The organism is Halanaeroarchaeum sp. HSR-CO, from assembly GCF_024972755.1.
Classification (GTDB): Archaea; Halobacteriota; Halobacteria; order Halobacteriales; family Halobacteriaceae; genus Halanaeroarchaeum.
The window spans coordinates 1,006,843-1,454,673 of record NZ_CP087724.1 but is presented as its reverse complement, the minus strand read 5'-3'; the positions used below and the strand labels follow the sequence as shown (position 1 = coordinate 1,454,673).

458 protein-coding genes, 7 tRNA genes, 1 other RNA gene and 5 pseudogenes (2 of these 471 cut by a window edge) are annotated in these 447,831 nt (G+C 61.5%); 223 read left to right on the top strand and 248 right to left on the bottom strand.

The features are described 5' to 3' along the window. Both HSRCO_RS07555 and HSRCO_RS07550 read left to right on the top strand, forming a co-directional pair. Positions 1 to 39, top strand: the 3' portion of a protein-coding gene (locus HSRCO_RS07555) for a type IV toxin-antitoxin system AbiEi family antitoxin domain-containing protein (RefSeq protein WP_259516993.1). It extends 795 nt beyond the left edge of the window; 39 of the gene's 834 nt are visible here — the last part of the coding sequence; its start codon lies beyond the left edge, outside the window; its stop codon occupies positions 37 to 39. After that, entirely contained in the window at positions 36 to 833 is a 798-nt protein-coding gene (locus HSRCO_RS07550) for a nucleotidyl transferase AbiEii/AbiGii toxin family protein (protein ID WP_259516992.1), read from the top strand. Before HSRCO_RS07555 ends, HSRCO_RS07550 begins: the two co-directional genes overlap by 4 nt. Positions 834 to 1,066: 233 nt before the next feature. On the opposite strand, the gene HSRCO_RS07545 is transcribed toward HSRCO_RS07550, so the two are convergent. The 12 genes and pseudogenes from HSRCO_RS07545 to thyX all read right to left on the bottom strand — a co-directional run bounded on the left by HSRCO_RS07545 (position 1,067) and on the right by thyX (position 11,170). Beyond that, complete coding sequence (locus HSRCO_RS07545; RefSeq protein ID WP_259516990.1) at positions 1,067 to 2,110, bottom strand: HNH endonuclease; 1,044 nt, start codon at positions 2,108 to 2,110, stop codon at positions 1,067 to 1,069. 157 nt (positions 2,111 to 2,267) lie between these two features. Continuing rightward, positions 2,268 to 2,783 (bottom strand): DNA-binding protein, encoded by a 516-nt coding sequence (locus tag HSRCO_RS07540; RefSeq protein WP_259516988.1) that lies wholly within the window; start codon positions 2,781 to 2,783, stop codon positions 2,268 to 2,270. After that, positions 2,776 to 3,468: a nucleotidyltransferase domain-containing protein gene (locus tag HSRCO_RS07535; RefSeq protein WP_259516986.1), complete on the bottom strand. Its 693-nt coding sequence runs from the start codon at positions 3,466 to 3,468 to the stop codon at positions 2,776 to 2,778. The genes HSRCO_RS07540 and HSRCO_RS07535 overlap by 8 nt, the downstream gene beginning before the upstream one ends. Before the next feature lie 64 nt (positions 3,469 to 3,532). Further along, positions 3,533 to 3,922, bottom strand: coding sequence for a hypothetical protein (locus tag HSRCO_RS07530; protein ID WP_259516984.1), 390 nt, complete (start codon positions 3,920 to 3,922; stop codon positions 3,533 to 3,535). A 78-nt stretch (positions 3,923 to 4,000) separates the two neighbouring features. Beyond that, complete coding sequence (locus HSRCO_RS07525) at positions 4,001 to 4,438, bottom strand: hypothetical protein (RefSeq protein ID WP_259516983.1); 438 nt, start codon at positions 4,436 to 4,438, stop codon at positions 4,001 to 4,003. Continuing rightward, positions 4,431 to 5,012, bottom strand: coding sequence for a hypothetical protein (locus HSRCO_RS07520; RefSeq protein ID WP_259516982.1), 582 nt, complete (start codon positions 5,010 to 5,012; stop codon positions 4,431 to 4,433). Before HSRCO_RS07520 ends, HSRCO_RS07525 begins: the two co-directional genes overlap by 8 nt. A 131-nt stretch (positions 5,013 to 5,143) precedes the next feature. Then, on the bottom strand, positions 5,144 to 6,346 hold the full coding sequence (locus HSRCO_RS07515; protein ID WP_259516980.1) for a transposase: 1,203 nt from the start codon (positions 6,344 to 6,346) through the stop codon (positions 5,144 to 5,146). Beyond that, positions 6,333 to 7,028 carry a hypothetical protein gene (locus HSRCO_RS07510; protein ID WP_259516979.1) on the bottom strand — a complete coding sequence of 232 codons (696 nt, stop codon included), beginning with the start codon at positions 7,026 to 7,028 and terminating at the stop codon, positions 6,333 to 6,335. The genes HSRCO_RS07515 and HSRCO_RS07510 overlap by 14 nt, the downstream gene beginning before the upstream one ends. Before the next feature lie 1,431 nt (positions 7,029 to 8,459). Further along, positions 8,460 to 9,721: pseudogene (locus tag HSRCO_RS07505) on the bottom strand (RNA-guided endonuclease InsQ/TnpB family protein). A gap of 355 nt (positions 9,722 to 10,076) precedes the next feature. Continuing rightward, positions 10,077 to 10,151, bottom strand: a tRNA-Glu gene (locus HSRCO_RS07500). Positions 10,152 to 10,239: 88 nt separating this feature from the next. Then, positions 10,240 to 10,419 carry an HVO_2922 family protein gene (locus tag HSRCO_RS07495; protein WP_396266386.1) on the bottom strand — a complete coding sequence of 60 codons (180 nt, stop codon included), beginning with the start codon at positions 10,417 to 10,419 and terminating at the stop codon, positions 10,240 to 10,242. Positions 10,420 to 10,426: 7 nt separating this feature from the next. Continuing rightward, the gene (gene thyX / locus HSRCO_RS07490; protein ID WP_259516978.1) at positions 10,427 to 11,170 is read right to left on the bottom strand and encodes an FAD-dependent thymidylate synthase; all 744 of its coding nucleotides are present in this window, start codon (positions 11,168 to 11,170) and stop codon (positions 10,427 to 10,429) included. Between the two features lie 109 nt (positions 11,171 to 11,279). Here thyX and HSRCO_RS07485 point away from each other — a divergent pair, with 109 nt between their 5' ends. Next, the gene (locus tag HSRCO_RS07485; RefSeq protein WP_259516977.1) at positions 11,280 to 11,855 is read left to right on the top strand and encodes an MBL fold metallo-hydrolase; all 576 of its coding nucleotides are present in this window, start codon (positions 11,280 to 11,282) and stop codon (positions 11,853 to 11,855) included. 12 nt (positions 11,856 to 11,867) lie between these two features. Here the strand turns inward: HSRCO_RS07485 and HSRCO_RS07480 are convergent, their stop codons facing one another. From HSRCO_RS07480 to HSRCO_RS07465, 4 genes are all read right to left on the bottom strand, one after another. Continuing rightward, positions 11,868 to 12,140: a DUF5827 family protein gene (locus tag HSRCO_RS07480; RefSeq protein ID WP_259516976.1), complete on the bottom strand. Its 273-nt coding sequence runs from the start codon at positions 12,138 to 12,140 to the stop codon at positions 11,868 to 11,870. A gap of 68 nt (positions 12,141 to 12,208) precedes the next feature. Continuing rightward, positions 12,209 to 12,811, bottom strand: coding sequence for a superoxide dismutase (sod, locus tag HSRCO_RS07475; RefSeq protein ID WP_259516975.1), 603 nt, complete (start codon positions 12,809 to 12,811; stop codon positions 12,209 to 12,211). Between the two features lie 134 nt (positions 12,812 to 12,945). Continuing rightward, the gene (locus tag HSRCO_RS07470) at positions 12,946 to 14,346 is read right to left on the bottom strand and encodes a deoxyribodipyrimidine photo-lyase (RefSeq protein WP_259519783.1); all 1,401 of its coding nucleotides are present in this window, start codon (positions 14,344 to 14,346) and stop codon (positions 12,946 to 12,948) included. Between the two features lie 54 nt (positions 14,347 to 14,400). Next, positions 14,401 to 14,859 carry a PaaI family thioesterase gene (locus HSRCO_RS07465; protein ID WP_259516974.1) on the bottom strand — a complete coding sequence of 153 codons (459 nt, stop codon included), beginning with the start codon at positions 14,857 to 14,859 and terminating at the stop codon, positions 14,401 to 14,403. Positions 14,860 to 15,015: 156 nt separating this feature from the next. Between HSRCO_RS07465 and HSRCO_RS07460 the strand changes: the two genes are divergently transcribed. Then, positions 15,016 to 16,440 (top strand): sulfatase, encoded by a 1,425-nt coding sequence (locus HSRCO_RS07460; RefSeq protein ID WP_259516973.1) that lies wholly within the window; start codon positions 15,016 to 15,018, stop codon positions 16,438 to 16,440. A gap of 95 nt (positions 16,441 to 16,535) precedes the next feature. On the opposite strand, the gene HSRCO_RS07455 is transcribed toward HSRCO_RS07460, so the two are convergent. Further along, complete coding sequence (locus tag HSRCO_RS07455) at positions 16,536 to 17,210, bottom strand: peroxiredoxin (protein WP_259516972.1); 675 nt, start codon at positions 17,208 to 17,210, stop codon at positions 16,536 to 16,538. Between the two features lie 363 nt (positions 17,211 to 17,573). Here HSRCO_RS07455 and tsaA point away from each other — a divergent pair, with 363 nt between their 5' ends. Then, positions 17,574 to 17,948, top strand: a complete 375-nt coding sequence (gene tsaA / locus HSRCO_RS07450; RefSeq protein WP_259516971.1) for a tRNA (N6-threonylcarbamoyladenosine(37)-N6)-methyltransferase TrmO — start codon at positions 17,574 to 17,576, stop codon at positions 17,946 to 17,948. Here tsaA and HSRCO_RS07445 read toward each other — a convergent pair whose 3' ends face one another. Continuing rightward, on the bottom strand, positions 17,949 to 18,584 hold the full coding sequence (locus HSRCO_RS07445; protein WP_259516970.1) for a class I SAM-dependent methyltransferase: 636 nt from the start codon (positions 18,582 to 18,584) through the stop codon (positions 17,949 to 17,951). 102 nt (positions 18,585 to 18,686) lie between these two features. On the opposite strand from HSRCO_RS07445, the gene HSRCO_RS07440 reads away from it, so the two are divergent. From HSRCO_RS07440 to HSRCO_RS07430, 3 genes are all read left to right on the top strand, one after another. Continuing rightward, positions 18,687 to 20,048 carry an FAD-dependent oxidoreductase gene (locus tag HSRCO_RS07440; RefSeq protein ID WP_259516969.1) on the top strand — a complete coding sequence of 454 codons (1,362 nt, stop codon included), beginning with the start codon at positions 18,687 to 18,689 and terminating at the stop codon, positions 20,046 to 20,048. A 93-nt stretch (positions 20,049 to 20,141) separates the two neighbouring features. Next, positions 20,142 to 20,552 (top strand): helix-turn-helix domain-containing protein, encoded by a 411-nt coding sequence (locus HSRCO_RS07435; RefSeq protein WP_259516968.1) that lies wholly within the window; start codon positions 20,142 to 20,144, stop codon positions 20,550 to 20,552. A gap of 3 nt (positions 20,553 to 20,555) precedes the next feature. After that, positions 20,556 to 21,833 (top strand): M20 family metallopeptidase, encoded by a 1,278-nt coding sequence (locus tag HSRCO_RS07430; RefSeq protein ID WP_259516967.1) that lies wholly within the window; start codon positions 20,556 to 20,558, stop codon positions 21,831 to 21,833. A gap of 25 nt (positions 21,834 to 21,858) precedes the next feature. Here the strand turns inward: HSRCO_RS07430 and HSRCO_RS07425 are convergent, their stop codons facing one another. The 6 genes from HSRCO_RS07425 to amrA form a co-directional block, all read right to left on the bottom strand. Then, the gene (locus tag HSRCO_RS07425; protein ID WP_259516966.1) at positions 21,859 to 22,878 is read right to left on the bottom strand and encodes an NAD(P)/FAD-dependent oxidoreductase; all 1,020 of its coding nucleotides are present in this window, start codon (positions 22,876 to 22,878) and stop codon (positions 21,859 to 21,861) included. A gap of 3 nt (positions 22,879 to 22,881) precedes the next feature. Further along, a complete protein-coding gene (trxA, locus tag HSRCO_RS07420) occupies positions 22,882 to 23,304 on the bottom strand; it encodes a thioredoxin (protein ID WP_259516965.1) in 423 nt (140 codons plus the stop codon). Between the two features lie 270 nt (positions 23,305 to 23,574). Further along, entirely contained in the window at positions 23,575 to 24,687 is a 1,113-nt protein-coding gene (locus HSRCO_RS07415) for an aminotransferase class V-fold PLP-dependent enzyme (RefSeq protein ID WP_259516964.1), read from the bottom strand. 102 nt (positions 24,688 to 24,789) lie between these two features. Continuing rightward, positions 24,790 to 25,443 carry a DsbA family protein gene (locus HSRCO_RS07410; RefSeq protein ID WP_259516961.1) on the bottom strand — a complete coding sequence of 218 codons (654 nt, stop codon included), beginning with the start codon at positions 25,441 to 25,443 and terminating at the stop codon, positions 24,790 to 24,792. 43 nt (positions 25,444 to 25,486) lie between these two features. Then, positions 25,487 to 26,335: an AmmeMemoRadiSam system protein B gene (gene amrB, locus HSRCO_RS07405; RefSeq protein ID WP_259516959.1), complete on the bottom strand. Its 849-nt coding sequence runs from the start codon at positions 26,333 to 26,335 to the stop codon at positions 25,487 to 25,489. Then, complete coding sequence (gene amrA / locus HSRCO_RS07400) at positions 26,332 to 26,946, bottom strand: AmmeMemoRadiSam system protein A (protein WP_259516958.1); 615 nt, start codon at positions 26,944 to 26,946, stop codon at positions 26,332 to 26,334. The genes amrB and amrA overlap by 4 nt, the downstream gene beginning before the upstream one ends. A 129-nt stretch (positions 26,947 to 27,075) precedes the next feature. On the opposite strand from amrA, the gene HSRCO_RS07395 reads away from it, so the two are divergent. After that, positions 27,076 to 27,513, top strand: coding sequence for a universal stress protein (locus HSRCO_RS07395; protein ID WP_259516957.1), 438 nt, complete (start codon positions 27,076 to 27,078; stop codon positions 27,511 to 27,513). Positions 27,514 to 27,561: 48 nt separating this feature from the next. On the opposite strand, the gene thsA is transcribed toward HSRCO_RS07395, so the two are convergent. Continuing rightward, positions 27,562 to 29,103: a thermosome subunit alpha gene (gene thsA, locus HSRCO_RS07390; protein ID WP_259516956.1), complete on the bottom strand. Its 1,542-nt coding sequence runs from the start codon at positions 29,101 to 29,103 to the stop codon at positions 27,562 to 27,564. A 286-nt stretch (positions 29,104 to 29,389) separates the two neighbouring features. Next, complete coding sequence (locus tag HSRCO_RS07385; protein WP_259516955.1) at positions 29,390 to 31,345, bottom strand: CARDB domain-containing protein; 1,956 nt, start codon at positions 31,343 to 31,345, stop codon at positions 29,390 to 29,392. Positions 31,346 to 31,454: 109 nt separating this feature from the next. Between HSRCO_RS07385 and srp19 the strand changes: the two genes are divergently transcribed. Genes srp19 through HSRCO_RS07370 form a run of 3 tightly spaced genes read left to right on the top strand, consistent with a single transcriptional unit; the run spans position 31,455 to position 33,008 of the window. Continuing rightward, complete coding sequence (srp19, locus tag HSRCO_RS07380) at positions 31,455 to 31,736, top strand: signal recognition particle subunit SRP19 (protein ID WP_259516954.1); 282 nt, start codon at positions 31,455 to 31,457, stop codon at positions 31,734 to 31,736. Beyond that, positions 31,737 to 31,964, top strand: a complete 228-nt coding sequence (locus HSRCO_RS07375; protein ID WP_259516948.1) for an H/ACA ribonucleoprotein complex subunit GAR1 — start codon at positions 31,737 to 31,739, stop codon at positions 31,962 to 31,964. Between the two features lie 39 nt (positions 31,965 to 32,003). Next, on the top strand, positions 32,004 to 33,008 hold the full coding sequence (locus tag HSRCO_RS07370; RefSeq protein WP_259516947.1) for a presenilin family intramembrane aspartyl protease PSH: 1,005 nt from the start codon (positions 32,004 to 32,006) through the stop codon (positions 33,006 to 33,008). A gap of 310 nt (positions 33,009 to 33,318) precedes the next feature. Here the strand turns inward: HSRCO_RS07370 and HSRCO_RS07365 are convergent, their stop codons facing one another. Next, positions 33,319 to 33,558 carry a hypothetical protein gene (locus HSRCO_RS07365; RefSeq protein WP_259516946.1) on the bottom strand — a complete coding sequence of 80 codons (240 nt, stop codon included), beginning with the start codon at positions 33,556 to 33,558 and terminating at the stop codon, positions 33,319 to 33,321. A 259-nt stretch (positions 33,559 to 33,817) separates the two neighbouring features. On the opposite strand from HSRCO_RS07365, the gene HSRCO_RS07360 reads away from it, so the two are divergent. After that, positions 33,818 to 34,435: a hypothetical protein gene (locus tag HSRCO_RS07360; protein ID WP_396266428.1), complete on the top strand. Its 618-nt coding sequence runs from the start codon at positions 33,818 to 33,820 to the stop codon at positions 34,433 to 34,435. On the opposite strand, the gene HSRCO_RS07355 is transcribed toward HSRCO_RS07360, so the two are convergent. Together HSRCO_RS07355 and HSRCO_RS07350 are read right to left on the bottom strand one after the other, a co-directional pair. Further along, positions 34,418 to 34,822 (bottom strand): DUF3054 domain-containing protein, encoded by a 405-nt coding sequence (locus HSRCO_RS07355; RefSeq protein ID WP_259516944.1) that lies wholly within the window; start codon positions 34,820 to 34,822, stop codon positions 34,418 to 34,420. The genes HSRCO_RS07360 and HSRCO_RS07355 overlap by 18 nt on opposite strands. Positions 34,823 to 34,852: 30 nt before the next feature. Further along, positions 34,853 to 35,422, bottom strand: coding sequence for a class I SAM-dependent methyltransferase (locus tag HSRCO_RS07350; protein ID WP_259516942.1), 570 nt, complete (start codon positions 35,420 to 35,422; stop codon positions 34,853 to 34,855). A 57-nt stretch (positions 35,423 to 35,479) separates the two neighbouring features. Between HSRCO_RS07350 and HSRCO_RS07345 the strand changes: the two genes are divergently transcribed. Next, positions 35,480 to 36,010 (top strand): GNAT family N-acetyltransferase, encoded by a 531-nt coding sequence (locus tag HSRCO_RS07345; protein WP_259516941.1) that lies wholly within the window; start codon positions 35,480 to 35,482, stop codon positions 36,008 to 36,010. Between the two features lie 694 nt (positions 36,011 to 36,704). Here HSRCO_RS07345 and HSRCO_RS07340 read toward each other — a convergent pair. Continuing rightward, positions 36,705 to 37,946, bottom strand: coding sequence for a transposase (locus HSRCO_RS07340; RefSeq protein WP_259516940.1), 1,242 nt, complete (start codon positions 37,944 to 37,946; stop codon positions 36,705 to 36,707). Position 37,947: 1 nt separating this feature from the next. Next, entirely contained in the window at positions 37,948 to 38,352 is a 405-nt protein-coding gene (gene tnpA / locus HSRCO_RS07335) for an IS200/IS605-like element ISHbo4 family transposase (RefSeq protein WP_259516939.1), read from the bottom strand. 271 nt (positions 38,353 to 38,623) lie between these two features. Between tnpA (HSRCO_RS07335) and HSRCO_RS07330 the strand changes: the two genes are divergently transcribed. Both HSRCO_RS07330 and HSRCO_RS07325 read left to right on the top strand, forming a co-directional pair. Next, a complete protein-coding gene (locus HSRCO_RS07330) occupies positions 38,624 to 39,334 on the top strand; it encodes an SDR family NAD(P)-dependent oxidoreductase (protein ID WP_259516938.1) in 711 nt (236 codons plus the stop codon). A gap of 224 nt (positions 39,335 to 39,558) precedes the next feature. After that, complete coding sequence (locus HSRCO_RS07325) at positions 39,559 to 40,905, top strand: hypothetical protein (RefSeq protein ID WP_259516936.1); 1,347 nt, start codon at positions 39,559 to 39,561, stop codon at positions 40,903 to 40,905. Positions 40,906 to 41,185: 280 nt separating this feature from the next. On the opposite strand, the gene HSRCO_RS07320 is transcribed toward HSRCO_RS07325, so the two are convergent. The 3 genes from HSRCO_RS07320 to HSRCO_RS07310 all read right to left on the bottom strand — a co-directional run bounded on the left by HSRCO_RS07320 (position 41,186) and on the right by HSRCO_RS07310 (position 43,532). Next, complete coding sequence (locus tag HSRCO_RS07320) at positions 41,186 to 42,217, bottom strand: hypothetical protein (protein ID WP_259516934.1); 1,032 nt, start codon at positions 42,215 to 42,217, stop codon at positions 41,186 to 41,188. A 132-nt stretch (positions 42,218 to 42,349) separates the two neighbouring features. Next, positions 42,350 to 43,381 (bottom strand): sulfite exporter TauE/SafE family protein, encoded by a 1,032-nt coding sequence (locus HSRCO_RS07315; RefSeq protein ID WP_259516932.1) that lies wholly within the window; start codon positions 43,379 to 43,381, stop codon positions 42,350 to 42,352. 1 nt (position 43,382) lies between these two features. Then, complete coding sequence (locus HSRCO_RS07310) at positions 43,383 to 43,532, bottom strand: hypothetical protein (protein WP_259516931.1); 150 nt, start codon at positions 43,530 to 43,532, stop codon at positions 43,383 to 43,385. A 316-nt stretch (positions 43,533 to 43,848) separates the two neighbouring features. Between HSRCO_RS07310 and HSRCO_RS07305 the strand changes: the two genes are divergently transcribed. Continuing rightward, complete coding sequence (locus tag HSRCO_RS07305; protein WP_259516930.1) at positions 43,849 to 44,691, top strand: universal stress protein; 843 nt, start codon at positions 43,849 to 43,851, stop codon at positions 44,689 to 44,691. Between the two features lie 10 nt (positions 44,692 to 44,701). On the opposite strand, the gene HSRCO_RS07300 is transcribed toward HSRCO_RS07305, so the two are convergent. From HSRCO_RS07300 to HSRCO_RS07290, 3 genes are read right to left on the bottom strand one after another with little or no spacing between them, the layout of a single operon-like run. After that, positions 44,702 to 45,160, bottom strand: a complete 459-nt coding sequence (locus HSRCO_RS07300; RefSeq protein WP_259516928.1) for a YeeE/YedE family protein — start codon at positions 45,158 to 45,160, stop codon at positions 44,702 to 44,704. After that, on the bottom strand, positions 45,161 to 45,649 hold the full coding sequence (locus HSRCO_RS07295; RefSeq protein WP_259516927.1) for a YeeE/YedE family protein: 489 nt from the start codon (positions 45,647 to 45,649) through the stop codon (positions 45,161 to 45,163). An 8-nt stretch (positions 45,650 to 45,657) separates the two neighbouring features. Further along, positions 45,658 to 46,851 (bottom strand): MBL fold metallo-hydrolase, encoded by a 1,194-nt coding sequence (locus tag HSRCO_RS07290; protein WP_259516925.1) that lies wholly within the window; start codon positions 46,849 to 46,851, stop codon positions 45,658 to 45,660. Positions 46,852 to 47,150: 299 nt separating this feature from the next. Here HSRCO_RS07290 and HSRCO_RS07285 point away from each other — a divergent pair, with 299 nt between their 5' ends. From HSRCO_RS07285 to HSRCO_RS07275, 3 genes are all read left to right on the top strand, one after another. Continuing rightward, a complete protein-coding gene (locus HSRCO_RS07285) occupies positions 47,151 to 48,446 on the top strand; it encodes an arylsulfotransferase family protein (protein WP_259516923.1) in 1,296 nt (431 codons plus the stop codon). Positions 48,447 to 48,521: 75 nt separating this feature from the next. Further along, positions 48,522 to 49,274 (top strand): SDR family NAD(P)-dependent oxidoreductase, encoded by a 753-nt coding sequence (locus tag HSRCO_RS07280; RefSeq protein WP_259516921.1) that lies wholly within the window; start codon positions 48,522 to 48,524, stop codon positions 49,272 to 49,274. A 141-nt stretch (positions 49,275 to 49,415) separates the two neighbouring features. Next, positions 49,416 to 50,852, top strand: coding sequence for an arylsulfotransferase family protein (locus tag HSRCO_RS07275; RefSeq protein WP_259516920.1), 1,437 nt, complete (start codon positions 49,416 to 49,418; stop codon positions 50,850 to 50,852). Here HSRCO_RS07275 and HSRCO_RS07270 read toward each other — a convergent pair whose 3' ends face one another. After that, on the bottom strand, positions 50,853 to 51,377 hold the full coding sequence (locus tag HSRCO_RS07270) for a DedA family protein (RefSeq protein WP_259516919.1): 525 nt from the start codon (positions 51,375 to 51,377) through the stop codon (positions 50,853 to 50,855). Positions 51,378 to 51,379: 2 nt separating this feature from the next. Continuing rightward, the gene (locus HSRCO_RS07265; protein ID WP_259516918.1) at positions 51,380 to 52,951 is read right to left on the bottom strand and encodes a sulfatase; all 1,572 of its coding nucleotides are present in this window, start codon (positions 52,949 to 52,951) and stop codon (positions 51,380 to 51,382) included. A 97-nt stretch (positions 52,952 to 53,048) separates the two neighbouring features. Here HSRCO_RS07265 and HSRCO_RS07260 point away from each other — a divergent pair, with 97 nt between their 5' ends. Together HSRCO_RS07260 and HSRCO_RS07255 are read left to right on the top strand one after the other, a co-directional pair. Then, positions 53,049 to 54,071, top strand: coding sequence for a lysylphosphatidylglycerol synthase transmembrane domain-containing protein (locus HSRCO_RS07260; RefSeq protein ID WP_259516917.1), 1,023 nt, complete (start codon positions 53,049 to 53,051; stop codon positions 54,069 to 54,071). A 63-nt stretch (positions 54,072 to 54,134) separates the two neighbouring features. Further along, on the top strand, positions 54,135 to 55,010 hold the full coding sequence (locus tag HSRCO_RS07255; protein ID WP_259516916.1) for a sulfatase-like hydrolase/transferase: 876 nt from the start codon (positions 54,135 to 54,137) through the stop codon (positions 55,008 to 55,010). Positions 55,011 to 55,138: 128 nt separating this feature from the next. Here the strand turns inward: HSRCO_RS07255 and HSRCO_RS07250 are convergent, their stop codons facing one another. After that, positions 55,139 to 56,149, bottom strand: coding sequence for an aldo/keto reductase (locus HSRCO_RS07250; protein ID WP_259516915.1), 1,011 nt, complete (start codon positions 56,147 to 56,149; stop codon positions 55,139 to 55,141). A gap of 126 nt (positions 56,150 to 56,275) precedes the next feature. Between HSRCO_RS07250 and HSRCO_RS07245 the strand changes: the two genes are divergently transcribed. Then, positions 56,276 to 57,082: an aminoglycoside N(3)-acetyltransferase gene (locus HSRCO_RS07245; protein ID WP_259516914.1), complete on the top strand. Its 807-nt coding sequence runs from the start codon at positions 56,276 to 56,278 to the stop codon at positions 57,080 to 57,082. A 10-nt stretch (positions 57,083 to 57,092) separates the two neighbouring features. On the opposite strand, the gene HSRCO_RS07240 is transcribed toward HSRCO_RS07245, so the two are convergent. Both HSRCO_RS07240 and HSRCO_RS07235 read right to left on the bottom strand, forming a co-directional pair. After that, entirely contained in the window at positions 57,093 to 58,928 is a 1,836-nt protein-coding gene (locus HSRCO_RS07240) for a DEAD/DEAH box helicase (RefSeq protein WP_259516912.1), read from the bottom strand. Positions 58,929 to 59,266: 338 nt separating this feature from the next. Further along, positions 59,267 to 60,757 (bottom strand): helicase HerA domain-containing protein, encoded by a 1,491-nt coding sequence (locus HSRCO_RS07235; RefSeq protein ID WP_259516911.1) that lies wholly within the window; start codon positions 60,755 to 60,757, stop codon positions 59,267 to 59,269. 92 nt (positions 60,758 to 60,849) lie between these two features. Between HSRCO_RS07235 and HSRCO_RS07230 the strand changes: the two genes are divergently transcribed. Continuing rightward, positions 60,850 to 61,284 carry a hypothetical protein gene (locus HSRCO_RS07230; protein ID WP_259516910.1) on the top strand — a complete coding sequence of 145 codons (435 nt, stop codon included), beginning with the start codon at positions 60,850 to 60,852 and terminating at the stop codon, positions 61,282 to 61,284. A 20-nt stretch (positions 61,285 to 61,304) separates the two neighbouring features. Here the strand turns inward: HSRCO_RS07230 and ilvD are convergent, their stop codons facing one another. Beyond that, on the bottom strand, positions 61,305 to 63,023 hold the full coding sequence (gene ilvD / locus HSRCO_RS07225; protein ID WP_259516909.1) for a dihydroxy-acid dehydratase: 1,719 nt from the start codon (positions 63,021 to 63,023) through the stop codon (positions 61,305 to 61,307). A gap of 290 nt (positions 63,024 to 63,313) precedes the next feature. Here ilvD and HSRCO_RS07220 point away from each other — a divergent pair, with 290 nt between their 5' ends. Genes HSRCO_RS07220 through HSRCO_RS07210 form a run of 3 tightly spaced genes read left to right on the top strand, consistent with a single transcriptional unit; the run spans position 63,314 to position 66,515 of the window. Then, positions 63,314 to 64,843, top strand: coding sequence for a COG1361 S-layer family protein (locus HSRCO_RS07220; protein ID WP_259516908.1), 1,530 nt, complete (start codon positions 63,314 to 63,316; stop codon positions 64,841 to 64,843). A 6-nt stretch (positions 64,844 to 64,849) separates the two neighbouring features. After that, complete coding sequence (locus HSRCO_RS07215; protein ID WP_259516906.1) at positions 64,850 to 65,734, top strand: ABC transporter ATP-binding protein; 885 nt, start codon at positions 64,850 to 64,852, stop codon at positions 65,732 to 65,734. Further along, positions 65,727 to 66,515, top strand: coding sequence for an ABC transporter permease (locus HSRCO_RS07210; protein ID WP_259516904.1), 789 nt, complete (start codon positions 65,727 to 65,729; stop codon positions 66,513 to 66,515). Before HSRCO_RS07215 ends, HSRCO_RS07210 begins: the two co-directional genes overlap by 8 nt. Before the next feature lie 75 nt (positions 66,516 to 66,590). Here HSRCO_RS07210 and HSRCO_RS07205 read toward each other — a convergent pair whose 3' ends face one another. Continuing rightward, positions 66,591 to 66,785, bottom strand: coding sequence for a hypothetical protein (locus HSRCO_RS07205; RefSeq protein ID WP_259516903.1), 195 nt, complete (start codon positions 66,783 to 66,785; stop codon positions 66,591 to 66,593). Between the two features lie 282 nt (positions 66,786 to 67,067). On the opposite strand from HSRCO_RS07205, the gene HSRCO_RS07200 reads away from it, so the two are divergent. Next, complete coding sequence (locus HSRCO_RS07200; protein WP_259516901.1) at positions 67,068 to 67,937, top strand: universal stress protein; 870 nt, start codon at positions 67,068 to 67,070, stop codon at positions 67,935 to 67,937. 451 nt (positions 67,938 to 68,388) lie between these two features. Further along, positions 68,389 to 69,672, top strand: a complete 1,284-nt coding sequence (hemG, locus tag HSRCO_RS07195) for a protoporphyrinogen oxidase (protein WP_259519782.1) — start codon at positions 68,389 to 68,391, stop codon at positions 69,670 to 69,672. A gap of 99 nt (positions 69,673 to 69,771) precedes the next feature. Here the strand turns inward: hemG and HSRCO_RS07190 are convergent, their stop codons facing one another. The 4 genes from HSRCO_RS07190 to HSRCO_RS07175 all read right to left on the bottom strand — a co-directional run bounded on the left by HSRCO_RS07190 (position 69,772) and on the right by HSRCO_RS07175 (position 72,733). Beyond that, on the bottom strand, positions 69,772 to 70,200 hold the full coding sequence (locus tag HSRCO_RS07190; protein WP_259516900.1) for a TRAM domain-containing protein: 429 nt from the start codon (positions 70,198 to 70,200) through the stop codon (positions 69,772 to 69,774). A gap of 67 nt (positions 70,201 to 70,267) precedes the next feature. After that, positions 70,268 to 70,636: a hypothetical protein gene (locus HSRCO_RS07185; protein ID WP_259516898.1), complete on the bottom strand. Its 369-nt coding sequence runs from the start codon at positions 70,634 to 70,636 to the stop codon at positions 70,268 to 70,270. A 20-nt stretch (positions 70,637 to 70,656) separates the two neighbouring features. Further along, positions 70,657 to 72,432, bottom strand: a complete 1,776-nt coding sequence (locus HSRCO_RS07180) for a PAS domain-containing sensor histidine kinase (protein ID WP_259516896.1) — start codon at positions 72,430 to 72,432, stop codon at positions 70,657 to 70,659. A 70-nt stretch (positions 72,433 to 72,502) separates the two neighbouring features. Further along, entirely contained in the window at positions 72,503 to 72,733 is a 231-nt protein-coding gene (locus HSRCO_RS07175) for an Lrp/AsnC family transcriptional regulator (protein ID WP_259516894.1), read from the bottom strand. A gap of 300 nt (positions 72,734 to 73,033) precedes the next feature. Between HSRCO_RS07175 and HSRCO_RS07170 the strand changes: the two genes are divergently transcribed. From HSRCO_RS07170 to HSRCO_RS07140, 7 genes and pseudogenes are all read left to right on the top strand, one after another. Beyond that, entirely contained in the window at positions 73,034 to 73,765 is a 732-nt protein-coding gene (locus HSRCO_RS07170) for a hypothetical protein (protein ID WP_259516893.1), read from the top strand. 73 nt (positions 73,766 to 73,838) lie between these two features. Continuing rightward, positions 73,839 to 76,529 (top strand): annotated as a pseudogene (locus tag HSRCO_RS07165) (type II/IV secretion system ATPase subunit); the annotation flags it as partial. A gap of 26 nt (positions 76,530 to 76,555) precedes the next feature. Beyond that, on the top strand, positions 76,556 to 78,574 hold the full coding sequence (locus tag HSRCO_RS07160; protein WP_259519763.1) for a type II secretion system F family protein: 2,019 nt from the start codon (positions 76,556 to 76,558) through the stop codon (positions 78,572 to 78,574). Between the two features lie 2 nt (positions 78,575 to 78,576). Then, positions 78,577 to 78,996 (top strand): hypothetical protein, encoded by a 420-nt coding sequence (locus tag HSRCO_RS07155; protein ID WP_259519762.1) that lies wholly within the window; start codon positions 78,577 to 78,579, stop codon positions 78,994 to 78,996. Next, positions 78,990 to 79,583 carry a hypothetical protein gene (locus HSRCO_RS07150; protein WP_259519761.1) on the top strand — a complete coding sequence of 198 codons (594 nt, stop codon included), beginning with the start codon at positions 78,990 to 78,992 and terminating at the stop codon, positions 79,581 to 79,583. The genes HSRCO_RS07155 and HSRCO_RS07150 overlap by 7 nt, the downstream gene beginning before the upstream one ends. After that, a complete protein-coding gene (locus tag HSRCO_RS07145; protein WP_259519760.1) occupies positions 79,571 to 80,020 on the top strand; it encodes a hypothetical protein in 450 nt (149 codons plus the stop codon). The genes HSRCO_RS07150 and HSRCO_RS07145 overlap by 13 nt, the downstream gene beginning before the upstream one ends. Further along, positions 80,010 to 80,723: a hypothetical protein gene (locus tag HSRCO_RS07140; RefSeq protein WP_259519759.1), complete on the top strand. Its 714-nt coding sequence runs from the start codon at positions 80,010 to 80,012 to the stop codon at positions 80,721 to 80,723. Before HSRCO_RS07145 ends, HSRCO_RS07140 begins: the two co-directional genes overlap by 11 nt. Here HSRCO_RS07140 and HSRCO_RS07135 read toward each other — a convergent pair whose 3' ends face one another. From HSRCO_RS07135 to HSRCO_RS07105, 7 genes are all read right to left on the bottom strand, one after another. Then, a complete protein-coding gene (locus HSRCO_RS07135; RefSeq protein ID WP_259519758.1) occupies positions 80,724 to 82,151 on the bottom strand; it encodes a hypothetical protein in 1,428 nt (475 codons plus the stop codon). It lies immediately after the preceding gene. 95 nt (positions 82,152 to 82,246) lie between these two features. After that, complete coding sequence (locus HSRCO_RS07130) at positions 82,247 to 82,447, bottom strand: hypothetical protein (RefSeq protein WP_259519757.1); 201 nt, start codon at positions 82,445 to 82,447, stop codon at positions 82,247 to 82,249. A 169-nt stretch (positions 82,448 to 82,616) separates the two neighbouring features. Continuing rightward, positions 82,617 to 82,862: a hypothetical protein gene (locus HSRCO_RS07125; RefSeq protein WP_259519756.1), complete on the bottom strand. Its 246-nt coding sequence runs from the start codon at positions 82,860 to 82,862 to the stop codon at positions 82,617 to 82,619. A gap of 62 nt (positions 82,863 to 82,924) precedes the next feature. Further along, entirely contained in the window at positions 82,925 to 83,626 is a 702-nt protein-coding gene (locus tag HSRCO_RS07120) for a TMEM165/GDT1 family protein (RefSeq protein ID WP_259519755.1), read from the bottom strand. Then, positions 83,623 to 84,315, bottom strand: coding sequence for a metal-dependent transcriptional regulator (locus HSRCO_RS07115; RefSeq protein ID WP_259519754.1), 693 nt, complete (start codon positions 84,313 to 84,315; stop codon positions 83,623 to 83,625). The genes HSRCO_RS07120 and HSRCO_RS07115 overlap by 4 nt, the downstream gene beginning before the upstream one ends. Before the next feature lie 200 nt (positions 84,316 to 84,515). Then, positions 84,516 to 84,887: a helix-turn-helix domain-containing protein gene (locus HSRCO_RS07110; RefSeq protein WP_259519753.1), complete on the bottom strand. Its 372-nt coding sequence runs from the start codon at positions 84,885 to 84,887 to the stop codon at positions 84,516 to 84,518. A 69-nt stretch (positions 84,888 to 84,956) separates the two neighbouring features. Further along, positions 84,957 to 85,349: a DUF302 domain-containing protein gene (locus HSRCO_RS07105; protein ID WP_259519752.1), complete on the bottom strand. Its 393-nt coding sequence runs from the start codon at positions 85,347 to 85,349 to the stop codon at positions 84,957 to 84,959. Positions 85,350 to 85,491: 142 nt separating this feature from the next. Between HSRCO_RS07105 and HSRCO_RS07100 the strand changes: the two genes are divergently transcribed. The 5 genes from HSRCO_RS07100 to HSRCO_RS07080 all read left to right on the top strand — a co-directional run bounded on the left by HSRCO_RS07100 (position 85,492) and on the right by HSRCO_RS07080 (position 89,373). Then, positions 85,492 to 86,109 (top strand): bifunctional 2-polyprenyl-6-hydroxyphenol methylase/3-demethylubiquinol 3-O-methyltransferase UbiG, encoded by a 618-nt coding sequence (locus HSRCO_RS07100; RefSeq protein WP_259519751.1) that lies wholly within the window; start codon positions 85,492 to 85,494, stop codon positions 86,107 to 86,109. 442 nt (positions 86,110 to 86,551) lie between these two features. Beyond that, complete coding sequence (locus HSRCO_RS07095; protein WP_259519780.1) at positions 86,552 to 87,121, top strand: hypothetical protein; 570 nt, start codon at positions 86,552 to 86,554, stop codon at positions 87,119 to 87,121. 62 nt (positions 87,122 to 87,183) lie between these two features. Continuing rightward, on the top strand, positions 87,184 to 87,654 hold the full coding sequence (locus HSRCO_RS07090; RefSeq protein ID WP_259519750.1) for a peptidylprolyl isomerase: 471 nt from the start codon (positions 87,184 to 87,186) through the stop codon (positions 87,652 to 87,654). A 214-nt stretch (positions 87,655 to 87,868) separates the two neighbouring features. After that, positions 87,869 to 88,882 (top strand): TIGR04024 family LLM class F420-dependent oxidoreductase, encoded by a 1,014-nt coding sequence (locus HSRCO_RS07085; protein ID WP_259519749.1) that lies wholly within the window; start codon positions 87,869 to 87,871, stop codon positions 88,880 to 88,882. Between the two features lie 68 nt (positions 88,883 to 88,950). After that, positions 88,951 to 89,373: a universal stress protein gene (locus tag HSRCO_RS07080; RefSeq protein ID WP_259519748.1), complete on the top strand. Its 423-nt coding sequence runs from the start codon at positions 88,951 to 88,953 to the stop codon at positions 89,371 to 89,373. 117 nt (positions 89,374 to 89,490) lie between these two features. Here the strand turns inward: HSRCO_RS07080 and HSRCO_RS07075 are convergent, their stop codons facing one another. Continuing rightward, positions 89,491 to 89,820, bottom strand: coding sequence for a hypothetical protein (locus HSRCO_RS07075; RefSeq protein ID WP_259519747.1), 330 nt, complete (start codon positions 89,818 to 89,820; stop codon positions 89,491 to 89,493). Between the two features lie 237 nt (positions 89,821 to 90,057). Between HSRCO_RS07075 and HSRCO_RS07070 the strand changes: the two genes are divergently transcribed. Beyond that, positions 90,058 to 92,046 carry a bacterio-opsin activator domain-containing protein gene (locus HSRCO_RS07070; RefSeq protein ID WP_259519746.1) on the top strand — a complete coding sequence of 663 codons (1,989 nt, stop codon included), beginning with the start codon at positions 90,058 to 90,060 and terminating at the stop codon, positions 92,044 to 92,046. Positions 92,047 to 92,258: 212 nt separating this feature from the next. Further along, positions 92,259 to 93,389, top strand: coding sequence for a hybrid sensor histidine kinase/response regulator (locus tag HSRCO_RS07065; RefSeq protein ID WP_259519745.1), 1,131 nt, complete (start codon positions 92,259 to 92,261; stop codon positions 93,387 to 93,389). Positions 93,390 to 93,594: 205 nt separating this feature from the next. On the opposite strand, the gene HSRCO_RS07060 is transcribed toward HSRCO_RS07065, so the two are convergent. Further along, positions 93,595 to 93,666: transfer RNA gene (locus HSRCO_RS07060), tRNA-Ala, on the bottom strand. Between the two features lie 266 nt (positions 93,667 to 93,932). Here HSRCO_RS07060 and HSRCO_RS07055 point away from each other — a divergent pair. The 6 genes from HSRCO_RS07055 (at position 93,933) to HSRCO_RS07030 (ending at position 98,501) form a co-directional block, all read left to right on the top strand. Continuing rightward, positions 93,933 to 94,397 carry a 30S ribosomal protein S15 gene (locus HSRCO_RS07055; protein WP_259519744.1) on the top strand — a complete coding sequence of 155 codons (465 nt, stop codon included), beginning with the start codon at positions 93,933 to 93,935 and terminating at the stop codon, positions 94,395 to 94,397. A gap of 6 nt (positions 94,398 to 94,403) precedes the next feature. Then, positions 94,404 to 95,519, top strand: a complete 1,116-nt coding sequence (locus HSRCO_RS07050; RefSeq protein WP_259519743.1) for a hypothetical protein — start codon at positions 94,404 to 94,406, stop codon at positions 95,517 to 95,519. Further along, positions 95,516 to 95,773 (top strand): KEOPS complex subunit Pcc1, encoded by a 258-nt coding sequence (locus HSRCO_RS07045; RefSeq protein WP_259519742.1) that lies wholly within the window; start codon positions 95,516 to 95,518, stop codon positions 95,771 to 95,773. The genes HSRCO_RS07050 and HSRCO_RS07045 overlap by 4 nt, the downstream gene beginning before the upstream one ends. Further along, positions 95,766 to 96,386 (top strand): 30S ribosomal protein S3ae, encoded by a 621-nt coding sequence (locus HSRCO_RS07040; protein ID WP_259519741.1) that lies wholly within the window; start codon positions 95,766 to 95,768, stop codon positions 96,384 to 96,386. Before HSRCO_RS07045 ends, HSRCO_RS07040 begins: the two co-directional genes overlap by 8 nt. A gap of 102 nt (positions 96,387 to 96,488) precedes the next feature. Continuing rightward, a complete protein-coding gene (locus tag HSRCO_RS07035; protein ID WP_259519740.1) occupies positions 96,489 to 97,181 on the top strand; it encodes a protein sorting system archaetidylserine synthase in 693 nt (230 codons plus the stop codon). A 24-nt stretch (positions 97,182 to 97,205) separates the two neighbouring features. Continuing rightward, positions 97,206 to 98,501: a HEAT repeat domain-containing protein gene (locus HSRCO_RS07030; RefSeq protein WP_259519739.1), complete on the top strand. Its 1,296-nt coding sequence runs from the start codon at positions 97,206 to 97,208 to the stop codon at positions 98,499 to 98,501. Here the strand turns inward: HSRCO_RS07030 and HSRCO_RS07025 are convergent. Further along, complete coding sequence (locus HSRCO_RS07025) at positions 98,498 to 98,740, bottom strand: hypothetical protein (RefSeq protein ID WP_259519738.1); 243 nt, start codon at positions 98,738 to 98,740, stop codon at positions 98,498 to 98,500. The genes HSRCO_RS07030 and HSRCO_RS07025 overlap by 4 nt on opposite strands. Before the next feature lie 80 nt (positions 98,741 to 98,820). On the opposite strand from HSRCO_RS07025, the gene HSRCO_RS07020 reads away from it, so the two are divergent. Continuing rightward, positions 98,821 to 100,374: a phosphatidylserine/phosphatidylglycerophosphate/cardiolipin synthase family protein gene (locus tag HSRCO_RS07020; protein WP_259519736.1), complete on the top strand. Its 1,554-nt coding sequence runs from the start codon at positions 98,821 to 98,823 to the stop codon at positions 100,372 to 100,374. On the opposite strand, the gene HSRCO_RS07015 is transcribed toward HSRCO_RS07020, so the two are convergent. Then, entirely contained in the window at positions 100,371 to 102,263 is a 1,893-nt protein-coding gene (locus HSRCO_RS07015) for a DHH family phosphoesterase (RefSeq protein WP_259519735.1), read from the bottom strand. The genes HSRCO_RS07020 and HSRCO_RS07015 overlap by 4 nt on opposite strands. 103 nt (positions 102,264 to 102,366) lie before the next feature. On the opposite strand from HSRCO_RS07015, the gene HSRCO_RS07010 reads away from it, so the two are divergent. Together HSRCO_RS07010 and HSRCO_RS07005 are read left to right on the top strand one after the other, a co-directional pair. After that, the gene (locus tag HSRCO_RS07010) at positions 102,367 to 102,852 is read left to right on the top strand and encodes a Mov34/MPN/PAD-1 family protein (protein ID WP_259519734.1); all 486 of its coding nucleotides are present in this window, start codon (positions 102,367 to 102,369) and stop codon (positions 102,850 to 102,852) included. Further along, complete coding sequence (locus tag HSRCO_RS07005; RefSeq protein WP_259519733.1) at positions 102,853 to 103,281, top strand: adenylyltransferase/cytidyltransferase family protein; 429 nt, start codon at positions 102,853 to 102,855, stop codon at positions 103,279 to 103,281. Between the two features lie 20 nt (positions 103,282 to 103,301). Here HSRCO_RS07005 and HSRCO_RS07000 read toward each other — a convergent pair whose 3' ends face one another. Beyond that, a complete protein-coding gene (locus HSRCO_RS07000) occupies positions 103,302 to 104,444 on the bottom strand; it encodes an acyl-CoA dehydrogenase family protein (RefSeq protein ID WP_259519732.1) in 1,143 nt (380 codons plus the stop codon). A gap of 84 nt (positions 104,445 to 104,528) precedes the next feature. Here HSRCO_RS07000 and HSRCO_RS06995 point away from each other — a divergent pair, with 84 nt between their 5' ends. Beyond that, the gene (locus HSRCO_RS06995) at positions 104,529 to 105,350 is read left to right on the top strand and encodes an RIO1 family regulatory kinase/ATPase (protein WP_259519731.1); all 822 of its coding nucleotides are present in this window, start codon (positions 104,529 to 104,531) and stop codon (positions 105,348 to 105,350) included. A 192-nt stretch (positions 105,351 to 105,542) separates the two neighbouring features. On the opposite strand, the gene HSRCO_RS06990 is transcribed toward HSRCO_RS06995, so the two are convergent. The 11 genes from HSRCO_RS06990 to HSRCO_RS06940 form a co-directional block, all read right to left on the bottom strand. Continuing rightward, positions 105,543 to 106,343, bottom strand: a complete 801-nt coding sequence (locus HSRCO_RS06990) for a carbon-nitrogen family hydrolase (RefSeq protein ID WP_259519730.1) — start codon at positions 106,341 to 106,343, stop codon at positions 105,543 to 105,545. After that, positions 106,340 to 106,762, bottom strand: coding sequence for an SRPBCC family protein (locus HSRCO_RS06985; RefSeq protein WP_259519729.1), 423 nt, complete (start codon positions 106,760 to 106,762; stop codon positions 106,340 to 106,342). Before HSRCO_RS06985 ends, HSRCO_RS06990 begins: the two co-directional genes overlap by 4 nt. A gap of 37 nt (positions 106,763 to 106,799) precedes the next feature. Continuing rightward, positions 106,800 to 107,024: a hypothetical protein gene (locus tag HSRCO_RS06980; RefSeq protein WP_259519728.1), complete on the bottom strand. Its 225-nt coding sequence runs from the start codon at positions 107,022 to 107,024 to the stop codon at positions 106,800 to 106,802. A 68-nt stretch (positions 107,025 to 107,092) separates the two neighbouring features. Further along, a complete protein-coding gene (locus HSRCO_RS06975; protein ID WP_259519727.1) occupies positions 107,093 to 107,278 on the bottom strand; it encodes a hypothetical protein in 186 nt (61 codons plus the stop codon). 87 nt (positions 107,279 to 107,365) lie between these two features. After that, the gene (locus tag HSRCO_RS06970; protein WP_259519726.1) at positions 107,366 to 108,394 is read right to left on the bottom strand and encodes a phosphate uptake regulator PhoU; all 1,029 of its coding nucleotides are present in this window, start codon (positions 108,392 to 108,394) and stop codon (positions 107,366 to 107,368) included. Positions 108,395 to 108,496: 102 nt separating this feature from the next. Continuing rightward, positions 108,497 to 109,564: an ATP-NAD kinase family protein gene (locus HSRCO_RS06965; RefSeq protein ID WP_259519725.1), complete on the bottom strand. Its 1,068-nt coding sequence runs from the start codon at positions 109,562 to 109,564 to the stop codon at positions 108,497 to 108,499. A 194-nt stretch (positions 109,565 to 109,758) separates the two neighbouring features. After that, a complete protein-coding gene (locus tag HSRCO_RS06960) occupies positions 109,759 to 110,436 on the bottom strand; it encodes a molybdopterin-binding protein (RefSeq protein WP_259519723.1) in 678 nt (225 codons plus the stop codon). A 38-nt stretch (positions 110,437 to 110,474) separates the two neighbouring features. After that, positions 110,475 to 111,182 carry a DUF5803 family protein gene (locus HSRCO_RS06955; protein ID WP_259519722.1) on the bottom strand — a complete coding sequence of 236 codons (708 nt, stop codon included), beginning with the start codon at positions 111,180 to 111,182 and terminating at the stop codon, positions 110,475 to 110,477. Further along, positions 111,179 to 111,847 carry a DUF2110 family protein gene (locus HSRCO_RS06950; protein ID WP_259519721.1) on the bottom strand — a complete coding sequence of 223 codons (669 nt, stop codon included), beginning with the start codon at positions 111,845 to 111,847 and terminating at the stop codon, positions 111,179 to 111,181. The genes HSRCO_RS06955 and HSRCO_RS06950 overlap by 4 nt, the downstream gene beginning before the upstream one ends. Next, positions 111,848 to 112,366, bottom strand: a complete 519-nt coding sequence (locus tag HSRCO_RS06945; protein ID WP_259519720.1) for a transcription factor — start codon at positions 112,364 to 112,366, stop codon at positions 111,848 to 111,850. 44 nt (positions 112,367 to 112,410) lie between these two features. Then, complete coding sequence (locus HSRCO_RS06940) at positions 112,411 to 112,947, bottom strand: tRNA (cytidine(56)-2'-O)-methyltransferase (RefSeq protein ID WP_259519719.1); 537 nt, start codon at positions 112,945 to 112,947, stop codon at positions 112,411 to 112,413. A 92-nt stretch (positions 112,948 to 113,039) separates the two neighbouring features. Here HSRCO_RS06940 and HSRCO_RS06935 point away from each other — a divergent pair, with 92 nt between their 5' ends. The 3 genes from HSRCO_RS06935 (at position 113,040) to HSRCO_RS06925 (ending at position 115,434) form a co-directional block, all read left to right on the top strand. Next, positions 113,040 to 113,942 carry an SDR family NAD(P)-dependent oxidoreductase gene (locus HSRCO_RS06935; protein WP_259519718.1) on the top strand — a complete coding sequence of 301 codons (903 nt, stop codon included), beginning with the start codon at positions 113,040 to 113,042 and terminating at the stop codon, positions 113,940 to 113,942. A gap of 39 nt (positions 113,943 to 113,981) precedes the next feature. Further along, on the top strand, positions 113,982 to 114,932 hold the full coding sequence (locus tag HSRCO_RS06930) for an NAD-dependent epimerase/dehydratase family protein (protein WP_259519717.1): 951 nt from the start codon (positions 113,982 to 113,984) through the stop codon (positions 114,930 to 114,932). A gap of 67 nt (positions 114,933 to 114,999) precedes the next feature. Continuing rightward, positions 115,000 to 115,434, top strand: a complete 435-nt coding sequence (locus HSRCO_RS06925) for a bifunctional nuclease family protein (RefSeq protein ID WP_259519716.1) — start codon at positions 115,000 to 115,002, stop codon at positions 115,432 to 115,434. On the opposite strand, the gene HSRCO_RS06920 is transcribed toward HSRCO_RS06925, so the two are convergent. Then, positions 115,435 to 115,998, bottom strand: coding sequence for a class I SAM-dependent methyltransferase (locus HSRCO_RS06920; RefSeq protein WP_259519715.1), 564 nt, complete (start codon positions 115,996 to 115,998; stop codon positions 115,435 to 115,437). It lies immediately after the preceding gene. Positions 115,999 to 116,092: 94 nt separating this feature from the next. Further along, positions 116,093 to 116,995, bottom strand: coding sequence for a cation diffusion facilitator family transporter (locus HSRCO_RS06915; RefSeq protein WP_259519714.1), 903 nt, complete (start codon positions 116,993 to 116,995; stop codon positions 116,093 to 116,095). A 255-nt stretch (positions 116,996 to 117,250) separates the two neighbouring features. On the opposite strand from HSRCO_RS06915, the gene HSRCO_RS06910 reads away from it, so the two are divergent. Together HSRCO_RS06910 and HSRCO_RS06905 are read left to right on the top strand one after the other, a co-directional pair. Further along, positions 117,251 to 117,685 carry a hypothetical protein gene (locus HSRCO_RS06910; RefSeq protein ID WP_259519713.1) on the top strand — a complete coding sequence of 145 codons (435 nt, stop codon included), beginning with the start codon at positions 117,251 to 117,253 and terminating at the stop codon, positions 117,683 to 117,685. 418 nt (positions 117,686 to 118,103) lie between these two features. Next, positions 118,104 to 119,081, top strand: a complete 978-nt coding sequence (locus HSRCO_RS06905; protein ID WP_259519712.1) for a transcription initiation factor IIB family protein — start codon at positions 118,104 to 118,106, stop codon at positions 119,079 to 119,081. On the opposite strand, the gene HSRCO_RS06900 is transcribed toward HSRCO_RS06905, so the two are convergent. Continuing rightward, the gene (locus HSRCO_RS06900; RefSeq protein ID WP_259519711.1) at positions 119,078 to 119,623 is read right to left on the bottom strand and encodes a DUF1684 domain-containing protein; all 546 of its coding nucleotides are present in this window, start codon (positions 119,621 to 119,623) and stop codon (positions 119,078 to 119,080) included. The two genes, HSRCO_RS06905 and HSRCO_RS06900, sit on opposite strands and share 4 nt — an antisense overlap. An 88-nt stretch (positions 119,624 to 119,711) precedes the next feature. On the opposite strand from HSRCO_RS06900, the gene rtcA reads away from it, so the two are divergent. Further along, entirely contained in the window at positions 119,712 to 120,752 is a 1,041-nt protein-coding gene (gene rtcA, locus HSRCO_RS06895; protein WP_259519710.1) for an RNA 3'-terminal phosphate cyclase, read from the top strand. Here the strand turns inward: rtcA and HSRCO_RS06890 are convergent. Together HSRCO_RS06890 and HSRCO_RS06885 are read right to left on the bottom strand one after the other, a co-directional pair. Beyond that, positions 120,734 to 121,642, bottom strand: a complete 909-nt coding sequence (locus HSRCO_RS06890; RefSeq protein ID WP_259519709.1) for a hypothetical protein — start codon at positions 121,640 to 121,642, stop codon at positions 120,734 to 120,736. The two genes, rtcA and HSRCO_RS06890, sit on opposite strands and share 19 nt — an antisense overlap. A gap of 37 nt (positions 121,643 to 121,679) precedes the next feature. After that, positions 121,680 to 122,576, bottom strand: coding sequence for a DMT family transporter (locus HSRCO_RS06885; RefSeq protein WP_259519708.1), 897 nt, complete (start codon positions 122,574 to 122,576; stop codon positions 121,680 to 121,682). A gap of 90 nt (positions 122,577 to 122,666) precedes the next feature. On the opposite strand from HSRCO_RS06885, the gene HSRCO_RS06880 reads away from it, so the two are divergent. Together HSRCO_RS06880 and lhgO are read left to right on the top strand one after the other, a co-directional pair. Then, positions 122,667 to 123,584, top strand: a complete 918-nt coding sequence (locus tag HSRCO_RS06880; RefSeq protein ID WP_259519707.1) for a ketopantoate reductase family protein — start codon at positions 122,667 to 122,669, stop codon at positions 123,582 to 123,584. 34 nt (positions 123,585 to 123,618) lie between these two features. Beyond that, positions 123,619 to 124,815 carry an L-2-hydroxyglutarate oxidase gene (gene lhgO, locus HSRCO_RS06875; RefSeq protein ID WP_259519706.1) on the top strand — a complete coding sequence of 399 codons (1,197 nt, stop codon included), beginning with the start codon at positions 123,619 to 123,621 and terminating at the stop codon, positions 124,813 to 124,815. A 24-nt stretch (positions 124,816 to 124,839) separates the two neighbouring features. Here lhgO and HSRCO_RS06870 read toward each other — a convergent pair whose 3' ends face one another. Next, complete coding sequence (locus HSRCO_RS06870) at positions 124,840 to 126,015, bottom strand: MFS transporter (protein ID WP_259519705.1); 1,176 nt, start codon at positions 126,013 to 126,015, stop codon at positions 124,840 to 124,842. A gap of 225 nt (positions 126,016 to 126,240) precedes the next feature. Between HSRCO_RS06870 and HSRCO_RS06865 the strand changes: the two genes are divergently transcribed. From HSRCO_RS06865 to HSRCO_RS06855, 3 genes are read left to right on the top strand one after another with little or no spacing between them, the layout of a single operon-like run. Then, positions 126,241 to 127,362 carry a Xaa-Pro peptidase family protein gene (locus tag HSRCO_RS06865; RefSeq protein ID WP_259519703.1) on the top strand — a complete coding sequence of 374 codons (1,122 nt, stop codon included), beginning with the start codon at positions 126,241 to 126,243 and terminating at the stop codon, positions 127,360 to 127,362. Positions 127,363 to 127,379: 17 nt separating this feature from the next. Further along, positions 127,380 to 128,057: a phosphoglycolate phosphatase gene (locus HSRCO_RS06860; RefSeq protein ID WP_259519702.1), complete on the top strand. Its 678-nt coding sequence runs from the start codon at positions 127,380 to 127,382 to the stop codon at positions 128,055 to 128,057. A 41-nt stretch (positions 128,058 to 128,098) separates the two neighbouring features. Further along, positions 128,099 to 129,112: a carbohydrate kinase family protein gene (locus HSRCO_RS06855; RefSeq protein ID WP_259519701.1), complete on the top strand. Its 1,014-nt coding sequence runs from the start codon at positions 128,099 to 128,101 to the stop codon at positions 129,110 to 129,112. A gap of 21 nt (positions 129,113 to 129,133) precedes the next feature. Here HSRCO_RS06855 and HSRCO_RS06850 read toward each other — a convergent pair whose 3' ends face one another. The 4 genes from HSRCO_RS06850 to mobB all read right to left on the bottom strand — a co-directional run bounded on the left by HSRCO_RS06850 (position 129,134) and on the right by mobB (position 130,957). Next, positions 129,134 to 129,535: a secondary thiamine-phosphate synthase enzyme YjbQ gene (locus HSRCO_RS06850; RefSeq protein ID WP_259519700.1), complete on the bottom strand. Its 402-nt coding sequence runs from the start codon at positions 129,533 to 129,535 to the stop codon at positions 129,134 to 129,136. Between the two features lie 41 nt (positions 129,536 to 129,576). Further along, positions 129,577 to 129,900, bottom strand: a complete 324-nt coding sequence (locus HSRCO_RS06845) for a hypothetical protein (protein ID WP_259519699.1) — start codon at positions 129,898 to 129,900, stop codon at positions 129,577 to 129,579. A gap of 40 nt (positions 129,901 to 129,940) precedes the next feature. After that, the gene (locus tag HSRCO_RS06840) at positions 129,941 to 130,339 is read right to left on the bottom strand and encodes a helix-turn-helix domain-containing protein (protein WP_259519698.1); all 399 of its coding nucleotides are present in this window, start codon (positions 130,337 to 130,339) and stop codon (positions 129,941 to 129,943) included. A gap of 153 nt (positions 130,340 to 130,492) precedes the next feature. Beyond that, positions 130,493 to 130,957, bottom strand: a complete 465-nt coding sequence (mobB, locus tag HSRCO_RS06835) for a molybdopterin-guanine dinucleotide biosynthesis protein B (RefSeq protein ID WP_259519697.1) — start codon at positions 130,955 to 130,957, stop codon at positions 130,493 to 130,495. Between the two features lie 311 nt (positions 130,958 to 131,268). On the opposite strand from mobB, the gene HSRCO_RS06830 reads away from it, so the two are divergent. The 5 genes from HSRCO_RS06830 (at position 131,269) to HSRCO_RS06810 (ending at position 135,676) form a co-directional block, all read left to right on the top strand. After that, complete coding sequence (locus HSRCO_RS06830; RefSeq protein ID WP_259519696.1) at positions 131,269 to 131,826, top strand: DsrE/DsrF/DrsH-like family protein; 558 nt, start codon at positions 131,269 to 131,271, stop codon at positions 131,824 to 131,826. 73 nt (positions 131,827 to 131,899) lie between these two features. Next, on the top strand, positions 131,900 to 132,658 hold the full coding sequence (locus tag HSRCO_RS06825; RefSeq protein ID WP_396266427.1) for an enoyl-CoA hydratase/isomerase family protein: 759 nt from the start codon (positions 131,900 to 131,902) through the stop codon (positions 132,656 to 132,658). A gap of 81 nt (positions 132,659 to 132,739) precedes the next feature. Next, positions 132,740 to 133,822, top strand: coding sequence for a hypothetical protein (locus HSRCO_RS06820; protein WP_259519693.1), 1,083 nt, complete (start codon positions 132,740 to 132,742; stop codon positions 133,820 to 133,822). 104 nt (positions 133,823 to 133,926) lie between these two features. Further along, a complete protein-coding gene (locus HSRCO_RS06815; protein WP_259519692.1) occupies positions 133,927 to 135,021 on the top strand; it encodes a hypothetical protein in 1,095 nt (364 codons plus the stop codon). Positions 135,022 to 135,226: 205 nt separating this feature from the next. Continuing rightward, positions 135,227 to 135,676, top strand: a complete 450-nt coding sequence (locus HSRCO_RS06810) for a TIGR00725 family protein (RefSeq protein WP_259519691.1) — start codon at positions 135,227 to 135,229, stop codon at positions 135,674 to 135,676. A gap of 39 nt (positions 135,677 to 135,715) precedes the next feature. On the opposite strand, the gene HSRCO_RS06805 is transcribed toward HSRCO_RS06810, so the two are convergent. Further along, positions 135,716 to 136,897 carry a mechanosensitive ion channel family protein gene (locus HSRCO_RS06805; RefSeq protein ID WP_259519690.1) on the bottom strand — a complete coding sequence of 394 codons (1,182 nt, stop codon included), beginning with the start codon at positions 136,895 to 136,897 and terminating at the stop codon, positions 135,716 to 135,718. Between the two features lie 90 nt (positions 136,898 to 136,987). Between HSRCO_RS06805 and HSRCO_RS06800 the strand changes: the two genes are divergently transcribed. After that, positions 136,988 to 138,370, top strand: coding sequence for an NAD(P)/FAD-dependent oxidoreductase (locus HSRCO_RS06800; protein WP_259519689.1), 1,383 nt, complete (start codon positions 136,988 to 136,990; stop codon positions 138,368 to 138,370). Positions 138,371 to 138,403: 33 nt separating this feature from the next. Here HSRCO_RS06800 and HSRCO_RS06795 read toward each other — a convergent pair whose 3' ends face one another. Together HSRCO_RS06795 and HSRCO_RS06790 are read right to left on the bottom strand one after the other, a co-directional pair. Then, positions 138,404 to 139,093: a molybdenum cofactor guanylyltransferase gene (locus HSRCO_RS06795; RefSeq protein WP_259519688.1), complete on the bottom strand. Its 690-nt coding sequence runs from the start codon at positions 139,091 to 139,093 to the stop codon at positions 138,404 to 138,406. Positions 139,094 to 139,224: 131 nt separating this feature from the next. Continuing rightward, complete coding sequence (locus tag HSRCO_RS06790; protein ID WP_259519687.1) at positions 139,225 to 140,808, bottom strand: bacterio-opsin activator domain-containing protein; 1,584 nt, start codon at positions 140,806 to 140,808, stop codon at positions 139,225 to 139,227. Positions 140,809 to 140,980: 172 nt separating this feature from the next. On the opposite strand from HSRCO_RS06790, the gene HSRCO_RS06785 reads away from it, so the two are divergent. The 7 genes from HSRCO_RS06785 (at position 140,981) to HSRCO_RS06755 (ending at position 149,421) form a co-directional block, all read left to right on the top strand. Beyond that, positions 140,981 to 141,901 (top strand): methyl-accepting chemotaxis protein, encoded by a 921-nt coding sequence (locus HSRCO_RS06785; protein WP_259519686.1) that lies wholly within the window; start codon positions 140,981 to 140,983, stop codon positions 141,899 to 141,901. Between the two features lie 6 nt (positions 141,902 to 141,907). Then, a complete protein-coding gene (locus tag HSRCO_RS06780; protein ID WP_259519685.1) occupies positions 141,908 to 142,321 on the top strand; it encodes a chemotaxis protein CheW in 414 nt (137 codons plus the stop codon). 236 nt (positions 142,322 to 142,557) lie between these two features. Further along, entirely contained in the window at positions 142,558 to 144,165 is a 1,608-nt protein-coding gene (locus HSRCO_RS06775) for an ATP-binding protein (RefSeq protein WP_259519684.1), read from the top strand. 445 nt (positions 144,166 to 144,610) lie between these two features. Beyond that, the gene (locus HSRCO_RS06770; protein ID WP_259519682.1) at positions 144,611 to 145,483 is read left to right on the top strand and encodes an ABC transporter ATP-binding protein; all 873 of its coding nucleotides are present in this window, start codon (positions 144,611 to 144,613) and stop codon (positions 145,481 to 145,483) included. Further along, a complete protein-coding gene (locus HSRCO_RS06765) occupies positions 145,480 to 147,360 on the top strand; it encodes a PrsW family intramembrane metalloprotease (protein ID WP_259519680.1) in 1,881 nt (626 codons plus the stop codon). Before HSRCO_RS06770 ends, HSRCO_RS06765 begins: the two co-directional genes overlap by 4 nt. Beyond that, the gene (locus HSRCO_RS06760; protein ID WP_259519679.1) at positions 147,353 to 148,402 is read left to right on the top strand and encodes an ABC transporter permease; all 1,050 of its coding nucleotides are present in this window, start codon (positions 147,353 to 147,355) and stop codon (positions 148,400 to 148,402) included. Before HSRCO_RS06765 ends, HSRCO_RS06760 begins: the two co-directional genes overlap by 8 nt. 44 nt (positions 148,403 to 148,446) lie before the next feature. After that, positions 148,447 to 149,421 carry an aldo/keto reductase gene (locus HSRCO_RS06755; protein ID WP_259519678.1) on the top strand — a complete coding sequence of 325 codons (975 nt, stop codon included), beginning with the start codon at positions 148,447 to 148,449 and terminating at the stop codon, positions 149,419 to 149,421. 23 nt (positions 149,422 to 149,444) lie between these two features. Here the strand turns inward: HSRCO_RS06755 and HSRCO_RS06750 are convergent, their stop codons facing one another. Together HSRCO_RS06750 and HSRCO_RS06745 are read right to left on the bottom strand one after the other, a co-directional pair. After that, on the bottom strand, positions 149,445 to 149,861 hold the full coding sequence (locus HSRCO_RS06750) for an EamA family transporter (RefSeq protein ID WP_259519676.1): 417 nt from the start codon (positions 149,859 to 149,861) through the stop codon (positions 149,445 to 149,447). 84 nt (positions 149,862 to 149,945) lie between these two features. After that, positions 149,946 to 150,623: an ATPase domain-containing protein gene (locus tag HSRCO_RS06745; RefSeq protein WP_259519675.1), complete on the bottom strand. Its 678-nt coding sequence runs from the start codon at positions 150,621 to 150,623 to the stop codon at positions 149,946 to 149,948. A gap of 178 nt (positions 150,624 to 150,801) precedes the next feature. Between HSRCO_RS06745 and HSRCO_RS06740 the strand changes: the two genes are divergently transcribed. The 4 genes from HSRCO_RS06740 to HSRCO_RS06725 all read left to right on the top strand — a co-directional run bounded on the left by HSRCO_RS06740 (position 150,802) and on the right by HSRCO_RS06725 (position 154,998). Continuing rightward, positions 150,802 to 151,389, top strand: coding sequence for an AsnC family transcriptional regulator (locus HSRCO_RS06740; protein ID WP_259519674.1), 588 nt, complete (start codon positions 150,802 to 150,804; stop codon positions 151,387 to 151,389). Positions 151,390 to 151,525: 136 nt separating this feature from the next. Next, positions 151,526 to 154,063, top strand: a complete 2,538-nt coding sequence (locus tag HSRCO_RS06735) for a heavy metal translocating P-type ATPase (RefSeq protein ID WP_396266419.1) — start codon at positions 151,526 to 151,528, stop codon at positions 154,061 to 154,063. A gap of 50 nt (positions 154,064 to 154,113) precedes the next feature. Then, positions 154,114 to 154,389 (top strand): heavy-metal-associated domain-containing protein, encoded by a 276-nt coding sequence (locus HSRCO_RS06730; protein ID WP_259519672.1) that lies wholly within the window; start codon positions 154,114 to 154,116, stop codon positions 154,387 to 154,389. A 342-nt stretch (positions 154,390 to 154,731) separates the two neighbouring features. Beyond that, a complete protein-coding gene (locus HSRCO_RS06725; protein ID WP_259519671.1) occupies positions 154,732 to 154,998 on the top strand; it encodes a helix-turn-helix domain-containing protein in 267 nt (88 codons plus the stop codon). 12 nt (positions 154,999 to 155,010) lie between these two features. Here HSRCO_RS06725 and HSRCO_RS06720 read toward each other — a convergent pair whose 3' ends face one another. Beyond that, positions 155,011 to 156,633 carry an acyl-CoA synthetase gene (locus tag HSRCO_RS06720; RefSeq protein WP_259519670.1) on the bottom strand — a complete coding sequence of 541 codons (1,623 nt, stop codon included), beginning with the start codon at positions 156,631 to 156,633 and terminating at the stop codon, positions 155,011 to 155,013. Between the two features lie 99 nt (positions 156,634 to 156,732). Between HSRCO_RS06720 and HSRCO_RS06715 the strand changes: the two genes are divergently transcribed. From HSRCO_RS06715 to HSRCO_RS06700, 4 genes are read left to right on the top strand one after another with little or no spacing between them, the layout of a single operon-like run. After that, positions 156,733 to 157,359, top strand: a complete 627-nt coding sequence (locus tag HSRCO_RS06715; protein WP_259519669.1) for a uracil-DNA glycosylase family protein — start codon at positions 156,733 to 156,735, stop codon at positions 157,357 to 157,359. A 42-nt stretch (positions 157,360 to 157,401) separates the two neighbouring features. Next, a complete protein-coding gene (locus tag HSRCO_RS06710) occupies positions 157,402 to 158,400 on the top strand; it encodes an MBL fold metallo-hydrolase (RefSeq protein WP_259519668.1) in 999 nt (332 codons plus the stop codon). 42 nt (positions 158,401 to 158,442) lie between these two features. Further along, positions 158,443 to 159,000, top strand: coding sequence for a thioredoxin family protein (locus HSRCO_RS06705; RefSeq protein ID WP_259519667.1), 558 nt, complete (start codon positions 158,443 to 158,445; stop codon positions 158,998 to 159,000). A 16-nt stretch (positions 159,001 to 159,016) separates the two neighbouring features. Beyond that, positions 159,017 to 159,682 carry an O-methyltransferase gene (locus HSRCO_RS06700; RefSeq protein WP_259519666.1) on the top strand — a complete coding sequence of 222 codons (666 nt, stop codon included), beginning with the start codon at positions 159,017 to 159,019 and terminating at the stop codon, positions 159,680 to 159,682. A 6-nt stretch (positions 159,683 to 159,688) separates the two neighbouring features. Here the strand turns inward: HSRCO_RS06700 and HSRCO_RS06695 are convergent, their stop codons facing one another. The 5 genes from HSRCO_RS06695 to HSRCO_RS06675 all read right to left on the bottom strand — a co-directional run bounded on the left by HSRCO_RS06695 (position 159,689) and on the right by HSRCO_RS06675 (position 164,351). Then, the gene (locus HSRCO_RS06695) at positions 159,689 to 160,471 is read right to left on the bottom strand and encodes a winged helix-turn-helix domain-containing protein (RefSeq protein ID WP_259519665.1); all 783 of its coding nucleotides are present in this window, start codon (positions 160,469 to 160,471) and stop codon (positions 159,689 to 159,691) included. A 233-nt stretch (positions 160,472 to 160,704) separates the two neighbouring features. Further along, positions 160,705 to 161,952, bottom strand: coding sequence for a type III ribulose-bisphosphate carboxylase (gene rbcL, locus HSRCO_RS06690; protein ID WP_259519664.1), 1,248 nt, complete (start codon positions 161,950 to 161,952; stop codon positions 160,705 to 160,707). A gap of 60 nt (positions 161,953 to 162,012) precedes the next feature. Further along, on the bottom strand, positions 162,013 to 162,843 hold the full coding sequence (locus HSRCO_RS06685) for a class 1 fructose-bisphosphatase (RefSeq protein ID WP_259519663.1): 831 nt from the start codon (positions 162,841 to 162,843) through the stop codon (positions 162,013 to 162,015). After that, entirely contained in the window at positions 162,840 to 163,634 is a 795-nt protein-coding gene (locus HSRCO_RS06680; protein WP_259519662.1) for a class I fructose-bisphosphate aldolase, read from the bottom strand. Before HSRCO_RS06680 ends, HSRCO_RS06685 begins: the two co-directional genes overlap by 4 nt. A 90-nt stretch (positions 163,635 to 163,724) precedes the next feature. Next, positions 163,725 to 164,351, bottom strand: coding sequence for a hypothetical protein (locus tag HSRCO_RS06675; RefSeq protein ID WP_259519661.1), 627 nt, complete (start codon positions 164,349 to 164,351; stop codon positions 163,725 to 163,727). A gap of 83 nt (positions 164,352 to 164,434) precedes the next feature. On the opposite strand from HSRCO_RS06675, the gene HSRCO_RS06670 reads away from it, so the two are divergent. From HSRCO_RS06670 to HSRCO_RS06655, 4 genes are all read left to right on the top strand, one after another. Further along, positions 164,435 to 165,292 carry a 3-hydroxyacyl-CoA dehydrogenase family protein gene (locus HSRCO_RS06670; RefSeq protein ID WP_259519660.1) on the top strand — a complete coding sequence of 286 codons (858 nt, stop codon included), beginning with the start codon at positions 164,435 to 164,437 and terminating at the stop codon, positions 165,290 to 165,292. Between the two features lie 142 nt (positions 165,293 to 165,434). Continuing rightward, entirely contained in the window at positions 165,435 to 166,577 is a 1,143-nt protein-coding gene (locus HSRCO_RS06665) for an acyl-CoA dehydrogenase (RefSeq protein WP_259519659.1), read from the top strand. Between the two features lie 56 nt (positions 166,578 to 166,633). After that, positions 166,634 to 167,800: a thiolase domain-containing protein gene (locus HSRCO_RS06660; protein WP_259519658.1), complete on the top strand. Its 1,167-nt coding sequence runs from the start codon at positions 166,634 to 166,636 to the stop codon at positions 167,798 to 167,800. Then, positions 167,797 to 168,183: a Zn-ribbon domain-containing OB-fold protein gene (locus tag HSRCO_RS06655; RefSeq protein WP_259519657.1), complete on the top strand. Its 387-nt coding sequence runs from the start codon at positions 167,797 to 167,799 to the stop codon at positions 168,181 to 168,183. Before HSRCO_RS06660 ends, HSRCO_RS06655 begins: the two co-directional genes overlap by 4 nt. Here HSRCO_RS06655 and HSRCO_RS06650 read toward each other — a convergent pair. Genes HSRCO_RS06650 through HSRCO_RS06640 form a run of 3 tightly spaced genes read right to left on the bottom strand, consistent with a single transcriptional unit; the run spans position 168,160 to position 170,519 of the window. Continuing rightward, positions 168,160 to 169,098: an alpha/beta fold hydrolase gene (locus HSRCO_RS06650; protein WP_259519656.1), complete on the bottom strand. Its 939-nt coding sequence runs from the start codon at positions 169,096 to 169,098 to the stop codon at positions 168,160 to 168,162. The genes HSRCO_RS06655 and HSRCO_RS06650 overlap by 24 nt on opposite strands. A gap of 25 nt (positions 169,099 to 169,123) precedes the next feature. Then, positions 169,124 to 170,104 (bottom strand): methylmalonyl Co-A mutase-associated GTPase MeaB, encoded by a 981-nt coding sequence (gene meaB, locus HSRCO_RS06645; RefSeq protein WP_259519655.1) that lies wholly within the window; start codon positions 170,102 to 170,104, stop codon positions 169,124 to 169,126. Between the two features lies 1 nt (position 170,105). Beyond that, a complete protein-coding gene (locus HSRCO_RS06640) occupies positions 170,106 to 170,519 on the bottom strand; it encodes a cobalamin B12-binding domain-containing protein (RefSeq protein ID WP_259519654.1) in 414 nt (137 codons plus the stop codon). A 185-nt stretch (positions 170,520 to 170,704) separates the two neighbouring features. Here HSRCO_RS06640 and HSRCO_RS06635 point away from each other — a divergent pair, with 185 nt between their 5' ends. Next, on the top strand, positions 170,705 to 171,451 hold the full coding sequence (locus tag HSRCO_RS06635) for a GNAT family N-acetyltransferase (RefSeq protein WP_259519653.1): 747 nt from the start codon (positions 170,705 to 170,707) through the stop codon (positions 171,449 to 171,451). 262 nt (positions 171,452 to 171,713) lie between these two features. Next, positions 171,714 to 172,439, top strand: coding sequence for a hypothetical protein (locus HSRCO_RS06630; RefSeq protein WP_259519652.1), 726 nt, complete (start codon positions 171,714 to 171,716; stop codon positions 172,437 to 172,439). A gap of 129 nt (positions 172,440 to 172,568) precedes the next feature. Here the strand turns inward: HSRCO_RS06630 and HSRCO_RS06625 are convergent, their stop codons facing one another. The 17 genes from HSRCO_RS06625 to HSRCO_RS06545 all read right to left on the bottom strand — a co-directional run bounded on the left by HSRCO_RS06625 (position 172,569) and on the right by HSRCO_RS06545 (position 190,666). Further along, on the bottom strand, positions 172,569 to 174,278 hold the full coding sequence (locus HSRCO_RS06625) for a methylmalonyl-CoA mutase (protein ID WP_259519651.1): 1,710 nt from the start codon (positions 174,276 to 174,278) through the stop codon (positions 172,569 to 172,571). An 84-nt stretch (positions 174,279 to 174,362) separates the two neighbouring features. After that, positions 174,363 to 175,169, bottom strand: coding sequence for a CBS domain-containing protein (locus HSRCO_RS06620; RefSeq protein ID WP_259519650.1), 807 nt, complete (start codon positions 175,167 to 175,169; stop codon positions 174,363 to 174,365). 35 nt (positions 175,170 to 175,204) lie between these two features. Further along, complete coding sequence (locus HSRCO_RS06615; protein WP_259519649.1) at positions 175,205 to 176,620, bottom strand: DHH family phosphoesterase; 1,416 nt, start codon at positions 176,618 to 176,620, stop codon at positions 175,205 to 175,207. Between the two features lie 48 nt (positions 176,621 to 176,668). Next, positions 176,669 to 178,150: an NADH-quinone oxidoreductase subunit N gene (locus tag HSRCO_RS06610; RefSeq protein ID WP_259519648.1), complete on the bottom strand. Its 1,482-nt coding sequence runs from the start codon at positions 178,148 to 178,150 to the stop codon at positions 176,669 to 176,671. After that, a complete protein-coding gene (locus HSRCO_RS06605; RefSeq protein ID WP_259519647.1) occupies positions 178,151 to 179,674 on the bottom strand; it encodes a NuoM family protein in 1,524 nt (507 codons plus the stop codon). Continuing rightward, positions 179,675 to 181,747 (bottom strand): NADH-quinone oxidoreductase subunit L, encoded by a 2,073-nt coding sequence (gene nuoL, locus HSRCO_RS06600; RefSeq protein WP_259519646.1) that lies wholly within the window; start codon positions 181,745 to 181,747, stop codon positions 179,675 to 179,677. Position 181,748: 1 nt separating this feature from the next. Continuing rightward, positions 181,749 to 182,054 (bottom strand): NADH-quinone oxidoreductase subunit NuoK, encoded by a 306-nt coding sequence (nuoK, locus tag HSRCO_RS06595; protein ID WP_259519645.1) that lies wholly within the window; start codon positions 182,052 to 182,054, stop codon positions 181,749 to 181,751. Continuing rightward, entirely contained in the window at positions 182,054 to 182,353 is a 300-nt protein-coding gene (locus HSRCO_RS06590; RefSeq protein ID WP_259519644.1) for an NADH-quinone oxidoreductase subunit F, read from the bottom strand. Before HSRCO_RS06590 ends, nuoK begins: the two co-directional genes overlap by 1 nt. Continuing rightward, the gene (locus tag HSRCO_RS06585) at positions 182,350 to 182,607 is read right to left on the bottom strand and encodes an NADH-quinone oxidoreductase subunit J (RefSeq protein ID WP_259519643.1); all 258 of its coding nucleotides are present in this window, start codon (positions 182,605 to 182,607) and stop codon (positions 182,350 to 182,352) included. The genes HSRCO_RS06590 and HSRCO_RS06585 overlap by 4 nt, the downstream gene beginning before the upstream one ends. 36 nt (positions 182,608 to 182,643) lie before the next feature. Continuing rightward, positions 182,644 to 183,105: an NADH-quinone oxidoreductase subunit I gene (locus HSRCO_RS06580; protein WP_259519642.1), complete on the bottom strand. Its 462-nt coding sequence runs from the start codon at positions 183,103 to 183,105 to the stop codon at positions 182,644 to 182,646. After that, the gene (locus HSRCO_RS06575) at positions 183,102 to 184,148 is read right to left on the bottom strand and encodes a complex I subunit 1 family protein (protein WP_259519641.1); all 1,047 of its coding nucleotides are present in this window, start codon (positions 184,146 to 184,148) and stop codon (positions 183,102 to 183,104) included. The genes HSRCO_RS06580 and HSRCO_RS06575 overlap by 4 nt, the downstream gene beginning before the upstream one ends. Continuing rightward, positions 184,148 to 185,833 carry an NADH-quinone oxidoreductase subunit D gene (locus HSRCO_RS06570; protein ID WP_259519640.1) on the bottom strand — a complete coding sequence of 562 codons (1,686 nt, stop codon included), beginning with the start codon at positions 185,831 to 185,833 and terminating at the stop codon, positions 184,148 to 184,150. Before HSRCO_RS06570 ends, HSRCO_RS06575 begins: the two co-directional genes overlap by 1 nt. Continuing rightward, complete coding sequence (locus HSRCO_RS06565; RefSeq protein ID WP_259519639.1) at positions 185,830 to 186,537, bottom strand: NADH-quinone oxidoreductase subunit B; 708 nt, start codon at positions 186,535 to 186,537, stop codon at positions 185,830 to 185,832. The genes HSRCO_RS06570 and HSRCO_RS06565 overlap by 4 nt, the downstream gene beginning before the upstream one ends. After that, complete coding sequence (locus tag HSRCO_RS06560; RefSeq protein WP_259519638.1) at positions 186,527 to 186,937, bottom strand: NADH-quinone oxidoreductase subunit A; 411 nt, start codon at positions 186,935 to 186,937, stop codon at positions 186,527 to 186,529. Before HSRCO_RS06560 ends, HSRCO_RS06565 begins: the two co-directional genes overlap by 11 nt. 174 nt (positions 186,938 to 187,111) lie before the next feature. Further along, a complete protein-coding gene (gene purE / locus HSRCO_RS06555; protein ID WP_259519637.1) occupies positions 187,112 to 187,744 on the bottom strand; it encodes a 5-(carboxyamino)imidazole ribonucleotide mutase in 633 nt (210 codons plus the stop codon). Positions 187,745 to 187,749: 5 nt separating this feature from the next. After that, entirely contained in the window at positions 187,750 to 188,892 is a 1,143-nt protein-coding gene (locus HSRCO_RS06550; protein WP_259519636.1) for a 5-(carboxyamino)imidazole ribonucleotide synthase, read from the bottom strand. Positions 188,893 to 189,019: 127 nt separating this feature from the next. Further along, positions 189,020 to 190,666 carry a flippase activity-associated protein Agl23 gene (locus tag HSRCO_RS06545; protein WP_259519635.1) on the bottom strand — a complete coding sequence of 549 codons (1,647 nt, stop codon included), beginning with the start codon at positions 190,664 to 190,666 and terminating at the stop codon, positions 189,020 to 189,022. A 114-nt stretch (positions 190,667 to 190,780) separates the two neighbouring features. On the opposite strand from HSRCO_RS06545, the gene HSRCO_RS06540 reads away from it, so the two are divergent. The 3 genes from HSRCO_RS06540 to HSRCO_RS06530 all read left to right on the top strand — a co-directional run bounded on the left by HSRCO_RS06540 (position 190,781) and on the right by HSRCO_RS06530 (position 192,573). Further along, positions 190,781 to 190,927, top strand: coding sequence for a hypothetical protein (locus HSRCO_RS06540; RefSeq protein WP_259519634.1), 147 nt, complete (start codon positions 190,781 to 190,783; stop codon positions 190,925 to 190,927). Between the two features lie 105 nt (positions 190,928 to 191,032). Further along, positions 191,033 to 191,434, top strand: a complete 402-nt coding sequence (ribH, locus tag HSRCO_RS06535; protein ID WP_259519633.1) for a 6,7-dimethyl-8-ribityllumazine synthase — start codon at positions 191,033 to 191,035, stop codon at positions 191,432 to 191,434. After that, complete coding sequence (locus HSRCO_RS06530) at positions 191,431 to 192,573, top strand: pyridoxal phosphate-dependent aminotransferase (protein ID WP_259519632.1); 1,143 nt, start codon at positions 191,431 to 191,433, stop codon at positions 192,571 to 192,573. The genes ribH and HSRCO_RS06530 overlap by 4 nt, the downstream gene beginning before the upstream one ends. A gap of 151 nt (positions 192,574 to 192,724) precedes the next feature. Here the strand turns inward: HSRCO_RS06530 and HSRCO_RS06525 are convergent, their stop codons facing one another. Next, positions 192,725 to 194,062 (bottom strand): metallophosphoesterase, encoded by a 1,338-nt coding sequence (locus HSRCO_RS06525; RefSeq protein ID WP_259519631.1) that lies wholly within the window; start codon positions 194,060 to 194,062, stop codon positions 192,725 to 192,727. A gap of 511 nt (positions 194,063 to 194,573) precedes the next feature. Between HSRCO_RS06525 and HSRCO_RS06520 the strand changes: the two genes are divergently transcribed. Next, complete coding sequence (locus HSRCO_RS06520) at positions 194,574 to 195,470, top strand: mechanosensitive ion channel family protein (RefSeq protein WP_259519630.1); 897 nt, start codon at positions 194,574 to 194,576, stop codon at positions 195,468 to 195,470. Between the two features lie 18 nt (positions 195,471 to 195,488). On the opposite strand, the gene HSRCO_RS06515 is transcribed toward HSRCO_RS06520, so the two are convergent. Together HSRCO_RS06515 and HSRCO_RS06510 are read right to left on the bottom strand one after the other, a co-directional pair. Next, positions 195,489 to 196,763: a Glu/Leu/Phe/Val dehydrogenase gene (locus HSRCO_RS06515; RefSeq protein WP_396266418.1), complete on the bottom strand. Its 1,275-nt coding sequence runs from the start codon at positions 196,761 to 196,763 to the stop codon at positions 195,489 to 195,491. Between the two features lie 50 nt (positions 196,764 to 196,813). Further along, positions 196,814 to 197,656, bottom strand: a complete 843-nt coding sequence (locus HSRCO_RS06510) for a CoA ester lyase (RefSeq protein ID WP_259519629.1) — start codon at positions 197,654 to 197,656, stop codon at positions 196,814 to 196,816. 94 nt (positions 197,657 to 197,750) lie between these two features. Between HSRCO_RS06510 and HSRCO_RS06505 the strand changes: the two genes are divergently transcribed. Beyond that, positions 197,751 to 198,233 carry a MaoC family dehydratase gene (locus tag HSRCO_RS06505; protein WP_396266426.1) on the top strand — a complete coding sequence of 161 codons (483 nt, stop codon included), beginning with the start codon at positions 197,751 to 197,753 and terminating at the stop codon, positions 198,231 to 198,233. A gap of 19 nt (positions 198,234 to 198,252) precedes the next feature. On the opposite strand, the gene HSRCO_RS06500 is transcribed toward HSRCO_RS06505, so the two are convergent. After that, positions 198,253 to 200,019, bottom strand: a complete 1,767-nt coding sequence (locus HSRCO_RS06500; protein ID WP_259519627.1) for an acyl-CoA carboxylase subunit beta — start codon at positions 200,017 to 200,019, stop codon at positions 198,253 to 198,255. Between the two features lie 95 nt (positions 200,020 to 200,114). Here HSRCO_RS06500 and HSRCO_RS06495 point away from each other — a divergent pair, with 95 nt between their 5' ends. Together HSRCO_RS06495 and HSRCO_RS06490 are read left to right on the top strand one after the other, a co-directional pair. Next, positions 200,115 to 200,873: a DUF2797 domain-containing protein gene (locus HSRCO_RS06495; RefSeq protein WP_259519626.1), complete on the top strand. Its 759-nt coding sequence runs from the start codon at positions 200,115 to 200,117 to the stop codon at positions 200,871 to 200,873. 44 nt (positions 200,874 to 200,917) lie between these two features. Further along, positions 200,918 to 201,322: a hypothetical protein gene (locus HSRCO_RS06490; protein ID WP_259519624.1), complete on the top strand. Its 405-nt coding sequence runs from the start codon at positions 200,918 to 200,920 to the stop codon at positions 201,320 to 201,322. Between the two features lie 22 nt (positions 201,323 to 201,344). Here the strand turns inward: HSRCO_RS06490 and HSRCO_RS06485 are convergent, their stop codons facing one another. Together HSRCO_RS06485 and HSRCO_RS06480 are read right to left on the bottom strand one after the other, a co-directional pair. Then, on the bottom strand, positions 201,345 to 202,463 hold the full coding sequence (locus HSRCO_RS06485) for a glycosyltransferase (RefSeq protein WP_259519623.1): 1,119 nt from the start codon (positions 202,461 to 202,463) through the stop codon (positions 201,345 to 201,347). Beyond that, positions 202,463 to 203,530: a glycosyltransferase family 4 protein gene (locus HSRCO_RS06480; protein ID WP_259519622.1), complete on the bottom strand. Its 1,068-nt coding sequence runs from the start codon at positions 203,528 to 203,530 to the stop codon at positions 202,463 to 202,465. The genes HSRCO_RS06485 and HSRCO_RS06480 overlap by 1 nt, the downstream gene beginning before the upstream one ends. Before the next feature lie 74 nt (positions 203,531 to 203,604). On the opposite strand from HSRCO_RS06480, the gene HSRCO_RS06475 reads away from it, so the two are divergent. From HSRCO_RS06475 to HSRCO_RS06465, 3 genes are all read left to right on the top strand, one after another. After that, positions 203,605 to 203,895 (top strand): ribonuclease P protein component 4, encoded by a 291-nt coding sequence (locus HSRCO_RS06475; protein WP_396266417.1) that lies wholly within the window; start codon positions 203,605 to 203,607, stop codon positions 203,893 to 203,895. An 87-nt stretch (positions 203,896 to 203,982) separates the two neighbouring features. Then, positions 203,983 to 204,225 (top strand): YhbY family RNA-binding protein, encoded by a 243-nt coding sequence (locus HSRCO_RS06470; protein ID WP_259519620.1) that lies wholly within the window; start codon positions 203,983 to 203,985, stop codon positions 204,223 to 204,225. 7 nt (positions 204,226 to 204,232) lie between these two features. Then, on the top strand, positions 204,233 to 205,102 hold the full coding sequence (locus HSRCO_RS06465) for a mechanosensitive ion channel family protein (RefSeq protein WP_259519619.1): 870 nt from the start codon (positions 204,233 to 204,235) through the stop codon (positions 205,100 to 205,102). 52 nt (positions 205,103 to 205,154) lie between these two features. Here the strand turns inward: HSRCO_RS06465 and ffs are convergent. Beyond that, positions 205,155 to 205,467: signal recognition particle sRNA (gene ffs / locus HSRCO_RS06460), an RNA gene on the bottom strand. 119 nt (positions 205,468 to 205,586) lie between these two features. On the opposite strand from ffs, the gene HSRCO_RS06455 reads away from it, so the two are divergent. After that, positions 205,587 to 205,865 (top strand): DUF5798 family protein, encoded by a 279-nt coding sequence (locus HSRCO_RS06455; protein WP_259519618.1) that lies wholly within the window; start codon positions 205,587 to 205,589, stop codon positions 205,863 to 205,865. Here the strand turns inward: HSRCO_RS06455 and HSRCO_RS06450 are convergent, their stop codons facing one another. The 3 genes from HSRCO_RS06450 to bcp form a co-directional block, all read right to left on the bottom strand. Further along, a complete protein-coding gene (locus HSRCO_RS06450; protein ID WP_259519617.1) occupies positions 205,866 to 206,276 on the bottom strand; it encodes a CoA-binding protein in 411 nt (136 codons plus the stop codon). A 56-nt stretch (positions 206,277 to 206,332) separates the two neighbouring features. Then, positions 206,333 to 207,175 (bottom strand): geranylgeranylglycerol-phosphate geranylgeranyltransferase, encoded by an 843-nt coding sequence (locus HSRCO_RS06445; RefSeq protein WP_259519616.1) that lies wholly within the window; start codon positions 207,173 to 207,175, stop codon positions 206,333 to 206,335. Between the two features lie 75 nt (positions 207,176 to 207,250). Further along, positions 207,251 to 207,718 carry a thioredoxin-dependent thiol peroxidase gene (bcp, locus tag HSRCO_RS06440; protein ID WP_259519615.1) on the bottom strand — a complete coding sequence of 156 codons (468 nt, stop codon included), beginning with the start codon at positions 207,716 to 207,718 and terminating at the stop codon, positions 207,251 to 207,253. A 122-nt stretch (positions 207,719 to 207,840) separates the two neighbouring features. On the opposite strand from bcp, the gene HSRCO_RS06435 reads away from it, so the two are divergent. The 5 genes and pseudogenes from HSRCO_RS06435 (at position 207,841) to HSRCO_RS06410 (ending at position 210,718) form a co-directional block, all read left to right on the top strand. Then, positions 207,841 to 207,915, top strand: a tRNA-Arg gene (locus tag HSRCO_RS06435). A gap of 215 nt (positions 207,916 to 208,130) precedes the next feature. Beyond that, entirely contained in the window at positions 208,131 to 209,057 is a 927-nt protein-coding gene (locus HSRCO_RS06430; RefSeq protein WP_259519613.1) for a MarR family transcriptional regulator, read from the top strand. After that, positions 209,054 to 209,550: pseudogene (locus HSRCO_RS06420) on the top strand (hypothetical protein). The gene HSRCO_RS06430 and the pseudogene HSRCO_RS06420 overlap by 4 nt, the downstream one beginning before the upstream one ends. A gap of 195 nt (positions 209,551 to 209,745) precedes the next feature. Next, on the top strand, positions 209,746 to 210,153 hold the full coding sequence (locus HSRCO_RS06415) for a hypothetical protein (protein ID WP_259519610.1): 408 nt from the start codon (positions 209,746 to 209,748) through the stop codon (positions 210,151 to 210,153). 142 nt (positions 210,154 to 210,295) lie between these two features. Beyond that, the gene (locus tag HSRCO_RS06410) at positions 210,296 to 210,718 is read left to right on the top strand and encodes a hypothetical protein (protein WP_259519609.1); all 423 of its coding nucleotides are present in this window, start codon (positions 210,296 to 210,298) and stop codon (positions 210,716 to 210,718) included. Positions 210,719 to 210,867: 149 nt separating this feature from the next. Here the strand turns inward: HSRCO_RS06410 and HSRCO_RS06405 are convergent, their stop codons facing one another. From HSRCO_RS06405 to HSRCO_RS06390, 4 genes are all read right to left on the bottom strand, one after another. Beyond that, complete coding sequence (locus HSRCO_RS06405; RefSeq protein ID WP_259519608.1) at positions 210,868 to 211,539, bottom strand: sensor domain-containing protein; 672 nt, start codon at positions 211,537 to 211,539, stop codon at positions 210,868 to 210,870. Positions 211,540 to 212,031: 492 nt separating this feature from the next. Beyond that, positions 212,032 to 212,802 carry an ABC transporter ATP-binding protein gene (locus tag HSRCO_RS06400; protein WP_259519607.1) on the bottom strand — a complete coding sequence of 257 codons (771 nt, stop codon included), beginning with the start codon at positions 212,800 to 212,802 and terminating at the stop codon, positions 212,032 to 212,034. 67 nt (positions 212,803 to 212,869) lie between these two features. Next, positions 212,870 to 214,405, bottom strand: coding sequence for a hypothetical protein (locus HSRCO_RS06395; RefSeq protein WP_259519606.1), 1,536 nt, complete (start codon positions 214,403 to 214,405; stop codon positions 212,870 to 212,872). 156 nt (positions 214,406 to 214,561) lie between these two features. Further along, positions 214,562 to 215,404: a DUF6159 family protein gene (locus tag HSRCO_RS06390; RefSeq protein WP_259519605.1), complete on the bottom strand. Its 843-nt coding sequence runs from the start codon at positions 215,402 to 215,404 to the stop codon at positions 214,562 to 214,564. Between the two features lie 1,194 nt (positions 215,405 to 216,598). On the opposite strand from HSRCO_RS06390, the gene HSRCO_RS06385 reads away from it, so the two are divergent. Further along, entirely contained in the window at positions 216,599 to 217,150 is a 552-nt protein-coding gene (locus tag HSRCO_RS06385) for a hypothetical protein (RefSeq protein WP_259519604.1), read from the top strand. Here the strand turns inward: HSRCO_RS06385 and HSRCO_RS06380 are convergent, their stop codons facing one another. After that, complete coding sequence (locus HSRCO_RS06380; protein ID WP_396266416.1) at positions 217,151 to 217,657, bottom strand: GbsR/MarR family transcriptional regulator; 507 nt, start codon at positions 217,655 to 217,657, stop codon at positions 217,151 to 217,153. It abuts the gene before it with no gap. A 143-nt stretch (positions 217,658 to 217,800) separates the two neighbouring features. On the opposite strand from HSRCO_RS06380, the gene HSRCO_RS06375 reads away from it, so the two are divergent. The 6 genes from HSRCO_RS06375 (at position 217,801) to HSRCO_RS06350 (ending at position 222,994) form a co-directional block, all read left to right on the top strand. After that, positions 217,801 to 218,145, top strand: coding sequence for a winged helix-turn-helix domain-containing protein (locus HSRCO_RS06375; protein ID WP_259519601.1), 345 nt, complete (start codon positions 217,801 to 217,803; stop codon positions 218,143 to 218,145). Between the two features lie 693 nt (positions 218,146 to 218,838). Beyond that, positions 218,839 to 219,069 (top strand): hypothetical protein, encoded by a 231-nt coding sequence (locus HSRCO_RS06370; protein ID WP_259519600.1) that lies wholly within the window; start codon positions 218,839 to 218,841, stop codon positions 219,067 to 219,069. Between the two features lie 437 nt (positions 219,070 to 219,506). Further along, complete coding sequence (locus HSRCO_RS06365) at positions 219,507 to 219,680, top strand: hypothetical protein (protein WP_259519599.1); 174 nt, start codon at positions 219,507 to 219,509, stop codon at positions 219,678 to 219,680. A gap of 241 nt (positions 219,681 to 219,921) precedes the next feature. After that, a complete protein-coding gene (locus HSRCO_RS06360) occupies positions 219,922 to 220,617 on the top strand; it encodes a PH domain-containing protein (protein WP_259519598.1) in 696 nt (231 codons plus the stop codon). Positions 220,618 to 220,623: 6 nt separating this feature from the next. Next, entirely contained in the window at positions 220,624 to 221,196 is a 573-nt protein-coding gene (locus HSRCO_RS06355) for a PH domain-containing protein (protein ID WP_259519597.1), read from the top strand. Between the two features lie 685 nt (positions 221,197 to 221,881). Beyond that, positions 221,882 to 222,994 (top strand): peptidase, encoded by a 1,113-nt coding sequence (locus HSRCO_RS06350; RefSeq protein WP_259519596.1) that lies wholly within the window; start codon positions 221,882 to 221,884, stop codon positions 222,992 to 222,994. A gap of 436 nt (positions 222,995 to 223,430) precedes the next feature. Here HSRCO_RS06350 and HSRCO_RS06345 read toward each other — a convergent pair whose 3' ends face one another. Then, positions 223,431 to 223,715 carry a hypothetical protein gene (locus tag HSRCO_RS06345; protein WP_259519595.1) on the bottom strand — a complete coding sequence of 95 codons (285 nt, stop codon included), beginning with the start codon at positions 223,713 to 223,715 and terminating at the stop codon, positions 223,431 to 223,433. A 419-nt stretch (positions 223,716 to 224,134) separates the two neighbouring features. On the opposite strand from HSRCO_RS06345, the gene HSRCO_RS06340 reads away from it, so the two are divergent. Further along, positions 224,135 to 224,608, top strand: a complete 474-nt coding sequence (locus HSRCO_RS06340; RefSeq protein ID WP_259519594.1) for a DUF3592 domain-containing protein — start codon at positions 224,135 to 224,137, stop codon at positions 224,606 to 224,608. A gap of 174 nt (positions 224,609 to 224,782) precedes the next feature. Here the strand turns inward: HSRCO_RS06340 and HSRCO_RS06335 are convergent, their stop codons facing one another. The 3 genes from HSRCO_RS06335 to HSRCO_RS06325 are packed head-to-tail and all read right to left on the bottom strand — an operon-like array spanning position 224,783 to position 227,705. After that, a complete protein-coding gene (locus tag HSRCO_RS06335; protein WP_259519593.1) occupies positions 224,783 to 225,730 on the bottom strand; it encodes a hypothetical protein in 948 nt (315 codons plus the stop codon). After that, a complete protein-coding gene (locus HSRCO_RS06330; protein WP_259519592.1) occupies positions 225,727 to 226,746 on the bottom strand; it encodes a hypothetical protein in 1,020 nt (339 codons plus the stop codon). Before HSRCO_RS06330 ends, HSRCO_RS06335 begins: the two co-directional genes overlap by 4 nt. Then, positions 226,743 to 227,705 (bottom strand): S49 family peptidase, encoded by a 963-nt coding sequence (locus HSRCO_RS06325; protein WP_259519591.1) that lies wholly within the window; start codon positions 227,703 to 227,705, stop codon positions 226,743 to 226,745. The genes HSRCO_RS06330 and HSRCO_RS06325 overlap by 4 nt, the downstream gene beginning before the upstream one ends. Positions 227,706 to 229,943: 2,238 nt before the next feature. On the opposite strand from HSRCO_RS06325, the gene HSRCO_RS06320 reads away from it, so the two are divergent. Then, the gene (locus HSRCO_RS06320) at positions 229,944 to 230,315 is read left to right on the top strand and encodes a hypothetical protein (protein ID WP_259519590.1); all 372 of its coding nucleotides are present in this window, start codon (positions 229,944 to 229,946) and stop codon (positions 230,313 to 230,315) included. A 128-nt stretch (positions 230,316 to 230,443) separates the two neighbouring features. Here HSRCO_RS06320 and HSRCO_RS06315 read toward each other — a convergent pair whose 3' ends face one another. Beyond that, positions 230,444 to 230,860 carry a PIN domain-containing protein gene (locus HSRCO_RS06315; RefSeq protein WP_259519589.1) on the bottom strand — a complete coding sequence of 139 codons (417 nt, stop codon included), beginning with the start codon at positions 230,858 to 230,860 and terminating at the stop codon, positions 230,444 to 230,446. Positions 230,861 to 230,869: 9 nt separating this feature from the next. Continuing rightward, complete coding sequence (locus HSRCO_RS06310) at positions 230,870 to 231,100, bottom strand: hypothetical protein (RefSeq protein ID WP_259519588.1); 231 nt, start codon at positions 231,098 to 231,100, stop codon at positions 230,870 to 230,872. Between the two features lie 431 nt (positions 231,101 to 231,531). Here HSRCO_RS06310 and HSRCO_RS06305 point away from each other — a divergent pair, with 431 nt between their 5' ends. The 4 genes and pseudogenes from HSRCO_RS06305 to HSRCO_RS06290 all read left to right on the top strand — a co-directional run bounded on the left by HSRCO_RS06305 (position 231,532) and on the right by HSRCO_RS06290 (position 235,632). Next, on the top strand, positions 231,532 to 231,828 hold the full coding sequence (locus HSRCO_RS06305) for a hypothetical protein (RefSeq protein WP_259519587.1): 297 nt from the start codon (positions 231,532 to 231,534) through the stop codon (positions 231,826 to 231,828). A 61-nt stretch (positions 231,829 to 231,889) separates the two neighbouring features. Next, a pseudogene (locus HSRCO_RS06300) lies at positions 231,890 to 232,126 on the top strand (hypothetical protein); the annotation flags it as partial. A gap of 316 nt (positions 232,127 to 232,442) precedes the next feature. Next, positions 232,443 to 233,774 (top strand): hemolysin family protein, encoded by a 1,332-nt coding sequence (locus HSRCO_RS06295; RefSeq protein WP_259519585.1) that lies wholly within the window; start codon positions 232,443 to 232,445, stop codon positions 233,772 to 233,774. Between the two features lie 445 nt (positions 233,775 to 234,219). Next, the gene (locus HSRCO_RS06290; protein WP_259519584.1) at positions 234,220 to 235,632 is read left to right on the top strand and encodes a carotenoid oxygenase family protein; all 1,413 of its coding nucleotides are present in this window, start codon (positions 234,220 to 234,222) and stop codon (positions 235,630 to 235,632) included. A gap of 282 nt (positions 235,633 to 235,914) precedes the next feature. Here the strand turns inward: HSRCO_RS06290 and HSRCO_RS06285 are convergent, their stop codons facing one another. Beyond that, positions 235,915 to 236,124: a hypothetical protein gene (locus HSRCO_RS06285; RefSeq protein ID WP_259519583.1), complete on the bottom strand. Its 210-nt coding sequence runs from the start codon at positions 236,122 to 236,124 to the stop codon at positions 235,915 to 235,917. Positions 236,125 to 236,499: 375 nt separating this feature from the next. Here HSRCO_RS06285 and HSRCO_RS06280 point away from each other — a divergent pair, with 375 nt between their 5' ends. After that, the gene (locus HSRCO_RS06280; RefSeq protein WP_259519582.1) at positions 236,500 to 236,886 is read left to right on the top strand and encodes a hypothetical protein; all 387 of its coding nucleotides are present in this window, start codon (positions 236,500 to 236,502) and stop codon (positions 236,884 to 236,886) included. Positions 236,887 to 237,205: 319 nt separating this feature from the next. Here HSRCO_RS06280 and HSRCO_RS06275 read toward each other — a convergent pair whose 3' ends face one another. From HSRCO_RS06275 to HSRCO_RS06255, 5 genes are all read right to left on the bottom strand, one after another. Then, positions 237,206 to 238,213, bottom strand: coding sequence for a sodium:calcium antiporter (locus tag HSRCO_RS06275; protein ID WP_259519581.1), 1,008 nt, complete (start codon positions 238,211 to 238,213; stop codon positions 237,206 to 237,208). Positions 238,214 to 238,380: 167 nt separating this feature from the next. Then, positions 238,381 to 239,391 carry a PAS domain-containing sensor histidine kinase gene (locus HSRCO_RS06270; protein WP_259519580.1) on the bottom strand — a complete coding sequence of 337 codons (1,011 nt, stop codon included), beginning with the start codon at positions 239,389 to 239,391 and terminating at the stop codon, positions 238,381 to 238,383. A 171-nt stretch (positions 239,392 to 239,562) separates the two neighbouring features. Then, a complete protein-coding gene (locus HSRCO_RS06265; RefSeq protein WP_259519579.1) occupies positions 239,563 to 239,985 on the bottom strand; it encodes a universal stress protein in 423 nt (140 codons plus the stop codon). Between the two features lie 43 nt (positions 239,986 to 240,028). Beyond that, on the bottom strand, positions 240,029 to 241,147 hold the full coding sequence (locus HSRCO_RS06260; protein WP_259519578.1) for a sodium:phosphate symporter: 1,119 nt from the start codon (positions 241,145 to 241,147) through the stop codon (positions 240,029 to 240,031). Between the two features lie 141 nt (positions 241,148 to 241,288). Further along, complete coding sequence (locus HSRCO_RS06255; protein WP_259519577.1) at positions 241,289 to 241,744, bottom strand: YbhB/YbcL family Raf kinase inhibitor-like protein; 456 nt, start codon at positions 241,742 to 241,744, stop codon at positions 241,289 to 241,291. Positions 241,745 to 241,854: 110 nt separating this feature from the next. Between HSRCO_RS06255 and HSRCO_RS06250 the strand changes: the two genes are divergently transcribed. The 4 genes from HSRCO_RS06250 to HSRCO_RS06235 all read left to right on the top strand — a co-directional run bounded on the left by HSRCO_RS06250 (position 241,855) and on the right by HSRCO_RS06235 (position 245,895). After that, positions 241,855 to 242,094 (top strand): hypothetical protein, encoded by a 240-nt coding sequence (locus HSRCO_RS06250; protein ID WP_259519576.1) that lies wholly within the window; start codon positions 241,855 to 241,857, stop codon positions 242,092 to 242,094. 77 nt (positions 242,095 to 242,171) lie between these two features. Continuing rightward, a complete protein-coding gene (locus HSRCO_RS06245; protein WP_259519575.1) occupies positions 242,172 to 244,592 on the top strand; it encodes a penicillin acylase family protein in 2,421 nt (806 codons plus the stop codon). Continuing rightward, the gene (locus HSRCO_RS06240) at positions 244,589 to 244,984 is read left to right on the top strand and encodes a hypothetical protein (protein ID WP_259519574.1); all 396 of its coding nucleotides are present in this window, start codon (positions 244,589 to 244,591) and stop codon (positions 244,982 to 244,984) included. The genes HSRCO_RS06245 and HSRCO_RS06240 overlap by 4 nt, the downstream gene beginning before the upstream one ends. A gap of 149 nt (positions 244,985 to 245,133) precedes the next feature. After that, positions 245,134 to 245,895 carry an SIMPL domain-containing protein gene (locus HSRCO_RS06235; RefSeq protein ID WP_259519573.1) on the top strand — a complete coding sequence of 254 codons (762 nt, stop codon included), beginning with the start codon at positions 245,134 to 245,136 and terminating at the stop codon, positions 245,893 to 245,895. Between the two features lie 23 nt (positions 245,896 to 245,918). Here HSRCO_RS06235 and HSRCO_RS06230 read toward each other — a convergent pair whose 3' ends face one another. Then, positions 245,919 to 246,557 carry an alpha/beta hydrolase gene (locus HSRCO_RS06230; RefSeq protein WP_259519572.1) on the bottom strand — a complete coding sequence of 213 codons (639 nt, stop codon included), beginning with the start codon at positions 246,555 to 246,557 and terminating at the stop codon, positions 245,919 to 245,921. 3 nt (positions 246,558 to 246,560) lie between these two features. Then, positions 246,561 to 247,175, bottom strand: coding sequence for a VOC family protein (locus HSRCO_RS06225; RefSeq protein WP_259519571.1), 615 nt, complete (start codon positions 247,173 to 247,175; stop codon positions 246,561 to 246,563). Positions 247,176 to 247,440: 265 nt separating this feature from the next. On the opposite strand from HSRCO_RS06225, the gene HSRCO_RS06220 reads away from it, so the two are divergent. The 6 genes from HSRCO_RS06220 to HSRCO_RS06195 all read left to right on the top strand — a co-directional run bounded on the left by HSRCO_RS06220 (position 247,441) and on the right by HSRCO_RS06195 (position 252,764). After that, positions 247,441 to 247,710 carry a hypothetical protein gene (locus HSRCO_RS06220; protein WP_259519570.1) on the top strand — a complete coding sequence of 90 codons (270 nt, stop codon included), beginning with the start codon at positions 247,441 to 247,443 and terminating at the stop codon, positions 247,708 to 247,710. 108 nt (positions 247,711 to 247,818) lie between these two features. Beyond that, the gene (locus HSRCO_RS06215; protein WP_259519569.1) at positions 247,819 to 249,012 is read left to right on the top strand and encodes an extracellular solute-binding protein; all 1,194 of its coding nucleotides are present in this window, start codon (positions 247,819 to 247,821) and stop codon (positions 249,010 to 249,012) included. A 62-nt stretch (positions 249,013 to 249,074) separates the two neighbouring features. After that, complete coding sequence (locus tag HSRCO_RS06210) at positions 249,075 to 250,202, top strand: ABC transporter ATP-binding protein (RefSeq protein WP_259519568.1); 1,128 nt, start codon at positions 249,075 to 249,077, stop codon at positions 250,200 to 250,202. After that, positions 250,199 to 251,161, top strand: a complete 963-nt coding sequence (locus tag HSRCO_RS06205) for an ABC transporter permease (RefSeq protein ID WP_259519567.1) — start codon at positions 250,199 to 250,201, stop codon at positions 251,159 to 251,161. The genes HSRCO_RS06210 and HSRCO_RS06205 overlap by 4 nt, the downstream gene beginning before the upstream one ends. Further along, complete coding sequence (locus HSRCO_RS06200) at positions 251,154 to 251,999, top strand: ABC transporter permease (RefSeq protein ID WP_259519566.1); 846 nt, start codon at positions 251,154 to 251,156, stop codon at positions 251,997 to 251,999. The genes HSRCO_RS06205 and HSRCO_RS06200 overlap by 8 nt, the downstream gene beginning before the upstream one ends. 60 nt (positions 252,000 to 252,059) lie before the next feature. After that, positions 252,060 to 252,764 carry an SDR family oxidoreductase gene (locus HSRCO_RS06195; RefSeq protein ID WP_259519565.1) on the top strand — a complete coding sequence of 235 codons (705 nt, stop codon included), beginning with the start codon at positions 252,060 to 252,062 and terminating at the stop codon, positions 252,762 to 252,764. A 35-nt stretch (positions 252,765 to 252,799) separates the two neighbouring features. Here HSRCO_RS06195 and HSRCO_RS06190 read toward each other — a convergent pair whose 3' ends face one another. The 4 genes from HSRCO_RS06190 to HSRCO_RS06175 form a co-directional block, all read right to left on the bottom strand. Next, entirely contained in the window at positions 252,800 to 253,075 is a 276-nt protein-coding gene (locus HSRCO_RS06190; RefSeq protein ID WP_259519564.1) for a hypothetical protein, read from the bottom strand. A 235-nt stretch (positions 253,076 to 253,310) separates the two neighbouring features. Continuing rightward, positions 253,311 to 255,449 carry a type B DNA-directed DNA polymerase gene (locus HSRCO_RS06185; RefSeq protein WP_259519563.1) on the bottom strand — a complete coding sequence of 713 codons (2,139 nt, stop codon included), beginning with the start codon at positions 255,447 to 255,449 and terminating at the stop codon, positions 253,311 to 253,313. Next, positions 255,446 to 255,736, bottom strand: coding sequence for a hypothetical protein (locus tag HSRCO_RS06180; protein WP_259519562.1), 291 nt, complete (start codon positions 255,734 to 255,736; stop codon positions 255,446 to 255,448). The genes HSRCO_RS06185 and HSRCO_RS06180 overlap by 4 nt, the downstream gene beginning before the upstream one ends. Continuing rightward, positions 255,723 to 256,442, bottom strand: a complete 720-nt coding sequence (locus tag HSRCO_RS06175; RefSeq protein ID WP_259519561.1) for a hypothetical protein — start codon at positions 256,440 to 256,442, stop codon at positions 255,723 to 255,725. Before HSRCO_RS06175 ends, HSRCO_RS06180 begins: the two co-directional genes overlap by 14 nt. Positions 256,443 to 256,682: 240 nt before the next feature. Here HSRCO_RS06175 and HSRCO_RS06170 point away from each other — a divergent pair. After that, positions 256,683 to 256,757: transfer RNA gene (locus HSRCO_RS06170), tRNA-Thr, on the top strand. Between the two features lie 122 nt (positions 256,758 to 256,879). Here the strand turns inward: HSRCO_RS06170 and HSRCO_RS06165 are convergent. From HSRCO_RS06165 to HSRCO_RS06135, 7 genes are all read right to left on the bottom strand, one after another. Continuing rightward, positions 256,880 to 257,848 (bottom strand): formyltetrahydrofolate deformylase, encoded by a 969-nt coding sequence (locus HSRCO_RS06165; RefSeq protein ID WP_396266415.1) that lies wholly within the window; start codon positions 257,846 to 257,848, stop codon positions 256,880 to 256,882. A 109-nt stretch (positions 257,849 to 257,957) separates the two neighbouring features. Further along, a complete protein-coding gene (locus tag HSRCO_RS06160) occupies positions 257,958 to 259,199 on the bottom strand; it encodes a glycosyltransferase family 87 protein (RefSeq protein ID WP_259519559.1) in 1,242 nt (413 codons plus the stop codon). Between the two features lie 59 nt (positions 259,200 to 259,258). Next, entirely contained in the window at positions 259,259 to 259,684 is a 426-nt protein-coding gene (locus HSRCO_RS06155; protein ID WP_259519558.1) for a DUF2267 domain-containing protein, read from the bottom strand. 76 nt (positions 259,685 to 259,760) lie between these two features. Beyond that, positions 259,761 to 262,490 carry a cation-translocating P-type ATPase gene (locus HSRCO_RS06150; protein WP_259519557.1) on the bottom strand — a complete coding sequence of 910 codons (2,730 nt, stop codon included), beginning with the start codon at positions 262,488 to 262,490 and terminating at the stop codon, positions 259,761 to 259,763. A gap of 250 nt (positions 262,491 to 262,740) precedes the next feature. Beyond that, positions 262,741 to 263,262, bottom strand: coding sequence for an Rrf2 family transcriptional regulator (locus tag HSRCO_RS06145; RefSeq protein WP_259519556.1), 522 nt, complete (start codon positions 263,260 to 263,262; stop codon positions 262,741 to 262,743). Positions 263,263 to 263,399: 137 nt separating this feature from the next. After that, on the bottom strand, positions 263,400 to 263,825 hold the full coding sequence (locus HSRCO_RS06140) for a type IV pilin (RefSeq protein WP_396266425.1): 426 nt from the start codon (positions 263,823 to 263,825) through the stop codon (positions 263,400 to 263,402). A gap of 315 nt (positions 263,826 to 264,140) precedes the next feature. Then, positions 264,141 to 264,563 carry a type IV pilin gene (locus HSRCO_RS06135; RefSeq protein ID WP_396266414.1) on the bottom strand — a complete coding sequence of 141 codons (423 nt, stop codon included), beginning with the start codon at positions 264,561 to 264,563 and terminating at the stop codon, positions 264,141 to 264,143. 433 nt (positions 264,564 to 264,996) lie between these two features. On the opposite strand from HSRCO_RS06135, the gene HSRCO_RS06130 reads away from it, so the two are divergent. After that, positions 264,997 to 265,071 (top strand) — tRNA-Met (locus HSRCO_RS06130). Positions 265,072 to 265,242: 171 nt separating this feature from the next. Here the strand turns inward: HSRCO_RS06130 and HSRCO_RS06125 are convergent. Next, a complete protein-coding gene (locus tag HSRCO_RS06125; RefSeq protein ID WP_259519553.1) occupies positions 265,243 to 265,422 on the bottom strand; it encodes a hypothetical protein in 180 nt (59 codons plus the stop codon). A gap of 110 nt (positions 265,423 to 265,532) precedes the next feature. Between HSRCO_RS06125 and HSRCO_RS06120 the strand changes: the two genes are divergently transcribed. Both HSRCO_RS06120 and HSRCO_RS06115 read left to right on the top strand, forming a co-directional pair. Continuing rightward, complete coding sequence (locus HSRCO_RS06120; protein ID WP_259519552.1) at positions 265,533 to 266,450, top strand: CPBP family intramembrane glutamic endopeptidase; 918 nt, start codon at positions 265,533 to 265,535, stop codon at positions 266,448 to 266,450. A gap of 90 nt (positions 266,451 to 266,540) precedes the next feature. Beyond that, a complete protein-coding gene (locus HSRCO_RS06115) occupies positions 266,541 to 267,350 on the top strand; it encodes a formate/nitrite transporter family protein (RefSeq protein ID WP_259519551.1) in 810 nt (269 codons plus the stop codon). A gap of 25 nt (positions 267,351 to 267,375) precedes the next feature. On the opposite strand, the gene HSRCO_RS06110 is transcribed toward HSRCO_RS06115, so the two are convergent. Together HSRCO_RS06110 and amrS are read right to left on the bottom strand one after the other, a co-directional pair. Continuing rightward, positions 267,376 to 268,353, bottom strand: coding sequence for an AIR synthase family protein (locus tag HSRCO_RS06110; RefSeq protein ID WP_259519550.1), 978 nt, complete (start codon positions 268,351 to 268,353; stop codon positions 267,376 to 267,378). 62 nt (positions 268,354 to 268,415) lie between these two features. Next, positions 268,416 to 269,456, bottom strand: coding sequence for an AmmeMemoRadiSam system radical SAM enzyme (gene amrS, locus HSRCO_RS06105; protein ID WP_259519549.1), 1,041 nt, complete (start codon positions 269,454 to 269,456; stop codon positions 268,416 to 268,418). Between the two features lie 79 nt (positions 269,457 to 269,535). Here amrS and HSRCO_RS06100 point away from each other — a divergent pair, with 79 nt between their 5' ends. After that, positions 269,536 to 270,471 carry a radical SAM protein gene (locus tag HSRCO_RS06100; protein ID WP_259519548.1) on the top strand — a complete coding sequence of 312 codons (936 nt, stop codon included), beginning with the start codon at positions 269,536 to 269,538 and terminating at the stop codon, positions 270,469 to 270,471. Here HSRCO_RS06100 and mvaD read toward each other — a convergent pair. From mvaD to HSRCO_RS06075, 5 genes are all read right to left on the bottom strand, one after another. After that, the gene (gene mvaD / locus HSRCO_RS06095) at positions 270,468 to 271,448 is read right to left on the bottom strand and encodes a phosphomevalonate decarboxylase MvaD (RefSeq protein ID WP_259519547.1); all 981 of its coding nucleotides are present in this window, start codon (positions 271,446 to 271,448) and stop codon (positions 270,468 to 270,470) included. The two genes, HSRCO_RS06100 and mvaD, sit on opposite strands and share 4 nt — an antisense overlap. An 82-nt stretch (positions 271,449 to 271,530) precedes the next feature. Next, positions 271,531 to 272,091, bottom strand: coding sequence for a UbiX family flavin prenyltransferase (locus HSRCO_RS06090; protein ID WP_259519545.1), 561 nt, complete (start codon positions 272,089 to 272,091; stop codon positions 271,531 to 271,533). A gap of 2 nt (positions 272,092 to 272,093) precedes the next feature. Continuing rightward, positions 272,094 to 272,498 (bottom strand): DUF126 domain-containing protein, encoded by a 405-nt coding sequence (locus HSRCO_RS06085; RefSeq protein ID WP_259519544.1) that lies wholly within the window; start codon positions 272,496 to 272,498, stop codon positions 272,094 to 272,096. Next, positions 272,495 to 273,673 (bottom strand): aconitase X catalytic domain-containing protein, encoded by a 1,179-nt coding sequence (locus tag HSRCO_RS06080; RefSeq protein ID WP_259519543.1) that lies wholly within the window; start codon positions 273,671 to 273,673, stop codon positions 272,495 to 272,497. The genes HSRCO_RS06085 and HSRCO_RS06080 overlap by 4 nt, the downstream gene beginning before the upstream one ends. 10 nt (positions 273,674 to 273,683) lie before the next feature. Continuing rightward, positions 273,684 to 274,988, bottom strand: a complete 1,305-nt coding sequence (locus HSRCO_RS06075; protein WP_259519542.1) for a UbiD family decarboxylase — start codon at positions 274,986 to 274,988, stop codon at positions 273,684 to 273,686. Positions 274,989 to 275,080: 92 nt separating this feature from the next. Here HSRCO_RS06075 and nth point away from each other — a divergent pair, with 92 nt between their 5' ends. From nth to HSRCO_RS06060, 3 genes are all read left to right on the top strand, one after another. Next, the gene (nth, locus tag HSRCO_RS06070; protein WP_259519541.1) at positions 275,081 to 275,767 is read left to right on the top strand and encodes an endonuclease III; all 687 of its coding nucleotides are present in this window, start codon (positions 275,081 to 275,083) and stop codon (positions 275,765 to 275,767) included. Between the two features lie 70 nt (positions 275,768 to 275,837). Beyond that, complete coding sequence (locus tag HSRCO_RS06065; protein ID WP_259519540.1) at positions 275,838 to 277,139, top strand: M28 family metallopeptidase; 1,302 nt, start codon at positions 275,838 to 275,840, stop codon at positions 277,137 to 277,139. A 41-nt stretch (positions 277,140 to 277,180) separates the two neighbouring features. Beyond that, positions 277,181 to 277,945: an ATP-NAD kinase gene (locus HSRCO_RS06060; RefSeq protein ID WP_259519539.1), complete on the top strand. Its 765-nt coding sequence runs from the start codon at positions 277,181 to 277,183 to the stop codon at positions 277,943 to 277,945. A 7-nt stretch (positions 277,946 to 277,952) separates the two neighbouring features. On the opposite strand, the gene HSRCO_RS06055 is transcribed toward HSRCO_RS06060, so the two are convergent. Next, on the bottom strand, positions 277,953 to 278,207 hold the full coding sequence (locus HSRCO_RS06055) for an MTH865 family protein (protein ID WP_259519538.1): 255 nt from the start codon (positions 278,205 to 278,207) through the stop codon (positions 277,953 to 277,955). Positions 278,208 to 278,301: 94 nt separating this feature from the next. On the opposite strand from HSRCO_RS06055, the gene HSRCO_RS06050 reads away from it, so the two are divergent. Together HSRCO_RS06050 and HSRCO_RS06045 are read left to right on the top strand one after the other, a co-directional pair. Beyond that, positions 278,302 to 279,366, top strand: coding sequence for a polyprenyl synthetase family protein (locus HSRCO_RS06050; RefSeq protein WP_259519537.1), 1,065 nt, complete (start codon positions 278,302 to 278,304; stop codon positions 279,364 to 279,366). Positions 279,367 to 279,415: 49 nt separating this feature from the next. Then, positions 279,416 to 280,468, top strand: a complete 1,053-nt coding sequence (locus HSRCO_RS06045; protein ID WP_259519536.1) for a M42 family metallopeptidase — start codon at positions 279,416 to 279,418, stop codon at positions 280,466 to 280,468. Between the two features lie 11 nt (positions 280,469 to 280,479). Here the strand turns inward: HSRCO_RS06045 and HSRCO_RS06040 are convergent, their stop codons facing one another. Further along, a complete protein-coding gene (locus HSRCO_RS06040) occupies positions 280,480 to 280,980 on the bottom strand; it encodes an SRPBCC family protein (RefSeq protein ID WP_259519535.1) in 501 nt (166 codons plus the stop codon). Between the two features lie 88 nt (positions 280,981 to 281,068). On the opposite strand from HSRCO_RS06040, the gene coaBC reads away from it, so the two are divergent. Beyond that, entirely contained in the window at positions 281,069 to 282,220 is a 1,152-nt protein-coding gene (coaBC, locus tag HSRCO_RS06035) for a bifunctional phosphopantothenoylcysteine decarboxylase/phosphopantothenate--cysteine ligase CoaBC (protein WP_259519534.1), read from the top strand. Positions 282,221 to 282,229: 9 nt separating this feature from the next. Here the strand turns inward: coaBC and HSRCO_RS06030 are convergent, their stop codons facing one another. From HSRCO_RS06030 to HSRCO_RS05990, 9 genes are read right to left on the bottom strand one after another with little or no spacing between them, the layout of a single operon-like run. Continuing rightward, positions 282,230 to 283,972, bottom strand: a complete 1,743-nt coding sequence (locus HSRCO_RS06030; protein ID WP_259519533.1) for a Na(+)/H(+) antiporter subunit D — start codon at positions 283,970 to 283,972, stop codon at positions 282,230 to 282,232. Then, a complete protein-coding gene (locus HSRCO_RS06025; RefSeq protein ID WP_259519532.1) occupies positions 283,969 to 285,711 on the bottom strand; it encodes a cation:proton antiporter in 1,743 nt (580 codons plus the stop codon). Before HSRCO_RS06025 ends, HSRCO_RS06030 begins: the two co-directional genes overlap by 4 nt. After that, positions 285,708 to 287,210, bottom strand: coding sequence for a monovalent cation/H+ antiporter subunit D family protein (locus HSRCO_RS06020; protein ID WP_259519531.1), 1,503 nt, complete (start codon positions 287,208 to 287,210; stop codon positions 285,708 to 285,710). The genes HSRCO_RS06025 and HSRCO_RS06020 overlap by 4 nt, the downstream gene beginning before the upstream one ends. Next, positions 287,203 to 287,562, bottom strand: coding sequence for a cation:proton antiporter subunit C (locus HSRCO_RS06015; RefSeq protein WP_259519529.1), 360 nt, complete (start codon positions 287,560 to 287,562; stop codon positions 287,203 to 287,205). Before HSRCO_RS06015 ends, HSRCO_RS06020 begins: the two co-directional genes overlap by 8 nt. Continuing rightward, positions 287,559 to 288,026, bottom strand: coding sequence for an MnhB domain-containing protein (locus HSRCO_RS06010; RefSeq protein ID WP_259519528.1), 468 nt, complete (start codon positions 288,024 to 288,026; stop codon positions 287,559 to 287,561). The genes HSRCO_RS06015 and HSRCO_RS06010 overlap by 4 nt, the downstream gene beginning before the upstream one ends. After that, positions 288,023 to 288,559 carry a DUF4040 domain-containing protein gene (locus tag HSRCO_RS06005; protein ID WP_259519778.1) on the bottom strand — a complete coding sequence of 179 codons (537 nt, stop codon included), beginning with the start codon at positions 288,557 to 288,559 and terminating at the stop codon, positions 288,023 to 288,025. Before HSRCO_RS06005 ends, HSRCO_RS06010 begins: the two co-directional genes overlap by 4 nt. Position 288,560: 1 nt before the next feature. Beyond that, positions 288,561 to 288,878, bottom strand: a complete 318-nt coding sequence (gene mnhG / locus HSRCO_RS06000) for a monovalent cation/H(+) antiporter subunit G (RefSeq protein ID WP_259519527.1) — start codon at positions 288,876 to 288,878, stop codon at positions 288,561 to 288,563. Further along, positions 288,879 to 289,169: a cation:proton antiporter gene (locus HSRCO_RS05995; protein WP_259519526.1), complete on the bottom strand. Its 291-nt coding sequence runs from the start codon at positions 289,167 to 289,169 to the stop codon at positions 288,879 to 288,881. Then, a complete protein-coding gene (locus tag HSRCO_RS05990; protein WP_259519525.1) occupies positions 289,169 to 290,251 on the bottom strand; it encodes a monovalent cation/H+ antiporter subunit E in 1,083 nt (360 codons plus the stop codon). The genes HSRCO_RS05995 and HSRCO_RS05990 overlap by 1 nt, the downstream gene beginning before the upstream one ends. A gap of 259 nt (positions 290,252 to 290,510) precedes the next feature. On the opposite strand from HSRCO_RS05990, the gene hpt reads away from it, so the two are divergent. Then, positions 290,511 to 291,077, top strand: coding sequence for a hypoxanthine/guanine phosphoribosyltransferase (gene hpt / locus HSRCO_RS05985; RefSeq protein WP_259519524.1), 567 nt, complete (start codon positions 290,511 to 290,513; stop codon positions 291,075 to 291,077). A gap of 136 nt (positions 291,078 to 291,213) precedes the next feature. Continuing rightward, positions 291,214 to 291,288: transfer RNA gene (locus tag HSRCO_RS05980), tRNA-Met, on the top strand. A 493-nt stretch (positions 291,289 to 291,781) separates the two neighbouring features. Here the strand turns inward: HSRCO_RS05980 and HSRCO_RS05975 are convergent. Beyond that, positions 291,782 to 292,201 carry a universal stress protein gene (locus HSRCO_RS05975; protein WP_259519523.1) on the bottom strand — a complete coding sequence of 140 codons (420 nt, stop codon included), beginning with the start codon at positions 292,199 to 292,201 and terminating at the stop codon, positions 291,782 to 291,784. Between the two features lie 111 nt (positions 292,202 to 292,312). Between HSRCO_RS05975 and HSRCO_RS05970 the strand changes: the two genes are divergently transcribed. Further along, positions 292,313 to 293,479 (top strand): inorganic phosphate transporter, encoded by a 1,167-nt coding sequence (locus HSRCO_RS05970; RefSeq protein ID WP_259519522.1) that lies wholly within the window; start codon positions 292,313 to 292,315, stop codon positions 293,477 to 293,479. A gap of 21 nt (positions 293,480 to 293,500) precedes the next feature. Here HSRCO_RS05970 and HSRCO_RS05965 read toward each other — a convergent pair whose 3' ends face one another. Beyond that, on the bottom strand, positions 293,501 to 293,980 hold the full coding sequence (locus HSRCO_RS05965) for a GtrA family protein (RefSeq protein WP_259519521.1): 480 nt from the start codon (positions 293,978 to 293,980) through the stop codon (positions 293,501 to 293,503). Beyond that, complete coding sequence (locus HSRCO_RS05960; protein WP_259519520.1) at positions 293,977 to 294,750, bottom strand: glycosyltransferase; 774 nt, start codon at positions 294,748 to 294,750, stop codon at positions 293,977 to 293,979. The genes HSRCO_RS05965 and HSRCO_RS05960 overlap by 4 nt, the downstream gene beginning before the upstream one ends. 95 nt (positions 294,751 to 294,845) lie before the next feature. Between HSRCO_RS05960 and HSRCO_RS05955 the strand changes: the two genes are divergently transcribed. Beyond that, positions 294,846 to 297,182, top strand: a complete 2,337-nt coding sequence (locus HSRCO_RS05955) for a DUF2298 domain-containing protein (RefSeq protein WP_259519519.1) — start codon at positions 294,846 to 294,848, stop codon at positions 297,180 to 297,182. 31 nt (positions 297,183 to 297,213) lie between these two features. Here HSRCO_RS05955 and HSRCO_RS05950 read toward each other — a convergent pair whose 3' ends face one another. Further along, positions 297,214 to 297,480, bottom strand: a complete 267-nt coding sequence (locus HSRCO_RS05950) for an HAH_0734 family protein (protein ID WP_259519518.1) — start codon at positions 297,478 to 297,480, stop codon at positions 297,214 to 297,216. Between the two features lie 189 nt (positions 297,481 to 297,669). Here HSRCO_RS05950 and HSRCO_RS05945 point away from each other — a divergent pair, with 189 nt between their 5' ends. Genes HSRCO_RS05945 through HSRCO_RS05925 form a run of 5 tightly spaced genes read left to right on the top strand, consistent with a single transcriptional unit; the run spans position 297,670 to position 299,863 of the window. Then, positions 297,670 to 297,951: a 50S ribosomal protein L44e gene (locus HSRCO_RS05945; RefSeq protein ID WP_259519517.1), complete on the top strand. Its 282-nt coding sequence runs from the start codon at positions 297,670 to 297,672 to the stop codon at positions 297,949 to 297,951. Between the two features lie 2 nt (positions 297,952 to 297,953). Further along, positions 297,954 to 298,127, top strand: coding sequence for a 30S ribosomal protein S27e (locus HSRCO_RS05940; RefSeq protein WP_259519516.1), 174 nt, complete (start codon positions 297,954 to 297,956; stop codon positions 298,125 to 298,127). Further along, positions 298,124 to 298,924, top strand: coding sequence for a translation initiation factor IF-2 subunit alpha (locus HSRCO_RS05935; RefSeq protein WP_259519515.1), 801 nt, complete (start codon positions 298,124 to 298,126; stop codon positions 298,922 to 298,924). The genes HSRCO_RS05940 and HSRCO_RS05935 overlap by 4 nt, the downstream gene beginning before the upstream one ends. Then, positions 298,921 to 299,103 carry an RNA-protein complex protein Nop10 gene (locus HSRCO_RS05930; protein ID WP_259519514.1) on the top strand — a complete coding sequence of 61 codons (183 nt, stop codon included), beginning with the start codon at positions 298,921 to 298,923 and terminating at the stop codon, positions 299,101 to 299,103. Before HSRCO_RS05935 ends, HSRCO_RS05930 begins: the two co-directional genes overlap by 4 nt. Positions 299,104 to 299,107: 4 nt before the next feature. Further along, positions 299,108 to 299,863 carry a proteasome assembly chaperone family protein gene (locus tag HSRCO_RS05925; RefSeq protein WP_259519513.1) on the top strand — a complete coding sequence of 252 codons (756 nt, stop codon included), beginning with the start codon at positions 299,108 to 299,110 and terminating at the stop codon, positions 299,861 to 299,863. 32 nt (positions 299,864 to 299,895) lie between these two features. Here the strand turns inward: HSRCO_RS05925 and HSRCO_RS05920 are convergent, their stop codons facing one another. Continuing rightward, positions 299,896 to 300,678, bottom strand: a complete 783-nt coding sequence (locus tag HSRCO_RS05920; RefSeq protein ID WP_259519512.1) for a MarR family transcriptional regulator — start codon at positions 300,676 to 300,678, stop codon at positions 299,896 to 299,898. Between the two features lie 81 nt (positions 300,679 to 300,759). Between HSRCO_RS05920 and HSRCO_RS05915 the strand changes: the two genes are divergently transcribed. Then, on the top strand, positions 300,760 to 301,452 hold the full coding sequence (locus tag HSRCO_RS05915) for a metallophosphoesterase (protein WP_259519511.1): 693 nt from the start codon (positions 300,760 to 300,762) through the stop codon (positions 301,450 to 301,452). Here the strand turns inward: HSRCO_RS05915 and HSRCO_RS05910 are convergent. The 5 genes from HSRCO_RS05910 to HSRCO_RS05890 are packed head-to-tail and all read right to left on the bottom strand — an operon-like array spanning position 301,441 to position 305,905. Beyond that, positions 301,441 to 302,715, bottom strand: coding sequence for an NAD(P)/FAD-dependent oxidoreductase (locus tag HSRCO_RS05910; protein WP_259519510.1), 1,275 nt, complete (start codon positions 302,713 to 302,715; stop codon positions 301,441 to 301,443). The genes HSRCO_RS05915 and HSRCO_RS05910 overlap by 12 nt on opposite strands. A 40-nt stretch (positions 302,716 to 302,755) precedes the next feature. Then, entirely contained in the window at positions 302,756 to 303,652 is an 897-nt protein-coding gene (locus tag HSRCO_RS05905; protein WP_259519509.1) for an amino acid ABC transporter permease, read from the bottom strand. A 3-nt stretch (positions 303,653 to 303,655) separates the two neighbouring features. Beyond that, positions 303,656 to 304,414 carry an amino acid ABC transporter ATP-binding protein gene (locus HSRCO_RS05900; protein WP_259519508.1) on the bottom strand — a complete coding sequence of 253 codons (759 nt, stop codon included), beginning with the start codon at positions 304,412 to 304,414 and terminating at the stop codon, positions 303,656 to 303,658. Further along, complete coding sequence (locus tag HSRCO_RS05895; RefSeq protein ID WP_259519507.1) at positions 304,415 to 305,104, bottom strand: amino acid ABC transporter permease; 690 nt, start codon at positions 305,102 to 305,104, stop codon at positions 304,415 to 304,417. It lies immediately after the preceding gene. Between the two features lie 9 nt (positions 305,105 to 305,113). Next, positions 305,114 to 305,905 carry a basic amino acid ABC transporter substrate-binding protein gene (locus HSRCO_RS05890; RefSeq protein WP_259519506.1) on the bottom strand — a complete coding sequence of 264 codons (792 nt, stop codon included), beginning with the start codon at positions 305,903 to 305,905 and terminating at the stop codon, positions 305,114 to 305,116. A 96-nt stretch (positions 305,906 to 306,001) separates the two neighbouring features. On the opposite strand from HSRCO_RS05890, the gene arcC reads away from it, so the two are divergent. Both arcC and argF read left to right on the top strand, forming a co-directional pair. After that, positions 306,002 to 306,916, top strand: coding sequence for a carbamate kinase (gene arcC / locus HSRCO_RS05885; RefSeq protein ID WP_259519505.1), 915 nt, complete (start codon positions 306,002 to 306,004; stop codon positions 306,914 to 306,916). 1 nt (position 306,917) lies between these two features. Then, positions 306,918 to 307,796: an ornithine carbamoyltransferase gene (argF, locus tag HSRCO_RS05880; RefSeq protein WP_259519504.1), complete on the top strand. Its 879-nt coding sequence runs from the start codon at positions 306,918 to 306,920 to the stop codon at positions 307,794 to 307,796. Here argF and HSRCO_RS05875 read toward each other — a convergent pair. Further along, entirely contained in the window at positions 307,793 to 309,133 is a 1,341-nt protein-coding gene (locus HSRCO_RS05875) for a cyclic 2,3-diphosphoglycerate synthase (protein ID WP_259519503.1), read from the bottom strand. The two genes, argF and HSRCO_RS05875, sit on opposite strands and share 4 nt — an antisense overlap. Positions 309,134 to 309,239: 106 nt before the next feature. On the opposite strand from HSRCO_RS05875, the gene HSRCO_RS05870 reads away from it, so the two are divergent. Continuing rightward, positions 309,240 to 310,433: a threonine synthase gene (locus HSRCO_RS05870; protein WP_259519502.1), complete on the top strand. Its 1,194-nt coding sequence runs from the start codon at positions 309,240 to 309,242 to the stop codon at positions 310,431 to 310,433. A gap of 53 nt (positions 310,434 to 310,486) precedes the next feature. Further along, complete coding sequence (locus HSRCO_RS05865) at positions 310,487 to 311,131, top strand: LysE family translocator (protein WP_259519500.1); 645 nt, start codon at positions 310,487 to 310,489, stop codon at positions 311,129 to 311,131. Here the strand turns inward: HSRCO_RS05865 and HSRCO_RS05860 are convergent. The 5 genes from HSRCO_RS05860 to HSRCO_RS05840 all read right to left on the bottom strand — a co-directional run bounded on the left by HSRCO_RS05860 (position 311,128) and on the right by HSRCO_RS05840 (position 314,835). Further along, complete coding sequence (locus HSRCO_RS05860) at positions 311,128 to 311,817, bottom strand: HD domain-containing protein (RefSeq protein ID WP_259519499.1); 690 nt, start codon at positions 311,815 to 311,817, stop codon at positions 311,128 to 311,130. The two genes, HSRCO_RS05865 and HSRCO_RS05860, sit on opposite strands and share 4 nt — an antisense overlap. A gap of 122 nt (positions 311,818 to 311,939) precedes the next feature. Continuing rightward, positions 311,940 to 312,245: a hypothetical protein gene (locus tag HSRCO_RS05855; protein ID WP_259519498.1), complete on the bottom strand. Its 306-nt coding sequence runs from the start codon at positions 312,243 to 312,245 to the stop codon at positions 311,940 to 311,942. A gap of 99 nt (positions 312,246 to 312,344) precedes the next feature. Continuing rightward, positions 312,345 to 312,539: a cold-shock protein gene (locus HSRCO_RS05850; protein WP_050048068.1), complete on the bottom strand. Its 195-nt coding sequence runs from the start codon at positions 312,537 to 312,539 to the stop codon at positions 312,345 to 312,347. 69 nt (positions 312,540 to 312,608) lie between these two features. After that, entirely contained in the window at positions 312,609 to 312,830 is a 222-nt protein-coding gene (locus tag HSRCO_RS05845) for a hypothetical protein (protein WP_259519497.1), read from the bottom strand. A 448-nt stretch (positions 312,831 to 313,278) separates the two neighbouring features. After that, complete coding sequence (locus HSRCO_RS05840) at positions 313,279 to 314,835, bottom strand: globin-coupled sensor protein (RefSeq protein ID WP_259519496.1); 1,557 nt, start codon at positions 314,833 to 314,835, stop codon at positions 313,279 to 313,281. A gap of 159 nt (positions 314,836 to 314,994) precedes the next feature. Here HSRCO_RS05840 and HSRCO_RS05835 point away from each other — a divergent pair, with 159 nt between their 5' ends. Next, positions 314,995 to 316,173 (top strand): MFS transporter, encoded by a 1,179-nt coding sequence (locus HSRCO_RS05835; protein ID WP_259519495.1) that lies wholly within the window; start codon positions 314,995 to 314,997, stop codon positions 316,171 to 316,173. A 54-nt stretch (positions 316,174 to 316,227) separates the two neighbouring features. Here the strand turns inward: HSRCO_RS05835 and HSRCO_RS05830 are convergent, their stop codons facing one another. From HSRCO_RS05830 to tnpA (HSRCO_RS05820), 3 genes and pseudogenes are all read right to left on the bottom strand, one after another. Further along, complete coding sequence (locus tag HSRCO_RS05830) at positions 316,228 to 318,084, bottom strand: cation:proton antiporter (protein ID WP_259519494.1); 1,857 nt, start codon at positions 318,082 to 318,084, stop codon at positions 316,228 to 316,230. 161 nt (positions 318,085 to 318,245) lie between these two features. Then, positions 318,246 to 319,596 (bottom strand): annotated as a pseudogene (locus tag HSRCO_RS05825) (RNA-guided endonuclease InsQ/TnpB family protein). Then, positions 319,593 to 320,033, bottom strand: a complete 441-nt coding sequence (gene tnpA / locus HSRCO_RS05820; protein WP_259519493.1) for an IS200/IS605 family transposase — start codon at positions 320,031 to 320,033, stop codon at positions 319,593 to 319,595. The pseudogene HSRCO_RS05825 and the gene tnpA (HSRCO_RS05820) overlap by 4 nt, the downstream one beginning before the upstream one ends. A 385-nt stretch (positions 320,034 to 320,418) precedes the next feature. Between tnpA (HSRCO_RS05820) and HSRCO_RS05815 the strand changes: the two genes are divergently transcribed. From HSRCO_RS05815 to HSRCO_RS05790, 6 genes are all read left to right on the top strand, one after another. Further along, positions 320,419 to 321,735: an ABC transporter substrate-binding protein gene (locus HSRCO_RS05815; RefSeq protein ID WP_259519492.1), complete on the top strand. Its 1,317-nt coding sequence runs from the start codon at positions 320,419 to 320,421 to the stop codon at positions 321,733 to 321,735. 20 nt (positions 321,736 to 321,755) lie between these two features. Then, positions 321,756 to 322,685, top strand: a complete 930-nt coding sequence (locus HSRCO_RS05810) for a branched-chain amino acid ABC transporter permease (protein WP_259519491.1) — start codon at positions 321,756 to 321,758, stop codon at positions 322,683 to 322,685. Continuing rightward, positions 322,682 to 323,800 (top strand): branched-chain amino acid ABC transporter permease, encoded by a 1,119-nt coding sequence (locus HSRCO_RS05805; protein ID WP_259519490.1) that lies wholly within the window; start codon positions 322,682 to 322,684, stop codon positions 323,798 to 323,800. The genes HSRCO_RS05810 and HSRCO_RS05805 overlap by 4 nt, the downstream gene beginning before the upstream one ends. Next, the gene (locus HSRCO_RS05800; RefSeq protein ID WP_259519489.1) at positions 323,793 to 324,608 is read left to right on the top strand and encodes an ABC transporter ATP-binding protein; all 816 of its coding nucleotides are present in this window, start codon (positions 323,793 to 323,795) and stop codon (positions 324,606 to 324,608) included. Before HSRCO_RS05805 ends, HSRCO_RS05800 begins: the two co-directional genes overlap by 8 nt. Continuing rightward, positions 324,605 to 325,309, top strand: a complete 705-nt coding sequence (locus tag HSRCO_RS05795) for an ABC transporter ATP-binding protein (protein ID WP_259519488.1) — start codon at positions 324,605 to 324,607, stop codon at positions 325,307 to 325,309. Before HSRCO_RS05800 ends, HSRCO_RS05795 begins: the two co-directional genes overlap by 4 nt. A 177-nt stretch (positions 325,310 to 325,486) precedes the next feature. Then, entirely contained in the window at positions 325,487 to 326,869 is a 1,383-nt protein-coding gene (locus HSRCO_RS05790) for a site-specific integrase (RefSeq protein ID WP_259519487.1), read from the top strand. A gap of 775 nt (positions 326,870 to 327,644) precedes the next feature. Here HSRCO_RS05790 and HSRCO_RS05785 read toward each other — a convergent pair. The 7 genes from HSRCO_RS05785 to HSRCO_RS05760 form a co-directional block, all read right to left on the bottom strand. Further along, positions 327,645 to 328,244: a hypothetical protein gene (locus HSRCO_RS05785; protein WP_259519486.1), complete on the bottom strand. Its 600-nt coding sequence runs from the start codon at positions 328,242 to 328,244 to the stop codon at positions 327,645 to 327,647. Further along, a complete protein-coding gene (locus HSRCO_RS14575; RefSeq protein WP_396266424.1) occupies positions 328,241 to 328,471 on the bottom strand; it encodes a LuxR C-terminal-related transcriptional regulator in 231 nt (76 codons plus the stop codon). Before HSRCO_RS14575 ends, HSRCO_RS05785 begins: the two co-directional genes overlap by 4 nt. Positions 328,472 to 328,628: 157 nt before the next feature. Then, entirely contained in the window at positions 328,629 to 329,330 is a 702-nt protein-coding gene (locus HSRCO_RS05780) for a recombinase family protein (RefSeq protein ID WP_259519485.1), read from the bottom strand. A 307-nt stretch (positions 329,331 to 329,637) separates the two neighbouring features. Beyond that, on the bottom strand, positions 329,638 to 330,309 hold the full coding sequence (locus HSRCO_RS05775; protein ID WP_259519484.1) for a hypothetical protein: 672 nt from the start codon (positions 330,307 to 330,309) through the stop codon (positions 329,638 to 329,640). Between the two features lie 242 nt (positions 330,310 to 330,551). After that, the gene (locus HSRCO_RS05770) at positions 330,552 to 330,743 is read right to left on the bottom strand and encodes a DUF433 domain-containing protein (protein ID WP_259519483.1); all 192 of its coding nucleotides are present in this window, start codon (positions 330,741 to 330,743) and stop codon (positions 330,552 to 330,554) included. Further along, complete coding sequence (locus tag HSRCO_RS05765; RefSeq protein WP_259519482.1) at positions 330,740 to 331,063, bottom strand: hypothetical protein; 324 nt, start codon at positions 331,061 to 331,063, stop codon at positions 330,740 to 330,742. The genes HSRCO_RS05770 and HSRCO_RS05765 overlap by 4 nt, the downstream gene beginning before the upstream one ends. A gap of 391 nt (positions 331,064 to 331,454) precedes the next feature. Beyond that, positions 331,455 to 331,817, bottom strand: coding sequence for a hypothetical protein (locus tag HSRCO_RS05760; RefSeq protein WP_259519481.1), 363 nt, complete (start codon positions 331,815 to 331,817; stop codon positions 331,455 to 331,457). A gap of 370 nt (positions 331,818 to 332,187) precedes the next feature. Here HSRCO_RS05760 and HSRCO_RS05755 point away from each other — a divergent pair, with 370 nt between their 5' ends. From HSRCO_RS05755 to HSRCO_RS05725, 7 genes are all read left to right on the top strand, one after another. Next, positions 332,188 to 333,693, top strand: coding sequence for a class I SAM-dependent DNA methyltransferase (locus HSRCO_RS05755; protein WP_259519480.1), 1,506 nt, complete (start codon positions 332,188 to 332,190; stop codon positions 333,691 to 333,693). Next, positions 333,686 to 334,981 (top strand): restriction endonuclease subunit S, encoded by a 1,296-nt coding sequence (locus tag HSRCO_RS05750; RefSeq protein ID WP_259519479.1) that lies wholly within the window; start codon positions 333,686 to 333,688, stop codon positions 334,979 to 334,981. The genes HSRCO_RS05755 and HSRCO_RS05750 overlap by 8 nt, the downstream gene beginning before the upstream one ends. A 61-nt stretch (positions 334,982 to 335,042) precedes the next feature. After that, positions 335,043 to 335,309 (top strand): hypothetical protein, encoded by a 267-nt coding sequence (locus HSRCO_RS05745; protein ID WP_259519478.1) that lies wholly within the window; start codon positions 335,043 to 335,045, stop codon positions 335,307 to 335,309. Next, positions 335,309 to 338,284, top strand: a complete 2,976-nt coding sequence (locus tag HSRCO_RS05740; protein WP_259519477.1) for a type I restriction endonuclease subunit R — start codon at positions 335,309 to 335,311, stop codon at positions 338,282 to 338,284. Before HSRCO_RS05745 ends, HSRCO_RS05740 begins: the two co-directional genes overlap by 1 nt. Beyond that, positions 338,277 to 338,999 carry a M48 family metallopeptidase gene (locus HSRCO_RS05735; RefSeq protein ID WP_396266413.1) on the top strand — a complete coding sequence of 241 codons (723 nt, stop codon included), beginning with the start codon at positions 338,277 to 338,279 and terminating at the stop codon, positions 338,997 to 338,999. Before HSRCO_RS05740 ends, HSRCO_RS05735 begins: the two co-directional genes overlap by 8 nt. A gap of 86 nt (positions 339,000 to 339,085) precedes the next feature. Continuing rightward, on the top strand, positions 339,086 to 340,069 hold the full coding sequence (locus HSRCO_RS05730) for a hypothetical protein (protein WP_259519475.1): 984 nt from the start codon (positions 339,086 to 339,088) through the stop codon (positions 340,067 to 340,069). 784 nt (positions 340,070 to 340,853) lie between these two features. Continuing rightward, complete coding sequence (locus HSRCO_RS05725) at positions 340,854 to 341,435, top strand: hypothetical protein (protein WP_259519474.1); 582 nt, start codon at positions 340,854 to 340,856, stop codon at positions 341,433 to 341,435. 232 nt (positions 341,436 to 341,667) lie between these two features. On the opposite strand, the gene HSRCO_RS05720 is transcribed toward HSRCO_RS05725, so the two are convergent. From HSRCO_RS05720 to HSRCO_RS05695, 6 genes are all read right to left on the bottom strand, one after another. Beyond that, positions 341,668 to 342,375, bottom strand: coding sequence for a hypothetical protein (locus HSRCO_RS05720; protein WP_259519473.1), 708 nt, complete (start codon positions 342,373 to 342,375; stop codon positions 341,668 to 341,670). Between the two features lie 216 nt (positions 342,376 to 342,591). After that, positions 342,592 to 342,846 carry a helix-turn-helix domain-containing protein gene (locus HSRCO_RS05715; RefSeq protein ID WP_259519472.1) on the bottom strand — a complete coding sequence of 85 codons (255 nt, stop codon included), beginning with the start codon at positions 342,844 to 342,846 and terminating at the stop codon, positions 342,592 to 342,594. 139 nt (positions 342,847 to 342,985) lie between these two features. After that, positions 342,986 to 343,606 carry a hypothetical protein gene (locus HSRCO_RS05710; protein WP_259519470.1) on the bottom strand — a complete coding sequence of 207 codons (621 nt, stop codon included), beginning with the start codon at positions 343,604 to 343,606 and terminating at the stop codon, positions 342,986 to 342,988. 142 nt (positions 343,607 to 343,748) lie between these two features. Next, complete coding sequence (locus tag HSRCO_RS05705; RefSeq protein WP_259519468.1) at positions 343,749 to 346,028, bottom strand: DEAD/DEAH box helicase; 2,280 nt, start codon at positions 346,026 to 346,028, stop codon at positions 343,749 to 343,751. Positions 346,029 to 346,103: 75 nt separating this feature from the next. Further along, the gene (locus tag HSRCO_RS05700; protein ID WP_259519467.1) at positions 346,104 to 346,778 is read right to left on the bottom strand and encodes a hypothetical protein; all 675 of its coding nucleotides are present in this window, start codon (positions 346,776 to 346,778) and stop codon (positions 346,104 to 346,106) included. Between the two features lie 211 nt (positions 346,779 to 346,989). Further along, positions 346,990 to 347,724, bottom strand: a complete 735-nt coding sequence (locus tag HSRCO_RS05695; protein ID WP_259519466.1) for a hypothetical protein — start codon at positions 347,722 to 347,724, stop codon at positions 346,990 to 346,992. A gap of 327 nt (positions 347,725 to 348,051) precedes the next feature. Between HSRCO_RS05695 and HSRCO_RS05690 the strand changes: the two genes are divergently transcribed. Then, positions 348,052 to 348,618 carry a hypothetical protein gene (locus HSRCO_RS05690; protein ID WP_259519465.1) on the top strand — a complete coding sequence of 189 codons (567 nt, stop codon included), beginning with the start codon at positions 348,052 to 348,054 and terminating at the stop codon, positions 348,616 to 348,618. 60 nt (positions 348,619 to 348,678) lie between these two features. Further along, complete coding sequence (locus HSRCO_RS05685) at positions 348,679 to 349,392, top strand: hypothetical protein (RefSeq protein ID WP_259519464.1); 714 nt, start codon at positions 348,679 to 348,681, stop codon at positions 349,390 to 349,392. Here the strand turns inward: HSRCO_RS05685 and HSRCO_RS05680 are convergent. The 9 genes from HSRCO_RS05680 to HSRCO_RS05640 all read right to left on the bottom strand — a co-directional run bounded on the left by HSRCO_RS05680 (position 349,389) and on the right by HSRCO_RS05640 (position 356,580). Continuing rightward, the gene (locus tag HSRCO_RS05680; protein WP_259519463.1) at positions 349,389 to 349,817 is read right to left on the bottom strand and encodes a DUF6884 domain-containing protein; all 429 of its coding nucleotides are present in this window, start codon (positions 349,815 to 349,817) and stop codon (positions 349,389 to 349,391) included. The two genes, HSRCO_RS05685 and HSRCO_RS05680, sit on opposite strands and share 4 nt — an antisense overlap. A gap of 11 nt (positions 349,818 to 349,828) precedes the next feature. Continuing rightward, on the bottom strand, positions 349,829 to 350,926 hold the full coding sequence (locus HSRCO_RS05675; RefSeq protein ID WP_259519462.1) for a type I restriction enzyme HsdR N-terminal domain-containing protein: 1,098 nt from the start codon (positions 350,924 to 350,926) through the stop codon (positions 349,829 to 349,831). A 162-nt stretch (positions 350,927 to 351,088) separates the two neighbouring features. Further along, on the bottom strand, positions 351,089 to 351,424 hold the full coding sequence (locus HSRCO_RS05670) for a hypothetical protein (RefSeq protein ID WP_259519461.1): 336 nt from the start codon (positions 351,422 to 351,424) through the stop codon (positions 351,089 to 351,091). 211 nt (positions 351,425 to 351,635) lie between these two features. After that, positions 351,636 to 351,737 (bottom strand) — tRNA-Gln (locus tag HSRCO_RS05665). A 155-nt stretch (positions 351,738 to 351,892) separates the two neighbouring features. Further along, on the bottom strand, positions 351,893 to 352,327 hold the full coding sequence (locus HSRCO_RS05660) for a metal-dependent transcriptional regulator (RefSeq protein ID WP_259519777.1): 435 nt from the start codon (positions 352,325 to 352,327) through the stop codon (positions 351,893 to 351,895). Between the two features lie 55 nt (positions 352,328 to 352,382). Beyond that, the gene (locus HSRCO_RS05655) at positions 352,383 to 352,874 is read right to left on the bottom strand and encodes a ferritin-like domain-containing protein (protein WP_259519460.1); all 492 of its coding nucleotides are present in this window, start codon (positions 352,872 to 352,874) and stop codon (positions 352,383 to 352,385) included. A 119-nt stretch (positions 352,875 to 352,993) separates the two neighbouring features. Then, positions 352,994 to 354,226, bottom strand: coding sequence for a Fe-S cluster assembly protein SufD (gene sufD / locus HSRCO_RS05650; RefSeq protein ID WP_259519459.1), 1,233 nt, complete (start codon positions 354,224 to 354,226; stop codon positions 352,994 to 352,996). Between the two features lie 2 nt (positions 354,227 to 354,228). Beyond that, the gene (gene sufB / locus HSRCO_RS05645) at positions 354,229 to 355,656 is read right to left on the bottom strand and encodes a Fe-S cluster assembly protein SufB (protein ID WP_396266412.1); all 1,428 of its coding nucleotides are present in this window, start codon (positions 355,654 to 355,656) and stop codon (positions 354,229 to 354,231) included. 18 nt (positions 355,657 to 355,674) lie between these two features. Beyond that, positions 355,675 to 356,580 (bottom strand): ABC transporter ATP-binding protein, encoded by a 906-nt coding sequence (locus HSRCO_RS05640; RefSeq protein ID WP_259519458.1) that lies wholly within the window; start codon positions 356,578 to 356,580, stop codon positions 355,675 to 355,677. Positions 356,581 to 356,746: 166 nt separating this feature from the next. Here HSRCO_RS05640 and HSRCO_RS05635 point away from each other — a divergent pair, with 166 nt between their 5' ends. Next, the gene (locus HSRCO_RS05635) at positions 356,747 to 357,490 is read left to right on the top strand and encodes an SDR family oxidoreductase (RefSeq protein WP_259519457.1); all 744 of its coding nucleotides are present in this window, start codon (positions 356,747 to 356,749) and stop codon (positions 357,488 to 357,490) included. Here the strand turns inward: HSRCO_RS05635 and HSRCO_RS05630 are convergent, their stop codons facing one another. Next, the gene (locus HSRCO_RS05630; protein ID WP_259519456.1) at positions 357,491 to 358,087 is read right to left on the bottom strand and encodes a DJ-1/PfpI family protein; all 597 of its coding nucleotides are present in this window, start codon (positions 358,085 to 358,087) and stop codon (positions 357,491 to 357,493) included. Between the two features lie 85 nt (positions 358,088 to 358,172). Further along, positions 358,173 to 360,851, bottom strand: coding sequence for a DNA-directed DNA polymerase (locus HSRCO_RS05625; protein WP_259519455.1), 2,679 nt, complete (start codon positions 360,849 to 360,851; stop codon positions 358,173 to 358,175). A gap of 111 nt (positions 360,852 to 360,962) precedes the next feature. Here HSRCO_RS05625 and HSRCO_RS05620 point away from each other — a divergent pair, with 111 nt between their 5' ends. Together HSRCO_RS05620 and HSRCO_RS05615 are read left to right on the top strand one after the other, a co-directional pair. Beyond that, a complete protein-coding gene (locus HSRCO_RS05620) occupies positions 360,963 to 361,145 on the top strand; it encodes a hypothetical protein (protein ID WP_259519454.1) in 183 nt (60 codons plus the stop codon). A gap of 46 nt (positions 361,146 to 361,191) precedes the next feature. Then, a complete protein-coding gene (locus tag HSRCO_RS05615; RefSeq protein WP_259519453.1) occupies positions 361,192 to 361,479 on the top strand; it encodes a hypothetical protein in 288 nt (95 codons plus the stop codon). 2 nt (positions 361,480 to 361,481) lie between these two features. On the opposite strand, the gene rad50 is transcribed toward HSRCO_RS05615, so the two are convergent. The 3 genes from rad50 to HSRCO_RS05600 form a co-directional block, all read right to left on the bottom strand. Beyond that, on the bottom strand, positions 361,482 to 364,148 hold the full coding sequence (rad50, locus tag HSRCO_RS05610) for a DNA double-strand break repair ATPase Rad50 (protein WP_259519451.1): 2,667 nt from the start codon (positions 364,146 to 364,148) through the stop codon (positions 361,482 to 361,484). Next, positions 364,145 to 365,611, bottom strand: coding sequence for a DNA double-strand break repair protein Mre11 (gene mre11, locus HSRCO_RS05605; RefSeq protein WP_310795449.1), 1,467 nt, complete (start codon positions 365,609 to 365,611; stop codon positions 364,145 to 364,147). Before mre11 ends, rad50 begins: the two co-directional genes overlap by 4 nt. A 97-nt stretch (positions 365,612 to 365,708) precedes the next feature. After that, positions 365,709 to 365,960, bottom strand: a complete 252-nt coding sequence (locus HSRCO_RS05600; protein WP_259519450.1) for a helix-turn-helix domain-containing protein — start codon at positions 365,958 to 365,960, stop codon at positions 365,709 to 365,711. A gap of 123 nt (positions 365,961 to 366,083) precedes the next feature. Between HSRCO_RS05600 and HSRCO_RS05595 the strand changes: the two genes are divergently transcribed. Beyond that, the gene (locus tag HSRCO_RS05595) at positions 366,084 to 367,295 is read left to right on the top strand and encodes a proteasome-activating nucleotidase Pan1 (protein WP_259519449.1); all 1,212 of its coding nucleotides are present in this window, start codon (positions 366,084 to 366,086) and stop codon (positions 367,293 to 367,295) included. Between the two features lie 79 nt (positions 367,296 to 367,374). Here the strand turns inward: HSRCO_RS05595 and HSRCO_RS05590 are convergent, their stop codons facing one another. Both HSRCO_RS05590 and HSRCO_RS05585 read right to left on the bottom strand, forming a co-directional pair. Next, entirely contained in the window at positions 367,375 to 367,506 is a 132-nt protein-coding gene (locus HSRCO_RS05590; protein WP_259519448.1) for a hypothetical protein, read from the bottom strand. A gap of 96 nt (positions 367,507 to 367,602) precedes the next feature. Then, on the bottom strand, positions 367,603 to 367,800 hold the full coding sequence (locus HSRCO_RS05585) for a DUF5800 family protein (protein WP_259519447.1): 198 nt from the start codon (positions 367,798 to 367,800) through the stop codon (positions 367,603 to 367,605). Between the two features lie 97 nt (positions 367,801 to 367,897). Here HSRCO_RS05585 and HSRCO_RS05580 point away from each other — a divergent pair, with 97 nt between their 5' ends. Continuing rightward, positions 367,898 to 368,743, top strand: coding sequence for a polymer-forming cytoskeletal protein (locus tag HSRCO_RS05580; RefSeq protein ID WP_259519446.1), 846 nt, complete (start codon positions 367,898 to 367,900; stop codon positions 368,741 to 368,743). 240 nt (positions 368,744 to 368,983) lie between these two features. Beyond that, positions 368,984 to 370,165 carry a redox-regulated ATPase YchF gene (locus HSRCO_RS05575; RefSeq protein ID WP_259519445.1) on the top strand — a complete coding sequence of 394 codons (1,182 nt, stop codon included), beginning with the start codon at positions 368,984 to 368,986 and terminating at the stop codon, positions 370,163 to 370,165. A 550-nt stretch (positions 370,166 to 370,715) separates the two neighbouring features. On the opposite strand, the gene HSRCO_RS05570 is transcribed toward HSRCO_RS05575, so the two are convergent. Next, complete coding sequence (locus tag HSRCO_RS05570) at positions 370,716 to 371,837, bottom strand: pyridoxal phosphate-dependent aminotransferase (protein ID WP_259519444.1); 1,122 nt, start codon at positions 371,835 to 371,837, stop codon at positions 370,716 to 370,718. A 100-nt stretch (positions 371,838 to 371,937) separates the two neighbouring features. On the opposite strand from HSRCO_RS05570, the gene HSRCO_RS05565 reads away from it, so the two are divergent. The 11 genes from HSRCO_RS05565 to HSRCO_RS05515 all read left to right on the top strand — a co-directional run bounded on the left by HSRCO_RS05565 (position 371,938) and on the right by HSRCO_RS05515 (position 381,309). Then, the gene (locus HSRCO_RS05565; protein WP_259519443.1) at positions 371,938 to 372,846 is read left to right on the top strand and encodes an RsmB/NOP family class I SAM-dependent RNA methyltransferase; all 909 of its coding nucleotides are present in this window, start codon (positions 371,938 to 371,940) and stop codon (positions 372,844 to 372,846) included. After that, on the top strand, positions 372,843 to 373,397 hold the full coding sequence (locus tag HSRCO_RS05560) for a hypothetical protein (RefSeq protein WP_259519442.1): 555 nt from the start codon (positions 372,843 to 372,845) through the stop codon (positions 373,395 to 373,397). The genes HSRCO_RS05565 and HSRCO_RS05560 overlap by 4 nt, the downstream gene beginning before the upstream one ends. Before the next feature lie 42 nt (positions 373,398 to 373,439). Further along, positions 373,440 to 373,790 carry a twin-arginine translocation signal domain-containing protein gene (locus HSRCO_RS05555; RefSeq protein ID WP_259519441.1) on the top strand — a complete coding sequence of 117 codons (351 nt, stop codon included), beginning with the start codon at positions 373,440 to 373,442 and terminating at the stop codon, positions 373,788 to 373,790. Positions 373,791 to 373,890: 100 nt separating this feature from the next. Then, entirely contained in the window at positions 373,891 to 374,085 is a 195-nt protein-coding gene (locus HSRCO_RS05550) for a cold-shock protein (protein WP_259519440.1), read from the top strand. Positions 374,086 to 374,276: 191 nt separating this feature from the next. After that, positions 374,277 to 374,471, top strand: a complete 195-nt coding sequence (locus tag HSRCO_RS05545; protein WP_259519439.1) for a hypothetical protein — start codon at positions 374,277 to 374,279, stop codon at positions 374,469 to 374,471. Between the two features lie 303 nt (positions 374,472 to 374,774). After that, positions 374,775 to 375,074 carry a HalOD1 output domain-containing protein gene (locus HSRCO_RS05540; RefSeq protein ID WP_259519438.1) on the top strand — a complete coding sequence of 100 codons (300 nt, stop codon included), beginning with the start codon at positions 374,775 to 374,777 and terminating at the stop codon, positions 375,072 to 375,074. A gap of 115 nt (positions 375,075 to 375,189) precedes the next feature. Then, positions 375,190 to 375,873 (top strand): nucleotide exchange factor GrpE, encoded by a 684-nt coding sequence (locus tag HSRCO_RS05535; protein ID WP_259519437.1) that lies wholly within the window; start codon positions 375,190 to 375,192, stop codon positions 375,871 to 375,873. A gap of 265 nt (positions 375,874 to 376,138) precedes the next feature. Further along, positions 376,139 to 378,079 carry a molecular chaperone DnaK gene (gene dnaK, locus HSRCO_RS05530; RefSeq protein WP_259519436.1) on the top strand — a complete coding sequence of 647 codons (1,941 nt, stop codon included), beginning with the start codon at positions 376,139 to 376,141 and terminating at the stop codon, positions 378,077 to 378,079. Positions 378,080 to 378,103: 24 nt separating this feature from the next. Further along, the gene (dnaJ, locus tag HSRCO_RS05525) at positions 378,104 to 379,243 is read left to right on the top strand and encodes a molecular chaperone DnaJ (RefSeq protein WP_259519435.1); all 1,140 of its coding nucleotides are present in this window, start codon (positions 378,104 to 378,106) and stop codon (positions 379,241 to 379,243) included. Between the two features lie 58 nt (positions 379,244 to 379,301). Then, entirely contained in the window at positions 379,302 to 379,997 is a 696-nt protein-coding gene (locus HSRCO_RS05520; RefSeq protein WP_259519434.1) for a hypothetical protein, read from the top strand. 40 nt (positions 379,998 to 380,037) lie between these two features. Then, on the top strand, positions 380,038 to 381,309 hold the full coding sequence (locus HSRCO_RS05515; protein ID WP_259519433.1) for an MFS transporter: 1,272 nt from the start codon (positions 380,038 to 380,040) through the stop codon (positions 381,307 to 381,309). Positions 381,310 to 381,315: 6 nt separating this feature from the next. Here HSRCO_RS05515 and HSRCO_RS05510 read toward each other — a convergent pair whose 3' ends face one another. Beyond that, the gene (locus tag HSRCO_RS05510) at positions 381,316 to 383,298 is read right to left on the bottom strand and encodes an AMP-binding protein (RefSeq protein ID WP_259519432.1); all 1,983 of its coding nucleotides are present in this window, start codon (positions 383,296 to 383,298) and stop codon (positions 381,316 to 381,318) included. Positions 383,299 to 383,385: 87 nt separating this feature from the next. On the opposite strand from HSRCO_RS05510, the gene HSRCO_RS05505 reads away from it, so the two are divergent. Beyond that, positions 383,386 to 383,943, top strand: a complete 558-nt coding sequence (locus tag HSRCO_RS05505; RefSeq protein WP_259519431.1) for a GNAT family N-acetyltransferase — start codon at positions 383,386 to 383,388, stop codon at positions 383,941 to 383,943. On the opposite strand, the gene HSRCO_RS05500 is transcribed toward HSRCO_RS05505, so the two are convergent. Then, entirely contained in the window at positions 383,940 to 384,383 is a 444-nt protein-coding gene (locus HSRCO_RS05500; RefSeq protein ID WP_259519430.1) for a metal-dependent transcriptional regulator, read from the bottom strand. The genes HSRCO_RS05505 and HSRCO_RS05500 overlap by 4 nt on opposite strands. A 163-nt stretch (positions 384,384 to 384,546) precedes the next feature. Here HSRCO_RS05500 and HSRCO_RS05495 point away from each other — a divergent pair, with 163 nt between their 5' ends. The 5 genes from HSRCO_RS05495 (at position 384,547) to mce (ending at position 389,151) form a co-directional block, all read left to right on the top strand. Next, complete coding sequence (locus HSRCO_RS05495) at positions 384,547 to 384,774, top strand: FeoA family protein (protein WP_259519429.1); 228 nt, start codon at positions 384,547 to 384,549, stop codon at positions 384,772 to 384,774. A 2-nt stretch (positions 384,775 to 384,776) separates the two neighbouring features. Beyond that, on the top strand, positions 384,777 to 386,663 hold the full coding sequence (gene feoB / locus HSRCO_RS05490) for a ferrous iron transport protein B (protein WP_259519428.1): 1,887 nt from the start codon (positions 384,777 to 384,779) through the stop codon (positions 386,661 to 386,663). Further along, on the top strand, positions 386,660 to 386,866 hold the full coding sequence (locus HSRCO_RS05485) for a hypothetical protein (protein ID WP_259519427.1): 207 nt from the start codon (positions 386,660 to 386,662) through the stop codon (positions 386,864 to 386,866). The genes feoB and HSRCO_RS05485 overlap by 4 nt, the downstream gene beginning before the upstream one ends. Positions 386,867 to 386,924: 58 nt before the next feature. After that, positions 386,925 to 388,610, top strand: coding sequence for a methylmalonyl-CoA mutase (locus HSRCO_RS05480; protein WP_259519426.1), 1,686 nt, complete (start codon positions 386,925 to 386,927; stop codon positions 388,608 to 388,610). 154 nt (positions 388,611 to 388,764) lie between these two features. Beyond that, positions 388,765 to 389,151, top strand: coding sequence for a methylmalonyl-CoA epimerase (mce, locus tag HSRCO_RS05475; protein ID WP_259519425.1), 387 nt, complete (start codon positions 388,765 to 388,767; stop codon positions 389,149 to 389,151). On the opposite strand, the gene HSRCO_RS05470 is transcribed toward mce, so the two are convergent. Then, positions 389,148 to 389,795 carry an FAD-dependent oxidoreductase gene (locus tag HSRCO_RS05470; RefSeq protein ID WP_259519424.1) on the bottom strand — a complete coding sequence of 216 codons (648 nt, stop codon included), beginning with the start codon at positions 389,793 to 389,795 and terminating at the stop codon, positions 389,148 to 389,150. The genes mce and HSRCO_RS05470 overlap by 4 nt on opposite strands. Before the next feature lie 268 nt (positions 389,796 to 390,063). Here HSRCO_RS05470 and HSRCO_RS05465 point away from each other — a divergent pair, with 268 nt between their 5' ends. The 4 genes from HSRCO_RS05465 to HSRCO_RS05450 all read left to right on the top strand — a co-directional run bounded on the left by HSRCO_RS05465 (position 390,064) and on the right by HSRCO_RS05450 (position 395,055). Then, entirely contained in the window at positions 390,064 to 391,827 is a 1,764-nt protein-coding gene (locus tag HSRCO_RS05465; protein WP_259519423.1) for a 2-oxoacid:acceptor oxidoreductase subunit alpha, read from the top strand. Further along, entirely contained in the window at positions 391,824 to 392,690 is an 867-nt protein-coding gene (locus HSRCO_RS05460) for a 2-oxoacid:ferredoxin oxidoreductase subunit beta (RefSeq protein WP_259519422.1), read from the top strand. The genes HSRCO_RS05465 and HSRCO_RS05460 overlap by 4 nt, the downstream gene beginning before the upstream one ends. A 123-nt stretch (positions 392,691 to 392,813) precedes the next feature. Beyond that, the gene (locus tag HSRCO_RS05455; protein WP_259519421.1) at positions 392,814 to 394,184 is read left to right on the top strand and encodes a geranylgeranyl reductase family protein; all 1,371 of its coding nucleotides are present in this window, start codon (positions 392,814 to 392,816) and stop codon (positions 394,182 to 394,184) included. Between the two features lie 46 nt (positions 394,185 to 394,230). Beyond that, the gene (locus HSRCO_RS05450; RefSeq protein ID WP_259519420.1) at positions 394,231 to 395,055 is read left to right on the top strand and encodes an aldo/keto reductase; all 825 of its coding nucleotides are present in this window, start codon (positions 394,231 to 394,233) and stop codon (positions 395,053 to 395,055) included. Positions 395,056 to 395,224: 169 nt separating this feature from the next. On the opposite strand, the gene HSRCO_RS05445 is transcribed toward HSRCO_RS05450, so the two are convergent. Both HSRCO_RS05445 and HSRCO_RS05440 read right to left on the bottom strand, forming a co-directional pair. Further along, the gene (locus HSRCO_RS05445; RefSeq protein WP_259519419.1) at positions 395,225 to 396,196 is read right to left on the bottom strand and encodes a phosphoadenosine phosphosulfate reductase family protein; all 972 of its coding nucleotides are present in this window, start codon (positions 396,194 to 396,196) and stop codon (positions 395,225 to 395,227) included. Between the two features lie 44 nt (positions 396,197 to 396,240). Next, a complete protein-coding gene (locus HSRCO_RS05440) occupies positions 396,241 to 397,245 on the bottom strand; it encodes a phosphate uptake regulator PhoU (protein WP_259519418.1) in 1,005 nt (334 codons plus the stop codon). Between the two features lie 248 nt (positions 397,246 to 397,493). Between HSRCO_RS05440 and HSRCO_RS05435 the strand changes: the two genes are divergently transcribed. Genes HSRCO_RS05435 through phoU form a run of 5 tightly spaced genes read left to right on the top strand, consistent with a single transcriptional unit; the run spans position 397,494 to position 402,693 of the window. Then, positions 397,494 to 398,468: a phosphate ABC transporter substrate-binding protein PstS family protein gene (locus HSRCO_RS05435; protein WP_259519417.1), complete on the top strand. Its 975-nt coding sequence runs from the start codon at positions 397,494 to 397,496 to the stop codon at positions 398,466 to 398,468. Positions 398,469 to 398,522: 54 nt separating this feature from the next. Further along, positions 398,523 to 399,524 carry a phosphate ABC transporter permease subunit PstC gene (pstC, locus tag HSRCO_RS05430; protein WP_259519416.1) on the top strand — a complete coding sequence of 334 codons (1,002 nt, stop codon included), beginning with the start codon at positions 398,523 to 398,525 and terminating at the stop codon, positions 399,522 to 399,524. Then, the gene (gene pstA, locus HSRCO_RS05425) at positions 399,524 to 401,146 is read left to right on the top strand and encodes a phosphate ABC transporter permease PstA (protein ID WP_259519415.1); all 1,623 of its coding nucleotides are present in this window, start codon (positions 399,524 to 399,526) and stop codon (positions 401,144 to 401,146) included. Before pstC ends, pstA begins: the two co-directional genes overlap by 1 nt. Before the next feature lie 18 nt (positions 401,147 to 401,164). After that, on the top strand, positions 401,165 to 402,010 hold the full coding sequence (gene pstB, locus HSRCO_RS05420) for a phosphate ABC transporter ATP-binding protein PstB (RefSeq protein ID WP_259519414.1): 846 nt from the start codon (positions 401,165 to 401,167) through the stop codon (positions 402,008 to 402,010). Positions 402,011 to 402,012: 2 nt separating this feature from the next. Next, positions 402,013 to 402,693, top strand: coding sequence for a phosphate signaling complex protein PhoU (gene phoU / locus HSRCO_RS05415; RefSeq protein ID WP_259519413.1), 681 nt, complete (start codon positions 402,013 to 402,015; stop codon positions 402,691 to 402,693). A 57-nt stretch (positions 402,694 to 402,750) separates the two neighbouring features. Here the strand turns inward: phoU and HSRCO_RS05410 are convergent, their stop codons facing one another. Together HSRCO_RS05410 and HSRCO_RS05405 are read right to left on the bottom strand one after the other, a co-directional pair. Continuing rightward, a complete protein-coding gene (locus HSRCO_RS05410; RefSeq protein WP_259519412.1) occupies positions 402,751 to 403,077 on the bottom strand; it encodes a 2Fe-2S iron-sulfur cluster-binding protein in 327 nt (108 codons plus the stop codon). A 74-nt stretch (positions 403,078 to 403,151) separates the two neighbouring features. Continuing rightward, positions 403,152 to 403,586: a universal stress protein gene (locus tag HSRCO_RS05405; RefSeq protein ID WP_259519411.1), complete on the bottom strand. Its 435-nt coding sequence runs from the start codon at positions 403,584 to 403,586 to the stop codon at positions 403,152 to 403,154. A 142-nt stretch (positions 403,587 to 403,728) separates the two neighbouring features. Here HSRCO_RS05405 and HSRCO_RS05400 point away from each other — a divergent pair, with 142 nt between their 5' ends. Beyond that, positions 403,729 to 405,096 (top strand): geranylgeranyl reductase family protein, encoded by a 1,368-nt coding sequence (locus HSRCO_RS05400; protein WP_259519410.1) that lies wholly within the window; start codon positions 403,729 to 403,731, stop codon positions 405,094 to 405,096. A gap of 21 nt (positions 405,097 to 405,117) precedes the next feature. Here HSRCO_RS05400 and HSRCO_RS05395 read toward each other — a convergent pair whose 3' ends face one another. Next, a complete protein-coding gene (locus HSRCO_RS05395; protein WP_259519409.1) occupies positions 405,118 to 406,392 on the bottom strand; it encodes an amidohydrolase in 1,275 nt (424 codons plus the stop codon). A 146-nt stretch (positions 406,393 to 406,538) separates the two neighbouring features. On the opposite strand from HSRCO_RS05395, the gene HSRCO_RS05390 reads away from it, so the two are divergent. Further along, positions 406,539 to 408,053 (top strand): Na+/H+ antiporter NhaC family protein, encoded by a 1,515-nt coding sequence (locus tag HSRCO_RS05390; RefSeq protein WP_259519775.1) that lies wholly within the window; start codon positions 406,539 to 406,541, stop codon positions 408,051 to 408,053. Then, positions 408,050 to 408,310 (top strand): hypothetical protein, encoded by a 261-nt coding sequence (locus HSRCO_RS05385; RefSeq protein WP_259519408.1) that lies wholly within the window; start codon positions 408,050 to 408,052, stop codon positions 408,308 to 408,310. The genes HSRCO_RS05390 and HSRCO_RS05385 overlap by 4 nt, the downstream gene beginning before the upstream one ends. A gap of 58 nt (positions 408,311 to 408,368) precedes the next feature. Here the strand turns inward: HSRCO_RS05385 and HSRCO_RS05380 are convergent, their stop codons facing one another. Beyond that, on the bottom strand, positions 408,369 to 408,677 hold the full coding sequence (locus HSRCO_RS05380; protein WP_259519407.1) for an uS10/mL48 family ribosomal protein: 309 nt from the start codon (positions 408,675 to 408,677) through the stop codon (positions 408,369 to 408,371). A gap of 115 nt (positions 408,678 to 408,792) precedes the next feature. Between HSRCO_RS05380 and HSRCO_RS05375 the strand changes: the two genes are divergently transcribed. Both HSRCO_RS05375 and HSRCO_RS05370 read left to right on the top strand, forming a co-directional pair. Further along, the gene (locus HSRCO_RS05375) at positions 408,793 to 409,218 is read left to right on the top strand and encodes a bis(5'-nucleosyl)-tetraphosphatase (protein WP_259519406.1); all 426 of its coding nucleotides are present in this window, start codon (positions 408,793 to 408,795) and stop codon (positions 409,216 to 409,218) included. An 88-nt stretch (positions 409,219 to 409,306) separates the two neighbouring features. Then, positions 409,307 to 410,335, top strand: a complete 1,029-nt coding sequence (locus HSRCO_RS05370; RefSeq protein ID WP_259519405.1) for a DUF5787 family protein — start codon at positions 409,307 to 409,309, stop codon at positions 410,333 to 410,335. Between the two features lie 15 nt (positions 410,336 to 410,350). Here the strand turns inward: HSRCO_RS05370 and HSRCO_RS05365 are convergent, their stop codons facing one another. After that, positions 410,351 to 410,830: a DUF5797 family protein gene (locus HSRCO_RS05365; RefSeq protein ID WP_259519404.1), complete on the bottom strand. Its 480-nt coding sequence runs from the start codon at positions 410,828 to 410,830 to the stop codon at positions 410,351 to 410,353. Positions 410,831 to 410,909: 79 nt separating this feature from the next. Between HSRCO_RS05365 and HSRCO_RS05360 the strand changes: the two genes are divergently transcribed. After that, complete coding sequence (locus tag HSRCO_RS05360; protein WP_259519403.1) at positions 410,910 to 411,680, top strand: enoyl-CoA hydratase/isomerase family protein; 771 nt, start codon at positions 410,910 to 410,912, stop codon at positions 411,678 to 411,680. Here the strand turns inward: HSRCO_RS05360 and HSRCO_RS05355 are convergent, their stop codons facing one another. Further along, positions 411,681 to 412,946 carry an MFS transporter gene (locus HSRCO_RS05355; protein WP_259519402.1) on the bottom strand — a complete coding sequence of 422 codons (1,266 nt, stop codon included), beginning with the start codon at positions 412,944 to 412,946 and terminating at the stop codon, positions 411,681 to 411,683. It lies immediately after the preceding gene. Positions 412,947 to 413,061: 115 nt separating this feature from the next. Between HSRCO_RS05355 and HSRCO_RS05350 the strand changes: the two genes are divergently transcribed. Further along, a complete protein-coding gene (locus HSRCO_RS05350) occupies positions 413,062 to 413,373 on the top strand; it encodes a transcription factor S (protein WP_259519401.1) in 312 nt (103 codons plus the stop codon). A gap of 347 nt (positions 413,374 to 413,720) precedes the next feature. Here the strand turns inward: HSRCO_RS05350 and HSRCO_RS05345 are convergent, their stop codons facing one another. The 5 genes from HSRCO_RS05345 to HSRCO_RS05325 all read right to left on the bottom strand — a co-directional run bounded on the left by HSRCO_RS05345 (position 413,721) and on the right by HSRCO_RS05325 (position 416,583). Beyond that, a complete protein-coding gene (locus tag HSRCO_RS05345) occupies positions 413,721 to 414,440 on the bottom strand; it encodes a methyltransferase domain-containing protein (RefSeq protein ID WP_396266411.1) in 720 nt (239 codons plus the stop codon). Further along, positions 414,437 to 414,811, bottom strand: coding sequence for a nascent polypeptide-associated complex protein (locus tag HSRCO_RS05340; RefSeq protein WP_259519400.1), 375 nt, complete (start codon positions 414,809 to 414,811; stop codon positions 414,437 to 414,439). The genes HSRCO_RS05345 and HSRCO_RS05340 overlap by 4 nt, the downstream gene beginning before the upstream one ends. Before the next feature lie 44 nt (positions 414,812 to 414,855). After that, a complete protein-coding gene (locus HSRCO_RS05335) occupies positions 414,856 to 415,332 on the bottom strand; it encodes a PUA domain-containing protein (RefSeq protein ID WP_259519399.1) in 477 nt (158 codons plus the stop codon). Between the two features lie 67 nt (positions 415,333 to 415,399). Continuing rightward, entirely contained in the window at positions 415,400 to 415,897 is a 498-nt protein-coding gene (locus HSRCO_RS05330; RefSeq protein ID WP_259519398.1) for an NYN domain-containing protein, read from the bottom strand. 44 nt (positions 415,898 to 415,941) lie between these two features. Then, complete coding sequence (locus HSRCO_RS05325; protein ID WP_259519397.1) at positions 415,942 to 416,583, bottom strand: metallophosphoesterase; 642 nt, start codon at positions 416,581 to 416,583, stop codon at positions 415,942 to 415,944. Between the two features lie 292 nt (positions 416,584 to 416,875). Between HSRCO_RS05325 and dapA the strand changes: the two genes are divergently transcribed. The 6 genes from dapA to HSRCO_RS05295 are packed head-to-tail and all read left to right on the top strand — an operon-like array spanning position 416,876 to position 422,522. Then, positions 416,876 to 417,775, top strand: coding sequence for a 4-hydroxy-tetrahydrodipicolinate synthase (dapA, locus tag HSRCO_RS05320; protein ID WP_259519396.1), 900 nt, complete (start codon positions 416,876 to 416,878; stop codon positions 417,773 to 417,775). Further along, positions 417,772 to 418,539 (top strand): 4-hydroxy-tetrahydrodipicolinate reductase, encoded by a 768-nt coding sequence (gene dapB, locus HSRCO_RS05315; RefSeq protein WP_259519395.1) that lies wholly within the window; start codon positions 417,772 to 417,774, stop codon positions 418,537 to 418,539. The genes dapA and dapB overlap by 4 nt, the downstream gene beginning before the upstream one ends. Continuing rightward, positions 418,536 to 419,369 carry a 2,3,4,5-tetrahydropyridine-2,6-dicarboxylate N-succinyltransferase gene (locus HSRCO_RS05310; RefSeq protein ID WP_259519394.1) on the top strand — a complete coding sequence of 278 codons (834 nt, stop codon included), beginning with the start codon at positions 418,536 to 418,538 and terminating at the stop codon, positions 419,367 to 419,369. Before dapB ends, HSRCO_RS05310 begins: the two co-directional genes overlap by 4 nt. Further along, positions 419,366 to 420,604: a diaminopimelate decarboxylase gene (gene lysA / locus HSRCO_RS05305; RefSeq protein ID WP_259519393.1), complete on the top strand. Its 1,239-nt coding sequence runs from the start codon at positions 419,366 to 419,368 to the stop codon at positions 420,602 to 420,604. The genes HSRCO_RS05310 and lysA overlap by 4 nt, the downstream gene beginning before the upstream one ends. After that, positions 420,601 to 421,452 (top strand): diaminopimelate epimerase, encoded by an 852-nt coding sequence (gene dapF, locus HSRCO_RS05300; RefSeq protein ID WP_259519392.1) that lies wholly within the window; start codon positions 420,601 to 420,603, stop codon positions 421,450 to 421,452. Before lysA ends, dapF begins: the two co-directional genes overlap by 4 nt. Beyond that, the gene (locus HSRCO_RS05295; protein WP_259519391.1) at positions 421,449 to 422,522 is read left to right on the top strand and encodes a M20 family metallopeptidase; all 1,074 of its coding nucleotides are present in this window, start codon (positions 421,449 to 421,451) and stop codon (positions 422,520 to 422,522) included. The genes dapF and HSRCO_RS05295 overlap by 4 nt, the downstream gene beginning before the upstream one ends. Positions 422,523 to 422,529: 7 nt before the next feature. Here the strand turns inward: HSRCO_RS05295 and purB are convergent, their stop codons facing one another. After that, complete coding sequence (purB, locus tag HSRCO_RS05290) at positions 422,530 to 423,912, bottom strand: adenylosuccinate lyase (protein ID WP_259519390.1); 1,383 nt, start codon at positions 423,910 to 423,912, stop codon at positions 422,530 to 422,532. Between the two features lie 166 nt (positions 423,913 to 424,078). Here purB and purH point away from each other — a divergent pair, with 166 nt between their 5' ends. Then, positions 424,079 to 425,689 carry a bifunctional phosphoribosylaminoimidazolecarboxamide formyltransferase/IMP cyclohydrolase gene (purH, locus tag HSRCO_RS05285; RefSeq protein ID WP_259519389.1) on the top strand — a complete coding sequence of 537 codons (1,611 nt, stop codon included), beginning with the start codon at positions 424,079 to 424,081 and terminating at the stop codon, positions 425,687 to 425,689. 300 nt (positions 425,690 to 425,989) lie between these two features. Beyond that, positions 425,990 to 427,033 (top strand): ferrochelatase, encoded by a 1,044-nt coding sequence (hemH, locus tag HSRCO_RS05280; protein ID WP_259519388.1) that lies wholly within the window; start codon positions 425,990 to 425,992, stop codon positions 427,031 to 427,033. A 12-nt stretch (positions 427,034 to 427,045) separates the two neighbouring features. Here the strand turns inward: hemH and hemE are convergent, their stop codons facing one another. After that, entirely contained in the window at positions 427,046 to 428,053 is a 1,008-nt protein-coding gene (hemE, locus tag HSRCO_RS05275) for a uroporphyrinogen decarboxylase (RefSeq protein WP_259519387.1), read from the bottom strand. Between the two features lie 96 nt (positions 428,054 to 428,149). Between hemE and folP the strand changes: the two genes are divergently transcribed. After that, the gene (gene folP / locus HSRCO_RS05270) at positions 428,150 to 430,573 is read left to right on the top strand and encodes a dihydropteroate synthase (protein ID WP_259519386.1); all 2,424 of its coding nucleotides are present in this window, start codon (positions 428,150 to 428,152) and stop codon (positions 430,571 to 430,573) included. Positions 430,574 to 430,594: 21 nt separating this feature from the next. On the opposite strand, the gene HSRCO_RS05265 is transcribed toward folP, so the two are convergent. Continuing rightward, positions 430,595 to 431,647, bottom strand: coding sequence for a glycosyltransferase (locus HSRCO_RS05265; protein WP_259519385.1), 1,053 nt, complete (start codon positions 431,645 to 431,647; stop codon positions 430,595 to 430,597). Between the two features lie 98 nt (positions 431,648 to 431,745). On the opposite strand from HSRCO_RS05265, the gene HSRCO_RS05260 reads away from it, so the two are divergent. Beyond that, complete coding sequence (locus HSRCO_RS05260) at positions 431,746 to 433,536, top strand: S9 family peptidase (protein WP_259519384.1); 1,791 nt, start codon at positions 431,746 to 431,748, stop codon at positions 433,534 to 433,536. 85 nt (positions 433,537 to 433,621) lie between these two features. Then, the gene (locus HSRCO_RS05255) at positions 433,622 to 434,140 is read left to right on the top strand and encodes an SRPBCC family protein (RefSeq protein ID WP_259519383.1); all 519 of its coding nucleotides are present in this window, start codon (positions 433,622 to 433,624) and stop codon (positions 434,138 to 434,140) included. On the opposite strand, the gene HSRCO_RS05250 is transcribed toward HSRCO_RS05255, so the two are convergent. From HSRCO_RS05250 to gltB, 3 genes are read right to left on the bottom strand one after another with little or no spacing between them, the layout of a single operon-like run. Then, positions 434,137 to 435,195, bottom strand: a complete 1,059-nt coding sequence (locus HSRCO_RS05250) for an NAD(P)-dependent glycerol-1-phosphate dehydrogenase (protein ID WP_259519382.1) — start codon at positions 435,193 to 435,195, stop codon at positions 434,137 to 434,139. The genes HSRCO_RS05255 and HSRCO_RS05250 overlap by 4 nt on opposite strands. A gap of 40 nt (positions 435,196 to 435,235) precedes the next feature. Beyond that, positions 435,236 to 436,225, bottom strand: coding sequence for an NAD-dependent epimerase/dehydratase family protein (locus HSRCO_RS05245; RefSeq protein WP_259519381.1), 990 nt, complete (start codon positions 436,223 to 436,225; stop codon positions 435,236 to 435,238). 58 nt (positions 436,226 to 436,283) lie between these two features. Beyond that, the gene (gene gltB / locus HSRCO_RS05240; protein ID WP_259519380.1) at positions 436,284 to 440,756 is read right to left on the bottom strand and encodes a glutamate synthase large subunit; all 4,473 of its coding nucleotides are present in this window, start codon (positions 440,754 to 440,756) and stop codon (positions 436,284 to 436,286) included. A gap of 184 nt (positions 440,757 to 440,940) precedes the next feature. Between gltB and HSRCO_RS05235 the strand changes: the two genes are divergently transcribed. Beyond that, positions 440,941 to 441,471: a hypothetical protein gene (locus HSRCO_RS05235; RefSeq protein WP_259519379.1), complete on the top strand. Its 531-nt coding sequence runs from the start codon at positions 440,941 to 440,943 to the stop codon at positions 441,469 to 441,471. Here the strand turns inward: HSRCO_RS05235 and HSRCO_RS05230 are convergent. The 6 genes from HSRCO_RS05230 to extH all read right to left on the bottom strand — a co-directional run. Beyond that, positions 441,454 to 442,071, bottom strand: coding sequence for a helix-turn-helix domain-containing protein (locus tag HSRCO_RS05230; protein ID WP_259519378.1), 618 nt, complete (start codon positions 442,069 to 442,071; stop codon positions 441,454 to 441,456). The two genes, HSRCO_RS05235 and HSRCO_RS05230, sit on opposite strands and share 18 nt — an antisense overlap. Positions 442,072 to 442,077: 6 nt before the next feature. Then, entirely contained in the window at positions 442,078 to 442,713 is a 636-nt protein-coding gene (locus HSRCO_RS05225) for a molecular chaperone (protein WP_259519377.1), read from the bottom strand. A gap of 3 nt (positions 442,714 to 442,716) precedes the next feature. Further along, complete coding sequence (gene nrfD / locus HSRCO_RS05220; RefSeq protein ID WP_259519376.1) at positions 442,717 to 443,862, bottom strand: NrfD/PsrC family molybdoenzyme membrane anchor subunit; 1,146 nt, start codon at positions 443,860 to 443,862, stop codon at positions 442,717 to 442,719. A gap of 3 nt (positions 443,863 to 443,865) precedes the next feature. Continuing rightward, the gene (locus tag HSRCO_RS05215) at positions 443,866 to 444,516 is read right to left on the bottom strand and encodes a 4Fe-4S dicluster domain-containing protein (protein WP_259519375.1); all 651 of its coding nucleotides are present in this window, start codon (positions 444,514 to 444,516) and stop codon (positions 443,866 to 443,868) included. A 2-nt stretch (positions 444,517 to 444,518) separates the two neighbouring features. Next, positions 444,519 to 446,828 (bottom strand): molybdopterin-dependent oxidoreductase, encoded by a 2,310-nt coding sequence (locus HSRCO_RS05210; RefSeq protein WP_259519374.1) that lies wholly within the window; start codon positions 446,826 to 446,828, stop codon positions 444,519 to 444,521. Positions 446,829 to 447,118: 290 nt separating this feature from the next. Continuing rightward, positions 447,119 to 447,831, bottom strand: the 3' portion of a protein-coding gene (extH, locus tag HSRCO_RS05205; RefSeq protein ID WP_259519373.1) for a selenite/tellurite reduction operon rhodanese-like protein ExtH. 547 nt of this gene lie beyond the right edge of the window; the window shows 713 of its 1,260 coding nt (coding positions 548–1,260); its start codon lies off the right edge, out of view; the stop codon is at positions 447,119 to 447,121.

Sequence of the window (447,831 nt, the reverse complement as noted above, 5' to 3'; positions counted from 1 at the left end):
GTCGCTCCCGAATCGTTCCTCCCGGATGAGTTCTCATGATCTCTAAAGCGCAACTTCGACGGCAGGCCAGAGAGTTAGATGTTCGCCTCGGCTACGCGGAGAAGAACTACGTCAATTCGTGGATTCTCTGGGCAATCTACAAGAGTTCGTACGGTGACAACCTGCTGTTCAAGGGCGGCACTGCGCTCAGCAAGTTGTACTTCCCGGAGACGTGGCGCTACTCGGAAGACCTCGATTTCGGTGTCGAGGGGGAGAATCATGGGAGCGAAGCGGAGTTGCAAAGCACATTGGACGACGCGACCAGAGCTTCTGGTATCGACTTCGAGGTGACCAAACCCCGCGAATTACAGAAAGAAGCGTATCCGACGCACTACGTCGATATTGACATCCAGTACACCGCTGTGCTCGGTCACAGGAACACAACGAGTCTCGACGTGATGATCGACGAATACGTGGCGTTTGACTCCGTGACCCATCACCACCGCTACGAAGACGTCCCAGAATTCGAGGTGACCGCGTACAGCCTAGAGGAGATCTTCGCGGAGAAGTTGCGAGCACTCTATCAGCGGTCACAGGCTCGTGACTACTACGACCTCTATCGAATGATTACGGAGGCCGACGTTGATGACTCGGTTATTCTTCCGGCACTCGGGCAGAAGTGTGACCACGACGGACTGGACATCGACCTGCGGGACGAGCTGCCCGAAGAGAGACGGGCCGAGATCCGAGACGGCTGGCAGCACACGCTTCCCGATTTGGTCGCAGATCTCCCCGAGTTCAGTGTCGTGTATGAAGCGCTTGAGGACTACGTCGATTCGCTGGTAGACGGGTAGCAGTATTAGTCCTGAAGGTGGGCGACGGCACGGCCGAGTTCCCGTGCGTGTTCGCTCTCGTCTATGTTGTACCGCTCTTCTATCGAGCGGAGTCGTTCTTGAAACGTCACTGTATGTACCTCCAGATGCTTCTTATGCTAGGTGAGGGGATGCTAATATAAGGGCCATTTCTCGGCCGTTGCGAGCGGGAACGAGTTGAGTTCTGTTGCCGCGGTAGTACCGAGACGAGCAAACTAGAGCCAAGAGAGGCCGGTGTTGAGTTCCTCCAGGAACGCCGGTTGCACTTGTGCGCCGGGTGGGAATGCGAGTTGTTCGCCGTCCCGACTGAGAATGGTTTCGCGGAGGAACGGGTGCGCTGGATCGAATGACGGACTGGTACGGATCCGGTAGTCGCTATCGATGGTGAACAGCGCGGCGTCGAATGCGCGGTGGTGCAGCGAGTTCAATACGAGAACATTCTCAGGGTCTTCGGCGAGATTGGGGTGTTGACTCCGTGGGAGGATGTGCGCGAGATCCAGCAGCTCGTCTTCTCGAATGCCAGTCAGAGTGCACGCGTGGTCGTAGCGGTCGAGTATGTCTGTCCGGAACGCGTCGCTCACGGTGATTTCGGACGTTTCGTAGCGGCGAATCCGGCCGCTCAAATCGAGGGGTTCGCCCGTCGGCCACTGGGCCACCTCTCCGGTCTGAACCCAGTGCTGCCAGACGGCCGGTGCCTCGCTGTCGTCGTTCTGCTGTACGCGGTCGTGCAGCCACGTGACGGGGACGGCGTTGGTGTTGAGAATCGAGAAGTGAAACTGGTAGTTCGGGACCTGCGTGCCGTCATCGGTCTGGTACGCGTGAACTTCGAAGTGGTCGGGAACGCAGAGCCCGCAGAACTCGACGACGCCTGATTCGGGTTTGCGGAACACGAGGACGGGCGGAACGTCCTCGCGCCGCCCGGCCGCAGCGTTGTCGAACGCGTGCTTGATTTTCTGGTTTTGCGCGGACTCGTCGTAGGGGTTCGAGGCCTTTGCGTCGCCCCAGTAGCTAATGTACCCGGCGTTGACGGCAAGCGTGTCCTCCCACGGGTCGTCGTGCTGGGAGACGCCGCTATCGTTGGAGACAAGCACGAGCGCCGCAGGCGTCTCGGATCGATCCGCACCGAGATCACGGATGCCGCCAGTATTCTTGATGCCGGTGTCGAGCGGGCCGCGAATCCACCGCAGGAACTGGTCGTCCGGGTTGCGGAAACTGCCAGTATCGCGGTATTGTTGTCCGACCCGAAACGCGTGGTGCATGATACCGCGGAATTACGTCTGTCAGTCAATTAATGCCTGCGCGACACTCGTAAGGTAGCTCAGGATGTGACGTGTGGAACTCGCCATAATCGTGCTCGGTGTTGCCGGCCCCCCTCGTGTTACTCACAGGAATCGGCTGGATGTGAACCAAGGTCCGTCAATCCAGAGAGTCACAGACGCAAACCCCGCCTTCCCGGATCTGGTCGGTGACGTACTCGTGGACGCTGCGAGCGAGTTGCTGCATTGTGTCTGCTTGGCGTGCTGTCGGACGTCGGCCGCCGTAGTAACTGTCTGTGCGGTTGGTGTCGTACAGTTGCCGGAGGTCACGTGTCGTTGGCTCGGAGAGGAGGCCGAGGGCGGTTGCGCGGTCGTAGCAGGTGGTGTGGTCGTGAAAGTCCTCGAGATCGTCGCCGCCTTCAGCTAGGGCGTAGGCTTCGACGGAGCGTTCGGTCGCGCCGAAGCACAGTTCGATTGTCGCGGTGTAGAAGCCTTGATCGGAGAGTGTATCGACCGCCGCCAGCAGCCGGCATGCTTTCGTCAGCTGGGTTTTCCAGTCGGCGTCGGAATTGATTGCGTCTTCGCGCGTCGGGACACCGTATCCTTCTTCGTTGAATGCGTCGATGGTTGCGGTGAGAGCGTCTACGATTGCTTGCGGGTCTGATTCCCTACTCATCGAGATCGCCGTGGAAGACCATCTCTCGGACGGTCTCGAATTTCTCCGAGTCGTAGACGACGAGACCGTCGCCGAGGACGTCGCGGAGTTCGTCGGTGTAGTTCGGGACTGCTGGCAGTGATTCGACGTCGATTTCGTATGCGTACCGGCCGGTGTCGAATTCCTGGTCTTCGAGGTCTTGTCGAACTCGGTTCGCGGTTCGCTGATTCGCCATCCGGTCGGCTTCGACGAGGACCCACAGGTCGATGTCACTCCGACGGTCAGCGTCGCCGCGCGCGACACTCCCGTACAGGATAATCCCGACGACGTCGTCGAGTTGTTCGATTAATTCATCGACGGCTGTCCGGACTGGTGTGTGGAATTCGGCCTGTGGGATGTGCAGGATCGGATCGTCCGGCCGGGATAACCGCCCAGAGTTGATTTGGACCAGCCGCGTGTTCCCGTCGCGCCGGTCGGTAACGAGGTCGTTGGCGGCTAAGATATCGACGGCCTTGCTGATGGTCGGCTGGGAGTAGTCTACTGCGTCCGTCAATTCGGTGATGGAGAACTCGTCGGTATGGTATCGAGTTAAAAAGGAGAGAATATCGTGGAAGGCCTGGCTTTTGAATATGTCCGCGTCCTGTGCGGGGATATCAAGGGATATTGTCGCTCCCTTTCCTCCGCCAGTATTCGATCTGCTTTCCATACAAAACCGTTCGGACGGCCAGATACTTAAACTTCATATAGAATACTGCGTCTCATTTATTTGATCACGTGAGGCTAGACAATCGCGCCCGTATCTTCAGCGATGAATGTGCCATCTTCGCAGACGGGGCATTCTCGTCCACGAGTTCATCGATGGTCTTGACCGCGTTTGACCGGCACTCCGGACACGCTTTTTCGTCCCGATCCAAGTCCAGATCCACCTGCGTTTCACAGTGGATACAGAAGCAGTAGGTGTTGAATCCAGTGCGGCGGTCAATCTCCGCCTGGGATGCGTCCTCGCCGATCACTTCTCGTGCTCGCCCCATCTCGCCGGGATGGGGGCAGTGGACGCGTTCGCCGTCGTCCGCAGTCGCATACATGTAGTACCCCCAGCCGGACGGCATTTCGAACTCACAGTCCGGGTTCGTACAGTAGAAGTCAAATATCTGGGGCATCGATGCGGCAGTACACTCGGACGTCAGTAATCAGTTTCCCTGAATCGGATGCAGCCAATCCTCGTTTTCGCACGGTCGTTACTCGGTCCAGAATGCTTCGATCCGTTCGTCGAGGCGGGTGAGTACGGTGGCGAGTACGTCTTGCCATTCGTCTGGATAGTCGGCGTCGTCGCCTAGTGTGGGGGCGTCCGATGGTGGGTGGAAGTGCTCGCGTGTGTTGTGGTCGTTGGGGTGGCGGTCCCAACGGCACTCCCACGAGTTCTCCGTTTGGTAGTGCTCTGCGTAATGGATACTGAAGTCGTCGGTCTCGAACCATCGGATTCGAAAATACGCACGTGTGACACCACCTGGGAAATACCCGAGGTCGTAGTCGGCGACGACAGCGTTCGGTGCATACTCGGGGCGTGCATTGACCTCGTCGAAGCGGGCGCTTCGCTTTAAATGAGCGGCAATCCGATCCAATATTTCTGCATCGATAGGGCCGGTACGGGGTGGGTCGGCCGGGTTGTCAGGCATCGATGTGCCCAGGGGTGCTACCGGATGTGGGATGGTCACGTCGCGCCGCGTCGAGGAGAGCTGCTCTTCGTTCGAGCGTTTTCCACTCGGAGAGGTCCTCCCACGCGTCTTCGGTTGTCATGTCCTGACTGGCTTCGACGAGTGAGACGTCATTGGGGTCGTCTGCGTCGAATTGATCTCTGTAGTCTTCGATTTGCTCAATGGCGTCCGAAAGTGCCTCCACGATTTCTCGTTCGGCGTAATTCTCTCGAATACGGTTGATACGTCGCCACTGGAAATACTCGTCATTACGCTCGTATCGGACAGGACGACCGTCCTGTCGGTGAACAAGCCCCATCTCGTCGAACCACTCCAGGTAATCGCGTGCAGTCTCGGTATCACAATCAGCGAGGTCAGCAATGTCGGACACCTTGGTAGGAGTTCGAAGCCCGGTGACGACATCAAGCAGTCGCTCGCGGATCGGGCCGCCCTTGAGCAGCGACTCGGGAGACACGAACTCGGCGAGGTCGGGTGGCGATCTGTCGCCATCATACGCGTCCTCTGGAATATCCGTGAGTCTCTCTCGTGAATCCATTATTGGGGTCTGACACCTATAGCGACATATATCTATTGCAAACTGAATAATTTCTGCTTCGGCATTGTTGTAGTAACACCCCCCTCGGTTCGTCACTGTCAGACCCTTCCGAAGCAAGGAGTTAGAAACTATTAGTCATCCTGCTTCGCTCGTAAGAATGCGACATCCTGGATTGCTTTGAGCACATCTGCAGCAACGATATTTGATTGCTTATTATACATGACACCGAGGGGGATGTCATACTTTGGCGACGAGTAGTTATTAATGATGTTCGATAAGTTGTAGAAAAGCGTGGATATGGAAAACAGATAGAAAGCAAGTTCAGGAGATGCGTTATTCGTGGGTATTGCGAATTCGTATTTTATCTCTCGAATGGTTTCCTCGATCCGCCGACGCTGACGATAGCGTAGTTTAATCTGGTATGGATTGATATGATCGATATCCATATCAGTCAAATACGCGCGTTGTTTTCTTTGGGGGCTACTACGTTCATTTGGATGTCTATCAATAACATACAAATTCGGTTTTGATTTCAATTTATTCAGATAGGTTTCGAGGGCCCAAAGCGTACCACCATCGGTATCCATTGGGGTTAGGTGTGTCAGTAATCCAGGTTCATGTTGTTGTTTGGCTAAAATGAGGAAATTCGGTTTCGCGACAGCACGAAATGCGTCGATTTGTGGTGCGCCGACGAACCCCCTATCGGCCACTACCGTCGAGATGTCATGTTCTGAATTGAACACTGGCGGTCTCATCACCCGGTGGATTAGTTCGCCACCCGCGTACTCGTCCGTCTTTTTCGGGTGGACTCCGAATACAATGCGATTATTGTCGCCGATGAATCCTCCCAGTGTATATTTGTGAACGTAGTCGACATTCTTGAGAGATGGTTCGCGATATCCGGTGGAGTACTCATCCGTCCATTCGTTTTCATCTGCAGCAGGAACAACTGTATCATCGATAGCAGCCGGTCGGGGTTTCCCGTCTGGATAATTCGTGGATAAATAGTGTAACAGCTGCAAATATGAATCTTTGAATTGGCGATATATGATCTCAATATTCTTTTCATTAATCGTTGATCGAACGGTCTCACCATTTGGCACTAATTGGGGATCTGTATCCCATTCAGCGGCAAACGAAGCCTGGTACAAGCTTCTCTTTTCCGCTGCGGCTGTTGCGAAGAGACCTATAACAGAGCCAAATGCAAACGAATCGCCCTTATTGCTTTTATCAAACCGCAGAGGCTCAAAGACACCGAAGTCGTAGAGGTCATGAATCCAATTTCTCAACGCTTCTTTCCGGAGTTGGGTTGGCGGCCCCCTATTCCAGCTCATCTGAGACCCTGTCAACGAATTTGTTTTCCAGACATATTGGCGAACAATGATCGTCTTCGTGGGCCTCCCTAACGGATTCGGGGAAATCATGCCCCCTCCGATATACGGCATACAGGACGTCTTGGGCAGCGTCTTCGACTATACGCAGATGGTCTTCTGACAGCTCATTCTTTCTTCGATTTATCGTGCTGTGTGACGTTCCACCGATGGGTTCTAGACGGTTTCGGGTTTCTGGATTGCGATTCAGGTGCCGTGCGAGTGGCTTTATCTTTAATTTCCGAATTTTGGCCAGTATCAGTCCGACCACGTATCCCCGCTTTATGGGTGCGCGAAAGCCCCTCTCGTCTAAGGCATTTCTTGCGTAATCGATGACTACAAAATCGAATTCTTGTTCAACCTTCGCTTCCTCTGCACTTGACCGATTGTTGGGCTGGGATTGTTCCTCCCGTTGTTTCTGACGGATTGCATAATCGATGAGGAACTGTCGAGGATACTCTGACGGTCGTCTTGGTGACGAGGTGTGGATATCCTGAGATGGTTGGGACGAGATACTGTCGCCGGATTTGATCACTTCGTAATCTTCGGTTTCTGAGTTTTCCTCATCTCGAATGCCTGCAGTTACTGTTTGACCTACGCTATCACAATGGTCGTATTTTCCTCGATTGTTTTCTGTATAGTACATGGACAGTATTTTCTTGAGTAATTATACTCACTTCTAATATAATAGATTTAGGCATGATAAGTTATGAATAAGATTCTATTCGGACTGATCTGATGGGCAGTTAGAATGACATAATATTTATGATAATAGAAATGGCCATCCCAGTATCGTGACCAATCTATGGGGTAGGGGCACTTGCTCGTGAGTGAGGAAACCTCTCGATCCCACAGACCATCGAAATCGTCGGGACAGTCTGGGCGCTCGGTGGGGTTGGCTCAGCCATCTGCTCTAGTATATCGGGGGCAAGCACCAATGCGACTTTGGGTGCCAGTCGTAACGATCGAGATTTCTCTTGGGACGACAGCCATCAACTGCTGGGTGGCTGGAGTAATCGATAATGTTGCCTTGCGTCATCCGCTGCTGATCCTCGCCATCTTCGGCCAGACTTGAGACGGCGCACAGAACCTGATCGGAGCGAGGTTCCTGGAGTACACCTCCAAGCTCGTCGTGGCAAACCATCTGTATCAGGCGACCGGCTTCTTCGGATCGACATTCGTTCTCAGACATATCGTACCAGGGGTGATCGGTTGGTAACTCGTGGATGCGAAACCGAATATGGTCCACAACTGGTGGGGTCATGACGTTCTTCACCGCCCCATTTGGACTGCCTATGGGCGTAAGGGAGGTCTCGTCGAATGATGCTGGGAGTGTGACCTGACAATCCCACAGGTATAGAATAACAATGCAAATCGGGATTGACTCGAGCGCTGAATGTATCAACAAGGAGACAGAGAGCGATTCTCTTCGGCCAACATCTCACAATACAAAACCAGCGTTGGCTGGCTCGCCCGTTTCAGCCGAGAATTTCAACTACAATGATTTTCAGTAATAAATTTTCTCTGGTCAGTTGCCTGGTCTTCACCGACCTCGTATCACCCCATTCTGGGTCTAGGCAGGTCTTTCGGTCCATGTCTTGCTCGAAATAGAAGTTAACCGTCTTCAATTTCGAGAACTCGATATAAGCGTCTCAGCGCTAAAGCCATCGTTCACCCCTTCGAAGGAGCGATCATTTACAATAGGTCCCTCGTAGAGACCAGTGGCCTCAGTTACGGGTTGCTCCGAACCAATCCCTGTCGTGAGAGTTCCAGTGAATCCATCACCCTGTTAGTCCTCGTAATCGACGCACGGTTGACTTGTCGAAGAGTCCGTCGGAAGGTTTCGCGGCGCCCAACTGCAGCCCGCGAGCCCAACGAGGACGGTTCCGATAGACGTCGAAATGGCCAACCGACGAGTTCGAAAGCACGGTCCGTTTAATTTCACCCCCCGTTCCGCGTCACTATCGGGTAGGGTTTTTCTATTGAAGGCCCATGTTTCTACATTCCCCCTCAGATATTGGTGTTGACATCCTCCCCGCCCTGAAGGGCGAGGATTCCCACTTTGGGATATTTGGGTCTACGGAACAACCTGTTCTTGTGGGCATACTCTGCCCGTGGATTTGTCGAACAGACGGACCGATGGCTGTGCCAACCAGCCGTTATCCCTATCCTCTGGAGGATTCGGGAATACCTTTTGTCTGATGTTCTCTGCACCGTTGCAATCCGCATTCTCGACGAACCCACACTCACAGACATATAATCCGCGTTCGACGCGTTGCTGACTGTCTTCGTTCCCACACGCAGAACACGTTTTCGACGTGCCGCGCTCATCCACCCGTTTTACGTCAATACCCTTCGCTTCGGCCTTGTATTCGACCATCGACGTGAACCGGTCGAACGCCCAGCCATGCAAGTCGAGATTGCCGTGATATCCCAGTTCCGGGTGTCACCTATCTCATCGCCCTCACGTATACCTTCAAGATCACCCACGACGATCGTCCCGACGCCTCGTTTAACACATTCGGACACGATGTCTTTCGAAAGCGTGTGCAGGAAGTGTGTCCGGCGGTCGCTGCGTTTGGTGTCAAGACGGCGGGCTTCTCGCGAGGCCGAGTCGTTGGTTTCGGCGCGTGTTTTCCCGAAGTAGTATTCGTCCTCTTTGAGCGCGCCACCGGGATACAACACGGCTTCGTTCCCAAATGAGACGGTAGCGAAGTTGCAGATACCCAGGTCGATGCCTGCCACACCGTCGCCGGGGGAGTGAGCTTCATCTATCTCGACGCGACAGACAAAATGTAGTCGCCAGATGCCGTGTTCGTACACCGCTCGAACCTGTTGGACGTTTTCGGTCGAGCGCTCGGACGGGCCAATTACGTCGTACTCGCAGAGAACGAAATCCGACCGCGTCTCTTTGAGATTCGTGCCTTTCGAGAGACGGACGCGCTCGTTCTCGGTGTCGTGCTTGAATCCCGCGGCCTTGAACGTGACCGTCTAGCGCGGATGCTCGGCTTTGTGGTTGCGGTAGCCGGGCGGATTCGCGTTCTCGTCCCCGTTTCCGCGCTTGCCGTACCAACTCGTGAACGCCTCACCGAGTTCCTGGAGAACTCGCTGACTCGACTGTGAATGCAGGTCGGCATAGCGTTCGTGATTCTTGAGATATGACATGAGCGCGTTCGCGTCGGGTATCTGCCCGCAAGCGTCCCAGACCCGTTGAACGGTCCATCGGCCAACGTTCCAGAGCTTACTGGCGGCGAATCCAAGCGAATCGAGGTCGTCTCGTACCTGCGAATAATTGTAGATGCGGGCGCGATAGGTACGCGTGACGACCCGTTTCGCCATACATATTTTATGTAGCAGATATACTTTGTTCCAATCCTTCCGGGGCGAGAGTGAACGTAAACGTGGACGGTAAATATCCGACCCTACTATTGGCGGCGGGTGCCGAGTACTGTGTCGGATTCATCCCCGCGCTTAAGCACGGGGCTTTCTCCTTGAACTTCCGTAACCTATCCACGGATGCAGATCATCGCAGTGGATACCGACCGAACAATCGGTATGGCCTGGAATCATCCTTCAGAATATGCGGGCAGAACCCGTGCTCCGTTTCAGAGGACTGCGAACTCATTTTGACATATCTAGAAGTAGACCGGCCTCATTCCCCGATTTCTATAGGTTCGAAGAAATACGCCGATTATGCTCCGTCAGGGATTTGAACCCTGGTCATTGCCTCGAGAGGGCAATATGATTGGCCGGACTACACTAACGGAGCCCTCGTCTGCGTGCACTCATTCGTTACCGTGGTTCCAGTATAACGGTTGTGTTTCAGCGATGCCGTGAGACTGGGTCACGCAGCTCGACTACTCTCGCTCGATCGGTGCCCCAGGAGCGTTCGTCTTCACACTCTCGATTCCCTGTTTGGCCTTCTGTAGTGTCGCGTACCCTTCACCAGAATCCGCGATGATGTTCCCGTTGTCGTGTCGGAGTCGCCACCGCCACTGTCCGCCGGCATCCTCGTACACTTCGAACGTTGCGCCCATGATACTATCACGGAGCTAATCTGTTTTTACGGTTGCGCATATTCTCGTTGTAATACTCGAATGTAATCGGTGCCCACTCTGCCGCGAGGTCCAGCACGTCTTCGGTCATCCCGCGTACCTCCCACTGGGCGTCTGCGGCGGCCCGCATGTCGGCCACGTGCATGAGCATCCGAATGTTCATCGAGAAGACGATATTGACCTCCGTTCCGAGAGGGAGAACGAACCGCGCGTCCTCCGGTGGCATGTCCAGATCGAGGAGGTCCTGGTAGGCCTGCACGGACTGCTGAACGGCGTCGGCAAAGATTTCTTCGCGTTGTTCGACGGTCTCTTCGTCGACAGATCCGGCTTTGTTCTTGCGACCGACCCAGTCGGGGTCGGTGACGGATGGCGGAAAAACGACGAGTTCGCCATTCGCGACGTCGTCCGGATCGACGTCGTCGAAGGAGACGTATCGCATGGACCTGACGTCGAAACTAACGTGGCGATGCCGCGTTATCTGGGCCATGCAGGTTCTGCTGCACCCCTTGACGGCAAAGGTCGCTTGTGCGTGCTCGAACGGGCCGTAGTGGCCGTGCCGGAGGAGGTGTCCGATGAGCGTCGCCTTTTTCTCCTCGATGGTATCGCCCTCGACTGTCTCCATCGTCTCCTCGAAGGATAGCTCTGGGTTGAATGCCTCCATGTAGTCGTTTCGGGCCGCCCTGCAGATGAGTTCCTCCGGGTTTTGTGTGGCTTCGAGAAGTGTGACGTCCATGAGTGTACTGACTGAGCAGTGGGTGGCGGGGCACTAAACCGTTGTTGGGTCACTTGCCGACGCGAAGCTTCTTTCCCGGACCGGGCCTACGTCCTATCGATACCCGATTATGATCCGAAATCTCGCCGCGGACATTCAGGTGTTCACTAGTAACGTCTTTCTCATCGAGGGTGAACGAACCGTCCTCGTCGATCCGGGTGCGAACTTCGACGTCGTTACACGCCTCGAAGAAGCCGTCGATTCCCTGGATGCGATCGTTCTTACACACACCCATCCCGACCACGTAGAGAACACCGAATCGGTCGCGAGTTCGTTCGACGTCGACGTCTGGGGACACGATCCACAGCATCCCCTGGTGGACGAACAAATCGCCGATGGTGACGTGATACAGATCGGTGACCACGAGTATCACGCAGTCCATACACCGGGACACAAGAACGACCACCTCTGTTTCTACGCGGAGAGCGCGGGGATCCTATTCGCGGGTGACCTCGTCTTCGGGGGTGGAGGATTTGGACGGACCGATCTGGATGAAGGGGATCGCCCGACCCTCGTCCGGAGCATCGAGCGTATTCTCGAACTGGTGGACGAAGATCTCGGTGTTCTCCACAGCGGCCACGGTCCCAGCGTCACTGACCGACCCTACGAGGACATCGAGATGGCGTATCGGATGGCGAGAGTGTAGCGACGACCGGTGTCACTCGGCCGTGTTCACGCCATAGTATCCGGGTTCGTCGTCATCACGGGGTTCGGCGACCACGAGGTCGTCGGCGTGAACCATAATCCACGGGATAGCCCAGTCTAGAAGAATGTCTTCGGTCTGCGGTTCGAGTTCGGCGTCGGGGTCGAGTTCCTGGAGGAGGCGAGCGATTTCGTAGACCGTGTACATTTCGTCTTCGTCGAGTAATTCGGGGGGCGTGTAGAAGTCCGCGGGATAGAGGGTCTCGAATTCGGATTTCGACACTGGCATACTGGAATGCCCGTTGCACCGTGACTAAAGACTCACGGTCGGCGCGTCGAGAAAATTGTGGAGTCCAGTTACTCGAAGGTCGTGACGACGTCCTTGTAATTCTCCGTGGCGTCGTCCCAGTCGACGACTTCGAAGAACGCGTCGACGAAGCTGCCGCGGTCCGGGCCGTAGTCGTAGTAGTACGAGTGCTCCCAGACGTCCAGTGCCAGGATCGGGTGGCTGCCCCAGAGGGCGCCCTGGTCGTGTTTGTCGACGACGACGTTGCGGAGTTGTTCGGAGTGGCTGTCGTACACCAGGAGTGCCCAGCCACTGGCGGCGGAGGCGGCGGCTTCGAATTCGGCTTTCCAGGCGTCGTACGAGCCGAAGTCGGCTTCGATGCGGTCCCGAAGGGCACCCTCAGGTTCGCCGCCCCCGTTCGGGGACATGTTGTTCCAGAACAGCGTGTGCAGAATGTGGCCCGAGCCGTTGTGGGTGACACTACGGATGGCGCCAGCGGACCCGTCGGTCGATCCGGCGTCGCGATTCTCGGCGAGCGTTGCTTCGGCACTGTTCCAGCCGTTGACGTAGCCCTGATGGTGGGTGTCGTGGTGCCAGGTGAGGACCTGTTCTGAGATGTGTGGTTCCAGTGCGTCGTAGTCGTACGGCAGTGGTGGAAGTTCGTAATCGCTCATCGTGGATCTACAATAGGATTATCTCCCGGATTCCTGATAAAGGTTGAGGAAGCGGTGGTTGTCCGGTTAGAGGCCGAGTTGCTACCAGTAACGAAGGTTTCGAAAGCGGAGGTACTCGCTTCATATCGATTGTGTTAATCGTCCGCCCTCGCGCGTTCGAACATCGCAATCGCCGCTTCTCTGCGGGCCGCGTGGTCGACGATGGGCGCTGGATACGCCGGGGCGTTCGCCTCCCGTTGAGTGGGAGACAGGTCAGTCCAGTCGTGGATTATTTCAGCGTCGACATTCCGGAGTTCTTCGACGTATTCGGTGATATACTGCGCTTCGGGATCGTAGCGCTCGCCCTGTGTCATGGGGTTGAAGATGCGAAAGTACGGCTGGGCGTCGGTTCCCGTGGATGCCGCCCACTGCCACCCACCGACGTCGTTCGCTGTATCGTGATCCACGAGACGATCACGGAACCACCGGTACCCTTCTCGCCAGTCCACGAGCAGGTCTTTGGTGAGAAACGAGGCGACGATCATGCGGACCCGGTTGTGCATGTATCCTTCTGCCAGTAATTGTCGCATGCCAGCGTCGACGATGGGGTACCCCGTCTGCCCTCGTTTCCAGGCATCGAGGGCGTCCTCGTCTCGTTTCCACGAAATCGGGTTCGTGTAGGACTTGAAATTCTCGGTCACGGTCTCTGGGCTGTACGTCAGAACCTGGGCGTAGAATTCCCGCCAGGCGAGTTGGCGCTGGAACTCGCGGACGGACTCACGGTCTTCCGACGAGCTGGCCGACGACTTCGCCCGTTCGGTCGCCTCGTACACCTCGCGGATCCCCACAAGCCCGAACTTGAGATCCTGTGACAGTCGTGAGGTGCACGCTTCGGCGGGGACGTCTCGACAGTCGCTATACGAGAAAATCGGATCCTCGATAAACGCCCGAAGTCGGTCGATTGCGGCCTGGCGAGTTCCGTCGGGAATCGAAGCGTCGGGTTGCTCGAATCCCAGTTCCTCGAGTCCTGGTATCGGATTACCAGAGACCCCAACGAATGCGTCGGCCTCTGGACAAGCATACGAGGATTCTTTCTCACGGTCTTGCCACTTCTTCCAGTAGTACGAGAAGACGGAGTACGGGTCACCATTCGAGGTCCGGATCGAACCCGGTTCGTGGAGGACGAGGTCTTGTACCCAGTCAACGTCGAAGCCGGCAGAGAGGAGTGCGTCCTCGACCGATTCGTCTCGCTCCTGGGCGAGTCCGGAGTAATCGTCGTTCCACACGACGGTGTCTGCGTCGTATTCCGCTGCGACCGCTGGAATCTGGACGCTCGGGTCTCCGTGAACGACGATCAGATCCGTTCCCAGGTCACGATATCGCTTGCGGAGGTCTCGAAGGGCCTCGAGCATGAATCTGACCCGGGGGCGCCCGGCATACTGGAGGATATCGTCGTCGAGACAGAATATCGGCACCACCGACCCGTGGGCTGTCGCCCGGTCGAGGCCAGCATTATCGATCGTTCGAAGATCACGACGATGCCAGAACAACGTCACGTCGGCCGAATCACTCATCGTCTCCGATACGGACTGGAGGAGTTAGTAGTTGGGTCAGGAATCGTCCGGTCGGAATATTCGGAACGACCCTCGTCCGACGGCGACGGTCTCCTGGTTGCCGTCTGGAACCTTGCTTTCCACATCGACGGTTGCGACGCCGACCGTCGATCCGATCCGAACGACCTCGGCGGTAGCGACGAGGTCGCCTCTGGCAGGTCGGAGGTACGAGACGTTGAGATCGATGGTGGCGACGCCGGAGTCGATGGGGTCGTCCAGGGACGCTTGAACGCTCAACCCCCCTGCCGTGTCGATGATCGTTGCGGCGATCCCGCCGTGGACGTTCCCGTTCCCCTGCCCCCTGTTGGCCAGTTTATCGTCGTACGGGACGCGCATGACCATCTCGCCGGGAGTCATCGATTCTACTTGCAGATCGAGAAATGAGAGGTAGCCGTGTTGGTCGATGTACTGCTGGAGGAATGCCCGAGCATCCTCCGAATCGTAGACGTCGTCCATTAGGACAACGGTCGGACGCACGCGTGATAATACCAACGTGTCACGGTCACATCACCCGGTTTCGGTGGTGGATCGCCACCGCGAACTGTTGGCATGCTATAACGTGTGTCGGATTCTAAGAAGGTTTAAACCGGCGCTACCCCTACCTCAGGTAACGTGACTGAAGAATCCACCGCCCCGGTCGACGGGGTCCTCCTCATCACCGTCGATTCGCTGCGAGCGGATGCTGTTGGTGGTGAGAACTCGCACTCGCCGAATATCGACGCACTCGCCGAGTCCGGGACGAACGTCGAGAACGCATTCGCGTCCGGTAACTGGACGCCGTTCTCGTTTCCGAGTATCCTCGGGTCGAAACCGGTCTTCGCCGAGGGACCGGACATCGGTGTCGCCTCGGATTCGACGCTCGCCGAGACGTTCGACGAACACGGTGCGGAGACGGCCGGGTTCAACGCCGCGAACGGTTTCTTGACCTCTCACTGGGGATACGATCGTGGATTCGATTCCTTCGAAACGTTCACCGAATCCGATGGCTCGCTCTACGGGCGGTACCTCGCTGCTCATCCGACAGTTCAGGGATGGGTGCAACTACTCTCGTCGCCATTTCGCCGGGCGATAGGCCGACTAAAGGGGGACGACCGACCGCAGTTCCTCGACGCATCGCGGCTGATCGACGTGGAATCGCGGGCGGTGTCGTTCCTCGAATCGACCGACGGGCCCTTTTTCCTCTGGGTGCACTACATGGACACCCATACACCGTACGTTCCTGCCCCCCGCCACCTTCGACAAGTGACAAACAACAAGACCAGCACCCTCCGTATGCTCCGGGCGCACCTCCGGACGGGACTCGGCCTGGAGGTAAACGACAGTACACTAGCCGACCTTCGGTCACTCTACGATGCCACCGTTCACCAGGTCGATGCGAGCGTCGGTCGACTGCTGGACAAACTCGAAGCGGAGGGACTTCGTGATGAGACGTGCGTCGTCGTCGCCGGCGATCACGGCGAGGAGTTCATGGACCACGGTCACCTCGCCCATTATCCCAAGCTCTACGACGAACTGACCCACGTTCCGTTGATCATCGACCATCCGGCGATGGACGCGAGCGACATATCGGCACCGACGTCCCTGGATACCCTTCCCCCGACGCTCCTCGACGCCGCCGGGCTTCCCACCGAAGGGTTCGACGGAGAGAGCATCCTCTCTGCTGTGCGTGACGGCGAATCGACCCACGGGGAGCCCCCGGTATCCGTCGCCGTCCGCGGTGATTCAGTGACCCAACAGCCGATCCCGAAACGGATCGACGAGGGAGACCTGCTCGTTTCGGCCCGGTCCGAGGAGTGGACCTACATCCATCACACCGATGGCGAGTCACACGAGCTCTACGACAGGATAGCCGATACCGGCGAACAGGAGAACCTGTGGCCGGATAGCCGAGACGAACCCGGTGTCGCGGTCCTTCGAGAGGCTGCCCTCGACCACGTCAATCGGCTCGAGGATGGGGCGACCAGCGGGAACCAGCCCGCTGCCGGCGAAACGCCCGATGGCGTACAGAAGCGTCTCAAGGCCCTCGGCTATCAGTGAACGGCCGAGCGGCTGATCGAAATCACGGTCAGCCAGGCAAACGCGAAGAAGAATGCGGTAGTAGTGGTAGCTCTAGATGGGTCGCTCGAAACTGATTACCGGTCCTTGAGGGTGAACCACCAGTCGCGAGCGTCGTAGCCCTTCTCTTCAGCTTCTTCGAGACGTGCATCGGCGTCGGCCTCGGTTCCCGGTGGCGGGAGGAGGACCTTGTCTCCGAACATGTCGTTGTTCGGCCAGTCGGCGGGCGTCGCGACGCCTTCGGCGTCGGAGAACTGCAGTGCCTCGACGGCACGGAGGACTTCGTCGAGGTTCCGGCCGACTTCGGCCGGGTAGTAGAGGATGGTTCGGATCGTCCCGGTGTCGTCGACGATGAAGACGGCACGGACGGTGCTCGTGCCCGCGTTTGGCTGAATCATCCCGAGTCTTTCGCCGACCGAACCACCTTCGTCGGCGATGATGGGGAAGCCGATTTCTACGTCCAGTTCGTCGTCGATCCATTCGGTCCATTTCAGGTGGGAGTGGACACGGTCGACGGAGAGACCGATCAGATTTACGCCCATCTCTTCGAACTGTTCGCGGCGCTGTTCGAAGCCGACGAATTCAGTCGTACAGACGGGGGTGAAATCTCCGGGGTGACTGAAGAGGACGAACCACTCGTCTTCGTATTCGTCCGGCAGGGTCAGTTCTCCGTGGGTCGTATTTACCGTCATTTCGGGGAATTCGTCCCCGATAAGTGCCAATCTCGGCGAGTCGTCTGCGTCTTCGGACATTGCAATCCGTTATTCTCCTTTGAAGATAATATATGTTCTCAATCTCCCCTGTTCTTGCGCAATACACAATATATTTTCATCTACGGAGAACACTATATTCCTATAAACGTGAGGTTTCCAGCGATGAACGCAGAATTGCAGCCCACTATATTGTGGTAAGGATACAATGTCGTGTCCGGCTCAACAATGGCAAAGATCGGATAGATACAGCCATTTCGACGATGGACGAGTGCATGCCACCTGCTATCGGACTGCAACTGTCGATAACGGAACTGGATGCTCAATTGGACGAGAGGATGTCACCGTCGGCCGGGACGGCAGGATACCAAAACATCGGTAACCGATCACGACGTGGTTCAAGATATGATCGAACTGTCTCCCATCGGTCGGGTTCGGACACCGATTACTGCGACGAGCGAGGCACCACGGCAAGGATCGAACGACGATATCGAGGGAACGATCGAACTCGAATCCGAGTACGAAGCAGGGTTAGCCGGTATCGAGGCGGGCGATTCCCTCATCGTGGTCTGGTTCGCTCACGAAGCTGACCGAACGCTGTTACGTCTGGACCGGATCGAAGGTCGGGGCGTCTTCGCGAGCCGGTCTCCCGCGCGTCCGAATCCGATAGTACTCACCACCGTGGAGGTACTGGCGATGGACGGATCGACGCTGACCGTCCGAGGAGTGGACATGGTAGACAAATCGCCAGTCCTCGACCTCAAGGTACCCCTGGACTGATCAGTTCGGCGCTCGAGCGGAGAGCGCGACGAAGGACCCTTCGCCGTACCCCGGTCGTGGTTCGTCCACTTCGTCGTGTTCTCCCGGCGAACCGAAGACGGTCTGGACGATGTCGACGTCACCATAGCCCAGAGCGTCTAGGTCGGCCAGTAGTTCGTCGGTCGAGACGAACGTCGCATCCCTGTAGAAGGGATTCTCGTCCTTGATCGCCTGGTAATGACGGCCGTACTCGCTCTCCCGATCGATGTACCCCATGACGAGACGGCCGTCCGCGTGGAGGACCCGACCGGCTTCCTCGAGCGTTCGCTCGATGTCGTCGACGAAACAGATGGTCGTCACGATGAGCGCGACGTCGAAGACGTCGTCCTGGAACGGGAGCCATTCGGCGACCCCCTGAACTACAGACCGCTCTCGTTCGACGGCGTGTTCGAGCATCTCCAGTGCGGGATCGATGCCGACGTCGATGCCGAGCGGCTCGGCGAATCGCCCCGTCCCGATTCCGATCTCGAGACCGAAGGCGCCCGTATCCACGAACCGGTCGAGCGCCCGAACCTCCGACCGGTACGTCGGTTCGTTCTCCTCGAACCACTCTTCGTATCGTCCGGTCTGCGTCTCGAAGGCTTCGGTAGGTCCCATCACGTAGCCTGTCGGGGGAGAGCAACTTAACGATTGGCTGCCGTCCGGTTGTATTGTATGTGAGGGGCAATACTTTTTGTTGCTCCAGGGTAACGGTTCGACATGGCAGAAACGTTCGTCGTTGTCGGCGGTGACGCGGCCGGCATGAGTGCGGCCAGCAAGGCCAAACGGGAGAATCCCGATCTGGACGTCGTCGTCTTCGAGAAGGGTGAGTGGGTCTCGTATGGTGCCTGTGGGCTTCCGTATTACGTGAAAGGGGAGATCGAGGAACTAGAGGAGATCGTCGCCGTCCCCAAGGAGCGTTTCATCGAGGAACGAGGGATCGACCTCCGTACCAATCACGAGGTGACGGGAATCGACACGGAAGCGAAGTCGGTAACCGTGGAGACGCCCGACGCGGTGATCGAACAGTCCTACGATTCGCTCTTGATCGCCACCGGCGCGAGCGCGATCGTCCCCCCATTCGACGGAATCGACCTGGAGGAGATATACACGATCCACGACCCACCGTCTGGTCGCGCTCTCAGGGAAGCACTCGAACGACCCGAGTCCGAGCGACCGCAGACAGTCGGCATCGTCGGCGGTGGCTACATCGGTATCGAGATGGCCGAAGCCTTCCGCGGGCAGGGACTCGACGTCCACGTCTTCGAGATGCTCGACCACGTCCTCGACCCGTTCGGGGAGATGGTCGGCGAAGCTGTCGAGGAGGAACTACGAGACAACGGGGTAACCCCCCATCTGGGAACCCGCGTCGAGGGGTTCGACGGCGAGGAGCAGGTCGAAGCCGTGCGGACGGAATCGGACGCGGTCCACGTCGATATGGTCGTCGTCGGCGTCGGCGTGAATGCGAACGCCACGATCGCCGACGCGGCAGGCATCGATATCGGCGACACCGGCGCGATAGCGGTCGACGAATACGGGGAGACGAGTGCACAAGACGTCTATGCGGCGGGTGACTGTGCCGAAGCCGAGCACGTCGTGACCGGCGAGCCAGACCACGTGCCACTCGCGCTTACCGCCAACCGGGCGGGACGAGCGGTAGGGCAGACCGTGACCGGCGACCCGACACCGACCGGTCCCATCGCCGGAACGGCAGTCGTGAAGGCGTTCGACCTCGAAGCCGGTCGAACCGGGATTATCGACGAGGAACGTGCCAGAGCGGCGGGATTCGATCCGGTGTCGGTGTCGATCACGTCGAAGTCCAGGGCGGGATACTACCCCGGCGGGAGCGCTATCGAGATCGAACTCGTGGCGGACGCGGATTCGAAGCGGGTACTGGGGGCCGCGATGGTCGGCGAGGAGGGAGTCACGAAGCGCGTCGATACGGTGACGACAGCCATCTACGCCGAGATGGATACGAGACAGGTCGAGTATCTGGATCTCTCGTACGCACCTCCGTTCGGTCCCACGTGGGACCCAGTGCTGACGGCGGCAAAAGTATTGAACAGCAAGCTGGATGGGTGATCGACGCCGGGGTAACAAGCCCGCGGACTCCGAGGAGTATTGAAAAAATCACGCAAGACTTTTGCCTCGTCACGACACACAACTAGACGAACCATGGTCTCCGCGCTGAATCGTGACCTCGAACGTGACCTCGAGTGTGACGACCTTCTCGAGTGTCTCTACGAGTTGAACGATCTCGACCGCGAGTGCTTTCGCTTGCTCTCCGACGTGGACGAACGGCTTACCATCGACGAGATCGCAGAACGCGTCGATCGGGAACGGTCGACCGCATACCGCTCGATACAACGACTCCTGGATGCCGGTCTCGTCCAGAAAGAGCAGATCAACTACGACCAGGGCGGCTACTATCACGTGTACACGATTTCCGAGCCGGCGTCCATCGCCGATACCATGCAGGGGCAGCTAAACGACTGGTATGCACAGATCGGGTACCTCATCGGTCGCTTCAAGGAGAAATACGGCGAGGGGTCGAACGATCTGGATTCGCCGCCACCGGTCACCTGATTCATGAGCGACGAGCAGGGCGGTACCGAACCGGATTCATTCCTGCCAACGCTCGACCCTGACGACGACCTGACGGACCTCTTTCTCGACCTGCTATCTTTCCCGACACCGAATCCGCCAGGCGATACGACAGACGTCGCCGACTACGTGGCAACCTTTCTCGACCACGCAGATATCCCGTACGAAGCGATTACGTCCGATCCCACGAAACCGAACATCGTCGCGACGATCGAGGGAGACCGCGACGAGACCCTCCTCTTCAACGGTCACCTCGATACCGTCCCGTTCGACGCCGAGGATTGGGAATACGATCCGCTGGGCGAACAGGTCGACGACCGCATCTACGGTCGTGGGGCGACAGACATGAAGGGGGCAGTTGCGGCCATGCTCATCGTGGCCCGATCGTTCGCCAGGAGCGACGAGTTACCCCCACTCGACCTCCAGTTCGCCTTCGTCAGCGACGAGGAGGTACCGAGCGATGCCGGACTCGCGACGCTCCTCGAAGAGTCCGCGATCGATGTCGACGCCTGTATCATCGGCGAGAATACCTGCATGGAGGATCGCCACTCGGTCACGGTCGCCGATCGAGGGAGTATCTGGTTGACTATCCACGCACAGGGCGAGTCAGCGCATGGCTCCCGACCGAACCTCGGGGCGAACGCCATCGATCGCCTCTACGCAGCGATCGACCACCTTCGCACCTCGCTCTCGAATCGACCGCTGAAAATCGATGAGACCATCGAGCCGATCATCGACGAGAGCGTCGCCTTCTATGCACCGTTGCTGGGAGAAACCGAAGCCCAACGGCTCTTCCGTTATCCGACCGTCAATCTCGGCACGCTCGAGGGCGGGACCGCGATCAACACCGTCCCCGAGTCCGCCATCGCTCGGGTCGACATCCGGCTGACAGCCACCGTCGACACGGCGACGGTTCTCTCGGACATCAGAGACTGCCTGGCGGGTCACGACCACGTCTCCATCGTGGAGACATCCTGGAGCACCGGAACCTTCGAAGACCCAAACGGCCCGCTCGTGTCCGCCGTCGCCGAGACGGCCGCGACGGTCGTCGAAGACCGCATCTATCGCCGGAGTGCCACCGGTGGTGGTGACGTAAAACAGCTCCGGAATGCCGATATTTCGACGGTCGAATTCGCACTCGGGACTGATACCGCCCACGCTGCCGACGAGTACCTCCCTCGGGAAGCGCTCCTGGCGAACGCAGAAATTTACGCACGCGTCCCGTTCGCACTGGCGAGACGGTTCTCCGAAACCGTCGCGTGAGCGGACGGGAGTACGACAGAATGGTTCAGTCGGCGGTCGCTGTGGCTTTCTGTTTTGCCTGCTCGTCCGCCTGCGCATCGAGCCACTCTTCGGCGTCGAGAGCGGCCATACTCCCGGTACCCGCGGCCGTGATTGCCTGCTGGTAATCCGGGTCCATGACGTCGCCGGCGGCGAAGACGCCCTCGACGTTCGTCTCCGTCGTCATCCCCACTTCGGTCTCGACGTACCCGTCGTCGTCGAGATCGATCGGCGTGTCCTCGAGGAATTGCGTGTTCGGCGTGTGGCCGATGGCGTAGAAGATACCGCTGCACTCGAAGTCTATCTCCTCGACGTCCTCGCCGTTTTCTTTCCGATCTTTGGGATGGCCCTCTGGATGCCGGAGCAGGGTCGCGCCGGTGACGCCCTCGTCCCGGCTTCCCTCGATGGCTTCGAGTTCGGTGTTCCAGAGGAACTCGATGTCCTCGTTGTCTTCTGCGCGCTGGGCCATGATCTCCGACGCACGGAGTTCGTCGCGACGGTGGACGACGTAGACCGTCTTGGCGAACTTGGTGAGGAACAGTGCCTCCTCCATCGCGGAGTCGCCACCACCGATGACGAGTACCTCGTTGTCGCGATGGAAGGCCCCGTCACAGGTCGCACAGGTCGAGAGACCGTAGCCCATCATCTCGTCCTCGTTTTCGGCGCCGACCCAGCGGGCACTCGCCCCGGTCGCGACGATCAGGCCGCGCGTCTCTACGCTGTCGCCGTTGTTGAGTTCGAGCGAGAACGGTCGCTCGGAGAGGTCGGCGTCGACGACCGAACGGTGTTCGTAGCGGGCGCCGAACGATTCGGCCTGCTTGCGGCCGTTCTGTACGAGTTCCGTCCCACCGATCCCGTCGGGGAAGCCGAGGAAATTCTCGACTTCGGTGGTGAGGGTCAACTGGCCCCCTGGGTCCTCACCCGTGTAGACGACCGGCTCGAAGTCCGCACGAGCGGCATAGATCGCGGCCGAGTGGCCGGCGACACCGGAACCGACGATGACGACGTCGTGGATTGTTTCACTCATTGGTTATTGCTGAAATCGTTCGATCAGACGCTGCAGGTCCTGCTTCTCGCGGACCCCGACGACCTGTTCGGCTACCTCGCCCTGCGCGAAGAAGACCATCGTGGGGACACCCTGGACGCGATACTGCTGAGCGATGCTCTGGTGCTGATCCACGTCGACCTTCGCGATGGCCGCGTCGGTCTCTTCGGCGAGTTCTTCTACGATCGGTTCGAGCATCTTGCACGGCCCACACCAGTCCGCGTAGAAGTCGGTGAGGACAACGTCGTATTTCGACGTGACCGACTGGAAGTGGTCGAAGCTGTCGATATAGATGGGTTCGGAGGGCGCGGCGACGCTGTCCGACGTCGACTCGCCAGCCGTTCCCTGCTGGAGTTCCTGGCGCTTCTTGCGCCGGATGGTTTCGAGCGTTTCGTCTGCTTCACTCATTACGTGTCTTCGTATCCCGTCACGGCACTTAATAGTTTTGCTGTCATCACACAATACTAGTCATGGTCGCATGTGGACAAATACCACAGATTGCGGTAATTCGAGCCGCATCCCAACCGTACCGCCCGGACTCGCGCAAATGCGCCGTTAGAAAACTGGGAGATGTATACAATATTGCTGCGACCGCAGTCCGCGAGTGCAGTCGGCGATCTGCTCTGGATATCAGTCGCCGATCGCCGCCGGAAAGCAGTCGCCGGTCTGCTCTCGATATCAGGTCCCGATATGCTCAAGAACGGCATCTACCGCCTCTTCGGTATTCACGGCGTGCAACGAGATACGGATGGTCTCCGGCACCGGAAGCGCCCGAACGTGGATTCCCGCGGTGGCCAGGTCTTCGACTATCTCGGCCGGTTGCGCCGTCTCGATAGAGACGAGTCCGGAGTGGTACGACCGGGGGCTACGCAGGCGGTCATCAGAGAGCCCGTCTTTCAGATATTCCGTCAGCGAACGGATGCGTTCTTCGATCGCATCCATCCCGATTTCGGAGAGCGTCGATATCGCCTCCTGGAGACCCGCGTATGGTGCAGGGCTGGTCGTCGCTACCTCGAACCGATGGGCACCAGGGTTGTACGTGAAATCCGCTTCGTTGGGGTCCTCGACGCTGCGATACCCCACGCTCTGTGGCTGGAAGGTATCCACGATGGATTCGTCGACGTAGAGGAATCCGGCACCCCACGGACCCAGGAGCCACTTGTGCCCGGCCGCCGCGACGACGTCCGCACCCCACTCCGTTAGGTCCATAGCCATCTGCCCGGGGACCTGGACGGCATCGACGAGTGAAATGGCTCCGGCGTCGGCGACCACGTCGACGAGATCCGATACCGGGTGTCGCCGGCCGTAGATCCAGTCGACGGCACTGAAACAGACCAGGGTAGCGTCGTCGGCGGCGACCGCCAGCTCCGAAGGGTCGATGTAGCCCTCGTCGGTTTCGAGAACTGTCACGGTGATTCCCCGTTCCCGTTCCAGCCGGTACCACGGCAGACGGCCAGCAGAGTGTTCGATGTCGGTGATCACGACTTCGTCATCGGCCGACCACGAGCGGGCAGTGGCTACCCGATTGATGCCGTCCGTCGTACTCTGAGTGAGAGCTATCTCCCCGGGTCGGGCGTTCACGAACGACGCGATGGTCTCGCGAGTTCGATCGTAGACCTCGAATGCAGCCGGATACATGCCCTCCTCATTCGGCGCCTCGTACTCGTGCTGTTCGAGAGCCGCTTCGGCCCGTTCGACGACGCGTCGCGGGCTCGGACCACTCGCACCCCAGTTGAGGTAGATTCCGTCATCCAGAGCAGGGATCTCCGTCCGGAGATCGAAAGTATCCATGATCGATCGCTTCGCTCTCCCGCCCCATCAAGGGTCCTATTCGGCGAGGGGAAATCCCAATCGCGTTCGCCCGAAACCGAGACCCATCGCATTCAGGGTGTATCAAGCCCTGGCGATCTCGATCGCTTCGGCGACGGCATCGAATCGATAATGGCTAGGCATCGACCCGTCGACGAAGATCGTCGGGGTCGAATCGACCCCCGTAGAGGCTCCGGTCTCCCGATCAGCCTCGACGATCTGTCGGTACTGTTGCTCCTCGGCGGCTCGACGGACGCGATCCGGGTCCGCACCCACCGACTCGGCCACGGTTTCGATGACGTCGTACGAATACGACCCGTGGTGTTCGTAGATTGCGGTCGAGAAGGCGAAAAACGAATCCAGATCACGGGTGTCGAGAACCGACAGTGCCGCACTCGGGATCTCCCACGACCACCGTTCGTCGACGGGCAGTGGAAAGTCGTGGTGCTCGTAGCTGATGACGTCGGTCTCGATGTATTCCTCTCGAAGCTGTGGAAACGTGTCCAGAACGTAGTTTAGACAGTGCTTGCACGCGTAGTCCGCGTACACCGAGACCGAAACCGGCGCATCCTCCGATCCCAGTGTCGGCGTCGGGAGTGAATCGGCGGGTTCGAACGTCGTCGTCGCCGTGGTCGTGGGCTCGGGGTCGTCCTGTTCGTTGGTCGCAGAACAACCGGCGATGCTCGCTGCGAGGACTGCCCCACCGGTCCGGAGAACGTCTCGTCGTGAACGAACCATTGGTCGAAAGATCGACGACCGGCCCGAAATAGGTGTCGGAGACTCAGGACAGCGTCGCCGAACAGTACCCGACGACGTCCTCGGTCGACCCGGTGACGTCACCGCTCGTGGCGTACTGGAGACACGCTCCGCGGTCCGCGCCCAGATCCGTTGCTGCCGTCATGACGGCAGCGGTCGGGCCGTAGCCGCACATCGAGATGGCATCACGCTCGATGACGTCGAACAAACCATCTGCGTCGAGCGCCTCGATACGTTCGATCACCGTCTCGTCGGCCGCTTCGGCCACTGACTGTGGTTCATAATGGGTCAGGTCCGTGGAAGCGATTGCGACGACCGTCTCCACAGATTCAGCGACGGCGTTCTCGATACTCGCCCCGAGGTCGCTCGCCATCGCTCTGGTCTGGCGGCCCATCACCACGGGAACGATTGCCGGTGGGTCCTCGTAGACCACCTGGGCGAACGGTACCTGGACCTCGATCGCGTGTTCGCGACGGTGTGCCGCCTCGTCGAGGACCGCGTGCGCCGATTCGGCGAGGAGCCGCTCGCGGATCCCTTCGTGGACGTCGACGGTACCGAGGGGCGTGCGCCACTGGTCGGCTTCGGAGACGGCCAGCGGTTCACCCGCTCCCGTGTGGTTCGGCCCGACGATGATGAGAACGTCCGGTCGACCGCTTGCAGCCAGTGCAGCCATTCCGTGGGCTGCAACCGGTCCCGAGTACGGTAGTCCGGCGTGGGGTGAGACCAGCCCCAACTGATCCGGTGGTCCGTTCGCCGCAGTTGGAACCGAGCCAGGGCCGAGACGGTGGGTGAATGTCGCCGCCACCTGCTCGCGAAGGCGATCGGGGTCGTTTTCGTAGAATCGCCCCGCGACTGCCGGACGTCGGACCGTCATGCCAGGGCAGCCTCCCCGAGGTCGATACGCTCGACGGGACCATCGGGGGCGGTCTCGCCGAAGACGTCCGCGGTGAACCGTTCGACAGTCACCGCACCGTCTCGGTAGCAGTCCGCAGGCAGTCCGGCTTTTCGACACGTCTGGCGGAGGTACTCTGTTGGGGTCCAGTTCCGTGTCACCGGTACCTGTGGCAGGAGGAGCCCCCGTCGGCCCCCATCGCTCACGATCAGGCCATCCCGGCCGATACGGACGTACTCTTCGACGGATCCGGAATCGGCGCCGATGGGATCGGGAGTTCCCAGCACACTCACCTCCACGGTGATCGCCGAGAGCTCGTCGGCGCTAACCGGTGGAAACCGCGGATCCTCAGTCGCCGCACCGATTGCACTCTCGCGAATGGCCTCGACTCCCGTCTGGGCCGGATACGGTCGACCGATACACCCACGCAGGTCGCCTTCGGTCTCGAGGGTGACGAAGGCGCCCCGTCGATCGGTCAATTGCGAACGCGGCGGTGGGTCTGCGGGCACCGTCTCGTCGGCCAGATATCCCTCGATGACCGAGCGAGCGAAGGTGACCGCCATCTCGCCCGCGCGGTCGGCTATCTCGTCCATTCCTTCGTCCAAGTAACTCCACGATGGTGGAAAAGGACCTAGCCTCCGATATGTGGGTCACTCCATCGATGGTCTGTCGACCACCTGCCGCACGGACACTTAAGTCCCGTGGAGGCAAAGACCGGTTCGATGTACGAGCGGATACTCGTCGCGACCGATGGCAGCCAAGGAACGGAGGCGGTTCTCGACCACGCAATCGCTATCGCCGATCCCTACGATGCGAGGGTGACGACGCTGTACGTTGTCGATACCCGCGTCGTTAGATCTGCAAACGATAGCGACCCCGATGAAGTGCGAGCAGAGCTCGAATCGGCAGGCGACAGCGCCCTCGAGAGCGCGACAGAACGACTGGAGAACGCCGGCGTCTCGAACGAGACGATGAAACGAGACGGGAATCCCGAGCGAGAGATCCGTACCGTGGCGGACGAGATAGACGCGGACCTACTCGTCCTGGGTAGCCACGGTAAATCACCACGCGAGAAGGTTGCTGGGCTCGGGAGCGTCTCGGAGAGCGTCGTCACCAACGCCGAACGTCCGGTGATGGTGACCCGGTTGCCCGAAGAGTGAGGAGACGAACCGTACTCGGACCGGCCCGCCTGAAGACGACGATCGACGCTATTCGGCGCTGATAACGTCGTCGATGCGGACGATCATGGTCGCCGCTTCGGTCGCCGAACCGATGACCTCCCGCTTGACGGCGACCGGGTCGAGGATGTCGTGATCCACCGGATCGTCGATTGTCACCGCACCGTCCTCCAGGACGATGCCGGCACGGCCCGATTCGTTCGCGGCCCTGACCTCGACGAGTCCGTCGATCGGATCCATCCCGGCGTTCTCGGCGAGGGTGCGTGGGATCGCGTCGAGTGCGTCCGCGAAGGCCTCGACCGCGAGCTGCTGGCGCCCCTCGATTCCGGCGGCAGCCTCACGAATCGCCTGTGCAACCCGGACTTCGGTGGCAGCTGCGCCCGGAACCACCCCGCCTCGTTCGATGGCCGTGATGACCGAATCGACGCCGTCCTCGATGGCTCGTTCCAGTTCGTCCATGACGTGGCCAGTTCCGCCTCTGACGAAGATAGAGACGGATTTCCCCACGTCGCCACCTTCGACGAACGTCACCTCGTCTTCGCCATACCGGTCGACGTGAACCGATTCCGCGCTCCCGAGATCTTCGGCGGCGATATCCGCGACGGTGGCGACGCGGCTGGCACCGGTCGCATTCGCGATGGCCTGGACCGTATCGTCGTCGACAGAATCGAAGGCGAGGATGCCGGCGTTGGCGAGGTAGCCCGCCGTGAGGTCGGCGACGTCCCCGGTGACGAACGCGACGTCGACCCCCGCGTTCACGAGTGCGTCGGCGTAGGCCTTGAGTTCGCGCTGCTCGGACTCGACGGCCTGGTCGAGTTGGTCCGCACTCTGAACGTTGTACTCGACGTCGACCGATGCCTCGCGGGTCTCGAGGTCGGTGTCGACGACGGCGATGGTGGCGGCGTCGACTGAGCGGGGCATGCCCTCTCGCAGGGGTTCTTCGTCGATGATGACGCCGTCGACGAGTTCGGTCGCACTCGAGGATTCGCCCGACTGCGCGACGATGTTGACGTCGGCCCGACTGACCGACCCGTTCTCCTGTGCCGACCTGACCGCTGTGACGATGTCTTCGGCGAGCGCTTCGGCGGTCAGCCCACCGGTCCCCTTGCCAGTCATACTGGACTCGGCCACGGCCTCGAGCGTCTCGTCGTCGAGGTCGCCGTCGATAACCTCCGCTTCGAGAGCGTCGAGCGCGATATCGCGGGCCCGAGCGTACCCCTCTGCGATGGTCGTCGGGTGGATATCCCTCTCGAGGAATTCCTCGGCCTCGTCGAGGAGCTGACCGGCCAGCACTCCGGCCGTGGTCGTCCCATCACCGACTTCCTCCTCCTGCGATTCGGCAACCTCGACGAGCATCTGTGCGGCCGGATGGTCGATGTCCATCTCGTTCAGGATGGTGGCGCCGTCGTTCGTGATGACGACGTCTCCCGAATCGCTGACGAGCATCTTGTCCATCCCTCGGGGGCCGAGTGTGGTGCGTACCGTCTCGGCTACCGCCTTCCCCGCAGAGATATTCGAGGAGCGAGCGTCCTTCCCGTGGGTTCGCTCCGAGTCCTCGCTGAGGATGAACATTGGCTGTCCGGCTCCGCGAAGTCGTTGTCCAGATCCCGACTCTGACATGGTCAATTGGGAGTTGAATTGCGGTCCTATAAAAATTTTTGGAGTAGATTGAGCGGCACGGACTGCTCCCCAGGACGACCGATACTCGCTGCCAGGCTCTCAGCTGCAAGGGATGGGAATGAGAGCCAACCCCTGGAAAGCGTCGCAAAACGGATCAGGATTGCTGTTAGAGTGATGGGGCCGTTTCGGGTGGCCGGCGCGGGTTCCCGATGCGTTCGAACACATACGCTAGCGATAGTCACTCCCGACGTATCATCGCATAGCTGGCGGATAGGAGTATGGCGACCACGCCGATACCGACGGTGAATCCTGGCGTGCTGGCGGTCGTCCCAGGGGTGGTTTCCGTTTCCCCGCCGACGGCAACGTCGACTCGCTGGTCACCCACCGCGATGACGTGGTGGCCCACTTCCTCGATGGTCACCTGCCGCGTCTTCGTCGCCGTTTCTCCCGCATCGAGCATCGGCTGCCACGTCGAGACGGTGGTTCCGTCGAGGCGTATCGAAACGTCACTCGTTGCCGGTTTGTCCGCTTCGTTCGTTGCCGTCACGCCGACCTCGACGGCTTCACCCGGTGAGATGGTTCGATCCGCGACCGTGAGGGACGTAATCCGAGGCGTTGCTGGTTCCTCGACGATACCGTCGAACCGGCGCTCCTCGATACGGACCTCGTGGGTCCCAGGACCCTCGAAGGTCCGGGTGAAGTCTACCGTCCGAGACTCACCCGCATCGAGTGCACCCACGACGCTGTCCACGGTTTCATCGTCCACGACGAACGACAGATCGTACTCGCCAGCGACGTCACCCTGGTTCGTCACCGTCGCGTTCACGGTCACCGTCTCGCCGACGACGAGAGTCGGGAGTGACGAGACGGACGTGTTGCGATACGGCCCTGCAATCTCGAAGGTGTAATCGTCGTCCACGACCATCCGCGGCGGCAGTCGAGTGAACGCCTCGCTGTGCTCGTGTCGTGTCCATACCTCGGCGGTAGCATCGGAGGTCACGTATCGTTCGAGGAAATCTCCCGTCGACTGTCCCCCCGCCTCGGTGACGACGTCCAGCAGGTACGAATTGCTGACCCGGTCGTCCCGGCCGTTCATCCGTGCGAGGACGTCCGCACCCGCGTAGGTGCTGTCCGTCGTGACTCGCAGTCGGTAGTCGAGATTCCCGAAGACCAGCGCCCCCTTGCGGTAGTTGGCGCCTGCCGTCCAGGTGTCGGGACGGGAGAGGACTGCGGACTCGTATCGAGAATTGCTACCGGTAGCGAGGTGGCGTTCGAACTCGTCGAACCCGATGCGTCCCTGTTCCAGGCTCAACAGCGCTGCGTAATATTCGGCAGTCCCCTCGGTGATCCATCTCGCATCTTCGGTCGTCCGGTAGTCACTCCGCGTGTGGACGTACTCGTGCAACCAGACGTTGTCGGGAGAGTCGAGCGGCCGATCGGCGAGAACCCACGCGTCCGCGTCACCCGCCAATCCCTGCGCGGCCCACTCGATGCCGGTCGGCACGGCGAACAGTGTAACGCGTGGGTCCCGTTCGTCCACACGAAGTGACGCCGATGCGGCCTCGAGTGAGTCCAGGATCGCGTCCGGTTCCGGTTCGAGCGTCGCCCCGTCGGGGACGACGAGCGTGAACGTCTGGCCGTGGGCCGTTCGCTGATATGTGGTGGTCGGTCCGAGGAAGGCCATTCGTTCACCCGCGACCCCATCGCCAGCCACCTTCAGGGTGGTTTCGAACGACGGTTTGTCACCTCGATATCGCCACTCGGTCGACATCGACGGCGCGGAGACCATTGCCCAGGGACCCGTGTCGACGAACTCGTAGCCGGCCTCCATCGATTCGTCAGCGGCGTCCGTCGCGACGTGTCGCAATCCCACGCCCGTCCGATTCGCCTGGACGGACATCGTTAACTGTGGAGCTGGCCCGTCACCGTCCCAGGTGTACGTACCATCGTCGTTTCGTTCGAATCCAGTCGTCTGCGTCACGCTGGCGTCGTCTGGTACCGTCGTGGTCAGCGAGCCGACGTTCGACGGGACGTCGAACGAGACGGTCGCGTCCACCGATCCGGGTTCGTCGGGCGTCAGGGACAGCGTCGTCGTCCGGACGATGGTGTCATCCGGGGCTGCGGTGGCAACGGGTACCCCGACCGGTTGAAACGCCACCAGCGCGATTACCACCAGCACCAGAACTCGTCGCATATCCAAACAGGGGACACGCGACGCCTTGAGTGGCCCGTTCGACCAGTGGATCGGTCGGTGACGCCTCCGTCAGTGTTTAATCGGGTGGCCGGATAGTACGAACAAGCGAATGGTCGAGAACATCATCTGGCCGGCGTACCTCGACGCCGAGCGCTCACGGTCGGAGGGCCGGCGCGTGCCCGAGTCGCTGGCCGTAGACTCTCCGACGGTGGACGAGATCGCCAAGGCAGTTCAGCAGGTCGGCTACGACGCAGTCATCGAACGGGACATGGCCTATCCGAGAACCCCCTGGGTGACCGATGGACGTGTCCTCGTCAAGAAAGCGGACGACGCGACCAAGAGCGACCTCGTCCAGGCCGTCGCCGCGTACGTCCAGGCGCTGCGTGAGTAGATGCACCGAGCAGGAACCGTGGTGCGTCTCTCACAGGGGCTACTCGTCCTCCGAACGGAGGGAACCGATCACGCCGACATCGGCGCGATGGTCGTCGACGAGACGCTCTCGACGGTCGGTCGCGTCGTCGACGTCTTCGGTCCGGTCGAGCGACCCTATCTCGCGGTGACGCCGGACGACGAGGTCCATCCACCGACGATGCTCGGCGAGACGCTCTATCTACGCTAAGTCGCAACGGCCAAGAGGACGGAATCGGTTTGCCAAGCTATGCACCAACGAGCGCGGGTCGCCGTGGCCGTCCTCGGGGCCGCCACGTTCTTTCTCGTGGTACAGTTCGGCGCGCTGGCGCTCGCCGGACCGTTCGAGGCGGCCGGCTATCAGTCGGTCGAGGATCCCCAGAATCCGGCGAACAGCGTCCTCTATTTCGGTGTGATTCTCGTCGCGACGGTGATCATGCTCGGGCTCATGCGCTACGGTCGGACGACCGGGCTCAGGGTCGTTCTCGTGCTCACGAGCGGCCTCATTGCCGGATACGTGTTCTCGGTGATCCTTCCGGCACTCACCATCCCGGCGTTCGGTAGCACCAACATCTCGCCGTGGGTCGGTGGCGCAGCCATCGTCGCTGGACTGCTGTTCTACCCGGAGTGGTGGGTCATCGACCTGTCGGCGCTCATCATGGGCATGGGCGCGGCGGCACTCTTCGGCATCTCCTTTGGCATCTTTCCCGCGCTCCTCCTACTGGTCGCCCTGGCGGTCTACGACGCCATCTCGGTGTACGGGACGAAGCATATGCTGACTCTCGCTTCGGGCGTGATGGAACTCCGGGTGCCCGTCCTGGTCGTGCTTCCGACGACGCTGTCCTACTCCTTCATCGACGACGCCGCGGACATGGCCGAATCGGTTGGAGCCGACGAGGACGAAACGAATCGGGACTCCGGCGGTGAGTCGGACGATAGCCACACGGAGGAAGGCGGATTCGACCGTGATGCGATCTTCATCGGCCTCGGCGATGCCGTGATGCCATCGATCCTGGTCGCCAGTGCGGCGGTCTTCCTCGAGACGCCAACACTACTCGGCATCCAGGTGGCGCCGCTCGGCGCCATCGTAGGGACGATGGCTGGACTATTCGTGTTGCTGAAGATGGTCCTCGAGGGGCGGCCCCACGCCGGCCTGCCATTATTGAACGGCGGCGCCATCCTGGGCTATCTCGTCGCCGCCCTCGCCACCGGGACGTCCCTCCTCACGGCTCTCGGTCTCGACGCCGTCTTTTGATCACCGACCCGTGAGGGCCTCGCTCGCGGGACCGAAGTCGAGTTGCCTCTTCGAGGAGTGATACGGACCCATCGCGGTGATGTGGGTCCCGGCGTCGAGGTCGTCACCACGAAGGCCGGTTCGCTCGCGTTCGTCGCCGTAATCACGATGTCCGCGTCGCTAACAGTGGTGCTGTCCGAAACCGCTTTCACCGGAACATCGACGACGCCGGTCAGCTCCTCCGCGAACGCGACCCGGTTCTCTCGCGTCGGCGGTACCGAATCCAGCACAGTGCATGTATCCTCCCATCGCACCTGCCTCGGGGAAAATGTTAATCGGCCGGGTTGGACGAGTGATTCGCAGTCGATTGTTTCGTGTCGGTCGGCTGTCCCATCTCGTCGAGGCGAACCGGACCGTTGACGAACATGGCGTGTGCGATCAGGGTAGCAGCGACCAGACCACCGACGACGAGGGCGCTCGTGAGGGCGAAACCAGCAACGTGGAGTCCTCCACCAACCCCGAAGAGAGCAATGGGAATGAGGCCGAGAACGTGATCATAGTAGTCCGTCATAATCTGAATCATTGTACGTTGAATACCCATATAAAATTTTTGCATGGGATAGAAATGAACCACTCATGAACTCCGTATTGCCATCTGGAATTTTATGTATAACATACACATGAGCAATGGAGGGCTGACTACCACCAATTCGGCACCCAGAAAAAACTACAGTGAGACACCCTGATTGCGGAAACCGGACTCGTTTTGTGCAATAATTACCCAGCAGCCGTACGTGAACCGAAACGATCGGTCCATCGTTGGGCTCGTGATGGTCTCCCACGCGATGGTTCACACCTACGAGCTCTCTATCCCGATCCTGATGACCAACTGGCTCGATACGTTTGCCGTCACGGCAGGCCAACTCGGTCTCGTCGTCTCCGCCGGTTGCGCCCTGTTCGGGCTCGGAGCGTTTCCCGGTGGGGTACTCGCCGATACCGTCGGGTCTCGCCGGCTCGTCGTCGCCCTCTTCTGGATGGGCGGGCAGTACGTCGGGAGTAAGTCGACCGAACGGGCTCCGAGGGAGGTCGCCCTCGCCGGCGCATTCGGGATGCTCGCCGTCCCCGCCGTGGTGTTCCTCCCCACGGCAAACGCCGGCCTGGTCCCCTTCATTGTCGTCGGAGCGATCCCCGGTTTCTTCCTGTTCGTGGTCCAGCCACTGTATCAGGCGACGGTCGCCGAGTACTCGCCGGCAGGGACTCGAGGGCTCTCCTATGGCTACACGTACCTCGGGGTCTTCGGCGTCGGTGCCTCCGCTGCAGCCATCGCCGGTGGAATCCTCGAGTTCTTCTCCGCGGGCGTATTGTTCCCGTTCCTCGCGGCAATCGCCGTCGGTGGATCAGTGCTCGCGACGGTGCTAACAATCCGTAAATCAGATACTCCGCTGTGAGATCCTGAAGGCGATGTACCGCCAGAACCCCAGCAAGGCACCCCCGAAGATCAGTGCTACGAGATAGAACGAGAGGTCGGCGTTGCCCGGGAAAGATTCGGTCGATCGAAGTACCTGCGCGATCGCATCCGCGAACGCCCACCCGACGACCGGAAGGCCCACCGCCCTCCGCTGGCCGGTGAGCGTCCCGCTGCCATAGGCCCCCGAGACGGTCGCGACGGTAAACCAACCAAAGAGGAAGGTGCTCATCGTCAGGGCCATCGGACCGAGGATCGTGAGCGGGTTCGCTCCGTGAGAGAGTTCGCCGAGGACCACGAACAGGACGATTACTACACCGTCACCGACCGCGTAGCGACGAACCGCACGCGCATCGACGTCGAATGCCATACCACCGGTTACGTCGCATCGCTCTTGAATTCACGTCTTCCCGGGTTTCACGCCGACGACCGTGTACGTGAACCCCAGTTCGGTGACCGTGGTCTCGAACCCGGCGGTCTCGAAAGCAGACTCGAGTTCGTCGACCGTGAGGAAGGTCGAGTCGAATCGAACGAGGCGCTCACCGAGGACCAAAACCTTCCCGCGGAGCGTACTGGGATCGAACTCCCGCACCACGAGAACGCCGCCGACCTCGAGGACGCGAAAGGCCTCCTCGAGCGTCCGTGAGATCGATGGGAAGTGGTGAAACGCGTCGACGGAGACGAGCCCGTCGATGGAGTCGTCGGGGAAGGGAAGTGTTCTGATGTCACCGCGAATCGTCCGGAGGTGGTGATCGCGGGCCTTCCGCAACATCCCAAGACTCCCGTCGAGGACGATCGGGTCGCGATCGAGGGCTCTGGCCGCCCGACCGGTGCCCCCGCCGAGGTCGACGACGGTATCCAGTTGACGTTCCGCCAGCGAGAGTCCATCGGCGAGCGGTTCGCGGTCGGTGCCGGGCAGGACCAGATCGTAGAGGGGGGCCACCCGGTCGAAGAACGGGACGTCGTGCACGAGTAGACGATGATGAGGGACCGAACATATATGAACGGCCCGACGTAGGCAGTATCGATGGAGTTCGAGTTCCTCGGATGGCCCGCGGACGGCCCGACGCTCGAACTGGACTGGCGCCGGTTCAGCTACGCCGGGAAGTTCGTCATGTCGAACACCGGAAAGGCCGTCGCCCGCGAGGACGGCGACATCGTCGGGGCCATCGCCTTCAACGAAGATCGCACGGACGACGACCGGTGCTGGATTCGATACGTGACCGTCCGCGAGGACTGGCGCGGAGAGAGCGTAGGGACGAAGTTGACGGCCTTCGCAGTAAACCAGCTCCTCGACCGGTACGCGACGATACGGACGGGGGCAAACAATCCGTTCTCGTACCAGTCGTTCTACAAGGCCGGATTCGGATTCGTCGGCGAAACGACCGGACTGGCCGAACTGGTGCTGGAACGGCCCGTCGAACGATCCACGACACGGTACCGTGCCGGGCTCCGACGATACGCCGACCGCGATTTGAGCGAACCAGAGCGAGAATTCATCGAGGCCCATCGGGACGCCGACCCCCCGCCGGTTATCGAAGATTTCCACAACGCTTAGACGAGCTAATTCCACGCCCAACTCGACGCCTTCAGCCACTATACGGCTGGACCAGGGGACGCTCGGGAACACGTCGTGTAGAATTCGCTAGTGAGAGGTTCGTCACCTTGAAAAACACGTTATACGTGGTTGCGTTCGTCGAAGTCCCGTGACGGGCATGCGGGCCCAACCCGAAGAGATCTGCATACGACGAAGACACACCGGCGACGAAAAATTCGGCATCGTTGAAAGCATTTTACCGTAGAGTCCACATAATTACATATTGGTCAAGGCAGTAGTGCTTGAGAGATACCGCTACAGAATAAATATGAATTTTCGGCGTCACCGGAGCCCCGATCCAGAACCGTGCTCAGTTGATTGTGACAACCATCTCATGAGGGCGGTTTTCTCCGGGTCTCGACCATCTCTTGGTTAGAGGTCTGCCGTCTGTACCGGGCTGTAGACGGTCGTTCTTGTACAGGAAACGTCAAAACCATCAATAAAATAGCCTGTGGCGAAAAGCAATTGGTTCCCGAGATACCGATGGACCGCCAGCTCGATTCACTTTGTTTGGCGTCGCTTCGAGGTCCACAAAATGTGACGCGATACCTTAGCTACTCCACCTGTAGCTGATTTCGTCCTTGGACCCTTCATCACTTCCGCATCATTTCCATAAACCCTTTTCTTTCAAAATCGTGTAGTGAACTACCCTACCCTACTCGCTCACGGCTGACGCCGTATGCTCCTTGAGGGTAGGGCTTCCTGATTCAACGACGCGCTTTGCAGACACGGAGGTGTCCACAGGGAGCGCAGTCTCCACAGGCGTTTCTTCGGAGTGTCCCACTCCTACATCGTTGATACCGCGAGAAAGGATGTTCCACGCCGCGTTCGCGTCCCTGTCCGCCTCAAACCCGCAGGCGGGACAGGAATGTTCACGGACCCACAACGGCTTCTCCGTCGAGACGCCGCACGCCGCACACTCTTTCGTCGTCCCTCTCGGGTTGACCGCGACGAAGTGCGTTCCTTCACGGTCGCACTTGTATTCGAGCAACGAGAGGAACGTTCGCCACGCCGCCGATGCCGTGTTGCGGCTGTTCGACGGCGATTCCATCATCCCCTTCACGTTCAGGTCTTCGACCGCCACGAAGTCGTACTCCCGAGCGTAGTACGCCGAGAGCTTGTGAAGAAAGTCGCGGCGCTTCCGTCGGAGGTCGGCGTGACACTCCGCAACGCGCCGCCGTTGCTTCTCGTAGTTGTTCGACCCGTGTTGCTTGCGCGAGAGCTTCCGTTGCTCTCGTTCCAGTCGCTCCCGTTCGTCTGAGAGGTCGAGCGACCCGACCGCCGTGCCGTCCGTATCGTGGGCGTACTTGAGAATCCCCACGTCGATGCCGACGCACTTCTCGGGGTTCTCAGGCGGTTCGGGCGGTTCGTGGTCGATTTCGACGCCGAAGGTGGCGAACCACTCACCCGTCGGTTCCTTCTTGACCGTGACCTGTTTGAGCTTCGCGTCGTCGGGGATGGCGCGGTGGAGCCGAATCGGTATGTCCGCGAGTTTCGAGAGTGACAGTACAGTCTGACCGCCCTTCTTGTCGAGCTTGAAGCCAGACTGACTGTACGTGAAACTCCTGTACTCGCGTGGCGGCTTCCACTTGAGTTGACCGACACCGTAGCCGTTCTCCTTGAGTTTGGAGAGTCCTTTGAGGTTGTCGAACAGCCGTTCCACGACGGTTTGAAGAACCTTCGAGTACACGTCCGAGAGGCCGTCCCACCACTTCTTGAGGTTGGGGAGTTCCGACCGCAGAGTGGTCATGGACGGCAGTTCACCGTGTTCGTCTTGGTACTCGTTGAGACGGTAGAGCGTGTGGTTGTACAGTTGCCTACAAATGTCTCGGTGGCGGTCCAACTCCTCACGGTGGGCGTCGGACGGCTTGAGACGGTACTTGTAGGCGTAGTACATTCTACTCGCGTTGGTCCTCTACGTACTGTTTCAGCACATCCAGCGACACCTGCCCCGTCGAGATGAGGCAGTACGAGTCGTTCCAGAACGAGTCGCCCCACAGTTCGGTCTTGAGTTCGTCCGCGTACTCGTTGCGGATACGGCGGGCGGTCGCGCCCTTGGCCGTGTTGATGAACTTCACGAGGTCTGTGGTTGGTTTCGCTCGAAAGAGGATGTGTACGTGGTCGTCCTCGCCGTCGAGGTTCGTCAGTTCGACACCGTAGTTGTCCGTGAACCCGCTGATGACCTCGTGAATGAATTGGGTTCGCTCCTCGGTTAGCACTCCGCGCCGATACTTCGTGGTGAGTATCAGGTGGTAGTGCAGGGAATACGTCGAATGCGCTCCCGTGTCGAGGTCGTACTCCATTGGGTTCGACCAATACTATACTACCCTACTGCAAAAACGTTGTGATTGCGTGGGCCTGTGGGCCTGCTACCGAATCGTGTATGAGAACTGTGCGGCGTTGACGAGACGCAAAGCGTCTCGTTCGCACACCAGAAATCTTCGATTTCTGGGGACGCTGTATCCCCTCCCTGCTCGCCCCTCCCGTTCGGTCGGCGCTCGCTGAGGAAGGGGGCTTAGCGCCTACTTTCAGCTAACACAACTGACTTTCCCGACTATCGCCTATCGGATGACTATGGCACCCACTGCAGTGGTCGTTGGGGTCGGGGAGGGTATCGGAACGGCATTGTTCCAGCACTTTGCCACCGCCGGAATGGACACCGCCATCTGTACCACACGAACCGGGGAGACCGACCCCATCGCAGAAGACCTTCGAGACGCGGGCGAGTCGGCTCGCACGATCGAATGCGACCCGCGAAATCCCGTAGACATCTCACAAGGATTCGCCGACGTCCTCGAGGCCTTCGGGACCATCGACGTCGTAACGTTCGTCGCCGGTTCGGCCCCAAAAGGCGGACTGTTCGAATGCACGCGGAGTCAGTTCGTCGACGCCCTAGACCGAGACCTCCTCGGTGGCTTCTGTACGACCCGGGCCGTCGTCCCGAAAATGGAGGAATCTGGCGGGGGAACGTTGCTGTACATCACCGAATCGACGGGAATCGAACCCCGGCGAGCGGACGTTGGTGCGAGGACGGCTGAGGCCGGATTCCGGGGGTTGGCGAGCGCCATCGACGAGGAACTCGACGACTTCGACGTCACGTACATTTCTCTCGGCGAGATTGCCGCCCAGAATCAGACTGGCAACTCCAGTTCGTACGAGGAGACTGCCTCCCTGTGCATCGATCTCGTCACAGGGAGGGATGGTGAACCGCTGGAATCGACGTATCGCATCGATTTCGATGGTGAAACCCCTCACATCGAAGCGGGCGAGATGTCCGACAGGTGATCTGCCGGGCATGACGACGCGACCGACGCTTTGGTCGTTCGATAGGCATCCATACCGGTGCACCGAGTGGTCGACGTCGTCGTTCGACTCGGGACCGCACCGCATCGGATCGAGGGCATAGGTCCCAAGGATCAATTGACCCTCCGCGAACCAGGCGATGCGTGGTAGTTGGGTGCTCCGGTCGAACCGCCATCATTATGTCGCACACTCATCATGTATTCGATATGCAACAGCGGCGTCGGCGGATTCTTCTTCTCATCCTCGCCGTTGCGGTACTGGTCTCCTTCGCTGCCAGTGTTACTGCACGACCACCGCCGCAGCCACTCTGTGAGGTGTGTTCCGACGACGTCGTGGCCGACAGTGTGGTCGAAGAATCGACGGTCTCAATCGAGATAGACGGCACTGGCACCGGTCGCTGGGTCGTTACGTTCGACCTCGACGACGGTGTCACGCCAGACGGGGCGCAACTGCAACGGGACGCTCGGGAAGCCCTCCGAGGTCATCACGAGGAATCCATGCCACGGAACCTCTCGGTCGACGTGTCCGGTGATACCGCCGTGGTGACTTACGAAGTCCCCGAGATGGGCCATCGGGCCCTCGGTGACGTCCTGGTGGTCGACTACTTCTACTCCCATGGGGACGAGAGTCACTGGTACGGCGTCAATGCCGACCGCGTCGTCGTCCGCGGGCCGACTGATACGACGCTGACCCGCGCCCCGCAGGGAGTACGATCGAACGAGTCTGCAATCGTCCTGACCGGCACACATGGAGACATCTTCGATCAGACCATCTCCACCGGCTGGTATCTGGCATTCGCCGACGAGGACACCGTCTTTGCAGCCGTCGGGACGACCATCGGTATCGGCATCGACATCGCAGCGGCGAAAATCGACGGCCTCGCCGGTGCGATTTGGCTGCCGATGGCAATCCTGATTTCCGTTCTCGGCGTCCTGTACCGACGGGGAGCCGCGCTGGCCGAGCGAACCCTGTTCCAACGCCTCCGATTCGGGGTCGCTCTCGGTGCAGCGCTCGCCGTTGGCAGTGTGGTGGTCGAACTGGTTGGTGGATCCTCGGAACCACTGCTCGAACACCTCGAGGATGTGGTATTCTCGTTGTTGTTTGGAGCGGTGCTCACAAGTGACGTTCTTCTCGCCATGCTACTCGCCGGAGCGGTCCAGTTCGTGCTGGTGACTCCGCGAATCGATATCGATGTCCCGACCACACTGATACCCGACGGGGCCGTTGCTGTTTCGGTGATGATCCTCCTGGGCAGCGTCTGGGCCGCGGGAACAGCGGTGGGCGCGACAGCGGTGTATGGTACGATCGTCGCGGTGCTCACTCCTCTCCTGTTTCTACCGCTGGGTCAGACCGTTCGTCGCCGTCACCGGGTCGTACTCACTTTCACGATAGTCGTTGCACCGATCCTTCTCGCCCTCGGTTTCGGGCCATTCTCGGAGTATACGAAGATGTTCTTTCCCACCTTGTACGTTCCGTGGGCGCTCGTGACCGGGGCCATCGGTGCGGTGGGGTATTCGTACGGGCTCACGATCCGTGCTGGCCCATCGGACTGAGGCCCCATGAACCGGGAGAGACCAGCATACCGGCCCTGTACGGCGACGCGTTCTTGACATCCACTCACCCCTGAAGAGGGGGACTTCCACATGCCAGGAGTCGTTCGCGGATGCACCGAAGATTTCGACCGATCCACGGGATAGCGAACGGCCAATATCTCAGGCGTATCGAAGCGATATCGACCCGAACGACACAGGTCTCGCTACACGTATCCGCCCGACGTCAGGGCACTCTTGTCGAAAATTCGTTCGAGCAAGTCGATGTGTCGCGCTGGGTCGTTCACTGGTCCCACTCGACGTCTGCGACGTCCTCCGTCTCCCGAAGGATGAATGGACCGATGGAGAGGGTATGTTTGGCGACGGTCGCGATGCGCATGATGTACGCGAGGAGGACCAGGAACGGAAGCAGCGAGACCGTGGCAGCAGTCGAGATCACCAGGACGAGCGTCTCGACACCGACGACCGAGAAGCTGTACGCGGTGTCGCTGAAGAAGATGATCATGCCGCTGGAGACGAGGAGTGCTGGAACTGCGGCCGCGAGTATCCGCCGTGAGAGATTGATGAGGTCCCACTGGAAGTACAGCGTCTTGAAGTGTTCGCGGGCCGGCCCGAACAGTCCTAACACCTCGATCAACTCGTCGAGGGCGTCCAGACGCGTCTCGTTCAGCGATTGACGATGTCGTTCACGGATACGTTCGGCGGTGAACAGCTTCCACGAGTAGTTGAAGTTCAGCGCCGACGAAATGACGTCGAAACTGCCGAAACGGGCCTCGTCGAGACCCGTCGATACCTGTGCTGCATTCGCTATCAGGCTCCCGGTGAGATCCTCGATGGACGATTCGAGCGACGCGTCGGCCCTATCGGAGCGGCCCGCTTTGAGCGTCTCCGCCTTTTCGCCGGACACCTGGACGAGTGCCCTGAGAAATTGTGCCGGACGCGCTGGACTCACCGGAGCCCCGATGGCGTCTGCAACGTCGGACCTGAACTGCTTCGCCCCCTCCATTCGCTCTCGCTGGTCTCCGACCGCCCCGAGTTCCTGGGAGAGCACCAGTTGGTTCAACGTCACGACGAGCGTGACGCTGGTGATGGTTCCGGTCAGCAATCCCTGGAAGAGCGTATCCGTCGAATCGCTGCTCTGGATGGCGGCCACCGAGCTCGGATACAGGTATCCCGTCAGAACGAGCACCACGAAGACGACACCCATCAGCAACCCCGTCACCACAGCACGATCGGCCTCCATGAGGAGCCAAAGTTTCAGCTTGCTCTGCTGGGCCCGTTCCCGCAACAGATCGTCCGGTGCATCCCCCTCCATGCCTCTGTGTACGGTTCCCTGGATAGAAAGTGGCGGGGCCGTTTTCGGCCGGGAGTGTTGGCTCGTGATCGAATCGCCGTGACTTTTCGATCGAATCGAATCCTGAACCAGCACTGGGTGCCGTCGTCGATGTTAGTCGGCAGGTTGGGTCTGGCTACGCGACGCCGCTCGAATGGCGGTGATACTACTGTAGATAACGGCCCCACTGACGAGGAGTGCAGAACCGAGGATCAAGACGAGGCTGACCGTGTTGAGGATCTCGATTCCGTACACGTTTCCAACTTCGCGGACGGCGACAGCGACGGCCCCACCGAGGAGCATCAATCCGAAGTACACCTTGATCTCCCCTTCGTCGACGATACTCGTCGCCGCGGAACCGAGGCGCGCACCGAGTGCACTGCCTGCGAGTAGCGGCAGGACGATGGAGAGATCGACTCCCCCGTCCATCGCGTAGAGGAAACTACCGATACCACCGGAGAAGACGATCTCGAAGAGGTCGGTTCCGACGGCGATGGGAACGGGGACACCGATCAGATAGAACAGCGCGGGCATCCGGATGAACCCGCCACCGACACCGAGGAAACCGGACAACAATCCCGTCGTGAAGGCGACGGCCAGAATCATCCACAGCGATACCGAGACACCGCCTCTGAGGTCGACCATCGGGGGCAGACGATACGACTGGATCTTCTTGGCGATGTCGGGAATGTCGTCGGCATCGACCTCCTCATCCGCGGCATCGTGGTCGATACCGCCCTCCTCGCTCCCTTTCAATGCCTCGTAGGTCACGAAGAGACCGATCCCCCCGAGCAGGAAGACGTAGGTGACGCTGATGATGCTTCCGGCAAGGCCGAGTTCCTCGAGATGCAAGACGATCTCCTTGCCGACTTCTATCCCTGCAGTCGTGCCGGCAATCATCAACACCCCGAGTTTGTAGTCGACCTGGCCGAGGTCACGGTGTTTCAGCGTCGCGATGACCGAGGTACCGAAGACGAACGCGAGACCACTCCCGACCGCGACTCGAGATGGATAGCCCATGACGAGCAAGGCCGGCGTCACGAGGAACGAACCCCCCATTCCGAAGAACCCGAAGAGGATGCCGATGAGGAGTCCAAAGCTGACGAACAACGACACCATCGCCATGCTAAGGCCCAGTATTTCCATATTAGAACTGTTTGATTCGATCGATGACTGCTGAACTGAACGCGTTTTCGGCCGCACCGTACACGACGTAGAGTACAATCGCTTCCACCAGGACGATGCCGATGAGCTGCATCGCCTGAACCATTGCCGAGAGGCTCCCGATTGCTACCATCGGGACCCACCAACATTCTGTGGGGGTGTGAACGATATCATCCTTGGTCACTCGAATACTCCTAAACGACACCACGTTATAATGGTTTTGGACTTATTATACAATATTACCTCACCAGTGGTCCCACATATCCCATCCGAATCCATGCATAACTTATCTAATTTCGGCGGCTTCCATCCCCCTGTCGAAATATTTCCGCCGTTTCACAGCTACGGGCTTTCGTCGGGGGTGCTGTATCGCGACCTTTGTCTGTGTACGTGATTCGCTATATTGCCCAATCCAAACAATATTATGGCCGTCCCATCTACGATAGTACATGAAAGCCGTTTACGCAACGGATCTGTCGGCAGCCAGCGAGGCAGCGATCGAGAACCAGACGTGTCTCGAGTGCCTCGACCGGGTGGGTGTCGATACGTTCCATCTCGTAACGGTGGTGCCATCGAACGTTCATTCGGGAATGCCCGGGATGGACTTCGAACAGCAACGAAAACGGGGGCTCGATCGGTACCGTACGGTGATGGAGGCAGCCGGCTTCGACGTCGAGACCCACGTCGTCCGGGGGACGCCTCACCGCCGAATAAACGGTATCGCGGGTGCCGTTCACGCGGATATGACCATCGTCGGTTCGCGCGGACAGAGCCCCCTCGAGAACAGAGTCATCGGCTCGACCGCCCGGAATCTGGCCCGAACGACCGTGGTTCCCCTCCTCGTCAACCGGGTCGAGCGGGAAACCGAGGAACCGGACGTCATTCACGAACATCTCTTCGAGCGGGTACTGTATGCGACGGACTTCTCGGAGAACGCCGAACGGGCCTTCGACGCGTTCTCGTACCTCCGCCATGCGACGGAAGAGGCGACACTCGTGCACGTCCGCTCGCCAAAGGATGCCGTGGACGAGGAACCGGATCCGACCGAACAGCTCGAGGCCCTCGAAACGACCCTCGAACGCTGGGACATCGATACACGCATCGACGTACGCAGCGGCGATCCGGCAGACGAGATCCTCGCTGCAGAGGCAGCGGCGAATCCGTCGACCGTCCTCCTGGGGTCTCGAGGACGCAGTCGACTTCGGCGACTGTTGCTCGGCAGCGTCTCCGAAGCGGTCATCGCCAGGGCGGCGGGAAACGTCTTCCTCGTCCCTCCGCCACGAAACGCGTGAAAAATCCCTCTCAGTCGGCGCTCGTCGGTGATGGCGCGTCTTCGGTGACGCGACTCCGCCAGTACCCCTGTGCGTATGCACCGATGAACATCCCCGCGATCGACCAGAGGATCGTCACGTTGCCGATGCCGAAGCTAGCGTATGCCGCCCCGGGGCAGATACCCGATAGCCCCCACCCGACACCGAATATCGAGCCGCCGATCAGGACGTTACGGTCGAAGGGTTTCAATCGGCGTTCGTATCGATCGCCGGTGAGTGGTGCTGTGTCACGCAGTCGCGGGACCAGGAAGAACGCCAGGCCGCTGACGACCGCTGCGCCGAACATCACGAAGAGGAGTCCGAAGTCCTCGAACTGGAGAAAGTCGAGGACGACCTCGGGACGGGCCATCTGGCTGTAGGCAAGCCCGAACCCGAAGAGAATCCCCCCGATGAGGATCAGCGGCATGAAGAGTGGATGGCGGTCACTCATTCAGGGAGTCACCCCCAGGGACGCGACGACCTGCGCGGTCACGATAGCGACGAGGAGAAACGTAATGACGCCCGTGATGGAAGTCTTCGATGCCGAACCGACGCCACACACACCGTGACCGGAGGTACAGCCTTTCCCGACGCGGGTTCCGACGCCGACGAAAACACCACCGACCAGTAACCGCCACGGATGTACCGCCGTCGTCCACGCTCCGCCCTGATAGATCAGGGCGTACGACGCGGCACCGAGAACGATGCCGAACGTGAACACGAGGCGCCAGTCCCGTGAGGGCACGTACTTCTGGAATCGCGATTGCCCGGAGAAATACGAGAGCGTGGATTCGAGGAAGGTGCTCGCTCCGGGTGGAATGGCTGTCCCCAGGTAGATGACGGCAACCCCTAAACCTACGAACAGCCCGCCGAGGGCGTAGCGACTGATGCCGTTGGGAAACAGTTCACCGCCGACCTGTAGTACGACTGGATCGAGCATCGCCGGGATCAATCACCCGCGAGAGACTCCTGACTCGCTGCGCAGTTGTTGGGGCCGAGTTCGAGGGTAAACGCTTCCTCTTCGTCGACGTCGTTCACCCCGAGGTTCGTGGCGATGATATCTTCGTAGTTCGCCGGCCGGGGCGGCATGTCATCGAGCGTCAGTTCGACGAACGACTCCTCGTCCATCGTGAGAGCCGGCATATCCTCCAACAGGTTCCCGATCGAGTCGGTGTACGTGCCATCCGCGGCTGGTTCGGCTGCGTTACTAGTGTGTCCCCCACCAACTACTACCGTATTGGGGAGGGTCAGGATTCTCTCCTGAAGCGATTCGTAGAGCATCCGGGCGGCCTCTGGTGCGCCATCATCGCCCTCTTCGAGGTCGGGACGAGCTACTGACTCGGTGAAGAGTCCGTCACCGGTTGCGAGGAAGCTGTCATCGACGAGGTACGAAGTCATGCCAGTCGTGTGGCCGGGGGTGTAGATGGCCGTTATCTCGGCAGACCCGACGTCCAACGTCTGCCCATCTTCGATAGTGGTGAGTTCATCTGTGTACGTAATACCGCGCTCGACTGCAGATTCGGGAATCACACCTTCGACCCCCTCGGCGACGAGATCACGGACCCCCGAGATGTGGTCTGCGTGTACGTGCGTATCCATCGCGTACTCGAGGTCGACGCCGAGTCGGTCTGCATCCTCGAGATATCGGCTTGTGAAGGCTTTGAGTGGATCGATGACTGCTGCTTCATCTTGGTCGTAGAGCATGTAGCCGAGACAGCCCGACGACGGTCGCTGGTACTGGAGGAGGGTCCCCGATCCGGTGTATCCGCTGACCTCCACGGATTCGTAGATCCGTGCCCAACCCTCCATTCCTCCCTCGAGATGGGACACCTCGTAGCCACGCCCGACGAGCGTACCCGCGACATACTCACTGGAGCTCCCCTCCGCACAGAGGGCAGTCACCTGCCTGTCTTCGGGGATCTCGTCGAGGACCGCTTCGTCGAGACCGTCATCGAGGAACTCGTAATATGGGATGTTGATGGTCTCGACGTTCTCGCCGTCGATGTGCCACTCATCGTAATCTGATTGCATCCGCGTGTCGAGGAGCACGGTCGCCCGACCCGAATCGATTCGATCTTTCAACGATTCTGGGGCAATCGACTCGACGTGGACGTCCGTAGCCGGGAAGTCGTCAGAGTCCATATGTTATACCCGAATATAGCGGGTGTTCCCACAAAAACGTTTGCAATGTATTTCCCCATCTTCACAATATAACTGGCAATAACTATAGAATTATTGATATGCGCGATTATCTCAGCGGCGTGCATTCCCGGCCAATTTGACCGCTTTTCACAGAATATTGGGTAAAAGGTAGCCCACTGACTGGTTGCCGACCGTAGATAGTATTGTCCGTATTGACCAACACAGCTATGCCGGCTCCCAGGTGACGAACGTCGAGACTCAACCGGTTCCTATTAGCGCCAGGGGCGTGGACAGAGCGTATGGACCAGCGGGTACGTATCGTCGCCGTCTCGGTCGCCATCGTCCTCCTGGCGGCCTCTCTCGGCGTCCAGGCCGTCACAATCGACCGTGGGACGACCGTCGAACAGGAAGCGGGCGCCTATCCAGGGAATACGCTGGTCGGGGTCCACTCCTGGAATAACGTTGGGCGGGTCGTCGAGATAACACCCGACGGTAACGTCACCTGGGACTGGTCCGTCCCTGATTCCCGGGTGTTCGCGGTCGAGCAACTCGACGAGGAGACGGTGCTCGCAGCGGTGGCCGTGAAAACACCGGCTGAAGATTGCGATGGAGAGTACGTCGACTACGAGGAATACGACGACCACTGTGTCACCAACCGCGTGGTCGAAATCGACAAGGAGTCCGGCGACGTGGTCTGGGAGTACTCCTGGCAGGACGAGTTTATCCACTGGCACGAGGTGCACGACGTCGAACGACTGGACAACGGTGAGACCGCGATCATCGACATGGGGAACGACCGGTCGTTCACCGTCGATCGCGAGGGGGAGATAACCTGGGAGTGGCACGCCGAAGAACACCTGACACCCGGAACCCCCTTCTACGAACAGCACGGTGGCCCGGAGAAGAATGGTGAGCACGACGACTGGACGCATATGAACGACATCGATCGTCTGGAGAACGGGAACTTTCAGATGAGCATCCGTAACTTCGACACCGTCATCGAAGTCGATCCAGAGACCAACGAGATCGTCGACGTGGTCGGCGAACCTGGTAACCACGACATCCTGGAGAAACAACACAACCCACACCGGATCGAGGACGCGGGAACGATGGTCGTCGCGGACAGCGAGAACAACCGGATCGTCGAACTCGACGTGGCGACCGAGGAAATCGTCTGGCAGTATCGCGGCCCGACCGACGGATCGCTGCAGTGGCCTCGTGATGCCGACCGGCTCCCGAACGGTAACACGTTGATCACCGATTCGCGCAACAATCGCATCCTCGAGGTCGACCGCGAGGGGACGGTCGTCTGGCGGTTCGAAGATCCGGATGGTGAGGTGATTCCCCTCCCATACGAGGCCGATCGGATCGGTGCCGACGAAGGAGCGGACGTTCCATCAGGCCGTCAACTCGTCGAGAGCGACGAAACCGCCGGACCGATCGTCGAATCCGTCCGGGAGATCGAGGCCCTCTCGAAGTACGTGGTCCCGACGTGGATGCATCTTCCCCAGCTACTGCATGTCGTCGGTATCGCCCTCGGTGCGCTGTGGCTTACCGGTGAGGGTATTCTCTTCGGGTGGCGGCTGCGCACATAGTGTCTTTCGGTACCCTGGTACGATTCGACACGGACATCGGTAGCTTCTCTTCACGTGACGGCAAACGGTCGACCAATGAGTTCGTTCACCGACCGGGTCGCTCTCATCACAGGCAGTAGCCGGGGTATCGGTGCCGCAACCGCCACACTCCTCGCCGATCGCGGAGCGAAGGTGGTCGTGAATTACCACTCGAACGAAGCCGCCGCACGGGCGACAGCCACCGAGATCGAGGAGAATGGCGGCGATGCACTCGTCGTCCAGGCCGACGTTCGCGACGAAGCGGCTGTCGGTCGTCTGATCGAGACCGTCACCGACGAGTGGGGTCGCATCGACGTCCTCGTGAACAACGCCAACATGCCCTTTGCGAAGAAGTCGTTCGCCGATATGGCCTGGGAGGAGTTCCACCAGAAACTCTCGGACGAACTCGAGGCGGCGTTCAGGATGACCGACGCCGTCCTTCCCCTGATGGTAGAGCAGGGATATGGGCGTGCAGTGTACGTCTCGAGTGGACTCGGCGACCATCCCGCGCCGGGGTTCATCGCTCACGGGGCCGCGAAGGCTGCCCTCGACACCTTCGTCAAGTACATCGCATACGAGTACGGGCAAGCGGGGATAACGGCGAACGTCGTTGCCCCGGGCCTCGTCGAGACCGACGCGACCGCAGATCGGGTCGAAGAGATGCGAGAGTATATCTCCGAGCAGACGCCCCTGGGCCGAGTGGCTCGGCCGTCGGACGTCGCTCGCGCCATTGCCGCCTTCGCCAGCGACGACGCACAGTTCGTCACCGGAACCTACACACCCGTCAATGGCGGAAAGGACATGGAGTGACCAGACACGAGACCACACACTGCCAGATCTCGTTGTCGTTACGTGTGAGACGCTACGACGATAGTGGCCCACTACGGCGGGATATGTGCCGTTGTTCCTCCGGAGCGAAACGATGAAACCGACCGTCCCACACGTCTACCTATGGACGTCCCCGTCTCGAAGCGTCGCTTGATACGCGCCCTCCTCGCGATCGTCCTTTTCGCACTTGTGGCGAACGTCGGGTACGCAGCCGTCACTGGGGGACCGCCGGATCCAGGGTTCGTCGAACCGGGCACGATAGAATCTGCCGGGAACGGGTCGACCGTCGTCGGCGTCCAGGGGTTCCACTTCGGCGGCGAGGAGGACCCGAAACGACCGGCACGACTCGTGGCCATCGACGAACGGGGTGACATGGAGTGGCAGCACAACGGCTCCGAACAGGGATCGACGTGGTTCTACGAACCCGATCCCCTGCCGAATGGGAACATCCTCGTCGTCTCGACGAAACCCGGGACGACCACCGTCTACGAATACGACCCTGAAACCGACGAGCGGGTCTGGGTGGAGGTGTTCGACATCGAGGACACCCACGACGTGACGATGCTCGACGAGCACCGGTTGGCCGTCGCGAACATGCGGAACTACAACGAATCAGCCGACAGAAGCGACGATCGCCTGTTCGTATACAATCGAACCAGCGAGGAGATCACGTGGGAATGGTACTTCCGCGACCACTATCCGAACGGAACGGACGGAGGGATGGATGAGGACTGGACGCACGTGAACGATGTCGAACCCGTGGGTGACGACCAGTTGCTCGTCTCGCCGCGAAACTTCGATCAGGCCATCCTCGTCAACATGACGACCGACGAGATCGACCTTCGTCTCGGTGCGGACGGCGAGCACGATATCCTCTCCGAACAGCACAATCCCGATTATCTCGAGAGCGAGGACGGCACGCCGACGATTCTCGTTGCCGACTCCGAGAACCACCGCGTCGTGGAGTACGAACTCCTCGAGCGCACCGGAACGAACGACGCAGGATTACCGACAGCCGAGTGGGAACGGACCTGGGAGGTCGGGAACGGCCAGTTCACCTGGCCTCGCGACGCGGATAGACTCCCGAACGGCAACACGTTGATCACCGATACGATGAACCACCGCGTCGTCGAGGTCACGCCGGACGGCGAGATCGTCTGGGAGAGTTATGTAACGTGGGGACCGTACGACGCGGATCGGATAGCTCACGGCGGCAGCTCGAACGGGCCGACGATCCGGGATATGGATGCAGAGGGGACCTACGAACTGAGCGGCAGTGCGAGCCTCGAACCAGGCGAGTCGAGAAACGAGTCCTTCGATCAATGGGTATCGCGCCAGGCCACCGGGACAGTCGTCGAGGGCCCCGTCGATACGATGACAACCCGGTGGAGGCACCTCACGCCGTGGATTCGCCCGGCCTGGATGGATAGCTGGACGCTCGCCTCGGCAGCGGGTGCCCTGCTGATCGCGACGGCCTGGGGGACTGCAGAACTTATCTACGCCCGCAAGCGTCTCGCCGCTACGGCGAAGACACTCTGGCGTGCCGTCGACAATCGCTAATCAGAGTGCGATAACCTCGCCCGCGAGGAGGTAGATGAGTGCCAGTATCGTCTGAAACGAGAGGGAACCGACGGCCGAGAGGACGACGAACCGCCGAACTTGCATGTCCGAGAGACCGGCGGGTACCGTCAGCAGCCCACGGACGAAGAGCATCGTATTCGTCACCGGCACGGCGAACTGCCCCCACCGGTCGAACCAGCCGTCGACGCGGTCGAGGCGCGACTCGTTCAGCGGTATCCACCCCTTCTGTATCAAATATTTCCGACCGCCTCGGCGGGCAAGGACGAACAGAAACGTCTGGCCGATGGTCGTTCCGACGACGGCGATAGCGACGATAGCCACGACCTCGGGGATCGATGAGCCGATGAGCAACAGCGCGCTCGGGACCACGAGTTCACTCGGCATGAATCGGAGCATCATGGTACCCTCGAGGATGCTGATCCCGAGGAGCACGAGGAGCGCGATCTCCGAGGAAAGCATCGATGCCAGCCAGTCCGGTGTCTCCGAGAGTTGCAGTATCACCATGATTACTCCATGTATCCGAGGTCGCTCAGTCGCTCCTGTAACTTCTCGTCGGCGTCTTCGAGTGCGTCTGCCCGAGCATCGGTGGCTTCCGTCCACGCTCCACCGGTCGCCGATTCGAACCGGGAGAGGGCCCGTTCTGCGGCCTCGACGGCGTCGTGATCGTTGGGGGACACTGGTCGGGACTCGGCGGGATCTTCCCCGAGAACGAACCCCTCGTCGGGAATTCGATCTGCTCGGATGAATTTGCCGTCCGAACTACGGGCTGCCCGCAATCGTGCCCGCGCACGGTGGTCGTCTTCGATCTCCAGTCCGGCCGCCTTCGCCTTCTCCTCGAGGTGGTGGAGTTCGATGACCGGCTGGGCGTATTCGACGAAGGCGTACTCTCCGGCCGCCTCCTCATTGGCTCGCTGTCCCGGGTCACGATTCCCGTCGGCCGAGTCGAACTGCCGGTATCGGGAGTCGAACAGCGAACGCGTCGGATCGAAGCCGACGACCCGGTTTTCGCCCGATTGAACCCCAGTCGTGCTCCCGTCTCGACGAACATCGGTCGCGTCGAGGACGGTGTGATAGAGATCGAGCAATTCGACGACCGCCGCTGTGCGGTCGTCATCGAGAGCGGGATGTTTGATCATGAGCGGTACGTTGATCAATTGCTCGTAGAGGGCGAACTCGTGACCGTAGAGGTCGTGTTCGCCGTGCAGTTCACCGTGGTCAGCACAGACTACGACAGTCGTATCGTCCCACTGGTCGGTCTCTTTCAACCACTCGAAGAGCCGGCCCAGTTGATCGTCCATGTGGGCGATTTCCGCATCGTAGAGGTCGCCGATGTCGTCCCACTCGTCATCGTCGATATCCCGGGCGCCGGAGTTGTACTCCTTGGAGTTCTGACAGACCGCGTCCGGGTCAGCGTCGGCAGCGAACTCCCGACGGTATTCTTCCGGTGGATAGTACGGTAGATGGGCGTCCATCAGATTGATGAACGCGAACCAGCCCGTCTCGCTCTCGCTCTCGTCGATGAACGAGATGGTCTTGTCGATGACGGACGGCGTTTTGGTATCCGCGCCATCGCCACTGGCGAGGTATTCGTGGATCTTCGCCCCGAACTGGACGGCACTCGACGCGAAGTCCCGGAGACGGTCGTTGTCGTTCATCGCCTTCCAGACCTTCGAAAGCGGGCCGGACAGGTACTCACCCGGCATGACCTCGAAGAAGGTATCACCGTCGTCGAAGCCCTCGGTGAGGTTCGTATATGGGGTGATCCAGGCGTTCGAAGAGTACGCAGCGGTGTCGTAGCCCGCCTGCGATAGCGTCTTCGCAAGCGTCTGCGCTCCCTCCAGATACGGACTCTCCTGGTCGGCTCCATGCTGACTCGGATACAGTCCGGTGAACATGGACGCGTGAACCGGCAAGGTCCAGGGTGCGGGCGCGACGGCAGCGTCGAAGACGGTCGCCTCCTCGGCAAATGCCGACAACGACGGCGTCGTCCCTCGGTCGTATCCGTAGGGGCCGAGTCGATCCTTCCGGACCGTGTCCAGGACGACGAACAGGACGTTGTCTGGGGACCGGTCGGTCATTACCCCAGACTCACCGGTTGCCAGCAATAAATGGCCCGGTCCCTCGAGTCGGTACGAAACCCAATCGTTTCGTAGTAGGGCGTCGGAGTTCCGATGTATGAGTCGGGTCGACAGGCGTGCGCTCGTCCTCGGGTTCGCGGGCGCGGGTGCACTCATCGTCGGCCTCCTGTGGCTCGTCGACGTCGGTCAGGTGCGATCGTCACTGTCGCGGGCCGATCCGCTATTCCTTGGGGTGATGTTCGTGGTTGCCCTGCTCTGGCTTGGCGCCTGGGCAGTCACGCTTCGAACCGTGCTCGCCTCGATGGACGTCCCCATGCCCGTCGGCACCTCGTTTTTCGTCTACAATGCCGCCGTCTTCGCGAACAACGTGACCCCGTTCGGGCAGGCCGGTGGCGAACCAGTCACGGCGTTACTCGTCTCGAAGGTCACGGGAACCCGATACGAAACAGGGCTAGTCAGCATCGCGAGCGTCGACGTGCTGAACGCGGTCTCGTCCATCGCGCTCGTCTTCTTCGGGGTCGGAATCTACGCGAGTCGGTTCACGCTCGGGACGAATCTCTTCGCGGCGGTCAGTTCCGTCGTGATACTAGTCCTCGTCATCGTCGTGTCCTTCACGTTGACCTGGCGCTATCGGGAGACACTCGTCGATAGACTCTCGGGACCGATTGCGACGACGGCCGATGCATTCCGGTGGGGCCCACTGAAATCACGAACGGTCACCAAGGCTGGTGTCGCGGCTCGCTTGCGTCGATTCTTCGGGAATGTCGAGGTGGTCGCCGGCGATCAGCGTCGACTCGTGTACGCTCTTTCTCTCTCGATGCTGGGGTGGTTGTTACAGACAGCAGCCCTCGTCATGGCCTTTCTCGCGGTCGGTGCCGACATCCCTGTCGTCGTGGCGCTGTTCGTCATCCCGCTCGCCAATCTGGCCGGGATGGCACCCCTTCCCGGTGGCCTCGGTGGGATCGAAGCTGCCTTCGTCGCCTTGCTCGTTCCGACGACGGGAGTCCCAGCCGCGGTGGTCACCGCCGCCGTACTACTCTTTCGTCTGGCAATCTACTGGATGCCGGTGATCGTCGGCGGAACATCGGCGACGGTATTCGGCGTGAAAGTGCTCTCCTGACGGTCTGATATCACACACGCTTTAGGCACCCATGGTAGAACTACCTCGTACGCAACCGCTCCTATGAAACAGCAAGAAGTGATCGATGGTGACTGGGACTACCTGATCGTCCTCGATGCCTGTCGATTCGATTCCTTCGAATCGGTCTACCGCGACTACGTGGACGGCGACCTGGAGAAACGGGAGAGTCGGGGGTCGGCGACACCCGAATGGGCGGCCAAGACCTTCAGGGGGAACCACGATATCACGTACTTCTCTGCGAACCCGTTCATCAACGGACTCGGAATTCCCCTCAACGAACTGGACTGGGGAGCGAGTTTCGACTCCGGTTGGACCTCGACCGACCACATTTCGACCATCCACGACGTCTGGGACGAGGCCTGGGACGACGAGCTCGGGACGGTCCTTCCTCAGGACGTGAACCGGTACGTCCGAGAGCACTGGGATGAACTGGAGGCCAGCGACAGGACGGTCATCCACTACATGCAACCGCACGCTCCCTTCATCGCCCACGGGAAGGGGCGAAAGGTGAACACGATTCGAAAGAGCTTCGAGGAAGCCAAACAGGAAGGCGTCGACTCGAGCGACGGCGGATTGCTTGCCTCGGTGCTCGACCCCATCAGGCCCCGCGTCGAGCGATATCTGGAACAGAGCGAACTCGCCATGAAGGTCGGGATGCTCGTCGAACTTGACCCGAGCAGTATCTTCGACGTCGGCTCGGACGGAACGAAAGAGACGCTACTCCGCTATTACGAGGAGAACCTTAGAGCCGTCTTCGAAGCAGCGGCCGACCTCGCAGCGGACCTCGATGGCACCGTCGTCATCACCTCGGACCACGGGGAAGCGTTCGGGGAACAGGGTATCTGGGAACACCACGTAGAGACGCCGATACCGGAACTGATCGAGGTCCCGTGGCTCGTCGTCGATGACGCGACCTGATCGGAGAGCCTGCCGTTACTGCGACTCGGATTCGACTATCGTCTCGATGGCGGCTCATCGTCCATTATCGACCGATCGGCTCCCATGGGTAAATGCACCCCGCAGAGGGGCGTTCTGCGGTCGTCGTTTCAGAGACGGTAGTAGGGACCAGACATGGCTTCGGTCAGCCGTCGCACCTGTCCCTCGTCGAGGTCGATGGTCGCGGCCACGAGGTTCTCTTCGAGTTGCTCGACGGTTCGGGCGCCGACGATAGGCGCAGTGACGCCGTCCCGGTGCATGAGCCATGCGAGAGCAGTCTGGGCGGGCGTCGCGTTCACCGCTTCGGCAACTGCGTCGAGTTCGTCGTGGACGTCGAAGTTCTCCGCCACGAGATACGACTGTTCGAAACGACTCGACTCCGCGACGCGGGACTCGCCCACGAGCCCGTCGTCCCGGGTGTATTTCCCCGTCAGGAATCCCTGCCCCAGTGGGCTCCAGGGACACACCGCGAGGCCGTAGTGGCGACTCATCTCCAGGTAATCGCCCTCGATCTCGCGGTCCACCAGGTTGTATCGGGGCTGAACCACGGAGAACGGCTCCCAGCCCTTCCGCTCGGCGATCTCGTTCGCCTTCGCGACCTTCCAGGCGTTCGGTCGGAGCGTGGAGGCGCCCAGATAGTGGACCTTCCCATCCCGGACGAACCCGTCGAGCGTCCGCAGCAGTTCCCGCGTGGGCGTCTCGTCGTCCCACCGGTGGATGTACAGCACGTCGATGTAGTCGGTATCCAGTCGCTCGAGGATGGCATCGATACGGTGTCGAAGATTCTTGCGATTGTTCCCGGCACTGTTCGGGTCGCCATCCCGGATCTGCCAGTAGATCTTCGAGGCGATGGTGAATCGCTCCCTGTCCCGGTCGGCGAGCCAGTTGCCGATCCACTCTTCGCTTTTCCCACCGCCGTAGACGTCCGCCGTGTCGATGTACCGACCGCCGGCGGCCTCGTACGCGTCGAGCAACTCGTACGCTCGCTCCTCGTCGATCTCGACGGTACCCGTTTCGGTCTCCTTGCCGAACCGCCAGGTACCGAACTGCAGTTCGCTCGTCTCGATCCCGGTCGATCCGAGTCGGACGAAATCGAGGTCCATCGATTCCAGAGAGGTCATTCCCTTCGAGGTTAGCCGAAGAGCGTGAAAAACGTTCAGCATCCGGCACTCCGACGGGAAGTGTTGCGGTCTCGATCCCCGCGACTGCGTGAACGTTGATTACACTCGCCCCCGTATCGAGAGCTAATGGGCGAGCGAGACACGATAGCCCGGGTGGCCGAACCAGTCACGGTCGATTCGATGGTTTCGGACTTCCGTTCCCTGGGAATCGAGACCGGTGACACGCTCATCGTCCACTCCTCGTTGAGTGCACTCGGGTGGGTCAGCGGTGGGGCCCAGGCCGTCGTCGACGCTCTCCAGTGCACCCTCTCCGAATCAGGAACGCTCGTCATGCCCACGCATACGTCACAGTACACGGACCCGGCCAGGTGGTCGAACCCGCCCGTCCCGGAATCGTGGTACGAGACCATCCGCGATTCGATGCCAGCGTTTCGACCGGGGATGACCCCTACTCGTGACGTCGGTGCCATTCCGGAGTGTTTCAGGACCTATCCGGCCGTCCAGCGGAGTACGCATCCCGAGGTCTCGTTCGCCGCCTGGGGCGCCGAGGCCGAGGGTATCGTCTCCGGACACGCGATCGATTTCGGTCTCGGTGAGCGATCACCGCTCGCAGGAATCTACGACAACGCCGGAAAAATCCTGCTCCTCGGCACCAACCACAATACGAACACGTCGCTGCATCTGGCCGAGTATCGAGCCGATATCTCGGTGCCGAGGGTCAGTAACGCCGCACCGATCCGACGCGATGGCGAACGGGTCGTCGTCGAATACGTGGACATCGAACTCTCCACCGACGACTTCCTCGACATCGGCGCTGCGTTCGAACGCGAACACGACGCCGAATCCGGGCAGGTAGGGGCCGCAAATGCTACAGTGATCGATCAGCGGTCGCTCGTGGATTTCGCAGTGGAGTGGATGGAGTCCAATCGGTAAGACCGATCGATCAATCCGCGATGGTCCGCTCGGTCACCGGGACGCCCTTGCTGGCGAGATGGTGCATCTGCTGAAGGGCGAAGTCAGCCTCGCGTGTTCCCTGGGTCGCCAGTACGACGACCTCGGCATTGCCGGATGGCCGCATGGTCCGCCCGGCGCGCTGGGTTCCCTGGCGCCGAGACCCACCCAGGCCCGATGCCACGATGCCGAGCTCCGCGTTGGGCAGATCGATCCCTTCGTCACCGACTCGAGAGACGATCAGGGTATCGTGGTCGCCACGTCGAAACGCCTGGAACAACCGGGCGCGTTCGGCGTGTGGCGTCTCGCCACTGACGAACGGCGCGTCCAGTGCGTCGGCCAGTTCGTCGCCCTGGTCGAGATATTCGACGAAGACCAAAGTCTTCGTCTCGGGCCGTTCGGCGAGCACGTCGCGGACGACGTCGACCTTCGCAGGATTCGTGGCGGCGAGTTGTCGCTGACGGTGTCGAGACGCGTTCCCGTACTCGTCTTTCACTCGGTCGTCTCGCCACGGAACGTACCGAATTTCGACGGATGGCTGTTCGACGAACCCGGCATCGAAGAGCGCGTCCCAGTCGGTGCCGATGGGCGGGCCGATGAGCGTGTAGATATCCCGTTCCAGGTCGTCCTCCCGGACGGGCGATGCGGTCAATCCGAGCCGGTGGCGACCCTGGAGATCGGTCGTGGATCGATGGACTGGGGCCGGAACGCGGTGGGCCTCGTCGTACACGATGAGTCCCCATCGGCGACTGTCGAAGAGGCCGCGATGTCGGTCCATACTCGCGATCTGGTAGGTCGCGATCGTGATCGGGCGAACCGACTTCTCACCGCCGTGATATTCGCCGACGTCATCCGGGCCGAGGTCGGTGTGTCGCAGCAGTTCCTCGCGCCACTGGCCGGCGAGTTCGCGACTCGGCACGAGGACGAGAGCTTCGGCTTGTAGTTCCGCGAGGATTCCGATCGCGGCGATCGTCTTCCCACTGCCGGCGGGGCCGACGAGAACCCCCGATCCGGCTTCGAGGAACCGGTCAACCCAGTCCCGCTGGTAAGAGCGAAGTTCCAGATGCATCGCGACCGCAAGCGAATCGCCCTCGGCCAGGTCCCGCTCGTCTTTCACGGGGTACCCTTCGTCGTAGAGCGTGCGCTTGATCGCCGCTTCCGACCCATCGACGACCCAGCTCGTATCGTCGTCGATCGGAGCGTGGAGGTGCTGGTCGTCCAATACCTCACGAGCGACGTTCCCCATCAAGGAGTCACTGGCAGCCTCGAGAACCGTGTACCCGTCCTCGTGGGTTCGGAGTGTGAACTGTCTGGCTCGCTTCCACTGCGATTCCATCCACTCCTCGAAGGCGGGTTCTTCGCCGCCGAGGACGTCACGAACCGTCGATCGAAGTGCTGCGAACGAGTCGTGTGGCGCCGCCCAGACGTCCTCACGGCGAACCTCGTAGACGTACCCCGACCGGCCGTTGGTGTCCGCGAGTCGGGCGAACTGCGATAGCTGGGCCCGAGTGAACTGGTCGGGTTGGTCCACGACGATCTCGTGTCGATCCGGGAAGGGGACGATCCGTTCGCGTTTCGTCGCGTCGGCCCAGCGTTCCGCGTAGAAGACGACCGGATCGCTCTCGACGCCGACCCGCGAGACGTCACCCGACTCGACGAGACCTGCGAGTAGGTCGGCCGCCGCCGACTGAGACATCCCTAGTTGGGTCGCGACGTCACTTGCCGTCACCACCGGGCGTTCGACTCCTTCGAGAGCATCTCGGAACGACTCGATGCCCTCACTGCGGTCCGCGTCACCCACGTCGCTAGCCGATCCTGACCGTGTCACGAGCAGGAGTAGACGACGGGCATGTAAGCCGGTTACGCCCGTCAACTACCGACCGATTCAGACACACCGTCGGTGGGACGATCACGTCACAACTCCAGAACGTCGTATCGTTGATTTCGGCAGCGATCGCATTCGCGAAGGCCTCGCTCACGGGCGAGCGACCGTTCCATCGAGGTGTACGCACCCGGGAGGACCGGACAGTCCGTCGTGGTATGATAGACCGTCCGCTCCGTCCCGGGGGATTGTGTGACGAACACGGTCGCGGTGTTCCCGTGAAACATCGGTCCCGTTCGAACTGTGACAATGGGGTGATATAAACGTACCTGGACCGGGCCGATTCAGGCCATCACGAACCCGAGGACGAGGATGACCAAAAGCAACAACCCCGAGATGACCAGCACCATCTGGTCGCGGGAGAGTGGTGCAGTACCGTTCTCCGTCGACGCCGGTTCGAGCGGATCGAATGGCCCCGCTTCTGTCCCCTTCGCGTACTCGATGGCGTTCCGGCCAGTACGGGCCACGATAGCGAGGACGGTTGCGACGACGTAGGCGACCATATGGCCGAGTTCCCAGAGGGCCGTCCTGGAGTCGCCGTCTTCGAACGGTGGGTCGGCGTGCTTCTTTGGGACGTCGGTGACGGAATCCTCGCGAGTGGTCGGTGGTGTCCCGTATGCGCTCGGCCCGCCACTCGACTCCGTATTCGCCGTTCGTCGCTGGCTGCCTGGCGGTTCGAAGCTCTTGATGTGCAATCCGTCATCCGCATCGCCAGAGTCGGTCTCGTCCGTCCGCGCTGCCGGTTGGGTCCGTTCTGCTGGGGCGGGAGTGGCTTCGGGGTCGTGCCCGTCGTCCCCCTCTCCATTCGTCGATTCGGCCGACTGTCCGGCCGAAGACGGCTCCGATTCTGCCGGGGCGTCCGACCCATTTCCATTCGTGACGGCGTCTTCCGCCGTCTCCGACGGTTCGGTCCGTTCGGGGCTCTGTTGGGACGTGACCGTCGATGTCGTCCCGTCCGTCGTCAGATCCGGTCGGTTCTCCGGTGATATCGTGGGCGTGTCGGCCGCGTCGTAGGTGCGCTTCCGACGGAACTTGACGGTGCGGATCATCTCGTCCCAGTCGGTCATCATGATGCCCTCTCCCGTGGCGAGCTCTTGCACCTCCTGGGCCTTCTCCGAGCCCAGAATGGACTGGACGACCTGGGTGTCGTTCTTCCAGGTCAGACGATGCCAGACCAGCCAGTCGCACTGCGTGATGAACTCCTTGTCGACGGCCGCCGGTCGCTGGGACATCCCGGCCAACCCGAGACCGCGTTTCCGTCCCCGTTTGGCGATCCGGATGAGCGTCTCCCCGAGGTCGTCCAGCCCCCCTTGCTGTGGCAGGAATTCGTGAATCTCCTCGACGACCACGAGGAACGGTTTCCGGGCCTCCTTCTCCCGACTGAACAGGATCGTGATGACCTGGTCGACGAAGTACTCTGCCGGGTCCATATCCATAACCTCAGAGAGGTCGATGATGACCGGTCGGTTCCGGTCGAGACAGAGGGTCACCACCTCCTCGGGTTCCGTCTCGCGAAGGGGCATGTCCGCCTTGTCCGTCGCGCCGATGTGGATGACCTCGTATCGTTCCTTGAGGGTATAGTACTCACCCTCGATGTCGACGATGAGCAGGGGGAATCCCCGTTCCAGTAGTTCCTCGATGATGACACTGGCCGAGTTGCTCTTTCCGGATCCACTCTTGCCGAATATCACGCCACGCCCGGTCAACACCTCGATGGCTGGTAGCGAAATCCCGTCGTCCGAGATGACGAGTTGTTCGGCATCCTCCGTCGACATCTTCTACCCTGATTTTCCGTCCCGGCGGTAAATACTTGCTGTGCGACCCTTGGCCCAGTAGACTTTAGGCGCGCGCTGGTAATCGGAGAACAATGAACTCTCCTGGGCAATCGTTCGATGTGGGAACTGTCGGCCGAGCCGTGATTCCCATCATCGGTTCTACGATATTGCTCACGGCGTCGTTTCTCGGTATCCTGGCGTTGTTGACGAACCAGGCAAATGGGTTCGCCGACCGCTTTCCAGTCTACGTCCTGCTGATGGCCATCGGATTCGTCGCCGCCCTCTTCTTGCTGGAGCGACCGAACCTCGAGGGGACACAGATACTGGTGGCCACCCTCGGACTCACGGTGACGATATTCGCGGTCGTGACACTCGCCGGCGAGGGGCTCACGTATGCGATGGCCAACCCCGACGAAGTGCTGGTCTCCAATCTCATCCTCTATCTGGTCGCCGCCGCCCTCATCGGAAGCGGACTCGCGTTCTGGTCGGTCCGCCACTGGCGCGAATACGCCTCGTACGTCAGGTAAAGAGCGAACGATCCCCGGCGTTACTCGAAGCGGATTTCTGTCGACGCCGTTCGATCCGGAGCCTCCAATATCCCGCCCGTCGACGCACTGGTCGCCATCGCCGCGTACCGTTCGAGGACGCCCGTCGCCTCGATCGTCGGTGGTGTCCAGGCATCCGCCCGTTCGCGTAGTTCCTCGTCGGAAACCGCCAGATCAAGGCGCCCCTCGTCGACGTCGATCTCGATGGTATCGCCATCTTCGACCAGGGCGATCGGTCCCCCAGCGGCGGCCTCGGGGCTCGCGTGGCCGATTGCCGCACCCCGGGTCGCACCGGAGAACCGGCCGTCGGTGATCAGCGCCACCGTCCCGGAGAGACGTGGCGAACCGCTCACCTTCGACGTCGGTTCGAGCATCTCCGGCATGCCAGGACCACCACGAGGCCCCTCGTACCGGATGACGATGACGTCGCCAGGATCGATTTCGCCACCGTCGAGTGCCTCGAGTGTTGCCTCCTGTGATTCGAACACGCGGGCGTGTCCCTCGAACTGGCGCATCTCGTCGTCCATCGCGGCGGCCTTCACGACGGCGCCATCGGGGGCGATGTTCCCCCGAAGGACGGCCAATCCACCGTCTTCGTGTACGGGATCGTCTCGCGGCTGGACGACTGCACCGCCCCACTCCGCCTCATCGATTCGGTCGCCGATGGTCTTTCGATCCACGGTCGGGCGGTCGAGGTGGAGTTGCTCGGACAACTGCGTCAGAACCGCCGGGACGCCACCGTCGTCGCGGAGGTGCTCCATCCGCCACGGACCGGACGGGCTCATATGCGCGAGATGAGGGGTCCTGTCGGCCACCTCGTCGAAATCCTCCAGGGTGACGTCGACTCCCGCCTCCTGTGCGATGGCCGGCAGATGCAACATCGTGTTCGTACTGCCGCCGAGCGCCAGATCGACCATGAGGGCGTTCTCGAAGGACTCGCGGGTCAGCAGGTCTGACGGGCGGATATTCTCCTCGACGAGTCGCAGGATCTCCTGGCCACTCTGCTTCGCGATCGTCCGTTTCCGGGTGTCTGTCGCACCGACGGTCGCACACCCAGTCCAGGAGAGTCCCAGCGTCTCCGTGACACAGGCCATGGTGTTGGCGGTAAACATCCCGGCACACGAACCCTCACCGGGGCAAGCGTTGCACTCGAGGGCGTAGAGTTCGTCCTCGGTCATCTCCCCCTCGTTGTACTTGCTGACCCCTTCGAAGACCGAGGCCAGGTCGGCTGGCTCATCGTCGAACTCGCCGGCCGCCATATGCCCGCCCGTGACGACGATGGCAGGGATGTCGAGACGCGCGATGGCCATCAACATCCCCGGAACGATCTTATCGCAGGATGCGAGCGCGACGATCCCGTCGAACCGATGGGCGTTGGTCATCAGTTCGACGGAGTCCGCGATGGTTTCACGTGAGGGGAGACTCGACCGCATCCCGTCGTGCCCCATGGCGATGCCGTCGTCGACGGCGATGGTGTTGAACTCCAGCGGCGTGCCCCCAGCCTCGCTGATCCCTTCCTTGACGTACTCGGCCAGCTCGTCGAGGTGGACGTGGCCCGGAACGATCTCGTTCCAGGAGTTCGCCACGCCGATGAGCGGCTTGTGGATATCGTCGTCCTCGAGTCCCGCCGCCCTGAACAGGGAGCGATGGGGTGCCCTATCTGCACCCTCCGTCACCTCGGCGCTGCGCAGGCCCGCGTCTTTTGGCTGCTGTTCCGACATGCTACTGATCCTGGCTCCTCGTATCGGACCAGGCGTCTTTACGTCCCCGGTCGGTGTCGAATCTGTGCATGTCTGTGGTGGCCGGAGCGGTGGCATATGGCTGTTGGTCGAACAGTTCCGACCCGCCGAAAGGTTCAGAACGGGCCATGGACGGATTGCGACCGTCTGAACGATGGTAGACGCGATTTCTCGGAGACGAATCGGGCAAAGACCTAACTCCCAGGTGAGTGAATATATAATCGAACATATATGACGCCCGAATGTAACGCGCATCCACGGAGGGTGGCTCAGTGAACGGTCGAGCCCTCCCCTGGTTCGTGGCGGCACTGGTTGTGCTGTCGATGGTTCCCACTCCCGTGGCGGCCATCGACGACCCGCGATTCGTGACCACCGTCTCCGAACCCAGACTCACGCCCGGCGCCGAACAGGTGCTGACGGTCCACCTCGAGAACGACGCGGAAGACGTCGACGACCAAGTAGAGACGGCGACGAACGTTCGCGTCGAGCCAGCGGCAGGGGAGACGCCATTCGACGTTCGATCGGGGCCGGAGAAGCTCGGCTCGATGGGCGATGGCGAGACGAGAGCGGCCGCGGTTCGACTGGCCGTTCCAACCGATACACCAGCAGGGGAGTACCGCATCCCGCTCGCTGTCACGTACGAATTCGACGGTGACGAACGTGAGACGACGACGGTCTTCGCCGACGTCCGCGTCCCCGAACGACCGCAGTTCGAGATCAACAGTGTGACCTCGTCGGTCCGTATCGGCGAGCGAGGCCCGGTCCGGGTCACGATGTCGAATAACGGAACCACGGTCGCAGATGACTCCCGGGTCGTCTTCGAATCGACGAACAGCGCACTCACCGTCGAGGGGGCGAGCACCGGAATACAGCACGTCGGCGAGTGGCCACCCGGAGAGAACCGGACCCTGGAGTTCGACGTCGGTCTCACCGAGGACGCGACCCAGCGCGAGTACGCGCTGACGATATCACCGATCTACGACGACGAGAACGGCATCGAGACGACCGCACCGTCTCGGTCGATCGGTGTCACCCCCGAGCCGAGACAGACGTTTTCCTACGACGACGTCCGAACGACCGGCTACGGAGACACGATCACGGTCCACGCATCGCTCACGAACACGGGCGGCCAAACGGTCTATTCCGTCCTGTCTTCCGTCTCGACAGCGAGCGAAACCGTTCGGTTGACAGATGCTACCGCGACTGCCGGGACCCTCGAACCTGGCGAATCGACCGACGTCACGTTCGAACTGGAGACGGGACCCGACACGGCGGCGGAGGAACGACAGTTCGTCTCCACAATAGAGTACGAACGAGACGATGATCGCTCCTACGAGTCCCAGCCCGTGACCTTCACCGCAGACATCCCTGCAGCGACCGACGTGCTCGAATTCGAACCGGTGAACAACACGTTCGGCGTCGACGAATCGAACCAGTTCGCCGTTCGAGTCACGAATACTGGTGACGTCCCGCTGACGGACGTGCACGCCAGACTCGAGATACGACCACCGTACGAAAGCGCGACACGGACCTCGTACGTTGCGACACTCGATCCAGGGGAGTCAGCCATGCTCTACTTCGAAGTGACGACTCCCGAGGACGCAGTTGAGACGACGGATGCCCTGCCCCTCACAGTCAACGCGAGTGGCCCCGATGATCGGTCCGTATCCACGGGCCCGACACTCGTCGAGATACAGATAACAACCCCCGACAGCCCGGCTGGAAGTACGACGAACCTGGTCATCGCGGCGTTCGTCGTCGTTCTGGTTCTTGTCGCGGGCTGGTGGTGGCTCAACCAGTAGATTACCATGGCCATAATCGACGTCTCCGGCCTGACCAAGGCGTTCGGCGAGACGATCGCGAACGACGACCTCACGTTTAGTGTCGAGCCGGGGGAGATCTTCGGCTACCTCGGACCCAACGGAGCCGGGAAGACGACGACGTTGCGGACGCTGCTCGGATTTCTCTCACCCACGGAGGGGACCGCCACCGTCCTCGGAGCGGATATCCGGGATGAGGACGCCCTGCTAGAGGCGAAACGCGACATCGGCTACCTCCCGGGCGAATTGCACTTCACCGAGTCCGTGACGGGTCACTCGTTTCTCGAGTACCAGGCGAGCCTCAAAGGGGACGACCGACTCGACGAGATGACGGATCTCTTCCAGCCGCCACTGGACCGGAAGATCCGGGAGTACTCCAGCGGCAATCGACAGATGCTTGGCATCATCCAGACCTTCATGCACGACCCCGACCTCGTGGTGATGGACGAACCCACGCGGGGGCTGGATCCCCTCATGCAGGAGCGGTTGAACTCGTTTCTCAGAGCAGAACGTGCAGCGGGGACGACGGTTCTGTTCTCCTCTCACGTCCTCGGCGAGGTGCGCCGCGTTTGCGACCGGGTCGGAATCATTCGGGACGGACGACTCGTCGCCCTAGAGAACATCGAATCGCTGCTCAGGAAGGGCGGCAAACGGGTCCGGATCAATACGGACGAACCGGTCGACGTCGAGGCATTCGATCTCGATGGGATCATCGAGGTCGAACAGGTGGGCAAAGTGACCCGCTTTACGTTCACTGGCGATTACAATCGCCTCCTCGAGACGCTCTCGGCGTACTCCATCGTCGACATGGAGATCGAAGAACCGCCGCTGGAGGAGGTATTTTTGCATTACTACGGTGACGAGGATGACTGACATCCTGAAATACGAGGCCCGTCAGCGGTCCCGGGGGACGCTCACGCTCATCGTGGTGTTGAGTTTCTATCTCTACGTCCTCGTCTACATGTTCCCGACCATCGCCTCCGTCGGGGACGCCTTCGACGAGTACGTCCAGGCACTGCCCGATGCCATCGTCGCGAGTTTCGGCGTCGAGGCGATAACGACCATCGAGGGGTTCCTCTCCGTCGAGGTGTATCAGTTCATCTGGGTCCTGATGATGGGGCTCTATTTCGCGTACCTCGGCGGCGACCTCGTCGCCGGTGAGATAGAATCGGGGCGAATCGATCTCATCCTAGCGACCCCCGTCTCGAGAAAGCGATTCATCGTCGAGAAGTACCTCTCTCTGCTGGTCCCGATCGTCGCCATCAATCTCGTCATGCCGGTCGTCGTCCTCGCGGCCGTGATCAGCATCGGCGAAGCGATGTCCCTCGTCGATCTCGTCGTCCTCCACGCGTTCTCCATCCCGTATCTGCTACTGACTGCCGCCATCGGCCTCGTCCTCTCGGTCCTGTTCGATCGCTCCGATATCCCGCAACGGGCGGGCCTCGGTATCATCTTCGCTCTGTTCACGCTCGAATCGGTCACGGCCAATTCCGACTTCGAGTGGCTGGGACTGTTCAGTCCGACCCACTACTTCGACCCGACGGAGATACTCGTCAACAGCGAATACGACGTCGCAGGGGCACTCATCCTCCTCGCAGCCGCCGGAACCCTCCTGATTGCGGCCGCGGAGTGGTTCCGACGGCGAGACGTCTGAGGCACTGGCCGCGGACGCCGCGCCGCGTCGTTCTCCTGAATCTCACACGAAGTGGGCCGACCAGGCTATCGGCCGTCAGCTCCGGTACTGGTCGGCGAGGTCGAGTGCCGTCGTGACGAAACCGTTCATCACTGACGTGTACTCGTCGAGTGCCTGGAACATGGCCGACGAGGGTGTCTTCCCGTCGACGTAGTAGTGGTAGATAGTCGATGCAGCCACCGCGAAGACGGTGAACGCCGCGAACGCTTTGACGAGACGTTTCACTCCCATACCGGGATAGACGGTCGATACCCATCTAATAGTATCGCTGCCGCCGGAGATGGCGAATATCACGACGGGTCGAAGCGCACGACCGCCAGCGACCCGTCGCGGACGGTCCGCGCTCCCGGACGATAGGGCACGTCGACCGATGGCGCACGGACCAACACTATCGAACATTGACGACATCTTGAGTGTTCGGGTGGTATCCAATCTTGCTGGGTCACGTGGAGGGAATTCGAGAACCGCCACCTACGTTTATTAGTACTCCGTGAGTTGTTTAAATTGAAGCACATGTTCGATGACATTCTAGTCCCGACTGATGGGAGCGAGAACGCCGAACGGGCACTCGAACACGCGACGTTACTTGCCAGCGCGTACGACGCGACCGTTCACGGACTGTACGTCTTGAACGTAACGTACGCCGCGGATTTCGAAGGCGGGGTGGATAGCGAATCCGTCATGACGGCTTTAGAACAGGAGGGCGAAACGGCGCTCGAAACCGTCGAGGACCACTGCGGGACGCAGGAAGTCGCTGTCACGACTGCACTACTCGAAGGGCGACCTGCCCATCGAATATCGTCCTATGCAGACGAACACGACGTCGACTTGGTGGTCATGGGAACCCACGGCCGAAGTGGAGTTTCGCGTCTCCTGCTTGGTAGCGTGACCGAATCGGTGATCAGGCAATCACAGCGGCCGGTACTCACCGTCCCTACAGACGCACCCCCGATCGAGGACCGGTATTCGGATCTCCTGGTCGCCACGGACGGTAGTGACGACGCGATTCACGCGACCGAGACGGCCGTCGATATCGCGACGCAGTTCGACGCGACGATCCACGGCCTCTACGTCGTCGATGTTGCGTTCACTCGCAATCAGCTCGTCGAGGAGTCGCTCACCCGATCGGGAGAACGGGCACTCGCGGACCTCGAAGAGACGGTCGAAGGGACTGGACTCGCAACCGTCACCGAGGTCTGTCCAGGCAGTCCCCACGAAGAGATCGGCGCGTACGCGACGAATCACGACATCGATCTCATCGTCCTCGGATCACACGGCAAGGGGGCGTTCGAACGCACCTTCCTCGGAAGTGTCTCCGAGCGGTCCATCCGGACCGCAGACCGTCCTATACTGGTCACACGCCGCCCCGTCGAATCCGAGTGAGTCCGGTAGAATGTGAGTCGTTATCCGTGTACTATCGACGTATGTCGAACCCGACTCATCCCGCAATATCATCATTCTTGGACCGTCTATCACCTATTTTGCTTTCCAATAAGGAGAAAGACATTTACCCACGCGTCGGCCATGTCCAACTGTCCATGACCTGTCCACGATGCGGCGCCACGATGGTATCGGTCCACGATTGCACGATGTGTTCGGAGTGCGGCCAGGCCGTCTCCGACGAGCAATAACCCGTCGGTCGGCAGACCAACCCACTCGGCACCCAATCCACCACCCGGTGATCGGTCAACACAGTCGATCACCGTTTTTCGCCGCTGTTTCTCCCGCCGAACGGTCCACGATCAGGTGAACGCGCGGGTCGAGTTTCAACGCGAATTAATAGCGTGGTTGCGTAGCGTCGAATGTGTACCCCGACGACACCCATACTGCCACGATATCGTCGGACGTATCCGGGACGCGTCGGCCGAACGTCGGTGTCATCGGCGCCGGTATGTCGGGACTCGCTGCGACACATTATCTGACAAATCGCGGCGCCGACGTTACGGTGTTCGAAGCATCGGCGCGCCCAGGCGGCGTGGTCGGATCGACGACGGTCGATGGACGGGTCATCGAGTTCGGTCCCCAGCGGTTGCGGTTGTCGAAACCCGTCGAAACGCTCGTCGATGAGTACGAGCTCCGCGACGCTCTCCGGTTCGGTCACGACGACCAGCCTCTGTTCGCCTACTACGAGGGCGAACTCCGACCGATGCCACTGTCGGTCGATACGGCGCTCCGCACCGATCTGCTGTCGTGGCGCGGGAAGGCCCGAATCCTCGCCGAGCCACTGACCGGACCGGCGAAACCCGACGAGACGGTGAGCGAGTTCCTCGGGCGGAAATTCGGAACTGAAGCTGCAGACCGGTTCATGGCCCCCCTGTACAGTGGTCTCTACGGCACCGATCCGGCGGATATGTACGTGGAATACTCGCTGGGTCGGGCCCTTGAGCACGTGGGTATCGACGGTAGCATTCTACTGTACGTCGCCAAACGTCTCCTCGAGGGTGTGGAGACACCGCCGATCGTCACCTTCGAGGACGGACTGCAGACACTCCCGAACGCCATCTACGAGACGCACGCAGACGACATCCATCTCGACACTCCCGTGACGGCACTCGAACGGGACGGGGACGGGTTCACCATCCTCACCGACGACGGCGGCTACAGCGTCGATTCGGTCGTCGTGACCACACCGGCGCCGACGGCTGCCTCGTTGCTGGAGCGTATCGATGGGTCGGTCGCGAGGACACTCGACCGGTTCACGTACAATCCCATCGGGGTGGTCCACCTCGAATCGGGGTACGACCGCGAAGGCCACGGCTTCCACGTCATCGACGACGGGTTCATCACCAACGGGAGTACGTGGAATCACAGTATGCTCGACCGAGAGGGCATCTACACGTCCTACGTCGGGAGCGGCGACACGGACCTCCTTGCACGAGACGAGAAGACGATCGGTGAGAAGGCGGCACTGGAGTTCGAGTCCATCACCGGTTCTTCGGCGAGTCCGCTCTCCGTCGAGGTCCTCCGGCCCGGAATGCCTGCATACGACCGATCGTGGGCGGCGCTGGACGAGCTCTCGATTCCGGATGGTATCGCGATCTGTTCGAGTTACACGAGTCGAGCCGGAATCGTCGGTCGGATCGTGGATGGGAAGCGAACCGCCGAGACGGTTTTGTGAGACTGACAGTACACGGAGACCGGAAGGAGAAGCCAAAGCGGGAGCGCCGCAGCGTCGTATCCACTCACGAGTGATGCGGAAAGCCGGGACCGAATCGCTTCACCAGGTGGCGGCGGATTCGTCTCCGACCACGTTGGCAACGGCGTAGTTCGGCTGCACCGACTCTATCTCCACCGTCACGTCGTCGCCAGGTCTCGCCCCGGGGACGATGACGACGAATCCACGGTCGACCTTCGCGATGCCATCTCCCTGATCACCGGTGCTCTCGATGGTCACCTCACGCACATCCCCTTCTTCCACCGGCGGTTCCGGGTGCTCTGCCGGTTGCCGGGACGCCGAAGGAGATGGTTGTGGCGTCGCAGTATCGTCCGAATCGTCTCGAAGTATCGCCACACGAACCGTACTTTCGGGATCGACATCGCCGAGTTTAATCTCCCGTTCTGGGACCTCTACAACGTAGGAACCGTCCGATTCGGTCACGGTCGCGGAGTACAGACACGCAATCGAGTCGACAAAATCACCAGACATACTTCTATAGGTCGATTGGACCACCTTGAGCGCTCCGATATCCACGAACTGCTGTTGGCCCGCCGAGTCAGCAGTCTCGGCGCGCCTCGATGGACGTCAATCCCGCGATCCGATACAGCCGTTGCTCGTCCGACAGCTCGAAGAGGATCTTGTCTGGATGCGTCCGTGCCGTCTTATCGGCGGTCTCTTTGTCGAGTCCCTTGCCCTCCACAGTACCGTATCGATGCCAAGCGTCGGTATCCATTGGAAACGGTGCAATTTCACCAGCGAGTTTCCGCGGCGAATCGTTCACCGTATCCCGGCTCTCGATGACGATCGAGAACGCAGGCGTAACGATCTCGACGGGGCCCTCGTACGCCGCGTACCAGTCGGGAGCCGGGACGGTCCCGTCGTCCGTCACCTGCAGGAGTCCATCGACGTCGGCGTCGTCGCCCATACCGTTCCTAGCGGACCGCCTTACGAAGGGGTTTCGACACCGGTTATCTCGAACCGGGCTCCCCCGTTGATCCCGCTCGCCGTCGAGATCGTCCATCCATGTGCCTCGACGATCTCGGCCACGATATGCAACCCGAAGCCCGTCCCGTCGGGGTCGGTCGACACTCCGCCTTCGAACACGTCGATATCGTCGTCCGGTAACCCCGGTCCGTCGTCCTCGATCGCGAACCCACTATCTATCGGTGTCACCCGGACGGAGACGGCGTCGCCACAGTGATCGATCGCGTTTCGAAAGAGGTTCTCGAAGAGACTCTGCACGCGGGCGTGATTACCGACGAACGCCCAGTCAGCGGCCACCTCGAGTGTCGCCCCCGCACCCGTGTCGACGCTCTCCCAGCTCGCTCGAGCGATGGACTCGAGGCTCAATGCCACCTCGTCGGTGACTGGATCACCGTATTTCGCGAGTGTGAGCAGGTTCTGTATCAATCCCTCCATCCGGTTCAGGGCGGTCGCGACGTCCGAGAGGTGAGGTGAGTCACAGTCCTCCCGGGCCAGTTCGACCCGTCCCGATGCCACGTTCAATGGATTCCGCAGGTCGTGCGAGACGACGCTGGCGAATTGGTCGAGTCGTTCGTTCTGCCGTTCCAGATCGCGCTCACGCTCTTTCTGCTCGGTGATGTCGAGATACGCGACGATCGACTCCCGATCGCCGTCGCTGACGTCGAATCTCGTTGCACGGAGGACGAAGTCCCGGACTCCATCGACCGTCTTCCGCTGTACCGTTCGTTCGACGAAATCGGTCGTATCGGCTGACGCGTCGATGGCCTTGGCCTCATCGAGAACGGATTCCGGAACGATGACGTCGTTGATCGACTGTTCGTTCAGGTCCTCGACAGCCATCCCGAACGTCTCGACGAACGACGTGTTGACGTCCTCGACGATCGGCTCTTCTCCCTCGAACCGGACGTGAACGATGGGTTCCGGAATGGTCTCGAAGACCGCGTTCAGACGGTCACGCTCCTCTTGGAGCACCGCTTCTCGACGCTTGCGATCGGTCACGTCACGAAGAATGCCGACCGTTCCTCTGAACGACTCCTCGTACGGCAGGAGGGCAACGTGATTCTCGCACGTCAGGGTCTCGCCCCCCACCGTCTCTACGTCCATCTCGAAGGTGCCCCAGGAGAGGTCTTCTGCGTCGAGTATCTCTTTGATGAGTGCGGTACCCCGTGCGACGTGCTCGTCTTTCATCATCTCCGAGACGTGGTGACCGATGATCTCGTCCAGGTCGTGACCCGTCATGGTCGCCAGTGCTTCGTTCGCGAAGGTGACGATGCCGTCCTCATCGAGCGTGTACACCGGATCCCCCGATACCTCGACGATGGTCTCGTAGCGTTCAAGTCTTCGTTTCCGATCGGTCTGCGAACGCTTCTCCTCCACGGAATTCAGGACGTCGAGGACGGCCGACGCCGTTTCTCGCGCCCCATCTTGCCAATGGACGTATCCGTCGAACCCAGCGTTGACGGCCCGGGCGGCGACGTCTGCATCGTGTTCTCGCGTGAGAAGCACGATCGGAAACTCCTCCCCCCAGTCACGGAGTTTGTCGAGATTTTCGAACGCGTCGAGGGAGGAGGGAGTATGTTCGAGGAGAACGTAGTCGAGGTCCGATATCTCCGACGTCGTAATTGCTCCTGGCGAATCCAGCGGGCGTACCGTCAGATCGTCACTGACCCTCTCGATCGATGTTGCGAGGGCGACACCGTCCCCGGCGACGTATGCGATCGTTTGCGCCCCGCCCATTGCCAGAGGGTGTTGTGCAATCAGTAAATAAATATCGGTCGCCGAACACGACGGGACCCGTCGAGTTCCGTCAATCGAGGACGATGTACGTCCGGGTATGACCGACACCCTCTATCCCCTGGATACGTCTCGTTACGACCGGGAGAAGGTCCTTCGTTTCACTCGCGTCGAGTTCGGCGATGATGTCGAAATCGCCGGCGACGATGTGGGCCTCGAGGACCGCATCGACCGCCTCGAGACGGTCGACGACCTCGGGAGACATCTTCGCCGAGGTGACGATGGTGACGTAGGCTTTGGGCATCCCACGAGAGATACATCAGCTGGCTTAATAATTGTTTCCGACAGGTGTGCGGGGTCCGTGGACCATCGGCCGTGCACGGACAAGCAGAGGCTCGCGAACGGACCCGGTTTTCTGCCACTGGGCCCAGCTATCGACGACGCCCAAAACCATTACATACTCCCCCCTCCCTTTTCCGCCAATCAGGTAATCTCGATGCGACCATATCCTCCGCTCCCACCCGTCGATGACGACGGGGGTGTCCTCGATAGTGGCCATCTATGGCTTCTGGAATATGCTACGGGGCCCGTGATCGCGTTCTCGATGGACGAATCAGGACTGCTGACGTTCGGAACCGAGGGAATGATCTTCGATACCACCCCGCTGTCACTTCGACGGGCGGTGGGATTCGTCAGGGACAGACTCGATCGAGATGGCCTCCGCGCGGGTGTGGACGACGTTTCACAGTTCGTGTTCTACGGAATCGCCACTCGGTACGAAGGTATCGAGTACGACTGGAACGCGCTGTCGCCGTTCATCGGCCTGGATATCTGGGCTGAAAACGAGGGGCGGTTCGTTTCACCGGACGTGGCAGAGCGGGTCTTCGACACTATCGGACTGACACCGATACCGGCGTTCAGGAAGGAATTGCCGGCCCGCGAATTCGACGCCACTGCACAGGAGATGCCAAACTCGCACTGGCGAGATGGCGCCGCGGCCGGGATTATCGTTCGAAACAAAGCTGGGGGGAGAGCGGTTCTGTTCCCCCCGGACGACGAGCCATCCGCCACCGCGCCCACGTCCGACGTCGCCACTACCGTGGACGATGCAGTGTCATGCAACCTGCGGACAGAACTCGACCGGCTCAATGCCACTGTCGACACCGTCGACGTCGACATCATCGCGGATCGGTTGGTCGATCGGATCGCTCGCGTCGATTTCGCCAATCTTCGAGCGACCCTGGATGCCGAACCGGACAGGTTCCGTCAACTCGTCAGCGCATCGGTCCGAAGTGAGATTCGTGCGCTGCGTGGGAACGGTGTCGATCTCCGATAGCGTCAGCCCACTGTCATTTGTGTCAGAGAATTGACGCAAGGTCTTAATGCAGTGGTCACGCAAAGGCGGTACGATGGCCATCGACGACGCCGCCGAGGGGGCGGACGTGGAGACGAGTCGGGAAGGGAACGACTCGACGACCGCTACGAACACCGATTCGGGGGCGCGGCTCGGCGAATATACCTGGGCAGATTACCTTGTCGACCACGAAGATGACATTGATGTCAATGAAGTGACTTTTATCGGGGAAGACGACGACAACCTTGTCGTCGACTGGACCGCTATACCGTTCGATCCGACGGCTGAATTCGGCTTCCATCCGGACGAGGCGTTCGAACGGGTACGAGAGTGTGCATCGGACGGACAATCGATGCAGACGTTCTTCGACGAATTTCTGGACCCGTCTACCACCCCCGTCCGCAAAGGCACGTACCTCTGGGAACACTACAAGCAAGAATACTACTACAGACCGGACGGCTCACGGCCACGCGACGACGAAGACGAGATCATCCGATTCGAGAAGTCGGACCACCTCGGGTTCGAACCCGAGGCGCTACCGAACCGACTCTCTTCGGGGAACAGACGGGCGAACGCACTCGCCGAGGTAATCGACGAGCGCACGGTCGACGTCAATTCTGACCTCGACGAGGACGCCTTCTTCAGTACGGTGGACGGGGAGTCAACCATCGTCTCCCGCTACTCCCTCGAGAAGGCCGTCTCGATGGAGAAAAAGCGTCATTTCCGCGAGGTCGAGCGGTACTGGGTGAACAAACCGTACGCGTTCGTGGTCATCTTCCACTCCGAGAAGGAGAACGAGAAGAAGTACTACGTCGTCGAACCACACCTCACACCGATAGAGATCGATCTACAGGAGTTCCTGACCGAGAAACTCCGAATGGCGATCAAATACGCCGAAACCGACGTCGCCGTCGAGGGAAATGAGGGTGACCGACGAGCGGTCATCGAGCGCGAAACGCGAAAACTCCTGCGACGGTACGACCTGTACTCCGGACCGGTGACCGAGCAACGTGGAACAGTCGAGCGTCTCCTCGAACTCGTCGAGGACGCGGGTGGTGAATACGGCAATCTCGCCGTTTCGTACCTCGAATCTCGGGGCCTCAACCGAACAGTGAACGCCGCAGAAGAAGGCCCGATAGAGGGGATGTCGATCCGACCCGAACCAGCCCTCATCGAAGCGGATGCCGACACGCTCACCCAGTTCCAGGTTGAGAAACTCCTCTACGTCCTCAAGCGAAATTTCATTGGCTACGAACGAATCGACGGGATCAAACACGACATCAACGTCGAGGACATCTCCGTCGACGGATACAACAGTCCGGTGTTCGTCTACCACACGGACTACGAGCAACTCATTACGAACGTCGAACACGGAAAGCGGCAACTGGACGACTTCGTGGTGAAGCTGGCTCAGCGCTCGGGCAAGGGCATCAGTAAACGGCAACCACAGGTCGACGCCACACTGCCGGACGGTTCTCGGGCACAACTCACGCTCGGCAAGGAGGTCTCCGACCACGGGACGAACTACACCATCCGCCAGTTCAAGGAGATTCCGTTCACCCCGGTCGACCTCATCAACTGGAAGACGTTCTCCCTCCGGGAGATGGCGTTCCTCTGGCTATGCATCGAGAACAACAAGTCGCTCATGTTCGCCGGAGGGACGGCGTCCGGGAAGACGACGAGTCTGAATGCGGTCTCACTGTTCGTCCCATCGAACGCCAAGATCGTCTCCATCGAGGACACCCGGGAGGTCGAGTTGCCCCAGCGCAACTGGATCGCATCGGTGACTCGACCCTCCTTCGGCGAGGACGACAGGGGTGATATCGACGAGTTCGACCTGCTCGAGGCCGCCCTGCGACAGCGTCCGGACTACATCATCATGGGAGAGGTCAGGGGCGAGGAAGGCCGGACCCTCTTTCAGGTCATGTCGACCGGCCACACCACCTATACCACCTTCCACGCGGACAACGTCAGCGAGGTCATCAAGCGATTCACCACCGATCCGATCAACGTCTCGAAGACGTTGTTCACCGCCCTCGACCTCATCTCTATTCAGACCTCGACTCGCGTCCGCGGCCAGAAGGTTCGACGCAGTCGCGAATTGACCGAGATACGACGGTACGACCCGGAAAACGACGAAATCAACGTCAACGACGTCTTCCAGTGGCGGCCCGAGACTGACACCTATCGCCACACTGCCGAATCGTCGACACTCGAGGAGATACAGTTCGACCGGGGCTGGTCTGACGAGGAAATCGACAGGCAGATTCGGGAACGAGAGGCCGTACTCGCCTACCTCATCGTGAACGGCCTCAACACCTATGCCGAAGTCGCCGCCACGGTTCAGGCGTACATCAACGACCCCTCGACGATTCTCGCGCTCATTGCCAACGGCGAACTCGAGTCGGCTCTCGACGACCTGCGACAGATGGAGAGTGTCCTCATCGACGTCGAAGCCGAGAAGGAGGAGATGGTTCCACGACCAGACCCCGACGAGGAGACGCGTTCTCACGCCCAGGAGATCCTCGCGGAAGCAGACGAGACCATCTTCGATGCCTATCGTGGTTCGGACGCACCGGACATCAGTCAGGCACTCGAGTTCGAAGACGACGGCGACATCTTCGTGGAACACGACGCGGTGCCCGAGACAGCGCCCTCGGACGACATGGAGTGGATCGATTCCGAAAGCGTCTCCGACGCGGATACGGGATCGACACCGGCCTCGGAATCGACGACGGATCCCGACGTCTCTCGGTCGGAGGAATTCGACGGATGAGTTCGACGGCGGAGAGCATCGACCGGGGGACAGACCAGATCGCGGACCTGTTCTACCCGCTCTACGAATGGGCCTTCTCCGGCAAGACCGATTTCGTCTCGGATATGGATCGCAAACTGGCGGAGGCGCGGATGAACGAGACGGTCGAACTCTTCCTCTCACGTGCCATCGGGTACGGGGCCGTGAGTGGACTCGTCCTCTGGATCATCGGAACCCTGCTCGGCTACCTCCTCTTCGCCACGGGAATCGTCCACGTCGGTTCGCTCATCGGACTCCCAGTTCCCAACGAGACATTGTTCGCAGCCCTCGAATTTCTGAAGATACCGGCCCTCGTCGTGGTCACTGGCATCGTCTTCGGAGCCATCGGATTCGCCATCGGATTCGGTGGTCTCGTCGCGATTCCCTACACCCGGGCCTCGAGTCGAAAGCGGGAGATAAACATGCTCCTCCCCGACGCCGTCTCGTTCATGTTCGCGCTCTCCACGGGTGGGCTCAATCAACTCGAAATTCTCGAATCCATGGCGAAAGCGGACGACGTTTATGGAGAGGTCGCCCTCGAGTTCCGTTCTATCGTCCAGGAGACGAAGTACTTCGACGTGGACTACCGGACCGCCATCCGTAATCGCGCACTCGAGACTCCGAGTGACGAACTGAGCCAGTTCCTCACGGACATGCTCTCGATCATCAACTCCGGCGGGGACATGACGAACTTCCTGGAAGACAAGAAGAACCGCCACATGCGGACCGCGAAACAGGAGCAGGAGACCACCCTGGAAACCCTCGAGTTGTTCGGCGAGATGTATATGACCCTCTCGCTGTTTCCACTGTTGCTCATCATCGTCATCGTCATCATGAGCATGCTGGGACAGGCGGATCAGATGATCCTGTACGCGACCATTTACGGCTTGATCCCGGGCGTCGGCGTCGGTTTCCTCGTTCTGGTATCCACGGTCAAACAGGACGAACCGGGTGACGGCTATCTACGGTTGGCGAACGAACGCAATCCAGGTGACAAGGAACCGGGACTGCTCGACATGGGAATCGTCGAAGACTTCGTCGGCGAATGGTCCATCTTTTCGCGAATCAAGAATCGAGAGGGGACGTACAAGACGGCACAACTCCTCAGGAATCCGCACCACTTCTTCAAGGACACCCCGCTGTTCACCCTCGGGTTGACCGTACCGACCACTCTCGCCCTGCTCATCGCCGCCTTCCGTGCAGGTGTCGCCCCGACGTCGTTCGCGGGGATGGTCGACAACCCCATCTACAGTACCGTCCTCTACGCCTACCTCCCGCTCTACGTTATCGGCCTCCCGCTTGCCATCTTCTACGAATGGAACGTCTACTCGCGTCACCTCGTCATCGACAAACTGTCCGAGAACCTCAGGAAACTCTCGAGTGCGAACGACACGGGATTGACCCTTCTCGAAGCGATGCGGACCGTGGCCGACACGTCCAGAGGCAAACTCGGCGAGGAGTTCGCTCAGATCCACGCCAAAGTGAACTACGGTACGAGCCTCAACGAGGCACTCGTCGAGTTCAACAACAAGTATCACATCCCTCGGCTCTCTCGAACGGTGAACCTCGTGAGCAAGGCACAGGAAGCGTCGAGTCAGATATCCGCCGTCCTCACGACCGCCGCCCAGGCGTCCGAAAACCAGGACGATATCGACCGCGAACGGAAGTCACGGACCCGAATGCAGGTCGTCATCATCATCATGACCTACCTGACGCTGCTGGCCGTGATGGCCATCCTGAAGGTCAGCTTCCTCGACGTGATGGCGGGCCTCTCGACGCAAACCGGCGGTGGGGGCGGGGCGGCAGCCGGTGGCGTCTCGTTCGGAGGGTCCATCGATATCCAACTGCTCACCATGTTGTTCTTCCACGCCGTGACCATCCAGGGCATCCTCGCCGGGTTCATCGCGGGGTACATCCGCGACGCCAGGATTCTCTCCGGCGTCAAGTTCGCCATCGTGCTCCCAACCATCGCGCTGGCGGTATTCGCGTTCATCTAACAATGCGCGCACAGACTACCCTGGACTTCCTCATCGGCACGACGATCTTCCTTCTGACCGTCTCGATGGTCATCGGGATGGTCCCAGGGATACTGGATCCGTTCGCCCTCGACCGCAGTTCGGCGCCCGTCGAGACGAACCGCGCCGCGACGATCCTGGCGACGGACGAACTCGTGGTCGACGGGTCGCCGTACGCCCTCGATACATCGACGGTAGAGACGTTCTTCAACGAGAGCGACGATACCGTCCGGAGCCGGTTAGCACTTGGATCGGACGTCTCGTACAACATCACCCTCGAAACGGAGAACGAAACGATCGGGACGACTGGCGACCCCGTCCCAAACGGCCGATCGATCACGTCCGCCTGGCGTGTGGTCTCCTACGACGGGGAACAAGCGAAGTTGCGGGTGAGAACATGGTGAGCGAGGACCGTGGGCAAGGCCACACGCTCGAAGGAATCGCTGCCGCCCTCCTCATCATCACGAGTGTCGCCTTCGCACTGCAGGTGACCGCGGTCACCCCGCTTACCGCGAGTACGGCGAGTCAGCACGTCGAGACACAGTACGAAAGTGCGGCTACCGGAGTCCTCGCGACCGGGGCCGCAGACGGACACATCGGGCCAACGTTGCGATACTGGAACGAGTCCGATGGTGGATTTCACAATTCATCTGCCGACGGCTACTACATCGGTCAGGCACCACCGACCGCCTTCGGGGACGATCTTGCACAGGCCTTCGGTTCGGCTGGTGTCGCCTACAACGTCGACGTTACGTTCGCGACAGAGTCCGGCACGATACAGGACAGACGGCTCGTGCACTACGGCCAACCCAGTGACACGGCCGTCAAAGCCTCCAGAACCGTCGTTCTCTACGACACCGACCGAATACTCGATGCGAACGGAACGCCCACGGACACGACGCTCGAGGACGCAAATTACTTCGCTCCCGATGCCTACGACGGGCATCTGTACAACGTAGTCGTCGTGGAGGTGACGATATGGCGGATGTAGACCGTGGCGTCTCGACAGTCCTGGGGTACTCGTTGAACCTCGTCGTCGCGACGCTCCTCGTGACCGGTGTCCTCGTCGCTGCCGGGTCACTCGTCGACTCGCAACGAGACCAGGCCGCAAGAGCCGAATTGAACGTCGTCGGCGAGCGACTCGTCGCGAACCTCGAAACAGCTGACCGACTCGCTCGCTCGACGGATGACGGCCACGTCGCCGTGGACGCTAGCTTACCGACTCGAATCGCCGGGTCGGCATACGAGGTCGTCATCGTCACCGATGGGGATGCGGCGGAAGCCGTCGTCATTCTCGACAATCCCGACCAACGAGTCGTCGTGCCGATACACAACGGGACACCAATCGAGGAGTCACGCCATCCCGGTGGACCCCTCACTATTCACGCCACCGACTCCGGACCACTGGAGGTCACCGATGACAAGTAGAGGCGTCAGCGATGTTCTCGGATACGCCCTCATCTTTGCTCTTATCATCAGTATGGTCGGCCTGGTGTACACGATGGGGGTCGGTGGACTGAACGACGTGCGGGAATCGGAGAAACTGTCGAACGCCGAGCGAGCCTTCGACGTTCTCGACGCCAACATTGCCGATTTGACGCGGGGAACGGCGCAGTCCCGGGGCACCGAAATCAAATTGCAGGATGCAGCCCTGGACTTTGGCGACCCGGTGGCTATCAACGTCACCGTTGCGGACGAGGGTTCGTACGAAGCGACACTCACCCCCATCTACTTCGCCGGGGATGACGAGGGGTCCAAAATCGTCAGTGCGAACGGGGCGGTCTTTCGGGAGGGCGCCGACGGCGCCGTCATGCGGAGCGAACCCACCTTCGTTTTCGGCGAGAAGACAGTCGTTCCGATGGTAGTGACCCGAACGCGGGATTCCGGCCGCACGGGGTCTGGGCGGGTGCTCGTCCGAACCGTCGTGGCCGATCGGTCAGTGGTACATTTGCCGGCCGAGGGGGCGAACGTAACGATCACTGTGGCGTCCCCACGGGCCGACGCGTGGGCCGATCATCTTTCGGCTGAATCCGACGGCACCTGTGAGGTCACCGGGAACGAGGTCACCTGTACTGTAGTGGCCGACGACGTCTACGTCCAGGTTGTCCGTGTGGACGTCACGCTCATCTGATCAGCGTATGTCGACAGTAACGTTGTTTTCGGAGACGTGGAGGTAGGTGACGTACTGGCCGGTCTCGTTGAGCATCACGTTTCCATAGGAAGTTTCCGGATTCATCGCCCCGGCCTTATTGCCGTTAGCCTGTGCATTGTGGTGACCGTCTCGTACCACTAAGTCGACGTTTTGGCCCAATAAACCCACGTAGTGGTTAGTAACGTTGTCCATAGTCGTCGTGTCGCCCGATGTAAACGACACACCATCTCCACTCTCCCACGAAATAGAATCGCCGTGTTGATCAAACGTCGCAGTCTCGTTGGCATCAAGGGCAGCGTCTTTGAATACTATGAGGGATGGTGTGCCCGTGTCGTAGGATATCTCCTCCTCGCTCGTGAAATTCGCCGTTATCCTTGGTTCTTCGTCTCCATCTCCATCCGCATCGGTGCAATAGATATCGTACGCATCGTCATCATACCAGACGTGTTTCTCACTCCCGTCCGAATAATAAACCGTCGCGGCGACTGTTCCCGGACAGGTTTTATCGTTCGATTCGAGAGAGATTTCGAACTGTTTGTTACCCTGTTCAGCCCAAAGAGACCACATGAACCCCGAGAACTGTTGACTATCTGGTTGGTCAGGGGCAATCGTGACCGAAAAGTCATCTAACGGATGGCCCTCTCCCACGGCCCGTAATTCAATAGGCTGACGATCCATCGGCATCTCGAAATCACCATAAGTGCCGGTCGATACCAGTTCGACGATGGCTGTCTCGTTCTCGTCGTCGATCGACACCTCACCGTCCGTTCTCGACGCGAAGTACTCCGCCCAGGCCCGGTAGTAGTTGCTCTCGACGGCTATCTGGACCGTCCCGTTGTGTACCGGGTTGGTGTAGTTCCGGCTAGTATCGGGATAAGGCTCGTCGTGGTCTGGATAGATCGAGACGGACGTCGTGTTGGAGTACACGTTTGCCTGCGCCGATCCGGAGACGGACCCATCGCCTTCTACACGTACGATGGGGAGTGTCAACGTCATACCCCGATAGTGGAATTCGGGCGTCGAGACGATCGAACTCCCCCCACTCGATGCCGAGCGCCATACGCCCCCACCTTGATACGCAAGTGTCGTCTCTCCGGTATCGTACCGTACCTCCCCCAGACTGTCGTTGTAGAGGACATGTTCGTCCCCGTTATTCGAGTAATTCAGGTGTGTAACCGTGATCTGTCCCGCGTCCGGGTGAACTGTATACGTGCCTTGCCGGCCCCGACCCAGAGCCACTGATTGTCGGTCCGCCTCGCTCAGGGCGACCAGCGAAACCCTCGAATCGAGCTGACTCAGGGCGTGTTCTGCACTCTGGACGTCGACGGAGTGCCGGGTATCGTCGATGGCTGCACTCCCGAAGGTGGCCAGGGCACCGACGCTCAGCAACGTGATGCCGAGCAGCAAGACGACACCGAGGGTCTCACTCTGACTCCGGGTCCCCTGCCCTTTCATGGTACCTACTCGGTGATGAATCGGCAAGAAACTGCCGGAGATACGGGCTATCGTATCTCTTCGAGCGCGATTGCGTGGGTAGTATCGATCGTGAGCCAGCGGGTCGCACTTCGTTCATCGACTCCTGGTTGGAATATTGTTACCTCGGTTGGGTCGTCCTGGTCATCGAAGAGGTAGCAAAGTTCGAACTCGGGGAGTTCGTCCAGTTCCGCCCTGTTCGTATCGTCGATTTGACCGATTGCACTCATGTCATCGGGTCCGTTCGGTGACTACGTCACCACGACGTTCGTACGGCGGTACTGTTCGAGGACGACGCATCTAGAGGTTCACCGGTTCAGCATAAATACATTGTGTAGATGACTCGGTACTGAGAAAGACTGGCGAAACCCGAGTCTCACCGACCGGCCTGGCCAGTCACTATTCAGCACCCTCGTCGTCCCCGTTCGAGCGGAATCTCCGCACGACCAGGGTGACGACGATCGAGAGACTGATACTCACGACGAGCATCGCGATGGCCATCGTCTTCGGACTGACTCGCCGCGTGGACGTCTCCTTTTTCGATGATCGGTCCGCGCTCCGGTCCGGGCGAGAGACGGGCGGAAGGGGGGCCTCCTCGCTGGTGTGCAGGTGCAATTCCAGGGCGGTGACGTTCTCGAATACCATACTGGTCCATGTGTGCTCCAGCATAATATTGATTGTGTGACACGTAAGCACGCAGGTCGCGGTTAGCCTACCAGCAACAGGAGGGCGGAGGCGATGGCATCGACAGTGGTCTCCCACAGCGAGAACCCGGCGACGACGGTCAGCATGCTATCGATTGCGAACACGGCGAACAGCGTCGCGCCGGCGAGGTGTGCGAGACGCCGATCGAGTTTCGGCGAGAACGAGTGGAAGAAGGCCGCGTTCGCCATGCTAACCGGGATGATCGCAGCCATCTCACCGAACCAGATAGCTGGATGGGCACCGTAGGTAGCCGCGAGACCGATGGTCACGAGTTGGGTCTTGTCCCCGAACTCGCCGGCGGCCATCAAGAGAAAGATCGGAACGAATCCACCGAGGTACTGCGGAACCTCGTAGCCAAAGAGCGAGAGGTCGAGCTCGTCGACGCGGTCCTCCGCATCGCCACTCGATCGAGAGGATTCAGCTGACGCCCGTGGGGCCGACCGATAGAGCCAGATGGCGAACAGGGCGAAAAGCCCCCCGGTGAAGGCCGTGAGGTACACACCGGGGAGGACCGTCCTGATCGCGTTGCCGACCCAGATCTCGAGGACGGTCCAGAGTCCGAACGCCAACCCTGCTGCACCGACGACCACGGAGGGTCGATACTTCGTTGCAAGCCCGGCGATGATGAACTGGACCTTCTCGCCTGGGAGTGCCGCGAGCTGAGTGGTAAACGCGACGATGAAGACCTCTTCCCAACCGATCACGTCCTGGTCACCTCCTCACTGGGCTCCACGGATGCTTCGGAGAATACGTGAGTCGCTTCGGCGATGGACGCGGGAAGCTGGACACGTCCCTCCTCGTGGACAAGCGAGTACAATCCGATTGGTGCGACGTCGATGACCGTGACCGTCGTTCCTGGGACGATGCCCACGTCGGCGAGATATTCGAGTTCGTCCACGTCCCGGTCGCGGACTCGAGCAATTACGACGGTCTCACCGGCGTCGTGGTCGGCAAGTGGATCGGTGTCGACGGTGACGGGTTTGGACAGTTCTGCATCGGGGATGGGGTCCCCGTGCGGATCCACTGTCGGATTATCGAGTGCCTCCGCGACGCGTCGCTCGAAGGATTCACTGATGTGATGCTCGAGGACGTCGGCCTCGTCGTGAACCTCGGACCATTCGTAGTCGAGGTACTCGGTGAGAAACGACTCGATCAGTCGATGATGACGGAGAATTTCGAGAGCTTTCCGTTCACCTGCATCGGTCAACTCCGCACCCGCATACTTCTCTCGAACGATCAATTCACGCTCTTCGAGCGACGAGAGCATACTCGATACTGTCGGTGGGGTCACGTCCAGGTGCTCGGCAATAGTTGACGTTCGCACTGGGGCACCGACGTCCTGCTGGAGGGAGTAGATGGTCTTGAGATAGTCCTCCATAACGTCACTGGTCATCTGATTACGCTAAAGATTAGACGGCTCTAATAATATAGTCGTGTCGGTCTAAAGGGTAGGGACTGCCAAGCACCGCACGCTCTGTGGTCGTACCCGAGCGGCGACCGCTGACGGGATGGGAAAGCGCACTCCACTGCCACGGAAACACACGACCCGAATAGCCCCGTGCGGAATCGCACCCCGTCAGGGAGCAAAAATGGTCAATGGGTTATCTCCTGCCATCGAGTGGACAACACGGAGTCCCTGCCTGCTATCTCCGTTGCGACATCGACCTGAAACTCCCCGTCCTCGTTCAATTTCACCGTGACCTTCTCGAAATCCGCCTTGTATCGGGTGGTGTGTTTGCCCGGCTCGCTCACGTCGATCCGTTCGGACACCAACGATGCCTCCGAGAGGACGTTCAACTTCCGATACGTCGTCGAGAGCGGGATATCACACACCTCCGCAATCTCCCTGGCAGAGAGTGGATCGTTCAGGCTCTCGAGAATCCGCCGACTGTCCTCGTCCGTCAGTGAGGTGAGCACCGTCTGCAAGGGCGGATTCTCATCTACGGTGGGCGGGCGCGAATCCATACATCGAAGGTTCGGGGTGCGTAATCATAATTCCATTGCTAGGTCACCTGACCTTCGATTGCGACCCAACTACTCGTCGATGGCCTCGAGCACCGAATCGAATCGGGCACTTACCCCCTCGGCCGCAGATTCGAGGTCCCGATTGCCGGTGAGGCCAACGAGCGCGGTCGGATCGACCGTGCTGACCGCAATTCGCCCGCTCTCCATCTCCTGGACGACCACGTTACACGGGAGGAGAGCTCCGAGTTCGGGTTCGGCATCGATGCCCGCGTGCGCGACGCTCGGGTCACAGGCACCCAGAACTCGGTACTGGCGCATGTCTTCGCCTAGCTTCTCGGCCATCGTCGACTGGATGTCGACGTCTGTCAGGACGCCGAAACCCTCCTGTTCCAACGCCTCGGTGGTCGCCTCGACAACTTCGTCGAACTCGCCGTCTCGTTCGATTCGATGTGTGTACGTCATTCTGTACGCGCGAAGGTTCGGGCCGGGCTCATAGAACGGTTCGGGCCGTCGTACCCGGATACGACGTTCGGAACAGTTCGGCCAACTCACCGACGGACGCCGTCACCGGTGAGACTTTCCGTGGAGGAGCGGTACTCTGTGTGTGGATGCATCAGACGTCCGTGCACGGTGGGCATCACGTACCGGAGAGTACTCCCCCCGATACTACGCCTACTACGGCCCGGACGAAGTGAGCGAAGCCCTCGAATCGACCCTCGAAGAGCACGTTTCTCAGACCGCGTCGATACTCGAACTCGGGTGTAGTTCGGGCCGCCACCTCAAGTATCTCCACGACCACGGGTACGAGGACGTCGCCGGGGTCGAGATCAACGATGAGGCACTCGACGTAATGCGCGAAGAGTATCCGGTCCTCGCCGACCGTGGCACGTTCTTTTCTGACTCGATCGAATCGGTCGTCGAATCACTGGCGGACGACGCCTACGATGTCGTGTACTCCGTCCAGACACTGCAGCACATCCATTCCGAGGCCGAGTGGGTCTTCGACTCGCTCGCCCGGATCACGGAGCAGTTGCTGATCACCGTCGAAATAGAAGGCGCGGACCGCCGTGATGGCGATGACGTCAGCGTTCGCGACATCGATGGGCTTCCGATTACGTACCGGAACTGGCGAGACGTCTTCGACGACGAGAGGTTCTCGCAGGTCCACGCGAGTGATATTGGAAACAATACCATGCGAGTCTTCGCGCGGAACGGCCGATGACGTCGAGCGAACCACCTCGAAGTCACACGGTTCGATACACCTCGAATCTCGTCGTCCCGGAACGCTCCGATTTCTATTTGACGACGATACATTCGACTCGCTCAGCTGTCGAGCGGTCTCCTCGCCGGTAGAGCGGATCTTCGGTCACCAGTTGGGAGACATCTTTCGCCAATCCCGGAGCCCTTATCCATGAGAGGGGACAATATACGGACGAAATGGTACCTGACCCGTCGTCCATTCGAGATGACAGGTACCGCTCCGCTCACCGACCCACAATCGATGGTACCGGTCGGGTTTCGGAGTCGCGCCCGATGCCCGAAACAAGAGAGTCCGAAGTCCTTCCAACCGGTGTCACGGGATCAGGTCGTCCGTTTCGATCCCACCGGCCGACTTCCGGACGAGCGCCTAACCCGTCCATTTCCCACACATAATGTCCGACGAAATCCCCCCGACCGTCTTCACGCTCCGATCGAACATCAGTCTTCCACTGGAAGACGTATACGACTTCTTCGAAACGGTCGATCTGCCCCCGGAGATCGAAGACATCCAGATAGAGCGCCGCAACAACCGGTTGCTCATCAGTTCCGTCGCCAGTGACAAATCACTCAGCAAGTACACTCCCACAGCCCAGTTGAAGGCGAAGGTCTTCGAGAAACGGGTGTACGAGGAACCACCAGAGGACCACAAGCCCTACGCCAGTCGCGCACCAGACGAGGAGGAAGAACCGATCCCCTCGGAACTCGTCGAATATGCGCGGTTCGCCGGACGCGGTGACGAAGTCCTCCGCAACACCGCCATCCAGTATCCGATGTTCACCGTCCTGAGCGAACTCGCACTCGAAGCCGAGGAAGGAGAGTTGACGGCGATATCGGCGGTCGATGGAGAACTCGAGGCGACTCGCGTCGTCGATGGCGACGACAGGCCGGCGACGGTCGAGGTGGTCGAAGAACAGACCGAGGCAGACGACGCACCAAGCGGTGTCGACTGGCGAGAGAACGAGTACATAAAGTAACCCGTCTGCCGTTCGCGTCGACGAACCCAAGGACGTATCCGCCTGGGTGTTCGCCTATTCACATGGCAATCCAATCCGGCGATACGGTTTCACTGGAGTATATCGGACGCATTCCCGACGGCGACATCTTCGATACCTCACGCGAAGCGGTTGCGACAGAGGCGGGCATCGCGGCCGACCAACCGGACCGTGAGTTCGTTCCTCTGACCGTCGAGGTCGGGGCCGGCCAGATCATCCCGGGTCTCGAAGACGCACTCCTCGACATGGAACTCGGAGACACCGACACCGTCACCATCCCCCCAGAAGAGGCGTATGGAGAGGAGACAGACGAGCAGATTATCGAACACGAGCGAGACGAGTTCGAGGACATGCTGCAGGGAGAGGCGCCGGAAGAGGGAATGCAAGTACAGACCCAACAGGGACAACTCGGGACTCTCGTCCACGTCGATGACGAGACGGTTCGTGTCGATTTCAATCACGAGCTCGCCGGTGAAACACTCGAGTTCGAAGTCGAGATCGTCGACGTCCAGTAATCGTCGGTCGACTTGACGCTCTCCGTCTCGAGTACGTTCACGAAAACGCCTCGTGAGACTGTTTAATCGCAGCCGAAGGTCACCAGGGCCCAATGGTGGACGTAGCGGCCAGCACATTCACCCCTGACCTCAGTGTCGTGTTCGAGGTTACATCGGCCCATCTCAAACAATTCGAACTGAAACGTTTACGGTCCGAGGGGTACCCGTCATAGGCATGCCAGAAAATACCAACCGCGGTTTGGTCCTCTCGATGAATGCGTACGACGACATCGACGCAGCCGTCGATACGGCTCAGCTGGCCGAGAAACTGGGATACGGGTTCGTGACCATGGGCGAGACCAACGGGCGAAACGTTCCGCTCGTCCTCGGACTGCTCGCAGAACGTACCACCGACATCGGAATCGCCGACGACGTCCTCTCACCGTTTTCCAGAACGCCGACGACGCTGGGGCAGACCGCCGCGACACTGCAGGAGCTGAGCGGCGGTCGGTTCCGGCTCAGACTCGGCGCATCCTCGCCAGCACTCGTCGAGCGGTGGCACGGCGTCGATTTCGACCGGCCGCTGCGACACGTCCGCGAGGCTATCGAGATCGTCAGACAGGTACAGTCCGGAGACCGACTCGACTACGACGGGGAGATATTCTCACCGAACACGTTGAAACTCGAATCCCCGCCCCCGAAACCACCCGCACCGGTAGATGTCGCTTCACTGGGCCCCAAAGCGACCGAGATGGCCGGCCGATTCGCCGACGGCTGGGTGCCGCAATTGCTCACCATCGATGCGCTCGAGGAGCGACTGACCGACCTCCGGCGTGGTGCCGAACTCGGCGACAGATCCGCGGACCAACTCCTGGTCACCCCACACCTTCGAGCGGGTGCAATCGAGGATAGCTCGCGAGCACGACGGTATGCACGCCAGCACGTCGCGTTCATGATCGCTCGGTACGGACCGTATTACCGCAAGGCAATCGCCGATGCAGGATGGATGGACGTCACGGAGGCGGTTCGAACCGCGTGGGACGATGGTGACCGCGACGTGGCCCTCGCGTCGATTCCAGACGAACTACTCGACGACCTCGTCGCAGCAGGAACGCCCAACGAAGCTCGTGAACAACTGGAGCGATTCGAAGCAGTGGACGGCGTTGACGCCGTCCAGGTGAGCTTCTTCGGACCGATGGACGAGGCTGAACGCCGAGAGACGATGCGGGCGCTGGCCCCGCGGGAATAGGGACCTGTGGAATTACTCCACGGGAACCACCCTATAGTTTAATAGTTGGCTACCTCGTATGTTCATCTATGAGTAATATACTCGTTCCTGTCGACGGTTCGGAACACTCCGAGCGAGCAGTGGAGTACGCAGTCAATCACTTCCCGGACGGCGATATCACCGCTCTCCACGTCGTTGAACTCCCGGAGGGGTACTTCTCGGCGTTCATGGAAGATCTCGAGGACCTTCCACAGGTCGAGGACGAGAAAGCGGAGGCACGAGAGATACTCGATACCATTCGAGCCACCGCGGAGGAGCTGGGAGCCACCATCGATACGGCATACGTAACGGGGAAACCGAGTAACCAAATCCTGACGTATGCAGAAGAGAACGACATCGACGAGATCGTGATCGGGAACCGGGGCTTATCCGGTGTCGGCCGTGTCATGTTCGGAAGCGTGGCCGAACAGGTCGTCAGACGCTCGGAGATACCCGTCGTCGTCGTCCATTGAGGGTGTCGAGCGGTCGCGGCCATCTCGCCCGGGCGATGTCGACGAGATAAATCGAAGACGGTTGAACGGTCCGCTCCTGTCAAGGCGACGGCACCGTAGTTGAAAGTGTCCACCGATTCAATCTGTGAGCTGACCGAGGTCCACGCACGTATCCACGTACGTCGTCTCAGGGTCGTACGAGATAACGCCCATTTCGGCCAGCCTCGGCAGATGATTGTGATGGAGCCCGATCGCGACGTTCGCGATGTGATCGGTCTCTCGCTGGGCCAGTTCCTCGGTCCGGTGGTCGACTCGAGCCGCGAGGGCGTCGAGCGAAATCGGCGTCGAGGACGCTCGCAGGACCGCAATGACGGTCCGACGGCGATCGTTGGCCAGTATCCGATGCCGGTCTCCTTCAGCGATACGGGCATCGTCACCCGAGTCCACGCTGTTTAATTCAGTAACCATTGTCTTCCCCCCACCGACATCGATCGGTGGACACCTCCTCCTATGCGCCGTATCCCGATAAGATGAAGCCCCAACCCATTGGGTTCTACACGGAGATTCCCACGATCCCTCATAACCAGATGGAAACGGCGTACGATACTGTTTATCGACCGATGATAGCCATCCAGTGCCGGAATCACTTCCGACCGGACCTCCGCCAGCGGAGGGTTGAAGGCTGTCGGTCTCCAGTAGACGGCAATGAGTGACAGTTCGTTGACCGAACCGCTCCTGGAAACACTCGCGGTCTTCGACGAGGCTTTCGAACCGCTCGGGACGAACGAAGTCGCCGAACGACTCGACTTGGGGCGACGAAGCACCTACGACCGACTCACCAGACTCGTCGACGAAGGGATGCTCGAAACCAAGAAAGTCGGTGCCAGCGCACGCGTCTGGTGGCCACCTGGGACAGCCTTCGAAGCCCGCGATTCGCCACCGAATGACTGGCCGTTCACCGAATCAGAACGCGAGCGATACGTTCGCCAGGAGGAGGTGATCGCATCGCTCGGTCAACGGGCACTGGAAGATCGCAATCTCGACGCGCTACTGGATACGGCTGTCGAGCACGTCGCGGCGGTCCTGGATCTGGAGTACTGCAAGGTGCTCGAACTCGACGCAACGGGGACGGAACTCGTTTTACGACAGGGAACTGGATGGGAGGACGGTGCAGTGGGCTCCGCCACTGTTTCGGCCGTCTCGGATGATACACAGGCGGCCTATACCCTGTCGACCGAACAGCCCGTCGTCGTCGAAAATCAGCAGGACGAATCCAGATTCTGTCTTCCAGAGCTACTGGCGGACCACGATGTAGAGAGCGGCATCAGCACCATCATCGGCTCCCCTGACGACCCGTGGGGCGTCCTCGGGACGCACGACACGAGCCCGAAGGAGTACTCCGAGCGAGATATCGCCTTCGTGCAGTCGGTTGCGAACATCCTCGCAAACGCGATCGACCGTCGGCGTTTCGAACAGGAGTTGCTCCACCAGCGCGAACAGCTCACCGCCCTAGACAATTTGAACACGATCGTCAGGGAGATCACCGATGCAGTCATCTATCAATCGACGAGAGAGGAGATCGAGACCATCGTCTGCGATCGTCTCGCTGCCTCCGACTCCTACCTGTTCGCCTGGATCGGGGACGTTGACATGCACTCCCAGACGGTGTCGCTCAGAGCGGAGGCGGGAGTCGAGGGATACCTCGATGGAATCACCATCTCGGTCGATCCTGACGACGAGCGCAGTGCGGGACCGACGGGACGGGCCATCTTGCAACGCGAGATTCAGGTCACGAATGACTTCGATACCGAGCACCGTCACGATCCCTGGCGCGACGACGTTTCCAAATACGGCTTCCGGTCTTCGGCAGCGATTCCCATCATTCACGACGAAACCCTCTATGGGGTATTGAACGTGTATGCCGAGCGACTCAACGCCTTCACATCCCAGGAACGGACGGTGATCAGCCAGCTCGGCGAGATCATCGGTCACGCCATCGCCGCCGTCGAGCGCAAGCGTGCGTTGCTCTCCAACGAGGTCGTCGAACTGGAGTTTCGACTCCAGCACCTGGCGGACGCACTCGGGATCGAGGGTGATTCGACGGGAACGGTCGATTTCCATCAGACGGTCCCCCTCGATAATTCAGAGTATCTCGGATATGGGACTGCGACCGGTAACGGCCTGGCAGTCATCGAAGCGCTGACCACTTCGGAGAAATATCCGCAGTGGGACTCGGTGTCCATCCTCGAGACGACAGACGACGAGAGCCGCTTCGAGGTCGTATTTACCGATCCACCGGTCCTCGCCACTATCGCATCACAGGGTGGCGACATCCGCCGGTCTCTCATCGAAAACGGCGATTACTACATGCAGGTCCACCTTCCGACCACCGTCGACATTCGACAGGTCGTCGAAGCCATCACCGATGCGTATCCCGGGATGGAGATGGTCACCCAGCGAAACCTGAAACGCAATCACCACTCGGAGCACACGCGTCGGGGAGTCGTCCTCGAGGAGTTAACCGACCGCCAGCGGGCCACCATCCAGGCAGCCTATCACGCGGGGTTCTACGAGTGGCCCCGCAGCACGAGCGGCCAGGATCTAGCCGCGTCGATGGGGGTCGATTCATCGACCTTCCATCAACACCTGCGAAAAGCCGAGCGAAAGGTGATCGGTGCGACACTGACGGATTGATGGGTCAGCTATTGGCCCCCCATTCCCCAGCTGAATCCGGGTGCGCTTGCCGCCTCGGGCCTACCCGACAACGATTGGGCGGACACCTTGGGCCATTTCTTCCGGAGCGACCGGCGTACTCGGGACGAACACCCTTCTTTCGATCTTCGGGGGAGACCTGTTCGTTGATGACAGCGAACCTTTTTGACCGCGTTCGGGTGTAGTTACTCCCAATGACCGGCGACGCATCCGAGTCGGTGCAGTGGAGAGACGGTACCCCCGAACAGTCGACCGTCATAATCGTCGATGACAGTGAGTTTTTTGCGAATATGATGGCTCGGGAGATCGAAGAGCAGTCCGACTTCGAAACGAGAGCCTACTACGATGGAGAGACTGTCCTGGAGGACCTCCCTCACCAGGACGTCGCTTGTATCGTTAGTGACTATCACATGCAGCCGATGAATGGAATCGAGCTGCTAGGAAACGTCCGTGAAGCGCAAGGGGCGCTTCCATTCATCATTCTGACTGGACAGGGTGGTGAAGGGGTCGCTATCGATGCGATCAGACTGGGCGCGACCGATTACGTGACGAAGGAAACCATCGTCGAAGGGAGTGAATTTAGCCTCCTACTGAACCGTATCGAAAAGGCAGTCTCACACGCACAGGCACTGACCGAACTGTCCCACCGCAAAGAACTCCTCGAAGAACAACGTGATAACCTGGATATATTGAACGAAGTCTTGCGTCACGACATTCGTAACGACCTCCAGATCATTACGGCCTACTCGGAAATGCTCGCTGACCACATCGATGACGATGGCGCAACGTACCTCCACACCGTCCAGGAAAGTGCGAAAAATGCCATCGAATTGACTATGACTGCTGGTCGTATTGCAGACGTGATGCTCACTCAGGGGGTCGAGCGCCAGAAAATGAATATCAGGACCGTTCTACACGGAGAGATCGACGCGATTCGATCCTCGGATCAAACCGCCACCATCGACGTGGAGGGGGATCTATTCGACCAAACGGTATTCGCCGACCAGATGCTGGACGCCGTTTTTCGGAACCTATTGAAAAACGCCATCCAGCACACCGAGGCGGAGAGGCCCGAAATCGTCGTCGCTACGACAGTACAGGATGACATGGTCGAGGTCCACATATCGGATAATGGCCCGGGGGTGAGCGACGAGCGGAAGGACGCGATATTCGGGAAGGGAGAGCAGGGATTGCAAAGCAACGGAACCGGAATGGGCCTCCATCTCGTGGACACGCTCGTCTCTGAATACGGCGGCGAGGTGTGGGTAGAAGACAACGATCCACAGGGTGCTATCTTTATCGTCGCGCTCCCGATAGCAGACTGACTGGTTCGCTACCGAAGCGGACGGCAATCGAAACGGTGACACACCATCTCCCTGATTGCAACGCCAGTCGACGCCGACCCGCCACTCGGAGTGGGTGGAACTCGATTTTCGAAGGGGGCCCGAAATTACCTGCTGTCGAAAATTCGGATAAATAGAAGCTTCTCGCGGAGGAATAGAACATATGAACACGAGTAAGGTTCCGGCATGGACTCGCCGGGATTTGAACCCGGGGCCTCTCCCATGCCAAGGGAGTGATCTACCACTGATCTACGAGCCCTCGAACGCATCCATCCTTTGCACAGGTCGAGTGATAAACCCCTCGATTCGACCCAGGGCGCGGGGCTCCTCGCGCTCGACGATCAGACCCCGACGGGAGCCAGGGGAACGAAACCCTTTAGCGGTCGCCGCCAGTGGCTTTCCATAGGGAACCGCACGACCGCAAATCTGACTCGTCCACCCACGTGGACTCGGGATTGCGGTAGTGCTCGCCGGCACGACGCCGGCCCGCTATCCTGCGGTACGTGCAGTTCCAATCCGACAGCTATGGCACGAATGCATACCCGTCGCCGGGGAACGTCCGGTTCGGACAAACCGGCGACAGACGAGCCACCGGAGTGGAGCGACGTCGACGCGGACGCTATCGAAGCGCGCGTCGTCGAACTTGCCGACGAAGGCCACGACCCGAGCCAGATCGGGCTCAAGCTTCGTGACGAAGGCGTACAGGGCACGCCCGTCCCGAACGTGAAGGCTGCCACCGGGAAGAAGATCACCGAAATCCTCGAGGACAACGACGCAGCCCCTGAACTTCCCGAGGATCTGTACAACCTCCTCGAGAAGGCGGTCAACCTCCGCCAGCACATGGACGAGAATCAGCAGGACCATTCGAACAAGCGTGCCCTGCAGAACACCGAGTCCAAGATCCGTCGGCTCGCCAACTACTACCGCGGCGACGCCATCGACCAGGACTTCGAGTACACCTACGAGAACGCGAAGGAGCTCGTGGAGTAACCCCAGATGGCGACCACCGGTCGAACCGCCGCAACCGACCCGGACGTCTCGGCGCTCACCGCCACGCTGCGCGAGGCCGACTTCGTCCACGTCGTGAGCCACGCCGACGGCGACTCGGTCGCCGCGGCGGGGATTCTCGCGAACGCGCTCGAACCGGCGACGCCCTACCAGGTTTCGACGGTCCGAACGCGCGCGGCGGCCGACCGACGGATCGAATCGTCGACCGAGACGACCGTCTCTGTCGGTATCGAGGGCGAGGACGCCGACTCGGTCCTCTTCGCCGAATCCAACGCCATCGCAGCGTTCGAGGTGGCGAGCGAATTCGGTGACCCCGACGCCATCCTGGCCATTGCGGGGGCTCTTGCGGCGGGGACGGTCCCGCACGGTGAGGCCCTCGATGCAGCCACCGAATCCGGCGTCCACCGCCGCCCGGGAGTCGGCATACCGACGGCCGACCTCGGTGATGGTCTCGCCCACTCGACGCTGTTCCACGCCGATATCTCCGGCGACGAACAACGTGGAGGAGCGCTGCTCGCCGAACTCGATCTGCCGGCGGCCATGGACGAGGCTGCCCACCGACGCGTCGCCTCTGCCGTCGCGCTCGCCGCGACCGAGCCACCGGCACCGGAGAGCGCCGTCACGGCCATCGAGCGGGTCCTGCGCCCACACGTCCTCTCGGAAGGCCCCTTCGAAACCGTAGAGGGGTACGCGGACGTCCTCGCCGTCCTCGCGCGTACCGAACCGGGTCTTGCCACCGCACTCGCACTCGACCACGCCGACCGAACTGACGTTCTGGAGGCCTGGCGCGAGCACGCGAGTGCCGTGCACGACGCCGTCCGACTCGGCGATAGAACCCGCCATTCTGGGTTCGTCGTCCTCGAGACGGACGGTGCGGACCCGTGGACGACGGCTCGACTCGTTCGAGATTTCCGCTCGGCGGAACCGACCGTGCTGGTCGTCGATGCGGACGAGGTCGCGCTGGCCACGTCGGACCACGATGCGAGGGACCGACTCGCGTCGCTCGACGGCATCGATTCCGTCGGCGGCCACGCGGGGCTCGCGAGTGCGTGGGCCGAAACGGAGACGGATGCGCTCGTCACGAGTCTGGAGGGGCGAGAATGACGCGGACGGCGATCATCAGAACCGACGTGTCGGACCCCGAGGCGGTCGCCGCCTCGATTCGCCCGGACAACACGGCCTCCATCACCACCACCGTCGACCGACCGGAGAACGGTCCCGACCAGGTGGTCACGACCATCGAACGCGATTCGACCAGTGGTCTGCGATCGACACTCGACGATTACGTCGTCAACTGCGCCGTCGCTGACGAACTCGTACAGCTCGCCGAACGACACACCACATCAACACATGAGTGAACGATCAGTCTCCAAACGGAGTCAAGAGAAGCGGTGGTACACCGTCCTCGCCCCGGAGCAGTTCGACCGGGCGGAGATCGGCGAGACCCCCGCTGACGAACCGGAAAAGGTACTGGACCGAACCATCGAAACGACCCTGGGTGACGTCACCGACGACGGTGGCGAGAACAACATCAAGCTCACCTTCAGGGTGACCGACGTCGGCAGCGACGCCGCGTACACCGAGCTCATCAAGCAGGAACTGACCCGCGATTACAATCGGAGTCTCGTCCGTCGTGGCTCCTCGAAGGTCAAGGCCATCCTGACCGTCCGCACCGCGGACGATTACCGCGTCCAGGTGCAACCGGTGGCCTTCACCACGAAAGTCGCGGACCGCAGCCAGAAAGAGGCCATCCGTCGGACCATGCTGGACCTCGTCGAAGAGGCCGCAGCCGAACGGACCTTCGAAGGACTCCTGGACAGCATCGTCCAGGGGCGACTCTCCAGTGCGATCTACAACGAAGCGAAAACGATCTACCCCCTCCGCCGCGTCGAGGTCGAGAAGACGACCCTCGAGGCACACCCCGAGGAAGTCCACGCGGAAGAGGAAGCGGCAGCGGACGTCGACGAGTAGTCCCGAGGAACCAACCGAGACGTCTTTTTCACTGTCGAATCCACCCACCGACGGTGCCGCGAAGTATAAACACGTAAGGAGCCGTTCCGCTTTCCTCGGCGTATGCGGCCACGGTTCGCCGGACGACTCGGACTCGCCGACCACGTCACCGTCACGAATGCTGCCGTCGGGTTCGTGGCCGTCGTCGCGGCGGCGGTCGATCCGTCTCTCGCCGCCAGGGTCATCCTCCTGGGCGCCATCCTCGATGCGATCGATGGAATCGTGGCCCGGTGGCGCGGGGGGACACAGTACGGCCCCCATCTCGATTCGCTCGCCGACGTAGCCACCTTCGGCGTCGCACCGGCGTTCACCGTCGTCGCTCTCGGCGGAACGATCGGGTCGTCGTCGATGCCGTGGTGGGAGCAAACCGCGTGGATCGGTATCCCGGCCGTTTTTGTCGCGACAGCTGTCGTCCGCCTCGGACTGTACACCGCCCTCGACGTCGGAAACTCGTCGACAGAGGGTGCGCAGACGACGCTCGCGGCAACGCTCATCGCAACCGGAATCCTCGCCGGGCTCGGTCCGGTTTCGATCCTCACTGGGACGGCACTCCTCTCGCTCGCGATGCTGGCGCCGGTCACCTACCCCGATCTCTGGACACGGGACGCACTGGTCATGGGTGTCGTTCAGGGACTGGCCGTCCTGTTCCCCAGCGCGCTAGATAGGGTCTTCCCGACCGTCCTGTTCGCGTGGGCGCTCGGCTACCTCCTTCTGTCACCACGGTACTACCCGCGCGACGAAGGGAAACGCTCATAGGATTTCTCGCGGAACATCGAAGGTATGAGCGACGGGGACGAGGAGTCCGACGCGACTCCAGACGAGAACGACGTAGATCCGCAGGTTGCGGAGTTCGAATCGAGACTCGATGAGGCCGAAGCAACACTCCAGGATGCAACAACGGAGCCGGATCTCGACGAGGTCGATGAAATACTCGAGGAGATCGAAGCCGACCTCGAAGACGCGGACATCCCATTGATCGAGCCGGAAGACGAAGACGAAGATCCCGAAGATCCGAAAGACGACCTCGAATCACGACTCGAGGACCTTCGTGACGACGCCGAGGATCAGCGTGGTCCCTACGGTTCGGACGTGGTCGACGCCATCGACGACGTTCGATCGACCATCGCCGACACGCGCTGGGCAAAGGAGGGGACTGACGAACTCCTTCCGGTCGTTGAAACGTATACGGATGGGTTCACTCAGCACGTCGACGCCGACTTCGGCGAACCGGTTCCCGATCCGTCGGAACTGGCAAACGAACTGGAGATTGCAATGCAGGCAGTCGAAGCCGCGGACCTCGACGCCGACGACGACGCAGCGACGATCGCCTCCCTCCTCGATCTCACGGACGAACTCGCTGACGACGTCGACGCGTCTACCGCCTGGTTGGACCTCGAGATTCGCGAGCAACTCAGACGCGAGGGCTTCTACGAACCGATCGAAGGCCGGAAGTTCAAGGACTTCCCACCGGAGTGGAGCGCGCTGAAAACCTGGGAGAAGCGTGGCAACGTCGAGATGGTCCTTTTGCTGTTGGAGAAGATGGGCGATTCCGACTTCATCCAGCGCCACTGCGTCGAGTCCCTCCTTCGGATGGGCGACCCCGCCGGCCTCGAGGAACTGACCGGACTCGCCAACCGCCGGAACGAACTGGCCATCGAAGCCATCGGCAAGATCGGTGCCGAGGACGGAGTGTCGGCGGTCAAGAAACACGCCGAATCCGAAGGGAATCCGTCGTTGCAGACGGTCGCGCTCAAGGCCCTCGGGGCGATCGGGAGCGAAGAGACGACCGAGTCGGTCGCTCAGCAGCTCGTCGTCGACGACGAAAGCGTCCGAAGCCAGGCAGCCCGCTCGCTCGGCCTGATCGGCGATACGCGGGCCATCGAACCGCTTGCCGACGTCCTCGACGACGTTGACGAAGACAACCTGGTCAGAGCGAGTGCGGCCTGGGCGCTCGTCCAGATCGGCACCGAACGTGCGCTGGAGACCGCTGCGGAGTACGCCGACGACCAGCCCTACATCGTCTCGGTCGAGGCATCGAAGGCGGTCAAAGCCCTCGATGGGGAAGTACCGGCCTAACCCAGAAATCCTGCCAACAACTGAAGGCTGAAGGCGACCGCCAGCGCGAGTGCGCCAATACGGCCGAACCACGTGTATTCGCTCGCTGTCGCCGGTGATATCTCCAGGTTGTAGCTCTCGAAGTCCGTGTCGTAGCGGACGTAACTCGGCACCTGGAAGAACTCGATGAACAGGAGGATGGCTCCGACCGCGCCGATTGCGGCCCCGGCCAGTCGGAGGGTTGCTGCGATACCGTTCATACCACAGTTCGAACGGGCGAACACCAAAAACCCACGCGACTGCCGACCGTTTATATACGAGGATCCGACCAACCCGGCACGTGATCTGGCGTCTTGCGCTCGCACTCGCTCTCGTCGCTTCGAGCGGTTCGGTATCGCTCGTTGGGGTCTATCCGAATCCAGCGACAGACGGTGACGAGGGAGAGTTCGTCGTTCTCGAGATAAAGGAGAACGCGGCTCTCGACGAGTATTCTCTCTCCGACGGCGAAAATACGATCGACCTCCCGGACAGATCGGTCGATGGCGCGGTCGCCGTCACCGACGACCCGCGGGTCGCTTCTCGGTTGACCGATCACGAGACCGTCGTCGTCGATGATGGACTCGCCTTATCTAACGGTGGTGAGACCGTGACCCTCCTCCGGGAGGGGGAGCCGGTATCGACACTCACGTACGACCGTGCCCCGACCGCGGAAGTGTGGGATGGAGAGTCCTGGACTCCGCTCGGATCGACCGACCTCCCGGTGGTATCGTCGACGAACGTCCCGGTGACGGCGTTCGCGCTCCCAGACACGCCCACCGTTCCCCTCGACCGCATCGAGGCCGCGGACCGACGCATCCTCCTCGCGGGATACACCATGTCCTCGTCGGCCGTAGCCGACGCGCTCCTCGCCGCCCATCGGCGAGGTGTCGATGTGGCGGTTCTCGTCGATGAATCGCCAGTCGGTGGGACGTCGGCGGCGCAGATACGCACGCTCGATCGGCTGAGCGCCCGCGGGATCGAAGTCACCGCTTCGGGAGGCCCACGCGGCAGATACCGATACCACCACGCGAAATACGCGGTCGTCGACGACACGGTACTGGTGACCTCGGAGAACTGGAAACCCGCTGGCGTCGGCGGCAAGGCCAGTCGTGGGTGGGGTGTCGTCCTCGAGGAGAGGCAACTCGCCGATCACCTGGCGACCGTGTTCGCCGAGGACTCCGAGTGGGTAGACGGTCGGCACTGGGATAGTCTCTCACCGGACGGACAACCCGACGCAGTCGCAGACGGACGATACCCTACTCGATTCGCGCCTGTGGAGTCCACTGCGGCGTCCGCGCAGGTCCTGGTGGCCCCGGACAATGCCGAGTCGGCCATGTTAGATCGCATCGACGACGCGGACGAATCGATCCGGATCCAGCAGGTATCCATCGACGAGGACGGGCCACTCCTCAACGCGGCCGTCGACGCCGCGCGCCGTGGCGTCTCGGTTCGGATCCTCCTCGGCGGTGCCTGGTACGTCGACGAGGACAACACGGCGCTCGCGGAGAACCTCTCCCGCCAGGCCGACACGGAGGACCTCCCATTGACAGTCAGACTCGTCGAACCACGGTCGCGGTACGACCACCTCCACGTAAAGGGGATGGTCGTCGACGAACACCACGCCGCCGTGGGGAGTCTCAACTGGAATCCCACCGCCCTCCGCGAGAACCGGGAGGTTGCGGTCGTGGTCAGCGACCCGGCAGTCGGACGGTATTACACGCGACTCTTTCGGGCAGACTGGCGGGGTGCGGCCTGGCGAATCCACTGGTCGATGCTGGCCGGGCTAGCGACAGCCGTGATCGGGGCAGTCGGGTTCGCGAAAACGTTCGATTTCGACCCGGCGACCGGGGATTAACGGTCGAGGGTGCTGGACAGTGCCTCGTCGATCTCGGCACTCGCCATCTTCTCGATGAGCGCGTCGAGAACCGCTTCGCGCATCCCGGGAACGAACCGGATGCTTCCAACCACGAGGTGGCCGCCACCGCTCACGCCTGCGCCGGGCAACTCGTCGTTCAGATCGGTCACCATCTGGGGGATGTCGAGGCGGACCCCGTCGCTCCGAAGCACCGCGAAGTCGGGACCGTAGCCGATGGTAATCACGGGTTCGCCCGTCTCGACGACCTTCCGATCGTGAATCTCGCCGGTCGTCTTCCCCGGTGCGGGATAGGTAAATCGATGGGCGTGGTCGTCGAGGTCGATACGGTAGAGGTGGGCGCCGTTCGCGACCCGCTCGTGTTCCACGTGGTCCATCGCGTCGCCGAGTTGGGAATCGACGTCGCGTGCCGCCCGATCGGCGAGGAATTCGATCAATTCGCGGTGTCGTGGTTCGTCCGCGTCGTCGATGCCGAGGACGTCGTAGATGAGACTCCGACCGTCGTTGTATCGAAGCATGTACGCCTCGTAGTCGAGGGCCTCGCCGATCTCCTCGAGGGCGTCGCGTTCATACCCCGCGTCCTCGGCCAGCGCCAGATAATCGTCCATCTCGTCGGCCTTCGACCGGTCCGAGAGCCCGGCGACTGCTGGCACGTGTCGGAGTTCCTCGGTCATTTCGGGGTCGATCATGCGGGCCAGTTCGACGCTCAACATCCCGGCCGTGATCCGGTAGTCCTCGCCGTGCAGGTACGGGTTGACGTGCTCCTCGACGAAGGGCTCCACGGCCTCGTGGTCGGGATGGTGGTGGTCGACCACGAGGATGGGGATGTCGTAATGATCGAGGGTCCGATACGCCGGTCGGTCCTCTTCGGTGCTCCCATTGTCGAGCATGAGCAACAGCGGGAGTTTCTGGCCATGTCGGTCACGGTCACCCAGCGAGTAGTTCAGATCGCGTGTGGCGTCCTCCATCTCGTAGTACGGTGCCTTGCTGGGCAACCGCTTGAGGAGGTGACGTTTCGCCGCCGGTTCGGCGTGGGTCTTCTCGATGAGGCGTTCGAGGGCGAGCTGAACGGGAACCGCGGCGCACATCCCGTCACCATCTGCGTGATGTCGGATCCGAATCGGTCTGCTCTCGAGGACGGTTCGACGGAGTCGGCGGGCGACCCGTCGGAGGTCGGGAATCATCCCCTCGAGTGCCGGCCATTCGACGAGCGGGTCGAGTTCGGGGGGTTCTGCCTGTTCACTGACGGCGGCCTCGAGTCGCTGTTCGACCGACCTCCCGCGGTCCTTCGCCAAACGCTCGAGGTCCTCGATCTCGACCTGGACGCTGTCATCCCGGGTCTCGACGGTCCCACTGACGTGGACCAGATCGCCCACCGCGACAGACGGGTGGGCCCTGACCCCCGCCTCCTCGAAGGCGGTACAGGGGACGATCGCCGTCTCGTCTCGCACGCGGAATATCGTCGGGCCGCCGGTCTGCTTGGCCTGGACGACTTCGCCCTCGAGATGAACCGTCTCGCCGACCTTCTGGGAGAGAACACCGGCAGCGGTCCGGTCGTAGCTCGGGTGTCGTTCGACTGGATCGGTAGGCTCGACGGCGACCGGTTCGAAGCTCAGGTCGCCGTTCTCCCTGATCTCCACGAGTTCGACGACGAGTTCGTCGCCCACATCGTACTGCCCAGAGAGCGTGGATTCGTGAACGAGACCCGAGACGTGCTTCGATAGATCGACGAAGATGCCGTAGTCGACGACGCCGTTGACCCGGGCGACGTATCGTTCCCCCTCCGCGACGTCGTCCCGGGTACACCCAGGATCGAGGCGAACGACGGCCGGCCCATCACCGGTGTCGTCGACCGAAGAGACGTTATTCATTGCTGGTGGATGGTATCCGTCGGTCCGGTTAACTCTTTACGGGTTCGGTCCAACGGACCGTCGTTCCGGAACCCTTAGAACGGCCCAGCGGTCAACAAGGAGTATGCGTATCGGCTCGCGACCGCCCGTCCTCGGTATCGCCGCCGAGACGCTGGATTTCGCCCGTGAGGCCGCGAGAGATGCACATCCAAACGAGTACCTCGGGATCCTCCAGGCGACGCCGGCCGGGGATCTCGATGGATTCTCGGGACGGGAGGGAGTCGTCATCACCGATATCCTGGTTATCCCCGGGACGAAATCCGGGCCGACCAGCGCGACGATGAAACGACACCTCGTCCCGAACGACAACCGAACGGTGGGGTCGGTTCACTCCCATCCGAACGGCGTCCTGCGGCCGAGCGACGAGGACAGGAGCACCTTCGGTGCCGGCGTCGTCCACGTTATCCTCGGAGCACCGTACGGCCCCGACGACTGGCGTTCCTTCGACAGCGAGGGAGAACGGCGGTCGCTGTCCGTGTTGGACGTCGATCTCCCCGACCCAGAATCGTTTTTCGACTTCACCCAGGAAGACATAGACAGAGAGTTGTGAATGACACGCGTCGTAGCCCAGGGTACCTTTGACATCATCCATCCCGGTCACGTCCACTATCTCAGTGACGCCGCCGAGATGGGAGACGAACTCCACGTCATCGTCGCCAGACGAGAGAACGTGACGCACAAGGAACCACCGATACTGCCGAATCGACAACGAAGAGACGTCGTCGCAGCCCTGGAGGTCGTCGACGAGGCCCACATCGGAGACGAGGACGACATTTTCGTCCCGATCGAGGATATCGACCCGGACGTGATCGCCCTCGGTTACGACCAGCACCACGACGTCGACGCGATCGAATCCGAACTCGCCTCCCGTGGTCTCGACTGTATGGTCCGCCGTGCCTCCGGTCGAGACCCGCGCTACGATGGAGAACTCCTCTCCACACGGAAGATAATCGGCCGCATCCTCGACGACCGGTCCTGAGCGGCGGTCTACCGGGCGCTTTATAGGCCCAGTTGGCGCCCGATGACGAGTTGCTGGATCTCGCTGGTCCCCTCGCCGATCTCCATCAACTTCGCGTCCGCGAGGTGGCGTTGGGGGGCGAACTCCGTCGTGTAGCCGTAGCCGCCGAGCGTCTGGACCGCTTCGTTCGACACCTCGCGGGCGGCCTCGCTGGCGTCCCACTTCGCCATCGAGCTTATTCGGACCGCCTCCTCGCCGTTATCGTAGGTCGACGCCGCCTTGTGGGTGAGCAGGCGGGCGCGCTCTATTTTCCGGTCCATTCCGACGAGTTTGTCGCGGATGGCGTCGAACTCCGATATCGGTTGCCCGAACTGCTCGCGTTCCTGGGCGTACTCCGTCGCGACGTCGAACGACCCCTGGGCGATGCCGACCGAGAGGGCGGCGATGGAGATGCGACCGCCAGTCAGTGTTTTCATCGTCTGCTTCCAGCCATCACCTGGTTCGCCGAGAACTCGGTCGTCGGCGAGCCGTACGTCGTCCAGGTGGATCTCACATGTCGGCGAGGCGTTCAGTCCCATCTTGTCCCAGACGTTCGCTATCTCGAACCCGTCGTCCTCCGCAGGGTCGACGATGAACGTCGTGATACCGCCGTACCCGGCCGTCGGGTCAGTTACCGCCTTGACGAGGACCGAGCCGGCGACGTTGGCGTTGGTGATGAACTGCTTCGTCCCGTCGAGCACCCACTCGTCGCCGTCCCGTTCGGCCGTCGTGTCCATATCACTCGCGTCACTGCCGCTCTCCGGTTCGGTCAGGGCCCACGCACCCATGTGTTCGCCCGTCGCGAGTGGGCGAAGCCACCGTCGCTTCTGCTCGGCGGTCCCGAACATATCGAGTGGTTTCGACCCCAGTGAGACGTGGGCCGCATACGAAAGGCCGACCGATCCCGACACACGACCCAGTTCCTCCACGACGAGTGCGTACAGTAACTGACCGCCACCGAGACCACCGAAGTCCTCGTCGATCGGGACACCCATCACGTCGATATCGGCCAACTGATCGAAGATCTCCGCTGGAAACCGCTTCTCGTCTTCTATCTCCTGGGCGATCGGTTCGATTTCCGCCTCCGCGAACGCTCGGACGGCGTCGCGAGTCATGCGATGGTCGTCCGGCAGGCTGAAATCCATGGTATGTGGTAGCGTCTAACTATCATAAATTTGTCGACTAATTCTGCGAAGGGTCTTTCGGGGTTCGCGCCCTCCCGTCAATCGATGGACCTTCGTCAGTTGATTCGTGGAACACTCTCCTGGGAGCAGATCGAGGAGGTCGCCCACGATATCGCCGACAGGTACGATCGGCCGGTCGTTCGCGTCACGTTCCTGGAGGCGGACAACTGGCTCTCGACACCACTGGTCGTCGACGAGACGTGGTTCGTCAAAGTCATCACCCCACAGAACGCCTTCGTCCACGCGCTGTTCACTGGTGCACGGAACCTCGGCGCGTTCACGGCGGGTGGTGAGGGTTTCTTCGAACGCTCCGATGGGCCGGTCGAGATGGCTCGCCACGAACTCGAGGCGACCCGTCGAATGGCGGATATCGGAGTGAACGCGCCCGATCCCGTCGAGGCGTTCGCAGTCGGCGGTCTAGGGGTCGTGGTGATGGAGTACCTGGATGACTTCGTGACGCTGGATCAACTCCCCGCCGAAGACGTCGAGGAATACGCCAGCGACGTCTTTCAGGCGCTCTCGACGATGCACGCGAACGACCTGGCACATGGAGACCTCCGAGAGGAGAACGTCCTCGTCCACGACGGAGACCTGTTTTTCATCGATGCGACGAACGTCGACGAGGACGGGATCGACGACGCGAGGGCCTACGATCTGGCGTGTGCACTGGCCGCACTGGAACCGCATATCGGCGCCGAAGCCGCAGTCACCGCTGCGGACACGTACTATTCGCCATCGGCACTCGAGGAGGCGACGAGTTTTCTGGCATTCGTCAATCTTCGTCCCGACCACGATTTCGACGCCGAGGCCGTGGAAAACGCGGTCGCAACGCTGACGAGGGTCGAAACGGGCGAGGATCAGGAATAGCCGATTCACTGCACGAGTTGTGAACGAGGAGCGGACCGGGCGGAGTGTCCAGGCGGTGCCCCGTGTCGCTTGGACACCCGGAGTCGGGCCGTCGGGCGCCGCGTGTAGGTTTTGTTGCCAGCGTATGACGAGAAAAGCGTCAGTTGCCGGCACTTACCGGTTGTTCCTTCTCACGTATAAACCTGTCCGCATTCATTCCCGCCGGTCGTCGATAGCGGGGAACTCCTCTCGGACCGCCGTCACGCGTTCCGGGTCGATGTCCGCGAAGACGAGCGTCGGTTCGTCCCCGGAACTCGCGAGTTCGGTTCCCCAGGGGTCGTAGATGGTCGACCGGCCGAGGAGCGTCGCTGCGTCGAACGTCGCTGCACCGTTGACCGTCGCCACGTAGAAGAGATTCTCGACGGCTCGTGCCCGGGGAAGGGTCTTCCAGTGTTCGACCCGCGGGTACGGCCAGGCGCTCGGGACGAGTACCAGCGTGACGCCTTGCTCGAGGAGTGCACGATACAGTTCGGGAAAGCGAAGATCGTAGCACGTCGTCATTCCGACGGTGAATCCCTCGAAGGACGCGACGCCCAGCGAGTCGCCGGGGACGAGGAGCTGGTTCTCCGCCGATTCGTAGCCGAAGAGGTGCTGTTTACGGTACGTGGCGAGTCGGCTCCCGTCCCGGTCGTAGAGGACGGTCGTGTTCGACAGGCCCGTCTCTGCGGGGCCATCGGCGTCACTCTCGGCCAGGTTCTCGACGATGCTCCCCGCGAGGAGACCGACGTCGTTCGCTGCCGCGGTCTCGCGGACGAGCGAGAGCGACGGCCCATCGAGTGGTTCTGCGAGGGTCTCGTAGCTGTCGAACGCGAAGAACCCGACGTTCCACAGCTCGGGGAGGGCCACCAGGTCTGCACCACTGGCCGCAGCCGATTCGATGGCCTGGACCGCGAGAGTGCGGTTGGTCTCGGGGGCGGCTTCCGCGACGTCCAGCTGTGCGAGTGCGAGTTTCATTGCTCTGCCAAGTAGCGTCGAAGAGCTCGCTCGAGATTGCGAATCTCCGATTCGAAGTTTCGCTCGAAGAATCGCTCGACACCTGGAGCCCTGCCATCGACGACGAATACGTTCCTGACTCGCGAGGCCTGTCCCTCCACGGAGATCGTGTGTTCTCCGGTAACGTCGAAAGCCGTCGAACGACCCTCGAACTTGACGTATTCCGGCGGTTCTCGCACGACGTCTCTGGTCCTGACGCGGATAGTGGTGCGGACGAACGGGATTGGAAGGGCGATATGCCAGACCGTCGTCTCGCCGTGCTGGTCGAAACGATCCACGACGCTGATGGCCCTGGCTCGGTGGGCGGGATCGGCGATGAACTCCCAGATATCCTCGGGCGTAGCGTCGACATCGAAGCTCCGTTCGACCCGAACGCTCATGGAAGACCTTCCCCCGGGCCCGTCAAAAAGTCGCCGGTCACGCCGGTTCGACGCGCCAGGTCGTAGAGCGCGACCGGCCCCACTTCTGGATGTCGACGTCGTCGGATTTCTCCGACAGGCCAGCGAGTCTGACGCCGACCTGTTTCGCGGAGAGGCCCAGGGCTTCGGCGATGTTCTTCGCACGGAAATAGCGCTCGCCACCGGACACGCTGTCCCGAAGGTATGCGAGGATCTGGCGTTCCTCTTCGGTGTATTCGGGCATCACTCATCATTAGCTCTGGACACGGTTAACTGTTTCAGCTGGTTCGAATACCGTACCATCGACACAGTTCAGCGGTATACGTGTAGGGAGACGACGAGGAGGATGCCGAAGACGACGGCCGCCCCGAAGCCGAGACTCCTGGGGAGTCCCTCGACGAACAGGGCGACGCCCGCCGATGCAGCGGCGAGGAGCCCGAACAGTATCCCGAACCCGGTATCGATATCAGTTTCCGTATCACTCGTCGTAGTCGCCATGATCGATTCTTTCCAGCGTATCCCTATAAATGTACACGAACGACTGCTTCGATGCTCGACGGTCTTTCGGACGGGAAGCGGAGCCGCTTACGAGATGGTCGTGTAATCGGATTGCTCGTTCAGGGCCAGGTTCGACGCGATCTCGACGTTCCGCATGGCGTATTCGGCGGTCTGCTGGAGGGCGACGAGGACGTCTCTGACCATGAGTAATTCGCAATTTTCCATCTCGGGGAGGTCCTCCAGAATGTCTACCTCGCGATCGCCGATCTCCCGGAACAGCGACCGGGCCTCGATCGTCTTGTCGTAATCGCGCTCGACCACCGCCTCCACGGCGAGCTGTGAGATCTCGTCGACCTGGTCGTTGAATTCACGGATGCGGCGTAACGTGGCCGAATCCACGGCGAGTGTCCCCTCCTCGCTCTCCGTGACGATGTCCGCGATGTCCTCGGCGTTGTCCGCCGTCAACTCGAGGCTCTTCGCGACCGAACGGTAGGCAATAAGGGGAAAGCCGTCGGAGAGCCCGACCGCGCGCGCCAGGCTCGGATTCTGATAGGCGGTGAAGATCAATCGCAACAGCAACACGAAGATTTTGTTGGCCTGCCGCTCGCGGTTCTTGGCGCGCTGGGCCAGGTCCCGGTTGCCGTGGGCGAGGGCCTTGATCGCCTCACCGCGCATCGTCCGCCCGGTGCTTTCGAGCCGTTTCAATAGATTGTCGAGCGTGAAGTCCTCGGGGTCGACCGAACAACGAATCGTGATTCGGTCCGGCGTCTCCTCGATGACACCCAGTCCCATCAGTTGGGTCTCTGCGTTGTACACCGCGTTGATGTGATCGCTCCCCAGCGTCCCGTCGGCGGTGACGTGGATGATGCGTCGCCCGAGCACGTACTGTCCGATGATCGCGCGTTCGACGGCGTCGACGTCGAACTTCTCGACGTGGATGGTCGCCTCGCTCTCCTCGCCGTGTGCCGATTCCGGGGTAATCGTGAGCGTCCCCTTGCTACTCTCACGAACGGTGACCGAATCGCCCTTCTCGACGTCCTGTTGCCGGGCCCACTCGGCGGGCAGCGTCATCGCCAGGGTCGATGGACCCAACCGCTGTACCTTCCTCGTATCCATATAGGCTCTTTAATACATTAGGGGCCTTAATCTTATCTCTACGTCAAACATTGGCCACTAGTGGCTGGTAGCCACACACCACATCCTGTCGACGAGACGTACTCAGACGATCTTGATCATCCGTTGTTCGAATCGACCGGTTCGGACCCTGACCCATCCCCTGAGAGCATCGTCGAGCGATTCGTCACCCGTATCGACACGGAGGACACCGGTGGATTCCAGTTTCTCACGCGAGGCCACGATCTCGAGATCGCAGTCCCGTATCACCGCCGGCGATAGTTGATCGTTCCCCCGCCCGAAGACGAACCCCTGCCCGCCGATCGGTGAGACGACGATCACGTTCTCGGGCCCAAGTTCGTCGAGTATCTCCGCTTCGTTCGCATCGCGGACGACGACCGCTCCATTACGGTAGACGTCCACACCGAGGGGGCTGCCCTCGAATCCAAGTGCGTCTTTTACCGTCTGCAACGTCCCACCGGGGCCGAGGACGTACGTGACGCCGGGTTCGACGGCGTCCGCCACGCCGCGCGCGAGGGATTCGACGTCACCCCCCATGACCTGCTTCGATGACTGGAGCTCGCCATCGACGGGTACTCTCGCAACACCCTTCGGAGCGGCACGAACCGTCCCAGCCCGGTAGGCTTCCTCGTCGATATCGTTGACCTCGCGTCGCTCCCAGTCTTCGAAGGTCGCGGCGAGTCGCCCCGCGGCCTCGGGGCTGACGGCAAAGACCGACGAGAAGACCTTCACACCAGCCGGTACGCCGAGGATCGGGATCGTGCCGCCACCGTCGTCGAGCGTGGTCGCGACGTCGACCGCGGTGCCATCGCCACCCACGAAGAGGATGAGATCGACGTCCTCGGCGACGAACGCTTCGACCGCCCGGTGAGTGTCGGCGGCAGTCGTTCGGTCGCCATCGGGCCGACCCAGGATCGTGGGTTCGAACCCCGCAGCGGTGGCTTCGTCCTCCCCCATCGGGGACCCCCAGGTAACCACGGTGATCTCGGATGCACGGTTCCGGAGCGATTCGAGGGCCCGAACCGCACGGTCCGGAGCCCGGGGTTCGGCGCCCAGTTCCCGGGCCCGTTCCACCATGCCATCGGTGCCTTTGAGCCCCACTCGTCCGCCCATGCCGGCGATCGGATTCACCACCAGCCCGATGCGTCGCATACCGTCGGGTTCGCGGCGGGCACGAAAAAAGCGACCGCTCGACGTTCGTCAAGAGTTAAGGGAACTGACCGGGAATTCGCAGGTATGTTCGAAATACTCAGTGCCGCATCTGACCTTCCCGTCGACGCCGTCGGGTGGACCGTCCTGTTGCTCAGTATCCTGGTCACTGCCATCTGGGTCCGGTACCTGTACCGCTAGACGCGCTGGCGGAGCCAGTCTGCTGCGGCATTGACTTCCTCCGGATCTGCGGCCGTCAGTTTGAGCCGGACCCCGTCGTTCGGGTAACTTCCCACCCGAACGTCGAATCGGTCGTTCACCTCCGCGATGATCTCGATGAGCGAACTCTCCGGTGCGTCGGAGTGGACCACCTCGGTCGTCAAGCGGGTTCCTTCGAAATCGTCGGCGACTCGGTCGAACATCGCACGCATCTCGTCAGGGACGCCCGGAAGCACGTAGACGTTCTCGACGATCGCACCGGGGGCAACGCCCTCGTCGTTCGGTATCATCCGTGCTCCCTCGGGGAGGTCCATCGTGCCGGAGACCAGGTCCTGCCGGGAGTACTCGGCGTGTTCGTCGAACCAGACCACGACGTCCTGGTGTTCGACCATCGCGAGGTCGAACGCGGCGGCGACGCCGTCGAGGGTCACGTCATCGTGGGTCGGCCCGACGCCACCCGTGACGACGACTGCATCGAAGTCGTTCGCATATGCCGAAACGGCCTCGGCGATGGCCTGAGTGTCGTCTGGGAGGACCAGCATGCGCCGGACCGTGGCGCCACGTGCAGTCAATCGACGTCCCAACCACGAGGCGTTCGTGTTCTCCGTCTCGCCGGCGAGTAACTCGTCGCCGACGGTGACCACGGCTACGTCCATGGTCGAACGTGGTACCCGGGCCGCTTAATTCCCGCCGGTTACTCTTCGTCGAAGTCGAGTCCCGCCGCGGTTCGCTCTTCCTCCAGGCGCTGGATCTGGGACCGATAGTACGCGATTCCCCCACCGGAGACCAGGACCAGGAGCCCGAGCAATCCCGCGAAGAGCAGGAGGTCGCGTTCCTGGTAGTAATCGATGGAGATGCGCTCGGCCTCCACCGACGACCAGGTCAGGTGGACACGGTCGTCTCGGATCTCCGTCTCGTAGTCGCCCGGGTCGGCCCCACCGAACACCGGCACGGATATCCGCATGCCTTCCGGGAGGATCACCTCGTGCGTCCGGTTCGTCATCACGGGTATCATCAACGACCGAGAACTGCTCCGGGCCGTGTACGCGAACTGGCCCGCCTCGACCGGGAACTCGACCACGGTGCGCTTGTTTCGCTCCTCGACGGTGAGCGCGCTGGCGTTCGCCACGGTTCCGTTCTCGTACCGGAATTGGACGGCCGAAATCGGCACGGGCTGCCGTCCCAACAGCTCGTCGCGGATCGACAGTTGCACCTCGCTCTCCTCGTCGAGCGTGTACACCGTCCTGTACTCCGATCCTTCGGCCGTTACCGTGACCGCTGCGGTCGTGTTCCAGTCGTACTCGGCGGATTCGTTCAGGGCGGCGTCGTCGACAGCCGTCCCGCCACACCCGGCCAGCAGGACGAGGAACCCGAGCGCGAGGATGGCGAGGAGTCGTCTCATGGAACGACGGCGAGCAGTTCTGCTTGCAGATGTGAGCCGATACTCGAGAGCAACCCGGGCGGGTCTGTTCCTTCTCCACAGATGATACTCTGTTCGAGCAGCCCCAGGCGTTCGACGGTGACGATGTCCTGTGCGTGACCGGCACGGTTCACCGTCGACCTGACCTCAGCGCGGGTCGCACTGTTCACGTTCACCCGGCCGACATCCTCCCGTGTCCAGTCGTACAGGCGGTCCCGCTCCTCGTCGGCGAGTCGCGGGGTTTCTCCGTAGGTGAATCGCAACGGCATGTGCTGGACGAGGCCGAATCGAGTTCGGATCTGCCCCGGTGTCCCCGCTCCCAGGCCGAGTTCGCTCGACGGAATCCGAATCTCGGTGCCAGCGTCCAGGACGAAGCCGTCGTCGTCCCACTGTTCCAGTGTGCCGACGTACGTCTCACCCGCCTCGAATGATTCGGTTATCTCGCCCCACGTCTCGCGGAGGACGTTTCGGGCAACGGTCGCGTCCGCTCCCTGGACGGTCACCGAAGGAAACCCGTCGTGTCGAAGACCGACGGACCACTCGACGTCGAGATCCCCGATGTCGTTTCGCACCAGCGAATCGAGCGAATCGAGGGTCCGGTCGCGAGCATCACCGGAGACGTAGACCTTGGTGGCGAGGACGACCATCTATGCGGTGATCCCCAGGTCCGAACGGAGTGCTTCGATGCGTTCGTCGATGGAGTGGATGATCGCTTCGTTCTCCATCGCTTCGACCTGTGAGCCACACTCCGGGCACTCGAACCCGAGGTCCATCGCCTCGCCGAACTCGAAGCGGATCGAACAGACGTCACAGAGGTAGAACTCGTTCATCGCCTCGTACTCGCGGCGCTCCTCCAGTGCCTCCAGCAACCGCACCATCTCGTCGTGGAGATTGCCGGGGATGTTGTCGTATTCGAACGTCCAGAGATACGTGAGCCACCCGGAGTCCTCGTCCCGGACGCGCCGGTATGTCGCCAGGTCGTTCTCGTAGAGGATGAACAACGCCCGTCGTACGTCGTTCAGCTCCAGACCCAGCCTCTCGGCCAGTTCCTCGTCGGTCACCTCACCGTCCGGGGGGGCCGCCGCTACGGGCATGCCCTTCGGCCCCACCAGTTCGTTGAGATATTTTTGGACCACGGGGTCCTCCAGCAAGTCCTCAAAAGCCATTACGAGTAACTCCCAGTCGGACGAACATTAACCTTGTGAGACGGTTACTCGGCGTCGACGACCTTCTTTCCCGTCGCCTTCGGCACGACACGGCTCTCAGCCCCCTCCCACTCCCGGTCGAGTTCCCGCCCTTCGAAGAGGTGGTCCAGGAAGACGGCGAGCCCCGCGACCTCCGAGTGGGGCTGATTAGTCACGCCGACGTTCCAGTCGGCGGCCTCGTAGACCGAGAAGGGGACCTTCTCCGAACCGACCACGACGAGGAGCGCCGTTTCGGCGTGCGCCTCCCGGATGTCCGCCTCGACGTCCTGAACCTGCTCTCCGTACATCGTGAGGTGGACGACGCTTCCCGGCCAGTTTCGGATGGTCGCGTGTGGTTCCTCGGTCGTCTCGACCGCGAACGGCCCGCCGAATCGGTCGGTGATGTCGGTCACCGTCTCGACGGCGTCAGTGGCGTTCTCGGGATAGATGACGCGGTTCGCCCCCAGCGCGCGTGCAGTCAGCCCCACGTGTGTCGTCATCCTGTCGTCGCGACCCGGACGGTGCCCCAGGCGCAGGACCACGACGTCGGATTCTCCCTGCATACCGGACACTACGGGGAGACCCCGTTAGGGGTTTCGTTCCGCCGACGGACGGCCCGAGCCAACACTATGACCGTCCATGCAGATGACGAGATATGAGCAGTCGCCCTCCAAGAGAACAGTCGAACTCCCCAGACGAAAACCGCTCGGCGTCGACCGTCCTCGTTACTGGAGCGACCGATGGCGTCGGACGAGCGACCGCTCTGGAACTGGCACGACGCGGCGCAACCGTGATCGCCCACGGGCGATCCGATGCAAAAGCTCAATCGCTCGAATCAGCGCTTGCAGCCACCGGGACGGCCGATTACGAGACCGTCATCGCGGATTTCACGGAGCTGGACGATGTCCGGGAACTCGCCGACCACGTCGCGTTCCGGTACGATCGGCTTGATGCCCTCGTCAACAACGCCGGCGCGTTCTTCGAGAGTGGCGAACTCACGGCCGAGGGCGTCGAGCGAACCATCGCCGTCAACCATCTCGCTCCGTTCGTCCTGACCGATCGCTTGCGAGACCGTATCGAGGCCGCTAACGGACGCGTCGTCACGACCGCCTCGGCCATCCACCACCGCGCCGAGTTCGCCATCGCGGACCTCGAAACGACGACCGATTACGACGGGATGGACGCCTATGCCAGGTCGAAGTTCGCGAACGTCCTCTTTACCTACCAACTCGCCGAACGGCTCGACCGGGCGACGGCGAACTGCTTTCACCCGGGATTCATCCCGTCGAGCGGCCTGTATCGGAACGCCTCGCTCCCGGTTCGGCTGTTCATGGCCGTGCTGTCCGCACTTCCCAGTGTACTCACCGATCGGTTCACGGCTTCGGCCGAAGCGGGCGCCGAGACCGCAGTGTACCTCGCGACTTCTGGGGAGGTCGCCGACGTCACGGGGCAGTACTTCGATGGGACCGAGTCAGCGGAGTCGGCACCAAAAACGTACGACGAAGCCCTCCAACAGCGGTTATGGGAGTGGAGTGAATCGGTCGTCGCCGATGTCTGATATCGGAATGCACTTGCTCGGCCCACCGTATGCTCTCCCATGGAACTCTCCGGCAAGCGAATCGTCGTGACCGGTGGGGCAGGTCTCGTCGGCTCGCATCTCGCTGCGGCGCTCGCCGACGAGAACGACGTGCTGGCGGTCGACGACCTCTCGAAGGGGTCACGCGAGCAGGTCCCAGACACCGTCGAGTTCGCGAAACGCGACGTTAGCGTCTCGGCCGACGTCGCCGACGTCATCACCGAGGACGTGGACATCGTCTTCCACTTCGCCGCATATACGGACACCAACTTCGACGACCCGCGCACCCTGTTCGAAGAGAACACCGAGATGACCTACACCGTCCTCGAACGGATGGACGAGGTCGGCGTCTCGAACGTCGTGTTCACGTCGTCGTCGACCGTCTACGGCGAGGCACCGATGCCCACCCCGGAGGATTTCGGTCCGCTCGAACCGATCAGCATCTACGGTGCGGCCAAACTGGCCGACGAGGGACTCGTCTCGACGTACGCACATTCCTACGACATCGACGCCTGGATCTTCAGATTCGCCAACATCGTCGGTCCCCACCAGCGCGGCAACGTCATCCCCGATTTCATCGAGAAACTCCTCGACGACCCAGCGAGACTCGAAATCCTCGGGAACGGCCGCCAGGAGAAATCGTACATGCACGTAGAACAGTGTGTCGACGCCATGCGACACGTCGTCGAACACGCGACCGACGATTGCACCATCGTCAATCTCGGAACGAAGACGACCACGTCGGTCACCGACATCGCCGACATCGTCGCAGACGAACTCGGCGTGGACCCGGAGTACGAGTTCACCGGCGGTGACCGCGGGTGGACCGGCGACGTCCCGAAGATGCGACTCGCGACCGAGAAACTCTCCAACCTGGGCTGGGAGCCGACCGAAACGAGCGACGACGCCGTGAGACGAGCCACGGAACAGTTGGTAGCTGAACTCCGTGCTGAACGGGACCGAAATCAGTGACCGTCCCACTATATCGACGAGCCGACATCTAGCAAGCCTTTTTGGTCGTACTCGCCGGAATCTAGGTATGGACCACGAAGCCACGGTGCGGGGGGTCGCCGTGACGGACGAGGACGAGCGAGTGCCGGCCGTGCTCCTCGACGTCCGTGACGAGATACTACCGGTGTTCGTGACGGGGGACCAGGCACAATCGATCCAGATCGCACTCTCTCCGGAGACCTTCGAGCGGCCACTCACCCACGACCTGTTCGTCGAGATGCTCACCGAGTTCGGTGCGGCCATCGACCGCGTCCGCATCGACGAGTTGCGGGAGGGTACGTTCTACGGGAAACTCGACGTCGAACAGTACGACGACGGCAATCGAACGGAGATGACCTTCGACGTCAGACCGAGCGACGCGATCGCTATCGCGGTGCGGGTCGACGCTCCCATCTTCGTCTCCGACGAGGTCGTCGACGCTGCCGGTCAGGAGCCCGATTCGGTCCGCTTCGAAGAGGAGTGATCAGGTCGGAACGGCCGCGACGACGAGGAAGGTTTCCGGTCGGCCACTCCAGTTTTTCACCTCGAATCCCGCATCTTCGATGCGCTGGGCGGCCTGCTCGGGACCGTACCGGGCAGTCAGTGGTGGGCCGCGTTCGCCCTCCCCCTCGGCCGACCAGTCCACGACGACGAATCGTGCCCCCGGTCGAAGGACCCGTCTGACCGCCGCCAGTGACGCCTCACTGACGATCTCGTGAAACGTCATCGTGGAGTAGGCAGCGTCGAACGTCGAGTCCCCGAAGGGCATCTCCGCGATGCCGGCCGAGACCACCTCGACGTTGTCTGGGACCCCTTCGGCGCGGAAGTGCTCGTGCATCTCCGGTTGCAGGTCGACGGCGCGAACGGTCCCGACGTAGGGAGCCACGTCTCGCGTGTAGAACCCGGTCCCGCTCCCGAGGTCCACCACGTCCTCGTCACCAGTTGGGTTGAGCGCGCCGACGAGTTCGTCCCGCGAGAGATATCGATAGCGAACGACCTCTTCCAGGGATTCGGCAGCATCGGCGTCGAATGTGTGCTGTTCGTCCATCGTGGTCGCTCACGATAGCGACCGGGAAATGACTTCTGAAGCGGGAACTTCCCGCACATTCGACGACGAAACGACGGAGCCTCCGGGTGGGCGCTCACTCCGGTGGGCTCTCCGGGGCGTCCTTCCACTCGCCGATTCCGGACGGGTCTAGATGGACGTGCACGTCGCCGACGGCCGGGAGCTCCATCACCCGGTTGCGAATCTCCGTTTCGACCGCATGGGCGTCGTAGAGTGAGAATTCGCCGTCTATCTCGGCGTGGAACTCCACTTCGATCGTCGGCCCGACGTAGTGACATCGGAGGTCGTGGACGCCCTCCACGGCCGGATGGGCGTAGATCTCCGACCGGATGCGTTCGAGTTCGTCTGCCGGTGGGGCACTACCGACCAGGTAGTCCACGTTTTGTCGGGAGATGGAGATCCCCTCGCGGAGAACGAGGGTGCTGACGAGGCCACCCGCGATGGGGTCCAGGATGGGGTAGCCGACTGCGGCACCGAAGACCCCGACGACTGCCGCGAGCGAGGTGTAGACGTCGTTAAGCGCATCCTTGCTGAGGGCGTCGAGTGCGGGCGACCCGAGAGTCCGATTCGACCGCTGGGTGTACCAGTACACGAGGACCATGTCGACGATGGCGAAGGTCAGTCCGAACACGAGAAACGGACTGTACACGACCGAGGGCCCCTCGAGGATTCCCGTCGTGGAGTCCCATAACAGTTTAAGGGCGAGGAGGACGAGCGTCGCGCCGACGAACAGCGCAGTCAACGGTTCGACCCGTTCGTGCCCGTGCGGATGGCCGGGGTCGGGGCCCTCGAACGCGAGTCGACCCCAGACGAGGACGATGAGACTGGCCAGGAGATCGGCGACCGAATGCGCCGCGTCGGCGATAAGGGCGAGACTTCCGAACGCGAGACCGATGGACCCTTCGACGACGATCTTCGCGAGGTTCCCGACGACGTTCACCCACGACGTGCGAAGAAACGTCGATAGGTCCTCGTCCATCGACCGTGACTGGGGGCCGCTTCGATTTGAGCGTTGTGTTGGAACAGCGACGGCACACCGAATCGGGCCCGCACCTGTTCGTGTCACTATTCATTACACTCGAGGTCGGTCGGGATCGGTCGAGCTGGACGACCGAACGATGGAGCCACTGCGTGCGACGGACACCGCTGCCGAACAGCAGACCCCATGGTTGCGAGCGTCGTCACCTGATCCGACATCGCAAGGTGTAGACCGACCCAGGACGAACACTGGGCCATGCCCGACCGAGTGGCCCACGATCACCCGACCGTCGAGACTCTCGACGGGACGCTGGCACGGTATGGCGCGACCCACCGCTCTGAGATACGTCTTCCCTCGAACGACGCCATCCCGGTCGATGAGGTCCTCAGAGTCGTGCTCGACGGTGTCGAATATCGCGCCGAGATCGCGGCCCGGTCGAACGGCGACCCAGTGATCCGGGGTGCGTACGAGACGCCGCGACAGGCTCGCAATCCCGGCGCCGCGACCGACCATCTCGACCCCTGGGTCGAGGACCGTGATCTGGCGTTCGGACGGACCGTCCACGTCGATGTCGTGGACGCGGGTCACAAAGTGGGTCTCCGGGCCCCTGGCGAATCCGCCACGTACACCGTCGTTGAACCGCCGAAGGACAGTCTCGCAGCCATCGCAAAAGATCTCGAAGAAGACTGAACAGAGCTGCAACGATACGACAGTGCCAGCTTTCGAGATAGCACACCTGGACCAGTACCGGCCCGGGGACTCGTGATTTTTTCCAGCACACCGAGGACCCACTGACCGGGGCTGATACTACCAATTATATGGAGGGAGTATCCCGGATCACCGAGCTGCCGGGAGCGGCGGTCGGTAGCTCACCGAAGACCACCGGTACGTTTTTATGGATATCGTTGTGCCATGGTAAAGGTACGCATAATCTTAGGACACCCAAAAGTGGCGCTAATCGCCGCTTTCACGTCCCAATAGTGGTGTCTCTAGTGAACGTTCGGGTTGGATATTACCGAAAGCCTTATGTGGTTTACGGTATTACTGTTGCTAAGGAACCAACGGGAGGGCGTTTATAGTTTCCTCCCCGATTCCGCCCAGCCCCATCATGAGCGATACCAAAATCAGGACGTTCAACAGCGAAAGCCAACGAACGGACACACGCGCGGAAGAAGAATCGGCACGGGAAGACGAATCCACCTGCCCGGAGTGCAGCGGCCACCTCATCCTCGACGAAGAGCGCGGCGAGACCGTCTGTGGTGAGTGCGGACTCGTCGTCGAGGAAGACGAGATCGACCATGGGCCCGAGTGGCGAGCGTTCGACTCCAAGGAGAAGGACAAGAAATCGCGGGTCGGTGCCCCGACGACCAACATGATGCACGACAAGGGCCTCTCGACGAACATCGGGTGGCAGAACAAGGACGCCTACGGTCGTGCCCTCTCGAGTCGGCAGCGCCAGAAGATGCAACGACTTCGAACCTGGAACGAGCGCTTCCGAACCCGAAACTCGAAGGAGCGGAACCTCAAGCAGGCCCTCGGCGAGATCGAACGGATGGCCTCCGCTCTCGGCCTCCCCAAGGAAGTACGCGAGACGGCGTCCGTCATCTATCGACGCGCCCTCGAAGAGGACCTCCTTCCGGGCCGATCCATCGAAGGCGTCGCCACGGCGGCCCTCTACGCGTCCGCACGCCAGATGGGGACCCCCCGAAGCCTCGACGAGGTCGCCACCGTCAGTCGGATCGGCGAGATGGAGTTCAAACGAACCTACCGCTACATCGTCCGCGAACTGAGCCTCGAGGTCCAGCCGGCCGACCCGGCCAGCTACGTGCCGCGGTTCGCCTCCGAACTCGACCTCAACGAGGAGGTCGAACGTCGGGCCCGCGAGCTCCTGACGACCGCCCAGGACCACGGCGTCACCAGCGGCAAGAGTCCAGTCGGCCTCGCGGCAGCCGCCATCTACGCTGCATCGCTACTCACCAACCAGAAGGTGACACAGAGCCAGGTCTCCGGTGTGACGAATGTGAGCGAAGTGACGATTCGGAACCGGTACCAAGAACTCCTCGAAGCCGCCGAAGTTCCGGCCTAGAGCCGTTCGCCGGCCCGTACGGCGACATCCAGTTCGTTCTCTTCGGGCGGTAGCGCCACCAGGTACTCGTCGTCGTACACACAAAAGGGGTGGTACGCGAGATTGAAGTCCAGGACGACGTCGTCGCCCGTCTCCACGTCTTCGAGGGATAGGGTGACGTACCGCCCCTGGCGTGCGGTTTCCTCGCCGTTCGTCCTGTCGTGAAACGGGACGAGCAGATCGTCGACGTTAGGCGCCCTGAACGCGGCGAGCACGTGGTGATCGCCCTCGTACGTGAATCCCAGCGTCGCGACCCGCTCGTACTCGATATCGGGTCCCCGATTTGCGGGTAGTTCGACGGTCTCGGGATCGCGAACCCACTGGAGTCGAGCGATGACGCGGGCCGCGGGGTCGAGCGAAAAATACGAGAGACCGTCGAACGAATCCCGCTCGTCTGCCGGGATCGGCGATTCCTCATCGGTCGACAGATAGGCATCCTTCTGTGACCGATACTCCTGGAGACGGTTTTGCCACGCGTCCTCGTCGAGTTCGGACTCCGGCATGGCAGGGGCTATCGGACACGGCGTGGTAACCGTTCCGATGACCAGTGTGGACTCCGGGTTTATCAGGCAGGCCGACCCACGTCTACCCATGCGAACGGTGGACGGTCGAACGGGGGGTGGGCAACTGGTCCGGACGGCCGTCGCCATGAGCGCGGTGACGGGTGACCCCATCCTGATGGAGAACGTCCGTGGCGCACGCGATCAGCCAGGGCTCCGGGCCCAGCACGTCGCCGCCGTCGAAACCGTGGCTTCGCTCGCCGATGCGACGACAGCGGGTGTCGAGATTGGCTCCGAGGAGTTCCGATTCGATCCTGGAGGCGTCACCGGTGGAGAGGTCGAGCAGTCCATCGGAACTGCAGGGAGTGTGACGCTCGTCTTCGACGCCGTGCTCCCACTCGCGACGCGTCTCGACGAAACGGCGACAGTAACGGTGGCTGGGGGAACCGACGTCAAGTGGGCACCCCCATTCGACTACTTCCGGTCGGTAAAATTGCCGACCGTAGACTCGCTGGGGATCGGAGCGACGGTCACTCTGCATCGCCGGGGCTTCTATCCAGCAGGTGGTGGCGAGGCCACCCTTGCCGTGGAACCCGCTTCGATGACGCCTCTCGAGTTCGACGACCGGAGCGACCTCGAATCCATCGTCGTCCACTCGGTCGCCTCGACGACACTGGAATCAGCCTCGGTCGCCGATCGACAGGCCGACGCCGCAGTGGAATCGCTCGATGCACTGACAGCGGTACCGATTACGACCGATATCTCGTACGTCGAGGCTGCAGACAAGGGTTCGGCCATCGTGATCGCGTCCCGTTTCGAATCGTCGATCGGCGGGTTCACCGCCCTCGGAGAGCCCGGAAAGCCATCCGAGGCGGTCGCGAAAACTGCAACGAACCGCTTCCAGACGTTCCTGTCGACAGATGCCGCGGTCGACGCGCACCTCGCCGACCAGCTCGTCCCACTCCTCGCGCTCGCGGGCGGTCGCATTCGGATCCCCCGAGTGACGAACCACGTCGAGACCCATCTATCGCTCGTCAGAGCGTTCGGCTTTCCGGTCCGAATAGAACGACTGGATGGTGGCGAAGCCCGTCTCGTTGCCGAGGTGCCAGGCGATCAGGGGACGATGCCGTAGACCTCGCCCTCAGGCGAGGCTTCCGGTGCAACCGTGACGTTCGTCTCGTACAGCAGGTCCGGTTGGTCGACGGAGACGTGGACCGTCGCGTCGAATATCGCGGCGTCGATTGCCGGCACACTCCCATAGTGTCCAGGATCGATTTCGTCTGCGGGCCTATCGACGAACAGCACGTACCTGCCGTACCCATTGTCGGCGTTCTCGAACGCGATGTCGTAAGGCCCATCGACGGTCGAAGCGAAGGCCAATCCGTCACATTGCTCGCCGTCGACGGTCCCCTCGGTAAGGTCGATGACAGCCGATGCGGCGTCGACGGAACACACGGTCTCCGTATCGTTCGCGACGGTAATGTTCGTCCCATCCGTCCCGATTTCGGCCGTCCAGTGGGCCGATCCGTTCGAGACGTTCACGGTGAAGGGATCGGACGCGTTGAGTTCCGCTCTCGTCACGTTCATCTCGAACCGTCTCGTCTGCGACACGTTAGTCGCGAGTGTCCACGCCGTGTTCGTATTCGCATCCGTGAAATTTCGCTTTTCGTTCTGCGAAATCTGGGCTCCCTCGGTCGTGTTACTCACCGATACGGTGGCCAGGTCACCGTGACGAACCGATTCGAGTTCGGTCGCCGTACTCAGGTTCCCGACGTCGGACTCGAACTGCGTTTGGATAGTGGTGTAGTTCGTCGCGTTGTACCGATTGGCGAGTGCGAGCAGCCCTCCCGCCCCCTCCTCCATCGACTGTTCGAATGCGATGGCGTCCTGACCGCTCACGGTCGAGCGCGTCGCCAGGTTCTCGGTGTAGATAGCCGTGTTCGTGATCAACGCCAGAGCGACCAGGGTAACGGCGATGCCGAGTGCAGCGACGAGAATGACCTGCCCCCGTGATCGGGCCATCGACTCTCGGTTGGTCGGCACCGGGGAAAAACGTTCCCTACGTGGCCCGTCCAGCGGTACTCACCACGTAGATACCCACTGCCATAACGAGGCCCCCGGCGATGAAGGTCGGACCGAGCGATTCTTCCAGGATGACGGTACCCAGGAGGACACCGACGACAGGTTGCGCGAAGAAGAACACCGCAACGACCCCGGCCTCGAGGGACTCGACGCCCCGATACCAGAGATACCACGCCGCCGCGGTGCTGAGCACGCCGAGATAGAAGACCGCGGCGAGGACGGGGGCGGTCGTCGGCAAGGTGAGTGGTGAGCGCCCGAGTGTCCAGAGTTCGGCCACCGCGACGACGAACAACAGCGGGACCGCCCAGACGGTCGAGTACGTGGCCGTCTCGAGCGCCGAGTACCGACGAACCAGCGGCGTCCCCCAGACGGTGTACGCGGCCCACCCGAAACTGGCCAGAAGGAGGGCCGAGATGCCGATTGCACTCCCCTCCCCCAGTCGTGTGAGGTCGTACTGGCCAGCCAGGACGACGACGGTCCCCACCGTCGCGATGGCCATCCCGCCGACCTTCCGGACGGTCACTCCCTCCTCGAGGACGAGGATACCGAGAAGCAACGTGAACACCGGGGTGAGCACCGTCAACAGCGACCCCTGGCTGGCATTCGTGAGGTCCGTTCCCACGAACTGCGTGAGGAGGGTGATCGCGACCCAGATCCCGAGGAGCGCGAATCGTCGGTGTTCGGCGAATGAGAAGGTCCGAGACTGGCCCTGCAATCGGACGACGAGGACGAGCGTAGCTGCACCGAGCGCCACGCGGAGAAAGGCCAAGGTCGCTGGGGGTATCGACGCGAACCCCCACTTGCTCACCACGTACATCCCACCCCACAGGGACGCGGCAGCGAGGGGGGCCAACACCGCACCTCGTCGTGACATCACCCCCACATTTCAGTTCGGTCTTCCTGAGTCTACCGAAACGGTCCAGAGTCCCCGCCCTTCATCTTCCCTCCCGACTGAGATGGACGTATGCACGTCGCGGTCCTCGGAGCGGGTTCTCTCGGGACGCTCTTCGCAGCCAAGCTCCGGGCTGCCGGCGTCCCAGTGACTCTCATCGGACGCCCGGGTGGCCATCTCCAAGCCATTGAACGCGAGGGGATACGAATCCACCAGACCGACGAAACCGTCGAGACCGTTGCAGTCGAGGTCACCGCGGACCACACCGCGGTTGTCGACGCGGACTGGCTGCTGCTCGCCGTAAAGAGTTACGACACCGCGTCAGCCATGTCGGACGTCGCGGACCATCTCGACGGGACCACGGTGCTCACCGTCCAGAACGGCCTCGGCAACGCCGAAACCATCGCCGAATTCGTTCCACCAGAGCGTGTGCTCGTCGGAACCACCGCCCACGGTGCGTCCATCCTCAGGGCGGGCCACGTCCATCATGCCGGAGCCGGTGAGACGGTGATCGGTCGCTACGACGGCGACAACGGCCCGGAAGTCGACGACATCGCATCGACCCTTACCGAGGCCGGTATCGAGACAGTCGTTACAGACACCCCTCGGGACGCCCTCTGGGAGAAGGTCCTCGTCAACGTGGCCATCAACGCTGCGACGGCTCTCGCCCGTGTCCCGAACGGTCATCTCGTCGGCTATCCCGCAGGCGAACGTCTCGTCGAGCGAGCCATCGAGGAGGCGCTCGCGGTGGCCCGGGCCGACGGTCGGTCGGTCGGCGACGAGGTACTCGAGACCGCGAAGACGGTCGCCCGCGAGACCGCACCCAACCGGTCGTCGATGCTACAGGACGTCGAAGCAGGATCACAGACGGAGATAGAATCGCTGAACGGGGCCATCGTCGATCGTGGCGAGGCAATGGGCATCGAAACGCCGGTCAATCGGACGCTCGCCGATCTGGTCCGCCTCGCCGAAACGCTTGCCGAAGACTGACACTGCTAAGGGCCCCCGGGTTCTGAAAGAATCCATGGACCACGACGTACTCATCGTCGGCGGCGGGGTGGTTGGCCTCTCGACTGGCCTCCACGTCGCTCGTCGGACCGACCTCGACGTCGCCATCGTCGAGAAGGAACATCACCTGGCGAGCCATCAGAGCGGGCGCAACTCGGGGGTGCTCCACCCCGGATTCAACTACGAACCTGGGTCGCTGAAGGCGCAGTTCGCGACCGAGGGAACCAGTCGGATGAAAGAGTACTGCCACGAGAACGGCATTCCCATCGAGGAGTTCGGGGTGGTCGTCAGTGCCCTCGACACCAGGGAGGAAACGCGACTCGAGGAACTGAAAGAACAGGCGGACGAAAACGGCGCGGAGGCGAGGATCATCGACCGCAAAGAGTTAACCGAACGCGAACCGAACGCTCGCGGCCGCTCCGCCCTCTATGCCCCGGAGGCCGCCTCCGTCGACTCCCAGCAGTACGTCTACCAGCTCGCACGCGACGCACAGGCTGCAGGCGTTGCGCTCTATCTCGGTACCGAGGTAGAACGGATCACCGATCGTGGTAGTGGCTACCGGCTCGGAACGACCCACGGCCCCCTCGACACCCGGTTCCTCGTCAATGCGGCAGGACTGTACGCCGACAGACTGGCCCAGCAGGTCGGCGTCGGCGAGGACTATCAAATCGTTCCGTTCCGCGGCGAGTATTACGAACTGGTGCCGGACAAGCGGTCGCTCGTCAACACGATGATCTATCCGACGCCGGACCCCGAATTGCCCTTCCTGGGTGTCCACTACACCCGCCGGACCGACGACAAGGTCATCATCGGCCCCAACGCTGTCCCGGCCTTCGGGCGCGAAGCCTACGACAACACCGACTTCGACCTCGGTGATCTGGGCGATACCGCGCAGTACGAAGGCGTCTGGAAACTTCTCGCGTCCCCGAAGATGCTCCAGGTCGCCGGATCGGAGCTCCACAAGTCCTACCGGAAGGATCGGTTCGCCAGAGCAGCGAAGCGACTGGTTCCCTCCGTCACGGCCGACGACCTCGTCAAGTCGTTCGCCGGTATCAGAGCCCAGATCGTGAGTAACGACGGCGAACTCGTCAAGGACCCACTGTTCGTCGAAGAAGCGGACGCAATCCACGTCCTGAATGCGGTCTCACCCGGACTAACAGCGTCGCTCCCGTTCGGCGACCACCTGGCAGAACGCATCGAGTCGGCCTACTGAACATCGCTCTATCGGTTCGGCGTTTCAGACGTCGTCGGCACTCCGGATAGCGAGCGCCAGAAACAGCACTGCCAGAAAACTCCCGGCGGCGAGCACTCGCCATCCGATTTGAAACCCGGTCGAGTCGACAACGAGACCGAACGCGGGCGGGGCGACGAGTCCACCGAGGTTGATCATCGTCTGCCCCCCAGCCGTCGCGGCACCGGTCTCGTCGTCGGGGACCAGTCGGACCAGCGTCCCGTGATACAGACCGGTAACCCCGAGCATCGAAACGCCGAGGATGGCGACGAGCAGGAACTGGGTTGACACCCCTGCCATCGGAAGCGCGATGAACAGCGCTCCCGCGGTTCCCATCTGGGCGAGCATCATCCGAAACGCTCCTTTCTCGGGCGATCCGGGCAGTCGGTCGGCGAGTTCCCCAACGCCGATGCGGCCGGCGCTCCCCGATATCTGCATGGTCGCCAGCGCGAGTCCCGCGAGTTCGACGCTCGACCCGGCGTCCTCCAGGTACGGGACCATGTATCCGGTCGTCGTGAACACCCCGGCGCCGACGAAGAAGCCGGCAGCGGTCAACAGGACGAACGTTCTATTCGCCCGGAGGCCACGGATATCCGGGAAATCCATCGAACCGGTCCCGCCGATGCCTCGGTACCGGAACAGGTAGCCGACGGCGACGATACCCGCGACCAGCGAGACGGTGAAAAAGGCCGTTCGCCAGGTTCCACCGACGCGGGTGGCGTTCGTCACGGAGATCGACGCGATGGCACTCCCGCCAGTAACACCGACCTGTTTCACGCCGATGGCCAGATTGTACCGGCCCTTCGGTGCACGGGCCGCGATGGCCTGATTGGTTGCGGGCATCGCACTTGCATACGAGGCACCGAGCACGAAGACCGCGACGAGGAGGATCTCGTACGAGGGCGCCAAGGCGATGGTCAGCGCACCCAGCGAGAGCAATCCCAGGCCCAGAACCATCGTGATCCGATCACCGTAACCGTCGACGATGGCGCCGGCAGGGAACAACATCAGCGTATAGCCCAGCGTCATCACGGCCAGCAAGATGCCGATCTGGTACTGCGAGGCCTGGAACTCCGCCGAGACGGCCGCCGTCGCGGCGAACACGGAATAATAGGTTGCACTGGCGACGACCTGCCAACCGCCGACGGCGCCGACACCCATCCAGGACCGTTCGACCGACACGTCAGCTCACCGAGCGTTCTCGGTGGGCACGTTCGGTCGATCCGTACTGGCGGCTGCTCATACGCTACTCAGTGCGGGCCCCGCGGAAAAACGGGGCGGTTCCGGCAGAACGGTCGACCGCATCGAGGCAATTTCGACAGGAAGGTCGCATGGACGGACGATGGTCGACTGGTCGAGCTATCACCAGACGGACGTACTATTGTCTCGCGGCTGGAACACGACCACATGACACAGCCCTACGTCGACAGGACAAGACGGCTCCAGGACCGTCTCGCGTCGCACGACGCGGATGGAGTCGTTCTGACGGCGAGCCCGAACCTCTTCTATTGCACCGGATTCTGGGAGACGCAGATGGAACGACACCTCCTCGGTTTCGTCGCGGAGTCCGGCGATCCGGTGCTGGTGGCCCCCTCCATCTACAGCGGCCAACTCGCGGAAGAGACCTGGATAACGGACGTCAGAACCTACGGAGACGAGGACGACCCCACCAGCGAGATTCGGGATGTGGCCGCCGACCTCGGGTTGACGGATGGTCACCTCTTGCTCGACCCGACGATGTGGGCCCGCTTTACTCACGACCTTCGTTCGACACTCCCCGATGCCACGTTCGGCCTCGCCGAGGACGCGTTTGCCTCACTGCGGATCACGAAAGACGCCACCGAACTGGACGCGATTCGACGGGCGAGCACCATCGCAGACGGCGTGATCGAGGACCTGCGTCGGATGGGCGAGTCGATCCTCGGTACGACGGAATCCGAACTGGCGACGACCATCGAGACGATGCTCTCTGAGGGAGGGGGCACCGAACCAGCATTCGACATCATCGTCGGTGCCGGCCCCAATGGCGCCAGTCCACACCATCACCACAGCGACCGAGTGATCCAGCCCGGCGACCCGGTCGTCCTCGACTTCGGCACCCGCGTCGACCACTATCCGAGCGACCAGACCCGTACCCTGATGTTCGGTGGAACGCCGCCAGACGGATTCGACGACGCCTTCGAAGCCGTCCGCGAGGCCCAAGAAGCCGCGATTCGAGCCATCCAGCCCGGCATCACTGCCGGAGACGTCGACGACGTCGCCAGGTCGATCATCGAGGAACACGGGTACGGCGACCGATTCATCCATCGGACCGGCCACGGGGTGGGCCTCGACGTCCACGAGCAGCCGTACATCGTCGGGGGGAACGACCTGATCCTGGAAAAGGGGATGGTGTTTAGCGTCGAGCCGGGCGTCTATCTCGACGGCGAGTACGGTATCCGCATCGAGGACCTGGTGGCCGTCACCGGGACGGGCAGTGAGCGATTGAACACGACTGACCGTGGGTACCGGACGACAACGCAGTCGTAAAAAAGGACGCCCACCCAGTGACGACCATGGTTCCCCCGCTGGCCGTCGACATCGACGGCACGCTGAGTCGAGCAGATCGTTCTATCGACCCACGGGCCCTCGATGCGCTCAGAGAGTGGCCCGGTCCGGTCGTCATCGCCACCGGGAAGGCGCTCCCGTTCCCCGTCGCGTTGAGCCAGTTCATCGGGATCCAAGCGCGGGTCATCGCCGAGAACGGCGGCATCTCCATCGTCGACGACGAACTGCTCGTCCACGGCGACCGGGCGGCCGCGGACGCCGTGGTCCAGGAGTACGAAGCCGCGGGATACGACCTGGGCTGGGGGAGCCTGGACCTCGCGAACCGATGGCGCGAGACCGAGATCGCCGTCAGCCTCGATTCGCCGCTCGATCCGCTCACTACCATCGCCGAAGCCCACGGTCTCGAGGTCGTCGACACGGGATTCGCCTACCACGTCAAGTCCCCAACCGTGAGCAAGGGTCGGGCGCTCGTCGAAGTCGCCGACCGACTCGACGTCGACCCCGCGTCGTTCCTGGCCATCGGTGACTCCGAAAACGACGTCGGGATGTTCGAGACCGCCGGGGTTTCGTACGCCGTCGGGAACGCAGACGAATCGGCGAAACGTACGGCCGACGCCGTGACAGACGGCTCGTACGCCGATGGGTTCCTCGAGGCACTCGAGAAGGCCAGCCGCTGACTGCCGATGGTTTTTCTTCACGTGGAGTTATCATGTGACGTATGCGAGATATCCGAGACCGACTCCGGGAAGCACCGACCCCGACGATAACGGTCCTCCCGGACGGGAGCGTCGACCGACGGTCGGCGGTGGTCGACGTCGAGGGGAATTCACTCTCCCGTGAGACCGTCGGTACGGAGATAGCCGGCGACGCGAAGACCTTCCTGACCGAGTGGCACGGCGTCGAAGCGGGTGGTCAATCGGTCAATGCCGCCAGACAGGTCCACGAACTCGGAGCATCGACAACACTGGTGGGTCACCTGGACCATCCGATCTTCGATGCGTTATCCTTTCGGACTTACTCGATGGGCGAACCGGCCGAGATCCACGTGTACGAACTCTCGGACGGGGTAACGATGTTTGCAGCGGAGTCGACGGACATCTCCACGTGGACCTTCGAGCGGTTCACCAGTACCGTCGGGCCGGACGCGGACTCACTCTTCGCTGCGGACGCGGTGCTATGGACGAACTGGGCGGCGTTTCCCCATGGAACGGCCGCGATAACGCGTCTCGCGAAGGAACTACCCGACGATGGCCATCTGGTCATCGATCCTGGGGCCGTGTCGACCCGGCCAGAACGTGATATGGTGGAATTCCTCGACACCCTCGGTTCGGTTCCGTTCGAGGGTGACGTCGTGTTGAGTCCCAACCAGCGGGAAGCAAATCTGTTGGTGGACGCGTTGGGAGAGAGGATAAGCGATCCGGACGAGACCGCCATTGCACTGCGAGACTACGCCGACATCGATGCCGTCGCCATCCACGCGCAGACGACGGCCACCGTCGCAACCAGCAGTGACTTCGTCGAGGTACCGACCGTGAAAGACGTCGAACCGACCCGACACGCGGGCGCGGGAGATAGGTTCAGTGGGGCCGTCGCCTACGGAGTGGCACTCGATTGGGGCTGGGACGAGACGCTCACCCTCGGGAACGCCTGTGCGACGCATTACCTCATCCACGGCCGGAGTGGGGATCGCGAGGATCTCCGATCGATGAACATCGAGTACGGACTCGGGTAACGGACCAGACTCGGCTGGCGGCTAGGTGCGGTCGACGACCGTGACGGAGACGGTCCGGGTCCGCGGTCCGTCGCCATCGAAGAGGAGTATCGACTGCCAGGTTCCGAGGGCGAGGTCCCCAGCGGTGATCGGGACCGTCACGTTCGACCCGAGGAGCATGCTCTGCAAGTGTGCGACGGCGTTGTCGTCTATCTCGTCGTGACAGTAGTCTCGCTCGTCAGCGAACAACGCGGACACTGCGGTCTCGATGTCGGTCATCAGGCGTGACTCCGCTTCGTTGACGGTGACTCCGGCGGTGGTGTGGGGAACGTGAATTGTACAGAGTCCCGCTTCGACCTCGAGGGGAATCTGCTTTTTCACGGGGTCGGTGACGTCGGTCACCGATACAGTGCCCTCGGTCTCGACGGTAAACGTCTCGGTCATGCGTTCTCTCTGTGCACACGCGGGCAAAAGTGTTGATCGTACTACAGGGGAAGCAGTCGTCTGAGCCAGACCCGGAACCCGCCGCGTTCTCGAGCCTCCTCGAAAACCGGATGGAGCGCGTTCAACAGTTCGCGACGCGACTCGAATCGGGATTGATCGGCCCGTTCGATGGCCTCGGAGAGCCGAATGGACCGACCGCCAGGGTCGTAGGGTATCTCGGGGTCGTCCAGTGTCTCGACGAGCTCGTCGGCACTGAGTGGAAAGTCGACGTCGGCACCACGAATCCGGTCGTCGACGGCGGGGATCCCAAACGCGATGGCCTCGGGGTCCTCTCCATCGTCGTTCGACGGCGGTACGGCTGCCATGGTTTCCGCTGGAGGCTCCGCTTACAAAATTCCCGCGGGTTCACCGTTCGATGGGTGGCGGCGTTTCGCCGTCGTACTTCGTGCGGAACTCCGAGATGAGTTGGCCCATCTTCGCGTACCAGTCGTTGAGCAGTCGTTGCATGTCTTCGGCGATGGCGTCCGGGTCGGTCGGTTTGTAGACGTGATAGTAGCCGCCCTGTTCGTAGTTGACCTGTTCTTTGGTGATGAACCCTGCAGAAAGGAGTCGCTGGACCGCGCGATAGGCCGTCGAACGCTCGCGGTCGACACGGTCTGCAATTTCGTCGACGGTGAGGGGTTCCTCGGCGTTCGTCAGTGACTTGAAGACCTCCTTATCGAGTGTCTTCAGACCGTGCATACACTCAAGTAATCCCTCACACTGCATATCCCGCGAGAGATATTCGCTCATCGATTCGGGCATATACGCTCTCTACGGGGGGGATACCAAAAAGGGTTGTGTGGTCAGTTCACTATCTTGCACATCGTTTACAACGGGTCGAAGACCGGCAACGTACCGGGACGTGTCGATTGTATATTCGGACGCTCGTCTCCCTCGATGCGACCGATCCGTCTCTTACTGGGCGTTGAGTAATTCGTCGATGGCGGTCAGTATCACGTCGAGATCGGCGGTTTCCGGATCACAAACCCTCGCGAGGATCCGTCCCCTCACGGCCGATTCTTCGATGTCACCTACCAGGACCTTCGGGACGTCTACCGATTTGAATCCTTCGGCAAGGACGTAATCGTACTCGTCGCCGAGGAGGTCGAGTCCACGGTCCAGGCTGTCGTCTGGGTCGCGGTCGTCATCGGTCCCCTCGACCCGTACCTGAAAGGATAGTGACGGAGTCAATCCGACCACGGCGTCGGCCCCGGCTGCGCGGTGGCGATACGTGTCCTTGCCTGGCGTGTCCACCTCGACGTCGTGATGGATGGATTTCACCGTTGCGACGGTGCCTCGGTCGGTCAGGGTAGCGACGAGTCGTTCCATTAACGTTGTCTTCCCGCTGTTCTGGTACCCGGTTATCGCGACGGCGGCCATCAGCTCGACGTAGGGCCCGAATGCCCTTAGCTGGGTCGGACTCCCGTCTGCCGAGACGGGGCGAATTTTCCCACATGACGTCCACTATCGTCCAAAACCACGGTGTTTGCCAGATACCGTTTAAAGCGCATTTCGGCCAGTCTCAGGTGTGTATAATCTGGTTGCACATTTTTACCGACACCACCCCGTACGTGTACGTAGCGTTCACAACAGGTGAGACCATACATGTATACCACCGCCGCAGTCGTGGATGGATCACTCGCGAACTCCGAGATTCCGGGCCGGCCGCCGTGCTGTGAAGGTGACAGACGATGACCGACGACGAACCGTCTGTCGAGGAACTCGAAGCACAGATCGAGGCCCTCGAAGCCAAGGTCGATGGACTGGCGATCGAAAACGAGGAGGATGGGACGACGAAGATGACAATCGTCGCCGTCAGCGGGACCCTCGATATGGCGTATCCGACGCTCATATTGAGCAGTATTGCCGGTGCCTTCGACTGGGACGTGACGGTCTTCGCCTCCTTCTGGGCGCTCGACATGCTCCACGAGGACAAACACGAGGATCTCAAGATGTCCTCGGTCGGCAATCCGGCGATGCCTATCCCGAACCTGCTGGCCGTCCTCCCGGGAATGGACGCCGCGACGACCTGGATGATGCGAAAGCAGATCGACGAGGTCGGCACCGACACCGTTCCGGAACTCATCGAGCGGGCGATGGCCGTCGGCGTGGAGTTCCAGGCCTGCCAGATGACGATGGATCTCATGGACTACGAGGACGACGACTTCATCGAGGGCGTGACAACCGGCGTCGGGGCCGCCCACGCCCTCCGTAACATGGCCAAATCGGACGTCCAGTTACTCGTGTAACCGGCGTCGATGCTCCGATAGCTCGCCACCCCCGGTCGTTATCACGGCCCCCGTCGAAACCCGGGACATGCCGATCACCGTCTCCGACGACGACGGACTCCGTCGTATCACGATCGACCGGCCCGAAGCCCGGAACGCCCTTACGCTCGGGATGGCCGCCGACATCGCCGATGCTATCGAGACGGCCGAGCCAGCAGACCACTACGCGATCCTCCTCGAAGGCGTCGGCGAGTCCTTCTCCGCCGGTGGTGACGTCGTGGCGATGCAGAACAGAGGGACCGATGTCAGAGCGGAGTTCGAGCGGATCGCCGACACCTTCGGGCGAGTAGTCGAAGCAGCTATGACGGCAGACGTCCCCATCGTGGCGAAGGTGCAGGGCGACGCCATCGGGGCTGGACTCTCACTGGTCGCCGTCAGTGACCTCGCGTACGCGAGTACCGATGCCCGATTCAGCGTGGCCTTCGTCCGGGTCGGACTCGTCCCCGACACCGGTGGATCGGTCCTCCTGCCCCATCTCATCGGATTGCGTGAGACGAAACGGCTGGCGTTGACCGGCGAGTTCTTCGACGGTACCGAGGCCGCAGACCTCGGTCTCGTCACCGACGCCGTTCCCGCGGACCAACTCGACGATATCGTCGATGACATGCTCGATACGCTTGCGGACCAGCCCACGAGGATCGTGGGACTCATCAGAGAGGCTATTCACGGCGGGATCGGCCGTGACTGGCGGAGCGCACTGGAGCACGAGAACCAGATCCAGGCTCAGGCACGGGACACCGTAGAGCACGCTGAATCGGTTCAGGCGTTCGTCGAGCGATGGGGACTCAAGTGACCACCATCCAGAGCATGCGGTCGTCTGACAAACACCGGCAACAGCAAAATCTTATCAACCATTCCGTACGCACGTAGTTCCATGAAACGGGGGAAGGTACTTGGGGTCCTCGTCGTGTTCGTCGTCCTCGCAGCGACGGTCGCCCCCGTCGGAGGCGCCAGTCAGGGTGCAGTTGTTCAACAGGCCGATGTCGATCCCGACTACGTCCATATCGGCATTGACCTCCAGTCTGACGGGAGCGCACAGTGGACGATCGAGTATCGCGTGCGGTTAACCGACGAGAACGAGACCGCAGCGTACGAGGACATCGTCACCGACGTGGAGAACAACTCCTCGGCGTACGTGGACAGATTCGCAACGCGGATGAACTCGACGGTAGCGAACGCCGAATCGGAGACGGGCCGGTCGATGGACGCCAGGGATTTCGAGGTCACGGCCAGCATTCAGGAATTGCCCCAGACATACGGCATCATGACGTATACGTTCGTGTGGAACGGGTTCGCGGCCACCGAGGGTGAGACGATCCGTGCTGGCGATGCCCTGCGTGGGCTCTTTCTCGACGAAGAGACGACGATGACGATAACGTGGCCCGAGTCGTATACGGCGACGACCGTCTCGCCGACACCCACCGATCAACGTGCCCAATCGGCAACGTGGGAGGGGCCAATCGAGTTCTCGAGTGACGACCCAGAACCACTGGTCGTCGTGGAACCGAGTAGCGCCGTCACGACGACTGTGACGACGGAGGCACCCGGTGTGACGGACGGCTCGACGGACGCGATGTTGCTCCTCGCGATGGTCTTCGGTGTCCTCCTCGCGCTGGTCTTCATCGTGGTCTGGTACTACCGATCACAGGAGACCGATGGAGAGGGACCATCCACACCGACTGCGACAGCACCCGGTCCAGACGACGGCGTGACACCGCCCCCAGCGGAGGATACGGAGGATACGCCGGAGGAGCTGCTGAGCAACGAGGAGCGTGTGACGCGCTTCCTCGTCGAGCACGGTGGCCGCGCGAAACAGCAGGAGATCGTCGACGGTCTCGGCTGGACCGAGGCCAAGACCAGTCAGGTCCTCTCCTCGATGGCCGACGCGGAATCGATCGAGAAGTTCCGGATCGGTCGGGAGAACGTGGTGAAACTCCCGGAGGATGAGGACTCATGAGCGAAGGCGTCGCCCGGACCGTCGTGGCCAAACTCGGCTTAATCGGCCGAAATTCGCGCGTACGGACGTTGATATATAAGAGGGGAGGGGACAAAGCAACTTCCATGAACCGAGTGGTTGTGCTGTCGACGGCCATGTTGATCGTTGCAGCGATGGTTGGGGGAGTCGGTGCCGTCTCGGCCGCGACAGCCATCTCGGGGTCGCCGACACCGGGGCCACTGTTCGCCGAAGACGAGACGCCGACCGAAGCGTCGAATGTGACGACCACAGGTGAACCGAACGGAACGACGAACGATTCGCCGAACGTGACGACGAGCGACCCGACCACGGAGACGGACGGTGAATCGGCTGGCAATATCGCGCCCGGGGCCAGACTGGCCGGCGTCATCGGTGCGCAACAGGCCGAACACGCCGCGACGGTCGAATCGAAGACGTTCGAGAAGTCCTTCGACACGGCAGCCTCGAACGAATCGAAGGCGACAGTCGTCGCCCGGTCGAGTGAACGGATCCAGGACCGTCTCCAGACGCTGGAGACCGAAACCGAGACCCTGGAGGCGGCGTACCGGAACGACACTATCTCGGATGACACTTATCAGGGGAAGATGACGTCGCTTACGGCCCGGATCCAGTCGCTAGAGCATTTGGCGAACCGGACCACCGTCAAGAGTCGAACCCTCCCACCGGCCGCACTGGAAGCCCGAGGGCTGAACCGGAGCGACCTCACCGAACTCGAGAATCGGACTCGCAACGCCACGAGTCCGCGAGCAGCCGACATCGCAGCACACGTTGTAGGGCCGAGAGCGGGCCAACCGACAGGACCGCCGAAGACCGTCCCCGGCCACGCCGAGGACGGCCCTGGAAACGGTAACGGACCGCAGTCGAGTGCCGAACGGGGCGACGGCCCGGGACAGACACCGGGACAGAACGAATCCACGGAGGGGTCCGGCCCTCCGAATGCGACGAACGCGACGTCTAGTCAGCCGTCCGACGATTCATCCTCGTCACCAGGCGGTGACACTGCGAACCGTTCGAACGAGCGAGCCAACACGGAACATTTCGGACAGGGCGCGGGCTCTACCGATAACGAGACGCGTGGGCAGAACGGGCACCAGGGCAGTCCGGCCAGTTCCAACGGGAACGACCACCCCGTCTTCGGTAATTTGTCGGCCGTCGAAATCGTTCTCGGATTCTTCGGATAGCTACCCGTTCGACCGCCGATGCTCGTCGTCGCGATGTTTCCACTACCGCCACGATGACGAGGACCAGCGGGATGACGTATATCCACGAGAGCGACACCACGAGACGGCCCACGTTCATACCCGTTTGATCGACCACCGTACGGTTGGGGCACGACGACGGTCCGTGCCCGAAACGACCGAGTAGGAGCGGTGTGTCGTCTCGACTATGCGCGTCAGCGTTATCGGCGGTTCGACGGTCGACGAGGAAACGTACGAGTCCGCTCGAACACTCGGCAACCGACTCGCGGATCGTGGTCACACCGTCCTCTGTGGCGGTCTCACGGGTGTGATGGAGGCGACCGCACGTGGGGTCGCCGAACGGGGCGGCTCGACGATCGGCATCCTCCCCGGAGCGGATAGGGAAGCAGCGAACCCCTACGTCGATACCGTCATCGCGACGGGACTGGGAAATGCACGAAACGTCCTGATCGCGCTCAACGGCGACGCCGTGGTCGCCGTCGACGGCGGCCCGGGAACGCTCTCCGAAATTGGTCACGCACTGGATTTCGGGAAACCCATCGCGGGTCTGAACACGCACGACCTTCCGGGGATCGAACACGTCGAGACCCCCGAGGAGGCGGTGCAATACGTCGAGACGACCGTCGAGATGGACTGACGGGGCGAGACGGACCGAACACTCGTCTGTCGAGATGGATCACCGATCGTCGGCGCCGGACGATTTGTCGATGACGCGGAATCCACCTGCCTCGCGGCGACCGGTGAGTTCTCGCTGGGGATACGGGATCTTGATGTTCTCCGCCTCGAACGCGGATTTTACGGCCCTGACGGCGGCGCTCGTCGCCTTCGCCCGACGGCGGGCACTCGGTTTATCGATCCAGAACCGTAGTTCGAGAACCACCGCCGAATCGCCGAGCCGACTCGTCACGGCGACGGGGCGCGGTACCGAGAGGAGTTGATTGACGTCCGAGAGTGCATCGACGGCGACGTCCTGTGCGTGTTCGGGATCGGCGTCGTAATCGATGCCGACCTCCACTCGAAGCCGGAGGCGTCCCTTCATCGACCGGTTGATGAGAGTCGAATTACTGACCGTGTCGTTCGGGAGGACGACCATTTCTCCGTCGAAGTTCTCCATGCGCGTGTTGACGATGGTGATGTCCGTCACGATACCCTCCTCTTCACCGATCTGGACCCAGTCGCCGATCTCGAAGGGGCGCGAGAACATCAACACGAACCCGGCGAGCAACGACCCGAGCGTCTGCTGTGCAGCGATACCGACGACGATACCGAGGAACCCGGCCCCGACGAGGAGACCGCCGAGGTCGATTCCCCACATCGTGAGCGCACCGAGAGAGACCCCGGTGAAAAGGACGATCTGGATGACTCTGAATGCGATCTCCTCCTGGTGTTTGCTGAACTGCTCGGATCGCTCGGTGACGTGATCGAGCCACGAGTCCAGGAAATCGACCGCGATCCACGCGAGGATGAACAACAGGATGGTGATACCGATCTGACCGAGGACCGGTACCGAAAGTGAGAGGGCCGTCACCGCGCCGAGCACGAGGTCGTATTGGCCCCAGACCAGGAGGACGCCGATTGCCGTACCGACGGTGAGGACTGCCTGAAAGAACTGAACGAGGAGGCGTTCGGTCGCCCACCAGGGGGCCCATTTCGCGAGTCGGTCGACGCGGTTCCGAACGGGCCCTCGAACGATAGTGGCCGCGACGAGACGTCTGCCCAGCGACACCAGCCCTGGGAGGGCCAGTTGGGAGAAGACGACCGCAGCGACGATGATGCCGACACTCACCGCCAATCTGCCGTCGGTGGACGTGATACCGTCGAAGACGGTGAGACTTCCGAACGACGACGGGGCACTCATCGACGGCTGTTCTCCCCCGAAACACGTAGGCATTTGGGTTTGCAGTCCCGTGGCGAACGATTTATACGGTGAATGGGCCACCGTGAGGATATGCAACGGGTGGACGTAGCCATCGTCGGCGGGGGACCCGCAGGGTCGTCCGCGGCCCACACGGCCGCTGACAAAGGCGCCGATGCGGTCGTCATCGAAAAGGGGGTCCCGCGCGCTGACCGAGACCGGCTGGGACCGGACTCGACCGATGCGGCTGGTTTCCTCGATTACTGGGTCGACATCGCAGACCTCGACGTCGAGGCATTGCCCGACGACGTCATCCTCAGGGTGCTCGACAGTGCCGAGTTCGTGGGACCGAACGAGCGCGTGTCGATCGAACGAACCGGTATCCCTTCTTCGTACGACGAGTTCGGGTTCACCTTCCACCGAGCTCGACTCGATGATTACCTGCGTGATCGAGCCGTCGCGTCGGGGGCGGAATACCGAGTGGGAACGGGTGTCAAATCCGTGGACACCGACCTGACCGGCACGCCGGAACATACCCTCCGTCTGGCCGACGGGTCCGAGATCGTCGCCTCACAGTTGATCCTCGCCGACGGACCACAGCGACAGGTCACGATGCCGGTCCTCGACCAGTTCCTTCCCGCGCACCGGAAGGCATCGACCGTGTTGAACCCCCGGACCGCCAATCACATCGCCTATCAGGAGTACCGGGAGTTCCCCGAGGAACTGTTCGACCCTGCGAGTATCGTCTTCTGGTGGGGGTGGATGCCGGGAGAGACGGCCTACCCCTGGGTATTCCCGAACGAAGACACCGTCGCCCGTGTCGGTCTGACGATGCCGATCGGAATGGACATCGACGCGCTTGACGACCGGGAATCGTACAAATTGTTGCACGCCGACGACGAGCGGATACCGAACGGTCGCGTGTACGTGCGCCGACTCCTCGAGGAACTCTACGGAGACGAGTACGACATCGAGACCGATTTTCCCGTCGTGGAATCGGGCCACGGCAAGACCAGGGGGACGGAGACCTATCCGATCTCCTCGACCCAGCCAGTCGATTCACCGACGGACGCGAACGTCGCCGTGGTCGGTGGTGCGATGGGTGCGACCTCGGCGTTCCACGAGGGCGGCGACCACGTCGCCATGCGAACCGGCAAGATCGCCGGTCGCCTCGCCGCGACCGATTCCCTCGACCGGTATAACCGGTCCTGGAAGTCGGCGATCGGCGAGGAGGTGCGCCGAAACGTCGCGATGGCGTCGATGGTCACCGGATTTTCCCCGGACGACTGGGACGAGATCATCCGCACGACGGGCGACATCCTCTCGTATCGGGACGACGGATCGCTGATCGGATTTTCGAGTGCGACGACCGGATACGACGCGTTCAAACTCTTCGTTCGCTATCAATGGCGTCGATTCGGCCTCCGTGGCGACAGATGTGCACAGATTCGAGAGGCCGAGTACAGCGTCAGATAGGCGTCCCCGGACGTCCTGCAAGGCCGCCGACCGTTAGACGTCCGTGACGGGGGTCCCCGAGAAGTATCGCTCGGCCTCTCGAAGGTCGTGCGGGGAGTTGACATTCTTCAGCGTCCACCGATCGTCCGCCGCGGACGCATCGGCAACGGATATCGTCTCGATATCGAGCCGACCGATTGCCGTCGCGGGACTGGTGATCCCCTCCTCGAGGGCCCGCCGCGCCACTGATAGCGTTCGCTCGGTGTCGTAGACTGCCTGTAACGGCTGTAGCCACTGCTCGTCACCGCACTGCTCGATGGGGACCGCAGCATCCGCCCCTGCAGCCCGATCGAACAACGTTTCGACGAATCCCTGCTCCACGAAGGGCATGTCGCACGCGACGACGAGTGTGTAGTCGGCAGCCGCGGCCTCGAATCCACGCACCATCCCGGACAGGGGCCCACGATCGGCGACCGCATCGAATGCGAATCGATAGGAGAACCCGGTGTCGACGAGGGCTCCGTCGATGACCGATCGCTGTTCCTCCCTCGCGTTGACGACCACTTCGTCCACGACGGGGGCGACCGTCGAGACGATGCGTCGTATCATCGGCTCACCGGCGACGTCGGCGACGGCCTTGTCGGCATCGCCGAACCGGGTGGAGTATCCGCCGGCGAGGACCACGGCCCCCTTCATACTGTAGCCGATGGTGTACGTGCCGAAAAGCCATTCGCTCGTTCCCATCGCGTGGCGAGTCACGGACTTTGTCACACTGTAAACCATGTCCGCCACCAAGGAGGGGGGGGGGCGAGCCGGTCGGTTGTGACGTCTCGAGCCATCTCGAATCCTGACGGCTCTCAGCCGGGGATCGATAGCTACTCCTCGAAGAACTCATCCACCAGCTTTCGCTTTGCAGCCTGGAGGTGCTGGTGATAGGTGGACGGAACGATGCCCATCGAATCTGCGAGTTGTTCACCATCCGCGCGGCGGGGCCACTCGAAGAAGCCGCTAACGTAGGCCCGGCGGAGCGCAGTTAGCTGGCGTTCGGTGAGTCGGGCGCGCAACTTCTCGCGGAACCCCCGATCCGTCTGTACTGGGTCGTCAACCTCGTGGAAGGCCAGCAGTTCGACTCGTTCGTAGGTCTCCCGGAGGGCGGTAATTGCCTGCCGGGCCATTCGTTCGGTGCCCACTTGGAACTCGATGTCGAGCGATGTGCGATGGGCGTCCATCGACATCTCCCGCGCCCCCGTCTCCACGAGCACCGAGCACAGCGGCGAGTCCGTCAGCTGGAACTGCACGACGCAGCCGCGATCGTCCGCAACTATCGTCTTGGCGGCGACGACGTCGTCGTATCTTTCGGCGGTCTCGACGAGTTTCTCGGCGTCCTGGTAATCGGTACGCGCAAGTGTGAGCATGTCTCCCCCATCGACCGTCGTCGCCCTGTGTTTGAAGACGCAATCCAGTTCTGCGGACAGGTCGATCAGGGAAAGACCCTCGTCGTGGATTCCAGCGGCGACGTTGAGGACGGTGTCCGTCGCCATCGTCTGTTTTGTCAACACGCCATTGATGACGGCGCCGATATAACAACCTAGCTGCTGCAGCAGGCGCCGCTCACGGTCCACGAGATCGTTCTCGTCGATAGAGACCACTAAAACGCCGTAGGTCGTCGATCGATAGGATAGCGGGACGACGACGGCCCGCTCGTCCGCCCGCGACACGTCGGGCAATCCGCTATTTTTCTCGACGACACGCGCAGTCTGGTTCTCGATGGCATCACGGAGCGCCTGGACGGCGTTCGTGTTCTCCCCGAGGTCGATCGGTTCGTGGGCGTTTACCTGGTCCCCAGACGCCTGGACCACCGTCAGGCGGTCGTCGACCTCGTCGTAGCGACCCAACCAGACCGCCCCGTACTCGTTCCCGCTGGCGAACCGTTCGGCGGTCAACGCCTCTATCTCCTCGCGGCTATTGGCACGCACCAGCGCCTCCATGATGTCTTCGACCAGCCCCTCGATTCGCTGTAGCAGCCGGTCGAGGGACTCCTGGAACGTCTTCAGTTCCCGCTCGCGCAGTTTTCGCTCGGTGATATTGACGTGTGCGACGGCAGCATAGCGTCGCTCGTTCGCCGTGAATGCGACGGCCCGCATCAAGAACCAGCGAAATTCGTTCGGGCCATGACAGGGATATTCATGTTCGAATTCTTTGATTTCTCCCGACAGGAGGGCATCGAGATATGCTTCAGCCTCACGGCTGTACGTGGTCTCGGCGTTCGCTGTGACATCGAGATAGTTGACACCGACCATATCTGTAGCCATCCCGACATCGTTCTGTGTGGCGAATTCCCGCCACGCACTATTGGTCCACCGTATCTCGCCGCATTCGTCGAGAATTGCCAGGTTCAAGGGGAGGGAGTCGACTGCCGACTGAATGAGCTCTGGTATCTCCGTAGCTGTCGAACTCATTGTATTGATATCCGCGTTGTATCTATTTAAATTTACATTTGGGACGCACTACGGTATCCCTGCGGTGTCGGTACTCTCGAACGATGTTTGGGGACCAGACGAATTGCCTCAGTCGTACCCCATCAATTGCCCATTATCCTTATTCACCAATGGTTTGACATACTATTCGAAGATGTCATCGAAAGAGCAGGCGGTCGCCGACGTGGAAGCGGACATCGACAAAGACGCGAACTACGACGACGATACGGCCAGTGAGGTACAGACGGCCATCGCCGAGTTGGAGAAGGCGACCCAGGAGATAGCGAATCGCTCCGGCGAGGTCGTCGAGCTAGCCCGCGAACAGCGATCCGGCATGGACGAGGTCGTCGACGAAATCTCCGATCTGAGCGCCTCCGTCGAAGAGATCGCATCCTCGGCCGAGGAAGTCGCCAGCGAAAGCGAGAGCGTCAGCCAACTCGCGACCGAATCCCAGGAGTCGGCCGAGTCCGCCCTCGACGCGATGAACGAAATCGAGGATTCCTCCGACGACCTCACCGAACGATTCGAGGAGATTCAAAACCGCGTCGGCGAAATCGACGACATCGTCGAGGTTATCAACGACATTGCCGACCAGACGAATCTCCTCGCGCTCAACGCCTCTATCGAGGCCGCACGGGCCGGCGAAGCCGGACAGGGTTTCTCGGTTGTTGCCGAGGAGATCAAAGACCTCGCCGAACAGTCCAAACAAGAAGCCGAGGACATCGAAGCGATGGTCGACGAGATACACCAGAGCGTCGAAGCCGCCAATACGAGTCTCCAGAAGACCAACGAGAACGTCGACGACGGCGTCAGCGAAGTCGACCGCGCCATCTCGAATCTCGGCGATATTACCTCCTCAGTCCAGGAGGTCTCCGCCGCCATCGAACAGGTCGCCAGTGCGACCGACCAACAGGCCGCGTCCTCCGAAGAAGTAGCCAGCATGGTCGAACAGACTCGCGAAAACGCCGATCGGATCACTGACGAGATCGACGAGATCGGGTCGGCCATCGAGGAACAGACCGCCATGGTGAATGATGTGAACCAGGGACTCGACGAAGTCGTCGAGGAGCAGTGATCGTCGATGGCCGTCGCCACCGAATCCGGATACGAAGTCCTGGAGTTCGACCTCGAAGGCAAGCGATACTGCGTCACCCTCGATACCGTCGACGAGATCGTCACCAACGACGGCGCGATCACCGAGATACCGAACACGTCACCCGAGGTAGTGGGCGTCATGGACCTCCGTGGCGAGACGACCACGATCGTCGATCCGCGCGTCTCACTCGGCCGAAAGACCGGCTCACGACCAAAATACGTCGTCGTCTTCGAGTCCGAAGACCGACCCGTCGGGTGGCTCATCCAGGACGTCTACCAGGTGACCACCGTCGACGGCGACCACCTCGACGAGACGGTCGGCGAGGGCGCCGTCAACGGCGTCTTCAAACGCGACGACGAGTTTTCCATCTGGGTCGATCCCGACGCCATCAACGCCTGACTGCGGATACGAACACCACGGCAGCGGCGTATCAGATGGACGAAACAGTTGCACGAATTCGGTCGGGCCGAACCAGCAACCGACGACCCGGCTGGTTCAATCCATGGTGAAACATTCGGGTCGATGTACCACGAACTGCGCGGAGCCCGAACTCGACCTCGACGAACCGTTACCAACCGTACCGACGTGCTGGAGTGTGGGCGCGTCGGTGATTGCGAGCATTCAGAGGACTGAGAATGGACGAAGCGAAACTGGTCGACGAACTCTCGAATTTGGATCGACGACAGACCACCGGGCAGAAGACTGTACAAATCCTGACACTCGAAGACACGTTCGCCCGGACGGTATCCGAGCTACTCGCAAACGACTTCCAGATTCTCACCACCGACCACGTTCGGGACGCAGACCTATTTATCGTGGATAATCGGGCGCTGCCGACGTATATTCAGCCGCTCAGAGGGCATGTCGAGGCGGCTCACCCGGTCTTCGTTCCGGTGGTGGTCATTCGACAGCCTGGAGCATCCCTGTCCGTCGACCTGTCTGAGCCAGTCCCGTCGAACGAACCCCTCCTCGTCAACGTCGAACTCGAGAGGCCAGTCACCAAACGAGTCCTCGTTCGGTGTGTCTATTCGCTGCTCGGACGGCGGAGGCAGTCGGTCCAGAATCGGACCCGCGAACAACGCATCAAAGACCTCCTCGAGGCCACACGCTCGATCATGAACACCAACGATCGAGAGGACGTCATGCAATTTACCGCCGACGTCACGAAGGACATTCTCGGTTTTTCGAATACCGTCATTCGGCTCCTCGAAAGTGACGTTTTCGTCCCGAAGGTCGTCTCCCAGACGGCGTCTACCCTTATGGGATCCCGCCAGAACTATCCCCTGGATCCGGACGATAATCCCGTCGCTCGGGCCTTCGGTCAGAGGGAACCGATTGTGTATCCGGATTTCGATCGACTCGACGACGGCTACGACCGGCAATCGGCCGCGTCGGGAATGTACATCCCAATCGGCGAGTACGGCGTGCTCAGCGTCATCGAAACGGAGGTGAATGCGTTCGATAGATCGGACGTCGGCATGGCGTCCGTTCTCGCGGCGAATGCGAAGTCGGCCCTCGATCGAATCGAGTACGAACAGCAGTTGGAGCGACGCGAACGCACCCAGCAGATCGTTTCGCGCGTCCTCCGTCACAACATACGGAACAGCCTGACCACGATCACCGGATACGGAGAGATACTCGAAGACGAACTGTCGGACAATCGAGCCCAACACGCTCGGACCATCATCGATTCGGCGGAAAGTCTCCTCAAGACGAGCACCAACACACACCTCATCAGCCAATACACGGGAACATCGGAAACCGAGGTGCGGGACCTGGCTACAGTCGTCGATGAGTCGGTAGCGTCTCTCCTCGAACGATATCCCAGTGTCGACGTCGAACTGGACGTCGTGTCACCGTGCCGGGCCCGGGTCTCTGATGGGTTCTCACTGGCCGTCGACAATCTCCTGGAAAACGCAGTCGAACACAACGACGCTGCTGACCCGTGGCTGTCCGTTCGTGTGACGTGCACGGAGGAACCCACCTTGATCGTCGAAGACAACGGTCCCGGCATCCCCGACAACGAATTACAATCACTCGAATCCGACGAAGAAGCACCCCTCGCACATCTCAGTGGGACGGGTCTGTGGCTGGTCAAATTACTCGTCGAAAACGCGGATGGTACCATCGCGATCGACGAAACGTCGTCGGGAACTCGCGCGACGATCCGTCTCGAACTCCCCGAAACCGGGCAACGGAGGACATCGTTGACCGGTATGGAGATTGCCGCGAACCATTCATGAACCGGATCACAGACACGAGGACGTCCGCGAAGTGGTATATTTCAGCGGTGAGTGTTCCGAATCCGTTGTCCAACTAGCCGGTGGCGATTTGCGCTCCTGGGCCAGATTCCTCCCCCGTCTCCCACCGCTCCCCGACAGGTCGAACCGCGAAACGTGTCCCGATAGCGGAGATCAGTCCCGGTCTGCACCCTCTGCAAGTGATCCTCGATAGCAAGTGGCACATCGAGAACCGGAGCTGTCGAATTCGATCAGTACAGTCAGCCCGAGCGGATGCACGACCGCTACGACGGACCGGACGGTACCACAGCTATCCGACGACCGTATGTCGCTTCTCTCCACCAGATCCTGCGAGAAGGATGATTCGATGGTGCGCAGGAACGGTCTTCCAGTACTGGGCTGGCCGATAGCCAAAGTATCAATAGCGTCGCCCCGAGATGGTTCGACGATGATTACGGTCGAGGGGTTGGAGAAACGGTACGGCGACGTCCAGGCCGTGGATGGCATCGATTTCGCCGTGGACACTGGTGAGGTGTTCGGCCTCGTGGGACCGAACGGAGCAGGGAAGACCTCGACCCTGAAGACGATCGCCGGTCTCGTCGAGCCGACGGCGGGGACCGTCACGGTCAATGGTTTCGACGCAGCCGACCCCGCCATGCGGGAGACGCTGGGCTATCTCCCCGAGGAATCCCCGCTCTACGAGGAGATGACGCCACTCGGGTATCTGCACTTCTTCGCCGACCTCTACGACGTCCCCCGGTCGATCGCCGCAGAACGGATCGAACGAGCGCTGGACAGACTCGACCTCGAGGCCCGCGACCGCCCGGTCGGGGACTTCTCGAAAGGGATGAAACGCAAGGTCGCCATTGCCCGTTCACTGGTCAACGACCCGGACGTCCTCGTCTACGACGAACCAGCGAGTGGGCTCGACCCCGCGACGACACACACGGTCGTCGAGTTCACCAGGGAACTCGCCGGCGAGGGGAAGACCGTCGTGTTCAGTGCGCACGACCTCTATCACGTCGAGAGCGTCTGTGACCGCGTGGCGATCATGCGGGACGGCCGGATTGCGGCTGGTGGAACGCTCGCGGAGATTCGAGACCGGCACGGAACCATCGAGTACCGCGTCTTCACCGACGTCCCCCTGGACGGGGCGGAGGCGGTGGGCGACCGCTGGCAATCGCGGGTCGAATCGATGGACGCCGTGGAGACCGTCCGCAAGCGAGCGAACGCCGCCGGTGGAGAGGTAACCGACATCCGAACGGATGAATCGACACTCGAGGACCTCTTCCTGGAGGTCACCGGACACGGTCCACGATGACGCCGCGTCGAATCTTCCGGATCGCGCGGTGGGAGATCGCGAAATCCGTCGGTGGCACCGACAGACGTGCCGCAGTTGCCATCCTCGTCGTCCTGGTGTCCCTGGGTGGGATGGCACCCATGCTCGTCGCATCGAGCCCATCTCCGGGCGAGGACCTCTATCGGGTCGGAGTCGAGCCCTCGAACCCGTACTACGAACCAGTTCGGGCGTCGTCCGAATTGCGCGTCGTATCGGGGTCCGACGATGACCTCCACAGCGGCGACATCGAGGTCCTGATCGACGGGAAGATGGTCAAGGTACGGGATTCGGCGTCAGGTCAAGCCGCCGGAGCGGCTTTTCGTGAGGCCGTGATCAGCTACAACGACCGAGCGATGCGGAGTGAGTCGGACGAGGCGGCCGCGTTTCCGGTCGTGGTGAGTCTCAGTTATACGTCACGAGACGGGGCTGCAACCTCGCTACTCGATGCAGCCGGTAGCGGTTCGGTCGACGACGGTGGTGCGGACGATGCTGACGGCGGCGATGCCACCGCCACCCAGCAGTCCGATCAGTCCGAGGACGTGGCTGGTTCTGCTGACGAAGACCCATCACCGACGGCCGACGAAGACACGTCGGATGCGAACGACGATGACCGCGGTACGGAGGCCGAACGCACCAGTGACGGAATCCAGGCCGGAGGCGCCGACGGCGTTCGAAGCGATAGCGGGCCGCTCGATGGAATCCTCGGCACGACGCAAACGGGCACCCCATCATCGATCTCACCGCCGTTTCCGCTTCGGTCGCTACTCCTGGCCTTCGTCTTCCTCTTGCCGTTCAACGTTGTCATACAGGCGTACGGCAGCTCCATCTTCGCGGAGCGAATCAACCGTCGAGCAGAGCCACTGCTGGTCTCGCCTGCCTCGCGGGCCGACATCGTCCTGGGGAAGACGCTCCCGTATCTCGTCGGTTCCGTCGTGATCACCGCCGTCATCGCGTTCGGTATCGGTGCCGGAATCCGCAGCGTGGCTGCCATCGTCCCGCTCGCCGCTCTCTTCCTCGGTGCCAGTTTCGTAGCGGGCTTGCTCTCCCGCTCCTACAAGGAACTCACCTTCGTGACGGTCACCATCTCCGTGGTGGTGACGGGATACGCGTTCGTGCCAGCCGTGTTCACGCAGGTGCATCCCATCGCCGCCATCTCCCCGCTATCGGTGGTGGTGAGCGACCTGCAATCGGCGCCGTTCTCGCCGGGAGCGTTCGTCCTCTCCACCGTCCCGGTGACTCTCGCCGCCGTGGTCCTGTTCGTCCTCGGAACGGGGATGGTGCGAGAAGAACACATGTTCACCCGGCGACCGTTACCGGCAAGAACGCTGGACGCGCTCGCCGCGCCACTCGGTGCGCGGTGGACGGTCGGACTCTGGACGGCGCTGTTCGTGCCGTTCGTCTTCGTCGCGGAGTTGTTCGTCGTGTCCGCCCTCTTCGTGCTTCCCGCGGCGACGTCCATCCCGGTGCTCCTCGCTGCCATCGCCGTCATCGAGGAGGTCGCCAAGAGTCTGCACGTCTACGCCGGGTTCGAGCGCGGCCGATTCCCGAGAGGTAGTCGCACGGCAGTCGTCCTCGGCACGGTCTCAGGCATCGGCTTCTTCCTCGCCGAGAAACTGATGGCGATCACCCAGCTCGTGGGCCTCCCGCAACTCGACGTCGGTCAGGTCGCCTTCGGCCCGGCTATCGGCGGTTTTTCCCCTGGCCTGCTCCTCGTCGCGCCGCTTTTCTTGCACGTCACGACGGCGACTATCTCCGCAGTCGGCGCGGCACGTTCGCGGCTGGCCTACCTTCTCGGCCTGAGCGTCGCCATCCTCGTCCACCTGGGATACAACCTCGCGGTGGTGAGCGTCCTTGCGTAGACGTCTTCGCATCGCGCGGCGGACCATCGGGTCACTCAGGTCGGAGAAGACCATCCTGCTCGCCATCGCCATCCAGCTGTTCGTGGCAGCGTTCTCCTCGTTCATGGTGGTCGGTCTCGTCTCCCTGACCGATCCGGGCGCGACCGAGGGCGGGTACGAGGTGGACATGGCCGTCAGCGGGAACGCGAGCGACGACCTCCTGGCTGCCGTGGATTCGGGCGAGTCCAGAGACGCGATGGAGTTCGAATCCAGGGAGTCGGCCGTGATCGCCCTCTCTAATGGCCGGGTCGATGGCGTCCTGCACGCCGAGTACATCGAACGGGGGAGGATCCACGTCGACGCCGTGGCACCGGAGGGCGACTTCGAGACGACCCTGGTCGTCGTCGAGATGAAGGACGCACTCGGGGAGTTCGAACGCCAAAAGCGGATCGCGATGTCTCACCGACTCACGAGGCAGCCACTCGCCGTTCCGGAACCGCCACAGTCGAACCCATACTTCGAGTTCACGTACACCGTCTTGATCCCCGTCCTCGCGTTCCTCCCGGCGTTCATCAGTGGCAGCATCACTGCCGACTCGCTCGCCGAAGAGATCGAACGCGGGACGCTCGAACTCCTGCGTGTAGCACCGGTCACTCCGGCACAGATCGTCGATGGAAAGGCACTCGCGATGGTGGCGATCGCACCGGCACAGGCGGCACTCTGGTTGGGACTGTTGGCGTTCGACGGAACGTCCATCGCTCGTCCGGGCGCGATACTGCTCTTGGTCCTCGCTACCACGACCATACTCGTCACGCTGGGTGCGGGGCTGGCCCTGCTCATCCGTCGACGAGCGGAGGCACAGCTACTCTACTCGCTTACCGCGTTGGCGCTGTTCGGCCTCGCCCTGTTCGCCCCGGAGGGACCGCCGGCCGCCATCGCGAAACTCGCCGTGGGAACGGCTACGCCCATCACAGACGCGACGGTAATCGCCTCGTTCGTCGTCGCCGTCGGCGCCTACTGGGGGCTCAGAACGGTGCTCGACCGGACAGTGTCTCTCGAGTAATCGGCTCACGAAGGTTTTTGGAGGCCGATGATGTGGTCGGGTCCATGGAGTACACCACCCTCGGCGACACCGGGATGACCGTCAGCAAGATCGCACTCGGCTGTATGAGTTTCGGGTCTAGCGACTGGCGGCCGTGGGTCCTCGAGGAGGATGAGGCGCTCCCACTCATCGAGCGCGCCATCGACCTCGGCGTGAACTTCTTCGACACCGCCAATATGTACTCCCGTGGCGAATCGGAGCGGATCCTCGGGAAGGCACTCGAAGGCCACCGCGAGGAGAGCGTGGTAGCGACGAAGAGCTACTTCCAGATGGACGACGAGAATCCCCACTCCGGCGGTCTCTCCCGGAAAGCCATCGAGCAGGAACTCGAGAACAGCCTGGAACGACTCGGGATGGACACCATCGACCTCTACCAGATCCATCGGTGGGACGAGGATACGCCGATCGAGACGACGCTCCGGGCGCTCGGCGACGCCGTCGACCGCGGAAAGGTGCGCTACATCGGCGCGAGTTCGATGTGGACCTACCAGTTCGCGGGGTCGCTTGCGGCGTCGGATCGGCTCGACCGGCCCCGGTTCCAGACGATGCAGAACCACTACAACCTCGTCTACCGCGAGGAAGAACGGGAGATGCTCCCGTATACTCAGGAACGGAACGTCGGGGTCATTCCCTGGTCACCCCTCGCCAGGGGGTATCTCACCCGGCCACACGAAGACGTAGACGCGACGGATCGTGGCGAAGCCGAAGAGCATCTCTACGAGCACCCCTACCGCGAGGGCGGCGGTCCGGAAATAAACGAACGTGTGCAGGAACTCGCCGCGGAGAAGGACGTCACGATGGCCCAGATAGCGCTCGCCTGGTTGTTCCACAAAGACTGGGTCGACGCACCCATCGTGGGGACGACGAGTATCGAACACCTCGAGCAGGCCGTCGAGGCCCTCGATATCGACCTCTCATCGAGTCAGATCGAATACCTCGAAGAGCCGTACGAACCGGTCCGCGTCTCCGGCCACGACTGAAGAGTCGATCCGCCAGCGCCCGCTCAGTAGCCGGCCGTCAGATAGACTGCGATGACCGCGAAGACGATGCCGAGTCCCTTCCGGGCGGTGACCGACTCGCCCAGAACGACGAAGCCAACGAGTGAGCTGAGCACGAGGAACATCCCGAATATCGGCGTGACGACGCTCACCGGACCGAGGGAGAGCGCCTTGTAGTAGGCGAGGATGCCAACAGCGAGCGCGATGCCGGCAGCGTAGAGATAGGGGGCACGGGGGTGGCTCAGATACTCGATCGTGGAATCGTTCGTCACCAGGACCAGTGCAGCCGCCGCGACCACCAGCATCGTATTGGAGACCATCACCGCCACGTTCGTCGGAATCTCCTCGGTAGCGACCTTCATCAACGGCGCCACGAGACTGTACGCGATAAGGGCGAGCAAGGACCAGCGCAGATATGCCATAGGACGGTGTGTCGACCGCTCGCGGTAATCAGTTACGAACCGGAGCCAGAGCGGTCGATCGAACACGAACCGGAGCCAACCCGTTCAATCGAGTGCGACCCACTCGGTCGGCGACGGGGTGACCCCTCGTACCCGAGCTTCACGACCACCGTCATCCGGAACGCGGATGTCGACGACGCCGTCGAAGAGCTGACTGATCGTACTGACCGTCTGTTCTTCGTGAGAACTCGGGTCGATGGCGAACAGGCCCAGCCAGTCGTTGGACTGGATCTGGCTCGTGAACACGTGCAGGAAGCGGAAGAGCCGCTGGAGGTCGACGTACATCAACAGGGGTGTAATCGAGTCGAACCCGATACGCAGCCGTTCGACACCGTTCCCGCCGGCTTCCTTTGCGATCTCCGAGAACTCGATGCCGATACCGGTGAGGTCCCCGGGAGAGGAGACCGACTGCACCATCGCGTTCCCGATTTCGCTCCCGCTCTGGGAGCTCACACAATCGATCAACCGGAGAAACTCGTCGTCGCCGTCCCGGAGTGCCCGGTAATCTTCGACGATGTCAGTCGCCGGGTCCTTCGTCGTGACCACGACACCACCCTCACCCAGTGACGCGCCGTGGGCCATCATCCGCAGCATCAGCTGTCGCTTCCCGGACATCGAGGGACCACTGACCAGGAGGTTGGTCCCGGGAGCGACTTCGCTGACCAGCGCCGGGGGGAGGATCGAATCGAGGTCGTACATCATTCGTTCGGAGTTCGCCGACATATCGGGCCCCGCCTAACCGTTCGTATGGACCTATTAAACGACACTGCATAAGTATATGCTGGATGGCTCCGACCGATTCGGCCAGCCCGCATCCGCTCGGACCACTCCGCTGCTGTGATGGGCGTCGGTGCAGCCGACCGCTCGTCAGACGTATCTGTCAGGAGGATAATCGACTCACATGCGCGACCTCGACGACATCGACATCGAGATCCTCGGGTTGCTGGTCGAGGATGGGCGGCGGCCCTATCGAGAGATCGCAGACGAGGTCGGACTCTCGCCACCGGCCGTCTCCGATCGGGTCCAGCGGCTCCGCGATCAGGGCGTCATTCGGCGGTTCACCGTCGCGCTCGACAGGGAGCAGCTCAGAGAGGGGACGCCAGTGCTCGTCACCCTCGAGGTCGACCCGGCGAAACTCGACACCGTTCGAGCGTCCATTCGCGAGGCGGAGGCCGTCGAACACTGCTTCGTGACCGTCGACTCCCGGCTGGTCGTGCAGGCGAACGCACCGGCGGACGTCAGACAGTGGCTACTGTCGATCGTCGAACCCGAACACGTCGAGGAGATGGCGGTCGATCTCCTCAGCAGTTCGGAGTGGACCCCTGCAGTCGGCGCGACGGAGTTCGCTCTCACCTGCGACGAGTGCGGGAACACGGTGACCGCCGAGGGTGTGACCGCACGGATCGGCGGCGAGGTGAAACAGTTCTGCTGTGGGTCCTGTGAAGCACGGTACCGTGAAGCATACGAAAACCTCGCGAGCGATGTCTGAAACCGTCCGTTCATTTCAGATCCTTCGGTTGAAGGCCCAGCTCACTTTGGTTCGTTAGGGGCAATCGGCATCAACCTGGAGAGCCTTTCTACAGATAGTGAATTCGATGCGCCACGCCCGCCTGGAGATAACCGGTATGAGCTGTGCGAACTGCTCGGCCGCCATCGAGGACGCCGTCGGTGACCTCGAGGGCGTCGACGAGGCGACGGCCAACTTCGCGACCGACGAGGGCTCGGTAGAGTACGACCCCGAGGAAGTGCGCCTCGAAACGATCTTCGATGCCATCGAGCAGGCCGGCTACAGCGCCGCCACTGAGACGGTCTCCATCGGCGTCTCCGATATGTCCTGTGCGAACTGTGCGGAGACCATCGCCGACCGCCTCCACGATACGGCGGGGGTCATCACGGCGAGTGTGAACTACGCGACCGACGAGGCCGCCGTGACGTACAATCCGGCCGACGTCGCACTCGAAGACCTCTACGACGCCGTCGAGGCGGCGGGCTACTCCCCCGTCCGAGAGACTGAGGGCGACGAACAGAGCGATTCGGATAGACGACAGGCCGCCCGGAACGAGGAGATAGCGAAACAGCGACGACTGGTGCTCTTCGGGGCCGCACTATCGCTTCCGCTCCTCGGGCTGATGGTCGAGCATCTGTTTTTCCCATCGCTGTTGCCGGATGCCATCGGACCGGTTGGCGTCGGATGGTTCGCGTTCCTCTTCGCGACCCCCGTCCAGGTGGTCCTCGGCCGCGAGTTCTACCGCAACTCCTGGAACGCACTCGTCCACAACCGGACCGCCAACATGGACGTGCTCATCGCGCTCGGGTCCACGACTGCGTACACCTACAGCGTGGCCGTACTGGCCGGGCTCATCGCGGGCGGGCTCTACTTCGATACCGCAGCCCTCATCCTGGTGTTCATCACCCTCGGTAATTTCCTCGAAGCCCGCTCGAAGGGCCAGGCCGGCGAGGCCATCCAGCAACTCCTGGAGATGGAAGCCGAGACGGCGACCGTCATCGGCCCGGACGGAACGGAACGCGAAGTCCCCCTGGAGGAGGTCCAGGTCGGCGACATTCTGAAGGTCAGACCCGGCGAGAAGATTCCCACGGACGGCGAGGTCATCGACGGTCAGAGCGCCGTGGACGAATCGATGGTGACCGGCGAGTCGGTCCCCGTCGAGAAATCCGAGGGCGACGAGGTGGTCGGGTCCACCATCAACGAAAACGGTATGCTGACCGTCCAGGCCACGAAGGTCGGCGCCGAGACCGCCATCCAGCAGATCGTCGACCTCGTCCGGGACGCGCAGTCCCGCCAGCCCGAGATCCAGAACACGGCCGACCGCATCAGCGCATACTTCGTCCCGGCGGTCATCGTCAACGCGCTGTTCTGGGGGTCGATCTGGTACCTGTTCCCCGAAGCGCTCGCCGGATTCGTCGGCGCACTCCCACTCTGGGGGGTCGTGGCCGGTGGCCCGGCGGTCGCGGGCGGGGCAGTGTCGGTCTTCGAGTTCTCGATCATCGTCTTCGCCAGCGCCGTCCTCATCGCCTGTCCCTGTGCGCTGGGACTCGCCACCCCGGCCGCGACGATGGTCGGTACGAGCATCGGCGCCCGCAACGGCGTCCTCTTCAAGGGTGGCGACGTGCTGGAACAGGTCCGCGACATCGATGCCGTCGTCTTCGACAAGACGGGGACGCTCACCAGGGGCGAGATGCGACTCACCGACGTCGTGGCCCTCGACGACCAGGCCGTCGCCGATGGCGGCGTTCTGCAGACACGGATCGACGAGTCGTTCGTCCTGCGGATGGCTGCGAGTGCGGAACGCGGGAGCGAGCACCCGCTTGCCGCGGCCATCGTCGATGGCGCGACGGATCGTGACCTCGAGGTGAGCGAACCGACCGACTTCGAGAACGTCCCCGGACACGGCATCCGCGCGACGGTCGCAGACACGGAGGTCCTCGTCGGCAATCGAGCGTTACTCGAGTCGAACGACGTCGACACAGAACGGGTATCGGAGACGCTGCAGACGTTCGAATCGGCGGGGAAAACGGCGATGCTCGTCGCCGTCGATGGCCAGGTAGTCGGTGTCATCGCGACCGCGGACGAGATCAAAGAATCCGCAAAGCGGGCCGTCGCGACACTCACCACGCGCGGCCAGGACGTGTGGATGATCACCGGTGACAACGAACGGACGGCGAAAGCGGTCGCCCAGGAGGTCGGTATCGACGCCGACAACGTCATGGCGGGTGTGCTCCCCGAGGACAAGGCGAACGCCATCGACGAGATTCAGACCGATGGCCGTCGGGCAATGATGGTTGGTGATGGCGTCAACGACGCGCCCGCACTCGCGGCTGCTTCCGTGGGGACCGCCATCGGGAGCGGGACCGACGTGGCGATCGAAGCCGGGGACGTGACGCTCATGCGGGACGACCCCCTCGACGTTGTGAAGGCGATCCGCATCTCCGAGGCGACCCTGGAGAAGATCAAGCAGAACCTCTTCTGGGCACTCGGCTACAACACCGTGATGATCCCTCTGGCATCGCTCGGGTTGTTGCAGCCAGTGCTGGCGGCGGCCGCGATGGCGTTTTCGAGCGTAAGTGTGCTGACGAACAGCCTACTGTTCCGCCGCTACACCCCGGACACCGACTACCACGTCCTCGGTGGTCTCCGACGATAGCGCCGGTACAACCCGAAACGCCCTAAACCTCCCCCCTCCAATCCCGTTTCATGTCGATTACGGTTACCGTTACGGACATGTCCTGTGATGGCTGTGAAGAGATCGTCGAAGGCGCCGTCGCAGACGTCAGAGGCGTCGAATCGGTCGAAGCAGACCGCGAAGCACAGACGGTCACGGTCGAGGGCGATGCCGACGTCGAAGCGGTCAAAGAAGCTATCGACTTCGCGGGGTACAACCCCACCGAAGGGACGACCACGGCAGACGACGAAGACGAACCGACAGAAGAAGTCGAGTCGAGCGACGAATCTGACGAAGACGAGGAGTAACGACCCGGACGCCGTCGAAGACGGGCAGTGTGACGAATCGGGCGCCGCCGTCGCCGGTCCGTGACACGGGCGATGAACCGAACTATTCTCCGCCGTAAACCGCCTCGTGGTCGAGCCCCGGGGGACTCGGCCTGCTCAGCCTGCAGATTACTGGGCAGGTATCTCTTCCAGGCGGTGTGTTGTGACGAGGAGACCAGCGGACTCGTCGTGTGGGCGCTTTCGAGGTCGAGCCGACGTTCCAGTTGAAACTACCCGCGCAATGTTGGGAAGTTACTAATAGTAACCAGGTCACGGCACCGATACCTAATATATAATATCCCCCAGTTCTTTGGTGCACCTAGAATGTCCCAGTCCGAAGACACCGTCCGAGACCTGCCCCCGAGTGGAAAGCTAGTCCTGAAGGTTCTCGAGTACAACGGCGGCCTCACCCAGAAACAGATCGTCGAGAAGTCCCGCCTCTCTCAGCGGACCGTCCGCGACGCCCTGGACCGACTTCAGGAGCAGAGCATCGTCGAGAAGAACATCTACGTTCCCGACGCCCGGCAGAACCTGTACACCCTCACCGTCGAATCAGAGGCCCCCGTCGAGGCCCACGCTTCCCTCGACTGACGGTTCCGCGTTTCAGCCACCGAACTGATCCGTCTCTGCAGAGCGGAGTTCGATCCGACGGATCTTCCCACTGGAGGTCTTCGGGAGTTCGTCCACGAAGTCGATGCGGCGCGGATATTTGTAGGGTGCCGTCTCCGACTTCATGAATTCCTGAATCTCGTCCACCAGTGACTCGCTCGGTTCGTACTCCTCGGTCAGTACCACGTAGGCCTTGACGACGTTCCCGCGATCATCGTGCGGACTCGCGACGGCTGCGGCCTCGGAGACCGCATCGTGGCTGACGAGGGCGTCTTCCACCTCGAATGGACCGATCCGGTACCCAGAGGAGATGATGATATCGTCGGCGCGTCCCTCGAAGAAGAAGTAGCCGTCCTCGTCCTGCCGTGCCAGGTCGCCTGTTCGATAGTACTCGCCCCGGAACGTCTTATCGTCGAGGTGCGGTTTCTCGTAGTATCCATCGAAGATTCCCGGATTGTCGACCGGGACGGCTATCTCACCGATCTCACCCGGTTCGACCTCCTCGTCGTCTTGCGTGTCGATGATGGTCGTCTCGAGACCAGGTGTCGGCTTCCCCATGCTCCCAGGTTTCACGTCGATACCGGGATAGTTCGTGACGAGTGCGACGGTCTCGGTCTGGCCATAGCCGTCACGGGGTGTGACACCGAATGCGTCGTCGAACGCTTCGATCGGTTCGACGTTGAGTGGCTCCCCGGCGGAGAGCGCGTCGGTCAACGCCAGGTCCCACGAGTCCAGATCCTCCTGAGACCACATACGGTACTGGGTTGGAACGGCACAGAGACGCGTAACCCCCTCCGACTCCATCACGTCAAGGAAGATGTCGGGTTCGAACTCTCCCTCGTAGACGAGTTGTGTCGCACCCGTCGCCAATCCGACTCCGACGGGACTCCAGAACCACTTCGCCCACCCGGTGCCAGTGGTTGCCCAGAGCAGTTCGTCCGACAGGTCGTCGTCGACCGAGACACCCCACCAGTACGGCCCGTTCACGCGACTGAACGCGTACAGCCATCGGTGGCGATGCAGTACCGGTTTGGGTTTTCCGGTCGTTCCGCTGGTGTAATTGATCGACATCGGGTCCTGTGCAGAAAGGGACGGGCCGTCGTGGGTCGTCGATCGATCCGAAACGAGGTCCTCGTATCGTTCCCAGCCGTCGACGTGGCCGTCGACGACGATTGTGCGCTCGATGGGTGTGTCTTCGAGGATAGGATCGACCATCCCGGTGAGGGATTCGTGGGCGACGATGGTCGTCGCATCGCAATCGGTTGCCCTGAACTCGATGTCGTTCGGTTGGAGCATCTCGGAGGAGGGGACGAGCAGTGCCCCACGTTTCAAGGCCCCTAACTGGATGGCGAAAACGTCGGGATGGCGGGGTAATAGGTGCAAAACACGGTCACCCTTCCCCACGCCCATCGATTCCAGGGCGTTCGCGAAGCGATTCATTCCATCCCGCAGTTCTCCGAACGTCAGAGTCTCGCGTCGTCCGGCTCGGTCCAGGAACCGAAGGGCCGTTCGGTCGCCGAACTCCGCCGCATGTGACTCGACGACCGAGGGAATGGCGAAGTCCTCGGGGATGTCCCAGTCGAACTGGTCGACGGCGGCATCGTAATCTACTGACATGAATAGGCCATCTACCGAATTTATCATAATTGTTCGCCCGCTATTGTGTGGGCTGCCGTTATCGCGGGCCCTATATTCGACGGCCGCCAGTCATTCCCTGTGGAGAACATCACGGACCGCACACGGAACCCCTTCGGGATGGAACCACCATGTGACCGGTACGTGCCCGGCTATGGGGATGCCAATGCCGACGTGCACGTCATCGGCGATCACCCCGGGCGTCACGGCGGCATCGAGACCGGCGTCCCGTTTACCGATTCCATCGCCGGCGAACGCATTCAGCGTGTACTCGAGGCAGTGGGCCTCTTGTCCGATCCTGGCGACGCTCCGACCGCCCAGAACCTGTTCTGCTCCTATCTACACATGTGCGTGTCGGACGAAGAACCGACCTCGGAGTCGTATTTGGAGATGGAGCGGTACTTCGATACGGAACTACGGGCGATTACCGCCCACGTCCTCGTCCCCGTCGGCGAGCGCGCAGTCCGGCACGTCCTCGAGCAATTCTCGACGTACCCGGTGGCGAACCTCGATGTCAGGGCAGTCCACGCGACGGAGATATCTGGCGGTGCGTGGCTGATCGTCCCTGTCACGGATCCGATCGACTGGACCGATGACGACGCCGACGAATTGATCGCAACACTCGAAGCGGTCCTGGACCGAGATTACGCCCGAGAGAGCGACCTGGGTCGGTTCCTCACCGACCCGGACCCGTATCTCGTTCGGTGACGGACTGAAACCCTCATAATAGTTCGGAGCCAACGGGGACCCGTGCAGCACATCCAGTTGACGAACAACGCGTTCGAGGGACGCAACAGCGTCTACCTCGTGGGGAGTGACGACGACGGACCGACGACCCTGGTCGATACTGGTGTGGCGACTGGCCCGGTCCGGGAGGAACTGGAGAGCGCGCTCGAGGGACATGGCGTCGCATTCGCAGACGTAGACCAGGTGCTACTGACCCACTGGCACCACGACCACGCGGGTCTCGCGGGCGAGATACAGGCGGCAAGTGGTGCGACGATATACGTTCACGAGGCCGATGCACCCATCGTCGAGGGCGACGAAGCGACGCTCGACGCGCTGAACGAGCGACAGGAACGCTATTTCGAACAGTGGGGAATGCCCGACGACGAGCGCGCCGAACTCGTGACCTTCCTCGACCATCACGAAGGCCTCCGCGGCGTCCCAGCCGACGTCACGAGGGTCACCGATGGAGACGTAGTGGACGTCGGCGACCACTCGATGTCGGTCGTGCATCTACCGGGCCACGCGGCGGGTCTCGTCGCGTACGTCTTCGAGCGCGAAGGACGAACCGAGGGGTTCGTCGGCGATGCGATCCTGCCGAAGTACACCCCGAACGTGGGCGGTGCCGACGTCCGCGTGGACGCACCGCTGGCCAGGTACCTCGACAGTCTCGACCGTATCGTCGACCTCGACCTCGACCGGGCGTGGCCGGGACACCGCGGGCCGATATTCGCCCCCACGGAACGTGCCCGAGATATCGCCCGCCACCACGAGTACCGAACAGAACGTGTAGTCGACGTCGTCCGTAACGCCGGACCCCTGACCACGTGGGAGGTCAGCGACGCCCTGTTCGGTGATCTGGAGAACATCCACATCCTCCACGGCCCTGGCGAGGCCGACGCACACCTCACCCATCTCGTCGACGCCGGTATCCTCTCGGAGGAAGACGGCCGTTACGAGATGGCCGACGAGACGCTCTCCTCGACCGAGGTCGTCGAACGGGCCAACCTGGCCAGTCGCTGAGCGGCCCCAATAGATTTTGCCGCCGCACCCGAACGTGTCTCTATGGCAGAAGAATCGATCCAGGAACTCTCGACGGGTGACCCTGCCCCGGAGTTCTCACTGCCCGGCACCGATGGCGAGACGTACACGCTCTCTTCGTTCGAAGAAAACGACGCACTCCTCGTCGTCTTCACGTGCAACCACTGTCCGTACGCGAAAGCGAAGATAGACGTGTTGAACCGACTCGCCGGGGACTACGACGAGGTCGCAGTCGTCGGCATCAATCCGAACGACGAGACGGCGTATCCCGACGATTCCTTCGAACGAATGCGGGAACTGGTCGAAGATGAAACGATCCAGTACGACGCCTACCTCCGCGACGAGGACCAGACGGTGGCAACAGAATACGGTGCCGTCTGCACGCCCGACCCCTTCCTCTTCAGGAACGATGACGGTGAGTTCGTGCTGGCCTGGCAGGGTCGGCTCGACGACGCGCTCAACCCGGACGACGAACCGAGCCAACACGACATGCGAGAGGCCATCGAACAGGTCCTGGCCGGTCGGCCCGTGGACAAGGCGTTCCTCCCATCCAGAGGGTGCTCGATCAAGTGGCGAGACTGATCGTGGGGTCAGGTAGATGACAGACATCCTCGCTGACCCGGTCGGAGCATTGCTGGAACTCGGAAACGGTGACCTCGATCCGGTCGTCGAGTCGATGGAGGCCTACGCGCGCGAACAGAATTTTCCGATCGTCGGGGCCGACGTCGGCCGGTTTCTCCGGGTCGCGGCCACCATGGTCGATGCGGAGCGGGTCTTCGAATTCGGCTCGGGCTTTGGCTACTCCGCTGTCTGGACGGCGAGTGCGTTGCCCGACGACGGCGAGATAATCCTCACCGATTACGACGAGGAGAACCTCGACCGGGCACGGAAATTCGTCGAGCGTGCGGGCTATGGCAAGCAAGCGAGCTTCGAGGCTGGCGATGCGATGACCGCATTCGCGAAGACCACGGGACACTTCGACGTCGTACTGATCGACCACGAGAAGATCCGATACGAGGACGCCTTCGAGCGGGTCGCTGATCGGGTGACCGACGGCGGAATCGTCGTCGCGGACAACATGATGGACGGACCGGTCGACCCCGAACACGTCTATGGGGCACTGGCCGGCGAGGACCCCAAAGACGATAGGACCGCAGGAATCGTCGCATACATCGAACGAATCCGTGAGGACCCGGACTTCGAGTCCGTCCTCGTGCCGCTGGGGCAGGGCATCGCGGTCAGCGTCAGGCGTCCATCGCGGTGAGACTAGTCAGTCCATCGGCGCAACGAGCGTGGCGTTCGCTTTCGTCCGCTGATAGAGCTCTTGTGCCCACTCGACGGCTACGCGGCTCTCCGAGCGGATGAACCCGGTCACACCCTGATCTCCGTACGTGACTATGGAGACCTCCGTCGTGTCCGTCTCCCCGATCTTCAGGCTGTACGGCGGTTCCGCGGACGTCTCGAAGATGGTGAGCCGCCCCGTGGACAGGGCATCGTTCATGGATTCCCAGTAGGTCGCGAGCAGTTCGTCGAGAACCGACGACAGGACGACGAGTTCCACATCCATCTCGTGGTCGACGACCTGGTTGTGGTAGAATTCCACGTACTCGGGAAGGAGGGCCGTCGCGATGCTCTTCACCGTCGATGCGTCCTCGAGGAACTGCTGTAAGCCGACGATCGGACGATGTGGCGACTGCCGATTGGCGTTGATGATGTCCGCTCTTTCGAACAGTTCGAACGGAATCTTCTCGTCGGATTCCTGTGAAGAGACGAGCGGACGGGCCAGATCGAGCCCCTCCAGACCGGTCCTGAACTGGCGGTACCCGTCGAGTGCGATGCGTCCGAGCAGCGTCAACCTGACCCCATCCATTCCCCGAACGACGATTGACTCTTCTTCGAGTGAGCGCACTGCCCGGTCGATGGTCGATCGAGAGACGCCGAGGGACGATTCGAGTTCATTTTTCGTTCGAGGGTCGTCGGTGAGCGCTTCCAGAAGGTCGTACCGACGAGAGAGGAGACCGATCAAACACTCGACATCGTCACAACCCATCATACTGCCATGGTTGGTGTCGTCAGAAAAACCCATCGGTGTTATTTAAATGGCCGACACATTTTTATATGAAAACCGATCACTGACGAGAGCGTCAGTAAGTGACCTAATTATACGCCAGCATCTATGTTGAAGTGGCGGGTGGCTTGCCACCGGCTGTGCCTCTGACAAGCCTCTGGCGGGTTTCCGCCGGGGCATTTCGTACGGCGGACTGTTCGATAGGGACGGGGAGTGCCCTATCGTGGGGAATGGGTTCCCCACTGGTCGAGTGCCACCGCGAGTTCGTGGTGATCGTCCGCATATTCGGTCGGTTCGATCCCGTCTTGATACGCGTCTACGGCCTGTCTGAACGCCCGAGCGCCCGCCTCGGTGCCGTCGGGATGACCGTGGACGCCACCACCAGCCTGAACGATGACTTCCGTCCCGATGCGGTCCAGGAGCGGTTCGACCGTCCCGGGATGCAGGCCGCCGGAGGCGACTGGCACCACGTCGTTCATGCCGAACAGATCGCTGGCCAGCCAGTCGTTGATTCCGGCCGTGTCCTCGTTATCCAGTTTGCCGAGGTTCGCGGTTCCCGTGTGAATGTGATCGACACCGACGAGCCGTGCGACCTGCGCGAGGACTCGCATCGATACCCCGTGTGATTCGATACGGTCGAACGCTGCGTGCATCGCGCGGTGGGCGTGGATCGCCATCCCGAGGTCCTCGGTGTGTTCTCTGACCGACTGGACGGCCGCCCACCCGGTCGTGATGACGTCGACCATGACGAAGCGACCGCCCTGATCGGCGACGAGGTCCGCCCGGCGTTTCATCTCGTCGACGTCGGCGGTGATATTTACGAGGTAGTCCTTCCTGTCACCAGTTTCCTCCTCGGCGCGGTCACGCATCTCGAAGGCACGTTTCACCCGCTCCTCGAACCCGTTGAACGACTGGTTCGTCAGGTTCTCGTCGTCCTTGAGGAGGTCGATACCACCGACCCACGCCCGATAGCCGACCTCGGCGTGGTCGGCCGCGGAGAGTCCCACCTTGGGTTTCGGTACCGTCGCCAGGGCCGGGCGGTCGGCAGCGTCGAGAAATCGTGACTTCACCGACGAGCCGAACTGCGGGCCTCTGAAAGAATCGACGAGGGCCGCCGGCCACTCCACGTCCCGGAGACGGATGGTGTCGACCGCCTTCATCCCCATAATATTCCCAGCGATACAGGACAGCACCTGCGCCATGTTACCCCCCTCGAACAGCTCGAGTGGATAGGCGACCGTTATCTCCCCGTCGCCGATTTCGAAGGCCGTCGCACTCAGGTCGGTTATCTCGTCGGTAACGTCGAGGGTCGCCCACGTCCCGTTCGAACTCTCGGAAGCCACGCGACCGGCCGCGTCCACCATGTCGAGTCCGTCGGCCGGAGCGACCGCGAACTCACAGACGAGATCGCCGCCGGTCGGTTCGTAGTCCGTGTCGACGAAGTCATCGTACGATATCCCGGGCATTACCCCAGGAGATACGTCGGCGAGTGAAAAGAACGTTCGGGGAATCGATCCGGGCGTCGGTTACACCGTCGCCTCGAGACGGTCGACGAGGTCGGCGTTGCCGACGAAAACCGGGGTCCGTTGATGCACCTCGGTCACCTCGACGTCGAGCAACGACCGTGTCCCATCCGAGGAGGAGCCACCGGCGCTCTCGACGATGTACGCTATCGGCGCGCCCTCGAACAGGATCCGGAGTTTTCCCGAGGAACGCGATTGCAACATCGGGTAGGCGAAGATGCCGCCGTAGGTGAGTACCTGGCTCACGTCCGCGATCATCGCCCCGCCGTATCGGAGTTTCAACTCCCCTTCGATGGTCTCGACGTAGTCGGCGACGCCCGCCGGCCAGTCGGGGACCCGCCCTCCGAATCCATAGACCGTCGGCTCTTCGGGGAGGGCGATTTCGCCCACGTCCCTGCGGTCTCCCGCTTCGACAACGTATTCGGTGGTCGATCCGTCCCGAGCCACCACCATCGTGGTGATCGGCCCATAGAGCACGAATGCGGCGGCGACGAGCGAACGGCCAGTCGTCGGGAGGTCGTCGTCGTAGACTCCGACGACCGTCCCCATCGGGTTGTTGGATCGCAGGTTGGACGATCCATCGAGTGGGTCGACCGCCACGAGGTAGCCGTCGCCGACGTTCTCGACTTCGTCTCGTTCTTCGCTGGCGTAGGCGCCGACCGAATCGACCGCGGCGAGACGGTCGCCCAGGAGTTCGTCGGCCCAGACGTCGGCGGCGAGCTGGCGTTCACCGCTGCGGTTCTGTTCGTCGATCTTCGTGCGTCGGCCCGGTAGCCCGGAGCGGATCTCCGGCGCCGCCGTGGCGACGACGTCCAGGATCTCACTGACGCTCATTCGAGATACGTGAGGGCCTCGTCGACGCTCTGCTCCTCGAAGATGAGGGCCTCGAGGGCGTCGAGCATCGCCATCGAGTTCTCGCGCTGCCAGACGTTCCGCCCGACCGCGAGTCCACTGCCGCCCGCCTGGAGAACCGCGTCCACGCTCTCGAGGAACGAACGGTCGTCGGTCTTCGACCCACCGCTCATCACGACCTTGACGGGGCCGGCGGCGTCGACCGCCCACTCCATCGCCTCGGGGCTCCCCGGGTACTTGATCTTCGCCACGTCGGCGCCGAGTTCGAGCGCTAACCGGGAGGCGTAGGCGATGACGCCATCTTTGGTGTCGTTTTTCACGCCCTGTCCGCGCGGGTACGACCACATCACTACCGGGAGGTCGTGCTCGCGGGCGCTCTCCTGGGCGTCGCGGAACTCCTCGGCCATCTCGACCTCGTTGTTCGACCCGCCGTAGAGGGTGAAGCCGATGGCATCGGCACCGAGGTCGGCGGCATTGTCGACCGTCCAGTTGACCGCACTGTCGTACTCGCCCATCCAGAGGTTCGAGGTCCCGTTCACCTTCGCCAACAGACTGACGTCGTCCTCGTAGGAGGGGTAGTACGCTTCGGCGATGCCCTTCTGGACCGCAAAGGAGGTCACTGCGTCGTGGGTGGCGATGTCCCAGACGGTCTCCGGGTCCATCGTCTCTGGGACCGATTCGAAGTCGGTCGGACCGTGTTCCAACCCGTGGTCGTACGCGAGGATCAGTATCTTGCCGTCCCGCGCCAACGGCGAATCTGCAAGAGGTACCATGGTGAAAAACTGTGGAGACGCGTATAATAAGCTAACTGAATGTAGAGACGAGTGGGCACTCCCAGGGTGGAAAAATCAGTTCGTCTCTCCTCAGCGTATTCGGGACCGCGCCGCGTCCCGCCACACACGTATCGTCTCGACGTCGATATCGAGGGATTCCCCCACGTGCTCGGGGTTCGCGGTCGCGAGTCGGCGAACCGACGTGATACCGGCATCGGCGAGCAGGACGGCCGCCGTCTGATCGATCTCCTCGAGATCCGAGACTGGCGTCGGAAGACTGGCCTCTCGCCACGCAATTTCGTCGGTCTGAACGTCGTCGGTCGCGGGATGGGTCGGCCACGACCGGGACTGCCAGAGCGATTCCGCATCGATGTCGTCACCCCGGCCGTCGGTACTCGCCGTCTCGGTCGGCGATTCATCCTCCCAGGAGCCCGAACTCGCGGCGACCCAGGCGCGTTCGTCGTCCTGGAGGCCGCGAACCTGCTCGGCCCGCTGGTCGAGATCCTCGCCACCGGACATCGACCAGGCGAGCGAATGTTCGCGCCGGATGCGAGCCGCCACACCGGGATTGACGCCCGAGCGGATCATCTCGGCGTGAGAGACCCGCCGTTCGACGACGTCCGTGGGCGTGATCGCCGCCTCCTCGAGGACGTCAGCCGTGGCCGGACCGATGAACTTCAACGCCTGGAGGTCGTCGGGGACGTTCCGGGATGTCACCGTATGGGGCGATACGTCCCGAGGTGCTTCAGTGTTTCCCGTTTTCGGCAGTGCTAAGGGCTCGGCCCCCACAACTCCCCGATATGCGCGGACTCCAATCAGTTGACACGATCGGCGTCGTCGGTGCGGGAACGATGGGCAGCGGCATCGCCCAGGTGGCGGCGGCGAGCGGATACGACGTCATACTGCGCGACATCGAGCAGGACTTCATCGACAGCGGATTCGAGTCGATTCGTTCCAGTCTCGATCGGTTCGTGACCAAGGAGGCGATGACCGAGTCCGAAGCCGACGACGTGGTCGATTCGATCACCGGGACGACCGAACTGTCCGACCTCGCAGCGGCAGACGTGATCGTCGAAGCCGCTCTGGAGGACATGGAAGTGAAACAGGATATCTTCAGTGACCTCGACGACGTCGTGCCCGAGGACGTCGTCCTCGCGACGAACACGAGCACGCTCTCGATCACCGCCATCGCGAGCGTCACCGACCGGCCCGAACTCGTCGTCGGATTGCACTTCATGAACCCGGTCCCCATCATGGACGGCGTCGAACTCGTCGTGGGCGAGAAGACCGACGACGACGTCGTGCAGTTCGCCCACGACCTCGCCGCGGACCTCGGGAAGGAGACCTGGGAATCCGACGACAGACCCGGGTTCGTCACCAACCGGATCCTCATCCCGTGGATCAACGAGGGGATCCGCGCCTACGACGAGGGCGTGGCGTCGAAAGAAGACATCGACCGGGGCATGAAACTGGGGACGAACGTTCCGATGGGACCGCTCGAACTGGCCGACCACATCGGGCTCGACATCTGTCTCGACGCTAGCGAAACACTCCACGAAGAACTCGGCGACCGGTACAAACCCGCCTATCTCCTGAAACGAAAAGTCGAGGCCGGCGACCTCGGCAAGAAGACAGGAACCGGCTTCTACGACTACTGACCCGGTCGTCGGACGGCCCAGATAGGTTGCTGGAACCTGCCAGGACACCGATCCGGGGACGGGTCGTGTCACGGTCGCATGGATCTCCAGACCTCGGGACAGGACAGGAAAACTAAAGGAAAGACGGTGGGAGATTTTGGATATGGATCTCAGTCTGACCCCCGAACAGCGCCAGATTCGGGAGATGGTCCGGGAATTCGTCGACGAAGAGGTCGTTCCGGTCGCCGCCGACATCGACGAGACCGACGAGGTGCCGTGGGACCTCATCGAGCAGATGGGCGAACTGGGCCTGATGGGAATGCCGTTCCCCGAGGAGTACGACGGGGCCGGCCTCGATTACCACGCCTACGCGCTCGCACTCGCGGAGATCGCCAGGGGGAGTGGCGGTCTCGGCACCATCGTCGCCGCACACACGAGCCTCGCGGGCAACATGCTCTACCAGTACGGCTCCGAGTCGCAAAAAGAGAAGTTCCTCTCCCCACTCAATCGCGGGGACGACATCGGTGCCTTCGCACTCTCTGAGGCGGGTGCGGGTTCCGACGTTCCCGCGATGACCACGACGGCCGAACGGGAGGGAGACGAGTACGTCCTCGATGGGGGAAAACTCTGGATCTCCAATGGATCGATCGCGGAGACCGTTACGGTGTTCGCGAGGACCGACCCCGAGGCGGGCCACCATGGAATCTCCTCGTTCGTCGTCCGTCCCGAGGAAGACGATGGCTTCTCCGTCGAGAACACCGAGCACAAACTCGGCGACAAGGGGTGTCCCACCGCGGAACTCCGCTTCGACGACCTCCGTCTCCCCGCAGACCGGCTGCTCGGCGAGGAGGGTGACGGATTCATACAGGCACTCGAGACGCTCAACGCCGGCCGGATCACCATCGCCGCACGGAGTGTCGGCATCGCCCAGGCGGCCCTCGACGAAGCCCTCGAATACGCCCAGCAACGTGAGCAGTTCGGCCAATCCATCAGCGAGTTTCAGTCGATTCAACACAAACTCGCGGACATGGACACGAAGATTCAGACGGCGCGGCTGTTGATGCACCAGGCCGCCCACAACAAGATCGAGGGCGAGCGGTTCATCAAGGAGGCGGCACAGGCCAAACTGCACGCCTCGGAGGTCAGCAGAGAGGTCGCGAACGAGGCGATCCAGATCCATGGCGGGTACGGGTACACGAAAGACTTCCCCGTCGAACGGTTCTACCGGGATGCGAAACTCAACGAGATCTACGAGGGGACGAGCGAGGTCCTCCGGAACACTATCGCCAACGAACTCCTGGACTGACCGACGTCGACAGGATTTTCGTATCCCTTTTACCCGTTCTTTCCGTAGGTGAATCTATGGATTCCGTGCGAATCGCTGGCGTGGGACTGACCCACTTCGGCGAACATCCCGAACGGACGAGTCGCGATCTCTTCGCCGAGGCGGGGCTCGCCGCGCTCGACGATGCGGGTATCGACCCCGACGACGTGGCATCGGTCTTCTACGGAAACTTCATGGGAGAACTCGCCGAGCATCAGGGCCACATGGGGCCGCTGGCTGCCGAGGCCCTGGGTATCGACGCGCCGGCCACCCGGTACGAGAGCGCGTGTGCGTCCAGCGGCGTGGCCGTCCGCGAGGCCGTGAAGAACGTCCGGTCGGGTGAGAGCGACGTCGTGCTCGTCGGCGGCGCCGAGCGCATGAACAACCTCGAGACCGCGGAGACGACCGAGTCGCTGGCCATCGCCGCGGACGACCTCTACGAGGTCCGGGCGGGGATGACGTTCCCTGGTGCGTACGGCCTGATGGCCGACGCGTACTTCGAGGAGTACGGGGGCGGTCGCGAGGATCTCGCACACATCGCGGTGAAAAACCACGCGAACGCCGTCGACAATCCCTACGCCCAGTTCCGTTACGAGATAGATATCGAGGACGCTCTGGACTCCCCGCCGGTCGCCGAACCGCTTCACCTGTACGACGCCTGCCCGATCACCGATGGGGCGGCGGCCCTCGTGGTGGTGAGCGAGAAGTACGCCAAAGACCACGACCTCGATGCTGCCGTCGCCGTCACGGGTACCGGCCAGGGTAGCGACAAAATGGCGCTCCAGGACAGGACGACGATGACCGAGACGCCGGCGGCGGCCGATGCCGCCGAGGAAGCCTTTACAGAGGCCGGCATCGACGCCGACGACGTGGGCCTCGCCGAAGTCCACGACTGTTTCACCATCGCAGAAGTACTCGCACTCGAGGCGCTCGGCCTGTTCGATCCCGGCGAAGGGATCGGAGCGGCCCGGCGCGGCGATACGCTTCCGGACGGGGACGTCCCGGTCAACCTCTCCGGCGGTCTCAAGGCCAAGGGCCATCCGGTGGGAGCCACCGGCGCTGCACAGGTCGTCGAGATGACGCGGTTGCTCCGCGGGGAGCATCACAACAGCGAATACGTCGAGGACGCCACCGTCGGCGTCACACACAACGCTGGTGGGACCGTCGCGAGCACGGTGGTCCACGTGCTGGAGGTAGCGGAATGACCGAACGCGTCCGCGATGCTGGCTACGACGACTTCGTCGATTCGCTCGAGGACGGAGCGGGCTACTACCTCCAGTGCGCGGAGGGACACGGCTCACTACCACCCCGGCGCGTCTGCCCACACTGCGGCGATCGGGACTTGACAGAGAGGGCCCTCCCGGAGACCGGCGAGGTCGTCGCGCACACCGTCGTCCACGTCCCGACACCGCGGTTCATCGACGACGCCCCGTACATCACCGCCGTGGTCGATTTTGGCGAGGTGCAACTCACCGGACAGGTCGTCGACGTCGAACCCGACTCGATGACCGACGGGATCAGTGTCTCGCCGTCCGTGAGCAGAACCGAGACCAACGACGACCGCTTAATCGTCTTCGAGTCCCGGTAACGAGGGGGCGATCGCCTCGAGGAATTCGTCCGGATGTTCGTCGTGTGGCAGTAACCGACTCCGATCCAGGACCACGAGTCTCGCATCGACAGCGTCCGCCAGGTCGCGACCAGCGGCCAGTCGAGGGGTCACGGACTCTCGACCCCAGACGAGGGTCACCGGGCCGTCGAAGGCGGCCAGCGACGTTTCGAGCGGTTCTGACGGGTCGAGGAATCCGGCCAGTGCCGCGGTAGGCGCGAACCGGGCGTTCCGTCGATGGGCACTCCAGTACTGCGCTTCGACGATGTCCTCGGTCACCGCATCCGGGTCGTAATACGCTACTTCCCGGTCGAAGTACCGAATGGCTGGTTTCGAGACGAGGAGCGCGAACGCCGCATCCCCGAGAATCGGCGCTCGGACGAGCTCCCGGACGACTGTTGATGGAGCGGAGCCGGTCTCGTCGATGGGATTGACCAGCACCAGCGAAGCGACATCGGCCTGTGCGGCGACGGTCGCGACCAGTGAACCGGTAAGCGAACTCGCGACAACGATGGCGTCGTCGGCGACCTCCGTGAGGAAATCACGGATGAGCGCCGCGTACAACGACCCGGAGTATCTGATGGCAGGACGGTCCGAGCCACCGAATCCCAGGAGGTCCACGGCGATCACGTGATGGCGACCCGCCAGCGACCCGAAGATACCACGGAACTCCCGATTCGAGGCCGTCGGATGAAGGCCGTGCAGGAGGACGACGTCCTGGCGGTTGGGATCGCCGGCAGTGACGAACGAAACGTCGAAACCGCGCCACCGAAACGTTTCGCGGTCTCCGTCGACGGGGGGATGGGTGGGTTGGACCCGGCTGGAACGGAGTCGGTTGGCTGCGGCAGCCGCGACGATACCGCCAGCCAGGATCCCGGCTATCGATCGGGTTCGCATACGAGATCTGTCGGTCGGCGTCCGCTTAGCCATTGTGCCGTTCGACACACTCCTCGAGCGGTTCGACGATGTCCGCTGCGATCGCGTACGGGTCTGTCTCGTTCGCTTCGACGGCGTCGACGAGAGCGTCCATCCCGCCCGCGTTCGCTATCTCCCGTTCGAGCAACCCGGACGCATCGTCCCGGAGGAGCGTCCTGATCTCTGCGGCGTACCGCTCACGTCGTCGCTCGGAGAGTTGGCCGGTGCGTTCGAGCCACGTCGTGTGGGCCTCGAACGCCTCGAGCAGGTCCTCGAGCCCCGTCCCGTCGGTCGCGACGGTCTCGACGATGCGGGGGTCCCAGTCGTCTTCACGTCGGTCACGCATATCGAGCATCTGGCGGAGTTCCTGGACGGTCTTGTTCGCCCCCGCCAGGTCGGCCTTGTTGACCACGAAGACGTCGCCGATCTCCAGGATCCCGGCCTTGAGCATCTGGACGTCGTCGCCACTCGACGGTGGGACGAGAACGGCGACGGTGTCCGCGGTCTTCACCACGTCGACCTCGTTCTGGCCGGCCCCGACCGTCTCGACGAGGACGACATCCTTCCCGAACGCGTCCAGTGCTTTGACTGCATCAGCGGTGGCCGTCGAGAGTCCACCGAGGTTCCCACGGGCACTCATCGAGCGGAAGAAGACGTCCATATCGCCCGCTGTCGCCGCCATACGGATCCGATCTCCCAGCACTGCGCCGCCGGAGAACGGCGAGGAGGGGTCGACGGCGATGACGCCGACGGTCATCCCTTCGTCTCGGTAGTACTCCGCGAGTTTGTCCACGAGGGTCGACTTTCCGGCCCCTGGACTCCCGGTGATGCCGATAACCACTGTGTCGCCCGCGTGCCTGTACAGTGCCGAGACGAGGTCACGGTACCCACTCGACCGGTTCTCTATCGTCGTGATCGCCCGCGCGAGCGCTGCGTGGTCCCCAGACAGGAGGTCCTCGACGAGTTGCGGACTGGTGGGTGTCGACATCTTACCGGTCGACGTGTTCGCGGACGTAGGAGATGGTCTCTTCCATCGGCGTCCCTGGGCCGAAGATGGCGTCGACGCCTGCCCCCTCGAGCGCCGCTCGATCCTCGTCCGGGATGATACCGCCGACGAGGACGAGCGTATCCTCGGCGACGCCGTACTCCTCAAGCCCCTCGATGACCGCGGGGACGAGCGTCTTGTGGGCACCGGAGAGGATGGAGATGCCCAGGACGTCTACGTCCTCCTGGACGACCGCCTGGACGATCTCGTCGGGTGCCTTGTGGAGCCCCGAATAGATCACCTCGAATCCAGCGTCGCGGAAGGCGCGAGAGATCACGTGGGCGCCCCGGTCGTGACCGTCGAGGCCGACCTTGGCGACGAGTGTCCGGATTTTCCGCTCGGTCTGCGTCTCGCTCATACTGGAAAATCGTCGGTGGAGGCTTTCACTCTAACGGAAAACCATTACAATTAATTTGGATTACACCAACCAGAGTTGTCGTTCTCGGTCGCGAACGGACTACCGCCTCGCCCGGACACCCAGAACACCGGCTGTCGATTCAAATCTCAGGTGGGTATTTGTGACATTAGTCACAATGAAGCCGTATGGACGTTCGCAACGCGACGCCGGCGGATGCAACAGCGATCAAGTCGGTCGCCAGAAAATCGTTGCTCGGATCGTACACCGGAGCCCTCGACGACGACACGATCGAGGAGGCAGTCGAAGAGTGGTACGGTGGGGACCGCCTGCAGGACCTCCTCGAGCAGGAGACCGAACACTTCCTCGTCGCCGAGACTGACGACGACGTCGTCGGATTCGCCGAACTGACGGTCTCCGACGCGACCGACGTCGGCGCCATCCAGTGGCTCCACGTCGATCCGGAGTACCGCGAGGAGGGCGTCGGTTCGGCACTACTGGAGGCCGCCGAAGTGGACCTCCTCGACCGAGGGGTCGCTCGCGTAGAGGGAGCGGTGCTGGCCGCAAACGTAGACGGCATCAACTTCTACGAGGACCACGGCTACGTTCGCGGCGCCGATCAGGAGACGACTATCGCGGGTGACACCTTCACCGAACGGCGCTACCTGCGGTTCCCCGAGGGCGAACCCGCAGCGCTCATGGAGGCCAAACAGACCGACGAGGGTACCTACTACGTCGCCCTCGACGAACACGAGATCGGCTCGCGCGGGGACTTCTACGTCGCGTACACGGACGTCGGTCGGAACGAACGCTACGGCTACTACTGCGACAGCTGCGATACCATCAACACCTCGATGGACTCGATGGGCCGAATCATCTGCAACGACTGCGGCAACAAGCACAAAGCCAGCCGCTGGGATGCGGCCTGGCTCTAATCGGTCGCCATCGGTTCGACTCGATACCGTAGAGCGAGAACGACTGCATGCAGTCACCGTCTTGCCGGCGGCATGCCCCACGGCGACCACGGATCCGACGCCACCGCGACGGGTACCCTGGCGGTTCTCCGGAACGGCGCCCCGCCGTCTCCTTGCACGGTCCAATTCTGGTCAGTGACCGATAGCTGACGAACATGAAAGTTGCACGTTACCGAGGGCTAATGATACGATTTACAATCTGTCGTGGCTGCATCGTTCGCGCATGACGACAATCCCACGGCGACGATTCGTCCTCTACGCGAGTGGTGTGTTGGTCACACTCGCTGGCTGTAGTAGCAACGGCGGTGATGGTGCCGACGGATCCGACGGCGAGGACGGTAGTGAGGGTGCCGACGATGGCGGCGAAGAACCCACGAGCGCAGACGGGGCGGGACAATCAGACGACGGCACGGCTCCCCAGCTCGGAGAGACCATCGAGTTCCCGGATTCGTATGCGATGACGGCGACGATATCGATGGACGGAGAGAGCACCGAAATGGACGGACGGTTCTACCAGGGAGACGTATACTGGCAATTCGAACAGGACGGACAGCAAATGGAATGGTACCGTATCGGCGATGCGAGCTACGTCGTCACCCAGGGCCAGTGCTTCCGCGGGACGATACACGGCGGAATGAACGAGGACGCGACCGACCCCGAGGGATTTTCGTCGGACGCCGCTGCACACCCGGATATCGAACCGGTCGGGAGAGACACGATCGACGGGGACGCGGTATGGGTGTACGAAGTACGGGCGGACGATGCCGCACCATCGGGGGAGGTCATGAAATACTACGTGTCGACCGACACCGGGTATCCCCGTCGCATCGAATCGACATCCATGCAGTGGGACTTTCACTCGTGGGGCGACGTCGATCCCATTCAGGCGCCGGACGGGGATTGCCAAGAGATGCCCGGTAGCGGAATGTCGACGACTGGCGGGTACTGAGCGCGCTCGACATGTCCCGGCCCGTCGATCGTCCTTCTCTCGGGCCCTTCGCGACGATGGTCTTTCCGGGCACCGCTTGACGCGATCGCGGGCACCTCCACGAGGAGGAAAAGACTGCCCGCCGCTCGATCAGGCGACGCCGAGGGTCTCCTGATAACTGCCGTATTCGGTCTCGAACACCGTCATGATCTCACCCATGGTCGCGTAGGCCTTCACCGCGTCAACGATGTACGGTATCGTGTTCTCGTCTGACCGGATCGCCCCCCGGAGCGACTCGAGAGCTGTCTCGACCGCTTCGTCGTCGCGGTCCTCCTTGACCGACTCGAGGCGGTCGAGTTGGCGTTCGCGGGTGGCTGCTTCGTCGACCTTGAGCAATTCGACGTCGTCGGCCTCGTCCTCGGCCTGTTCGTAGGCGTTGACTCCCACGACCGTTTCCTCGCCCTCGTCGACGCGTTCCTGGTACTCGTAGGCCGACTCCTGGATCTCGCGCTGGAAGAATCCCTCCTCGATACCGGTCAGGACGCCATCGCGGACCGACCCGCCACCCATCTCCCGTATCTCCTCGATGTAGGCCATCGCCTTCTCCTCGACCTCGTCCGTCAGCGCCTCGACCGCGAACGATCCGCCGAGAGGGTCGACGATGTCCGCCGCCCCGGACTCGTCGGCGATTATCTGCTGGGTGCGCAACGCGACTCTGACGGCCTGTTCGGAGGGGAGCGCGTGGGCCTCGTCGTAGCTGTTCGTGTGGAGACTCTGGGTTCCGCCAAGCACCGCCGCGAGTGCCTGGATGGTCACCCTGACAACGTTGTTCAGCGGTTGCTGGGCCGTCAGCGACTGGCCGGCGGTCTGGGTGTGGAACTTCAGTCGTTTCGACGCCGCCGTTTCGGCCCCGTACCACTCGTCCATCACGTGGGCGTAGATGCGTCGGGCGGCCCGGAACTTGGCGACCTCCTCGAACAGCGAGTTGTGTGAATTGAAGAAAAAGGAGAGCTGCGGGGCGAACTCGTCGACGTCGAGACCACGATCCATCGCGTCTTCGACGTACGCGAACCCGTCGGCGAGCGTGAACGCGAGTTCCTGGATGGCGGTGGATCCGGCCTCGCGGATGTGATACCCGGAGATCGAGATCGGATGGAACCGCGGCGTCTCCTCCGCACAGAACTCGACGACGTCCGTGACGAGGTCCAGCGAGGGCTGTGGGGGGATCACCCACTCCTTCTGTGCGATGAACTCCTTGAGCATGTCGTTTTGCAGGGTGCCCCGGATCTCGTCGCGGGAGACCCCCTTCTCGTCAGCGAGCGCGACGTACATCGCGTAGATCACGGGCGCCGAGGGGTTGATCGTAAAGGAGGTCGATACCTCACCGAGATCGATACCGTCGAAAAGCACCTCCATATCGGCGAGCGTGTCCACGGCGACGCCCTCCATCCCGACCTCCCCGAGGGACATCGGGTCGTCGGAGTCGATGCCCATCAACGTCGGCATGTCGAACGCGGTCGAGAGGCCCGTCTGGCCCTCGTCGATGAGGTAGTGAAACCGCTCGTTGGTCGCTTCGGCGGTACCGTATCCCGCGAACTGACGCATCGTCCAGGGTCGCCCACGGTACATCGTCGGGTAGACGCCGCGTGTGTAGGGTGGTTCCCCGGGGAATCCGAGGTCTGCGTCGTAATCGAGGCCGGCGACGTCCTCGGGCGTGTAGAGGCGGTCCACCTCGAGGTTGGAGACCGTCGCGAAGCGGTCGGCACGCTCGCCATGGGCATCGAGGAACGGATCGAGTGTCTGCTCGGTCCACGACTCCCGCGCCTCGCGAATCGCTTCGAGGTCGTCCTCGTCGAACATAGTCGTCTAATTCTGCCTGACAATCTATTAAGGTTCGTATCGAATCCAATCGCCCCGGAGACCGCCTTGGGCGCTGTGGACCGGTCACTCGTTCAGTCGTTCGATCGTCTCCATGAGCGGATGTCTGGCGTAGTCGACGATCGAGATATCATCGAGATGCTCCAGCCCCTCCTTTTTGGCCGTTTTGGCCATCCCCAGGTCGACGCGTCGGTCGAGGACGATAACGTAGGCGTCCATCTCGTCAATTCCAGCCTGCTGGGCTGCCATTACGCGATGGTGGCCGTCCGCCAGCAGCAACTGGCCCGCGTTGTCGATGACGACGAGTGGCTCGGTCAACCCGCGATCGAGTTCGTAGCTTCGCCCTTCCAGTTCGTCCGCGTAGACCTTCCCCTGTGTCGGCGTCAACCTCGACAGGTCGATAGTCCGTCGCTCCTCTCGGGCCTCGATACCGTGGATCGATTCGAGCGTCCGCTTGAGTTTCCCCACCTTCTCGGGGGTTGCCCGTTCGATCTGACTCCGGATGACGTCGGCATTGGAGATGATTCCGACCAAATTCCCGGCGTCGTCGACCACTGGAAGTTTCTGGATGCCCGACCGCAGGATGACGCGAGCGGCGTCGGTCACCTTCATCTCCGGGTGGGCCACGATGAGTTTGTCGCTCATCACCTTGAATATCGGCTCGCGCTCGTCCTCGAGCAACAGATCGCGGGCACTGACGAACCCGCGCACCTTCCGCCCTTCCGTCACCGGAAATCCGTTGTGATCGTCGCTCTCGACGATCCGCGTCGACACCTCACGTACCGTCTGATCCGGTGAGACCGTCGACACCTCCCGAGTCATGTAGTCTTTGACCCTGGGTTTCCCACCGTCGTGATCGAGGGCCTCGTCCATCGGTGCCGTGTATGCGCGCCCCCCTCAAAAACCCGTCACTCTTCGATTTCGTCGGGATCGAGGACGTCGAAGAAGTTCGTGGTGACGACGTCCTCGACCATCGCCGTCAGCCCCTCTTCGGCGTCGACGCTCTCGAAGAGCCCCAGTGGGATCTGCATACCGGCCATATCCGGATGCCCGCCGGCACTGCCCAGGTCATCGAACGCGATTCTGAGCGTCTCACCGAGGTCGATGTCGACCCCTCGGGCACGACCGGATGCCAATATCGTCCCATCCATGTAGCCATAGACGAGTGTCACGCCGATGTCCTCCATATTGAGCAAGCGATCGGCGGCCTGAGCGAGGGCATCCCGATCCGATATCGAACCGACACACGAGGTCAGGACGCTGCCATGACGATCGCGATTGCGAATGGCGCGGGCGATGATCTCGAAGGTATCCGCGGAGATGGACGGACTCTCGATGCGTTTGAGAACGTCGATGTCGGCGTAGGATATCAGGAATGCCGCCGCGTCGAAATCCGACGCCGTGATGCCCCGTGCGAAGTCGTTCGTATCCACCCGAATGCCATAGAGGAGGGCGGTCGCGACAGCGATGTCGATGTCGATGTGGAATCCTTTGAGGTAATCCACGAGGAGCGTGCTCGTCGCCCCGACCGACTCGCGGACGTCGACGAAGTCGGCCGTCACGGTCCGTTTCGAGGGATGATGGTCGAAGACGATGTCGACGACCGTGTCGGCCGGTAGCTGATCGTTGACGCCAGGGGTCGAGTGGTCCACGAGAGCGATGCCATCGAAATCGAGTGGTTCGCCCGGCTCGAACTGCTCGAGGCGGAGGTCGAGGAGATTGACGAATGCACGATTCTCCTGGTGAGAGATGCGGCCGAAGTACGCTGGCTGGGCCTCGACGCCGTGGTAATCCGCGATCTCTGCCAGGGCAACGGCCGACGCGATTGCGTCTGGATCCGGATTGTCGTGCGTGAAGATACCGAGCCGACCGTCGATACCATCCAGTGTCGCGTGGAGATCACGAAGCCGCTTCGCCTGACCGTCTTTGACGACCGACGAGAGATGATCGAGGAATGCCTCCCCAGGGTCGAAGACACGATCGGCGACCGCCTCGATGGCGGCGACGTCCGCCCGCGTGGGTTCCTCGCCCGCGAACGCGATGATGTAACTGTCGGGGAAGACGGACCTGGCCACAGTTGCGGCGACTCGGTTTCGACCCACGTCGGCACTCGCTACGACGACGATAGCCGGATCGACACCGAGACTATCGATCCGCTCTTCGGACGTAATGTCGCCACTGACCGCGTCTATCTTCTCGGTTCGCAGCTGTTCGACGTGTGCTTCGTCGGGGTCGACGACCTGGAGAGACCCGCTTCGATGACCGATGCTATCGACGAGGGCATGCCCGACCCCGCCAGCACCGAGCATCAGCCAGGTCACCATGTGCGTAGATGTTGTCGTGATGCGGTAAAAAGGGCGGTGCGATTCTGCTCAGAGCAAAATCGCGGCCGCGTCGATGGCCCACTGGGCCACCGGGTCGAACACGAACAGCAACGCGACCGTCATAACACCGGCCCCGATGACCGCCAGGTACAGGCCCGTGGGGGTCCCGTCGACGCTGAAGTCGCTGGCCGGTTCCTCGATCCAGATGGCCTTGACCACGCGCGAGTAGTAGTAAAGCGACAGGGCGCTGTTAACCGCGGCGATGGCGGCGAGCCACCAGAAGCCGGCCTCGATGGCGCCGGCGAACAGGAAGTACTTCGAGAGAAAGCCAGCACCGACCGGTAGCCCGGCCAGGCTGAACATGAACACCGTCATCGCGACCGAGGCGAAGGGGGCCACCGACGCGAGACCGTTGTAGTCCTCGAAAGTACGACCCACACCCCAGTACTCCGCGAGTGCGATGTACAGGAATGCGCCCGTGTTCATGAAGCCATAGACGAGCAGGTGCATCATCGCTGCACCGAGTACGAGGGTATCGGCCTGCGTCGTTCCACCGCCGATGGCGGCGAGACCGATGAGCACGTAGCCCGCATGGCCGACCGAGGAGTACGCGAGCATCCGCTTGACGTTGTCCTGAACGGCCGCGGCGAAGTTACCAAGCGTCATCGTGACCGCCGCGACGACGACGAACAGCCAGGTCCATGGAATGGTCGCTCCGACGACGTCGATCGGGAAAGCCTCGAGCAGGACGCGGAACGCGACCGCGAACCCGGCCGCCTTGGAGGCCGACGAGATGAAACCACTGATGGGGGCCGGGGCGCCCTCGTAGGCGTCCGGTGCCCAGAAGTGGAACGGGACGGCGGCCGTCTTGAACAGGAAGCCACCGACCATCATCACGACCCCGAGACCGAGGACGCCGAAGAGTCCGGCCTCGAGGTCGGCGACCGCGTCACCGATCGGTCCGAGGAGCAGCGTCCCGGTCGCCCCGTAGATGAGACTGATCCCGTAGACCATGATCGCCGATGAGAGCGCCCCGACGAGGAAGTACTTCAGCGCTGCCTCGACGCTCCCTTTGTTCGTCTTGAGGTACGCAACCAGCGCGTACGACGGAAGGGAGGCCAGTTCGATGCTGATGAACACGGTGACGAGACTGTTCGCCGCCGCCATCAGTGCCATCCCGGTCGCCGCGAGCGCGACCAGCGAGTAGTACTCGCCGATGTGTGGCTCGTCGGCCACGTAGTCGTAACTCGCGACGACGACCAGTGACGTGACGCTCCCCACGATGAACGTGAAGAACAGACTCATCTGGTCGACGACGAGCGTGTTACTGAACGCTTCCGTCGGCGTGAGCCCGGTTCCAGCCGAGAGGAACCAGGCGCTCGTCCCGGCAGTCAGGAGCCCACCAACCGTGGCGATGCCTGCGAGCACCTCGTTTCGGCGGGTGTTCGGTGCGATCGTGTCGTAGAGCAACAGCACGAGCGCGGTGAGACCGAGCAGGTACTGCGGCGTCAGATAGGGAAGTTCGACCATCTACAATCCACCTCCTGCGGCGAGTATCGGGCGAACCGCGTCCTGGATCATCCCGTAGAAGAGGTCCGGTGCGGTACCCAGCAGGATGACCAGGAGGATGAGCACGACGATGGCGGCCGCGTCGTGGAACGCGGCAGGCACGATCTCGTGCTCGGTGTCGGCCCGGAACGGACCGAACAAGACCCGCTGCATCGCGAACAGCAGGTAGCCGGCCACGATAACGATACCGAACATCGCCAGCGCGGTGAACAGTTGGGCGCCCGGCAGTGCCGTCGACTGCATCCCACCGAGGAAGATGAACAGCTCTCCAGCGAAGCCGGCCATCAGCGGCAGCCCCATATACCCGAATGCCGCGCCGACGAAGACCGCGCTCGTCACCGGCATCCGGTCGGCGATTCCCGAGAGGTCTCCGACCATGCGCGTGTGGGCGACGTTGTAGATGACGCCGACGCTCATGAACATCAACCCCGAGATGAGGCCGTGGGCGACCATCTGGAAGGTCGCGCCGCCGACTCCGTACATGTTCCAGGCGATCAGCCCGAGGATGACGTACCCCATCGACGAGATGGAGGAGTACGCCACGATGCGCTTGAGATCCTCCTGAGCGAGTGCCAACATCGCGCCGTAGATGACGCTGATGACCGCCAGTATGGCGATGGGAACGGCCAGCGCGTTGGCGACGTCCGGCAACATGGTGAAGTTGAATCGGAGTAACGCGTAGGTCCCCATTTTCAGGAGGACGCCGGCCAGGATGACCGACACCGGTGTCGGCGCCTCGACGTGGGCGTCCGGGAGCCACGTGTGGAAGGGGACCATCGGGACCTTGACCGCGAAGCCCGCGAACATGGCGATGAACGCGACGAGTTTGAGCGTCTCCGGCGCGATGCCGGCGAACGCGGTCACTTCGTCGGCGAGCAGTGCCTGTGCGATGGCTGGCATCCCCAGCGACTGCACGGGCGTCGCGAACACCAGCGCCATGAATCCGATGAACATCACCAGACTTGCGACGTTGGTGTACACGAAGAACTTGATCGCCGCGTACTTCCGTCGCGGACCGCCCCAGATGGCAATCAGGAAGTACATCGGGACCAGCACGAACTCCCAGAAGACGAACCAGACGAAGAAGTCGAGCGCCGTGAATACACCCAGGAGGCTCGCCTCCATGAAGAGCATCATGCCGTAGAACTGTGAGCGACGCTCCTCGATAGGTGTCCACGCGCTCAGCAGTGCGAGCGACATCAGGACCGTGGTCAACGTGACCAGCGCCATGCTGATGCCGTCCATGCCGACGTGCCAGGTGAGGTCGTACTGGCCGAGCGTTATCCAGGGTACCTGCGTTTCGAAGGCCAGCGAACCGCCCAGCAGGGCGTTCCCCGTGCCATCGAAGACCCGATACATCCAGAGACTCCCGAGTAACGGGAGGAGACTCAACGCGAAGGCCAGTTTCGCGGCCCATCGTTCCGGTGCCGCGAGGACGACCACCGCGCTCAGGAGCGTTACCGCGATGAGTGCTTCGATCATCATCTAAAACCACCCCCCTGCGACGCCGAACGCCACGAGGAGGACGACCAGTCCCAGGGTGAGCAGCGCCGCGTAGTTCGTCACGACGCCGGTCTGAACTCGCTGGATGCGCGATCCACTCGACAGGCTCACGCTCGAGATGCCGTCGACGGCACCGTCGATAACACCCTGATCGAACCGATCTGCGACTTTCGCGATGGGGTACGTGAACCCTTCGGCGAGCCAGACCTGGTATTCGTCCTGGTAGTAGTTGTTGTACAGGAGATCCTTGACCGGCCCCAGTTTCGCCGTGTGCTCTTCCGGTTCGGGGACGTTGTAGAGCACCCAGGCGAGTCCGGCACCAGCGAGTGCCAGCCCCAGCGAGACCGCTCCCGCCGCGAGCGTCGTCGCAGTCGGCGAAAGGCCGAGAACGGCGTCCGTCGTGTACCCCGCCTGACTGGCGAGGAGTTCGTCGTAGTGGTGAACTGTCACGCCTTCGAGTCCGCCACCGAACCATTCGTGGAGGAACTCGATGTGAAGTCCAGTCACCTTCGCGACCGGAGTCATGTTGACGAACCCGACCGTCGCCGCCAAGATACCGAGCACGACGAGGGGGAACTTGACGTTCCATCGGACGCCGTGGGGGTCCTCGGCCGTCTCCGTCCGGGGCTCACCGTGGAAGGTCAGGAAGACCATTCGGAAGGTGTAGAATCCCGTGAAGAAGACCGCGAGGAGTCCCATCGCGAACGCGACGAGGATCATCGCGTTGTCCATCCCGTGCACGAGTGCAGCGTGGAGGACCTCGTCTTTGGACCAGAAGCCAGCGAACGGGATGATGCCGGCCAGCGCCAGCGACCCCGAGAGGAACGTCCAGTAGGTTACTGGCATCTTCTCCTTCAACCCACCCATGTCCCACATGTTCTCGTTGTGGTGCATGGCGATGATGACTGAACCGGCCCCGAGGAACAACAGCGCCTTGAAGATGGCGTGTGTCATCAAGTGGAAGGTCGCCGCGACGTACCCACCGGCCCCCAGCGCGAGCATCATATACCCGTACTGCGAGATGGTGGAATACGCCAGCACTTGTTTGATCTCGCGTTTGACCACGCCCATCGTCGCCGCGAACAGGGCGGTGAAGCCACCGACGAGGGCGATGAACGCCAGCACCTCCGGCAGGAGGGCGTAGAACCCGAACATCCGGGCGACCAGGTAGACACCGGCCGCGACCATGGTCGCCGCGTGGATAAGCGCCGAGACCGGGGTCGGGCCCTCCATCGCGTCCGGCAACCAGGTGTGCAGCGGGAACTGCGCCGACTTGCCGATGACGCCACCCAGGACCAGCAGTCCCAGGATGGCGAACCACGTCTGGGGATCCAGACCGACGACGCCGAGGAAGTCCCCGACGACGGTCGGTATCTGGCCATCGACGAGCACCTGTTCGGCGATCTGCGGGAAGCCGAGTTCCCCGCCGCGGGGCGCGAACAACGAGGTTCCGAAGGTGGCGAAGACACCGACGACCCCGATGAGGAAGAAGTAGTCACCGAAGCGGGTGACCAGGAACGCCTTCTTCGCGGCGCTCGGTGGCCCGTCCTCGCGGAACCAAAAGCCGATCAGGAGCCAGGAGTTCAGTCCTACGAGTTCGAAGAACATGAACGCCATCAGGAGGTTCGACGATGCGACGAACATGAGCATCGAGAACGTGAACAGGCCGAGGCCGGCGTAGTACCGGGGGAGGCCCGTCTCGCCCTCGTCGTTCATGTACCCGAGGCTGAACACGTGCACGAGGAAGCTGATGAGCGAGACGATGAGCAACATCATCGCCGCCAGCGGGTCGAACAGCATCCCCAGGTTGAGGCTGAACGTGTCGAGTCCAGTCACCCACGTGTACAGCTCCTGATTGTAGTACTCGGTCGTCCCACTCACTGCAACGAACAGCCATGCCGAAAGCAGCAACGACCCACCCGTGGCCAGGATTCCCGGAATCGCACCGCCTTTCGGCAGCAGCCGTGGGGCGAAATGCCCCACGAGCAACGCGATCAGGAACGAGGCCAACGGCAGGAGCGGTATCGCGACTGCGTATTGGAATACCTCAGCCATCTTACCACCTCAACGATGTCGGCGTGGTCACGTCCACGTCCTTGAAGTTACGATACAGTACCAGGATGATGCCGAGGCCGACTGCGACCTCGGCAGCAGCGATGCCGATGGTGAACAGACTGAACGTCTGTCCGGTCAGGTTCCCCCAGTAGTGGGAGAAGGCGACCAGGTTGATGTTGGCCGCGTTGAGCAGCAACTCGACGGACATGAGGAACAACAGCGCATTCTTGCGCGTCAGGATCCCCAGCAGTCCGATGGCGAACATGCCTGCGGATAGTAACACGTACCACTCGACCGGAACCGCCATCAGTGCTCACCCCCGTCGCGGCGAGCGAGCATCACGGCCCCGCCCAGTGCCGCGTCCAGAAGGAACGCGATGGTTACCAGCGCGGCGAGGAAGCCCTCGCTCGCGACGGTGGCGGCAACGCCCTCGAGATCGATGAGAGCGTACCCGATGCTCGCCGTAATCGGCGCGTCCGTCTCGAAACCGGCAGCCCCGGCGAACGATGCACCCAGGACGACCACGGCCAGCACGCCGAACAGCCCAGCAGCCAGCAGTCCCGGGAACAGATCGATGTCTTTGGCAAGTTCTGGTCTCGTCGTCATCGCGTGCTCACCTCCGGATCACGTGTCAGCATCACGGCGAAGGAGATGAGGATCAACACCCCACCGACGTACACGAGGATCTGAATCGCCGCGAGGAACTCCGCCTGGAGCATGACGAAGTGAACCGCCACGCTCAGGAGAGCGGCCCCGAGGAACAGTGCCGAGTGCCAGACGTCGTCCACGACGACGACGCCGAGGCTGCTCGCCAACGTGATGAAGGCAAACAGCGCGAACGCGATGGTCTCAGCCACCATCGGCTGTCACCTCCTCGAGTCGATCGGAACCGCTGTTCATTGATAATCGACCTCCCCTTCACCCTCACCGACCCACGCGTCGCGGTCGGGTTCGCGTGCCTCGAGCGGGTCGATATCCTTGTACCACGGGACGTTCTTGAGTTGTTCTTTGTTGAACGCCAGATCGTGTTTCGTATCGCCTGTGAACTCGAAGTTCTGGGTCAAGAGGATGGCGTCGGTCGGGCAAACCTCCTCACAGAGACGGCAGTAGATGCACTGGCCGATGTGGAGGTTGTACTGCTCGCCATTACGCTCTTCGTCCATGACGATGTGGATGGTGTCGTTGGGACAGACGCTCTCGCACTGGCGACACCAGATACAGCGCTCCTGGCTCCACTTGTGGACGCCACGGAACCGGGGACTGACCTCCGGCGCCTGTTCGGGATACTCGACGGTGAACGTCTTGCCGTCGAGTGCGTGTTTCATCGTCGTCGCGAGCGATTGGAGTACGCCGATCATGCGATCACCCCCACGATGACTGCCGTGAGTAGCAGGTTGGCGAAGGCGAGAACCAACATTCCCTTCCAGCCAACGTCGAGAAGTTGGTCGGGGCGGATGCGGGCCACGGCCGAGCGTGACCACTGGGTGAAGAAGAACACGCCCCAGATCTTCAGGATGAACCACACGATTCCCGGAAGGACCGGCCCCGCCGGTCCGCCGAGGAACAGCGTCGTCACGATACCCGCACCCAGGAAGATGTGGAGGAACTCGCCCAGGTAGAACAGGACGAAGTAGGCGCTCGAATATTCGGTCTGGTACCCGGCGACCAGATCGTTGGGCGCCTCGGGCAGGTCGAATGGGTTCCGACCGATCTCGGCCAGGTTAGCCAGCATAAACAGCCCGAACGCGAACGGGTTGACGAACCCGTACCACGACGGAATCGCGATGGCGCCGATGGAGAACAGCGTCTCCTGTTGGGCCGCGACGATCTCGGACATCTGTAGTGTCCCCGCGAAGATGACGACGGACGCCGCGGTCACGATGAGCGGGATCTCGTAGGCGATGTTCTGTGCGACGGCACGGAGACCGCCGAGCATCGAGAACTTGTTATTCGAGGCGTACCCACCGGTCACGAGGCCCAGCGTCGCGATGGAGGAGACGGCGAACACGTAGACGAGCCCGTTCTGCGGGTCCGCCAGGTGGATGCCGTTCCCCATCGGGATGACCGCGAAGCCGAGCGTCGCGGACAGAACCACGAGGAACGGGGCGAGGTCCCAGGCCGGACGGTCGACGTTCTCGGGGATGATCTGCTCTTTCCCGAGGAGCCTGAGTGCGTCGACGGCGATGGTGAGGATACCGTACGGACCCACCCGATCGACCGCGATGCGGTCAGTAAAGGACGCGGTAATCTTCCGTTTCATGTACGGGCCGGCGACGGCGGCCATGGCCAGCATCAAAACGGCGACCACGACGGCGCCGAGGAGCCCACCGACGAGATCGCCGACGAGCCCTTCGAGGCCCAGCAGTCGGGAGATGGAATCGGCGAGTGGCGCGGTGGCCATCAGCGGTCCACCTCCGCGAGAATGATGTCGAGACTGCCGAGCGTGGCGATGAGGTCCGAGATGAGTTCACCCTCGGACATCACCTGGAGGGCGGAGAGGTTGTTGAAACTCGGGCCACGGATCTTGAAGCGGGCCGGTTTCGCCGTACCGTCGGAGCGGATGTAGATGCCGAGTTCTCCCTTCGGCGCCTCGACGGCGCGGTATATCTCTTTGCCCGCGTCCGGTTTGAGGGTCCGCGGGACGTTCGACTGGATCTCGCGGTCGTCCTCGGGCCAGTCCTCGAGGATGTCGACACACTGCTCGATGATCTTGGCGGACTCCTCCACCTCCTCCATCCGGACGAGCAGTCGGGCGAGATTGTCGCCTTCCTCGCGCGTGCGGACGTCCCAGTCGAGTTTGTCGTAGTACCCATAGGGGTCGTCGCGACGCAGGTCGTAATCGACGCCGGACGCCCGGAGAATGGGACCGGTGACACCGTAGTCCTTGGCCATCTCGGGGCCGATGTAGCCGGTGTCCACCGTCCGCATCTGGAACAGTTCGTTCTGCGTCAGCAGGTTGTGGTACTCGTCGATGCGCTCTGGGAGCCCCTCGAGGAAGTTGCGGATGTTGTCGAAGAACTCATCACGCGGTTCGGGGAGGTCCCAGACGACCCCACCGATGCGGAAGTAGTTGAACATCATCCGCTGACCGGTGAGGTCCTCGAGGATGTTCTGGACGATCTCCCGGTCGCGCATCGCGTACATGAACACCGCGGAGAAATCGCCCACGATGTCGAGCCCGAACGTCGCGAGTGCGAGCATGTGCGAGGCGATCCGGGTCAGTTCGGTACCCATGGTCCGGATGACCTGGGCGTACTCCGGAACCTCTACCTCCGCGAGGTCCTCGATGGCGCGGGCGTAGGCCCACTCGTTCGCCAGTCCGGACGGGGCGTAGTCCCACCGGTCCGGATACGGCATGATCTGGTGGCGGTAGGTGCCGTTCTGACACATCTGCTCCTGACAGCGGTGGAGGTAGCCGATGTCGGGGTCGAGGTCGGCGACCTGCTCGCCGTCGAGGACCGTCTTGACGTGGAGGACACCGTGGGTCGCCGGGTGGTGGGGACCGATGTTGAGGAACATCGTGTCCAGGTCCTCCTCGCCCTCGGTCTCCTTGTAGTGTTCCTCCAGGGGGTTCTCGTGTTCCTCGAAGGTCACGATCTGCGGTTTGTCCTGGTTGTAGTCCAGCCGGAGCGGATGGCCCTGCCAGGTCTCCGGGAGAAGAATACGGCGGAGATCCGGATGCCCCTCGTACTCGACGCCCACCAAGTCGTAGGCCTCGCGTTCGTGCCAGTCGGCAGTACGGAAGACGGGTTCGGCCGACTGCTGGACCGGGTTGTCCCGCGGCATCGGGACGACGACCGAGACCTCCTGTGTTGGATCGTCGAACTTCTTGAGGTGGTAGATAGATTCGAAGCGGTCCTCGTACTCCTGTGCCGTGAGCATCGAGAGGTGGTCGAACCCGGCCTCCTGTTTGAATGTCGAGAGGACGTCCGGTACCGAGTTCGCGTCGATCCGGAACGCCTCGGCGTTCACGTGCGACTCCCGACCGGTCACGTGCTCGGAGACGAGGGATTCGAGGTAGTCGTAATCCACGCCGTCGTCGACGGGTTCGACCGCCGCGGCGTCCTCCTCTTCCTGGGAACTCATGGTGAATCAGCCCAGTTGTATCGCATGACGAGTGTCTCCGGATCTATCTCCCTGGAGAGTTTCTCGACGATCTCGTCCCGCTCGAGGTCGCCGAACTCCTCGAGTTCGTAGGGCTTGACCGTGACGGGGGAGGATTCGCCATTGGCGATTCGCTCCTGGAGTTTCGCGACGCCATAGACTAGCGCCTCGGGTCGCGGTGGGCAGCCGGGAACGTGAATGTCGACCGGGATGACCTCCTCGGCGCCCTTCACGACGTTGTACCCCTCCTGGAACGGCCCACCGGATGCCGAACAGTTCCCCATGTTCACGACGAACTTGGGTTCTGGCATCTGGTCGTAGACCCGTTTCATCCGCGGGGCGAACTTCGAGACGATGGTCCCGGGAACGATCATCACGTCGGCCTGTCGTGGTGACGCGCGCGGGACGCCCGCGTGAAAGCGGTCGAGGTCGTGTTTCACCGAGTACGTGTGCATCATCTCGATGCTGCAACACGCGATACCGAACTGGAGCATGAACATCGACGACCCCCGGGCCCAGTTCATGAACTGGTCCAGTTTCGTCAGCAGGAAGGGGGTCGATCCGAGCGCCTCCCGTAGATTCGAGTTGAAGCGCGCGTCCATCCCCGACCCCAATCTCGCGTCCTGGGTCTTGGTACTCGGGTCGTCTGGTTCGACGATGTCGTCTCGTGGTGTGTCACTGCTCATGGCTTTTCCTCCCCCTGCGGTATCCCTCGGTCCGCACCCACCGGACGGCGCCGTTGCGCCACGCCCACGCCAATGCGACGAGCAAGACGAGGATGAACGCGAGCATCGGTGCGAGGGCCCGGACGATGCCCACCGACGCGACGGCGTCTCGGTAGATGACGGTCCACGGGAAGATGAGGACGGTTTCGATGTCGAATACGACGAACAACAGTGCGACCATGTAATACTGGATGTTGAAGCGGACATGGGTGTTGCCCGTCGGCACCTCACCGCTTTCGTACGTGGTCCGTTTTCCTTGTTCGGGCACGCTAGGTCGGAGCAGCCACGATACCGCTACCATCGCGAGCGGTATGAGGATGCCAACGAGTGCTAGCATACCCACAGCGATCCATGGATTCATAAGTGTCTCCGTAACGTCTCTGGAATTGTGGCGCACCCCCCATAAACGTTGATTCTTGTCCGTTCCCGCCGACCAGCTGGTACGGAGCGTAAAAATGCCCACAAACCAGGTGTTAGGAGGTCTCTTTACCGTTTCGCGATGAACTTATGAACCCGTGTTAGTAGTGGACACGAGTCACCGCTGTCGCCGAAATTCCTCCGTGCCTGCTGCGTGCAGTGACATGGACACGTCGGCGACGGCGCCCTGTCGTTCGTCGTGCAACTCCCGAAGCCGTCGGTCGAGGTCGTCGTGCTGGCGAGCGAGTATCTGGACGGCTGAAAGGGCGGCATTGTACGATTTTCCAGCGTCGACGGCGGTGAGTGGGGCACCGATGGGCATGCCGATGACCGAATCGACTGACTTCTCCTGAACGGGAACGCCGATGACCGGCAGCGGGTAGGCGATAGAGGCGGTCATGTTCGGGAGATCTGCCGATTTACCGCCGGCCCCAGCGATGATGACCTCGAGCCCTCGATCCACCGCGGTCTCCGCGTACGCGTACAGCAACTCCGGTGTCCGATGAGCGGAGACCACCCACGTCTCGAAGGTGAACCGGGAGTCGGGTGGGTTCTCGTAATCGGTGATTTCGTCGAATCCCAGCGCGGTCAGTGCGTCGTAGGCCCCCACACGCCCCGATTCGGACCCAGCCATCACGTCCAGGTCGGAGTCGCTCCCCATGATGATTCCGACGTCCGGCGTCTCCGCTGGCGGTCGGTTTCGTTCCGCCTCCGTCTCGAACAGGTCGATGAGTTCGCTAACAGTGGTCATGGATTTCACTCGAATTCGATCGCATCGAGGGCACTCATCGCCGTATTCCGCGCGGCCGGCAGATTTTGTCCCCTCGCCGTCACGTGTCCCATCTTCCGCAGCGGGCGCACGTCTCGTTTCCCGTACCAGTGAAGGTGAGCCCCGGCCATCGACAGCACCGCGTCGACGCCAGTGATCGAGGCCGCACGAGTCGTCTGACCGGTGCCGAGGAGGTTCACCATCGCCGTCGTCGTCCAGAGCCGGGTGTCACCGAGCGGCGCACCGAGGATGGCGCGCACGTGTTGTTCGAACTGTGACGTGACGGCCCCCTCGATGGTGTAGTGGCCCGAGTTGTGCGGACGGGGCGCGATCTCGTTGACGAGCACCTCGCCGTCGCTCGTCTCGAAGAGTTCGACCCCGAAGACACCACGACCGTCCATCTGTTCGAGCACGTCCCGAACCACGGCGTCTGCCCGTTCTTTGACGGAGTCCATCGTCCTGGCCGGGGCGAGCGTCTCGCGGAGTATCTCGGCCTCGTGCACGTTCTCGACGACGGGATAGGTCGCGATCTCTCCCGCTCCTCGGCTACCGATGACCGAGAGTTCGCGTTCGAAGTCGACGAGCCCCTCCGCGACCAGGTCGTCGAGCGTCCCGAAGTAGTCCGTGGCCTCGGCAACCGACTCCACCACCGAGTTCCCACGTCCATCGTATCCGCCATGACGGGCCTTGAGCATGAGTGGCGAGCCGAGCGCATCGAACGCCGACTCCAGATCCTCTGCGTCGTCTACCTGTCGGAACGGAGCGACGGGAATGTCCGCCTCGTCGAGGCGCCGAGCCTCGAGGAGTTTGTCACGCGTGATCTCCAGGTCGGCAGGGGCGGGATGTACCGGCGTCCCGGTCGCTTCGGTCGCAGCCCGGAACCCCTCCGGGTCGGCGAGTTCGATCTCGAGAGTGAGGACGTCGACGCGGTCCGCAAGGTCCTCGATTGCCGATTCGTCGTCGAAGTCCGCGACGATCTGGTCGGCAGCGGGCGGGTACGCGGGGCAATCAGGTGTCGGGTCCAGGACGACCACCTCGATCCCGAGTGGGCTCGCCGCCTCGGCGAGCATCCGTCCGAGTTGGCCGCCCCCGACGACACCAACGGTCGCGCCAGGAACCAGTTCCGACATCGTGCCCGCTGATTGTGGATACACCTGCATAAACGTTCTCGTATCGGAGGCTGGTTGTACACGACCGTGGGCAGCCTGGACGGTGAATCTGGGGTCACCGAACTGGGGGCCGAATCCCGATCGGCGTCTACGCCGTCGAGTTTTCGAGCGCCGAGCGGTCGATGAAGAACACCGTCTCGGTACCGCGGGATGTCAACTCGTACGTCAAGGACTCGTAGCCATCGAGACTGTCGTTGACCGTCGAGTAATCGCTGGCACGGGCGATGACCACGGGCGGCGGGTCGTCCAGATCACCGGGCCGTTTTGTACTGGCAAGGTCCGCATCCGCCCGGTCGAGGTACCACGTCAGCGGGAACCGGTTGGTCCAGTTGGGCCCCTCCTGCGGTTCGGATTCGTTCGCCACGTAGAAGTGCTCGCCGTAAAACAAGACGTCAGTTCCCCCATTCGAGGCCGCAATCGATTCGACATCCTCGAGGGTCGCCTGCATCTCTCCGGCCGGTTGGCCGTACTGGACAAGCGGGTTGTCGTACGCCTGGGGTGAATCGAAGGACGTGTCGTACGCGGTGACCCCGACCTGGACGGTCGCCACGAGGAGAAGCACGGCGATGATGACCGAGCCGACCCGGTCTTCGTCGCGAACCAGCCCACCACCCTGTTCGATGACGTATCCGAGGCCGACGGCGGCCGGTATCGCCAGCGGGACGACCGTATGGACCAGTCCCCAGGCTGCGGAGATGTCCGTGATCGCAGGGTAGATAACGAATATCGCAGCCGCCCAACCGAATCCAACGGTGACCACGTCCCGGGGGTGTCGCCGTCCATACCGGTCGATGACGAATCCGAGGAGTCCAAAACCAACTATCGCGACCGCCGTGGCTCCGAGCCGTCGGACGTCCTCGACCAGATAGTCGACGTAGCTGTGTTCGTGTCCGCCGGCGACCCATGTCCCCCAGAGTTCCTGCCAGGCGCCCACCGTCGCCGCCTGGAGAACCGCCGGGAGTTGTGTCGGTGCCCCCAGTGCCTGATACAGGTCGGGCCGGGGGGCGTAAAAGAACGTGACGATAGCGAGGAATTCGACGGCCGCGATGCCAAGCGGAATCGTCCACTCGGCGAGGAAATCGGTGGTGGCCGACCTGTATCGCGTGCCGACAGAATGCCAGGGTTCACCCCGATGACGAGCGGCGACGAGTCTGTTATCCAGCAGGAGGATGACCGTCCCGACCCAGACAGCGAGGTACACTACGAAGATCTCCTTGGTCGTCGCGGCGAGCGCGAACGCACCGGTCCCTGCATAGAGATAGCGACGACGACCAGTGTCGTGGAGTCGGACGAACGAGCCGAGTGCGACGAACGCGAATGCGGCGACCAGCACGTCGTTCCGCATGAACCGCGAGTAGTACAGGAGGATCGGATTGAACGCGAGGAAGGCGGCGACTGCCAGTGTCTCGAGTCGTTTCAATCGGTCCCGGAACAACAACGCGGACAGCGGCAACAGAGCGCCGACCAGTGCGACAACGGACCGAGCAACGAAGTCCGTGGGACCGAACAGCCCGAAGGCGACGTCGTTGACGTGAAAGAGGAACGGACCGTGAACTATCGGGCGATAACTCCAGACACCCGTCTCCATGTACTGCAAGATCCAGTATCCGACGCGAGCCTCGTCCCAGTGGAAGACGCGACTCCCGAGACCCACGAACCGGACGGCAATCGCAAGGAGGGTAATGACCAGGACGCCGATCGTGGTTCGGCGACGATTCAGCGCGGGGACATCCATGGCGGAGTCCTCTTTCCCGGTGGGCAAAAAACGGACGGGTTCGGGTGGGGGTGTGTCGATTCGACCGGTAACCTTGGCGAACCTTCATGTCCTCGCGCGACATACTCTAAAACGATGGCGTCCATCGAAATCGACCCCGACCTCTACGAACGGCTCGAGTCGCATACCGACGAGGGCGAAACAGTCGAACAGTTCATCGAGGAACTCGTCTCGATGTACGAGAGCGAGGGGCGATTCCTCCAGGAAGGCTATTCGGAGTGAGCAGATGGACTGGTGGAACCGCCGCCAATAGGTAGCGGATGGCATGGCTCGTCGATTTCAGCCGCGAGCGGTACCATTTTGTCAGGGGCCACCGACGCATTCCACATGGTAGCCCTTGGGCTGGTGGTCGCGGAGTTCAACCGCGAGGTCACCGAAGCGATGGAGAACGCCGCCATGGAAGCGGCGCGAGCAGGCGATGCGACCGTCGTCGAGACCGTCTACATTCCTGGCGCGTACGACGCGCCCCTGGCGGCGGACCGGCTCGCGCGGCGCGACGACATCGATGCGGTGGCCGTCGTCGGTGCGATCGTCACCGGCGATACGGAACACGACCGGACCATCGGCCATGCCACGGCACAGCGTCTCTCAGACGTGAGCCTCGACCGCGACACCCCGGTAACCCTGGGTGTCAGCGGTCCCGGGATGTCCGGCGACGAAGCGCGCGCCCGGACGCACAAGGGTGCCGATGCAGTCGAAAGCGCGATCCAACTTTTCGAACAACTATGAACTACGCAGCACGCGTCGAACGAGTCGAACCGAGCGCGACGCTCGCCGTCAGCAACCTCGCGAAGGAGCTCGAGGCCGAGGGCGAGGACGTCGTCGATCTCTCCGTCGGAGAGCCAGACTTCGATACGCCCGAACACATCAAAGCCGCAGCGAACGAGGCGATGCAAGCGGGCGAGACCGGGTACGCCCCGTCCAACGGCATCCCCGCACTCCGAGAAGCCATCGCCGAGAAACTCCAGGGCGACGGGATGGCCTACGAGTCCGACAACATCATCGTAACGCCCGGCGCGAAGCAGGCGCTCTTCGAGGCGTTCCAGACCCTCGTGGACGACGGCGACGAGGTGGTCCTGCTGGATCCGGCCTGGGTGTCCTACGAGGCGCAGGCCAAGATAGCGGGCGCCGACCTCACCAGGATCGATCTCGGACCGTACGATTTCCAGCTCGAACCAGCCCTCGACGACCTCGCCGAAGCCGTCTCCGACGAGACGGAGATGCTGGTCGTCAACTCCCCGAGTAACCCGACCGGTGCCGTCTACTCCCGGGCGGCGATGGAGGGTGTGCGCGACCTCGCCGTCGAACACGACGTGACGGTCATCGCGGACGAGATCTACCAGCACATCAACTACGGTCGCGAACACGTGAGTCTCTCGACCCTCGACGGGATGTACGAGCGCACGGTCACCATCAACGGCTTCTCGAAGGCCTACGCGATGACCGGCTGGCGCCTCGGCTACCTCGCCGCACCGGAGGGACTGATCGACCAGGCGGGCAAGATCCAGTCGCACTCGGTCTCCTCCGCCGTGAACTTCGTCCAGCACGCGGGCGTCGCCGCACTCGAGGAGACGGACGACGAGATAGACGAGATGGTCGACGCGTTCGAGAACCGTCGAGACCTACTGCTCGAGTTGTTCGACGAACACGACGTCGACGTCCCCCACCCCGACGGCGCCTTCTACATGATGGTGCCAGTGGACGACGACGATCAGGAGTGGGCGACGAACGCGCTCCGCGACGCAAAGGTGGCCACGGTGCCGGGGAGTGCCTTCGGAACGCCCGGGTACGTCCGCATCTCGTACGCCGCGAGTGCGGAGCGACTGGAGGAAGCCGTCGAACGGTTGACCGACGCCGGGTATCTGTAACCCACAGGACCCCATTTCTCAATTCTTTCACCCCGATCGTTCATCAGAAACAGCAACGGTCCGCCATGAAGTCGTCTCAGCAATCGAATGTCTCCGCGTGCGAGAAGCGTTAGGCAGGCAGTCGACGACATCGAACCGCGAGTCGCCACACTCAGACCGTTGATTCGGCGTCCGAGCCTCCCGTATCGGGGTCGAGCACCACAGCATCGGGTGACTCGGGGTCCGGCTTTCGGCCCAGGGTCAACAGGCGTTCGGTGAGGGTGAGTTCCTCGGGTCCCGGGTTCGGCTTCTCGAACTCCTCGTACGCGACTCGTATCCGACCCGACTGCTCTACCGCGATCTTGACGGCGCTGAGCTGGTAAGTGGGATAGAACACCGGCGGGAGAATACCGATAATACCGTCCCGTCGATGGAGCCGTTTGAGCCACGTGCCACTGTTGACGAGCAGGCCACCGTCGGTCTGCTGGAGTCTGGGGCGGTGGGTGTGCCCGTAGCAGAATATCCTCGTATCCGGCCGCTCGTCGAAGACCTCGCTTGCGGCCTCCACGTAGGGCACCTCCTCGTCTATGGTTATCCCGGTCTCGAAGATGCCAAAGCGATCGATCGTCTTCTTGATGTCCCGGCGGAGAAGGGACAACGGGATGTAGACGAGTAACAGCAGACCCGCGACGGACACGTTGATCGCGAGGAGGAACCACAAGGCCGTCCCGGCGGTCCCGAACTGTCCGAGGAAGGCGGTGAACCACTCGACCGGGGTCGACCAGACCCCGGCGATATTGAGGCCGGCGACCACGGCGAGGACCGCGCTGATGTTAAAAAGCAAGAGAAAGGGGAGCAGTGCGTACCGGAGAAGCGGGTTCATCTCCCGATAGAAGTACTTCGAGAGCAGCCAGACCGGCATCCGCTCGGTCGGGGTGATTGCCTGAACGTCTTTCAACCAGTTGTACCGACCCCGATCCGACAGCTGACCGGCCCGACTGGTGACGATAGTGTTGTAGTAGTATCCAAGCGGCGTCACGTTCGGATCGCCCCACTCGTCGATCCGATTGTTTGGGTCCTGCTGGTGGCCGTGTTCGAAATGGATTGCTTGCCCATCGAGCCGACGTGTGATCGACTCCTGCTGGACCAGGTCGACGTTGTACTCGGCGAACCGGTCTACGTACTCGTCGTACGCCGCGAGTTCGTGGTCGTGATTACCGGGAACGAGCGTGATCGGGACGTTGCTCCCCGTCGCCCGTAGCTGTTCGAACAGTTCCGGGTAGGTCCCCTCCAGGACGTCGAATTTCGCCATTCCCTCGACACCCGTAATCTCCCAGAGACCGAATGCATCGCCGTTTATCACGAGTTCGGCGTCCTCGTCGGTTCGCTCGAGCCGGTCGAGGAAGGAGAGGAGTTCGTCGAGGAACTCGACCTCCTCCAGTTGCTCGTCGCCGCCGATGTGGAGGTCACTGATCACGTAGTAGACGCGATCATCGGCGTCTTCGCCCATCGGATTAGCATGCCCAATCCTCGGGTAAAGATGTTGTCCCGAGCGAATCGGCAATCGTGGTCACCACAGCCAGGGAGTGGTACTCTCCATACGGAGCGGATCGCAACCGTTCGTCGAACGGTCGGTTGCTCACGCTTCGTCGTCACTCGCTTCGAATCACCAGTGAGTGGCGGTTAGTCGCTCCATACTAATGTCGCCCCGATTCGTGGGAGTTCGTGTAGCACCCATGAGAAAGCGACTACTCGCCAGCCTCGCAATTGTGGTCGGAATCGTCACCGTGAGCGTACTGCGAAAGCGACGGTCGAATCCAGCGGAAGCCTGACCGAAGCACTGACGGCAACGGTCCCGGAAGCCACCGTCGGTCGACACACGACAAGCCCGCTAGTCTGGAGGCCGACCCTGAAGGGAGTCGCTGCGGGTTCCCGCCCACCCAGTTCCATCCGCCGATACCACTTGGAATCGCCACAGATGTGACCGATCGATGTCTCCCGCCACCCGACAACCGGTCTCGATGCTAGCCGCACCGATTCTCGACAGCGTGGTCCTCCAGACGACGACAGCCCAACCCGAGACCGGTCCGGCGGGACTGATCCATTATCTCCCCAGTTTCGTCCGGCTCGGATGGTTTCTCGTCGGCTTCTTCGCCGTCATCGTCATCGGTCGCGTCTTCGTCGAACCGACACTCCTTCGGATAATTCGCCGTCGGAACCGGCACAACCCCACGCTTCGGGAGGGGCTCCGACTGTACACCCGTGTAGTCATGTTGCTCCTGGCTATCGTCGTCGGCGCCGGGTTCGCTGGGTACGTTAGATTCCTCACCACCTCCGCCGTCGTCGTCGGCGCGGTGACGCTTGCCATCGGCGTCGCAGCACAGGGTGTCATCGGATCCATCGTCAGTGGAATCGCGCTGGTGTTCGATCCGGAGTTCAACGTCGGAGACTTCATCGAATGGTCGGACGGGAGTGGCGTCGTCCAGTCGATCACGCTTCGCGTCACCCGTGTGCGGACGCAGAATGGAGAACTGGTGACGATCCCGAATACGATATTGACCAGCCAAGCGATCACCAGACCGTACCGGAAGGGGAACTATCGCGTCGTGGAGACCATCGGCCTCGCCTACGAGACCGATATCGAAGTTGCGTTGGACCATCTCGAAGCCGTCGCCCTCGAACTGGACACCATCCTGGATGCGCCGACACCGCACGCGTACCTTCACGAGTTCGGCAACGACGCGGTCATCGTCCAGGTACACTTCTGGATCGAAGATCCGGACCGGAGTGACGTCTTCAGCATCAGGTCGGCCTATGCCAAAGCAGTAAAAGCTCGTCTCGAGGAAGCGGACATCACCCTCAGTCCGGCTTCCAAGCGTTACCTGGAGGGACGAATCGACGTCGACGAGTCGGGTTGAGAGGGGAGTCAGTCTCCGTTACGGCCAGTTACCGCCTTCGCTGTAGGAGTTGATGACCCGTTGCATCGCCACCACGTACGCCGCCGTTCGAAGGTTGGCCGTGTCGTTCTCCTCGTACGCTTCGATCATGTCGTCGAACGCCTCGACGATGATCGCCTCCAGTTCCTCGTTCACGCGTTCCTCGGACCAGTAGAAACGCTGCCGGTTCTGCACCCACTCGAAGTAAGAGACGGTGACACCGCCGGCGTTCGCCAGGATATCGGGGATGACGAGGACGTCTTCGTCTTCGAGGACCTCGTCTGCACCGGGTGTCAACGGCCCGTTTGCCGCCTCCGAGATGACGTCCGCCGAAACCTCCGTCGCGATTTCCGCATCGATGGCGTTCTCCAGGGCCGCGGGAATCAGCAGGTCGACGTCGAGGGTGAGCAGTTCCTCGTTCGTGATCATCTCGTCCACGGCAGTGTACTCCACGACGGACCCCTGGTCGCGCTTGACGTCCTTGATCGTCGCCGGATCGAGGCCCGCCTCCCGGTAGATACCGCCACTCGAATCGCTGACGGCGACGACGGTCGCCCCCATCTCGTCGATGAGTTTGGCCGATATCCAGCCAGCGTTGCCGTAGCCCTGTACGGCGACGGTGGCGCCCTCGAGGTCCTTTCCGAGGTAATCGAACGCCTCTCGTGCGGCAAGGACCACCGAGCGACCCGTCGCTTCGACGCGTCCCTCGCTTCCGCCGGAGTCGAGGTCCTTTCCGGTGATGACGCCGGGTTCGGTGACGTTCTCCAGCGTCTCGTAGGTGTCCTTGATCCAGTTCATCTCCCGTTGGCCGGTGTTCACGTCCGGTGCGGGGATGTCCTGGTCTTCCCCGATGATCGGTCGGAGTTCGACGGCATACGATCGAGTGATGCGCTCCAGTTCCGCTTCGCTGTACTCGGCCGGATCGATGACGATCCCGCCTTTCGCTCCACCGAGCGGGATGTCGACGATGGCGGTCTTGTACGTCATCCAGCCGGAGAGGGCTTTCACCTCGTCGCGACTGACGCCCGGATGGTACCTGATGCCGCCCTTGTAGGGCCCACGGTCGTCGTTGAACTGGGAGCGAAATGCCCGGAAGCTACCGATACTGTCGTCGTCTAGCTCCACGGAGAGGTTCAACTCGAGGATCCGCTGTGGATGTTTGAGCCGTGTGAGTTCGTCGTCTCCGATATCGAGGTGGGCCGCCGCCGCGTCCAGTTGCGACTGTAGACTTTCGAATGGGTTCTCCTCGGCCATGACGGTTAACAATTCACCCATCGTGAGATAAGAGTGACGACGATAACAAATACCAGGTCAAATGTTAACAATCAGGAAGAATCTGCTGCGTCGGCCCGTTCGAGGATGCGCTCGGCCTGGGCAAGCAACGGGGCGTCGATCATCTCGCCGTCCACGCTGAACACGCCCTGGCCGCTCTCTTCGCGGGCGGCCACCACGCGACGAGCCCACTCCACGTCCGCACCGTCAGGAGTAAATGCCCGATTGATCGGGTCGACCTGATCGGGATGGATCGCCAGCTTTCCGTCGTATCCGAGTCGAACGGCGAACCTGGCATCCTCCTCGAGTCCCGCCGTGTCCTCGAAATCCGTGAAGACCGTATCGATTGCATCCACACCTGCGGCCCCGGCGGCGAGTACCACGTGTTCACGTGCATGAAGAACCTCCACACCCTCTTCAGTTCGGGTCGCGCCGATATCTGCCGCAAGGTCCTCGGCACCGAACGCGATGGCGACCGTCGCATCCGCCGCGGCGATGCCCTCGGCGTGGAGCACGCCACCAGCGGACTCGGCGAGGGGGATGATTCGCTGGGGGAAATCGTGTTCCTCGAGCATTCGCGCCCCGGTGGTCACATCGTCGGCGTCGCCTATCTTCGGGAGCATCACGCCGTCCGGGCGACCATCGGCCTCGGCAAGAACGTCGAGGTCCTCGTCCGCAGACAGCCCAACCGGATTCAGTCGGACGAATACCTCCACAGCGGGATCGAAAGATGGATCGCTCAAAACGTCCCGGACGGCCGCCCGGGCCGCATCCTTCGCGTCTGGTGAGACCGCATCCTCGAGGTCGAATACGAGGACGTCCGCACCGGCTTCGGGGGCCTTGCGCATCATCGACGGTCGATCGCCAGGGGTGAACAGCAGCGAACGACGTGCCATAGGGCACAGACGAACCCCCCTGTCTTGTAGATTGGCCCGTGGGACGGATGACTATGGTCGTCGGCGCAAGGAGGTGATGATCGCCCCGGAAGTTATGCCGGTCGACCGCGAGGCTCACCACATGCCTGGACGGTACTACGAGGAGTTCGAGATCGGCGAGACGATCGAACACGCCGCGCGTCGAACCGTCACCGAGAGCGATAACCAGCGCTTTTGCGATATGACGATGAATCAGCAACCCCTCCACCTCGACGCCGAATTCGCGGCGGAGACCCAGTTCGGCGAACGAGTGGTCAACGGTCTCTATACCATGTCGCTCGCGGTGGGAATCTCCATCCCCGAGACGACCGACGGAACCATCGTCGCGAACCTCTCCTACGACGAGGTCGAGCACCCCTCGCCAGTCTTCCACGGCGACACCATCCACGCCCAGTCGACGGTCACCGAGAAACGCGAGACCAGCGATGGCGAGCGCGGCATCGTCGTGATGCACGTCGAGGCGTTCAATCAGGACGACGAACTCGTCTGCGAGTTCGACCGGACCGTCCTCTCGTTGAAACGCGAGTTCGCAGACTGACCGGCCTGGCGTCCCAGTCTCAGAGGACGGTCCCATGTTTTTTCGTTGGGCGCTGTTTGTCGACGTCCTCGTAGACCTCGAAGCGCTGGATCAGTTCGCTCCGAAGATCGCTCGGCGGCACGATCTCGTCGATGACCACCTCGCTGGCCATGCGATGGGCGTCGATCTCCTCCCGGTACGCCTCGCGGAGTTCCCGCTCGCGTTCGGCCCGTTCGTCCTCGTCGTCGTACTCGGCCAGTTTGTTCGCATAGACGGCATTGATCGCGGCCTCCGGCCCCATGATGGCGATCTCACCACTCGGGAGCGCGAGGGTACTCTCGGGATCGTAGGCCGGTCCGCTCATGGCGTAGATACCTGCTCCGTACGCCTTTCGGACGACCACGCTCTGCTTCGGGACCGTCGCCTCGGAAGTGGCGTAGATCATCTTCTTGCCCTGCTCGAGAATCCCCTCCTTCTCGACCTGCGATCCGGCCATGAATCCGGGCGTATCGGCGAGATAGAGCAGTGGAATGTTGTACGCATCCGACTTCCAGACGAACTCTGCGGCTTTCTCCGCAGAGTCCGGGAAGATCGCTCCCGCTCGTTCGATCGGCTGGTTCGCGATGACTCCGACGGGGCGACCGTCGATCCGAGCGTATCCGGTGATGATCTCGGGACCGTACGCAGGTTTGAGTTCGAAAAAGGAGTCCGCGTCGACCAGTCGGTCGATCACCTCGTGCATGTCGTAGGAGCGATCTGGTTCCTCGGGGACGACGGCGTCGATGCCTTGCGGGGAGTTCGTCGGGCGTTTCGAGTCCACCCGTGGCGGTTTCTCGTCCGCGTTGTCTGGCAGATAACCGATCAGCTCAGCGACCAGTTCTCGGGCGTGTTGCTCGTCATCGGCAATGCGGTCGGCGCTGCCAGAGTGGCGGGTATGGATGGACGGGCCGCCGAGATCCTCGACGGAGATGTCCTCACCCGTGACCATCCGCACCATCCGCGGACTGGCGATGGCCATCGAGGACATCCCTTCGACCATGATGGTGAAGTCGGCGAACACCGGGGTGTACGCCGCCCCGGCGAAACACGGCCCGTAGAGGACACAGATCTGCGGGACGGCACCCGACAGCCGAGAGTGATTGTAGTAGTACTTCCCGATCCCCTCCCGATTCGCGAAGAACCCGGATTGCTGGTCGATGCGTCCCCCCGAGGAGTCCATCAGGTACAACGCCGGTCTCCCCGATTTCAACGCACGCTCTTGCATCCGGAGGAACTTCTCGACGCCACGCTCGGCCATACTGCCAGCCTTGACCGTGAAGTCGTTGGCCATGAAATGGACCGTCCGCCCCTCGAAGTCGCCAGCACCCGTGATGAGGCCGTCTGCTGGCAGTCGGGTATCGGGGTCGTACTCCTCGACGGCCGGACTGTCCGGATGCCAGGCATCGAAGTTCGCGAACTTGCCGTCCTCGAACTTGAGCCCATCGTCGCCGAACCAGAGATCGATCCGGTCCCGGACGAACAGTTTGTCCTGCTCGGGAAGCCGCTGCCGGTACTTCTCGGGGCCACCCTCCAGAATATCGTCTATCTCCTCGCGCAAGGCCACCTCTCGGTCCGTCGGTTCGAGCGGCTCGTCCTCCAAACCATCGGCCCTCACGGCTTCTGCCGATTGGGGCCGACTCGCTGTCGCGCTCGGTGTGTCCTCGTCGCCGACGTACACCTCGACGTCGTCCCCGACGTGCACTGCGAGGACCCTCGCAACCGCCTCGGCTTCCGGATCGGTCGCGTCTTGCCCGATTCGGACCTTCATAATCCTTCACTCGTCGTGACGTGCTAACAATGTTTCCCACACGGTCGGAGTCGGCGAGCGGTACGGCTATAGGGGCCGACGACCCACCCCGGAACGTGCAGATCATCGGGTACGAGACTGCCGCAGGGGACGGGCCAGCGACCCTCGTCATCGGTACCGACGGGACCGTCAAGGAGCACCCCCTCCACACCGGTGCGGAGCTCTCGTTCACCCTCGACCATCGTCACTGTGCAGGCGACCGGTCCGATGGCCACCACGAACCGTGTTCACGCGACGATGCGCCCTACTGCGAGGTCCACACGAGCCACTGGCCGTGTGCCGTCTGCACCGGAACCTGTGCGATGCCGGTCGCGGCGTGCCACGAGGAGCACGCCGTCTATCTGGCCGCGTTCGCCCCAGAGACGGTCAAAGTCGGCGTTACGCGATCCTGGCGGTTGCAACGACGACTCCGCGAGCAGGGAGCCGACCGGGCGGCACACATCCGGACCGTGAAGGACGGTCGGATCGCGAGGCAACTGGAGGCCGACCTGGCCGATCGCTTCCCAGACCGGGTCCGCGTTCCGACGAAGATCGAATCGCTCCACCGGACAGTCGACGGCGACCGCTGGAACGCGATCGTCGACGAGTTCGACCCCATCGAGACCTTCGACTTCGATTATGGGTTCTCACTCGACACCCGTCCAGTCGCCGAGACCGTCGCGAGTGGATCCATCGTGGGAACGCAGGGTCGAGTTCTCGTCCTCGAACGAGGCGGAACCGCCTATGCAGTCGACCTCCGGGACCTGGTGGGCTACGACGTCACGACTGGGACGTCGACACGGTCACTCCAATCTAGTTTCGGCTCGTTCGAGTGACCGCAAACCGGTCCTTTTTCCGACCGGACGCCCAACCGCGAGCCATGGTAGACGACGACACCACCGATGGAGACGACGAGGAGAAATCGTTCCGCGAACGCGTCGAGGAAATCCGCGAACAGCGCGAGGCCGACCGCGATGCGGGCGAAGAAGGCGAAGAAGATCCCCGCGAGCGGATGCAAGAGATGATGGGTGGCGGCGGTGGCCCCGGTGGCATGGGTGGCGGAATGGGTGGCAATCCCTTCGCCCAGATGATGAGCGGGATGATGGGCGGTGGCGGAGGCCCCGGCGCCATGGGCGGCGGCATGGGTCCCGGTGCCGAGGGCAGTGACGAAGGCGGCGTCGATACCCGACGCCTGGAACGGCAGATAGAGGAACTTCGCCGGGAGGTCGGCGACGTCACGACACAACTCGAGCGTATCGCGGACGCCCTCGAAGCAGACGACTGACCGATCGCCGCAGTTCTGGGTTCTACCCGAGCAATCGCTCGTAGGTTGACTCCAGTCGATCGATCGACCGCTCGAGACTGATATCGTCCCGTCGTCGAAGAGACCGTCTGGAGAGCGAGTCCCCCGCCTCGAGAGCCTCGACGATGGTGGCGCGGAAGTCGTCGGTATCGCCGTGTTCGAAGTGGAACCCGGTCTGTCCATCGTCGACGGTATGGGACAGCGCGCCACTGTCGACGGCGACGACCGGTGTCCCACAGGCGATAGACTCGAGAGCCACCAGTCCCTGCGTCTCGACCGGACTCGGGAACGCGAAGACATCGAGCGTCGAGTAGAACTCCGGGAGTTCGTCCCGTTCCAGGAAGCCGAGGAAGATGGCGTCGATGCCCAGTTCCTCGGCTCTCTCCTCGAGGGTTGCTCGGGCCGGCCCGTCTCCGCCGAACAGGACGGTCACCTCGAGGTCGACGGCCGCGTCGAGTATCGCGTCGAGGTTCTTCTCGAAGCCGTGTCTCCCGGTATACCCCACGATCGGACGGTCGGTCGGGATGTCGTGTCGCCGAATGAAGGCGTTCGGAAACGTCGGGCGAAAGAAACCCACGTCGACGCCGTTCGGATGCGATTCGACCGGTGAGTCGGTGAACGCACTAACCGTCTCGGCGGTCGACTCGCTCGGCGTCAACACGAGGTCGGCCCGATCCAGGTACCAGGATTCGTAGCGGCGACTGACCGACGACACCGCCGGAGTTGCCCAGGCCGGTGCGACGTACTCCGCGTATTCCGCGGTCGGCGTGTGATAGGAGACCACCAGCGGAATATCCGCCCGACGCGCGAGTCGATACGCGGCGAGTCCGAGGGAGAACGGGGTGTGGGCGTGGACGACGTCGACGTCCTCGACTGCGTCGGGGATCCGAGGGAGACCGAGTCTGAATCCGTCGTAGAACGGGAAGGCAACGCTCCTGACCGGGAACTCGCCGTCTCGTGGGTCGTGGGAGGAGCCCGGATACACCACGTCCATCCGGCCGCCGCGCTCAACCCAGCGGTCTCGCCAGGAAGAGACGGTGTACGTCACTCCGTTCACCGTCGGCAGATAGGTGTCGGTGAAAGTGGCGACGGTCGGTGGCGTGGCCGTCCCTTTCACAGTCATCAGTTCAAATCCACCCCATCGGAAACGAGTCGACGGTAGATCGATTCGAGGCGGTCACCGACGCGATCGAGGTCGTGTTCCCGGGCGGTCTCCATGGCGTTCTCCCCGAGTCGCGAGCGCAACGCGGGGTCCGCCGCCAATCTGTCGAGGGCCGCCTCGAACTCCCCTTCGGTCGACGCTTTCAGACAGTCCTCGCCGTCGGTAAAGAACTCCTCGAAGACGGGAATATCCCGGAGGACGACGGCGTTTCCGGTCGCCATCGCCTCGAGGACGGCGATGCCCTGGTTCTCGTTTTTCGTCGGAAAGAGGTAGACGTCTCCCGCCCCGTAGGCACCACGAATATCGTCGATCCACCCGGTGAACGTGAGATTCGATGGCGGATTCGACGTCCAGTTCCTGACGGCCGTCGACGCCTGTGGACCCGTATCGTACGGCCCGAACCAGACGAAGTCGTAGTCCGTCCGGCGAGCGAGACGACCGAACGTCGAGAGCCCCTTCCGCTCGAAGACGTTGCCGACGGCAAAGACGACCATCCCCTCCAGGTCGTACCGATCTCGGTACTCCTCGCGGAGATCATCGTATCCGGAGAGCCGTTCGATATCGACCCCGTTCGAGACGGTCTCGATGGGAGCGCTCACTGGATACGATTCGAGGACGCCCTTCGTGTACCGACTGGGCGTGAGTACCAGGTCGGCCTGCGAGTAGAACCAGCGGAGATAGGCCCCGAGTGGGACCGCTAGCTGCTCCGAGAAGCGAAACGATTCCGCGAAGTCCTCGCGGGTGACGTGGGCGTGGAGGACGAGCGGAATATCGTTCCGCTTCGCGTGACCTGCGACGGCCAGAGAACCTGGACCGATGACGTTGACGTGAGCGAGATCGAAGGCCGCGAAGAACCGTCCGCCAGAGATGGTCGATGCGATCGCCTCGAGAGGCGATCCGTCCACCCAGGGTGACGTTATCACCTCGAAGTCGGTTCCCGCCAGTGCCTTGCGCTGGTGGCGAGCCGAGGTCCCGATACCGCTACGCTCCAGGCGGTCGGCGAGTTCGAGGTAGTTGAGGACCTGCACGAACCGAGGAACTTCACCGCGACCGATAATTGTACCGGAACCACTTTGAGCCATCGTCGCCGACTCGGCGAGTGATGGGCATCGCCGGGGAGCGCATCGAGCGGCTGACAGAGCTCGCCAGAGCTGCGGCCAGGGAGGGCGACGACGACCGAGCCAGGGAGTACGTGCGACTCGCGCGGCGAATCGCCGAACGACACCGACTCGAACTGCCCCGGCAACTGAAACGCTTCTCCTGTACGCGCTGCGACCGCTATCTCGTTCCCGGGCGGAATGCCCGCGTACGAACCCAGGATGGGCACGTGGTGATCACCTGCGAGTGCGGTGGGCAATCCAGATACCCATACGAGCATTCATCCGACGACTGACAGTCGGCCCTTGGAACCGACGCCTGCCGTTGTCGTTGCCATACAGAGGTGAACATTCAAAGGTCCCGGGTGTAAAGACTCACAGAGATGACCGAAGAGCTACGGAAGAAGGCACACGAACTGGACGTGACGGTCTGGGTCGGGAAAGCGGGGATCGATTCCGTCGTCGACGAGCTGAACGACCAGCTAGCCGACGCCGAACTGGTGAAGGTCAAGTTCCTTCGTTCGGCCCGAGGCACCGACTCCACCGAAGCACTCGCGGAAACCCTCGCCGAGCGGGTCGACGCCGAACTGTTCGAGACGAGGGGAAATACGGCCGTCTACCACTGATCTCACGATGGTTACGCCACTTCCAATCGTACGTGACCTTTTGCCCGAACAGTACGCACTCGTGGCGACACAGGCGCTCTACTTCGTCATCGCGTTCCTCGCCATCACGTTCCTCGGACGGGCGGTCTTCAGCCCACTCGTCGCCCGACTACTCGACCGACGTGACCTGGACGAACACGCCAAACGCCCGTTACTCAAACTGACGAACGCGGTCGTCTATTTCGTGGCCATCTCGGCGGCCTTCGGATTCGCGGGATTCACTGGGTTTCTCCAATCGCTCGCTACCATCGCGGCGGCCGGGACGCTCGCCGTCGGGTTCGCCCTTCAGGACGTCATCAAGAACTTCGTCGCGGGCGTGTTCATCTACACGGATCGCCCCTTCAAGATCGGCGACTGGATCGAGTGGGACGACAACTCGGGAATCGTCGAGGACATCAGCCTCCGTGTGACTCGCGTGCGCACGTTCGACAACGAACTGCTCACGGTTCCGAATTCGACGCTCACCGACGGTGTGCTCAAGAACCCCGTCGCCAAAGAGAAACTCCGCCTCCAGTTCCTCTTCGGTATCGGCTACGACGACGATATCGACCAGGCCACCGAGATCATCGTCGACGAGGCTGAGGCCCACGACGAGATCATGGACGACCCGGGCGTGACCGTCAGACTGACCGAACTCGGCGACTCCTTCGTCGGTCTCAAATCCCGATTCTGGATCGACGACCCCTCTCGATCCGACTTCGTGAAGACCAGAAGCGAGTACGTCCAGTCGGTCAAGGAGCGATTCGACGAGGCTGGTATCGACATACCCTATCCAATTCGAACCCTTGACGGCGAGGTAGAGATCTCGGGTTCCCCGTCGGTCGACCACCTCGAGTAACGGGCCGTTCTCGGTAGAGACGCCACTCGCGTTTCGTATGACAGCCAGATGAATGTGGACGGCCGGGGTTGCCCGACGTTCCAGCCCGGATAGTCCCGGTCGCCTCCTCCACCCCGCGACCCTACGAGCGACGAACGTTCGGTGGTCCGCTGCTCACTTCCGTGCCTGGCGGGTTGCCACCGACGAGACGTGGGCGCGACGCCCCTGCAGGCGTCCGCCACGTACCGCCGTCCCCGCAGGACGAGGCTTCCACGTCGGCTCCCGGGGTCCGGACCGGTCTGACCGGACGCACCCGGTATTCGGTCCCCGCTAATGACCATAGAGCGGGTGACGGGCGGGGCCAAACCGCCCGACCTAGTCCAACCGGATGTACTCGGGTGCCTCTTAAGGGCCTTTCGGGTCGAAAACGCCAGGACGGCGATCGATCCGCACCGGTTGCTGCCAGGTCGAAACGGCCAAAGGCCTCCGGTTCGATTGCCCACGTATGGGATTCGGGAGCACGGCAAAGAAGCTGCAATCGGTCGTCGACATGGCCGACAACCTCTATCAGAAACTCAACGAGGTCAAAGAACAGATGGCGGCCATCCGGGAAACGATCGACACCACGAACGATCGGGTCGGCGCCATCGAGACGGAACTCGAAGAGCAACGAGAGATACTCGAGGCACTCGCCGAAGCAGAAGGTGTCGAAGTGCCGGATGCGACCGTCGAGACCGACGACAGTACCGAGGACGACGCCACCGACCAGGCCACCGGGGCCTGATCAGGCGACGAGTCGCTCGTGCTCGATTTTCATACACCGGTCCTGGACGAACGTGAGTCCCGCGGCTTCGGCCCGGTCTCCGGCGTCGTCGTGCTCGATGCCGAGCTGAAGCCAGAACACAGGAGCGTCGTCGCGTTCCAGGACGGCATCGAGGATCTCGGGGACCTCCTCGCTCGGCCGGAAGACGTCGACGATATCGACCTCCCCGGGGACATCGGTTACTGCATCGTAGGCGGTCTCGCCGAGTATCTCGTCGGCGAAGGGGTTGACAGGAACGATCTCGTAGCCATGGTTTTGGAGGTACTTCGGCACGTCGTGTGCCGCCTTGCCTTCGGTCGTCGAACAGCCGACGACGGCGATACGATCGCTGGCGAGTATCGATTCGAGTTCCGCGTCTGAATCCACGGGCATACCGGCGTCTTCGCCAGCCTGGGACAAGAAGCTGTAGGTCGTCGAACCCCGGCCAGTCACCCGAGGACGACGGCGAGACGCCCGACGACGAATGCCATGGCCGCGAGGAACATCCCATATTTCAGGAGTTGTTGCCCGGTCGTGGGATCGTCGAAGGCGAGTACCACCGCCGCGACCATCACGACGTCGGCCGGCACCACGACGACGAGATAGGGAAGGCCGAAGATGCCCCAGAGGAATGGCATCGGACTCGCTGCGACCGCTATCACGAGGACGAAACCGGCGACGAGAAGTGATCGACGTTCGCCCACGACGATCGGAAGCGTACGCAATCCCTCGGCGCGATCGCCAGCGATGTCCTCTACATCCTTGATCACCTCGCGAGTGAACGTTGAGAGCGCCGCGAGCGCGAACAGGACGGATCCTGCCCGGACGTCGCCCACAGCAGCCGCACCGAAGAGGAACGTACTCCCGCCGAGATACGCAACGACGGCGTTCCCAGCCCCCGGGAGTCCCTTGAATACGCGGGTGTATGCCACAAGTGCGACGAGGTTGATCGCTGCGATAGCAATGGCCAACGGGGGCAACAATACTGCAAATACGACGGCTCCAGCGAATAGCACGCCGCTGTAGACCAGCGCCCCTCGTGGCGATACCGCACCCCGTGGGATTGCTCGATCCGGGGCGTTGATGCGATCGATATCCCGGTCGAAGTAGTCATTGATCGCGTTCCCAGCAGCGGTTGCGAGCCAGGTCGCGAGGACTGCCGCCCCCGCGAGTATCGGACGAGTTACCGCTCCTCCCGCGACGAACGCACCGACGAACGTGAGCACGCCCGCCACGAACGTGTTGGTAGGACGGGCGAGTTCGAAATAGCCACGAAGGGCGTCGGTGTCCATGTCACCGAAAGTCCAGCGCGGCACAATAAAGCGGTCGAATCCCGGTCGGCGACCCGGCCGAATCGCAGTCCCGATTCACTCCCGTCGCTGTTCGATGGCCTCGAGAACTTCCGTGGCGTGTTCCTCGGGATCGACACCTTCGAATGTCGCTACGATGGAGCCCTCCGGCCCCACGACGTACGTGTTCCGGAAGACGCCATCGAAGGTGTTTCCGAACATGTTCTTCTCCCCGTACGTGTCGTACCGGGCGGAGACCGACCCGTCCTCGTCGCTTAACAGGTCGAAGGGGAGATCGTATTTCCCGGCGAAATCGGCGAGGTCCTTCACCGGGTCGTCGCTGATGCCGACCACGCCCACGTTCGCCTCCGCGTACTCGTCCCAGGAATCTCGAAATTCACAGGCTTCGGTCGTACAGCCGGGGGTGTCTGCCCGGGGATAGAAGTACACGACGACGTACTGCCCGTCGAACGCTGAAAGTGAGACGGTTTCACCGTGTTGGTTCGGGAGTTCGAATGGTGGCGCGGGCGTCTCAGTAGTGAGCATAGCAGGTATTTGCGGGCGCGAGGCAAAGACGTTGGTCTCGGGGCGGTGAATGCCGGTCGGTCCAGGGTGTCGCAATCTCGCATCGGGAAGTTTAACACCCATCTCGGCTTACGTCGTATTGCGGGCGCTTAGCTCAGCTTGGACAGAGCACTTGGCTTCGGACCAAGGGGCCGCGGGTTCGAATCCTGCAGCGCCCGTTGGTTTATCGAACGTTCCAAATCCGACAGACAGCAGTGTATCGTTTAATTACCGAAATTGACTCGTATAGTGGATTTCGTTCGATTACCGACCGATTCTGAATCGTGGCTTCTCAGTCATGCGATTCGCTACATCTAAACTAGCGATATGTGGACTGTTGAATGTAACACTGGTCGAAATCCATTTATATATTAGTTTCGTGCTATGTTACAACGTGCTCCGTCGCATCGAACTCGAGGTCCTCGCCACGGTTAACCGCGGCGACACGATCTCCGACCTCGCAACGAAGCTTGACCACAGCGAGAGTTACCTCTCTCGTGCCGTCGGCGACCTCGTCGAGAAGGGGCTCGTCTACACGGAACGCGACGGGCGGCGAAAACGAGTCGTCCCGTCGGATGCTCGCGCCGTCGAACTCTACCAGGACCTCGTCCGCCAGTATACCCACATTGACTTCCCCGAACTACTGACCGGCAAAGCACTCGAGGTGCTGTACTACCTTGACCAGCCGCGAACCGTCTCCGAGATCGCCGACCGCAGCGACAACTACCGCAACACGGTCAACCGAGTCCTCAAGCGGTTTCGCGACCGGGGTCTCGTCGGGACGGCCGACGGCCACTACGATTTCAACGGGGACTTCGACCGCCTCCACGAGTTCGCCTGCGAACTCGCACACCATCTGCATCGCCAACGCCTCGAAGCCGTCGCCCCGAAGGGTACGATTCTCTGGGAGGACTACGACGAATTTCTCGCTCAGGCCGAGACGGAGATCGACGCGGAGGCGTTCCACGAAACTGGCCTCGCTCGGTTCGCGGCCTTCGACCTCCAGTTCCTGCTTACCGGCCACCGCTACTACGTCTACTCCGAGGAGCTCGACGCAGTCTCGCCGGCGGAACTGTGCTGTCACACGCTGCTCATCGACGACGGTAGCCGCCACCGTTCGTACTGCCTCCTCCTGCTCAGCCACGTCGACGTCGACGAAGCGGATCTCCGAGAGCAGGCGGCGAAGTATGAACTCGAAGACGAAATCGACGCCCTGCTCCGCTACCTTGAGACGCGCGGCGGGGTTGACGACGACAGGGTCCCGGAGTGGGACGTGTTCCAGGAGTTGGCGGCTGAATACGAGGTGCCACTACCACAATGAGACCAACATTTGGACGCGAGTCCATCGAGAACGAATTCCAGCGAATCGGGGACGGGCTATCTGAACCGCTCACGGTCTACCTGATCGGTGGTGGCGCGATGTCGCTGCGCGACCTCAAGGGAGCGACGACGACATCGATGACATGAATGGGCTCGTACGGGCCGGCCTCGACTACGATGTCGTCCTGAATGAGCTCGAAGCCCAGATCGAACGCCTGGGGGACGATCAGTTCGCCACGTTCGCGAACGAGGCCGTAGTCGAACTCGAGGAGCGGTACGGGGTGACCACACCGATTGAGACCCGCATCCAGGAGCTCACGAATAGATACTACCGGGGGCTCGAAGTCCTTCAGGTACTCGACAAGTCGATGACCGTCGACGAACTGATCGCTGAACTGGAACTGGATGCCGACGAGATTCACGACCGGATCGCGTATCTCTCGACGTTCGACCGGGTCCAACGAGACGGCGACCTAGTCCGGCCCGTGGAGTAGTCCGGTCGCGACGATGGGGACCGGAGCAAGCTTTGGATTTACATCGCTGTGGCTCAGTTGGTATACTCAGGAGTCGATAGAAATGCCGTGCTGGATACAGGACGCGAATCCTGCAATGAGTGATTCTCAGATGACGAATCGGATTGGTGGGAAATACAGGTAACATACTTCCCAGTGCCGGATGTAGCCGAAAAGGTGCAACGCCGCCAAGTCCTCCTCGGCGCGACCGCCGCGTTATCCGGACTCACTGGCTGTATAGCTCCGTTCACGTCCGACGGGTCCCTCAGAGAAGTGAATGTCGAACTCCGGAATACGGACGACCGGGCACGGACGTTCCACCTCGCGCTCGAAACCGAGTCTGGTGTGCTGGACTGGGATTCATACCGTGTCGATGGGGGCGTTGACCAGCGAGTGACGATGACCCCGGACGAAGATATCTCTCCAGTCGCGTTACATGGAGCCGTCGAGGACTTCGCAGGGGGCGTTGAGATTCTTGGTGTGAATAATCTCGACGAGGACTACTGTCTCCGGTTCCATTTCTGGTATGCACATCCCAGTGACGAGCGCCCACAGTTAGCCCAGGTCGCTGACATCGAATGCTGATCATAGACGCATTCTACCGATAGATTCGCACCCCTACAGAGCGGCTGTTTCACTCAACGCAAATGGTGCTAATCCGCCTTGATGTGGTGAGTGATTTCGGTAAACACAAAGAATTAGGTATATTCGCCAAGATTATGGGGCGATGCGTATCCAAGCGAGCTGGAACGTTTCCTGTTTTTTTGAGCGGAAAGGCGAGGGGCGTCCTCCAGTGGATATTCTCGGTCTCGTAGCTGTGTTAGTGGTGTTCGCAGTCGGTTCGTTTTGGATGGCGATTCTGGCTCAACTTTCAGGGCCGGTCGTTGAAGCTGGAATTAACCCACAAACGGTCGCCAGTTTACAATGGGGAGCCGTGGGAGTTGTACTCGGTGTCTTAGCAGTCTTTGTATATCAACGGAGGCTTATCGGCTGGTACGGAACACTCACAGCCGCGATGGTCGGGGTAGTTCAGGCTGTGAGAGTAGGTATGATGGCCGACCTACTTATACTTGGAGCGGTGTACGTGGCAATCCCGTTGGTAGTAACTGCCGTTCTACTACGCCGTCGTGGGAGATTTCTTCGGTTCTAGATTCGCATACTCGCTGCGTGGATAAAATCACGTGAAACGAAATACAATGAATCGTTCCTGAGGGCTATAAATGGCACATGGCGCGCAGACATCGTAAGATCCCCCCAAGTGGGATAACTCGCCACCCATTCACAGTTCTGGGATGGATATTACTCGATATCTGATCCCTCCACCGAACTTCCTAATAGTGACATCGCCATTCGTTCGGCGACATACCCGAAGCCATTAGCCAGGTGCAGTACGAGAAGTACGAGAATCGCACCGGTTCCCATTGCCAGAGCGGTCTCGGGGACTGTTTCGATCGTCCAGATTACAGGGTTACCATTCACCTCACCGAAACTGACTTTGAGGGGACGGCGAACCACTGCCGAGAGTAATGTCAATCCCTGCACCAACCCATAGGCAAGCATGAGCCCGATGATACCGAGGAAACCCTTCAATGACAGAAATCCGAAACCACGCCAGGTGCTCGCCGCCTCGATATATCCACGAATGTTTCTGCCAGTCCCACTCCTGAGGGTGACATCATCTGGCGCCTCTAAAGAAACCGTAAGTAGGGAGTTCGCAAGCCACCGTTCCAGAGTGACGAGCATTCGCACCACGAAGACCATCAGGACCAAGATGACGATTCCCACAAGCACAATTGAGAGTAGGGTCCCGAGAAACAGGCCAAAGCCGAACAGGGGCCAGTACAGCATCATGAGAGGGAACGCCAAGACCAGATAGGACAGGTTCCTGTAGGTCTGTCCAGAAAGTATCGGACCAATTACAGCGGCAATAACACCTGGAACTGTGTGTTTCCGATCGCCAGTGGAGGGCATCAAGAAATTATTGAACAGTCCGATATTAAAAAACAGGTTACAACAATCGGGTGTGTTTGAACCACTGTAACAGGCAAGTCTTCGGTTGTACTTTCACTGACCACTTCCCTTGGAAATTCCTGTACTCGGACAGTATGCTCCGATCCCGCAGTTATAATGCGCTTTGAAATTCCACTTCGATTTGTTACTGCCTGGAGCAATAGAATCGACCTCATGATCAATACAAGCCGCAGACGGTGTTTAAGCGCAAGCGAGAAGTTGATTATTGTCTATATACGGCCTATTGAATCTGCAGAAAACGTCGGAATTCTGTGTAATTAGCACTCCGGATTCCCGGAGGAATCAGTGTTTGCTGGTGAAGAATACATCTTAATCGTAGAAATTGTCCTTGAGTGCTACATTTGTAGTTCAGTCACCCCACACTCAACAACCTCGACCGTTCGAATTCGTCCCTATTCCCACGCCTTCACCGTATTCAAGCGCGGATAGCACTTACTCCGAGGTGGATTCCTTCGCACGGTAGTCGTCTTCGGTTGTGACTTCGAGGAAAACGTCTTCGAGCGTTTGATCTTCCTCAATTGCTTTGCGGTTAGTGAGTTCGCTGGGGTGGCCCTCCGCGACAAGGTCACCCTCGTAGAGGATGCCGACACAAGTCGCAATATCCTCGACGACGGGGAGAATGTGCGTCGAGAGGAACACTGTGGTATCTCCTGTGGCCAACTTCGTAATCGTCTCCTGTACTGTTCGGGCGGCACGCGGATCAAGCCCGGACGTTGGCTCGTCGAGAAAGACCACTTCCGGATCGTGCATAATCGCCTGAATTAACCCGGTTTTCTGTCGCATCCCTTTTGAGTACGTGGCGATCCGCTCGTCGGCAGCGTCGGTCAACTCGAATCGGGCGAGGAGTGTTTCGATCCGGTCGTCGATGGCAGCTGGAGTCATATTGCGTAGCCCGCCGTGGTATTCGAGTTGTTCCCGGGCAGTGAACTCCTCGTGGATCGGTGGTGACTCGGGCAGGTAGCCGATGTATTCAATGAGTGCCTCGCGGTCTGTGATTGATGCCCCCTCGACGCGTCCGGAGCCACTGGTCGGAGGCAGTAACGCCGTCAGCATCCGAATTGTCGTCGTTTTTCCCGCACCGTTCGGACCGAGGAATCCGTACACTGCTCCCTGTTCGATTGTGAGATTGAGGCTATCGACGGCTGTCGTGTTGCTGTACGTCTTCGTCAAATCGTCCGTGCTGATTGCTGGTTGAGTATCCATTCCGGTGCGAGGTTCTCGTTCATCCGCACTCGGCATTTCGTTTGTTATGTTACTCATAGTCTGGAGGTCACCCGAGTTGATAGTCTCGGAACCGCTGTACTGCAGCCCTGAATGCAATTCTCGTGATGATGGCGGCAAGCAACAGTGTGAGGAGAAGCGCGCCGATCTGGACGACGACGGTCGGCACCCCGTGGGCTGCAATGGCCCCATAGATCGGCGGAGCGGTCCCCACGAAGGCTGGTATACTGACGAACACTCCGATGGCAAGAACCAGTCCGTGACGTAGGAACGCAGCAGCGCCCACTTCCGCGTAAATCGGCACGTCGGTGAAGAAAAACGGAACTGGAGCGTAGTTGAACCGCTCGACGCCCAGCCCGACCATAGTGGCGACCGCCGCCGTACACGTACAGACGGCACCGCCGAGGAGTGCGATCAAGAACGTCTGTCCAAGCCCAACGGGACCGACGATGCCAAGTGGAACGATGATGAGGGCGATAAGAGGGATACCGACTACGGTCGCTGCGAGGAGTAAGCCACCGACGAATTGCCGGCCGGTGACCGACGTGAACAGCATCGCCAAGGCGCGATATTCGGTGCCGATTGGATCCGAACTGAAGGCGACACCACTGACGAGGCCGAGCGTAACTGCGAAAAACACCAGCAAGCTGGTTGTACCACCAGCAAGTGCGACCACTGGGAACCCAACTACGCCCATGAATAGGAGGGCATAGCCCGTGGACAGAAGTCCCTGTGGAACCCGGCGTTCCATCAGCCATCGCTCCCGAGCGACGGTGTACATCGCTCGCGGGATGCGTTCACCGACAAATCGCTCGACCACCCCTGTTTTGAGAATTGAGTGTGAACCGCGAGTCCCTGTCGATCTGGTGGAATCGTGTTCCCAGACCTGGCGAGCGAGGAGCGTCGTCCCGGCCGTGAAAATCGGGACTATGGTACCAAGGAGAGCAACCACACGTCGCGTGTGACGAAGTGAGCCGACCGTCTCAGGCGGAGTGCCGATGAGCGCGAGGTCCACGAACCATGCCAGCGGTAACGCACCGAGGAGTCCGGCCAACGGGGTAAGCGAGAATGACAGCTCTTGCAGAAGCATTGCAGCGATGATGAGCGGAATCCAGCCGAACACGATGAAGAGATCTCGATAGTACCGTGCTCGCACGAGTCGAAGCGCGACGAGTCGACCGGCGAGTCTACTGGTGGCTCCGAGTACAGCGGCGAGCACAGCTACGCACACGCTTGCGAGAGTGATCGTGAGGACGACCGTTGGCGACCGGAGTCCAATTGCGGTGCCCATTGCGATCCCGAGCGTCGGCACAACGAGCGTAGTGAGCAGTCGCGCGTAGACGAACCCCAGCAGACCCAGAGCAGCGGTTCTGGCGGGAACAGCCGTCAACAGGAAATTCGGGTTCAGACCCTCGAATCGAACGTGCGTGTACTTCGAACTTCGCCAAACCATCCAGATGAACGCAGCACTGACAAAGAGACTTACCACGCCATCTGGAAGCGGCTGTCCAGCGATGAGGTCGCGTCCCAGTGAGAATCCGAGCCACCCGAGAGCACTGGCGATTCCGACCAGGATGACGAGCATTACCGGACGACCAGTCAGTGGAGTTCCGAATTCACGATGATGGCGTATCCACTCCGCTCGCGCGATTTTCATTCCCTGCCGGACGTCCGTCGGTATGTGAGTTGGTCGGATCATCGTGTCTCTCACCCCGCAGTTCAGCGGGATTAGTCGTTAGATTCACCCATTCTCCGGACCGCCGATATGATTTCCCAACCCGCGGGTGGACGCCGAGTTGTCACCGCCAAACGCACTGAAGTCCATGTCGTCGAAAAATTCTGGCGCAGTGCGTTCAGTCGCGTAGATGTACAGCGCTGTCTTGGCGACGCCGCTGAGTGCTTTCCCGAGCAGGAGGCCGAAGACGAATGCGGAGCCACCGATTAGCACTGTCGCTAATAGCTGGATACTCGTGCCACCGGTCACAGCAAATGTGAGGAAACCGAGTCCGAGACCGACGAGCGCGAACAGGAACGAGAAGATGTCGATAGCGGCCATCGCACCAATAGACTCCCCCCACGTGTCTTTGAACGTATTAGCGCTTTCCGAGAACATCTCCGTGACGGATGGGTTACGAAAGACGATGACGGGGACGACGAAGTAGGTCATGACGCTCCATGCCACAGCGAAGACGCCAGCGAGGACCTGCGCCACGAGGTTATCCTCAGATTCGATGAGCCGGATGAGCACGCCAACGAGAGCAGCGACGAGCGACCAGGCGAACAGCGGCAGCTTCCGCTGCCAGGCGGCGGCCAGAGACCCGCGAATCGACGGTTCTTCGCCGTGGAAGACCGTGCGTGTCGCTGCGACGAGGGCCGCAGTGAAAAACGACGCGACGAACGTCTCGACGAGGTAGGCTACGAACAATGCGACATACAGCACCAGCCCGGGGTCCTGAATAGAGTCCGTAAGGAGAAGACTCCCGAACAATGTTACGATGAACGCGATACCCGAGAGGCCACCAATCAGCGGGAACACCAGCAATTTTGGATGGGCTCTGAGCACGCGGCCGCTCCGGCGTGCCATACCGAATCCAGTTTTGAGACGACTAAATATCCTCATATAACTGATATCACTCATTCCCTTACACTTAATACCATGCTTGCGTTCTGAGCCAGCAGTAGGGCGGACGTTGTATCGTTCACCGATTTGGCTCCCTCACCTGCTCATCCTCCGTTTCAGAGCCTCTATAACGAAGTAGTCGTCCATATGGAGACGAATCAATCGTCCTCTTCCCCGCGTCGTGTGTATCCCCAGTTGAGGAACAACGAGATGAATAGGAGTGACAGAACTCCAGTTAACAACCTCGAGATGAAGTCTGGTAGAGATAAGAATGCTGTAAGATCTGCTATTGAATAAGCGATCCAAGCAACGGATGCGACCAGCACGAACAGTAGTTCGGACCGTGAGTGGGAACCGTGAGAGTAGCCGCGTAGGCCAAGCACGATCACCACGAACCCGAAAACCACCAGTACGAAGTGGAATTCGGGGCTCCCGACCCAACTCAGCAAATGTCCTCACCCCGTTCTATCGTCGCATACGTTGAGAAGATATTCTGGAAAGATACATCATCGTATCGTGTCAGGGGACGACGCAACTGGCTTCGATCGTCTCGCTGCCAGCCCAGCACGACGCTCATCGCACGGATTACACCTTCAAATCGGTGAAAACGACTGCTTTTGTTAATTGCTGGACGAGTAAAATATTCGATATAGATTGCTCGATGAGACAGCCACACGATACACTAATCGGCTAGCAGGTGCTGAAACGAAATCTCGATCGGATAGATACGATCGCTGCTGACGAAGGGTAAGACTGGGATGAATTCCTGCAGTCTCTCTGCGAAGAAGGCGTCAGACCGTATCAAGCACCGGGAGTTCAGCCCGCTCGACGCGACTCATAGCGCACGGATCGACGACGTAACCTATCATCGTCGATCGGTCGTCGAATCGTCGAATCGGATAATATGTCACCAGAACAAAGAGATGAGCTCGAGAAGCCTATCGATGTACGTGTCGTATTTTCCTTCGTATTCATCCGATTGTTCGGTATCCGGAGATTTATCCTCGTCCTGATCGGTCATATTTTGAATCTACGGCAACCGGAGTCTTGAAATCTCGTTACGTGAAACATTCGAAACAGGCTTAGCGCGTCCGGGGTTAGACCGAAGGTCTCTCATATATCGAAGTTACTTTCGTGATACAATTGGTGGTACAGACAATGGCCCCTTATGAAGCGTTTGACCAGGGCGTAGAGGTGAACGGTCAAACGATACTGACGATCGTCGAAAAGGCAATGGGACGCTTCTCTGAAGCCTATACGGAACAGGCGCTCCAGGCACTTGCTGCAGAAGGGATCACAGACCCGGAGCCCGACGAATGGTACCCTCAACAACGATGGTTGAATGCCTTCGAGACGATTGCTGAGGAATTACAGCCGCATGTTCTCGATCGACTTGGAGAACAACTCCCGACAGTTGCCAAGTGGCCAAACGACTTTGATAGCGTTCCCGAGGGACTCCAATCGATCGATACAGCCTACCAACAGAATCACCGTGGTGGTGACATCGGTTACTACGAATTCGAACAGACAAAGGATCAGACCGGTGAAATTACGTGTTACAATCCGTACCCCTGTCCATTCGATCGAGGGCTTATCCGTGGTGTCGCCAGACAGTACGCGTCTGTCGACGCGTTCGTCTTCATTGAGGAAACCGGGGACACGTGTCGTCGAGACAGAGACGATACCTGTACATACACCGTATACTGGTAGCTAATGATCGTATGATTCGAGAGCGTCTCGGAGTTCCTCGGTTGTAAACTCCGACGCGAGTGTGACGATCTCTTGTAGATCTTCGTAGGTTTCTTGGAGCTCTTCGATTCGTTCGGTCTCGGTTTCGCTATCCTCAGAGAGTTGTGCCTGCGCGCGCTGAATCGTCCGTAGCGTTGTTTGAATCTCCCGCTGAACGTACTGTTGAAATACATTCTGGAGGATGAACCAGATTTCACGCTCGGCCGTATACCGCACACGTCGGCCGCCCCCCTCCGATGATCGACGATGAATGAGCCCGACCCGGGTTAGTGTTCGGGTGACGTTGCTAATCGTCGATTTCGCGTAGCCAGTCTCGTCGACGAGTTCCGGGATCGAAAGTGGCTCGTCTGAGAAGTATAGCACCCCGTAGATACGGCCTGCGCTTCGACTGAGACCGTAGACTTCTGCCGACTGTTCCATCGACTCAACGACACGTTCGCGCGCTATGGCGCGATTATCTTTATTCATAGCAGTATGTGTTCCTCTCGATATGATGGGTAATCTGTTGAGTCATGCTTCAACGATGAATTTCGCAAGCATTAAATTGTTTGATTTGTTTGTTCGGAGTGTACCGAACAAGACGAATAACCGGTCCCCAGCTTGTCAATCCAATGGCCAGCGCCTTCCCACACCAGCCCCCAGTCACCCACGCGCCCCGTAAACAAACGAACATCGTCGTTGACCGAGACGAGCCAGCCGACGTGCTCCAAGTCCTTTCCTCCGAGTCAGCACAGGAGATCCTGGCGACCCTCAAATCGGGACCCAGAGCGGCATCAGAGATCGCCAAGTCAGTCAACCAATCGGTTCAGAACGTTTCATATCACCTGGACCGGCTTTGCGAAGCGGAACTTATCACGGCAATTGATACTTGGTACTCCGAGAAAGGTAGAGAAATGACTGTATACGCTCTCGCCACCGAACAACTCGTCGTCCAATTCGACGATAGTTACGATTAAGAAGCCATCTACTCCCGAAATGCGCACTGTATGTTATAATCGTAATTTAATGTTCGGTGACGTTGATGTAGCTCTCAACAGGTGCTGATCTATTTTGGCTACTGTTACCACCGCTGGATGCGACCAAGGTATGCAACCCGCCATGTTCTCCTCGGCACCAACGCTGTGGTCTCCGATCTCGATAGCTGTATACGCCTGTTCACGTCGGTTGACTCCCTTCAAGAGATGACTATCGGACGCCGAAATTCGGTCGGCAGAGCAAGAACGTTCCACTATGCACTTGATACCGTTGATGGGATGATAGATAGGGATCTAGCCGTTTCGATCCGGACAGCGATGAAGGAGTCAGACGTACACTAAAGCGACCAGCCGTTTCGGATGAAACTGTATCTCATCAGTAGGATTACATTGGAGACGACTCAGTCTGATACAGCGGTTCCTGCTCCGTTTTCTTTCGTGTAACCGCTCACGGCAGGTACGTTGCGAGAAAATTTATGATCCGGTCCAGTGGTTCGTTAATATCTTTTTCCTCGATGTCAACTTCGTCTTCGTCTGCAGAGGGTGGCCGAGTCATATCTAACTCTTTGAGTTGTATCGTTCTGTATTTTTGCCTGGATGGCAGGTACCAGCGGGGAGCGTTGTTCGAGAATTATTGCGCAATATTGAGCTTCCCACATTTCTCATCCAGTTGAGGTGGCGAGAATAAACGCGAAGGCGGATTCATTTGTCCGTGGACCACCGACCTACCGGCGTCTCTTTGTTACCAGCACGTTTCTCGACGCCTTCGACGACGGGACTGCCACCGCATTACTGGCCATCGAGGCGGGGAAACTTCGAACCCACGTCTTTAAGGTCAGAGTGGGGACGGTTCTCGTGGCCGGTATTGTACTTATCGCATCCGTAATCGGTAATGGACCGCTGTGAACGTTACTCGGGCTTACACTACTGGCGGTTCTTGGCGGATTTTGGCTCGCTCGAAGACGGTTCCGCGCGGCCGAAAAGTACGCCTCTCAACAGGTCGGCCGAACGGCTGTTGCTGATGCGCTCTCAAAATACGCCGATTTGCATAGACTTGAACCGACACGAAGACGCATCCCGAATCCTCTCTCAATCAAAGTCGCATTAGGAGACCGAATCGACCGGCTTCGCAAGCCTAACGATCCGTGAATAACTTCCCCACCCTTCTAGAAAAACCAAAACATTTCGATTGCACCGAGGGCTTTCTTCTCGCCATGCCCCAGACTCCAAGCTGTGACAACTATAGGCAACGGCAGCGAAAGTGCCGATGCCAAGGTCGATACCCGTCGCCTAAGATCTGATATATTAAAGAATATAGTTGTGCTCCTGATGAGGTCATGTGTATGCCCTCCATCTTTGACAGTCCAGCCGTTCGGTACGGCATAAGCCTCGTTAACGCTGGTGTAATTGCCGCCATTGCGATCGTTCTCCTCACGGGAACCATCCGATGGGTTGCACTCGGAATTGCTGCCCTCGAGGTCATCGTCACACCACAGATCTTGAAACACGCAGATTGACATCCTCCCCGCGCTAACACGCGAGGATTTGCGCCTGATTATGCCATAACTATTCATCTAGCGCGAACGTTGATTACGGAATCCACATCACCAGATGCTTCTCCGCAGGAAAACTTCGATCGATCGGATGCCAACGGAGCCCGAAAGGATTGTGAAATCCTCCACCCGATCACCGACGCGGCTTCCCACAAGTGGAGGATGCTATCGGGACTTTAATACAGTCATCTGATAACGTACTTGTATGTCCGAGCCCTCCACAATCGACCCAGAAACTGCAGACTGGTTAACGCTCGACGAGGACGAAGAGATTGTTTGGTCTGGAAAACCACACGAGAGTAGCTTGATCCCGGCGCTTGTCGTCGGAGTGCCTCTTGCTATCGTGCTCGTAGGGATATTCATCATCGCCGGGTCCTATCTCCAGCGCGAGAATACGCAATACGTTGTGACGACCGATGGGCTATACAAGAAGACGGGAGTCCTCTCACGGGACGTCCAGCGCATCGATTTCGGAAAAGTCCAGAACACGTCCTACAGTCAGGGATTCTTCGGTTCTCGATTCGGCTACGGAAACGTCGATATCTCGACTGCTGGCGGCTCCGGTATCGAGATGCAGTTCCGAGCAGTCCCCGAACCGCGCGAGGTTCAGGAACGCATCAACAAACGAGTGAAGGGTAGCCGTGGTGAACCGACGACGGAATCGGGTGAAACCAAGCGTGACGTTCTTGACGATATCCTCGTCGAACTCAGAGAGATCCACACGACCCTCGAAACACAACAAGAGAGTGCAGGAGCCTCAACGGCCACGGCGTCCAACATCGGCACTGCGTCGGACGAACAATCGGCTGGTGATGACGACACCAGCCAAAATGCGACCATACGTAGCAACCAGAAAGACGAGAACTCTACTGCCGACCAAGCGTCTGATGATGGACAGTAGCCAGCCATGACGGAGTCGATCGACCCGGCTATCCCGCTCGATACCAACGAATCGGTCGAGTGGACCGGCCGTCCACGGATCACTACCATTCTTCCAACAGTCGTGACCGGCGTTCTCCTCGTCGTGATCGGGATTGGCGGCAGTGTCACTGGAGAGTCTGCGCTCTTCCTCGCACTCATTCCACTCGGAGTGGCGATACCGGTCTGGAAGTATTTCGCTCTCCAGGGTATACAGTACGTGATTACGGACGAAGCACTCTACGTGAAACGTGGCGTCTTGACCCGGTCTGTCACACAGTCGAACCTCGAAACCGTCCAGAACAGCTCCTTTGGCCAGGATATTACTGGGTCGATCTTTGGATACGGCACAGTCACGTTCGAAATTGCTGGGGGCGGCGACATTTCGTTCCGGGCGATCGAAGACCCTCGTGCAATTCGAGCGCTCGCGGACCGAACCGCATCGAACGACGATGGTATCGGTGGAGGCGAACAGAGCGAATCCGTAATCCCTGGAGATATGGCCCAGTGGAAGCAAATTCGAGACGAGATACGTGCGATTCGTCGCTCTCTCCAAGGATAGTCGTGGGGAAAAACCCCAATCGATTGATTTCAACAGAGTTGAGTTACCACCATAGCCCTCCAACCACAGAAAAATCAGAGTTTTGGATGCTGTACTCGTCAAAATGGCCGATGTCAAGGAAACAATGATTGACCAGATTATTCATTCTCCATAGAGGTCGGTGACTCAGCGGGATAAGCCGACGAAACGGGCGAGATATCCGATATCTTAAGTGACAGACCGAAAATTTCTCTCATACGTTTGGAGCCCTCTCTCGGTGGGTGAGCGCCAAGCCCTTCCAACAACAGATTATCATCCTCGCAGTGATTCTTGACCCGGTCGGCTTCGCAACCGGATATCTGCTTGCCCCCTTCGTTGAATGTTGAACCTCTGATGGGTGGTGTCTAAGGACTGATCGCAGCGAGTCTACCGCTGTCGTTGTTTGTCATGTGGCAAAACGCTTGAAAAACTCGCTGACTCCTCTGGTCAATTCTGTTGTTTGAGGCACGCAGAATGATGTGCTTCGGGAGTGTTTAGCGGTGTGGGAAAATTCGAGGGATAGAGAGGCCGTTTTGCGTGCCAGAGGGATCGCCTTCTCAGTAAAACGGGGAATTTGCGACTATTGGGGTACTACAAACTCGTTCCTTAACTGGATAGCCGCCCATCCCTCAATGATTTTAGTGCGTGTTCCGGGAATGGGGTAGATATGATCCCCCTCCAAACGGCGCCGCCCTCGATTGGCACAACTATTTCTATGTTCGTCGGTCTCGCACTCGTTGGTGGTCTTCTCGGCGCTATCGGTAGCGCGGTTGTCCGACAGCTCAAAAACCCCGTTGGAAAGTACCGATTGTTGTATGCAGCTGTCCTTTTCCCATACGCACTGCTCGCCTATGGAGTGTTCTCCCTCACCGGATTCGGTACAGCCGTCCTCACAGCGCTGCCCTCCACTCCCGAACTCGTAACGCGAGTACTCGCGGAATTCGTCACGTTCCTCGCAACCGGCTGTGTCTGGATTGTCTCGTATCTTCCAACGGTACGGGGGATCCGCGACGTGCGTGACGTAGAGCTTGATACCAGAACGTCGATTCGGAAGATGACTCGGTATGTCATCGGGTTGAGCGCCCTTCTCACCGTGGTGTTGGCACCACTGCAGGTGGTCTCGATTGAGTCCTCACCACTCATCCTTGCCGTTGGACTCCTAGCACTCGTTCTCGGGATGCTGTACGCGGCACCGTGGCTCATCGCAGTGCTTCGTTCGACATCGACCCCGACTGGAGACACTGCCGATCGCGTGCATAGCCTTTCTGATCGCGCAGGTCTAAGCGTTCGAGACGTGCGCATTCTCGACAGCGAAAACGAGCAAACAGCGGACACGCTCGTCCGTGGCCCACCGACCTATCGGCGTCTTTTTGTAACGAGTACGTTTCTTGACGCCTTCGACGACGATACCGCTACCGCGTTGCTGGCGATTGAGGCAGGACAACTTCGAACCCACGTTTTTGAGATAAAGGTCGGGACTGTTCTCGTAGCTGGCATCGCCCTGGTCGCTTCCCTCATCGGTACTGGCCCTCGATGGCCGTTACTCGCGCTCTCATTTGGTGCGGTGCTCATTGGCTTCTGGCTCGCTCGGCGGCAGATTCGCGCGGCTGACGAGTATGCCGCCCAACGGGTCGGGCGAACGGCCGTTGCTGATGCACTCGCTGAGTATGCTGACGTACACGCGCTCGAACCGACACGAAGACGCATTCCGAACCCGCTTTCAATCAAGGTCGCACTCGGAGACCGAATCAATCGACTTCGCACATCGGGGGGTGCGTAAATTCACGGCTCTGATGAAACCATCATCTACTGAAGATTTTTCGAGGCTGTTCTGATACTGTAGCTGTCTGGTAGAGCCTCCACACTGTTCGCTTGGAACAGACGTTGGTAACTATTCTCCCTTTTCACCTCGGTAACCGTCAATGGCTGTATGTAGTTATATAATGTCGAAATACTGGAGGCCGGCAATCAGCAGGATAGCACCAATCAGCACCAGTTTCATCATCCAAGATGGAACATCTTTTCGAATTCTGAAACCCCAGTCCATAGTGGTCAATGAAATGCCCGATTGTTAAATCCCCAAGGCCAGGTATCTGACCGAGAGACACAATCGAATCGTCCGCTACGTGTGTAACCTTCTCCGACCAGTAAACAAGCGTTCCCGTGCTGGGTAATGTTTCTAGTTATTGCTCGGTTGCTTTTCCCAACTGCTGTATTTATCGATTGCTTGCAAATCGCTGAACAAAACCTGGGAGTTCCCCCCCGGCCAGAATATACAGCCCAACGCCAAGGAGGAAGAGGGGAAGAACGAATACTACACCCGGTGTGGACGAGGTCAGAACTACAGCGAGAAGGAAAAAGGCCAGCATCGGCGTCACGAGTAACACGCCGAACACGAGAGTCGCTCGAAGCACCGATCGAGGCTCTTCGGTCCGATATACGGCTACGCCAGCGGCAGCAGCAAGAACGACTGCCACAATTCCGAGGAGGGCCAGAAGCATATGGGTAGAACTCTCGTCATAGAGTATGTACGTTTGGGAACTGTATTTCTACCAAGAGTACGCTACAACGATTACAGATTCAGTATATGGAACTGAACTTCTCGCCTTCACCGCTGACGTATCAAACCACGGAGATGGCAAGACCGACTACTCCTGAAGGGAAACATAGCTGATGTATTTCTCGTTCGTGAACTGTGCCCCCAACGCTTTATATCCACAACAAGATGCTCGGAACGCTACACATGGCCGTCCGGGTCCAGCGGCGGCCTCTCACCCCACGAAACGTATCGGTCAGCGATGTCGACCCCACGCTGATGTCTGCGTGATAGAGTGCCTGACTCCGGAAGGCAGTTCTGCTGTGTTACGGAGCGAGAAACAGCCAAACACCATTTACTATTCTCGAATTTCTACCCCCAGATATGGAATTCAGTTTCAGTGGCCCGTCCGGTCCGCTGCGGATAGTTCTCGCTATTATCGTAGGACTTGGTGCAATGGGGTACGGAGGATACATGTATACAGCCCAATCCTCGGCAGTAGAATCGACAGAGACGGTCGAGGCAACCATCGTATCGACATCGATCGAAGAAATCGATAACCGAAAAGGCTCCGACGAGTACAGTCCCCACGCGACGTTTACCTATACCTATGAAGGGGAACAATATACGTCGTCAGACATGTATCCCGGTGACGTCGCTCACGAATTTCCCACGAAAGAAGACGCACAGGCACAGTTAGATGGATATGACTCCGGGGCAACCGTCTCTGCGTATGTCCCAACTAACTCTCCAGGAGACGCGTTTCTCCAGGATGAAACCAGTAACAAACCACTGTTCATCGCTGGACTCGGCGCCTTCCTTGCATTTGGGACGGTGATTTCGGTGTTCAGGAGCTAGTGGCAGTTGAAGACGAGATCTTTCAACCAACAATAGTCGCCAGGTTTGTCCAGCGTGTTCCTCGAAGAGTTGGACGATGACGTAGCCGCCGTCACCGGCGAAATTCATCGGGCACGACAGTAACGGTAAGAGAGTACGGTTCGGCGATATCTTACAAAGCGGGACCGACCGCACTTACTCGAATTTGATTCCCAGGAGGGCCTCGTGCACCTCCCAAATTGCCGATGTCGGCGACGATGCTTCGATGATCACGGTCCACCCGTCGCGTTCGATCGACTCCAGGTCGAGGGCCGACGTTCGGTCTGCGGACTGAGAAGCGAGGTCCATTATTGTCTCGATGGACATCACGTCTGGATCGAATTCAACGCCGTACCTGAGATTGCTCCGATCACCATCGACGTCGATCCCACATCCGAACTGGGTTGCCGTCTCCAGCAGAGATTGTGTCCTGGTGGCGCCGTCTGGAAGTCGATTGCGTAACGCCGAACGCGTTTGGTCACCCAGCGAGGCCGTTGCAAGTGACGTCGTCCCGAGCGAACGAGCCATAGCGTTGTGAGCGTCAGTCGTTTTCGTGGAAGTGGTGCTGTTGACGGCTTTTGCATGGGACAGTGCCTGGTCCGATGTGTCCCCAAAGCCGAGTACCACAGTCGAATCATCGACACCAATAGCGTATGGGTGACGACGCGCCTGGTAATACGCGTAGTTCCGGGGTTCTGATGGCGACGAGCGACCGATATACTCGAAACTGGCGGCTTCGATGTCCGTCTCGAAAGACGCTTTCTGGAACTCGCCGTCGATGGTGGCACCACCGCCAACAACTCGTTCGCCCTCGACTGCGAGACTTCCGCGTGCCAATCCTAGCGATTCGAGTGTGACCGACTCGAATCGTTGCTCCAGCATCGAAAGCCGCGAGTGAAACGGGTCCTTTTGCGGAATCGCGTTCGCAACCCCCGGATCGACTCGAACACCGATCGTCGTCGCGGCCCCCACTTCCCGACCGGCATCGTACGGGAAGATGTCATCCGTCTCTGCCTGGCTACTCGCGGAACTCGCGGTCCCAGCGAGCGCACTGCCCGTGACCAGTGCAACGGTCGTTCGGATGACTGATCGTCGGTCGATCATGGCGCTGCCTCGGTCGTCGGTGGTGGACTGCCACCACCGGGTGGAGACTGACCCCCATCGGGAGTCGACGTTTCCTTATCTGATGGCGGGGTGTACGGGTCTTCAGGCGTGTCCGTCAGGAACTCGAGTACGTTGCCCAGGAACACGTTGTTGTCCGCACGGTTGTAATCGAGGGGCGTCATGAAATCGCTATCGCCGATCACGACCACGTTTTCTGTCTGTGCAGCTGCCGCGAATTGCTCGTTTTCGCGCGTTACTGAATAGCGGGTTTGATCGCCGACAGTGACAGTAGTGTTGCCATCGTGAGTGGTGACCGGCGCGGCCGTGTCGAGGACGATTCGGTCAACATTTTCGCCGATGCCATCAGATGCACCGGCTGCGTAGACACGTTGGTAATTCGCATCGTTTTCGTGCATGTTGTAGAGGTAGCCCTCGCCAACAGAGATGCCGAATCGGGCAGTCAACCCATCGCTAACAGTACCCGAGAGGCCACCCGAGGGATCCGTCGCCAGTACCACTGACCCCTCTTCAGCGAAGGACTCGATGGTTTCGTACTCCTCGTCGCTGAACTGCGTACCGCCTATCGCCAACACCGCATCCACGTCTCCAAGCTCTTCTTCGAGTCCGCCATCAGTCGCGGAAACACGCTGTGTCGCCGTCACCGAACCGGTAATGATTCCACTCATCGGTCGAATCGAACTGCCGCCACCGTGGACTCGGACCTCGTGTCCGTTCGCAACGAGCGCCTCGATTACCGGTTCGAGTTCGCTCACCTGTCCGTCGGTGGAGACGAGGATCGTGCGGGAATCCTGCTCGGACAGTTCGACCTCACCCGAACGATCGGTCAATTCAGCGTCGGCAATCAACGACTCGTCAGTGAAATAGTTCTTTTCGATCGTTGCATCAGTCCGATCTGGCGGCGTTTCTGCCATCGCATAGCCACCAATGGCGGCCATTCCAACCACAGCTGCAACGACCAGTACGAACACGCCGATCCGCTTTGCCGTTCCAGTCATGTTGCGCCCTCCGACTCGGTGTCGACTCGTTGAACAGATGCGTCACCGGCGGTCGTCACGATAATCTGTTCGTCCGGTAGTGTACCGTACATCGCAAGCGCCACCGGCGTCTCTACACCGGGGGCTGGATCGATCATCGCTTCGACCCGTTCACTGCTCGTGAGATTGTCGTTCTGTGCAGAGAACAACGGTATCTGAGTCAGGTCGGGCGTCGTATCTAGTTCGACCACTTCATAGGTGTCGAGACCTGCCTGGTCAGCCGCGCGTTGGATTGCAGTATCGAGTGTTCCGATTTCGTCTATCATGCCGTTGTGGAGGGCCTTTTGACTCGGGTACACTTTCGCGTAGGCGAGTTCTTCTTTACTCAACTCGATTTTGTCGCCGCGGTGGTCAAGGACGGTCCCATAGAACCCCTCGACCATCATGTCGGCCATTTCGATGGCCTCTTCTTCGGTGTATCCGCCGGATTTATCCGGGCCAGATTGAATCGCAGTCCCAACCGACCCTGCGTTGAAGTACGCGAAGTTTACCCCAACACTTCCGACCATCGCACTCGGGTTTGCGACGATATGGTCGGCGGGCGCACTCACGTAATATCCACCCGAAGCAGCCATCTGGGTGACGCTCACAACAACGGGCATCACTTCAGCCGTCCGTTCGACTTCTAGCGCCAGCGACTCGGTTGCCGACAGTGCACCACCTGGCGTATTAACCTTCAGTACGACGGCTTTGATCGAATCGTTCGAGCGGGCGTTCTGTAATTGCTCTTTGACCGGCGCAGCGGTCGGTTCGGCGATCGTCGACCCGACCTCGATAACTGCAACGGTATCTGTCTGTTCACCCATCTCGTTCGCCATGCTGAATGCCGTCGGTGCAACGGCCGCACCAACGAGCAGTGCCACGACGAAGATGACGGTGTACGACCTACTTGCAGATCGCACACGAGATAGTATGTCCATACAAACAAATCGACCGAGAGAGAACACAAAGAAACCGCTGATAACTATAATTGAATTTTGAGTTTCTTCTAGCCGTTGTCGAGGCTAGTTCGCTGCAATGGGAATTCATCGACTAGACGCGATATTACGAGCTTCGAAGATTATTTTCTTAAAAGAGTTCCACCACAATTAGCACATTTGGAGGATTGACTGATGAATTACGATTCCACCAATTTGGTCGTCGTAAAACTCCCAATCGGTGATATTCTTCAGCAGTACTGTTCAATACAGGAGTCTGAGTTCAGCAGTCGGATTGTAACAATATCTGACATATATTCAGTTGACCATCCCGAGGTTGATCCCGGATTAGGAGGTATAGATTAGTTGCCCACATCAAGGACGGAATTGTTTAGCAAAACAGCAACGCCGGTAATCGACACTGACAACCCCAGTAGAATTATCCCGAGGTACCCAACAGCTATCGACCCAATATCACCTATCGCCGAATGGTACTCGTCGGTCACATGCATAAACAGTCGTAGCGTTCCTCCGAGACTAATCAAAAGCCCGACTACGTTGACCCACAGTCCAAATTTTACCATACTATCAATTCACCCGCTACAAGAGTCAACCAATGTGCCATACAGGTATGGAAAAGACAGGGTTAGTGTAAGTAATTTTGCGAAGGTCAAATCGGAATTGAATGCACGGTCTATATTCAGCACAGCCAATGAAATATATCATTTGTAAAGGGATTCAAAAGTGCCCTAAAGGCATATGCCACGCGTCACGAGGTCTCAATACAATAACAACAGCCAGACATGAAATGAGTGGTTTATTAGTGGTTTGATAAATACGCTCGCCGCTGTTCCATCATTTCCCGTTCAGTTCGCTGATCGTTGTGGCGGTCCAAGACGCCCTCCGAAACGTTGGCCCGGTCACTGACTGCTGGCTTCGGCCAATCCCGATTCAGAGCGTACGTTATTGTCCCGCGACGAATTGCGTGGGGACTTCGACTGATAGGACACTTGGAAGCAGTGCCGTAGTTCGTTGCTGAACACGAACCATTATCCCGTTCGTCGGGACACTCTGCAACAATCTCGCACGGGCGAGAATATCGATAGCAATCTCCACGAAGTGTCGTCGTATGCGCTCGCCCTTTCCTCGTTGTCAATAACGGTCGACGACTGGACTCCTCGATGATATCTTCTCTAGTAGTGGCAATCCAGTCGTCAAGAACCGTACAGACCTCGTCAAAGAGTGCGATGAAGCGTTGGCCAGCCACCTGGCTTTTGACCGGTGTTCCCGTTTCAGGCCGATGCACGACCTGGAGATATTGTTCATCGCGATTATTATCATCTACATCGAGCGAACGGGCTGCCCCGACTCGCATCATTGTGTGCCATAGCAGTGGAAACACGACATGTGGACGTGAGGCATATTCGAACTTGAAAAGATGATCGCGAGTCGCTGTTGCCCTATCTGACTCGACCAATATTATTCGCACATTTTCATCGTCACCGAGAGTGGGCGAGAGCACCTTCGTGTGTAAATCTTCGCTGACTCCGTCAATTGATTCGAGCCAGCGGAAAAAACACGTAGCGTGTCCATCTGCGTCTTCTCTGTAACAGGTTCGAGATTGCCCTCCTCACGTCGCCAAATCCGGAATCGATGGAGAACCCGTCCGGTCACGTCGGTTAGATTGTTGCTGTCCTCGTAACGACACCAACGGACGAAGTGACCGAATCGGGAGCTATGCGAATAGATGGTTGCCTGGGAGACCTCGTGGTCCCGATCGATGAGATAGAGGTCGAGTGCTGTTTCAGGGTCGATTGGTTCGAGCGACATGGGCTGGTAATCGCGGACCTGTCGAGCGCCATCGAGTCAGATGTCTGAATTCGGGCGTCTACTCTCCTGTGTGGGAGTGCGTTCGACAGGCGAACTCTAGCCTGCAGCGCCCGTACATTTACCACGTTATAATCGCCATACAGCAATGGGATTAGTGGTCGAACGGCCACAGGTTTGCTTTCGTTCGATAATCGAACGATAGTGATTGTCACCGGTGTTCGAATACAGCCGAACCCCCTACTTCCAAGAATTATCAAGCGGCATTGATACGATTTTCTCATGGTCTATCATTATGCGAGTGCTGGATATTGAGTATCCGTCTTGCAACCGTCGTCTTGCGATATTCGAGAAGGTAAAAGAGAAGTGTGACCATTCCGAGGATTTTTCAGGTGACAATGTAAGAAATACGATGTGCGTCACCGTTATCGATACGTCATCCTAAGTGTCCTTGTCGGGTTGCTCGTCGTCACTGCGGGCTGTTCGGGGATTCTTAGCGACAATGATACGAGTCGGGAACTGAAGCTTGTCAACCAAGATAATACGGATCACGCGGTCGTCGTGGAGATCTCGGATGAAACTGGACTCGTCTACTCTGACGGACGAACTATGGAGGCGGAATCCGATCTCAATTTGGAACAATTTAACCAAACGGGCGAATTTGACGTGAAAGTGACTGTCGACGGTAATTCCACCACCATTACCCACACCTTCCAATCCTCCGACGATCCGATCCACGTGACAAATATTGGTATTGACAATGACGGAACCGTCACGATCGAATAAGGAGAGTACTCACAATTCCCGGATCATCTCCATCAATCCCACGTGCCGTTCACGGGAGATGCGCGCGGTCTATTCAGCAGGGCCCTACGTTTTTATCAAATGTACAGAATCACTCATATCCAGTTGAGTCAACGTGTGTCGAACAACTGGACCACATCAGTCGTCGAATATCGCTCGACCAGTTCCTGTTCGTCAAAGTCAGAGTCGTCACTCCAGATAGCCGCATCACATGCAAGCGCACATGTTAGATAGAGGACATCGTCAGGGTCGGTATCTTCGATTGCTACGTCTGCACGCTCGATAGCCGGATAGAAATCGTCAGAATGAACGACTTCGATGTACTGGAAGAGGAGATCCATGAACTGTGATACTCGGTCCGATTTCATCCCAGACTTCTCCACGATCAACCCCTCGTAGTTGTCGATTTCGTCGTAGACGTACCCAGGAGTTAGCAAGTCGGGTTCGAGCGTGACGACGAGTTCGCGTGATTTCGAGTCGGCAATGAGCGCAGTGATGACGACGTTGGCGTCGACGACCAGCTTCATTCTGCCCCTTTACGCCGATTCCTCGTCGACACGGTCGCGGCCACGCTCGTTTATCTTGTCGGCAATTTCCTGCACGTCGCTCTCAGTAAGTTCGCTCTCGCTGGTGAGTTCGTCCATCACTTCGAGCGTCTCGATCTTCTCCTGGATAGCCTGTCGCGTGACCTCGCTCCAGTTAATTTCCGGGTGGTCCTCCATTCGCTCTTTGAGGTCATCGTCTACGTTGACCGTGATCGAGGGCATACAGAGATCTTTGTGCCCACAGAATACTGTGTCTTTCGGTGCATTTTGAAACACCTGATTTCGACCGCCTCACGCCTGAAAGGTCGAGTCGTTCGACAGTCGAACTAAAGCCTGCAGCGCCCGTTCGTTTATCGAACGTTCCAAATCCGACAGACAGCGGCGCATCGCTTAAATATTGATGCTGTGTCGTGTATTGGATTTCGTTCGATTACCGACCGATTCTGAATCGGGGCGTCATGCGGTTCGCTACATCGAAACTGGCGAGAGGAGGACATGATCTGTCGGCCGTTGCGGGTCAGTAAATCGAACATTCACACTGGAGGTTGCCGACATTTGATGTCAGTACGAAAACCGTCCGAACTCCCGTTCGGGAACGAGAGGATGGCGGTTGCTACGCTTCATTTTTGTTCGACGATGCCGTACTCTACGGAATGGGAACTTCGTGGATAGAAGACGAAGACGAGCGTCGACCCGCCGTCATCGACCTACACGATCACCTGGCCGCAACAGCCGAACTCCCGATAGAACGCGCGGCGAGCCGCTGGATCGGCGAAGCAGAAGCAATCGCAGCCGACCTCGTGGAGGCGCCGAACGATCCAGAATTGATACGCAAACGTGCAACTCATATTGCAGTCCTCCTCGACGAGGTCGAAGACATAGAAGACTCAACTGTAAACGAACACGTGGGAGACGCCGCACGACTCGCCGACCAACTCCGCGGTATATAGCCGGTGGTGACACACGAACCTCATTTGACGTGCCGCGAAAGAATACGACCCCGAACACTAACTCGTGGATAAACCCTTCCGAAATCAGGCACCACCGTCACTCACTGCAATGCTCAAACAGCGGCGACGATGGATGAGCGAGACGATCGAAGTGCTCGAGGTTACAGAGAAAGTCACGGCAGATACTATCGGGGAAGTCAACCACCTCGAAGAAAGAACACTTCAGGAACACGGGAGAACAGAACGGTTGCTCCGTGAATCCAGCAACGAGTTCGAGACGAGTGTGTTCGATGATTGAACGTCTCGAGTGTGAGGACGGTGAATCGGACGTGAAGGGACGTAGTGGCTCCGGAGCGCTACAATCGCGATCTGTAAAACCAAAGGGGGATTTTTGCTGGCTTGCGTCGTGACCGACTCGGGAACGATTCAAGACCGTCCACGACGATCAGTCGTACGGTAAGCGGTTTCGGCATCACGGGCAATCGTCGGGGGTTCGCTTTACCTCTCCGAGACGCAACTCCTCCGAGATTCTATTAGATGATTTTAGTGAGTGGAACAAAATGGATAGATATGAACACACGACCATCGAAAGACAGCATTTTCTGGGGTCACCAATGGTAAACGTCGCGCTATCGGCGGCACAACTCGTCTTAGCGCTGTTTCTCGTCGTACTGAACGGCTTTTTCGTCGCTGCAGAGTTCGCCTTCGTTCGGATACGTGGGACCTCGGTCGATCAACTCGCCGAGGAGGGACGGGCGGGGTCGGGGACACTCCAGGAAGTGATGACGAATCTCGATAACTACCTCGCCACGACCCAACTCGGCATCACTATCGCCTCGCTCGGACTGGGGTGGGTCGGCGAACCCGCAGTCGCAGCACTCATCCAACCCGTTCTGGAACCGATTCTCCCCACGAATCTCATCCATCTCGTCGCGTTCGCGATCGGCTTCAGTATTATTACATTTCTTCACGTCGTCTTCGGCGAACTCGCACCGAAGACCCTTGCGATCGCCCAGACCGAACGGCTTTCGCTGTTCCTCGCCCCACCAATGAAACTCTTCTATTACCTACTCTATCCCGGGATCGTCGTATTCAACGGGGCCGCGAATGCGTTCACGCGGTCGCTCGGTGTCCCGCCCGCCTCCGAAACGGATGAAACCCTCGGTGAGCGGGAACTCCTTCGCGTATTAACCCAATCCGGCGAGGGTGGAGACATCGACGTGGCGGAAGTGACGATGATCGAACGCGTCTTCGATCTCGACGACACCATGGTGCGGGAGGTCATGGTTCCACGACCGGACGTGGTGACCGTTCACACTGATGACACGCTATCCGATCTCCACTCGACCGTGTTCGAGGCCGGGCATACGCGCTATCCGGTCCTCGATGCCACCGATGGAGACCAGGTGGTCGGATTCGTGGATGTCAAGGACGTGCTGCAGGCAGAAGTCGACGATGGGGATGCCGAGACGGTCGATGACATTACCCGCGAGATTCTCATCGTTCCCGAGACGATGACGATCAGCGATCTCCTGATCCAGTTCAGAGAGGATCGCCAACAGATAGCCGCAGTTATCGACGAGTGGGGTGCGTTCGAGGGGATTGCAACGGTTGAAGACATCGTCGAGGCCCTCGTCGGAGACCTTCGGGACGGGTTCGATCTCGATGAGCGCGAACCGACGATACGCCAGCGTGACGATGGGGGATACGATATCGACGGAAGCGTCCAGTTGTCGCAGGTTAACGACGCCCTGGCTGGAAACTTCGAAAGCGAAGCGGTCGAAACGATCGGTGGAGTGGTGCTCGAGCAACTCAACCGCGTACCAGAACCTGGCGACCGCGTCGAGATCGCCGGCTACGTCGTTGAGGTGACGAGCACCGATGGGGCCCGGATTTCGACAGTATGGGTGCACGAAAGGGATTCCGATGAGACGTCCCAGGACTGAGTGACAGAGAGCAATTGTTCGATCGAGTGAACCACATACCGGTTCCACAGTCGGATTGTGGCGACGGCTATCATCGGTCCGACTCGTGATCGAGCAGTCTGATCGGTACCTCACACCCTCCGGTTTCCAGTGGTGACTATACACCCTATACAGCATGAGCGTGCAATCGTATCAAACGAAGAGGAATGTGTCCCCCCCCCAGTCAACCACTCGAATTCGGTTGTCCCACGCAGTAACAGTCGAATCGCTCGTCAGTCCCACCGGAGCTTCTAACACCTGAATTACAGGCCACTAATCCGCCGGCAGCATGTTGATTTTGCAGTCGGACGACCGGGTCCACTGCGTTCGACCGACGGCCGAATGAGTGAGTGATAGTCCTGAACCGTCCAGTGACAAACGGTAGCAGGCACCATCTACAAGCGCCTGTGAGGTGTATCCTTAGAGGATGGCTGATTACCAGCTCGGATTCCAGTCCCTTCAGGAGGAACGATCCGACCGCCGCCTCCCCATCGAGGGGGTTGTTCCGAACTGGCTGGCCGGAACATTGTATCGGAACGGGCCGGGGCTGTTCGAGGTCGGGGGCGAGCAGTTCGACCACTGGTTCGACGGGCTGGCGATGGTACGCCGCTTCTCGTTCCAGAACGGATCGATTGCATACTCGAATCGCTTCTTGCGAACGGAGACCTACCGACGGGCACACGAGAACGGAACACTCGATTCGCCCCAGTTCGGAACCACCGCCTCGGGATTTCTCTCGACAGTCAAGACCGTGCTCCGGCCGACCGCTACAGATAATACCAACGTCAATATCACGCGAACCGGCGAGACATTGCTCGCCCTCACGGAGACACCACGGTACACGGCTTTCGAATCGGAGACACTGAAGACAATCGGTGAGTGGACGTTCGAGGACGACGTCAGCAGCCACCTCACGTGTGCCCATCCTATCGTCGATCCGGCGACGGACACGACACTGAACCTCCATACGACGTTCGGACGGACCCACACGTATCAGATCACAGAGCGTCCGACCAATACGACGAGTCGAACCCTTCTCGGTGAAATCGATACTGATACCGTCGGGTACATGCACAGCTTCGGAGTCACACCCGGGTACGTGATCCTCGTCGAGCCGCCACTGGTGGTGGATCTCCGCTCACTACTGAACCCATTCGTCGGTAGCTCCTTTCTCGACGCCCTCACCTGGCGACCCCAGCGCGGGACTCGATTCCTGGTCGTGGATCGTACCGATGGGAAACTTGCCGCTACGATAGATGGGGCGCCGTTTTTCTACTTCCATGTCACCAATGCGTTCGAGGTCGCCGAGGGAGAACTGGCGATCGATCTGGTCACCTTCGAGGACGCCTCGGTGCTCCAGGCGCTTTCGCTCACGGACCTCTCGGCCGGGAATTTTTCCCATCCGATGGGCGACCTCGACCGGTTTCATGTCTCGATTCCAGAGACAACTGTCGATCGCGAGCGTCTGGTTGACGGTCATCTTTCGCTCCCGAGAATGAACGACAAATACGTGGGTCGACGGTACCGGTACGTCTACAGTCAGGGGGCCGACGCGGACGACCGCAGCGAGTTCCCCACTGGACTCCGTAAAATCGATAGCGAGACGGGTGAGGTCGAACGGTGGTCCACCCCGGACCGCTACTTCGGCGAACCGATCTTCGTGGCGCGACCCCGGGGAACGACGGAAGACGACGGCGTGATCCTGTCCGTCTTTCTCGATACGGATCGAGAGCAGTCCGGACTACTCATCCTGGATGGAAAATCGTTCGAAAAACGTGCAACAGCCTGGCTGCCGCACATCGTGCCGTTCGATTTCCACGGACAGTACTTTCGAAGATGACTCTCACACCGCAACACCGCTCGCCTCGACGACGATGGTACTGAATGATAAGCACACCTATAGAAACGGAACGGTGAGTCCAGCCGTAAGACAATTGATCACGAACCAACCGACGACGTTCCACCACGAAACATCCCGATAGCCGGGGTCAGGTAGGTCGTCAGTATACGTCCAGTCGCCGTACCGGACGCCCAGATTATCTGTAAGTCCATGCCCGCGTCGCAAGTCCGAAAGGGTGAACGAAGGGATGGCCCAGAAAGGGGCTCCGGTCGCCGCGTGCTTTTAGTTGACGTCCGTGGTTCCCGTGTTGATCGACATGAACAGGATCCACAGTGCAACGAACAAGACGACCCCGAGCGTGGTGATGTATTCGCCGACACCTGTGGAGAGCCACCAGCCGAAAACGAAGGTGATGGTCAGTAGGGGCACGCCCAGGACGGTCAACGATCGACGCGAACAGGTCGTTCCAATCTCGAAGGTGGGTTGGCTCATGGGTGGGTCTCCGTACCAAGGTAAACGACCGTATTGTTAATGTTAGTTTATCCCAATTCCTGGGAAGTGAAAATGGTGCCGTGGTTTATATATGATGTCGAAAACAACGGTCTTAGAGCCGCTACAGGTGCCAACGAAACGCGGAGTGCGGTTTCGAATCTCACGTCATACACAATACTCCACAACACCGACCGGAAGACACTCTCCTGCGGAAGCCGCTATCGATCGAACGGTCGACGCGATCACGAAATCCCCGCCGATGCAATATACAGGTGCGTCCTCGGCTTCGCGATTCACGTGGGTCTGTCACTGGTGGCCCACGCCGAGAGTTTCTTCGGGAGACAGGAGTGATCGACGGTTCCGACGTCGGTGACGATGATCACCATCCACCGGATATTCGTACGCGTCGGTGCACCGTTCCTCGACGAACGATTTACTTCTCGTATGTTCGCCGGGATACCCATCGGGGGCACGGGGATTCACACCCTGGGCGAAGTCGTTCTCGACACCATGGTCGGCCGCGGCGACATCATCGCGACACTCGCCACATCGGTCGCCGATACCGTTGCCCGATTCGACCGCACCGTCATCGCGCTCGAGAGGCCCACCGACGCCGCCGACGGCGCCAGCCTGATAGGTCGGGTTCACCGACCTATCGAACGACCGCCGTTCTGCATCGCTGTTCGACCACTCGCAGACAGCCGTGATGGGCGGTATCCGTCAGTGGTCGAAGTGCACGAATGTCCCAAATATCCTGGCTAAGATCGCGGGAATTACGCAGACCACGAGTGTCCCTCCAGTACTGGCGATTTTCACGTCGGCGATGGAAGGCGAACCTGAAATCACTACGTTCTCGGGGCAGTTTCACGAAACCGGGATCCCCCTGAAGTGGCGAGCCCATCAGTTGGCCTGGAGCTACCTCTTGGCCGAAGAGGGGGCTCGGAATCCATCGATCCGATCCGATTGGGAACGAGCGGTCAGGCACTGCTTCGAGGAGACACTCCATTCATTGGTTCGGTCGCCGGTCTATTGGTGAACGAGATGCCGTGGAAAATCGTTATCCACCAGGTTTCAGGTCTGCTTAGATGCCCCGAACGGTGTGAATGACTCCGATCGACTCGAGTGTCATCCAGACGAGGAACAGGACGTACAGTCCCAGAAATCCGTAGGCCTCGCGATCGGTCAGTTCGAGGTCGGTACGGGTGAAGACGATGAACACGAGCGAGGCGAACGTGAGAAATCCCATCGTCGGGATGGCCGTGAGGAAGTTGATCGTGGCCGACCCCGCCAGGAGGATACCGATGGGGATAGCGACCAGGAGATTGAATATGTTGCTTCCGAGGACGTTCGTGAGACTCGTGATGCTGTCGTTTTCCTTTGCGGCCTTGACACTGACGAACGCGTCGGGGAGACTCGTCGCGGCCGCGATGACGGTGAGCCCCCAGAGGAAACTCGGGGTCTCGAAGATGGTTCCCAGCGAGAGTGCCGCGCGAACGAGCCCTTCCACGCCAACTGCGATTACGAGCAACGCGACTGCCAGCGTCCCCCACGCCCGGCTCACGTTGATACCGTGTGTCCGCTCGGCGACGTGGTCGCTGGCGTCCTGCTGGTGTAAGAAAATATAGACACCGTACGTGGCCAGCGGGAGAATGGCCAGCGACGGGGTCAAGATAGCGGCGCTGTTCGTTCCGCCCGGAACGTAGGTCGCACCGAGTGCGAAGACGATGAACAGGATGAGAACGCTGATGATGTAGAACTGTGCGTCTTTGTGAATGAGGCTCCGGGTCGTCTCCAGTTCCTCACTGGAGAACGCAGAGAGTGCCGGGATGACGAGGAGATTGAAGATAGCACTGCCGACGATGGCCCCGACACCGAGGGAGAAATCGCCATGGAAGACCGTACTGATGACGATCGAACTAATCTCGGGGAAACTGGATCCGACGGCGACGACGATGGCGCCGTGGAACGCGACCGGCAACCCGTAGTGGTTGCTCAGCTGTTCTGCTGACCGCTCGAAGAATCCGCTCCCCTTCCAGATGACGAGAGTGGAAACCGCGACGAGAACGAGGGCCCAGCCGAGAGCAGACATCGGTCCGCAGTTGTGGCCACGGAGTGATAGGTGTGTATCATCGGTGGTCACGAACGTTCCAAAATGCTAGAGAGCGTTCTCCAGCAGCGGTCCCGATCCGAGGGTATTCGTCCGTGACTGCCTCGATGCGGAAAGAGACGGCCGATCTGTGTAGCGAAGACCGTCCATCAGCAGGGGTGAAATTCGAACCTGGCGCCGCCTTCGGGACTCTCTCCGAGGTCGATATCCCATCCATGTTCGTCGGCAATCCGTTGGACGATCGTCAACCCGGTCCCCGTCCCACTATATCCCGTCGTGAAGCCATGCTCCATCACCTGCTCTCGGAGATCGGGGGATATCCCGCTCCCCGTGTCCTCGACGATGAACCCAGCATCTGTCGGGACGACCCGAACCGTCACATCCGACCCGCCGTGACCGACTGCATTCTTGAAGAGATTCTCCAACGCCGTCTGGAGCATCGAAGCGTCGGCGTCAATCTCGGCCGGTTCAGTCTCCAACTGTGCATCGCGGGTATCCACGGTCACCCACGCCTTCGTGGCGACGGCATCCAGGTCGACGGAATTGATGGCGACCGAATCGTCCCCGTCCCTGGCCAGTGCCACGAGATCGGTCGTGAGTTCGTCGATCCGATCAAGGGCCTCTTCGACCCGTTCGAGGCGTTCTCTATCCTGGGTCTTCTCGTAGAGTTCGAGGTTCGCCTTGGCGACGGTCAGGGGGTTGCGAATGTCATGGGTGATCATGCTCACGAACTGGTCGAGTTGATCGACCCTGGTTTCGAGTTCCCGTTCGCGGGATTTTTGTTCGGTGACGTCCGTGGAGATGCCTGCGAATCCGATGACGCCCCCGTCGTCGACGATTGGGACCCCGATGGTTTCGAGCCAGTGTTCGGTATCGGTTCCGTCGGTCAGTCGCGCTTCGAATGTATACTCGGTATTCCAGGTCCCGTCGCGGATATCCTGTTGAATCGTTTCGAACCATTCCGCTGCCCTCGCCGTATCCTCGGGATGGACCAATTCCTCGGCATCGACTGGCCAGTCGGGTTCCGAAGTTATCGTCTCCAACAGCCGACGATATGCGGGATTAGTGTAGAGGGTCTCGTCCAGATCTTCGTCGAGCAACCACACGACCTCGGGAAGGTGCTCGACGAGTTGCCGAAATTTGTCTCCCGCTTCGCTCATTGCCGGACACTGCATGCTGGCTCATGTAAAAGTACCCATAGGGCTCGCAAACGAATGGAATTGACATCCGCCCATACGATTCACCAGGCCAGCACCCCGTAGCCCCTGTTCGCCATCGCCGGCAACGCACACTGGCAACCGGTGACGACCGGCGAATGCGTGGATTCCCTCCTACCGGACCACCGTGACTGGAACCGGGGCGCGCCGGGTCACCGTCTCGGCTACACTTCCGAGCAAGATTCGCGACACGGGTGACCGACCGTGACTCCCGATGACGATCTGATCGACGTCCGCTTTCTCGGCGAAAGCGACGATTTCACGGGCCGGATCGCCAACTGCGGTCGCTGTCTCGAACTCCACGCCTCGGTCATCGACGATCGCCGCCGCTTCCTGGAAAAGGGCGTCGGCGCGCTCTTCGGCCCGCTCTCTGAGTTCCTTAGCCCCGATAAGGGCCCTCGCGCTGTAACTCTCTTCGACGTAGTCGATGACGTGAAGGACCGTTATCTGGCCCCCGGGATGCATGGAGAGGGCGTGTTCGAGTGCACGCTTCGCCATCGGGGAATCGTCCATCGGAACGAGGACGTGAACTGTCATGGGTTTGGTACTCGTGTCGGTCGTTTGAGTGGTCGAGTTTCGGTCATACGTGTGGGATTGCGAGCAGGACAATCGGAAGGACGATCAGAGTAGCGGCGAAGGCGACGAAGAATCGGCGATCCTCGAGCAGTTTGTCCTGACAGGCATCGACGACACGCAGGTACGGAGAGTACCCGACGAGGACGACCACCGTCAGAAGCGTCGCCAGTCCCATCACGAGGGCGACGATGGCGACGCCGACCATCGTCTCGAGAACGAATCCCACGACGAGCGTGTCGAACAGCGTGCCGATGTTCGCGCCGAGGATGTACGGTACCATCTCACCACGGCGGACGAACCGTCGATTGTACAGCGGCACGATAACGCCGAGCGAAAAGGCGACGCTCGTCGTGAGCCCCGTGATCAGTAGCCCGATTCCGAAGGCCATCCACCGCCGTTTGAAGTGCCGAAACACGTACTTTCGGATAGTCTCGGTGTGGACACGTTCGAGGAGTGAATCGAAAAACCAGAGACTCCCGAAGAGCAACGCGATGGCCACACCCAACGTGATGGTGGGGCCGAGCGCTCTCGTCACTGCATCGGTGACGGGTTCCAGGAGCTCTAACGAACGGATCGACAGGCCCAGCCCCGTCGTCGCCTCGAACACCGTCGAACGATATCGCGTCAGGACGACGGCACCGAGTGCAGTAACTGGAATGTAGATGCTGAACGTGATCACGAACGTCAGCAGGCCGAGACTGGTTCCTTCGGTCAGCGACTGGCTTCGACGGTTTTGCAGGTAATCAATCGCTCCGACGAGGACGATGACGGCGGTCCCACCGAGACGGGTCCCGGCGATCATGAAATAGGTCTCGGACGGGCTGACGAGGCCAGAGCGGAGAAGCGACAGCGAGAGGGCCGCGACGACGGATCCGTTCGTCAATCCGTACGAAGCGGCCCACCCGAGGCCGAGTGCGGAGGTGTCATCGACGACGATACGTCGAAGGATCCGTTCGATCACCGGTTGGGCGGCTTCCGTCGCGGTTCCGAGTAACTGAACGGCGACCAGAAACAACAAGACCGTCCCGACCGCACCGGCCCAGAGCGGCCCGATCTCGAGAAGGCGCTCACGGAGTGCGCTCCAGTTCCGGGTCGCCGGGACGCGCCCATCCCCGTCAGTCATCGCGGTGACACCCCCTCGAATCCCCCTGCATTGGTGAGTCCGTAATTGCCGCATGGGAGTGGTACGACCGGTTCGGATTCCGACAGACCGAGTCGACGCGGCCCGCAGGTCGAACCAGCGCGCAGAAACGACGACGCGTGATCAGGGTGCAAACGTTCCTTCCAGTTGCGTCTCCTCCAGGATCGTTCCCGCCATTGCGTCCTCGAGGCGGTCCTTCGTCGCACCAGTATCGATATCCAGCTTTTCGTCCAGTGCGTATAGCTTGAACCGATACGTGTGCTCGCGGTCCGGCGGATTAGGTCCCCCGTATTCCGGGTCACCGTAGTCGTTCATTCCCTGTGTCGCATCCGAGGCGTCCCAGTCCTCCGGAATAGTGGTTCTATTGGGATCGATATTCCAGACGACCCAGTGGTCCCATACCTTGCCCGCCGGTTCCACAGCGTCCGGGTCGTCGACGATCAGCGCGAGGGACGCCGCCGATTCGGGGACGCCCGCGATTTCGAGGGGCGGGTTCAGGTTATCTCGGGTATATCCATACCGCTCGGGAATCGAACCGCCATCAGCGAACGCCGGACTCAAGAGTGTCAGGGTTGCCATCGGCCCGATTCAACAGTGGACGCCCTAATATTGATAATCTACTATCATTTTCAGTTTGTAGGAATTATAACTACTTCTGGCAGAACCCTCGAGAACCGTCCTATCCCTCTATGAGCGCGTCCGACGACATCGAAACCGCCGTCGAGGGTCTTCGAGATGGTTTCGACGACGCAGTGACCGTAGCCGATGAGCTGAGCGATACTGCACGGGGAACCGTCGAAGAAACTATCGACGACCGCGAATCGCGAATTGAGGACCGCCGGAGCGGACTGCCGACTACCTCGTCACACCCAGACGAACGCCTAACTCAGGGTGTCACATACAGTTTCGTATGCGACACTCTCGCATAGTCGGCCTCATCAGTGGACCGACAGTGTTCGAAGACCACACGGGAGACCGATCGTCGTTCCCGCGCGGAATTCGATAGATGCCGCGAGAGACGACACGCCGTCGCGTACTCGCGGGGATACTCGGTGCAGGAGTCGGGGGGCTAACTCTCTCATCGGCGTCCGACCTTCTCGACCAGTTCGCCCCGCTCTCCGGTGGACTGTGGGACGCCGCGGACCGAGAACTTCCGTCGACCGTCGAAAGCCCTCACGGCAATGCGACACTCCAGGTCGACGACTACGGCGTCCCGCACATCGACGCGGCGTCAGAACGGGCCGCGTACTTCGCCGTCGGTTACGTTCAGGCGTTCGACCGACTCTTCCAGATGGATCTCCAGCGGCGAGTAATGGGTGGACGGCTGTCGGAGGTGGTCGGCGAGGCGACGCTCGAAAGCGACGAGTTCCACGTCGCCATGGATTTCACGGGTGCCGCTGAAGCCACGTGGGACCTGATTCAAGCGGGGCCCGTCGGCCCCCTCGTCGAAGCGTTCGCGGATGGAGTCGACGCCTCGATGCAGAGCGACCAGCTCCCCCTGGAATTCGAGCTTCTCGAGTACGAGCCACGACGGTGGACTCCGGTGGATACGATGCTCATGGAAAAGCAGATATCGTGGGGGCTGACGGGGAACTTCGGTGCGTTACGTCGGGCAGTCCTCGCCGACCGCCTCGGGTCGGAGCTCGTACAGGAGCTCTTCCCAGAACGGCTGGATCACGATGTCCCCATCCTCCGAGACGAGCTGGACACGACACGCAATCAGGGTTCGATGGACGCCACCATTCGGAACCTCGACGAGGCGTCGAAAACGGCGGACTCAGAGGCGGTGACGGGCGGGAAGGCTCTGATCGACTGGTTGTCGATGTTCGAATCGGCGCCCGGTATCGGCTCCAATAGCTGGGTGGTCTCGGGGGATCACACCGCGACCGGGTCACCACTTCTCGCCTACGACCCCCATCTGGAGTTGATGGTCCCGCCGGTCTGGTACGAACAGCACGTCGAAACGCCCGAGAACTCGGTTCGCGGCGTCACCTTTCCGGGCGTCCCGTTCGTGATCGCTGGCAGGAACGGCTACGGCGTCTGGTCGTTCACGAACGTCGGTGCCGACGTTCTCGACGTCTACGACTACGAGATAGACGAGGACGGCGAACGATACCGATACGAGGGCGAGTGGCGTGATTTCGACACGGAACGACGGAAGATACGAGTCTCGGATGGCGAGGACAGGAGTCGAACGATCCGGAAGACGGTCCACGGACCAGTTCTCGAACGAGAGGGACGACGGGTCGGCGTCGCGTGGACCGGCCACTCGGCGACGCGAACGACAGAAGCGATCTACGAGTTCGGACACAACGAAGGACTCGATGCGATGCTGGAATCGACGAAGAAATTCGATCTCCCGACACAGAACCTCGTCTACGCCGACGCGGACGGAAGAACGATGTACTACGCAACTGGGAAGTTGCCGAGACGCCGCATCGATGGTGAGGTCGTGCCCGGTAACCGCATCTTCGACGGCTCCGCCGGAGCGGGAGAGTGGGAGGGATTCACTCCGTTCGGTGAATCGACCTGGGAGGGATTCGTCCCCTTCGACGAGAAACCACACGCTATCGACCCAGCGGTCCTCGCGACCGCAAACCAGCGGGTCGTCGACGACCCTCGTCACTACATTGGGACGGCGTATTCGACCCCATACCGTGGTGCACGCATCTACGAGCGCCTCGAAGAACGACTCGAGTCGGGAGGACCGATGGACCTGTCCTTCTTCCAGGACCTCCAGACCGACGTCTACGATGGTCGCGCAGCGGATCTCGTTCCCGAACTGGTCGACGCCACAACGGGTACGGATCTCTCTTCGAAAGCGACGGCGGCAGTCGATGCCCTCGACGACTGGAACTACCTGATGGAACGCGACTCGTATGCTGCACTGGTCTTCGCGCGCTGGATCGATGCGTTCGTCGAAGCCACGGTCGAGCCGACGTTCTCCGAGGCCGACCTCGACGATAGCTACTATCCGAGCGACTGGGTCGTGGCGAAACTCTCACCCGATAGCCCGCTCTACGAGGACCGGTCACGGAAGGACACGATGGTCGATTCGTTACGGACCGCTCTCCAGGAGATCGAAGAGAACGGATGGTCGACGTACGGCGACTGGAACACGACCCGAGCAGTGTCTCATCCACTGGGGAGCGAGGCCGGATTTCTCAACTATCGGGAAGAGCCGATGGGCGGGTCCCCAGTCACGGTGAAGAATTTCCGCGTGGAGGACGACGTTGGATCCTCGTGGCGGATGATCGTCACCCCTGGCGGCGACGCCGGGAGTGTGCTGCCGGGTGGGAACTCCGGGGATTACTTCTCCAGCCACTTCGACGATCAGTTGGATCTCTGGATCGAAGGGGAACTGAAACCGATGCGGCGTACCCACGACGGCGACATCCGTGTGGCGTTCGAGGAGGGATCGTCGTGAACGACGACCATTCTGGCGGCCCGGAGCGGGACCGAATGGCGCTCGATATTGGAGACCGGCGTGGAATTCTCGATCGCATCAGACACCGGCGGAAGTTCCGCATCGCGGCACTGCTTGCCACGTCGGCCGGCGGACTGGTCTTGGTCTGGGTACACTGGATCGGGTTGATCGTCGCGGGCGCGCTCGTCGGCCTCGTTTCACCGGATCTGCGTGCAGCGGTGGTCTCCGCTGGAGGATTTGGTCTGCTGGTGCTCGCCGTCTTCATCCTTCCCCGTGGTGCAATTGCCCCACGCGTCGTCTCCATGGACCCCATCATCTACATCACGGTCGGTGGCGCCCTCCTCCTCCCGGTGCTGGGGTCACTCGTGAGAGGGGTGGAGTCGTCCGCCTGAGTGAGAGACAGCATTCGCGAGATTGCTTTCGGGTCGAGTAACTGACGGCTGGGCCACCGTACCGCCGGCCCATCCGCCTGAGCGAAACAACAGTCTCGATTTGACCTTACGGCACTGCTAATAGCCGAGCGGCCGTCTTTGCGAATGCAATGTCCCGCCCTGTCCAATCGCTCATCGTCGGCGTCCTGGTGATCCTCGCGGCCGTCACCAGTGCCGGCGCCGTACTGGCCCTCGACGACGGATCACAGTCGAATCAACTGGAGAACAGCACCGCCCAATCGGGCGAGACCATCACGGTGTCCGCGAGTGGTGAAGCCCAGGCCCAGCCCGACAAAGCCGTCCTCAGGATGGCCGTCGAGGCCGACGATACCGACGTGACCGAAGCCAGGTCGACTGTAGCCGAGGACGTCTCGAGCGTGAAGGAGGCCCTCGTCGAGATGGGCATCGAGGAGGAACAGATCCGGACGACCGATTACCGCATCTACGAGGACGACCGCCGTACCAAACCCACTGAAGAGGACAGCCAGCCGATCTACCGCGTTCGACACGTCCTCACCGTCGACGTGAACGAGACCGACCAAGTCGGCGGGGTGATCGACACCGCCGTCGACGCCGGCGTGACGAGCGTCCACGACGTGCGGTTCACCCTCACGAGCGAGACGCAACGAACGCTGAAGAACGAGGCCCTCGAAAACGCCATGGACGACGCCGACACGCAGGCCGAAACCCTCGCGCAAAGTGCGAACCTGCAGATAGACGGCGTCGCGACGGTCGAGACCGGGAGCAGTGGCATCCCGCGACCAGTCTACGCGATGGAGGCGGCTGCGGGTGGCGACGCGGCAACTGATATCTCGTCCGGCCCGGTCACCGTGTCCGCACAGGTCAGAGTGACGTACGCCGCGAGTCGCTGACGGCAACCAGCCAGTCGATTTTCTCAATCCATGACGGCATCGACGAGAGCTTCGACCTGGTCGTACTCCGCCTGATTGACAGAGTGACCCATCCCCGCGTAGATCTCTTTCGTGACGTCCCCATCGAGGGCCTCGAAGACGCTGGCGGTCACGTCGACTCGTTCCACGGGAATGTGTGGATCCACGTCGCTACAGCCCAGGAAGACCGGCGTCCCCTCGAGTGAACCGGTGAACGAGTCTTCGTCGACCGTTTCACCGATGAGTCCGCCACTCAACGCCGCCAGACCGCCGTACCGGCGTGGATTCCTGGCGACGTACTCACTCGCGAGACACGCGCCCTGGGAGAAGCCCAGAAGCACGATGCGGGACGGCTCGATATCCGCAGCGGTGGCCTGCGTCACAGCACGGTCTATCGCGTCGAGTCCCGACGACCGGCCCGGTTCGTTCTGCTCGACCGGTACGAGAAAGGAATTCGGATACCAGGTATTCCCCGCTGCCTGCGGGGCGAGCATGGCGAGACCCTCGCGCTGGATCGGCTCCATCGACCGGACGATACCCCGTCCACTGGCACCGCGACCGTGTACCAGTACCATCGCGGCCGATGCCGCGTCCAGTGACGTGCCGGCCGTCACGAGTGGCCGGTCGTCGTGTGGGCCAGCCATCGATCACTCCACGCCGGTACCGGTCGCGGCGTCCGGCAGGTCGTGTTCCACGATGGGCAATCCGAGTTCCTCGAGGGCGTCTCTGAGATGGTCGTCCTGGGCGTATTCGGCACCAGCTTCCTCGCGAATACGCTGGGTAGTCGCGAGCACCTCGGCGCGGCGATCGTCGGGTATCTCGTAGGCGTCCGTGGTCAACTCGATGACCAGCCCGTCGTTGTCCCGCGTGTACAGCGAGTGAAAGATGCCTCGATCGAACTCGTTGTATCCCCGCCCGTCCGCATCGAGTGCCGCCGCGACGTCCTGGAATCGGTCCGGATCGAACCGGAACGCGAGGTGGTGGACGCCACCGACCTGGGTTCGTTGCGGTCCCCGGTTGGCGTCACGCTCGTCGCTGACGAAGAAGGTGAGCATCCGGCCGTCACCGGTGTCGAAGAAGAGATGGGTCTGGGAGGGATCGTCGAGGTTCGGTTGCCGGAGCACGAGGGGCATCCCGAGCAGGTCTCGGTAGAACGCGATGGTGTCCGCGGCGTTGCTTCCCCAGATAGTCACGTGGTCGGTGCCGGTCGTCTGCATGGGGCTGTTCGGTTGCTCGGCGGTGATCGGATCCTCGTGGGTCATTAGGTACCGTAGGGGACGAAAGAGGATATAGGCTGTACCAGCGGCGGATTCGTGGGTGAAATCGCCCGGGAACGCCACCAACCTGCCGAAAGTCGTCGATGTGAGGGCGACCACGGCGGCCCGAAACGGTTCAGACGGGCTGGGAGGACGTGGGCAGTCCGGTGTTCACGGACGGCGAACTGTTCGCCGTCGTTGCCGACGACCGGGGCGTCGACGCACACTGGACGGGAAAACGGCTTTGAGCGAGGTCATACTTGTTGTTACTGTGTCAAAAATTCCGTCGGTGAAGGGCGTCGAACTCGAGGACGAGTACTACCACGTTCGGTTTCGGGACCCCGGCGACTTCTCAGAGATTCGCACGCCGGAGTGGGCGAGAGACGCCGCCAGGGACGTCTCCGAGGGAGCGAAAGTCAGGATGGGACATCGCAGCGAGAACGATTCCTGGGTGGTTCAGTCGGTGCTGATCGCAAAGACCGTCGGCAAGACGAAAGCCCGCGAGCAAGCGGAGAAGATCGTCCGCAAAATCGAGGAGTGAACGCCACGGGTCCTCTTCGGGGACATTTCTATCGACGACATGTAGTGATGACGACGTCTTCGCGGGGCAACACACGCTGTTTATGTACAATCGGGGCGAGGCCCACCCATGGACCAACGCGAACGCGCAGTCGACGACGGACGGGGACGGTTCTCCCCCGATACCGGATCGTGGACGTCGCGACGAGCATTCCTGGCAGGAAGTTCCGCCCTCGCCGTCAGCGGACTGGCCGGCTGTCTCGGCGGCGGATCGGAGACGACGTCCGAACTGGACCCGGACGACCCACCAGAGAAGCCGGACTCGATCACCGTGCGGGCCTGGGGCGGCGTCTGGCAAGAGTCACTCGCCGCGGCGATCGGTGACCCGTTCACCGAAGAGACCGGCATCGACGTCGTCTACGACAACAGCGATATCCAGGTGACCCAGAACAACATCCGATCCGCCGTCGACCAGGGACAGGCACCACCGGTCAACGTCAACTGGACGGTCCTCGTGTTCATGCACCGCGAGTACCTGCAGGGGTTGGCCGAACCACTCCATCCCGACGTCGTGCCCCACACAGAGGAAATGCGAGAGCTAGCCCGCCCCGACGTCGACGGCCGCCTTCCGTACATCGGGTTGTACCCCTACACGTACGCGCTCGGCTACAACGAGGAGGTCCTCGAGTCCATCCAGGGGGACCCCGAGCCGGTCACCTCGTGGGAGACACTCTGGGACGACGTCTACGAAGGGTGGCTCGGAATGTACAACGACCCACCGGCAGACGGGTTCCTCCCGGTGCTGGCGGAACTGGCCGACGTCGACCTCGGGCCAGCCGACGAGATGGAACCGCTGTGGGACCTCGTCGAAGACCTCGCGCCGAATCTCGGCTACCTCGGTAGCGACTCCTCGATTTTGCAGAACTTACAGGAGGGTGAAATCGCCTACGCGGCGGGGTACCTCCCGAGTAACTTGCTCGCGGCACAGAACGAGGGTGTCCCGGTCGGGTGGACGATACCGGACGAGGGTGCGACAGTGCGGACCGACTGCATGTACACCCCGAAAAACCAGCCACTCTCCGAACGGTACTGGAGCCAGGTGTTCATCGACTTCGCGCTGCGAGCCGAGAATCAAGCGCAGTGGATGGAGGGACTCCAGATGCCCATGCTCAACGAGAACGTCGACCCGCTCGACTGGATGGCGGACGATCCGGCGTTCCCCACCGCCGAATCGGATTTCGACGCCCTCATCGCACCCGACCTCGACGTGTACGCCGAACACAGCCCGGACTGGTTCGACAGAATTTCCCAAACCCTCGAATAATCCCGGCGTGAGACGGGTCGTCGCCGTATCGCGGGTCGACGACCAGCGCCGACCGACATCCCATGATATCTGACACCCCGGCCGTCCGACTCGACCACGTATCCAAGCAGTTCGGAGACGTCACGGCGGTCGACGACGTCTCTCTCGAGATCAGACAGCAGGAGTTTCTGACCATCCTCGGCCCGAGCGGCGCCGGCAAATCGACGCTGTTGCATATGATCGCCGGGTTCGACGAACCGACGAGCGGTCACATTGCCATCGACGGCGAAGACGTCACGACCGCGCCGCCGTACGAGCGCAATATCGGGATGGTGTTCCAGAGTATGGCGTTGTTCCCCCATATGACGGTCGGCGAGAACGTCGCCTTCCCCCTGAAGATGCGCCGCATCGATCCGGCGCACATCGAGGATCGGGTCGCCGAGATGCTCGAACTGATCCGGCTCCCCGACATTGCGGACCGGAACGTCCAGGAGTTGTCGGGCGGTCAGCGACAGCGGGTCGCGATGGCGCGGAGTCTCGCCTTCGAACCGTCGATACTGTTGCTCGACGAGCCGCTGAGCTCGCTCGATAAGAAACTCCGCGAAGAGATGCGCCGAGAACTGTTGCGGATTCATCGCGAGACGGACGTGACCACCGTCCACGTCACGCACAACCAGGAGGAGGCCCTGGTGATGGCCGACCGCGTCGCCGTCATCCAGGACGGCGAGGTCGTGCAACACGCGACCACCCAGGAGCTGTACGACCGGCCGACCTCGGCGTTCGTCGCCGACTTCGTCGGCAATACGAACCTCCTCGCCGGTCGAATCACCGCCCTGGCCGACGCGACCTGTCGGGTCGAACTGAACGGCGCCGACACCATCGTTGCGTGTCCAGTCGACAGTCAGGATGCCGACCTCGCCGTCGGCGACCCCGTCGACCTGGCCATCCGATACGAACGCTTGCGAGTCGGCGACGACCTCGCGACCGACACGACGTTCAGCGGCGAGATTGCAGAAGTCACCTTCGAGGGCGATACGATCACCTACGAGGTTGACGTCTCGGGCGGCGACCTGACCCTCTCGGTCACCGAACTCAAGACGGCCCGACGCGATCTCTATCAGCGAGGGGAGGCGGTTCAGGTCGGCTGGAATGTCGACGCTGCGACGATCTATCCGGCGTCCAACGCCCACCACCAGACGATCGATACATGAGCGACGGCACCGACTCCGAGCGACACCCATTTCGATGGACGGTCGCCGATCGCGCTATTGCACTGAAAGAGCGGCTGCCCCGACGGGTCTACCAGGACCCGCCCAACTGGATGGGGTATCTCCTCGTCGGACCAGCAGTGACACTGGTGGGCGTGCTGTTCGTCGGTCTCCTCCTCCTCGCTGGCTACAGTCTGCTCACCTTCGACGCCATCGAGTACGTCGTCTACGAACTGACGGCGACGAACTGGCTGGCGGTGTTGACGACCGGCGCGTATCACCAGATATTCCTCCGGACGTTCGTCCTCGCGACGCTCGTCACCGTCCTCGCGGTCGGACTGGGACTGCCGTACGCCTACCTGACCGTCCGGGCGCGGTCCCCGGTCGTGCGCAAACTGCTCCTCGTGAGCATCTTCGTCCCGTTCTTCACGGGCGTGATCGTCCGGGCCTACGGCTGGTTGATCGTCCTGGGACGGAACGGGGTCGTCAACGCCGCACTCGGTCTGGTCGGCGTCGGACCCGTTCGGTTTCTCGCGACCGATTTCGCGGTCCTGGTCGGACTCCTCCAGATCATGCTCCCCTACGCCATAATCATGATCGCACCGGCCGTCCAGGACATCGACCGCTCACTCGAACTGGCGGCGAGCAACCTCGGTGCGAATCGCGTTCAGACATTCCGCCACGTCGTGGTGCCCCTGGCCATGCCGGGTATCGCCGGTGCGAGCGTCGTCGTGTTCACGATTACGGCGGCGACGTTCGCCATCCCCGACCTCATCGGTGGCGGACGCGTCGATTTCGTCGCCAATCTCGTCTATCGGACGATGTTCAACTCGAGCAATCTCCCGCTCGCAGCGGCGGTGAGCGTCCTCCTCGTTGCGGTGACGTCGGTCGTGGTGCTCACGATTTTCCGGACGGTCGGTCCGGGAACGTTCGGCTTCCAGGGAGGGGACCACGATGCGTAGCGATGGCGGCAGGTCGCCGACCGACTCGCTGTCGGCACTCGCCCGTCGCCTTCCCGGCGAACGACCGCTCCTCTCGACGCTCGTCGCCCTCGAAATCGTCTTCTTGCTCGTCCCGACGCTCATCGTCCTGCTGGCCTCGTTTCAGCCCGGCGACATCATCCAGTTCCCGCCCGACAGCCTCTCGCTTTACTGGTACACGACGCTGCCGGGACAGGAACGCTACTTCGGCGCGTTCGCCAGGAGTCTCTTCGTTGCGCTGTTCGCGACCGTCCTGTCGATTCCCGTCGGCGTCGCGACGGGGCTCGGAATGATGCGCTACGACATCCGGTTCGAGTCCGGGCTCCAGATCTACCTGTTGCTCCCCTTCACCGTCCCGCTGGTCGTCTCCGGCATGATCCTGCTGTTGGTCTTCCGCGAAGTCGGCGTCCTCGGTCAGTTGTGGACAGTGGGCCTGGCGCTCGCCATCATCAACCTCCCCTTCATGATCTGGAGCGTCTCGGCGAGGGTCAACGCCCTCGACCCGGAGCTCGAGCGGGCGGCGATGAATCTCGGTGCCGAAGAACTGCAGACCTTCGTTCACGTGACCCTCCCCTCGCTGCTACCCGGCATCGTCACGGGGTCGTTGATCGTGTTCGTCCTCGGGTTGAACGAGTTCCTCGTCAGCCTCCTCATCACCACGCCCGACATCGTGACCCTCCCCGTGCTCATCTACACCTCGATTCGAGCCAACGTCAGCCCCGTGATCGCCGCCGTTGCCAGCGTCTACGTCCTCGTCGCGTTCGTGGCTGTCCTCGTCGCCGACCGGCTCGTCGGTCTCGAAGCGTTCCTGCGATCCTGATCGCACCGCGTCGCCCTCGCCACCCGCCGATTTATGCCAGCGGCGACCGACCCCCTACACATGACAGTGGAATTTGACTTCGGCGGCGACGTCGCTCTCGTCACCGGCGCCGGTGGCGCACTCGGCAGTGCCGTCGTCGACGCATTCGCCGCGGCTGGTGCGACCGTCGCCGCCAGCGACGTCGTCGACATCGACAGCGACGATTCGCTCCTCGACGATCGGGAGGGAATCCACTTCTACCGGGCCGACTTCACCGACGAGGCTGCCGTCGCCGAGACCGTCGACCGGGTGCTCGAAGACCACGGTCGAATCGACCACCTTCTCAACGTCGCCGGGACGTGGCGCGGTGGCGATCCCGTTGAGGCGACCGACACCAGCGAGTTCGACCTGCTGTTCGACGTCAACCTCAAGACGATGTTCCTCGCCGCCAAGCACGCCCTCCCGGCCCTCCAGGAGACGGAGGGATCCATCGTCAGCGTCTCGGCCCGGTCGGCCCTGGAGGGCGGGGAAGGCGACGGACTCTATCGAGCGACGAAGGCCGGCGTCAAGATCCTCACCGAGTCGATCGCCGAGGAGAATCTGGGGACGGTTCGCGCCAACTGCGTCATGCCGAGCGTGCTCGACACGCCGATGAACCGCGAGATGATGACGCCCAAAGACGAGTGGGTCGCACCCGCGGACGTCGCATCGGTCGTCCTGTTCCTCTGTTCGGACGGTGCCGACGTGACGAGTGGCGCGGCCGTTCCCGTCTACGGCGAGGCGTGACCTCCCACCGGTGTGGCGCACGTTCGACGTTCGAATCAGGGCCACACCCAGGCCGTATCGCCCGCTCGTTCGATAGGGACCCCGACGTCGAGGTCCGCGTCGACGAACCAGATCGGACTCTCGAGGAGGACGTTCGTGGCGTTGATCGCGACGTACTCGACGGCGTGGTCGGTGCGGTCGCCGTCGGCCTCGCTCACCGCCACCTCGTAGTGACGGGGGGCTTCCGGAGTGATGACGATTCGGACGTCCTCGTACGTGACCGTCTCCCGAGCGAGTGGATTCGTGGGTGGTGCCGGTGTCAAGTCTGACATTCGTGTCTCCTGGCGTTCGGACGGCAGCCACGCGTCCGACGTCGGTGGTGACGCCGTCCAGCCCCATTGTTATAGATCGCTTGAACCACCGTACGGCGACACCGTCGACCGGCGAGGCCGACGGTCCTTCGGGCCTCCCGTACTAAGCGGTACACTAACTGCCACCGAATCGAACGAGAGAACGGAATCCGGTCGTCGGTCACCCGCGAGACCGAACAGTCCCCACCCGCCGACGTTACGAATCGACGGCCGTCCGCTCCGTGAACGCGGTCAGGTCGGTCGAGGTCGTCTCGGAGAGATACTCGCGGATCCGGTCGCGATCCCAGCCCAGCGGCGAGACGACGCTCTCGGCGGCCCGGATGGCGCGGTCCCGGTAGAACGCCGCGTCGTAGGTATCGGGGTCCTCGTGGGCGAGTTGCACCCGCTCGCGGGAGGCCTTCTCGTCGTCGACCACCACGTACTCGACGTCCTGGCCGGGGAACGTCTCCAGGCCACGGGCCGCGGCGCGCTCCAGGGCGGCCACGTTACGGGTCGCCTGGGCGTACTCCTCCACGCGCCTGGAGACGCGATTGGTGACGACCAGCCGCGTTGGATCGACCACGCCGCGTTCGAGGCGGGTGAGTGCGACCGAGAGGCGGTCGACGACCGGTTCGGCGCGTCGGTGCTCGTCCAGCGTGGCGACGAGCGTCTGCTGGAGCGCTGCGACCCAGTCGCAGGTGCTGCGCTGGCGGGCCTCGATACCGCGGTACTTGAAGGCGGTTCCGTCGGGTTTCGGCGTGGCGTACTTGCCGAAGTACTTCGTGAGCGCGCCGCCATCCATCCCACGGCGAGGGACGAACGCCACCCAGTCGTAGGCAGCCTCGTACTCGAGGTCGATACCGACCGCATCGGTGACCTCGGCCGCCACCGATGCGAGGGGGACCTGGGGTTCGTCCGCCCGCGGCGTCACCCAGATGCTGTCGACGATGCCGTGGACGACCCGCCACCCCGCTTCCTCGAGGGCCTCCTTGGCGGTGAGGAGGATGTCCCGGGCGTAGGCGTTGATGGCCTCGTGGGCCTCGATGCGGCCGAACTTGGCGTTCGAGAAGCCCTGGTAGCCGAAACACGAGACGAGAATCCACTTGATGGCGTCAGAACGACCCTGGAGGTCGCGACGCCGGTCCGGATCGTCAGTCTCTCGGATGGCGGCCTTGATGTCGTCCCGGTCCTCGATGAGGGGCCCGAGGACGTCCGCGAGATACCCCCGTTCGGTGCAGACGTCGTAGCCGAGCGTCGGGACGGTCTCGGCCGACTCACAGTCGCCGCGGATGGTCTCGGGGGAGATGTTCTTCTCGACGATGATGTTCGGGTACAGCGACGAGAAGTCGAGTTCGTGGACGGTCTCGTGGAGCCCCACCTGCGGTGAGAACGTGTGCCCCCCGCGGTCGGCGTCGTCGAGCGTCCGCATCGACTTGAACTGCTCGTGGCGCCAGGACCGCCACGGGACGAGGACGTCGCGGTCCAGCGCCTCGTGGATCTGCATCGCGGTGAGGACGTTCCCGATGGAGGCCCACGCGAGTTCCTGCAGCGGCTTCCCCGAGCGGCCGACCAGGTCGAGACAGCCCGCGAGGTTCGTCTGGTGGTAGAAGAACGTGTTCGAGCGGTCGACGATGGCCCGCCCGGGGACGTTGTACCGGGCGGGCGAGTGGCCGACCCGACCGTAACTCTCGAAGGTCGAGCGACCGGCGAGTTGCTGGTAGCCCGGCCGTCGGCCCAGGCTGATCGGTCCCAGTTCGTGTGCGTCGGCCACGTCGAACAGCGCCGGGACGAGTTCCGCACTGCTGAGGACCAACACGTCGGGGTCCCGGTGCTGGACCCGGTCGAGGACGGTGTCGAGGACACCCACCGGGTCGCCGGTGACGGTCTGGCCGTCGACGCTAGCCTCGCGCACGCCGGCGTACTCGGCGGCGAGTTCCGTCGGCGGTGTGGACAGCGAGAGCGTCGAGAGGTCGGCGTCGCCCGTGGGTGCGCACTCGGTCTCCAGACAGTAGCGAAACTCGCGGGAGAAGTCCACGTTGAACAGGCGGCGGTCACCGGCCCGTTCCAGGGTCGAGAGCTGACGGGCGACCGGCGTCACCGCGTCGATGTCGGCCACGTCGACCCGAAGCATCGATTCGTGGTCGTGGCGGAATCCGCGACGCCAGGGCTCGCGGGCCGTCTCGACGACCTTCGGGTGGTCGTCGACGAGCGGCCGGTTCGCCGCCAGGGTCTCCCAGTCCTCGGCGGCCAGATAGATGGTCGGCCGGTACGTCTCGTCCACGGTGGCGATCGCACCGTCGTCGGTCGACTCCCAGGTGACGACGCCATCGTCGAGGTAGTCGACTGTGAACGTCATGCCGACCCCTCCCGTGAGTCCTCGTCCCCGACCGCGTCCTCCAGCGCAGCCACCCGCTCCGAGAGGTCGGCGATGGTCTTCTCCTGCTCCAGCGCGACGGACAGCAACACGGCCGCCATCGGGTCGTCGTGGTTCTGCAACCCGCTCGCGTCGGCGTGGTCGCGCGCGTACACGAACAACTGGTCGAAGTGTGGCTTGTCGTCTCGTCGAAGCCCCCGACGGTAGGTCCCCCAGCGCTCCTCGACGCTCGCGAGGAGGTCGCGGTAGGTCGGATTAGTGCGACCCACCGGACACCACCCCTTCGATGGCCGGCCCCCGCGGCCCCTCGGTCGGCCCCGTCGCGTTCGCGTACAGCGGCTGGCGAGCCGCCAGCACCCGCCGCCAGAACGCGAGCGTCGTCTGTACCGAGCCACGACCCGCCGGGTACACGAGCGTCTCGAAGGCGTCGCTCTGGAATCGAGGACCGAAGCGGGTCCGCTCGACGTCGACCGTGTGCTCGGCGACGGTGGCCACCGGTGCGCCGAGCCGATCCGTGCCCGTCCGCGTGAGGATGACTGGAATCTCGTACTCGCGGGCGAAACGGGCGAGTCGGGCGAGCGTCCGGAGCAACAGTTCCCGTGGCTCTACCCCGCGGACGTCGTCGTCCCGGTACATGCTATCGACGGCCGGCGCGACGAGCAGGCCCGTCCCATCGTCCACGACGTCGGCGGCCGTCTCGACGAGTGCCGCGTGCTGGAACGCCGTGAACCCGCGGGCGATCTGGATGCGGTCGAGGACGCGCGGTGCGGGCGCTATCTCGCGGAGGAGTTGTGACCGACCCCGGCCCCTGGCGTCGATCCAGACCGCAGACCCGTCCTCGAGCAGCAGGTGGTCGACGACGAGCGTGTGCAGCGAGGCGAGGTCGCGGTCGGCGGTCTCGAGGAGCCAGACGCCGGGCGAGAGCCGCGGTAACTCCGGAACGTCGGTGGTCGATCCGGGTGCGAAGCGGGACATACTCGATAGCAGGACGCCCGGTCGGGAAAGTGACCTAGCGACCCTTCCGTCCCTTCCGGACCGGACAGCACCGCGCGGAACGCGTCGGTTTCGTCAGCGACGCGGCGGCTACCACCTTCCGCACCGTTTCCGGAGCGGGGGTGTGTCGGTGGTCGGCGGCGAGCGCCCGGTCGTCGCCCCCGGGCGATTCGATGCCCGAATCGTCACAACTTAGGCGACCCCCATCGTAGCCGGCGTTGCGCCGCGGTAGCTCAGCCTGGCCAGAGCAGTCGATTTGTAATCGACTGGTCGGGGGTTCGAATCCCCCCCGCGGCTGTAAGCTTCTGGCCGGAAGAGTTCGACATATCGATCGACCTGCCCGCTGACGGTTTTGAGAGGGTTCTCACACACTCGAACCTAGAAAACCGACAAAAACCGGTATCGCCCTCGACCGTCGATCAATCGTCGGCGTCGCTCGTCGCCTGGACTGTCGGCTCGGTAGTACCGTCAGAGGGCGTCTCCTCGCCGAGCGCCGGCGACCGGCGGAAGTCACCCAGGTCGGCGGTCGTGGCCTCGTGGTCGCGCAGCTCCGTTCGGCCCCGGCGGACGGTGATCTCGTCCTCGAGGTGGAGCTGGATCGCTTCGAGCAATGCCTCGGCCTCGAGGGGCTGACCGAGGTCGCGGACGTCTTCGACGCCGGCGTCCGGTGGCACGGTGAACGCGCGCTGGGTGATGATGGGGCCCTGATCGAGGTCCGTGGTCACGTAGTGGGCGGTCACGCCGGCGATCCTGACGCCCTCTTCGAGCGCCTGTCGGTACGCCTTCGCGCCGGGGAACGCGGGGAGCAACGAGGGGTGGATGTTGATGATACGACGTTCGTACCGGAAGACCACGTCCGGGCTCAGGATCCGCATGTACCGCGCCAGGACGATCAGATCGGCGTCGTACTCGGCCAACAGGTCGAGTAGTTCCGCTTCGTCCGGATTACCGTCCGCGTCGCCGATATCGTGGAACGGGACGTCGTGGGAGCTGGCAAGCGGTTTGAGGTCCGGATGGTTTCCGATGACGACGCTGACCTCGGCGTCCAGCTCGTCGTCCGACCACGCGTCGAAGATCGCCTCGAGGCAGTGATCCTCTTTGGTCACGAGCACGGCGATCTGTCGGGTATCGCGGTCCGCCGGGTATCGGACCTGAACGTCGACGCCGAGGTCCGAACCGAGTTCGTGGAGATCCCGGCGAAGCGTCTCCTCGGTACAGACCATCTCCGCGGTGTCGACCTGCATCGTCATCCGGAAGACGCCGTCGCGAACGGCCTGGTCGAGATCCTCGATGTTGATTCCTCGCTCGAACAACAGCGACGTCACGTTGGCGATCAATCCGGTGTCGTCGTCGCCGACGACGGTTATCTCGGTAAGCTCTCGAGTCACGGACACCACCTGGTCACGGCACGCATATATCCAGTTCATCGCGTGAACCGAGGAAACGGTTTCGGCATCGGACCGTGTCGACCCATCGCTGAATGGGTCCGCAGAACGGTTAGCGATCCCCCACCCACGCTTCGACGTCGTCGCGTGGATCACCGATCGACTGACCGACCCGGTACGCCGCGAGGGCGAAAAAGAGAACGACGCCCCACAACCCGGGCTGGAGCAGTGGGTAGACGAGATCAGGCGCCCCGCCCAGCACGTCCGCCACGATTCCGCCGAGGAATCGTAGCCCGTAGGCGTGCACCTGCAACGAGAACAGGACGACGATCGGTATGGAAGGGACGCCGTCGCGGTCCAGTTCCACCGCGAGCAACGCGATCAGGGCCGGAAGTGCGGCCACGAAGTAGTAGACGTACGGCAGCGGTGTGACGAGGAGAAACGTGGCGACGCCCAGCGCGAACACCTCGCGGTCCGCGTCGCTAGAGAGGATTGCACCGACCGTTACGAGGGCTGCGATGCCCACCCGGACGAAGAGTGCCCCGGGCAGCCAGTGGAGTTGCCGGAAGTACGGCGCGAGCCAGAGACTGGGTTTTGGCACCCGACTGCCGCTGCCACGTTCGACGCCCCAGCGAAGGACGTCGAGGTACGCGAGATTCTCCGCGAAACCAAACAGCGCGATCGACAGGCCACCCAGGAACAGCCCGGCCCCGAGTGCGCCAGCGAACCGGCGCCTGTCGACCAGCAGGTGTGCCCCCACCGGTGCGTACGCGAATTTGAACAGGCCGACGACGGCCGTTAACGCACCACTGAGAGACGCACTGACGCGGTCGTCGCCGAGGAGGCCAGCCAGTGCGACCGTGAGCAGCGCGCCGAGGAATCCAGCCGTCTGCCCCAACTTGACCGAGAGCACCAGCGGGTGGAAGCCAACGAGCAACCAGAGTCCGAGGAGCCGCTCCCACCACTCCAGGTGAACATCGAGACGCGAGGCGACCACCTGGAGGGCGAGCCAGAGGAGCAACACCGAAAAGACACCCCATGCCAGTCCCGCCTCGTAATGGCCAAGACCAGAGAGCGGCCTGAACAGCACCAGGAACACCGGTGGATAGAGATACTGGCCCCAGAAACCACCATCCTCGTTCGGCGTGTAGATCGGATCGCCAGCCAGCCAGTCGTCGACCGCCTCGGCATAGACGCTGTAATCCTGGTAGTTCCACGGCTGGACGAGTTCGATCGATCTGAGGGCGGCCTCCACGACCGGGTAGACGAACAACGTGAGCAACAGCAGGAAGGATAGCGAGACGAAGACCGGTCGGTCCCCGCGAAGCACCCACAACCGTCGAAGGATGCCCATACACGTTCAGCCGTGTCGTACTGCAAATATCTTGTCGTACCCTTCGGGCGCGAGTCCAGTCACTCACCGTCCCCGTGCCAGCCACCGCTGTCGATGACGCCGAAGAGTTTTCCCCAGTTCTCGTCGTCCTCGCTCTCGGGCAGCTGATCGCGGAGTTGCTGGAGGTCGGAGGCCGGGACCATCTCTGCGACGAGGTCCATCACGACCTGCGCGTGATAGGCTGCATCGGCCGGATCCGATCGCTCGATATCACTCACGCGGGTGATGAACTCGGACCAGTCGAAGCGCTGCCCGTGCTCTGTAACCGCTCCCGTCATGTACCACTTGATCTCCATCGGGAGCGAGGCGGCGAGGTCCTCGGCGGCGCCCTCCGGAATCCGCGACCCGAGTGTCATCAACGTCGCTCGAATGGTCCGCACGGCCTCCCCGGTACCGGGCAGTTCGAGGCGATGCTGGACGGTGCCGGTGAACTCGTCGAAGTTCATGTGTAATCATTGACCCGTTCGGGGCATCAAAGCGGTCGGCCCTTCCCACCAGTTGGGAATGCATCATCACCGACGCTCACTCGACCACCCGGTCGAACACGAGCGATGCCAGGAAGGTCACGACGAGAACGACGAGTACGCCACCGAGCACGCGCGCCCACCCCGCCCAGCCGAGGGCGACGACGCCGAAGAGGTCCGCAACCGGGGTGTACAACACGAGCACGTGCAGAACGAGCGACGCCACGATGGCACCCAGGAGGTACCGATTCGACCCGATAGACTGCCCGAACCGCCGTCGAATAACCTGGATGATCGACATCTCGGTCACGACCAGGAAAGTAAAGAGGACCGTCTGGGCGGCGACGAACGTACCCACGGTCGCGAGCGTCTCGAAGAACAACACGAGGCCGACGACGGTCGCCGTCACGCCGATGGAGAGGACCGAGGCAACGACGCGGCCATCGATAACGGACTCCTCGCTCGACCGCGGCGCTCGTTCGAGGACATCGTCTGCCCGGGGGTCGACTCCCAGTGCGATGGCGGGGAGGCCGTCCGTGACGAGGTTGATCCACAGCAACATGACGGGCGTCAGGATGAGGGCCTCCGCGTCGACGGCGAAGCGCTCCGTGAAGAGGAACGTCCCGACCAGTACCCCGAAGAACACGGTGAGCACCTCCCCCGTGTTCGCCGAGAGGAGCAGATTGACGAATTTTCGGATGTTGTCGAAGATGCGTCGCCCCTCGGCGATTGCCTCGACGATGGTGGCGAAGTTGTCGTCCTGGAGGACCATATCCGATGCTTCCTGTGCGATGTCCGTCCCCCGTACACCCATGGCGACACCGACGTCTGCCGAGCGGAGACCGGGGGCGTCGTTCACGCCGTCACCGGTCATCGCGACGGTGTGCCCGTTCGCCTGGAGCGCACGCAGTATCTGAACCTTGTGCGACGGTTCGACACGAGCGAACGTATCGACCGTTTCGACGGCCTCGCGCAGCTCGTCGTCGGTCCGCGTTTCGACCTCCCGCCCGGTCAGCACGGTGTCGGATTCGATGCCGACGTCGGCACCGATGGCACGGGCCGTCTCCGGCGTATCGCCAGTCGCCATGACGACGCGGATGCCGGCATCGTGGCATCGCTCGATGGCTCCGTCGACTTCGGGACGGGGCGGATCGAGCATCCCCTGGAGACCCAGGAAGACATGGCCGGATTCGAGTGACTCCGCATCCGCGTCGGGGTCGGCGACGTTGCGCCGCGAGAATCCGAGCACGCGAAGAGAATCCTCCGCAAATCGCTCGGACCGTGCGAGAATCGCCGATCGCTTCTCGGGCGTGAGTTCTCGGACGGACCCGTCCTCGAGGACCCGATCGCACCGCTCGATGACGGTCTCGGGTGCACCTTTCATGTACGCGGTCGCCGAGTCATCTTCCGGAACCACGACGGTCATCCGCTTCCGGTCCGAGGAGAACGGGATCTCCCGGAGCCGGTCTCGACCCTCCTCGCGAACGATTCCGGCTTTCTCCGCAGCCACGAGGAGGGCTATCTCGGTCGGATCGCCGAAGTACGCATCGTCGGCCGACGCCGGAGCCCGCTCTGCATTGTTACAGATCATCCCACAACGCAGGAGCTCCTCGGCCACTCCAGGTGTGGCGGTGCTGCCATCCTCTCGGAACTCCCCCTCCGTTCGATAGCCGGACCCGGTCACGGAGAGTGTCCGCCCCGAAGCGGAGACCCGACGGACCGTCATCCGGTTCTCGGTGAGCGTCCCCGTTTTGTCGGTGAGAATGACGTCGACCGAACCCAAACTCTCGACGACCGGGAGTCGACGGACCAGTGCGTTCCGGTCGATCATCCGTCGCGCACCGAGCGAGAGCGTGAGCGTCACGATGGCGGGAAGCCCCTCGGGAACCGCGGCGACGGCGAGCGTAACGCCCGTCAGGAAGACGGCGATGGTGTCCGCCCCGGTAAGCAGGAACTGGACGACGGCGATGAACACGATCACTGCCCCGATGCCGTACCCGATATGTCTACCGAGGACGGCTAATTCTCGCTGGAAGGGCGTCTGTTCGTCTTCTGCCTCCTGGATGTGCGTCGCGATGGTCCCGATCTCCGTGTCCATCCCGGTCGCCACGACCACCGCGAGTCCGTGGCCACTGGTGACGCTCGTTCCCTTGTAGACGATATTGGTTCGCTCCGCGAGAGGGGTTCCCGGATCCACCGCTGCGGTCGATTTCGAGACGGTCCCGCTTTCGCCCGTCAGCGAGGCCTCCATCGTCTCGAGCGTCTTAGCCTCGAACAGCCGGGCGTCGGCCGGAACCGCGTCACCCTGCTCCAGGGCGACGACGTCGCCGGGAACGAGCTCGCTCGCGTCCACGACCATCTTCTCCCCGTCACGAATCACCATCGCATCAGGGGCCGCGAGTTCCCGCAACTCCCGCAACGACTGCTCGGCCCGATAGTCCTGGACGAACCCGAACACGCCGTTCGCCAGCAAGATGGCGACGATGAGTCCGGCATCGACGTATCGAGGCTCGACGTCGGGGAGGACGCCGACCAGCACCGAGAGCAGGGCGGCGAGCAACAGGACGTAGATGAGGCCGTTCCGAAACTGCGCCACCAACACGGCGAGTGGCGAGACAGCTTCCTCCTCCTGGATCTGGTTCGGCCCGTGGACCGACAGACGCCGCTCGGCTTCGGCGGTGGTGAGCCCCGCCGGTCCGGAATCCATGGTTTCGAAAATGGCGTCGACAGTTTCGGCGTGTGCATCGACGTCTCTGGTGGGTTCGGTTGTCGACGTCGCCTCGCTCATCGCCGGTCCCGACGCCCCACGACGGCCACGACTTCGGGAACCGATCCATCAGACGGCACACGCATAACTCGACAGACACGTTCGAGGACAATAATATCGATGGCACACCCCCACACCGCTATCGCAAAAGCGATGCATTCCGGTAGAATATCGCCGACTGCCCGTTTCCCCCCCCCCCACTCACACCTCCACGTTCTCCTCCCCCACCCACTCACACCCCCACGTTACCCCCCACCCCCGGGCCGACGCGTTACTCCTCGGTGACGGGTGCTTCGAGAACCCCGACGTCCACCCGGAGCTCCACCGGGGAGTCGACGCGAACGACCTCACCGCCGACGACCAGATTCGTCCCGGGCGTCGGCCCGATGAGCACGAGGTCACCGACCTCGTATCCCTCGATCGGTTCGTCGAAGAGGATGTCGGCGACACAGGATTCGGCGTCGATGACGTTCGGGAAGTCGATACTTCGAACGACCATGTCCACCCGGTCGTAGCCCTGGACGAGGAACAGCGATTCGGACTCGTCGACGTCCTGTCCGTCCAGGACACCGAACGCCTTCGCGGTCGGTCGGTAGCCGCCCTTCTGCCCGCGCAGCGAGACCACGAGGCTCAACGAGCGGAGTTCTTTCATGTACTTCGAAATGGTGCTCGGCGACCGGTCCGCTTTTTCCGCGATGTAGCTCCCAGAGACCGGTTCCTCGGTCTCACGATAGCGCTCCAACAGGATGGAGAGCGCCTCGCACTGGGTGTCCGTCAACTCGATGTCGTTCATGTGGGGGGAGTAGGACAGGGGGCTTTAAAATCTGCACCATCGATACCAGGACGGAGGAACCTGTCGGCGCTATTTCGAATCGTGGTCGATAGAGACCGGAAAAGACGTAAGTCGTTCGAACGGTGGGTCGCTACCGGTTATGGCCGAACGGTCCGGTCAACGATCAGCTGGTCGGATTCAGTGTGGACGATCTGGACGGTGTACGAGTTTCCAGCACTCAGATTGATTGGAGTGTCGCCTGACTGAGTCCCGTTAACCGAATTAGCCCACTCCAAATTGTCATCAGTTGTATCAATGACTCCTGTGTCACCAACTGTTAACTCCTCAGTCTGATTGGAGTATGGAGTATAGGTCCACGTATCGTCATTAGATTCGTTAGTTACACTGACTTTGATCGCAGACGAGGGGACAGCATCCCCACCTTGATGTTCGACTGAAATGTTCCCACCTGCATCAGCACTCAACGTCAACTGTGCTTGCGGCGTCGATGTACTCACGTTCTCGCCGAGTCCCAGCACAAACGTTCCGATAACCGCTGCCAAGATAACCGTTATCGCGACCATCAGAATGACCCCGATAACCGGCGATACGCCACGTGATTCGTCCGTTCCGAACAACTCGATAGTCTTACGTGTCATGCTTTTGATTTCCGAGGCGCCTTCGGCCGGACCAAATCGCTCCCGCTGCCACTACGTTTGGTTGCGACCGTTGCCGACCAGTGGCGCATTAAGCGTTACTTAGTAAGGCGGGGGCTTAAAACAACCGCCGTTTCACATCGATGCACATGCAGTAAACACGTTGCGGGAACTAAACAACGCAATATCGGTATACCCGTTCCTTTGCCGAAAACGAAAACAATCGGAGAATTGATTATAAATTTAGGGCCGGACTGTCCGGTCCATGATCAATTGGTCAGACGGTTCGTGGACGATCTGAACGGTATATGCGGTTCCAGATTCTAAAGTTGTATTTCCGTTGGTATAGGCCACGTTATTTTCTTGATCAGGCCAATACAGGCCCATGCTTTCGATGTCCAGGGTACCAGTATCACCGACCGTCAGCTCTTGAGTCGCATCACTGTTCGGATCGAATTCCGCAACGCTCGAGTTCGAACTACTGGAGACGGTAATCGAGATCTCCTCTGCAGGAATTGCATCTCCACCCTTGTGCTCCACCGAGATATTGGATTGGTCAGCACTCAGCGTCAACTGCGCTTGTGGCGTCGACGTACTCACGTTCTCGCCCAGTCCCAGTACGAACGTCCCGATGACTGCAGCCAGGATAACCGTAATCGCTACCATCAGAATCACTCCGATGACCGGCGATACACCCCGTTCGTTGTCCTTCCCGAATACCTCGAATGTCTTACGTGTCATTATTTGAATCCCGTAGCGTCCTGGGCCGGACGGGATGCCCCCTTCCCCACCGCGTCGATTCGCGATAAGCCGACCCTGGACGCATTAGGGTCAGCTTAGTGATGAGGGGTATTAAAATAACCGCTGATTTTCACCCCCAATGTTACATTATTGTCATACGTGAGGTGACGACGAAAATGGCACCCATCGCGGCGATGACGATAAATCCGCGATCGAGGATGTTAGAAGAATTGATTGCCGTCAGTAGATACCGGTAAATCTTGCACACCCCGGGAGATTATTTACGTTATACGCTAGCAGACCACGCTCCCGTCCGCGAATCACAACCCTTACTCCTGTCTGTCGAATAGTGGATGATAGCGGGATAGGATAGCCTGGAGATTCCGCCGGCCTCATGAGCCGGAGATCGGTAGTTCAAATCTACCTCCCGCTATATTCCTTCGCGACTCACCACCGAGCAGCCGTCAGGCTGCGAGGTTGTGCGGAGCGAAGGATATATCGAGGAGATGTGAACGCAGGATCGCAGCGACCTGGGGAAACGAAGTGATTGAAGTTCAAATTACCTGCCCGCTCTCGCGAACGATCGCTCACCGAGCAGCCACCGTCACACCCGTCGTTCCAGCGCCGCAACCCGTTCTTCCAGCGTCTGTATCCGGTGATACGCCGCCCCGCCAGCGATGCCCAGGGCCCAGCCAAGACCACCGCCGAGCGGCCCCATCACGACGGCACCGAGGACAGAGAGGGAGATACCTGGCACCAGCAATCGAGCGATTTTCGCGTCCATGTTCGGGGTCACGCCCGAATAGTACCGGCCGCCGGATAACGATTCGGAGACCGAATCGCACGCCGTCGAACCACAACGGACAAGTGTTAGTGTTCTGATATACATCTACCATGGACGTCGACTGGCGGAAGGTGGCGACGTTCCTCTCGCTCACGTTCGCCATCGCGTGGACCACTGCGCTCGTGCTGTTCCTCTCACCAGTTCAGTACGGGTCCGCCGCGGCGACGGTGCTCGTGGTCGCGGGCTACATGTGGGCGCCGGCCATCGCTGCCCTCCTGACCCAGTGGCGGTGGGGCGAGTCGCTTCGGACTGGGACGGGGCTGTACCGAGGGCGAGTCGGGTGGGTCGCGCTCGCGTGGCTCGCGCCCCTTGCGGTGCTCGGCGGTACGATCGGCATCGGTGCCACCTTCCCTGGCGTCTCGTTCACCACCGATTACGGCGTCTTTCTCGCGGAGATGGGACTCCCACCGGAGCAGATCGAAGCGTCGATAGCGGCACTGGAATCGTTCCCGGGGCCACCAGCCGTCGTGCTGCTCGGGCAGGCGCTCGTTTCGGGGCTCACCGTCAACGCGGTGGCTGCACTCGGGGAAGAACTGGGCTGGCGCGGATTGCTCCTGAACGAACTCGCTCCGCTCGGGTTCTGGCGACTCTCGTTCGTCACGGGGCTGGCCTGGGGTCCCTGGCACGCGGCGCTCATCGTCCAGGGACACAACTTCCCCGGTGCGCCGCTTTTGGGCATCGTGGTGATGACGGCCTGGACGGTCGCCGCGTCGCCCATGTTCACGTACCTGACCCTGCGGGCTGAGACGGTACTGGCACCGACGTTCTTTCACGGGTCGTTCAATGCGGTAGCGTCGCTCTCGCTGGTCTATCTCACCGGGGCCAGCAATCTGTTGCTCTCCCCGGTCGGGGTGGCGGGCATCGGAGCGGCGATCGTCGGGACGGTCGTCTGTTCGATGCACGATAGATTCGTCGCCGCCCAGCGAGTCACGACCGGTAAACCGGTCGATCAGATTCCCTCGAAATGATGGCTGCACTTCGAATCCACAGCAGGCACGGAAATCGAAGGACACTTTGTATACCCGTAACCACGTTGATACGAATCGAGGCACCCACCAGTGGCAAACGAGGACACAGCGGAGACACCACAGGGAGAACAAAAGACGACAAGCGACGTACTGGACTCGCTCATCGAGAGCGCCGTCCACGAGATGAACCGCGAGCGGTCAGGGCTCTTGCTCTCGGGGCTCTCCGCGGGCCTCGACATCGGCTTCGGCCCGTTGCTGATGGCGGCGATTCTGACGCTCTCGCCAGGAAGTTTCGGCGATCTGACGACCGAGATACTGCTCGCGAGTGCCTACTCCGTCGGATTCATGTTCGTAATCCTGGGCCGCTCGGAACTGTTCACCGAACACACGACGCTGGCGGTGATGCCGGTTCTCGATGGACAGGCTTCGATCAAGCAACTCGGACGACTCTGGGGTCTCGTATACGTGGGGAACATCGTGGGCGGTATCGCCTTCACGGTCCTCGCCATCATCCTGATGCCGGAACTCGGCGTCATCGACCCGCAGGCGTTCGAGACCATCGCGCTCAAGCTCGTCACCCACGACCTCCTGTGGCTGTTCGTCGCGGGCGTCTTCGCGGGGTGGTTGATGGGGCTGCTGGCGTGGTTGATCACCGCGGCCCAGGAGACGACCAGCCGATTGCTGATCGTGTGGGTCGTCACGGCGACCATCGGTATCTTCCACCTCCCCCACTCCATCGCGGGGAACGTGGAGGTCCTCTTCGGCCTCTTCATGTCGCCAGCCGTCACCGTCACCGATTATCTGGCGTTCCTCCTGCTGGCGACCATCGGCAACGCCTTCGGCGGGGGGTTCTTCGTCGCCCTGATGAAGTACTCCCACGTGGTCCGCGGGGCAAAATAATCCGTGAATGGGTCCTTCGTCGTGGCTACTCCCAGAGCGCGTACAGGTCGTCGCGAACGGGTTCGGCGATCTCGCGGTCGTCGAGGAACAGCGGGACCTCGGACTGAGCCTCGACGGTCCCGACGTCCGCCGCCTCGATACCTGCTGCCGCGAGCGATTCGAGCATTCCAGAGACCGCCTCCGGCGGAACCGATGCGACGAGTGCACCGGAGCCGAATATCTGGAGTGGATCGACCTCGGCGGCCTCGGTCACGGCGATCGTCTCGGGGCGGATCGGAATCGCGCTGGTGTCGATTCGTATGGAGACGCCCGACGCGCTCGCGAGTTCGATGAGTCCGTCGACGAGACCACCTTCTGTGGGGTCGTGCATCGCAGTCGCCACATCGCGGAGGATCGCCGACTCCGGGACGACGCTCAGGTCGTCGTAGAACTGACTGGCACGCTCGATGACCCCCTCTTCGACGCCGGCGGATCGAAGCGCTTCGGTGAAGTCAGTCGCCAGGATCGCAGTCCCTTCGATCGCCGCACCCTTGGTGAGGATGACGTGATCGCCGGGAGTCGCCCCGCCGGTGGGGACGAATCTGTCGGCCATTCCCATGCAGGTCAGCGAGAGAAGGGGTCGTTCGAGGGAGGTGTTGTACTCCGAGTGGCCCCCGACGATTGTGACCTCACGTTCGAGCGCCGTCTCGTGGAGCTGGGTGGTTATCTCCTCGAGGACGACGCCGGTATCCGATTCACCAGGGAGGAAGATCATGGCCGTGAGCCACTGGGGATCCGCCCCCGAGGCAGCGACGTCGTTGCAGGCGACGTTGATGCCGAGGGTGCCGACGTGGCCGACCGCGAGCGATATCGGGTCGCTGTTCACCACCAGCGTCCCCTCCGGGACCGAGATGGCGGCGGCGTCCTCGCCGTACGCGGGTCCCTGGATCACCGAATCGTCCGGTGCACCGGTCCGCCCGAAGACGTGTGCCGCGAGGTCCTCGGGACTGACCTTTCCGAGCATGCCTGTCAAATCGGTGGCTTCGTCCCTTGTACCTACCGGGATGGACTCGATCGGAGTGGAGGTTACAGAACGACGTCCTTCTCGCGACCACACTGGCAGGGCTCCGAGAGATCGGTTTCGATGGATGCCTCGAAGCCCCGCCGACTGATCCACGTCTTGCCACAATCGGGACAGACGGTATCGCTGTACCTCGCTCCGGGAACGTTACCGACGTAGACGTACTCCAGACCGACGTCCGTCGCGATGTCGTGTGCCCTCTCGAGCGTCTGTATCGGCGTCGAGGGGCGGTCTTGCATCTCGTAGTCGGGGTGAAAGCGGGTGAAGTGAACGGGGATGTCCGGGTCGAGTCCGAACGCCCACTCGGCGAAGTCCCGGATCTCCTCGGGGTCGTCGTTGAGGTCCGGAATGGTCAGATACGTGAGTTCGACGTGGACGTCGCGGTCGACGAGGTACTCCGCGCCCCGAAGCGTCGGCGCCAGTCTGCTGCCCATGTACTTCACGTGCGGGCGCTCACGGAATCCCTTGATGTCGACGTTCGCGGCGTCGAGGACCGGCGCGAGGAGGTCGGCGAACTCCTCGGTGAAGTAGCCGTTCGTGACGATGACGGTCCCGAGACCCTCGTTCTGGGCAGCCTGTGCCCCGTCCCGGACGTACTCGGCGTAGATGGTTGGCTCGTTGTAGGTCCAGGCGACGCTCTCGCAGTGCTGGTCGGTCGCACTGTTCGCAGCAGCTGTCGGCGAGACGTCCCTGAGCTCGAGGTCTTCGGGTTTGGCGAACGCGATACGATGGTTCTGACAGAACTGACAGGCGAAATTGCACGACGCCCCGCCGAAGCTGAGGACCCGGGTACCGGGTTTGTAGTGATACAACGGCTTCTTTTCGATGGGGTCGACCGTCCCCGGTCGTCCGAGGGGGCTATCGGAGACCTTCCCGTAGGTGAGCAGCCGAAGTTCACCGTCGACGTTTATCCGGACGTCACAGATACCCCGCTGTCCAGGATCGAGAGTACACCGGTGGGCACAGGCGGTGCACTGTACGCGCCCGTCACTCGCCGACTCCCACAACTCCGCGAGGACGCCCGTCCCCAGCGAACCGGTAGCCATACTCGTCGGTAGGTGTCCCAGTCGCAAAAACTAATCGCGGAACCAACAGCTTAGGCCAGTGTGGGTCCTACAGGAACCCATGGGGGACGCATCGAGCTGGAACGAAACGACCCGAGCCGAGCGCGAGCGACAGGTCGAACGACTTCGCGACCGCTACGAGGATTGCGACTGTTGTCCCCACGACTGCCACGTCGACCGAACGAGCGGTGAACTGGGACGCTGTCGTGAAGACGATACGGCGTCGGTCGGTTCCCAGGGACCACATTTCGGAGAGGAACCGCCGCTGAGCGGCACCGCCGGCAGTGGCACCATCTTCCTGGGGAACTGCAATCTCGACTGCGTCTTCTGCCAGAACTGGGAACTCAGCCAGCATGCTCGGGACACGACCGAGCGGACGCCCCGCGAGATCGCCGATATCGCTCTCGACCTCGAATCGCAGGGGTGTCACAACGTCAATTTCGTCACCCCGACCCACGTCACCCCGAATCTGGCCGAAGCGATCGTTCTCGCCCGCGACGATGGGCTGTCAATCCCGGTCGTCTGGAACTGTGGTGGCTTCGAGAACGAGGGGGTCATCCGCGATCTCGACGGCCTCGTGGACATCTACATGCCCGACGTAAAGTGGGCGGACGACGAGGCTGCCCGACGGTACTCGAAGGCGAGCGGCTACTGGGACGCCGCGCGTGCGTCCCTCCGCGAGATGCATCGGCAGGTCGGTGACCTCCAGATCGACGATGAGGGACTCGCAACACGCGGCCTCCTCGTCCGCCATCTCGTCGTGCCCGGCTTCGCGGAGAACGCGAAGCGGATCGTCGACTTCCTCGTCGAGGAGATATCGCCGGAGACGTACTGCAATCTGATGGCGCAGTACCGCCCGGCCTATCAGGTCGGTCGGGACGGACGCTACGAAGAGATCGACCGCCGAGTGAGCGGCGAGGAGTACCGCGAGGTCGTGGAGTACGCCCGCGAACGGGGGATGACGAACCTGCTCACTGACGAACCGCTGTTCCCCTAAAAGAGGGCTTCGGTCTCGTCGAGGATACGGGCCGGCCCGCCGACCTCCCAGGTCATCGTGTCGACGCCCTGGGCGGCGACGACGTCCTCGACGCGGTCCACGTAGTCGGCCTTCGTGTTCACGTACACCGTCGCTCCGGTATCGGTAGAGAAGTAGACCGGAACGCCGTCCTCGCGGAGCTCCCGGACGGCCTCGAAGATGGCGAGTGTCTCCGGTTGCCAGTAGACCCATCCGGCGGGCCCCGTCATCGTCGTCGCCGCGAGGCTCAGGGTGTCGTGTTCGGCGAGTGAGAACGCCCGATCGAAGTCGTTCGAGCGGATCGCATCGCGCATGTCGGCCAGTTGGCGATGGACGTGGGCGAGACGTGCCTCGAACATGTGACTGTCCTCGGCCTCGTCGTGAGCCTGCTGGGTCTCCTTGTACGTCGGTACCAGGCCGATGACGATCCGGAGCTCGTCTTCGAGGGGCGTCTCGATGCGGTGCGAGCGGCAATCCTCGTCGTTCATTCCCGCTCGAAGGTCCGAGAATCCACCCGTCACGGCCCGCGCAGCGGACGTCGACCCGCGACGGGCGATGGTCGATATCTCCGGTCGGCTCAGGTCGAGGCCCGCCGCCTCGACGAGCGCCATCGCTGCCGCCGCGAATCCGGACGAGGACGAACCGAGGCCGACGTTGGCCGGGAACGAGTTCTCGCTCTCCAGGCGTACCGGGGCATCCACGTACTCGGCTTCCGCACGACTGCGAACGTACTCGACGACCGCGTCGAGACGTTCCGCACCGTTGCCCGCGAGTTCCTCGCCATCGACGAGGTAGACGTCTTCGTCGAGGCTCGGGTCGAATTCGACCGTCGTCACCGTTGCACTCGGGGCCGTGGAGACGCTGATGCTGTCGTGATAGGGCACCCGTAACTCGTCGTCGCGAATGCCGTGGTACTTCACGAGCCCCTGGATCGGATGTGCACGGGCGGTGGCTTTCATATCACAGGGCGCGGGCGTCGGTCGCATAAGTATCACGGGTCGCACATCCACGGCGAATCCCGCCGGTGCCCCGGCCACCGGCTCAGGACCAGCGCTCGAAACCGTCGTATGAAAGGTCGAACCGATCGAGGATCTTGCCGACGACGTGGTCGACGACGTCGTCGATGTCGTCGGGATCGTAGTAGAAACCGAGCATCGGCGGGACGATGGTGACACCCCGACTGGCGACCGTCTGCATGTTCTCGAGGTGGACCTCGCTCAGCGGGGACTCCCGCGGAACGAAGACGAGTTGACGGTCCTCCTTGAGCGTCACGTCGGCCGCCCGCGTCAACAGCGAATCGGAGAACCCCGCCGCGACCTTCGCCAGAGTGTTCATCGAACACGGAACCACGACCATCCCCTCGGTCTCGAAGGTCCCCGATGCGATGGACGCACCGAAGTCGTCCTCGTCGTAGACCGCCGTCGAGAGGGATTCGAGGCGCTCCATCGTGGCTTGGCGGGTGTCGGTCTCGTACTCCATCACCGCCTTCGCACCGTCCGTGACGACCGTGTGAACCTCGACGTGGTCGGCGAGAGCCGCGGCCGTTCTGAGGGCCAGTTCCGTCCCCGAGGCGCCGGAGACGCCCAGGACGATCCGCGCCACGCTCACTCCTCCAGGACGGTCACAGTGCCGGCGTCGGCGTCGACGGTGACCCGGTCGCCGTCCTCGAGTTCGCTCACGTCGATACCGTCCACACAGGGGATCTCGCCCAGGATGGCGCCCGTCGCGACGATCGTCTCCGTCTCGGTGTTGACGATAGCAGCAGGGGCGTTGTCGCGTTTGGCGAGCCCGTAGAGGACGTACGAACCGACGGTCGACCCCTTCCCGCGCGGGAACACGAGCACTCTATCGGCGACGTTCTCGCCTTCCAGCTGATGACCCTCCTCGATGAACTCGCCTGATTCGATGTCGACGGCCCCGTAGAAACTGATGGGTTCAGTCGATCGGAGGACCGTCCCAGTGGCGGCACCGTCGGCGATCGTTCGTCCATCGTACGTTTCGGCGCTCATTTCGTCACCTCCTCGAGGAGGGAGAGCTTGTCGCCGAATTTGACCTGCTGGTTGCCGAACCCTGGGAGATAGGTCGCCGCCTTGGCCGAGTCGGTCGCGGTCGACTCGTAGCCCATCTCCTCGATGGGCGCGACGACGTTGCAGGTGTCGCTGAGGACGGTTCCCCCGGCCGCTTCGATGGTCTCCGTGTAGCCCTGGCGGTCGGCCCACGTCTTGTTCGAGCGACTCGTGCAGACCCACATGTCGCCCTCGATGGTCTCTCCGTCGACGCGGTCGGCGATGCGCTCTATTTCCTCGACGGAGGAGTGCGGACAGCCGAAGACGACGAGGTCCGAATCCTCGGTGTCGGTGAGGTCGTCGTATTCGTCCGCCAGATCGCTCGACTCGAACACCAGCGATTCCACGGCCGCTGGCGGCGCGTCGTCGGTCGTGATGTCCTCGACGAAGTAGAGCGCGACCGCTCCCGTGGCGGCCATCGCCGCGCCGAGCGCCTTGAGGTCGTCGGTGGTGGCGTCGTCGATGCCCGAGAAGTAGGGGATCTCGTCCTCGACGATACGGCCGGTCCAGGACCCGAGCGCCGCGAAATCCGCCTGGGTGTCGAGGGACGCGTCCACGTCGACGTGGTGGGTCGCCCGCCGGTTCTCGGGCAGGTGGAGTCCGTATTTCGGCGTCCGGCCCGTGATGGCTGCGGCGAGCGCGGACGGGCCACCCTCGCGGTTCGTCCTGGCGCCGACGACGGAGTTGGCGAAGGAGACGGCCGACGACTCGGCCCACGCGATATGCTGGTTCCGCCGGGGGAGGTTGCCCGACAGGTACGGCGTGCAGGTAAAGGAGAGGGTGACGCCCATCTCGCGAAGGGCGGTGAGGATGCGGCGCTGGTTCTCGGCGAACTCGGGACTGACGCCCATCTCCTCCCACCGATCGATGTCCATCCCCGCCGGATTGGCGAACGTCTGGACACTGACCTCGGCCCCCTCGTCGGCGAATCCTTCCAGGAACTCGACGCCCGGGTCTCCGATCGACTTATAAGAGATGCCCGACGCCTGTGCCGAAGCGATCTCGACCATCTCCTCGGCACCGTAGATGTCGCCGAGGCGGACGAGCAACTCCATCGACTTTCGGACGGCCGGATTGTCGGATTCGAGCAGTGCCTCTTCGTCGGCGGTTAGATTCATTGCCATGGTATCACCGATAATCCTCGATGTCGACGTCGTCGGTCCCGGGGACCCGTACCTCGCGGAAATCGTCTTCGTCGCGATGCTCCGGCACGGTCGCGTCGACGATCCACTTCGTGAGCACGCCCTCTTCGTAGTCCTGTGACGGATCGAGAGAAGAGCCCTTCGCGTGCTCGATGGTCGTGATGTCCCGATCCGGTTGCATCCGCGTCGCTTCGGCCCACTCGACCTGCTGGGGGTCCGCCGGGTCGACGTCCCTGTCCACGACGGTCACCTTCTTCATCGACGGATGACCGGCCAGGGCGGCCATCCCGGCGTTCTTCGGGTCACCCTCCCGACGCTTGTCGATCTGCACGACGCCGTGGAGCCACGAACACCCGCCGGGCGTAAGGACGACCGACTGCACCGTCGGGATAGCGTTCTCGACGATGGTGAAGATACGTGGTTCCTGGGGCACTCCCATCAGGTGAGCGTGCTCGGTCTGCCCGGGGACGATGATCCTGACGTACGGGTCCTCGCGCAAGTAGAGTGCCGAAACCTCGACCACCGGTTGCTCGCGCGTGCGGTCCCACGTACGCGAGAGGTCCACGAACGGGCCTTCCTCCCGATATTCGTCCGTGATGTGTGCCCGCAACACCATCTCGGCGTCCGCCGGGACCTGGATCCCATCGACTTCGGCGACCTCGAGACCGCCGTCGAGGAGCGCGTTCGCCATCTCGAGTTCGCTCATCTCGGGCGAGAACGACGTCGCGGCGGCCAGTTCGACGGCCGGATGCACGCCCATCACGATGGCGATATCGAGTGGTCCCTCGGTCCGCGAGTAGATGTCGTGCAGGTGGCGTTCGACCATCCGCATCACGAGTTCGTTCCCGCCATCGTACATCGTGCGATGGAACGAGAGGTTCTGGACGCCCGTCTCCGGGTCCACGACGGCCGCGATGCTGGAGGCGAAGTACTGTCGTTCGTGTTCGTCGTAGAAGACGGGGATCGGCACGTGGTCGTCGAGCACCGGATCCGTCGCGACCAGATCGAATCGCGGGTCGACCGGGTCGTCGAGTGCTCGCGGGTGGTCCATCGCGGTGCTCATCGCCTCGATGATGCCGTCCCGCTCGACGCCGAGTGCGTCGGCGAGCAAGTCACGCGAAGAGACGAGGTTCGAGACCGCCCTGACCTCGGGGTAGCCCGCGACGTCCTCGAAGACCATCGGCGCCGACTCGTCGGCGGTCGCGAGCGCCGGGAGTTCGAATCGCGGGTCCACCGATTCGGTGAGGACGGTGGTATCGTCCCGGCCTGCCAACAACTGTCGCAATCCCATACGAGTCTCTCCGGGACCGTGTCCTTTAACGGTTCGTGGTTTGGGGCTGCCGGCTTCGAGGGGTTGAAACCACACAGACACCATCCACGCGTATGGCCACGCCGCTCGACACTCGCGAAGCCCAGGTCGCCGAGGTCGTAGAGCGCCTCTCCGCTGCGTATCCTGATGCGACGATCTCACTCGAATTCTCGAACCGCCTCGAACTGCTCGTCGCGGTCATCCTCTCCGCCCAGTGCCCCGACGAACGGGTCAACGCCGTGACGGAGACGCTGTTCCAGCGGTTCCCGGACGCCGAGGCCTACGCCGAGGCCGACGTGGACGAGATCCGGGAGGTCATCTCCTCCATCACGTACCCGAACAGCAAGGCGGAGTACCTCCAGGGCGTCGGCGAAACGCTCGTCGAAGACCACGACGGAGCGGTCCCAGACACGATGAGCGACCTCACTGACCTCCCGGGCGTCGGCCGCAAGACCGCGAACGTCGTCTTGCAGCACGGCCACGACCTGACCGAGGGTGTCGTCGTCGACACGCACGTCCAGCGTCTCTCCCGTCGGCTCGGTATCACCGAGGAGGAGCGCCCGGCGGCCATCGAAGAAGATCTCATGGAGGTCGTCCCCCGCGAACACTGGAAGCTGTGGACCCACTGGCTCATCTCCCACGGCCGGGCGACCTGTACCGCCAGGAATCCGGACTGCGAGGACTGCGTGCTCGCCGACGTCTGTCCCTCCTCGAAGGTCGACGAGCCGATCGACCTGGCGAGCGGGACGGCGTGGAACTGACGGCCACGCTATTCTCGTCGTACTCCCGACCAACACAACACCTTTGCCCGCGCTGACAGACCGTTGGAGCATGACCGCGTGGATCGGCGACCTCTTCCGGAGCGACGTGGGCTGGAATCACCTCGAGACGCTAGTCGACGGGGGATCGAGGATGGCCGGCACGACTGGCGAACGCCAGGCGGCCGAGGCGACAAGGGACGCACTCGCTGAGTACGCTCGAGATGTGCGTCTCGACGAATTCCCCATCCAGGGATGGGAACGCGGATCGTCGACCATCGAGACACCGGCCGGCGAAGAGGAGTGTATCGCGCTCCCACGGAGTCCCGCTGAGGAAGTATCTGGTCGGTTCGTCGACCTCGGCCACGGGCTTCCACGAGACTTCGAACAGACCGACGTCGAGGGCGCCATCGTCATGGTCTCCGCGGACGTCCCCGACTGGTACGACCGGTTCGTCCACCGCCGAGAGAAGTACTACTATGCAGTCCGCGATGGCGCGGTCGGGTTCGTCTTCAAGAACCACTACGAGGGCTGTCTCCCACCGACCGGGAGCGTCGGCAACGACGACGATCCGATCGGCAGCATCCCGGCCGTCGGCGTCTCGAAAGAAGTCGGGCAACGATTGGGCCGTCGCTTCGATGGAGAGACGGTCGACCTCGCCGTCGAGGCCGACATCGCCGACGCGACCAGCCAGAACGTCCACGCCGAACTGGGACCGGATACCGACGAGGAAGTCCTCGTGACGAGTCACGTGGACGCCCACGACATCGCCGAGGGGGCGATGGACAACGGGGCCGGAACGGCCATGGTGGTCGAACTCGCCCGGGCGCTCGCCGACCGCGAAGACGAACTCGATAGAACGGTTCACTTCATCGCGTACGGGTCCGAAGAGGTCGGGTTAGTCGGTTCCGGCTACGACGCCAGGAACAGAAACCAGGACCGAATCACGGCGATACTCAACCTGGACGGTGTCGTCCAGGCGCGAACCCTCTCGTTCTATACCCATGGGTTCGACGCGTTGCGCGCCGTCGCTGAGGACGTCGCCGACGAATTCGGACACCCGATACATACCACGCCCGAACAGGGCCCGCATAGCGACCACTGGCAGTACGTCAAATGGGGCGTCCCCGGCTACCACGTCACCAGCAAGACCGACGACGAGGGACGGGGATGGGGGCACACCTACGGCGATACGCTGGACAAACTCGAACGGCGCACGTTCCGCGAACAGGCCATCCTGCTCACGGCGCTGGCCATTCGACTCGCCGACGACGGATTCACCGTCGCGCACGCCTCCCCAGACGACATCGCCGCGGCTCTCGAGGCGGAGGACAAGGCAGAGGGCATGAAAGTCACCGGCGACTGGCCGTACTGAACCCATCGGGCTTTTTGTGACCCGTCTCCTTTCCGAAGACGATGAACAGCGAGCGCCGGACTGATCCACAGTCCGAGATCGGCGTCGTCGGCGACGACGCGGCGGCTATCGTCGATAGCGTGCGAGAGGCAGGTGGCCTGGGTTCCGTCGTCGAGACGCCGACGGCCACCGTCGACGTGATGGTCGTGGCGGGCGAGTCGGCACTCCTCTCGTTCGTCAGAGCCGACGTCGACGTTCCCGTGCTTCCGGTCGAGGTCGGAAGCGGCGTCGAGGACGTCGCCGCCGCGGATCTGGACGAGGCGATCCGGTCGCTCGTGACCGGCACGTTGCAGACGACAGAACGGCCGCTGCTCGTGGTCACCGTCGAAGACGACAGCTATGCGGCGCTGATGGACGTCATGGTCGTCACCGAAGAGCCAGCGAAGATCTCGGAGTTCGCCATCGGAAACCGGTTCCGCGGCGGAACACAGACGGTCGATCAGGTTCGGGCGGACGGGGTCGTCGTGGCGACCTCGGTGGGGACACCGGGGTACGTAACGGCCGCAGGGGGCCCCGTTCTCGGTCCCGAGACGTCTGGGGTAGCGGTCGTTCCGATCGGTCCGTTCCGAATCGAACAATCCCAGTGGGTACTCGAACCCCCGATCTCACTGACCGTGGCGAGAGACGACACGGGAGTCTCGCTGCTGATCGACGACGAGGAGGTCGGGCCGGTCCCCGCACACGAACCGATCGAACTCGCGTGGGGCAAGCCGCTCGATATCGTCAGGACACCGGTGTCACGGACGACGTTCGATCGCGAGAACTGAGCCGGAATCAGACGATGTCTTCTTCCTCGAGGGCGCTCATGACGTCCTCGACCAGACTGTCGACGTCCTCGTAGGGGAAGTTCGCCTCGCTGCCCAGTTTCGTCGCCAGTTCCATCGCAGTCAACGAGACGTCGTCCGACGTGAACTTCGTCGAGGGACCGTCCGGCAGGGCCGGAACGAGGTCCATCTGGTTGTTTACCGGGTAGTCGGCACCTTCGAACGCCTCGGTGAACTGCTCGCGGAGGTCGTCTTTGACGGACATATTATCACCCTCGACTGGGCGACCGAAAAGTATTGTGAAACTTCCGGGTCCAGAATGCAAGTTTTTTACCCGCAGCAGGCGTCTCCACCGGCATATGCGGGAAGCGCTGTCCACGTGGCGGCCGATCGTCGACGAGGAGATAGAGCGGCTACTCTCCCGTGAGATGACCGCCGAAGATTTCGGGGGGCTGTTCGGGGAGCCACGGTTTTCCTACGACACGGAGGCGTTGAACGAAGGCCTCGTGAAGCCGACCTGGGATCTACTGGACCGCGGTGGGAAGCGCTGGCGACCGGTGCTGTTCGTGAAACTCGTGGAGGGACTCGGCGAGGACCCCGAGGACTACCTTCCCTACGCGACCATCCCAGAGATCCTTCATACGGGAACGATCATCGTCGACGACGTCGAAGACGGTGCGACCTTGCGCCGTGGGGAGGAGGCCATCCACTTGCGGTACGGAACCGACGTCGCACTCAACGCCGGGAACGCCCTCTACTTCATCCCACTGAAAATCGTGGCCCGGAACCCGGCCGACCTTCCGCCCGAACGCCAACTGGCCGTCTACGAGATGCTGAGCCACGAACTGAACCGAACCCATCTCGGTCAGGGCACTGACATCGTCTGGCACAACCGGTGTACGATCGACATCACCGAAGACGAGTACATGGAGATGAGTGCGTGCAAGACGGGGTGTCTCGGACGCATCGCCGGTCGCCTGGCCGCACTCGTCACCGACCAGTCCGACGAGGTCGAGACGGCACTGGCGGGTTACGCCGAGTCGCTGTCGATCGCGTTCCAGATCGGCGACGACATCCTCGACGTGAAACACTCCCTCGACGAGGCCGGCGAGTTCGGTAAAGCCTTCGGAAACGATATTCGCGAGGGGAAACGGACCCTCCTCACCATTCACGCGGTCCAGGCGGGAACCGACCAGCAGTCCGACCGGCTAGAGGCGATCCTCACTGCCGATTCGGTCTCCGACGCCGAGATCCTCGAAGCGATCGACATCTTGCAGGCGACGGACAGTGTCGAATACGCGAGAGACCGGGCCCTCGAGATGGCCGCCGACGCGCGCGACCATCTCGATGGCCTCGACCTCGAATCCGGTGTCGAAGACGACCTGCGAGCGTTCACCCGGTTCGTCATCGACCGGGAGACGTGAACCGATCGGGAACGCTGATTTGATAGCGGTGGCGACACGAAACGAGGTCATGGTACGCGACGTCGACCTTTTCCGTGAATTGACGGAGACGAGCGGTGCGCCGGGGTACGAAGACCGGATCCGCGATATCGTACGACGGGAGTTTGACGGCGTCGTCGACGAGGTCAGAAGCGACACGATGGGGAACGTCGTCGGGACTATCGAGGGAGCGGATCGACCGGAGTACGAGGTCGTCGTCGCGGCCCACATGGACGAGATCGGGTTCATGGTCCGTCACGTCACCGACGATGGCTACCTCCAGGTCGACGCGCTCGGTGGCTGGGACGCACGCATCCTCCGCGCACAGCGCGTGACCGTCCACGCGGACGAGGGCGACCTGCCGGGCGTCATCGGGTCGCCACCCCCACACACCCTCGACGAGGAGGACCTCGACGAAGACGATGCGGTCGAGGACGTCTTCATCGATCTGGGGATGAGCGCAGCCGCGGTCGAGGATCGGGTCTCGAAGGGCGACCTCGTGACCATGGCCCAGCGGACCGAACGAGTTGGTTCGACCCTCACCGGGAAGTCCATCGACAACCGGGTGAGCCTGTACGCGATGCTCCAGGCGGCCAACCGGGTCTCGCCCGCGGTGACCGTCCACTTCGCGGCGACGGTCCAGGAAGAGGTCGGTCTTCGGGGGGCGACCGCCCTCGGCGTCGACCTCGACCCGGACCTCGCCATCGCCGTGGATACGACGGTCGCGAACGACGTGCCACAGATCGAGAAAGAGGCCGACTACGTGACGGTCCTCGGCGAGGGCGCCGGAGTCAAACTCAAAGACTCGAGTGTCATCACCAATCCGAAGGTCCACAGACGCATCCAATCGGTCGCCGAGACGGCGGACATCCCCTACCAGATCGAGATCCTCCCCGCCGGCGGCACCGACACGGCTGGGTTCCAGACCACCGCGGGAGCGAAACCGGTCGGCGCCATCTCCGTCCCGACGCGGTACCTCCACACGCCGGTCGAGGTCGCCCACGAGGACGACGTCGTCGCGGTCGTCGACCTCCTCACTGCGGTGCTCGATTCGGAAGACGGCGAGCACGACTACACGCTGTAGTATCGTCGCCGTCAGTGATATTCGACGGTGAGTTCGACGGGGCGCGCTTCGCCCTCCAGATCGGCGACCACGCGTCTGACGACGCGACGCCCCTCCGCCTCGATCAATCCGATCGCCTTCTCGACGACCCAGTCCATCGGGACCAGCGCCGGAACGTCGATCATCCCGGCCGAGACAGAGCTGGGATCGTAAGTGACGACGAAGGAGACCGTCGACCCCTCGCCGTCGTCCGTCGCTTCGACGACCCACCGACCGTTGGCGTCGAGGTCCCTGATGACCTCCCACTCGAGGACGTTCGGTGCTTCGATGCCCGTGACCGTCGTGTACGCGTCGTAGGTCAACTTCCACCAGCCGAATCGGAGTCGATACCGCGTCCCCACGCCGCCGTCACCGTCGACCACCACCCCGCGGAGGTGCTTCGAGTACTTCGCATACCCCGTGAAATCCTGGAGGAACGGAAAGACCACCTCGGGCGGGCGGTCGACGGTCGTAGTAACCTCGATGGTTTTCACGGTCCGCTATTTTTGCGGACGGGTCAAAGCGATATCGGCCGCGGCGGGTACTCACCTTTAAAGTACGTCGCGGCAAAGTGCAAGGCGAATGCTCGAGGGAACGAACGTGGCGCTCGGGGTCACTGGGAGCGTCGCCGCCGTGCGGACCGTGGAACTCGCCCACGAACTGCGTCGCCAGGGGGCCAGCGTACGGGCGGTGATGACCGACAGCGCCCGCTCCATCGTCCACCCGTGGGCCGTCGAGTTCGCCACCGACAATCCGGTGGCGACGGAGATAACCGGGGCCGTCGAACACGTCGAACTCTGTGGACGGGAGGGCTGGGCCGACGTCTTCCTCGTGGCCCCGGCCACGGCGAACACCATCGGGAAGATCGCCGCAGCCATCGACGACAGTCCGGTCACGACGACGGCGACCACGGCGCTGGGGGCGGACGTCCCTGTCGTCATCGCACCGGCGATGCACGAGCCGATGTACGATCACCCGGGCGTCCTCGACGCCATCGACCGCGTGGAGTCCTGGGGGGTCGACTTCGTCGACCCTCGTCTCGAAGAGGGCAAAGCGAAGATCGCTTCCGAGGAAGCCATCGTCCTGGAGACGGCGCGAGCCCTCGGCGACCGACCGCTGGCCGACAGACGGGTCGTCATCACGAGCGGTGCGACCTCGGAGCCGATCGACCCGGTCCGGGTGCTGTCCAACAGAGCGTCGGGGAAGACGGGGCGGGCTGTCGCGAAGGCCTGCTACGCCCTTGGGGCTGACGTCGTCCTGGTCCACGACGGGCCGGATGTCCCCTATGCCGATGTTCGACGGGTTCGGACCGCCGCGGAGATGCTCGACGCGGTCTCCGACGCGGTCGAGAGCGCTGACGCCCTCGTCTCGGCAGCGGCCATCTCCGATTACACCGTCGACGCCGCGACCGAGAAGATCCGGTCGGGCCAGGAGATCACGCTCGATCTCGAGCCGACGCCGAAGCTCATCGATTCGATCCGGGAGGCCCACCCGGCGCTCACGATGGTCGGGTTCAAGGCCGAAGCGAACGACGACGAGGCGACCGTCGAGGTCGCGAGAGAGCTCCTCGAGCGAGTGGCTCTGGAGTTCGTCGTCGCGAACGACGCCGCAGTCATGGGGGAAGACGAGACGCGCGTCCAGTTCGTCCACGCTGACGACGTGGAGTCCTTCGAGGGAACGAAGGCCGAACTCGGACGCCGCGTCGCGAGCGAACTGGCGGCCTGTTTCGACTGACCCGGCAGATCAGTTCAGGACGCCGACCAGCACGCCGCCCAGAATGACGACCATCAGGAGGATGCTGGTGCCGATCGTCGCCTGGAGACTACCCGGGAGCACCGAGACGTCTTCTTCGTCCAGCGACCGGGCGACCCGTTCGAGGAACGGATACGGATTCACGATAGTCCCGGCGAGGGCATACGAGCCACTGGCGACGACCCGGTCGACGGCGGCGTAGGTCTCCGTCAGCCCACGAACGACCGTGCGGGTCCCGTAGAAGACCAGTGGGTTCAGTATCGCGTCCACGTCGGGGACCGCACCGACCTTCGAGAGCGGTTTCTTGAGGACGACGAAACCCACCAGGCCGAGGCCCGCCAGCGCGAAGCCCTCGAGGAGGTGGCTGGTCGTGAACGGATGGGCGTCGGCCGTACTGCCCGGGAGGATACTGAACAGCAGGTCCGGGACGAGTCCGTACACCACCAGCAGTGCCGCGACGCCGAGCATCGCGATTGCCTGTCCCGGGTTGGCCGTCGAGACCGAGAACTCGCGGTCGGTGTTCCGGTAGAACGCGTAGTAGCCGAACTTGATGAACGACATGAACGTCCCGACGCCGGCCGCCAGAAGGAGATAGTAGATCCCGGTGAGGTGCTCGTAGTGTGCCGCAGCGGTGATCATCCCCTTGCTCACGAAGCCGTTGAACCCGGGGAACCCACTGATGGCCAGGGCCGCGGCGGTGAAGGCGATGGCGGTGATCGGAAGTCCCGTGCGGAGCCCGCCCAGGTATTTGAGGTTCTCTTCGCCGGTGCGGGAGATGACGACGCCCGCGGTCATGAACAGCAACGCCTTGTAGAGGATGTGGTTGTAGACGTGGGCGAACGCGCCAGCAGTCGCCAGCGCCGTGCCGATGCCCACTCCGGCGACCATGTAGCCGACCTGGGACTGGATGTGATAGGAGAGCAGCCGACGCATGTCGTTTTGCAACAGCGCGTAGGTGACCCCCACCACAGCCATCGCCGCGCCCATGTAGGCGATAGCGATACTGCCGTCCGGGAACACACGATACAGGCCGTAGACGCCCGTCTTGGTCGTGTACACCGAGAGGAAGACGCTGGCCGCGACGTGGGGACGGGGGTACGTGTCCGGCAGCCAGGTGTGGAGGCCGACGAACCCGACGTTGACGCCGATGCCCAGCGCCGCGAGCGTTGCCGGGATTCCAGCCACCAGGCCATCCGTCGCCGAGAACAGGAAGGACCCGACCTCGACGTAGTGCCAGACGATGGCTACCATGAACAGACTCCCGCCGATGCCGTGGAAGATGGCGTACCGGAAGCCCGCACGGACTGCCGGGCCACCGTGGTGCCAGACCAGCAGCGTACTGGTGACGGCCATGAGCTCCCAGAAGAAGATCATGCTCAACCAGTCGCCAGCGAAAACGGCACCCAGACTGGTCCCCACGTAGCCGAGCGCGAAGGCCGTCTGCAGGTTCTCGGCCGCCGAAGAGTACGAGTAGAGCACCGCGGCGGCCCCGATCAACCCGAAGATGATCCCCATGAGCCGGGAGAACTCGTCGACGTTGAACAGGACGGCCTCGAAGCCGAGGAACCGTACCGGCAGGTGTGTGCCCGCGGGAACCAGGTAGGACCAGACCGACACGCCGGCCGTCGCGAGTAGACCGAGTCCGTGGCCGACGCGCCGCGAGGCGAACGGCAGTAGCAGTGCCGCGAGGAGGACGACGAACGCTGGCGGAACGAGTGTGAGCGACTCCGTCATAGCGCCACCCCCAGAACGTCGACGACGACCTGCTGGACGAGTTCGAGGAACACCATGCTATACGGGACGATGCCGAGGGCGACGGCACCGCCGACCGCGATCAGGATGGGGCCGATCATGAACCACGTGCTCTCCTCGCCGAACCCACGCTGGTCCCAGCCACCGACCGGTGGTCCACCGTGGTGGTCGTCGTGCCCATCGTGGTCGTGCTGGGAGTGGTCGTCGTTGTCGCTCTGTCCGCCTCCTTCCTCGTCGTTGGCGCCGTTGTGTGCCGTCTCGACGTCACTCGGGTTCTGGTCGACGGCGTACGTCCCCTCGACGGTGTCGGCGGGTTCGGGCCGCCCCCCGTCCGTCTGCGGAGTCGGGCCCCCGAGGGGCCACTCGAGCAGGGGCGTCCGGTCGGCGCCGTCGGCGGACTGGAAGAAGGCCCGGTAGACGATGGGCCAGAAGTACCCGATATTGAGCAGCCCGGAGAGGAACAGGACGACGGCGAAGATGGTCGTCCCGGCGTCGAGGCTCCCGATGAGGAGGTACCACTTGCTCACGAACCCGGCGACCAGCGGGAGACCTGCCATTCCGACGCTCGCGATGCCGAACGCGATCATCGTCAACGGCATGCGCTTCCCGATGCCGGCCATCTGAGAGATGTCGTCGGTGTGGGTCTCCACGTGGATGGCGCCGGCCGCGAAGAACAGCGTGAGCTTCATGAACGCGTGGGCGGGGATATGCAGCAGTCCCCCCACGATGGCTGCCGGCGAGAGGATTGCGAGCCCCAGGACGATGTACGATAACTGGCTCACCGTCGAGTACGCCAACCGCCGTTTGAGGTTATCCTGCCGGAGGGCGATGATACTCGAGGCGAGGATGGTGAATCCAGCCACGGCCGCCAGGGGAAGCCCCATCCCGAGGTCGCCGACGAGGTCGGGACCGAACACGTCGAGGATGACGCGTGCGATGCCGAACACCCCGCTCTTGACGACCGCCACCGCGTGGAGGAGGCCGGAGACCGGGGTCGGCGCGACCATCGCGTCCGGAAGCCACGAGTGGATGGGCATCAGTGCCGCTTTCACGCCGAATCCAGCGATGAGCAGGGCGAACGCCGCCCGGCCGATCAGTGGGTCGGCGGTGGCGAGCGCTCCGATACCGCCGGACGCGAACTCGACGGTCCCGGTCGCCCAGAAGACGAGTGCGGTCCCGGCCAGGACGCTGACCCCGCCACCGAACGTGTAGAGGAGGTACTTCCGGCCGGCCGTTCGCGCCTCCTCCGTCTCGTCGTGTGCGACGAGCGGGTAGGTCGCCACGGTCAGCAGTTCGTAGAAGACGTACAGCACGATCAGATTCGACGCGAACGCGACGCCCAGCGCCGAACTGATGCTCGCGGCGAACGCGGCGAAATAGCGCGTCTGGGAGTGCTCGTCGAGGCCGCGCATGTACCCGATGCTGTAGAAACTGGTGATCAGCCAGAGGAAACTCGCGAGCAACCCAAAGATCATCCCGAGCGGATCGGCCCGGAGCACGAACTCGATGCCCGGCACGAAGGTCCCGAGATCGGTCACGTAGGCGTCGCCCTGGACGGCTCCCGGAACCATGCTCGCGACGACGGCGAGGGTCCCGACGGCCGTCGCGATGGTGAACCCTTCCCGAATGTCCGGTCGACGATGCGATGCGAGGATGGCGATGATGCCGAGAGCGGGAACCGCGACCGCACCCAGCGGTCTCAGCGACAGGATTTCACTCATGCAAAATACACCTCCACGACGGGTTCGAACGTGGCGATGAGGTCGGTCGCCACGATTCCGAGGGCGACGGCGGTGACGGCGACGAGAACGACGATGGCCCGCATCGCGAACGAGACGTCGGGTGCGACACCTCCGTCGGTCGCAACCGATTCCGCGGCGTCGGCCGGTTCGGTGAAGTACATCTTCTCGACGAGCCGACCGAAGTACGCCAGCGTCAGCAGCGTACTCGTCACGATGACAGCGGTCAGCGCCCACGCACCCGCCTCGACGGCGCCGAGGAGGATGGTCCACTTCCCGGCGAACCCGATGGCCGGCGGGACGCCGACCAAGGAGAACGCGAGAACGGCCAAGGCCCCACTGGTGACCGGGGCTCGATACCCGATGCCAGCGTACTCCTCGACGGTGCGGGCCCCCAGCGACGTGGCGAGGACCCCGACCGCGAGGAACAGACCGGCTTTCATCACGGCGTGCCCGACCAGGTGGACGAGACTCCCGAGAATGGCCGTCTCGTTCGCGATGGCCAGCGCGGCGACGACGATGCCGAACTGCGAGACCGACGAGTACGCAAGCATCCGCTTCAGGTCAGACTGCATGACCGCGAGGACCGCCCCGACCACGACACTCACCGACGCGAGCAGGACCAGCATGTCCTGTGCGAACGGCACGGCCGCGAAGAAGTCCACGGTGAACACCGCGTAGAGGAGACGGAACAGTGCGTACGCGGCCGCCGTCGAGACGAGCGCGGAGATGTACGCGCTAACGGCGTGCGGCGATTCGGCGTACGCATCCGGCTGCCAGGTGTGCAACGGGAACAGCGCCACCTTGACGGATAACCCGACGACGATGAGCCCGAATCCGGTCAGGACGAGTGGCGTTGCGTAGCCGACCGACGGAAGCGAGGACGAGAGGTCGGCCATGTTGAGCGTCCCGGTGGCGAGGTAGAGATACCCCACGCCGAACAGATACAGGGACGCGCCGATGGTCCCGATGAGCAGGTACTTGAGACTGGCGAGGGCCGCCTCGGGAGACCTACCACTGGCGACGAGCGCGTAGGTCGCGAGCCCGGTGATCTCGAGGAACACGTAGAGGTTGAACACGTCGCCCGTGGCGACGACGCCGGAGAGCCCGGTCATCAGTAACATGAGTTCGCTGTAGAACTCGTTCCCGTGGGGGCCGATCCGGTGCGCGTAGGCGACCACGCCGACGGTCGTCACGGCGATGAGCACGAGCAGTGGGGCCGAGACCCCATCGGCGATCAGTTCGATGCCGAACGGGGGCGCGAATCCACCGACCTCGTACGAGAACGGACCTGTCGCCTGGACCTGACGGAACACCGTGAGCGCGAGAGCCACCTGGACGAGCGAGATGATCGCCGCGACGATCCAGCCCGTTCGATCGGACAGCAGGCCGAGGACGATCGGCACCAGTGCAGCGACGATCGGAAACGCCACCAGCAGGACGATAGCATTCTCCTGCAGGGTGGCGATGGGCTCAATCATTGACCCGCACCTCCTTGATGACGTCTTCGTCGAGTGATCCGTAGCCGTCGTAGATCCGGACGATGAGTGCCAGAGCGACAGCCGTCAGACTGACACCGACGACGATGGCCGTCAGGATGAGTACGTGCGGCAACGGACTGGACAGAGGACCAGAACCGTGGCCGACGACCGGCGGTCCCGCGCCGTCGACGTACCCCGACGTGACGAAAAAGAGGAAGATGCCGACCTGGAAGACGTTCATTCCGATGACCTTCTTTACGAGGTTCGGACTGCCGACCACGACGTACAACCCGATGCCGACGAGCAAAATCGCAGCCAGATAGACGTGGTGTGTCGCGAGCAGGTCGATCACGCCGACTCACCTCCCTGTTCGTCGTCGCTATCGAACCCGGCCGCGAGACTCATGAACAACGAGATGATGACGCCGGAGACGACGGCCCCGATACCGAGTTCGACGAGTTCGATACCGTACTTCACGCCGTGGTCGATGCCGTACGCGATGTACTCGAGGAACCGGCCCTGGAACGCGAGCGCACCGAGGCCGATGAGCGCGAACAGGCCGACGCCACCGCCCATGGCACCCCGGATCAGGGAGTCACTGAGCCAATCTCGCGTCGGTTCGATGCCGAAGGCGAAAGCGATCATGATGATACTCGAGGCCAGGATGACGCCACCCTGGAACCCGCCGCCGGCCGACTCGGCACCGTGGAGCATGACGAACAGCCCGAAGGTGAACACGAACGGGCTGATTATCCGAACGGTCGTCATGATGATGGTGCTCTCGACGTACGTCCGCGGTGGAAGGTCCGCGCTCATACGTAGGCCTCCTGTCTGAGGACGAGCACCACGGCGACGCCGGCCGCCAAAACGACGACCGCCTCGCCGAGCGTGTCGAACCCACGGTAGGCGGCCAGGACCGCCGTAACCGCGTTCTCGACGCCGGTCTCCGGATAGGCGTTCTCGAGGTAGTACCGGGTGATACGCGAGGTCGCGACCATCGATTCTGGGTCGCCGACCCGCGGGAGCGACCGAACCGTGCTCAGGAGGATACCGGTGAGGACGCCGACCAGTGCCACCGCGCGCCACCGGACGTGTTCGAAGACGCGGTCACCGCCCGGCCGGACGGTCCTGACGATGGTGAGCAAGAACAACACGGTCGTCACGCCCGCCCCGACAGCCGCTTCGGTGAGTGCGACGTCGGGCGCAGCGAGAAGGACGTAGATTATCGCGACGCCGAAACTGAAACCGGCGAACGCGATGATGGCGCTAAGAATGTCTCGGAGCATGACAGCCGCGATGGCAGTCGCGACGACGAATGCGAGCAACGCGGCGTAGAGGGCGAGTTCCATCTCAGTCACCACCCTCCTCGTCTACCGTCCACGGTTCGATTCCCTGATCGTAGGCCGCACGGGTGATGGCGTGCGCGGCGGTCGGATTCGTGAGCAACATGAATACCAACAGGAGTGCGGTCTTCGCGGCAGCGACGTCGACCCCGAACGCGAGGATGACGGCACCGAGCGACAGCACGGTACCGAGGGTATCGCTCTTCGAAGTGGCGTGTGCTCGCGTATACAGGTCGGGAAGACGGATGATACCGACGACAGCCACCAGGGTGAAGAAGACGCCACCGGCGGCGAGCGCCACGATGGCGTACTCGAGCGGTGTCATCTACAGGACACCTCCGCGTTCGACGATGAACTTCGAGATGGCGATGCTCGCCAGGAAGTTGAGCAGCGCGTACACGAGCGCGATATCGAGATAGCCCGGTTGGCCGAGCGCCGCCGCCACGAGCGACAGGACCACCACTGTCGAGGTCCCGATGGCGTTGATCGCGATGACCCGGTCCTCCATCGTCGGGCCCTGGACGACCCGATAGAGGAGGCCGATGGTGAACACGACGATGATCGTTCCCGCCCCGAGCAGGACTAGTTCGAGAGTACCGACTTCGGCGACCGACATCAGGAATCCTCCTCCGGATAGACGACCTCGTCGTCGATGGCGTCCCGGTCGATCGGCGTCGGGATATCCGCGGCGTCCCTGCCGTAGAACACGAACCGGACAGCACGCTCGAGCGCACCACCCGCCAGATCCACGCGGGCCTGCTCGGTCAGCGTGTGGATGTAGAGACTATCCCGCACGTCGACGGTGAGCGTTCCCGGTGTGAGGGTGATGCTGTTCGCGAGCGTGGTGACCGGGAGATCACCCCAGACCGCCGCGCGAAATCGACGCATCCCGGGGTCGATCGGCATCCTCGGGTGGAGGATGATGTAGGCGACGGCGATGTTCGCCTTGGCTATCTCCCAGAGCAGATACGGGACGTAGAGCGCCCCGCGAGCCGACCGGCGGAGCGTCTTCGAGAACGACGGAGAGCTGACGAACGCGATTCGCGAGAACAGTGCGGTGGCGAGCGTCGCGACCACCAAGCCCGTGGCGAGGTCGAAGGTCCCGAGGGTCCCACCGATGAGCAGATAGAATCCGTAGGTGCTGGCGAACGTGACGAAGACCTTCGAGAGCGTCGTTCGAGAGGGGAGCCGACTGCGCTGGACGGTCCGCTCGACCGGCGCTTCTTCGACCTCGAAGCCCTCCCTTTGTAGCTCCAGTTCCAGTGGCTGGAGCATCGGTGCGTTCCCGCCTGGCTGGAACTCCGGGTCGATGACGAACCGGTCCAGGTCGTGTTTGCGAGCGTAGTCGGACAACGAGGAGGCGTAATCGCCCGGCGCGAACAGGTATCGATCCTCGCCGGCGATGGCCGTCTCGATGTCGATAGGAAGGTCTCCGAGGTCGGGATCCTCGTCATCGAAATCCAGGTCCTCGGTCACCCAGACGATGGTCCGTTCGAGCAGGTCCTCGACGTCGTCGGCCGCCGCCTGCCCACGATCGGTGAACCGTCGCCACTGGGCGGGATAGACGAAGTGGACCGCGCCACGGACGTCAGACGATTTCGCCGCATCGAGTGCCTCTCGGACCGCGTACGCGACCGTGTTCCGATACGTCGGCGATGGTCCGACGGGGACCAGTATCCGAGCACTCTTCTCGGACATCAGCCACCTCCAGACGTGGACCCGCCGGGATTGCCTGACCAACTGGTCGTTCGCATAAGTACTATGGGTCCCTTACGAGTGGGAGACAAAACGCTTTCCGCTATCGATCGACTGCACGGCCACAGATACGTCGAACGGCGGATATTTAGCATCCCCACTGCCTGGGCCGTATTGCCATGTCCATTCACGACAGGTGCGTATCGTGCACAGGGACTCGAAGAATCGCCACACTTTATGCAGAACCGCGGATACGGTCTCCATGGACAGGTTGAAGCAGTCCCTTCTCGACGCGCCGATCATCCAGAAAGGCGATTATCAGTACTTCGTCCACCCGATCAGCGACGGGGTCCCGATGCTCGAGCCCGGGCTGCTCCGCGAGATCGTCATCGGCATCATCAGAAAAGCCGAGATCGATGACGTCGACAAGATCGTCACGCCCGCCGCGATGGGCATCCACATCTCCACCGCCGTCTCGTTGATGACCGACATCCCCCTCGTCGTCATCCGAAAGCGCCAGTACGGACTCGACGGCGAGGTCGCGCTCGCCCAGGAGACCGGCTATTCCGAGAGCGAGATGTTCATCAACGACGTGGATCCGGGAGACAAGGTGCTCGTCCTCGACGACGTCCTCTCGACGGGCGGGACTCTCCGCGCGATCGCCGAGGCGCTCGATTCCATCGACGCCGACATCCGGGACATCGTGGCCGTCATCAAGAAAGCGGGGCCGAACGAGCTCGACGACACCGATTACAACGTCAAGACGCTCATCAACGTGACCGTCGAGGACGGCGAAGTCATCATCACGGACGAACACGGCGACGGATAGCCTGGTTCGCGGGGTTTGGTGGAGAGTGGTCACGTGGAGTTCGAAGAGCGTACCGTTCGATAGGGGACCTGCGTCGAATCTCACAGCCGGCGTCCGAATCACAATTCTTAACTGCGGATATGGGGTAAGCGATGGTAGCGGGATGGGATAGCCAGGAGATTCCGCCGGGCTCATAACCCGGAGATCGGTAGTTCAAATCTACCTCCCGCTATCTTTTGCGAGCGTCAATCCGTCGAGGAGCCGTCAGGCTCCCAGACGTCCGGTGCGAGCAAAACGTATGCAAGGGAGATTTGAATAAGGCAGGGCGCGCGCAGCGGAGCGAGCACGTCCTGACGTAGTTCAAATCTACCTCCCGCTATCTTTTGCGAGCGTCAATCCGTCGAGGAGCCGTCAGGCTCCGAGACGTCCGGAGCGAGCAAAACGTATGCAAGGGAGATTTGAAGTAGACCGAGGTTCTGCGCTCTGCGCAGGTTCTCGGGCGTAGTTCAAATCTACCTCCCGCTATATTCCTTCGCGACTCGCCACCGAGCAGCCGTCAGGCTGCGAGGTTGTGCGGAGCGAAGGGATATGTCGAGAAGATTTGAACCCTGCCAGATGCAGCGCGAACGGAGTGAGCGACCGTCTGGATCCGGTTCAAATCTACCGCCCGCTATTTTCTCGAGCGTCAATCCGTCGAGGAGCCGAGAAAACGAACGAATGCAGTGTCACCGAACGACGGTAACAGGCACTGGGGACCGGCGAAAGACCTTCTTCGCAACGTTTCCGACGAACAAATTATCGGACACGGATCCGCCGTGACTGCCGATGACCACGGTGTCGAAGTCTTCGGCGCGGGAGACGATTTCTTTTGCCGGGCTCCCCCAGGAGAACGCCGTCGATATCTCGATGTCGTGGGACTGCGCGATCTGTCGTGCGCGGTCGAGAATATCAGCGGCCAATTCTTCGGCAGCTTCCTCGATGTCCTCTTCGAGAGCGAGACTGACGGCACCACCCATCATCGCGGAGGGCTCTCCAACGACGACGAAGACCGTAATGTCGCCGTCGGGAAAGAGGTCGAGGGCATACTCGAGGGCGGCCTCGGCCATCTCTGAACCGTCCATCGGAACGAGAACGCGTGTGGGCATACGGAACCATTCGTGAGCGACTCTGATAAATGATAAGTGGGACCGAAGCATACAGTCGGACGCCTCGGACTACCCGTAATCCATACCTCGGACCACTACGGAAGATATAGAATGGATTTATTGTTCGGTATCCTCTCCGTCCTCGCTGCCATATTCGTCGGCTTCAACATCGGTGGATCGTCCACTGGTGTCGCCTGGGGACCAGCCGTCGGCGCTCGAGTCGTCGACAAGACCACCGCAGCGGCGCTCATGACGCTGTTCGTGTTTCTCGGCGGCTGGACGGTCGGTCGCAACGTGATCGAAACGCTCGGCAGCGAACTCGTGCCCACCACCGCGTTCACCATCGAGGCGAGTATCGTGGTGCTCGTCTTTATCGGACTGGGGATGCTATTTGCGAATCTCTACGGCGTTCCCGTCTCGACGTCGATGACTGCCGTCGGCGCGATCGCGGGTCTCGGACTGGCGACCAACCAACTCGATTTCGCCGTCGTCGGTTCGATCATGGTCTGGTGGCTCATCGCCCCGATCCTCGGTTTCTGGGCCGGAGGGTTCATCGGTCGGTACCTCTATCCCTACCTCGAACGAGAGTTCGCTATCGAGCGATCGAGTGGTCCGCTCCTTACACTCGATCCGGAGAAAACACTTCCCCGACCGACCCTGGGCCCCGAAACGACCGCACGAGAGGTAGTAAGTACGGTCCTGGTCTTCGTTATCGCCTGCTACATGGCCTTTAGCGCCGGTGCGAGTAACGTCGCGAACGCGGTCGCTCCGCTCGTCGGAGGCGGCATCGTCGCTACGGAACGGGGGATAGTCCTCGGCTCGCTCGCCATCGGTCTCGGTGCGTTCACGATCGCCCGGCGAACGATGGAATCGGTCGGGAACGACCTGACGGACCTGCCACTGCTGGCCGCGATGGTCGTGATGGTCGTCGGTGCCACGATCACGACCGTCGCGTCGTGGCTGGGGATCCCGATCAGTCTCGCGCTGTCGACGGTTATGACCATCGTGGGTCTGGGATGGGGACGGGCTACCCGCCCGGCGACCGTCGCCGAACTCGTGCGAGGGGAATCGGAGACGAAAGTGACGATGGGGTCGCTCACCACAGAGCCCGAAGACGAGGTGCCCCGAATCGGCGAGGAGGATCCGGATTCCATCGAGGACGTGAAACAGCTATTCGACCCATCGACGGTCGCCCGATTCGTCGCGTTCTGGATCATCGGCCCATCCGTCGCAACCCTTCTCTCCTACGTCACGTTCCGATTTCTCACCCTCGCCTGACGGCGGAATCGAGACGAAGAACTAGTTCGAGAGGACCCGCCAGGTGACGATGCTCTCGGCCAGATAGTTGATCGTCATCCCGACCCCGATGCCGATGACGTTGGCGACGGTAGGCCAGAAGTCCGCGCCTGCCAGCACGAGTCGAACGTCGGTCCACGCGGTGAGGACGTAGAGGGTCGTGAACGCGACGGTCAGCCCACCGAGTCGGACGGCGTGGGACTTCAGGTACCGTCGGACGACCGCGGACAGGCCGGATTTGCCCACTTCGGCGAAGGTCCAGCGGTCGTTGAGGAGGAACATGAGAGAAATCGACGCCTCCGCGCCGACGGCTTTCGCCGGAAGGGGGGCGACGGTCCAGAGGCCGGTAAGGATGAAGACGATGACCGTCTCCAGGGACGCTCCGGCGACACCGACGGACACGAATTGACCGATACGATCGATTCTGGCCAGCGGGCGAAGACGGCGCTGGATGACCGACACCCACGAGTCCGAACCCGTCATTTCTCGTCGGTTCGGGAGACGAGTGGAGCGGTTCGGTCGCGGTACGAATCGATAACCTCGTAGAACGGATCTTCGGCGATCAATCTGGCACGGTGGCGGGCAGCGAGCAGGCCACCGAGCATCTCCACGACAGCCGATCCCGTGGAGACCGTACTCTCCGGATGGTCTACCCAGGTGACTGGCACCTCCTGGATTCGGTTGCCGGTTGCGTGTGTCATCGAGACGACCTCCAGGTCCCAGGCGAAGCCGGGTTCGTAGAGGTGGGTACGGATCGATCGCCAGGTCTCGGCAGACAGTGCCTTCGCACCGCACTGATAGTCGTACAGGGAGACGTCCAGTGACCGTCGGGCGAGCCAGGCGAAGGCGTCCCCGAGTCGGCGGCGGAAAAACGACTGATGGGATTGAACGTCCGCGTCTGGGTGCCGACGGGATCCGACCGCGAGGGCCGCTGCCCCGGTTCGAACCGGGTCGATGACGTCGTCGATAGACTCGGCTGGGGTACTCCCGTCTGCGTCGGCGAACGCGAGCACGTCGGTGTCGAGACGTTCGAATCCCGCCGTTATCGCGGCCCCCTTCCCTCGACGCGTTTCGACGGTGTGCACCTCGGCCGGCCCGTCCGAGAGGGCCCTCACCGTGTCGGGCGTCGGATCGTCGAGTTCCACCCTGATCACCTCGGGATCGACGACGGTCTGGAGAGTGTCGAGGTACCGCTCGAGGGCGTGGAGGTCCGGTCGGTAGGCCGGGATCACGACGCCCACACTCGACCTCATTGGATACGACTCGGGGGGTCCATCGGGTAAAGCCATTCGAATCGCGTCGCAAAACTCCACAAGGAGTATATCGGTACGGCGGGGTAGACCCGGGTGTGGAATACGGACTCGTCGTCATCTGGCTCGGCCTCTTCGTTGGTCTCGGAGCCCTCGCGCTCCCGGCGAGTAGCCTGGTGTTTGCGACGCTCCCGGATCGCGGGGCGGGACTGGCGATCCCGTTCGCCTTCGTGGTGCTCACCGTCGTCGGCTACCGACTCGGCCAGGTGACCTTCGGAACGGGAACCGCCGTTGCGGCCGTCCTTGTGCTGGCGGTCGTGTCGGCGCTCGCCGTCCGGTGGGGCGTTGCGATGCGCTGGAACCGGTACCGTGATGCGGTCCTCGTATTCGCGCTCGCCTTCCTGTTTTTCGTGGGCATCAGGGCACTGGATCCGGGTGCCCACCCAGGCGGTGGAGAGAAGTTCCTGGACATGGGGTTGCTCGCGTCACTTCTTCGCGCGGGGAGTCTCCCACCCGATGACATGTGGTTCGCCAACGAACCAGTCCAGTACTACTACGGCGGCCACATGCTCGCCGCGATGTTCGCCCAGCTAACCGACACCGCAGCTCGATACGCCTACAACCTCGCACTCGCCGGCTACTACGCGGCATTCGTGACCGCGGCCTGGGGTATCGGCGCGGTGATAAGTGCTGGCTCGGGACGATCCTATCGTCGGGGTGGGGTCGTCGCCGCGTTCTTCGTCGGGATAGCCAGCAACCTCTCGACACCGATCCGGCTACTCGTCTGGACGCTCCCAGAGGGTGCCGGCGAAACACTCGCTGCCGTCGCGAATATCGAGATGAAAGGCCTCGCGACGGGCGTCGATTCGTTTCACTACTGGCATGCGAGCCGGGTCATCGACGCCGGACCACGGGGCGAGTCGACGTACAACCTCGCCACCGAGTTCCCCTTCTTCGCCTTCCTCAATGGAGACCTCCACGCCCACATGATGAGTCCGATCTTCCTGTTGGTGGGTGTCGGTCTGGCCTACACTTACTGGCGCACACCCCCTGAGGCGCTAGTGCGCCGTGCGGTCCTGATCTTCGCGTTCATCCCAGCCGCCGTCGGGGTACTGATCGTCGTCAATACCTGGAGTGCCCCGGCCCTCGTCGGAGTTACCTGGTTGACGCTCCTCTTCGCGCCCGGCCCACCCTGGAGTCTGTTCCCCGCTCGTCTGGAAACGATGATCGACCGTGCGACCGACGGGCGGGCAGTTCGAACCGAAGGTGCCCGAATCGTCGTCGCGACAGTTCTCGCGGTCGCCGTCGCCCTCATCGGGGCCATCTCGGTGGCCTCGTTCCTCTCCGGGACCACGAGTGGGCGTTCGATCGGGTTCTTCTCGGAACCCACGAGCCGACTCCCCGATCTGCTCGTGGTGCACGGCGCGTTCCTCGCCGTCACGGTGCCATACTTGCTTCGGAGATGGTCTCGTGATACCGTCGCACTGGTCGGCCTGCTCGGAGTGGCGGCAATTGCGATCACGGCGGTCCTCACCGCGCCCGCGGTCGGTCTGTTCGTCCCACTGCTCCTCGGAGCGTGGTACCGCCTCCGGACCGATTCTGGGGTGGACTTCGAGGCGGTCCTCCTCGTCGGCGCCATGGGGTTGCTCGTGCTCGTCGAATTCGTCTTCCTGGTCGAAGAAGCCGGCCCCGGACGGTTCAACACCGTCTTCAAGATATACTCGCAGGTCTGGGCGCTGTGGGCGGTCGCGGCCGGTGCGATGACGGCTCATCTACCACCACTACGCGCGAGCGTCGAACGGATCGGTCGCGAGGTTCGCCGTGGGTTGCCGCGGGGTCGACCGTCGGGAAATGACGACAAAACGTCGGACGATGCCGAGGAAAAGACGATCAGTACCATGGGATCCATCGGTGCGGTTCTGCTCGTCGTGCTCCTCGCGTCGACGTCCATCTACGGCGGGTTCGCCGTCGCGTCGACCGCCGGAGCCCAGTCCGGAACACCGACCCTCGATGCACACCAGTACATCGAGGACGACCACCCAGAGGAGGCAGGAGCGATCGAGTGGGTAAACGATCTGGAGGGGCAGCCCACGATGGTTTCGGCACCTGGAACGGACATCTACCAATGGGTGAACGCCCCGTCGAGCATGACGGGTGTTCCGACGGTTGCCGGGTGGAGACACGAGATCGGTTACCGGGGCGCTGACGACTACCGCTCCCGAGTCAGAGACGTGGACGCCATCTTCGAGACGGTAGATCCCCAGACGCGGTCGGCACTGCTAGACCGCTACCACGTCGAGTACATCTACGTCGGTCCGGTCGAGCGGGATCGCTACGACGTCAGGGCGTACGACGAGGAACAGGGAATCTCGGTGGCCTACGAGGACGAGGCAGTGACGATATATCGCGTCAACGACAGCGAACTGCTCGGGTAGACGTCGCCACCCGAAAGTGGGGACTCGCCGATCAGATTGCGAGGTCGCCAGCCCGTTTTTTCACCGTGACGTCGTCGGCGTCGACGGTCTCGACCTCCAGGAACTGAGGGACGTAGTTCCGTCGGTCGAAGTCGTCCCACTCTTCCGGCTGCCCGGCGATACACCAGAGTTGGACCCGATCCGGGCCGTGCCAGTCGCCGTTACGGGTCACCTGGAACAACGTGTACTCCTCGCCATCGACCTCGACGACGCCTTCCTTCCGCACGTCCGGATCGCCGTGGATGATGAGCCGCTTCATACACCGTCCTTCAGCGTAAATGGGAGTAAACGTTTCGGACGGCCTCGCGGAGGTGAAATCGGGGCTGGGGCCCGTGGGTCGGTGCCGTCGGCGGCCGACGAGACCGCAGAAGGACAGCGTTATGCCGGGCCGGAACCAAACGGATTTTAAGCACCCCTCCCAAAGCGAGTGCTAACAGGTTGGTTCGCTATGCAGATTCCACGACGCATCAAAAGCTACTGTCCGAATTGCGACGCGCACACGGAGATAGAGATAGAGAAGGTCCGTCGCGGTCGCCAGACCGGGATGAAATGGGCCGCTCGCCAGGAGCGGCGCGGCAAGTCGACCATCGGGAACGCCGGCAAGTTCTCGAAGGTTCCAGGTGGCGATAAGCCCACGAAGAAGACGAACTTCAAGTACCGATGTAGCGAATGCGGCAAAGCACATCTCCGCGAGGGATGGCGCGCCGGTAAGGTCGAGTTCCAGGAATAACAATGGCAGGAAGGTTCATCACCGTTCAGTGTCCGGATTGTGAGAACGAACAGACGCTCTTCGAGAAGGCGTCGACCGAGGTCGCCTGTGCCGTCTGTGGCAACACGCTCGCCCGCCCGACCGGTGGCCTGGCCGATATCGACGCCGAAGTCACCGAGGTCGTCGAAGCGCGATGAAATACGAGGGATGGCCCGAAGAGGGCGAATTGGTCGTCGGAAAGGTCGACGAGATCGAGGACTTCGGGGTCTTCATCGACCTCGAAGAGTACGAGGGAAAACGCGGGCTGTCCCACGTCAGCGAAGTCGCTTCCGGGTGGATCAAGAACGTCCGCGACCACGTTAACGAAGGGCAGACCGTCGTGGCGAAGGTCCTCGACGTCGACGAGTCCTCCCAGCAGATCGATCTCTCCATCAAGGACGTCAACGACCACCAGCGCTCCGATAAGATCCAGGAGTGGAAAAACGAACAGAAGGCGGACAAGTGGCTCTCGCTGGCCTTCGGCGAGGACATGGACGACGAGACGTTCAGACGGGTGGCGAACGCCCTCCTCGCCGAGTTCGGCAGCCTCTACGATGGATTCGAACAGGCTGCCATCCACGGTCACGAGGTGCTCGAATCGGTCGATCTCAACGACGAAGAACGGGAACGAATCGTGGAGACCGCCCGCGAGAACGTCTCCGTCCCCTACGTCACGGTGACGGGATACGTCCACCTCGAATCGCCGAACCCCGACGGCGTCGACGACATTCGCCGGGCACTCGAAGCCGCCGAGGGAGACGGGGAGATACCGGATGAGATCGATCTCAAGGTCACGTACGTCGGATCGCCCGAGTACCGAATCCGCGTCCAGGCACCGAACTACAAGACCGCAGAAGACGAACTCGAGGCGGCAGCGGAGCGCGCCATCACGTCCATCGACGACGCCGGCGGCGATGGTGCCTTCCATCGCGAGCGCCAGACCGAGAACGAATGAAGTCGGACATCCGGGTCTGTTCGTCGTGGGAGACCGAACACGAACGCCCGGTGTACACGCTCTCCTCGCAGTGTCCCGATTGTGGCGCCGCGGCCGTCAACAGCGCCCCAGCCCCGTTCGATCCAGCCGATCCGTACGGCGAGTACCGACGTGCTCTTAAGCGCCGCGTTCGGGAGTAGCCGTATGGACGAAATCGAGGTCGAGCAGGTCGCCGAGGTAGAACTCGACGACCCCGTCTTCGTCGAGGGATTGCCGGGCGTCGGCCACGTCGGCAAACTGGTCGCCGAACACCTCGTCGAAGAGATGGAAAGCGTTCTCGTGCGACGAATATACTCCGAGCACTTCCCCCCACAGGTGGGTATCGACAACGATGGGGTCGGCACCCTGGCCAATGCGGAGTTCTATGCTATCGAGACGGCGGGACGGGATATGCTCGTCCTGACCGGAAACCACCAGGCGAACGACGTTCCCGGACACTACAGGCTCACCGACGTCTTCCTGGACGTCGCCGAATTCTTCGGCGCGGCGGAGGTGTTTGCGCTCGGCGGTGTCCCCACGGGAGAACTCATCGAGGAGTACGCGGTTATCGGGGCAGTCTCCGACGAGGACCAAAAGGCCGAGTTGGAGGACGCCGGCGTCGAATTCCGTGCCGAAGAGCCCGCGGGTGGCATCGTCGGAACGAGTGGGCTCCTCCTGGGCATGGGCGGTCGTCGTGAGTTCGAGGCGGCCTGTCTGATGGGGGAGACGAGTGGCTACGTCGTGGACCCGATGAGCGCTCGTGCCGTCCTCGAGGTCCTCCAGGAGTTCCTCGACTTCGAAATCGATTACGACGCCCTCGACGACCGGGCAGAGGAGATGGAGGAGGTGCTGGGACGGCTCAAGGAGATGGAAGAAGGGCCGAGCCCCGGTACCGAAGACGACCTCCGGTACATCGGTTGAGCAGTACGGCCGAATCTCTCCCGACGGCTATTCTACGGCCAGTCCGAGACCTCGTACGAAGTCCCGGCATCTCTGAGGGGGTCAGTCACTCGCCCGACGTCGTCCGCAGTAACGACCACGACGACCGCCACGCCTCGCTGAGCGGCTGCTGCAGCCACCGCGCCGGCGGCAAAGGTCGACTGAGGCTCGATCTCCGCCTTTCGAAGCGCAACCACTGCTTCCACTCCTTCGGCGAGCACGAGTGACGCGTCCTCGCACGCCGCAGTGATCGCGTCCGTCTCTACCGCGGCGCTCCCACCGGATCGGGCCGGTGGGACTTGGTAGAGAGTTACCGACCCGGGGCTGAAGTCGATGATGCCCTCGAAGCCGCTGACGCCGACGTCCTCACCTGCCACGGCGTCGGTGGTCGCTACCCCGGTCGCCGGTCCGGCGTCGCCGGGTGACGCGTGTAAGAGCCCCTCGTTCATCGAGAGGCTGACGACATCGCCAGCATCGATATCGGCAGTCGCGACGGCTGCATCCTCGTAAACACCGCCCAGAACGTCGTCCGTTACGCGATCGGCGAACCGACGAACGTCGCTCGCCGTGCGTAGCAGCCAGTCGACCCCCTCGTTGGTCACCCGATAGCGAGACCGTCCCTCCTTCTCGACGAACTCTTCGTCGACGAGGTCGCGGATGTACTCCGAGACGGCCTGGCTCGTGACGCCCACGGCGTCGGCGATCTCGCCCTGACTGACGGCCGGTTGCCGGTCGGCTATCTCGACCAGGATGCGAAATCGTGTGGCGGTCCGTTTATCCTCCAGGACCTCGGTCATATCTTCGGGAAGGCCCGGGACGGGCAAAAACCCCATCGGTCGTCCGACACCGCTTTTGACCTCGACCGCCTGGCCTCGACCGTGTCAACTGGCGGCGTCCGGATCGTCGACCGAGCTGCGTACGTGACGGCAGCGGACGCGCTGATCGTCGCGGACCTCCACCTGGGCCAGGACCGGAGCTCCGCCGTCGAACTCCCGGTCGGGGAACACGATGACATCCTCGGCCGGCTCGAAACGACCCTCCAGGACGTCGAACCGGCGACGGTGGTGCTGGCCGGCGACCTCCTGCACTCGTTCGATCGGGTGCCAACGGGAGTCTCCGAGACACTCGGCGACATCCGTCGAGTCGTCGACCGATCTCCTGCCGACCTGGTGGTCCTCGAGGGGAATCACGACACGATGTTGTCGACCCTCGTGGAGGCACCAATCCAGTCCGCGCACCGATTGGCCGACGGGACGGTCGTCGTCCACGGCCATCGCGAGCCGATCGAGACCGCGGATAGATTCGTCGTCGGCCACGAACATCCGGCGATCCGGATCGAGGGGCGTCGGTATCCCTGTGCACTCGATTGCTCGAACCAGCAGGCCGGAAACGACGTCTTCGTCCTGCCGGCGTACACCCGACTCGCCAGAGGAACGCTCGTCAACGATCTCGACGCTGGGGAGAGTCTGTCGCCGCTCCTCACTGACCTCGGGGAGTGTCGGCCAATCGTCAGTCTCGACGACGAGCCACTCGAGTTTCCCCCACTCACCGAGTTCAGATCACTCCTCTAGGTCTCGGACGACGGCGCGGGCTGCCGTGGTGGCACTCTCGATCGCGCCGTTGATCGACGAATCGTGGGTGTAATCACCAGCGAGGTACACCGAACCATCCGGATCGGTCACGTTCGGCAGCGACTCGTGCACGCCCGGCGGTTGTGAGAACTGGGCGAACGGACACCGGATCGTCTTCTTCAGCGAGAGGGATGTGAACGATGCCTCGGGATACCAGCTGGCGAGGGTCGATCGGGTCTGCTCGAAGAGTTCGTCGGGGGTGTACTGTGGGTCTCCGAGCGAGGTCGCACTCAGGAGTATCTCGTCGTCGGGGGCGTATTCCGGTGCGACGACCCCGATCGGAGCGATCTGGTTCGGGACCTCGCCGACACTGTTCACCATGATGAACCGCTGCGATTCGATGGGATTGCCACTGGGAAGGCTGAGATACTGGGTGACACACCCCTTCCCCGTGGTGGGTATCGACTCGATATCCGTCAGTTCGGCACTCGTCGGCGGGTCGGTGGCGACGACCGCCGCATCCGCCTCGACCGTCCGTCCATCGACGGTCACAGACACACCATCTCCTGTGGACTCGACTCCTTGCACTGGTGTTCGGGTTTCGATACTGACGCCCGCCTCCCGTGCTGCATCGGCGAGTTGCGCGGTGATGGCACCCATTCCATCCGCCGGGACCGCAGCATACCCCTCAGAGAGCATCTTGAAGGTGTACTCGAAGATGCGCTTCGACGTGGCCAGCGACCGGTCGAGGGTGATACCACCGTAGAACGGTGCCGCAAAGCGACGGACGAACCGATCCGAGAAGCCACGATCGCGGAGGTAATCGAGAATCGACTGGTCCGGTCCGGTGAACATGTCGTCGACGGACCGGCCACGGAGTTCCCGGCGGAGCGAGACGATCCTGACTTTGTCGCCGACGGTCAGATCGCTCGCGAACGCCGTCTCGAAGAACGTCCGCGGAGCCCGAACGGGATCTGCGACCGTCACACGATGGTTGGGCCGACAGAGTGTCGCCCCGGGCGGAAATCGTCGGAGGTCCAGTGCGTCAAGGTCGAGGACGTTTTGCACTGCTGGATACGCCGTCAGCAAGACCTGGAATCCCCGGTCGAATCGATAGGGGCCCTCGCGCACGGACCTGACGCGACCCCCGAGGGTCGGTTCTCGTTCGTACAGAGTAACCTGAAAGTCGGCCGCAGCGAGTCGTTCGGCCGTCCGGAGGCCGGCGATGCCGCCGCCAGCGACGACGACGGTGGAGTGGTTCATGTCTCACGATACGGGACCGATCCCAAAAGGTCCACCTTCCTCACCGTGTACGCTGCTGGCCGAGGCCGGGTATCGCCACACGGTCGTTGACGTAGTCCATCAGATTGGACGCCGTGATGATGATTCCCAGGTAGAGGATGGCTACCAGCGTGAAGATGGCGGTGTACCTGAAGTTAGCGGACGCGATGCGTTGGGCGACCTTGAACAGCTCCGGGACGGTGATGAACGCCGCCAACGAGGAGTACTTGATCAGGTAGATCAGTTCGTTGGACCAGGCAGGGATGGCGTATCTAAGCCCCTGGGGCAACACGACGTATCGAATCCCCTCCAGCTGGTTCAATCCGATTGCACGAGCGGCAGTCAACTGTCCCCTATCGACGGAGAGTAGCGCCGACCTGATGTACTCGGCCTGGTACGCGGCGCTGTTGATCGTGAAGCCGATGATCGCTACCCAGAACGCCTGTCCGGGGATCGGGCCCACGCCAACGAGCGGGAGTTCCCTGATCCAGCTGGATAGGCCCAGGCCGTAGTACAGGACGAATAGCTGAGCTAGAAGCGGCGTCCCCCGGATGAGCTCCGTGAAGGTCAGCGCGAGCCACTTCGAGTAGCGACCGTACACCCTGGCGACGCTGAGCGGAACCGCGATGACGAAGCCCAACACGATGGCCACCACGGTCAACACGATGGTCATCCACGCACCCTTCGCGAGAGCCGGAAGGTAGGTCAACGCAAACGCGAGCGATTCCGAGACCGGTTCGATTAGCGCCGGCTCGACGAACGGCTGTCGGTCCCCGATGCCGGTCACCGACGTGAAAAACCAATCGTTGAGCCACCGGGCCAGCAGCCACCCCCAGAAGACGACGTAGAACGCCCGCCAGGCCCAGCCGCTGGTGGAGACCGAGATGCCCGGGTCCTGGACGTCCCGCGAGGAGACCATCGGTTACAGTGAGCCCTCCGCCTCGGCTTCCGTGAGCCGTCCCAGAAACTCCCTCGTCCGCCGTTCTTTCGGATCCGTGAATAACTCGTCCGGCGGTCCGATCTCGACGAAGCGGCCACCATCGAGGAACATGACGTTGCTCGCCGTGGACCGGGCAAATCCCATCTCGTGGGTGACCACGAGCATCGTCATACCCTCCTCGGCCAGCTCTCGCATCACCTCGACGACCTCACCGGTCAGTTCAGGATCGAGCGAACTGGTCGGCTCGTCGAAGAGCATGAGCTTCGGGTCCATCGCGAGTGCCCGGGCGATGCCGACTCGCTGTTGTTGCCCCCCAGAGAGCTCTGCCGGGTACGATTCGGTCTTGTCCCCCAGCCCGACCTGCTCCAGTTGGGCCAGCGCCTTCGCCTCGGCGGCATCGGCATCCATATCGAGGACGCGTTTGAGACCGAGCGTGACGTTCTCGAGCGCCGTGAGGTGGGCGAACAGGTTGATGTCCTGGAACACCATACCAACGTTCCGCCGAAGTTTGTTGACGTCGTAATCGGGTGCGGACGTCAACTCACCGTCGAGATAGATGTCCCCGCCGTCGATCGACGTCAGTCGGTTGATACACCGCAGCAGGGTCGACTTCCCACTGCCACTCGGTCCGATGATGACATTGGCATCCGTTTCCTGCATCTGGAAGGAGACGTCGGCCAGGACCTCCTCGTCACCGAAACTCTTCTTGAGATGTTCGACCTCGAGTAATGGTTCGGTCATCTATGACTCACCGGTTGGAATCTTGAAAATTTCTGCGACGTAGTCCAGCGCGCGGTTCGTGGTGAACGTGACGACGAAGTAGATGGCGCTTACGAACAGAATGACCTCCAGTACGGCCGTCGTCCGCTGGACGAACAGGTCGTAGCTTCGGGTGAGGAGTTCGGCGAATCCGATCGCGAACGCGATGGAGGTGTCCTTCAGGACGATGGTGAACTCGTTCTGGAAGGAAGGGATGCTCCGTCGAAGCGCCTGCGGGACGATGACGTGATAGATAGCTTCGAGTTTCGTCATCCCGATGGCACGTGCGGCCTCCATCTGTCCTTCCCCGATGCTCTTCAGCGCACCCTTGAAGATCTGACTCTGGTAGGCTGCACTCCGCAGGCCCAGCCCGAGGACCGCGGCGATGAAGGCGGATCCGATGGGAAAGACGAAGTACGCGAAGATGAGGATGACGAGCAGTGGCGTCCCTCGGAGAACGGTCCCCACTACCTTGACGGGCGTGGCGCTGTACCGGCCGCCGTACACCTCGATGACGCCCGCTGGAAAGCCCGCCAGGAAGCCCACCAGGATGCTCGCGACCGTCAACTGAATCGTCAACCAGAGGCCGCCCGCGAGATAGTCCGCGTTCTGGAAGACGAACCCCCAGTCACCCACCGGCGCCTGTGCGAGGACCCCGAGAATCCCTTGCATTGCCGTCGATTATTCGGCGAACCACGTCGCGGTGATATCCTGGTACGTACCGTCGTCGCGGACGGTCTGGAGGCCGTCGTTGAGTGCCGACTGCAGATCCGACTCGCCATCGCGGATGCCGAATCCGTAGTTCTCGCCGGTCTCGTACTCGAAGGCGATAGTGACCGGTCTGTCCGCGGCGAAGGTCTGTGCAACCGGCGTATCGAGGACCACCGCGTCGATGTTGCCGTTGACGAGGTCCTCGACCGCCAGCACGTAGTTCCCGTAGCTGTTGTACTGACCCTCTGCGATGATGTCGTTCGCGATGAGTTCGTCCTCGACGACCCCCTCGCCGGTCGTCCCACCCTGGGCACCGAGGGGCCGGTCGGCGAGGTCCTCCAGACTTCCGGGCGAGAAGTCCGCGTCGTCGGCCACGAGGATGGCCTGGTCGGCCGAGTAATACGGATCCGAGAAGTCGATGGTCTCGTCCCGGTCATCGGTGATGGTCATCGCTGCTGCGATGACGTCGATGTTATCGTTCGTCAACGCCGGGATGAGCGAGTCGAATTCGAACTCCTCCCACTCGCCGAGTTCGTAATCGGTCTCGGCGACGACGGCTTCGAGAAGGTCGATATCGAAGCCAACGAGTTCACCTCCTTCTTTCATCTCGAACGGTGGAAACCCGGGCGCCGTCGCTGGCGTCAACGTCGTCTCGTCACCGCCACCCAGACAGCCTGCGGTGGCAGAGAGTGCGACGGCGCCAGTTGCGCCGACGGTCTTCAGATACGCGCGCCGGTCCATCGAAGTGCGATATCGTTCCATGGTCAAACTATCGCGAATATTACGCATAAAGGTTATCGTACAGTAGCCGCACACGACACAACGATTTTTACCCGAGGCCGTGAACAGTTAGGTTCAATGGGCCGAATCATCGTCGCCCTGGGTGGGAACACCCTCCTTCCGATGGACGACGAGACGATGGAGGGGATGCGAGAGCGCGTCAGCGAAGCGGCCGAGAACATCGCCCAGATCGCAGACGAGGAGACCGACCTCGTGTTGACACACGGCAATGGCCCGCAGGTTGGAAACCTGATGCTCCAACAGGAACAATCGGACGCGGGCCCCCGATTTCCACTCGACGTTCTCGTGGCCGAGACCCAGGCACAGCTCGGCTACATCCTCCAGCAGGAACTCGGGAACGTCCTCGAGGAGACGGTTGCGACCGTGGTCACGCAGGTCCGGGTGGACGAACACGACGAGGCCTTCGAGCGTCCGACCAAACCCGTCGGACCCCACTACTCTGAGGCCGAAGCGCTCTCGAAGGCGTTCCAGACCCGACAGGTGACGAAGGCAGACGGCCGAACGATGTACCGTCGGGTCGTCCCGTCACCCGATCCCGTCGAGGTGGTCGAAGCCGATCGCATCGAGACGCTCCTCGAGGACGGGCAGACAGTCATCTGTGCCGGGGGCGGCGGCATTCCGGTCGTGCGCGAGAACGGCGTCCTCCACGGCGTCGAGGCCGTCATCGACAAGGATCGAACGACGGCCCTCGTCGCCGAGGACATCGGTGCGACGACCTTCCTGATCCTGACGGACGTCGAGGCGGCCTACACCGACTTCGGTACCCCCGACCAGGAGCCGATCCGCGAGGCCACCGTCGCTGAGCTGCGCGAATTGCTCGCCGACGGCCAGTTCGCCGAAGGAAGTATGCGACCGAAGGTCGAGGCCGCAATCGAGTTCGCGGAATCACAGGGGGAAAAAGCGATAATCACGTCCGCCGAGAGGGTGGACGAAGCACTCGCCGGCGAGGCCGGCACACAGGTACTACCATAAGATGCAGGACGTAATCGACATCCACGACCTCACCGAACAGGAGATTCTGGACATCTATGCACTGACAGAGGAGATGAAGGCTGATCAGCCGGCATACCACGACGCGCTCTCCAACCGGACACTGTTGATGTTCTTCGCGAAACCGTCGACGCGGACGCGCGTCTCCTTCGAGGCGGGGATGACCCATCTCGGCGGCCACGCTATCTACTTCTCCGAGGAGCAATCCCAGCTATCCCGGGGCGAGTCGCTCGCGGACACCGCGAAGGTCCTCTCGCGGTACACGGACGTCATCATGGCACGGCTCTTCGAACACGAGACCATGATCGAGTTGGCCGAGCACGCCGACGTCCCAGTGATCAACGGCCTCACGGACCTCCTTCACCCCTGTCAGGCGCTCTCCGACGTGTTCACGATGCGGGAATACGGCATCGAGGACGGCCCCCTTGCCTTCGTCGGCGACGGCAACAACGTCGCCCACTCGCTGATGCAGATCTGTGCGACGCTGGACATTCCGTGTCGCATCGCGACACCCGAGGGCTACGAACCCGACACGACCATCACCGACCGCGTCGCCGGCGCGGACGTGACGATCACCAACGACCCGGCCGAGGCGGTCGACGGGGCGAGGGCCGTCTACACGGACGTCTTCGTCAGCATGGGCGAATCCGCGGAGAAGAAGGCGGCCTTCGACGGATACCAGGTCACGCCCGAGTTGATGGCCCACGGCGACGACGCGAAGTTCATGCACTGCCTGCCGGCCCACCGTGGCGAAGAGGTCGCCACAGCGGTGATGGACGGTCCGAACTCCATCGTCTACGATCAGGCCGAGAACCGACAACACGTCCAGAAGGCCATCCTCTACAGCCTGCTCACCGTTTAGAGGCCGAGGACGTCGGCGTGTTCGTCGAGGACGTCCTCGAAGGTCGGGGAGCCGCGTTCCTCGATGTCGTACCGGACCCGGACGACCGGTTTCTCGACGTCGACGACCTTCGTCAGGTCGATGGGAGTGCCGGCGAGCACGACGTCGCAGTCCACGTTGTTGATCGACGCCTCGAGTTCGGCGATCTGGGCGTCGCTGTACCCCATCGCGGGGATGACGTTCCCCAGATGGGGATAGTCCGCGAAGACCTCCGCGATGGAGCCGACGGCCCCGTCACGCGGGTCGACCACTTCTGCCGCCCCGTACTTCTCGGCAGCGATGCTGGCCGCACCGGTCGCGGTCCCACCGTGGGTCAACGTGGGGCCGTCTTCGACGGCGAGGACGCGTTTCCCCTCGATGGCGTCCGGATCGTCGACCGTCACAACCGAATCCGCGTGAATGATCTCGGACTCGGGGTTCGCCTCGGCGACGTTGTCCACGACGGTCTGGATGTCGTCCCCCTCGGCCGTGTTCTCCTTGTTGATGACGACGTAGTCGGCGATCCTGAGGTTCGTCTCCCCCGGATGGTAGGTCAGTTCGTGCCCGGGGCGGTGTGGGTCAGCGAGGACGAAGTGGACGTCGGGGTCGAAGAAGGGCAGTTCGTTGTTCCCCCCGTCCCAGAGGATGACGTCCGCCTCGTCTTCGACCTCGGCCAGGATGGCCTCGTAATCCACGCCAGCGTAGACGACGTGTCCCTGTTCGATGTGGTGTTCGTACTCTTCGCGTTCTTCGATGGTCACGCCCGCGGCCGCGAGGTCCTCGACTGACTCGAAACGCTGGACTCGCTGTGCTTCCAGGTCGCCGTAGGGCATCGGTTCGCGGACGACCACGACGTCGACACCGCGATCGCCGATGGCGCCGGCCAGTTTCCGCGAGGCTTGTGATTTCCCACACCCGGTTCGAACCGCGTCCACGGCGACCACCGGGGTCTCCGACTCGAGCATCATCTCCGTCCCGATGAGCCGGAAGTCGGCCCCGGACGAGAGCGCCCGCGATGCCTGATGCATCACGTACTCGTGTGAGAGGTCGGAGTACGAGAGGACGACCTCGTCGACGTCGCGTTCCTGGATGATCGTCTCGAGTTCGGCCTCCGGGAGGATGGGGATACCGTCCGGATAGCCCTCACCCGCGATGGACGCGGGGAAGGTTCGTTCGGGCATCTCCTCGAGTTCGCCGATGTTCTGTGCGAAACTCTGGGTGAACGCGACGACCTCGTATCCGCTCTCACCGCGGAACGTTGAGACGAAGTCGTGGAAGTCCCGACCAGCCGCGCCCATGATGACGGTTCGTCGTGGCATGAGTACATGTCGACCGACGGCGACATCCGGCAAAAATTGTTGGGTCACGTGGGAGACTACCGCACACATCGACACGGTTTTTCATCCACCGGTCGTCTGCCCGGGCATGAACACGACCGAGGCGTTCGTCGGACTCACCTGCAGGGACTGCGGTGCGAGCGTCGACGCCGAGACAGGGGCGCATCGCTGTCCCGAGTGCGGCGGCGCCCTCGACCCCACGTACGACTACGAGAGGCTGAATCTCGCCCGCGAGACGTTCGGCGACCGCCGATTCGAGTCGATGTGGCGATACGAGGAACTGTTGCCATTCGACGGCGACGCCGCTGTGACGGCCGGAGAGGGGGCAACCCAGCTCGTCGCGGCCCCCTCGCTTGCGGAGACGATGGGTGTCGGTCACGTGCTGATCAAAGACGAGGGTCGCAACCCGACCGGTACTGTCGCCGACCGGGGGTTGTCAGTCGCGGTCACGGCCGCAAGCCAACACGGAGCCGAGACGATCGCACTCGCGACGACCGGGAACAGTGGTCAGTCCGCGAGCGCGTACGCGAGCGTCGCCGGCCTCGACTCGGAGGTCTTCGTGCCCTCACGGACCGGCTTCACGAACAAGGCGATGATCAACGTGCACGGCGGAGAGATGTCGGTGGTCGAGGGGCGCATCGGTGACGCAATCGCGAATTTCGAGGACGAATACGGCCGGAACGAGGAGTGGTACCCAGCCCGTCCGTTCCAGACCCCCTATCGACACGAAGGGAAGAAGACGCTGCTCTACGAGATCGTCGAACAACTCGGCTGGACCGTGCCCGACGCGGTCGTCTACCCGACCGGTGAGGGTGCCGCCCTCGTCGGCGCGTACAAAGGAGCCTCGGAGCTCCACGATCTGGGTCTCACCGACGACGTCCCAGCACTGTACGCGGCCCAGGCGGAGGGCTGTGCACCCATCGTCCGGGCCATCGAGGAGAACAGATCGATCCCCGAGCCGTGGCAACAGCCGGACACGATCTGTGGTGGGATCGAGATCCCCGACCCGCGTGCGGGCGAGTGGCTTCTCGAAGCCATCCGTGAGACCGACGGCGGTGCCGTGTCGACCGACGACGAGGCCATCCTCGATGCCGGGATCGAGATCGCTCAATCCGTCGGCCTGGAACTGTCGCCGTCGGCAGCGGCCAGCGTGAGCGGGGCACTGGAACTCGCCGAGCGCGGGGCATTCGACGAGGGCGACACCGTCGTCCTCGTCAACACCGCCGCCGGGAACAAGGAGTCGGACGTCCTCCGGAGTCACCTCATGCGGAAGGGTATCTGAGGATTGTGAACAACGACGCACTTTTCTCGCGCTGACCTGCTATTGATACGCAGATGCTCACCGCCCTGGTATCCGTCGTCGCCGGACTTCTGCTGGGGCTCTCACTCGCAGCGCCCCCGGGGCCGATGAATGCAGTCATCGCCGAAGAGAGCGTCAACCGCAGCTGGCGTGCCGGGTTCGCTGCCGGACTCGGTGCGATGTCGGCCGATGGGCTCTTCTTCGTCTTTGCTCTGGCCGGTCTGGTGACCTTCGTCGAACAAGCACCCACCCTCAGGGGCGTCATGGTCGGTATCGGTGGCCTCTTGATGCTCTATTTCGCCTACGGTGCAGTCAAGAATGCTGGGTCGTTCTCCGACAGCGAAGGGAGCGACGCGGCCGGGTTCGGGAAGGCCTTCGCGCTCGCACTCACGAATCCGTACCAGATCACCTGGTGGCTGACCGCCGGCATCGGACTGTTGAACCCCGGACGGATCGAGGCCTTCGGAATCTCGCTGTCCGCGGGGAGTGGCCTCTTGACCATCGGCGGGTTCTTCCTCGGGATCTTCCTGTGGATAACGAGTTTTCCGGCAGCGCTCCGGGCGGCCGGCGAGCGGGTCGACGAACTCGGGACGGGTATCGCCTACGTGAGCGCGTTGGTGCTGGTGTGGTTCGCCGGCGTATTCACCCTCGATGCGGCGGGGACGCTCGGACTGGTTTAGGGTCGCTCGTCGTCGACGTCCAACTCCGCGATCTCGCCTTCGAGCCACTCCTGGAACCACTTCACGCGTTTGAGACGCTGGTGGGCGATGCTTTCGGCGGCGTCGCTCTCGATTCGACGCTTTGCCTCTCGCCCCCGTGTTAGGACACGCTGAACCATCTCCCCCGCGTCCATGTGCGTGCGCGCTTCGTACCCCATTCGAAGGAGCATCAACGCCGTCCCGTTCGCCCCGATCTTATCGAGCATGTCCGCCTCCACGAGACACTGTGCCTCGAGGGGCAACTCGCTCAGTTCGCCCTGATGGGAGTGCTGTTCGATCGACCGACTCACGCGGTCGATGAACGACGGGGGGTAGTCGCCGTGGGTCTCGAGGTACTTGCGCGCGATCCGCGCGCCCTCCTCGGCGTGGGCGTCCTGTTCGGCCTCGAGTTTGGCGATGTCGTGGAAGAGCGCCGCGACGGTGACGACTTCGACGTCCGCCCCCTCGCGTTCGGCGATCTCGGCGGCCAGTTCGACCACGTTCATGATGTGGTTGAACCGGTATTCGGCCGAGTGCCAGGGGTACCACCGCATCCGGCCGCCGTTCTCCTCGTTCTCGACGCTCGCGTCGAGGTAATCGAAGACGAACGTGGCCATCGCGTCCAGTTCGGCGTCCGAGACCGACGGTTCGGCTACTTCGACTCCCACGGTATCACCTCCGTTTCCGGGAACTCGTTCTGTGTCATTGTTGTGTTACTGAAAGTCGGTTTCGCTCTTTAGCCTTTTGCAGGCCCGTCGGCCCGGATCCGTCCGACGAACCGGTCTCTCGCTTACGCCTCGGTATGCGCCTCGATCGCGTCCTCACAGGTCTGGAGCGCGGCAAACCGCTCCGACCCGGGACCCTCGATATCGACGCGTTCCACCTCGATCCACCGGTCTTCGTAGACGAGTCCGGCCACCCACGTGTCGGTCGCCAGGATGAGTTGGTCGGTGATGGTGACCTGCTCGCGGTCGTCCGTCCGCACGGCGTCCTCCTGGGTCACCGGAACGGCCATCGCGAGTCGCTCGGAATCGTTGAGCGCGGTCACCTCCGCTTGCGTGACGGGGCGGTCTGGCAGCGAGGAGAGGGTACGCATCGACCGGAGACAGTGGCTCGGTGGGGATAGCCCTTGTCGTGTCCGTCTGGTCGTCGTTCCGAAAAAATGCCGTGCCGCTAACGAGCGGAACGGGGCAGTTTACAGGCGCGTGAGGTTCGTCGCTCGCGGGCCCTTATCTGCTTCTTCGATTTCGAATTCGACTTCCTGTCCCTCTTCGAGGTCCGGACCACCGACGTCTTCCATGTGGAAGAACACGTCGTCGTCAGCGTCTTCTGTCTCGATGAATCCGTACCCCTTCCGCTCGTTGAAGAATGCGACCGTACCGGTTGCCATTTACAGTAACTCCATTCGTCGATTCGTTCCGAGACCACTTAATCGCTCCGCTCGTTTACGGGGTGTGGATCACTCGAGGCCGAGGTCCGCGAGCGAATGGGTGTGCTGCCACGCGCCCGTGACCTCGTCGACGTCGAATTTCAGGACGCCGTCGGTCAGTTCCAGTCGGACGAATTCCTCGTCGATCTCAGTGTCGTGGAGGTGCAGTTCGAGTGGCTGGTCGAACTCGCTCACCGTGACCATCAGTTCACCGTACTCTGCGAGCATCGCTTCGAGGTCGCTTGCGTCCATGGTACATTTCACAGTACGTCGAGCCATCGAATAAAAATACTCCTTTGCCGTCGGGGCAGCGCACGCAGACGGAGTTACCCCCGACGGAGAGGCCTCCTCCAGCAACGCCGGCCACCACCGCAGGCCGCGAGAACGGCAACGGACACACCCTCGATTCCCGGCGAGACGGGCCACTTTTCGGTAAGCCTAAAAGATTGTGCCACCAACCCTCACTCGATCGGTGTTCCCGGAAGAACGCCGACGAAGGAGAACGCATGTACGTCGAACCATACGACACCTGCCAGGAGTGTGGCAGCACACTCGATCGCACCACGATGTATCGCCGCCACGCCGTCTGCGCGACCTGCGAGTCGACGGTGACCGCCTGAGGCGACCCATCCAGAACGACTCCCAGATCACGGCGCGGAGCCGTGCAGACGTCTCGATCCGATAGAAAATTACCGTGCGCTTACTGTAGCCGTTCGGCGGATTCCTCGATCTGACCGATGCTGGCGGCCTGTTCCTCGGTGCTCGCCGCGACGTCTTCGATCTCGTCGGCGACCTCCCGCGATTGATCTCTCGCCTCGTCGACCATCGCTGCGATCTCTTCGGCGCTGGCGGCCTGTTCGTCGGTCGCATCCGATATCTGGGCCACACCGGCGACGGTCTCGTCGACCTCACCCACGATGCCCTGGAGTAACTCCTCGGTCTTCTGCACGTCTTCGGAGCTCTCTTCGATGCCGTCCTCGATGCGACCCAGCGTGTTGATCGTCTCGGACGCGGCGTTCCGGACCTCTTCGATCATCGCCTCGATGTCGTCGGCGTGATCCTGTGTGTCCTCGGCGAGGGACTTGATCTCGTCGGCAACGACCGCGAACCCCTTGCCGGACTCGCCCGCGCGAGCAGCCTCGATGTTCGCGTTGAGGGCCAACAGATTGGTCTGGTCCGCGATGTCGTTGATGACGTCGATGACGTCGTTGATCTCCTCGACCTGGGACTCGAGTTCGTCGACCCGGTTCTCGATGACCACGCGGGCACCGTCGAGTTCGTCCATCTCCGTTGCCGCTTCCTCTGCGGCCGTCATCCCGTCTTCGGCGAGGTCGCGGGTCTGGTTGCTCTGCCGTTCGACCTCGTTGGCCGACGAGGCCACCTCCTCGATCGTCGCCGAGAGGTTCGACACCTCGTTTGCCACCTGGTCCATGCTCTCGTGCTGTTCGCGAGCCAGGTCGCTGATCTCCGAAGAACTCCCCGCGACGTTCTCGGAGGCCGCCGAGAGCTCGCTCACCGAGGTCTTGAGTTGGGAGGCGATCCGCTGTTGCTGTTCGAGCGTCTCCTCGATCTCCTGGGTGTACGAGTGGATGTACGTGTCGGCGACCACCTGCATGTCCAGATTGATGATCTTCAGGATGGAATGGAACTCCTCGAATCCCTCGGCGATGGCATCGTGGGCCGCCTGCTCGATGTCGATCTGGGGTCCACCAGCGTTCTGTCCTTCGGGTTCGACGGTAACGCCGCCATCCGCGGCCGCGTCCTGGTCCGCCGCCGCGATGGCGTCTGATACTTGCTCCTGGACGCGCTCGGTGATTAGCGGGACGAGCAGGTCGTAGTAGACCCCGTACTGGCCGATGTACTGTTTCATCGGCATTTCGAGCATGTCGTGGAGCTTCCCGACCCGGGCGCGATTCCGGAAGTAGTCCGCGCCGTATTCGCCCTCGGCGAGCGTGACGAGGTATGCCTCCTGGGTCTGTTTCAGCTGGTCGACACCCTTCGGAGACCGCGATATGACCTCTGTCGTTTCCGTGTACTGGGTGAGGTTCTCGTAGAACATATCGGCGACGTCCTCGCCGTGTTCTTCGAAGAGCCCCTGGTACCGGGTGAGCCGTTCGACGTCATCCTGACCAAAGTTGATGAAATCCTTTCGCCACGCGATCTCTTCGGCGTCGAGTCCGATGTCGTCCAGCAATGAGCCGACGTCGAGTTGGGCATTGAGCCCACCACGACCGAACATTGCAGAATATTCAGACATAGATACCAGAATACGACCCAGATGGATAAAGTTACGTACCAATAACGGGCAGGTACGACCGATTTCTCCACGCGCCGCTGATTGAGAACGGGCGTACTCTCCGAGGCAACCGGACCCGATAAGTACGTGCCTGGACCACTTCGGAGGTGAGAACCAACGGTGACGACTCGATGGCGATATCAGGAGACGGTCCTCTCGCTGGTCACGGTCGCCTTCTTCGTCACGATGGTGGGTCGCCTGGCGATCAGTCCAGTCATTCCCGACGTCGTGAGGACCTTCGAGGTCTCGAACGGGCTCGTGGGACTGGCACTATCCGGGATGTGGTTGGCCTATGGTCTCGCACAGTATCCCAGCGGGGTCCTCGCCGATCGGTACGGAGAGCGGTGGATCATCCTCGTCGCCGTGGGAGGCACGACGATCGCCGCGGTGATCGTCTCCACCACCCCCATCTTCGCGGTGTTTTTCCTTTCGACGGTGGTACTGGGCGCCGTCGCCGGCCTCCACTACAGCGTCGCCACGACCCTGCTCTCGCGAACGTACGACAACGTGGGAACGGCCATCGGCGTTCACAACACGGGTGCCACCATCGCCGGTCTCCTCGCCCCAGTCAGTGTGGCCTGGATCGCGGTCCACTTCGGGTGGCGCATCGCCATTGCCGTCGTCGCTCTGGTCGGCCTCCCTGCGACCGTGGTCTTCGCCTGGAAGATTCGATCGACTGCCCCACGACGGCCAGACCGACCCCTCCGGAAGAGCATCCGTCTCGACGTGCTCCGCAAGTTGCTCTCCCGACCCCCGATCGTTTTCACGCTCGCCGTGGCCATCGTCGGCGAGTTCGCGTGGCAGGGTGCGGCGTCCTTTCTCCCGACGTTCCTCATCGCCCACCACCAGTATTCCACGACGGTCGCTGGCGGCCTCTTCTCGCTGTACTTCGTCGCCCAGGGCGTCGCGCAGATCGGCGTCGGCGCGGCCTCGGACCGCTTCGGCCGGGACCCGGCACTGGCCGGGTGCATGCTCGCCGGCGTGGCAGGATTCGCCACGCTGATCGAAGTATCTGGGCCTCTCTCCGTCGTCGTCGGCGTCTCTCTAGTCGGCGTGGGCATGAGTTTCGGGGCCGCCCTCATGCCCAGATTCCTCCGGGAGTTCACCGCCGAAGAGCGAAACGCTGGCTTCGGACTAGTTCGAACGATCTACATGGTCGTCGCATCGCTGGGATCCGTCGCAGTCGGTTCGCTCGCCGACGGCTTCGGCTGGACGGCATCGTTCGGGTTTCTCGCCGCGCTGCTGGCGGTCACGTTCGTCGCACTCGTCGCCAACCGGGTCCTGGCTCTCGGTTACTGACACCAGTAACGACCGACGAGAGCTCCAGGGGACCGCGGCGCACCAGCCAGTCGGTCACTCGTGGGGGTGAAACCGCTTAACAGCTCGCTCGACGGCGACGGCGTCACCCAGGAACGTCACCTTGTCGCCGTACTCGAGCACCTCGCCCGGGTCGGGGACATGAGCGTCGGGCCCCTCGCCGACCTCGGCGATCAGACACCCCCCAGGGATCGCCTCGTTGAGGTCGCGTATCGACGTCCCCACCACCGCGTTGGAGGTCACCGTCACCTCCTGGACGTCGTGGCCGTCGCCCGGGTCGTACATCCAGTGGGCGAGTTCCGATCGTTCGATCTCGTTCTCGATGGCGAACGCGGTCGCGTCCGGTGCGTTGACGGCCGTGACCGAAAGCGACTCGAAGGCGTCGTCGTTCTCGGGGTCGTTGACCTTCGCGTACAGGTCGTCGATACCGAACTTCGTCTTCGCGATCTGCGCGACGAGGAGGTTCACGTCGTCCTCGCCGGTCGCCGCGACGACGACCTTCGCGTCCTCGATGCCCGCGTCCCGAAGCACGTCGCCTTCGGTTCCATCGCCCAGGACCACGGTGAATCCCAGTTCCTCCGCTTTGATCTTCCGTTCTTCGTCACCCTCGACGATGACGACGAACTCTCCACTGTTCTCCAGTCTACTGGCGAGGGCCCGCCCGACGCGGCCCCCACCGACGATTATCGTTCGCATAGGTGTCACTCCGAGTCGGTCGCCGATCTGTCGTGCGAATCCAGCCTCGATCACGTCGGTCGCCAGGATGACGACGAACACCGTGCCGAGCAGGGTCTGTGCTGCCGTATCGTTTCCGGCCAGTTCCAGTTCGATGGCGAACAACGTCGCCACGCTCGCGGGGATGATCCCGCGTGGACCCATGGCGGCCAAGAACAGCCGTTCGCGCAGCGTAAACTTCTCCACACCGATGGTCGAGACCAGCGCCACGGCAGGCCGAATGACCACCATGATAGCGACGACCAGCAACAGACCGCCGACGCCGAGGCCCACGACCGCGCGGAGATCGATGAGCGCCGCGAGCGAGATGAACACGAACCCGAGGGCTATCAGCGTCGCATCCCGACCGAACTGCTCCATCGTCTCGCGGTAGGAGAGATCCAGATTGCCCACGGCAATGCCCGCGGTCGCCGCGGCGGCGATACCGGCTTCGGCAGCGAACACCTCGGCGACCGCGAACGAGCCGATTGCAGCACTCAATAATAGGAACCGGGCAGCCTGCGGCCCCTCCTCCGGTGCGATCTCGTACCGTAGCAGCAGATAGATGAGAGCCGTCGCCAGAAGACCGGCGGCGACACCGATACCCAGGCGCTGCATGAACGACGCGACCGTCGCCGGGACGCCCAGGTCGTCGAGCAACAGGACTTCGAAGATGACGACGGCGGCGATGGCGGCGGTCACGTCGTTGACGATACCTTCCGTCTCCAGAGCCGAGGAGACGTGCTCTCTCACGCGGACCACCTCGAGGATCGGCGTGATGACCGTCGGCCCGGTCGCCACCAACAGGGCCCCCACCAGGAGGGAGAGTTCCCAGGTCACGCCCTCCAGAAACCGGACAGCGACCGCGGTCCCGACGAACATCACGACGGCCCCGACGGTCACGAGGCGCAGCGAGGTCGTCGACGCCTCGCGAATCCGATCGAGACGTAACTGGAAGGCCCCGTCGAAGACGATGATCGCGACGCTAAGTCCGACGATAGTCTCCAGCCCGTCGCCGAACGTGTCGATGGTCACGAGACCGAGACCCTCCGGTCCCAGCACGAGCCCGATCGCCAGGAAGAATACCACACTCGGCACTCGAATCCGCTGGGCCAGCAGTTGCACCACGAGCCCGGAGACGAGGATGATCGCCACGGCCGGGAGGAGCGTCGCCGCCACAGTGTTCGCGAAAACGATTGGATGCCTAATATGCTACCGGGTTACTGACTCCTGACCGGACAAGTTGCTGGGACGTCATCCGATTGACCTCCTCCCGCGCTTGAAGACGCGGGAATCCCGCCACGGGATTTCAGGCCGAGCGTTTGCCCGACCCAACGGTTTCAAGACGCATACGTTCCAAGCGTCAACTGCTGGATTTCAGCATCGTCATCAGAACTCGGAGAGTTCTGATTGGCTCGAAAATCGCCTGACGATTTTCGAACGGCTTGGCTGTCTTGTGGCGCGGTCAAATGCGCCCCATCCTCAGCCGAGTCATCGTCGTCCTCGTGTTCTCTGGAACGACTCTCTCCGCTGAGGTAGCGGTCTGCGATGTTTATCGCCCCGTTCACGTCCGCTTGGTACTCGCCCATCCAACAGTCGTCGTTCGTGCATTTGAACGTCGCCTGCTTCGGGCGATACCCAACTTCACCGCACGCATGGCACTCCTTCGAGGTGTTTCGCGGATTCACCGTCTCGACGGGAATCCCCTTCTCGACGGCCTTGTACCGTATCTGCGCGTGGAGTTTAGCGAATCCCCACCCGTGGAGACGGCGATTCATATACTCGCCGTAGTCCATCGACTCCCGAATGTACGTCAAGTCTTCCAGAACCAGCACGGGGTTCTCGACGGATTCGGCGTACTCCACGACTTCGCGGGTGACACGGTGAAACACATCGTCTATCTGGTTCCACAGGTCGTCACCGAACGACTCGGCGATACGGTCACTTCCGCGTTCTTGAAGCCGGCGCGTAGCGGTGAAGTAGGTCTTGCGGAGCCGACGAACGATTTTGCCTTCGTCAGCCCATAGTTCGGGCCGAGTCGGAGAACCGTGGTCGTCGCGGTGACATCTCGAAAACACTTCACGTTTTCGACGACTCATCGGAAATCTCCGATTTCCGAGACACCGTGACGAGTGACGCTTCTCCGATGTCCACTCCGATAGCCGTCCGTTCATCTTCGGACGCCTCGGAACAATCCTCCACGTCGCGGGTGGCGGTGACGTGAAGATACCACGTCCCGTCCCGCTGGAACAGCCGACTCTCACCCATCTCCGCGTCACCAGCCTTCAACGCTTCCAACCAGTCCCGCTGGTCGGGGTTCGGCTGTGCTGGCATCCAGAGATGGTAGTCATCGTGGTGCGGGATTTTGACGTACCACTCGATTGCGTTCTCGGGCTTGTGGTCGAGGCGTAGCCCCTCATTCGTGAACCGAACAGGGTGGTCGTCCTGAAGGTCGCCCGCGTTGTACGTCGTCGTCAACTGCGGGACGTACTTTTTGAGGGCGTTTTTCGCGTATCCGCTCAGGTCATAGTTGACCACCACCTCATTCGCTTCGGTCTGCGTGGTGCAACCAGCGTCGAACGCATCTCGAAGGGCCTGCTGGTAGGCGTCCCGCGTCTCACCGGGTTTTCGCCTTTTGTGTGCGTTCGGGTCTACCAGTTTCAGTTCCAGCGTCTTGGTGAGTTCCGTCATGTGTCGGCCTCCTCGTGACGTTGGATGTAGTCTTGTACCGTCTCGCTGGAAACGTGACCCGCCGTTCCTGCGTAGTAGCCCCGCGCCCATCGAATCTTCTCGCCCTCGTTGTCGGCATAGCGATGGTTGTATTTCCGCGAGGAAATACCCTTGAACCAGTTGGCGAGAAGTGACGGTGCGTGCTTTGGTGGACTACTGACGAACAGGTGGATATGGTCGGGCTGAACGGTAAGGTCGATAATTTCCAAGCCCTTTTCGTCGGCGATTTCGTGGAGGATGGTTCGCACACGGTCGGCGACCTCGTTGACGAGTACCGACTGACGGTACTGAGCGGAACCCTGTTCCGCGATGTCCGCAGAACCATCGGTTCTGCGAGACTTCGGCAACCACACTATGTGGTAGTTGAGGTTGTAGGTCGCATGCCGTGTGGTCTTCATCCGTGTTGCACACTATGGTTCGTCGGTGTGTTAATACCTTCGGTGAAGCGTGGGAAACCCAGTAATAGCGGGATTCGTGGATTGACGCACTATGCCTACCGCTTGACCTCCGCCTGAAGACGGAGGTATGCGCTATCGGTCGTCAATCAGTCGCCAACGTACGCATCGACTCACGTCTTGCGCTGTCGGGTGCAGCCCGCAGGTGCCACTTTGCCTGTTCCCACTCTTCGATCGGCCCGATTACTCTGACGATTTCACTGTCCGAGAACGATGGCCCAGTGCGTCCCCGCCCGACGACCGCAGTGATGTCGTGCTATACTGTCGAGAGTGGTTGCCACGAGTGACTATCCAAAATATATATAAGACCAAAAACTATGATGGACCTATGGCAAAAGAAAGCCAATTCCTCGACAGACGCCGATTTTTACAGGCAACTAGTCTCTCGGTCCTCGCCGGCTTGGCCGGGTGCGCCGGCGATGATGGCGGCGATGGCGGCGACGGCGGCGATGGTGGAGACGGGGGCGACGGCGGTGACGGTGAAGACGGTACCGATCCAGCACCCGAGACGTCGGAGGACGAATCGGACTACACCATCGGCATGGCCGATGCGTTGACCGGGTCGCTCTCGGCGTTCGGCGAACGGAACCAGCGGGGCATGGAACTCGCTCTCGCCGACGTCAACGATGCCGGGGTGAAAGGCGGTGAATTGGACATCATCGTCGAGGACACCCAGAGCGAATCCCAGCAAGGGGTCTCCGCGGCGCAGAAACTCGTCAACCAGAACGAAGTGCCACTCATGGTCGGTGCCGTCGGCAGTGGCGTGAGTACGGCGATTCACACCAGTGTCATCCAGGGCACCGACGTGGTGCAGATCAGTCAAAACAGCACGAGCCCCAAGCTAACGGAGTACCCGGATCTGCTCAGGATCTGCCCGCCAGGTGGCGGGCAGGCGCAGGTCATCGCCGATACGATTTCCGGGGACGGGCACGAGTCGCTCGCCATCGCCTGGGTCAACAACGACTACGGGCAGGGCATCGCAGACGCAGTGGCAGACCTCTACGAAGGCGAGGTCGTGTACAATGACCCACACGATCAGGGACAGTCCTCGTACAGTAACGTGATCACGTCGATGAACGATGCGGGTGCCGATGCGTGGTTGTTCGTGACCTACCAGCCGGAGTTCGCGCAAATGGCCCAGGAAGCCTTCGACCTGGGTGTCCTCAACGCGGAAACTTGGTATGGCGCCGACAGCGTCAGGGGAAACACCGTCCTGGAGCAGGTTCCAGAGGGTGCCATCGACGGGATGAAAGCCGTGGAGCCGAGCGCGCCGGTCGAACAGGACAACTATCAGGAGTTCGCGACCCGATTCGAAGAGGAATACGGCGACCAGCCAACGTCCTGGTCGACGTATACGTACGACGCCATCGTGACGGCGGCACTCGCTATCGAGGCGGCCGACGAGTTCACTGGGGCCGCTCTCGGCGAGGTCGTCCGGGACGTGACCCGGCCCGAAGGCGAACAGGTGACCACCTACGCGGACGCCAAGGCAATTCTCGAAGACGGCGGATCCCCATCTGACGTCGATTACCAGGGCGTGAGTGGCCCCATCGATCTCGACGAGAACGGTGACCCGAAGGCCCTCCTCCAGATCATCACCGTGGAGAATCACGAATACGTCAGGAGTTCGTTCGAGACGGCCTAACCCGAACTCGAACGCCACTCATGTCCCTACTCCTTCAGCTCGTTGCGAACGGTATCGTGTACAGTGGAATCATCGTTCTCGCGAGCGTCGGCCTCTCGTTGGTCTACAGCATCGGCGATTTCGCGAACTTCGCCCACGGCGATACGATGGCCGTTGGGGCCTATGGTGCCCTCGCGATGGTAGGGGTGTTCGGTTCCGTGGGCCTGACCGCGACCATCTGGGGGTTTCCTATCGGCTTCTTTATCGCACTGGTCGTCGGCATGGCCATCGCCGCGCTCGTGGCAGTTCTGACCCACAAGGTCGTCTACGAACGGATGGACGTCGGCTCCATCGGTATGCTGATCACTAGCATCGGGATCGCGTTCATCTACCGATCGGTAATCCAGATCGGCTTCGGTCCGATTTCACAGTCCTTTGGCGTACCACGGTTCGGACCGATTCCCGTGCTTCAGGACGCGCTTGGCGTCGCCGTGACGCGTCGGGACCTCCTGATCGTCACCGTATCGCTGGTCCTCGTGATCGGACTTCACTTCCTATTGCAGTACACGACCCTGGGCCGGAAGATGCGGGCGACAGCCGACAATCGATCCCTGGCCCGCGTCAGCGGCATTCGAACGGACCGGGTGTTGATCTCGATGTGGGTCATCGGCGCCGCACTTGCCGCCGCAGGTGGCGTCTTCATCGGACTCAACGCCAACGTGTATCCGCGAATGGGCTTCGACATCCTCCTCCTCGTGTTCGCAGCGGTTATCCTGGGCGGCATCGGGTCGGTCTATGGCGCGATGCTCGGCGGGTTCGTGATCGGGATGATCCACGAACTCACCCCGCTCTTACAGGCACGAATGGGGATTCCGATCGGGACTGAATACGCCCCGGCGCTGGCATTCCTTCTGATGGTCGCCATTCTCCTGTGGCGACCCAGTGGGATACTGGGAGGTATCGGCTCATGACAGCGGACAGTATGCTCCCCGGGTTCGGGTCGTTGAACCGGGTGGAGCGGTTGGTCGCGTACGGCGTCCTCGCCGTCATCGGACTCCTCGGCGGCGCCGTGCTCGCAGGGGTTATCGAGCCAACCTATCTGCTGTTCTTGCTCTCACTGGCCGGGATGTACCTCCTCCTGTCGATGGGCCTGAACGTCCACTGGGGGTACACCGGGTTGATCAACTTCAGCGTCGCTGCCTTCTTCGGCATCGGTGCCTACGGCACGGCGTTGCTGACATCGAATGCGTCCCCTCTGGTCCCGGGGCTCTATCCTCCCATATTCGGCCTCGTAATCGGAATGCTCGGGGCCGTGGTACTTGCCATACTCATCGCGATCCCGACCTTGCGATTACGGGCCGACTATCTGGCTATTGCATCGCTCGGTCTCGCAGAGGTGGTGCGATTGCTCATCCTCAACGAGCGCCAGTGGACCGCCGGCAGCCAGGGTATCTCCGAGATGCCGCGGTTCTGGTATCCATTCTTCTCGGGATCAGCGCCAGGGTGGGCCCCTGCATCCCTGGATGGACTCTTCGTGACGTCGTTGAATCCGCTGCAAACGGCGTTCGCCAACTTCCTCCTGATCATCGTACTGATCGTCCTCGTGTACTGGGTCCTGAAACGGCTCCACCGCTCCCCATGGGGACGCGTTCAGCGAACGATTCGGGCCGAAGAGGACCTTGCAGAGGCACTCGGTAAGGATACGTACAGCTTCAAAATGCAGTCGTTCATTCTCGGGAGTGTCATTATGGCTATCGCCGGGGCCTACTACGCCCACCTCAATCTCTTCATCGCCCCAGGCGACCTGAACCCCATCCGAACGTTCTACGTGTGGGTGGCGGTCATCCTCGGCGGCAGCGGATCGAATCGTGGCGCTCTGCTCGGCGGGTTCGTCATCGTGTTCATCATCGAGGGCACCAGGTTCGTCAACGGAATCGGATTGATCCCATTCGATATCGCGCCGTTCAGACTCTTCCTCATCGGCCTCCTGATCGTGCTGATTATGAAATTCCGGCCGCAGGGAATCCTGCCGCCACAGAACGAACTGATCGTTCCGTCTGCAATGAAGGGTGATGGTGATGAATGAACCAATCGGCCAACTCGGATCGGGAGCTACCACCGGAAAGGGGGACGTCGTTCTCAGGACCGAAGGAATTTCGAAATCCTTCGGTGGGCTGCTCGCAAATGACGACGTCAGCCTCGAGGTCGAACGCGATTCGATCACCGGGCTCATCGGTCCCAACGGGGCCGGCAAGTCGACGTTGTTCAACATCATCAGCGGCTTCTACGAGGAAGACGCGGGGTCTGTCTACGTCAACGATACGGACGTCACGGATATGGACCCCCACGAAATCGCCGGCGAGGGGCTCATTCGTACCTTCCAGACGCCACGGAAACTGGAGGGAATGACGGTCCGTGAAGCCATGATGTTGGGTCCACAGAACCAACTCGGCGAGTCGATCACAGCGCTGTTCACCTCGCCGGAAACCGTCAGCGGGCAGGAACGACGAAATCTCGAAGCGGCCGAGGCGATGCTCGAACGCTTCGAAATCGGTGACCTCGCCACATCGCCCGCGACCGAAATTTCGGGCGGCCAACTCAAGCTCGTCGAGCTGGCCAGAGCGATGTTGGCCGAGCCCGACATCCTGTTGCTCGACGAACCGGTGGCCGGGGTCAACCCCACGCTCGCGAACAAACTCTCGTCGTTCATCACCGACCTCAACGACGAAGGGATAACGTTCCTGATCATCGAACACGACCTCACATTCCTCATGGACATCGCCGATCCGATTATCGTCCTCGACCAGGGGGCGGTCCTCACCGAGGGACCGCCCGACGCCGTGCGCAACGACGAACGCGTCCTCGACGCCTATCTCGGAGGGGCAGACCAATGAGCGTCCTCGAACTGGTCGACGTCGAAGGCGGGTACGGAGAAGTGAAAGTACTCGAAGACGTATCGATGCACCTCGACGATGGAGAAGTCGTCTGTCTGATCGGTCCGAACGGGGCTGGCAAAAGCACTGTACTGCGAGCAATCTTCGGCCTCATCAAACCCTGGAGCGGAACCGTCCGCTTCCAGGGCGGCGAAATAACCGGAATGGAACCCGAAGACGTCGTCAGAGAAGGGATCGGATACGTTCCCCAGATCCAGAACGTCTTCGGATCGCTGTCGGTCGACGAAAACCTTCGAATGGGTGGCGTCGCGCGTACGGACGACATCGACCCAATCATCGAGAGTCTCTACGATCGATTCGAAATCCTTCGAAACAAGAAGGGAAGTACCGCGGGCTCACTCTCCGGCGGTCAACAGCAAGTCCTCGCGTTCGCCCGGGCGCTCGTCATGGAACCGGATGTGCTGTTGATCGACGAGCCCAGCGCGGGACTGGCGCCGAACACCGCCCAGGAAGTTTTCGATCACGTAGAGGCCGTCAACGAACTGGGGACCTCGATTCTGATGGTCGAGCAAAACGCCCGACAGGGCCTATCGATTTCGGATCGGGGCTACGTCCTCGATCAGGGAACCGTCGAATTCGAAGACGACGCGGACGAACTACTGGAGAATCCCGAAGTAGGGAAGTTGTACCTCGGCGGGTAGCCGGTTCGTCGACGATCGTAGCGGGTATCCACTACTTTTCACTCGTTCGCTTTACTCGAACCGCGAGACGATGCGACGCTCACGGAACGGTTCGCCGCAAAATAGTCCCGGGCGGATTCGATATCGGTGGTATCGAATCCCAATACATTAAATAGATGGTTAGAGTTTGATAAGCAGATGCCCTTAGATGACCCTCAGAACTTCCGTGCTCAACTTCGAAGTCAGCGAAAGGAAGTTAAAAAACTCGATAGTGAGAGTGACATCGACGCCATCGAGGATTACATAAATCGAGACAAGAACAAAGAAACCAGTACCATCATCAATCACGTATCCTGTCTCCGTATACTATCCCAGAATGCAGAGAAGCCCTTACTCGAACACAACGGGGTAGAATTGGACGAACTGATTATTAATGTGTCAAAAAAGCGTGGGTGGAGTGACGGAACCCAACGTAATTATGAAAAATCTGCCCGCGTGTTCCTCGCCCATCACGGGTTCCAAGATGAGGCCGAAGAAATCGAATTTACAGAGGCTGAGCAAAATGAAATCAAAAAGGAGGACACACTCTCTGCTGAGGATATCAAGAAATTGCTGACCGAATGCGCACGGATGGACCGCGACCGAGCGATGATATACCTCATGTACGAGACAGGCGCTCGACTGTCCGCTATCCTCTCATTGCGAATTAGCGACGTGCAGTTCGGAGAAGGACCTGGGAACTCCACCCTTGTTCAGTTTCCCGAGGAAGCCAAGGGTCTCAAGGGCGCAGGTGGGCACTCTGTAATCGTCAAACCATCCGAAGTGTATTTGGAGAATTACATATCGAGAGAGCACCCTGACCCCGAAAACCCCGACGCCCCATTCTTCGCGGTGACCAAAGACCACTACGAGGAAGACAAAGATAACAGTCTCATTCCTTCGTTCTTCCGCCGACGTATGCGACGCCTCGTGAAAGATTCAGATATCCCTGAAGAGAAGGTCAACCCCCACTCATTCAGGCACTCACGAGTTACCCAAATGCGCCTTGAGGGATATACAGACCGCCAGATTAGTGACCACATGAACTGGGGTCCCAACAGCAACCAGTTAGACCTCTACGACCACACAGAAGACGAAGACCGCCATGCAGAGATGGCGGAAAAAATGGGCCTCAATGTAGAGGATGCGGATATTCGGACGCCGATGCTCGATGAGTGTCCACGATGTAACTACAGTATCGATGATTGGCTCAACTGGACACAATGCCCTCGGTGTCAAGCCCAATTAAAACTACATCGGGAACCAGAATGGTTCGAGACATATATGGAGCTGGTAGACGACGACCAAGATGACCCAATTTACCGCCAATTCCTCCGTAATCCGCACGAATTATATGACGATTTTTTCAAAATTGAAGAAGAAACCAGAATTCGGATTTCAGAGCGTGTCGCAAACATATGCGGTGAGGAAGGCATTGATATCCCAAATGAGTTCCAGCGTGATGATGTGATATCAGACAATCTCGCCGATGAAGAAATCAATCACATGAAAGACGACCCGATGTTCCGTCACGAGGACTAACGCAGTTCACATTGTTCTCGGTGCCGAAGGGCCTCAATTTTATTTTTATTGCTGTAATAGACTTCTGCGCCGCAAAACTGGCAGATATGGGCCGCTGGGTCGTCCTTATTTGGGTGTTGGTTGTAATTAGACGGCTCCCAATAAAATTGTATATTTGACATAATGTAGAAAGTGAGATGGGAGTGCAAAGGTTTTGTTCACAGAGGGGGAGTGGGTAAGATAATTATTGATTTAATAGAGTATCAGCCGTCAAATCAACCAATGACTATTTTCAAGGTTGGTCCGTTTACCGTCGAGGTGAGTTCGTACGAAAACGGGGAGTGGACCGAGGCCTCGTGCGAGTGTACTGATTACGGCAACCAGGCGATGGCTCCGGTGGACAGAGAATGTAAGCACATTCGTCAGGCTCGGATGTATCAGTATTTTTCGGATAAGGTCACCGTCGTCGATAAGGAGATGGTCGATGTTCCGTAGAGATAATATTCTGTATCAAGTGGCGCAACAAATAATCAAAATGGTGATTGGTCGCAATTTTTTGCTACAAGATACGGCGATTGAAAACTGAGCAAGTGAGTAAGTAGTGCGATGTGTATGTGTATATGGGAGTGTGTATACACATGGAAGGAATATATTTGCTACAATATTTGCCGATTTAATCAGAGTGGGTGTGTGATTTGACGTGTGTAGTGTGTATGTTTGGTGTGTATGTGTATAGTAAACGTTCTAGAGATTAGATAGGAGTGCTACAAGATATGTGGTATACCGATATACAATGTTACTGGTTGTCAACAAAACGCTTACCCCATTCTTCTTCGAATTTCGATTTTTCATCAGGGAGCATTTGACTACTCAACCACTCCTTGCAGGACTCATCGTAAAATGGTGATATTTTGTATTCGAGTCCTGCTTCATCCACCGCATCAATCATCCTCTCATAGTCTTCCTCCCGTCTCTCTCCATTACTACTGCAGTAGTGGAGATTGACGGCATCAACAATATCCATCACTTTGACCGTGGGAATCTGAATGTCTGACTTCATTACAAACTTTTCTCGCCTTTCCGGAGAGACCGAGACGAGTTTATCCAAGAGGTTACGAACAGACTCGTACCGATTCTCACTCGCTTCCTCAATTTGATTTAGCCGTTCCCGAAGTTCTTCGTTCTCGGAGCGTAACTCATCGATTTCTGCTTTTTTCTCTGTAATGGCTAACTCGTTTTCCCTAATCTGACGTTGTAGACGCTCTCTGTTGCCGGTATGGCGGAGTTGATAATCTTCAACTTTTTCTTGAAGTAGTTTTGAGAGAGGGATTTCATATTCATCTACATACTCTGCGAGTTCGTCAGGAAGGTAGACATTTCGTCGGTTATTGCTCATCTCTCAATACCTTCGCGGTTGTCACGGGTCATACGAGCGCGGCGCTCGTCGTAATCGATGTTATCTAGGGCGGTCAGTGTACTTGCGGCCTTTCGCTGCTTTTCATCAATTCGCTGAAGGTACGTATGTACCGTGCTAATCCGGATATTCATCTCAGTTGCGATTGACCGGGTATTCAGCGTCCGTTGTAGATTATCGAGGACTTCTTGCTCTCTATCGGACAGCATTGTTTCCGATTGGTCCATAATTTATAATATAAAAGAAGGCCTATTAGTTTTACTACAAATTGTGTGGCGTCTTTAGAAATCATTGCAATGTGATTACATTCCCCTGGATAGAATGACAGTTTGCCCGATGACCGCCACATTAGGTCGGCACCGACCGTCATGTAGCAGTACTATCCTTTGGACGCCACGAATCTCTTGCTTCGATGGTTCTGTATACATTTTCGTTGTCAAGAATGCGCTTAATTAGAGCGAGGTTACAGCCCGTCTCTGACTCGATTTCGCGATATGTTTTCCCGGTTTCGCGAAGGTGAAGAACCTCAATAGCCGTTTCAAACTCACTCTCACGAACGAGCGAAGTTTTGTCTTCAGAATATTTCGTTCCAAATTTTGGTGCACCGTGGTAATCTCCATTCTCGACTTTTTTCTCGATAGCTTTGGTGAGACGTTCCACCTCAGCACCTTTCCCCTCATCATCACTCAATGAGTGGAAAACCTCCATCAGGATGTCTTGGGGAAGATTTGGGTCTACATAGCCCCTCTTGACCGTGTGAAACTCCACTCCCCACTTGTTCGCGAGGTCCGTGAATCTGTCCAGTCGCTCCAGTTTGTCCCGGCCAAGGCGAGAACCATGAGCGACGACGAGCACATCGAATTTACCTGCTTTAGCGTCGTCCAGCATCTGCTGGTACCATTTACGTGATGCGTCCCATCCGGATGCGTTCTGTCCCTCGTTGTATATGTAGTCCAGTTCTAGGTCTACGTGCTGTTCACAGTAGTTTTCAATGTCATCTATCTGGTTCCGGATTGAGGACTCGGATTTCTGGGAAAGCCTGACGTATCCACGTGCCTCCTTACTCACCGTCTTCACGAGCGACTACGCTCACTTTCAGACTATCTGCACTTCTCACCTCCCAATTTATTTTTGCCCCGGAGAGATTCATTGCTTCTACGAGGGCCTTCGGGACGGTCGTTCGGTACTGGGTCACTTCTCGGGAAGAGCCTTCTTCGTTTTCAACTTCATACGAGGTCTCAGTTACCGTAGATTTCGCCATAGTGTAATTAGTACTACTAATTGCACTACTATTAGCTTTACTAACATGTGTTTCAGGTATCGGGATACCTGAAACAGAAATCAAACTAAATGCCTGAGAGAGGGGAGTTACGGACTATCGTAGTCTGAGTTGTCGATACACATGTTTGATTGCGTCGAGGTAGCCCTCAGAGTCCTCCATTGCCCCAATTTGTTCCTCCGAATACTTCTGAATTGCAGAGTACGGGTCCCAATACGGGGTTCGAGAAAGTAGCCAGAGTACAGAAAACACGGCAAGTAGTTTGATTGCAGCACCTCCATTAAGCGAAGAATTCCAGAGAGTGATTCCGACTAATTGGTCTTTGTTCCTCGTCTCGTAGTTTATGGGGCCGAACCTCAGGTGTTCATTCAGAGTTTGAATAACGGATGTGCTCCCAGCCATTGATTCAGCGTACACAAATACGAGTGCCAATAGTCCAGCAATTATCGTTGGTCCAGTTAGAATAACCTCAATAACACGACTTGATGGAGAACTGAGCAAACTTAATAAACCGCGAGACTCTGCCAAGAGGAACGTTCCCCTAGTTAGAACTCCAAACCCAATTCCGAGAAAAAGGAAAAATCTCACCAACCGCCAGAGACCACCAATATATTCTCTGGCCTGATTGAGCTCTACATGTGGGTCGTAATTTGGCGCTTGAACTGCATATTTCGCAGCGATTTCTTTCAGTTCTGAATTCGAAAGTGGGGAAAACTTCTTCTGGGCAGTGCGGGTTTGCCGATATGCCGCAATGTAGATATTCACCATATCAGCCCGGATTTCCCTATAGACTTCCCATGGGAGGAGGAGTTCCAGAATTCGTTTCCACATTTCTGCATGTTTACTTGACGAAACTACCTCCTTAAGACTTCCAATACAGCATCCATTAGGGGGATTTTCAGAGTACGCTGACTTACCCTTGAGCGTTCATTGCGGCGGGAAAACCTATTTCAGACTAAGAGTAATGTTGCAGAATGCGACATGGGATTCCCCCTCGACCTGACTACAAGTCAGCCCTCGTCGGAATGTTCGTTGGCGTACTGGAGTGCCTCCTCAATCTCCTCCTCGGTGATTCTAAGCTGTTCTGCAGCTTCCCCTACGCCTCCAAAATCTTCGACCGCGGTCACGACGTGAAAAACAGTGATTCTTCTGCCTTCTATACGGGGTTCACCCGCCATCTTCTCGTCTTGTACGATGGTCATCTTCCCCGACCGCCGCTAATTCCGGACATGGACCACCGGAGAACACCTATTCCCGTGGGAATTGCAAGTACCAAAGCCGCCACTCCAAGCGTTGTTACAGTATTCCACGCATCATAGAGTGGATTATTCGGTTCCAAGGCAGCGGGAGATGAGACGATTGCCCCAATAGACATCAACATAACGAGTATCACGATGAACGTCCACCCAATGTCGATTATTTGGTCAAAGATTTCATCACCTCCCATCTGTTGCCCAAACCTACGATAACAACCTTCTAATTCCTTCTGCTTGTTGAACAAAATTTCGAGACGAGGAATCATCGCGAATCACCTGCCGTAACCAGCCCAAGGTCATCTACGTATCGAGCACCGCATTCTGGACAGGTATAGGACCCGCCGATATGTCTGAGTAGCAATGCATCACAATCTCCACAACTATAGGCCGAAATTGTCGCCATATTCCAAATATCTCAAACTAAAGGCAAGGGTGTTTCCCGATGGGGGGGTTACGAGATTAGAACTCCCCGACAATCGTGGTTCAGCCCATCAGAAATATACCGTCCAAAACCACAACAACTCGTACACTTGTAACTCTCGTCAACCCCGTTCTCAACGTCTCTCACCTGGGTTATCTTCAAATACAAATCGGTATTACAAACCCCACACTTCATATCAAACACATTTATTTATTGGTATAAATGGTTTATGAAATTCAGAACAACATTCGAACGAAAATTAGCTCGGGATACGTAACAAAGGCGATACACAACCCGACGAGATACGGAATCGAGATGGCAATAACCAGACCGCCACTAATCGCCTGACCTAAAAGCCCATCGGCAGCGGCACCGGAGACCATCGACATAAACAAATCAGGGACAAGAAGCCAGAGGTCGATAAACGCAGGCCACATCGCTTCCGACACATCCTGCGCGGAAAACTCCGGGATGATGGCGTACATCAGGTAGACGATGATGCTGGCAAGTCCGCCCCATAGGGTGATTTTGACCGTCAGCCAGCCCATGAGAAGGACTGAGATGCTGACGACCAACACCTCGACGATGATATCAATCATACGTTGACCGACACAAGTTAAGGTAAAAATGGTACCATCTAATTCCCTATTCCATCCTAAGAAACAATCCGCAAAAAAATCTCTAATGGGCCAGGGTGCGGATTTATATCCTAATATGGATGACCCTGATTTTGACCAATACCACGGTCGAGAAGGGGCTCTCGTGGATGTTATCCGGGAAGCTTCTCCAACACCTTCGACTGGAGACTCATGAACCCGTTGTGTTCATCTGCTACATCTTGGTAAATTATTTTCTCATCTGGCTCATCCGATAGACCGTTGAAGCCGAGGGGTGTATATATGAATGTTGTCGTGGACACACCGAATTCGCACCGTAGAACCTATCATGGTTGCATAGAACAGTTCGGGTATGACCCTCTCCTTGGAAGAACTGGACTCACATCTCTTCAAATGTGCCGACATAATTCGTGACGCTGTAGACCCGACCGACTACAAGGAATACATCCTGCCCCTCGTCTACTACAAGTCGATTTCCGACGAGTTCGAGAAGCAGTACCAGCAGAACCTCGAAGAGTATGGTGAGGACTTCGCCCGCCGGGAAAACCTGTACGACATTCCGGTTGTCCCCGAAGGCTACCTGTGGGAAGACCTTCGGTCGGTTTCGGACAACGTGGACAAGGAGCTGAACGAAGCGTTCGACGCGCTAACTAAAGAGAACCCGGAACTTCAGGGCCTCTTCCGGGCTGATTACATCGACGCCGACGCGCTGGACGACGACCGGCTCGGGAAACTCGTTGAACACCTCTCGAAGTACGACCTCGACCGGGACAGTATCCCGCCGGACATGCTTGGGGAGGCGTACATGGACTTGGTTCGCCATTTCGCGGAAGAGGAAGGCAAATCCGGCGGCCAGTTCTTCACCCCGCCCCACATCGTCAATCTCTGCGTTCGCCTCGTGGACGAGTTCGAGGACGGCCACACGTTCCACGACCCGACGGTCGGCTCCGGTGGCATGCTCATTGAGGCCGCCCGTTACTACCGCGAGGAACAGGGTGGCGACCCGTCAAAACTGACCTTCTCCGGGCAGGAAATCAATCCGGACATAGCGGCGATTGCGAAGATGAACCTCTCGATTCACGGCTTGAATGGCACTATCGAGCGTGAGGACTCGCTGTCGAGTCCGGCGTTTACTAACGAGGACGCCACCGAACTCACGCGCTTCGACCGGGTGCTGGCGAACTTCCCGTTCTCTGTTGATTGGGACAAGGACGGGCTTCAGGACGACCCATATACTCGCTTCGATTGGGCCGAGAAACTCCCTCGCGCAGACCGAGGGGACTACGCCTTCATTATGCACATGGCCGAGCAACTGAAAGACCCCGAGCGGGGCGACGACTCGGGTGGAAAAGCGGCCATAGTCATTCCCCACGGTGTGTTGTTCCGAAAACATGAGAGCAAATTCCGCAAGCCAATGCTCGAAGACGACCTTGTAGAAGCAATCGTCGGACTTCCCGAGAACCTCTTTCAGAATAACGCAATTCCGAGCGCGATTCTCGTGCTGAACACCGACAAGCCTGACGAACGGGCGAACGAGGTACAATTCGTCCACGCCGCCGACGAAGACTTCTACCGCGAACTCTCGAATCAGAACGAACTCACGAATGATGGTCTTGACCACATCATCGGGAACTTCCGCAGCTGGACGACTGAAGAGCGGGTCAGTCGAACGGTGTCGCTGGACGAGATTCGGGAGAACGATTACAATCTGAATATCGCGCTCTACGTCGATACTACCGAGCCAGAAGAGAACATAGACGTACAGGAAGAACTCGGGAAACTACGCGATTTACAGGCTGAGCGCGACGAGATAGAAGCGCGAGTGGATAGCCACATGGGGGCGCTGAATTATGAGTGAGGAAGTCGGACTGGACGAGTTTCAGGACAATATAGAGGGCGAACAGGGCCAGAAGTGGCGAGAGGTACGGCTTGAAGATGTGTCCCGAAAGCGGTCGGAGAACGTTGACCCGCAGGAGTTTAACTTGGATAGACATGTCGGACTCGAACATATTGACCCCAACACACCGTACCCGGAATGGGAACCGGTTGACAGCCTATCAAGTACTAAACGACGTTTCGAGGCCGGAGATATTCTGTTCGCAAAACTCCGCCCCAACCTTGAGAAATCCGCCCAACCAGGCTTTGAGGGGGTCGCATCGACCGACATATTCCCAATCATTGCGGAAGAGGGCATTAATTCAAAGTACTTGCTGTACCGATTGAGTTCAAAATCAGCCTACGACTACGCCCGACGTACTTCTGCTGGTACCCGTATGCCACGCACCTCGTGGAACCTCTTCAGCAACTTTGGGTTTGACCTTCCACCGCTTGAAGAACAACGACGAATCGCTACCGTACTTGACGATGTTGACCAAGCGATTCAGAAGACCGAGGAAATTATAGAGAAAACAAAACGGCTGAAGAAAGGAGTCGCTCAAAATCTCTTCCACTATGGTGTTGACGAAGAAATCACAAAACAGACTTGGCCGGGTAAAATCCCCAAATCGTGGGATGTGATTCAGTTCTCGGAAATTGTGGAATCTAATCGGAACGGGCTGTACAAGTCTGAAGACGCCTACGGAGAGGGTTATCCGATTGCCAAGATGGGCAATGCCCTCGAAAACCGTGTTCTGGATATGTCCTCTGCCGATAGGCTTGAACTGACAGAGAATGAAGGAGAAAAGTACGGATTGCAGAAGGACGACCTAATATTTGCCCGCCGAGCGCAAGAGGTGTCTGCGGCAGGGGACTGCTGTTATGTCCCCAAACTTGACGAACTCACGGTGTTTGAGTCTTCATTAATTCGTGTGAGGCTCACTGAAGACGTGAACCCGAAGTTCTATGTACAATACTTTGAGGGGCCAGTTGGCTCTAACTCTATTGAACGAATTGTCACGGAAACCAGCATATCGGGGATTGCGACTAGCGACTTACTTGATTTGAAAGTCGCTCTTCCCTCTATCGAAGAACAGAATAAGATTGCTTCGATTCTATGGGATTTCGATGAACAGGTGAAAGCACTCCGAAATGAGGCAGAGCAGTATAACTACTTCAAGCAGGGCCTCATGCAAGACCTGCTATCGGGAACAGTCCGAACAACCGACACAAACATAGAGGTGCCGAAAGAAATCGCACAGCATGGTTAGTGATAGGGGACTGAACTACGCTGTTGGGAATCTTCTCGCCGGGCCAAGTCAGTGGCGTAACATGTACTCTACTGGCGCGTCCGTCGCTTTCATCGTCAATGTCTCACTTGCGTATCTGAATATCCTCCCACCACTCTACTCTGGCTCAACTTCTAAAATGGCCGACGCGCTCGGGGTATTCATACTGGAACTGGTCAATGCGATGTTACCGATAGTCGCGTGGGCGATGGACAGGCCGATTAAGGCCGTACTGACGGTAATTGTGTACGTATTCGTTGGCCTGTCTGTGTGGACTGTAAAGTATGAAGCGGCCACGGGAGGCTTCTAATGACTAGAGCGGCATCCGAAGAGGGCGTTGAACACTCGCTTCTGTCGTGGCTCAATACCGTCGGGTGGGACACCTATGGAGAGGACGGCGACCGTGGTGCCAGCGCCCTCGACGCCGCGTATGACCGTCAGAGTCACGAAGTCGTCTATTGGGACTTACTGGCCGAACAGGTCATGGCGCTGAACAAGGACGTGACCGAGGAAAACGTCGAGAAATTCATTTCATCCCTTAAGCGCGACCTCGACAGCGAGAACCTGATAGACAGCAATCGAGCGTTCTACCAACTGCTGACGAAGGGTAAGGCCTTCTCCGTCCAACGCCCGGATGGGGTGACGAAGACGGTCTACGTAGACCTGATAGACTACGAGAATCCCGAGAACAACACCTTCCACGCCGTGAATCAGTTCTCGATATCACGGGAGACGACCATCCGCCCGGACCTGAACCTCTTCGTCAACGGGATTCCGCTCGTCACGATGGAACTCAAGAGTCGGGCACAGGACAACGACTGGCACGACGCCGTGAGCGACCTGCTGGCCTATCAAGTGGACGTTCCCCGGCTGTTCGCCCCCGGTCTGTTCAACGTCGCCGCCGACACGATGGAACTGCGCTACGGCGCGGTCGGTGCGCCCCGAGAGTTCTACGAGCCATGGAACGACGCCCCGGAGAAGTTCGAGGACGACAACGAAATGCGGCAGGCCGTCAAGGCGCTGTGCAACCCTGGCACCCTTCTCGACCTGCTGAAGAACTTCGTCTTCTACGAGCGGCGAGCCGGAGGGGACGCGAAGATTGTTCCTCGATACATGCAGTATTACGCCGTGAACGCGATTCTCGACCGCGTGGGCAAGGGCGAGGACAAGACTGGCCTTGTTTGGCACACGCAGGGGTCGGGCAAGTCCTTCACCATGCTCTACGCCGCCGAGAACCTGCTGGCCCGCCATATGGCCGACAACCCGCAGGTCTTCATTATAGTGGACACGGACAAACTGAACTCCCAAATGCGCGACCAGTTGGCGAATCTTTCCCTCGAACGCTGGACGGAAGCCGGCTCTATCGACCACCTTGAGCAACTCATTGAAGAGGGCCAGAGCGAACTCGTTCTTACGACAATTCAGAAATTCCAAGATGTAGAGCCGGACGAACAGGGCAACGACGAGGTAATCGTCATGAGCGACGAGGCCCACCGGTTCATGGAAGCCGACCTAGGGAGTCGTCTCGACAACGCGCTTCCGGACTGCCATCACTTCGGATTCACCGGTACCCCCGTCAGGGAAGGTGAGACACAGAAGGCCCGAAACACCTTTCGCGAGTTCTCGCCCGACGGCGAAGACTACCGAACAGGCGAACGATACCTACACCAGTACACGGTCAAGGAAGGTATCGAGGACGGCCTGATTCTGCCCGTCTACTTCACGCTCCGGCACGAGATGGAATGGCGTATAGACGAGGCCGGACTTGACGAGGAGTTCGACCAAGAGTTTCGGAGCTTCACCAAAGACGAGAAGCGCGAGTTCATCCGCGAAGCCGTCAACACGACGACCCTCGCAGAAATCGAACCCCGTGTGGACAGGACAGTCGAGGAAATCGACCAGCACTATACCGACCACGTTTCCCCGAACGGCTGGAAGGGAATGGTCGTCACACCGAGTCGTCGGTCAGGGGCTATGTACGGCGAGCGACTAATCGACCGTCGCGGCGAAGACGAGGTGGAAGTTCTCTACACCACGACCAACGACGACCCCGAGCTGATTCAACAGTTCCATACCGACCCTGACGAGCGCGACAGTATCATCAAGTCGTTCAAAGAGGACGAGAACCCGAAACTACTGGTCGTCCACAACATGCTGTTGACCGGCTTCGACGCCCCGATTCTGAAGACCATCTACCTCGACCGGAACCTCAAGAACCACACCCTCATGCAGGCTATCGCCCGGACAAATCGGCCTGACGAGGGCAAGAAGAACGGCGAGATAGTAGATTTCCAAGGCGTTTTCGAAAACATTGACGAGGCACTGGACTATGACGACGAGACGAAATCCTATGCCGCCCGCGACAAGAGCGAACTCTACGACGACCTAAAAGACCAGTTGGGAACGGTCATGGGAATTTTCGAGGGAATACCGAAGAACGACACCCAAGAAGCCGCCTACGAGGCTGTGGAACGCGTCAGTACCCACCCCGAACGCCGCCAGTTCAAACAGGGCTTCCGGCGACTCCAATCGCTGTACGAGGCTGTCGCGCCCGACAAACGGCTCATTCAGGATGGTATCGAAGACGAATACAAGTGGTTGAGTCGGGTTCACGTCGCGTTCAAACGAACCACGTCCGGGGACGATGACCCCGAAGAAAACATGCAGGAAAAGACCCGTGAGATAATCAGCGAGAACGTCGAAATCGGGGAAATCAAGCGAGACTTTCCGACGTACAAACTCGGTGAAGAATACCTCGAAGACGTGGAAGGGCTGGACAACCCCGGCGTGAAGGCGTCACAGATTGCGCACGCAACCCGTGAACACCTACACCCTCGGGAGAACCAGAACCCCCGCTACAGGCGTTTGAGCGAGCGCGTGACGGACATAGTGGAACGCTGGCAGGGAGACGGAATAGGCGACCCCGAGGCAGTTGAAGCCCTCAAAGCCGTCGAGGAAGAGATTCTGGAGGTGGAAGCCGAGGCCGACGAGAAGGGGATGGAAGCCGCCGAGTTCGCTATTTACACCCATCTGACCGAAGAGACGACCGAGGCAATCAACTCCAAAGAACAGGCCGAAGAAGTGGCCAAAGAAATCGTCTCACAGTTCCGCGACCGCGTTGACCGAGGATATCACGGGTGGAAGACGAACCAAGAGGCCATCGCAGAAATCGAGCGAATCCTGCTGGACGTGCTGGTCAAACAGTACGACATCGGGCACTTGATTAAGGACGACGAAGACTTCGTAGACGCGATTCGGAACTACCTCATTGCGAACAATGGCTAAAACACAACCTCGGAAAATCGACCTGTTGGGGAACCCAATCGAGTACGAGGTACGCCACAGCTACGACGCCACCGAAGCCCGAATTGACGTAGATATTCACGGCGTGACGGTTGTCGTTCCTGAGTCCGAGGATGTTCGTCCGATGAGGTTGCTGAAAGAAAACGCGGCGTGGGTAGTAGACCAGCAACGAAAGTACGACACTTACCGCGAGCAAGTCCCCGACCGAACTTTCGAGGCGGGTGCGTGCTTCCCGTTCCTCGGGCAAGACCGAGAACTCGTCATAGAATCCCGCCGAAAGCACGAGGTAGACGAGGATTCGATTCGGCTCCGGAAGAGCGCCGTTGAGCAATCGACGGTCAAGCAAGCTCTCGAAAATTTCTACCGAAGCCGGGCGCGAGACTATCTTACCGACCGCACCGACCACTACGCCGAGCGTATGGGTGTCGAGTACGAGAAACTCGAACTCCGAAACCAGCGTACACGGTGGGGAAGTTGCTCAACCAGTGGAACGATTAGCCTGAACTGGCGGCTCATTATGGCCCCGCCCGAGGTTGTTGACTATCTCGTTGTTCACGAACTCGCCCACCTGACCGAACAGCACCACGGTCGAGAGTTCTGGCAGTTAGTCGGGGAACACATTCCTGACTACAAGGAGAAGGCAGAGTGGCTTGAGAAACATAGCTCTCGACTTATTTTCACAGAATCTGACCTATGAGTCGGCTTAGTATACGTGAACGTATAAAAAGTATAGAGAAGGGAGTACTGCTAGCTGTTATTTTTTCACTCGTTGGGTTTGTGCTAGTGGGATTAACACTGCTCGCAATAGGTGTCCTTACTGATTCTGCGGTCAATTCCATTTTCCCGAATGCAAGCCCAAGTGAAGCCGGGAATATCTCACTTTCCGTTGTCTCACTTATCCTGAATAGTATCCTGACAGGCGGTTTGATATGGATATATCTTCGTCAGACGAGAGTCTTGGAAGACCAGAGAGACATTAGCGAGGAGCAAACATCCATAGCAGAAGAGCAAACCTCAATCAGTAAAGAACAGACTTCGATTCAAGAACGCCAACAGGAGATAATGGAGGCAGAGTATATTCCTGCTGTCGATATTTCGGTATCAGATGTCTCTGAAGATTCAGTCACTATCCACTGTTCAAACCAAGGAACAGGCCTCGCCAAGCAGTTTGAAGTTGAGGTGGAGTTCTACGTAGGTGAAGAGGCGATGGATGGCCCCGCTCATTATGATATGGGCGTAAAGTTGGAGCCGCTGTCTGACAAAGTGTTCACAAGCACCCAACAGGATACACCGCGAGGTGAAGTGACATTCCGCGCTAACTACGCAGGCGGTGCTACCACCCCAAAGAGGGTGGGTGCTGAAGAAGACCTACCGCAAACACGTACAGAAGAGATTCTTTGGGAGGGTGATGACCAAGACTTAAAATTCTCACTCTATTTTGAGCGATACGTAGACCCCGGAGGGGAACGCCAGAGCCGGTTTTCCTTTAGCAAAGGAATCGAAGAATTGGGCGACAAAGGGGTCAAAACGCTTGGATTCAGTATCACCATCTCGTATAAGGACATATTCGATAATCAAGTAGCAGACAGGTCATTGGCCACGGGATGGTTTGATATTCGAGACGGGGGAAGTGTGGAAGAACTGTTTGAGGACGCAGAGAATAGAACGATTCTCACTCACAAACAGCCTTCATTCGATGATGAAGGGAACCTCTCATTACGAAATGGTGAGAAAGTTCACCGAACAGGGCACTACTCTTACCTCTAGAACAGTTTCACTTCCGGTCGATAACCTTCACAGAGACGAGTCACCCCGACCAGTAGGCTGCCTTGGCAACCACCCCGCCTGCAACGTCGGTCGTGAAGCCGATTGTAGTGCATTCAGTCCAAACCCCACACACGTCGAATGACCCAACCGTCGGTGCCTTAGTAGTTGGCGGGCTGGATGGCTAAGTCCCCGGTTCGGATACCCCAATTGCCCGGTCGCAGATGTCCCCTGTTCCAGAACCGTTGAGAGTCACCTGAGGGTTTGAGTGACTCAATCGTTGTCCCCGACGTGTTAGGGTTCGGTGATTCGAAGCCGTCTCTGCAGCTCGGCGAGCAAGGTTCGTCTTCCATCGAGGGACCGCACCCACAGTCCCTCGGTCTTTCGTCGTCACGGTCGTCGGCCCGAACTCATTGAGGATGGTGCCATGGTTAACAAGGGAAAATAGTGGATATTCTAAGGATGTCGGCGGTTCTGTAACTGACCATAAGAGTAGTTTATGAATCTCGGAGTTAAATTTGAGCCTGGGGTCACCATCGATTTTCGACATCGTGATATCCGGGAGGCCATCAATTAGTGAAATCATTGTCCCGCCTAATGGGGTCTTGGCTCTGATTATCGTCGCTCGCCGTCTGGATGACTAATTGAAGGGGGTGATGGCTCAATTGGGTCGTTATCAAAAATTGGAGGGATTGAATACCCGTTGTAATCGGTCGGCCCTCTTTACTGGTTAATGCGGGGTTCAGTGGGGGTAATACTTTTGCACTATAATATCATAATTTTGACTATGGGCACAAAATTTCGCCATCAAATTGATGAGAAAGCAATGAGGTTCTTGCGGGCAGTGAGGGATTTTGGCGGTTCGGCCTCAACGACCGAAATTCGGAGGCAAACTGGGCTGACTAGACCTGAAGTCAAGTACCGATTCGACCGGTTAGAATCTCTCGGTTTAATCGAAATATCGTACGCTGAGCAAGGTTACGGAGACCGCGACCCTCCAAAAGTAGCACGTCTGACGGGAGATGCAAAAAGAGAAATTGAATGGGGATTGGTTGATAGCAAATTTTCGAAGGCTAAAAACAAAGTAGATTCTGAAGCAATTCAAAATCTGAAAAATCGCATCGACAGGTTAGAATCGAGGGTCGACGTTATTTCTCACAATCCAGAGATTGCAGAGCTCAATGGCAGGTTAAAGGAACTTGAGGATAGACAAGATGCTCTCAAGACAAATACTTTGAATTGGTTCAAAGAGACTGAGTTCATTATTGGCGGAAACCAGCTTGCACTTTTGGAGACGGGTGTTGACTTGGACTCCTTTGTAGAGGAGGCAAAAGACCGCATTGAAAGTAGAAGGTCAGGAAACCAATAGGGGTACATAAGATTAAAAATACATGAACCGAGATGAGATGGTCATCGATGTATCCATTACCACTTGTGAAAACAAGACCGAATTATGTCCGGAAGTGATGTCGATTCACATTGCCGTGGAGATTAAATCGCCAGTGGGGGAAGAGGTATGCACTCGTGAATCTAAGACATCAGCTGACAATATTGGTTGTTCAGACGTTGTAAGAAGCAATTTTCCAGAACGACCCAAGAGGTCAAAGACGGAGTGCGGTTGAAATCAAATTTGAAGAAACGTAATCGACACGGGTTGTACCCACTAGACTAGGATTCGCGTTACCGACTTCCTCAGGGAATTCAGATGAACTTGTATATATTCCGACTAGTCCATCCCCAAGGACGGGAGAACCACTTAATCCATTGTATAGATAGGCCGAACTACTCTCCTCATCGATAGCAGTACCTATGACATTGCTAATCGAATCAAAGCCATCTGCTGGGAGGGGGACCGCCGATAGTGTTAATTCTTGAGGAGTCTTAATTTCATATGGGTACTCTGACACGGTATAGTCTATACTCTCATCGGGAAGTGAATTTTGCCCATATCCATATGCGACAAGGGATTCATTCGGCTCAACATCCGTCTGGATATCTTCAGGAGTAAACGAGGTAGCATCGTGAATCTCTATGTTTTGGGGCAATTGTACAGCTAGTAGGTCTGATTCAGGCGTGGTGATTATTTTATGGGGAGGGAGGTTGCTCAGTTGGATTCGGTGATGGGACCAGTCTCCCCCATGTGGGAAATATACGTCTAGAATGTTTGCTTGGAAGTCCGCATTGTACCTAAGGTATGAACCTCCCGTTCGCGGATTTGGAATGTTAACTTGGGTTGGAAATACATTATGTCTTGCTGTTACGAGATATCGGTGACCATCAACATCGACTATGAATCCGGTAGCCCGCATATATTCTTCCGCGACAATTGGAATGCTGACTTTTGGATTGTACTTGCTTTGACGAAGCATTTTCGAAAATCACACAGCATACAGGGACCGTTGTTTGTTCGCTGCTTCTGATACCTTTAGTTGAGTATAGTCTTAAGCCAAGTCGGAGATTGTTTGTTCTCACAAATACATATACGAAATTATTAATTTAAATCTTGGCATGTTGCATGCTATAGACTAGATAATATTCTCATCCATCTTCTGTCCAGGCTCAATAGCCTCCTGATGTTCCTCATTCCACTGAACCCATTCATTCTTTTCCATAGCTTCAACGACCTCCCGGACCTTTGATTGGGAAATCCCAGTTACTACAGAAATATCGTCTAACTCCAATTGTTCATCTCGTTTTGCTAGGGCTACGAGAACAGTAGTCCAGACATCTGAATGTGCTTTCGGGAACGATTGCTTACTGTCGGAATTATTTTCTTCCATAATCGAACCCACGAAAAACGTAATATAAATAACTTATCATATTGTAGAAGGAATTTATGCTGTGGTGTTGGCCATGACTCCCATGCGACTTGTATTCCAATTCTGCCGGTTCGGTCTTTCGCAGGTGTCGTGAAGTTCGTTATAACTTCTCAACCGTTGACTTCTCTGAAATTAGAATCTGATTCTCATTTCCTTTCTCGTATCTATGGTCTTTGACGTTTTTGAAGAAATAATATTCGCCCTGTTCGAAGTAGGGGTGTAAAACATCTTTATTTACCACAAAGGGTACCTGTTTGGTTGATTTATCTTCAACTAACACGCCTTTTATGTCCGGCATATCTAGCCTATCTTTTTCTACATATTCTATATAGAATATTTTTGCCTTTACATTAATGTAGTCTCCCGTTCCCCGAATTTGTGTCAACTTCCGCGTTTCTCTTTCAGGCATTCCCCTAGACTCTCTAACATCATCGTCCTCATTGGAAGGGGTGAAGAGGCTCGAAATGTCTGACAAATGTTGCCCATCGTCGTCCAACAAATCGACTGTAAGATAGTTGGTGTTGTCTCCTATTCCCTGTCTGAATTTTCCGACATTTACCGGGACCGTCGTTGAAACGTCCCCACTCTCTGCAATTTCTCCCGAATTGATTATACAGACAGTTTCCCCTTGAATGGGAACATTTTTCGCTACCAAATCTCCATTTTTGCGTTCAATCTCAAGTAAGCCCTTTCTGTCGTTCTCCCTCAATTTTCGAGACATAATTCAGAATGTATATGGAAGTATAGTAATAGTTTCCCTCTAACAAATACATCTTCAAGCACGGAGAATCACCAGTCAATCCCCAGTATACTACGTGCAATTGTGGAACATCGGATAGTGTTAACTACCCGACTGAGCTCTCCTATAAGTCCCCATGCTCTCTTCGGAATTCAGCAGCTCCTTCGTAACCCAGCTGAGGCCATTGATGATTTAAATCGCTTGTTCCATTAACATGGAGGACGACTGTTGGTACGGTTCCATTGAACCCACATTCATCTACTGGGCAGGATATTTCCTTGCCCTCTGAATCCTGTTCTGTAGTGAATTGTTGAATTGTAGTTGCCATTGTGTCGTCATCGTAGGGACCTTGTACATCTCTCGGTGGTGCGGGGAACTCCACAATAGGCTCTTCCTCGCTGACTGAATCGATAATTTGCCTAATCTCAGTAAATATTGGGGAATTTCCTGTTCCAGTTACCTCACACCAGGCTCTGGTTCTAGTAATGGCTACGAATGCTTCATTTCGCGGAGTAATATCGCTATCATACCACTCGGAATTCACCACTTCTTCCAGGCCCACAACATAAACCATTGCTGCCTCATTCCCTTTGGCACGGTTTATTCGAGATATTGTCACCTCGCCTTCCTTTTTGAAAACGCTAGCATTACCCGCCCATGCAGGGTTACTGGGGATGGATTCTTTGGACAACGATTTTTCTACCTTCTGGCCTATTTTTTTAGCCTTCGTCGGAGAGCCAAGGCAGATGATTAAAATTTGCTCCGGATTAAGCCCTTGGTCATTAATATCATTGTAGACTGCTTCGGTAACATGTGAAATTTCTTCAGACTTTTCATCAAAACTTTTGAATTTCATGAAGGGCTGAGCTTTGCTCGACTCTGCTAACGGATGCGGTGAATTCTCCAAAGGCCTAGTGATTTTAATTGGAGTTCCAGTCTCTCGGAAGTCACCGCTGACTAGATTGTACCCGATATCTGACCAGTTTTCCTTTCTAGTAATCGCCTGAACCGCACCACTTGGAGATTTAAGGCCCATTCCAAGAACATGGGCAGTCATCAATATCTCTCGTGGTGAGCGATAGGCTTTCCTCATGATTTGGCTTTTCAATATTCCCCCACCGTACGACCCCCTCAGGTCAACTACTGGGTCTCCATCATCATCAGTTCCGAAAATTTCCTTGGGAGTCGGTGCAGACAAACTACTCAAATTTTGAGCTTCATCGTATGCCCAAATCAGCCGCTTTCGGTCAGGTTCTTGGCCATTTCCCACTGGTTTCAAAGCAGCATGACACATGTTAAAGAATGAAGGCCGAAGGTCTTGGGCTTCATCAATGAGTATTGCATCATATTCCTCTTGGATACCCCCTATGTTGAGAAGCTCCTCGCAAGATTTATTCAAAAGATATGCTGGGCTTCCAAAACCGAACTTACTCCTGGCATCATTTACAGTGTTTGGAGATATTCCTGCCGACTGAGCGATTTTGTAGTACAGGCCATGCTCTGACTTTCCTCCCCATGCATGAAGGACATCTAACCGTTCCCAATCTGGGTCTTGGTCTGTGAAGTGCTGAGTGAATCGCTCGACTGTAGAGCGAATATTATCATACAAACTTCTTGTGTTAAAAGTAATGGCAATTTTCCATTCCGGGTGGGCGGCATGCATTGCAGCAGCTTTCATCCCTAAGAGAATCGTTTTTCCAGAGCCTGCAATTCCCCGAATTTGTTGCTCACCATTTGGTATTTGCAGACCAACTTCTTCTTGGCGACGGTCTAGACGATTGAGCCCGTATTCGACTTCCTCGTATAGTTCTCCTTTTGTTTCGCCATTGCTCGTTGGTAACCTTTTCCCGCTAATTACTTCCCCACCACTGAGAGCAGCTCTCGCCGCTTGGTATTCTGTGGGTGATAGACTCTTTCCGGGAGTATCGAAAAATATCTCCCTCAATGATTGTTGCCCCATCTCGTCAGATAAAATCGCGCGTACCGAGGGGAGTCCGTCAAATCCTCTGTTTTCCCATTCATCAGATGAAATATTTGGAAGTGCTATGAAGAAATTTAGTGGCACCTTCGTATTTCCACGGTCATCTCTAAGTCGCTCTTCACCCATGAAATAGCGATTGAGGAAAAATGCCTGTTCTCGTGCCTGTGAATACGGAGCAGCGTGTTTCTGATTAATGTTCTTTAGTTGCCATTGCTGACCTTCAATTGAATCTATGTGGTCTATTTTATAGCCCTTACACTCGACTACAACCAAACCAAAATCCGGATGTAAAATGGTGAAATCAGGTTCCTTGTCGAACCGTTTTCCGGCTTTATCTCGGACAGGGAACCGATAATAGATTACGCCCTTATCATCAGGGCCGAATGCTCTTTTGAGTCTATCCATCACCGATTTTTCTGCCATAGCCCCTTGTGAAGAGGTGTTGTCAATTGATGTTGGGATGAATTCCATGGTTATTCTGTTTTAGCCTTGTATATCCTACATCTGTAAAACCGATTCGAGAGTGGGGTATTCTTCTTCGATGTCGTTGATAGCAACCGTTCGAGAACTATCAAATACTTCATATTCATTTTTCACTTCTAATTGGTTTTCTGCTCTTAGATACATATCAATCTCCAAGAAATCGCTGCAATGGGGTTTCAGGTCTTCTAAACCACCTGGGAAACTACTATTCCTTGGCTCATTTCCAGGAATAGTAATGCGAAGAGCGGGGTCTGCCTGATACTCAATTTTCGAAGTATCCGCTTTTATCACATTCGGACCAGCCATTGATGTGTCATCATCTATCTGACGAAGCGGTTGATAATTTGGTGTTGTATAGCAATCTTCCCCATCTACAATTACCTCAGTCGCAATTTCCAGGTTTTTCCCAATTCCTCTCCCATAGTTTGATAGTGTGACCTGTATCGTATTACCAACCGCCTCGTAATCATGGGCGATTATTTCGGTCGCAAATTCTCGTTCCATTGCACTGGATTGGCGTTCGATTTCTTTTGATTGTCGCTCAATTTCATCCCCCTGCCTTTGTTGTTCTTTGTACTTCCGATATGACAATACCACCGCGAACAAAGAGAAAACCCCAGAAAGCACAGATATGGAAATTGAGACCCAAAACCCACTACCTCCAGAAGATGCAGTGGTGACAACTAACATAGATGCTCCACACGTCTCCCAGGATTAAATTATATCTTTCGGATATGTATTTTGGGACAGTAAATTGGTATATGTGGGAAGCACACTGGAGCTAGAAGTTGTTATTGGTGTGATTTGATTTGAGCAATTTTGAATTTAAGACTGGCCACCGTTCACAGTGCCACTTCAAAATTCTGCCGTTCCGGACGTACCCGGGAACATACGACAGGTTTCAATAACGGTTGTGGGCACCGGAGTCCAGTAGTGACTTGAGTTCTGCTCCAACGCTCTGATAGTCTTGGACCGTCTCCGAATTCTCCTGAAGTACCACCTCAACGAATTCATTAACAAGTACCTCTGCCATCTCGAAATGATTCCTCATGAGCTCAGGGAGGTGAATAAAGTTCAGCTCTAAATGTTCATAGAATTGGTCTGGAGATTGGCGATATTTTTCACCCTTCTTTTCCCTAACATCGTCAACGAGTACTCCAATTTTTCGCCGCACTCCGTCACCACTACCGATATTGCCACCAAAACCATCGTCGATAATTCTTACTGGAAGCCGATTACCGTGATGGGAATATATTCTCAAACCAATCACTGTCTGGCTATCGTCTTTGTATTGTTCATACAACGACTCGGAGCTATCCGACTCAGGTGCGTGGTCAATTATGAGTGATTCGAGCGTTTCACGGAGAGCCCATGCTGAAGAGAGATACCCATCATCAACTATCTTCAGAATATCGATGAGGAGGTCCTCCCGCATCATATGTTCTTCATCTCCTTGTGGGAGAAGAGCCCATTCTACCTCCTGAATCTCATCTTCTAATTCCCTCACGTCATCAACCGCGTCACTCATTGCTCGGACCCGGGCGAGAAGTCCACCAATATCGTTGCGGAGTTCGTTGTAATCGTGGTCACGTACCGAGCGAAAAACCTCAGTTACGTCATTGATGTCTTTGTCCATAGTTAGTGAATGTCCAATAGAGGCCCGATATGACAAGGAATTTGCGGTCGTACGGGTAGGGGGTACAAATCCCTCTTTGAAATTCAACTTAGGGGGTGAATGAGGCAATCCTACCCGGTGTCGATTTTATGCCCGTCGAGTTTCTGTTACTATCACAAACCAAAGCCAATCCACCCTTTGGCGGGATACGCTTTTCAAATGTCCGCCTGTGAGTCCTCACATGCCAGAGTTCGCCCTGTTAGATTTATCTCGATTAGGTGGTAATATCCGGAGAACATTTCCACGAGGTGTTCTACGACCGACTTCAACAACTGTAACTAGTCATTCATGATTGACTTCATGGCTTTTGGGTTGGCATTGGATGCTATCGGAGCCGTCGTCGTTTTAGCGCCGAGTCTCCCATCATTGATGTCGCGCCTCGACTACATCAGGCCCTTTTCTCGGATAGAGACGGCAAAGGAGCAGTTGTATCTGGAAGGCGAGATAGAGCGGTCCGATGTCGGATTTAGTCACTTGGCATCAGCAGTCGAGCTTGCTGGACCCCCTATCCAATCGGCAGAGACAATGGAGGAAGGGCCGGAAACCTCGATTCACGTCGAGATTGGTGGTGAAGAGATTCACATTGAGAAAGAAGGATACAATCTGATTGCCATTGAAAAAGCGGATGATGCACCGCTCGCAACTGCTGAATTTAGGTTTAAGTACCGTCCCCGAGCCGCCGATGAGTCCGGTATCGACCTAATTCGAGACTCAAGTCCATATCTGGCAATGACAAAACCTCCAGGTGAATTCCCTCGGTTGCTTCAAGAGCACAAAGAACGCCTGACCTTTCGTATCGGTGCGTCCCTTCTGTTTCTCGGCTTTGTAATCCAACTGGCTGTAAGACTCCTCTAAGGCCACCCGCTAACAGGAAAGAAAATACTACCTGCCAGGGCTAAAAAGTCCAACACAAGAATGATTCGAGACGAGAACCTCGATAAGTTCTACTCCTTGCTCGACGAATTGGAGGAGACAGTCGGTGGGAAGCGGAAGCTCAAAAACTGCCATGGTCGTATGGACTGGCCCAACCGAGGCGTCTACTTCTTTTTCCATCCAAGTGAAACCAGAGAGTCAACTCATCAGCTACGGGTAACGCGAATCGGAACCCACGCTGTTTCGGCAGGTAGTGGAACCTCACTCTGGGACAGATTACGAACCCATAGAGGAGCGAAACGTGGTACCTACGAAAACGGAGGTAATCATCGGGGGTCCGTGTTTAGGAAACGTATCGGGGAAGCTCTGATAGAACGGGACGGACATCAGAGGGAGTATCCTGAATGGGGCGTCGGGTCAAGCGCCGCACGTGAATTACGATTGGAAGAACTGGAAATGGAACGACGCGTCAGCGAATACCTTCGTGACCTTCCGTTTCTGTGGGTTAGGGTCGATGATGAACCCAGCCCGGAGAGTGACCGCGCCTACATTGAGCGAAACGCAATTGCGATGGTGAGCAACGTCGGTGGGAAATCAATCGATTCCAGGAACGAGAAGTGGCTTGGTCACTACAGTCCAGTACGTGACATCCGAGAGTCCGGGCTATGGAATATCAACCATGTTTCAGAGGAGTATCGGCCAGAGTTCCTAGACTCCCTCGCCAGATACATTGAGACTACCCCGAACCTCGACTAAATCCGTTCGTTATACCAAGCGAGTGTTTCCCCAAAGCGCAGGCCGTCTGTCGGCGTCTCGACATTTACTTGGGCATCCACTAAGAGCGGTAGCAGCTCATCGTAATAGTCCCGACCGGCGTGGAACACTAACCGATTCCCATCGGCAAGCAAGTTATTCTCTTGTAGCTGGTCATATACGGTCTGTGCCCAGTTTCGCTTTTTGTCTACTGATGCTCCACTCAGAGTATCGTCATACGGTTCAATGCGTGGGCCGTTAGGGTCCAGGAGATGGTGTCTAGCAGAGAGAATGTACCAAGATTCGTGATTCGCTTCGGCATATTCTCGGGCCTTCCTGAAAAACGCCGATGCAGTGTAGAGGTCTGCTGGCTTCGTGGCCCTGTCTTGCTTCCTCTTCGTGCAACTCACCAATCCAATTTCAGTCATACTTCAACTCCTCAGAGGTCATCAATCGTAGTTGCCTCTTTGAATTTGCCTAGTGTGGTGTAAGTCATACCACGAACAGTTGCCTCTCCCTCACCGAACGGTATTGCATCCTCCAATTCAACTACTTCGGAAAGAGTGATGACGTACTTCCCATCATTTTGTTGCCTCAACGTGTCGTCGATGCCGGAAAACTCTCTCACCGGAACTACGTCTTCAATTTCACCGACATATTTTACTTCTTGGACGGGAGAACTCACGTAGAGAGCAAGCATTACTGGGTCGCGACGTGGATGTTTAACGAATCCCCAAGCGGAATTTTCTCTGAGAAATTCGATGCCATTCGGACGAGAAGACATCCATACGACTCGTGTGTCCTCTGCGCCATTGAGAGCCTGCCGTTTTTTGGAGAAAAACGTATTTTGTGGACGCCCGCTAGTATGAGTCGCCTTCGCTTCAACCACGAGCCGTTGATTTAACGTCTTAATGAGCATCTCCCCAACCTCAGATGCTTCGTTATCAAGGTCTACACTGTTTATCGCTTCGCCAATCAAAGTTGGTTCATCCTTTAGTACGTCAATCACACCCATACGACTCTGGAGGTCATCACCGAGTTGGTTGGCTTCGCCAGATTCCATTGACCCCTTGCTCATAATGTCCGGTAGATAAGATTCAGAGATACCCTCAAGCCCGACATCAATCAGCACCTGTAAATTTGGCGCACCATCCGTTTGTGGTGTGAGCCGAACAAGTTGATACTGGCGTCCATTCGTCAGCAAACCCCATTCCACCCATTCTTGTCGCATGTAGCTCCGTAACTGTTCGAGATGCTCACCCCGAAGTTGGCGTTTTTCGGGTTTGGCTTCAACGAACGCTTGGGGTTCATCTTCATCTCCAAGAAAGAGAGCGTAATCGACTTCCTTCGTCTGGCTTCCCATCTGGACCTTAAATGGACGTTGTTTGTCTACTTCGTCCCATCCAAGCGTCGAGATGAACCTGGTTATGATACTCTCACACGTCGCTTGTTCGGTTAATCCTCGTTGCCCCCCTGAATTAGCGGCACGTAAAATCTCCTCAGTTGAGTCAACGTATTCGGAGACGTTATCGTACATAGGAAGAAAATTGACAGACCTCCCTAAAAAGTGTATTCAGAGATGTTTCAGTGAACTAATAAATGGAGGAGATTTGCTGTCTATAGTTTGTTGATATATGCTACTAAATCACAGTTTCAAAACCTCGTTCGGTAGCGAGGGTGACGGAACGACAACAAGGCGTTATACTTCTCGCTCAGCAAAAATTGAGAGTGATAAAACCGAACCCCTCGTGACCAATTCATACGGATTATTACCTTCGTTCGGCTCAGGATTTACCCAGAAAGCTTCAGGAGCAGGACTGTTTCCCATTCCCTCTGGCTTTTCTCGCATAATGAGGTATTCGCCTCCCTCGGGCCCTTCAAGATATATCCGATAATAGCCATCCTCAATTGATGTACTCTTTACTCGGACTGTCGCTTCGTCCCGTTGTGTCGTTTTGTAGGAGATGTCATCGCCAGGTCGGAGTCTCGTGAGAAGTTGTTTCACCTTTTCAGAGTCAATGTCGTCGTCCTGCATGGCTTGCATTACGAATAGTCCCCTCAAAAGAGTTGACCGTAGAGAATCGACGAACTCACAACGCCTGTGCGTCGTTCTGAAAAGATTTTAAGAGCGGCTGTACCCGCTGACGCGCTCACATTCAATAGAAGGGGTCGTACGAAGTTCGCCCTCCTTTCACCTAGCTATGAAGCTTGGAACGGTCAAAATGGGATTCGATACCTCAGGTCTATAGTCCCGGGCGGATTCGAACCGCCGTCATAGGCTGTCTTCCCGGTACGGAATTCCGCACTGGTCCAAAGGCCCATATGATTGGCCACTACACCACGGGACTCCGTCTAACGGTTCCGGTCGGAAATACAAAGACATTGCTTTTTGCGAGTGCCAGATGGAGGCGACATCCTGACCGTCCGGGGTGACGGTCAGTGGTCGCCGATTTCGACGGTTCTCGCAGACGCGCCCCTGGGAGGAGAGCGAGAAGACGCGCCCTCAGTCCTCGGTCGCGACGGTTTCGACTTCGAGGTGCGTACACGAGTCACGCTCGAGGTCGAAGCAGTCGGGGCATTCCGGCTCGCGGTCGATGATCATATCGAGGCGATCGGCCACCGTCTCGTCGATGACCGGTTCGAGTTGCCGTGCTTCAGTCCGGTAGTCCTCGACGCCCAAAACGTTCTTGAGGAACCGTTCCAGGATGCAGTACGTCTGCAGCGCGTCCCGACCGCGGTGCTCGCCATCGGAGGTCAACTGGACGCCCTTGTACTTCTCGTGTTCGACGAGCCCCTGGTCCTGGAGTTTGCCGATCATCTCGTTGACACTCGCCGGACTCACCTCGAGGTGCTCGGCGAGGGCACCGGTCGACGCCCGACCGCCCTCGACCTGCTGGACGACGTAGATCGCCTTGAGATACTGGTCCGCCGTGTTCATCTCGAACACCGCCTCGTGATGGTCCCAGTACCGCGGGACTGCGCTAGATCGCGTCTCACGTTCGCTCACCCATGAGATTGGCGATGGCTGCGACGCCCTCTGCCTCGTCTTTGCGGATATCCCGAAGGACCGCGAGGAGCCGATCACGCTCGATGGAAAATTGCTTCTCCGACTCTTCGATGGCGCTGATGAGGTCGTCGTAGAACTTGTAGGCGGACTCCTCGCCGTGCAACTGGTCGTAGAGGACGCCGTCGAAATCCGCGGCGCTCGTCTTCGCGTACTGTTCGCCGACCAGGGCCTCTATCTCGTCGAAGGCGACGCTGCTCGCATCGAGTTCCTCGATGAGGCCCTCGATGCGTTCGCGATGCTGGGCGGACTCGGCACTCACCGATTCGAGCAGGCTTTCGATGGCCGCGTCCCGTTCCGCTTCGGGGAGTCGCCGGTACTGTTCGTAGGCGCGCGCCTCGACGACTTCCTCGAGGACGACGGCGATCTGGAGCAATCGAGCGAGATGATCGTCCGATTCCACGACTGGCGTGGTACTCACGTCGAGCACCCTCCCGGCAGCCGTGGTCCCGTGCGTCTCGACATGCACCATCATCTGGTCTGGGTACCCTTAAGCAGTTCTCTCGCGGAGACGATCGGTGGAAGCGGTATGGTCGACGCTCAGTCCTTCAGACGGGCAGCGATGCCGGTCTGGAGGTCGTCGCGGAGTTCCTCGACGTCGACCTCTTCGAGGACGGGGACGAAAAAGCCCTCCACCAGCATGTTCTTCGCGGTCTGCTCGGGGACGCCGCGCGTGACCATGTAGAAGAGGTCTTCGCGGTCGATCTGACCGACTGTGGCCGAGTGGGAGGCCTCGGTATCGTGATTGTTGATGATGAGCTTCGGCGACGCGTCGGCCTCGCTCTGATCGGAGAGCATCAGCGTGTTCTCGCGCTGGTAGGAGCTGGTGTCCCAGGCGTCACGACCGACGTCCTGGGTTCCCTCGTAGACCGAGCGAGCCTCGTCGTCGATGACGCCCCGGGTGACGAGGTCTGCTGTGGTGTGTTCGCCGCGGTGCCACACCTTCGAGTCGAGGTCGAAGTGCTGGTCGTTGTGGCCGAAGAACGCGCCGACGATCTTCGTCTCCGCATTGTCCGCACCGAGCAACGTGCTGACCTCGGTCTTGGTGAGCCGCGATCCGAGGTTGCCCTCGAACCATTCGAGCGTCGCGTACTGCTCGGTCTCACCGCGCTTGAGGGTGTAGTTGTACGTCCGCTCGTCGAACTCCTGTAGCGAGCCATACTGGACGTAGCTGTTCTCACCAGCGACGACCTCGACGATGCCGCTGTAGTAGCGTTCGTCGTCGACCGATTCGTCGCTCGCTCGTTCCACCGTCCCGCTCTCCTGGCGCTCCAGGATAGTGACCGAGGCGTTGTCCTCGGTGACCACGAGCGTGTAGTTGAACAGCGAATGGCCGTTCATCGTCGTCCGAATCGTTACGTCCTCTGCGTCCACACCGGCCGGGACGTACACGACCGTCCCGGTGGTGAACAGCGCCGTGGAGAGGGCGGTGAGACGGTTCTCCTGGGGGTCGACGGTGGCGCCGAAGTAGTTCTCCAGTAGTTCGGGGACGGCCTCGAGTGCGTCCTCGAAGGGAAGAACCGTAACGTCGTCGGGGCCGACCTGGTCTTTCTCCTCGGTCTGGGAGAGTGGTTCGACAAGGGCTTCGTAATCGAGGTCCTCCAGATTCGTCCAGCGACGACCGGGCGTCTGGATGACCGGTGGGTACTCGAGGTCGTCGAGGGCCGCGAGTGCCTCGAGACGCGTTTCGAGAAGCCACTCCGGCTCGTCGAGTGTTTCAGAGATCTGTCTGACCGTATCTTCCGAGATGTCTGCGTGTAGCTGCGTACTCATTCTTACCCGAGGCTTCCCTCCATCTCGAGCTCGATGAGACGGTTGAGCTCGACGGCGTATTCGATTGGCAGTTCTTCGGTGATGGGCTCGATGAAGCCAGCGACGATCATCTGTTTGGCGTCGTCGTCGTCGAGGCCGCGACTCTGGAGGTAGAAGACGTCCTCGTCGCCGATCTTGCCGACCGTCGCTTCGTGGGCGACGTCCACCTTCGACTCGTTGATCTCCATGTACGGCATGGTGTCCGAGGTGGATTCGTTGTCGAACATCAGGGCGTCACACTCGACGCTCGTCGAGGAGTTCTCGGCTCCGTCGCTGATGTGGACGAGGCCGCGGTAGTTGGTGCGACCACCGTCCTTGCTGATGGACTTGGATTCGATGGTGGACTTCGTTTCCGGCGCGTTGTGGTAGACTTTTGCCCCAGTGTCGATGTCCTGTCCCTCGCCCGCGAAGGCGATGGTGATGTGGTTGTCGGAGGCGCCCCGGCCCTTGAGAATGGTACAGGGGTAGAGCATGGTCGCTTTCGAGCCCATGCTGCCGGAGACCCACTCCATGCGGCCACCCTTCTCGGCGATGGCGCGCTTGGTGTTCAGGTTGAACGTGTTCTTCGACCAGTTCTGCACGGTCGAGTACTGGACGTGTGCGTCCTCCTTGACGAAGACCTCGACGGCCCCAGAGTGCAGGTTGTGGATGCCGTACTGCGGGGCCGAACAACCCTCGATGTAGTGGACTTCCGAGCCGGGCTCAGCGATGATGAGGGTGTGCTCGAACTGCCCCATTCCCTCTGAGTTCATCCGGAAGTACGCCTGGATCGGCATCCCTACCGTAACGTCTTCGGGAATGTAGACGAACGAGCCGCCGGACCAGACGGCGCCGTGGAGGGCGGCGAATTTGTTGTCACTCGGGGGCACCGCCTTCGTCATGAAGTACTCCTTGACGATCTCGGGGTGCTCCCGGACCGCCTTGTCCATGTCCATGAAGATGACGCCCTTCTTCTCCCACTGCTCTTGCATGTTCTGGTAGACGATCTCCGACTCGTACTGCGCGCCGACGCCGGAGAGCGCCTCTTTTTCGGCTTCGGGGATGCCGAGTTTGTCGAAGGTGTCCTTGATGTCGTCGGGAAGGTCGTCCCAGGAATCGGCCCCACCGCGGGTCTCGATATCGGGGCGGATGTAGGGAACGATCTCCTCGACGTCGAGTTCGGACAGGTCGGGTTGGCCCGGCCAGTCCGTCGGCATGGGCATCTTGTGGTACTGTTCGAGGGCACGCAGACGGCGGTCGAGCATCCACTGTGGCTCGTCTTTGTCCTCGGAGATCGCACGGATGGTCTCCTCGGTCAGCCCCTTCTCTGACTGGAATGCCGAAGCTTCCTCCTTCTTGAAGGCGAATCGCGCTTCGGTATCGGTCTCTTGTAGGTCGTCCTCGGAACTCATGATTGTGTCTCTCCTTGATTATGCGGTGCTGTAGACTTCGTCACGGACCCAGTCGTAGCCCTTGTCTTCGAGTTGCTCGGCGAGGCTGGCGTCGCCCTCCTTGACGATGCGTCCGTCGAGCATGATGTGAACGGTGTCGGGTTCGACGTAGTCCAGGATCCGCTGGTAGTGGGTGATCTGGAGGATTCCCGTGTCCTGTTCGTCGCGGAGGGCATTGATGCCGTGCGAGACGTCCTGGAGTCGGTCGATATCGAGACCGGAGTCGATCTCGTCGAGGACGGCCACCACCGGTTCGAGGAGGGCGGCCTGGAGGACCTCGTTTTGCTTCTTCTCGCCGCCGGAGAACCCGGCGTTGAGGTATCGTTGCGCGAACTTCGCGTCCATGTCGAGAAGCTCCATCTTCTCCTGGAGTATCTTCTGGAACGAGGCCACGTCGATGGCGCCATCGTCCTGGATGCCCTGTCGGGGGTCGGTATCGTACCCTTCTCCTTCCGCTTCGTCTTCGGCCTCGTCCTCGCCGTAGAGGAGCTCCTCGCGCTCTTCGATCTTCGCGTTGAGCGCTGTGCGAAGGAAGTTCGTGAGTGTGACGCCTTCGATTTCGGCCGGATACTGGAAGCCGAGGAACACACCCAGTGCCGCGCGCTCGTGCGGTTCGAGGTCGAGGAGGTTCCAGGTTCGCGCATCCTCGGGAATCTCGATCTCGTCGAAGTCGCCGTCCTCGAGGTGCAGGAGGATCTCGCCCTCGGTAACCTCGTAGGCCGGGTGTCCGGCGATAACCTTCGCCGTCGTCGACTTGCCACTCCCGTTGGGACCCATCAACGCGTGGATCTCGCCGCTCGAGACGGTCAGATCGACGCCGTTGAGGATCTGTTCGTCCGCGTCTTCGACCGTTGCGTGGACGTTCTTGAGTTCTAAGGTAGCCATTGATTAGGTCATCCTAAACCAGGGGAGAGTGACGTTTAATGCTTGCGCATGCGGCGATACCATTTTGGAATTTGTGAATATATTTTGGATAGGTGAAAAGCCTGCACGCAACGAGGGAAGTGAATTCATCACAAAACACAAGCCTCCCCCGTGTATGAGTTGGAGCATGACACGCGAGAATCCCCTCGACGAGAAGACGGCTATCGTCACCGGAGCCTCAGCGGGAATCGGTGCGGAGACCGTGGACGCCCTCGCCGAAGCGGGAGCCGACGTCGTTCTCGCCGCCCGTAGCGAGGATCGACTCGAGGAAATCGCCGAGACGGTAGCGACGGACCACGACGTCGAAACGCTGGTCGTACCGACCGACGTCACGGACGAGGACGCCGTCGCGTCGCTCGTCTCGGAGACGGTCGACCACTTCGGTGGACTCGACGTCCTCGTCAACAATGCGGGACTCGCACGGGGAAGCGACGTCGAACGTCTCTCGACGGAACGCTACCGGCACATGATGGCCGTCAACACGGACGGGCTGTTCTTCACGACGCGCGAAGCGCTTCCCCATCTGCGTGACTCGGCCGGCCACCTCATCTTCATCGGGAGTTTCGCGGGCAAGTTCCCCCGGCCGTTCAATCCCATCTATGCGGCCACCAAGTGGTGGACTCGCGGCTTCGCGAAGAGCGTCTCGGCGGATGCGGGCGAGGACGAGGTCGCCGTGACCGTCATCAATCCGTCGGAGGTACGGACCGAGTTCTACTCGGAGGACGGCGACCCCTTCGAAGAACAGTTCGACGAGGGCGAGGTCTCCGAACCGGAGGAAATCGCCGCGGCCGTGGTCTTCGCCGCCGAACAGGACCATTCGATGGTATCAGAACTGGACCTGTACCGCCGCGACAAGTTCTCGTTCTTCTGATCAGTCGTCAGCGGCCACGCCCAGCGGCCCCTGTTCGATGTCTGTGCCGAGCATGTCCAAAAACTCCGCCAGCCACTCGGGGTGGTCCGGCCAGGCTTGTGCGGTCACCAGGTTCCGGTCGCGAGTGACCTCGTCGACCCAGCTACAGCCGGCAGCCTCGACTTCGGGTCGAACCGCCGGATAGGACGTCATCTCGTAGCCGTCGAGGACCCCGGCCGCGGCCAGGATCTGGGGCCCGTGACAGAGCGTCGCCACCGGTTTCTCCGTCTCGAAGAAGTGCCGGACCACCTCGAGGACCGCGTCGTACGTCCTGAGGTACTCCGGCGCCCGTCCGCCCGGGACGACGAGTGCGTCGTAGTTGGCCGGATCGATCTCGTCGAACGTCGCGGTAACCGCGAAGTCGTGACCGCGCTCCTCGAGATACGTCTGGTCGCCCCGGAAGTCGTGGATCGCGGTCTTCACCGTGTCACCGGCCTCCTTCTCCGGACAGACCGCGTCGACCTCGTGGCCGACCATCTCGAGTGCCTGGAACGGTACCATCGTCTCGTAGTCCTCGCCGAAATCGCCGACGAGCATGAGTATCTTCTTGCCAGTCATTGGTGGAACACGGCGATATCTTGTATCTCAGCCAACATAATTCTGCTGGCGAGGAGACGGGCTGGGCCCTGGCCGACAGCGACTGCTACATGTAACTACCGAGGCCGGTCTGGGTCTGCCCGTTCTTGACCTCCTGCCACGAGATATCCAGCGCTTCGAGGACACGGGCGATGGGGCCTTTGAGCGTCTTGTCCAGCATCTTGTCCCAGTCGATCTCGAACTCCTCGGGGATCTGGTCGGCGAATTCGTAACAAATGACGTCCGGATCCCGCTTGAAATCGAGATAGAGTGGGTCCTCCTCGAGGTCCGGCCGCTCCGATTCGAGACGTCGGAAGTACTCGGGATGGACCTTTTCGAGATAGAGGCGTTTTGGCTTGCTGCCACGCTGAAAGTTCGTCCCGAGTAGCAGGTTCGCGTACTTCGCGCCGCGCACGTGTGCAGTATCCGTATCGTAATTGTTCAGGCGCTTTCCGATACCGCCGGGGATGCCGATTTCCTCCAGGTCCACGTCCCCGGACCGGAACCGTTCGATGATCTCGTGGACGTACTCTTTCACCCCTTCGATGTCGCCCTCTCTGACGATGCGTTCGATGACCGTCTTCTGGACTTCCTTCGTGATGGGAGCGATGTCCGAGCGCTTGTACTCGAACCCGGTGATGTCGATGTCGTCGACCTCCTTTCCCTCCTTCCAGATGATGTGGCCCGCGTACCGCTTTTTCTTGCCCGCCTGGAAGAACCGGCGGTAAAGCTTCTCGAACTCGATCTGAAAGCGGTGGTCCTCGGCGTTCAATCGGTCGCTCGCGAAGTCGTCGTAGGAATCGTTGATGTACTCCTCGAGGTCGAAGGACTGCTCGATGGCCGCCTCGGGCGTGACGTCGTTCCCGAGTTCCAGCATGACCGAATCGGTGTCACCGTAGATGACCTCCTTGTCGCGTTCGTTCGCCGCGGTCTCGGTGTACTCGATCACGTCGCGGCCAGTGGCGGTCACTGCCGCGCCCATCTCCTTGTCGTAGAGGCGGAACCGTTCCCAGCCCAGGACCCCGTAGAGGCTGTTCATAATCACTTTGACGGCGGCCTGCTGGCGGTCGTAGACGTCGTATTCGTCGCTGTCCGGATCGTATTCGTTCCGGAGGGCCTTCTTCTCGTCCCGTTCGGCCAGTAACTCGTCGACCATCGCTCGAATAACTCCGTCTGGCTCCTTCCGGAAGTGGGTTCCATTGGGTGCCCGGTACGTCGCACCGTCGTAGGCGTCGGGGTCCACCTTGGTCTCCGGCGAGGCGTTGATGGTCACCATACACATCGGGTACAGCGATTTCAGGTCGAGGACGGTCACCATCTCTCGGACGCCCGTGATGGGATCGAAGACGGCTCCGCCCTCGTAGGCCTCGCTCTCCTGTTGGCCCTTCGATGGAAGGACGAACTCGCCGTGGACGTTGTGGAGGACGTACATGTCCACCGCGTCACCAGGAGTGGTCGCGTCCTCGAGTTTACACCCGACGAACCCGGCGACTTCCCGCCAGAACTCCACGATGTCCTGTTTTCGGTCGATTTCGACGCACAGTTCCACGTCCCGGACGTTGTACTCGAGCAGTCGTTCGGGGTCGTCTTCCCAGAGGGTGCCGATATCCCCGGCGTACCGTTCTTTCCCGACGCCCAGTTCCTCCTCGGCAACCGCGTCCAGCCGGTAGGAGTCGAGTTCGGAGAACTGCGTCCGCTGGTACCCGTACAGCAGGTCGAAGACGACTCGCCCCTTGACGTTGGGGCCCTGCCAATCGCTGCGCCACACCTCGTCGACCCGGGAGAGCCGGTCGGGATCCATCCCGAGGACGTCCATCCGGTCGAGAAGGTACGGGGCGTCGAAGTCCGCGAAGTTCCACCCCGTCATGACGTCCGGGTCGGTCTCGTCGAGGTACTCGAGGAAGGCATCGATCATGTCGGTCTCCGCCTCGAACGCCCGGACGTCGATCTCCCGGTCCCCATCGAGCAGATCCAGGTCGGTGATGGTATCCGGTGCGGCCGTCCCTCCCTCGGGCGCCTCGAACAACCAGGCGACGTATTCGTCGCGGAAACTGTCGTGGCTCGTCAGACACACGATGGGCTCCTCGCCGTCTTCGGGGAACCCGGACCTGTCGTCGACCTCGATGTCGAAGGTGTTGATCCGAAGGGCCGCGTCCGCCTCGGTCGGTTCCACTTCCTCGTGGTGGACGTAGATGGACCCGTCGTCCGCCCGACGGTCCGGGACGCGGATCCCGGTCGTGATGTCCTTGTCGATAAGGAACCGATTCGGAAAGAGAATGTCCGCCTCGTAATGGTCGAAGTAATCCCGGACGCTGCCCACGTCGCGAGGCGTTTTACCGAATATCTTCGTGAGGGGTTCGCCGCGGATGCTCTCGTACCCGTCTTCGCTTCCCGTCAGGCCCTCTCGTGCGAGGTCGTCGTCCGTGACGGAGTCAGACGGCGCGTAGAAGTACGGCCGGAACCCGTGGACGCGAACGTGTTCCGCTTCGTTCTCACCAGTGCGACCGAAGACGTGGATGACGGGGCGTTCCCGTTCGCCCTCCCCCTCGACGGTGTAGTTGACCTGCGTCACCGCGAGGTCGACGGTCTCCGAGACCGGGGGCAGTGCATCGGCTTCGGCCGTCAGGATCTCGTTGACGACCGGGTCGGCGTCTCCAGCGACGGCGACCGCCTCCGCTTCCCGTTCGTCCGTCGTCGAGTTCCCCTCGTCCGTCTCGGTGAACGCCGAGAGGTCCGCGTTGCTCATTACCACCGCATTGTCGTTGGGCACCTAAAAGGTGGCCGTCACGCCATTGGGGACGACCGACGGAAAGACCTATACCATGTCATTACTTACCACGGCCAGAGGTGACCTACTGTGAGTGATTCCGCAACGGGCGGCGAACGCCCGAGCGACGTGCCCCAGTTGCCAGAACCGAACGACCCGGTCGACCGGGTCGAAGGCTACCGGACCGAGGACGGAGTGGTACTCTACGACTCGCGGAATCCGCTCGCGTGGATCAAATCAACAGTCTCGACGTCTGTCGGCGAGATGAACTAAGTGCAGAGCCACAATCCTTTTCGCGACGGAGTGCCGACCGACGGTCGTGCAACCTGGGTCAGGGACGCCAGAGTCGGACGTGGACACGTCGACGGCGAGCGTCGAGGAGTCACCAGGACCCGAAGCACTCTCCGAGGACGTCCGACGTCGTTTCCTGGCGATCGTCATCCTGCTCAACGTCGGCATCCTCACCGTCAGCCTCGGTCTCATGCTCGCGGGATTCCGTGGTCGGTACCGAGACGCAGCGCTCCTCGTCGCTGGCGGGGGGATCGTCCTGGCGAGCGCCTATCGACGCTACCGGACCCGCCACGAGGTATTCGAGTCGAGTGCCTGATATCAGGCGGCGTCCAGGGTAGCGGTCGTGACGCGGTCGACGTGTGAACGGTTGGTCGTCGCGTCCTTCTCCACCCGGATGACGTCGTCGGCCGCGCCCACGAGTTCGTCGTCGTGGCTCACCACGATGATCTGCTCGACCCCGAGTCGTCGCATCGACTCGACGAGTGAGACGAGTTGCGAGACGTGTCCCGAGTCGAGAAAGACCGTCGGTTCGTCGAGGATAAGCGGCGGCATCGGGGCGGCACCGTCGATCCCCTCGGCCAGCAACCGATAGATGGCGGTGCGGAGACTGAGGTTGAACAACGCTCGCTCGCCGCCGGAGAGTTGCTCGGGTTCGAGGGGTTCGCCGTCCTTCTGGTAGACCGTGAGTTCGTATCTGCCGTTCAACTCGATGCGCGCGTACGAGTCGTTCTGATAAATGAGGTCGAAGGTCTCGTTGAGGAGGCTCTCGAGGCGGGCGACGTTCTGCTGGCGGAGTTCCGCCCTGAGGTCGCCGTACATCGATTCGAGGTCGCTGTTCTCCTCGTAGAGCGATTCGAGGGCATCGACCCGTTCGGCCACCGACTCGCGTTCCTCCCGGAGCGTCTCGAGTTCCTCGATAGCGTTCTCGACGGCACCGATCTGTCCCTGGAGGCTGTCTCGTCGCTCCCTGAGCGTCGCCAGTTCCGATTCGACGTCCGCCAGGTACTCCTTCGCTCGGTTCCGCTCTTCGCGCGCCGTCTCGATTCTGGCCTCGTCGAAGGTCTCCTCAAGTTCCAGTTTGCGTTCCCGTGCCGTGGCGAGATGGTCACGCCGCTCCTCGTTTCGGTCAGCGAGCGATTGCCGTTCGTCTCGCAGTCGTTCGATGGCGTCCTCGTGGTCGGTACGACTGTCGAGCGCCTCGGCGATGTCGTCGAGGACGTCGATCCGTTCTTTGCGGCTCGCCCGGGCCTCGTTCAGTTCGCCGATGCGTTCGCGTGCTTCGTCGGCGTCCTGCTGGGCCGCCTCGGCCTCCGTTCGGGCCTCCTCGGCTGCCGATTCGAGTTCGTCGGCCGCCGCTCGCAGTTCCGTCGCGCGGTCGCGCTTCTCCTCGACGGTCGCGCGACGGTCCTCGAGCATCGACTCGACGTCCGCTTTTTCGTCCTCGAGTCGGTCGATATCGCGCTCGGCCGTTGCCAACGCTTCCGCCCGGTCGAGTCGATCTTCGGTGGCTTCTATCGCGTCCTCCACCTCCGAGATGTCCGCTTCGAGTTCGTCGACACGGTCTTCGTAGTCCTCCAGCGATTCGACGTGAGGCGATCCCTCGACCGGTTGGCCACACTCGGGACAGTTCCCCTCTGCGAGGAGTTCCCGTGCGTCCTCGACGCGGGAACGGGCCGTCGCGAGTGACTCCCTGAGTTCGCCGCGCTCCGCCTCGAGTGCCTCGAGTTCGTCCGCGACCGATTGTACCAGGTCGTCCGCCGCACCGACCTCGACCGGGGCGTCGTCGAACTGCGCTCGTCGGTCTTCGATCGACTCGGTGACGTCGTCCAGTCGCGACTCGAGTTGCTCGATGCGGGACGCGGCCGTCTCCGCTGTGTCGGCCAGTTCGGCGGCTTCCTCGCGTTTCTGCTCCGCCCGCGATTCGCGTTCGTCGGCCGTCTCGCGGAGTCGCTCGGCACGCTGGACGTTCTCGGTGACCGCGTCGCGGACGTCCATGATGTCCTCCTGAAGCGTCTCCCGTTCCTCGACCAGCGTCTCTCGTTGCGCTGCGATGGCCGATTCCGAGACTGTTTCGAGATCCGTTTCTGCGACGAGTGCCTCGATGCGTCCGTCCAGGTCGTCGATGGCCTCCCGATGCTCGATCACTTCGTCTTCGAGATCCGACCGTTCCGCTTCCGTCTCGGCGATTGCCTCGCGGATGGTTTCGATCCGTTCGCGCACCTCCTCGAGGTCCGCCTTTGCCTCCTCGGCGGATTCCAGGACGGACGTCGCCTCGTCGAGGGTGGACTCGGCTTCCGCCTTGTTCTCCTCGAAACGCTCGATCTCCGCGTCGACGTCGGACAGTTCGCTCTCGAGTCGGGACTTGACCGAGAACAGCTCTCGGTCTTCTTTCTCGGAGATCTGGGCGTCGAGCGATTCGAGTCGGCCCTCCCAGTGGTCCAGGAGGGTCCCGACACCGAGTCGCGCCTCCGCCGCCCGCTCTCGGTAGGTCTCCAGCGTCCCGAGTTGCAGGAGACGGTCGATCATCGCCTGCCGCGAGGAGGGGGTCGCGTTGATCAGTTTGTTGATTTCACCCTGCCGGACGAACGCCGAGTTGACGAAGGCGTCGGCGTCCATCCGGAGCATCCGGGTCACTGCCGCCTCGACGTCGTTCACTCCGTCGAAGGTCTCATCAGGGCCCTCCAGCACGCAGTCGGGTTGGGTCGCCTGCTCACCCGTCGCGCGGATCCGCCGGCGGAGATGATACTCGGCACCGTCGTGAGCGAACCAGAGTTCGATCTCCGCTTCCTCCTCGCCGATGGTGACGATATCGTCGAGCGTCCGATCGATACCACCCGTCCCGTAGAGGGCGAAAAAGGTCCCCTCGAGCAGGGAAGATTTGCCGCTGCCGTTCAACCCGTGGATGACGGTCACTCCCCGGTCGAGGGTGACGTCCGCGTCGTGATAGCACTTGAAGTTCCGCAGGCGGAGACGCTGGAATCTCATAGGAAGTCCTCCATCGTCGTGGGCTGGTGGTCGCTCTCGTCGGCGGAGTCATCTTCGCCGAGACCGTGATCGGCGGATTTCTGATCAGCAGAGCTTTCCTCGGCGGATTCCGCATCAGCGGGGCCTTCCTCGGCGGGTTCCTCATCGGCGGATTCCCCGTCAGTCTGACCGGATTCCCCCGTCGATTCGGAACTGTCGACCGCCACGGCGGAATCCTCGGCGACAGATCCATCGTTCGCTTCCGACAGATCACCTCGTGCCGTGTCGACATCTCCGTTCCCAGCCTCTTCGAGGGGCACATCGTGCCCGTCCTCCGACGAGTCTTCCTCGTGGTCAGCCGGTGACGGGTCCGCGGACGCCGTCTCGAAGGCGTCTGGTTCGTCGAGCAGCGATTCGACCCTGGATTTGACCCGATCTCTCACGTTCGCGTCCGCCACGTCGGCATCGCGGACGGTGTCGTCGATGGTTCTCGCGGCATCGCTGAGACCCATCTCCCGGATCCTTTCCCGGACCGCGTCGTCCGGGTCGGCGAAGGACACCTCGATGTCGGCCTCGTCGTCGAACTCACGGCGGTCGTTGACCCGGGTCACGAGCGCCCCCCGATCCTGTCCGAACTGCTCGATGTCGGCCGGGGTCACGTCCCCGCCGTCGCCCTCGATGGTCACGACGACCACGGCGTCCTCGACGTTCGCTTCGCGGATGCGCTCGCGAACGAGCGCCCCACCCTCGGATTCGGCCAGTGTCAGATCCAGAAAGACGAATTCTCGCGTTTCGAGGCCCCGGCGGGTGATGTTTACGCCCCCGTCGAAGGTCACGAGATTGTATCCTCGGTCCGCCCGCTCCGAGGCGCTCGTCCGCTCGGTCGAGCCACAGTAGGTGGCCCAGACGCCATCGAGGGTCTTCGTCTCGGGCGTGTGATCGTCACCCAGCAAAACGGCGTCGAACTCGACGGTCGCGGATTCGAGAACGGTCTCGAGGTCCCAGTCGCCGTGTGGAAACGGGGCGAACAGTCCGTGGCCCACGAGTGCCGCGTGCTCCGTCTCGGCCGGCGCAAAATCGTACTCGAGTCTGTCGCGTCGCGATTCGGGGACGTAATCCAGTCCGTAGAAGGTGGTATCACCGACGACCGTCCCGTCCTCGTCCAGGTGGATGGCCAGATCCAGGGTCTCGAAGAGGTCGAGCCACTGACCGCGGCGGGCGTCTTCGTGATTGCCGACGATGGCGAGAAACGGGATGTCGGCGCGGTCGAGGTCGCGGAGAATCGAGATGGTCTCGAGGAGATCAGGGAGGTCGGGGCGGCGGTCGTCGAACAGGTCCCCGGCGTGGACGACCGCATCGACCTCCTCCGCGACGGCGTCCTCGACGACCTGCCGAAACGCGTCGAGATAGTCCTGCCGACGCACGGGAGAGTGATACTGCCGGTAGCCGATGTGGGTGTCTCCCGTGTGGATGACCCTGCTCATGCTATACACCGGATTGGCTGCCATTCGCAAAAAACGCGCGGTCCTGGTGGGCCGCCACTCGACCAGCGGTATACTGTCCCTCGATCACCAGTATCAGTCACTCGGCGAGTTGATACAGTCGTTTCCGCGCATCGGAGAAGGAGTGTCTCGAGGTCACGACACCGTGGTCTTCCAGACGGCCGATGGCGTACCGCACCGTGCGAGCCGGGAGGAGCGTGCGCTCCGCGATGGCCGACTGCGTGAGGGTCCCGTTGTACTCCAGTACCTTGGCGACGAGTTTCGCACTGGGGGGCAGTTCGCGCAGTTCCTCGTGGTGGTTCGCCGATCGTGACGACGTCGTTGCACTCATTATCACCCCGTATTCGATGTTGGGTAATAATATTTGCGGTATTGTTTGATTACTATTAGGCATATGTGATGGAGAATGTGTCCACCCGAAATCTCTTAAGAATTAGCGACGTACCGAGGAGCAATGACCGATACCGTCGACGACATCGATCTTCCCTACACGGAGGAAGCCTCCCACCAGGAGAAGGTCGAAGCCCTCCAGGAGCGGCTGGAGGTTGTCGAACAACAGAACGAGGAGATGCGGGACAGACTGCTGGACGCGAACGCGGAGAACAACAAGTACCAGCAGAAACTCGAGCGGCTCTCCCACGAGAACAAGAAGCTCAAGCAGTCGCCCCTGTTCGTCGCGACGGTCCAGGAGATCGGGGATCGGGGCGTCATCATCAAACAGCACGGAAACAACCAGGAGGCGCTCACCGAGGTCACCGACGAGATGCGCGAGCAGATCGAACCGGGCTCCCGCGTGGCGGTCAACAACTCGCTTTCCATCGTCAAACGCCTCGACGACGAAGCCGACGTTCGGGCCCGCGTCATGCAAGTCGAGGAGAGCCCGGACGTGGGCTACGAGGACATCGGCGGCCTCGAAGAACAACTCAACGAGGTGCGCGAGACGGTCGAGATGCCACTCAAGAAACCCGACCTCTTCGAAGACGTGGGCATCAACCCGCCGAGCGGCGTGCTCCTCTACGGCCCACCGGGGACCGGCAAGACGCTCATGGCCAAGGCCGTCGCCCAGCAGACCGACGCGACCTTCATCAAGATGGCCGGATCGGAACTGGTCCACAAGTTCATCGGCGAGGGGGCGAAACTGGTCCGCGACCTCTTCCAGGTCGCTCGCGACCACGAACCCGCCGTCGTCTTCATCGACGAGATCGACGCCATCGCCTCGAAGCGGACCGACTCGAAGACCTCTGGCGACGCCGAGGTTCAGCGGACGATGATGCAGCTGCTCTCCGAGATGGACGGCTTCGACGAGCGCGGCGAAGTCCGCATCATCGCCGCGACCAACCGCTTCGACATGCTCGACCGCGCCATCCTCCGCCCCGGTCGGTTCGACCGCCTCATCGAGGTGCCGAACCCCGACGAGGAGGGTCGCGAGAAGATCTTCGAGATCCACACTCGCGCGATGAACGTCTCCGACGAGGTGAACTTCGAGGTCCTCGCTCGGGACACGGCGGGAATGAGCGGGGCCGATATCAAGGCCATCTGTACCGAAGCAGGGATGTTCGCCATCCGCGACGACCGGACGACCGTCACCGGCGAGGACTTCCGACTGGCCCGTGAGAAACTGGAGACGGACGACGCCGACGAGGAAGTCTCGCGGACCTTCGCCTGACCCGTCGGCAAACTATACCCCCACCACACCGTGGATCTGTGGATTCTCGAACCGATAGAACGTCCGTCCCGAACCGCGGTCAGAGGAACAACAGGTAGGGGACGATGAAGAACGCGAGGAAGACGATGGCGAGGAGGATCCCGTATCCCACGACGAGGCCGACGATGGTCTGCCAGATCGGATGGTCGAACGTTACGGTGAGTTCGCTCATACGTCGACCATACCGTTCGAGTGGTAAAACTGTATGCCAGCGGTATTCGGGTGCCGCCCTACCCGGAGCGGTCCCGACGAAGCTGCCGTCCAGACCTCACGCGAGGATGTCCGCGATACGCCGCGGTTCCCCGGCGAGCGAGGGGTTCGGTTCGACGAGTTTGAGCACTTCGTGATCGGTCACGTCGGTGTACTCCTTCTCGGTCGCCTCCTCGATGAGGGCGCGCTCCATGCGGAACTCCGTCCCCTCGTACACGACGTCGACGCCGTGCTCGTCGAATGAGAGTGCGGTCATCGTCTCCGGCTATTCGGTCAGTCGATATAAGCCCCGCGTCGGACGCCCGTCTGCCGGTCTCGGGGAGTTTATACTGTTGTGGGTGTTCGCAGGAGATGTGTTTGGACGCGATCCGATCGACCGACTCGCCATCCCGGACGGGACGACGGTGGAGGAACACGACCTCGTCACCGATGGGGACGTCCTCGTCGGTGGGCAGAGTACCGTCGAGTTCGGGGTTCGCGGACAGGACCTCATCGCCGGTGAGCGCGTCCACTTCGGCGGCGACATCGAGATAGAAGGTGATTGCCGGCTGGACATGTGGTGTTCGGTCGACGGCAACGCGCTGGTCGGTGCCGACGCGTATCTCGGCGAGCGCGTCCACGTGGACGGCCGTCTCGTCGTCGGCGGCGACCTGGACATCGGCGACGACGTCCAGATAGATGAGGGCTTCGAGGCGAGTGGCTGGATCGTCATTCGCAATCCGATGCCGACGATCACCTTCTTCGTGGTCTATCTCACACACCTCCTGCGCATCGGCGAGGAAGAGGAAGCCGAGGAGCTCGTCGAGGAGTTGGCCCACGAACCCGATGCGGTACCGCTGCAGATCCCCCGCGGGTCGCGAGTCAGCGACGAGACGTGGCAGGTGTCCGCACCCGCGACCATCGGTGACGACTGTCGGCTGCACGGGAACATCCGTGCACACGACATCGAGGTGGGCGAGGGGACCAATCTGTTCGGCAGTCTCCGGGCTCGCGACGACATCGTCGTGGGATCGGGCACCAAGGTCCACGGCGACGTCACCTCGCGTGGCGGGGACGTCACCGTCGAAGACGAGGCCCTGATCCTGGGCGACGTGGTCGGCGAGGACATCACGATCCACCAGGACGCGAACGTCGACGGGACGATTCGGGCGCGCGGGGCAATGCGACTCGGCCGGCAAGCCCAGCGACGACCGGAGTGACGCCCCATCACCGCTTCCAAGGTGCTGGGAATCGGTGGAACGTTCTTGGTATGGCCGAGCATTGACCCAACTGCGCCGGCGGACGAACGCGAGGGATCGATGCCTGGGCGGGCGCGACCCCTCGTACCGCCGGCCATCAGTTGTGGGGCCTTCCGATCTATCCCTCTCTTTCGGATGACATCCCCCGGTGACCGGCGCGGAACCGAAAGGTAGTTTCCCCGGTCCCCGGTACCTCGGTACATGATTTCGCTCGCACTTGCCGGGAAGCCGAACGCCGGCAAGTCGACGTTCTATACCGCAGCGACGATGGCAGAGGTAGACGTGGCGAACTACCCGTTTACCACCATCGACGCCAACCGTGGGATCAGTCACGTCCGTACCAGGTGTCCCTGTCTGGATCTCGACCAGCGATGCGGGAACGAGAACTGTCACGGGGGAAAACGCTACGTACCGATCGAACTGCTCGACGTCGCAGGCCTGGTTCCAGGTGCCCACGAGGGCCGCGGTCTCGGGAATCAGTTCCTCGACGAGTTGACCAACGCTGACGCGATATTGAACGTCGTCGACGCCTCCGGAGGGACCGACGCGGAGGGCGAACCCGTCGAGATCGGCTCGCACGACCCGGTCGAGGACATCGACTTCATCGAGTCCGAGATGGACATGTGGCTCGCCGGCATCGTCGACCGGAACTGGGAGAAGATCGAACGACAGTCGCGCTCCCCGGGCTTCGACATCGACGACGCACTGACCGACCTGCTGACCGGATTCGGGGCGACTGAGTACGACGTCGCCGCGAGTCTTCGGGACCTCGAGTACCCGGAGACCCCGATGGCGTGGGACGACGAGCACCGGGAGGCGCTGGCGACGGAGATACGCGCCCGCACGAAACCGATCGTGGTGGTCGCGAACAAGATAGACGTCGCGCCGGCGGAGAACGTCGATCGGCTGCTGGAACTGGACAAACCGGTCATCCCGGCCACTGCCCAGGGTGAACTCGCCCTCAGGCGCGGGGCCGAACACGACGCGGTCTCCTACGACCCCGGCGACGAGACGTTCGAGATGACGGACGCCGTCTCCGAGCAGCAGCGGACCGTCCTGGCCGCGTTGGGAGAGACCATGGATCGGTGGGGTGGGACCGGCGTCCAGGCCGCCCTCGATTATGCCGTCTACGACCTGCTCGACAGGGTCACCGTCTACCCGGTCCAGGACGCGACCCACTGGACCGACGGCCAGGAGAACGTCCTCCCCGACGCGTTCTTGCTCCCCAGTGGCGCCACCCCGCGCGACCTGGCCTACGCCGTCCATACCGATATCGGAGAGGGATATCTCCACGCGGTCGACGCACGAGCCAACCGCGAGGTAGGAGACAGCTACGAACTCGAAGAGGGCGACGTGATCAAGATCGTCAGTACCGCGAGATAACGGCGGCGATTGGCCCAGTCGACGCGGGCGATTTTTCCAGACTTGTTGTGTCAGCTACATTTAGATAGGCTTACATCCTGTGGCGGCATATCATATACTTGCCGCGAGGCGCGGAGACACACTGGACGCCAACGGTCCAGATCGTCTGGCTATCGCCGGACGAGACGTTCCGAGGTAGGGGCGATAACCGAAGCACCGGTAACACGGTTCCAAGGAAACAGCTCCGAAGGAGAACCGCGCCATCCCACTGCCGGACCACCATGGTGGTTCGGGATCAAGGCAAAGTACCGGAATACGCGTAAGCGAATTTCGGGAACCACCGATGGCAAGGCCGGTGAAAGACCGGTACAGCGAGGACGGCGAAGGAACGTCGACACACCGTCGACGTCCGCGACACTCGACGAATCATTCGCTGGGTGTCGTCCGAGTCGTCGTCGAAGTCCCGGTGCGATTCCGGGTAAAGCCATCGACGGCCGCGCGGGATGGGGAAAACGTCTCCCGTCCAGGTCTATACCGTGTTTCGTGGGTTTCGTCGACAACTATTCCTGAGTCACTGCACTGCGCGGGTCGCCGACCGCATCGCCTCGAGCGCCGTCTCTATCTCGTCGAGACTCGCCGCGTAGGAGATTCGAGCGTACCCTTCCCCGTGTTCACCGAAGGCGCGACCCGGGACGACCACGACGTCCCGTTCGATGACGGCATCGACCCATCCCTCCGGGACTGCGGGCATCGCGTAGAATGCGCCCCTGGGCGTCGGGACGTCCAGCCCCATGTCGGTGAGACCATCGAGCAGGACGTCCCGCCGCTCCTCGAAGGCAGCCACCATCTCCTCGACACGGTCCTGCGGGCCCGAAAGTGCCGCTTCCGCTGCGTACTGGGCGGGCGCGCTCGCACAGGCCTGCACGTACTGATGGACCCGCAACATGCGCTCGATACGTCGCTCGCTCCCAGCGACCCAGCCCAGGCGCCAGCCTGTCATCGAGTACGCCTTCGATGCGGCGTTGACGATCACGACGTTGTCCGACTCCGCGAACTCCATCGGTGAGCGATGTTCGCCTTCGAAGACGATCCGCTCGTAGACCTCATCCGAGATCAGGAGGACGTCGTGTTCGTCGGCGATGCGGGCGAACTCGCGCATGTCGGCGACCGATTGAACGGCGCCGGTGGGGTTCGCCGGGCTGTTGACCACGAATGCAGCCGTGTCCTCGGTGATGGCTGCCTCCACGGTCGCCGGGTCGAGTGTGAGGTCGTCACGAAGCGGGAGCGGGACCGGGGTCCCACCGGCGAGTTTGGTCAGCGCATCGTAGGAGACGAACCCGGGGTCTGGGATGAGGACTTCTTCGCCCTGATCGACGTGTGCTTCGAGCGCCAGATGAAGTGCTTCGCTCCCCCCAGCGGTAGCGATGATCTGGTTCGGGGCCAGGTCCAGGTCGTCGTCCCGAGCGTGTTTGTCCGCGATCGCTTCGCGGAGCGACTGGGTTCCGAAATTCGACGTGTAGCCGTCGGCATCGCCTGCCTCGATGGCGTCGATGGCCGCCTGGCGCGCGTGTTCCGGCGTGGGGAAATCCGGCTGGCCAATGCCGAGATTGATGGCGTCCTCGCCGGCGGCCTCGAAGACCTCCCGGATACCGCTGATCGATATCGCTTCCACCCGTTCGGAGAATGCCGTCATGTGCTATCCCGCGTCGCAGTGCAGGATAAGTGTAGGGATTGTGCTGTTCCGGCGGCCACAGTCGAAACGGACAAACACGTACCCCGGCACTGTACATCCGATGGACGCGCTGGACCGGTACGAATCGATCGTCGACGACTACGATGCGTTTCGCGAGGCGTGTCTCCGACCGCTTCCCGCCACGGTCCGGGTGAACACGATCAAGGCCACCCCGGAGCGAGTCATCGCGGCCCTCGAAGCAGCGGGCGTCACAGCCACACAGCGCTCGTGGGAGCCAACGGTTCTGGCAGTCGATACCGCCAAACCAGGCAACACGTGGCCGTACGTCCACGGCTGGATCCACGGCCAGGAGGAGGTGTCGGCCATCCCACCGATGGTTCTCGACCCACGACCCGGCGAGGTCGTCTGGGCCGCTGCCGCTGCCCCCGGGAGCAAGGCAACCCAGCTTGCGGCGTTGATGGACGACACCGGACTCGTCATCGCGAACGACGACAACCTCGATCGCCTCTCTGCGCTGCGTGGGAACGCGGACCGACTCGGCGTCACCTCGATGGCCGTCACCAACGAGGACGCCAGGTTCCAGACGTTCGACCCGTTCGGCATCGACCGCGTCGACCGCGCCCTCGTCGACGCACCCTGCACCTGCGAAGGGACCGTCAGAAAGAGCCCGGACGCACTCGATGGCGCCGGACCGGCGAGTAGCACGAACATCGCGAACGTCCAGCGCGATATCCTCGCCCACGCGGTCGCGAAGACGAAGTCGGGCGGGACGGTCGTCTACTCGACGTGCACCTTCGCCCCCGAGGAGAACGAAGCCGTGGTCGACGCCGTCCTGGCGGGGGGCGACGCGACGGTCGTCCCGTTCGAGGTGCCACTCGAGCACACCCCCGGGCTCACCGAATGGCAAAGTGACACCTACGCAGATGCCCTCGCGGCGACCAAGCGGTTTTACCCCCACCAGAACGACACCGGCGGGTTCTACGTCGCGAAACTGGAGGTGACGAGATGAACGGACCACGCCGGCGACTCGTCGCGGACGGCAGTGGCAGAAACCAGGGGTCCCAGAACCGAAGCGACCGATTCGAACGACTCCCCGCGACCGAGGAGGTCCGATCCGTCCCGGGCAGACCGACCAGAACCGCCGTTCTCGAGTGGTGGAGGGAACGATTCGACATCGACAGGGAGACCTTCGCTGACTTTACGTTCTGGGAGAAAGGGGCCGGCAGGGTGTGGGCCCTCCACCACGACCTGGTCGGGCCGGTCCAGATAGAAGCACTCGGATTACCCATCCTCCGCACCCGCCAAGAGTTCTGGAAGCCGACGACCGACGCCGTCCAGCGGTTCGGTCGAACGGCGACGAAGAACGTGATCGAACTCGACGAACGGCAAGCGGACCGGTTCGTCGCCGGCGAGGATCAGGACCTTGAGTGGGACGGCGACTGGGGATACCTCATCGCCGCCCACGAGATTGCCGGTGGTCTGGAACCCATCGGAGTCGGCCTCTTTACGTACGGTACCTTCCAGTCGATGGTCCCCAAGGGAAGACGACGGGAATTTTAGCGACTCGGAAGGTTCTTGCGGAGGTACTCGGTGGAGGTACACATGAACCGTCGGACGTTCCTGATCGGGGCGGCGGGGCTCGGGACCACTGCTGTCGCCGGGTGTCTCGGGCGCGAGGAAGACAGATTCACGCTCCGCGTGGCGGACTACAACTTCGGCGAGAACGACGAACGTTACCTGGAAGCGTGGGCGATGGTCTCCAACGTCGGAAACGATCCGCAAGAGGGGACACTCTATTTCACCGGCAAACTCGAGGACGACACGATCGTCCGGGTTCGTGACGTCGCACTCGAGGCGCACAGGACTCGAGAGTACACCGTCACTTACGACGTCCTGTGGGACGACGTCAGGAATTTCTCCCTCGACGTGGAGATCGAACCGCCGGACTCCTGAGCCGGTCAGGCTGTGTGGCAGTATCAGTTTCCCGGCAGGCCGTCGTGGTACCACGACCCTCGGAAGGGTTATCCCTGTATCGGCCCTGTGATATATTGTAATGGCAAACGGTACTGTGGATTTCTTCCACGACACTGGCGGTTACGGTTTCATCACGACTGAGGACGCGGACGAAGACGTATTCTTCCACATGGAGGACGTTGGCGGAGCGGACCTCGAAGAAGGACAGAACATCGATTTCGACATCGAAGACGCCCCCAAGGGCCCGCGCGCGACGAACATCGTTCGCAACTAAGTCGACGTCGCCCATCACCATTCGGTGAAGGGCCGGTGCATTTCTTTCGAACCACACTGTCGCATAGATACATCGCCGTCGGTTCGCTCGTCGCGACCCTGAACCAGCAATACACAGACTCACAGCGTCTGAAAACCCCGTATCTACCGCGACGAACAGGGTTATCCCCGCGAACGTCGTATACCGTTGAAATGATAGACGCCCAGCCCGCCGAGACCGACCCGCCCGAGAAAGCGACACTGATCTGCCGCGACTGCAGCCACGAGAGCGACGTCGACGGCGATTGGATCGTTCACACCGAACACGAACGACAGATGTACGACTGCCCCATCTGCGGAACGACGATCACCGCGCGATACGAGCGCGGACAGCCACTCACTATCTGATCCGATACGCCGTCGATACCGATTCGTTGCCATCGCTGGACGATGCTCGAACAGCCCCATTTCGAGGGCTGATCGACGAGCGGTCGCCTGTGTCTCCCCCCTCTGCCAGGAACCGAGGAGATATCCGGCAGAGAAGGTCGCTTCGATGCCGCGCAGTCATTCAATAGGACCCGGACTGGTACGAATCCCGTGGATAGCTAAACGCCTTCCTCGGGCCATCTGGATGCCAAAATCGGCAACTTCGTCGCCGTATCCCCGGAGTGAAACGTTAGCTATAAAAATAGTAACGTGGAGTACGAGATAATGGCAGAGTCAGATTGCATCGCGACGGGCCCACACCACACGGACGTCTCGGTGGGAACGGAGGACATGACAGTACAGTATGATATTTCCCAGACGACACCGGTTCACGCTATCGTCGAAGCGCTCTGTGTCGCCCGAGACGAAGCGTACGACGAACTTCCACCGCTGCACGAGTTTATCGATACCGACGCACTGAATTCATTGCTCCAGACAGACAACGACGCGAGGGTCATCTTCGACTACCAGGGCCACACCATCGCCGTCCGTACCGATTCTGTCACCGTCGGGCCAGCAGTCTGAGCTGCCACCGATTCACTGACGACGGACTTGCCCCACCGACGTTGGACCACGGTCCTGCCACCACAGTCGGAGCGAGTTCTATACGCTTATACCGCTTCGTCGGTTTTCTGGACCCATGACAGCGGCCGACGAGCACGCCGAAACCGAGCAATCGCTCGACCTGGTGGGGGCGGTCACGGCACACGACGAGGAACTCGGAGCGGCCGTCGCAGACCTCCAGGATCGCATCGAGGAACTCGAAACGACCGTCGAGGAGAAAGATTCGGAGATAGCGACGCTCACCGAGCGACTCCAGCGGACGCAAGCGGACTTCCAGAACTACAAGAAACGGACCAAAGAGCGCCAGGCGGACCTCGAGCAACAGGCCAAAGGGGACGTCATCGAACGGTTCCTCGAGGTACGGGATAACCTCACCCGTGCGATCGAAGACGAGTCCGACGACCTCGAATCCCTCAAAGAGGGGGTCCGGGTGACGCGAAACGAGTTCGATAGAGTCCTCGACGCCGAGGACGTCGTACAGATCGACCCGGAACCCGGTACCGCAGTCGATCCGAGACGACACGAGGTCATGATGCGCGTCGAGAGTGACGAACCCGAAGATACCGTGGCGAGCGTCTTCAGAACGGGGTACGAGATGGGCGAGACGGTCCTGCGAACCGCCCAGGTGACGGTCAGCGACGGGCCGGAAGACGACACGGACGCGGCCGAGCAGGAAGCGGACTCAGAAGACGTCGAGAAAGAAGAGATCGCGGATACGGCGGACGGCACCGACGACGAAGCGACGACAGACGCCGAATAGCGGCCCCGACGCCGCACTGGCGGGAGCTCCGGCGGCCCGTTGTCCTGACGGATACCGGCACAGTCACATCGCCGTCACCGTGGGCACCAGGTCGAAAAGCCGTCGCACCGTGATCGTTCCCCGATGAAATTGCGGTCGTAATATATGCTGTGGCGGTGAACGACCGAGTTGAATGGAATCGCAAGCAAGCGTCGGGTCGGTAAATCGTGGGTGCCGGTCTCACTAGCAAGGCTTAAAGGCTACAAGCCGATAACAAACGCTCAAGATGGCGAGTGAGAAGATTCTCGGAATCGACCTCGGGACTACGAATAGCGCGTTCGCGGTGATGGAGGGAGGAGACCCGGAGATCATCGTCAACAGTGAAGGCGACCGGACGACCCCGTCTGTCGTCGCGTTCGACGAAGGTGAACAACTCGTCGGGAAGGCGGCCAAAAACCAGGCCGTCCAGAACCCGGAGGAGACCGTCCAGTCGATCAAGCGACACATGGGCGAGGACTACTCCGTGACGATGAACGGCGAGGAGTACACGCCGGAACAGGTCTCCGCGATGATCCTCCAGAAGATTAAGCGGGACGCCGAGGAGTACCTGGGCCAGGACGTCGAGAAGGCGGTGATCACCGTCCCTGCATACTTCAACGATAAGCAGCGCCAGGCGACCAAGGACGCGGGCGAGATCGCCGGCCTCGATGTCGAACGCATCGTCAACGAGCCGACGGCGGCCAGTATGGCCTACGGGCTCGACGACGAGACCGAACAGACCGTCCTCGTCTACGACCTCGGAGGCGGAACCTTCGACGTCTCCATCCTCGACCTCGGTGGTGGCGTCTACGAAGTCGTCGCGACCAACGGGGACAACGACCTCGGTGGGGACGACTGGGACGACGCCATCGTGGATTGGCTGGCCGAGGACTTCGAGGACGATCACGGTATCGACCTCCGGGAGGATCGACAGGCGCTCCAGCGGCTCAAGGACGCCGCGGAGGAGGCGAAGATCGAACTCTCGAGTCGCAAGGAGACGACGATCAACCTACCGTTCATCACGGCAACCGACGACGGCCCGGTCCACCTCGAGACGGATCTCACGCGCGCGAAATTCGAATCGCTCACGGCGGACCTCATCGATCGCACCGTCGACCCGACCGAGCAGGCCCTGGCCGACGCCGACCTCTCGAAGAGCGATATCGACGAGGTCATCCTCGTCGGCGGGTCCACCCGGATGCCACAGGTCCAGGAGAAGGTCGAGGACCTGACGGGCCAGGAACCGAAGAAGAACGTCAACCCCGACGAGGCGGTCGCGCTGGGCGCGGCCATCCAGGGCGGCGTCCTGGCGGGCGACGTCGACGACATCGTCCTCCTCGACGTCACGCCGCTCTCGCTCGGCCTCGAGGTCAAAGGCGGCCTCTTCGAACGGCTCATCGAGAAGAACACGACGATCCCGACCGAGGAGTCGAAAGTCTTCACCACCGCCGCCGACAACCAGACCTCCGTACAGATCCGCGTCTTCCAGGGTGAGCGCGAAATCGCCGAGGAGAACGAACTGCTCGGGGCATTCATGCTCACGGGCATCCCGCCTGCCCCGGCGGGCACTCCACAGATCGAGGTCTCGTTCAACATCGACGCCGACGGTATCGTGAACGTCGAAGCCGAGGACCAGGGCTCCGGCAACAGCGAGGACATCACCATCGAGGGTGGCGTCGGCCTCGACGACGAGGAGATCGAGGAGATGAAAGCCGAAGCCGAAGAACACGCCGAGGAAGACGAGAAGCGCCGCGAGCGCATCGAGGCGCGCAACGAGGCCGAGGGCGCCATCCAACGCGCCGAACGACTCCTCGAGGAGAACGAAGAAATGGTCGACGACGACCTGCGCGAGGACATCGAAGTCGAGATCGAGACCGTCCGCGAGGTACTCGAAGACGAGGACGCCGACCTCGAGACCATCCAGGAGGCGACCAGCGAACTCTCCGAGAAACTCCAGGAGATCGGCAAACAGGCCTACCAGCAGCAGGCGGCCCAGCAGGCCGGCGCGGCCGGAGCCGGCCCGGGTGCCGCGGGCGCTGGACCAGGAGCCGCCGGTGCAGGTCCCGGTGCCGGCCCCGGTGCGGCCGGCGGCGAGGCAGGCGAGGAGTACGTCGACGCCGACTTCGAGGACGTAGACGAGGAGCCATCGTCGGCCGGGCAGACGGGAACCGACGACGAAGACGAGTAACCGAATCGAAACCACACATCACTGATGCCCGAGGACTTCTACGACGTACTCGGCGTAAGCCGGGACGCGGACGAGGACGAGATCAAACGCGCCTTCCGGAAGAAAGCGGCCAAGCACCACCCGGACGTCAGCGACGACCCCGACGCCGAGGAGACGTTCAAGAAGATCCAGAAGGCCAAGGACGTCCTCACCGACGACGAGAAGCGTCAGATGTACGACCAGCTCGGGCACGAACGGTTCGTCGAGGCCGACAAACAGGGCGCCACCGACCGCGGCGGAGCCAGGGGCAATCCCTTCGGCGGTAGCGCCGGTGGCGGCATGGGCGGGTTCGGCGACATCTTCGACCAGTTCTTCGGTGGTGGCGGACGTGGCGGCTCACGCCCCTCCAAGGGCCAGGATCTCCGTACCGGCCTCTCCATCGACCTCGAGGAGGCCTACGAGGGCGTCACCAAACAGGTCACGATCCGACGTCCCGAGCGGTGTGAGGACTGTGACGGCAGCGGCCATCCCCCCGGCGCGGAACCCCGAACCTGTCCCGAATGTAACGGTCGTGGCCAGGTCCGACAGGTCAAGCAGACGCCGTTCGGCAAGATGCAACAGACCGGAACCTGTCGGCGCTGTGGCGGCGAGGGCGAACTCTACGAGGAGACCTGCTCGACGTGTCGCGGCCAGGGTACCGTCCGCAGAGAGGCGACGCTTTCGGTCGACGTCCCTGCCGGCATCCGGAGTGGCCAGACCCTCCGGATGGAAGGCGAGGGCGCACCGGGCGACCCGCGTGCGCCGAACGGTGACCTCCTCATCGAGGTCGAGGTCGACGATCACCCGGACTTCGAGCGTGATGGCAACGACCTTCGCCTCGATCAGCCCATCTCGTTCCCACAGGCGGTCTTCGGCGATACCATCCAGGTCCCCACCCTCGATGGCGGGGCCCAGTTCGAAGTCCCCGAGGGCACACAGAGTGGCGAGACGTTCCGCCTCCGTGGCAAGGGTATGCCGCGACTCCGCGGCCACGGCTACGGCGACCTCTACGTCGACGTCCAGGTCGTGACCCCGGAGTCACTCAACGAGGAACAGCGAGCGGCGCTGGAACAATTCGCGGAGGCCGGCGGGGAATCCGTCGAGGTCGAGGACGGGTTCTTCGAGCGGATCCGCAACAGCCTGTAGTCTCTCGAACGACGACGAGATAGCAAGCGGTTTTTCGCTGGACGACGGACGGACGAGCATGGACACCGTCGGCGACCTGCTCGACCTCCCCCACCCCGACGAGGAACCCGCGTTACGGAACGGGAGACGAACGTACGAGTACCATCGGTTCAGGGCCACCGCGTACAAGACCGGGAACTACCTTCGGTACAACGGCGTGGGCCAGCAGGCGACCGTCTCACTCCTCGACGACCTTGCGCCCGAGGCGATATTCGGCGTCCTCGGGACGGCACTCCTCGGTGGCCGTATTCGATTCGACCCCGAGACCGACGTCGAAGACACCGTCCTCTTCGGGCCGACCGACGAACTCGACGGCTACGACGTCGCCGGTGGCTGCAAACGGATCGGCTACGGGGCGAAGCCGACCGACCCGTCGTGGGCCTTTTTCGAACGCGAGATCTGGAGCGAGAATCCCTTCTTCCCGCCGACGGACGTCGATGGCGACGCCACACTCGTCGACGGGTGGACCCAGACGGTCGCCCTGCGTGCGGCCCGGAACGCGGCAGCGGACCTCTCCCCCGACGACGTCGTCGCGATTCGCGGCTCGTTGACCGACCCGTCCACGCTGATCGGCGGTGTGCTCGCCCCGCTGGTGGTCGGCGCGACGATACTGCTGCCCGAGGACGGACAGGAAGGAACGGTCGTCGTCGGTGCTGAGAAGGGGCCAGAAGAGCGGGTCCTCGACACGCCAGACGCCCCGCCCGCGAGCGAGTGACCGGTACGAAGGGATTTTCAGCACTCTCGGAAAACTGCAGATGGTGTTGCGACATCGGCTCTCGACGCTGGACGTGTACTACGGTTGGATCGTGGCAGTCGCGGGATTCGCGGCCGCGACCGTCCTCTTCGGTCTCTCTTATTCCATCGCCGTCTTCTTCGACCCGCTCCTGGAGGCGTTCCCGGTGGGGACCGGGATGGTCTCGCTCATGTTCGGCGTCCAGACGTTCATGATCTACGGCGGTTCCGTTCCGGGCGGGACGGTCGTCGACACCATCGGCGCCCGACGATCCGCATTCCTCGCGAGCGGGCTCGTCGTCGCGGGGCTGGGCGGCGCGAGCCTCGCAGGAACCTTTATCGTCCTCCTGACATGGTACGGGGTCGTGGCCGGACTCGGGATGAGCCTGCTGTACGTCGTCGCCTACACGGCGGTCCCGCGCTGGTTCGGTCGTCACCGTGGTCTCGCGACTGGTATCGCCAGTTCGGGCCTCGGTATCGGGCTGCTTCTCATCCCGCCCCTGGCCGCCTGGCTCGTCGAACTGGTCGGCTGGCGTGGCGCGTACCGGGTGCTCGGACTCGGGGCCGGGGTGATATTGCTCGTCGCGACATCACTCATCGCCGACAGTCCGCAAGCCGTCGGGGCCGACACCGAGGCCGAGTTCCCCTACGGGCCCCCACCAGAACCGACGCGGACACCCCTCCGCGAACAGCTACACGCCGTCGGCGACGTCGCCGCATCCCGTCCGTTCGTTGCCGTCCTGGTCGGCTGGCTGTTCGTCTGGACGCCGCTGTACATCTACATGAACCACGTCGTCCGGTTCGTCTCGGAGACGGCCCTCCCGGCCGGCACGGGCGTCGCGGCCATCAGTCTCGTCGGCGTCACCACCAGCCTGGCCCGGGTCGGCGTCGGGTCGGCGTCCGATCGGTTGGGACGGGTGCACACGTTCGTCGCCTCGGGCGCCCTGGTGGCCGTGGCAGTTCCGGCGATGACCCTGGTCACCGGTCGTCTCCCCTTCTTCGCGCTGACGGTCATCTTCGGCATCGGGTACGGCGGCGCCGGTGCCCTGTTGTCCCCACTGGTCGCCGAACTGTTCGGCGGCGAGAATCTGGGCACAGTTTTCGGCCTTGCGTCGGTTTCGTTCGCCATCGGCGGTCTCACAGCCCCCGCCGCGGCCGGCCTCGCATTCGACGCCGTCGGCACGTACACGCCAGTCTTCTGGGTCGCCGGTGCCGTCGGGATGATCGGGGCCGGACTTATCTGGGTCGCGGGAAAAACCGCAGCGCATAGAAAAACAGCAGTCGCCGAGGCCTGACAGCGGTCACACGTCCCGGAGCCGGTCGATCGCCTCCGGATTCTCGATGCTGCTGGTGTCGCCGATCGCCTCGCCCGTGTAGGCGCTGGCGATGATCCGGCGAACGATCTTCCCGCTCTGGGTCTTTGGAAACGCCTCGACGAAGTGGATCTCCCGGGGGCGGAACGGCTTCCCGAGTTTCGCACCGACGTGCTCGGCCAGCGCCGACTCGAGGTGATCGCTCGGGTCGACCTCCGGTTCGAGGATGACGTACGCGACGGCCGCTTCGCCGGTCGTCTCGTCTGGCACGCCGACGACTGCGGCCTGGTTGACAGCCTCGTGGTCGATGAGGGCGCCCTCGACCTCCGCCGGACCGACCTTCCGCCCGGCGACGGTGATCGCGTCGTCCGCTCTGCCGAGCAAGAACCAGTACCCGTCCTCGTCGATCTGTGCCCAGTCCCCGTGATTCCACAGGTCGTCCCACCGGGACCAGTACGCGTCGAGATACCGCTCGTCCCCTTCCCAGAGCGAGCGAGTCATCGATGGACACGAGTCGCGGGCGACCAGATAGCCCTGTTCGTGTTCGCCCGCGATGCTCTCGCCGTGTTCGTCGACGATGTCCACGTCCATCCCGAGGCCGGGGCTGCCGACGGTCGTCGGCTTGAGCGACTGGACCGGCGACGGCATGAGAAAACAGCCGAGTATCTCCGTCCCACCGGTGATGTTGATGATGGGCGCCGAGCCACCGCCCACCTCGTCGTAGAACCAGCGCCAGGATTCGGGATCCCACGGTTCGCCAGTCGAACCCAGAATTCGAATCGAGGAGAGGTCGTGACCCTCGAGCCACTCGTCGCCCTCCTTTCGAAGGGCCCGGATGGCCGTAGGTGAGATGCCGAAGGTGGTCACGCCGTGATCGTCGATGAGCTCCCAGAAGCGGTCTGGCGCTGGATGATCCGGCGCCCCCTCGTACATGAGGACCGTGCCGCCGAAGGCGTGATTGCCGATGAGCGACCACGGCCCCATCATCCAGCCGATGTCCGACACCCAGAAGAACCGATCGAACGGTTTGTGATCGAACCCGAAGTATATCTCCTTGGCCGGTTGGACCAGCGACCCCGCGTGCGTGTGGACGATCCCCTTCGGACGGCCGGTCGTCCCCGAGGAGTAGAGCAGCATTGCCGGGTCGCTCGCGTCCATGACCGCCGTCTCGTGGTCGCCGTCGGCGCCACCGATAGCGTTCTCCCACCACTCGTCCCGGTCCCAGTCCCACGGGATGGCGTATTTCCCGGTCGCGTCGTTGCTCCCCAGGCGATCGTAGACGATCACGTGTTCCAGACCGCCCACCCCTTCGACCGCGGCGTCGGCGGTACGTTTGAGGGGGACCTCCGAGCCCCGGCGGTAGAACCCGTCGGCGGTGAACAGGACGTCGGCACCCGACTCGTCGAGTCGGGTCGCCACCGCGTCGGTGCCGAACCCGGAGAAGATGGGGACGGCGATAGCGCCCACCGAGAAGATGCCGTACAGGATGGAGACGACCTCGGGAACCATCGGCATGTAGAGCGCGACGGTGTCGCCGCGACCCACGCCCCGATGCTCCAGGGCGTTCGCGACGCGGTTCGCCGCCTCGTGGAGGTCGTGATAGGTCATCTCGCGAACCTCCCCGGGTTCCCCCTCCCAGATGGTCGCGACGTGATTTCGCGTTCCCGCGTCGACGTGAGCGTGGCGATCCACCACGTTGTGCGCGACGTTCAGGGTCCCGCCCACGTACCAGTCGGTGAACTGGGGACCCTCCGCGTCCACACGGACGGCGTCGTAGTCGTCGTAGAACTCCAGCCCGAGGTACTGGACGACCTCGTCCCAGAACCACTCGATATCCTCGCTGGCTTTCGAGACGAGGTCGTCGTAGTCCTCGATGCCCTGGGCCTGCATGAACGACCAGACGTTCGTCGACTCCACGAACGACCGATCGGGTTCGTGGACCACCTCGTCCACGTCGGCGAACGAATCCATAATGGTAACACTTGACACGAACCGCCAAAGATATTTCGGCGATCTGACGCGGGAACGCTTTTCAGTCCCCCCATCCTTCGGTCTCGTATGTACGTCCGGGAAGCGAAAAAACGAGAGGAGGTGTGGTTACTCGACCGACTCGAGGAGTTCGGTATCGACGACCCCGCGTTTCGCTCCCGAGACTACGTCATCGCGCTGGACGAGGATGCGGGCCGGAAGGTCGGTTTCGGGCGTTTCCGCGTCCACTCGACCGATCCCGAGTTCTGCGAGGTGACGGCCATCGGCGTCCTGGATGCGTGGCAGGATCGGGGCGTGGGCGCGCATATCCTCCAACGACTGGTCGAGATCGCTAACGAGCGGGGCTTCGATACGGTTTACGCGTTCACCTCGCTGGTCGGGTACCTGGAAAAGTTCGGCTTCGAGACCGTGAGCGAGGACTCGTTGCCGGGTCCACAGCGCGATCGACTCGACGCGGTCCGCAAAGTGGCCGACCCCGATGCCGTTCCCCTCAGGGTAACGGCCGAAGAATTCTCGGTTCCGCGGCGCCTTCGACATCGGTTCGAGGACGACGACTCCGAGGAGTCACCGGAGGACTTCGGTATCGACCCGGAGTCGGCGACGTACAAGTACGATACCGGTCGCTAGTCCTCGAAGAGACGCGAGCAGTGCTGGGCCTCGTGATCGTAGCAGTCGGGACACTCCGGCGGGAGATCGACGAACGAGTCCAGCCGACGAGCGATGTCGTCGCTCATCGCGTGTTCCAGTCGACAGGCCTCGTCGTGGAACCCCTCGGTCACGTCCAGTTGTTCGACGAGGAACCGTTCGATTCGACAGTGTTTGCGAAGGATACGTCGTGCGGCCTCCTCCCCTTCGGGGGTGAGCGTGGTGCCCCGTCGCTTCTCGTGCTCGACGAGGTTCCGGTCCTCGAGGTGGCCGAGACGGTCGGTCACGCTCGGCGGGGAGACACCGAGGGCGTCGGCGATGTCGCCCGTCGTCGCCGGCTCGCCGTCCCGTGCGAGCAGGTAGATCTCCTTGAGATACATCTCCACGCTCTCCGTGTACTGTTTTTCGCGCTCGTGGCTCATGGCGTCACTCGGTCCGCATCGCGGATCCGAACGGCCGTACCTACGAGTCCCGCACCAAGATAGTTGTGCCCGACGCCCGCGTTTTCAGGTTCGTGGAACTGGCGTTTCTCTTATAAGCAGCCCTCGTCCTATTGTTAGGTAGGACTAAATTAGGTGCGCCAAAATGAAAACGACATTACACGATGTCGAGCAGGGCGAGGCGTTTCGCATCGACGCCGTCGAGGACACGGAGGTGCGCGCACAGTTGCATCGGATGGGGTTCCTGGATGGTGAGGTCGAATGTCGACAGCATCTCGACGCCGGCCCCGTGATCATCTCGCGTCGCGGAACCGACCTCGCCGTCGGCGCACCCATCGCCAGGGACGTCGCGATAACGGTACCGGATCGATGACTATGGACCACGAGACTACCGAACAGGTACCCGAAGACGGGCCCCTCGTCGGTCTCGTGGGCGCCCCCAACGTGGGGAAGAGTGTGATCTTCAACGCACTCGGGAACGAGACCGTCGATGTCTCCAATTACCCCGGAACGACGGTCGAGACGACGTTAGCCGACGCCGACGGGTTCGCGCTGACCGACACCCCCGGCGTCTACGGCATCTCCTCGTTCAACGAGGAGGAACGAGTGACTCGGGACATCCTCTTCGACCTCGACGCGGTCGTCAACGTCGTCGACGCGACCCATCTGGACCGCGACCTCTTCTTGACCCTCCAGTTACTGGACATGGGTATCCCGACCGTCGTGGCGCTGAACATGATGGACGAGGCGCGCGCGGACGGTATCGAGGTCGACCCAGAGACCCTCGAAGCCCAACTCGGCGTCCCCGTCGTTCCCACCGTAGCGACCGAGGGCACCGGCATCGAAGACGTCGAGTCACGCATTCCCGAGGCGACGGCCCCCGACGAGACGGCCATCGATGCCTGGTTCGAGGAACTCCCCGCGGACCTCCCCGCGACCCGCCTGGAGAAGACCCTCCTCGTCGAGGGTGACGAAGCCACCGCTGAACGGGTACTCGGCCGGGAGAACGAGGTCGTCGCCGACGGTGGTACGACGGCCCTGGTGCCCAACGACCTTCGCGATACGATATACTCCCATCGCCGTTCCCGAATCGGCGACATCGTCGACGAATCACTCTACGAACGGCCCGGGGAGAAATCACTGGGTGACAGATTCGACGACCTCCTGTTGAATCCCCTGACCGGGACGCCCATCGCCATCGCCATCATGGGCCTGATCTACTTCCTCATCGGCGACCTGGTGGCACAGCGTCTCGTCGACGTCATCGAGGTCGAACTGTTCGGGGAGTATTACGTCCCCTTCGTGACGACCGTGGTCGGGGACATCGTCCCCGGCACGGGGCTCTGGGAACCGGTGCAATTCGTCCTGATCAACGACAACCTGGGCCTGCTCACCGTGACGGTCCAGTACATCCTCGGCGTTCTCTTACCGCTCGTCGTGTCGTTCTACCTGGCGTTGGCCGTCCTCGAGGATTCCGGGATCCTTCCCCGCCTCGCCGTCCTCACGGATCGGGGCATGTCGCGCATCGGGTTGAACGGTCGGGCGATCATCCCCATGATCGTCGGTGTCGGCTGTGTGACCATGGCGGTCATCTCGACGCGGATGATGGGGACGAAACGGCAGCGAACCATCGCCACGGCACTCCTTGGCCTCTCGATTCCCTGTTCCGCGCAGCTCGGCGTCATCCTCGGCCTCCTCGCGGGGCTCGGAATGGGCTGGTGGCTTGCCTACCTCGGCGTCATCCTCCTCGTCTTCGGTCTCGCCGGGAAAGTCCTCGATAGCGTCCTCCCGGGGACTGGACAGGGGCTGCTCACGGAACTACCACGACTCCGCCGGCCGAGCACGAATAGCGTCCTCTCGAAGACCTGGACGCGTACGAAGATGTTCCTCCGGGAGGCCGGCCCACTGTTCGCGGCAACGGCGATCGCCGTTTCCGCACTCGATTACACGGGGTCGCTCGCAACCATCGAGCGCTGGCTCGAACCGCTGGTCGGTATCGTCGGCCTGCCAGCCTCGTTCGGACAGGTGCTCATCCTGGGGCTCATCCGGCGGGACTTCGCCGCTGCGGGGATGACGGACATGGCACTGTCGGCGCCACAGGTCTTCGTCGGCCTCGTGGTCGTCACGCTGTTCGTCCCCTGCATCCTCTCGATGATGATGATCGTCAAGGAGCGCGACCTGAAGAGTGGAGTACTCATGTGGATCGGGTCGTGGGTCGTCGCGTTCACCGTCGGGGGCCTGCTCGCCCTGGTGTTACTATGAAAGTCGACTGTCCGACGTGTGGCTACGAGTTCGAGACCGCCTCGGGACTCGGCTGTCCGCGGTGTGGCGATCAGATCAGCTGTTCGTCGGTCGGCTGTAGCGAGTGTGACGCCTGCTCGACGTCCCTATCGCGGATCGGTCGGCAAATCCGCTCGCGGGTCTCCTTCGACCGGAGCGACCACGCCCCGGGCGAGGACTCGTAGCTTCGATACCGGCGTGGGAGGTCAACCATTATAGGTTCGCTGGCCGCAGGTACTGACAATGTTCGACGAGGACGACCTCGAGGCGATCCGCGAGGCCAAGGCGGACTGGGAGTCGGAGACGGTCGCACCGACCATGGAGCGCTTCGGGGAGCGCCAGGAGACGTTCACCACCGATACCGGGGGCAACGAGGTGAAGCGCCTCTACACGCCCGCCGACGTATCGGACCTCGACTACCAGGCGGATCTGGGCTTCCCCGCACAGGAACCGTACACCCGTGGCGTCTACTCCACGATGTATCGCGGACAGCTCTGGACTATGCGCCAGTACGCGGGCTTTGGCACTCCGGCGGAGACCAACGAGCGATACCAGTACCTCCTCGAGCAGGGGCAGACCGGTCTCTCGATGGCCTTCGACCTCCCGACGCAGATGGGCTACGACTCCGACGACCCAATGGCCGCTGGGGAGGTCGGGAAACAGGGGGTCGCCATCGACACGCTCGCGGACATGGAGACGGTCTTCGACGGGATTCCGCTGGACGACGTCTCCACGAGCATGACCATCAACGCCCCCGCGAGTATTCTCCTCGCGATGTACATCGCCGTCGGCGATCAGCAAGGCGTCCCCCGCGAAGAGTTGCGCGGGACCATCCAGAACGACATCCTCAAGGAGTACGTCGCGCGCAACACCTACATCTATCCGCCCGAGCCGTCGATGCGAATCATCACGGACATCTTCGAGTTCTGCGCCGAGGAGACGCCGAAGTTCAACACGATCTCCATCTCGGGCTACCACATCCGCGAGGCCGGGTCGACGGCGGCCCAGGAAGTGGCGTTCACGCTCGGGAACGGCATCGAGTACGTCCAGGCGGCCCTCGAGGCGGGTCTCGACGTCGACGAGTTCGCGCCACAGCTCTCCTTTTTCTTCAACGCCCACAACAATATCCTCGAGGAGGTCGCGAAGTTCCGGGCGGCCCGACGGCTCTGGGCGTCCATCATGGACGAGCGCTTCGATGCGAACGATCCGAAATCGAAACAGCTCAAGTTCCACACCCAGACCGCGGGGTCGACGCTCACCGCCCAGCAGATACAGAACAACGTCGTCCGGGTGGGCTACCAGGCGCTGGCCGCGGTCCTCGGCGGCACCCAGAGTCTCCACACGAACAGCTACGACGAGGCGCTCTCGCTCCCGAGCGAGGGAAGTGTCAGGACCGCACTGCGGACCCAGCAGATCCTGGCACACGAATCGGGCGCGGCGGACACCATCGACCCGCTCGCCGGCAGTTACTACGTCGAATCGCTGACAGACGACATCGAGGCCGAGGCACGGTCGTTACTCGAGGAGATCGACGATCGCGGGGGGATGCTCCCGTCGATCGAGAACCAGTGGGTCCAGCGTCAGATCCAGGACGTCGCCTACGAACGCCAGCAGGAGATAGAGAGCGGCGAGCGGATCATCGTCGGCGTCAACGAGTTCGAGGTCGACGAGGAGGACAAAGCGGTCGACCTCCAGGAGGTCGACGAGGACGACGAGCAACGAAAGGTCGACCAGCTAGCGGCCAGGAGAGCCGACCGAGACGAGGAGGCTGTGGACACAACGCTCGAGGCGCTCCGGGACGCGGCCCGTGGCGAGGAGAACCTGATGCCGTACATCGTGGATGCCGTCAAGGCGTACGCGTCCGTGGGCGAGATAGCGGGCGTCCTCCGCGACGAGTTCGGCGAGTACACGCCGGGCGCGTCGGTGTGAGGGCTAACAGGCGACACGTCGCTACCGAATCACGGCGTGTCGCACACCCGCGGGACGTGATCCGGCCGAGATCACCGCATGCCACGGGGTGGTCCGGGCATCCGTGATAAACCGTGGGACGTACCCTTATGTGAGTGCCGGCGGACCCTCGACTATGCACGTCGACCACATCGGCATCGCCGTCGAGGACGTGGACGCATTCACCGAACTGTACGCCTCGCTCTTCGATCTCCAGGTCGCTCACGAGGAGGAGTTCGACGGCTTGAGCGTCGCGTTTCTCGACGCCGATGGCGTCTACCTCGAAATACTCGAACCGCTCGAGGATGGGACGGCCATCGGAGATTTCCTGGACCGAAACGGACCGGGGATGCACCACGTCGCGTTCACCGTGGAGGACATCGAGAACGCACTCGAGAACGCTCGCGCTGCAGGCGCAGCGCTCATCGACGACGTACCACGGCCTGGCGCGTGGGGCCACACCGTCGCCTTCCTACACCCGAAATCGATGGGTGGTGTCCTCGTCGAATTCGTCGAGCACTAGCGTTCGGGCCCCGGGCCGAAGCTCTCGATTTTCGCTTCGTCGGCGTCGATACCGACGGCTTCGAGCGCGTTCGCAACCGCGGAGACGAATTCCTCGAACCCGTAGACGAACGGGGCACCGTCCACGGCGGTGACCGCTTCCTCGACAGCCCCTTCGAGGTCGTCCTCGAAGGTGACGATCGTGGCGCCACCATCGGTCAATGCCGCCATTCGGTCACGATGTATGGGATGCCCCTCCGGATAGACGATAGCGACGCCAGTTCCCTCCCGGAGAGCGCGTTCGCCGATGCCCACCGCAGGACCGATCCCCGGGCCCGCGGCGATGACCACGACGGCGTCTTCGCCTTCGTAGTAGTGATCGCCATAGGGACCACTCACCGTCACCGTATCTCCCGGTTCCCGGTCGGCCAGCCACGGCGCGAGCGATCCTGCCGGATCGACCGACACGGTGACCTCGAACGTCTCCTCGACATCCGGCGAGGAGAGCGTGTAAAAGCGCTGAACGACTTCGTCGTCGATGGTCGCAGAGAGGCGGACGAACTGTCCGGGCGCCCCGTCGAACTGGGCGGGCGTCTCGAAGGTGATGGCCACCGCGTCGGCGCCCGCCGACTCGACGGAACGAACCGGAACCGCAACGTCTTCCATGGCGACGGCTTCGGTCCCGACCCACAAAGGCAGTTCCCCGCCGGCGAGCACGGCCGGGACACGTACCCAGCCCGCGCTAATCCAGACCGACAATCGCACAAATCATCGACGTCGGACGCATACAGTAGCAGTGTACCCGTCGATGGGAGCCCTCAGTGGACACACGTCCAGCTCTTGGAACTAGCGGCAACAATCGCCAAACCCCGAGAATCCGGCGTGTCGTGTGTTTAGAAGGCTTTTTGCGCGTTCCCGTGTAAGGCCGAGACACATGCACGAGGACCTGAACTGGGCCATCGGCGGCGAAGCCGGCGATGGAATCGATTCGACGGGGAAGATCTTCGCCCGCGCACTCGCACGATCCGGGCGACACGTCTTCACGTCGAAGGACTTCGCATCGCGAATTCGCGGTGGGTATACGGCATACAAACTCCGGACGAGCGTCGACGAAGTTCAGTCGGTCGTCGACCGTCTGGACATCCTCATCGCGTTGACCGAACGAACCGTCGAGGAGAACCTCGACGAACTACACGACGACAGTGTCATCATCTACGATGGCGAGCAGGCCGGGATGTCGAACTTCGAGGCACCCGAGGGGATGACGGGGCTGTCAGTTCCCCTCTCCGACCTCGCCGAAGAGGCCGGCGGCGCCATCATGCGAAACGTCGTCGCCCTCGGTGCCGTCTGTGAGGTCGCCGGCTTCGACGTCGAGTTCCTGGACGAGGCACTCGAGAAGCGATTCGGCGACAAAGGCTCGAGTATCGTCGAGAACAACAAGAAAGCCGCCCGTCTCGGCGCCGAGTTCGTCGCCGAGGAGTTCGAGGAGACCTTCCCGTACGACCTCGAGACGACTGACAACGATTACCTCCTGCTCAACGGCGACGAGGCGATCGGTCTCGGCGCCATCGCCGGGGGCTGTCGCTTCTACGCCGGCTACCCCATCACGCCGGCGACGAACGTCATGGAGTACCTGGTGGGCCGCATCGAGAAATTCGGCGGCCACGTCGTCCAGGCGGAGGACGAACTGGCGGCGGTCAACATGGCTCTCGGTGGGGCCCGCGCCGGTGCGCGCTCGATGACCGCGACGTCCGGCCCCGGTATCGACCTGATGTCGGAGGCGTTCGGCCTCGTCGCACAGAGCGAGACGCCACTGGTCATCGCCAACGTCATGCGCTCTGGCCCCTCCACCGGGATGCCGACCAAACAGGAGCAGGGCGACCTCAACATGATGCTCTACGGTGGCCACGGCGAGATTCCACGTTTCGTCATCACGCCGACCACCATCGCCGACACGTTCCACAAGACCGTCGAGGCGTTCAACCTCGCCGAGAAGTATCAGATCCCGGTCTACCTGTCCATCGATCTGGCGATGGCCGTCACCGAACAGACGGTCGACCCAGACGAGTTCGACATCGACGCCATCGAGATCGATCGCGGCAACTTCGTCCGCGAGGACGAGGTCGAACAGTGGCAGGACGACCAGGGCCGCTTCCAGCCCCACCTTCCGACCGAGGACGGCATCAGTCCGCGGACCGTTCCGGGGACGGAAGGCGGCATCCACATGAGCACGGGCCTGGAACACAACGAACTCGGACGGCGGACAGAGGACGTCGACGACCGCGTCGAACAGGTCGACAAACGCGAACGCAAAGTCGAGACCGCCCGCGAGCGAGAGGACTTCAGCCCCCGCGAGTTCGGTGACCCGGACGCCGACACACTGGTCATCGGCTGGGGGTCGACCGAGGGCGCCATGATCGAAGCCCTCGATTTCCTCGCCGAAGACGACATCTCGGTCCGGTACCTCTCGGTGCCGTACATCTACCCCCGTCCCGATCTCACCGAGGCCGTCCAGGAGGCGGAGACGGTCATCGTCGCCGAGGCCAACGCGACCGGCCAGTTCGCCGATATCGTCGAACACGACGTTCTCGAGCGGGTCGACCGCATCAACAAGTACACCGGCGTCCGCTTCAAGGCGGACGAACTCGCCGAGGAGATCAAAGATATCCTCTCGGAGCCCTCTGAAGTGATAGCATGAGCACCGACGTCAACTTCACCGAATTCAAATCAGACGAACAGCCGACCTGGTGTCCGGGCTGTGGTGACTTCGGCACCATGAACGGCATCATGCGGGCGCTCGCGAACAAGGGCACCCCGCCGAAGGATACGTTCGTCGCCGCAGGTATCGGCTGTTCCGGTAAGATCGGCACGTACATGCGAGCGTATGCACTCCACGGCGTGCACGGTCGCGCCCTCCCGGTCGCCACCGGCGTCAAACTGGCGAACCCGGACCTCGAGGTCATCGCCGCTGGCGGTGACGGGGACGGGTACTCCATCGGGACGAACCACTTCATCCACGCGGTCCGTCGGAACGTCAACGTCACCTACGTGGTGATGGACAACCGCATCTACGGGCTCACCAAGGGCCAGGCGTCGCCGACCTCTCACGAGGACTTCGAGACGGGGACGACACCCGAGGGACCGAAACAACCCCCGGTCAACCCGCTCGCTCTCGCCCTGGCGGCCGGCGGGACCTTCATCGCCCAGTCCTTTTCCTCGGACGCCCGGCGCCACGTCGAGATCCTGGAACAAGCCATGGAACACGACGGGTTCTCACTGGTCAACACCTTCAGCCCGTGTGTGACGTTCAACGACGTCGACACGTACGACTACTACAAGGACGCCATCGTCGACCTCGCGGACGACGAGGACTTCGATCGAACCGACTACGACCAGGCCAAAGAGAAGATTCTGGACCGGGACGCGGAGTACATCGGTGTCCTCTACGAGGACGAGGACCGTCCCTCCTACGCGCAGGCACACGACGTCAGCGGTGATATGTCCCGACTCGACGAGACGCCGCCAGATGGCGTCAAGGACCTCGTCGACGAGTTCTACTGAGTCGCGTCCCGCTGATTTTTTCGTCGTGTCAACTGGGGAATTCGACCTGCCGGATTGTGTTCCGTGGACGAGGGCACATCGTCCCGCGACCTTTTTGGTGGCGTACCCGATATGGTGTACAAGATGACCACGGAATCCCACGACGTGGTCGTCGTCGGCGGGGGAACGGCTGGTGCCTTCGCCGCGGCGACCGTGGCCGACGCCGGCCTCGACGTCGTGCTGCTGGAACGCAAACCCGAGGAGGACGCCGGCGACATCGCCTGCGGCGATGCGATCAAGGGCAAGAGCACCTTCCCCGACGTGATCGACCGGGAGTACCTCCGCGACGAAGCGTTCACGAACGAGAACGTCCGCAAAGCCCGCTTCGAGAACCCGCAGAACGGCGAGGTCCTCGACATCCCCTTCGAGGAACCGGGCGCCGTCGTCGACCGGAAACGGTACGGCGAGGTCCTCATCGAGGAGGCCGACCGCGTCGGTACCGACATCCACTTCGAGACGGTCGTCCAGGACGTCCTGCAAAGAGACGGGCGGGTGACCGGAGTGACGGGGATGCGAAACGGTGACCCCGTGACCTACGAAGCCGACGTCGTCATCGACGCTGCCGGAGCCCTGTCCATCCTGCAGGACAAGGCCGACCTCGACGAGGCAACCTTCGACACCAACGTTCATTTCGAGCAGTACTGCTCGGCCTACAGGGAGATCATCGCAGTCGAGGAACCGGTCGACTACGAGGACGCCATCGTCTTCATGCCGACCGAAGAACTGGGCTACCTCTGGTACTTCCCCCGGGACGCCACCACCATCAACGCGGGGCTCGGTTTCCAGATGGACCAGGAACCGATGGCCCTGGTTGACGTGCTCAAAGACGACCTTGAGCAGCGGCCCGAGTTCGAGAACGCACGGGTCGTCGACAAACGTGGGGCGGCACTCCCGACCCGGCGGGTGTACGATTCGGCGGTCGCCCCCGGCTTCATGGCCGTCGGCGACGCGGCGGCCCACGTCAATCCGGCGACGGGCGGCGGCATCCCGGGCGCGGCGAAGGCCGGCCACTGGGCCGCTCTCGAGGCCATCGACGCCGTCGAGACCGGCGACGCGAGCGAGGACGCCCTCTGGGGATACAACCAGAAAGTCATGGAGGACTTCGGCAAGCGCTTCGCGGCTATCGACGCCTACAACATCTGGGCGACGGGCCAGGAGGTCGACGAACTGACCAGTATCATCACGGCGATGCCCGGACAGGCCCTCATCGACGCTCTCGCACAGGGAGGCACGTCGTCGATGGGACTGTCGATGAGACTCAAGACGCTCGTCGGCACCTTCGGTCACTGGGGGACACTCGCCAGTCTCTACCGGGTCCACCAGAAAGCCACCGAACTGAAGTCCGTGTACGACGACTACCCGAGCGATACGTCCGGATTCGAGGCCTGGCGAGACCGACGCGACGCCGTCCTCGAGGACGTCTACGAGATCAGCGGCGCCGACCCCAAGTACTGACCGGGACCCTAATCGCTTTTCCGCACGGAGGTACACTTCGATATCGATGACTCGCGATGCAGCCCGGACAGCGATGGGTGGTTCCGTCCCCACCCCCGGAATCGGCACCTGGCAGAACACCGACCCACAGGCCTGTGCGACTGCGATCGAGACGGCCGTCGAAATGGGGTATCGCCACGTCGACACCGCACAGGCCTACGGCAACGAGGCCGACGTCGGGCGCGGTATCGCTGCCGCTGACGTCGACCGCGACGACGTCTTCCTCGCCACCAAGGTCTGGATCGACAACCTCGCGTACGACGACGTCATCGAATCGACCCACGAGAGCCTCGAGAAGTTGGACGTCGAGTACCTCGATCTGCTCTACGTCCACTGGCCGGCGGGAGCCTACGACCCCGCGGAGACGCTCCCCGCGTTCCAGGCCCTCCACGACGAGGGGCTGATCGACCGCATCGGGGTGAGCAACTTCGAACCGCGCCATCTGGACCGTGCCCGGTCGATTCTCGATGCCCCCATCGCGGCGAATCAGGTCGAGATGCACCCCCTGCTCCAGCAATCGACCCTCCGCGAGTATGCCGCCGCACACGACATCGAACTGGTCGCCTATTCACCACTCGCACGGGGTGCCGTCTTCGACGTCCCGGCGATCCAGCGGGTGGCCGGGAGACACGACGTGAGCGAGGCGCAGGTCAGTCTGGCGTGGCTTCACGAGAAGGGGGCCGTCTCCATTCCGAAGGCGACCGGCGAGGACCATATCCGCGATAACTGGGAGAGTCGAGACCTCGAACTGACCGAGGCCGATATCGAGACCATCGACGGTATCGACCGCCAGGAGCGACAGGTCGACCCGGACTTCGGCCCCTGGAACTGACCGAACCGGGACCGAGTCACTGCAATCTTTCGATTGAATAGATCGGGAGGTCTATCGGCTCAATGGCTGGGACGAGAAGAACGGTCGGCCGTATCGCCAGACGCTCGCGTCCGTCGGACTCGACGCGGTCGCGACCGAGCTCTGGGCCTGAGTCGGCCCAGTCCCGGCCTTACATGTAGCCCAGGTCGCGGAGCCGTTCCATCAGATCCTCTTTGTCCTGTGCACGGCCAGCCCGCTCGACGGTGTCCTCGAGGTCCTGGAGCCAGGCCGGTTCTTCGTCGGCCTTCTCCGTGCTGATCTCGCTGCCGAGCGAGCGGAAGCCCTCGAAGTACTTCGGCGAGATGGGGATGGCCTCGTGCGTGAGGCCGTTCGGCAGGTCGTCGTAGCTCTGGGGGACGTAGCCCTCGTCGGGGAACTCGGGGACCGTCTCCGGGACGACGTAGTGCCAGAAGACGTCCCAAACGTCGCGCTCGGTGAACTGAAGGATGGGCTGGATGCGGTCGTGCGGCGGATAGATGTCCGGGTCGTGACGCGGGCTGAAGAACGTCTCGTCCGCCCTGGCTTCCTGTTCGTCCCAGCGAACCCCGGAGATGACGCCGTCGATGTCGTACTCCTCGAGGGCGTCGTTCAGCGCGACGGTCTTCAGGAGGTGGTTGCCGACGTACGTGTCCAGGAGGAAGGGGAACGTCTCCTCCTCGTACTCGAGAATGTTCCGCACGTGGTGCTGGTTGTGCTCCGACAGCGCGTCGATGGGGATGTCGTCACCCGGTTCGAGGTCCTTTTCGTCCACGTAATTGCCCACATCCTCGTTACGGGCGTAGATGACCTCGAGCGCCCACTCGTCTGCCCAGCGCTCGACGAACCCCATCAACTCGTCGAAGTGTTGGAAGTGGTCGATGAAGACCGCGGGCGGTTTCTCGAGGTCGAACTTGCGGGCGACCTCGTTGACGAAGTACAACGTCAGGGTGGAGTCCTTCCCTCCGGTCCACATCACGGCGGGTCGTTCGTACTCCTCGAGACCGCGGTGGGTCACGTCGATGGCCTTCTCGATCTTTGCTTCGAGATCCGGGAAATCGTCCGGTTCCTGCCCTTCACCGTCGGTATAGTCGACGTCGACGTACTCGGGAAAGCCCTCTCGCATGGATAGCCGAACGGGGTTTCGTCGGATAAAGACGACGGTATCGGTCACGGATTGGGCGTCGGCGCCGCCTTCTGTAAGGCCGTCTCCGCGATGTTGCCGCCGTAGTCCGCGCTCCGCGAGAGGGAGTCGACCACCAGACCGATCCGCTGTGCTTGCCGCGGGTCGAGATCGCGAAGCTGTTCGTCGATCGAGCGCGCGGTCGCGTCGATGTCCGCGACTCGACGACGAGTCTCGTTGGCCAGCTCCGTTGCGCGATCCGGATCGTCCGTGAACAGCGCGTCCATGGCCGTATCGACGATGTCCGATGCTTCGGCGAGCAGAGCGTCGAGGTCGGCACCCACCGCTTCGGACACCGCCTCGTCCATCTCGAGGGTGACGTGGCTGATCTTCGCCGCGTGGTCGGCGATACGTTCGAGCTGACGAGCGCTCGAGTGATAGTCGAACGCTTCCTCCCTGGAGAGGCCGACTTCCTGGGCGACCTTCGGCGACCGGAGGGCGCTCCGGAAGATGCGGGAGACGACGTACCAGAGACGATCGACGTCGTCGTCGCGCTCGATGACGTCCTCGGCGAGATGAGTATCGGCCGTCCTGAGCCCGTCGATGGCGTCCTGGAGCATCGACAGCGAGATCAAGCGCATCCGTCTGACGGCGTTGTGAACGGAGAGTTCCGACGAATCGAGGAGGTCCTGGACGACGACCCGCTCGGCCGTCTCCTCCAGGATCTCGATGCCTACCAACCGCTGGGTCGCGTGACGGATTACCCGTCGCTGCCCGGATTCGATCCGGTCAGCAGAGAGCGTGATGACGTCGAAGCCACTCACGTACATCGTCATCAGCGCGCGCATGAGTTCGTCCTCTTCCAGACCGGTGATATCGAGCGATCCCTCGTCCACCTCGCCGCCGGGGGATGGTGTGAGTAGCAACGATCCACTGTCCGCGAGGAATCCGATCTCGTCGCCTGCGGAGAGGTCTTGCTCTCGCGCCCACCCCTTCGGGATCGAGACGGTGAACGTCGAACCACCCGTAACCTGCACCTTTCGACGGTCCATACCCGGTGAAGAAGCGCAGCGAATATAGTTTTATGCATCATCTATATAGATTTCCTATGACCTCCTGGATGAGAGGTCGCCACAGAAAATCGTTCTATCGGGCACGCTGAAGCGGCCGCGCTGAAGTCGTATCTATCAGCCTACAGGTGAACGGTGCCGACCGATCGAACGGCGATCGACGGTCAATATTGATATCTATATAGATATCATAGCAGGGTATTTATCCGAACCTGTATTCGAATCAGTTGATGACAGGAACCGGTACTCGGCGCATGTCCCGACGACAGTTCGTAACAACCACGGGTCTCGCGGGAGCGGTCGCACTGGCGGGGTGTACCTCCAGTGAGGAGCCGGGTTCGGACGACGGCCTCTCGGGAGACATCCGTATCTCGGGGAGTAGTACGGTCTACCCGGTCGCCCAGGAGATGTCCCGGCGGTTCGCTCAACAGAACGAGAATGTCAACTTCGACATCACCCGCGATGGCAGCAGCGGTGGATTCGAGAACGTCTTCATCCCGGGCGACAGCGACATCAACAACGCGAGTCGCTCCATCACCGAATCGGAGATCCAGGCGTGCAAGGACAACGGATTCGACCCCGCCGAGTTCTTCGTCGCGCAGGACGCGCTCACCATCGTCGTCAACAACGAGAACGACTGGATCGACTCGATTAGCCTCGAGGAACTGGGCGAGGTCTGGTCGCCGGATACCAAACCGGAGCTGTGGTCGGACGTCAACGACGACTGGCCCGACGAACCGTTCGACCTCTATGGACCTGCGACGACCTCCGGCACCTTCGATTACTTCACGGAGGCCGTGACCGGTGAAGCGGGCAAGATTCGATCCGACTTCGAGGGGACCGAAGAGGACGACCTGATCGCCCAGGGTGTCGAGGGCAGCGAGTACGCGATGGGCTATCTCCCATTCGCCTACTACACCAACAACCCCGACGACGTCAAAGCGCTCTCGTTGATCGAAGACGGTTCCGACCCCGTCGAACCAAGCCTGGAGGGTGCACAGAGCGGCAACTACCCGCTCGCGCGTCCCCTGTACTTCTACGCGAACAGCGAGAAACTCCAGGAGAAAGCACACCTCGAGGCGTTCGTCCGATTCTACGTCAATTCGGCAGCCGAAGACTTCGTCGCCGACGAGATCGGCTACGTGCCGAGTTCCCAGGAGATGGTCGACGAGAACCTCGCGACGCTAAACGAGTACGTGGACTGACCGGTCGGATTTCGCTGTCTATATTGGTATGAACTCGCTTTCACCAAATAACAGATGAGTGGGACCCCACAGACAGACACGATATCGCTCTCGCGCGAGGATTTCGTGATACGTAAAGAGCGGCTCTATCGGCGGTTATTTGCCACGAGCGCGCTCCTTACGATACTGGTGACCGTCGGCATCGTCCTGTCGCTGTCGGGTCGCGCCATCACGTTCTTCCTCGAAGTATCCCCGGTCGCCTTTTTCACGGGAACGACGTGGAGTCCAATCATCGAGGGCTCATACGGAGTGCTCCCACTCGTGAGTGGGACGCTCCTCGTGACCATCTTCTCCGCCCTCATCGCCCTGCCCGTCGGACTCGCAGCCGCCATCTACCTCAGCGAGTACGCGAGCGACCGGGCCCGCTCGTACCTCAAACCCGCCCTCGAGATCCTCGCCGGCGTTCCGACCGTCATCTACGGGTACATGGCCCTCGTCTACATCACCCCGGCCATCAGGGAGGTCCTCCCGATATCCATCCCCATCATCCCGCCCGGCATCGGGTTCCTCCCCGAATTCACCCTCTATATGCCCGAGCTCCGGACGTTCAACGTGCTGTCGGCGAGTATCGTCGTCGGCATCATGATCATCCCGATGGTCTCCTCGATCAGCGAGGACGCCCTGAACGCCGTGCCGGACAGTCTCCGACAGGCCGGCTACGGTCTCGGGTCGACGAAGTTCGACGTCTCAACGAAGGTCGTCGTCCCCGCCGCGACCTCCGGTATCGTCTCCTCGTACGTCCTCGCGATTTCCCGGGCCATCGGTGAGACGATGGCCGTGACCATGGCGATGGGGATGAGCCCGAAGATGCCGTACTTCCCGAACGTCCTCCGGAACCTCGCCGAGTCCGGCCAGACCATCACCGCCGCGATGGTCCAGATCGCCCAGGCCGACTCGCTGGGCGGCGTCACTTACGAGGCGATGTTCGCCCTCGGCATGACGCTGTTCGCCATCACGCTCCTCATGAACGTCCTCGCAGAAGTCGTCCGACAGCACTTCAGGGAGGCGTACGAGTGATGGCGGCACCTGCCGAAGAAACCGCGGATTTCACTGGCGATGCCGCCCTCCGTCTCGCCAAGCTCAAAGGACGACTGTTCGAAGTCGGACTCGTCGCGGCGACACTTATCGGAATCCTCTCGCTTCTGATCCTATTCGTCCAGATTTCCATCGACGCTATCGGCCCATTCGCCGCCTCTCCACAGTGGTATCTCATCTACCTCGGAACGCTGCTCGCCCCGACCGCAGCGTACACACTGTACATCCGCGAACAGCCGGCGGCCAGGGACGCGAACGGGCGGGCGTTCGCCGCGGCCGTCGGTGGCCTGGTGCTCGCCCTCACGGCGTTCGTGGTCATCGACGCCCTGAGCCCCTACGACGTCCTCATTTACGCATTGTTCGCCGCGGTTCCACCGATCGCGGTCTGGACGGCCGGACGACGGGTCGAGCGTTCGACGTACATCGGGCCAGCGATTCCGGTATCCATCGTTGTCGGACTCGTCGTCGCGGCGGTGACATACGGTGTGATCCGGCCGATGGTTGGGATCCTCGCGACGTGGATCGCGTACGTTATCGTCATCTCGGTACCCGTTTCGGCTATCCTGGGCGTCCTCGTCGCACGACGGTTCTCGCGTCGCCGGGGGCTGCTCGGTGGAACAGTGGTACTGAGTGGTGCACTGTTCATCGCCATCGGCGGTATCTTCACCAATACGCCTCCGTCGTTCTGGATCGTGCTGTACTCCCTGACCGGTGTCCCCGTCGCGTACGTCGTCCTGGACCAACTGACGGTTCGTCGAGAGGGACGGATCGGTATCGCCGGTCCGTTCGTCGTCCTCGGCGGTATCCTGGCCGGCGCGTCTCTCGAACGCGAATTCGCCATCCAGGGCCTGGAGGGATATCTCACGCCCACGCTCCTGTTGAACTCGTGGGACGGGCTGACTGCCTCGAACGCCGGCGTCTACCCACAGATCGTCGGGTCGATCATCATCGTCGGATTCATGGGCCTCATGGCGTTTCCCGTCGGGACCGGTGCCGCCATCTACTTAGAGGAGTACGCGCCGTCGTCCGGTCTCGGCGGCTGGCTCACCACCATCCTCGAAGTCAACATCTCGAACCTCGCCGGTGTCCCGTCGGTGGTCTACGGCCTGCTCGGTCTGGCCCTGTTCCGGAACGCACTCGGGTTCGGCCCAGGACTCGTCGTCTCCGCGGCGGCAACCCTCGGGCTGTTGATCCTCCCGATCGTCGTGGTCTCCGCACAGGAGGCCATCCGCTCGGTCCCTGGATCCCTGCGGCAGGCGTCGTACGGGATGGGGGCGAGTCGGTGGCAGACGCTCCGAGAGGTCGTCATCCCGGAGGCGATTCCGGGCATCCTCACCGGGACCATCCTCGCGCTGGGACGCGCCATCGGTGAGACGGCACCCCTCGTCATCATCGCCGTCGCGACGACGACCTACTCGGCGCCGACGGGGCTACTGGATGGGGCGACCGCACTACCACTGCAGATCTTCGCCTCCGCATCGAATGCCAAACCGGAGTTCCGGACCGGGGTCGTCGCAGCCACGGCCGTGGTCCTGCTCGCGCTGATGTTGACGATGAACGCCATCGCCATCGTCATGCGGAACCGATATGAAAGCGAACACTGAATCCAAGGACAACGAACAATGAGCGAACAGGACGGGTCCCCGGACCCCACGTCGAATACCTCGGTACAGTCCCCGACGGTCTCGAGCGAAGCTGGACGCACCGAACGACCGGATCGGACGGTCATCGAGTCCAGGAATCTCGACGTCTACTACGGGGATGAACAGGCCCTGCAGAGCGTCGATCTCGAGATCCCCGAACAGAAGGTCACAGCTATCATCGGCCCGTCGGGGTGTGGGAAGTCGACGTTCCTTCGGAGCATCAACCGGATGAACGACCTGATCGACGCCGCACGGGTCGAGGGCGAGTTGTTCCTCCACGGAAAGAACGTCTACGAGGACGACGTCGACCCGGTCGCGCTGCGACGACAGGTCGGGATGGTCTTCCAGAAGCCGAACCCGTTCCCGAAAAGCATCTACGAGAACGTCGCGTACGGACTCGAGATCCAGGGCAAAGAGGGCGATTACGACGACATCGTCGAGACTGCCCTCCGACGGGCGGCCCTCTGGGAGGAAGTCGAGGACCAACTCGACCAAAGTGGTCTCGACCTCTCCGGCGGTCAACAACAGCGGCTGTGCATTGCTCGCGCCATCGCGGTCGATCCCGAGGTCATCCTGATGGACGAACCGGCCTCGGCACTCGATCCGGTCGCCACGAGTCAGATCGAAGACCTCATCGAGGAACTCGCCGAGGATTACACGGTCGTCATCGTCACGCACAACATGCAACAGGCCGCACGCATCAGTGACAAGACGGCGGTCTTCCTCACGGGCGGGGAACTCGTCGAGTTCGACGACACCGACAAGATTTTCGAGAACCCCGAGAGCCAACGCGTCGAAGATTACATCACCGGGAAATTCGGATAACAATGGCACGGAAGAGCTATCAGGACCAGCTGGACGAACTGCACAACGACGTCCTCTACATGAGCGAGGTCGTCATCGACCGCCTCAGGATGGCCCTCAACGCCATGGAGCAAAAGGACCGCGAACAGGCGAGGACGGTCATCGAAGGGGACGACGAGATCAACGAACTCTATCTCGAACTGGAGGGCGACTGCGTCAACCTGCTGGCACTCCAGCAGCCGGTCGCCAGCGACCTTCGTTTCATCGCCGCGACGTTCAAGATCATCACCGACCTCGAACGCATCGGCGACCTCGCCGTGAACCTGGCCGACTACACCCTCGACGCGGAACGGGACATGTTCCCTGAGGTCGACATCCAGTCCATCGGCACCGTGGTCCTCGAGATGGTCGAGGACGCGATGATCGCCTACGACGAAGAGGACCCCGAACAGTGCTTCGATCTCGCCGAGCGGGACGACGACCTCGACGAGCAGTGCCGGGTGGCCTCCGAGTCGGTCGTCCGGGACCTCATCGAACACGAGATAGCAGGTGACACCAGCGAGGAGGAGATCGAACGGTTGATGGCCGACGTCTCACGGCTTCTGCTCACGGTCCGCGACCTGGAACGCGTCGGGGATCACGCGGTGAACATCGCCGCCCGGACGCTCTACATGGTCGAGAACGACGACGCGCTCATCTACTGATCTGCATTCGGTCCGACCGTCGAATCACGCTGTTCTGCAAGCCTAAGCGAACCCGCCTCAATCGTCCGCTGCCGCCGTGTTCCCGGCGGTCGCGTCCGTTTCGATACTCGGGGGATACTTTCCCCGTTCGAGCTCGAGATCGCTCTCTGGACGGGCCATACAGGTCAACGCGTAGTCCTCGGCTTCTTCGTCGGTGAGCCCTCGAGCGGCTGGCTGTGTGACGTCGCCGTCGACTATCTCCGCACTGCAGGCCAGACACATGCCAACCCGACAGGAGTACTCCTGAGCGACGCCCTCCCGGATCGCAGCGGTGAGTATCGTCTCGGTCTCGGAGACCTCGATCGTCTCGCCGGTCCCCACGAACTCGACCGTGTGCTCTGTCATGCACCCGGATAGAACGACCGATACTAAAACTCTTGTTCCACGGCGTCGGCGAGGATCCACGCCACCAGACCGGTTCAGACGGTGTGGACCGGGACGTCGAGACTCCCGATGAGCCGCTGGGTCAAACTACCGAACAGTGGCTTGTCGGGGTCCGAACGGCCACGCTTCCCGACGACCAGCAAGTCGATGCTCTCGTCGTCGATGTACTCCCGGATCTCGTCCTCGGGAATCCCCGACCGGATCTCGGTGACGTAGTCTACACCGGCATCGACGGCCAGGACCTTGACGTCGTCGGTGTACTCCTGGCCTTTCTTCTCGAGGCGGCCACGGGTCTCGCTGATGTCCGACGGCGTTGCGACGAACGCCGCATCGCCCATGTCCATCACGTAGAGCGCGTGGACGGTCCCCCCGTACTGGGTCGCGAGATCGACTGCGTGTTCGGCCGCCCGGAGGGCGGCATCGCTACCGTCCGTCGGAACCAGGATCTGGTCGTAGGAATGTTCCACCATACATCCAACATGTTTCGGATATATTATATAGATTGTGGCAAATCTGGCGATGACAGTCCGCGACCGCGTCACGAGTTGGGACGGTTTCACGTCGTTCGCCGCTGCAACAAGGATTTTTGACCGTGGACGTACTGGAGGTGGTATGTCCACACAGGAGTACGACGTGGTCGTCGTGGGGGCGGGGACCGCAGGCAACTACGCGGCCGCGACCATCGCCGACGCTGGCTACGACGTCGTCATCCTCGAACGGAAGAACGCGACGGAGGCCGGACACATCGCCTGTGGCGATGCCATCAAGAGCGCCGACGCGTTCCCCTCGGCCATCCCCAAGTCGAAGATCGAACCGGCGATGACGAACACCGACGTCGATCACGGGCGATTCGAGATTCCTCAGGAGGACGTCGTCCTGGAGATTCCCGTCCCGGGTGAACTCGCCGTGGTCGATCGATGGGAGTACGGCCGAAGGATCATTCAGGCCGCCGAGGAGGCAGGCGTCGAGTTCCACTACGACACCGTCGTCAAGGACGTCGTCCAGGAGGACGGCCGCGTCGTCGGTGTCGAGGGGGTTCACGAAGGCGAGTTCGTGCGCTACGAGGGTGATATCGTCATCGACGCCGCAGGCACCCTCTCGATTCTCCAGGATGCCACCGATTTCTCCGACACCACCTTCGATACGAACGTCAGGTACAGTCAGTTCACCTCGGCCTATCGGGAGGTCGTCGAGGTACCCGAGCCGGTCGAGTGGTCCGACGCACTCGTGTTCAAGCCGACCGATCGCGCCGCGGGCTACGTCTGGTACTTCCCGCGGACGGAGACGACGATCAACGCCGGCCTCGGCTTCCAGATGACGGAGTCACCGATGCACCTCGTCGACGACCTCAAACGGGACCTTCGCAATCGCCCCGAGTTCGCCGGGGCCGAGGTCCGCGACAAACTCGGGGCCGCCCTGCCGACGAGACGGCCCTACGATTCGGCGGTCGCTCCGGGATTCATGGCCGTCGGCGACGCCGCCGGACACGTCAATCCCACGACCGGTGGAGGTATCGCCGGGGCCGCCTACGCCGGCGAGTACGCGGGGGAACGAGCGATCAGCGCCATCGAGACCGGTGACGTGAGCGAAGCGACGCTCTGGGCGTACAACGAGCGCGTCATGGACCACTTCGGCGCCCGCTACGCCGGCCTCGACGTCTACAACATCTTCACGACCGCCCTCGACGTGGACACGATGATGGGGCTGCTCGCCTCACTGCCGACGGACAAACTCTCCGAAGCGCTCTACTCTGGCACGGCCGAATTCGACATCGCGCTCAAACTCAAAACTGTCTTCGGCGCGCTCGGCTATTGGGACACCGTCCTCCAGCTCTACCGGACCAAACGCCACGCCGACACGCTCATCGATCACTACGGTGACTATCCGGACTCGCCGGCGGGGCTTTCGGCGTGGCAGGACCGTCGCGATACCATCATGGACGACGTCTACGCCGTCACCGGAGCCGACCCGAAGTACTAACGTCGATCGGAGAGGGATGTCTCACCGGTCACCGACGGCGAGGACGGCGTCGGTCAGGACCTCCACGGCGATGGGGATGGTCTCCTCGTCTACGTCGAAGGTGTCGGTGTGGTGACCGCCCGGATGGTCGGTCCCGACGACGACGTACGTCGCCAGTCCGCCACGTTCTTGGACCGCACGCATGAGGTACGTCGCGTCCTCGCTCCCACCGAGCGGTGCGCGCTCGACCAGGTCCGTGACGGCCGAGTGTTCGTGAGCGACGGCGGACACCAGGTCGATCAGTTCGTCGTCGCTCTCGGCACTCGGCGCCTGGCCGACCGTCTCGACGTCGACGTCGCAGTCGTGCATGTCGGCGGCGTTCTCGAGGATCACGTTCGCGCGTTCGCGCATGTATTCCATCAACTCGGTCGTCTCACCGCGGACCTCTCCCTCAACGAACGCCGTCGCTGGAACGATATTGGATGAGGACCCGCCGCCGACCGGGCCGACGTTCACACGCGTCGCGCCGCCATCGTGCCGGGCGATGCCGTACAGGTTCTGCACGGCCGTCGTCATCGCCTGCACCGCGTTTCGCCCCGCTTCCGGGTGGGCGCCGGCGTGTGCGGATTCGCCGACGAAGTCCGCATCGAAGTGATTGACCGCGAGGAACTCGTCGATACCGGCCACGACCGTTCCCGTCGGATGGTCTAGCCCGACGTGGAGCGCGAAGAGATACTCCACGTCGTCCAGGTGACCGCTCTCGGCCATCGCTTTCCCACCGCCAACCTGCTCTTCGGCCGGCTGGAAGAACACCTTGAACGTCCCCTGGAAGGACGACTGGGCGACGGCCTCGAGGACGCCGATACCGATCGTCGCGTGCGCATCGTGTCCGCACGCGTGCATTGTCTCGCCCGTCTGCGACCTGAAATCCAACTCGGCGGGGGCGTGTGCGCCATCTACCGACTCCTCGATCCAGAGCGCGTCGATGTCGACGCGGAGCGCGACGGTCGGGCCCGCCCCCCGTTCGAGGACCGCGATGGCGCCGGTGTGGCCGCCGGTCGTCGCCTCGAGGACGTCGTATCGGGCGTCGTTCTCGCGAGCCCGCTCGAGCCACTCAGAGCGGGCCGCCTCGTCCGGGACGGCCATTCGATCGGGCGACGACAGGACCGCTCGTCCCACATGGTAGTCGTCGACGCCGATACGTTCGAACTCATCGACGATCCGACTCGTCGTCCAGAACTCACACCATGCCGGTTCGGGATACCGATGTAGCTCCCGCCGAAGGTCGATCAGTTGCGACCGCGTCGTTGGGTCCATGGTCGATACTGGAACGGAAAACCCATGAAGCCACCCCTCGGGTTTCTCCTGGGAAAGTCAGGGTTATTTATACCCATGTGGTCGATGACTCCGATAGGTGAGAGCTAGCAATGGCAGGCAGCGAAGACGACCTCGATGAGGATGTAATGGACGAATTTTCAGACGTTCAGGAAGGAGGAGACGAGCCCGACATCGAGTTCTACGGCGGAAAGTGGGCGAGCGGAATCCCCCTGGGACTGTTCATCGTCTGGGCCATCTTCCAGAGCGGCGTATTACAGATCGGTGACACCAGAGGACTCGTTGCCGGAATGCTGGTAGCACTCGTCATCGGCATGTTCTTCGTCAAGGGCTCCTGGGCCGGATACGCGAACACCATCTTCGAGGGCATGACACAACGCGTCGCGGCCACCGCGATCGTCGCGTGGCTGTGGGCAGGTATGTTCTCCGAGACGCTTCAGGTCGGCGGCTTCGTCGACGGGCTCATCTGGGCTGCCGATGCCCTCCAGGTCGGCGCCGAGCTGTTCCCTGCGGTGACCTTCGTCCTGGCGGCCGTTCTCGCAACCGGTATCGGGACCGGCTACGGGACGACCATCGCGTTCGTCACGCTCTTTTTCCCCGCCGGCGTCCTGCTCGGGGCGAATCCGGTCCTGCTCTTCGGTGCCATCCTCTCGGGGGCGGTCTTCGGGGACAACCTGGCGCCAGTGAGTGACACGACCATCGTCAGTGCGGTGACCCAGGACTCCGACATCGGTGGCGTGGTCGCCTCACGGTTCAAGTACGCCATCATCGCTGCAGTAATCGCATTCGCCGGCTACCTGGTCGCCGGGTTCACGATGCCAACGCTGTCCCTCGAAGGGGCGGCCTCTCTCGAGGGGACGCCCCTGGGTCTCGTCCACCTCGCGTCCATCGCTATCGTCATCGCGACGGCGGTCCGTGGCCGTCACATCGTCGAGGCCATCTCGTGGGGTATCGTGACCGCTATCGTCTTCAACGTGGCACTCGGTCTCTCCTCGGTCGCCGACATCCTCGCGTTCGAGGCGCCGGAGGGGCTGGCCACTGCGCAGTCGCTATCGTGGCTCCCGTTCGTGACGCTCGTGCCGGGGACCGAGACCGGCGTCTCTGGAAGTCTCTACAGCGGTGCCGTCGGATTCTTCCCGCTCATCGTCCTGACACTGCTCATCGTCGCCGGTGCCCGGATCATGATCCGCGGCGGCGGTTTCGAGGCGTTACAGGACTGGCTGCTCAACAGGGTCGCGACGAACGTGACCCGTGCCGAGACCACGATGGTCCTCGGGACCGGTGCGATGAACGCGATGATCACGATCAACACGGCCGCAGAGATCGCGATCGCGCCGTACATCGCTCGTATCGGTGAACGGTACAACATCAACGGCTACCGGCGCGCCAACATCCTCGACGCGAACACCTCCGCACTCGGGTACATCTTCCCGTGGGCGGGCGGCGTCCTCGTCGGCTACGCACAGATGCCTGGACTCGTCGCAGAGTACGGCGTCGACCAGTTGCTGGTCCAGCCCATCTCGGTCGTCCCGTTCGTCTTCCACGGCTGGCTGCTCGTCGGTGTGTTCCTCTTCGCAGCCCTCACCGGCTTCGGGCGGGAGTACACCACTGATCGCGCGTCCGAGGAGGTGGCTCGCGTATGACCAACCCCTTCTTCGCCGGATTCAGCTTCCGGACGAAGACGCCGTCCTTCGACGTCGGAGACGAACTCGAGCTGTTCGTCACCGGCCAATCGGACGAGGGGTTCGTCGCTCGCGTCGGCGATACGATCTTGCACGTCGAAGGCGCCCCGAGCGGGTCCGTCGATACCCGTATCCGGGCACGCGTGACGGACTTCGACACGGAGTCCCACCAGGGGACCGTGGAGTTCATAGAGAAGATCGGCGAGAGTAGCTTCTAGGGGACGCCCCTTCTGCTCGTTTCGACGGGTCTACGGCAGAACAGGGACCGCGACGCGGTCATTTCACTTCGGCTTCGATCTGGATGCTGTCCGGATAGTCCTTCTCGAGGAAGTCTCTGGCCAGTTCGTCGTATCCCCGAAGGTCGATCCGACGCTGAAACACCGTGTAGGTCCAGTTGTCCGACCCGGCGTCGGCGTCGCCATCGAGACGACGGTAAAGCGTGACTTCGTGGTCTGTCGGCGGGTCCTGATGCGGTCCTTTCATCTCCGCGCCTTTGCGGCGACTCGTCTCGACGATGTCCTCGACCACCGCGTCGAGAGCCTCCCTATCGCCGCTCTTGAACGAGAATCGGGTGACGACGGTCATTGATATACCGGGAAATCGGTGCCGACCAGCAAAAACCGTGTGTTTGGCTTCCCCCGTGCCAGGTCGTCGCGTACTCCGACATTCTCTTATTGCATGGCAGTATACCATTCGTCAAATGACGGTCGAAGCTACGAGCGCCGGTGCGATCCTGTTCCGCGACACGCGGGGCCGGCGCGAGTACCTCCTCCTCAAATCCCGACCAGGGGACTGGGAGTTCCCCAAGGGTGGAGTGGAGGGGAACGAAGAGTTACAACAGACCGCCATCCGCGAGGTCATGGAGGAAGCCGGCATCGAGGAGTTCCGCCTCATCGACGGCTTCCGAGAGGACTACGACTACGTCTTCGAGGCGAACGGTAACCGGATTCACAAAACGGTCCACCTGTTCATCGCGAAGTCCTTCGAGGCGAGCGCAGAACTCTCCTCCGAGCACCGAGACCTCCAGTGGCGGGACTACGAGCAAGCGATCAACACCATCACCCAGGACGGGCCGCGGGACATCCTCCGCGAAGCCCGTGGGTTCCTGGAAGACGAGGGCATCTGAACCGGGTCCGGAACCCATCCGAGCGCCCGATCGGCCCACGGATAGCCGCCGCCAAACGGTTATCTCCCCGGAGCGTCTGCAATCGACCGTGAACGCGGAAGCCGACCACGAGTTCGGGTTCGAACTCCGCGTCTGTGCCTGGGCAGAACGCAACTGGCCACCGGAGACGGCCGACGAGCGACCGGTGGTCGTCGCCAGACAGCTCGGCACCCGTGGTCGTCGCTGGGACACCATCGTCGTCGAGGTCGACCCGGACGCGCTGGAACGACGGGGCCAGTTCGGCGAGAAGCGACTGGACGGCGACCTCCTCCACGTGGTACGGAACGCGCCCGAGAAGTGGGCGTACTATCGCGATGCGCTCCCGGATCCAGGGTATCCATGGCGATACGTCCGGGAGGCGATCCACCGCGCAAGCGATAGGGGAATCCTCGAGGAGCGAAAGCGCGGAAACCGCATCGAGATCAGACGCATCGCTGCGTACCCGGACTGGGTGGACCGACTCGTGGTCATCGAGAACAAACCCGACCTGGACGCGAGCGCGGCCCGGGCCCTGCACGATCAACTCGAACGCGACGTCGCATACGCGCTGGCGGACGAGGTCTGGCTGGCGACTACGCGGACCGACGACCGCGTCGAACCGGCACTGCTGGAGGACCTCCCGGTCGAAGCGGGTATTCTCGCGGTGGGCGACGGCGAAGCGGACGTACTGTGGCACCCGCGCACGCTCGCGGTCGGCCACACGGGCACGGTCATCGAGGAACGCGGCGATAGCACGACCTACGGGGAGTCGGCGGCACGGTTCAGCTACGTCGAACCTGCGGCAAAGCGGGAGAAACGGCTCGAGATAGCCGAACGGGCGTACGAGCGGGGCTGGCGGTCGTTCGTCGAGACGATGCGGCCGGACTGCAGACACTTCGCACTGGCGCGCGCGTCCGAGGACTTCGTTCCCTCGTGTCGGGCCACGGGGCACGAACAGACGGCCGCAGAATGCAGACAGACATGCCCCCACTTCGAGCCGGAGCCGCCCGCCTGGCGACAGCGTGGGTGGCCCATCGACGGCGGCCCCGGCAAGGCCATACAACGAGTCCTGACGGCACGACGAAACCGACGGCGGTAACCGGGCGCGGTCGACTCAAGCCTCGGCGTCGATGACGACCGCGTCCCGTTCGACGGCGAGTCGGAACGTCGGAACCGTCCGCTGGACCTTCTCGACGACCCCCTTCCGCGAGAGCGTCTGCAACGCACGGCGGACCTCGCCCACGTCGTACGCCTCGTCCCCCTGGTCCTGGAGGACGTGCAGCACGGACACGACGCTCTGGGAGCGCTCGTCCGGTCCGGCGAGCACGGCGAAGATGTCGCGTTCGAGGTCGGACATGTGGACCGCCAGGGTGTCGGCCATCTCCTCGCCGGTCGCAATGGCGACGCCCTCGGCGGTCGCACGAATCAGGGAGTTCTCGTCCCGATAGTAGTAATCCCTGAGTTCGTTCTCCAGGTACTGGTGCACCTCGCTACCACTCTCCATCTCCCATCGTCGTTGCAGTTCCTTGTTCTTCGTCGGCTGTAATTCGACGATGTCGGCGAGGCGCTCGCGCGCCGTCTCGGAGAGGGACATGCACGTCGATTGTGTCCCGAGCGTATTTCGATGTTCTGTATCCCGGACGTTTATGCTCCGAACGGTCGTGGCGACGGACATGAACGACACTGTTCGATACGAGATCGACGGCGGCGTCGCCACCATCACCGTCGACCGACCCGACAAACTCAACGCCCTCAACGTCGAGACGCTCCACGCCCTCCGGGACGCCCTCGACACAGCAGCAGAAGACGAGGCCCGCGTCCTCGTCATTACTGGAGCGGGCGAGAAAGCGTTCGTCGCGGGCGCCGATATCAGCCACATGAAGGATCTCGGTCCGAGCGAAGCCCACGAATACGCGACCCTCGGCCACGATCTAATCGAGGCCATCGAATCGTTCCCTGCACCGGTCATCGCGGCCATCAACGGCTACGCGTTCGGCGGCGGTGCGGAGATCGCACTGGGCTGTGATATGCGCGTCGCGAGCGAACGCGCCATCATCGGCCAGACCGAGATCGACCTCGGCATTATCCCCGGTTGGGGCGGAACACAGCGACTCCCCCGACTCGTCGGCGACGAGGTCGCCCGTCGACTCATCTACTTCGGCGACCGGGTCGACGCGAGCGACGCGAACGAACTGGGACTCGTCGGCGAGGTCGTCGCTCACGACGAGTTGTACGATCGGGTCGACGATCTGGCGGCGGAACTGGCCAGCCAGCCCGCGTTCGCGCTCGCGGCGGCCAAAGAAGCCATCAACCAGTCCCACGAGGGGCCACAGGCCGCAGGCCTGGCGTTCGAACGCCGAACGTGGACGAGCCTCTTCGGCACCCACGACCAGCGAGAAGGGATGGAGGCGTTCCTGGCGGACCGAGAACCGGACTTCGAGTGATCAGTCGGCGGTCGACACGAACGGGATCCCCCGCGAGTCCGACAACGTCTCCTCCACCTGCGAATACACGATACCGAACGCCGCGACCGAGAGCGCGCCCCCGACCACGAACGGGACGGCGAACCCGTAGGCAACCAGGAACCCGGAGGTCAGCGGTCCGATCGCCGTCCCGAGACCGAACGACATCGTCAAGACTGACAGCGTCGCCCCTGAGGCGCCACGTTTGGCGAGATCCCCGGCGAGCGCTAACGAGGGGGCGAAGACCAGCGCGACCGCGACACCCTGGATGAATCGGACCACCACCATCCCGGCCGTCGTGAACACGTAGCCCTGGATCGCGGTCGAGGGAATGAGCAAGAAGAACCCGAGGAGGATGAACGGCCGGCGGCCGTAGACGTCGCTCGCCCGTCCGACGGGGATCTGTGCGACGACGTTCGCGATGGTGACTGCGCCGAACTGAAGACCGAACATGTAGGTAGGCTGGGACAATCGCGTGTTGATCTGGGCTTCGAGCGTGGCAAACATCGCGATGGCGATGCCCATCACGATGGTCCCGAGACCGAGCGCGAACACCGGGTCCAGTAGGCGGTCACCCGCACCACGGATGGCGATCGAGAGGTCCTCGCCGGCGTCCGCTTTCGTCTCCTCGGTGTCGGAGACCAGTGCCGCCACGAGCAGGAAGCTGAGGAACGCACCCGCGACGGCGACCGCGAACGCCGCGTGATAGCCCCACCACTCGATGACGACGCCGGCGATGATCGGCCCGAATCCGAAGCCGATGAGCCGGAAGGTGTTGAAGACACCGAAGTTCCCGCCGCGCTCCGACGCCGAGGTCGCGAGTTCGTTGACCAGCGCGACGGTACTCGGGATGGTCAACGCCGCGCCGATCCCCTGGAGGGCTCGCAGGACGACGACGGCCCAGTACGAGGAGACGAAGATGAACGCCCCGCTCGCGAGCCCGAGCAACACGAGGCCGACGAGGATGAACGCCTTCCGCTTCGCGAGACGGTCGGAGAGCCGGCCCGTCAGCGGTTGCGAGAAGCTGTTCAGGAAGCCGAACAACGACAGTGCGAGTCCGATGAGCAGTGATTCCGTGACCGGGACGCCGAGGATGGGGAGCCTGGTCCCCACGATCGCATCGATCGATATCTGGCCCGAGGCGATGTACAACGGGAGGACCACGATGAGAAACGAGTTGCCCAGCGCGTCCGCCATACGGGCGAACGCCAGGACGAGTACGCGTCTGTCGGTGCCGAACACTCCCATCGGAGTGGCGTTGGACGGCCCCGTCCTTGCGTGTTGTGAAACGAGAGGCCGGTAGCTGGAACATCGTGTTGGGAGAACGCAAGGCGTTTATCGCCTCGGCGGTGTGAACCGACACATGGAATTCTGCGACGAATGCGGCTCGATGATGCGGGCGACGGACGGGGTCTGGGAGTGCAGTAACTGTGGGAACACGCAAGTCAAGGACCCCGACGCCGAGTACGTCATCTCGGAGGAACAGGAGGTCAGCGAGATCATCGAGACCGGGGAGGGTGACTCCGGGCTCCCGACGACCGACGCCCGGTGTCCGGAGTGTGGTAACGACCGCGCCTACTGGTACATGCAACAGATCCGCGCGGCGGACGAATCCGAGACGCGCTTTTTCGTCTGTACCGAGTGCGAGCACAAGTGGCGCGAAGACGATCACTAAACGCCCACCTTTTTACACGAGGGGTTTCCTCGCTCGCGTCCGCTCGCTGCGGGAACCCCTCGTCCAAAAATCTGGACCAAAAACGTCCCGCGCCTTCGGCGCGGGGGGTCCCGCGAACAACCGTGAGCGGGACGTCATCAGAGCTTTGCTCTGATGGAAAACCGCTTCGCTCGGGTCCGTCGGACCACTCGCTCGCGGATGCTTTACTAACAACCCCGAGCGCCTCAACCCAGACAAACCTTCAAATACCGAGCCACAGCCACCCCGTGCTATGCTGAGAGCATTGCCACGAGGGCGTGGCGGGAGTGCGGTGGCCCCCTCGTGGAGCGCGTGCCACCGCCTGTTCGCTACAACTTCCGCGCGAAGGTGAGATAGCCGGTGTGACCCACGCCTTTCGTCGTGGGCCGCGACCCCCGGTCGTCGAAGTCCATCCGGCGCTGGATGGTCTCGATCGTCTCGATGTCCTCGAGATCGGCGTCGCGAGCGGCGAGTTCGACCTCGCGAGCGGACTCCACGAAGGGAGAGTAGACGGCGACGAACCCACCGGAGACGAGGAGAGAGGGGGCCTGCTCGACGACCGTGGCGGCGTCGGCGGTGTCGAGTGTCAGCAGGTCGAATCCGGAGAGTTCCTCCAGGTGATCGGTGACGTCTCCCGCCCGGACGGTCACCCGTTCTGCTACCTCGGCGAGTTCCATATTCTCGCGCGCCACGTCGGCAAAGTCGGGGTCCTGCTCGAAGGTCAGGACCTCCGCGCCCGCTCGGCCCAGGTACGCGGCGAGGACGCCAGTCCCGGTTCCAGCGTCGAGCACACGGTCGCCGGCGGCCACGCCGGTGTGCCCAACGACGAGCCCGATGTCCTTCGGCATCATCGGCGCGCCGGTTCGCTCCAGGTGTTGGAAGAGGTCTGGCCCACGGAGGGCCCGCACGCTGAACGCCTCGCCCAGGTGGGACTCGACGACGTCGCCCGGAGCGACGTCGGTGGGAACCTCGACCACGCCGAGGTCGGTATGCACCTCGTCGCCGGGGGCGCAGAGGAACTCCCGGTCCGCTCTGACGAGAAGGATCACTCGAGGTGGTCGATGGCGGCGGCCAGGTCGCCATCCGTCGCTTCGAGGGCGTCACGAGCTTCGTCCTCGCTGACGCCGGTCCGCTCTCGGACCAGATCGACGTCGCTCTGCGGGATGTCGTCCGCAGCGGCGGACTCGGTCTCGGTCGTCTCGGGTTCGGACCCCTCCCGCTCGGTCGGTTCGCCAATGACCTGGTAGGTTTGCTGGCCGCGAGCGTCCATCCGCGTGACGTCGGGGTCGTCGAAGACGATCTCGGTACCGTCTTCCTGCCGGATGATGACCTCCGTCGCGTCGATTTCCTCGACGTCGATCCCCATCTGTTCCATCATCTGTTCCATCTTGCGTGGGTTCATGCCGCCGCCTCCAAACATACCCGAACAGTCGACACCGGAGGAAAAAAGCGTGGCGAACCCGGTCAGTCACCGCTCGGCCCGGCCGCGTCGCGGACCCGTACTGCCATCCCGGTCTCGAAATCGACCATTGCGTCCGCGTCGAGTTCGGCACGACCTACCGCGAGCACGTCCCCGCGCTCGTGGACGACGACCACCTCGTCACCGCCACGGACGTCACCATCGACCGTGTCGACGAACTTGTTGAAGACGTTCTTGCCGTCGCGGACGTATGGTTCGCTCTCGTCGCCGACCTCGACCCGGTAGGCGGGGAAATCGAGGGACTCGACGAGCCGTCGCCCCCCTTCGATACCAAGGGTGAATCGACCGTCGAGCCCCAGCGAGACCAGTCGCCCGTTCGCTGCCAACACCTGGCGTGGCCGGCCCGAACTCGATCGCTGGATTCGCAGAGATTCGTCCTCGGGGAAAAGATCCTCGCCGGCCCCCGCACCGAACTGGTAGTCGGCGAGGATCCTGAGCGCGGGGAGATCGGCGTCGTTCATGTGTAGACCGTCGAGCCGGCGACACTAAAGCGCCTTCGAGAGACGACCGGGAAATATCGTTCCCCGGTCACAGGAGGAACGTCTCCGTCCGTTCACCGAGGTCGATGAACGAGTCGGCGGATGCCACGAGTTCGTCCGCCGTCGAGGAACGGAATCCCATGACCTCGACCCGGACGCCCTCGTGGCGGAGGTGCGAGCACAGTCGCGAAAAGTCGCCGTCACCCGTCACCAGTACCAGGGTGTCGACGTGGTCCGCGAGTGTGACGGCGTCCAGGCTCATCCCGACGTCCCAGTCGGCCTTCTTCGTCCCGTCCGCGAACGTCTTGATCTCCTTGATCTTCGTCTCGAACCCGATATCCTCCAGGGCCTCGAAGAACGTCTCCTCGTCCGGCGAGTCCGCACGGATGACGTAGGCGATAGCCCGCGTGAGTTCACGGCCCTGTACCGCCTTCTCCAGGAGGGCCGCGTAGTCGACGTTCTGGGAGTACTGGCTCTGGGCGGAGTGATAGAGATTCTGCGCGTCCGCCAGAACGGCGACGCGCTGGCCCGGATGGATCGAAACCATACGCACGCCTTGCGGGCCCTCGCCTAAGTACCTAGGTAGAACAGTTACGCAGAGGGCGTTTCGTGGCGGGTGACTTCGAGGGTCTCCGGGTCCAGCAGGTAGTACGATTCCCACGCCGGAGCGAGCGTGACGACACGCGTCGATCCGAACGTGCTCTCGGTGTGCTGGTGATGGTGGCCCGCGAGACAGAGGTCGGGTTCCAGCGCCTCGAGGATCTCGTCGATCGCGGTACAGCCGACGGCGTACTCCTCGTGGACGGGGGTGCCGTGGGGTACCTCGTGAGCGAGGAACACGTCGACGTCCTCCAGCTCCTTCGCTCGTTCGACGTCCTCCTCGACGAAATGTCGACGCCGCTGCTCGTAGAGGGCATCTCGCGGTTTCTCGTACTGTGTGGGTGCGTAGTTCCCCGAGAGGCCGGCGACCCTGAGGCCCTCGACCTCGACGACCTCGCTCGCGATGAGGGTGACGTTGTGCACGGCGGAACTCTCGAGTCGACCGTACCGGAGCGCGTCGATGACGTCGAAGTCCTCGTTGTTGCCGGCGATGAAGTAGGTCTCGACCGGAAGGTCGTAGTAAAACAGGTCGCCCGCCTGCAGGAGGACTTCCTCGTCGGCGTCTCGGATGGCCGCGAACAACGCTCGTCGGCGGGCGGAATCGTTCGCGTGCGCATCACCCAGGACGAGCATCGAGAAGCAGTCTGGACCGGACCGAGAAAAAACCCGGTGAAAGCGGCCCCTATCGGGGTCGGCATGGTTTGCAGCCGTCGGAAGGCATATAGTGGCCGACGTATAGCATCTGGGTATGAACGTGGTTCCCGAAGACAGTCCTCGTCGGACGGGGAGCCACGTCGTTTTCTCGGGTAAACGCGGCAAACGGGAGTGAACCGCTCGTTGCGGAAGTGGCAATTCCGTCCCGGGCGTCCGCGTCGACCGTCCGATTTCCGACCACGCAGTCCGACAGATCACAGACACCAGCGACATGACACCCGACGACCTCACAACCGGCGTCTTCCCCGCGATGACGACGCCGTTCGACGACGATGGTAGTATCGACCACGACCAACTCGCCGCAGACGTCCGCCGCCTCGAAAGCGCAGGCGTCGACGGCCTCGTCCCGGTCGGTTCGACCGGCGAGAGCGCCACGTTGACCCACGACGAGCACATCGACGTGGTGGAGACGGTCGTGGAGGCGCGCGAATCGGTGCCGGTCATCGCCGGTTCCGGTTCGAACTCCACCCACGAGGCGGTCTCGCTCTCCCGACGCTCGGCCGAGGCGGGCGCCGACGCACTCCTCCTCATCTCGCCGTACTACAACAAGCCCGAACCCGCCGGCATGGAGGCCCACTACCGTCAGATCGCCGACGAGGTGGACCTGCCACAGATCATCTACAACGTCCCCTCACGCACCGGCCGTAACATCGCCGTCGAGACGGCCGTGAATCTCGCGTCCCACGAGAACGTCGTGGGCTACAAGGCCGCCAGCGGCGACCTGGGACGCATCGGCGAAGTCGCCGAGCGCACCGCCGACGAGGAGTTCTCCGTCATCTCCGGTGACGACGGAATGACCCTTCCCATCCTCGCGACGGGTGGAACCGGGGTCATCAGCGTCGCCGCCAACGTCGAACCCGAACGCGTCACGCGAATGACGTGGGCGGCCCTCGAAGGCCGGTACGAGGAGGCCCGATCGCTCCACCACGAACTCGGCCCGCTGTTCCGCGAACTCTTCGTCCAGACGAACCCCATCCCCGTCAAGGAGGCGATGGCCATCCGCGGGTACGGTCCCGCCGAACTCCGCCTGCCCCTGACCCGCCTCGACGAGGAATACCGAGCAGGCCTGGAATCCGTCCTCGAAGACCTCGAGGAGGCCGCCACGGTATGAACGTCGGCGTCACTGGCGCCACGGGCCGCATGGGCCAGGAGGTGCTCGACGTCCTCGCGGAACGGGACGCCGACGTCGCCTTCGCGGTGGCCAGAAGCGGCCCGATCGAAGGAGCGACAGCATCACCAATCGAGTCGGCCGACCAGATCGACAACCTGCTTGCAGCGCGGGACACGGACGTTGTCGTCGACTTCACCGTTCCGGCGGCGAGCGTCGAGTACGCGAAAGCGGCCGCCAGGGCGGGCGTCCCGTTCGTCACCGGGACGACCGGCTTCTCCACCGACGACGTCGCTGCGCTCGAAGCGGCCGGGGAGCACATCCCGGTGCTCGTTGGCGCCAACTTCGCTCGAGGGGTCCAGGCGCTCATCGGCGCCGTCGAGGCCGCCGTCGGTGCGCTCCCCGAGTACGACGTCGAACTCACCGAGACCCACCACAACGCGAAGCGTGACGCCCCGAGTGGCACCGCGAAAGTCATTCTGGACCACATCGACGAGGCACGAGACGACGAGAGCACCCGCGTCCACGGTCGAGAGGGGGAGGCACTCCGGAGCGACGGCGAGATCGGCATTCACGCTCGCCGCGCCGGCGACGTGACCGGCGAACACGAGGTGCTCGTCGCTGGGAACCAGGAGACACTCTCGCTGACCCATCGCGCGGGGTCGAGAGGGGTCTTCGCCGCCGGCGCCGTCGACGCGGCCGACTGGCTCACTGGACGGGAACCGGGATACTATCGATTCACGGACGTCGCAGAGGAACTCGCATGACACTGGAATCCGACATTCGCGACCTGCAGCACCGCTACGAGACCGACGAGATCGATGCCGATTCGGCAGGAGCTGACGCCCTCGACACCCTCGATGCGTTCCTCGCATCCCTCGAACGAGGGGACGTGCGCGCCGCCGAGAAGCGAGACGACTCCTGGGAGGCGGTCCCCTGGGTAAAACGAGGGATCCTCCTGAACTTCGCTCTTCGCGAGACCGAGCCCAGACAGTACGGCGACGTGACCTACCACGACGTCCTGGGCTTGCGTGGTACTGACGACCTGCTCACGAAGGGCACGCGCAACACGCCCGACGGAACGGTCATCCGCCGGGGTGCGTACGTCGGCGAAGACGCCATCCTAATGAGCCCGAGTTTCGTCAACATCGGCGCCTACGTCGGGGACGGAACGCTCGTCGATTCGGCGGACACGATCGGGTCGGCCGCCCAGATCGGTGACGACGTCAAACTCGGGGCAAATACGGTCATCGGTGGTGTCCTCGAACCCATCGAAGACGCCCCCGTCGTCGTCGAGGAGGGGGTCGCGCTCGGGGCCGGATCGCGAGTGACCTCCGGATTCGTCGTCGGGGCGAACAGCGTCGTCGGCGAGAACACGCTGCTCACCCCGCGAATCCCCATCTACGACCTCGTCGAGGAGGAGATCGTCTACGGCCACCTCCCGCCCGAACGCCGGGCATTCACGCGGTTCGTCGAATCGAGGATGGGCGAACACGACCTCTTCGAAGGCGGCGCCTACAAGCCAGCGGTCGTGGCGACCGACCTCGAAGCGACCACCCTCGAGGGGGCACAGCGCGAGGAGGTACTTCGGTCGTGAGGACTGGGCCACCGATCCGTCGTCTGGCCGACTGGGACGCGGGCGAATTACAGTCTCTGGTCGATGAGCACGGATCGCCGCTGTACGTGATCGACCTCGACAGGGTCGCGGAGAACGCCGCGCGCATCCAGGACGCATTCCCGACGGCCGAGGTTCACTACGCCGCAAAGGCGAACGCTGGTCGGGCAGTCCTGGAACGGCTGGCCGCCGAAGATATCGGTGTCGAGTGTGCCTCCGCTGGCGAGGTCGTCCGGGCACTCGAGGCGGGTTTCGCGGGCGAACACGTCCTCTACACAGCGGTCAATCCACCGGCGACCGACCTCGACGCGGTCGTCTCGCTCGCCGAAGACCACCCCGGCCTGACGATCACCGCCGGTGCCCGAGACACCGTCAATCGACTCGACGAGCGTGGGTATTCGGGACGCCTCGCCATTCGCGTTCACCCGGGTATCGGTGCCGGACATGGCGACGCGGTCGCCACCGGTGGCGACGCCTCCTTCGGCATTTCCGCTGCAGAAGTGCCGGCAGTGTTGGAAGGCGCCGAGGCTCGGGGATTCGACGTGGTCGGTGTCCACGCACACACCGGAAGCGGCCTCTCGAACGAAGACAACGAGGCCCATCGTGCCGTCGTCGAGACGCTCGCGGACGTGGTCGAAGCGACCAACGTCTCGCTCGAGTTCGTCGACGTCGGGGGCGGATTCGGTGTCCCCTACCACCCTGACGAACCGCCCATCGACCTCGATCCGATCGCCGAGGCGACCCGCAACGCGCTCTCGCACCTCGACGTGGACCTCGCGGTCGAACCGGGCCGGTACGTCGTCGCCGACGCGGGCGTGCTGGTGACCGCCGTGAACACGGTCAAGCGGGCTGGCGAAGATCACGTGTTCGCGGGCGTCGACGCGGGGATGACGACCCTCCTTCGTCCCGCCCTCTACGACTCGTACCACCACGTCCGGAATCTGGCATCGGACGCGAGCGAACGTGGCGACACCACCGTCACGGTCGTCGGTCCCGTCTGTGAGAGTACCGACGTACTCGCGGAGGACCGACGACTCCCGGAGCCGATCCGGGGGGACAGTTTCGCGATCGGCAACACCGGTGCCTACGGCATCGAGATGGCGAACCAGTACACTACACGACCACGACCCGCCGTCGTCGCACTCGAGAACGGTGCCGCTCGCGTCGTTCGACGGCGCGAGGAGTTTTCCGACGTGACTGCGATGGAGGACGTATGACCGAGGTCCCGTACCAGAAATACCACGGCACGGGCAACGACTTCGCCGTCGTCGAGGGCCACGAAGACGTTCCGGACCGCCCAGCCTTCGCAATCGCACTCTGTGCGGACCTCGACGCCGACGGGGTCCTATTCCTCGAACCCGAGGAGACGGACGGAGACGGCGAGGAACCACCCGTCGTGGACATGACGCTATATCAGCCCGACGGGAGCACCGCCGAGATGTGCGGCAACGGCGCCCGGGTCGCGGGACGCTGGGGTTCCGAACGAACCGGTGCCGACGAGGTGCTGCTCGAGACCGACGCCGGCCCCCGACACACCCGGATCCACGAGGACTGGAGTGTCACCGTCGAGATGGGGACGCCATCCTTCGATCCGGCGGCAGTCCCCGTCGAGGCAGACGAGCCGATGGTCGAGACCGAACTGGAGGGATACGTCGTCACAGCCGTCAATACGGGCGTCCCCCACGCGGTCGCCTTCGTCGACGACGTCCAGGCGGTCGACATCGACGCCGATGCCCCGCCGATCCGACACGCCGACGTCTTCCCGGAGGGCGCCAACGCGACCTTCGCCGCCCGTACCACCGAGGGATTCGACCAGCGAACCTTCGAGCGCGGCGTCGAGGGCGAGACGCTGTCCTGTGGCACCGGCGCCGTCGCCATCGCGGCCGTCGCCACACACCTGGGCGAGATCGAGCCCGGCGAATCGACGGTCGTGAGTCCACCGGGAGGTGACCTTACCGTGACCGTCAGGGAGGACTGGACGACGACCCTCCGGGGCCCAACCGCGTTCGAGTTCTCCGAGACGGCCCCTCGCGACCCCGACACCCCGGCGGTGGTCGACGGATGAGCTTCGATCCGATCTCGTTTCTCGAACGCGCCGTCCAGACGCCCTCCCACGAGGGCGTCGACGAGATGCGAGCACTGCTCGTCTCGACCCTGGAAGAACACGGTGCATCCCCTACCATCGACGATGCGGGCAACGTCGTCGCGTCGAAGGGGGAGGGACAGCCACACGTCGTCCTCAACACGCACATCGACACGGTCCCACCGCACGTCCCCTTCGAGCGAACGGACCACGAGATACGCGGTCGTGGTTCCTGCGACGCGAAGGGGCCGCTCGCAGCGATACTCGCGGCATTCCTCGCTACCGAGCCATCCACGGGCACGCTCACGCTCGCGGTCACGCCGGACGAAGAGACCGCGTCGACCGGTGCAGCGCACCTCGACCTCGATGCCGACGCCTACATCGTCGGCGAACCGACCGGTCTCGACGTCTGTGTCGCGGCCCGTGGCCGATTCCAGGGAACGGTGACCATCGGCGGGACGGGTGCGCATGCCGCCGAGCCATCGGCGGGCGTCAATGCCATCTCGGGGGCCGCGCAGGCCATCGCGGCACTGGACTCCTTCGACGCCGAATTCGGCCCGGCACCCCACCCCAGACTGGGACCGCCGACGCTCACCCCCACGCTCGTCGAGGGGGGTGAAGCGACCAACCGGGTTCCCTCGCAGGTGACGATCACCTTCGACCGGCGGAGCGTCCCGCCGGAGTCCGCCGATCGGTTGTTCGACCTGCTCGGCCAGCACCTCAGGGCACACACGCCCGACACCCTCTCGATCGACGTCGAACCCGAAGATCGGCCGACGCCGTTCCTCGAGGCGTTCGAGACCGACCCGGAGGCACCCGTCGTCACCGCCCTCCAGACGGCGAGCGGCGGGGAGGTTAGAGCGTTCGGTGCCGCGACGGAGGCATCCTACTTCGCGAAGGACGCACCGACCGTCGTTTTCGGTCCCGGGCATCTCCAGGACGGTGCGGGACCGGTGGCCCACGGCGAGCGAGAGTACGTCACGATATCGGCCGTCGAGGAGGCAGGCGTGGCGCTCGAGGACGCACTCGAAACGCTGTTCGATTCCGAATGACCGGAGACTACTGCACGTCCTCGGCCAGGTCGCTCGCGACGCCGGTGTAGGTCGCTGGCGTCAGCGCGCGCAGTTCCTCTCTGACCGACTCAGAGACGTCCAGGTCGTCGAAGAGGGCACGGAAGTCCTCGAGGTCGACGCGCTGTCCCCGGGTCAGCTCCTTCACGTGTTCGTAGGCGTCCGATTTGCCCTCTCGACGGAGGATGGTCTGGACGGCCTCACCGATCACCTCGGGCGTCCCCTCCAGGTCCTCTCGCATGACCGCTTCGTTCGGGACGACCGTCGCGAGTCCATCGCGGAGCTTGACGTACCCGAGCAGACAGTACGCGAAGGCAGCGCCGATATTCCGCTTGACCGTCGAGTCCGAGAGGTCTCGCTGGAGTCGGGACGACGTGAGGTATTCGCCGAGGAACTGGAGGTCGCTGTTGGCCTTCGAGAGATTCCCCTCGCTGTTCTCGAAGTCGATGGGATTCACCTTGTGCGGCATGGTCGAGGACCCGGTCTCGCCCGCGGCCGCCTCCTGGCCGAGATACCGGTCGCTGACGTAGCGCCAGACGTCGCGGTCGAGGTCGAGGAGGACGGCGTTCGCACCGCGAACTGCGTCGAAGAGGGTCGCCAGGTCGTCGCTCGGGTTGATCTGCGTAGTCGGTTCCACGTGCTCGAAGCCGAGCGATTCGACGAACTGCCGAGAGAACGCCCGCCAATCGACGTCCGGATAGGCCACCTCGTGAGCCGCGAGCGTCCCCGACGCGCCGCCGAGTTTGCCCTGGAGCTCGTCGACGGCGGTCTCGATGCGACCGATGGCCCGGCCCAATCGGGTGGCGAAGACGGCCATCTCCTTGCCGAACGTCGTCGGCGTGGCTGGCTGGCCATGAGTTCGCGCGAGCATCGGCAGGTCGGCGTGGTCGTGGGCCATCTCGACGAGTTCGTCACGGATTGCGCGCAGTTCGGGAAGAAGGACTGCCTCCATCGCCGGTCTGACGAGGAGCCGATGCGCGAGATTGTTCACGTCCTCGCTGGTCAGCCCGAAGTGGATCCACGGATGGACCCGTTCGGGTGCGTGTTCGCGGACGAAGTACTCGACGGCCTTGACGTCGTGGTTGGTCGCCGCGTACCCGCGGGCGCCCTCCGTCTCGATGCGTTTGACGAGGCGAGCGTCCTCGTCGTCGAAGTTCTCGTAGACCGACCGCAAGGCGTCTCGTTCGTCGGCCTCGAGCGAGAACGGGACCGCCGGGAGGTCGGCGAGGGCGATGAGGTACGCTATCTCGACCTGCACGCGTGTCCGCATGAGCGCGGCCTCGCTCGCGTAGGGCGCCAGCGGGGCCGTGCGACCGGCGTATCGACCGTCGAGAGGTGAGACCGCGTCGAGCGGACTTCGGTCGGGGTACATACAGCGCAAAGACGGCGGTCGGCGCAAAAACGTGTCGGTATCCACCCACAGGCGTGCATACCAACATGGTTTTTCGCCCCGAATTTGGCCGATTCAATCCGCAATCGTGGATACAATCCGCTTTACAACCGCAATTCCTTTGCCCCTCGCAGACGGTGGTCTCAGCATGGTACGGATTGCCGGCATGGCGAGCAATCGGGGACGGAACCTCATGCATATCCAGGACCGCCGACCGGGCGGTGCCGAACTGGGCGTCGTTCTCTCGAACGACCCGGACGCGCCGGTGCTCGAGACGGCGGAGAAACGCGACATCCCCACCGAAATCGTGGAGCAGACCGACGATATGGACCGCTTCGAGCACGAACGGGCGGTCCTCGAGGCCCTGTCGGGGTACGACTTCGACCTGGTCGTTCTCGACGGCTACATGCGAATCCTCTCGAGTACGTTCCTCGACGAGGCGCCGACGACCATCAACGTCCACCCGGCCCTGCTCCCCTCGTTCCCAGGGATGAACGCGCACGAACAGGTACTCGAGGCCGGCGTCGCCCTCACCGGGTGTACGGTCCACGTCGTCACGAACGCGGTCGCCGAGGACGGCAGCCTGCTCGAATCCGAAGTGGACGCCGGACCGGTCATCACCCAGGAACCCGTGCCGGTCTACGAGGGCGACGACGAGAGCGACCTCAAAGATCGCGTCCTCTACGAGGGCGAGTTCAAGGCGTACCCGCGGGCAGTCCGGTGGTTCGCCGAGGGTCGCGTCACGGTCGATGGCGACACCGTCACCGTCGAGGGCGATGGTGGGGGGTCGTTCCCGGATCGTCGCGTCGTCTCCGACGACCGCGTCCGCGAACTCAGATACGGCGAGAACCCCCATCAGGACGCCGCGCTCTACGCCGACGCCACGGTCGAGGAGGCGAACGTCGTCGACGCCGACCAACTGAACGAGGGGGCGAAGGCGCTCTCGTACAACAACTACAACGACGCCGACGGCGCACTCAACCTCATCAAGGAGTTCGACGACCCCGCCGCGGCCGTCATCAAGCACACGAATCCGGCCGGCTGTGCGGTCGCCGATTCCGTCGCCGAAGCCTACGAGAAGGCGCTCGCGACAGACCCGATGAGTGCGTTCGGCGGCATCGTCGCGCTCAACCGGGAGTGCGACGCCGCGACCGCCGAACAGATCACCGATTCGTTCAAGGAAGTCGTCGTGGCGCCCGGCTACACCGAGGAGGCACTCGCCATCCTGCGCGAGAAAAAGAACTTGCGCGTCCTCGACGTGGGGGACCTCGGAGAGGTCACCGAGACGCTCACCGAGAAACCAATCGTCGGCGGACGTCTCGTCCAGGAACGCGACCAGCAGGAGATAACCGCCGAGGACCTCGAAGTCGTTACCGAACGAGAGCCGACCGAGGAAGAACTCGAGGCCATGGTGTTCGCCTGGCAGACGATGAAGCACGTCAAGTCCAACGGCATCCTCTTCGCAAAGGGCACGGAGACCGTGGGGCTGGGCGTCGGCCAGGTGAGCCGCGTCGACGCGGTCAAGATCGCCGCGATGAAAGCCGAGAAGGACGCCGAGGGCAAGACTGCCGAGGGCGCCGTGATGGCCTCCGACGCGTTCTTCCCCTTCCCGGACGGGATCGAGGAAGCCGCGAAGGCGGGAATCGAAGCCGTCGTCCAGCCGGGTGGCTCGGTCAACGACGATGACGTCATCGAGGCCGCGGACGAGCACGGGATGGCGATGGCGTTCACTGGCAGTCGTGCGTTCAGACACGACTAGAGGGGCGGTTGCGGTCCTGGCGGAATCTCCAAGGGGGAGCGAGCGAAGCGAGCGAGGGCTTGGATGGCCATCGCGTTCACTGGCAGTCGTGCGTTCAGACACGACTAGAGGGGCGGTTGCGGTCCTGGCGGAATCTCCAAGGGCGAGCGAGCGAAGCGAGCGAGGGCTTGGATGGCCATCGCGTTCACTGGCAGTCGTGCGTTCAGACACGACTAGAGGGGGGGGGCAACCGCCCAGTCCAAACGGGCGCAAACCGACGACACCGAAGCCTATACCCGGGGTCCACCCGGAGATGAAGCCATGAACGTCGGCGTCGTCCTGTTGAACTTCGGCGAACCTGCAACGCCGGATCGTGCGGAAGTGACCACGTATCTCGAGCGGATCTTCTTCGATAACGCGGACCTCGAGCGATACGATACCGAAGCCGAGGCCAGAGAGCGTGCCCGGACCCTGGCGGAGCGGCGGGCGCCGGCCCTCATCGAGGAGTACGAGGCGATCGGCGGGTCGCCGCTCCAGGCGCAGGCGGAAGCACAGGCCGAGTCCCTCCAGGCCGAACTCGAAGGGCGCGGCTACGACGCGAGGACCTACCTCGGCTATCAGTACACCGAACCGCTCATCGGGGACGCCGTGGAAGCGGCATTCGACGACGGCGTCGAGCACCTCATCGGCTTCCCGGTCTACCCGCTCAGCGGCCCCTCGACGAACGTCTTCGCGGTCGACGACCTCGAAGCGGCCGTCAGGGACCGCGACCGTGACGTGCAGTGGAACGCGGTCACGGGGTGGCACCGCCATCCGACCTATCCACGGATGCGGGCGGAGAACGTCCAGTCGTTCGTCTCCCAGTCCGGCCTGGACCTCCAGGATCCAGACACGGAACTGCTCTTCTCGGCGCACGGGACGACCCTCCACTACCTGGAGGAGGGGAGTCGATACGACCAGTACGTCGACGAGTACACCGAGACGATGGCCGCGCTCCTCGGTGTGGACGACTATACGCTGGGATTCCAGAACCACGAGAACCGCGATATCCCCTGGACGGAGCCGGAAGTCGAGGAAGCCATCGCAACGGTGGACGCCGAGCGCGTGGTCGTCGAGCCAGCGAGCTTCCTCCACGAGCAGTCCGAGACCCTCTCGGAACTCGACGAGGAACTGGCCGAGGAGGCCGAGGCGGCGGGACTGGAGTTCTACCGGGTACCGGTTCCCCACGACGAACCGCGCCTCCCCGGCATCATGGCCGATCTGGTCGAACCGTTCATCGCCGACTTCGACCCGCGCTACTACCAGCTCCGACAGTGTCAGTGCCGGGACGAACCGGGAACGTACTGTCTCAACGCCGATCTGTAGGCCAGAACGAGGTCACCGTTCGATCGATTTCGCCGTCCTGACGAACGCCTCGACGGCCAGCGGATCGGTCCGCCGGTCGACGCCGTGGCCCAGGTTGAGGATGTGTCCGGCGTCGCCGGCCCGCTGGATCAGCTCCCGGGTCCGTTCGGCGACGAAATCCGGGTCGCCGAGGAGGTACGAGGGGTCGAGATTGCCCTGGACCGGCACGTCGCCCAGCGTCTCCCGGGCCTCCTCGATGTCCACCGTCCAGTCGAGGCCGATCACGTCTGCGCCGCTCTCCCGTAACTGCTCCAGTCGGCCGGCCATGTTTCTGACGAAGACGATAGTCGGAACGTCCACAGTCTCGAGGATACGCTGGTGGACGGGCAGGATGAACTCTTCGTAGTCGTCGGGGCCGAGCAGTCCCGCGTACGTGTCGAACAGCTGGACGACGTCCGCTCCGTGGGCGACCTGATACTGCAAGAACTCCCCGACCACGTCGGCGAAGGTCTCGAGGAGATTCGCGAAGGCGTCGGGATGTTTCGCGCGGAACCCCCTGACGGGGACGTGCGACCGAGACGGCTTCCCCGCGACGGCGTAGGAGGCGAGGGTGAACGGCCCGCCGGCAAAGCCGATGACGGCCGCCTCGTCACCGACTCGGTCGTGCAGCCGTTCGAGCAACTCGCCGACGTAATCGAGGGACTCCGATACTGGCGCCTGGCCCTCGGGAACGTCTCTCGGCTCTTCGATCGGCTCCTCGACGACCGGTCCGACCCCGGATTCGATGTGGTACTCGAGGTCGAGCGGTTCGAGCGCGACGAGGATGTCGGAGTACATGACAACACCGTCGACGCGGTAGCGCTCCCAGGGCTGGAGGCTAATCTCCTCTGCGACGTCCGGGGTCGAGATGGCTTCGCGAAACGTGTAGTCGGCGCGGATGTCGCGATACTCGGGGAGGTACCGTCCCGCCTGGCGCATCAGCCAGACCGGTGGACGATCGGTCCGCTCGCCACGGGCGGCCCGGAGGAACCGTTCTTTCATTGGGTGTGGGTTGGACGGGCGGGGTAAAGTAGGTTGGTCGTCCCGGACGCGGTTCGACTCCGACAGGCCTATGCGCGACCACCCGGACTCTCCCATATGCGTTACGACGAGGCGGCAAACTTCCTCCTCGACTTACGCCGCTATCGACCCAAGCCCGGGACGGCGTCGACGGCGGACCTTCTCTCGTGGCTCGACGACCCCCACGAGGGGCCGGCGCACGTCCAGATCGCCGGTTCGAACGGCAAGGGGAGCACGGCACGGATGCTCGAACGCGTGCTGTCCGAGACCGACCTCGACGTCGGACTGTACACCTCTCCACACCTCGACGACTTCCGCGAACGGATCCGGGTGAACGACCGGACCATCACCGAGACGGCGGTCACCGAGTTCGCCGAACGCATCCGACCCCGCGTCGTCGAGCGCGCAGCGGACAACGACGCCCCGACCTTCTTCGAGGTGATGACCACGATGGCGTTGTGGTACTTCGACCGCGAGGACGTCGACGTCGCGATCCTCGAGGTCGGGATCGGTGGACGCTACGACGCGACGAGCGTAGTCGACCCGGTCGCCAGCGCGGTCACGAGCGTGACACTGGAGCACACGAGCGTCCTCGGAGATACCATCGAGGAGATCGCACGCGACAAGGCAACCGTCGCCCCGGCGGAGAACCCGCTCGTCACCGGCACCACCGAGAGCGCTCTCGAAGCGGTCTCCGAGGTGGCCGACAGCGTGACGACTGTCGGTGACCAGGACGCCGACGTGACCGCCACGTACGGCGGCATAACCGAAACGTACGAGGCGTCGATCACGCTCGAGAACGCGGACTGGACCGTGGAGACCGTAATCCCACTGCTGGGAACCCACCAGGCGACGAACGCCGGTATCGCCGCCGTGCTCGCGAGACAGGTCACGGACGTCGACGAATCGTCCATCGCACGAGGGCTCAGGAAGGCGACCTGGCCGGGGCGCTTCGAGGTCGTGGAGACGGATCCGGCCGTCGTCCTCGACGGCGCGCACAATCCGGGCGGGATGGCGGCGGTCGCCGGGACGCTCGCCGAGCTACCGTACGACGACCTCCACGTCGTCGTCGGATCGATGCAGGACAAAGACCACGTCGGCATGGCCTCGGCCCTCCCGACGCCGGACACCGTCACGACCTGTCGGCCGGATACGGACCGCGCGGAGGACCAGAGCGTCCTCGAGGCGGTCTTCGACCGCGTCAGTGACGACGTGACGGCAATGAGCAGCGTGGCGGCCGCCGTCGACAGGGCCATAGACGAGGCCGACGCCGACGACTGCGTGCTGGTCACTGGCTCGTTGTTCACCATCGCCGAGGCGAGACGGCGGTGGACGCGCCGATTCGTCACGCGAAATGTGGATTCACTCGCCGATGCGAGGCGGACACTCGAACGGGCTCACGTCACCCCACCGGGCGTCTGGCGGATGCGAGCGAAAGGACACCACCGGGTCGTCTCGACACGGGTCCAGAACCGCCAGGCGCAGTACCTCAAAGAGGAGATGCTGTCGCTGGGCGGGGAGTGTTCTATCTCCGGTCTCAACGACCAGACGGAAGGATACCTGGACGTCGTTCTCATGGGGACGCTCGCGCAGTTCAATCGGCTCGTGACGAAACTCGACGGGCAACCATACGGTCTCTCCGTCTTCGCCGACGACCTCCGGAGGGCCCTGGACATCCGTACACCGTCTCGAGAGCGGGAATATCCGTGGGAGGACCGGCCGGCGATCATGGGCATCCTGAACGTCACGCCCGACAGTTTCCACGACGGCGGCCAGTACGACACCACCGAGGCGGCCGTCGAGCGGGCACGGGAGATGGTCGATGCCGGCGTCGACATCATCGACGTCGGTGGAGAGAGCACCCGACCGGGAGCGGAGCCAGTTGCGCCCACGGTCGAACGCGAACGGGTTGTCCCCGTCATCGAGGCCCTCGCGGACCTCGAGGTAGCCGTCTCCGTCGATACCCGCGACGCCGACGTCGGCCGCGCGGCACTCGAGGCCGGTGCGGACATCTTGAACGACGTCACCGGGCTGGACGACCCCGAGATGCCCTTCCTCGCCGCAGCGTTCGACGTCCCACTGGTCGTCATGCACAGCATCGATGCACCCGTCGATCCGACGAGGGATGTCGAGTACGACGACGTCATCGACGACGTCATCGACGAACTCGCTGAAGCGGTCCACCGCGCCGAACGTGCGGGCCTGGATCGCTCGCAGATCATCATCGATCCGGGGCTGGGGTTCGGCAAGTCGGCCCGAGAGAACTTCGCCCTCCTCGACCGGATCGACGAGTTCCACGCACTGGGCGGGCCGGTCCTCGTGGGTCACTCCCACAAGTCGATGTTCGCCGAAATCGGGCTGGACGCCGACGAACGGGGGGCAGCGACTGTCGCGGCGACCGCCCTGGCAGCCGACCGTGGCGCGGACATCGTTCGGGTGCACGACGTGAAAGCAAACCTCGATGCGGTGTCGACGGTGCTCGCGACCAACCGAGAAGACTGAGGGGCCGAGGCCGAGCGCTGCTCAGGACTGCAGGTCGCGGTATCGTTGGAGGTATCGTTCCAGGACGGACCGCCGATCGAATTCGGCGAACTCCTCGTCGATCGAGAGGCGTTCCAGGTCCCCGGCCTCGACCAGCCGACGGGTGAGTTCCTCGTCGTTCGTGGCGGTGAATCCACGACTGCGCTGTTCGACGAGTTCGTGCGCGCTCGAGTCGGCGTGGTACTCCACGATGCCGACACAGCCCGCTGCGAGCGCCCGAAGCAGGTCGACGGCGAAGGGGGTATACTCCGCGGTGTGCACGTAGACGTGGGCGTTCTTGAACAGGGCGATGCGCTCCGCCACGGAGCGGTCGCCGACGAAATCGACGCGGTCTTCGATTCGGAGGTCGCGAGCCTGACGTTCGTAATTCTCCCGCTCGGGCCCATCGCCGATGATCGTCGCCGTCCAGTCGTACTTGCGGAACTCCGCGAGAGAGAGCAACAGGGTCTCCAGGTTCGCCGCTTCGTCGAGCCGTCGCGAGAAGACGATGTCGCCCCCGTCGGCAGGCTCGACGTCTCGGACGACGTCCATCTCGATGCCCGTCGGAACGACGTCGATACGGTCGATTGGAACCCCGAACTCGCGGACTCTCGTGCGGACGGTCCGGGAGGGAGTCACCACACTGTCGGCCGACCGAACGGCGAACTCGGTGAGCGAGCGGGCGAGCGATCCCTGGACCGCCGGCGGATCGTAGCACTCCGCGAGCAGGGGCGCCCCCGTAAGCGACGACCCCACTCTCGCGGCGAGGAGGTGGCTCGCGGGGTGACAGGTGGCGTGGATGACGTCTGGCTGAAATGCACGGAGGTCGCCCGGGAGCCCGAGGGGAAACGTCCAGTCGTCGGCGTGGCGGGTGACCGCCCGATACTCGATATCGTCGCGTTCGAAGACGTCAGGTTCCCCGTCCCACCACTGCGTCGAGAAGACGACGACCTCGTGGCCCCGTGCAACGAGGTCGGCGGCGAGAGCGTGGAGCCGCTCGGCGCCATCGGTCGCTTCGTGGTGTTTCGTCGACGCCGACACGAACGCCACGCGCATACCATCGGCCATGCAATGGGCGGTAAAAAAGGATACCATTTGTCCGGCGTCCTGCGGGCACCCCAAGGACTATCGGGTGTCCTGCGGTACCTCTGGCGATGAGCTTCGACATCGAACGCTACCTCAACGTCCGGAGCGCGTACGGGCCGTCGCTGGGGGTCGACGGCGGGCTCGCGTTCCTCATGGACACCACCGGCGTCCCACAGGTCTGGCGGCTCGACGAGCCGGGCGAGTGGCCAGCTCAGTTGACCTTCGACGAGGAGCGCGTCGCCTTCGTCGCCGCCTCGCCCACCCGTCCCGAGTTCGTCTACGGCAAGGACGAGGGCGGCGACGAGAAGGTCCAGCTCTTCAGGCTGGCCGCGGACGGATCGAAAACGACCCCACTCACGGACCGGCCGTCCGCCAAACACCGGTGGGGCGGCTGGTCGAACGACGGCGACCGGTTCGCGTTCGCGTCGAACCGGCGGGACGAGTCCGTCTTCGACGTCTACGTCCAGGGACGAGACGAGCGTGGGGACGACGCCACCCTCGTCCACGAGGGCGACGGCTGGCTCTCTGTCGTCGGGTGGAGTCCCGACGACGACCGGTTGCTCGTCCACGAGGCCCACTCGAGTTTCGATCACGATGTCTTCGTGCTCGAGGTCGAGACCGGACAGTTCGAACACCTGACCCCCCACGAAGGCAACGTCAGATACGGAAGCGTCGAGTGGGGACCGGACGGGGAAAGCGTCTTCGTCTGTACCGACGCGAACGCCGACACACTCGAACTGGCCAGGATGGACGTCACGGAGGGTGAAATGACCGTCGTCGAATCGGGTGGGGACTGGAATGTCGAGGCGGTGACCATCCACCAGGAGTCCGGTCGTATCGCCTACTCCAGGAACGTCGAGGGCTACACCGAACTCACAACCGGGCGGGTCGACGGGGCCACCGTCACCGAACAGCGACCGTTCGACCTCCCGACGGGCGTCCTCGGCGGGTTCGATTTCGGTCCCGACGCGCAGCGACTGGCCGTCTCGCTCACCGCGAGTACCGACACCGCGAACGTCCACGTCTTCGACCTCCCGAGCGAACGCCGCACACGCTGGACCCGGGCCGCCACCGCCGGTATCCCCCGGGATACCTTTCGGGAACCGGACATCGTTCGCTACGACTCCTTCGACGACCTGACCATCCCCGCCCTCTTCACGACCCCGGACGCGTCCACACCCCCCTATCCGGTAATCGTCGACGTCCACGGGGGGCCGGAGAGCCAGCGGCGTCCCTCGTTCAACCCCGTCAAGCAGTACTTCCTGGCACAGGGCTACGCCTACTTCGAGCCGAACGTTCGGGGGTCGACGGGCTACGGCAAGGCCTACACCCACCTCGACGACGTTCGAAAGCGGATGGACGCCGTGCGAGACGTGCGAGAGGGAGCCGCCTGGCTCCGCTCCCGGGCGGACATCGACGAGGACCGCATCGTGGCGATGGGCGGATCCTACGGCGGGTTCGTCGTCCTGGCCGCTCTGACGGAGTATCCCGACGTGTGGGCGGCGGGGGTGGACATCGTCGGCATCGCGAACTTCATCACCTTCCTCCAGAACACCGGCGACTGGCGGCGCTCGCTCCGCGAGGCCGAATACGGCTCGCTCGAGGCGGACCGGGAGTTCCTCGCCGACATCTCGCCCATCAACAACATCGAATCGATCGAGGCGCCGTTGCTCGTCCTTCACGGTCGCAACGATCCCCGCGTACCAGTGGGTGAGGCCGAACAGATCGCCGAGGAGGCCGCCAAACACGTCCCCGTCGAAACCCGAATCTTCGACGACGAGGGCCACGGGTTCACCAAACTGGAGAACCGCATCGAAGCCTACCGCACCATCGTCGATTTCCTGGGTGAGTACGTCTGATCGATCGGCTCGACGACAGGCCCGTTTACCGTCCCGCTGGGTCCGGTCACGGGGACGTTATGTTCGACGAGACGAACGTATACCCGTGGTCGGGAGAATCGCCGACGGTCTGGGCCGGCTCCGAGACGCGCTCGCGATAGAAGACACACCAGAGGGGCTCCGGATCGTCGTCACACGGCGGATCGATGCGCCGCCAGAGCGGGTCTGGGAGCTGCTGGTCGACACCCGCCGCTGGCCAGACTGGGGGCCAAGTGTACTCGACGTCGAAACACGGTCCCCGCGGATCGAAGCAGGGGCCAGTGGTCGGGTTCGCACGTTCTTCGGCCGCTGGCTTCCATTCACCGTTACGAGAGTCTCCGAGTGGTCGTGGGCCTGGCGAATCGGTCCCGTCCAGGCGACGGGACATCGTGTGGTTCCACAGGGTGATGTGTGTCGAGCGGGGTTCGAGGTCCCGCTGTTCGCGTTTCCGTACGTCCTCGTTTGCTGGTGGGCACTCGCACGGATCGAGGTGCTCGCCACAGCGTCCTCGGCCGACAATCGGCCCGGACGGTCGGATGCCACTGACCGTTCGACAGACCAGGCAGACGGGCCGAAAGGGCGTTAGATCACGCCGGTCGTCTCCGCGACCTGGAGCGCCGCCGGTTCGCTGATACCGCTGCCGAGGATGGTGTACCGGTCGCGAATCTCGTGGGCGGTCGTCAGCGCCTGGATGACGTCCTCCTCGTCGACGCCGAGTTCCTCGGCGGTCGTCGGCGCGTCGATGCTCTTCAACGCATCCCGAACCGACCGCCAGGTGCCCGATTCGCCGCTGTGGAGGTACTCCGTCATGATGGCGCCGACGCCGACCTGGTGACCGTGCAGCGCTGCTCCCGGCGCGATCCGGTCCAGCTGGTGGCTGAAGAGGTGTTCGGCACCGCTGGCCGGGCGGGAAGAGCCGGCGATGCTCATCGCGACCCCGGAGGAGACCAGGGCCTTGACCACGACCCACGCGGACTCCTCCAGGCCCGGTTTGATGGACTCGGCGCGATCGACGAGCATCTCGGCCGTCATCTGGGAGAGCGCGCCGGCGTACTCGGAGTACTCGACGTTCTGGAGACGGTTGGCGAGTTGCCAGTCCTTCACGGCGGTGTAGTTGCTGATGATGTCCGCACAGCCAGCGGTCGTCAACTCCCAGGGTGCGTCGGCGATGACGCTCGTGTCGGCGATGACCGCGATGGGTGGGTCCGCGGCCACGCTGTGGCGGGTGTCGCCTTCGGGGACCGAGCCCCGCCCGCTCACGATGCCGTCGTGGCTCGCGGCGGTCGGGACGGAGATGAACCCCACGCCGAGTTCGTCGGCGGCCATCTTTGCGATATCGATGGCCTTGCCACCCCCCACGCCGACGAGATAGGAGACGTCGGCCAGGCGGGCGTCCTCGAGCACCTGCTCGACGGACTCGAAGGTTGCCGTCTCGACGATCGTCAGTGCGGGATCCAGGCCGTCCGCCTCGAGTTGCTCGACGATCGGGTCAGCGGCGACCCGCTTCGGCGTCGGACTCGTGACGATGAGTGGGCGGCCGGTGAGGTGCGTGTCCGCCAGCACTGCACCGACGTCGTCCAGGGCGTCGTGGCCCACGACGACGTTCCGCGGGAGGCGAATCCACGTGGATTTGTCGAACATACCGGAACCAGCGCGGGGAGAGGGGAAAACGGTTCGGGACTCAGATCGTCTCGAGGACGCCGAGCACTCGCTCTTCGGCCTCGCGTAACGGCCCCTCGTCCCTGCCGTCGCGGTCGCTCTCGCGGTGGTCTTCGACGGTTATGGCCATCGCTTCGTCGACCGGCGTCGACTCCCAGCCAAGTCCCGCCAGTTTCGCCGTCGAGAGGAGGTGCGGATACGGCCGATACAGCGGGAAGTCCTCGAGGTCGAGGTCGGCGATAGAGAGTTCGCGTTCGCTGGCGTGGACGACCTCGACGGAAGCGTCCAACGCTTCGACGGCGAGGGTTATCATCCGGTCGAGTGAAACCGCGTTCTGATCGGCGACGTTGTACACTTCCCCGGCCGTTCCCTCCTCGGCGACGAGTCGAAGAGCGGTCGCGAGGTCCGGGGCGAAGGCACGATGCCAGACGTTCGTCCCATCACCGGGCACCACTATCCGATCGTACGTGTCGATTCGATGAAGCCAGTAATCGAGTCGTTCGCGGTAATCGTGTGGGCCGTACACGACGGGCGGCCGCACCGACATGGCACGAACGCCACGCTCCGCGGCTCGAACCACGGCTCGGTCTCCCTCTGCCTTCCGGTTCCCGTAGGTCGCGAAGGTGTCGTCGGTAGCCTGTTCGTCGGTACAATCGTGCCACGGCGTGTCGTCCTCCCGTTTCGGGATGGCGTCGACGGCGTATGCCTCGCCGCTCGAGACGTAGACGTAGGCGTCCCCGTCGGCGAAGATTCTGGTCGCGCTCTCGACGTCCCGGGGATGGTAGGCGACAACGTCGAAGACCACGTCCGGGTCGACGGCGTCCCGGGCAGCCTCGAGTGCGCCGTCGTTCGTCCGGTCACCTTCGAAGTGGTCCACGTTCGGGTCGTCTGCGAATGGATTCTCGTGTGACCCGCGGTTGAAGAGCGTGACGTCGTACTCGTTCTCGAGCAGTTCGACGACCAGATGCCGGCCGATGAATTTCGTTCCGCCGATGACCAGGGCACGTTCCATGACCACCCCGACGAGAGAGCGGACCAAAACCGTGCTGTTTGGCAGCCTTCGATTCGGGTCAGTCAGCGCTACCGACCGCACCGGGGGACTTCGCGGCCGCCCGCTCGGGGAGGGACTCCCGGACGTCTGCGTCGGGCCGTTCGGCGATGGCGTCGCGGTAGGCGTCGGGCATTACCTTCACGAAGGAATCGCGGACGTCGTCCCAGTTCTCGAGGACTGCGTCGCCCCGCTCGCTCCCGGTGTGGCTCACGTGGTTCTCGACGAGGCGGCGGATGGCCCGTTCGTCGGCCGGTTCGAGGGTGGTCTCGACCGCCACCATGTCCCCGTTGACGTGGTCGACCACGTCACCGTCGGTATCGAGTAGGTACGCGACCCCGCCGCTCATCCCCGCGGCGAAGTTCCGCCCGATGTCGCCGAGGACGACGGTGATGCCGCCGGTCATGTATTCGCAGCCGTGATCGCCGACGCCTTCGACGACCGCGTTCGCCCCGCTGTTCCGAACCGCGAACCGTTCGCCGGCGACGCCGTTGACGTAGAGTTCGCCGCCGGTCGCGCCGTAGAGCGCCACGTTCCCGACGAGGGTGTTCTCCGCTGGATCGAATCCGGGCGCCCGGGGCGTACTGACCGCGATAGTTCCGCCGGAGAGCCCCTTACCGACGTAGTCGTTCGCGGGCCCGTCGAGTTCGAAGGTCACGCCCCGTGCCAGGAACGCCCCGAAACTCTGGCCGGCGGTCCCCGTGAACCGAACGGAGATGGTGTCCTCGGGCAAGCCCTCGCCACCATGGCGGTCGGTCACTTCACTGGAGAGCATCGCACCGACGGTTCTGTCGACGTTCGTGACGCGCTCGTCGAGCGCGACCGATTGTCCCGATTCGAGTGCGGGCGTGGCTCCCTCGATGAGGGTGTGATCGAGATGCTCCGACATGTCGACCGGCTGTTCCCGGGTCTTGTACCGATCGTCCCCGGCCGGTTCGGCGATGACCGCCGAGAGGTCCAGTGTCCGCGCCTTCGGGTGGTCGACGTCCCGCTGGGCAAGGAAGTCGACCCGACCGACGAGGTCGTCGACGGTGGCGACCCCGAGATCGGCCATGATCTCGCGGAGCTCCTGTGCGACGAAGGTGAAGTAGTTGATGACCTCCTGTGGGGTCCCAGGGTATCGCTCCCTGAGCTTCTCGGCCTGCGTCGCGACGCCGACCGGGCAGGTGTTCTGGTGGCACTGGCGGGCCATCACGCAACCACCCGTGACGAGGCTCGCGGTACCGAAGGCGAACTCCTCCCCGCCGAGCAGGGCCCCGATGGCGACGTCGCGGCCAGTCCGCAACCCACCGTCGACGCGGAGAGTCACGCGGGAGCGGAGGCCGGTCTCCCGGAGCAGCTGGTTCGCCTCGGCGAGCCCGAGTTCCCAGGGAATACCTGCGTGTTTGATTGACGTCTTCGGGCTCGCACCGGTCCCCCCGGAGTGACCGCTGATGTGGATCTTGTCGGCCTTGGCCTTCGCACAGCCGGCCGCGATGGTCCCGATCCCGGCCTCGGAGACGAGTTTGACGTGGATGTCGGCCGCCCTGTTCGCGGTGCGGAGGTCCGTGATCAGCTGTTTGAGATCCTCGATACTGTAGATGTCGTGCTGGGGCGGCGGCGAGATGAGCGGGACACCCGGCGTCGAGGAGCGCACGTCGGCGATCATCTCGTTTACCTTCTCGCCGGGGAGGTGCCCGCCTTCGCCCGGCTTCGATCCCTGGGCCATCTTGATCTGGAGTTCCTCGGCTGCACCCAGGTACTCGCTCGTCACGCCGAACCGACCGGAGGCGACCTGCTTGATGCCACACTCGCGGTCGGTTCCGTAGCGAGATGGCGGTTCGCCACCCTCGCCCGTGTTGGCGTTTCCGCCGAGCGCGTTCATCGCCATGGCGTTGTTCTCGTGCGCTTCCGGTGAGAGCGACCCGAGACTCATCGCGGCGGTGGAAAACCGAGTGACGATGTCGGTTACGGGTTCGACCGCCTCGATGGGGATGGATTCGTGCTCGTCGGTGCGGATATCGAGGAGGCCACGGAGCGTGTGCCCAGACTCGTTTTGGGCGTTTACCAGGCCGGAGAACTCCTCGTAGGTCTCCCACTCGCCGGTCCGGACGGCTTGCTGGAGTGTGTTGACCGTCTGTGGATTCCAGGCGTGGTTCCGCCCGTCCTGCCGGTTGCTGAACTCCCCCTGGATCTCGAGTTCCGGATCCGCCTCGAACGCCGCACGATGCCGTTCCCGGAGGTCGGCTTCGATCTCGTCGAGGCCGATACCCTCCGTCCGGTTGGGCGTCCCGGTGAAGTACTCGTCGACGACCGCGGAATCCAGCCCGACTGTCTCGAATATCTGGGCGCCCTGGTAGCTCTCGACCGTCGAGATGCCCATCTTTGCCATGATCTTCAGGAGCCCCTTCTCCAGCGCCGAGAGGTAGGTCCGGGCGACGGACTGGTCGGTCATCCCCTCCGGTGCACCGGCGAGTTCGGTGACGGTCTCGATGCCGAGGTACGGGTTGACAGCACCGGCCCCGTACCCGATCAGGGCGGCCACGTGGTGGGTCGTCCGGGGTTCGGCCGATTCGACGACGAGGTCGACTCTCGCTCGAAGTCCCTCCCTGACGAGGTGATGGTGAACGCCGCTCGTGGCCAGGAGACTCGGGATGGGTATCGCGTCCTCGCCAGCGTTGCGATCGGAGAGGATCAGTATCTCGGCACCGGATGCGACGGCTTCCACCGCCTGCTCCCGGACCCGGTCGACCGCAGCTGCAAGTCCCCCCGAGGGATCGAAGGTGACGTCGATGGTCGCCGTCGAGAACGTGGAATCGCGCACCGATGCCACCGCACCGTCGCCCAGGACCGGCGAATCGGCAACCAACTGCCGGGCGTGCGCGGCGGACTCGGCCAGGAGGTTCCGCTGGCGGCCCAGTCGGGTCTCTAGACTCGTGACCAGTTCTTCGCGGATGTAATCGATGGGCGGGTTCGAGACCTGGGCGAACTGCTGGCGGAAGTAGCTGAACAGCGGCCGGTTGAACGCCGAGAGCACGGACAGCGGCGTGTCGTCGCCCATCGATCCGACCGGATCCGAGCCCGACTCGACCATCGGTTTGAGGAGTTCGTCGAGTTCGTCCCTGGTGTAGCCGTGGAGCACCTGCCGGGATCGGACGTCTTCGACGGTGTCGCCGAACGGGTCACCGTCGGTCGGGAGCGAGGCCTGTTCGTCGGCCAGCCACCGTCCGTATTTCTCGTCGACGAGATCGGCGAAGACCTCGTCGTCGGAGCGAATTCCCGCGTCTGGCCCAGCCATGAACAACTGGCCGGGCTTGAGCCGACCGCGGCGCTCGACGTCCGCCGGATCTGCCTCGAGTGCGCCCTGCTCGCTGGCCATCACGAGCGTCCCGTCGTGGTGTACCTCGTACCGAAACGGGCGGAGGCCGTTGCGGTCGAGAACGGCGCCGACGCGTTCGCCGTCGGTCCCGATGACGAGTGCCGGGCCATCCCACGGTTCGATTAGTGACGCGTGGAAGTCGTACCAGTCCCGACGGTCGTCGTCCATGTTGTCGTGGCCCTGCCACGCTTCGGGCACGAGCATCCGGAGCGCGTGGGGGAGGTCTCGGCCCGACGCCAGCAGTAACTCGAGGGCGTTGTCGAGTGACGCCGTATCGCTCTGGGACTCGTCGCGGATGATCGGCGTGAGCGTCTCGAGGTCAGATTCGGAGAAGGCCGGCGATTCGAGGTCGGCCTCACGAGCTCGCATCCAGTTGACGTTCCCCTGGATGGTGTTGAACTCGCCGTTGTGGATAACGGTCCGATGTGGATGGGCGAGGTGCCAGCGGCCGAGCGTGTTGGTCGAGAATCGCGCGTGGACCATCGCGAAGTTCGACCGGACGCGCTCGTCCTGGAGGTCGGGATAGTACGCGGCGAGCTGTGAGCCCTTGAGCAGTCCCTTGTAGACGAGCGTCTCCCGATCCAGCGAGACGACGAAAAACCGCTCCTGGTCGACAGCCTTCTCGATTGCCCGACGGGCCACGTAGAGGCGCCGATCGAACTCCTCGTCGGAGACGTCCGTCTGCGGCGCGACGATGGCCTGGACGACTGCCGGTTCGGAATCGAGTGCCGTCGTCCCCAGGTCCGAACTGTCGGTCGGGACGTCCCGCCAGTGTACGACGGAGAGTCCGTGGTCCGCAAGGAGCGTCTCGACGGTTTCCTCAACTGTCTGCCGGGCCGCATCGTCGCGGGGCATGAACAGTGCCCCCACGGCGTAGATCTCCGGAAGCGTGTCGACGACGTCGGCGAAGAACTCGTGGGGAGTCTGGAGCAAGATGCCCGCACCGTCCCCGGTGTTCTCCTCTGCGCCGGTCGTCCCGCGATGTTCGAGGTTCTCGAGGAGTTCTACGGCATCGGAAACGATCCGATGCGTCGAGTCTCCATCGAGGTCCATCACCGTCCCGACCCCACAGTTTGCCCGTGCCTCCTCGGGAGACGCGAGAAGACGGCCGCCGCTTCGGGTGTCCCGTTCGTGCATGTCGCATCATGGCACACATCCACATATAACATTACTCCTGAGACTGTTAGTGTATATTAGTATCAACTAAGGTCGTAGAAGGTAATTGTTCTCCAGGCCGTCCGTCCCGAGAGCCGAACAAGCGAACATCCGGAAATCCGCCGCTGCCGACGCCTTCTTTGTGGCGTCTCCCGTTTCTTTCCGAATGGACACCGACGACGGAACAACGGAACAGGTGGAAGGTGGCGATGGAATCGCAGCCCTCGGCGTCCGATTCGACCGTCTCGATCGGCGGATTGCGACCGCGATGGGGCGTCTCGGAGTGCCGACGCTACGATTCGCTCTCGGTGTCGTGTTCGTCTGGTTCGGGGCGTTGAAGGTCATCGACCAGAGCCCGGCGGCGAGCCTCGTCGCGGAGACGGTCGTCTTTCTGCCCCCAGAACTGTTCGTACCGATCCTGGGCGTCTGGGAGGTCTTGATTGGCCTCTTTTTCCTGTACCGTCCCCTGATTCGAGTAGCTATCCTCCTGTTGTTCCTGCAGTTACCCGGCACCTTCCTTCCGGTCGTCCTGCTCCCCGAGGTCGTCTTTCAGACGGTCCCGTACGCGCTCACCGTCGAGGGTCAGTACATCGTCAAGAATCTGCTGATCATCGGCGCCGCACTCGTCGTCGGATCGACCGTCCGCGAGGAGAGCGTATCGACGAGAGACGAACACCACTCAGACGTACTCGAGTAGCTGGGAGAAGATCTCACGTTCGGCCTTGCGGAGGCGGGTCGCAAACGCGGAACTCGAGATGCCGGTCATGGCCGCCAGCTCTTCGACCGTCGTCTCGCTCGGCATCTCGTAGTAGCCCTCGAGCATCGCCATTCTGATCGCCTCACGCTGTTTGTCCGTAAGCCCTGCCAGATCGAGCTGGGCACTCCACTCCTCACCGGCCCCGATCTCCCGGTAATCGATCACCTCGAAGGACGACGAGACCTCGCGAAGCGCCGCAGTGATCTGTTCTGCACGCTCTGGGCTCTGGACGTACGTCGTCAAACACAGATCGCCGTCGGTCCCGGACCGGGCCGGTCGAACCCGTGGAATCGCGTCGTTCTCGAAGACCACCGCACAGGGACAGTCGGTCGTGTCCGACTGGCTCGCGTGATGGACGGTGATCTCGCCGTCGGCGTTCCGGGTCACGTAATCGCAGTTTATCGTCCCGTCGTTCCAGAAGACGGAGATGCCGGTCACCTCGACGTCCAGTTGTCGAATCGGGCAGCGTTCGGGTGCGCGGACCCGGTACTCGACGCGATGTCCCCATCGTTCGAGTTCACGGTCCCGGTCGGCACCCATTCGTGATCACACCACGTTCGTTCGTGCCCGGTCGACCATCCGATCGATACGTTCCTCCGACGGTCCGTCGACGTCGAGTTCGGAGCGTAAGGCCGCCATCGCTTCGACCAGTGTCTTCACGCTCCACCGGTGGAACGGTGCCTCGGCAGCGGCATCCTCCACGAGTCTCGCGAAAGCATCGATCCAGTCCAGCTCGGACTCGACGAACCGACGGAGTTCCTCGATTTCGCCCGCATCGAGCAGGATGCTCGCGTACTCAAGCTCGAGGGCCACGTGATCCGCCGGGTAGGCCTCGGGAACGTCGGCGCCGATCGCGGCGTACCGTCGTTCCATGGCGGTCGCTGGCGGCCCCTCCATGAGTCCTTCTCGCCCCTCGTACCACTCCTTGTACGGCGACGCGGCCGGTGGCGCGAAGGGCGTTCGGAACGCCCCGAAGAGCCCCTCGTACTCCTCGGTGAGATCACGGTCCTCGATCGCGGGTGCCGCTGGCGGCTCGACGCCAGCCCGTTCGATCGACTCGACCGCCGCCGAGAGGCCGGCCGGTGAGGAGACGGCCTCGCGGACGGATTCGTCGGGATGGCGCAGACAGTTCGAGAGCACGATCACGGCCTCGGACCACGCTGCTTGCGTCTGGTCGTCCATAGCTTACAGTCCAGGTACGACCAGGGGGCTCTTGACGGCTGCCATCAACACCACGTAGCGCAACAGGAACCCGCCGACCAGCACCAGCGCGTACTTCGCCGCGTACCCGCCCGTCAGCAGCTCCTCGCCCCACGGCCGCTCCTCGAAGCTCGTGAACTGATGTAACACCGTCACCGTCAGCGACAGGATCACCGGCACGACCGTTCCGAACACCAACACCCCGCCCACGAACAGCAGCTGGTAGCTGTCGAACAGCGCCGTCAGACTCGCCTGCGAACCCATGTTCGGCGTGTTCGCCAGGAACGACAACAGCAGCCCGATCGCCACCAGCTCCGCGACGATGATCGCGTCGTCGGTCAGACAGAACCGGTGGTTCACACGCGAGAGCGCCCCGCCGCTCAGGACCGTTCCCAGCAGCGCCGCCGAGATCCCCGTCGAGACGCCGCTCAACAGGAAGATCACCGGCAGGTACGGCCGCGTCCAGAACTGCACGACCGTGACGTCGCTCAACAGCATCGCCGTGTATCCGATCAACGTCAGCGACAGCACGCCGCCGACGATTCGCAACGCGCCCCACAGCTTTCCTGGCGGTCGGGTCACGTCCGCGATCCTGTCTAACAGCCACGTGATGCCCCGCTCCGTACGCCACGGCATTACCCCGTCGATCCACTGCAGGATCTTCCGTGGGAACAGGCTCAGACCCGTCGGGTGAGCGAGATCGGACCCGAAGTGCAGCCACAGCGTCTCGAAGACCGCCCAGATCGCGAACAGCACGATCACCCACGTCCCGATCACCAGCCACGAACCGAAGTTCGTGAACAACACCGGGAAGGTCAGCGCACGTAGCGGCGCGCCCAGGTGGGAGAGCAACGCGACGCCACCCACCGCGATGCCCAGCACGCCGATCAGCGATCCCCACCGCGAGGTCTCCGCACACGCGAAGTGGTGGTGGGGGTCACCCGGGTCCCCCAGCAAGATGTCACCGAGTCGGGAGCCACTCACCATCAGGCTCTTCATGAAACTCGCCCACGCCGAGGTGACGTAGGCGCCGCCGCTCACCCCGCCCAGGAACAGGTACATCGCGATGAACTCCGCCCAGTGAGGCGACTCCAACCACAGCCACTCCGTGCCGCCTGGTATCGCACTCATGGCTCAGTCCCCTGCGTTGAACGGCGTGATGACGTCATTGGTGCCGTCGACGGCGGCGGTACTGTCCTCGAAGGGCTCGACGATCACGCGGCCGTTGTTAGACTTGAATCGGTTCGCCGCCGCCTGGGAGGCCTCCTGGATAACCTCGCTCTGTGGGCCGGCCTTGATCGCGTCGCCGACGCAGTCGGAGACGCAGTTCGGCTGCACGGCGCCGATTCCGTCCTGCTCGTGTTTCGGGGCAGGATCGGCGTCCGCACCCGACCCGGGACCCTGACCGATACACATGTTGCACTTCGACATGAGCCCCTCGTCGCCGTAGGTTGGCGCGCCAAACGGACAGGCCCAGCCGCAGTACTTGCAGCCGATACATTTCTCGCGGTCGATGGTCACGATGCCGTCGGACTCACGTTTCTCGATGGCGTTGGTCGGACAGACCTTCTCGCAGGGCGCGTCGTGACAGTGCATACACGACATCGAGATCGGCACTTCGCTGACGTCCGGGAAGGTACCCTTCTCGTGGTGCGTGACCGTCCGCCAGTCGTCGGCACCGGATTCGCGGTCGTGGTACTGCTTACACGAGACCGTACAGGCGTGACACCCGATACACCGGTTCGGGTCGAAGTAGAAGACCCAGTGATCGCCTTCGGCCGCCATGATCACTCACCCCCCGCCGACTCGACCTCGACGGCGATGTGCCTGTCCACCTGTCCCGTAATCGGATCCATCTGTTTGTCGTGTAGCGTCATCGTGTTCATCCCTTCTCCGTCGGGCGTCGCCGACGTCTCGCCGAACCCGTATTCGGCGGTGACGAATCCGGGGCGTGCGCGTTCGGAGACGACCGCCATGAGTTCGCCACTCCCGGTTCGCGATTCGACGCGAACCATGTCCCCGGACTCGATACCACGGGGTTCCGCGTCGGCGGGGTTCAAGTGGAGGTAGTTACCGCGGTAGTCCTCGTCATCGAGACGGTTGCGCTTCGCGAACTGATCGCGGAGCCGGTCGTGGGGCTGGTTGCTGCCGTGCGAGAAGAACACGGAGCGAACGTCGTAGAACTCGAGCGGATAGTCGCCGCCGATCTCGTCGCCGTACTCGCCCGGCGGGATCCACTCTGGCGCGGTGGTCATCCCGGCCTCCTCGGCCGCCTGGGCGAAGCTCCCGACCTGATCCAGATCGAACCGGAAGGTGAAGTTGTCGTTATCCTTCCACTTCTCGTAATCGTAGGATTCGACCAGTTCGTAGTTGACTTCGCCGCTGTCGATATCCTCGAGCGTGAGATCGAGGACCGATAGCTGATCGTCGATGAAGTCCTCGTGATCGTCCCACTGCTGGAAGACCGTCCAGTCCTCCTCGCCGGTCTCCTCGGCCATCGCATTGGCGATGCCGACCAGGATGTCGAAGTCCGGTTTGGTGTTCCACTGCGGGTCGACGGCGGCCTTCGAGCCGGTGATCCACTTGTGGTTGGGGTACGCCGACCAGTTGCCGGTCCCGAGAGTGTCCTTTTCGAGCTGGGTCGCCTCCGGGAGGACGATGTCCGCGTTGCGCGAGACGCCGTTCCAGTAGGCATCGATGGAGAGAACCAGGTCCATCTTCTCGATTGCCTCGATCCACGCGTCGGCGTTCCCGTCCTTCAGGGGGTCGTCGTGGTGAACGACGATGCCGTTGATGTGGCCGTTGTCGACCATCTCGGGCACGAGGTTGTGAGCGATATCGGTGATATGCCGGACCGGGTAGTCCGAGTACTCGTCGTACTTGGTAATGGCCGGCTCCTTGAACTCGGCCCGATTCGTGTAATCCATCTCACAAACCTCGCCGAACGAGGCAGTGCTGGCGTACTCCCAGAGACGGAGTCCGCCGGGTCGGTCGATATTGCCGACCAGCCCGTTGAGCGCGGTGATGTTCTGGGTTGCCTTCCAGCCGTTGCCCATCTGCGAGGTGCCGGTCCAGACGGAGATGCCGGCCTGCGGTGCGGCCTCCGCGAACCCGCGAGCGACCTCGCGGATCTCGTCGGCGGGAATGCCCGTAATCTCGGCCGCCTCTTCGGGTGGCATGTCCGCGGCCGCTTCGCGGTAGGCGTCGAAGCCGTAGGTGTAGTTCTCGACGAACTCCTGGTCGTAGAGCTCCTCCTCGATGATCACGTTGGCCATCGCCAGGGCCAGTGCACCATCCGTTCTGGGCTTGATCGGGAGCCACTTGTCCGACTTCTCGGCGGTGATCGTGTGCTGGGGGTCGATCGTCACCAGTTTCGCGCCGTTCTTCTCGATGGCTTCCAGCGTTCCCTTCGCCTCGAACTGGCCGGCGAAGGAGTTGAGCTGGTTGCGGCCCCAGGCGATGATGTACTTGGAGTTCTGATAGTCGGGAACGCGGTTGTTCGATCCGACACCCATCATGCCGCCCGTGACGAACGTCGGTCCGGCACAGACGTGGATCCCACGGCTGATCCGCTCCGGAGTCCCGTAGAGCTCGCGCCAAACGGTCGAGAAGATCGGCGTCTCGGCCCAGCTCGTCGCGTCGAGGAGCGTCTCGGCGCCGTTTTGCTCTTTGAACTCGACGAGTCGCTGGGCGGTGTACTGGAACGCCTCGTCCCAGCTCACCTTCTGCAGTTCCCCGTTCTTGCGAACGTGCGGTTCCTTGATGCGCTTGGGATCGTGGGTCTTATCCAGTTGTGCGAGGCCCTTCGGGCAAAGCGTTCCCTCGGTGTCTGGGCCTGCACTCCCACGCGGGTGCCCATCGACGCCGGTCAGGTTGACCACGGAACCGTCCCGAACGTACGCCTTCTGTCCGCAGTTGTGCGAACACATCCAGCAGTTACCGAAGGCAGTCGTCGCCTCGCCACCGGACGGTTCGTCCGCTGGACCGTCCCCGGAGGACAGACAGCCGCCCAATGCCGCGGCACCGGCGGCGGCTCCACCGGCTTTCAGGAGCGTCCGACGGGTGAGGGAGGTCCCGTCGCGTCCGCCCGTACTCATCGTTTACACCCCGAAGGCGCAGTGGGTCGTACCGTCCACTGTCCCGCTTCGAAACCGTGCCGTCCGACCGTACCGTCCGGCGTCTGATCTACGATTAGCGTCATGACTGTTCTACGGGTAAATCCAGGAGACCAACGGAGATAGACCACACTCGGGACCGGTTAAGGCTTTATAAGAGGGTGCGTGACTGCGAACCGTTCAGCCGGAACTAATCGCACGACAGCGACCCGATATGCGGTGCTAACGGTAATGAAAAATATGGAAAATTTGGGACGAGGCGTTCAGGGTCTCTACGAGCCGCAGCCGAAGCCACCGCCGCTCGTGTCGCCGCCCATGTACTGGATGTCGGCCTTCTTGACCTGGTTCGCGTCGATGGTCGCCAGGTCGGTCAACTCCTCGTTGAGATCCGGATCGATCGTCAGCGAACTCTCGCCGGTGTCGCCCACCGTACGGTCCTGCTGGTCGACGCGCCAGGCGTCGTTGGGCACCGGGTCGTTGTTGCCATCGTAGTGGACCCACTGCCGCGAGACGGAGCCGTCCCACAGCGTGACGTTGTCGTATCCGAGAATGCCGTCCAGGGCGAAAAAGCCCATCGCGGCGCGGTAGCCGCTGCCACAGAAGGTGATGATCTTCTGTCCCTCTTCGACGCCCTCGAGTCCCCAGACGTGCTCGGAGATGGTGTCCGCGTCCTGCCACGGGAAGTCCCCGCTGAAGCTGTCGCCTTGCAGGTACGTCGCCGGCGGATCGGCGACGGCCCCGGCGGGTTTCGGCGTCGCGTCCCCGCGCAGGTCGAGGAAGGAGGCCTCCGATTCGCCCGCGTTCTTGGCGTCCACTTCCTGAATCATCTGGTTGAGCCCGTAGCGCAGATCGTAGTTGGGCTCGCCGAACGCCTTGACCGTGTAGTTGCTGGTCGGGTGGTCGGGCGCCTCGAACGCGAGGTCGTACTCCTCGCCGTAGACCGTCGTTCCGCCCTGCAGGACTTTCACACGCTCACGCGGGAAAC

Excerpts from the sequence above, each read along its gene's own strand:
- HSRCO_RS07395 (WP_259516957.1), top strand. The coding sequence starts at position 27,076 with ATGTACGAGCGGATACTCGTCGCGACCGATGGCAGCCAAGGAACGGAG.
- HSRCO_RS05480 (WP_259519426.1), top strand. The coding sequence starts at position 386,925 with ATGTTCGACGAGGACGACCTCGAGGCGATCCGCGAGGCCAAGGCGGAC.
- HSRCO_RS07175 (WP_259516894.1), bottom strand. The coding sequence starts at position 72,733 with ATGCCCAAAGCCTACGTCACCATCGTCACCTCGGCGAAGATGTCTCCC.
- HSRCO_RS05940 (WP_259519516.1), top strand. The coding sequence starts at position 297,954 with ATGGCAGGAAGGTTCATCACCGTTCAGTGTCCGGATTGTGAGAACGAA.
- HSRCO_RS06845 (WP_259519699.1), bottom strand. The coding sequence starts at position 129,900 with ATGGCAGCCGTACCGCCGTCGAACGACGATGGAGAGGACCCCGAGGCC.
- HSRCO_RS06050 (WP_259519537.1), top strand. The coding sequence starts at position 278,302 with ATGCGGGAAGCGCTGTCCACGTGGCGGCCGATCGTCGACGAGGAGATA.
- HSRCO_RS05555 (WP_259519441.1), top strand. The coding sequence starts at position 373,440 with ATGAACCGTCGGACGTTCCTGATCGGGGCGGCGGGGCTCGGGACCACT.
- nth (WP_259519541.1), top strand. The coding sequence starts at position 275,081 with ATGGCCACGCCGCTCGACACTCGCGAAGCCCAGGTCGCCGAGGTCGTA.
- HSRCO_RS07515 (WP_259516980.1), bottom strand. The coding sequence starts at position 6,346 with ATGAGCTGGAATAGGGGGCCGCCAACCCAACTCCGGAAAGAAGCGTTG.
- HSRCO_RS06545 (WP_259519635.1), bottom strand. The coding sequence starts at position 190,666 with ATGGATGTCCCCGCGCTGAATCGTCGCCGAACCACGATCGGCGTCCTG.
- HSRCO_RS06395 (WP_259519606.1), bottom strand. The coding sequence starts at position 214,405 with ATGCTCGTCATCCTGGTCGGAATCGCCAGTGCTCTCGGGTGGCTCGGA.
- HSRCO_RS05755 (WP_259519480.1), top strand. The coding sequence starts at position 332,188 with ATGACCCTCTCCTTGGAAGAACTGGACTCACATCTCTTCAAATGTGCC.
- HSRCO_RS07425 (WP_259516966.1), bottom strand. The coding sequence starts at position 22,878 with ATGAGTGAAACAATCCACGACGTCGTCATCGTCGGTTCCGGTGTCGCC.
- purB (WP_259519390.1), bottom strand. The coding sequence starts at position 423,912 with ATGTACCCCGACCGAAGTCCGCTCGACGCGGTCTCACCTCTCGACGGT.
- HSRCO_RS06960 (WP_259519723.1), bottom strand. The coding sequence starts at position 110,436 with ATGGACGTAGCCGTGGTCACCGTCGGCGACGAGTTACTCGCCGGCGAG.
- HSRCO_RS06340 (WP_259519594.1), top strand. The coding sequence starts at position 224,135 with ATGGAATTCAGTTTCAGTGGCCCGTCCGGTCCGCTGCGGATAGTTCTC.
- HSRCO_RS05450 (WP_259519420.1), top strand. The coding sequence starts at position 394,231 with ATGACTCGCGATGCAGCCCGGACAGCGATGGGTGGTTCCGTCCCCACC.
- HSRCO_RS06205 (WP_259519567.1), top strand. The coding sequence starts at position 250,199 with ATGAGCGACGGCACCGACTCCGAGCGACACCCATTTCGATGGACGGTC.
- purH (WP_259519389.1), top strand. The coding sequence starts at position 424,079 with ATGGTACGGATTGCCGGCATGGCGAGCAATCGGGGACGGAACCTCATG.
- HSRCO_RS06080 (WP_259519543.1), bottom strand. The coding sequence starts at position 273,673 with ATGAATCTAACCGCCGACGAAGAGGCACTGCTCGAATCCGACAATCCG.
- HSRCO_RS07085 (WP_259519749.1), top strand. The coding sequence starts at position 87,869 with ATGCCAGAAAATACCAACCGCGGTTTGGTCCTCTCGATGAATGCGTAC.
- HSRCO_RS05590 (WP_259519448.1), bottom strand. The coding sequence starts at position 367,506 with ATGAGCGAACTCACCGTAACGTTCGACCATCCGATCTGGCAGACCATC.
- HSRCO_RS06610 (WP_259519648.1), bottom strand. The coding sequence starts at position 178,150 with ATGGTCGAACTTCCCTATCTGACGCCGCAGTACCTGCTCGGTCTCACC.
- HSRCO_RS07185 (WP_259516898.1), bottom strand. The coding sequence starts at position 70,636 with ATGGGCGACGACGCCGACGTCGATGGACTCCTGCAGGTGACGGACGAC.
- HSRCO_RS05405 (WP_259519411.1), bottom strand. The coding sequence starts at position 403,586 with ATGGTGGAACATTCCTACGACCAGATCCTGGTTCCGACGGACGGTAGC.
- HSRCO_RS06285 (WP_259519583.1), bottom strand. The coding sequence starts at position 236,124 with ATGAGCCAACCCACCTTCGAGATTGGAACGACCTGTTCGCGTCGATCG.
- HSRCO_RS05540 (WP_259519438.1), top strand. The coding sequence starts at position 374,775 with ATGGCAGAGTCAGATTGCATCGCGACGGGCCCACACCACACGGACGTC.
- HSRCO_RS06670 (WP_259519660.1), top strand. The coding sequence starts at position 164,435 with ATGCGCGGACTCCAATCAGTTGACACGATCGGCGTCGTCGGTGCGGGA.
- HSRCO_RS05670 (WP_259519461.1), bottom strand. The coding sequence starts at position 351,424 with ATGCAGGACGACGACATTGACTCTGAAAAGGTGAAACAACTTCTCACG.
- HSRCO_RS06770 (WP_259519682.1), top strand. The coding sequence starts at position 144,611 with ATGATTACGGTCGAGGGGTTGGAGAAACGGTACGGCGACGTCCAGGCC.
- HSRCO_RS06150 (WP_259519557.1), bottom strand. The coding sequence starts at position 262,490 with ATGAGCGAGGCGACGTCGACAACCGAACCCACCAGAGACGTCGATGCA.
- HSRCO_RS06700 (WP_259519666.1), top strand. The coding sequence starts at position 159,017 with ATGACAGACATCCTCGCTGACCCGGTCGGAGCATTGCTGGAACTCGGA.
- HSRCO_RS06855 (WP_259519701.1), top strand. The coding sequence starts at position 128,099 with ATGCGAGATATCCGAGACCGACTCCGGGAAGCACCGACCCCGACGATA.
- HSRCO_RS07170 (WP_259516893.1), top strand. The coding sequence starts at position 73,034 with ATGGACGAATCAGGACTGCTGACGTTCGGAACCGAGGGAATGATCTTC.
- HSRCO_RS07525 (WP_259516983.1), bottom strand. The coding sequence starts at position 4,438 with ATGCCTGACAACCCGGCCGACCCACCCCGTACCGGCCCTATCGATGCA.
- HSRCO_RS05845 (WP_259519497.1), bottom strand. The coding sequence starts at position 312,830 with ATGGACGCAAGCGACCTCGAAGCGATGCTCGCAGAGTACGGTGAACTG.
- HSRCO_RS05720 (WP_259519473.1), bottom strand. The coding sequence starts at position 342,375 with ATGCGGGCTACCGGATTCATAGTCGATGTTGATGGTCACCGATATCTC.
- HSRCO_RS06010 (WP_259519528.1), bottom strand. The coding sequence starts at position 288,026 with ATGAGCGCGGACCTTCCACCGCGGACGTACGTCGAGAGCACCATCATC.
- pstB (WP_259519414.1), top strand. The coding sequence starts at position 401,165 with ATGAGCGAACAGGACGGGTCCCCGGACCCCACGTCGAATACCTCGGTA.
- HSRCO_RS07080 (WP_259519748.1), top strand. The coding sequence starts at position 88,951 with ATGAGTAATATACTCGTTCCTGTCGACGGTTCGGAACACTCCGAGCGA.
- HSRCO_RS06520 (WP_259519630.1), top strand. The coding sequence starts at position 194,574 with ATGCTAGCCGCACCGATTCTCGACAGCGTGGTCCTCCAGACGACGACA.
- HSRCO_RS05900 (WP_259519508.1), bottom strand. The coding sequence starts at position 304,414 with ATGACCGAACCATTACTCGAGGTCGAACATCTCAAGAAGAGTTTCGGT.
- HSRCO_RS05340 (WP_259519400.1), bottom strand. The coding sequence starts at position 414,811 with ATGTTTGGAGGCGGCGGCATGAACCCACGCAAGATGGAACAGATGATG.
- HSRCO_RS05225 (WP_259519377.1), bottom strand. The coding sequence starts at position 442,713 with ATGGACGACCAGACGCAAGCAGCGTGGTCCGAGGCCGTGATCGTGCTC.
- HSRCO_RS05265 (WP_259519385.1), bottom strand. The coding sequence starts at position 431,647 with ATGCGCGTGGCGTTCGTGTCGGCGTCGACGAAACACCACGAAGCGACC.
- HSRCO_RS05710 (WP_259519470.1), bottom strand. The coding sequence starts at position 343,606 with ATGTCTCGAAAATTGAGGGAGAACGACAGAAAGGGCTTACTTGAGATT.
- HSRCO_RS05640 (WP_259519458.1), bottom strand. The coding sequence starts at position 356,580 with ATGGCTACCTTAGAACTCAAGAACGTCCACGCAACGGTCGAAGACGCG.
- HSRCO_RS06565 (WP_259519639.1), bottom strand. The coding sequence starts at position 186,537 with ATGAGCAGTGACACACCACGAGACGACATCGTCGAACCAGACGACCCG.
- HSRCO_RS07385 (WP_259516955.1), bottom strand. The coding sequence starts at position 31,345 with ATGCGACGAGTTCTGGTGCTGGTGGTAATCGCGCTGGTGGCGTTTCAA.
- HSRCO_RS07435 (WP_259516968.1), top strand. The coding sequence starts at position 20,142 with ATGGTCTCCGCGCTGAATCGTGACCTCGAACGTGACCTCGAGTGTGAC.
- HSRCO_RS06950 (WP_259519721.1), bottom strand. The coding sequence starts at position 111,847 with ATGGTCGTCCTCGCCACCAAGGTCTACGTCTCCGGTGATGCTCGCGAC.
- HSRCO_RS06890 (WP_259519709.1), bottom strand. The coding sequence starts at position 121,642 with ATGGCCCGATCACGGGGGCAGGTCATTCTCGTCGCTGCACTCGGCATC.
- HSRCO_RS07340 (WP_259516940.1), bottom strand. The coding sequence starts at position 37,946 with ATGTACTACGCCTACAAGTACCGTCTCAAGCCGTCCGACGCCCACCGT.
- HSRCO_RS05700 (WP_259519467.1), bottom strand. The coding sequence starts at position 346,778 with ATGTTAGTTGTCACCACTGCATCTTCTGGAGGTAGTGGGTTTTGGGTC.
- HSRCO_RS05695 (WP_259519466.1), bottom strand. The coding sequence starts at position 347,724 with ATGGACAAAGACATCAATGACGTAACTGAGGTTTTTCGCTCGGTACGT.
- HSRCO_RS06885 (WP_259519708.1), bottom strand. The coding sequence starts at position 122,576 with ATGTCACGACGAGGTGCGGTGTTGGCCCCCCTCGCTGCCGCGTCCCTG.
- HSRCO_RS05855 (WP_259519498.1), bottom strand. The coding sequence starts at position 312,245 with ATGCGTACCCTCTCCTCGCTGCCAGACCGCCCCGTCACGCAAGCGGAG.
- HSRCO_RS05465 (WP_259519423.1), top strand. The coding sequence starts at position 390,064 with ATGCACGAGGACCTGAACTGGGCCATCGGCGGCGAAGCCGGCGATGGA.
- HSRCO_RS05520 (WP_259519434.1), top strand. The coding sequence starts at position 379,302 with ATGGACACCGTCGGCGACCTGCTCGACCTCCCCCACCCCGACGAGGAA.
- HSRCO_RS06585 (WP_259519643.1), bottom strand. The coding sequence starts at position 182,607 with ATGGTGGCTGAGACCATCGCGTTCGCGCTGTTTGCCTTCATCACGTTG.
- HSRCO_RS05375 (WP_259519406.1), top strand. The coding sequence starts at position 408,793 with ATGACGGTCGAAGCTACGAGCGCCGGTGCGATCCTGTTCCGCGACACG.
- HSRCO_RS06195 (WP_259519565.1), top strand. The coding sequence starts at position 252,060 with ATGACAGTGGAATTTGACTTCGGCGGCGACGTCGCTCTCGTCACCGGC.
- HSRCO_RS06820 (WP_259519693.1), top strand. The coding sequence starts at position 132,740 with ATGAAACGGGGGAAGGTACTTGGGGTCCTCGTCGTGTTCGTCGTCCTC.
- HSRCO_RS06155 (WP_259519558.1), bottom strand. The coding sequence starts at position 259,684 with ATGAACTTCGACGAGTTCACCGGCACCGTCCAGCATCGCCTCGAACTG.
- HSRCO_RS06745 (WP_259519675.1), bottom strand. The coding sequence starts at position 150,623 with ATGTCGGCGAACTCCGAACGAATGATGTACGACCTCGATTCGATCCTC.
- HSRCO_RS05740 (WP_259519477.1), top strand. The coding sequence starts at position 335,309 with ATGACTAGAGCGGCATCCGAAGAGGGCGTTGAACACTCGCTTCTGTCG.
- HSRCO_RS06310 (WP_259519588.1), bottom strand. The coding sequence starts at position 231,100 with ATGCCCTCGATCACGGTCAACGTAGACGATGACCTCAAAGAGCGAATG.
- HSRCO_RS07455 (WP_259516972.1), bottom strand. The coding sequence starts at position 17,210 with ATGTCCGAAGACGCAGACGACTCGCCGAGATTGGCACTTATCGGGGAC.
- HSRCO_RS06490 (WP_259519624.1), top strand. The coding sequence starts at position 200,918 with ATGGTAGACGACGACACCACCGATGGAGACGACGAGGAGAAATCGTTC.
- HSRCO_RS06640 (WP_259519654.1), bottom strand. The coding sequence starts at position 170,519 with ATGAGCGAGACGCAGACCGAGCGGAAAATCCGGACACTCGTCGCCAAG.
- coaBC (WP_259519534.1), top strand. The coding sequence starts at position 281,069 with ATGCTCGAGGGAACGAACGTGGCGCTCGGGGTCACTGGGAGCGTCGCC.
- HSRCO_RS06785 (WP_259519686.1), top strand. The coding sequence starts at position 140,981 with ATGTCATCGAAAGAGCAGGCGGTCGCCGACGTGGAAGCGGACATCGAC.
- HSRCO_RS14575 (WP_396266424.1), bottom strand. The coding sequence starts at position 328,471 with ATGCTGTCCGATAGAGAGCAAGAAGTCCTCGATAATCTACAACGGACG.
- HSRCO_RS06185 (WP_259519563.1), bottom strand. The coding sequence starts at position 255,449 with ATGACGTTCACAGTCGACTACCTCGACGATGGCGTCGTCACCTGGGAG.
- HSRCO_RS07480 (WP_259516976.1), bottom strand. The coding sequence starts at position 12,140 with ATGCCAGTGTCGAAATCCGAATTCGAGACCCTCTATCCCGCGGACTTC.
- HSRCO_RS06980 (WP_259519728.1), bottom strand. The coding sequence starts at position 107,024 with ATGCCCGAATACACCGAAGAGGAACGCCAGATCCTCGCATACCTTCGG.
- HSRCO_RS06145 (WP_259519556.1), bottom strand. The coding sequence starts at position 263,262 with ATGAACGACATCGAGTTGACGGACACCCAGTGCGAGGCGCTCTCCATC.
- HSRCO_RS06020 (WP_259519531.1), bottom strand. The coding sequence starts at position 287,210 with ATGATTGAGCCCATCGCCACCCTGCAGGAGAATGCTATCGTCCTGCTG.
- HSRCO_RS07375 (WP_259516948.1), top strand. The coding sequence starts at position 31,737 with ATGCACCGAGCAGGAACCGTGGTGCGTCTCTCACAGGGGCTACTCGTC.
- HSRCO_RS06365 (WP_259519599.1), top strand. The coding sequence starts at position 219,507 with ATGCCCTCCATCTTTGACAGTCCAGCCGTTCGGTACGGCATAAGCCTC.
- HSRCO_RS06385 (WP_259519604.1), top strand. The coding sequence starts at position 216,599 with ATGGCCCCTTATGAAGCGTTTGACCAGGGCGTAGAGGTGAACGGTCAA.
- HSRCO_RS05550 (WP_259519440.1), top strand. The coding sequence starts at position 373,891 with ATGGCAAACGGTACTGTGGATTTCTTCCACGACACTGGCGGTTACGGT.
- HSRCO_RS05505 (WP_259519431.1), top strand. The coding sequence starts at position 383,386 with ATGTACGTCCGGGAAGCGAAAAAACGAGAGGAGGTGTGGTTACTCGAC.
- HSRCO_RS06330 (WP_259519592.1), bottom strand. The coding sequence starts at position 226,746 with ATGACTGGAACGGCAAAGCGGATCGGCGTGTTCGTACTGGTCGTTGCA.
- HSRCO_RS05500 (WP_259519430.1), bottom strand. The coding sequence starts at position 384,383 with ATGAGCCACGAGCGCGAAAAACAGTACACGGAGAGCGTGGAGATGTAT.
- HSRCO_RS06470 (WP_259519620.1), top strand. The coding sequence starts at position 203,983 with ATGACCGAAGAGCTACGGAAGAAGGCACACGAACTGGACGTGACGGTC.
- HSRCO_RS05905 (WP_259519509.1), bottom strand. The coding sequence starts at position 303,652 with ATGGTCTCCTCGCGGGACGTCCAGGACCCGGGCATCTCGGTCTCCACC.
- HSRCO_RS06790 (WP_259519687.1), bottom strand. The coding sequence starts at position 140,808 with ATGAGTTCGACAGCTACGGAGATACCAGAGCTCATTCAGTCGGCAGTC.
- HSRCO_RS06315 (WP_259519589.1), bottom strand. The coding sequence starts at position 230,860 with ATGAAGCTGGTCGTCGACGCCAACGTCGTCATCACTGCGCTCATTGCC.
- HSRCO_RS07025 (WP_259519738.1), bottom strand. The coding sequence starts at position 98,740 with ATGAACGGTATCGCAGCAACCCTCCGACTGGCCGGGGCCGCAATCGGC.
- HSRCO_RS05815 (WP_259519492.1), top strand. The coding sequence starts at position 320,419 with ATGGCAAAAGAAAGCCAATTCCTCGACAGACGCCGATTTTTACAGGCA.
- HSRCO_RS05925 (WP_259519513.1), top strand. The coding sequence starts at position 299,108 with ATGGACGAAATCGAGGTCGAGCAGGTCGCCGAGGTAGAACTCGACGAC.
- HSRCO_RS07065 (WP_259519745.1), top strand. The coding sequence starts at position 92,259 with ATGACCGGCGACGCATCCGAGTCGGTGCAGTGGAGAGACGGTACCCCC.
- HSRCO_RS06840 (WP_259519698.1), bottom strand. The coding sequence starts at position 130,339 with ATGCCCGAATCGATGAGCGAATATCTCTCGCGGGATATGCAGTGTGAG.
- HSRCO_RS06985 (WP_259519729.1), bottom strand. The coding sequence starts at position 106,762 with ATGAGCGTTCGGGTCGAACGGAGCTTCGATGTCGACGCTACGCCCGAG.
- HSRCO_RS05350 (WP_259519401.1), top strand. The coding sequence starts at position 413,062 with ATGGAATTCTGCGACGAATGCGGCTCGATGATGCGGGCGACGGACGGG.
- arcC (WP_259519505.1), top strand. The coding sequence starts at position 306,002 with ATGGGCCGAATCATCGTCGCCCTGGGTGGGAACACCCTCCTTCCGATG.
- HSRCO_RS07055 (WP_259519744.1), top strand. The coding sequence starts at position 93,933 with ATGGCACGAATGCATACCCGTCGCCGGGGAACGTCCGGTTCGGACAAA.
- HSRCO_RS07015 (WP_259519735.1), bottom strand. The coding sequence starts at position 102,263 with ATGAATAACGTCTCTTCGGTCGACGACACCGGTGATGGGCCGGCCGTC.
- HSRCO_RS06505 (WP_396266426.1), top strand. The coding sequence starts at position 197,751 with ATGCCGGTCGACCGCGAGGCTCACCACATGCCTGGACGGTACTACGAG.
- HSRCO_RS07115 (WP_259519754.1), bottom strand. The coding sequence starts at position 84,315 with ATGACCAGTGACGTTATGGAGGACTATCTCAAGACCATCTACTCCCTC.
- HSRCO_RS07275 (WP_259516920.1), top strand. The coding sequence starts at position 49,416 with ATGGACGTCCCCGTCTCGAAGCGTCGCTTGATACGCGCCCTCCTCGCG.
- HSRCO_RS06245 (WP_259519575.1), top strand. The coding sequence starts at position 242,172 with ATGCCGCGAGAGACGACACGCCGTCGCGTACTCGCGGGGATACTCGGT.
- HSRCO_RS06650 (WP_259519656.1), bottom strand. The coding sequence starts at position 169,098 with ATGCGAACCCGATCGATAGCCGGGATCCTGGCTGGCGGTATCGTCGCG.
- HSRCO_RS05805 (WP_259519490.1), top strand. The coding sequence starts at position 322,682 with ATGACAGCGGACAGTATGCTCCCCGGGTTCGGGTCGTTGAACCGGGTG.
- HSRCO_RS06880 (WP_259519707.1), top strand. The coding sequence starts at position 122,667 with ATGCACGTCGCGGTCCTCGGAGCGGGTTCTCTCGGGACGCTCTTCGCA.
- HSRCO_RS05690 (WP_259519465.1), top strand. The coding sequence starts at position 348,052 with ATGATTGACTTCATGGCTTTTGGGTTGGCATTGGATGCTATCGGAGCC.
- HSRCO_RS07430 (WP_259516967.1), top strand. The coding sequence starts at position 20,556 with ATGAGCGACGAGCAGGGCGGTACCGAACCGGATTCATTCCTGCCAACG.
- HSRCO_RS06380 (WP_396266416.1), bottom strand. The coding sequence starts at position 217,657 with ATGAATAAAGATAATCGCGCCATAGCGCGCGAACGTGTCGTTGAGTCG.
- HSRCO_RS07035 (WP_259519740.1), top strand. The coding sequence starts at position 96,489 with ATGCGGCCACGGTTCGCCGGACGACTCGGACTCGCCGACCACGTCACC.
- dapF (WP_259519392.1), top strand. The coding sequence starts at position 420,601 with ATGACCGAGGTCCCGTACCAGAAATACCACGGCACGGGCAACGACTTC.
- HSRCO_RS07280 (WP_259516921.1), top strand. The coding sequence starts at position 48,522 with ATGAGTTCGTTCACCGACCGGGTCGCTCTCATCACAGGCAGTAGCCGG.
- HSRCO_RS07410 (WP_259516961.1), bottom strand. The coding sequence starts at position 25,443 with ATGGTTCGTTCACGACGAGACGTTCTCCGGACCGGTGGGGCAGTCCTC.
- rbcL (WP_259519664.1), bottom strand. The coding sequence starts at position 161,952 with ATGCCCGGGATATCGTACGATGACTTCGTCGACACGGACTACGAACCG.
- HSRCO_RS05325 (WP_259519397.1), bottom strand. The coding sequence starts at position 416,583 with ATGCTCGTCCTGGGTGATGCGCACGCGAACGATTCCGCCCGCCGACGA.
- nrfD (WP_259519376.1), bottom strand. The coding sequence starts at position 443,862 with ATGAGTGCGATACCAGGCGGCACGGAGTGGCTGTGGTTGGAGTCGCCT.
- HSRCO_RS05410 (WP_259519412.1), bottom strand. The coding sequence starts at position 403,077 with ATGACAGAGCACACGGTCGAGTTCGTGGGGACCGGCGAGACGATCGAG.
- HSRCO_RS06655 (WP_259519657.1), top strand. The coding sequence starts at position 167,797 with ATGACCGAACGCGTCCGCGATGCTGGCTACGACGACTTCGTCGATTCG.
- HSRCO_RS05365 (WP_259519404.1), bottom strand. The coding sequence starts at position 410,830 with ATGTCCCTCTCCGAGACGGCGCGCGAGCGCCTCGCCGACATCGTCGAA.
- HSRCO_RS07155 (WP_259519762.1), top strand. The coding sequence starts at position 78,577 with ATGCGCGCACAGACTACCCTGGACTTCCTCATCGGCACGACGATCTTC.
- HSRCO_RS07000 (WP_259519732.1), bottom strand. The coding sequence starts at position 104,444 with ATGGATTTCAGCCTGCCGGACGACCATCGCATGACTCGCGACGCCGTC.
- HSRCO_RS06410 (WP_259519609.1), top strand. The coding sequence starts at position 210,296 with ATGCGTATCCAAGCGAGCTGGAACGTTTCCTGTTTTTTTGAGCGGAAA.
- HSRCO_RS05735 (WP_396266413.1), top strand. The coding sequence starts at position 338,277 with ATGGCTAAAACACAACCTCGGAAAATCGACCTGTTGGGGAACCCAATC.
- HSRCO_RS05235 (WP_259519379.1), top strand. The coding sequence starts at position 440,941 with ATGGACACCGACGACGGAACAACGGAACAGGTGGAAGGTGGCGATGGA.
- HSRCO_RS05680 (WP_259519463.1), bottom strand. The coding sequence starts at position 349,817 with ATGACTGAAATTGGATTGGTGAGTTGCACGAAGAGGAAGCAAGACAGG.
- HSRCO_RS05395 (WP_259519409.1), bottom strand. The coding sequence starts at position 406,392 with ATGGACCCAACGACGCGGTCGCAACTGATCGACCTTCGGCGGGAGCTA.
- HSRCO_RS07415 (WP_259516964.1), bottom strand. The coding sequence starts at position 24,687 with ATGGATACTTTCGATCTCCGGACGGAGATCCCTGCTCTGGATGACGGA.
- HSRCO_RS06550 (WP_259519636.1), bottom strand. The coding sequence starts at position 188,892 with ATGTCGGAACTGGTTCCTGGCGCGACCGTTGGTGTCGTCGGGGGCGGC.
- HSRCO_RS06100 (WP_259519548.1), top strand. The coding sequence starts at position 269,536 with ATGGGGGACGCATCGAGCTGGAACGAAACGACCCGAGCCGAGCGCGAG.
- tsaA (WP_259516971.1), top strand. The coding sequence starts at position 17,574 with ATGATCGAACTGTCTCCCATCGGTCGGGTTCGGACACCGATTACTGCG.
- HSRCO_RS06865 (WP_259519703.1), top strand. The coding sequence starts at position 126,241 with ATGACACAGCCCTACGTCGACAGGACAAGACGGCTCCAGGACCGTCTC.
- HSRCO_RS07210 (WP_259516904.1), top strand. The coding sequence starts at position 65,727 with ATGACTGACATCCTGAAATACGAGGCCCGTCAGCGGTCCCGGGGGACG.
- HSRCO_RS06530 (WP_259519632.1), top strand. The coding sequence starts at position 191,431 with ATGAACTACGCAGCACGCGTCGAACGAGTCGAACCGAGCGCGACGCTC.
- HSRCO_RS06660 (WP_259519658.1), top strand. The coding sequence starts at position 166,634 with ATGGATTCCGTGCGAATCGCTGGCGTGGGACTGACCCACTTCGGCGAA.
- HSRCO_RS06810 (WP_259519691.1), top strand. The coding sequence starts at position 135,227 with ATGCGCGTCAGCGTTATCGGCGGTTCGACGGTCGACGAGGAAACGTAC.
- HSRCO_RS06730 (WP_259519672.1), top strand. The coding sequence starts at position 154,114 with ATGTCGATTACGGTTACCGTTACGGACATGTCCTGTGATGGCTGTGAA.
- HSRCO_RS07160 (WP_259519763.1), top strand. The coding sequence starts at position 76,556 with ATGAGTTCGACGGCGGAGAGCATCGACCGGGGGACAGACCAGATCGCG.
- HSRCO_RS06945 (WP_259519720.1), bottom strand. The coding sequence starts at position 112,366 with ATGGCTTTTGAGGACTTGCTGGAGGACCCCGTGGTCCAAAAATATCTC.
- srp19 (WP_259516954.1), top strand. The coding sequence starts at position 31,455 with ATGGTCGAGAACATCATCTGGCCGGCGTACCTCGACGCCGAGCGCTCA.
- HSRCO_RS06375 (WP_259519601.1), top strand. The coding sequence starts at position 217,801 with ATGGCCAGCGCCTTCCCACACCAGCCCCCAGTCACCCACGCGCCCCGT.
- HSRCO_RS06605 (WP_259519647.1), bottom strand. The coding sequence starts at position 179,674 with ATGATGATCGAAGCACTCATCGCGGTAACGCTCCTGAGCGCGGTGGTC.
- HSRCO_RS06045 (WP_259519536.1), top strand. The coding sequence starts at position 279,416 with ATGGTACGCGACGTCGACCTTTTCCGTGAATTGACGGAGACGAGCGGT.
- HSRCO_RS07360 (WP_396266428.1), top strand. The coding sequence starts at position 33,818 with ATGGTCTCCCACGCGATGGTTCACACCTACGAGCTCTCTATCCCGATC.
- HSRCO_RS06620 (WP_259519650.1), bottom strand. The coding sequence starts at position 175,169 with ATGGACGAGGCCCTCGATCACGACGGTGGGAAACCCAGGGTCAAAGAC.
- HSRCO_RS05215 (WP_259519375.1), bottom strand. The coding sequence starts at position 444,516 with ATGGCGGCCGAAGGCGATCACTGGGTCTTCTACTTCGACCCGAACCGG.
- HSRCO_RS06940 (WP_259519719.1), bottom strand. The coding sequence starts at position 112,947 with ATGCAGGGAGAATCCGACGTCGTGGTCCTGCGCCTGGGGCACCGTCCG.
- lhgO (WP_259519706.1), top strand. The coding sequence starts at position 123,619 with ATGGACCACGACGTACTCATCGTCGGCGGCGGGGTGGTTGGCCTCTCG.
- mobB (WP_259519697.1), bottom strand. The coding sequence starts at position 130,957 with ATGGCCGCCGTCGCGATAACCGGGTACCAGAACAGCGGGAAGACAACG.
- HSRCO_RS06540 (WP_259519634.1), top strand. The coding sequence starts at position 190,781 with ATGGCGTCCATCGAAATCGACCCCGACCTCTACGAACGGCTCGAGTCG.
- HSRCO_RS06005 (WP_259519778.1), bottom strand. The coding sequence starts at position 288,559 with ATGGAACTCGCCCTCTACGCCGCGTTGCTCGCATTCGTCGTCGCGACT.
- HSRCO_RS06975 (WP_259519727.1), bottom strand. The coding sequence starts at position 107,278 with ATGGCGACTACGACGAGTGATACGGAAACTGATATCGATACCGGGTTC.
- tnpA (WP_259519493.1), bottom strand. The coding sequence starts at position 320,033 with ATGAAGACCACACGGCATGCGACCTACAACCTCAACTACCACATAGTG.
- HSRCO_RS06995 (WP_259519731.1), top strand. The coding sequence starts at position 104,529 with ATGGACCTTCGTCAGTTGATTCGTGGAACACTCTCCTGGGAGCAGATC.
- HSRCO_RS05810 (WP_259519491.1), top strand. The coding sequence starts at position 321,756 with ATGTCCCTACTCCTTCAGCTCGTTGCGAACGGTATCGTGTACAGTGGA.
- HSRCO_RS07125 (WP_259519756.1), bottom strand. The coding sequence starts at position 82,862 with ATGGTATTCGAGAACGTCACCGCCCTGGAATTGCACCTGCACACCAGC.
- hemE (WP_259519387.1), bottom strand. The coding sequence starts at position 428,053 with ATGAAAGAACGGTTCCTCCGGGCCGCCCGTGGCGAGCGGACCGATCGT.
- HSRCO_RS06270 (WP_259519580.1), bottom strand. The coding sequence starts at position 239,391 with ATGAGCGAAGCGGGAGACAAATTTCGGCAACTCGTCGAGCACCTTCCC.
- HSRCO_RS07495 (WP_396266386.1), bottom strand. The coding sequence starts at position 10,419 with ATGGGCGCAACGTTCGAAGTGTACGAGGATGCCGGCGGACAGTGGCGG.
- HSRCO_RS05800 (WP_259519489.1), top strand. The coding sequence starts at position 323,793 with ATGAATGAACCAATCGGCCAACTCGGATCGGGAGCTACCACCGGAAAG.
- HSRCO_RS06705 (WP_259519667.1), top strand. The coding sequence starts at position 158,443 with ATGGCAGAAGAATCGATCCAGGAACTCTCGACGGGTGACCCTGCCCCG.
- mnhG (WP_259519527.1), bottom strand. The coding sequence starts at position 288,878 with ATGACACCGCTCGAGTACGCCATCGTGGCGCTCGCCGCCGGTGGCGTC.
- dapB (WP_259519395.1), top strand. The coding sequence starts at position 417,772 with ATGAACGTCGGCGTCACTGGCGCCACGGGCCGCATGGGCCAGGAGGTG.
- HSRCO_RS06235 (WP_259519573.1), top strand. The coding sequence starts at position 245,134 with ATGTCCCGCCCTGTCCAATCGCTCATCGTCGGCGTCCTGGTGATCCTC.
- HSRCO_RS05595 (WP_259519449.1), top strand. The coding sequence starts at position 366,084 with ATGACCGATACCGTCGACGACATCGATCTTCCCTACACGGAGGAAGCC.
- HSRCO_RS07205 (WP_259516903.1), bottom strand. The coding sequence starts at position 66,785 with ATGGGAGTGAAACGTCTCGTCAAAGCGTTCGCGGCGTTCACCGTCTTC.
- nuoK (WP_259519645.1), bottom strand. The coding sequence starts at position 182,054 with ATGGCGGTTCCGGTCGAGTGGTACGTGTTACTATCCGCAGGCATGTTC.
- HSRCO_RS06110 (WP_259519550.1), bottom strand. The coding sequence starts at position 268,353 with ATGCTCGGAAAGGTCAGTCCCGAGGACCTCGCGGCACACGTCTTCGGG.
- HSRCO_RS05485 (WP_259519427.1), top strand. The coding sequence starts at position 386,660 with ATGAAAGTCGACTGTCCGACGTGTGGCTACGAGTTCGAGACCGCCTCG.
- HSRCO_RS05585 (WP_259519447.1), bottom strand. The coding sequence starts at position 367,800 with ATGACCGCACTCTCATTCGACGAGCACGGCGTCGACGTCGTGTACGAG.
- HSRCO_RS06500 (WP_259519627.1), bottom strand. The coding sequence starts at position 200,019 with ATGAAGGTCCGAATCGGGCAAGACGCGACCGATCCGGAAGCCGAGGCG.
- HSRCO_RS06260 (WP_259519578.1), bottom strand. The coding sequence starts at position 241,147 with ATGACTGACGGGGATGGGCGCGTCCCGGCGACCCGGAACTGGAGCGCA.
- HSRCO_RS06765 (WP_259519680.1), top strand. The coding sequence starts at position 145,480 with ATGACGCCGCGTCGAATCTTCCGGATCGCGCGGTGGGAGATCGCGAAA.
- HSRCO_RS05840 (WP_259519496.1), bottom strand. The coding sequence starts at position 314,835 with ATGTCTGAATATTCTGCAATGTTCGGTCGTGGTGGGCTCAATGCCCAA.
- HSRCO_RS05390 (WP_259519775.1), top strand. The coding sequence starts at position 406,539 with ATGGACGAATTTTCAGACGTTCAGGAAGGAGGAGACGAGCCCGACATC.
- HSRCO_RS07510 (WP_259516979.1), bottom strand. The coding sequence starts at position 7,028 with ATGTACTATACAGAAAACAATCGAGGAAAATACGACCATTGTGATAGC.
- HSRCO_RS06275 (WP_259519581.1), bottom strand. The coding sequence starts at position 238,213 with ATGTCTGCTCTCGGCTGGGCCCTCGTTCTCGTCGCGGTTTCCACTCTC.
- HSRCO_RS05460 (WP_259519422.1), top strand. The coding sequence starts at position 391,824 with ATGAGCACCGACGTCAACTTCACCGAATTCAAATCAGACGAACAGCCG.
- HSRCO_RS06345 (WP_259519595.1), bottom strand. The coding sequence starts at position 223,715 with ATGCTTCTGGCCCTCCTCGGAATTGTGGCAGTCGTTCTTGCTGCTGCC.
- HSRCO_RS06225 (WP_259519571.1), bottom strand. The coding sequence starts at position 247,175 with ATGACCCACGAGGATCCGATCACCGCCGAGCAACCGAACAGCCCCATG.
- HSRCO_RS07040 (WP_259519741.1), top strand. The coding sequence starts at position 95,766 with ATGAGTGAACGATCAGTCTCCAAACGGAGTCAAGAGAAGCGGTGGTAC.
- hpt (WP_259519524.1), top strand. The coding sequence starts at position 290,511 with ATGGACAGGTTGAAGCAGTCCCTTCTCGACGCGCCGATCATCCAGAAA.
- HSRCO_RS06030 (WP_259519533.1), bottom strand. The coding sequence starts at position 283,972 with ATGACGGAGTCGCTCACACTCGTTCCGCCAGCGTTCGTCGTCCTCCTC.
- dapA (WP_259519396.1), top strand. The coding sequence starts at position 416,876 with ATGACACCCGACGACCTCACAACCGGCGTCTTCCCCGCGATGACGACG.
- HSRCO_RS06905 (WP_259519712.1), top strand. The coding sequence starts at position 118,104 with ATGAGCGATACCAAAATCAGGACGTTCAACAGCGAAAGCCAACGAACG.
- HSRCO_RS06575 (WP_259519641.1), bottom strand. The coding sequence starts at position 184,148 with ATGGCCACCGCGCCACTCGCCGATTCCATCTCCCGACTGCTGGGCCTC.
- HSRCO_RS06120 (WP_259519552.1), top strand. The coding sequence starts at position 265,533 with ATGGACGTCGACTGGCGGAAGGTGGCGACGTTCCTCTCGCTCACGTTC.
- HSRCO_RS05895 (WP_259519507.1), bottom strand. The coding sequence starts at position 305,104 with ATGCAAGGGATTCTCGGGGTCCTCGCACAGGCGCCGGTGGGTGACTGG.
- HSRCO_RS07345 (WP_259516941.1), top strand. The coding sequence starts at position 35,480 with ATGGAGTTCGAGTTCCTCGGATGGCCCGCGGACGGCCCGACGCTCGAA.
- HSRCO_RS06135 (WP_396266414.1), bottom strand. The coding sequence starts at position 264,563 with ATGGTAGCGATTACGGTTATCCTGGCTGCAGTCATCGGGACGTTCGTA.
- HSRCO_RS06055 (WP_259519538.1), bottom strand. The coding sequence starts at position 278,207 with ATGTCCGTCAAAGACGACCTCCGCGAGCAGTTCACCGAGGCGTTCGAA.
- HSRCO_RS05510 (WP_259519432.1), bottom strand. The coding sequence starts at position 383,298 with ATGGATTCGTTCGCCGACGTGGACGAGGTGGTCCACGAACCCGATCGG.
- amrB (WP_259516959.1), bottom strand. The coding sequence starts at position 26,335 with ATGACGGTCCGACGTCCGGCAGTCGCGGGGCGATTCTACGAAAACGAC.
- HSRCO_RS07180 (WP_259516896.1), bottom strand. The coding sequence starts at position 72,432 with ATGGGCGGGGCGCAAACGATCGCATACGTCGCCGGGGACGGTGTCGCC.
- HSRCO_RS06290 (WP_259519584.1), top strand. The coding sequence starts at position 234,220 with ATGGCTGATTACCAGCTCGGATTCCAGTCCCTTCAGGAGGAACGATCC.
- HSRCO_RS07540 (WP_259516988.1), bottom strand. The coding sequence starts at position 2,783 with ATGAGTAGGGAATCAGACCCGCAAGCAATCGTAGACGCTCTCACCGCA.
- HSRCO_RS06955 (WP_259519722.1), bottom strand. The coding sequence starts at position 111,182 with ATGAGACGACTCCTCGCCATCCTCGCGCTCGGGTTCCTCGTCCTGCTG.
- HSRCO_RS05970 (WP_259519522.1), top strand. The coding sequence starts at position 292,313 with ATGGATTTATTGTTCGGTATCCTCTCCGTCCTCGCTGCCATATTCGTC.
- HSRCO_RS06915 (WP_259519714.1), bottom strand. The coding sequence starts at position 116,995 with ATGGACGAGGACCTATCGACGTTTCTTCGCACGTCGTGGGTGAACGTC.
- HSRCO_RS05545 (WP_259519439.1), top strand. The coding sequence starts at position 374,277 with ATGATAGACGCCCAGCCCGCCGAGACCGACCCGCCCGAGAAAGCGACA.
- HSRCO_RS05515 (WP_259519433.1), top strand. The coding sequence starts at position 380,038 with ATGGTGTTGCGACATCGGCTCTCGACGCTGGACGTGTACTACGGTTGG.
- HSRCO_RS06455 (WP_259519618.1), top strand. The coding sequence starts at position 205,587 with ATGGGATTCGGGAGCACGGCAAAGAAGCTGCAATCGGTCGTCGACATG.
- mvaD (WP_259519547.1), bottom strand. The coding sequence starts at position 271,448 with ATGAAAGCCACCGCCCGTGCACATCCGATCCAGGGGCTCGTGAAGTAC.
- HSRCO_RS06755 (WP_259519678.1), top strand. The coding sequence starts at position 148,447 with ATGGAGTACACCACCCTCGGCGACACCGGGATGACCGTCAGCAAGATC.
- HSRCO_RS05765 (WP_259519482.1), bottom strand. The coding sequence starts at position 331,063 with ATGATTCCTCGTCTCGAAATTTTGTTCAACAAGCAGAAGGAATTAGAA.
- HSRCO_RS06485 (WP_259519623.1), bottom strand. The coding sequence starts at position 202,463 with ATGACTGTGAAAGGGACGGCCACGCCACCGACCGTCGCCACTTTCACC.
- HSRCO_RS05920 (WP_259519512.1), bottom strand. The coding sequence starts at position 300,678 with ATGACCGAGGTCCTGGAGGATAAACGGACCGCCACACGATTTCGCATC.
- HSRCO_RS06665 (WP_259519659.1), top strand. The coding sequence starts at position 165,435 with ATGGATCTCAGTCTGACCCCCGAACAGCGCCAGATTCGGGAGATGGTC.
- HSRCO_RS06510 (WP_259519629.1), bottom strand. The coding sequence starts at position 197,656 with ATGGCACGTCGTTCGCTGCTGTTCACCCCTGGCGATCGACCGTCGATG.
- HSRCO_RS06570 (WP_259519640.1), bottom strand. The coding sequence starts at position 185,833 with ATGAGTTCCCAGGAAGAGGAGGACGCCGCGGCGGTCGAACCCGTCGAC.
- HSRCO_RS07005 (WP_259519733.1), top strand. The coding sequence starts at position 102,853 with ATGACACGCGTCGTAGCCCAGGGTACCTTTGACATCATCCATCCCGGT.
- HSRCO_RS06355 (WP_259519597.1), top strand. The coding sequence starts at position 220,624 with ATGACGGAGTCGATCGACCCGGCTATCCCGCTCGATACCAACGAATCG.
- HSRCO_RS06680 (WP_259519662.1), bottom strand. The coding sequence starts at position 163,634 with ATGGTACCTCTTGCAGATTCGCCGTTGGCGCGGGACGGCAAGATACTG.
- HSRCO_RS05380 (WP_259519407.1), bottom strand. The coding sequence starts at position 408,677 with ATGACCGTCGTCACCCGATTCTCGTTCAAGAGCGGCGATAGGGAGGCT.
- HSRCO_RS07215 (WP_259516906.1), top strand. The coding sequence starts at position 64,850 with ATGGCCATAATCGACGTCTCCGGCCTGACCAAGGCGTTCGGCGAGACG.
- HSRCO_RS05930 (WP_259519514.1), top strand. The coding sequence starts at position 298,921 with ATGAAGTCGGACATCCGGGTCTGTTCGTCGTGGGAGACCGAACACGAA.
- HSRCO_RS05635 (WP_259519457.1), top strand. The coding sequence starts at position 356,747 with ATGACACGCGAGAATCCCCTCGACGAGAAGACGGCTATCGTCACCGGA.
- rad50 (WP_259519451.1), bottom strand. The coding sequence starts at position 364,148 with ATGAGATTCCAGCGTCTCCGCCTGCGGAACTTCAAGTGCTATCACGAC.
- meaB (WP_259519655.1), bottom strand. The coding sequence starts at position 170,104 with ATGTCGACACCCACCAGTCCGCAACTCGTCGAGGACCTCCTGTCTGGG.
- HSRCO_RS06125 (WP_259519553.1), bottom strand. The coding sequence starts at position 265,422 with ATGGACGCGAAAATCGCTCGATTGCTGGTGCCAGGTATCTCCCTCTCT.
- HSRCO_RS06720 (WP_259519670.1), bottom strand. The coding sequence starts at position 156,633 with ATGTCAGTAGATTACGATGCCGCCGTCGACCAGTTCGACTGGGACATC.
- HSRCO_RS05355 (WP_259519402.1), bottom strand. The coding sequence starts at position 412,946 with ATGGGAGTGTTCGGCACCGACAGACGCGTACTCGTCCTGGCGTTCGCC.
- HSRCO_RS05875 (WP_259519503.1), bottom strand. The coding sequence starts at position 309,133 with ATGCCACGACGAACCGTCATCATGGGCGCGGCTGGTCGGGACTTCCAC.
- ilvD (WP_259516909.1), bottom strand. The coding sequence starts at position 63,023 with ATGTCGGAACAGCAGCCAAAAGACGCGGGCCTGCGCAGCGCCGAGGTG.
- HSRCO_RS05575 (WP_259519445.1), top strand. The coding sequence starts at position 368,984 with ATGATTTCGCTCGCACTTGCCGGGAAGCCGAACGCCGGCAAGTCGACG.
- HSRCO_RS05705 (WP_259519468.1), bottom strand. The coding sequence starts at position 346,028 with ATGGCAGAAAAATCGGTGATGGATAGACTCAAAAGAGCATTCGGCCCT.
- HSRCO_RS06360 (WP_259519598.1), top strand. The coding sequence starts at position 219,922 with ATGTCCGAGCCCTCCACAATCGACCCAGAAACTGCAGACTGGTTAACG.
- amrS (WP_259519549.1), bottom strand. The coding sequence starts at position 269,456 with ATGGCTACCGGTTCGCTGGGGACGGGCGTCCTCGCGGAGTTGTGGGAG.
- HSRCO_RS06325 (WP_259519591.1), bottom strand. The coding sequence starts at position 227,705 with ATGGACATACTATCTCGTGTGCGATCTGCAAGTAGGTCGTACACCGTC.
- HSRCO_RS05250 (WP_259519382.1), bottom strand. The coding sequence starts at position 435,195 with ATGTTCGACAAATCCACGTGGATTCGCCTCCCGCGGAACGTCGTCGTG.
- HSRCO_RS07550 (WP_259516992.1), top strand. The coding sequence starts at position 36 with ATGATCTCTAAAGCGCAACTTCGACGGCAGGCCAGAGAGTTAGATGTT.
- HSRCO_RS07330 (WP_259516938.1), top strand. The coding sequence starts at position 38,624 with ATGGCACCCACTGCAGTGGTCGTTGGGGTCGGGGAGGGTATCGGAACG.
- HSRCO_RS05660 (WP_259519777.1), bottom strand. The coding sequence starts at position 352,327 with ATGAACACGGCGGACCAGTATCTCAAGGCGATCTACGTCGTCCAGCAG.
- HSRCO_RS06085 (WP_259519544.1), bottom strand. The coding sequence starts at position 272,498 with ATGAGCGCCGAAACGTACGATGGACGAACGATCGCCGACGGTGCCGCC.
- HSRCO_RS05910 (WP_259519510.1), bottom strand. The coding sequence starts at position 302,715 with ATGAACCACTCCACCGTCGTCGTCGCTGGCGGCGGCATCGCCGGCCTC.
- HSRCO_RS05470 (WP_259519424.1), bottom strand. The coding sequence starts at position 389,795 with ATGGAAGACGTTGCGGTTCCGGTTCGTTCCGTCGAGTCGGCGGGCGCC.
- HSRCO_RS05750 (WP_259519479.1), top strand. The coding sequence starts at position 333,686 with ATGAGTGAGGAAGTCGGACTGGACGAGTTTCAGGACAATATAGAGGGC.
- HSRCO_RS05330 (WP_259519398.1), bottom strand. The coding sequence starts at position 415,897 with ATGGTTTCGATCCATCCGGGCCAGCGCGTCGCCGTTCTGGCGGACGCG.
- HSRCO_RS05770 (WP_259519483.1), bottom strand. The coding sequence starts at position 330,743 with ATGACCATCGTACAAGACGAGAAGATGGCGGGTGAACCCCGTATAGAA.
- HSRCO_RS05685 (WP_259519464.1), top strand. The coding sequence starts at position 348,679 with ATGATTCGAGACGAGAACCTCGATAAGTTCTACTCCTTGCTCGACGAA.
- HSRCO_RS07325 (WP_259516936.1), top strand. The coding sequence starts at position 39,559 with ATGCAACAGCGGCGTCGGCGGATTCTTCTTCTCATCCTCGCCGTTGCG.
- HSRCO_RS06740 (WP_259519674.1), top strand. The coding sequence starts at position 150,802 with ATGCGCGACCTCGACGACATCGACATCGAGATCCTCGGGTTGCTGGTC.
- HSRCO_RS06175 (WP_259519561.1), bottom strand. The coding sequence starts at position 256,442 with ATGTCCCGCTTCGCACCCGGATCGACCACCGACGTTCCGGAGTTACCG.
- HSRCO_RS07445 (WP_259516970.1), bottom strand. The coding sequence starts at position 18,584 with ATGGGACCTACCGAAGCCTTCGAGACGCAGACCGGACGATACGAAGAG.
- HSRCO_RS05850 (WP_050048068.1), bottom strand. The coding sequence starts at position 312,539 with ATGGCAACCGGTACGGTCGCATTCTTCAACGAGCGGAAGGGGTACGGA.
- HSRCO_RS06515 (WP_396266418.1), bottom strand. The coding sequence starts at position 196,763 with ATGGGTGAATTGTTAACCGTCATGGCCGAGGAGAACCCATTCGAAAGT.
- HSRCO_RS05995 (WP_259519526.1), bottom strand. The coding sequence starts at position 289,169 with ATGTCGGTCGCCGAAGTCGGTACTCTCGAACTAGTCCTGCTCGGGGCG.
- HSRCO_RS07300 (WP_259516928.1), bottom strand. The coding sequence starts at position 45,160 with ATGAGTGACCGCCATCCACTCTTCATGCCGCTGATCCTCATCGGGGGG.
- HSRCO_RS07285 (WP_259516923.1), top strand. The coding sequence starts at position 47,151 with ATGGACCAGCGGGTACGTATCGTCGCCGTCTCGGTCGCCATCGTCCTC.
- HSRCO_RS06735 (WP_396266419.1), top strand. The coding sequence starts at position 151,526 with ATGAGCTGTGCGAACTGCTCGGCCGCCATCGAGGACGCCGTCGGTGAC.
- HSRCO_RS06335 (WP_259519593.1), bottom strand. The coding sequence starts at position 225,730 with ATGATCGACCGACGATCAGTCATCCGAACGACCGTTGCACTGGTCACG.
- HSRCO_RS06930 (WP_259519717.1), top strand. The coding sequence starts at position 113,982 with ATGGAACTCTCCGGCAAGCGAATCGTCGTGACCGGTGGGGCAGGTCTC.
- HSRCO_RS07270 (WP_259516919.1), bottom strand. The coding sequence starts at position 51,377 with ATGGTGATACTGCAACTCTCGGAGACACCGGACTGGCTGGCATCGATG.
- HSRCO_RS07365 (WP_259516946.1), bottom strand. The coding sequence starts at position 33,558 with ATGACGGACTACTATGATCACGTTCTCGGCCTCATTCCCATTGCTCTC.
- HSRCO_RS07010 (WP_259519734.1), top strand. The coding sequence starts at position 102,367 with ATGCGTATCGGCTCGCGACCGCCCGTCCTCGGTATCGCCGCCGAGACG.
- HSRCO_RS07075 (WP_259519747.1), bottom strand. The coding sequence starts at position 89,820 with ATGGTTACTGAATTAAACAGCGTGGACTCGGGTGACGATGCCCGTATC.
- HSRCO_RS05210 (WP_259519374.1), bottom strand. The coding sequence starts at position 446,828 with ATGAGTACGGGCGGACGCGACGGGACCTCCCTCACCCGTCGGACGCTC.
- HSRCO_RS06615 (WP_259519649.1), bottom strand. The coding sequence starts at position 176,620 with ATGGTGACCTGGCTGATGCTCGGTGCTGGCGGGGTCGGGCATGCCCTC.
- HSRCO_RS06685 (WP_259519663.1), bottom strand. The coding sequence starts at position 162,843 with ATGAGCGTCAGTGAGATCCTGGACGTCGTCGCCACGGCGGCGCCGGAG.
- HSRCO_RS05960 (WP_259519520.1), bottom strand. The coding sequence starts at position 294,750 with ATGAGGTCGAGTGTGGGCGTCGTGATCCCGGCCTACCGACCGGACCTC.
- HSRCO_RS06200 (WP_259519566.1), top strand. The coding sequence starts at position 251,154 with ATGCGTAGCGATGGCGGCAGGTCGCCGACCGACTCGCTGTCGGCACTC.
- HSRCO_RS05360 (WP_259519403.1), top strand. The coding sequence starts at position 410,910 with ATGAACGACACTGTTCGATACGAGATCGACGGCGGCGTCGCCACCATC.
- HSRCO_RS07070 (WP_259519746.1), top strand. The coding sequence starts at position 90,058 with ATGAGTGACAGTTCGTTGACCGAACCGCTCCTGGAAACACTCGCGGTC.
- HSRCO_RS07465 (WP_259516974.1), bottom strand. The coding sequence starts at position 14,859 with ATGGACGACGTCTACGATTCGGAGGATGCTCGGGCATTCCTCCAGCAG.
- HSRCO_RS06475 (WP_396266417.1), top strand. The coding sequence starts at position 203,605 with ATGGGCATCGCCGGGGAGCGCATCGAGCGGCTGACAGAGCTCGCCAGA.
- HSRCO_RS07110 (WP_259519753.1), bottom strand. The coding sequence starts at position 84,887 with ATGGATTCGCGCCCGCCCACCGTAGATGAGAATCCGCCCTTGCAGACG.
- HSRCO_RS07190 (WP_259516900.1), bottom strand. The coding sequence starts at position 70,200 with ATGTCTGGTGATTTTGTCGACTCGATTGCGTGTCTGTACTCCGCGACC.
- sufB (WP_396266412.1), bottom strand. The coding sequence starts at position 355,656 with ATGAGTTCCGAGGACGACCTACAAGAGACCGATACCGAAGCGCGATTC.
- HSRCO_RS06390 (WP_259519605.1), bottom strand. The coding sequence starts at position 215,404 with ATGGCACGCCGGAGCGGCCGCGTGCTCAGAGCCCATCCAAAATTGCTG.
- HSRCO_RS07320 (WP_259516934.1), bottom strand. The coding sequence starts at position 42,217 with ATGGAGGGGGATGCACCGGACGATCTGTTGCGGGAACGGGCCCAGCAG.
- HSRCO_RS07150 (WP_259519761.1), top strand. The coding sequence starts at position 78,990 with ATGGTGAGCGAGGACCGTGGGCAAGGCCACACGCTCGAAGGAATCGCT.
- HSRCO_RS06590 (WP_259519644.1), bottom strand. The coding sequence starts at position 182,353 with ATGACGACGAGACCAGAACTTGCCAAAGACATCGATCTGTTCCCGGGA.
- amrA (WP_259516958.1), bottom strand. The coding sequence starts at position 26,946 with ATGGACGAGATAGCCGACCGCGCGGGCGAGATGGCGGTCACCTTCGCT.
- HSRCO_RS06920 (WP_259519715.1), bottom strand. The coding sequence starts at position 115,998 with ATGGACGAACAGCACACATTCGACGCCGATGCTGCCGAATCCCTGGAA.
- HSRCO_RS05945 (WP_259519517.1), top strand. The coding sequence starts at position 297,670 with ATGCAGATTCCACGACGCATCAAAAGCTACTGTCCGAATTGCGACGCG.
- HSRCO_RS06075 (WP_259519542.1), bottom strand. The coding sequence starts at position 274,988 with ATGGGATTGCGACAGTTGTTGGCAGGCCGGGACGATACCACCGTCCTC.
- mre11 (WP_310795449.1), bottom strand. The coding sequence starts at position 365,611 with ATGAGCAGGGTCATCCACACGGGAGACACCCACATCGGCTACCGGCAG.
- HSRCO_RS07245 (WP_259516914.1), top strand. The coding sequence starts at position 56,276 with ATGGGCGAGCGAGACACGATAGCCCGGGTGGCCGAACCAGTCACGGTC.
- dnaK (WP_259519436.1), top strand. The coding sequence starts at position 376,139 with ATGGCGAGTGAGAAGATTCTCGGAATCGACCTCGGGACTACGAATAGC.
- HSRCO_RS05630 (WP_259519456.1), bottom strand. The coding sequence starts at position 358,087 with ATGACTGGCAAGAAGATACTCATGCTCGTCGGCGATTTCGGCGAGGAC.
- HSRCO_RS06560 (WP_259519638.1), bottom strand. The coding sequence starts at position 186,937 with ATGAATCCATGGATCGCTGTGGGTATGCTAGCACTCGTTGGCATCCTC.
- HSRCO_RS05950 (WP_259519518.1), bottom strand. The coding sequence starts at position 297,480 with ATGAAGCGGCTCATCATCCACGGCGATCCGGACGTGCGGAAGGAAGGC.
- HSRCO_RS06630 (WP_259519652.1), top strand. The coding sequence starts at position 171,714 with ATGACGACAATCCCACGGCGACGATTCGTCCTCTACGCGAGTGGTGTG.
- gltB (WP_259519380.1), bottom strand. The coding sequence starts at position 440,756 with ATGCACGAACGGGACACCCGAAGCGGCGGCCGTCTTCTCGCGTCTCCC.
- pstA (WP_259519415.1), top strand. The coding sequence starts at position 399,524 with ATGGCGGCACCTGCCGAAGAAACCGCGGATTTCACTGGCGATGCCGCC.
- ribH (WP_259519633.1), top strand. The coding sequence starts at position 191,033 with ATGGTAGCCCTTGGGCTGGTGGTCGCGGAGTTCAACCGCGAGGTCACC.
- HSRCO_RS06065 (WP_259519540.1), top strand. The coding sequence starts at position 275,838 with ATGACCGCGTGGATCGGCGACCTCTTCCGGAGCGACGTGGGCTGGAAT.
- rtcA (WP_259519710.1), top strand. The coding sequence starts at position 119,712 with ATGCGAACGGTGGACGGTCGAACGGGGGGTGGGCAACTGGTCCGGACG.
- HSRCO_RS07255 (WP_259516916.1), top strand. The coding sequence starts at position 54,135 with ATGAAACAGCAAGAAGTGATCGATGGTGACTGGGACTACCTGATCGTC.
- HSRCO_RS06635 (WP_259519653.1), top strand. The coding sequence starts at position 170,705 with ATGGACGTTCGCAACGCGACGCCGGCGGATGCAACAGCGATCAAGTCG.
- HSRCO_RS05385 (WP_259519408.1), top strand. The coding sequence starts at position 408,050 with ATGACCAACCCCTTCTTCGCCGGATTCAGCTTCCGGACGAAGACGCCG.
- HSRCO_RS06210 (WP_259519568.1), top strand. The coding sequence starts at position 249,075 with ATGATATCTGACACCCCGGCCGTCCGACTCGACCACGTATCCAAGCAG.
- HSRCO_RS06935 (WP_259519718.1), top strand. The coding sequence starts at position 113,040 with ATGAGCAGTCGCCCTCCAAGAGAACAGTCGAACTCCCCAGACGAAAAC.
- HSRCO_RS06580 (WP_259519642.1), bottom strand. The coding sequence starts at position 183,105 with ATGATCGGCGTACTCCAATCGCTCGCGACGACGATGAAACACGCACTC.
- pstC (WP_259519416.1), top strand. The coding sequence starts at position 398,523 with ATGAGTGGGACCCCACAGACAGACACGATATCGCTCTCGCGCGAGGAT.
- HSRCO_RS06445 (WP_259519616.1), bottom strand. The coding sequence starts at position 207,175 with ATGGACACCGACGCCCTTCGTGGCTATTTCGAACTCGCCCGTCCTACC.
- HSRCO_RS05230 (WP_259519378.1), bottom strand. The coding sequence starts at position 442,071 with ATGGGTGCCGACCGGGACCGTGAACTCGAACGATGGGGACATCGCGTC.
- hemH (WP_259519388.1), top strand. The coding sequence starts at position 425,990 with ATGAACGTCGGCGTCGTCCTGTTGAACTTCGGCGAACCTGCAACGCCG.
- HSRCO_RS06265 (WP_259519579.1), bottom strand. The coding sequence starts at position 239,985 with ATGACAGTTCACGTCCTCGTTCCGATGGACGATTCCCCGATGGCGAAG.
- HSRCO_RS07090 (WP_259519750.1), top strand. The coding sequence starts at position 87,184 with ATGGCAATCCAATCCGGCGATACGGTTTCACTGGAGTATATCGGACGC.
- HSRCO_RS05760 (WP_259519481.1), bottom strand. The coding sequence starts at position 331,817 with ATGATTGATATCATCGTCGAGGTGTTGGTCGTCAGCATCTCAGTCCTT.
- dnaJ (WP_259519435.1), top strand. The coding sequence starts at position 378,104 with ATGCCCGAGGACTTCTACGACGTACTCGGCGTAAGCCGGGACGCGGAC.
- HSRCO_RS07250 (WP_259516915.1), bottom strand. The coding sequence starts at position 56,149 with ATGACCTCTCTGGAATCGATGGACCTCGATTTCGTCCGACTCGGATCG.
- HSRCO_RS07485 (WP_259516977.1), top strand. The coding sequence starts at position 11,280 with ATGATCCGAAATCTCGCCGCGGACATTCAGGTGTTCACTAGTAACGTC.
- HSRCO_RS07305 (WP_259516930.1), top strand. The coding sequence starts at position 43,849 with ATGAAAGCCGTTTACGCAACGGATCTGTCGGCAGCCAGCGAGGCAGCG.
- HSRCO_RS06255 (WP_259519577.1), bottom strand. The coding sequence starts at position 241,744 with ATGGCAACCCTGACACTCTTGAGTCCGGCGTTCGCTGATGGCGGTTCG.
- HSRCO_RS07265 (WP_259516918.1), bottom strand. The coding sequence starts at position 52,951 with ATGACCGACCGGTCCCCAGACAACGTCCTGTTCGTCGTCCTGGACACG.
- HSRCO_RS06280 (WP_259519582.1), top strand. The coding sequence starts at position 236,500 with ATGATCACCATCCACCGGATATTCGTACGCGTCGGTGCACCGTTCCTC.
- HSRCO_RS05795 (WP_259519488.1), top strand. The coding sequence starts at position 324,605 with ATGAGCGTCCTCGAACTGGTCGACGTCGAAGGCGGGTACGGAGAAGTG.
- HSRCO_RS07235 (WP_259516911.1), bottom strand. The coding sequence starts at position 60,757 with ATGTCGACGGAGGATGCCGAACAACTCGTCATCTCGGACGACGGGATT.
- HSRCO_RS06900 (WP_259519711.1), bottom strand. The coding sequence starts at position 119,623 with ATGCCGGAGTCCGAACTCGACGAGGACGCGTGGCAAAACCGTCTCCAG.
- HSRCO_RS05675 (WP_259519462.1), bottom strand. The coding sequence starts at position 350,926 with ATGTACGATAACGTCTCCGAATACGTTGACTCAACTGAGGAGATTTTA.
- HSRCO_RS06800 (WP_259519689.1), top strand. The coding sequence starts at position 136,988 with ATGCAACGGGTGGACGTAGCCATCGTCGGCGGGGGACCCGCAGGGTCG.
- HSRCO_RS07530 (WP_259516984.1), bottom strand. The coding sequence starts at position 3,922 with ATGCCCCAGATATTTGACTTCTACTGTACGAACCCGGACTGTGAGTTC.
- HSRCO_RS06215 (WP_259519569.1), top strand. The coding sequence starts at position 247,819 with ATGGACCAACGCGAACGCGCAGTCGACGACGGACGGGGACGGTTCTCC.
- HSRCO_RS07030 (WP_259519739.1), top strand. The coding sequence starts at position 97,206 with ATGAGCGACGGGGACGAGGAGTCCGACGCGACTCCAGACGAGAACGAC.
- HSRCO_RS07440 (WP_259516969.1), top strand. The coding sequence starts at position 18,687 with ATGGCAGAAACGTTCGTCGTTGTCGGCGGTGACGCGGCCGGCATGAGT.
- HSRCO_RS05565 (WP_259519443.1), top strand. The coding sequence starts at position 371,938 with ATGGACGCGCTGGACCGGTACGAATCGATCGTCGACGACTACGATGCG.
- HSRCO_RS07545 (WP_259516990.1), bottom strand. The coding sequence starts at position 2,110 with ATGCACCACGCGTTTCGGGTCGGACAACAATACCGCGATACTGGCAGT.
- tnpA (WP_259516939.1), bottom strand. The coding sequence starts at position 38,352 with ATGGAGTACGACCTCGACACGGGAGCGCATTCGACGTATTCCCTGCAC.
- HSRCO_RS07130 (WP_259519757.1), bottom strand. The coding sequence starts at position 82,447 with ATGAGTGCAATCGGTCAAATCGACGATACGAACAGGGCGGAACTGGAC.
- HSRCO_RS07315 (WP_259516932.1), bottom strand. The coding sequence starts at position 43,381 with ATGGAAATACTGGGCCTTAGCATGGCGATGGTGTCGTTGTTCGTCAGC.
- HSRCO_RS07355 (WP_259516944.1), bottom strand. The coding sequence starts at position 34,822 with ATGGCATTCGACGTCGATGCGCGTGCGGTTCGTCGCTACGCGGTCGGT.
- HSRCO_RS05495 (WP_259519429.1), top strand. The coding sequence starts at position 384,547 with ATGAAAACGACATTACACGATGTCGAGCAGGGCGAGGCGTTTCGCATC.
- HSRCO_RS07535 (WP_259516986.1), bottom strand. The coding sequence starts at position 3,468 with ATGGAAAGCAGATCGAATACTGGCGGAGGAAAGGGAGCGACAATATCC.
- HSRCO_RS06140 (WP_396266425.1), bottom strand. The coding sequence starts at position 263,825 with ATGGTCGCGATAACGGTTATCTTGGCAGCGGTTATCGGAACGTTTGTG.
- HSRCO_RS05990 (WP_259519525.1), bottom strand. The coding sequence starts at position 290,251 with ATGTCCGAGAAGAGTGCTCGGATACTGGTCCCCGTCGGACCATCGCCG.
- HSRCO_RS05535 (WP_259519437.1), top strand. The coding sequence starts at position 375,190 with ATGACAGCGGCCGACGAGCACGCCGAAACCGAGCAATCGCTCGACCTG.
- HSRCO_RS06450 (WP_259519617.1), bottom strand. The coding sequence starts at position 206,276 with ATGCCCGTGGATTCAGACGCGGAACTCGAATCGATACTCGCCAGCGAT.
- HSRCO_RS05570 (WP_259519444.1), bottom strand. The coding sequence starts at position 371,837 with ATGACGGCATTCTCCGAACGGGTGGAAGCGATATCGATCAGCGGTATC.
- HSRCO_RS07105 (WP_259519752.1), bottom strand. The coding sequence starts at position 85,349 with ATGACGTACACACATCGAATCGAACGAGACGGCGAGTTCGACGAAGTT.
- HSRCO_RS07045 (WP_259519742.1), top strand. The coding sequence starts at position 95,516 with ATGACGCGGACGGCGATCATCAGAACCGACGTGTCGGACCCCGAGGCG.
- HSRCO_RS06350 (WP_259519596.1), top strand. The coding sequence starts at position 221,882 with ATGATCCCCCTCCAAACGGCGCCGCCCTCGATTGGCACAACTATTTCT.
- HSRCO_RS05600 (WP_259519450.1), bottom strand. The coding sequence starts at position 365,960 with ATGAGTGCAACGACGTCGTCACGATCGGCGAACCACCACGAGGAACTG.
- trxA (WP_259516965.1), bottom strand. The coding sequence starts at position 23,304 with ATGAGTGAAGCAGACGAAACGCTCGAAACCATCCGGCGCAAGAAGCGC.
- HSRCO_RS06775 (WP_259519684.1), top strand. The coding sequence starts at position 142,558 with ATGGACGAAGCGAAACTGGTCGACGAACTCTCGAATTTGGATCGACGA.
- HSRCO_RS05335 (WP_259519399.1), bottom strand. The coding sequence starts at position 415,332 with ATGAACGACGCCGATCTCCCCGCGCTCAGGATCCTCGCCGACTACCAG.
- HSRCO_RS06525 (WP_259519631.1), bottom strand. The coding sequence starts at position 194,062 with ATGGGCGAAGACGCCGATGATCGCGTCTACTACGTGATCAGTGACCTC.
- HSRCO_RS05310 (WP_259519394.1), top strand. The coding sequence starts at position 418,536 with ATGACACTGGAATCCGACATTCGCGACCTGCAGCACCGCTACGAGACC.
- HSRCO_RS06830 (WP_259519696.1), top strand. The coding sequence starts at position 131,269 with ATGACCGACGACGAACCGTCTGTCGAGGAACTCGAAGCACAGATCGAG.
- sufD (WP_259519459.1), bottom strand. The coding sequence starts at position 354,226 with ATGAGTACGCAGCTACACGCAGACATCTCGGAAGATACGGTCAGACAG.
- HSRCO_RS06305 (WP_259519587.1), top strand. The coding sequence starts at position 231,532 with ATGGGAACTTCGTGGATAGAAGACGAAGACGAGCGTCGACCCGCCGTC.
- HSRCO_RS07230 (WP_259516910.1), top strand. The coding sequence starts at position 60,850 with ATGAACTCTCCTGGGCAATCGTTCGATGTGGGAACTGTCGGCCGAGCC.
- HSRCO_RS06400 (WP_259519607.1), bottom strand. The coding sequence starts at position 212,802 with ATGGATACTCAACCAGCAATCAGCACGGACGATTTGACGAAGACGTAC.
- HSRCO_RS06160 (WP_259519559.1), bottom strand. The coding sequence starts at position 259,199 with ATGGGCATCCTTCGACGGTTGTGGGTGCTTCGCGGGGACCGACCGGTC.
- HSRCO_RS05745 (WP_259519478.1), top strand. The coding sequence starts at position 335,043 with ATGTACTCTACTGGCGCGTCCGTCGCTTTCATCGTCAATGTCTCACTT.
- HSRCO_RS07520 (WP_259516982.1), bottom strand. The coding sequence starts at position 5,012 with ATGGATTCACGAGAGAGACTCACGGATATTCCAGAGGACGCGTATGAT.
- HSRCO_RS06965 (WP_259519725.1), bottom strand. The coding sequence starts at position 109,564 with ATGCGACGCATCGGGCTGGTGGTGAATCCGATCGCCGGCATGGGCGGA.
- HSRCO_RS05445 (WP_259519419.1), bottom strand. The coding sequence starts at position 396,196 with ATGCGAGAGGGCTTTCCCGAGTACGTCGACGTCGACTATACCGACGGT.
- feoB (WP_259519428.1), top strand. The coding sequence starts at position 384,777 with ATGGACCACGAGACTACCGAACAGGTACCCGAAGACGGGCCCCTCGTC.
- HSRCO_RS05455 (WP_259519421.1), top strand. The coding sequence starts at position 392,814 with ATGACCACGGAATCCCACGACGTGGTCGTCGTCGGCGGGGGAACGGCT.
- HSRCO_RS06925 (WP_259519716.1), top strand. The coding sequence starts at position 115,000 with ATGGACCACGAAGCCACGGTGCGGGGGGTCGCCGTGACGGACGAGGAC.
- HSRCO_RS06795 (WP_259519688.1), bottom strand. The coding sequence starts at position 139,093 with ATGGGAACGAGCGAATGGCTTTTCGGCACGTACACCATCGGCTACAGT.
- HSRCO_RS06750 (WP_259519676.1), bottom strand. The coding sequence starts at position 149,861 with ATGGCATATCTGCGCTGGTCCTTGCTCGCCCTTATCGCGTACAGTCTC.
- HSRCO_RS07050 (WP_259519743.1), top strand. The coding sequence starts at position 94,404 with ATGGCGACCACCGGTCGAACCGCCGCAACCGACCCGGACGTCTCGGCG.
- HSRCO_RS07295 (WP_259516927.1), bottom strand. The coding sequence starts at position 45,649 with ATGCTCGATCCAGTCGTACTACAGGTCGGCGGTGAACTGTTTCCCAAC.
- HSRCO_RS06625 (WP_259519651.1), bottom strand. The coding sequence starts at position 174,278 with ATGTTCGACGAGGACGACCTCGAAGCGATTCGCGAGGCGCGGGAGTCG.
- HSRCO_RS05440 (WP_259519418.1), bottom strand. The coding sequence starts at position 397,245 with ATGGACCGTCGAAAGGTGCAGGTTACGGGTGGTTCGACGTTCACCGTC.
- phoU (WP_259519413.1), top strand. The coding sequence starts at position 402,013 with ATGGCACGGAAGAGCTATCAGGACCAGCTGGACGAACTGCACAACGAC.
- HSRCO_RS06230 (WP_259519572.1), bottom strand. The coding sequence starts at position 246,557 with ATGGCTGGCCCACACGACGACCGGCCACTCGTGACGGCCGGCACGTCA.
- HSRCO_RS05975 (WP_259519523.1), bottom strand. The coding sequence starts at position 292,201 with ATGCCCACACGCGTTCTCGTTCCGATGGACGGTTCAGAGATGGCCGAG.
- HSRCO_RS06970 (WP_259519726.1), bottom strand. The coding sequence starts at position 108,394 with ATGGATACGAGGAAGGTACAGCGGTTGGGTCCATCGACCCTGGCGATG.
- HSRCO_RS06405 (WP_259519608.1), bottom strand. The coding sequence starts at position 211,539 with ATGCCCTCCACTGGCGATCGGAAACACACAGTTCCAGGTGTTATTGCC.
- HSRCO_RS05260 (WP_259519384.1), top strand. The coding sequence starts at position 431,746 with ATGAGCTTCGACATCGAACGCTACCTCAACGTCCGGAGCGCGTACGGG.
- argF (WP_259519504.1), top strand. The coding sequence starts at position 306,918 with ATGCAGGACGTAATCGACATCCACGACCTCACCGAACAGGAGATTCTG.
- HSRCO_RS06465 (WP_259519619.1), top strand. The coding sequence starts at position 204,233 with ATGGTTACGCCACTTCCAATCGTACGTGACCTTTTGCCCGAACAGTAC.
- nuoL (WP_259519646.1), bottom strand. The coding sequence starts at position 181,747 with ATGGCTGAGGTATTCCAATACGCAGTCGCGATACCGCTCCTGCCGTTG.
- folP (WP_259519386.1), top strand. The coding sequence starts at position 428,150 with ATGCGTTACGACGAGGCGGCAAACTTCCTCCTCGACTTACGCCGCTAT.
- HSRCO_RS06780 (WP_259519685.1), top strand. The coding sequence starts at position 141,908 with ATGGCCGTCGCCACCGAATCCGGATACGAAGTCCTGGAGTTCGACCTC.
- purE (WP_259519637.1), bottom strand. The coding sequence starts at position 187,744 with ATGACCACTGTTAGCGAACTCATCGACCTGTTCGAGACGGAGGCGGAA.
- HSRCO_RS06025 (WP_259519532.1), bottom strand. The coding sequence starts at position 285,711 with ATGAGTGAAATCCTGTCGCTGAGACCGCTGGGTGCGGTCGCGGTTCCC.
- HSRCO_RS07260 (WP_259516917.1), top strand. The coding sequence starts at position 53,049 with ATGAGTCGGGTCGACAGGCGTGCGCTCGTCCTCGGGTTCGCGGGCGCG.
- thsA (WP_259516956.1), bottom strand. The coding sequence starts at position 29,103 with ATGTTCATCCTCAGCGAGGACTCGGAGCGAACCCACGGGAAGGACGCT.
- HSRCO_RS05965 (WP_259519521.1), bottom strand. The coding sequence starts at position 293,980 with ATGACGGGTTCGGACTCGTGGGTGTCGGTCATCCAGCGCCGTCTTCGC.
- HSRCO_RS06250 (WP_259519576.1), top strand. The coding sequence starts at position 241,855 with ATGAGCGCGTCCGACGACATCGAAACCGCCGTCGAGGGTCTTCGAGAT.
- HSRCO_RS05560 (WP_259519442.1), top strand. The coding sequence starts at position 372,843 with ATGAACGGACCACGCCGGCGACTCGTCGCGGACGGCAGTGGCAGAAAC.
- HSRCO_RS05715 (WP_259519472.1), bottom strand. The coding sequence starts at position 342,846 with ATGGAAGAAAATAATTCCGACAGTAAGCAATCGTTCCCGAAAGCACAT.
- HSRCO_RS05435 (WP_259519417.1), top strand. The coding sequence starts at position 397,494 with ATGACAGGAACCGGTACTCGGCGCATGTCCCGACGACAGTTCGTAACA.
- HSRCO_RS05785 (WP_259519486.1), bottom strand. The coding sequence starts at position 328,244 with ATGAGCAATAACCGACGAAATGTCTACCTTCCTGACGAACTCGCAGAG.
- HSRCO_RS07145 (WP_259519760.1), top strand. The coding sequence starts at position 79,571 with ATGGCGGATGTAGACCGTGGCGTCTCGACAGTCCTGGGGTACTCGTTG.
- HSRCO_RS06850 (WP_259519700.1), bottom strand. The coding sequence starts at position 129,535 with ATGACCGAGACGTTTACCGTCGAGACCGAGGGCACTGTATCGGTGACC.
- HSRCO_RS06190 (WP_259519564.1), bottom strand. The coding sequence starts at position 253,075 with ATGTCAGACTTGACACCGGCACCACCCACGAATCCACTCGCTCGGGAG.
- HSRCO_RS06060 (WP_259519539.1), top strand. The coding sequence starts at position 277,181 with ATGAACAGCGAGCGCCGGACTGATCCACAGTCCGAGATCGGCGTCGTC.
- sod (WP_259516975.1), bottom strand. The coding sequence starts at position 12,811 with ATGAGCGATTACGAACTTCCACCACTGCCGTACGACTACGACGCACTG.
- thyX (WP_259516978.1), bottom strand. The coding sequence starts at position 11,170 with ATGGACGTCACACTTCTCGAAGCCACACAAAACCCGGAGGAACTCATC.
- HSRCO_RS06695 (WP_259519665.1), bottom strand. The coding sequence starts at position 160,471 with ATGATGGGTTGTGACGATGTCGAGTGTTTGATCGGTCTCCTCTCTCGT.
- HSRCO_RS05295 (WP_259519391.1), top strand. The coding sequence starts at position 421,449 with ATGAGCTTCGATCCGATCTCGTTTCTCGAACGCGCCGTCCAGACGCCC.
- HSRCO_RS05775 (WP_259519484.1), bottom strand. The coding sequence starts at position 330,309 with ATGGTGAATATCTACATTGCGGCATATCGGCAAACCCGCACTGCCCAG.
- HSRCO_RS05865 (WP_259519500.1), top strand. The coding sequence starts at position 310,487 with ATGCTCACCGCCCTGGTATCCGTCGTCGCCGGACTTCTGCTGGGGCTC.
- HSRCO_RS07310 (WP_259516931.1), bottom strand. The coding sequence starts at position 43,532 with ATGGTAGCAATCGGGAGCCTCTCGGCAATGGTTCAGGCGATGCAGCTC.
- HSRCO_RS05935 (WP_259519515.1), top strand. The coding sequence starts at position 298,124 with ATGAAATACGAGGGATGGCCCGAAGAGGGCGAATTGGTCGTCGGAAAG.
- HSRCO_RS05245 (WP_259519381.1), bottom strand. The coding sequence starts at position 436,225 with ATGGAACGTGCCCTGGTCATCGGCGGAACGAAATTCATCGGCCGGCAT.
- HSRCO_RS06805 (WP_259519690.1), bottom strand. The coding sequence starts at position 136,897 with ATGAGTGCCCCGTCGTCGTTCGGAAGTCTCACCGTCTTCGACGGTATC.
- HSRCO_RS06295 (WP_259519585.1), top strand. The coding sequence starts at position 232,443 with ATGGTAAACGTCGCGCTATCGGCGGCACAACTCGTCTTAGCGCTGTTT.
- HSRCO_RS06815 (WP_259519692.1), top strand. The coding sequence starts at position 133,927 with ATGAACCGAGTGGTTGTGCTGTCGACGGCCATGTTGATCGTTGCAGCG.
- HSRCO_RS05725 (WP_259519474.1), top strand. The coding sequence starts at position 340,854 with ATGGGCACAAAATTTCGCCATCAAATTGATGAGAAAGCAATGAGGTTC.
- HSRCO_RS05870 (WP_259519502.1), top strand. The coding sequence starts at position 309,240 with ATGAACACGACCGAGGCGTTCGTCGGACTCACCTGCAGGGACTGCGGT.
- HSRCO_RS05625 (WP_259519455.1), bottom strand. The coding sequence starts at position 360,851 with ATGAGCAACGCGGACCTCTCGGCGTTCACCGAGACGGACGAGGGGAAC.
- HSRCO_RS07140 (WP_259519759.1), top strand. The coding sequence starts at position 80,010 with ATGACAAGTAGAGGCGTCAGCGATGTTCTCGGATACGCCCTCATCTTT.
- HSRCO_RS05400 (WP_259519410.1), top strand. The coding sequence starts at position 403,729 with ATGTCCACACAGGAGTACGACGTGGTCGTCGTGGGGGCGGGGACCGCA.
- bcp (WP_259519615.1), bottom strand. The coding sequence starts at position 207,718 with ATGCTCACTACTGAGACGCCCGCGCCACCATTCGAACTCCCGAACCAA.
- HSRCO_RS05890 (WP_259519506.1), bottom strand. The coding sequence starts at position 305,905 with ATGGAACGATATCGCACTTCGATGGACCGGCGCGCGTATCTGAAGACC.
- HSRCO_RS07200 (WP_259516901.1), top strand. The coding sequence starts at position 67,068 with ATGTTCGATGACATTCTAGTCCCGACTGATGGGAGCGAGAACGCCGAA.
- HSRCO_RS07290 (WP_259516925.1), bottom strand. The coding sequence starts at position 46,851 with ATGGACTCTGACGACTTCCCGGCTACGGACGTCCACGTCGAGTCGATT.
- HSRCO_RS07370 (WP_259516947.1), top strand. The coding sequence starts at position 32,004 with ATGCACCAACGAGCGCGGGTCGCCGTGGCCGTCCTCGGGGCCGCCACG.
- HSRCO_RS05790 (WP_259519487.1), top strand. The coding sequence starts at position 325,487 with ATGCCCTTAGATGACCCTCAGAACTTCCGTGCTCAACTTCGAAGTCAG.
- mce (WP_259519425.1), top strand. The coding sequence starts at position 388,765 with ATGCACGTCGACCACATCGGCATCGCCGTCGAGGACGTGGACGCATTC.
- HSRCO_RS06910 (WP_259519713.1), top strand. The coding sequence starts at position 117,251 with ATGCCCGACCGAGTGGCCCACGATCACCCGACCGTCGAGACTCTCGAC.
- HSRCO_RS06725 (WP_259519671.1), top strand. The coding sequence starts at position 154,732 with ATGTCCCAGTCCGAAGACACCGTCCGAGACCTGCCCCCGAGTGGAAAG.
- HSRCO_RS06990 (WP_259519730.1), bottom strand. The coding sequence starts at position 106,343 with ATGAAACTCGCACTCGCACAGCTGGACGTCGCGGAAGCCGCCCCCGAG.